Here is a 417,201-nt window from a genome sequence, read left to right on the forward strand (position 1 = left end):
CGCTGGCTGCGATCAGCAGCTTCCCCTTGCCCAACGCATACGTTACGGCGTCTTTCAAGGCAGGGGTGTTGATATTTGAACCCACGGAAAGATTGATGACCTTGGCCGGTGAGTCGGCGGCGAGGCGAACACCTTCAGCCAAGGACGGTTGATCGATACCTCCGACCGGAGCGGGGTTTGTGCGGAACGGCAGGACCTTGGCGCCTGGAGCGATGCCGAAGGCGCCTTGACCACCGCCTGCTTGGCCCTGTCCCACGATAAGGCTGGCCATTGCGGTGCCGTGCCCGTCTTGATCACCTGCAGTGTTCAGACTCGGCAGAGTCTGCCCGACGAGGTCCAGATGAGTGGCGTCCACGCCCGAGTCGACCACGGCAACTGTGACTCCTGCGCCGCGCGTGGTTTTCCAGACGTCATCGATTTTCCAAGCGTCCAAGTACCACTGTTGTGCTCGGATGGACTCGGCATGAGCGGGTGGAGCGAAGTGGCCCGCGCCGACCATGATGATCAGGAGCGCGCCGAGCGTGGCGGACATCCGGAACGTTCGGGTGAGGCGTCCGCTCATGCGGCGAAGTTGTCCTTCCTAAGACGGTGGCGCGGGCGTGTCAGTCGATGACCGGCGGGACGACGCCTGGTCGGCGAGGGCCATCCCAGACATTGTCGTCATCGTCTTCGGAACGTGAGGTGCGGTGTCGGACCTGCTCCGAGCGGGCGCCGCCGGTGAAAGGTGTCCGCTGCCCGGGAGATTGCCTTGCGGCCCGGCTACCGACACCTTCCGATGCCGGGTCGCCGCCTTCTACTGGCAGTGCCCGCAGTCTCGGTGAATTCCGGTTGGATGCCGTTCCCGAGGCGTTACCCACAGAGCCGCCTCGGGACGCGGCAAGCCTGCGGCCGGCACCGGTCGAGGATGGGCCTCCGGCGACACCGGGGGCACCAGAAGCCCCCGGCATCCCGCCGAGGCGCCCGGAAGAGCTGGTGCTGGACGGACCGGTGGTCCCGACTGCGTTCGAGTTGCGCGCTTCCGGGCGCGCAGTGAATGATCCCCGTCCACCCCCAGCTCCCGGAGGACCGCCACTCCGCGGCGAGGAGCCGGGCGGAACCCCGGCTCCGCCCGGTACCGTTCCGGGGAAGCCACCGCGTGGCGGCGTGCTGCCGGTACTCCCGCCCCCGCCCCCGCTTCGTGGGCCGGAACCGGGGACGCTGGTGCGTCCGGAGCCGCCACCGGGTATGCCAGGGTTGCTCCCCGTGACCGGAAATAGGTTGCCTGGAGGCCCTCCTCCAGGACCATTGCTGCTGGGCACGGTCACTTGTCCCGGCCCGCCGCCGGAGACTTGCGACTGCCAGGGAGCAGTTGCAGTGGGGTCAGGGACCGTGAGCGAACCACTGCCTTGCAGATTGGTCGACTGCGGTACATAGGGGGTGTTGCCTCCCGCAGTGGTTCCGCCTCCAGGACCTCCGTTGATGGGTGCGGAGCCCTGCGGGGCGGAGTAGATCCCCGAGCTAGGTCGGGTTGCTCCGGAATGCGTATCCGTCCTGCTTTGGCCGCCACCGCCTTGGCTGCTGCCACCACCGGAGGTGCCCCCGCCTGGGCCATCTATGGATGTGAGGCCCTGCAAGGTGTCACCGGGTGGAATCGGAAAGGCCGGCGCCTGCATTGCCTTCAGGTCCTGTGCCGTCACCCGATACGTCGAAGCAAGCATCCGCATCTGTGCCACCGCCTCGCGGTGGGCCGCGTCGACCTGGGCCTTGGCTTCCTGTTGGGCCTTGACCGGGTCCACGCCGCCGGGAGGTGGGCCACCGGCGGCCTGGGTCGTCACGGCCAGGGAGACCGTGGCCACCGGGCCCTGGTTCGCCTTGGCCACGATCGCGGGGTCCATGCGGGCCGGCATCCGGGCCTTGGCCACGAAGATCTGTTGGCCCACGTGATTGACGTGGTTGCCGGCCGCCGCGACGTAGTCGCCGAGTCCTGATGCGGCAGCGGTGAGACCGCCCGCCCAAGTGCGGAAGCTGTCCGCGCTGGGGCCCTCCCAGACACCGTCGAGAGCCTTGATGCACTGGCTGAGGCCCTCCGTCGCGGTCTGGATCCGCCGTGCCGTGCCGTTCAACTTCTCGGCGTACTTGCCCAGTGTCGAAGGATTCGCCTGCGCGATCATCGCCTGCAGTTGTTCCAGCGAGAAACTGTCGAAGTCGGTTTCCCCGCCGCCCGGTCCGTTGGTCGGCGCTCCTTCTGCATGCACCATCAGATTCCCCCCACGCCGCCCGGATCGCGTAGTCGCGTCATTCCACGGCCCCCTTGCGCACCGGCGGCGTGCCCGGCGCCGAGCCCGCCACCACGGGCGCCTGTCCACCGGTGGTGATCCGCTGCATCACTTGTTGCAGCGACCGGCGCGTGTCGTCGTCCACGTCGGCAGTGTTCACGCCCGTGACCTTGATCGCCAACTTCATCGCCGTGATCTGGTCCTGCAACTTGTCGATCAGTTGCCGCAATTGCGTCGCCGTCGCGGTGACGACCGCGCCCATCATCGGGGCCTCGGCGAACGACACCCCGAAGTCGCCCGCACCGATTCCGTGTTCCCCCGGGTTGGCCCCCGCGTCCGGGCCGACCAAGTCGGCCAGTACGCCCTCCAGCGCGCTCTGGAACTTTTCGAGCATCTCCAGGCTGATCTGAAAACCGGATCCCGCCATAGCCAACGCTTCCCCCGCGCTTGATGACCTTCGGCCGCGACAGCCTCCCCGGCGCACGTCGGACACGCCTGCGTGTCGCAGCGTCGACTATTGATCCATGGATCGTCAGCGGATCGCAAGAGGAGGCTGACGTTCCGTTATAACTATTCGGATGGTCGGGGTGGCATACCGGCGTAAAGCGGGGCCCGGTCGCTGTGGCGACCGGGCCCCGCTTGCGGGTTCTCGACGTCAGCTCTCCGCGAGCCAGGCCGTCTGGATCAGTTCGACGCCGCGTCGACGGGTGATGAACTGGCCGCGTCCCGGCGGCAGTTGAGCCGGTTTCACGTTGGCCATCAGGGCACCCTCGTCGCGGTTGCCGGACAGGATCAGGCCGGACGTGCCCAGGTCGAGGAGCTTTTGCAGGACCGGCTCGTACAGGGCGCGGCCCGCGCCGCCGCTGCTGCGGGCGATGATCAGGTGCAGGCCGACGTCGCGGGCCAGCGGCAGGAACTCGGCGATGCTGCCGACCGGGTTGCCGCTGGAGGAGGCCACCAGGTCGTAGTCGTCGACCAGCAGGAACAGCTCGGGGCCGCTCCACCAACTCCGGTTGCGGAGCTGGTCCTGGGTCACCTCCGGTCCGGGCAGGCGGCGTTCGATGCCGCCGCGGATCTCGTTCATGAACGAGGTCAGGGCCGGTGCCGCCGCCGCGTACTCCAGCAGGTGCGACTCCGGGACCACGTCCAGGAGCGTGCGCCGGTAGTCGGACACGATGATCCGCGCCTCGGCCGGCGTGTAGCGCTCGGAGATGCCGCGGGCCAGCAACCGCAGGAAGTTGGTCTTGCCGGACTCGCTCTCGCCGAACAACACGAAGTTCGTGTCGACGTTGAAGTCCAGGTAGACCGGGCTGAGCGTCGCCTCGTCCACCCCGATCGGGATCGCCCGACCGGGCACCTGCGCCGGCGTCGGCAACTGCTCGTAGGGCAGCAACATCGGCAACACCCGCACCGGCGGAGCGGGCGGCCCCGCCCAAGCGGCCTTGATCGCGCCCACCATGGCCGCCATGCCCTCGCCCAGGTCCTCCGCCGTGGAGGCCCCGTCGATCCGCGGCAGCGCGGCCAGGAAGTGCAGCTTGTCCGGGGACAGGCCGCGGCCCGGCGCACCCGTGGGCACGTTCGCCGCGAGCCGCCGGTCGACCTCGGACTCCATCGTCTCGCCGAGCCGCAGCTCCAACCGGGTCTGGATCTGGTCCTTGAGCGCGGGCCGGATCTCCGGATGCCGGGACGCGGTGAGCACCACGTGCACGCCGAAGCCCAGACCGCGCGTGGCGATGTCGGTGACCTCGGCCTCCAGCGCGTCGAAGTCGTTCTTGAGGGTCAACCAGCCGTCGACGAACAGGAAGACGTCGCCCCACGCCTCGTCCGGCAGCGTCCCGGCGGCCCGGCGCCTGCGGAACGTGTCGATCGAGTCGATGTTGTTGACCCGGAACATCTCCTCGCGGCGGTCCAGGATGCCCTTGACCTCGCTGACGATCCGGCGCACCCGCTCGGCGTCGAGCCGGCCCGCCACCCCGCCGACGTGCGGCAGGTCGCTCAGCGCGACCATGCCGCCGCCGCCGAAGTCCAGGACGTAGAACTGCACTTCGGTCGGCGTGTGGGTCAGTGCGAAGGAGGTGATCATGGTGCGCAGCAAGGTGCTCTTGCCGCTTCGCGGACCACCCACCACCAGCGCGTGACCGGCCGCGCCGGACAGGTCCGCGTACATCACGTCGCGGCGCTGCTCGAACGGCTTGTCCACCAGGCCCAGCGGCACCACCAGACGGCCGTTCGCGCCCCAGTCCGGCGAGCACAGCCCGCGGTCCGCGGTGACCTGCAGCGGCGGCAACATCTGGTCGACCGAGTTCGACTCGGACAGCGGCGGCAGCCACACCTGGTGCGCGGGCGGACCCTGGTTGACCATCCGGCGCACGATCACGTCCAGCACGGTGTCCGCGAGCGCGCTGTCGATGTCCGGCTCGGGCTCGGGCTCCGGCGGCAGATCGGGCTGCCGGTTCCACATGTTCGCGGCCGTCCACCGACTCCCGAACAGCACCGGCATCGGGGCGCCCGACCGGTTGCGTCGAATCCGGTCGGAGGCCCGGTAGGTACCCGACACGTACGCGGCCTTGAACTGCACCATCGACTCGGTGTCGAACTTGAGATAGCCCGCGCCGGGCACCGACGGCAGGTGATACGCGTCCGGGACGCCGATCGCCGCGCGCGACTCGGCGGCGGAGAAGGTACGCAGACCGATCCGGTAGGACAGGTACGTGTCCAGACCGCGCAGCCGGCCCTCCTCCAGACGCTGCGACGCGAGCAGCAGGTGTACGCCCAGCGATCGGCCGATGCGGCCGATCTGGATGAACATGTCGATGAAGTCCGGCTTGGCGGTCAGCAGTTCGCTGAACTCGTCGATGATGATCACCAGCGAGGGCAGCGGCTCCAGCGCGGCGCCCGCGACCCGGGCCCGCTCGTAGTCGTGCATGTTGGCGTAGTTGCCCGCCGAACGCAGCAGCTCCTGCCGCCGGTTCAGCTCGCCGGTGATCGAGTCGCGCATGCGGTCGACCAGGGTCAGGTCGTCGGACAGGTTGGTGATCACCGCCGCGACGTGCGGCATGTCCGACATCCCGGAGAAGGTCGCGCCGCCCTTGAAGTCGGCGAGCACGAAGTTGAGGATCTCCGAGCTGTGCGTGGTGGCCAGGCCCAGCACCAGGGTGCGCAGCAGTTCGGACTTGCCGGAACCGGTGGCGCCGACGCACAGGCCGTGCGGGCCCATGCCCTCCATCGCCGCTTCCTTGATGTCCAGCATGATCGGCTCGCCGTTCTGGCCGATCCCGATCGGTACCCGCAGCCGGTCGTTCGGCGGCCTGGGCCGCCAGGTCTGCGACACGTCCACCTGCGCGGCGTCACCGATGCCCATCAGGTCGGTGAAGTCCAGGTTGGCCAGCAGCGGCTCGTCGTCGTCGTTGGCCGACAACCGCAACGGGGCCAACTTCCGGGCGAGCGCCTCCGCGTCGCCCGCCGACAGGAAGTCCGGCACCCCCTCGTACGCGCCCGCCGTGGACTCCAGCGTCAGCCGGTCCTCCTCGGCGATGATCGCCAGGCCGCCGCGCAGTTCGTCCAGCGGGCCGGGCACCACCTCGACGATGGTCACACCCTGCAGCCCGTCCGCCCCCGCGAGCAGCGAGTTGGCGGGCACGCCACCGCCGTCCAGGACCACCACCAGATGGGGCTGGTCCAGTACCGGCTGCGCGCCGGCCGCGAAGCGCGAACGCCCGGCCAGGTCCTCCGCCAGCCACTCCTCGATCTCGCCGAGGTCGCCCGCGATCATCCGGATCGAACCGGCGCCGTCCGACTGGGACGGGTGCTGCACGTGCGGGAGCCACTTCAGCCATTCCCAGTGCGGCAGCGAGTTCGCGTCCGTGGCCACCACGATGCGCACGTCGTCCGGCGAGTGCAGCACCGCGAGTTGGCCCAACATCGCCCGGGTCAGCCCGTACACCCGCTCCGGCTCGCCGGAGACGGTCAGGTGGTAGAAGGAGCGCAGCGACACCGCCATCGGCAGGTCGTCCAGCGTCGCCTGGGTGCGCAGGAAGCGCCGCATGGCATCCGCGCACAGCGGCTCCAACTCCTCCAGCGGCGCGGTACTCGGCGCCACCAGCGCAGTGGACAACTGCTGCTGGCCCACGCCGACCCGGACCTGTCCGAAGTCGGCGTCACCGGCCCGGCGTTCCCAGATCCGTCGCTCGCCCGCCGCCACCGACCACAACTGCGCCGGGTCCGGGTGCGTCCACAACTGCGCGTCGCGCTGCTTGCGGGCGGTCCGGCGGACCTCCTTGCGCTGCTGGGCCAGGTACTTGAGGTAGTCGCGTCGGGCGTCGAGCATCTGGACCCGGTTGCCACCGCGCGACTTGATGATGTTGGCGACCACCATGACCAGCGACGAGATCATCATCATGCCGCCCATGACCATCATCATCTTCGGTGCACCAGGCATGAAGAAGAAGCCGGCCGAGCCGAGCATGCCCATCATCGGGAGCACGCTCATGATCCAGTTCTGGTCGGTCGGGCGCTCCAGTTCGGGGGGTGCCTGGAGCTGGATCTCCTCCGCCGGCACAGGCGAGGGCAGCACCCTGGGCGGGCGCTTGACGATGACCACGGTCAAGGTGAATCAGCCTCATCCGTCGCGAGGATCCTGGACACGGATCGAGCCCGCCGCAGAACACGGAAAAGGAGCAGGTGATGTGAGTCAACCCACCCCGTCAGGGTCGTCTCCATGCACACGTGAGGGCGGTTGAGCCGTTCGTGTGTGCGCCGCATACTACTGGCCGACCGCGTCGGCGCCAGTGGCGAGCCGGGTCGCGGCGTATAGAGTGCGTCGTCATCCCGGCCCCTCGGGGCCGCGGGACACGGGGCAGCTACAAGCAGGGGGATCTGCACAGGTGAACTCCACGACCACGACGGTCACCACCGGGTTCGCCCGGATCACCGTCATCGCGCCGGACTGCCGAGTCGACCTCGCGCTGCCGGAAGAGGTCCCGCTCGCCGAGCTGTACCCGGAGATACTCCGGCTGTCCGGGCAGACCCAGCGCAACGGCGCGGTGACCGGCTTCCAGCTCACCCGGCTCGACGGCGAGGCCCTGGACAGCGCGCTCACCCTCGCGGGGCAGCACGTGCGCGACGGGGAACTGCTGCGCTTCACCGCCCTCGCCGACGCACCGCCGCCGCCGGTCTACGACGACGTGGCCGACTCGGTGGCCACCTCGGTCACCGGCGACAACCGGCTGTGGACGCCGGAGATGTTGCGGATCGCCGGCCTGTCCGGTGCCGCCGCCTTCTTCACCCTGGGCGCCATCGTGCTCTGGCGGATGACCCCCCTGCCGCACGGCCTGCCCGCCATCGTCGGCGGCTCGCTGGCCCTGGTGCTCACCGTGGTCGCCGGCGTTCGCTCGCGGGTCTACGGCGACCACGTGGGTGGCGCCGTGCTCGGCCTCGGCGCGCTGCCGAACGCCTTCCTGGCCGGCCTGGGCGCGATCGAGCCGCCGGTGCGCGAGGGCCCGGGCCGGGTGCAGTTCCTGACCGCCTGCGTCGCGGTCCTGGTGGTGTCCACGCTGATCGCCGCGCTGCTGCCGGAACGCGGCGCCGTCTACATCGCGGGCGCCGGCGCCGGTGCGCTGGGAACCCTGGCCACCTTCGGCCTGATCACCTTCGAGAGCGGCCCGCGCGAGGCGGCGGCCGTCGCCGGCACCGTCGCGCTCGCGATGATCGCCTTCCTGCCCTCCTGGGCCGCCCGCCTGGCCCGCCTGCCGATCGGCTTTCTGCCCTCGGACGCGCCCACCGCCCGGCAGAGCGACACCCTCGACCACGCCGACGTCGCCGCGCGCGCCCGCAACGGACACGAACTGCTCAGCGGCCTCACCGGCGCGTGCGCCGCCGTGATCGTCGCCTCGTGCGTCGTGCTGGGCAACGTCGACACCATGTGGACCCGGGTCCTGACCGCCGTGCTGGCCCTGGTCACCCTCGGCCGCGCCCGCCTGTTCCGGCACACCACGCAGGTCACCGTGTTGTACACGGCCGGCCTGCTGGGCCTGGCGATGCTCTTCATCGGCCTGACCCTGGACACCGGATTCCTGGACAAGGAGCGGCAGGGCTGGATCTTCGCGCTGGTCTGCGCGGTCGGCGCGCTCCTCGCGATCGTCGCCACCACCGTGCCCACGCGCGGCCTGTCCCCGTTCTGGGGACGCGCGATGGACGTGCTCGAAGGCATGTTGATGGTGTCCGTCGTCCCGCTGTGCCTGGCCGTGCTGGATCTGTACGACAAGCTGCGGAACATCACGGCCTGATGCGCTCCTGCTAGGGTTGTCCGTATCCCGGAGCCTCGTGCCCGGGATGCGCGCTGTCCACGGGCCGCGCGCCCGCACCATGTGAGCCAAGTTGCCTCCGTGAGTCAGACCGGGGGCGCTCACCACCTTGCAGAGGGAGAACACGTGTCGCTCGACACCGCAACGAAGAAGCAGATCATGGCCGACTACGCCACCAAGGAAGGCGACACCGGCTCCCCCGAGGTGCAGGTCGCGATCCTGAGCTTCCGCATCAACGAGCTCACCGCCCACCTCAAGGAGCACAAGCACGACCACCACAGCCGCCGGGGCCTGCTGCTCCTGGTCGGCCAGCGTCGTCGCCTGCTCGGCTACCTGGCCAAGAAGGACATCGAGCGCTACCGCACGCTGACGGACCGCCTGAGCATCCGCCGCAGCGGCGTCGGCATCCGCTAGTAACGCACGACGGGGGAGCGGCTTTCACGAGCCGCTCCTTCGCCGTATCCGGACACGGTCTTTGTAGGCTGTGTCCCGCGCGCGGGCATCCCGCGCTGCGATAGAACAAGACAGCACGAACCCCCTTCCCGTGCATCGGCACGAGGGAGACGAACAAAGACTGGGAGCGCCGCGTCGCGACCAAGGCGCCGACCTACAGCGCCGGTCCTCGGTAGTGGCCCCCGGGTAACGCACCCGGGTGCTTCGATCGAAGACCGGCTCGGCCGGCCCTGTGGCGTCATGCGCCGCGGACCTCCCTCGAAACGAACGAGGAGGGCACCCGTGGAGGGTCCCGACATCAGCTTCGCCGAAGCAGTCATCGAGAACGGCACGTTCGGCAACCGCACCATCCGCTTCGAGACCGGCCGGCTCGCCCGGCAGGCCGCCGGTTCCGCCGTGGTCTATCTGGACGACGACACCATGGTGCTCTCGGCCACGACCGCCTCGAAGCGCCCGAAGGACCAGCTCGACTTCTTCCCCCTGACGGTGGACGTCGAAGAGCGCATGTACGCCGCGGGCAAGATCCCCGGCTCCTTCTTCCGTCGCGAGGGCCGCCCGTCCGAGGACGCCGTCCTCACCTGCCGCCTGATCGACCGTCCGCTGCGCCCGTCCTTCAAGAAGGGCCTGCGCAACGAGATCCAGATCGTCGAGACGATCATGGCGCTCAACCCGGACCACCTGTACGACGTCGTGGCGATCAACGCGGCCTCGATGTCCACCCAGCTCGCCGGCCTGCCGTTCTCCGGCCCGATCGGTGGCGTCCGGGTGGCGCTCATCGACGGCACCTGGGTCGGCTTCCCCACGCACACCGAGCTCGAGCGCGCCGTGTTCGACATGGTCGTCGCGGGCCGCGTGCTCGAGGACGGCGACGTGGCGATCATGATGGTCGAGGCCGAGGCCACGACCGGCACGATCGAGCTGGTCAAGGGCGGCGCGGAGGCGCCGACCGAGGAGGTCGTGGCGGACGGCCTCGAAGCCTCCAAGAAGTTCATCAAGGCGCTGTGCGCCGCGCAGGTCCAGGTCGCCGAGAAGGCGGCCAAGGAGACCGGCGAGTTCCCGGTCTTCCTGGACTACCAGGACGACGTCTTCGAGGCGCTGGCCGCCGCGGTGACCGACGAGCTGTCGGCCGCGCTGACCATCGCCGGCAAGCAGGCCCGCGAGAGCGAGCTCGACCGGGTCAAGGACCTGGCCGCGGAGAAGCTGCTCCCGGCGTTCGAGGGTCGCGAGAAGGAGATCGGCGGCGCGTTCCGCTCGCTCACCAAGAAGCTCGTGCGTCAGCGCGTGCTGCGCGACAAGGTGCGCATCGACGGTCGCGGCCTGACCGACATCCGCACCCTGTCGGCCGAGGTCGAGGTCATCCCGCGCGTGCACGGCTCGGCCCTGTTCGAGCGCGGCGAGACCCAGATCCTGGGCATCACCACGCTGAACATGCTGCGCATGGAGCAGATGCTCGACACGCTCTCGCCCGAGACGCGCAAGCGCTACATGCACAACTACAACTTCCCGCCGTACTCGGTCGGCGAGACCGGCCGGGTGGGTTCGCCCAAGCGCCGCGAGATCGGCCACGGCGCGCTCGCCGAGCGCGCCATCCTCCCGGTCCTGCCGGCCCGCGAGGACTTCCCGTACGCGATCCGTCAGGTGTCCGAGGCGCTCGGCTCCAACGGTTCGACCTCGATGGGCTCGGTCTGCGCGTCCACGATGTCGCTGCTCAACGCCGGTGTGCCGCTCCGGGCGCCGGTCGCGGGCATCGCGATGGGGCTGATCTCGGACGAGGTCGACGGCAAGACCGAGTACGTCTGCCTGACCGACATCCTCGGTGCCGAGGACGCGTACGGCGACATGGACTTCAAGGTCGCCGGCACCAAGGAGTTCGTCACCGCGCTCCAGCTCGACACCAAGCTCGACGGCATCCCGGCGTCGGTGCTCGCCGGTGCGCTCAAGCAGGCCAAGGACGCCCGCCTGCACATCCTCGACGTGATGATGGAAGCCATCGACACGCCGGACGAGATGTCGCAGTTCGCGCCGCGCATCATCACCGTCAAGATCCCGGTGGACAAGATCGGCGAGGTTATCGGCCCGAAGGGCAAGATGATCAACCAGATCCAGGACGACACCGGTGCCGAGATCACCATCGAGGACGATGGCACGATCTACATCGGTGCCTCGGACGGCACCTCGGCCGAGGCCGCGCGGGCGACGATCAACGCGATCGCCAACCCGACGATGCCCGAGGTCGGCGAGCGGTACCTGGGTACGGTTGTCAAGACCACCACGTTCGGCGCGTTCGTGTCGCTGATGCCCGGCAAGGACGGCCTGCTGCACATCTCGCAGCTGCGCAAGATCGCCGGCGGCAAGCGGGTCGAGAACGTCGACGACGTGATCAAGGTCGGCGACAAGGTGCAGGTCGAGATCGCCGAGATCGACCAGCGCGGCAAGCTGTCGCTCGTCCCGGTCATCGAGGGCGAAGACAACGCCGAGACCGCCGAGGACGCTGCCGCCAAGTGACGTCCTCCTCGTCGAAGAACCAGGTCGCTGCGTCCGCGCAGCGGCCTGGTTCCACGAAGACCCTGCTGCGTGACGCGGACGGCACCGGTGCCGTCCGCCGCACCGTCCTGCCCGGCGGCCTTCGGGTGATCACCGAGAACATGCCCTCCGTGCGCTCCGCCACGTTCGGGATCTGGGTCGGGGTCGGCTCGCGGGACGAGACACCCGCGTTGGCCGGCACCTCGCACTACCTCGAACACCTGCTGTTCAAGGGCACCGAGAAGCGCGACGCGCTGGAGATCTCGGCCGAGCTGGACGCGGTCGGCGGCGAGATGAACGCGTTCACCACCAAGGAGTACACGTGCTACTACGCACGTGTACTCGACACCGATCTCCCGCTCGCGATCGACGTGATCTGCGACATGGTTACCAGCTCGCTGATCGACGCCGAGGACGTGGACGCCGAACGCGGCGTGATCCTCGAGGAGATCGCGATGAACGAGGACGAGCCCGGCGACCTCGTGCACGAGCTGTTCTACGACGCGATGCTCGGCGACGCCCCGCTCGGTCGTCCGGTGCTGGGCACGGTCGAGTCGATCAACGCGCTCACCCGGACCCAGATCAGCGGCTACTACAAGCGTCGCTACAAGGCGCCGAACATGGTGGTGACCGCGGCCGGCAACGTCGACCACGCCAAGGTGGTCCGCCTGGTCAAGAAGGCGTTCGCGCAGGTGCGCGTGGACGAGCAGGCGGTGCCCGCCGCGCCGCGCGCCGGTGGGCGCGGGGCCCGGGCGACCGGCAGCGTACGGGTGCTGAACCGGCCGACCGAGCAGGCCCATCTGGTGCTGGGCATGCCGGGGTTGGCCCGGGACGACGATCGGCGATTCGCGCTCAGCGTGCTCAACACCGCGCTGGGCGGCGGGATGAGTTCGCGGCTCTTCCAGGAGATCCGGGAGAAGCGCGGCCTGGCCTACTCGGTCTACTCCTTCCACTCCGGCTATGCCGACCTGGGCGTGTTCGGCATCTATGCCGGTTGCCAGCCCAAGAAGGCCCGCCAGGTGATCGAGATCTGCCGGACCGAGCTGGACCGGGTGGTCCGCGAGGGCCTGCCGCAGGACGAGATCGATCGGGCCATCGGGCAACTGCGCGGCTCGACCGTGCTGGGCCTGGAGGACACCGGGTCCCGGATGAGCCGGATCGGCAAGAGCGAACTCGTCTACGGCGAGCACCTGTCCGTCGACGAGGTACTCGCCCGGATCGCGGCGGTCACCGCCGCCGAGGTCCACGACGTGGCGAAACACCTGCTCGCCGCGCGGCCCACCCTGGCCGTGGTCGGACCGTTCGCCGACGACGGGGACTTCGTCGCCGCGTCGGCCTGATCGCGGCGCGATCGAAGTCGAAACACGTTCTGACTGGAGAGTGCACGACATGACTGCAATCCGGGTGGGTGTGATCGGTGCGGCCGGCCGCATGGGTTCCGAGGCGTGCCGGGCCGTCGAGGCCGCGGCCGACCTCGAACTGGTGGCGCGCGTCGACGAAGGCGACGACCTCGCCGAACTCGCGAAGGCGGGCGCGCAGGTCGCCGTCGACTTCACCCACCCGGGTGTGGTCATGGGCAATCTCGAATATTGCGCCGGCGCCGGCATCCACGCCGTCGTGGGCACCAGCGGTTTCACCCCCGACCGCCTGGCGCTGCTGCGCGAGTGGCTGGCGAAGAGCCCGCGGACCGGCATCCTGATCGCGCCGAACTTCGGCATCGGCGCGGTGCTGATGATGCAGTTCGCGGCGAAGGCGGCCCGGTTCTACGAGTCGGCCGAGATCGTCGAACTGCACCACCCGAACAAGCTGGACGCGCCCAGCGGCACCGCCCGCCGGACCGCCGAGTTGATCGCCGAGGCACGCGAGCGGGCGGGCCTGGCGGACATGCCCGACGCGACGGTGGACGACCCGGACGGCGCCCGCGGCGGCAAGGTCGACGGCGTCCCGGTGCACGCGGTGCGCCTGCGCGGTCTGGTCGCCCACCAGGAGGTCCTGCTCGGCGACGAGGGCGAGATGTTGACCATCCGGCACGACTCGTTCCAGCGCACGTCGTTCATGCCGGGCGTACTGCTCGGGGTGCGTCGTGTGGTTTCCGTGCCCGGCCTGACCGTGGGCCTGGAACACTTCCTCGATCTGGACTGAGCATCGTGAAGCAACGTGTCACCGCGCTCGTGCTGATCGCGGTTCTGGTGTTCTACGTCTTCCTGGTCGGCAGTCGTGGCCTGATCGCGATTCGCGACGGGGAGCCGGTCACCATCGTGCTGGGTCTGGCGATCCTGCTCGTGCCGATCGTCGGCGCCTGGTACATCTGGCGCGAGGTGCGTTTCGGCTTCGCGATGCAGCGCCTGGCCCGCGAGTTGGCGGCCGAGGGCGCCCTGCCGCCGGACGAGTTGCGGCGCACGCCGGGCGGCCGGGTCGACCGGGACAGCGCGGACGCGGTGTTCGAACGACGCAAGGCGGAGGTCGAGGCCGCCCCCGAGGACTGGCGGGTCTGGTACCGGCTGGCCGTCGCGTACGGCGACGCGCGCGACAACGCGCGCGGGCGCCGGGCCATGCTCACCGCGATCCGCCTGCACGCCGGCCGACCTGCGGCGAGGGCCCAGGGCGCGTCTTCGCCCTAGGTTCGCAGGGCCGGCCGGCCCGTCGGCGGTTCCAGCGCGGCCAGCACCTGGGCGGACACCGGCGCGGCCAGAATGCCGACCACCGCGTCCACCAGGTCCGCCACGAAGGCCGCCGGCGGCAACACGTCGTGCGCCTGCCCCTCGTACACCCGCTGTTCCCGGTCGGCCGTGGCGTGCACCGCCAGACTCCCGCCCAGCCGCAGCCGGTTGCGCCGCACGGCGGTCGGCAGATGACCCAGCGCGAGGTCGATCAAGGCGCCGAACTCCGGTGAGCTGCCCTCCAGGCCCATCGCCGGCAGCGCGTACGTGCTCGCGCCCATGTGCTGGTGCACGCGGGCCAGAAAGCGCAGATAGAAACTGCCGCCGACATCGATCTGTTCGGCGAGCGGTCGCACCATGGCCTCGGCCAGCGTCCTCGGCTGTGCGTCCAGTCCGGTGCGCACCGACTCCCGGACCAGATCCTCACGGCGCGCGTTGATCGCCACGAGTCGGAATCCGAAGATTGCCCGGATCAACTCCTCTTTGTTGCCGAAGTGGTATTGCGCGGCCGAATTGTTGCGCTGACTCGCCGCGACACTGATCTGTCGCAGCGAGACCGCGTCGATTCCGTGCACGGCGAAGAGCCGCTCGGCGGTGAGCAGAAGGCGCTCGCGGGTCGGAGTTCGGCTCACGGCGCCCACGTTAAGACGGCTGACTTACCTTGTTCAATGGCACATCGGTGTGGTGTTCACCGTGTTCGTCGGCCGTTTCGTCCGCCGATCCGCGCTCACTCGCCGATGGCCACCGCCGTGTGCAATCGCACCTGTCGGATCACCGAGCCGCCCGCCTCGTCCACCCACAGTTCGCGGGTCGCGCCGTCGGGTGCCCAACCGGTGCCGACCAGGAAGTCGTACAACGGCTTGTCGCTCTCCAAAACCCAGGTCACCAGCGTTTCCACCTCGTCCGTCGCGGCGTCCGCGACGACCGCCGTCAGCAGCCGTGAGGCGTGCCCCTCGCGCTGTCGTGGCGGGTCGATCACCAGGATCGCCAACTCGCCGGAGCGGGCCGGGTCGAGATCCTCGTCCGAGCCGGGCACCAGGGCCGCGAAACCGGCCACGGTCGGCCCCGCACAGGCCACCAGCAGGCGGTGGCGGGGCGAGGGTGGCGCGATCGCCGCGTCCTCCCACTCGGCGGCCAGCGCCCGGGGCGTCGCCGCCTCCAGCGCGGCGGCCGGCAACACTCCGGTATACGCGTCGTGCCAGGCCCGGGCGTGCGCGGCGCCCAGGGCGGCACCGTCGCCGGCGTGGGCCGGGCGTACGTACGGATCGGTCATGTGGCGCCCCCATCGTCGAGTACGGCCGATTCTCGCGCGCCCCGGCGGCCCGTGTCCCCCGCTCGCCGAACGCGCACACGGGTGGGCGACACGCGGGACAGGCGCTCCCGACCGCGCGCGCGGCGTGCGACGCTGTCCGCCAAGGATTGGTGGGCGCGGCAGCGGAGGATGGTCATGGGGGTCCGGATCCGACGAATCGCCCCGGCGTGTGCGGTGGTCGTGCTGCTCGCGAGCGGCTGCATGGTCGGTCCGACGATCGACGACGAGAAGCCGAAGGCGGCGGGCGCGGGCGCGACCGGCAATCCGCCGGACCTGCCGGGCAAGAACCCGACGGGTGGTTCGGCGCCGAGCGCGGCGCCCCCCGGCGCGGCGGTCCCACCCGGCCAGGTCCCGCCGAAACAGGGCTCGCACACGTACTCGAACGGGTTGACGGTGGCCACGCTGCCACTCGCGGTGACCCGCTCGGTGGGCGTGCCGAACGAGAAACGCGAGACGGTCGACGTCGCGATCCCGATCCGATACACCAACCGGACCGGCTCCAACCTGGTGGCCGACCTGTTCGGCGTGACGCTGTACGCCGGGCCCGACGGGTGGCCGTGCGGGCCCGCGAAGACCGGGCCCCTGCGCAGCGGCCCGGATCAGGCGGCGCGCAACGCCGACACGGTGTTCACCTACAACTTCGCGGTGCCCCGCGAGCTGGTCGGCAGGCTGGTGATCCAGGTGCAGCCGTTCATGTCCCGGCTGGACAAGGCAACCTTCGAGACGTCCGTGGCGCTGCCCGCGAGTGCCGCCACCCGGCCCGCCGAGGGTCCGGCGACGCAACCCGGCACGGTGGTGGTGCCCAGGTCCACACCGACGGCGGGCGCCTCGGCCACCGCGTCCGCCGGCTCGGCCACGGCGTCGAGGGATGTCGGTGGGCGTGGTTAGGCTGGAGCGCCCGTCCACCCCGACCTCACCGACGAGGAGCAACTCCGCGTGACCGAAACACCCCAGGAGAATCCGTCCGCCATCCGCTTCCGCAGCGACGTCACGGTCGAGCTGATCAAGCACAGCGCCGCCGACCAGGACGTGTTGTGGGCGGCTCGGGTCTCCACGGCGGGGGAGAAGTCCCTCGACGAGCTCGAAAAGGATGCCTCGCGGTCCAGGGGGCTGATCAACTTCCTGATGCGGGACAAGCACGGCAGTCCCTTCGAGCACAACTCGATGACGTTCTTCGTGAGCGCGCCGATCTTCGTCTTCCGCGAGTTCCACCGGCACCGCGTCGGCTGGTCGTACAACGAGGAAAGCGGCCGCTACCGCGAGCTGCAGCCGGTGTTCTACGTGCCCGCCGAGGACCGCAAGCTGGTCCAGCAGGGCAAGCCCGGTGCCTATGTCTTCGTCGACGGCACCCCCGAGCAGTACAAGACGGTGGACAGCGCCACGCGCGAGTCCTACGAGGCCGCCTACGCGGGCTACCAGCGCATGTTGGCGGCGGGCGTCGCGCGCGAGGTGGCGCGCACCACGCTGCCGGTGGGCCTCTACTCGTCGATGTACGCGACCTGCAACGCGCGTTCGCTGATGCACTTCCTCGGCCTGCGCACCAAGCGTGAGGACGCGACCTTCCCGTCCTTCCCGCAGCGCGAGATCGAGATGGTCGCAGAGGGCATGGAGGCCGCGTGGGCCGAGCTGATGCCGCTCACGTACGCGGCGTTCAACGCGAACGGACGAGTCGCGCCGTAGGTGTTGAGCCGTCCGAGTGGTCAAATCGGCACATAGGGTGACATCAGAACTTTTTCGTCCGAATCCCTAAGGTTTCGCTCGCTGTGGGTCGATACTGAAAGAGATCAGGCGCTGCTCGAACCCCCGAGCGGGCAGCGCCTGGTCCTTTCTTTTCGTCCGGTCGCCGGACCATGTGCGCGGGTGCCCGAAGTCTCGGCCGAACGCCCGGGGTTGCCGTCGAGACAGCGGCCGGGATCGGCGGCCGAACCGCGGTCCAGGTCTCATAAGGCGGGTGCTACCCGCAGGTCAGGTGTGCGCCCGGTACCGTTTGGGCCATGGCTCCGACGTCTACCCCCCAGACCCCCTTCGGCCGGGTCCTCACCGCGATGGTGACCCCCTTCACGGCCGATGGTGCGCTCGACCTTCCCGGCGCCCAGCGCCTGGCCTCCCATCTCGTCGACGCCGGCAACGACGGACTCGTCGTCAACGGCACCACCGGCGAGTCGCCCACCACGAGCGACGCGGAGAAAGAGCAGTTGGTCCGGGCGGTGCTGGAGGCCGTGGGCGATCGCGCGTTCGTGGTCACGGGGGTCGGCACCAACGACACCCGACACTCGGTCGAGTTGGCCCGGCAGGCACAGGCCGCCGGCGCCCACGGTCTGCTCGTGGTCACCCCGTACTACAACAAGCCCCCGCAGGAGGGCCTGTACCGGCACTTCACCACCATCGCCGACGCCACCGAGCTGCCGGTGATGTTGTACGACATCCCCGGTCGCAGCGCAGTACCGGTCGAGACCGAGACCCTGGTCCGGCTCGCCGAGCACCCCAGGATCGTCGCGAACAAGGACGCCAAGGGCGACCTCGCCTCCGCGAGTTGGGTCATGGCGCGCACCGACATGGTGTACTACAGCGGTGAGGACGTGCTGAACCTGCCGCTCCTGTCCATCGGCGCGGTCGGTGTGGTGAGCGTGGTCGGGCACCTCGTGTCGGCGGAGCTCCGCGCGATGATCGACGCCCACGTGGGTGGCGACGTCGCCAAGGCGCGCGAGATCCACCAGCGCCTCCTTCCGGTGTACACCGGCATTTTTCGTACCCAGGGCGTGATCCTCACCAAGGCCGCCCTGGGATTGCAGGGCCTGCCCGCCGGGCCGCTGCGGCTGCCGCTGATCGAGGCCACCAAGGCTCAGATCGCGCAGCTTAGGCAGGATCTTTCGGCGGGTGGGGTAGAGCTGTAAGCAGGAATATCTGTAAGTAGTGCCCCGGGCGGGTACCACACCCGCCCGGGCCGAACACGAGCTTTTGCGCGTCCCCGTACGACCGTTCGAGACGGCCGGGCGGCGGCACGTGGCGAGGAGAGAACTTGAGCCATCCCCATCCCGAATTCGGCCCGCCGCCGGTGCTGCCCAAGGGCGGCCTTCGGATCACTCCGTTGGGTGGTCTCGGCGAGATCGGCCGAAACATGACCGTCTTCGAGTTCGACGGCCGGCTGCTGATCGTCGACTGCGGGGTGCTGTTCCCCGAGGAGGAGCAGCCCGGAGTCGACCTCATCCTGCCGGACTTCAGCTCGATTCGGGATCGCCTCGACGACATCGAGGCGATCATCCTGACGCACGGGCACGAGGACCACATCGGTGCGGTCCCGTATCTGCTCCGCGAGAAGGCCGACATTCCGCTGATCGGGTCGAAGCTGACCCTGGCGTTCATCGAGGCCAAGCTCACCGAGCACCGCATCCGGCCGTACACGCTGGAGGTCAAGGAAGGCGACATCGAGCGGCTCGGTCCGTTCGAGTGCGAGTTCATCTCGGTGAACCACTCGATCCCGGACGCGCTCGCACTGGCCATCCGCACCGAGGCCGGCACCGTCGTGCACACCGGCGACTTCAAGATGGACCAGTTGCCGCTGGACAACCGGCTGACCGACCTGCCGGCGTTCGCGCGCCTGGGCACCGAGGGCATCGACCTGCTGCTCGTGGACTCCACGAACGCCGAGGTGCCCGGCTTCATCCCGGCCGAACGCGATATCGCCGGCGTGCTCGACCGGGTCTTCGCGGACGCCGACCAGCGGATCATCGTGGCCAGCTTCGCCAGCCACGTGCACCGCATCCAGCAGGTACTGGACACCGCGTACGCCTACGAGCGCAAGGTCGCCTTCGTCGGCCGCTCGATGGTGCGCAACATGAAGATCGCCGGTGAGCTGGGCTATCTGAAGATTCCGGCCGGACTGGTCGTGGACGTCAAGACGCTGGACGATCTGCCGCCGGACGAGGTGGTGCTCGTGTGCACCGGCTCGCAGGGCGAGCCGATGGCGGCGCTGTCGCGGATGGCCAACCGCTCGCACCAGCAGATCCGGATCGTCGAGGGCGACACGGTGGTGCTCGCGTCCTCGTTGATCCCGGGCAACGAGACCTCGGTCTACCGGGTGATCAACGGGCTGACCCGTTGGGGCGCCAAGGTCGTGCACAAGGGCAACGCCAAGGTGCACGTCTCCGGACACGCCTCGGCCGGTGAACTGTTGTACTTCTTCAACCTCACCCGGCCGCGCAACCTGATGCCGGTGCACGGCGAGTGGCGCCACCTGCGGGCCGCCGCCGACCTGGGCATCAAGACCGGGGTGCGCAAGGACCGGGTGGTGCTCGCCGAGGACGGTCTCACCGTCGACCTGGTCAACGGTGTGGCCAAGATCACCGGCAAGGTGCAGGCCGGCTACGTCTACGTGGACGGTTTGTCCGTGGGCGACGTGACCGAGTCCTCGCTCAAGGATCGCCGGATTCTGGGCGAGGAGGGCTTCGTGTCCGTGTTCCTCGCCGTGGACTCCTCCTCCGGCAAGGTGGTCGGCGGGCCGACCATCACGGCACGCGGCTCGGGCATCGACGACGCCCGGTTCGACGCGGTGATCCCCAAGATCGAGGAGATGTTGCAGAAGGCGGCCGCCGACGGGGTGGCGGAGCCGTATCAGCTCCAGCAGCAGGTGCGCCGGATCGTCGGCAAGTGGGTGTCGGACACCTATCGGCGCCGGCCGATGATTCTGCCGGTGGTCGTGGAGGTCTGATCCTCGCCTCCTCGTCGTCCTGCCCGGGGCCCGCTACGAATTCTTCGTAGCGGGCCCCGTGTCGTCGTCGGTGTGGTCGGGGCGCCGGTTGTCGTCGTTCGTGGTCGGGCGCGGCGGCGTGTTCTCGACCGATGGTGCGAGCCGGTCCGGACGCGGGGTGCGGGCCGACGGGTGCGCGGGTGGGTGGAGGGCCGCGGGGAGCGGGGTGCGGCGGGTGTGAATCGGGGGTTTCCGGGTGATTTCGCGGTGTGTAATTCGGGTTTTCGTACCTCTCGGTGCCGTGCTCGCCGGCTCCTAACGTCGGTCGTGTTCGGAGGGCATTCGGCCCTTCGGGCAGGACGGGTCGACACCGTCGACAGGATCGGCAGTCGGGAGCAGAGATGGATACGGGACTGAACGCGGGACCGAAGGCGGGACCCGGCGTGGGAGCGCACGCGGGATCGGGCGCGGGGCTGGACGCGGTACGGCGGGACCGGCGCTGCGGTGGGGCACGGCGCGGTGCGCCGCCGCCGGCCCCGCCGATTCCGGCGCCTCGGCCGCCCGCGGCCCGGCCCGGGCAGCGGCAGCGGGGTCGGGGTCGGGCCGCGGTGATCGCGCTGGCCTCGTGTGCGGCGCTGGGATTGGGCACGGGGATGATGGCCCCCGGGTCGCCGGCGGCGGCCGCCTCGCGCTGTGATCACGTGGCCAAGGACAACCGGCCGGAGCTGCGTGAGGGGGATCGGGACGACGCGGTCGCCCAGGTGCAGTGCCTGATCGACACGCGGTCCGGTGCCCCCGGGGAGCTGCCGGACAACGGAGTCTTCGACGCGGCCACCGCGGACGCGGTCCGGTGGGTCCAGAAGTGCAACACCCTCGAACCGTCGGGGGTCACGGACGCGGCCACCTGGAAGGTCCTCTACCGCGCGAAGAAGGGATGCGGGAAGAAGGCGGAGCAGGCGGTCGACACCGGCTGAGCGGGGCGGAAGGGCCGGGCGGTGGGGACGAAGGGCGTCGGCGGGTCGGCCGGGGATCGGACCGAGGGGGCGGTTCGGCCACGCGGTGTGCACAGGCCGGGTGTGATGGTCACACCCATCCCGGGGGCTGTGGACAACCGGCGGCACGCGCGGAGGGGACGCGCGCACACTGACCCGCATGACGTCGACCGACCTTTGCGCCCTGCTGTCCCGGCCCTTCACCCTCGCCGTCGCCGCCCGCCACGGGGTCGGCCGGTCGGTCGTCCGACGCCTGGTGCGGGACGGCGACGTGCGTCGGGTCATACACGGGGTCTACGTCGGCGCGCATGTCGTGGACACGCCTGCGGTGCGGGCCCGGGCCGCGGTCGTGGTGCTGCCCCGCGGGACCGTGGTCTGTGGGCGCACCGCGGCGGAGTTGCACGGCGTGCGGGTGCCGGCGGATCCCCGGGACGGGGCTCGGCGGACGGCACCGGTCGAGGTGGTCGTGCCGGTGGGGGCGGTACTGCCCCGCCGGCACGGCTGCCGGGCCCGGGTCATGGCGCTGGCGCCGGGGGAGGTGGTGTGGCCGGGCGGGATTCCGGTCACCTCGCCGCTCCGGACGGCGGCGGACCTGGTGCGTACCTCGGATCGGGACACCGGCGTGGTGGTGCTGGACGGGTTCCTGCGGGCCGGCCTGGTTCCGGCCGGGGGATGGGCCGCGGCGGAGCGGCGTTATGCCGGGCATCCGGGTCGGCAGCGGCTCGCCGAGGCGGGGCGGCTGGCCGACGGGCGCAGCGCGAGCGAGGACGAGACCCGACTGCGGCTGGCACTGCTCGGCGCCGGGTTGCCGCCGGCCGAGGTCGGCTGGGAGATTCGCTCGGCGTTCGGCCGGACCCTGCACCGCTTCGCCCTGGCCTGGCCGCGGTGGCGGGTCGGGGTGGGGCTGACGGCGGACCGGCAATGGGTGCGGGCGCGGTCGCGGAGCATCGGCGGACAGGGCTGGTGGGTGTTGGACTGCCCGACGGACCAGGTACGCGTGAACGCGCCGGCCACGGTCGCCCGGATCGGGTCCGAGCTGCGGCTGCGCGAGCGTCGATATGCCGGCGACATCGCCGCGTGAGGGCCGGCATGCTGCCGCGATGAACGTGAACGAGCCCGCGTGGGTGCGCACCGATCGCCTCGACCTGATCCCGGTCGAGGCGGAGCACGCCGAGGAGATGGTCGAGGTGCTCGGCGATCCGGCGCTGCACACCTTCATCGGTGGTGAACCGGAGGACCTGACGGCTCTGCGGGCCCGGTACACGCGGTGGGCCGCGGGGTCGCCGGACCCGCAGGTGACCTGGCTGAACCGGGTGATCCGGCTGCGTGCGCAGGAGCGGTTGGTGGGCACGGTGCAGGCCACGGTCGGCCCCGGTCCGGTCGCCGAGGTGGCGTGGGTCGTGGGCGGCGCCTGGCAGGGCCTGGGCATCGCGAAGGAGGCGGCGATCGGCTGGGTGGCCTGGCTGCGCGCGCACGGTGTCGAGGAGATCCACGCGCACATCCACCCGGCCAACCTCGCCTCGACGGGCGTCGCCAGGGCCGCGGGTCTACGCCCCACCGACCACTGGCAAGAGGACGAACAACGCTGGTCGACGCCCGGCCCGGACACACCCACCGACTGAGCCCGGCGACGTCGGGGCCGGCGGACCGGACCCGGGTCGCCGGGCCCGGACGGTGGCCGGCGGGTCGTCCTTGGTCAGTCCTCGGCGGAGACGCGCATGACCAGGATGGCCATGTCGTCGCGGGCCTGTTCCTCGGCGAACTGTTCGACCGCGCGGTGGATTCGGGTGGCGACCGCGCCCGCGGTCAGGCCCGTGCATCCGGAGAGCACGTCGGCCAGACCGTCGTCGCCGAGCATGCGGGTGCCCTCGCGGCGTTCGGTGACTCCGTCGGTGACGCAGACCAGGACGTCGCCCGGGTCCAGATCCACCGTCTCCAGGACCAGGTCGACCTCGTCCAGCACGCCCAGCAGCGGCTGTGGCGTGGCCACCGAGGTGACCGTGCCGTCGGGACGCAGCCGCAACGGGAGCGGGTGCCCGGCGGAGACCAGACTGAGCCGCACACCGCCGCCCTCGCGGTGGGTGATGTGGCCGTGCAACAGGGTGAGGAACCGGCTGCGCGGTCCCTCCTCCAGGATCGCGGTGTTCAGCCGTTGCAGGACGGCCGGTACCGACAACCCCTCGCGGGTCAGCAGCCGCAGGGCCTGCCGAGCCAGTCCGGTGACCGCGGCGGCCTCGGGGCCGGTGCCGCACACGTCACCGATCGCGAAGCCCCACTTGTCGTCGCCGATGGTGAACAGGTCGTAGAAGTCGCCGCCGACCTCGTTGCCCTCGCCGGACGCCTGGTAGACCACCTCGACGTCGACCCCCGGGACCTTGGGCAGCTCGGGCGGCAGCAGGCTGCGCTGGAGGGCCTGGCTGGTCGAGTTGCGCTCGGAGTACAGCCGGGCGTTGTCCATCGCCAGCGCGGCGCGCCGGGACAGGTCCTCGGCCAGCTCCAGGGTGTCCCGGCGGAAGCGGTCGCCGGCCAGGATGCCGAAGGTCAGCATGCCGATTCCGCGGCCTCGGGCGACCAGCGGCAGGGTGACCGCCTCGCCGGTGACCAGGTCGGCGTGCTCGCGGACCACCTCCGGGTCCAGATGCCGCAGGCCCAGCCAGCGACGGGCGCCGGGCGTGGGCTGGGCGCGCGGCGGCTCGGCCCGGTCCAGCAGTGCCCGCAGGTCGTCGATCCGCATCTCGTCGGCGTGCCACACCACGCTCAGCACCGGCGCGTGCGACTCGCCGGTGTGCACCGCGCACCACGTGCCGAGCCGAGGCACCACGATCTGGGCGATCATGGCCAGCGTCATTTCCGGGTCCAGGGTGCCCGCGAGCAGGTCGGACGCCTCGGCGAGGAAGGACAGCGAGCCCCGGCGGACCCGTTCCAGCTCGGACAGCCGCGCGCTCTCCACGGTCAACGAGACCCGGTCGGCGGCGCGCTGGAGTCGGGCCGCGTCGTCGTTGTCGAAGCGCGTCGCGGATTCCGAGGCGACGCCGAGCGTGCCGGTCAGCCGCCCCTCGACCTTGAGCGGGACGGTCACCGCCGAGCGCATCCGGGTCTCCCGCAGGATCGGCACCGCGCCGGGGCCGGTGTCCAGGTCCTCGTATACCGCGGGCATCCGGGCCGAGCCGTAGCGGCCCACCGAGGTCTCCACCGGCACCCGGGACAACCGGTGCGCGGCGCCGGCCAGGCCGGTGGTGGCGCGCACCTCCATCTCGCTCTCGTCGTCGGTGGCCAGCAGGACGAACGCGGCGTCCGCGTCGAGCAGGTCGCGGGCGCGTTCGACCGCGCGCTGCAACAGGTCCTCCAGGCCCAGCCGGCTCAGCCCGTCGATGCCGTCCCACTCGTTGTCCGCGGGCGTCGCGGTACCGGCCCTGGCGCGAGCCGCGTCCCGGTTCTCCAGCACCGCGCGGGCCTGCGCGGGCACCAGCAGCGCGACCAGGGCCGGATCACCGCCGGCATCGCGCAGCCGCACATGCGAGGCGAACACGCGCGAGGCGATGCCGTCGGCGGCGCGGATGTCGTAGCCGCCCTGCCAGCGGGACAGCTCCAGCATCTCGTCCAGGGTCAGTTCGGTGCCGGGCGTCTGCGGCCACGCGACCAGGTCGTTCAGCGACATGCCGACCGCCTCGTCGTCGCCCAGGCCGAACAGCCGGGCCGCCTCGGGGCTCCAGTGCGTCACCTTGCGCGAGGCGTCCGCGTGCAGCACCGCGACGCCGATCGGCACCGAGGCGTCGGGCAGCGCGTTGGCCGGCAGCAGCGGTCCCGCCGAGCTGGTCGCCGAGACCGGATCGGGCAGTTCCAGCCGGAACCACACCCGCTTGACGTTCTTGGCGTACTCCACGCCCCACCCGGAGGCCAGCGACGCGGACAGGAACAGGCCGCGCCCGCTCTCGTCGCCGTCGTCGAACCCGGTGACGGGCTCGGGCAACTCGCGGCTGGGGTAGTGGTCGGTGACCTCGATCTGCACGCCGCCGTCGTAGCGCACACAGGAGACCTCGGCCGAGGTGCCCGCGTGCACGATCGCGTTGGTGACCAACTCGCTGGTCAACAACACGGCGTCGTCCACGACCTCGCCGGCGTCCCAGTCGCTGAGCGTCTTGCGGACGAACGAGCGTGCGGCCGCCACGGACCTGCCCTCGGGTGCGAAGGCAGCGCTCATCCGGGCAGTGATGAGCATGCTCGTTCCCTGATCCATACACTCCCGCATCTGCGACGAACGGCGGCTGCGGTGACGAATCCGGCTCCACAGTCCGGCAGATTCGCACCCTATCGGTTCAGGACGATCGGGCGGACCCCTTCCAAACAGTGACGGATCCGTCACGATTCCGACAGAACTTCCGGGCGAGCGGGCCTTTCGCGCCCACACTTTCCGGTTGACAAGCACCATCCTCCCGGACCGCCTCTGCTCTCAACCCTGTGAGTGAAAGACTGTCGATGGCAAGCGACCGGGTGCACGAGCGGTCGCGGCGAATCGGTCCGGCGGAGGAAATGCGAGATGGCGAAGGCTTCCCCAGGGCAGGCACGGACGACGGCCGCCCGGAGCCGGCACGACGAGCAGGATCTGCGTCGGCTGTTGGCCGCGCTGACCGGCGTCCGTGACGGCAACTTCCGCAAGCGCCTCACGGTCTCCGGCGACGGGATCATGTCCGAGATCGCCGTCGTGTTCAACGACATGGTCGAGCGCAACCAGCATCTCTCCGGCGAGTTGGCCCGAGTGCGCCGGGTGGTCGGTCGTGAGGGCAAACTCACCGAGCGGCTCGACCCCGGACCGGGCGAGGGCGCCTGGGCGACCAGCATCGACGCGGCCAACGCGCTCGTGGAGGACCTGGTCCGCCCGACCGTCGAGGTCGGCCGCGTGCTGGCCGCGGTCGCCGAGGGCGATCTGTCCCAGCGGATGGACCTGCGGATCGCCGAGCAGCCGTTGCGCGGCGAGTTCCTGCGGATGGGCCGTACCGCCAACGGCCTGGTGGATCAGCTCAGCGCGTTCGCCGACGAGGTGACCCGGGTGGCCCGCGAGGTGGGCACCGAGGGCAAGCTGGGCGGCCAGGCCCGGGTGCGCGGGGTGTCCGGCAGTTGGAAGGACCTCACCGACTCGGTCAACACGATGGCCAGCCGGTTGACCCTCCAGGTGCGCGACATCGCGCTGGTGACCACCGCCGTGGCCAAGGGCGACCTCTCCCGCACGGTCACCGTCGAGGTGGCCGGCGAGATGCTGGAGCTGAAGGAGACCGTCAACACGATGGTCGACCAGCTCTCCGGCTTCGCCCAGGAGGTCACCCGGGTGGCCCGCGAGGTCGGCACCGAGGGCCGCCTCGGCGGGCAGGCCCGGGTCGAGGGTGTCTCGGGCACCTGGAAGGACCTCACCGACTCGGTCAACATCATGGCGGGCAACCTGACCGCCCAGGTGCGCGACATCGCGCAGGTGACCAAGGCGGTCGCGTACGGCGACCTGTCGCAGACCATCACGGTGTCCGCGCGCGGCGAGATGGCCCAGCTCGCCGAGACGATCAACGCGATGACCGGCACGCTGCGCACGTTCGCCTCCGAGGTGACCCGGGTCGCCCGCGAGGTCGGCTTCGAGGGTCGGCTCGGCGGCCAGGCCCAGGTACCCGGTGGCGCGGGCATCTGGAAGGACCTGACCGACTCGGTCAACACCGCCTTCTTCAACCTCACCGCGCAGGTGCGCGACATCGCCGGGGTGACCACGGCGGTGGCCCAGGGCGACCTGTCGCAGAAGATCACCGTGGACGTCTCCGGCGAGATGCTGGAGCTCAAGAACACCGTCAACACCATGGTCGGCCAACTGTCCGCGTTCGCCTCGGAGGTGACCCGGGTGGCCCGCGAGGTGGGCAGCGAGGGCATCCTCGGCGGTCAGGCGCAGGTATCCGGGGTGGCCGGCACCTGGAAGGACCTGACCGACTCGGTCAACGTGATGGCCGGCAACCTGACCGGCCAGGTCCGCAACATCGCCCAGGTCTCCACCGCGGTGGCCCGGGGCGACCTGTCGCAGAAGATCACGGTCGACGTCTCCGGCGAGATGCTGGAGCTCAAGAACACCGTCAACACGATGGTGGACCAACTGTCCGCGTTCGCCTCGGAGGTCACCCGCGTCGCCCGCGAGGTCGGCGGTGAGGGACGTCTGGGCGGTCAGGCCCGGGTCGTCCCGGGCGTCGCCGGCGTCTGGCTCGACCTGACCGACTCGGTGAACTTCATGGCGGGCAACCTGACCGCCCAGGTCCGCAACATCGCCGAGGTGACCACGGCGGTCGCGCGCGGCGACCTGTCCAAGAAGATCGACGTGGACGCGCGCGGCGAGATCCTGGAGGTCAAGAACACCGTCAACACGATGGTCGACCAGCTCTCCGCGTTCGCCGACGAGGTCACCCGGGTGGCCCGCGAGGTCGGCACCGAGGGTCGGCTCGGCGGCCAGGCCCAGGTGCTCGGCGTGGCCGGCGTCTGGCGCGACCTCACCTACTCGGTGAACTCGATGGCCGGAAACCTCACCGAACAGGTCCGCAGCCTGGGCCAGGTCACCACGGCGGTGGCCCGGGGCGACCTGTCGCAGAAGATCACCGTCGACGCGCGCGGCGAGATCCTCGAACTCAAGAACACCGTGAACACCATGGTCGACCAGCTCTCCGGCTTCGCCGACGAGGTGACCCGGGTGGCCCGCGAGGTGGGCACCGAGGGCCGCCTCGGCGGCCAGGCCGACGTCAAAGGCGTCTCGGGCACCTGGAAGGACCTGACCGAGTCGGTCAACGTGATGGCCGGCAACCTGACCGGCCAGGTGCGCAGCATCGCCGACGTGACCACGGCGGTGGCCACCGGCGACCTGTCCAAGAAGATCACCGTCGACGCGCGCGGCGAGATCCTGGAGCTGAAGGAGACCGTCAACACGATGGTCGACCAGCTCTCGGCGTTCGCCGACGAGGTGACCCGGGTGGCCCGCGAGGTGGGCACCGAGGGCCGCCTCGGCGGCCAGGCCCGGGTGCGCGGGGTGTCCGGCATCTGGAAGGACCTGACCGACAACGTCAACGTCATGGCCAACAACCTGACGTCCCAGGTCCGCAACATCGCCCAGGTGGCCACGGCCGTGGCCGACGGCGACCTGTCGCAGAAGAGCACGGTCGAGGCCAAGGGCGAGATGGCCGGTCTCGCGGGCACCATCAACACGATGGTGGACACGCTCCGGGCGTTCGCCGACGAGGTCACCCGAGTGGCCCGCGAGGTGGGCACCGAAGGCATCCTGGGCGGCCAGGCGCACGTGCCCGGCGTCTCGGGCACCTGGAAGGACCTGACCGACAACGTCAACTCGATGGCGGACAACCTCACCGGCCAGGTCCGCAACATCGCCAAGGTGACCACCGCGATCGCGGGCGGCGACCTGTCGCAGAAGATCGACGTGGACGCCCGCGGCGAGATGCTCGAACTCAAGACCACGATCAACACGATGGTCGACCAGTTGTCCGCGTTCGCCGGCGAGGTGACCCGCGTCGCCCGCGAGGTGGGCACCGAGGGCATGCTCGGCGGTCAGGCCGAGGTCGAGGGCGTCTCCGGTACCTGGAAGCAACTCACCGAGAACGTCAACGAGTTGGCCGGCAACCTGACGCGCCAGGTGCGGGCCATCGCCGAGGTGGCCACCGCGGTGACCCGCGGCGACCTGTCCCTGCAGATCGCGGTCGACGCGTCCGGAGAGCTCGACGAGCTCAAGGACAACATCAACCAGATGATCTACAACCTGCGCGAGACCACCCGGGCCAACCGCGAACAGGACTGGCTCAAGACCAACCTGGCCCGGATCTCCGGTCTCATGCAGGGCCGCCGCGACCTGATGGCGGTCGCCGCGCTGATCATGAGCGAGCTCACCCCGGTCGTGGACGCCCAGCACGGCGCGTTCTTCCTGGCCGAGCTGACCCAGGAGGACGTGGTCGAGCTGCGGCTGATCGCCTCCTACGGCTACCAGGACGGCGGCGGCGTGCCCACCCGCTTCCGGCTCGGGCAGTCCCTGGTCGGCCAGGCCGCGCTGGAGAAGCGCTCGATCCTGATCCTGGACGCGCCGCCCGGCTACATCAAGATCGCCTCCGGACTGGGCGAGGCGGCGCCGGCGAACGTGATCGTGCTGCCCGTGCTGTTCGAGGACCAGTTGCTCGGCGTGCTCGAACTCGCCTCGTTCCGCCCGTTCACCAAGGTGCACCGCAACTTCCTGGAGCAGCTCAACGAGCAGATCGGCGTCACGGTCAACACGATCATGGCGAACTCGCGCACCGAGATGTTGCTGGCCGAATCGCAGCGGCTGACCGAGGAACTCCAGGAACGCTCCGAGGAGCTCCAGCGCCAACAGGGCGAACTGCGACACTCCAACGCCGAGTTGGAGGACAAGGCGGCGCTGCTGGCCCGGCAGAACCGGGACATCGAGATCAAGAACCGGGAGATCGAACAGGCCCGCCAGGCGCTGGAGGAGCGCGCCGAACAACTCGCGCTGTCCTCGAAGTACAAGTCCGAGTTCCTCGCCAACATGTCGCACGAGCTGCGCACCCCGCTGAACAGCCTGCTGATCCTGGCCAAGCTGCTCGCGGACAACGTCGAGGGCAACCTGACCCGCAAGCAGGTCGAGTTCGCCGAGACCATCCACGGCGCCGGATCCGACCTGCTGCAACTGATCAACGACATCCTGGACCTGTCCAAGGTGCAGGCCGGAAAGATGGACGTACGGCCCGCGCGGATCGCGCTGGCCCAACTGATGGACTACGTCGAGGCGACCATCCGGCCGCTGACCTCGGAGAAGAACCTCGACTTCACCGTGCACGTCTCGCCCGCGGTGCCCGGCATCCTGTTCACCGACGAGCAGCGCCTCCAGCAGGTGTTGCGCAACCTGCTCTCGAACGCGGTCAAGTTCACCGACTCCGGCTCGGTCGAGGTGTTGATCACGCTCACCGACGACATCCCGCTGACCAACACCGAGTTGGACAACGCCGAGCACGCGGTGGCCTTCTCGGTGATCGACACCGGCATCGGCATCGCGGTGGACAAGCTCAAGGTGATCTTCGAGGCGTTCCAGCAGGCCGACGGCACCACCAGTCGCCGCTACGGCGGCACCGGGCTGGGGTTGTCGATCAGCCGGGAGATCGCCTGGTTGCTCGGCGGCGAGATCCACGCCGAGAGCATGCCGGGCCGCGGCAGCACGTTCACCCTCTATCTCCCGCTGGACAGCGTCCTGGTTCCGGGCGACGAGGCCGGCCACGACCGGCAGGGTGAACTCGCCCCGACGCCGTACCGGAGCGCGCTGCCCGCCGCGCCGCCCTCCACCCCGCTGCTCAGCGACGCCCCCGAGCTGCTCTCGGACGGCGAGCCGGTCGTCGAGGAGACCGGCAAGCGGGTGCCGCGCCGGGTGCTGGTGGTGGAGAACCCGCAGACCGACGGCGCCCCGCTGGCCACCGTGCTGGCCGCGATGGACGGCGCGATCGAGTTGAGCACGGCCCCCGACGAGGGCGAGGCGGTGCGTCTGCTCGCCGAGGCGCCGCCCGCGTGCCTGGTGGTGGACCTGCGGCTGGCCGACGAGGGCGCCTGGCAGGTGCTGGACGCGGTCGCCTCCCGGACGGAATTGCAGAACCTGCCGGTCGTGGTGCACGTCCCGGAGCGGCCCACCCGTTCCGAATCGGGCCGACTGCGCGGCTACCGGCGCCGGATCGTGCTGCTCCAGCGGGTCTCCACCCCGGACGCGCTGACCCGGACGGTCCTGGGCGCCGCCGGCCCGGACCGCACCGAGCACGCGGGCCCGGCCAAGCCGGTGGTCGAGCCGTTCGAGGGCACCTTCGACGGCGAGCGGGTGCTGATCGTCGACGACGACGTGCGCAACGTGTTCGCCCTGACCAGCGTGCTGGAGCAGTACGGGCTGAGCGTGTTGTACGCGGAGAACGGCCGCGAGGGCATCGAGGTGCTCCAGGCGCACGACGACATCGCGATCGTGCTGATGGACGTGATGATGCCCGAGATGGACGGCTACGCCACGACCTCGGCGATTCGCCGGATGCCGCAGTACGCGGGCCTGCCGATCATCGCGTTGACCGCGAAGGCGATGAAGGGGGATCAGGAGAAGAGCATCGACTCCGGGGCGTCCGACTACGTCGCCAAGCCGGTCGATACGCGGCACTTGTTGGGACTCATCCGAACCTGGCTCGACCACTAGTTCGCTTCCGGGGCGGCTCGCAGCCCATGATGGAACCCGAACGGGTCGAGTGACGTTGAAGGAGCGGAGGGGTCGATGCGGTGTTGTCGCGACCGTGGGTCGGGACGTGGTGACACCATGCGGTCGTCTGTTTCGGAATACCTGCCGAGCCGATCGCCTGGCCACTACCATGACCGGGACGAGCACCACCCGGAACGTGTGCTCGACCGGCGTGGCGTGCGCCGGGGCGATCTCGGCCGAGGCTGTGTTGAGCGAAACCGTGTCGATCGAGGCTGTGTCATTCAGGGCCGCGTATACCGAAAACATGCACAAGGACGAGTGGAGCCGACCGATACGCGGGGTCACCCACCGTGTCGGATCGAAGAGGGTGGGCCATGACGGAGAAGGCCAAGATCCTCCTGGTCGATGACCGTCAGGAGAATCTGCTCGCCCTGGAGGCGATCCTGTCCGCGCTGGACCAGACCCTGGTTCGGGCGCACTCGGGCGAGGAAGCCCTCAAGGCGCTGCTCACGGACGAGTTCGCGGTGATCCTGCTCGACGTCCAGATGCCCGGCATGGACGGTTTCGAGACGGCCGCGCACATCAAGCGCCGGGAGAAGACCCGGGACATCCCGATCATCTTCCTGACCGCGATCAACCACGGTCCGCACCACACCTTCCGCGGCTACGCGGCCGGTGCCGTCGACTACATCTCCAAGCCGTTCGACCCGTGGGTGTTGCGGGCCAAGGTCTCCGTGTTCGTGGACCTGTACAAGAAGAACTGCCAACTGCGCGAACAGGCCACGCTGCTGCGCGGGCGACTCGAAGGGGTCGCCGGCGGCGACCGGGCCGGGGCGGACGTGATCGCCGAGCTGTCCTCGCGGCTGGCCTCGGTCGAGGAGCAGGCCGACGGCATGGCCAAACAGGTCGAGTCGGCGAACGACGCGATCCTGGCCGCCTCGGCGAACCAGTTGCGCCGCCGGGTGGCCCGGATGCGCGCCGCCCTCGACGCCCTCGCCCCCGCGGCGGCCGGCCACGGCGGTCCGCCGCTGGTGCCCGCCCCGGACACCGGCGAGGTCGACGACTGACCCTTTGGTGTCGCACGCCGGCCGGGCCCATCCGCGGCCCGGCCGACGTGCGCCCGGCGCCGCCCGCGACCACCCGGGCACCCGGACGGATCGCCTCGGGGTCGACACGCACATTCCGGGCCCTGTGACGCACGAGGTGGGAAGGGTCCACCGGTAACCTCGGAACATGGCCACACGTGCGTCCGGCGGCGGAGCGCAACCGCGCACGGCCGCGAAGAAGAAGGCTCCCGCCAAGAAGCCCGCGCCACCTCCGCCGCCCCCGCCGAAACTGCTCGGGGGTCTGCCCGCGCTGCTCGGGAGGGGCCTCAAGCGGTTGTGGCTGGGGTTGGCCCACGCGTTCGGCTCGGCCGCGCGGGGCATCGGCTCCGGTGCGCGCGGACTCGATCCGGCCCATCGCCGGGACGGGGTGGGTCTGGCCCTGCTCGGCCTGGCCATAGTGATCGCCGCGGGCGCGTGGGGCACCATCGACGGCGCGGTCGGCGAAGCGGTCAACGCGGTGGTCGCGGGCCTGGTCGGCCGGCTCGACCTGTTCGTGCCCTTCCTGGTCGGCGCGCTGGGCGTGCGGGTGATGCGCCATCCGGACCAGAAGGACGCCACCGGTCGGATCATGATCGGCTGCACCGCGCTGGTGTGCAGCGTGCTCGGCCTGATCCACGTCGGCTGCGGCACCCCGCAACCCGGCGACGGCGCGGCCGCGATGCGCGACGCCGGCGGGCTGATCGGCTGGGCCTTCGCGACCCCGCCCGTGCATCTGGTCACCCGCTGGGTCGCGGTGCCGCTGCTGGTGCTGCTGATCGTGTTCGGCCTGCTGGTGGTGACCGCGACGCCGATCAACGCGGCGCCCGAGCGGCTCGCGGTCTTCCTCGGCTTCGTCGAGGGGCCGCCGCCCGCGGACGAGTACGAGGACGAGCACCCGAGCGGCTTCGCCGGGTACGACGAGGACGAGGAACCGCCCGCGCCCGCGCCGGTCCGCAAGACCCGGCCGCGCCGCCGGCCGAGTCCCGCCGCGAGCGGCCATCCGGACGCCGTCGACGTGGCCGCGGCCGCCGCGGCGGCGCTGGACGCGAACGACGCGGGTCTGGTCGTACCGCCGGCGCGCTCGCGCAAGGCCGCCGCCGCTCGGGTGGTGACCGACCTGCGGGCCCGCGCCGCCGACGCGCCGGCGCACACCCCCGCGCCGCCGCGCAGCGAGCAGTTGAAGCTGTCCGGCGACATCACCTACCACCTGCCCGGCCCCACGCTGCTCAAGAAGGGTCCGCCGGCCAAGGCCCGCAGCAAGGCCAACGACGACGTGGTCGCCGCGCTGTCCAAGGTGTTCGAACAGTTCAACGTCGACGCGCAGGTCACCGGCTTCTCCCGGGGCCCGACGGTGACCCGGTACGTGATCGAGCTGGGTCCGGCGGTCAAGGTCGAACGCATCACCGCGCTCGCCAAGAACATCGCGTACGCGGTGGCCAGCCCGGACGTGCGGATCATCAGCCCGATCCCGGGCAAGTCCGCGGTCGGCATCGAGATCCCCAACACCGACCGCGAGATGGTCAGCCTCGGCGACATCCTGGCCTCGGAGACCGCGGCCGGCGACGCGCACCCGATGATCGCCGCGCTCGGCAAGGACGTCGAGGGCAACGACGTGGTGGCCAATCTGGCCAAGATGCCGCACCTGCTGGTCGCGGGCGCCACCGGCGCGGGCAAGTCGAGCTGTATCAACGGCCTGATCACCTCGATCATGATGCGGGCCACGCCCGAGGAGGTGCGGATGGTGCTGGTCGACCCCAAGCGGGTCGAACTGACCACCTACGAGGGCATCCCGCACCTGATCACGCCGATCATCACCAACCCGAAGAAGGCGGCCGAGGCGCTTCAGTGGGTCGTGCGCGAGATGGACATGCGCTACGACGACCTGGCCAACTTCGGTTTCCGGCACGTGGACGACTTCAACGCCGCGGTGCGGGCGGGCAAGCTCAAGATGCCGCCGGGCAGCGAGCGCGAGGCGCAGCCCTACCCGTATCTGCTGGTGATCGTCGACGAGTTGGCCGACCTGATGATGGTCGCCCCGCGTGACGTCGAGGACTCCATCGTGCGGATCACCCAGCTCGCCCGCGCCGCCGGCATCCACCTGGTGCTGGCCACCCAGCGGCCCAGCGTCGACGTGGTGACCGGACTGATCAAGGCCAACGTGCCCTCCCGGCTCGCGTTCGCCACCTCCTCGCTCGCGGACAGCCGGGTCATCCTGGACCAGCCCGGCGCGGAGAAGCTGATCGGCAAGGGCGACGCGTTGTTCCTGCCGATGGGCGCGAGCAAGCCGATCCGGATGCAGGGCGCCTACGTCACCGAGGACGAGATCGAGGCGGTCGCCCGGCACTGCAAGGAGCAACTGCGGCCGGAGTACCGCGAGGAGGTCACCGCCCCGCCGGATCGCAAGAAGCAGGTGGACGAGGACGTCGGCGACGATCTCGACCTGCTCTGCCAGGCGGTCGAACTGGTCGTGTCCACCCAGTTCGGCTCGACCTCGATGCTCCAGCGCAAGCTGCGGGTCGGCTTCGCCAAGGCGGGTCGGCTGATGGACCTGATGGAGAGCCGGGACATCGTGGGACCGAGCGAAGGTTCCAAGGCGCGCGAAGTTTTGATCAAACCGGATGAAATCGAGTCGATTATGGCCACGTTGCGCGGTGAATGATCCGACTTAAGTGATGATTGGTGTCAGTCGTGATGAATGACGCATAAGGGGCGAATCGTGTCGATCGGTCAGAGTCTCGCCCAGGCGCGAGTGCGGGCCGGTCTCACTGTGGAACGGCTCAGTGAGGTCACCCGCATCCGACAGGTCATCATCGAGGGCGTCGAATGCGACGACTTCGAACCGTGCGGCGGCGACTTCTACGCTCGCGGCCACATCCGCACGCTGGCCCGCGCGACGGGCCTGGATCCGGAGCCGCTGGTCGCCGAGTACGACCACACGGTCGGCGGCACCAGCACCCCCCGCCCGACCCAGATCTTCGACTCCCCCCGCAAGTCGATCGAGTACCGCCGGCCGAACTGGACGCTGGCCATGGGCGTCGCCGTGGTCATCGTGCTGATCTTCGCGTTCGTGCAACTCGCCGGCGGGCGCGCCGACGACGACGAGAAGGAGACCGCGTCGCGGGTCACGCCGACCTCGGCCGCCCCCGTGGTTCCGCCGCCGCCCCCGCCACCGTCCCCGGTCGCGCCGGTGGCCAAGACCCCCGAATTCCCGGCCGAGGTGGTGGTCACGATCACCGCGGTGGACGGCCGTAGCTGGGTGCGCGCGTTCGACGCCGACAACAAGCAGATCTTCGAGACGATCCTGGACAAGGGCGAGGCCAAGACGCTCACCGACCCCGAGCAGCTCAAACTCCAGATCGGCAATTCCGGCGCCGCGCGCCTGAAGGTCAACGGCAAGGACGTGGGCCCGGCGGGCGAGGAGGGCGCCGTCGTCAAGCACACTTTCGTGCCCGGCGACCCGGTCCCGCAGATGCGGGCGACCCCGTCGCCCACCCCTTCCGCCCGGTGACGGGCCATCGTGACCTCCCCGGAACCATCCGACGCTTCCCTGCGTCCGGTCCACGCCCATGTCTGACGTAGGCTTTCCGGCATGTCCGCCCGCGATACCACCAGCCCCGCCGCCCCGGCCGAGAGCCCCTCCGCCCTGCGCACCGTCGCCCTGGTCACCCTCGGCTGCGCCCGCAACGAGGTGGACTCCGAGGAACTCGCCGGCCGGCTCGAGGCGGACGGCTGGTCCCTCGTCGAGGACGCCGCGGACGCCTCCGTCGTCATGGTCAACACCTGCGGTTTCGTCGAGTCCGCCAAGAAGGACTCGATCGACACCGTTCTGGAGGCCGCCGACCTCAAGGGCGAGGGCCGTACCCAGGCCGTCGTCGCGGTCGGATGTCTGGCCGAACGCTACGGCGACCAGCTCGCGGGCGCGCTGCCCGAGGCGGACGCGGTGCTCGGCTTCGACGACTACGGCGACATCTCCACCCGGCTGCGCTCGATCCTCGCCGGCGACGAGCACACCTCGCACGTCCCGCGCGACCGCCGGGCGTTGCTGCCCATCACCCCGGTCGAGCGCCAGGCCGCCGCCGTCGCGGTGCCCGGTCACGGCGCCCCCGAGGACCTCCCGGAGGGCATCGCCCCCGCCTCCGGGCCGCGCGCGCTGCGCCGCCGGCTGGGCTCGGGCCCGGTCGCCTCGCTCAAGCTCGCCTCCGGCTGCGATCGCCGCTGCTCGTTCTGCGCGATCCCCTCCTTCCGCGGCTCCTTCCTCTCCCGCCGCCCCTCGGACGTGATCGCCGAGGCCCGCTGGCTGGCCGAGCAGGGTGTCCGCGAGATCGTCCTGGTCAGCGAGAACTCCACGTCGTACGGCAAGGACCTGGGCGACCTGCGCCTGCTGGAGACGCTGCTGCCGGAGCTGGCCGCCGTCGAGGGCATCGAGCGGGTCCGGGTCAACTACCTCCAGCCCGCCGAGATGCGGCCGACGCTGCTCGACGTGCTCACCGGCACCCCCGGCGTCGCGCCCTACTTCGACCTGTCCTTCCAGCACGCCTCCGAGCCGGTGCTGCGCCGGATGCGCCGATTCGGTTCGCGCGAGGCGTTCACCGCGCTCCTGGACCAGGCCCGGGCCAAGGCCCCCGAGGCGGGCGCCCGGTCGAACTTCATCGTCGGCTTCCCCGGCGAGACCGAGGAGGACGTCGACGAGCTGGAGCGCTTCCTGATCGCCGCCCGGCTGGACGCCATCGGCGTGTTCGGCTACTCGGACGAGGACGGCACCGAGGCCGCCGGCTACGCCGACAAGCTCGAACCCGACGTGGTGGCCGCCCGCGTGGAGCGGATCTCCCGACTCGCCGAGGAACTGGTCGCCCAGCGCGCCGAGGACCGGATCGGCACCGAGGTGATCGTGCTGATCGAGGAAGTCGGCGAGGACGGCACCGCCGAGGGCCACGCACACCACCAGGCGCCCGAGACCGACGGATCGACGACGGTGGTCGGCGAGGGCCTGCGGGTCGGCGATCTGGTCCGGGTCCGGGTCACCGACAGCGAGGGTGCCGACCTGCACGGAGAGGCGATCGACGTGATCGTGCCCGGGGGCGATCGGTGACGGCCGAACCGGCACCGCAGCGTCGGCGTCCGGCCGAGGCCGTCCGCGCCGCCGCGGCCAACCACCCGCCGAAGCCCGACCGCCTCGGCGACCCCACCACCTCGGTGAGCGCCTGGAACGCGGCCAACGCGCTGACCATGATGCGGGTGGCCCTGGTGCCGGTCTTCGTCGTCCTGCTGCTGCAGGACGGCGGCCACGATCCCGCCTGGCGGGCCTGGGCCTGGGCCGCGTTCACCGTCGCCAGCATCAGCGACCTCTTCGACGGCAAGCTGGCCCGGATGCACAACCTGGTCACCGACTTCGGCAAACTCGTCGATCCGATCGCCGACAAGGCGCTGATGGGTGCCGCGCTGATCAGCCTGTCCGCGCTCGGCGACCTGCCCTGGTGGGTCACCCTCGTGGTGCTCGCCCGGGAGATCGGCATCACCCTGCTGCGCTTTTGGGTGATCCGGCACGGCGTGATCCCGGCCAGCCGGGGCGGCAAGGCGAAGACCATGCTCCAGGGCGTCGCGATCGGCATGTACACACTGGTCATGACCGGCCCGCTGGCCAGCACGCGGGCCTGGGTCATGGCGGCCGCGGTGATCGTCACCGTGGTGACCGGCCTGGACTACATCGTCAAGGCCATACGACTGCGACGCGGCACGCCGGTGCCCGCCGGACAGGTCTGACGTCGGGACGGATCCCGACCACGGGGGGAGCAGGACCATGCGCGAATTGAGGATCGAACTGGTCGCGGTGGGGGACGAGTTGCTCGTCGGCGACGTGGTGAACACGAACGCGGTCACCCTCGGCCGCCGGCTCACCGCGGCCGGACTGCGGGTCACCGGCGTGTCCACCGTGGGCGACGGCCTCGACGAGATGATCGACGTGCTCACCCAGGCCGTGCGGCGTGCCGACGCGGTGCTCGTCTCCGGCGGCCTGGGCCCCACCTCCGACGACCGCACCCGCGAGGCGATCGCCGCCGTCGCGGGGGCGGCGCTGCGCCGGGACCCGGCGATCGAGGATTGGCTGCGCCGGCGCTATCAGGGCCTGAACCGCACCTTGACCGCGCTCGGCCTCCAGCAGGCCGACGTGCCCGAGGGCGGCCGCTCGTTGCCCAACCCGAACGGCAGCGCCCCGGGCGTGGCGATCTCGATCGGCGACGTACCGGTGTACGCGGTGCCCGGCCCGCCGCACGAGATGATCGCGATGGTCGAGGAGCAGGTGCTGCCCGACCTGCTGCGGCGCGCGGGCGGTGCACCGATCCGGGCCCAGCGGCAATTGCTCACCGCGTCGATCGGCGAGGGCGTGATCGCCGCGATGCTGGAACCGCTGGAGAAGGAACTCGCGATCGCGGGCGCGGTCGAGGTGGCCTACCTCGCCACCGCCGGACGGACCAGGGTCAAACTCACCGCGACCGCCCCCGGCGGGGTCGAGGCGGTCGACGCCGCCGCGTTGCGGGCCCGCGAACTGCTCGGCGGCTGTGTCTACGGCGAGGCCGGCGACACGCTGGCCGGTGTCGTGCTGGCCCTGTTGCGCGAGCACGACGCCACCGTCGCGGTGGCCGAATCGCTCACCGGCGGCCTGGTCGCCGCCGAACTGACCTCGGTGCCCGGCGCGTCCGCGAGCGTGCGCGGCTCGGTCACCGCGTACGCCACCGACCTCAAGGACTCGGTGCTCGGGGTGGACGCCGACCTGCTCGCCGCCGAGGGCGCGGTTCACCCGGACGTGGCGGCGCGGATGGCCGAGGGTGTGCGGCGGATCATGTCGGGTACCTACGGGGTGGCCACGACGGGGGTCGCCGGTCCGGATCCCCAGGACGGCAAGCCCGTGGGCACGGTATACATCGCGGTGGCCGGTCCCGAGGGAACAACCGTGCTGTCGCTGCTGTTCTCGGGCAGTCGGAGCAGGATTCGGGAGATGACCACGGTCCGCGTACTGGACCTGCTCCGGTGTGTGGTGGCGGGGTTGCCGGCCGAGCAGGATCCGGCGTGTACGGGGTGACCGGGCGCGCCGGCCGGCCGCTGGGAGCACTTCGGTCGGGAACGTGGGGGACACGCGGAAGGGCGGGCGAGGACGTGCTGCGAATCGAGGCGGGAGTGCCCCGCGAGCCCTATGGACCCTGGACACCCTCGCCGTCAAGGTTCCACGCCCTGAGTGAACAGGACCGCAAGGCGGGCACACCCGCGCGGTCGGGCAGGTACGGTGGGGCTGTGACCCCCCGAGCCGCCCTAGGAGGGAGCGACCGATGATCCTGCTCCGTCGCCTGCTGGGTGACGTGCTGCGGCGCCAGCGCCAGCGTCAGGGTCGCACCCTGCGCGAGGTTTCGTCCTCAGCCCGGGTATCCCTTGGCTACCTGTCCGAGGTCGAGCGCGGCCAGAAGGAAGCCTCGTCCGAACTGCTCGCCGCGATCTGCGACGCGCTGGACGTGCGCATGTCCGTGCTCATGCGGGAGGTCAGCGACGAGCTGGCCCTCGCCGAGCTGGCCTCGGCCGAGGCGATGCGACCGGTCCTGGAGCCGGTCGGTGCCGGTTTCACGCCGAACGAGCGCGCCGCCGCCGAACGTCAGAACAACGACCGGTCGTCGGGCACGGGCCCGATCTCCGCCGACACCGCGGTGAGCGTGGTGGTGGCGGCCTGAGGACGACGACCGAGGGTGTGCTCTTTCCCACTCGGGAGCATCGATCGGCCGATTCGGGGCATCCGGTGCCAGGTGGACCGGGTTCCCCGACCCGGCAACCGATCGACACGGATCCCGAGGAGTCGTAGCACCATGGTCGTCGTCAAGAGCCCCCTGTCCGACGAGGCGCGCAAGATCACCGGCGAGGCGCTGCAGGGCGCCCTCGTCGACCTGATAGATCTCTCGTTGGTCGCCAAGCAGACCCACTGGAATGTGGTCGGCCCACGCTTCCGCTCGATCCACCTGCAGTTGGACGAGGTGGTCGCCTCGGCGCGTACCTTCGCGGACACCGTCGCCGAACGTGCTTCGGCGATCGGGTACAACCCCGACGGCCGGGCCGCGACCATCACGGCGGGCAGCGGCGTCCCGCAGCCGGAATCCGGCTGGATCAAGGACGGCGACGTGGTCGGCTACTTCGTCGGCGTCTACGGCGCCGTGATCGAGCGCATGCGCGAGCGGATCGCGGCCACCGAGGAACCGGACCCGGTCAGCCAGGACCTGTTCATCACCATCGCCGCGGACCTGGAGAAGATGAGCTGGATGTTCCAGGCCGAGAACCAGAGCTGAGCCGATACCCGGTCTGCCGGTTCGCCCGAGCCCCGTCTCCCGTCTCGGAGGCGGGGCTTCGGCGTGGGTGGGCTACCAGGGCATCGCGACGCCGCCGTTGGGACGCAGGATCTGGCCGGTGACGAACTTGGCGGCGTCCGAGGCGAGGTAGGCGACCGCGTAGGAGATGTCGGTGGGCTCGCCGACGGCGCGCAGCGGGGTCATCCGGGCCATCGGCGCGGCCACGGCGGCCTTGCGCTCCAGATCCTCGTTGCCGTCCGCGTCGGTCCAGTGCCGGCCGGTCATCCCGGTGACGATCCAGCCCGGCGCGACCGCGTTGACCCGCACGCCGCTGGGGCCGACCTCGGTGGCCAGGGTCTTGGTCAACTGCACCACCGCGGCCTTGGCCGCGCCGTAGCACAGCAGGCCCGAGGTCGCGGTGTCCACGGCGCCGGAGGCCATGTTGACGATGCTGCCGAAGCCCTGCGCGGACATCACGCGCGCGGCGGCCCGGCAGCCGAAGAAGACGCCCTTGAAGTTGATCGCCAGGACCCGGTCGAGGTCGGCCTCCTCGGTCTCGATCACCGTGCTCGAATGCATCACCCCGGCGATGTTGGCGAGCACGTCGAGCCGGCCGTGCGCGGTGACCGCGTCGTTGATCAGCGCGTCCACCTGGGCCGCCTTGGAGGTGTCGACGCCCGCGGCGGTCGCGGCGCCGCCGGCGGCCACGATCGCCTTCGCGGTCTCCCGGGCCCCCGCTTCGTGGATGTCCGCGCAGACCACGGTCGCGCCCAGGTCGGCCAGCACCTCGGCGCTGGAGCGGCCGATGCCGGATGCCGCGCCGGTGACGACGGCGACTCGGCCGGTCAGATCGAGGGCTTCACGAAACACGGTTGGCCTCCCGGCGCTAGGCGTGCACAGCGCGCCGACCGTACGAGCCATCTGACGAACAGTCAATAAAGGTGCGCGGCAAGGAGATCGGTGTCACCGCAGGCCCTCCTTTCGATGGCACCAGCGGTGTGTGGCGCCGCCGAAGGGGAAGATCCCGTTCGCCGCGAGGGCGTCACACGGGTCGGTCCGCACCGGATTCGACCCCCGCTGGGATCCGGTCCCGCCGGAGCGGGGCGGGCGGGCCGCGCCGGATTCGGCCCGGGGGCGCGGGCGGGTGGTGCGCGGCGGATCCGGGTCCGCGGCGGGGTCGGCCGCGGGCGTCCCGGTCCCGTCCTCGGCGTCGGTTTCGGCGTTGGCTTCGGCTTCGGTCGAGCCGCCCGCCATCTCGGTGATCGCCGGCGCGGGCTCCGCCGGGAGCGCGGCGGCGGCGGGGGCGGGTGCGACCGGTGGGGCCGGAGCCGCCACCGGTGCCGGCGGGCGCGGCGTCGGGTCCGGCGCGGCCACTCGGGTACAACCGACCGAGGCCGACAGCAGGATGGGCAACACCAGGGCGGGCACGATCCGGGACGCGGTCATGCCCTGTACGACGAACCGCCCGGGTATCGGTCACCGGGTGTACCTCCATCGGGTGACGGCTGGCAGCGCGGGCACCAGTACGTCACCCGCGGCGGATCCCCCAGGTCGGCGCGCCGGATCGAACCGCCGCAGCGCGCGCACGGGCGACCGCCGCGCCCGTAGACCCAGTGCCGGCGACCCGGCCGGGTGTCGCCCGTGGTGACGTGCCCGACCCGGTCGCGGTTGGCGTTCAGCGCACGATGCGCCAGGGTCGCCCACGCGTGCGGATCGCCCGCCGCGGCCACCGGGGTCCAGGGGGCGACGCCGCGCAGGAAGCACAACTCCACCCGGTACACATTGCCGAGGCCGGCCAGGTTGCGCTGGTCCAGGAGCGCGTCACCGATCGGCCGGCCCGGCCGGGCGGCCAGCCGGCGGGCGGCCTCGTCCGGATCCCAGTCCGGGCCGAGCGGATCCGGCCCCAGGTGGCCGACCACGGTCGACTCCTCGGCGGTGCGCACCAACTCGACCACGGGCATCCGCATCCCGACCACGGTCTGCGCCGCGTTGGCCAGCACCAGCCGGATCGCGTGCCAGGGACGCGGGAGCGGGCGCGGGCCGGTGGGCTGGATCTCCCAGGTGCCGTCCATCCGCAGGTGGGTGTGCAGCGTGAGGTCGCCCTCGATCCGGGTCAGCAGGTGTTTGCCGCGCGGGACCACCGCCAGTACCGAACGCCCGGTCAGATCCACGGTCGCCAGCCGGGGCACCCGGAAGTCGGTCACGGTCAGCGGGCGGTCCACCAGGGCCGCACGCAGCCGCCGCGCCGCCTGATACACGCTGTCGCCTTCGGGCATTCCACCATTGTCCCGGGTGTCGTCGTCCCCGGGAGACGGGGCCGAGCCCGGGGCCGGCCCTCCGAGTCCCCCCGGACCCGTCGGTGCGGCCGAACCCCGGGGGTCGCGGCGCCGCAGGTGTGGCGGCCCGGAAACCGACGTCGCGAGCGCGCGGCCAGGAACACGCCCGCGACGCCGGATCCGAGTACGTCCGACCGTGACGCGTGCAGGGTCGCCACGGGCGGATGGTGCCGGTCGACTCCGTCGGGATCCCTCCCGGCGTCGCCTTCCGTGACCACGATCCTGCTCGATGTACATGACCGGGGTGTTTCGCGGACCGGGCGCTCGTGTAACGAAACGGTGTCACCCTCGCAGGCGCAGCCCCCTGGGGGTGGCGTGGAACCCGGCCGCCTCCAGCGCCTTGCCCAGCGAGGAGGTCAGCACCTCGGCGCCGTCCGCCTTCTCCACCGTCAGTTTGCCCAGCGCGCCGGCGCGCACCGCGGCGGCCAGCGCCTCGGCCGCCGGGCCCACCCGGTCCGGGTCGTCGGTCCAGGACAACAACGTGCGTCCGCCGCGCTCGATGTACAGGATCGGCTCGCCGTCGAGCAGGATCACCAGCGCACCGGCCTTGCGGCCCGGCCGGTGCCCGCCCGCGCTCTCCCCGGGCCGGTCCGGCCAGGCCAGCGCGGCGCCGTACGGGTTGGCCGGGTCGGCGGCGGCCAGCACCACCGCGCCGGGCAACTCGTGCGGCTCACGGCGCTCGCTCGCGCCCTGCAACGCGCGCAGCCGGTCCACCGCGCCGTCGGCGGCGAACTGGGCGGCGCCCAGACCCTCCACGAAGTAGCCCCGGCGGACCCGACCGCCGTCCTCGAACACGCTCAGCACCTTGTAGGCCGCGGCGAAGCCGCCCGGGCTGCCCTCGGCGACCACCGCGCCGCGGGTGACCACGCCGTGCCGGTCCAGGAGCGTCTCGGCCAACGCGTGCGCCCGCCGGGTGGGGTCGGGCTCGACCACCGGGGCCAGCGACCAGCGGCCGGCCACCGTCGGTGGCCCACCGCGAACGGCCGCCACCGGCCGCCCTCGACTCAGGCCCGCGTACCGCCCGCGCGGGGTCGCCCGCCGGGCCCGGTGCGCGGTCGAGCCGGACGTGCGTCCCGAGCCGAGCAGCGCGCGCAGCGGGGTGAGCGTGTCGCCGGTGACCTGCCCGGACCACACCAGGTCCCACAGCGCCTCGGCGATCGCCGCCTCCGACGCCGGGGTCGGCAGTTCCAGCCGCTCGGCGAGCTGCCGGAAGAACAGCGCGTAGCCACCGGCCAGCGCGGCCAGGATCGCGGTGTGCAGCGGCGTCGTCTCCAGCGGCACCGGCGGCGGGAGCAGATACGGCGCGGCGTCCGCGAGATAGAGCGAGAGCCAACCGTCCTTGCCCGGCAGCGCGCCGTGTCCGGCCCACAGCACCTCGCCGGCCGCACACAGCTCGTCCAGCATCGCGGGGTGGTAGTCGACCACCCGCGTGGGCAACACCAGCTTCTCCAGCGCGGAGGCCGGCACGCTCGCCCCCTGGAGTTGCTCGACCACCCGAAGCAGACCGTCCGGGCCGCGCACCCCGCTCGCGCCCACGCCCTGCCACACGGTCAGGAACCGGGCCAGCGCGACCGGCGGCACCGGCTCGACCTCGTGCCGCAGCGCCGCCAGCGAGCGCCGGCGCAACATCCGCAACACTTCCGCACCGCACCACTCCAGGCCGGAGCCGCCGGGGCGGAACTCGCCGGAGACCACCTGCCCGCTCGCGGCCAGCCGCTCCAGCGTGCCCGTGGTCACCGCGACCCCCAAGCCGAAGCGGGCGGCGGCATCGCCCGCCCGGAACGGCCCGTGCGTGCGGGCGTAGCGGGCCAGCAGATCGCCCAGCGGATCCTTGACCGGCTCGGTGAACGCCTCGGGCACGCCGACCGGCAGCGGAGTGCCCAGCGCGTCGCGCAGCCGGCCGGCGTCCTCGATGCCCGCCCAATGCTCCTCACCCGCGATCCGCACCCGGATCACCCGACGCGCGTCCGCCAGGCCGGTCAGCCAATCGAGCTCGAACGCGTCCGTGCCGCGCGCCGCGACCTCGGCCGTGGTCAGCGGTCCGAGCAGCCGCAACAGGTCGGCGACCCCCTCCGCGTCCCGCACCCGGCGGTCCTCGGCGAGCCGCTGCAACTCGGCCTCGGTGCGGGCCAGCACCTCCGGGTCGAGCAGTTCGCGCAACTCGGCCTGGCCGAGCAGCTCGGCCAACAGCCGCGAGTCCAGCGCGAGCGCCGCCGCCCGACGTTCCGCGAGCGGCGAGTCGCCCTCGTACATGAACTGCGCGACGTAGCCGAACAGCAGCGAGCGGGCGAACGGCGAGGGCTCGGTCGTGGTGACCTCGACGATGCGCACCGCGCGGGTGGCGATGTCGCGCATCAGGCCGGTCAGGCCGGGCACGTCGAACACGTCCTGGAGGCACTCGCGCATCGTCTCCAGGACGATCGGGAACGAGCCGTACTCACTGGCCACCGCGAGCAGTTGGGCCGAGCGCCGGCGCTGTTGCCACAGCGGGGTACGGCGGCCCGGCATCCGGCGCGGCAGCAGCAGCGCGCGGGCCGCGCACTCGCGGAAGCGGGACGCGAACAGCGCCGAACCACCCACCTCGGCGGTCACCAGGGGTTCCACCTCGGCCTCCTCGAACACCGCGAAGTCCGGTGGCAGCGCCCCCGCCGCGAGGTCGTCGGAGGACTCCCCGAAGGACTGGTCACCGAAGGGCAGCCCGCTGTCCGGCAGCCGCAGCACGATCCCGTCGTCACCGTGCATGGTCTGCACGTCGAGCCCGGTGCGCTCGCGCAGTCGGGCCGAGATGGCCAGCGCCCACGGCGCGTGCACCTGGGCGCCGAACGGCGAGTGCACCACGACCCGCCAGTCGCCCAGTTCGTCGCGGAAGCGCTCGACCACGATCGTGCGGTCGTCCGGGATGTGGCCGCACGCCTCGCGCTGCTCGCCCAGGTAGCCGAGCAGGTTGTCCACCGCCCACGGGTCCAGGCCCGCGGCGGCCACCCGCTCGCGGGCCCGCTCGGCCGGCAACGCGCCCACCTCGCGCACGAAGGCGCCGAGCGCGCGGCCCAGTTCCACCGGCCGCCCCAGCGCGTCGCCGTGCCAGAACGGCAGCTTGCCCGGCACTCCGGGGGCGGGCGAGACCAGCACCTTGTCGTGGGTGATGTCCTCGATCCGCCACGACGAGGTGCCCAGCGTGAACACGTCGCCCACGCGCGACTCGTAGACCATCTCCTCGTCCAGCTCGCCGACCCGCGACTTCGCGTCGCCGGCGACCAGGAACACGCCGAACAGGCCGCGGTCGGGGATGGTGCCGCCGGAGGTGACCGCGAGCCGCTGGGCGCCGGGGCGGGCGGAGAGCACGCCGCCGACCCGGTCCCACACGATGCGCGGGCGCAGTTCGGCGAACGCGTCCGAGGGGTAGCGGCCGGCGAGCATGTCCAGGGTCGCCTCGTAGGCCGACGCGGGCAGCGCGGCGAACGGCGCGGCCCGGCGGATCAGCGCGAGCAGCGCGTCCACGTCGCGGTCCTCGATCGACACCATCGAGACGATCTGCTGGGCCAGCACGTCCAGCGGGTTGCGCGGCCCGCGCACCGACTCGATCGCCCCCTCGCGCATGCGCTCGGTGACCACCGCGGTCTGCACCAGGTCGCCGCGGAACTTGGGGAAGATCACCCCGCGCGAGATCGCCCCGACCTGGTGCCCGGCCCGGCCCACCCGCTGGAGGCCCGAGGCCACCGAGGGCGGCGACTCGACCTGGACGACCAGGTCCACCGCGCCCATGTCGATGCCCAACTCCAGGCTGGAGGTGGCCACCACGGCGGGCAGGCGACCGGCCTTGAGGTCTTCTTCCACCTGGGCCCGCTGCTCCTTGGACACCGAGCCGTGGTGGGCGCGCGCGAGCAGCGCGGGGGCGCCCCGACTGCTGCCCGCCTGGGCCATCAGCTCGGCCGGCGACGAGTCCTTCGGCAGTTCCTCGCCGGTGGCCCGCTCGTAGGCGATCTCGTTCAGCCGGCCGCACAACCGCTCGGCCAGGCGGCGTGAATTGGCGAACACGATGGTCGAGCGGTGGGCCTGGATCAGGTCGACGATGCGTTCCTCGACGTGCGGCCACACCGAGGTCCTGCGCTCGTTGCCGGCCTCGTCGAAGTCGCCGCTGCCGGCGCCGAGCTCGCCCATGTCCTCGACCGGGACCACGACCGAGAGCTCGAACGTCTTGGTGGCCGGCGGCTGGACCACGTGCACGTCGCCGGTCGAACGCATCCAGCGGGCCACCTCCTCGACCGGGCGCACGGTCGCGGACAGGCCGATCCGGCGCGCCGGGCGATCGAGGAGTTCGTCCAGCCGCTCCAGGGTCAGCGCCAGGTGCGCGCCGCGCTTGGTGCCGGCGACCGCGTGCACCTCGTCCACGATCACCGTGTCCACCCCGCGCAGCGCCTCGCGGGCCTGCGAGGTGAGGATCAGGAACAGCGACTCGGGGGTGGTGATCAGGATGTCCGGCGGCTTCGTGGCGAAGCGACGTCGATCGGCCGCCGGGGTGTCGCCGGAGCGCACGCCCACGGTGACCTCGGGCTCGGGCAGGCCCAGCCGCACGGACGCCTGCCGGATGCCGGTGAGCGGGCTGCGCAGGTTGCGCTCGACGTCGACCGCGAGCGCCTTGAGCGGCGAGATGTACAACACCCGACAGCGCCGGCGCGGATCGGCCGGCACCGGTTCGGCGGCGAGCCGGTCCAGCGCGGACAGGAACGCCGCGAGCGTCTTGCCGGACCCGGTCGGCGCGACCACGAGCGCGTCCTTGCCCTCGGCGATGGCGCGCCAGGCGCCCTCCTGGGCCCGGGTCGGCGCGTGGAAGGCACCGGTGAACCATTCCCGGGTGGCGGGGGAGAAGCCGGCCAGGACCGAAGCGGGGTCGTCATGTGGCATAACTCCCCATGGTGCCGGGTGGCTCGGACATTCGCGTCGGGGACATTCGGGCGCCGGGCGGGGCGACCGCGCACGTCGCCGCTACCGGGATACTGGTCGCATGGGACTCACCGACTTCTGGCGACGCATGCGCGCCCACTTCGGCGACTCGTACGCCGAGTCCTTCGCCCGCGACCACGTGATGTCCGAGCTGGGTGGCCGGACCGTGCACGAGGCGTTGGCCGCGGGCATCGAGGCCAAGGACGTCTGGCGCGGCGTGTGTGTCTCGATGGACCTGCCGACGACCAAGCGGGCCTGATCCGGCCGGCCCGGGCGCGGGCGGCTCGGGCACACGCGGCGGCGCACCCAAGCGGACATAGCGTGACGCTCTAGGCTCTTCCTGTCATTCGACATGCATCGCGACACAGTGGTGCGGGAGAGTACAGGGAGCCCATGTGACCCCACCCGACACACCTGCGACGCGGCTCACCTCGCGCGATCGCATGCCGTCGTGGTTGCCGCGGGCCGTGTTCATGATCCTGGCGATGATCGCGGGCTTTCGGCTGCTCGGCTGGACGCTGGCACACCTGCGCTCGCTGCTGATCGACCTGTTGCTGGCGTTCTTCCTCGCCCTGGCCTTCGAGCCGGCCGTGGACCGGTTGGCCCGGCGCGGGATGCGCCGCGGCGTGGCCACCGCCATCGCCTTCGTGGTGGTCTTCCTGGCCTGCGCCGGGTTCCTGGCGGTGGTGGGCTCGCTGCTGGTGGACCAGGTGGTGGCGTTCGCCCGGAATCTGCCCGACTACCTCGACGACCTGGTCGCCTGGGTGAATCGCACGTTCGGCACCGACCTGACGGTGGAGAAGATCCAGGGCGACATCTTCAAGGACTCCGGCACCGTCCAGGGCTACGCCGAGCGGGTGGCGAACAACGCGCTCGGCCTGTCCGCGAAGATCGTGGCCGGTTTGTTCGAGATGTTCACCATCGCGCTGTTCACCTTCTACTTCACCGCCGAGGGCCCGCGGATGCGCCGCGCGGTGTGCTCGCTGCTGCCGCCGGAGCGGCAGGCCGAGGTGCTGCGCGGGTGGGAGATCGCGATCGACAAGACCGGCGGATATCTGTATTCGCGTGCCGCGCTCGCGCTGATCTCGGCGTTCGCGCACTACATCGCCTTCCTGGTGCTCGAGGTGCCGTACGCGGTCCCGCTGGCGTTGTGGGTCGGGCTGATCTCGCAGTTCGTGCCGACCGTGGGCACCTATATCGCGATCGTGTTGCCCGCGTTGATCGCGTTGACGGTGAGCCCGTTGACCTCGCTGTGGGTGGTGTTGTTCGCGACCGCCTACCAGCAGTTCGAGAACTACCTGCTGCATCCGCGGATCACCGCCCGCACGGTGGAGATCCACCCGGCGCTCGCGTTCGGCGCGGTGATCGGCGGCGCCGCGCTGTTGGGCGCGGTGGGCGCGTTGATCGCGATCCCGCTCGCGGCCACCGGACAGACCTTCGTGGGCAGCTATCTGCACCGCTACGAGATCCCCGAGCATCGACTGACGCCGGACGAGAGTCGGCCCCCGCGCGGCCCGGGGCCGCTCACCCGGATGTGGCGGCGCGTGCGGGACGAGCACGGTCGCGCGGACCGTCAGGACCAGAAGCGGAACAACCGGTAGCCGTCGCTCGCCAGGAACGGCGACACGTCCAGCGCGTCGGTGACGTGGTCGATCACGTCGTAGAACCAGCCGTTGACCGACGGCGACCACAACAGCGCGAACAGGAACAGGATCGCGTAGGGCGCGTACGGCGCGATCGCCCGGCGGAAGTCGTACGGCAACCAGGGCTCGATCACCCCGTAGCCGTCCAGGCCGGGCACCGGCAGCAGGTTGAGCACCGCCGCGATCACCTGGAGCTGGATCAGGAACGAGAACGCGGCGGTGAAGGTCGGGCTCGCGCCGTCCACCGCGCCGGAGGACAGCAGCAGTGCGAGGACGATCGCCAGCACCGCGTTGGTCAGCGGTCCGACCGCCGACACCAGGCTGTTGCGCGCCCGACCCCGGATCGCCGAACGATCCAGGTAGACCGCGCCGCCGCTGAGCGGGATGCCGCCGAGCAGCACGAAGATCGTCGGCAGGATGAAGGACAACAGCGGATCGCTGTACTTGAGCGGGTCCAGGGTCAGGTAGCCCTTGCCCACCACGCTGTGGTCGCCCGAGCGCAACGCGGCGAACGCGTGCGCGAATTCGTGCAGGCACAACGACACCAACCAGCCGGACATCACCAGCAGGAAGACCCCGGTCCGGGTGGCCGCCTCCGAGGTGCCGTCGTCGTGCCACGTGTACCAGGTCGACGCGGCGCAGACCGCGACTATCGCGAGGAAGATCGGGCTCGGCCGCACGTGGCGCAGCGAGCCGGCCGCCGGGCGGCGACCGTAATCTCCGTAGGGGTGCGTCACGAACTGCTCCAGATGCGCGGAAGGGCCGTACGACCGGGAGTTCGATCGTACGGCCCGCCGGGACACTCAGTGGAAGGTGTGTTCCGGGCCCGGGTAGACGCCGCCCACCACTTCGCCCGCGAAGGCCTTCGCCGCGTCGCCGAGCGTCGCGCGCAGGTCGACGTACTGCTTGACGAACTTGGCCGTGTGGCCGGTGGTCATGCCGGCCATGTCGGTCCACACCAGCACCTGGGCGTCACAGCGCACGCCCGCGCCGATGCCGACGGTGGGGATGTCCAGCAGGTCGGTCACGCGCGCGGCCAGTTCCTCCGGCACACACTCCAGGACCACCGCGAACGCGCCCGCGGCCTGCATCGTCTTGGCGTCCGCGATCAACTGCTCGGCGCTCTCCGCGTCCCGGCCCTGCACCCGGTAGCCGCCGAAGGCGTGCACCGACTGCGGGGTGAGCCCGAGGTGGGCCATCACCGGCACGCCCGCGGCCACCAGTGCCTCGACCTGGCGGGCCGAACGTTGCCCACCCTCCAGCTTGACCGCGCCGGCGCCGGCCTCCTTGAGCAGCCGCACGCCGTTGCGCAGGGCCTGCTCGGGGGATTCCTGGTACGAGCCGAACGGCAGGTCGGCCACCACCAGCGCGCGTCGGGTGCCGCGCACGACCGCGGCGGTGAGCATCACCAACTGGTCCATCGTGACCGGCACGGTGTTCTCGTAGCCGAGGTGGTTGTTGCCGGCCGAGTCGCCGACCAGGAGGACCGGGATGCCCGCGTCGTCGAATACCGAGGCGATCATCGCGTCGTACGCGGTCAGCATCGGCCAGCGCTCGCCGGCCTGCTTCGCACGGGCGAGGTCGCGCACGGTGACCCGGCGCCCGGTGCCCTCTCCGCCGTACAGGGTCAGTCCCGGACCCTCGGTCGAAGCGGCTATCGACTGTGCGGAGTTGTTGCTGGACATGGTGTTCTCCCGACTCGAGGCGCTCGGACGGCGTCCCCGGACAACGCCATGGTGACACGCGCCGTAACAGGACAACAGGGGAGTCCCGCGCCGGATTCCGCGTGATCGCCGGGTCCGACATTTGCCGAGGCTTTGCAATACGAGACGGTCTCGTTTCGTAAAGTGCCCCTAGCCTGTGAGGCAACCCATACAAGTCATACGTGCACGACGAATCGAGCTTCACCCGTGACTTCAGCGAACGTTCCCCCCACCCGTACGGTCGACGAGCACATACATCGGCGCCGCTGGGCCATCCTCGGCGTGCTGGTGATCAGCCTGCTGGTCGTCGTTCTCGACAACTCGATCCTCAACGTCGCGATCAAGACGATCGCCGACCCGGACAAGGGCCTGGGCTCCACCCAGAGCGAGCTCCAGTGGGCGATCAACTCCTACACCCTGGTGTTCGCCGGCCTGTTGTTCACCGCGGGCATCCTGGGCGACCGCTTCGGTCGCAAGCGCACCCTGCTGTTCGGCATGGTGGTCTTCGGCCTGGCCTCGCTGCTCTCCGCGTACTCGCAAAGCCCCGAGCAGCTGATCGCCGCCCGCGCGGTGATGGGCTTCGGCGGCGCGTTCGTGATGCCCGCCACCCTGTCCATCATCAGCAACGTCTTCGAGCCGCAGGAGCGCGCCAAGGCGATCGGCATCTGGTCCGGCGCGGTCGGTCTGGCGATCGCGATCGGCCCGATCACCGGCGGCGTGCTGCTCGACCACTTCTGGTGGGGCTCGGTCTTCCTGATCAACGTCCCGATCGTGCTGGTCGGCATCGTCGCGATGTTGCTCCTGGTGCCGGACTCGCGCGATCCCAAGCCCGGCCGGCTCGACCCGATCGGGGTCGTGTTGTCCATCGCGGGTCTGGTCTCGCTGGTCTACGGCATCATCCGCGGCGGCGACGCGGGTTGGGGGAGCGCGGAGGTGCTCGGCACCATCGTGCTCGGTCTGCTGATCCTCGGCTTCTTCGTGTGGTTCGAAAAGCGCAGCGACCACCCGGCCCTGGACGTCAAGTTCTTCCGCGACCCGGCCTTCTCCGCCGCGGCCGGTGCGATCGGCCTGGTCTTCTTCGCGCTCATGGGCGTGACCTTCTTCATGGCCTTCTACCTGCAGAGCGTGCGCGGCTACACCCCGCTGCAGACCGGTCTGCTGCTGCTCCCGCTGGCGATCGCGCAGCTGATGTTCTCGGCGCGCAGTTCGGGAATGGTCAAGCGGTTCGGCGTGCGCGCGGTCACCACCGGCGGCATGCTCGTGGTCGGCCTGAGCTTCCTGTCCTTCCTGTGGATGGATCGCACCTCGCCGATCTGGATCCTGTGCGTGGTGTTCTTCTTCCAGGGCGCCGGCATGGCGCACGTGATGCCGCCGGCCACCAACTCGATCATGTCCTCGCTGCCGCGCGAGAAGGCCGGCGCCGGTTCCGCGGTCAGCAACACCGTGCGTCAGGTCGGCGGCGCGCTCGGCGTGGCGATCCTGGGCTCGGTGTTGTCCTCGGTCTATCGGGACCGGATCTCCGGCGACCTGGACAAGCTGCCGCCGAACGTGCCCAAGGGCCCGGCCGGCGACTCGGTCGAGGCGACCCTCTCGGTGGCCGGTCGACTCGGCGACAAGGGGGCGGCGCTCGTGGATCCGGCCAAGGACGGTTTCATCGAGGCCATGCACGCGGCCTCCATCGGATCCGCCGTGGTGGGTCTGATCGGCGCGGTCGTGGTGTTCCTGTGGATGCCGCGCCCCGCGGCCGGGCAGACTGCCCCCGAGGCGGGCCGAGCCGATTCGTCCGCCGAGGAACAGCGCTCCGCGAAGGTCTGACATGCAGCCTGCGACATCCGAAACAACGACCGATCCCCTGGTCGACCCCATGGCCGACCCCGGTACGGCGGACAAGCCGCGCCGGGGTCGGCCGCGCAGCGAGGAGGCCGAACGGGCGATTTTGGAGGCCACCCTTCGCCTGCTCGACGAGCACCGCAGCATCGCCGCCATCTCGGTCGAGGCGGTGGCCCAGGAGGCGGGGGTGGGCAAGGCCACCATCTACCGCCGCTGGCCGGGGAAGGAGGCGCTGATCGTCGCGGCGGTCGAGGCCGCGGAGGCGCTGCCGGCGGTGCTGACGGGCCGGTCGCTGCGCGAGGACCTGGTGCTGGTGCTGGAGAACATGCGCCTGCAGGCGATCGACAAGCGCGGCGACGGGCTGATGGGCATGGTCACGGGCGAGATGCGCAGGCATCCGGAGTTGTCCCGGCGCTATCACGAGGTGGTCGTGGAGAAGCGCCGGGCGATTTTGCGCGGGCTGTTGCAGCGCGGCGTCGATTCCGGCGAGTTGCGGGCCGACCTGCCGGTGGAGGTCCTGATGGACCTGGTCACGGGGCCCATACTGGTACGCAAGCTCGTCCGGGAGAACGCAAGTCTGGAGCCGGAGCTGCCGGGCCAGATCGCGGACGCGCTGCTCGGCGGGATTCGCGCTCGCTCCTGAGCCCATAGGGAACCTATCGGCCGCTTTCCGGCGTCCGTTTCGACGTAGGCGACGTTTTGTTCGTACGTTGACGCGGACACAGTCGGGACTCGTACCTGGGACTTCAGGAGGCAGCATGACGTGGCCCACCACGACGGACACCGGAGCCGAGCCGCAACCGGCCGGCGACGGGAGTCCGCGGCGCGGGTCGCGATGGTCGTGGGAGCGGATCCGCGAGGACGCGGTGCGGATCTGGCGCACCCCGCCGTGGCGCCGCGGCCGGGTGATCGCGGTGTTCGCGGTCCTGGCCACCCTCCCGCTCGCGTTCCACCGGCTGGTGCCCAACACGCCGGGCAACTGGGGCAGCTTCGTGGAGACCTTCCTGCCCTGGGGCGGCCTGGTGATCCCGGTGCTGCTGGCCTGCGCGGCGATTCGTCGCTCGTGGACCGCGGTCGCCGCGACCATGTTGCCGATCCTGGTCTGGGTGACCATGTTCGGCGGCTTCTTCCTGCCCGGTCGCGGCGGCGGCCCGCACGACCTGCGGGTGGTCAGCCACAACGTCAACGCGGGCAACCCGGACCCGGCCGGCACCGCCCGCTCGCTGCTGGGCGCGAACGCGGACGTCATCGCGCTGGAGGAACTGCCCGAGGGCGCCTGGAAGTTGTACAACGCGGTGCTCAAGGACCGATACCCGAACGTGCAGCACGAGGGCACGGTCGCGGTGTGGACCACGGCCCGCTTCCCGATGAGCAAGGCCGAGGCGGTCGACGTCGGGATGGGTTTCACCCGCGCGCTGCGCACGGTGATCACGACGCCCAAGGGCGACGTCCCGTTCTACGCCGTGCACCTGGCGTCGGTGCGCTTCGGCCCGAGCGGCTTCACCGTCGGCGATCGCAACCGCACGATCGATCGACTCGCCCAGGCGCTCGCGGTGGAGACCGCGCCGCACGTGGTGTTGGCCGGCGACCTGAACGGGACCACCGACGACCGCGCGCTGCGACCGGTCACCCGCTTCCTGACGGACGCGCAGGACTCGGCCGGCACCGGGATGGGCTTCACCTGGCCCGAGTCGTTCCCGATGGCCGCGATCGACCACATCATGTACCGCGGGATGGCCGCCGCGGACGCCAAGGTGCTGGGCAGCACGTCGAGCGACCACATGCCGGTCCAGGCGGACCTGCGCCTGCGCTGAGCCGACACGAGCAGGGCCCGACCGCCGTCGGCCGGGCCCTGCCGGTTTGTCCGCCGCCCGCTCGGTCCGGGGTCGGCGCCGTGCTCAGCCGCTCTCGCGCCACCGGTTGGTGATCGGCAGCCGCCGGTCCCGGCCGAACGCCTTGAGCGAGATCTTGGTGCCCGGCGGATACTGCCGACGCTTGTACTCGGCGGTGTCCACCAGCTTGAGGACGCGGTCCACCATCGCCGGCTCGAAACCCGCGGCCACGATCTCGTCGCGACCGATGTCCCGCTCGACGTAGTCGTCCAGGATGTCGTCGAGCAGTTCGTACGGCGGCAGCGAGTCGCTGTCGACCTGGCCCGGGCTCAACTCGGCGCTCGGCGGCTTGGTGATCGAGTTCTCCGGGATCGGGGCGGGCTCGCCGCGCCGCTCGGCCTCCGCGTTGCGCCACCGCGCCAACCGCCACACCACGGTCTTGGGCACGTCCTTGATCGGCGCGAAACCGCCCACCGCGTCGCCGTAGAGGGTGGAGTATCCGCAGGCCAGTTCGCTCTTGTTGCCGGTGGCCAGGACCAGATGGCCCTCCTGGTTGGACAGGCCCATCAAGGTGGTGCCGCGCACCCGCGCCTGGAGGTTCTCCTCGGCCGGACCGGTCAGCGCGAGCGCGTTCAGGTAGGCGTCCACCATCGGTGCGATCGGGATTCGGCGATGGTCGAGCCCGATGCGTTCGGCGCTGTCGGCCGCGTCCGTCTCGGAGTGCGCGGAGGAGTAGCTGCTCGGCATCGAGATGCCGTGGACGTTGGGGCCGCCCACCGCGTCGGCCGCGATCGCCGCGACCAGGGCCGAGTCGATCCCGCCGGACAGGCCCAACAACACCGATTCGAAGCCGTTCTTGACCACGTAGTCGCGCAGCCCCAGGACCAGCGCGCCGTAGATCTCCGCGTCGTCCGACAGGGCGGGGGCGATCGAGGGCTCGACGGCGGGCGCGGGCACCGGCGCGGCGTGCTCGGTGACGATCACCTGCCGGATGGTCAGGCCGTCGGCCACCACGTCGCCCGTGCCGTACACGCTGTCGTCCACGGTGTGCTCGGGCAGCTCCAGGTCGGCGATCAGCAACTCCTCGCGGAACCGCGCGGCGCGCGAGAGCACCCGTCCCTCGGCGTCCACGATCAGCGAGTCGCCGTCGAAGACCAGCTCGTCCTGGCCGCCGAAGGCGTTGACGTAGGCGAGGGCGCAGTCGGCCTCGCGGGCGCGGCGGCGTACCAGTTCCAGGCGCGAGTCGTCCTTGCTCAGCTCGTACGGCGAGGCGTTGATCGACAGCAGCAGGCCGACCCGCGCGGCGCGCGCGGCGGCCACCGGGCCGCCCTCCTGCCACAGGTCCTCGCAGACGGCGATCGCGATGTCGACCCCGCCGATTTGGACGACCAGGAGCCCATCGCCGGGGACGAAGTAGCGGTATTCGTCGAAGACGCCGTAGTTGGGCAGGTGGTGCTTGGCCGAGCGGGCCACGATCCGGCCGCCGTGCAGCACCGCGACCGCGTTCTGCGGCGCCCCGGCCGGGCGGCCCAGCCGCGGTGTGGACATGTCGCAGCGGTCGAGGTGGCCCACCACGACGGTCACCTCGCCCAGCCCCTCGGCGGCCAGGCGGGCCGCGAGCGCCTCCAGCGCGCGTCGCGACGCCTGGACGAAGGACGAGCGCAGGGCCAGGTCCTCGACCGGGTATCCGGTGAGTGCCATCTCCGGGAAGGCGACGAGCGACGCGCCGCGGTCGGCCGCCGACCGGGTGCGGCCGAGGATCAGTTCGGCGTTGCCTTCGAGGTCGCCGACCGTGGGGTTGATCTGGGCGAGGGCGATGCGAATCCGGGTCACCCGATGCAATGTACCCGACCTTGACGTCAAAGTGACGAATAAGCCGTAAGTGTCGACGCCGCGCCGCGCGGACCCCCACCCAGGGTGCCGTGGCGGCTGCTCGGCCGGTCGGAAAACCGCAGGCGAACGGCGGGCGAAAGACGTTTGTTCGAGCAGGCCCGGGGCTCGGCGGCAACGCACTCGGGCGATACCCTGGACACCGTTGAGCACCGGGCCTCGACGGCTCGCCCGACGGAATTCCCGAAGGCTGCGATGCCGCGCGAAGAAGGTATCCCGCAGGTCGCCCATGGAGCGGTTCTCGGGGTACAGGACCACGGGAGCCACGCGAGCACCACGCCACCCGTGCGCGAGTCCGGGGGCAACGCAAAGGGTACGTAATGTGCCCGAAACCCTGGAGCGGGATACTCGTGTGCCCGCAGTGCCCCTGCCGATCGCTCACAGGCCGTCCGACCTGCAAGGATAGGGAATTATGGATAAGCAGCAGGAGTTCGTGCTCCGCACCCTCGAGGAGCGCGACATCCGGTTCGTGCGGCTGTGGTTCACCGATGTGCTCGGCTTCCTGAAGTCGGTCGCGGTGGCTCCGGCCGAGCTGGAGCAGGCCTTCGCGGAAGGCATCGGCTTCGACGGCTCGGCGATCGAGGGATTCGCGCGCGTACACGAGTCCGACATGCTCGCGAAGCCGGATCCGGCCACGTTCCAGATCCTGCCGTGGCGGGCCGAGGCACCCGGCACCGCACGGATGTTCTGCGACATCCTGATGCCCGACGGCTCGCCGTCCTTCGCGGACCCGCGCTACGTGCTCAAGCGCACCCTGGAGCGGGCGTCGGAGAAGGGTTTCACCTTCTACACGCACCCCGAGATCGAGTTCTTCCTGTTCAAGGAGAAGCCGGTCGACGGGCGCCCGCCGACCCCGGTGGACCACAGCGGCTACTTCGACCACACCCCGCAGCCGGTCGGCCAGGACTTCCGCCGGCAGGCGATCACGATGCTCGAGAACATGGGCATCTCGGTCGAGTTCAGCCACCACGAGGGCGCGCCGGGCCAGCAGGAGATCGACCTGCGCTACGCGGACGCGCTGAGCACGGCGGACAACATCATGACCTTCCGCCTGGTGGTCAAGGAGGTCGCGCTGGAGCAGGGCGTGCACGCGTCCTTCATGCCCAAGCCGTTCTCCGAGCACCCCGGCTCCGGCATGCACACCCACCTGTCGCTGTTCGAGGGCGACCGTAACGCGTTCTACGAGGCCGGTGCGGAGTACCAGCTCTCCAAGATCGGCCGCTCGTTCATCGCGGGCCTGCTCATGCACGCGGGCGAGATGGCCGCGATCACGAACCAGTGGGTCAACTCCTACAAGCGGCTGTGGGGCGCGTCGGCGCGCACCGCGGGCATGGGCGGCGAGGCCCCCTCCTACATCTGCTGGGGCCACAACAACCGCTCCGCCCTGGTGCGGGTGCCGATGTACAAGCCCACCAAGGGGCAGTCCACCCGGATCGAGGTGCGCCAGATCGACTCGGCGTGCAACCCCTACCTGGCCTACGCCGTGCTGCTCGGCGCCGGGCTCAAGGGCGTCGAGGAGGGCTACGAACTGCCCCCCGGCGCCGAGGACGACGTGTGGGCGCTGACCGACGCCGAGCGGCGCGCGCTGGGCATCGCGCCGCTGCCGCAGAACCTGGCCGAGGCGATCGCGCTGATGGAACGCAGCGAACTGCTGCCGGAGATCCTCGGCGAGCACGTCTTCGAGTTCTTCCTGCGCAACAAGCGGCACGAGTGGGAGGAGTACCGCCAGCAGGTGACTCCCTTCGAGCTCAAGCGCTACCTGCCGGTGCTCTGAGCGCATCCGGCGCCGGCGCGCGAGCGCCACGCGAACGGCCCGACCCCGGTGCGGGGTCGGGCCGTTCGTGCTCGGGCGGCGCGCGGGTGCTCACCTCATCGGCGGGCCCAGCAGTTCCAGGATGTAGCGGACGTAGGCGTCCTTGTCCTCGCCCTGGGGCAGCAGTTGCGGCGCACCCCGGCGGATCAGCGCGATGCCGACGGTCATCGTCAGCGCGGTCAGCGCGTGCCGGTAGGCGGCGTCCGCGGGCAGGCCGAGTTCCTCGGTGAGGCGGGCGCCGAACTCCAGCCGGCGCCGGGTGACCTGTTCCAGGATCGGGCCCACCACCGGGTGCTCGGCGTGGATCAGCAGCGTCGTGGTGATGTCCGCGCCGCTGGGCGCGGTGAACGCGTACTCGGTGAGTCGGCGCCCGCGTTCGACCGGGTCCTCGATGCGTTCGGCCGCCGCCATCAGCTCCTCGGACTCGGCCACCCAGCGCTCCAGCGCGGCCTGGATGAGCGAGTCGCGATCCTTGAAATGCCAGTAGAAGCTGCCCTTGGTGGTGCCGAGGCTCTCCGCGAGGGGTTCCACCGCGACCGCACCCAGACCGCCCCCTCGCATCGCTTCCAGGGCCGCCCGAGCCCAGTCCTCTCGGCTGAGGGTGCGGCGGCCGGGGCGAGCGGGCCGTTCCGGTTCGTCGTCTGATTGAACCCTCTCCGAGGGAACACCGTTGCGCATGACACCTACGCTAACGTAGGGTGACGTCCCGTACGGTGGCGTATGGCAGTTCGTTGCTACGGAGGCCTCTTCGGGCCGTGGGACGGACGGCTCGCAGAGCGGAACTGTCGTCCGCCGCCGGGCGAGGGCGCGCCGCATTCGAAATTCGCCGCGGTCGGGGGGCTCGGCGAGTCCCGTGCGGCGCGTCCACATTCCCAGTTCCGTTCTTGATCGATCAGCCGTTTGACCGGATACGCTCGGCCGGTGACCCCTGTGGATCAGCCCCGCGAACCGGCGGCCACCGACGGGCGCCTGGTCCGGCTCGGCTTCACCGACATCGCCGCCGCCGCACGCAACCTGCGCGACCCGGCACTGCTCGGCGCCGGGGAGGACTCGCTCTTCCTGGACGCGCTCGCCGCCACCGCCGACCCCGACCTCGCACTGCTCGGTCTGGTCCGACTGGCCGAGGCCGCCGCCGACCGCTCCGTCCTGTTGTCCACGCTCGCCTCGGCGAAGCCCTTCCGGGACCGGATACTGGGCGTGCTGGGGGTGAGCGCGGCACTGGGCGACCACCTCGCGCGCCACCCCGACGACTGGCGCACGCTGGTCACCTACGACGTCCAGGACGCCCGACCCACGCCGGCCTACTTCCACGCCGTGCTCACCACCGCCACCGCCGGCCTGCGCGGCGACCCGGCGTTGGACGCGCTGCGGGTCGGCTACCGGCGCTGCCTGCTCTCGATCGCCGCCCGCGACGTGTGCGGCAGCGCCGACGAGCCGACGGTGGCCACCGAACTCGCCGACCTGGCCGGCGCCACCCTGGACGCCGCGCTCGACCTGGTCCGGCGCGAACACCCGGTCGAGGCCGAGCAGTGCCGCCTCGCGGTGATCGGCATGGGCAAGTGCGGCGGACGCGAACTCAACTACATCAGCGACGTGGACGTGGTCTTCGTCGCCGAGGCACCCCCCGGCGTGCCCGAGGGCGTCGCGGTCGCCGCGGCCAATCGGCTGGCCGGCGCGCTGATGCGGACCTGCTCGGCGACCACCGTCGAGGGCTCGATCTGGGAGGTGGACGCCAACCTGCGCCCGGAGGGCCGCAACGGCCCGCTCACCCGCACCCTGGCCAGCCACCTCGCCTACTACGAACGCTGGGCCAAGACCTGGGAGTTCCAGGCCCTGCTCAAGGCCCGCCCGGTGGCCGGCGACCCGGCGCTGGGCCGCAAGTACCTGGACAGCGTGTCCCCGCTGGTGTGGACCGCCGCCCGCCGGGAGAACTTCGTCGCCGACGTGCAGGCGATGCGCCGCCGTGTCGTGGACAGCATCCCCGCACGCGAGGTGGAGCGCGAGGTCAAGCTCGGGCCCGGCGGCCTGCGCGACATCGAGTTCGCGGTCCAGCTCCTGCAGTTGGTGCACGGCAAGTCCGACCCGGCGCTGCGCAGCGGCTCCACCCTGGACGCGCTTGCCGCGCTGTCCGCGGCCGGCTACGTGGGGCGCGACGACGGCGCCGCGCTGGACGCCGCGTACCGCTTCCTGCGCACGCTGGAGCACCGCATCCAGCTCTTCCGGCTGCGCCGCACCCACCTGATGCCCACCGACCCGGGCGAGCTGCGCCGGATCGGCCGCTCGATGGGCATGCGGGCGAACCCGGTGGGCGAGCTGGAGAAGGCGTGGAAGCAGCGCACGGTGGAGGTGCGCCGGCTGCACGAGAAGTTGTTCTACCGGCCGCTCCTGGACGCGGTCGCCCGACTCAAGGCGGGCGAGCAGCGGCTGACCCCGGAGGCCGCGCGGGCCCGCTTCGAGGCGCTGGGATACGCCGACCCGGCCGCCGCGCTGCGCCACCTGGAGGCGCTCGCGTCCGGGGTCAGCCGGCGCGCCTCGATCCAGCGCACGCTGCTGCCGGTGATGCTGAGCTGGTTCGCCGACTCGGCGGATCCGGACGCCGGGCTGTTGGCGTTTCGCCAGGTCTCCGACGCGCTCGGCAACACGCACTGGTATCTGCGTCTGCTGCGCGACTCGGGGGCGGGGTCGTCGGGGGCGGCGGCGGAGTACATGGCGCGGGTGCTCGCCTCCGGGCGACTGGCGCCGGACCTGCTGCTGCGCGCACCCGAGGCGGTCGCGATCCTGGGCGATCCGGACGGGCTTCGGCCGCGCTCGCGGGCCGTGCTGGAGACCGAGATCCTGGCCGCGGTGGGGCGGGCGCCGGGGCCGGAGAGCGCGGTGCAGGCGGCGCGCAGCGTGCGTCGACGCGAGCTGTTCCGGATCGTCGCGGCCGACGTGCTGGGCCGGCTGGACGTGGACGCCATCGGCAAGGCGCTCACCGATGTCAACGCGGCGACGCTGACCGGCGCGCTCCGGGCCGCGATCGACATGTGCGAGCGCGGCACGGGACCGATCCCGACCCGGATCGCGATCATCGCGATGGGCCGGTTCGGCGGCTACGAGCAGGGCTACGGCAGCGACGCGGACGTGATGTTCGTGCACGAGCCGATCGAGGGCGCGCCCGAGGAGGCGGCGACCAAGGCGGCGCACAGCGTGTGCAACGAGGTGCGCCGACTGTTGCAGATCCCGTCCACGGATCCGCCGCTGTTGATCGACGCCGACCTGCGGCCCGAGGGGCGGCAGGGCCCGCTGGTGCGCACGCTGGCGTCCTACCGGGCCTACTACGAGCGCTGGTCCAAGTTGTGGGAGAGCCAGGCGCTGCTGCGTGCCGACTTCACCTCCGGCGACGCCGAGCTGGGCCGACGGTTCCTGGCGATGGTCGACCCGCTGCGTCACCCGTGGGGCGGGATCGACGACACCCAGGTGCGGGAGATCCGCCGGATGAAGGCCCGGATCGAGTCCGAGCGGCTGCCGCGCGGCGCCGACCCGACCACGCACACCAAGCTCGGGCGCGGCGGCTTGGCCGACGTGGAGTGGGTGGTGCAGCTCTTGCAGTTGCGGCACGCGCACGCGGTGCCCGAGCTGCGGGTGACCGGCACTCGGCAGGGGCTCGTGGCGGCCCGGGACGCGGGTCTGCTCGACCGGCACGACGCGCAGATCCTGGACGACGCGTGGGTCGAGGCCACCCGGGTGCGCAACGCGGTGATGATCGTGCGCGGCCGGTCCTCGGACAGCTTCCCGACCGATGTGCGCGAGCTGGGCGGGGTGGCCCGGCTGTTGGGTCACCCGTCGGACGAGACCGGCAGCCTGATCGAGGAGTATCGGCGGGTGACCCGGCTCGCCCGGGTCGTGGTGGAGCGGGTGTTCTACGGGGAGGACGAGACTTCGACGGGCTCGCGCTGAGGTCGCTCGCGTCGCCGGTCGTCGTCCTCGTCCCGGCCCGCGCCCGCACCGGTGGGCACACGGTCGGGCTCGGCGGGTCGATCCCCGGGCCCGGCGTCCGCGCGCGGGTCGTCCGGTGGGTACTGCGGGAAGCGGTACGCGGATCGCCCGTTCAGCAGGCACTGCAGGCCGAAGGCCGCGGCCAGGGTGATCCAGCCGCCGACCGCGTCGAGCACGAAGTGGTTGCCGGTCGCCACGATCACGAACAGGGTCGCGATCGGGTACAACACCCCGAGCACCTTGACCCACATCGGGCGGGCGAACATCACGATCGCCATCGCGCACCAGGTCGACCAACCGATGTGCATCGACGGCATCGCGGCGTACTGGTTGGAGACGTTCTTCATGTCCCCGGACGCCATCGAGCCCCACGTGTGGTGGACCAGGACGGTGTCGATGTAGCCCGCGCCCGGCAACAATCGGGGCGGGGCCAACGCGAAGAAGAAGTATCCGAACAGCGCCAGGCCGGTGGTCAGGAACAACACCGTACGCACGGCTCGGTAGCGGCCGGGATGTCGGTGGAAGAGCCACACCAGGACACCGATGGTCACCACGAAGTGCAACGTCGCGTAGTAGTAGTTCATCGACACGATCAACCAGGTGACGCCGTTGACCGCGTGGTTGACGCTGTGTTCGATGTCGATGTGCAGCGCCTGCTCGACATCGAGCAACTGTCGGGCGCGGTGCACGGCCAGGTGTTCGCGCTCGGGCACCGCGTTGCGAATCAGCGAGTAGACCCAGTAGCTCAACGCGATCAACGCGAGTTCGACCACGAATCTGGGCCGGCGCGGCGTGCTCAGATAGGCACGCAATCGGGTCTTCGTGGGGACTGGCTGCATGGTTGTCCGTCCGGCTTCGTCGGTCACCCGTCGCCCCGACGGCGGCATGGTCTCTCGGCTCGGATTGCCCCCCATGGGTCAAGTCTGCCAGAGCCCATGCTTTCGCCGATCACCCCGTAGGGCCATCCGAGGGCGATCTTCTCCCACCCCGGGGGGAGGTATCGGGACGTATCGCGATGGGCTCGGGCAGGCGTTCGGGCGGGTCGGCGGGCGTGCGGTGGGGTGCGTCGCGGTGCGGGACGGGGACGCGTCGGTGCCGCCCCCTCGGATTCGTCGAGAGGGCGGCGCCGCGTGTCGTGGACGGGGTCCGGCCGGCGGTTTCGCCGGTGGGTCGGGGGTCAGGGGGTCGGGAGGGACTCGGCCGGACGGTCGGTGGAGGTCGTGGTCGGCGCGGGTGTGCGCCCTCGCAGGGTGACGGCGGCGATCAGGGCGCCGGCGGCGGCGATCCCGGCGGCACCGAGGAACGCGGCGGAGAAGCCGTCGGTGAGCGCGGCGGGGTTGCCGATCTCCCGGGAGCCGTGCGCGGCGGCGACGGCGGTCATCGCGGCCAGGCCCAGGGCGGAGCCGATCTGGTAGCTGGTGTTGACGATGCCGGAGGCGAGGCCGCCCTCCTCGGGACGGGCGCTGGAGATGGCGGTGCCGAGGGAGGGGATGAACGCGAGGGCCATGCCGGCGGCGGCGAGCAGGGAGGCGGGCAGGACGTCGACCCAGTAGTTGCCGTCGGAGCGGACGAAGGACAGCCACAACATGCCGCCGGCGAGCGCGGCGAGGCCGGTGACCACGAGCGGGGAGGGGCCGAAGCGGGCGATCAGACGCGGCGCGAGCACGATCATCATCACCATGATGGCGACGGTCATCGGCAGCAGCGCGGAGCCGGAGGCGAAGGCGCCCAGGCCGAGGACCTCCTGGAGGTAGAGGTTGAGGAAGAACCACATCGGGATCCAGGCGCCCGCCATCAACAACTGGGCGAGGTTGGCACCGGCCAGGCCCGGCGTGCGCAGGATGCGCAGCGGCATCAGCGGCTCGGCCCGCTTGCCCTGGAGCAGCAGGAACAGCGCGATGAGGGCGACACCGGCGGCGAGGACGAGGAGCGTCTCGGCCGAGGCCCAGCCGGTCTCGGGGGCCCGGACGACGGCGTAGACGGCGGCGCCGAGGCCGGCGGTGACGGTGATCGCGCCCAGGATGTCGACGCCGCCGCGACGGGCCGGGGCGTCGGGCATCAGCGCCGGGGTGGCGACGAGGGCGAGGATCGCGACCGGGATGTTGATGTAGAAGACCCACGGCCAACTGGCGTATTCGGTGATCAGGCCGCCCAGGAAGACGCCGGCCGTGCCGCCGGCGGGGGCCGCGGCGCCGTACAGCGCGAAGGCCTTGGTCAGCTCCTTGGGATTGCCGCCGAAGAGCATCATCAACAGGGTCAGCGCGGAGGGCGCGATGAGCGCGGCGCCGACGCCCTGGACGGCGCGCCCGGCGAGCTCGACCCAGACCTGGTCGGCCAGACCGGCGGCCAGCGAACCGACTCCCAGGACGGCCCAGCCGGTGCTGAACATGCGCTTGGCGCCGAACAGGTCGGACAGCCGCCCGCCGAGCAACAACAGCCCACCGAAGGCGACCACGTAGGCGTTGAACACCCAGGACAGGTTCTCCTGCGAGAACCCGAGATCGGTCCGCATCTCCGGCAGCGCCACACCGATGATCGACGTGTCCATGATGACCATGAACTGCGCCAGCGCAATGAGCGCCAACGCGGTCCAACGGCGTGGATTGGGTTGGACCTGCGACTGAGACATCCTGATCACTCCGTAGATACGCATGGGGGGTATCGAGCGATCAGGAACATACCCTAGGGGGGTATCGATGCGCCAGAGGTCGGCGGAAATACCTCGGTGGGGTATGTATTCGTCGGGCTGCGACGGCGAAAGGCCCTGCTCCCGCAGTCCGACGCGGGGGCAGGGCCCTTTCCGGGGTGGGCGAGTGGACGCGGTCGGTCAGCCGCCGATCCGGTGCAGGCCGAACGGCACGCCCTGGTCGTCGGTACACAGTGCGAACCGTCCGAAGCCCGGTTCCTCCGGGCGGGCATCCTCCGCGGTCCCGCCCAACTCGCGGACGAGCCGAACGCTCGCCTCGATGTCCTCCACCGCGAAGAACATCGTGACGGACGACGACGGGTCCCCGCCGTGCAGCCCGCCCCGCACGGTCGGCGTGGTGATCGAGACCTGGCCCGGCTCGCCGGTCGGTGGGAACTTCCAGTCGAACAGTCGGCCGAAGAAGGTTTGCGCCCGGAGCGGATCCGGGACGCCGATCTCGAAGAAGGTCGGCTCGCCGTGCATGACGACTCCCGCGTGTCGGTGAATGATTCCTCGACGGTAGGCGGGCGACTTGTCGTGGTCTTGGATATTTGGGCCGCCGGGCCGGCCCTCGGCGCCCCGTCGAACCGCCGTCAGACGCCGGCGGCCATGGCCGCGCCCGAGGCGTCGCCGGCCAGGCCGCCGAGGAACGCGGTCGGCGTGCAGCCGGCGTACTCCTTGAACTCGCGATTGAGGTGGGCCTGGTCGTAGTACCCGCAGCGGATCGCCACCTCGGCGAGCGATCGCACCTCGGGCCGACGGAGCAGGTCGACGGCGTGCTCGAACCGCACCAGATTGGCCATCGCCTTCGGTGGCAACCCGATCTCGGCCCGGAACCGTTGGGCCAGGCGTTTGCGACTCCAGCCGGTCTGCTCGTGCAACAGGCCGATCCCGAGATCGCCCCGGCGATCGGTCACCCGGCGCCACGACCCGGCCAACACCGGATCGGCGCCGTGTCCCCGCTCGGCCCGCGCGCCCAGGGCCGCCTCGACGCGCTCGAACCGCTCCGCCCACCCCGAGTCCCCGCGCAGCCGCTCGACCAGCTCGCCCGTACCCGGCCAAAGCTCGGACACGTCCACCACCTGTTCGGCCAACTCGCTCGCCGGTACGTCGAAGAGCACTCCCGCCGCCAACGGCGAGAGTCGCACCTCCAGGACGCGCTGACTGCCGGCGTGCGCCGCCTCGACCCCTCCCCGCCCGACCCCCACCAACGCCGCCTCGGCCGCGGGGCCGCCGCGCCCGCCCCGCAACAACGAGAGCGGCCCGCCGAGGCCGATCAACAACACCAGCACCGGCGCCGGCAACTCGTGCCGCACGATCGGCCCGCCCAGCGACTCGCAGAACCCGCCATAGCCGACCACCAGCCCGTCGAGCCCGCGCCGCGGGTGCCCGACGGCGGCCTCCCAGCGCCCGCCCGGGCCACTCCCACGCCGAATCCCACCGAAGCTCACCACCCCTCCAGTCTCGCGCGCCGGGGCGAGGGGCCCGAGGCGAGCTCGCGGGCGCGGGTGCGGTGGGGCGGTTCGGCGACGGACCCGCGACCGGCTCGGGTGGGATCTCCCCGACGGGGGCGCTCCGCGTCTCGCGTACGGCGCTCGTGATCCGGTGCCGCGGCCCGCCGGGTCGCCGTGCGCTGCGACCGCCGCCGGGCGGCCCACCCGCACTCGCCGAGAGCCCCCACCCCTTGTTCGACTCCGGGCCAACTCCCGTGTGGGGCAAGGCGCGTTCGGTGAATTCCGTGGGTATGACCTGTAGGCGACGAAACCGACTCCGCGGCGCCTGCGGCCGTGGGCAGGGGGACGGGAGGACGACCGTGGTGGACGTGCGTCGAACCGAGGTGATCGTGGTGGGGGCGGGGCTGGCCGGGTTGAGCGCGGCGCGGACGGTGGCGGCGGCGGGGGTTCCGGTGACCGTGCTGGAGGCCGCGGAACGGCCCGGCGGGCGGGTGCGCACCGATCTGGTGGACGGATTCCGGATCGACCGCGGCTTCCAGTCGCTGACCACCTCGTGGCCTCAGGTGAACCGGCAACTGGACGTCGTCGCCCTCGGGTTGCGTTCGTTCCAGGCCGGTGTGCTGCTCCACGAGGACGGCCGCACCCAGCGGGTGGGCGATGTCCGCCGGGTGCGGGACGCGCTCGGCGGGCTGCGCAACGGCAACGGCACCGACCGGGCCCGGGTGGCCGCGCTGCTCGCCCGGGCCGCGTCCACGCCGGTGGCCCGGGTGATGAGCGCGCCCGAGGGGTGCATCGCCGACGCGCCCACGATGCGCGCGCTGCCGCCCGAACTGACCCGACGTACGCTGCGCCCACTGCTGGCCATGCTGTTGCACGATCCGGCGTTGTGTTCGTCCAGCCGATTCGCCGAGTTGATGCTGCGGTCGTTCCTGCGCGGCCGGGTGGCGCTGCCCGCGCGCGGCATGGCGGCGGTGCCGGCGCAACTCGCCGCCGGGTTGCCCGCCGGCGCGGTGCGTCACGGCGTGCGGGTGTTGTCCGTCTCGGCCGACCGGGTGCTCACCGACGTGGCGGGCGAGATCCGCGCCGGCGCGGTGATCGTGGCCACCGACCCGACCACCGCGGTGACCCTGCTGCCGGGCCTGCGGATGCCCGCGTTCCACCCGGTGACCACGCTGTACCACGTGACCCGCGAAGCCCCCCGACCCGACGCGTCACTGCTCGTGGAGGCCGACCCGCGCAGCCCGTTCGCGCACACCGCGGTGGTCACCCAGGTCGCGCCCACCTACGCGCCGGACCGGCGGGCGCTGATCGCCACCACCGTGCTGGGCCACGACGGCGCGGAGCCGACCAAGCTCGAACTCCGGGTCCGCGAACGCCTGGCCGTCGTTTACGACACGCCCACCACCGAGTGGGCACACCTGACCACCTGTCACATCGCGCGTGCCCTCCCGGTGGTCGAGCCCGGCCACAACTTCCGCCGCCCGGTCCGCCTGATCGGCGGCCTGTACGTCTGCGGCGACCATCGCGACTCCAGCTCCATCCAGGGCGCCCTGGCCTCGGGCCGCCGAGCCGCCCGGTCGGCCCTCCTGGACCTGGGCGTCCCGGCCGGCTGATTTGGGCCCGAACGCCCGAAGGCGGCAAGCACGGACCCGAGCCGGCCCGGGCACACCCGCGTCCCCACGCTCACGCGGTCCGCACGAAACACCCCGACCGCGCCTCGAACTCCCGTACCGCCGGCACGTCCCGATACGGCGCCAGCCGATGCGTGAACTCGCGCACGTAGTCCACCGCCCGCGACGACCGCAGGCCCTCCGCCTGCTCCGTCGCCTCCGCCTCGATCCGACACGCCTGTTCGACCTCGCCCAACTCCAACAACGCGGTGGCCAGGATCGTCTGGCAGAACAGCCGACTGCGGGTGTACTCGCTGCCGCGCAACAGCAGCGACCGCTCGGCGTACTCGCGAGCCTTGTCGTAGTCCTCCAGGTCCCGGTAGCAGTGCGCGTGGTCGTCGGTGAGCTGCGCCTCGTTCATGAACGCGACCCACTCCGGCTCCTCGTCGCCGGGCGCCACGCACTCCAACGCCTGCTCCGCGCGCAGCAGCGCCGCGCCGCACGCCCGCGCGTCCCCGAGCAGCCCGTGCCCGCGCGCCTCGACCGCGTGGAACAGCGCCCGGACCCGGGGCGTGGCCACCCCCGAGGCGCCCTGCTGGGCGACCCGCGCCAGTTGTACCGCCTCGCGCCCGTGGCCGAGGTAGACCGCCTGTCGGCTCATCGTGGACAACACGAAGCCGCCGAGCGCCCGATCCCCCGACGCCTGGGCCAGCCGCAACGCCTGCACGAAGTAGCGCTGCGCCATCCCGTGCACGCCCACGTCGTACGCCATCCAGCCGACCAACCGGGTGAGCGTGGCCGCCGCGCCGAACAGCGCGCTGCCGGTGCGCGAGTCGTAGGTCCCGCGCAGTATCGCGGTCACCTCCGTGTCCAGGTAGCGCACCAACGCCTGCCTGCCGTGCCCGCCGCCGAACGAGTTGTCCAACCGCCGGAACGCCTCGCCGACCGCACGCACCGCGGCCACGTTGCCCGGCCCGACCCGATCGCCGTCCTGCCGGGCCGGCCGCTCGTCGCCTGCGCCGATCAGCCAGTCCCGACTGGGCACCACCAGCGCCCCGGGCGTGAACGCGGCCTCCACCAGCGCGGATCGTTGCGCCGAGTCGGCCTGCCACATGCCCGTGACGATCTCGACCGCCTCGGGCGGCCCCGACGCGTATTCGAGCCCGGCGTAGTCCGGCCGGCATCCGGCCATGCCCAGGTCCTCGGCGCTGAGCTTGCGGCCGAGTCGCTGGGTGAAGACCTCGGCAAGCAGTATCGGCACGATCCCGCGCGGATGTTGGCCACGCAGCCAGCGCGCCACGGAGGTCTTGTCGTATCGCAGATCGATGCCCTGTTCCGCACCGAGTTGGTCAACGCGTCGGGCCAGACCGGCATGCGAGAAACCGGCTTCCTCGACAAGCGCCGCCAGCCGGTGATTGGGGCGCCGCTCGACCCTGGCTGCCATGGAGATGAACGCCTCCCGCTGGTGCGGTGGTTCGGTGTGGGTGGGTGATCGCGCGAGAATCTAGCGATTTCTGGAGCGCTACAACCCGAACGCTCGCAACAATGACCCTTTCGAGCTACCGGGGCCGGCCCGGCGGTCGGGTGGCGAATCCGGCGCGACGGCGGCCTGTCGTGGTCGAGTTCGGCAGAACCTGCCGAATCCTCGGGGCGGATGCGATGCGGCATCACCATCGATAGGTCTCTTGCGGTGCACGAAGCCGTGGTGGAACATGCGCGAGGCAGTTCACCCGATGGGGTGATCGACCCCCCGGCCGAAGCCCGATGTCCCGAGCCGGAACACCCGAACCGCACAACCGGAACCGAATCGGCCGCCGGCGAGTCGATTCGGGTGACCGAGTCGCGCAACCGGCCGGATCCGACCGACGACCCGTCCCGCGGCCCGCCCCCGCGGCCGCACCCACTCGAAGGAAGCGCACGCGTGACCCGGCAGCCCGACGACACCGCCCGCGGGATCGTGATCCCCCTGGCCGTGGTCGCACTCGTGTGCCTGCTGCTCACCAGTGGCGTCTTCCTGTTCTCCGGTTCGGGCGACGACAAGGGCGGCAAGCGCGCGATTCCGAACGACCTGAACCTGCCGCTGCCCGCGCCCGCCTACCCGCTGCCCCGCACCGTCCCGACAAGCCCGGGCGCGACCTCGTCGCCGGGCGCGAGCCCGACCAGGTCGGCCGGGCGGTCACCGTCCGCCTCGGCGAGCGCGACCGCCGGTACCGGCCCCACGGCGGCCCGCTCCACCGCGCCGCCCGCCTCGATCGCCCCGTCCGTCCCGGCACCGCCGGCCACCACCGGCCCCAAGGACATCTCCGTCGACGCCCGGGTGACCGATTCCGGTTGGGGTGTCGACGGCACGGTGGTCATCACCAACCGCACCACACGACCGCTGCCCGCCTGGGACCTGACCCTCACCACGTCCGGCCGACAGAGCGGCTTCACCATGTTGTGGGGCGAGGGCATGCGCACGAGCACCGATCGCGGGGTCGCCACCGCGCGCGGCAACGGCCCGTTGGCCCCCGGAGCCAGCGCGGTGATCGAGTTCGGGCTGTACGGCCGAGTCGCCGCGATCGGCTGCACCTTCACCGGCGTGACCTGCACGGTCCGCGGGCTCGACGCCGGCCATCGGTGACGTTCGGCCCCGTCGTACGCTGGTGCGCGTGACCAACTTCTTGCGATTCGTGCACCTGGGCCTCGGCGCCGCCGCCGTTCCGTACGAGGCCGCCTGGGAGGAGCAGCGCCGCGTGCACGCGCAGGTGGTGAGCGGGGAGTCCGCCGATACCTGCCTGCTCCTGGAGCACCCCGCGGTGTACACGGCCGGTCGCCGCACGGACCCCTCCGAACGCCCGATGGACGGCACCCCCGTGGTCGACGTGGACCGGGGCGGCAAGATCACCTGGCACGGCCCCGGCCAACTCGTCGGCTACCCGATCGTGCGGCTGCCCGAGCCGGTCGACGTGGTCGCGCACGTGCGTCGGATGGAGGAGGCGCTGATCCGGGTCTGCGCCGAGCTGGGTCTGGAGACCACCCGGATCGAGGGTCGCAGCGGGGTCTGGGTCCTGGGCGACGCGGTGCCGCCGAGCCCGGCCCCGGTCGGCGGGCTCGACCTGCGCCTGGACGACCGCCTGGTGGCCGCGCCCGACCCGCGCCTGCACCCGGAGTTCGACCCGCGCCTGGCCGGCCCGGAGTACGCGCCCTCCAACGCGGGCCAGCGCGGCGACGACCGCAAGCTCGCGGCGATCGGCGTCCGGGTCTCGCGCAAGGTGACCATGCACGGCTTCGCGATCAACTGCGACGCGGACATGACGTACTACGACCGGATCGTGCCGTGCGGCATCAAGGACGCCGGCGTCACCTCGCTGAGTCGCGAACTGGGCCGCGAGGTCACCGTTTCCGAGGTGCTGCCGCTGGCCGAGAAGCACCTGGCCGAGGTGTTCGCGTCCGTGAGCGTGTGAGGCCCGCACACCGGCCCGTACACCGGCCCGCGTGACGCACGCCTCGTACCGAATCCGGCATCCGGGGAATCCACCCGGGTTCGTCCCGGTTGCCACCCGATGGGCCGTCCGGAGGCCCGAATCGCTCGGCGTACTCTGGACGCACCGCCCCACCACGGGCCCGGATCATCCTGACGGGCCCTCCGCAGTCTGTCCCGCCCCGCAGGCTGCCCCGAGCAAAGGGAGTCGCGCGTGTCCGCTGTCGCACCCGACGGCCGCAAGCTGCTTCGCCTGGAGGTCCGCAACGCGGAGACTCCCATCGAGCGCAAGCCTTCGTGGATCAAGACCCGGGCGAAGATGGGCCCCGAGTACACCGAGCTCAAGCAACTCGTGAAACGCGAGGGACTGCACACGGTGTGCGAGGAGGCCGGTTGCCCCAACATCTACGAATGTTGGGAGGACCGCGAGGCGACCTTCCTGATCGGCGGCGATCAGTGCACCCGGCGCTGCGACTTCTGCCAGATCGACACCGGCAAGCCGGCCGAGCTCGACCGTGACGAGCCGCGCCGCGTCGCGGAGTCGGTCCAGGCGATGGGGCTGAAGTACGCGACCGTCACCGGCGTCGCCCGCGACGACCTGCCCGACGGCGGTGCGTGGCTGTACGCGGAGACGGTCCGCCAGATCAAGGAGCTGAACCCGGGCACCGGGGTGGAGCTGCTGATCCCGGACTTCACCGCGCAACCGGACCAGTTGGCCGAGGTGTTCTCGTCCCGTCCCGAGGTGCTCGCGCACAACATCGAGACGGTGCCGCGCATCTTCAAGCGCATCCGACCCGGCTTCCGCTACGAGCGTTCGCTCGACGTGATCACCCAGGCCCGGGCCGACGGCCTGGTCACCAAGTCCAACCTGATCCTGGGCATGGGCGAGGAGCGCGCCGAGGTCAGCCAGGCCATGCAGGACCTGTACGACGCCGGCTGCGAGCTGCTGACCATCACGCAATACCTGCGGCCGAGCGTGCGGCACCACCCCGTCGAGCGCTGGGTGCGCCCGGAGGAGTTCGTCGAGCTGAACGAGGAGGCCGAGGAGATCGGCTTCGCGGGTGTGCTCTCCGGACCCCTGGTCCGCTCGTCGTACCGCGCGGGCCGGCTCTACCGCCAGGCCCTGGAAGTGCGCGAGTCCCGCTCCGCTTCGGGCGAAGGTATGCAGACTTTCACGTCGGTTTGACCCGGACGTCATCGTTTGGTAACACATTGTTGCGAGAGTCGGCCGCAGTGCGGCGAACCTTCGCACCGAGAACAGGTAGGGGGACGACGTGATGCAGGACAGGCAGCAGGGCAACGCCTCGGTGTTGCGCGACGCGTTCGACCGCGGCGCCGCGGCCCGCCGGGCGACCGTGGGCCGGGTCTTCCGGGCCGTCGAGACCGTGCTGATGTTCGAGGGCGGTCAGCGCACCGCACGACGCAACGCGTGGGCGGCCGTGTGCGCCGACCGCAATCGCGCCCGCGCCCGCGCCGAGGCCTCCGAGATCCTGGCCCGGCTCGCCCCGGTCAAGCCGGCCCCGGGCGCCGGCTCGCACTGACGCGTGGATCGCCGTACGGCCGTTCACCGGGGGTTCACCCGCGGCGGGCGGCCGTACCGCTGCGCCGCGCGCATGAAGGTTCGGACAAGCTGTCGGCAGGCATTGTCCCGGGTGGATGACACGCCAGTATCCTTTTCACATGGCGAGCAAGGAACCAACCGAGAAGAGCGGCCGGCTGAAGCAGATCCGGCTCGCCTACCAGCAGACGAAGAAGGCCGATCCGTGGGTCGGCTTGATTGTGGCGGCCTGGGGCCTGGGCGTATTCGCAGTACTCCTGGCCATCGGCTTCTGGTGGGGACATCCGATCTACCTGGGCATCTTCGGTGCCCTCGTGGGTCTGCTCGCGGCGGCCTTCATCTTCGGACGACGGGCCGAGAAGTCGGTGCTCGGCCAGATGGAGGGCCAGCCCGGCGCCGCGTTGGCGGTCATGCAGTCACTCAAGCGTGGCTGGGTCGTGACCCCCACCGTGGCCATCACCCGCCAGCAGGATGTCGTCCATCGCGCCGTGGGTCGCCCCGGCATCATCCTGGTGGGCGAGGGCCAGCCCGGTCGCGTGACGCGACTGCTGGCCGATGAGAAGAAGCGGATGTCCCGCCTGGTGGCGAGCACCACGGTGCACACGATCATCGTCGGCAACGAAGAGGGTCAGGTCCCGCTGCTCAAGCTGCAGCGGCACATCATGAAGTTGTCGCCGACCATGGCCAAGCCCGAGGTCGCGGTGGTCAACGACCGTCTGCGCGCGGTCGGCGACCTGATGAAGAACATGCCGGTGCCCAAGGGCCCGATGCCGAAGGGCGCGCGCATGCCGCGCGGCCCGCGCGGCTGACCCACCCCGCGCGACACGGCGGCGACACCCCGTCCCCACCCGATCACACACGAGAGCGGCGGCGATCCGAACCGGATCGCCGCCGCTCTTTCCGTTGTCACCCACCCGGCGCATTCGCCGTCCCGTATGGGCTACCCGGCCCGGGTGGCTTACGAGCTACGCGCGCACCACGGCGGTGCCGACCGCCTTGTCGTGGAACCCGCGCCCGTCCCGGTCGTAGATCGCCGGCGGGATCACCAGGCACAGCAGGAAGGTGCGCACCACGACCGCGAGCGGCAACAGCGTGTCGCGGGTGACCGACACCACCCGGATGCCCATGATGCGCTTACCGAAGGTCCAGCCGATCGTGCTCACCAGGAGCAGGTTCTCGGCGGCGAACAGGGCGAGGGTGCCCCAGCTCGTCCCGGGGTCGTTGAGGTCGCCGCCGCCCAGGAAGGACAGTGCGATGATGTAACAGATGCTCCAGTCGATCAGCAGGGCGATTAGCCTGCGTCCGGTCGGCGCGAGCGAGTTGGGTCCGTCCTCGGGCAGCCCGAGACGCTTGCCGCGGTAGCCGAAGTCTTCGGCCGCCGCCCCGGGGGCCTGTTTCCGCGATGCGGTCGTGTTCTCGTCCACCCGTCCAAAGTAGACGAGCCGGGCCGATTCACCCGCCCCGGGGTGCGCGTGAGGAGGTTGATCATGGGCATGCATCCAGGCAAGACGGGCTAGACCGTACGGGTGTGTGCGTAACATCCCGGAAACACGAGGGACACCGACGGGAAACCGCTCCCGCCTACCTTCATGGCCTAGTGGCCACCGGGGAGGAGGCCGCTCCCCGCGAACGCAACTACCCGCGCCTGGCGCCGGGTCGAGGAGGATTGATGTTCAACAACGCCGAAGAGGTGTCGCGATACATCGCCGACAACGACGTCAAGTTCGTCGACGTTCGTTTTTGCGACCTGCCTGGCGTGATGCAGCACTTCACGGTCCCGGCGAAGACGTTCGACCCGACCGAGACGCTGGCGTTCGACGGATCCTCGATCCGCGGCTTCCAGGCGATCCACGAGTCGGACATGGCGCTTCGCCCCGACCTGTCCACGGCGCGGCTCGACCCGTTCCGCAAGGACAAGACGCTCAACATCAACTTCTTCATCCACGACCCGCTGACGGATGAGGAGTACAGCCGCGACCCGCGCAACGTCGCGAAGAAGGCCGAGCGCTACCTCGCCGGCACCGGGATCGCCGACACGGCGTACTTCGGCCCCGAGGCCGAGTTCTACGTGTTCGACAGCGTGCGCTTCTCGACCGGCGCGAACGAGTCCTTCTACCACATCGATTCCGAGGCGGGCGCCTGGAACACCGGTGCGGAGGAGAACAACCGCGGCTACAAGGTCCGCTACAAGGGCGGCTACTTCCCGACCCCGCCGGTCGACCACTTCGCCGACCTGCGCGCGGAGATCTCCCTGGAGCTGGAAGCCGCGGGCCTGGAGATCGAGCGCCAGCACCACGAGGTGGGCACCGCCGGCCAGGCCGAGATCAACTACAAGTTCAACACGCTGCTGGCCGCGGCCGACGACCTGATGCTGTTCAAGTACATCGTCAAGAACGTCGCGTGGCGCAACGGCAAGACCGCGACCTTCATGCCGAAGCCGATCTTCGGTGACAACGGCTCGGGCATGCACTGCCACATGTCGCTGTGGACCGACGGCTCGCCGCTCTTCTACGACGAGCAGGGCTACGCGGGGCTGTCCGACACCGCCCGCTACTTCATCGGCGGCCTGCTCAAGCACGCCCCGTCGCTGCTCGCCTTCACCAACCCGACGGTGAACTCGTACCACCGCCTGGTCCCGGGCTTCGAGGCGCCGGTCAACCTGGTCTACTCGCAGCGCAACCGCTCGGCCTGCATCCGCATCCCGATCACGGGCAGCAACCCCAAGGCCAAGCGCGTCGAGTTCCGCGTCCCGGACCCGTCGGCCAACCCGTACCTGGCCTTCGCCGCCCAGTTGATGGCGGGCCTGGACGGCATCAAGAACAAGATCGAGCCGCTGGAGCCGGTCGACAAGGACCTGTACGAACTGGCCCCCGACGAGCACCAGGCCGTGCCCCAGGTCCCCGGCACCCTCGCCGAGGTCCTCGACGCGCTGGAAGCCGACCACGAGTACCTCCTCGAAGGCGGCGTCTTCACCCAGGACCTGATCGACACCTGGATCGAATACAAGCGCACCAAGGAAATCGACCCGGTCCGCCTGCGCCCGCACCCGCACGAGTTCGAACTCTACTTCGACATTTAATCGTCGGAGCAAGCGACCCGCGTCGCCGAGCCGTACAGGCTCCCTGACCAACCCGGCCGCCCATCAGTGGGTCGTCGTTGGTCGGCGTCGGGCAACGCTGCACGGCCCCGAGACGGCCCCGGAGACCACGAGTCCCGGGGCCGTCTCGGCGTTGACGGGATTCCGTGTGCGGGCTGTGGCACCCGACCCCGTTCCGCTGCAAGACTCGGTCAATGAAAATCGGGGAGCTGACCCGCGACGCCGTCATGCAGGCCCTTGCGGAGTGCGATCGACCGGAACCGAAGAGTTCCTCGAGACCTACGGCTTCAGGCCGGCCCGAAAGTACGTTCTTGCTTGCATGTGCCGGACAGCAACTCGAATCCCCTCAGGGCCCATCGTTGACTTCGCCGATGGGCCCTGGCGTGTCGGCTACGCCGCAGGTATTTCGGGGATGCGCCAGACAATCCCGAACCGCTCGGCATCGGGCAGTCCGAACGGGCCAACCGGGCCGATCTGTTTGATCAGATAGCCGAAGATCATGTGATGTGCTCCCTCCGACACCTCATCCCAGGTTTCCGGAGTCACGATCATCACCTCGCGCATCAAGCTCAGGTCCGACTCGTTTTCCAGCATCTCCGCTCGTTCGTCTCGGTCCATCGTCTCGTCGGCGCGCATGGCGCGGATCGATTCCGCGAGAAGGTTGGGCTCTCGGCCCAGCCGCCGGAGGATCTCCTGGCACCCATATCGGAAAGCTGCCTGCGCATTGATGGCCTCGCGGTCGGGATTGCCGTAGCCGTACGGCGCGCCCTCCTCCGCCCCGACGTAGTCACCTTTCAGCATGTGCAGCAGGACCCGCAGCGTGTGTTCGACTCCCTGTTCCTCGATTTGCCGAGCCATGATGCGGACCCAATCGTCCTCCGACATCAGTGGTTCGTGCGGCACGGCGAGCGACGGATGGATCTCGATGGCACTGAAGGGGTTGATCACCACGCCCATGACCTGCTCCGGTGTCCACTTGCCGTCCTCACCTCCCCAGCCGCTGTTGACGAGCTCCTGGAACGACTTCAGCGCGCCGGATTCTCCCTCACCGATCGCGCGCCACAGCGGCAGGAACCTGGCTGTCTCGGACTCCTCGTCCCGGGGTGGGCTGCACAGCCCGGCGAGGACCACGACGATGTCGTGGACGGTCTCCCAGCGCGGCACCCGTATCCCGTTGACGGCAGAGCGCACGGTTTCATGGCTGGCGTCCGACAACTGGTCGTCGCGGCTGCGGATGAGGGTGCTCACCTTGCGAAAGCTCGAGCGTCCTGCCGCGCGGTGCAGTTCCTGTAATGCCTCGACCAACTCGCGGTGTGAACCCGTCGGTTGGGGTGTGCTGTTGGACGCTGCCAAGGGGATTCCTCCGTGCTTGCGGTGTCAAGTTTCGCCAACACGGTAGAAGTCGCAGGCCAGGGCCGAGTCAGTATTCGTCAAGTTCGCCGTTGCGCCCGCCAAACCGTGACTTGTGGCCGATCGGCGAGGTCAGCATGGAGGAGGCGCCGAAGGAGCGCCCACCTCCGAGGAGTTGCCCCGTATGCATATCCCTGCCTATGCCCATGCCACCATCCGCGCCGCCTTGCCCAACATGCCCACGTCGCGACACGTGGGTGGGCTGGACTGCTGTCTCTGCGACGATTCGTTCGGTGAGGACCTCGCCGCCATACCGCTCGGGCCGACACCGACGTCCGGGCTGTTCGGGTGCCGCCCCTGTCTGACCCGGTCGGTCACCCGGGCGCGACGGACCCGCGACGCCGCACGGGTCCAGGATGCCGAGCGGGCACGAGCGGAGGCTGCGGCCTGGATGCCGGTGCGAGAACGCCATCTCGGTCGGCTCGTCAGCGTGCGGCAGGCTGCCGAGGCCGTGGCCGACCTGGCCCGGGGCGACGACACCGCGGCACTGCGGGTCGCATGGCTGCTGATCTCGCTCGAGTCCGCGTACACCTGGGTTCCGGAAGTGCCGGAACCGCCCGCCTCGGTGGATCGCGAGCTCTCGGAGTTGAAGGACGAGGCCTTCCGGCTCGACCTGGCGATGATTACGGCGCGCGAGGCAGTGTCGGAGCGACTCGCCTATCACCTGATCAACGAGGTACAGCCCGACGAACCGGAGATGTGCGAGGAGTTCGAGTGCCCGGAAAGTTGTTCGGGACGTCATGACTCCACACACATCGACTGTGGGCCTGACGCCGTCTTCGACGATCTGGTCGAGCACGGGATCACCGTGGAGAAGCCGCAGCCCGAACCATTGTCATCCAGGCTCGCATCTCTCGTGGGGAGGACCGAGTCCGAGGAGGAGCGTTCCCTGCCGATGGACATCGAGGAACAAGCCCCCACCGTCTTGGCCCACTTCGGCATCGATGCGGACGACACGGACGTGCTTTTGAACGCCGCTGCGGTCGGTCTGGTCTCCGACGCATGGCGCGAGGGGCCGCTGGACGAGATCCATGCGGCCGATGACGGGCCGAGTGACGGGGAGGTTTTCGCACAGAGCGTCGATCTCTACCGCAGAGCTCGCGCGTCGTTGGTGGCCGCCCGGGACGACGGTCCGGAGGCGCTGCTCGCGTTCGTGGCCGTCGCCTCGAATCTGGACCTGCCGTGGGCCGGCGGCTCCCGCTTTGTATTGCGAACAATGTCCGAATCCGGGGCCGAGTTCGTTCGGCACATCGACGACCGGGTCTGGTTCACCGCGGAGATGATGCGTAAACAGGGTTGGCGCGCGGGGCTGTTGCACCGAGCCATGTCGGCGGCGTTCACCGCGTCCACACACTTCGGCATGCCGGGATGGTCGGCTGCCGTCACCTCGGCGATGGAGCGTCTCGCTGCGGCGGATCGGTCGGACGCCCCGGAGGCGCTGACCGACCTCGCGGCGGTGGAGGCCGCGTTGCACGAAGCTCCGGACCGCCTGGGTGCGGACGCTCTCGACTGGATTTCCCGCCGGGCCCTTTTCGGCTAGCGCACCCACTCGGCTCACCCGTTCCTTGACAGACCCGAGTCGGGTAGGTCCTTGCACCGGAACGAAGCATTGATGCACCCGGCTCCCGGAGAGTCGGCGGGCGACATTTTCCTCCGGGCCCCGGCACCCGAGGAAGTCGCACAGGGGTGTGGTCCCCGACTCCGCATACCGACATCAGCGGTTCACCGGGTACGTGACCCGACACGCCGGCCGGGGCGGCACGAGGTATCGACATGTTTAAAAATACCGATACAACTGCGACCTACGACGAATCGACGATCGGGGTTCCGACCGGACAGCGAGAGGACGGAGCCCTGTGAAGTGGGACGAGATGACCCTCGTCATCCTTGCCGCCTTCGGCTGCGTCACGCTGCTCCTTACGCAGATCACAGAGGTGCTGTCGCGATTGCCACAGATCATTCGTGCCTGGCGGCAGGTGCGGTGCGAACTGAACCGGGGCACCGATCCCGGCTCTCGGGATCACCCGGAAACAGTCGACGCTCCGGACGCGCGTACGGCTGACCCCCCTCGGTAGGGGGCGGATTCCGGATCGAAGCACCACCAGGGGTGAGCCCGATGGAAGACGAGGCCGTCGACCGCTGCGGACAGCGCGGTCGGCGGTCTTTTTCGTGTGCCCTGTGGGGGTCAGTTCGTCAGGGCCGCGGCGATGGCCGGGGTGATGGTGGGGTGGGTGAAGGTGAAGCCGGAGGTGAGGAGGGCTCGGGGGAGGGCGCGTTGGCCGGTGAGGATTTCGGCGCCGAACTCGCCCAGGACGGCGCGTAGGGCGAAGGCGGGGGCCGGGAGGATGGTGGGGCGGTGCAGGGCCCGGCCCAGGGCCTTGGTCACCTCGGCGTTGGTGACCGGGTGCGGGGCGGTCAGGTTGACCGGGCCGGCCAGGTCGGGGTGGTCGAGGGCGTGGCGCATCGCGGCGATCTCGTCGGCGAGCGAGATGAAGCTCCAGTACTGCCGACCCGAGCCGAGCCGGCCGCCCAGACCCGCCTTCACCAGCGGGAACATCGGCCCCAGCGCGCCTCCCGAACGGGCGAGCACCAGCCCGGTCCGCAGGTGCACGACCCGGATGCCGGCCTCGGCGGCGGGTGCGGTGGCGGCTTCCCATTCGACGCACAGGCCGGCCAGGAAGCTGCTGCCGGCCGGGAACGACTCGTCCACCTCGCGATCGCCGGTGTCGCCGTAGTAGCCCACTCCGGAGGCGGACAGGAGTACGCGCGGCGTGGGCTTCAGGCCGGCCAGCGCGCGGGCGACGGCCGCGGTGCCCAGGACTCGGCTGTCGTGCAGTTCGCGCTTGTACGCCGCAGTCCAGCGCTTGTCGCCGACGCCGGCGCCGGCCAGGTGCACCGCCGCGTCCACGGGGCCGAGCGCGGCGGTGTCCACGGTGCCCGCGTGCGGGTCCCAGCGGACCTCGTCCGGCTCGGTGGGGGCCCGGCGGACCAGCCGGACCACCTGGTGTCCGTCGGCGGTCAGCGAGCGGACGAGAGCGGAACCCAGGAGGCCGGACGAACCGGTTACGGCGATACGCATGTCGTCATCCTTGCCCACCGGGCGGCGGAACGCCGAAGGCGGCCCGGACGAGATGTCCGAACCGCCTTCGCCGAATGACCGCCCGCCGCGCGACGTGCCCGCGGCGCCGCGTCCTAGAGGCCGAGGTCGCCCTCGAAGGCGCCTTCCTCGAGACGGGTCTTCACCGTCTGCAGGAAGCGGGCCGCGTCCGCGCCGTCCACCAGGCGGTGGTCGTAGGACAGGGCCAGGTAGACCATCGAACGCACCGCGATGACCTCGCCGAGCGTCGAGTCGTTGACCACGACCGGGCGCTTGACGACCGCGCCCGTGCCGAGCATCGCGACCTGCGGCTGCGGGAAGATCGGCGTGTCGAACAGCGCGCCGCGCGAACCGGTGTTGGTCAGCGTGAACGTGCCGCCCGCCAACTCGTCCGGGCTCACCTTGTTGGTGCGGGTGCGCTCGGCCAGGTCGGAGATCTTGCGCGAGAGACCCGCGATGTTCAGGTCACCCGCGTTGTGGATGACCGGGACCATCAGGCCGCGGTCGGTGTCCACGGCGATCACCAGGTGCTCGGCGTCGTGGTAGGTCACGGTGCCGGCGGCCAGGTCCATCGACGCGTTCAGGACCGGGTGGACCTTGAGCGCCTCGACGGCCGCCTTCGCGAAGAACGGCATGAACGACAGCTTGACGCCCTCACGCGCCACGAAGTCGTTCTTGGCCCGGTCGCGCAGGCGGGCGATGTTGGTGACGTCCACCTCCACGACCGTGGTGAGCTGGGCCGAGGTCTGCAGCGACTCGACCATGCGCTTGGCGATCACCGTGCGCATGCGCGAGAGCTTCTCGGTGCGACCGCGCAGCGGCGACGGCTCGACCGCGGCCGGAGCCTTGGCGGCGGGCGCGGCCGGGGCGGCGGCCGGAGCCGATGCCGCGGCGGCGGCCTGGGCCGCCTGCTGCTTGCGGGCCGTCTCCAGGACGTCCTGCTTGCGGATGCGACCACCGATGCCGGTGCCCGCGATCGCGCCCAGGTCCACGTTGTGCTCGGCGGCCAGCTTGCGCACGAGCGGCGTGACGTACGCGCCGTCCGCCTCGGCCGGCGGGGTGAGCTGCGGGGCGGCCGGCTGCGCGACCGGAGCCGGAGCGGGCGCCGGAGCCGGCGTGGGCGCGGGCGCCGGAGCGGCCTGCTGAGCCGGCGCGGCAGCGGCCGGAGCCGCCGGAGCCGCCGGAGCCGGAGCCGCCGGGGCGGGAGCGGCAGCCGGAGCGGGCGCCGCCGGAGCGGGCGCCGCGGCCGGCGCGGAACCGGGCGCGCCGATGATGGCCAGCTCGGCGCCGACCTCCACCGTCTCGTCCTCGGCGACGCTGATCTTCAGCAGCACCCCACCGATCGGCGCCGGGATCTCGGTGTCGACCTTGTCCGTCGAGACCTCCAGGAGCGGCTCGTCGGCCTCGACCGTGTCACCCTCCTGCTTGAGCCAGCGGGTGATGGTGCCCTCCTGCACGCTCTCGCCGAGCGCGGGCAGCAGCACCGGGGTGCCCTGCACGTCACCGGCGGGCGCGGCGGCGGGCGCGGCCTGCTCGACGGGAGCCGGCGCGGCCTCGACGGGCGCGGCCGGAGCCGGTGCGGCCGGGGCCGGGGCCTCCTGAGCCGGCGCGGCGGCCGGAGCCGGCGCCGCGGCACCGGTGCCGTCGTCGATCACGGCCAGTTCGGCGCCGACATCGACCGTGTCGTCTTCCTGGGCCTTGATGGACACCAGAATGCCGGCGGCGGGGGAGGGGATCTCGGTGTCGACCTTGTCGGTCGAGACCTCGAGCAGGGGCTCGTCCAGCTCGACGCGCTCACCCTCCTGCTTGAGCCAGCGGGTGATGGTGCCCTCCTGCACGCTCTCGCCGAGCGCGGGCAGTGTTACGGAGACCGGCATGGGTCAATGACTCCTTCTCAACGCTTCAAGGCGTGTGTCTTGGATGACGGGGCGCGATTGGGGGCGCGTCGTCAGTCGTGGACGTGCAGCGGCTTGCCCGCCAACGCGAGGTGGGCCTCGCCAAGCGCCTCGGACTGCGTCGGGTGCGGGTGGATGAGCTGGGCGACCTCGGCCGGCAGGGCCTCCCAGTTGTAGATCAACTGGGCCTCCGCGGTCAGCTCACCCATGCGGGCGCCGACCATGTGGATGCCGACGACCGGGCCGTCCTTGACCGAGACGACCTTGACCTGGCCGGTCGTCTTGAGGATCTGGCTCTTGCCGTTGCCACCGAGGCTGTAGCTGATCGTCGCGAGCTTGTCCGAGCCGTAACGCTCGACCGCCTGCGCCTCGGTGAGGCCGACCGAGGCCACCTCCGGGTCGCAGTAGGTCACGCGCGGCACACCCGCGTAGTCGATCGGCACCGGGTTCAGCCCGGCGATCCGCTCGGCGACCAGGATGCCCTCGCCGAAACCGACGTGGGCGAGCTGAAGGGTGGGGATGAGGTCGCCCACGGCCGAGATCGTCGGCACGTTGGTGGCGCAGTACTCGTCGACCAGGACGTAGCCGCGGTCCATCGCGACGCCGGCCTCCTCGTAGCCCAGGCCCGCCGAGACCGGGCCGCGACCGACGGCGACGAGCAGCAGCTCGGCCTCGATCTGCTTGCCGTTCTCCAGCGAGACCCGGACACCCGCGTCGGTGTACTCGACACCGGCGAAGCGCGAACCGAGTTCGAACTTGATCCCGCGCCGACGGAAGGCGCGCTCCAGGAGCTTGCTGCTCGCCTCGTCCTCCAGGGCCACCAGGTGCGGCAGCGCCTCGACGATGGTCACGTCGACACCGAAGGACTTCCAGGCACTGGCGAACTCGACGCCGATCACGCCGCCGCCCAGGACCACCGCGGACTGCGGGACCCGGTCGAGCACGAGCGCGTGGTCGCTGTTGATCACCCGGTTGCCGTCGATCTCCAGGCCCGGCAGCGACTTGGGCACGGAGCCGGTCGCGAGTACCACGTGTCGACCCTCGTAGCGCTGCCCGTTCACCTCGACCGCGGTCGGCGACACGAGCTTGCCGGCGCCTTCGACGACGGTGATGTTGCGGCTCTTGATCAGCCCGGTCAGGCCCTTGAACAGGCGCGAGATGACGCCGTCCTTGTACGCGTGCACGGCCGAGATGTCGATCCCGTCGAACGTCGACTTGACGCCGAACTGCTCGCTCTCACGGGTCTGGTCCGCGACCTCGCCGGCGTGGAGCAGCGCCTTGGTCGGGATGCAGCCGTTGTGCAGACACGTGCCGCCGAGCTTGCCCTTTTCGACCAGGACGACCCGCATACCCAGTTCGGCCGCGCGAAGGGCGCACGCATAGCCGCCGCTCCCGCCTCCGAGAATGACTACATCGAAAACGGCTCCGGCGTCGTTCGCCACGTCACGTCCTCCTGTGATTGCGATGCCCACCCGCGCGGGACGCGGCGGGTAGCACCCCCTTCTTGTGGAAGGTCTCAAGTGCCGGTACAACATCCTCCCACTTGTCGGGAGCGACCGAGCACTCCGCCCCGGTGTTGCCTGTCCCACAAGGGCCGCGCCGAAATGGCGGATCGGGGGCACAACGGGCCGTTGCGGCTCGTTGTTCCGGCACGATCACGACCTCCGCGCGGCGGACCGACGTGGAGGACACGCGCGTACGACGACAGGAAGGAAATCCCCGTGGGGTTGTTCCGACGCAAACGCGGTGCCGGCCCGGAGGCGCCCGATCGCAGGCAGGCCGCCGCTGCGGCGGCGCACCTGAGCGAGTTCGCGCGCAGCCGCAAGGGAGTCGAGGCGTACATCGAGCCGGTGACCACGCTGAGCGGGACCACTGTGGTGTTCATCGCCGACACCGGCGAGTGGACCCGCCGTCGGGTCGCCGATCCCGGCGCCGCGCGCGGCCTCGCGCGCAAGCTGGGCATCCCGGTGTACGAGGCGGCCCTGGTGGGCTACCCCAAGCGCATGCGCGAGTGGACCCGCCGGCAGTCCGCCGACGGTTCCTGAGCGGCCCGGGTCGCACCGCCAGCCCGGCCGGGGCGCCTGCGTGCCCCGGCCGGGTCGGATCGAACGAGCGGCGACGAGCGGCCGTCGATCAGATCCGGTTGTCCGCCACGTCCTGCGCGACCTGGAGCAGCGAGCGCACGGCCACGCCGGTGCCGCCCTTGGACCGGTAGCCGCCGGCCTCGCCCTCGTGGAACGCCGGACCGGCGATGTCCAGGTGCGCCCAGCTCACGCCGTCGGCCACGAACTCCTGGAGGAAGATGCCGGCGATCAGGCCGCCACCCATCCGCGAGCTGCCCATGTTCTTCAGGTCCGCGATCGGCGAGTCCATCTGCTTGCGCATGTCCGCCGGCAGCGGCATCGGCCAGGACTGCTCGCCCGCACGCGTCGCGGCGTCGTGCACCGCGTCGCGGAAGGTGTCGTCGTTGGCCATGATCCCGTACATGTCGTTGCCCAGGGCGACCATCATCGCGCCGGTCAGCGTCGCGACGTCGATCAGCATCTGCGGCGATTCCTCGCACGCCCGGGTGATCGCGTCGGCCAGGACCAGCCGGCCCTCGGCGTCGGTGTTGAGCACCTCGACCGTGCGACCCCCGTACATCCGCAACACGTCGCCGGGACGGATCGCGGTGCCCGAGGGCATGTTCTCGGCCAGCGCGAGCCAGCCGGTCACGTTGACCTCCAGGCCCAGCCGCGCCACGGCGGTGACCGCGCCCAGGACGGCCGCCGCGCCGCCCATGTCCATCTTCATCGTCTCGTTGGAACCGGCCGGCTTGAGCGAGATGCCGCCCGAGTCGTAGGTGATGCCCTTGCCCACCAGCGCGATGGTGCGCTTGGCCTTGGGGTGCGTGTAGCCCAGCCGGACCAGCCGCGGCTTGTTGGCCGAGCCCTGACCGACGCCCAGGATGCCGCCGAAGCCGCCCTTGGCGAGCGCCTTGTCGTCGAGCACCTCGACCTTGAAGCCCGCGTTCTTGCCGGTGTCCACCGCGATCGCGGCGAAGTCCTTCGGGGTCAGGTCGTTCGGCGGGGTGTTGACCAGGTCGCGGGCGTGGTTCACGCTCTGCGCGGCGATCTCGGCGCGCTCCACGGCGGCCTTGGCGGCCTTGTCGCGGCCCTTGATGCCGAGCAGCACCACGTCCTTGACCGCGTCCTTGCGACCCTCGCGCGACTTCTCCCGGTAGGTCTCGAACGAGTACGCGCCGAGCAGTACGCCCTCCCCGAACGCACCCACCGCCTCCGCACCGGCCAGGGGCAGGGCCACGCCCGCCTTCTTGACGCCCGCGAGCGCCCGGGCCACGGTGCCGCCGGCGCGCCGCAGCGTCTCGTGCGTGAAGCCGTCGGCGGGCTGCTCGCCGAGGCCGATCACCAGCACGAGCGGGGCCTTGGCCGCGCCGAAGGTCGGGACGCGGTGTAGTTCGCCCTCGGCGCCCGTGGCGTCGAGGGCGGACAGGGTGTCGGTGAGTCGGCCGTCGAACGCGGCGGCGATGCTTTCGCTGCCGGCGGCGAGAACGGCGCCGTCCTCGCCCTTGACGGAGCCGATCACGAGCACGTCGGCGCGCAGGGAAAGGGCCGCGGTGGAGCCGATACTCAGTGTGGTCACGAGTGTCCTGTCTCTCATCTCTCGAGGATGTTGAGTGCCCACACGATCGGTGGGGCACCGACGCGGCGATCCTTGCTGAGGATGCCTCGTCGAGCGATAACGAGCCGTATGGAAGATACGTTCGCGTTCAGCATTTCACGCCTTCCCGGCAAACATCTCAGCCAGTGGACAGGACCAGCAACGCGACGCATCCGGAGATCTCCACGACGGCGCCCAGCACGTCGCCGGTGATCCCGCCGAATCGGCGGGTGGTGTGCCGCAACAGCAGGGCGCCGGCGGCCAGTCCGGCACCGACCGCAGCCGCCGCGCGCAGTGCTTCGGCGGGGCCCTGGAGCACGCCGTACAGCCCGGCGGCGGCGAGCAGGACCAGCGACCAGGCCAGGAGCACCGCGCGCCCGACGGTGCCGGCGACCATCGCGCCGAGTCCGTCGGGTCGGGCCGAGGGCACCCCCGGTCCGCAGGCAACCGACAGCGCGGCGCGGCCGGTCACCGCGGCCAGCACCAGACCCGCCGCGGCCGGCCCCGAGCCGTGCTGCTGGAGCCGGACCAGCGCGCCGACCTGGAGCAACACCAGGAACAACAGGCTGAGTACACCGAACGGGCCGATGTCGGACGCCTTCATGATCCGCAACGCGTCCGGTGCGGGCTTGGCCGAACCGAGGCCGTCGGCGGTGTCGGCCAGGCCGTCCAGGTGCAGCCCGCGGGTGAGCAGCGCCAGGGTGCCGATCGCGAGTGTCGCGGCGGTGAACGCGCCGGTGCCGGCCCGGGCGGCGAGCGCCAGCACGCCGGCCGCCAGACCGCCCAGGACCAGGCCGACCAGCGGCGCGCAGGCCATCGCCCGGCCGGCCACCGGGCGGTCCACCCGATCGACCCGGACCGGGATCACCGACAGGATGCCGAACGCCAGGCGCAGGCCGGCCGAGGTGGTACCCGAACTCACGGGGCGGGGTGCACCCGGGCCACCAGGTCGACCGCGGCACGCAGCACCGGCAGCGCGAGCAGCGCGCCGATCGCCTCCCCGCCCTTGACCTTGTAGTCCAGTACGGGTTCCAGGGCGAGCCGGTCCAGCGCCTTGACGTGGCCCGGCTCGGGGGTGACGTGGCCGGCCAGCCACCAGTCGGGGGAGCGGTACGAGATGCGCTGCGCGACCAGCCCGGCCGCGGCGGTGGCCACGTCGTCCAGCAACACCGGGGTGCGCCGGATCGAGCACTGGAGCAGGAATCCGGTCATCGCCGCGAAGTCCGCCCCGCCGCTGACGCCGAGCAGCCGCATCGGGTCCCCGAGCACCGGCCGGGCCCGGCGCAGCGCGTCGCGGATGGTGGCGCACTTGCGGATCCAGGTCGCGTCGTCGATGCCGGAGCCGCGACCGATCACAGCCGCCGCGTCCATCCCGGTCAGCGCGCCGATCAGCACCGCGGCCGGGGTGGTCGCGGCCGCGCCCAGCGAGCCGAGCAGCAGCACGTCGGCGCCCGAGTCGATCTCCGCGTCGGCGCTGTCCATACCGATCCGGAACGCCCGCTCGACCTCGCCGGGGGCCAGCGCGTCGGCGGTGTCCACGGGCGCGGACGCGCGGCGGATCCGGTCCCGCGAGACATGCTCGGGGAACGCGTCGGGTTCGGCGTCGACGGCGATGTCGACGATCCGGATCGGCGCGCCGACGGCCGCCGCGAAGGTGGCCGCGGCCGAGGTGCCCTCCAGGGTGGCCCGGACCTCGCGCGCGGTCCAGCCCGGTCGGCGGACCGACACGTCGTGGGCGGCGACGCCGTGGTCGGCGGCGAACAGCACCACGCGGGGCGCGCCGATCGGCGCGGTGGTCTTGCCGCCCTGGGCCGAGGCGAACCAGATCGCGAGATCTTCGAGTCGGCCGTAGGCGCTCGGCGCGCCCGTCACGGCGATGAGGTGTTCGCGCACGCGGGCGCGGGCGTCGTCGTCGGGGCGCTCCACCTGTGCGGCCAGGGAGTCGAGGTCGATTGTCACCCGGTCAGGGTAGTTGCGTGGTCGGACCTGCGGCGACGGGTGCTCGGTCGGCGCGGCCGGCCGCGCCGAGGGTGGCCCGGACCTCGCGCGGTCCAGCCCGGTCGGCGGACCGACACGTCGTGGGCGGCGACGCCGTGGTCGGCGGCGAACAGCACCACGCGGGGCGCGCCGATCGGCGCGGTCGTCTTGCCGCCCTGGGCCGAGGCGAACCTCGGCGCGGCCGGCCGCGCCGGGGTGGGCGGCCGGGGCCGCCCCGACGGTCAGGACGCCGCGTGCCGGGCGCGGCGGGGGAGGCTGCGCAGGGTGAGCACCTGGCCGGCGACGACCAGCAGCACCTCGTCGGATTCGCCGGCGATGGTGGCGTTGAGTCGGCCGAGTTCGTCGCGGAAGCGGCGGCCGGCCGGCGTCGGGGGCACCACGCCGCTGCCCACCTCGTTGCTGACGCCGACCACCGGGACCCGGCAGGCCCGCCACGCGGCGGCCAGGGCGGCGATGTCGGCCCGGACCGCCTCGCGCCCGCCCGCCGCCCACCGCGCGTCGTCCCACGCGCCGTGCGTGTCCATCACCGCGGTCAGCCACAACGACAGGCAGTCCACCAGGAGCGGCTGCCGGGCCTCGGCGAGCAGCCGGGTCAGCTCGACCGTCTCGGCGGTGTGCCAGGTGTCCGGGCGTCGATCGCGGTGCAGAGCGATCCGCTCGGCCCATTCGGGATCGTCCTCGCGGGTGCCGCCGGTCGCCACGTAGAGCACGTCGGGGCAGGCCGCCAGGCGCCGTTCGGCCTCCGCCGACTTGCCCGAGCGGGCGCCGCCCAGGACCAGCGTGCGATGCGGGCGCGGTGCGGGCGAGGCGTCCGCGCCGACCCGGACCAGGCCGCCGTCGGGCACCGCGCGGGCGCCCCACGCGGCCAGCCGACGGTGCAGTTCCTCGCCCGGCGGCGACTCGTGCGACAGGTGTATCGCGAGTACGTCGGTGTCCTCGGTGACCGCACCGTCGCGGCGCAGCGTGGCCAGCCGCTCCGGCCACGAGACCACGTCCAGGAGCACCACGTCGTAGTGCCCGCCCTCGCGCGTCCAGGCCCGGACCGCCTCGGCCTCGGGTGGCAGCGTCGAGGGCGGCGCGTACAGCAGACGCGTCCCGTCGGTGCCGGTGACCTCGTACGCGACGCGGCCGGGTGTACCGCCGGGCAACACCCGTATGCGGTGCCCGTCCAGGTCGAGGGTGTCCTCCTCGGCCACCTGCCGCCACTGCGGTCCGCCCGCCGAGGGCGCGGGCAGCCAGGCCGGTGGTCCGGACGGCGCGATCACCTCGACCAGCCCGGCGGCGGGCAGCCAGGCCAGCGGCGCGGACTCGGCCGGACCGCTCAGGAGCAGTCTCCGCACCCCGGTCAGCGGGTGTCCGGCCCGTGCGGCCGCGTGCGCGGGTTCGGGCCCGCAGTCGAGCAGCAGCGTGCCGTCGAGCAGCACGCACGCGGGTCCGCGCACCACGGGACCGGTGCACCCCAGACAGGAGGCACAGGTGCAGAACGGCTGGGGCCAGCCCTTGGGACCGGCCGTGCCGAGCAGCGTCAGCTCCATGGGTGTCGTCGTGCTCCTGGCTATGAGGTGGTCGGGCTTGATCTACTGTGCAGGTCTTTATGACGGTCCGAGATCCCGAGGTGAGGAGCCCGACATGTCGTGGGTGTGGCGGTACGAGGACGCGAACGGTGCCCCGGTCGACGGACCGCAGGCAGAGGACTTCACGAACCAGTCGGACGCGGAGAGCTGGCTCGGCGAGATCTGGAAGGACCTGCTCGCGGCCGGCATCGAACAGGTGAGCCTGCTCGAGGACGACGCCGTCGTGTACGAGCACATGAGCCTGCGCGCCGCCGAGGGCTGATCCCTCCCGCGACCGAGCATGCGAGAGGCGCGGCCGAGGCCGCGCCTCTCATCATCCCAAGCGACCGCTACGGGCGAGTGGTCGGGCTCAGGGTGAGCGCCGGATCCCGGTTGACCACCGGGTCCAGGAGCACGTCGATCCGGGTCAGCAGGCTCTCGTCGAGCTTGACGCCGGCCGCCTTGACGTTCTCGTGCACCTGCTCCGGACGGGACGCGCCGATGATCGCCGCCGACACGTTCGGGTTCTGCAGCACCCACGCGACGGCGAGCTGGGCGAGCGAGAGCCCGGCCTCCTCCGCGAGCGGGCGCAACTGCTGCACCCGGGTGAGCACGTCGTCGGTGAGCATCCGGGAGACGAAGTCCTGGCCGCCCTTGTCGTCGGTGGCGCGCGATCCGGCCGGCGGCGGCTGCCCGGGCAGGTACTTGCCGGTGAGCACGCCCTGGGCGATCGGCGACCAGACGATCTGGCCCAGCCCCAGCTCCTCGGAGGCCGGCACCACCTCGGCCTCGATCACCCGCCACAACATCGAGTACTGCGGCTGGTTGGAGATCAGCGGCACCCGCAGCTCGCGGGCGAGTTCGGCGCCGGCGCGGATCTGCTCGGCGTTCCACTCGGAGACGCCGATGTAGAGCGCCTTGCCGGAGCGGACCACGTCGGCGAAGGCCAGCATGGTCTCTTCCAACGGGGTCGCGTAGTCGTAGCGGTGTGCCTGGTAGAGATCCACGTAGTCGGTGCCCAGCCGGGACAGCGAACCGTCGATCGACTCCAGGATGTGCTTGCGCGACAGACCCCGGTCGTTGCGACCGGGGCCGGTGGGCCAGTAGACCTTGGTGAAGATCTCCAGGCCCTCGCGGCGCTCACCCTTCAGCGCCCGTCCCAGCACCGATTCCGCCCGCGTTTCCGCGTAGACGTCGGCGGTGTCGAAGGTGGTGATCCCGCAGTCGAGCGCGGCCCGCACACACGCGAGCGCCGCGTCCTCCTCCACCTGGGAGCCGTGGGTGAGCCAGTTGCCGTACGCGATCGCGCTGATCTCGAGACCGCTGCGGCCGAGGTGTCGGAATTCCATGCGAACACCCTATGTCGGACGCCTCACGCGACGACGGCGGCATCACCACTCACACGGCTCCCATCGCGACGGCGGGTGCGGCTCAGCGCACCGTCTTCTCGCCGACCACGTGCAGGACCGGCGCGATCAACCGATACGGGTCGCGGCGGGACGCGTCCTCCTCGCAGGCGAGCAGGTTCGTCCATGCCTTCTGGCCGCGCGGCGGCTCGGCGTCGTCCGGCTGGAGACCGCTGAAGACGCCCACCCCGTACCAGTCCAGCACCGGCGCGCCCAGGTCGGCGAGCACCGTGCACAGGCCCTCGACGGTGTCCGCGCGCAACGTGCCGCCGGCCGGGTTGGGATACGTGGTCGCGGACAGGCCCTTGAGCGTCGCGGTCCACTGGGCCGCGGCGCCCGCGCGCATCGCCAACGAACCGGCGTTGCGCGAGGTGACCGAGATCAGCCCGCCCTGGGTCATCATCCGGGCCAGCGCGGCGAGCATGCCGTCCGGCTCGGGCTGGGCCTCCAGCACGTCGTGGCAGATGGCCAGGTCGAAGCTGCCCGGCGGGAAGTGCCGGCCGGCCTCGGCGCCGTCGCCCTCGACCAGGCGCATTCGCCCCTGCACATCCGAACTCTCGTGGACCAGATCCTCGTGCAGCTTGGTGAGCACGTCGGTATCGGTGTTCACCGAGGTGACGATGTGTCCGGCGCGGGCGAGCAGTATGCCGGGCGAGGCCGGTCCGCAGCCGACGTCCAGCACCCGCAGCGGGCCCCGGTCGCGCAGTCGCGTCATGTGCTCGGCCAATTGGCGGGCCACCAATTCGCGACGGACCTGGGTGTGCAGGTCGCCGGTCAGCCCGGTGATCGTGGTCATGTGACCTTCTCGCCTCGTTTGACCTGCGGCTTGGGCAGCCGCAGCCGACGGAGCTGGAGACTGCGCATCAGCGCGTAGGGCGTGACGCCCTTGAGGTTCTCCTTGGGGAACTTCGCCCGCAACGCCTTCTTCAGGCCCAGGTTGACCCGGATGGAGTCCAGGATGATCAGCAGGATCACCGCGATCCACAGGAAGAGCGAGAAGTTCTTCACCGCGAGGCTGGGCAGGATGCTCAGGATCAGGATGATCACGGCCGAGGGCAGGAAGAACTCGCCCACCGTGTAGCGCGCGTCGACGTAGTCGCGGGCGAACCGGCGCAGCGGCCCCCGGTCGCGGGCCGGCAGCGCCCGCTCGTCGCCGGTCAGCAGTGCCTGGCGCTGCGTCTCGCGCTCCTCGCGCATCCGCATCCGGGCCTGCTTGCGCGCCTGCTTGGGGTCCTTGGAGACGGACACCTTGGTCTTGCGGTTGGCCTGGGCGTCGCTGCGCTTGGGCGTCGGACGGCCCTTGGGGGCCTGGGGGTCACGGACGGCCTGCGAACCCTGGAGACGCTCCAGGGACTGCTCGGCGGTCTCGGGCTCTGCTTGGGAACGTCGTCGGAACACGCTCAAAGCCTACGTGTTCGAGCCGGTGGACATTTCAAGGCTCCCCGGATCCGGTGCGACCCGGATGCGGAACTCTCACGGGCGGGAACACGTCAAGTGAGGCAAAGCCCTGCTGCCACAAGGTCGCTTGGGCATTTAGGCTTCAGGGAGCAGCACGGGTTGCCTACGAAGGGGGCACGCGAGGCCCATGAGCGGTGTAATGAAGCGAATGGCGATGATCTTCCGCGCGAAGGCCAACAAGGCCCTCGACAAGGCCGAGGATCCGCGCGAGATGCTCGACTACTCGTACCAGAAGCAACTTGAGCTGTTGCAGAAGGTGCGCCGGGGCGTGGCCGATGTGGCCACCTCCCGCAAGCGGCTCGAATTGCAGATGACCGGTCTGCAACAGCAGTCGGGCAAGCTCGAGGACCAGGGCCGCAAGGCGCTGGCGCTCGGTCGCGAGGATCTGGCCCGCGAGGCGCTCATGCGCCGCTCGGGTGTGCAGCAGCAGATCTCGGACCTCGGTACCCAACACCAGAACCTCCAGGCGGAGGAGGAGAAGCTCGTCCTGGCCTCGCAGCGACTGCAGGCCAAGGTGGACGCGTTCCGTACCCGCAAGGAGACCATCAAGGCGACCTACACGGCCGCCGAGGCCCAGGCGCGGATCGGCGGCGCGGTCGCCGGCATCTCCGAGGAGATGGGCGACGTCGGACTCGCGATCCAGCGGGCCGAGGACAAGACCGCGCAGATGCAGGCCCGGGCGGGCGCGATCGACGAGTTGCTCGCCTCGGGCGCGCTCGACGACCCGACCGGGATGGCGAAGGACGACATCACCGCCGAGCTGGAGCGTTTGTCCAGTACGTCGGACGTGGAACTGGAGCTGGAGCGGATGAAGGCCGAGCTCTCCGGTGGCACCCCGCCGCCGGCGATCGGTCCCGGACAGCCCCGGCCGCGTTTCGACAAGGGAGACGGCACATGATCGTGCGGATCGTGGGTGAGGGCCAGCTCGACGTCGCGGCGGAGCATCTGGATGTGCTCAACCGCTTCGACGACGAGCTTCAGGTCGCGATCGAGGGTGGCGACGACGCCGCCTTCCGCGCGGCCTTGGATGCGCTCCTGTCCAAGGTCCGCGAGGTCGGCATCTCGGTGCCGAATGACGAGATCGTGCCCTCGGACCTGCTGTTGCCGGCCGGGGACGCGCATGTGGACGAGGTCAGGGAGATGCTCGGCGTGGACGGACTGGTCCCGGGGCGCCCCGGGACCACCTGACGCGTATCCGCTCTTCCGTGCTGCGTGTGGGCGGTGCGCCCCGGGGCTCCCGGGGCACACCGCCCGCTCACTGTCGTGGCCGGCCGCTTTACGGCAGGGCCAGCATGCGGTCGAGCGCGACCTTGGCGAACTTCTCGGTCTCCGCGTCCACCCGGATCCGGTTGACCACATTGCCCTCGACCAGCGATTCGAGCGTCCACACCAGGTGCGGCAGGTCGATCCGGTTCATCGTCGAGCAGAAGCACACCGTCTTGTCCAGGAAGACGACCTGCTTGTCGGGGTGTGCGGCGGCCACCCGGCGGACCAGGTTGAGCTCGGTCCCGATCGCCCACGCCGAACCCGGCTCGGCCGCGTCGAGCGTGTTGATGATGTATTCGGTCGAGCCGACGTAGTCGGCCGCGGTGACCACCTCGTGCCGGCACTCCGGGTGCACGAGCACGTTGACCCCGGGGATCCGGGCGCGTACGTCCTCGACCGAGCTCACGTCGAACCGCCCGTGCACCGAGCAGTGTCCGCGCCACAGGATCATCTTCGCCGCGCGCAACTGCTCGCGGGTGAGGCCGCCGTTTGGCTTGTGCGGGTTGTACAACACGCAGTCGTCCGGGCTCAGCCCCAGCTCCAGCACCGCGGTGTTGCGGCCCAGGTGCTGGTCCGGCAGGAACAGCACCTTCTCGCCCTGCTCGAAGGCCCAGTCCAGGGCCCGCTTGGCGTTGGAGGAGGTGCATATCGTGCCGCCGTTGCGGCCGGTGAACGCCTTGATGTCGGCCGACGAGTTCATGTACGAGACCGGCACGGTCGTATCCGCGATGCCCGCGTCGGCGAGCACGTCCCAGCACTCCTCGACCTGCTCCGAGGTGGCCATGTCGGCCATCGAGCAGCCCGCGGCCAGGTCCGGCAGGATCACCTGCTGGTCGTCGGAGGTGAGGATGTCGGCGCTCTCGGCCATGAAGTGCACACCGCAGAACACGATGTACGGCGCGTCCGGACGGGCCGCCGCCTCGCGCGCGAGCTTGAACGAGTCGCCGGTCACGTCGGCGAATTCGATCACCTCGTCGCGCTGGTAGTGGTGGCCCAGGATGAATACCCGGTCGCCGAGCCGCTCCTTCGCCGCCCGGGCCCGGGCCACCAGGTCCGGGTCGGACGGCGAGGGCAGGTCGCCGGGACACTCGACGCCCCGTTCGCTGCGCGGGTCGGCGGCGCGCCCGAGCATCAGCAGCGCGAGCGGCGTCGGCTGCACCCCGGGCGGCAGGTCCAGATCGTGTGTCGCGGTCACGGCGCGCACCTCTTCTCGTCTAATTGACACTAACAATCCTATCCTGTTCGTGTCAGGTTGACGAGAGTGGGGGTGTGCGACCATGAGTAAAACGCGAGGGCCCGAAGCATGATGTGGGAATAGGGCCGAGCCGCCGTCGGTTGCCGAGGGTGGAAGTGGCGTACGAATGTCGAACCACCACGTGGGAGCTTGCAGATGACTGTCCAGGACGAGACCACCACGACCGGTGGCATCCTCCTCAGCGATGAGGCGGCGGCCAAGGTCAAGACTCTGCTGGAGCAAGAGGGTCGCGACGATCTCGCGCTGCGCGTGGCCGTCCAGCCCGGCGGTTGTTCCGGCATGCGGTACCAGCTTTTCTTCGACGAGCGTTCGCTCGACGGCGACGTCGTGGCCGACTTCAACGGCGTCTCGGTCGTCACGGACCGGATGAGCTCGCCGTATCTGAGCGGCGCCACGATCGACTTCGTGGACACCATCGAGAAGCAGGGCTTCACGATCGACAACCCGAACGCGGCCGGTTCCTGCGCCTGCGGCGACTCGTTCCACTGATTCGTCGCTTCGCGACACCTCGACGCCGCGTCGGCCCACCAGGGCCGGCGCGGCGTCGCCGTGTGCGGGTTCGGTCAGCCCGCCGAGAACGGATTGCCGCCCGGGGTGATGGTCGCGCCGGTCTCCGCGTCGACGACGGTGCGGGCGCCCAGGGGTGTGGGAAGCGTCACGTTCACCGAATTCTCCACGGCCATGTCGGTGCACACGTCGGCCAGCGGGGTGATCTCCACCCGGATGGCCACCTGGCCGGCCGATTCGCGGGCGACGACCAGGCGGTCCCGCTCGCACTGGCCGGTCCACAACCACGCGGTCAGGGTGCGGCCGTCCGGGGCCAGGGTGTAACGGCTGAAGCGGGTGTCGCGCTGGGCCGGGTAGTAGGTGTGCGCCGCGCCGGGCGACAGGTTCGGGGAGGACGTCGAGCCGCCCGGGTTCGCGCCGTTGCCGGTGGCGGGTGCGCCCGGATGGGCCTGGGCGGGGCCGGCGGACGGTGCGGCCGGGTCGACGGCGGCGGGGCCGCCCCGGTCGGCCGGGCCGGCGATGCTCGGACGGGGCGAATCGTCGTCGCCGAGCACCGCCCAGGTGCCGCCGCCGATGCCGAGCACCGCGACGATCGCGAGCCCGACGATCAACGGCCGTCGGGGCGCGGTGGGTTCGGGTCGAAGGTCTGCGTCGTGCTCACCGTGGGTACGCATGCCGATCGGACGCGGGACCGGGCGGCGCGGTTCCCCGGAGGTCGGATCGGTCGCGGGCCGGCGCCGTGTTTCAGTCGCCGTACTCGGACATGCCGGCCACCAGGGTGGCGCCGTGCGCGGGAATCTCGGTGGCGGGGGCGTGCGAGCCGGCGGGCACGGCCTTGGCCGGCAGGCGCTCCGGGCCCAACGTGGTCCACGACGCGTCGATGTGACGGCAGTCACCGCGCAGGTCTTCGAGCGTCTCGGGCTCGGCCTGGGATCGCATCACGGGCATCGGGGACATTTCACGACTCCTTGTACCGGGGATCTTCAGCGTAGGTCGCACGGAGCGTGACGGCACGGTCTACCGACCGGTAGTTTTCGACCGGGTGCACGACCGAGGTGGGATAACGTGTGCGAGTTTCCCCCTTCTCGTACTCCCAGTACGCCACTTCCCCGTCCTCCACATAGGAGACACGCGCCATGCGCATTGCCGTGACCGGTTCGATCGCGACCGACCACCTCATGACGTTTCCGGGTCGGTTCTCCGACCAGCTCGTCTCCGACAAGCTGCACGTGGTCTCGCTGTCCTTCCTCGTCGACAAGTTGGACATCCGGCGCGGTGGTGTCGCGCCGAACATCTGCTTCGGCATGGGGTGTCTGGGGCTGTCGCCGATCCTGGTCGGTGCCGCCGGGGCCGACTTCGTCGACTACCGCTCGTGGTTGGACCGGCACCACGTGGACACCGAGTCCGTGCACATCTCGCCGACCCATCACACCGCTCGGTTCGTGTGCACGACGGACGAGGAGCACAACCAGATCGCGTCCTTCTATACCGGCGCGATGAGTGAGGCCCGCGAGATCGAATTGCGCCCGGTGGCCGACCGGGTCGGTGGCCTGGACCTGGTCGTGATCGGGGCGAACGACCCCGAGGCGATGTTGCGGCACAGCGACGAGTGCCGGGATCGGGGCTATGCGTTCGCGGCCGATCCCTCGCAGCAGCTCGCTCGGATGGAGGGCGAGGACATTCGGCGGCTCATCGACGGTGCGGCCTATCTGCTCACGAACGAGTACGAGAGTGCGCTGATCGTGCAGAAGACCGGGTGGTCGGAGGCCGACATCCTGAAGAAGGTGGGAGTGCGGGTCACCACGCTGGGGCCGAGCGGGGTCAAGGTCGAGCGGGCGGACGGGGAGACGATCGTCGTGCCTTGTCCTGCGGAGGACGCCAAGGTCGATCCGACGGGGGTCGGGGACGGGTTCCGGGCCGGGTTCCTGGCGGGGATCTCGTGGGGATTGTCGTTGGAGCGGGCGGCGCAGGTGGGGAACATGGTGGCGACGCTGGTGATCGAGACGGTCGGGACGCAGGAGTATTCGTTGCGACGGGCGTCGTTCCTGGGGCGGTTCGCGAAGGCCTATGGGGATTCGGCTGCGAGTGAGGTTGCGGCGCACCTGGCTTCGTGACGCACTCGGCCTTTGGCGGGCGGGTGGCCTCATGCGCTCGGTTGGGCCGGGTTTCGCCTCATGCGCCGGCGGGGCTGCTTGGCCTCAAGCGCCGGCCGGGCTGGGTTCGCCTCAAGCGCCGGCCGGGCTGAGTGGCCTCATGCGCCGGCCGGGCTGGTTCGCCTCAAGCGCCGGCGGGGCTGGGTTCGCCTCAAGCGCCGGCCGGGCTGGTTGCCCTCGTGCGCCGGGCGGGCTGGTTCGCCTCATGCGCCGGCGGGGCTGAGTGGCCTCATGCGCCGGCCGGGCTGATTGGGCCCGGCCGGCGTTTGGCGTTGGGTTGGGTGTGGTTTGGCTCAGGCGTCGGGTGGGGTGGGGGTTTGGTGGCGGCGGACTGTGTAGGCGGTGCCTTGGGGGTGGGGGGTGGCGCGGATGAAGTCGTGGCCGGTCATTTCGCACCAGGCGGGGATGTCGAGGGCTGAGGCCTCGTCGTCGGAGAGGACGGTGACCAGGGTGCCGTCCTCGACGTCGAGGATGCGTTTGGCCAACTCGATCACCGGGATCGGGCAGCGGCGGCCGAGGGCGTTGACGATCACGCCTTCGGCCGCGGCTTCGGGGGCTGCCGGCGTGGGGGTGTGGGCGACTGTCGCGCGGAGGTCGGCGATCAGGGGTGGGAGGAGGGCCAGGAAGCGGTCCACCTCGGCCTCGGCCGTGCCGCGCGGCAGCGATACGCGGATGTTGCCGTGGGACAACACCCCCATCGCCTCCAGGACATGGCTGGGGGTCAGCGTCGATGACGTGCACGAAGAGCCCGAGGAGACCGCGAAGCCGGCCTTGTCCAACTCGGTCAGCAGGGCCTCTCCGTCGACGTACAGGCAGGAGAAGGTGACGATGTGCGGGAGTCGGTCGACCGGATCGCCGACCACCTCGACATCGGGCACCGTCTCGCGAACGCGGGTGCGGATGCGGTCGATCAGGCCGGACAGTCGGCGGTCCTCCTCGGCCGACTCGGTGCTCACCGCACCCAGCGCGACCGCCGCCGCGACGATGGCCGGCACGTTCTCGAAGCCGGGTACCCGGCGCGCCTCGCGTTCGTCGTAGGGCAGCGACGACGAGAAGCGGGTGCCCTTGCGCACCACGAGCAGACCGACCCCCGCCGGACCGCCCCACTTGTGCGCGCTCGCGGTCAGCACCGACCAGCCGTCCGGCACCGACAGCCGGCCCACCGACTGCGCGGCGTCCACCAGCAGCGGCACGCCCGCCGCCTGACACGCCGTCACCACCTCGGCGATCGGCTGCACCGTACCCACCTCGTGGTTGGCGCTTTGCACGCACGCGAGCGCGGTGTCCGAACGAAGGGCCGAGCCGAACGCCGACACGTCGAGGCGGCCCGTACGGTCCACCCCCGTCCGGGTGATTTCCGCGACCGAGCCACGCTGCTCCGAACGAGCCGCGTGGGCGTCCGCGGTGTGCAATACGCAGGAGTGTTCGACCGCGCCGAGGACCAGGTGCGTGCCCACCCGACGACGGCCCGCGAGCACGCCGAGCATGCCCAACTGGACCGCCTGTGTCCCGGATGTGGTGAATGACACTTCATCAGATCGAGTGCCCAGTACGGATGCCACCGTCTCCCGCGCGGCGTCGAGGAGCATTCGGGCTCGTCGGCCGTCGTAATACCCGCGCGCGGGATCGGCCCAGCCCTCGTCGAGAGTGCTCAGGAAGGCCGCTTTCGCGGCCGGGTGCAGCGGTTCGGTGGAGGCCGCGTCGAAATACGCCATGCGTCGGACCGTAGCCAATACCCGAATCCCGGACACGTTCGGGCCGTTCGCCCGAACGGACGCACCGGCACATCTACCCGGTCCGCCACACCAGACCTCCGCGCGCGACCCGAATAGGGCTGGAGTAGGGTTTGGCCCGCAGAAACATCCATACCTGTCCGCGCAACGGGTCGCCAGGGAAGAAAAGTTCCCCACCTCGACTCGCGCGCGGGCGAGACATTCGGGAAGGCGCTACGTGAGTCCCTACGGCTCCGACCGCTCGCCGCGGCGCTGGATGCGGCGCAGGGTGCCGCAGCTGCTGGCTCTGGGCCTCGTCATTGCGACCGCCACCGGCTGCTCCGTCGATTCCAAGGACCTGCCGAGACTCGGCCTGCCCAACCCTGTCACCGAGCAGGGTCCGCGAGTCCTGTCGCTCTGGCAGGGCGCCTGGATTGCAGCGCTGATCGTCGGGGCCGTGGTGTGGGGGCTCATCCTGTGGAGCGTCGCGTTCCACCGCCGGTCGCGCACCAAGATCGAGATCCCGCCGCAGACGCGCTACAACCTCCCCATCGAGGTTTTGTACACGGTCATCCCCGGCATCATGATCGCGGTCTTCTTCTACTTCACCGCGCGTGACGAGACCAAGCTCGAAGAACTCTCCAAGAATCCCGACAACGTGATCAACGTGGTCGGTGTGCAGTGGAGCTGGTCCTTCAACTACAAGGGCGACCCGGCCGACGGCACGGTCGACGTCTACGAGCAGGGCACGCCCGGCAAGCCGCCGACGCTCTACCTGCCCGTGAAGGAGTCCGTCCGGTTCGATCTGACCTCGCCGGACGTCATCCACTCGTTCTGGGTCCCGAACTTCCTTTACAAGAAGGACATCATCCCGGGCCGAACGAACAAGTTCGAGGTCGTCCCGACGAAGAAGGGCACGTACGGCGGCAAGTGCGCCGAACTGTGCGGTGTGGACCACTCGCGCATGCTCTTCAACGTGAAGATCGTGGACAAGGCCGAATACGTCCAGCACCTGAAGGAGCTGGCCGCGAAGGGCCAGACCGGCGAGCTGCGCAGCAAGATCAACGAGCCGGCCCCCGTTGAAGCGCACGGGAAGAAGTGACGAGTGACAATCCTCAGTGAGCCACAGACCGTGGCCCCGGACGGACCTCCGCCGGTCCGCCGCAAGGAGCCCGGGAACATCGTCATCAAGTGGATGACGACCACGGACCACAAGACGATCGGGTCGATGTACCTGATCACCTCGTTCGTCTTCTTCTGCATCGGTGGTGTGCTCGCGCTGCTCATGCGCGCGGAGCTGGCCCGCCCCGGTACGCAGTTCATGTCGAACGAGCAGTTCAACCAGTCGTTCACGATGCACGGCACGATCATGCTGCTGATGTTCGCGACGCCGCTGTTCGCCGGCTTCACGAACTGGATCATGCCGCTGCAGATCGGCGCGCCCGACGTCGCGTTCCCGCGCCTGAACATGTTCGCCTACTGGCTCTACCTGTTCGGCTCGATCATCGCGGTGGCCGGCTTCATCACCCCGCAGGGTGCCGCCGACTTCGGCTGGTTCGCGTACGCGCCACTGTCCGACGCGGTCCGCTCGCCGGGCATCGGCGGTGACATGTGGATCATGGGTCTGGCGATGTCGGGCTTCGGCACCATCCTCGGTGCCGTCAACTTCATCACCACGATCATCTGCATGCGCGCGCCCGGTCTGACCATGTTCCGGATGTCGATCTTCTGCTGGAACGTGCTGCTGACCTCGGTCCTGGTCCTGATGGCGTTCCCGGTCCTGGCCGCCGCGCTGTTCGCGCTGGAGGCCGACCGCAAGTTCGGCACCCACATCTTCGATCCGGCCAACGGCGGACCGATCCTGTGGCAGCACCTCTTCTGGTTCTTCGGCCATCCCGAGGTGTACATCATCGCGTTGCCGTTCTTCGGCATCGTGTCGGAGATCATCCCGGTCTTCGCGCGCAAGCCGATGTTCGGTTACAAGAGCCTGATCGCCGCGACCATCTCGATCGCGGGCCTGTCGGTCACCGTGTGGGCACACCACATGTTCCCGACCGGCGCGGTCATGTTGCCGTTCTTCTCCTTCATGACGTTCCTGATCGCCGTACCCACCGGCGTCAAGTTCTTCAACTGGATCGGCACCATGTGGCGCGGCTCGTTGTCCTTCGAGACACCGATGTTGTGGACCGTCGGCTTCCTGGTGACCTTCGCGTTCGGTGGTCTCACCGGCGTCATCCTGGCCTCGCCGCCGCTGGACTTCCACGTCTCCGACACCTACTTCGTGGTGGCGCACTTCCACTACGTGGTGTTCGGCACCGTGGTGTTCGCGATGTTCGCGGGCTTCCACTTCTGGTGGCCCAAGTTCACCGGCAAGATGCTCGACGAGCGGCTCGGCAAGATCACCTTCTGGACGTTGTTCATCGGCTTCCACACCACGTTCCTGGTGCAGCACTGGCTGGGTGCCGAGGGCATGGCCCGTCGGTACGCGGACTACCTGGACTCGGAAGGCTTCACCACGCTGAACACGATCTCGACCCTGGGCTCGTTCCTGCTGGGTCTGTCGATCCTGCCGTTCTTCTACAACATCTGGAAGACGCACAAGTACGGCAAGAAGATCACCGTGGACGACCCGTGGGGCTACGGTCGTTCGCTGGAGTGGGCGACCTCCTGCCCGCCGCCGCGGCACAACTTCACGAGCATTCCGCGGATCCGTTCCGAGGCTCCCGCGTTCGACCTCCACCACCCGGAGATCGCCGCGCTGGAGTACCTCACCGACGAGCGTTCCGAGGCGTTGCCCGAGCCGCCGAAGGGAGCCGAGAAGTGAAGTTCAACGGTGTCCTGTTCGCCGTCCTGGCCGTGTTCCTGCTGCCGGTGACGATCGTCTACTGGGTGCTCTCCGAGGACCCGACCGGTACCACCGCGCTGTCGCTGACCTTCGGTCTGTCGCTGATGATCGGGTTCTACCTGATCTTCACCGCGCGCCGGATGGACCTGCTCGCGCAGGACAACGAAGAGGGCGAGATCGCCGACGACGCCGGCGAGCTGGGCTTCTTCGCCCCGCACAGCTGGCAGCCGCTGATGCTGGCGGTCGGTTCGGCGCTGCTGTTCCTGGGCGTCATCTTCGGCTGGTGGCTCGCGATGTTCGCCGCGCCGATCGTCGCGATCGGCGTCTGGGGCTGGGTCTTCGAGTTCTACCGGGGGGCGGACCAGCGCTACTAGCGCTACCGATTCGCAACCTTCGCAATACGGTTTCGCCACAAGGCCGATCACCCGAATGGGTGATCGGCCTTGTGTGGTATCTACAGAGGACTTCCTTGAAGATCCCCCGAATGTCACCGGTGTGTGACTGTTCGCCGGTCGTAGCAACCCCGACCGGGGGTCGAAGCGTCAAATGGACGCAAGGGAGTTCCAGGACGAGGGAGGAACACGCGTGCCCCGGATACACGGAGCATCGCGCACGGGGGTAGCGGGCGGCGGAATACGCCTCTTCGCGGGACTCATGGTGGCGCCGCTCATATTCATCGCAGGTTGCTCGTCCGACGGCGGCAAGACCGGTTCGGGTGGGACCGGAGGCAACTCCGGTGGTTCGGGCACCGGTCCGAACAAGAAGGCGGCGGCTCCCGCCACCATCGCGATCACACCCGCCGACGGCACCAAGAGCGTGGAGACGGACGGCGCCCTCAAGGTCGACGCGACCGGCGGCAAGCTGACCTCGGTCGTGGTCACCGACGCCAAGGGCAAGACCGTGGAGGGGCAGCTCAGCCCCGACGGCGTCGGCTGGAAGCCGGCCGCACCCCTGGCCAACGGCGGTGCCTACACGGTGGCGGCCAAGGCCGCGAACGCCGACGGCGCCGAGGTCACCGCGCAGAGCAAGTTCAACACCAAGGCCGCCGACGACACGTTCGTGGCCGACTTCAACATCGAGCCGGACAGCACGTGGGGCGTCGGTGCGATCATCTCGCTGAAGTTCAACGAGCCGATCAAGGACAAGGCCGCGATCGAGCGCAACCTCAAGGTGGTCGCGGAGCCGGCGGTGCAGGGTTCGTGGTCCTGGCTCAAGGACCTCGACGGCAACGACCGGATCGACTACCGCCCGGAGAAGTACTGGGCGAGCGGCACCAAGGTGAACCTCAAGGCGAACCTGACCGGCGCGAAGGCGGCGCCGGGTCTGTACGGCAAGCAGACCAAGGACATCAAGTTCACCATCGGGCGCTCGCTCGTGGCCACCGCGGACCTCAAGTCCAAGCACATGGTGGTCAGCAAGGACGGGTCCCGGATCGAGGACCTGCCGATCTCGGCCGGCGGGCCGAACTACCCGACCTGGGGCGGCACGATGGTCGTGCTGGACAAGGTCGACGGCATCACGATGGACTCCGAGACGGTCGGTCTGGGCTCCGCGTACAACATGAAGAACGTCCGGCACGCGGTGCACCTGACCGCGTCCGGCACCTACGCCCACGGCGCGCCGTGGAACGATGGCAAGTTCGGTCGGCAAAACGACAGCCACGGCTGCATCGGGCTGGGCGCCTCGAACGCCAAGACGTTCTTCGATCTGGTCACCCAGGGTGACCCGGTCGAGGTGATCAACAGCACCGACAAGACCGTCAAGGCCGGCAACGGGCTCGGCGGCTGGAGCGTCGACTGGGCGACCTGGGTCAAGGGCAGCGCGCTGGGCGGCGGGACGGCGGGCACCCCGGCCGGCTGAGCGCCGGCACGCACGAGGTTCCCGCACGAGGTTTCACACGGTAGGGCGAACCGCCCGATCGCGCGATCCGACCGATGGTCGGCATGGCGCGATCGGGCGGTTTGTACGTTCGGATGAATGAAGCAGGGCGTTCCCGGCCACTCTCGATGCAACAACTCCGCGTAGCCCGCGCCCCACCGGCACGGGCGGATCGCGTTCGTTGAGCACGGCTGGAGGTCGAGAGTGAATCGGAACGGGAGTGTTCGCCTCCGCTGGATCGGCTGGGCGCTCACCTCGGCGCTGCCACTCGTGTTCGTCACCGGATGCGGCACGTGGCAGAAGCAGCGCGGCACCGAGATCGACCGGCCCGCCAAGAGCGTGGCCCGGCTCACGGTGGACGTGCGCACCGATCGACCCGCGCAGCCGGGCCGGCCGGTGACCGTCGGTGCGAGCGGCGGCCGGCTGTACGCGGTGAGCCTGACCGGCCCGGACGGAAAGCCGGTGCCCGGCGGCAACGCGGCCGGCGACGCGACGTGGACCAACTCGGTACCGCTGGCGTACAACACCACCTACACGCTGACCGCGGCGGCGGTCGACGCGTTCGGGTTGACCGCGACCCGCACCGAGACCTTCACCACGCTGGCGCCGGAGGCCGAGCGGGGGGTGGCCTCGATGTTGCCGGAGGCCGACACCACGGTGGGGATCGGCATGCCGATCACCGTCACGCTGCAAAAGCCGGTCACCGACCCCGCGCAGCGCGCCGAGGTGGAGAAGCGGCTCCTGGTGTCCGCCTCGACGCCGGTCGAGGGCGCCTGGGGCTGGGTGGACGACACGACCGTGCGTTATCGGCCCAGGGAGTACTGGCCGGTGGGCACCAGGGTCTCGGTGGCCACCAGCCTGCTCGGGGTCGACTTCGGCAACGGCGTCTACGGCGGCCCGGGCGCGTCGTTCGGCTTCGAGGTGGGCGACGCCGTGGTGGCGACCGTGGACTCCGCGGCGCACACGATGACGGTCAAGCGCAACGGAACCGACCTCAAGACGGTGCCGGTGACCACCGGCAAGCCCGGCTTCACCACCCGCTCGGGCACCAAGGTGGTGCTCGGCAAGGCCCCGCACGTGTTGATGGACGGCACCACGGTGGGCATCTCGGCGGACAGCAGCGACGGTTACCGGCTGGACGTCTCGTGGGCCACCCGGGTGACCTGGAGCGGCGAGTTCCTGCACGCCGCGCCGTGGTCGGTGAGCGCGCAGGGCAGTGAGAACGTGAGCCACGGCTGCGTGGGGATGAGCGACGAGAACGCCAAGTGGTTCTACGACCAGGTCAAGGTCGGCGACGTGGTCACCGTGGTGAACACCGGCGATGCCAAGGCGATGGAGCCGATCGGCAACGGCTACGGCGAATGGAACCTGGACTGGGCGCAGTGGCTGACCCACAGCACGGTCGGCGCGGCCATCACGCGTGGACTGTGAGCGCATCGACGACACCGCCGCGCGAAGAACGATCCGCGAAGTCCCGTGCGGCCGTCTGCGGGGCGTAACGCGAAGGGCCCCACCGGAGAGATCCGGTGGGGCCCTTCGTCGTTCCTGCGCGTCCTACGGGTCGTGCCGATGTGGCGTCAGCAGCCCGGCCCCGGTCGCGTCAGTGGTGACCGTGTCCGCTGGTCAGTTCCTTGTACTCCTCGGCCGTCGGCTTCTCGATCGGCTCGGCGAAGTACCAGTGCGACATCCTCGAACGCAGCTTCTGCGAACGCTTGACCTTGCGGGCCACCCCGTTCTCGTCCTCGGCGGCCTCCAGCTCGTACGGCTTGGGCTGCTCGTGGGCGGTGAGGGTGTGCCGCACCGCGGCGTCCAGCGGTTCGTGGATCTCGATGAACTCGCCGTGCGGGAGCTTCTTGATCACACCGGTCTCGCGACCGTGCAGGACCTTGTCCCGGTCGCGGCGCTGCAGACCCTTGCAGATCCGCACCGTGGCCAGGTAGGCCAGCACGGGCGCGACGAAGAACGCGACGCGGCCGATCCAGGTGATCGTGTTGATCGACATGTGGAAGTGGGTGGCGATGATGTCGTTGCCACCACAGACCCACAGCACGCCGTAGCAGACGATCCAGGCGACGCCCAGGCCGGTGCGTACCGGCATGTTGCGCGGGCGGTCCAGCAGATGGTGCTCACGCTTGTCGCCGGTGATCCAGCCTTCGATCCACGGGTACATCGCCAGGAAGGTGAACAGCACGCCGGGCAGGACCAGGGACGGGATCAGCACGTTGAAGCTGAGCGTGTGTCCCCAGATGTTCCATTCCCAGTTCGGCATGATGCGCAGGGAACCCTCGAGGAACCCGATGTACCAGTCCGGTTGGGAACCCGCCGTGATCTGCCCCGGGTTGTATGGACCGTAGGCCCAGATCGGGTTGATCTGCACCATGCCGCCCAGGAAGGCGGTGATGCCGAACACGATGAAGAAGAAGCCACCGGCCTTGGCCGCGTAGACCGGCAGCAGCGGCAGGCCGACCACGTTCTTCTCGGTCTTGCCCGGGCCGGGGAACTGGGTGTGCTTCTGGTAGAAGACCAGGATCAGGTGCACGGTCACCAGACCGACCATGATCGCCGGGATCAGCAGCACGTGGATGGTGAACAGGCGGGGCACGATGTCCTCGCCCGGGAACTCCCCGCCGAACAGGAAGAACTGCACGTACGTGCCGACCAGCGGGATGGCCAGGACCACACCCTCGGCGATGCGCAGACCGGTACCCGAAAGCAGGTCGTCCGGGAGCGAGTAGCCGGTGAAGCCGTTGACCATGGCCAGGATCAGCAGCAGGAAGCCGAACAGCCAGTTTATTTCGCGCGGCTTCCGGAACGCTCCGGTGAAGAAGATCCGGAACATGTGCACGAACAGCGACGACACGAAGATCAGCGCCGCCCAGTGGTGGATCTGACGCATCGCCAGACCACCGCGGATGTCGAAGCTGATGTCCAGCGTCGACGCGTACGCCTGGGACATGTGAATGCCCTGGAGCGGCACGTAGGAGCCGTCGTAGACGACCTCCTGCATGCTCGGCTTGAAGAACAGGGTCAGGAAGACACCGGTCAGCAGCAGCACGATGAAGCTGTACAGCGCCACTTCACCGAGCATGAAGGACCAGTGGTCCGGAAAGACCTTGCGCAGGTTCTTCTTCGCCGCGCCGTAGATGCCCAGCCGGCTGTCCAGCGCGTCGGCCGCGCGAACGGCCGCGTTGTCCGGGATCGGGGTGCTCTTGTTCGCCCCGCCCTTGGGTTGTTCGCTCGACATCAGCCACGCTCCCAGAAGCTCGCGCCGACCGGTTCGGCGAAGTCCTGCGACGCGGCGAGGTTACCCGCCTCGTTCACATGGATCTTCAACTGCGGCAGCGAGCGCGCGGCCGGGCCGAACACGACCTTGCCGTCGTCCGCCAGGTCGAAGGTGGACTGGTGGCACGGGCAGAGCAGGTGGTGCGTCTGCTGCTCGTACAGGCCGATCGGGCAACCCACGTGGGTGCAGATCTTCGAGTACGCCACGATGCCCTCGTAGCCCCAGTCCAGTTCCTTCTTGGACTTGATGTCCTCCGGCTCCAGCCGGACGACCAGGACCGCGGACATGCCCGCCTTCTCCAGCCAGCCGTGCGAGAGCTCTTCCTTTTGGCCGGCCGGGCCGTACTTCTCGACCAGCCCGTCGGGCAGCACCATGGTCAGCGAGCCCTTGACGATGTCGTTCGGCTTGATCGGCAGGCCGGTCGCCTCGTTGATCAGCTCCACGCCCGGCTTCCAGTCGGTGTGCCGCAGCTTGGTGCCGGGCAGCGGGCCGAGGTCGCGCAGCAGCACGACGCCGGACAACGGCACCAGGGCCATCGCGCCGATCATCGTGCGCCGAATCAGCGGGCGGCGACCGATCACCGAGTCCGCGGCACCCTGGCTGAACTCGCGGATCGCGTATTCGCGGGTCTCCGGGTCCGAGGTGAACTCGTGCCGCTCCTGGACGATCTCCTCGTCCGTCATCAACGTGCGCGCCCAGTGGATCGCGCCGGCGCCGATGCAGAACAGCGCGAGGCCGAGGAAGCCGCCGAGCGCGAGGTTCTGGGCACCGATCTTCCCGAAGAAGAAGATGTCGATGATGCGGTACTTGTCGATGCCGACGTACGCCCAGATGAAACCGATCGTGGACAACATCGAGATCACGAAGAGGAACGCGACCTGACGCTCGGCGCGGTTGGCGGCCTTCTCGTCGATGTCGGTGACACGCGGCTCGTGGGCCGGCAGGCCGGGGTCGGCGAACGGGTCGCCTTCCGCCGGAACATGTGCCGAGGCGTGTACCTCGGGCAGGTGCTCTTCAGGCACTTCAGACTTGTCCTGGCTACTCATTTGGTCCTGGCCTTGGGGGTCCGAGCGGCGATCCAGATCGCGCATCCGATGAGCAGACCGAGCGCGATGACCCACCCGAACAGACCTTCGGAGACCGGGCCGAGGCGGCCGAGACCCAGGCCGCCGGGGTTCGGCTCCTTCTTGGTCGTCTCGTGGACGTACGTGACGATGTCCTTCTTCTGCTGCTCGGGCATCGTGCTGTCCGGGAACGAAGGCATGTTCTGCGGGCCGGAGAGCATGGCCTCGTAGATGTGCTTCGGGTCCACGTCCTTCAGCGGCGGAGCGAACTTGCCCTCGGTCAGGGCACCGCCCTCACCGGAGAAGTTGTGGCACTGCGAGCAGTTCGTGCGGAACAACTCGGCGCCGTTGACGACGTCGCCGTCGGGCGCGTACATGTTCGCCGTCGGGATCTTGGGTCCGACGCCGAGCGAGGCCACATACGCGGAAAGCTGCGCGATCTGCGTTTCGGTGTAGACCTCGGGCTTGCGCGGCGCCTGCGCGCCGGGCTGCTGAAGCGGCATCCGGCCGGTCGACACCTGGAAGTCGACGGCGGCCGCGCCGACGCCGACCAGGGAGGGGCCGTCGGAGGAGCCCTGGGCGTCGAGCCCATGGCAGGTCGAACATCCACTCAGGTAGAGCTTCTTGCCCGCCTCGACCGCGATGGAGGCGGAGTCGTCCGCCTCCGCCTTCTTGGCAGGCGCGAACGCGGCGTACAGCCCCCCAGTAGCCGCGAGCGCGAAGATGAGTACGACGATCGCCGCCAAGGGGTGGCGTCGCCGCGCGGAGAGCTTTTTCACGGAAAACCCCGGTCCAATGTCGTCTGCGTAGTGAGTGTCGGGACGTCTACCTGATGACGTAGATCGTGAAGAACAGACCGATCCAGACCACGTCGACGAAGTGCCAGTAGTACGAGACGACGATTGCGGCCGTGGCCTGCTCGTGTGTGAACCGTCGGGCCGCGTAGGTGCGTCCGAGGATCAGCAGGAAGGCGATCAGACCGCCTGTCACGTGCATGCCGTGGAAGCCGGTGGTCAGGTAGAAGACCGAACCGTAAGCCGACGACGAGAGAGTCGTGCCCTCCTTGACCAGCTCCGTGTACTCCATCACCTGGCCGCCGACGAAGACGGCGCCCATCACGAAGGTGATGACGAACCACATTCTGAGCTTCTTGACGTCACCGCGTTCGGCCGCGAAGACGCCGAGCTGGCAGGTGAGCGAGGACAGCACGAGGATCGTCGTGTTGCCCGTCGAGAACGGGATGTTCAGCTCACTGGCGTGCTCACGCCAAGCGTCCGCACCGGTGACGGAGCGGATCGTGAAATACATCGCGAACAAGGCCGCGAAGAACATCAGCTCGGACGCCAACCAGACGATCGTGCCGATGCTGACCAAGTTGGGACGGTTGAGCGTCCCGTGTGTCCCGTGTGAGGGGGGCCCGGTTTCTAGTGAAGTTGCTGTCGCCACGGCGGCCATTATTGCGGTCGCCGGATCTGCCCACACTTCGGGGGGTAACCCTTGTAGAACGTGTCGGGGTTAGGCTCTGGTTCCGTGAGTGGCTCTGCAGGCGATGCCGGGATGTTTCTGGCACACGCGACCCCTGGGAACGTACCGCCGGAACTGACCCCCATTCGGCTCCTGACCGGGTGGGTGTTCGAACCGATCCCGATTCTGGTCGCGATGCTGTTCGGCGGCCTCTATCTGTACGGCGTGCACAAGCTCAGAGCCCGTGGGGACTCGTGGTCGCGGTGGCGCAGCTTCTCCTTCCTGGGGTTGGGGCTGGGCACGTTCCTGCTCGCGACCGAGTCGGCGCTGGCCGCCTACGACACCGTGCTGCTCAGCGTGCACATGGTCCAGCACATGGTGCTGGCGATGATCACGCCGATCTTCCTGGCGCTCGGCGCACCGATCACCCTCGCCCTGCGGACGTTGCCCGCCAAGTGGCGCAATCGACTCAACGCCCTGCTGCACAGCCGATACGCGAAGGTGGTCACCTTCCCGGCCTTCGCCGGATTCATCTTCGTGCTCAACCCGTTCGCCCTGTACTTCACGCCCTGGTACGAGCTGACGTTGCGGAACACGTTCATGCACGACATGAATCACGTGCATTTCGTGATCATCGGCTGCATGTGGTTCTGGCCACTGCTGGGACTGGATCCGATGCCGCGCGCGAGCTATCCGATGCGGTTGCTCGCGGTGTTCGCGACGTTGCCGTTCCACGCGTGGCTGGGTATCGCGATCATGAGTTCGTCCAACGTCCTGGCCGGTGACTGGTACAACGACCTCGGTCGGGACTGGGGCGCGAGTCCGCTTTCGGACCAGGGCACGGCGGGCGGAATCCTGTGGGGCAGCGGCGACATCATCGGACTGCTGGTCTTCCTGGTGTTGTTCGTGCAGTGGGCTCGGGCGTCGGAGCGCGAGGCGGTCCGCGAGGATCGTCGGCTGGATCGGCTCGAACTGATCGAGGCGGGTCGCAAGGCGCGCGAGGAGCGGTTGGCACGCGAGGCGGCGGAGGCCGGCGAGGGTGCCGAACCGGGCCTGGAAGCGGCCGGAAAATCCGTGCCGAAGAGCACTCTTCCGGGTGACTCTGCCCGAACGGGGGAGGCCGACTCGGCCGTCCGGGTCGCCCGAGGGTCCGAACCGCGGTCGGCCGACGCGGCCCAGTAGCGTCGCGGCATGATCCTCGAACGTTTCCTGCGCCGTCGTCGACCGGAGCCCGCCCCCGTGCTCGTGGACGACGGCACGCTCACCGTCGTCGGTTCGTGCTTCGATCCGGCTCGGGCCGATTCGGCGGTGGTCGCGGAGCTGCGGGCGGCCGGAGTGCCGGTGGATACCGGGGTGTTCGTGATGCGGCACGTGCTCACGCTGCCGGACCTGGCGGCGGCGGACGAGGCGGCCCGGATCCTGACGCCGGACGGCTGGGCGGTGGTGGCGCCGACACCCGACGAGCTTCCGCTGCGGGTGCTGATCTCCCGACAGCAGGTGCTCACCGGCCTGGAGCCGGCCCGGGAGCGGACCCGGATGGCGGGCCTGGCCCAGCGGTTGGGCGGGGACGCGCAGGGCTACGAGGTGCTCGCGCGCGGGTGAGTCGCGGGCGCGGCCGGCGCGGCGGGTGTGGGCGAGCCGGGACGAGGGCGTGACGAGGCACACATTTTCCCGCCGGAAAGCGCTAACATCCTGGTCGGTCCGAGTGTTGCCCCCGTAGCCGAACAAGCGTTGAAGATGCGCAGCCCCGAAGATTCGCAGCCCAGACACAGGCAGGTGGACATGACGCGCGGCGAGACCATGACCGTCCTCGTGTACAGCGACGACCGCAACACCCGTCGGAAGGTCACCCTCGCGCTCGGGCGCAGGCCCGCCGTCGACGTGCCGTTCGTGGAATACCTGGAATGCGCCACCGAGCCCGCCGTGATCGAGGCGATGGACAAGGGCGGCATCGATCTGGTGATCCTGGACGGGGAGACCGCCCCGGCCGGTGGCATGGGTGTGTGCCGTCAGCTCAAGGACGAGATCTACAACTGCCCGCCGGTGTTGACCCTGGTCGGTCGCCCGCAGGACGCGTGGCTGGCCACGTGGTGCCGCGCGGACGCGGTGGTCGCCCACCCGCTGGACCCGCGCACGCTCGCGGACGCCGCCGCCGACCTGATCCGCGGTCGGATCGCGGGACGTCAGCCGGCCTGACCGCATCCCGGATAACCGCCCGGCCGGGCCCGGCCCGGTGGGTACGCTGTCGCGGACTTATCCGATGACACAGCGGGAGCGGACCATGGGCGCCTCGACCTCTACGAACAAGAGCGGCGGCAACCCGGCGGCCCGTTCCTGGCGGGACCTCCTGGCGGCGCTCATGCGTGGCGACGACCTGCCCGCCGACGCGACCGCGTGGGCGATGGACCACATCATGACCGGCGAGGCGACCCCGGTGCAGGTGGCCGGGTTCGTGATCGCGCTGCGGGCCAAGGGCGAGACGGTGGACGAGGTCTCCGGCCTGGTACAGGCGATGTACGCGCACGCGTCGACCATCGAGGTGCCCGGCCGGACCGTCGACATCGTCGGTACCGGCGGCGACCTGGCCCGGACCGTGAACATCTCGACGATGTCCGCGATCGTGGTGGCGGGTACGGGCGAGACGGTGGTCAAGCACGGCAACCGGGCGGCGTCCTCGTCGAGCGGGGCCGCCGACGTGCTCGAAGCGCTCGGGGTGGTGCTGGACCTGACTCCGGATCAGGTGGCGCGCACGGCCGAGGAGGCGGGCATCACGCTGTGCTTCGCGCAGCGCTTCCACCCGTCGCTGCGGCACGCGGCGCAGGCGCGGCGCGAGTTGGGGGTGCCGACCACGTTCAACTTCCTCGGGCCGTTGACCAATCCGGCCCGGGTGCGGTTCCACGCGATCGGGGTCGCGGATCTGCGGATGGCGCCGATCGTGGCCGGGGTGCTGGCCGATCGCGGTGCGACCGCGCTGGTGTTCCGCGGCGACGACGGCCTGGACGAGTTGACCGTCACCACCACGTCGCAGGTGTGGATCGTGCGGGACGGCGACGTGCGCGAGGACCGGGTGGATCCGCGCGACCTGGGGATCGCGCTGAACGGGATCGAGACGTTGCGCGGCGGTGACGCGGCGTTCAACGCGGAGGTCGCGCGCAGGCTTTTCGCGGGGGAGAAGGGTGCCGTGCGGGACGCGGTGTTGTTGAACTCGGCGGCGGCGCTGGCCGCGTTGGGTACGGGCGAGGGGTCGCTGACCCAGCAGTTGGCGGCCGGGATCGATCGGGCCGCCGAGGCGATCGACTCGGGGGCCGCGCAGGCCGCGCTCGAGCGGTGGGTGGCCACGACGCGTTCGTTCGCACAGGGGTAGCGGGCTCGGCGGTCGGGTGGGTCGTGCGCGGCCCGCCCGGCCGGCGTCCAGGATGTGGGAACGATGGGGCCGTCGTTGCGCGCGACGTTGCATCCGGTAATAATTCTGCGCAGGTCACGAGTGACAGTGGAAAGCCCCGGCTTGCTGTCCGGCAACCCTCGCTCCGCGGTGGGGTGCCCCGGGTGATGACACGGTCAGGCGTCGTAAGGCGTCCTGGCAAGCGCGGACCCCTCGCATGACGGCAGTCGATGCTCCATGTGACCCGGGTCCTGTACCTGGGGAGCATGTGATGGCGTGAAATCTCTTTCTCGAAACGGGCGAATCGCCCTATTCCGTACGCGCTGAGTTTTCGCGCGTCATTCCCGGGTCGTCATCGGCCCGGTCCCGAGATCACTTTTCATCAGCGGATCAACCGGCTCCGTTCAATGTCGATCAATCGACATGCGCCGGGGTGTTCCGTGCCTGCCGAGGAGTTTCGCCATGTCTGTCGACACCACTTCCGCCGCCGCCCTCGACTGTGACGTCGCCATCGCCGCTCCGCTGCCCGTGGTCGGTCGGGATGTTCTCGTTCCGCTGGTGACCGGTGGCGAGGTCGAGTACGCCGCGCTCGACTACGGGGCGAGCGCGCCGTGTCTGCAGCGGGTGTGGGACGACGTGTCCGCCTACCTGCCGTATTACGGAAGCGTGCATCGGGGCGCGGGCTACCTGTCCCAGCTGTCCACCGATCTGTACGAGCAGAGTCGGGCCACGGTCGCGAGCTTTCTGGGGTTGCGGGCCGACGACACGCTGTTGTTCACCCGCGGCACGACCGACTCGCTGAACCTGCTCGCCTCGGTACTGCCGCGGGGCACCCGGGTGTTCGTCTTCGAGACCGAGCACCACGCGGCGCTGCTGCCGTGGCGCCGGCACGCGGGGGTGACCCAACTGGCCGCGCCCGGATCGCCGGCGCAGGCGGTCGCGACGTTGGAGGCGGCACTCGCCGGGTCCGGCGACGGGCCTCGGCTGGTGTGCGTGACCGGTGCCTCGAACGTGACCGGCGAGATCTTCCCGGTCGCCGAGCTGGCCGAGGTCGCGCATCGGCACGGGGCGCGGATCGTGCTGGACGCCGCGCAACTGGCGCCGCATCACCCGGTGTCGGTGGCCGACCTGGACGTGGACTGGATCGCGCTGTCGGCGCACAAGTTGTACGCGCCGTTCGGCTCGGGCGTATTGGCGGGTCGGGGCGACTGGTTGGACGCGGCCGAGCCGTACCTGGCCGGTGGCGGGGCGAGCAAGGCGGTCAGCCGGGACCACGTGGAGTGGCAGAGCGGGTCGGCTCGGCACGAGGCGGGATCGCCGAACGTGATCGGCGCCTACGCGTTGGCTTCCGCGTGTCGGGCGATCACCGAGGCGGGGCCGGCGGCGCTGGTCGCTCGCGAGGAGGCGCTGTCGGCACGGCTGCGGGCGGGGTTGGCGGCGATTCCGGCGGTGCGGGCGCTGGAGCTGTTCGGGCCCGAGTCGGCGCGGGTGGGCGTGTTGTCGTTCGTGGTCGAGGGGTGGAACAGCTCGCGGTTCGCGGCGGTGTTGTCGGCGGAGTACGGGATCGGGGTGCGGGACGGGTTGTTCTGCGCTCATCCGTTGGTGCGGCACCTGTTGGGCGGGCGGGCCGATCAGCCGACCGAGTGTGGGTCCCCGGACGCGCCCGAGGGAGAGCAGAACCTCAACGCGATCCGGGTGAGTTTCGGGCTCGGGACGCCGGTGGAGCATCTGGACCGCTTTGTGGCCGCGGTGCGCGAGCTTGTGGAGCGGGGGGCGTTGTGGAGCTACACGGTTGATGGCGGGCGGTGTGTTCCGGACGCGGACCCGCGCACACGGCAGTTGCCGGCGGCGTAGGTACTCGGCCTTGCCGGCCGGGGGTCTTCAAGTGCCGAACGGGCCGGGCGGCGGCCCCGCCGGGGGTGTCCTCGAACGCCGTCCGGGCCGGTTCGGTCGGCCCGGGCGGGGCTTGTCGCGGTGGCGGGCGGCCCCGGGCGCTTGTGGGGCGCCCGGGGGCGGAGCTATTCGAGGCCGATGGCGAAGGCGGCTTCGAGGTCGTGGTGGGAGTAGGTGCGGAAGGCGATGTGGGTGGTGGTGGCTTCCACGCCGGGGACCTTGTTCAGGCGGCCGGGGATGACGTCGGCCAGGTCGTCGTGGGCGCGGACGCGCACCATGGCGATCAGGTCGAACTCGCCGGTCACCGAGTAGACCTCGCTCACGCCCTCGATCGCGGCGATCGCCTCCGCGATTTCCGGGGTCTGGTCCACACGCGTCTTGACCTGCACGATCGCGGTGATCACGGGGTAGTCCTCCGGCTCTCGACGACAAGATGCCCGAGCTTAGTCGGCGCGCGACCCACGCGGGCAGCCACCACGGGCGGAAGAACCGCCCGATCGACACGCCCGGAGGGTCACCCGATCGGAGTGGTTTGCCCCGGCCACGCCCTGGGCGCCGGCGGTCGACCCAGGTCGAGCAGGTCGGCCAACTCGTGCCGCCCGCTCTCGTGCATCCGGCCGATGAACGCCCGCAGCACGTGCGCCGTCGCCCGGGCGTCGGCCAACGCGCGATGGGTCGGGTCGGTGGGGGCCTCGAAGTAGCGCGCGAGGGTGCCCAGGCGCATGTTCGGCACCGTGCCCGGCGGCAGCAGCGCGCGGGCCAGCGCGAGCGTGTCCACCACCCGCAGATCGGGCCACGGCCGACCGCACGCCAGGCTCGCCGCACGCAGAAAGCCCACGTCGAAGGGGGCGTTGTGGGCGACCAGCACGGCGTCCTCGGCGAAGTGGGTGAACGCCGGCAACACCAGGTGCAGCGGCGGCGCGTCGGCCACCAGGTCGTCGGATATCCCGGTCAGGTCGGTGATGAACTCCGGGATCGGCACGCCGGGCGCGACCAACGTCGCGAACTCGCCCAACCGATCCGTCCCGCGCACCCGGACCGCGGCGATCTCGGTGATCCGGGCCTCCTGCGGATCCAGGCCGGTCGTCTCCAGATCCACGACCGTGAACACCTGTCGTTCCACCTCGTCACGAATCGCTCGGGATCCGTGCATGGTTCGCAACTCGTGGCCCGGGGCGATACTGTCCGGCGGGCGGGAACGCCGCGGCGGGTCGGCCGCCGGCAAGCCCTGACCCGCCGAACCTCGTGACCGGCAATCCCGGTGCGCGGTGCTGCTCATGTACCGGACGGTACGTTTCCGGCCCGACACGGCCGCGCCCAGGTGCCTCTCGCCGCCCGGCATCATGGGTGTACGCGGACCGCTCGCGATCGGAAAAGCTCGCGACCGAACAGGACTCGCGGACCAAACAGGAAAGGAACACGCATGTCGATCCAGGCCCCCACCGAGGACACCCGGTGGCGTTGCTCGCTCTGCGGCAACCTGACCCGGTTCGACGTGACGCGGACCACCAAGGCGGTCGAGTTCACCCACCTCGACCTCGCGGGCGTCGCCCGGGTCGAGGAACGCGAGATCGTTTCCGACGAGATCGAGTCGGTGCGCTGCCGCTGGTGCAACGCGACCGACTCCGTCGAGCTGGTGGCGCGCCCCGACGCGAGCTGAGCGCCGAGACCGTGCGGCGACAATGGGACTGTGCATCGTTTCGGCATCGGGGCGGCCCGGCGCGGCCGTCCCCGGTCCGGAACGCGCCATGATCAAGGCGTCGGCGTCCCGGCAACGGTGACGCGGGGAGGGGCCTCAAGGGAACGGGAAGGACCGGAGGAGCAGTGAGCGGACCGGATACCCGCGCGGACGAGGTCACGCCTGCGCACGCCGCCGAGGCCGCCGAGGCGGTGCCGGCAGCCGAGCCCGACCTCGACCCGCAGGCCCGGACCGAGGCGGGGACCGACCTGTCCGGCGTCCCCGCCGAGCCCGAGGGGCCCGTCGACCACGCGGTCGACCCGGAGCCGGACGGCCGCACCGATCCCGGGGCGCACGCGCACCCGGCCGGACCGGGAGGCGCCGACTCCCCGCCGGCCCGGGCGCCACGCGCGGAGCCGCCGCCTGCGGACTCCCGCCCCGCCGACTCGCAGCCCGCCGAGCCCGAGGCGCTGTCCGGGCCGTTGCCCGAGGCGGTTCGGGTCCGGGTGATCTCGGTGGCCGCGGACGCGCTCGGCACGATGACCGCGGACGAGGTGCCCGGCCCGCTGCGCCGGTTCGCCCGCTTCACCCACCAGCGCCGGGCCAAGTTCGCCGCGACCCCGCTGGCCGCCGCGCTGGAGAACGACCCGGTGTTCCGGCAGCGCATAGCGGAGCGCTTCCGCAAGGGCCTGCCGGAGATCTCCGAGGCGCTGGAGGCCGGCAAGGTGCCCGCCGCGGCCGACCCGCTCGACGTGGCCGCCGCCGCGTACCTGCTGCGCCCGCGCGGCTGGGTCCGGTTGATCGAGACCGCCGGCGACGCGGCCAAGGAGGCCGCCGCCGACCGCGCCGAGGCCGAGGCCGCCGAGACGTTGTCCCGCCTGGAGCGCGAGGTCGGCGTACTGCGCGCGGCCTCCAAGACCGAGCACGAACGGCTGCGTGCGGAGCTGGAGACGGCCCGCAAGGAGGCCGACCACCTGCGCCGCCAAGTGCGCGGCCTGCAGGGCAGTGCCAAGCACGAGGAGAAGGAGGCCCGCCGGGCCCGCTCCGAGTTGGACGCGGTGCGGGTCGAGGCGCAGACCGCGATCGCCGCCGCGGAGAAGGAGGCCCGCCGACTGCGCGGTCGGGTCGCCGAGGTCGAATCGGCGCTGGAGGCCAGCCGCCGGGCCGCCCGCGAGGGCCGCAGCATGGAGGACACCCGGGTCCGGCTGCTCCTGGACACCGTTTTGGAGGCCGCGCAGGGCCTGCGCCGCGAACTCGCGCTGCCGCCGGTGGGCATTCGGCCCGCCGACCTGGTGGACGCGGTGGTGCCGGGGGCGTCCGGGATAAAGGACATCGCCCAGCGCGCGTTGGAGGGCGACGACCCGGCTCTGCTCGACCAACTGCTCGCGCTGCCGCAGGCGCACCTGGTGATCGACGGCTACAACGTGACCAAGACCGGCTACCCCACGCTCGCGCTGAACAAGCAGCGCGACCGGCTGGTCGGCGGGCTCACCGGGCTCGCCGCGCAGACCGGCTGCGAGGTGACCTGCGTGTTCGACGGCGCACAACTGGACGCGCCGGTGCTGCTGGCGCCCGCGCGCGGGGTGCGGGTGATGTTCAGCAAGCCGGGCGAGACGGCCGACGAGCTGATCCGCAGGCTGGTCCGGGCCGAGCCGCCGGGCCGTCCGGTCGTGGTGGTCTCCACCGACCGCGAGGTGGCCGAGGGCGTGCGCAAGGCGGGCGCCCGACCGGTGCCCTCGACGATGTTGCTGCGCAGGCTCACCCGAGGCTGACTCCGGCCGCCGTTCGCACCGCGTGTCGGTGCCGCTCCCTACCGTTGACCGGGAAAGTCGACGAAAGGGGAGAAGCCACATGCGCATCGCCTGTCGTACGCACCGAGGCCGCGGCCGCGCCGGCTGCGTGATACCGGCCTCGATCGGGCCGGCGTTGATCAGCGCTCGATCGATGGATTCCGACGTATCGCCCGAATTATCGGGTGTCTCTCCGTTTGCCGACTCCGGCGAGTACGGCGAGCGCGCCGCTCACCCGGACCACACCGAACTGGACGAGGAAACGCTGACGGCGCTGCGTCTGTTCGCGGCCGAGGGCATGCTCGCGGCGGTCGGCGCCCAACTGCGCGAGCCGATCGGCGGGGCCGTCCGACCCGGGTGACCCGCGCCGACCCGGCCGGCGACCTCGTTCGGGGCCGCCCGGTCCGGTTCGGCCGGCCGTTCGTGCCGCCCACGTTACGATCGACCACGTGGATGACCCGAATCGGGCCGCGCGCCGGATCCGCAGCCTGCTGCCCGTCCTGGTCGTGCTGTGCGCGCTCGCCCAACTCGGCGCCGTCCTCGGAGTCACCCGGTTCGTCTCGGACACGGTGACCGACGCGCCGTCACGACCGCACGCCGGCGCCTTCGACGGTCCCGGCCGGCCCGCGGCGGACGGCGGCGAACAACACGCCAACGCGCGTCGGACCGCGGTCGGCGCACTCCTGGACCGGCGCGCGGCCGCGTTCCTCTCCCGCGACCGCGAGGCGTTCACCGCCGGCCTGGACCCGCAGGACGCCGCGTTCCGCCAGACCCAGATCGGCGTCTTCGACAACATCGCCGAGGTGCCGTTCGCCGGGTGGGAGTACGAGATCGTCACCCCCGACGTGTTCGAACTCCCCGCCGCGCGCAAGAGCGCCCTCGGCGCGCCCGCCTTCACCGCACAGGTCGACCTGCTCTACCGGATCACCGGGCACGACGTGACCCCGGTACGGGTGCCGCAGTACCTGACCTTCGTGTTGCGCGCCGGCACCTGGTACCTCGCGGCCGACACCGACGGCACCGCGGCCGGGATGCGCACCCCCACCCAGGTGTGGGACCTGGGGCCGGTCACCGTCGTCCAGGGCACGCACAGCACGGTGCTCGGCATCGGCACCCGGGACGAGCTGCGCGCGTACGCGGACACCGCGGACAAGGCGGTACCCCAGGTCAGCGCGGTCTGGGGGGAGTCCTGGCCCGGGCGTACGGTCGTCGTGGTGCCCGGCACCCAGGCGCAGATGGCCCGGCTGCTCGGCGCCGAACCGAGCAAATATCTCAAGATCGCGGCGGTGACCACGGGTGAACGCGGCGCGGCCGCGGACGCCGCCGCCGCCGACCGGGTGATCGTCAATCCGGACGCCTTTCGCGAACTGGGCGACCTGGAGCGTCGGGTGGTGATGGCGCACGAGATCACCCACGTGGCGAGTCGGGCGTTCACCCGGGCCTGGACGCCGACCTGGCTGTCCGAGGGCTTCGCGGACTACGTCGGCTACCTCGAATCGGCGCAGACGATGCGCACGGCCGCCCCCGAACTGCGTCGGGACGTGAAGGCGGGCAAGGTGCCCACGCAGTTGCCGGCCGACCCGAGTTTCGAGACCACGCAGGACGACCTGCCCCAGGCGTACGAGATGGGCTGGTTGGCGTGCAAACTGATCGCCGAGCGGTGGGGACAGGTCAAGCTGGTCGAGTTGTACCGTACGGTCGGCGCCGAACGGCCGCCCGGCGTCAACGCGCCCGACCCGGCCTCGGCGCTCGCGTCGGCGATGGTGTCCGTGCTGGGCACCAACCCCGACGCCTTCACCAAGACCTGGCTCGACTACCTGCGGACGCAGGCCGGATGACGGGGGTACGGCGGGCATGTCGGTCCAGAGGTTGTTGCTGATCTGCCTGGTGTGCACGGGCCTGGTGCTGCTGGTGGCGGTCGTGGTGACCACGCCGTGGCGCCCGTTGGCGGAGCCGCCCGGCGGCTTCACCCACCCGGACGCGGCCCGGGACTTCACCACCGCCGAGATCGCCCGGGGCCGCTCGTTGGCCCGGGCCGCCCGGCCGCCCGCGTACCTGTCCATGGCGCTGTCGCTGGTGGTCTCGCTCGTGCTCGGGCTCACCCCCCTCGGTGCGCGGGTGATCGAGGCGGTGGCCCGGCCCGTGGGCGGGGGGTGGGCGTGGCGGATCCTGCTCGGCGGCCTGGTGCTGGCCCTGATCGGCCGGCTGGCGACGCTGCCGTTCGCGGCCCGGCTGGAGGTGGTCCGGCGACGGTACGGGTTGTCCGTGCAGTCGTGGGGGAGCTGGTGGCTGGACCTGGCCAAGGGCTTCGCGTTGTCCACCGGGCTGCTCCTGCTGGTCGCGCTCGGCCTGTACGCGCTGATCCGGGCGCTGCCCCGGGCCGGCTGGCTGCTCGCGGCGGGCGCGGGCGCGCTGCTCGTGGTGGCGATCTCGTTCCTGTATCCGCTGCTGGTCGAACCGGCGTTCAACAAGTTCCACTCGATGCCGCCGGGGCCGCTGCGCACGTCGCTGATGCAACTGGCCGAGCGGGACGGGGTGCCGGTCCGGGACGTCCTGGTCGCGGACGCGTCCCGGCGGACCACCGCGCTCAACGCGTACGTGTCCGGGTTCGGCTCGACCCGGCGGATCGTGGTCTACGACACGACCGTGCGGGACGCGGATCCGCGCGAGGTGGAGCTGATCGCCGCACACGAGCTGGGGCACGCCAAGCGCAACGACGTGCTGCACGGGACGCTGATCGGCGCGGCGGCGCTCGCGGCGGGCGTGTGCGCGCTGGGGCTGCTGATGACGTGCGCGCCGCTGCTGCGCCGGGCGGGCGCGGACGGTCCGGGCGACCCGCGTTCGTTGGCCCTGCTGCTCGCGGTCGTGGCGGTGATCGGCACGGTGGCCGGGCCCGGCGAGATGTTGATCAGTCGGCGGCTGGAGGCGCGCGCCGACGTGCACGCGCTCGACCTGACCCGCGACCCGGACGCCTTCATCCGGATGCAGCACAGCCTGGCCGTGGCCAACCGCTCCAACGTCACGCCGAACCCGATCCTGCAGTTCCTGTTCGGCTCACACCCCTCCGCCCCCGAGCGCATCGCGCTCGCGCGCGACTGGGAGCGGTTGCACGGGAAGGGGTGAGCCGGGCGGGACGGGCGAACCGGCTACGTGCTCGGGCGCATCCAGACCGCCGGGTCCGGCACGAAGCGCACCCGCAGCACGCCGTCGCGCAGACCCGCGCCCTCGATCACGCAGCGGCGCAGGGCCGACGGGAGCTTGAACAGGCGGCGGTTCGGGCCGACCGTGATCACCAGTTCGTCGCCGCGGCGCAGCAGGTCCAGATCGTCGCGATCGGTGCCCGGCAGCGGAAGCAGCAACGTCAGCCGCTCGCCGTCGCGTTCGATCAGGTGCTCGTCGTCGGTCCGGCCGCCCGGCCCGACCGGTGCGAAGTGCACCGCCACGTCCGCGAGTTCGGCTGCGCCCAGCGGCTCGGCGGCCAGGGTCGGGATCTGTGCCAGCGGCACCCGCGGGAACAGCGCGCACAGCGCGTCCACCGTCTCGCGCGCCACCTCGGCCCGGGAACGCACCACCGGATCGGGCGAGTCGGCGGCGCCCACCCCGTTCACGATCACGTCCTCGATCCGGTGGCCGAACAGCGCCAGCGCCGACGCGGCCCGCCGCGCCGCGGCCAGGGCGACCGTCCCGGGCCGGACCACCACCCGGACCGTCGTCGTGGGCGCGGACACCAGCGTCCGCAACACCTCCAGCTCGATGTTCACCCGTCGAGCCGTGTCGTAGACCCAGTCCTCGGGCATCGGCACCCCCGCGACCGCGGCCAGCACGGGCCGCAGGGCCCGGGCCGCCTGACGCTCGACCGGCAACAACCGGTCCAGGTAACGGGCCAGTCCCTCCGGCAACGCCAGCGCCGGCACCGCTCGTTCGACGGCGGGCAGGTCGACCACGATCAACTCGTAGCGCCGCGCGTTCACCGCCCGCGCGAGCACCCGCAGCGCCAGCACATCGCCGGCGCCGGGCAACACGGTGATCTCCTCGGGATCCAGCGGATCCACCCCGACCACCGCGAGCGCTTGGCTCAACCGATCCTGGACCAGGAGGAACTCGCGCTGGAACTCGGCCCGCGCGGCGACCCGCTGCACGGTCAGATTCGGCAGCGCGTCGAACGGGTCCGCGCCCACCGGCACATCGAGCACCGCGTCCAGGTCGCGGGTGCCGTCGGCCGCGAGCAGCAGCGTGCGTCGCCCGGCCCGCGCCGAGGCCACCGCCGTCGCCGCCGCCACGGTGGTGCGTCCGGCCCCGGGGAGGCCGGTGACCAGCAGGACCCGCGTCACCGCCGGTTCAGCTCTCGACGCGCTTCTTGAGCCCGGTCAGGGCGCGGTCGATGATGACCTTCTCGGCCTTGCGCTTGAGCATGCCCAGCATCGGGATCTTGACGTCCACGGTCAGTTCGTAGGTGACGTCGGTGCCGCCGCTGATCGGGCTCAGCGCGTAGCGACCGTCGAGCGCCTTGAGCATCTGGCTGGTCACCAGGGTCCAGCGCACCTCGCGGTCGCCGTCCCACGTGTAACCGAGCACGTGCTCGTCGCTGATCACCCCGGCGTCGAGCTTGAACCGCACGCGCACCGCGCGCCCGATCGCGTCGTCGACCTCCAGGACCTCGGTCTCCTTGACCTCGCCGGTCCACTCGGGATAGCCCTCGAACCCCGCGATGACGGCCATGACCTCGGCCGGCGTGGCGTCGATCGTGATGGTCGAGCTGGTCCGTTCAGCCATCGTGAGGAGTCCTCCGGAAGCTCGCGTAGCTGTTATGGCTGTCCCGGACGGACATCACCGGATGTCCGCGTACAACCGATCCGCTCGAAGGCTATCGTGCCCGACCTGCGCGTACGCGGCACCGGCTCACCAGGTGAGGACGTACGGTTTGCCGGTGGCCTGGAAATGCCCCACGTTGACGCATTCGGTACGTCCGATCCGCATCCGCGCCCGCAGCGGCTGGTGCACGTGACCGAACAACACCAGGTCGGGTCGGGTCTCGTGGATGGCCCGCAGCACCGCCTCGCTGCCGCGCTCGAACCGGCGGGCCACCACGTCGTAGGTCAGGTCCGGCACGGCGGGCGGGATGTGGCAGCACAACACGTCGACCCGACCGACCGCGGCGACCTTGGCCGCGTACTCCTCGTCGGAGATCTCGTACGGCGTGTGCATCGGCGTGCGCAGCCCGCCGCCGACGAAGCCGAAGGTGCGGCCGCCGATCTCGACGACCTGGCCGTCGAGCACGGTCACCCCGGCACGCGCGTAGTCCGGCCACAGGTCGGGCACGTCGACGTTGCCGTAGGTGACGTAGGTCGGCGTCGGGAAGGCCGCGAACAGCGCGGCGTACTGCCGGCGCACCGCCTGCTCGATCGCCGCGCGGGCACCGCCCGGCACGTCCGCCCACAACGCCCCGGAGAACGCCCTGGCCTCGGTGAACCGGCGGGCGTTGCGCAACGCGAGCAGCCTGCGGGTGTTCTCCACCCCGAACAGGTCGGTGAAGATGCCCCGGTCGAGGTCGTGATAGTCGAGGAAGAGCACCAGATCGCCCAGGCACACCAGGGCGTCGGCGCCGTCGCCCGCGTGGGCGAGTGCCTCGGCAGCGCCGTGGACGTCGCTCACCACGTGGACCCGCATGCCCGTCACTGTACTGACGGCTCGGAACCGAAACCGACGGCGTGTCGGGGTTGCCTCCGTCACACCCGTGCGTCACGGCGAATCGATACTCTCGACATGCACCACCGAATCGGGACGGATGGACCGTCGGTCCGCGGACCGGATCCGCGTCGATCCGGCCGGGGCCTTGTCCGTGGCGTGAGCCCGGGCACAGGATCCTCGTGACCTCTGTCCCCCGGACCTACTTGCCAGTAACGTCTGCCACCGTCGACGACTCGACAGGGCCGACGAAGAGCCGCACCGACCGGACCCACCGAAGAAACAGCCGAAGAACCGACCGAAGAACCGACCGAAGCACAGACCCGTGGGCCCACCGGCGAGTTCGACACGCCGGCGACGGACCGACACGGACACGGCAAACGGCAGCGCCGTACCCCGGCGCCGAGACCGCAACGAGGAGCATCAGTGCGCGAGTGCAGCGTCCCGGCCCTGGCCGAGGTTCCCGCGGAGGGCAACCTGACCGACCTCATCAAGCGCAACGCCGCGGAGGCACCGGATGCCCCGGCGCTCGCCCGCAAGGTGGGCGGACGCTGGACCGATGTGACCTCGACCCGGTTCCTGGCCGAGGTGTACGAGATCGCCAAGGGCCTGATCGCGTCGGGCATCGAGCCCGGCGACCGGATCGGCCTGATGTCGCGCACGCGCTACGAGTGGACGCTGGTCGACTTCGCCATCTGGTGCGCCGGAGCGATCTCGGTGCCGATCTACGAGACTTCCTCGGCCGAGCAGCTCGAATGGATCCTGATCGACTCGGGCGCGCGTGCGGTGATCGTGGAGACCTCCGCGCACGAGGGCGCGATCGAGCGGGCCCGGGAGCGGCTGCCCGAGCTCAAGCACGTGTGGCGGATCGACGAGGGCGTCGGCGAGAGCGCCGTGGCCGCGCTGGTCGGCGCCGGGCAGGACGTGTCCGACGCCGTGGTCGAGGAGCGCAGCGCGACCCTGCGCGCCGACTCGGTGGCGACCATCATCTACACCTCCGGCACCACCGGGCGGCCCAAGGGCTGCATCCTCACGCACGGCAACTTCCAGGCGGAGCTGGGCAACGTGGTCGCGCTGCTGACCCAGTTGTTCGTCCCGGAGAAGTCGAGCTGTCTGCTGTTCCTGCCGCTGGCGCACGTGCTCGGCCGGATCCTGGAGATCGGCTGCATCATGGCCCGGGTACGCATCGGGCACTGTCCCGACGTCAAGGACCTGACCAAGGAACTCGCGTCCTTCCAGCCGACCTTCGTGCTCGCGGTGCCCCGTGTGTTCGAGAAGGTCTACAACGCGGCCTCGGCCAAGGCGCAGGCGGACGGCAAGGGCCGGATCTTCGAGATGGCGGCCGAAACGGCGATCGCCTACAGCGAGGGCATGGACGCGGCGAGCATCAGCCTGGGCCTCAGGCTCAAGCACAAGGTGTTCGACAAGCTGGTCTACGGCAAGCTGCGCGCGGCGCTGGGCGGCCAGGCCACCCACGCGATCTCCGGGGGCGCGCCGCTGGGCACCCGGCTCGGACACTTCTTCCGCGGCATCGGCTTCACCGTCCTGGAGGGCTACGGCCTGACCGAGACCTGCGCCGCGCACACGGTCAACCCGGCGGTCGGGATTCGCATCGGTACGGTCGGCCGGCCGGTGCCCGGTTCGACGGTGCGGATCGCCGAGGACGGCGAGATCATGGCCAAGGGTCCGAACGTGTTCACCGGCTATTGGAAGAACGACGCGGCCACCGCCGACGCGTTCGAGGACGGCTGGTTCCGCACCGGCGACATCGGCGTGTTGGACGACGACGGCTTTTTGACCGTGACCGGGCGCAAGAAGGAGATCCTGGTCACCGCGGGTGGCAAGAACATCGCCCCGGCCGTGATCGAGGACCGCATCCGCGCCCACCCGCTGATCAGCGAGTGCATGGTGGTCGGCGACCGCCGCCCGTTCGTCGGCGCGCTGATCACCATCGACCCGGAGGCCTTCCCGACCTGGAAGGAACAACACGGCAAGCCCGCCGACGCGAGCGTTGCCGACCTCGCCGAGGACCCGGACCTGCTGGCCGCCGTGCAGGACGCGATCGACGAGGGCAACAAGGCCGTGTCGCGGGCCGAGGGGGTGCGCAAGTTCCGGGTGTTGACCATCAACTTCACCGAGGAGAGCGGCCACGTGACGCCGTCCCTCAAGCTCAAGCGCAACCTGGTGCTGCGGGACTTCGAGCAGGACATCGAGAAGATCTACGAGGGCTGAGCACACGGCGGGCGCTGCCGACGACGCAGGCGGGCGGTCCGGGGGGTTCCCGGGCCGGCCGCCTGCGGCACGAGCCGGCTCAGGTCGCCCCGTCGGGGTCCAGCAGCCCGCGCAGCCGCCCCGACAGCAGATCCCAGCGCCACTCCCGCTCCACCCAGCGCCGGCCCGCCGCGCCCATCCGGGCGGCGAGTGCCGGGTCGGCCAGCAGGCCCGCCACCTTGTCCGCGACGTCGGCCGGCGAACGCCCGTTCACCACGTAGCCGGTCTCCCCGGCCAGGACCGCGTCCGGCGCACCGCCCGAGTCGCCCGCCACGACCGGCCGGCCCACCGCGGACGCCTCCAGGTAGACGATGCCCAGGCCCTCCACGTCCAGCCCCTTGCGCCGGGTCCGGCACGGCATCGCGAACACGTCACCGGCCTCGTGGTGCGCGGGCAACTCGGCCCACGGCACGGCGCCGGTGAACACCACCGAATCGCGTACCCCGACCTCGTCCACCATCGCCTCCAGCCGGTCCCGGTACGGTCCGGCGCCGACGATCAGCAGGGCCGCGTCCGGCACCCGCCGCCGAATTCGCGGCAGGGCGTGGATCAGTACGTCCTGGCCCTTGCGCGGGACCAGGCGCGACACGCACACCACCACGGGCCGATCGGCCAACCCGTGCCGGGCGCGCACCTCGACCCCGCCCACGTCCGGGCGGAAGAGCTTCTCGTCCACACCGGGCGGCAGTTGCACCATCCGGGCGGCGGCCGCCGGGGTGAGCGCGGGGGCGATCTTCGCGCGGGTGTACTCGCCCAGATAGGTGACGGTGTCCACGCCCTCGCCGATGCGCCGCAACAATCGCCGCGCCCCGGGCAGTACCGCCCAGCCCGCCTCGTGCCCGTGCGTGGTGGCCACCAGCCGCTCGACGCCGACCGCGCGCAGCCGGGGCGCCATCAGGCCCAGCGGCGCCGCCGCGCCGAACCACGCGGTGTCGCAGCCCTCGGCGCGGGCGATCTCGCGGGCCCGGCGGACCGCACCGGGCGTGGGCACCAGCATCGGCGTGCGGTCGCGCACCACCGGGAAGGGTTGTGCCGCGTCGAACGCGGCCATTTCCGCCCGGTCCTTCCACGACGACGTGTAGACCACGACGCCGTCGGCGGGCAGCCGCAGGGCCATCGAGTGCACGAAGGACTGGATGCCGCCGGGACGCGGCGGGAAGTCGTTGGTGACGATCAAGGTCTTCATCACGATCGAGGATCCCAGACCGGGGGATCGGTGCCGCCGGCGTCGATACGATCCGGGGGTGAGCCTTGCTCGTTCGCACCACCCGCGGAGCGTGTTACGCAGTCCGTCCGGGGTCCTGTGGGCCATCGCATCGGTCTGGGTGGCGACCCGACTCCTGCTGTTGCTCACCGCGATGGACGTGGTGCCCAATCCGTGGCCGTTCGTGACCGGCGACGCGCGGGCCATCTATCGCGAGTGGTTTTACGTGCTGCGCTCGGGGACCTTTCCGGCGGACGACGTGCGCTGGCAGTACCCGCCGGGTGCGGCGGGGGTGCTGCTGCTGCCCGGGCTGCTGCCGTTCGACTACGCGACGTCGGTCTACCTGGTGATAGTCATCGCCGACGCGGTGGTGTTGTGGTTGTTGGCGCGGACGATCCGGCGCGGGGGCCTGCCACACGGGGCGGCCCTGTGGGTCGTGGCGGTGCCGTTGCTCGGACCGATAGTGCTCGCTCGCTACGACCTCGCGGTGACCGCGCCGACGGTGGCCGCGCTGCTGCTGATCGGTGGCCGGCGCGGCGATCGCACCCGGCTCGCGGGTCTGCTGGCGGGGGTCGCGACGGCGGTCAAGGTTTGGCCGGTGCTGATCTTCGTCGGCCTGCGCGGGCGGACCCGAACGGCCCGGGTGTACGGCTGGACCCTGCTCGGCGGCGCGGCCGTGGTGCTCGGCTGCGCCGCCGTGTTGCCCGGCGCGTTCGCGTTCGTGGGCTTTCAGCGCGAACGCGGCATCGAGGTCGAGTCGGTGTTCGCGATGGGCTTCCACCTGGCGACCCGGTTCGGCTGGAGCGGTGAGGTGCGGGAGAGCTACGGCTCGCTGGAGTTCCACGGCCCGTACGTCCTGGCGGTCGGCCGGCTCGGCCTGGTCGCCGGCGTGCTCGGTTTCGGTTGGCTGGTGTGCTGGCGGGTGCGGGCGGGTCGGTTCACCGGCGCGACGGCGTGCGACGCGGCGCTGTGCGCGGTGCTGATCTTCGTGGTGACCAGTCGGGTGATCAGCCCGCAGTATCTGGTGTGGCTGATCGGGCTGGCGGCGGTGTGCCTGGTGCGGCCGGACACCACACAGCGTCCGGTGGCCGTGCTGCTGCTGTGTGCGATGCCGCTCACTTTGCTCGAATTCCCGATCTGGTTCGGTGAGTTGCTCGGCTCCCGGCCGCACGCGGTGTTCGTCCTCGGGTTGCGCAACGCGCTGCTGGTGGCGGCGACGGTGGTGTCGGGCCGGCGGTTGTGGCGGGCGAGTCGGGCCGTCGGGGACGTGGCCGGGGCGGGGGAGCGGGCGGCGCCGGGCGGTGCCGATCGGCGGCCGGCGCAGACCGCCGTGTAGGGGCCGGGCTCGGTTTCCTGCCTCGCGGGCCGGCCGAGGGGCGCGGTTCCGCCTTCGGCGGTGCGCCGTCGTGTTCGCGTTGCGCCGCGGGAGCGCGGACAATGCGTCGGATGGATCCTGATGAGCGGGTGACGGGCAAGGGCGGGGCAAAGGACGACGCGGGTGCGTGGGCGGACAGCACGGATCGGGTGCCGCCGGCCGATGCGGACGCCGCAGACGCCGGGGACGCCGACGATCGAGTGCGTGCCGAGCGGGACGGCGGCGAGCGGGCCGATCCCTGGGCGCGGCTGGGGGAGGAGGCGCGCAGGCTCGCCGACTCGTTGACCGGGGGCGACAAGGGGGACGAGGCGCCCGCCGCGCGGTTGGCGGAGGAGGCGCGCAGGTTGGCCGAGACCCTCGTGGAGCAGGCCGACGCGGTGCGCGAGCAGGTCGTGCGCAGGCATCCCGAGGTCGCCGCGCACCTGGCCGCGGCCGGGGCCGAGTTGGCGTCCGCGTACCGGGCCTTCGTCGGCGATCGCGAGCGTCGGTGGGCCGCGAAGCCGGCCGAGACCGAGCGGATTCGGCTCGACGACGAATAGCGCGAGTGCGCGCCCGGGCGTGGTCGGGTGCCCCTCCGCCGGCCCGTGAGCGGGCATCCCCGCGGTGACCTGCGGGCGTACGGGTGGGGTGGACCCGGGGAAGGGACCAGTACGATCCGTTGCGGGCAATGCACGCGAACGAGCTTGGGACGACATGGGACTCACGATCGGTGTCGACATCGGTGGCACCAAAATCCTCGCGGGCGTGGTCGACGCCGACGGGGTGATCCTCGATCGGCTCAAGATCGCCACCCCCAAGGACGCCGATGGCACCGCGCAGGTGATCGCCGAGGCGGTGGACACCCTGCGGCAGAACCACGTCGTGGAGGCGGTCGGGCTCGGTGCGGCCGGCTTCATCGGCGCGGACCGGTCGACGGTGCTGTTCTCGGCCAACGTCGGCGCGTGGGTCGGCGAACCGCTGCGGGACCGGATGGAGGCGCTGATCGGCCTCCCGGTCGTGGTGGAGAACGACGCCAACGCGGCCGCGTGGGGCGAGGTCCGCTTCGGTGCCGCCGCGGGTCACACCAACGTGATGTGCGTGACCGTCGGCACCGGCATCGGCGGGGCGATCGTGTTCGGCGGCGAGTTGTACCGGGGCGGCGGCGGGATAGCGGGTGAGCCCGGACACATGCGGGTGGTTCCGAACGGCATCGCCTGTCCGTGCGGCAACTACGGCTGCTGGGAGCAGTACGCCAGCGGCAGCGCGCTGACCCGCTACGCCCGCGACCGCGCGGCCGGCATGCCCGAGGCCGCGGAGAAGCTGCTCGCGCTCGGCAACGGCACGCCCGCCGGCATCCAGGGCCCGCACGTCACCCAGGCCGCGCTGCTGGGCGACCCGGTCGCGCTCGCCGCCTTCCGCGAACTGGGCACGTGGCTCGGCCAGGGCCTGGCCGACCTGTCGGCGGTGCTGGACCCCGCCGCGTTCGTGATCGGCGGCGGTGTCTCGGACGCGGGCGACCTGCTGCTGGTCCCCGCCCTGGAGACCTACCGCAGTGTGCTGCGCCGGGGCCACCGGCTCGGCGCCGAGGTCGTGGTGGCCTCGCTGGGCAGCGACGCGGGACTGGTCGGCGCGGCGGACCTGGCCCGGCACTGACCCGTACCGCGACTTCGCGTGCGACACACCGCCCGTGCGTCGGGCGGACGGACGAGCCGGTCGATCCGGGCGAGCGGCCGGAAACCGGGCAAGGGGGCTGCTGTGACTGTCGGTACCGGTGGGATCCGGGTCATGTCGTACAACGTGCGCTCGTTGCGCGACGACCGGGAGGCCGTGGTGCGCATCGTTCGACACTGCGCGCCGGATCTGCTGTGTGTCCAGGAGGCGCCGCGATCGTTGCGGTGGCGGCACGCGGTGGCCCGGTTCGCACGCGAGTGCGGCCTGGTGGTGATAACCGGCGGGGGCACTGCGGCCGGCCCGCTGTTGCTGGGGGGTCTGCGGGTGCGGGTGCGCCGGGCGCAGGACGTGTTGTTGCCGCGTACGCCCGGGCTGGGGCAGCGCGGGATGGCCGGCGCCGTGGTCGAGGTGGGCGGCGCGGAATTCGCGGTGGCCGCCACGCAGTTGGGCCTGGACGCCGCCGAGCGCTCGGCGCACGTCGAGCTGGTGTTGCGCCGGTTGGCCGGGCTCGGTGTCGAACACCGGGTGCTGGCCGGGGACTTCAACGAATCGGCCGGTCGGCCCGGGTGGGACCGGCTGGCCGAGGAGTTGCAGGACGGCTACGCGATCGCGCCCGACGGCTCGGAGTTCACCTCGCCGCGCCGCGATCCCGGTCGCCGGGTGGACGGCGTGTTCGCCTCCGGGGGCATCGAGGTGCTCGGGTGCGGCGTGCCCGACGATGTCACGGACGCCGAGTACGCCGCGGCCTCCGACCACCGCCCGGTGCTGGCCGTCCTGCGGGTGCCCGCCGGCTGAGGGTGGCGCGCGGGGTCAGGGCTGGAAGCTGGCCATGAAGCCGGCCAACAACTCCTGGGTGGCCGGGTCGTTCCAGACCGCGTCCGGGGTGTCCATGTAGAGCGAATAGCCCCGGCCGGACGGGACCGTGAAGCCCAGGTTGAGCACGTGGTGCCTGACCGAACTGCCGTAGGTGAAGTGCCAGGCGGCGGCGGGGTAGTCGCGGTACGTCGCCTTCTCGATGGACACCTTTTGGTAGTTGGGGAAACTGCGGCGTACGTCGGGCTCCAGATCCTTCCAGTCCTGGACCGGGTCGGTCGGCGAACTGGGCACGGTGTCCACGTTGAGCTTGAGCGTGCGCTCCGCGTTGGCGAAGAACTCCTGCGACTGGTCGGTCTTGACCTTGCTCCACCCAGGGGGCAGGCCGATCCGGTAGCCGGTGGTGTTACCCGTGTACGAAGTCCAGCCCGCCGGCAGGCCGTTCGAGCCGGTCGGCGGTGGCTCGGTCGGCGGTGTGGTCTGCGCGGGTGGGCTGCCGGCCCCGGTTTGCGGCGGTTCGGTGTTCGGCGGCGGCTGGGTGAGTGAGCCCGCCGCCGGGGCGGACGCGGCGCTGCTCGGCGAGGTCGATGCCGACGGACTGCTCTGCGGGAAGGGCGAGTTGGTGTCGCCGGTGCCCTTCGCGGTGGGCTTCTTGTCGTCCCCGGGGGCGATCAGGAAGAGGATCAGGCCGATCACGACGCCGAAGACCACCAGGGCCGCGATCGCGGCCGGCAGCGGCAGCCGGGGCCAGGTGCGGGCCGGGCGCTCGGATGTGTCGGGTGGTGCGGGGGGTGGGACGAGCGGGGACGCCATCTCCGCGTCGCCCCGGGGTATTTCGTCCGGATCCGGCTCGATCGAGCGCATCGCGGGCACCGCCGCGGGTATCGATTCGGCCGTCGACTCCGCCCTCGACGCCGGCTCGGGTTCCACCGCCGGCGCCTTCGGCGCGGGGCGGGGCAACAGCGGCACCGGCGGGAGCGGCAGCACCCGGGTGGCCGAGTTCTCCTCCCGGATCTCGCGCAGGGCCTCCCGCAGCATGGCCTCGGCCTCCGCCGCGTCCGGCCGCTCCTGCGGGTCCCGGGCCAACAGCGCGCGCAACACCGGGTCGAGCGCGCCCGCGTGCTTGGCCGGCGCCGGCTCCTCGCTGACGATCGCGGTCAGCGTGGCCAGCGGCGTCGAGCGCTCGAAGGGGGCCTTGCCCTCGACCGCCGCGTAGAGGGTGGCGCCGAGCGACCACAGGTCCGAAGCCGCCGTCGGATTCAGGCCCTTGGCCCGTTCCGGCGGAATGTACGCCGGCGCGCCGAGCACCACGCCCGACTGGGTCACCGACGAGTCGCCCTCGACCACCGCGATGCCGAAGTCGCTGAGCACGGCCCGGTCGTCGAGCGTGATCAGCACGTTGCCGGGCTTGACGTCCCGGTGCAGGATGCCGGCCGCGTGTGCGGTGCGCAGTGCGTCGATCATGGTCAGGCCGATCTCGGCGACCCGGTCGGCGGCCATCGGGCCGTCGGCGCGAATCAGCTCGGCCAGCGAGCGCGAGGGAACCAACTCCATGACGATCCAAGGCCGATCGTCCTCCTCGACCACGTCGTAGACGCGGACCACCGAGGGGTGGCTCAGCCGGGCGGCGGCGCGCGCCTCGCGGGCGGCGCGCTCGCGCAGCCGGGCCCGCTCGGCGTCGTCCGCCCCCGGCTGCGGCAGCATCTCCTTCACCGCGACCTCGCGGCCCAGGACCTGATCCCGGGCCCGCCAGACCGCACCCATGCCGCCTCGCCCGAGTCGGTCGGCGAGCAGGTAGCGCTCGCCGATCAGGCGTCCCTCGTTATCCGCGTCCACGCAAGGAAGGTACCCGGACCCGGACTCGGAATGCGGGATGACTTCTCGTCGAAACCCGCCGCCGCCGACCCGGGTGACGCCGAGTCAGACCACCGCGCCGTCGTCCGGGTCGTCCTCGTCCCGATCTCGCCGCATCCGTGCCACCAGCGCGACGAATCCGCCGGTGAACGCGGCGAACGCGGCGAACGAGGTCCACGGCCCGACCGGGCGGCCGAGCAGCACCGACACGAGCAGGTAGAGCGGACCGCCCACCAGCGCGATCCAGGCGACCTTGGTGGCCGCGTCGGTCTTGGGCAGCGGGGGCGGCGGAGGCGGGACGAAGTGTTCCTCCGGGTCCTCGTCCAACTCGTCGATCACCGGCGATCCCGGTGGCGCCAGCGAGTAGTCGCGCGGCCCCGTGGCGGGCACCGCGACCTTGAACGACCCGTCGGTGGGCGGCTCGTCGCGCTCGGGACGCTCGCCGCCCAGGTCCTCGGCGACCGGCCAGCGCGGGACCGGGTCGGCCACGTCGGTGTCGAAGGACGCGACGATCTGCGCCCACACCTCGTCGTCGCCCGGGCGTTCGGCGGGTGTCGCGGCCTCGGCGGGCTCGGCCCGCTTCGCCGGTTCCGCCCGGTCGGCGCCCTCCGCGCGCAGCGGATCCACCTGGGGGATGTCGGCGGGTCCGCCCGTCGCCTCCTTGGCCCGGGAGCGGGGCGAGGAGGGCTCGGTCAGCGAGCGCAGGATCGCCCGGGCCCGCGACGTCGCCGTCGCGTCCACCCACAGCCGTTCGATCTGTTCGGGTTCCTCGTCCGCGTCCCGAGGCTCCAACGTCGAGACGTATGCCGCGACCCCCGCTTCCCGCAGGGCGACCAGCATCACGTCCGCCGCCTCGGGGTCGAGGTCGGTCAGGGGCTTGAAGGACTCCGCGTCGAGTCCGTTGCCACGTCCGCGCACCGTTCGTTCAGTCCCTCTCGGCCGTCTCCGGAGTCCGTGCGTCCGGCGCGAGCCGGTGTACGAACTCCAGGCTGGATGCGAAGATCCGTTCCGCGTCGTGATCGAGCGTCGCCACGTGGTAGCTGTCGTTGAGCAGGACGTCGGTGACGTCCGTGGAGGAGATCCGGGCCAGCACCGTCTCCGAGTTGGCCGGCGAGACCACGTGATCGTGCGGGCTGTGCAGGAGCAGCACCGGCTGGGTGACCTGTGGCAGATCGGCGCCGACCACACGCCAGAAGCGGGACAGCGAGTACGCCGCCTTCACCGGCGTGCGCGGATAGGCGAGCTCCACCGAGCCCTCCTTGCGGATGTCCGACGCGATGCCGGGCACCGACGGTATGACGTGGCGCAACACCGGCAACAGCCTGACCTTGGGGTCGTCGGCCTGTACCGAGGGATTGACCAGCACCAGGCCGGCCACTTCGTCGCCGTGTTGCTGGGCCAGCCGCAGGGCCAGACCGCCGCCCATCGACAGGCCCATCACGAACACCGTGTCGCAGCGCTCGCGCAACCGGTCGAACGCGCGGTCCACGGCCGCGTACCAGTCCTGCCACGTGGTCAGGTTCATGTCCTGCCAGCGGGTGCCGTGCCCGGGCAACAGCGGCAGCGACACGGACAGACCGGCCTCGGCGAGGTGTTCGGCCCACGGCCGCATCGACTGCGGCGTGCCGGTGAAGCCGTGGCACAGCAGGACGCCGACGGGGCCGCCGTCGTGGTGGTGGGGCTCGGCACCGGGCAGGATCGACACCAACGGGCTCCTTCGGGGTGACGGGCTTGGCGAGACGGGCCGACCGGGTGGTCGGCCCGAAGGTGTGCCGGCCGGTGGACGACGGCGATACAGGTTCCATAACGGGGTCGGACGGCGAGTGGTTCCGCCTACTACTCCCAACACCCGGGCGCTCCGGAATCGTCCCACGGGGGTGCGCGATGCGTACAGCGGCGCGACGCCGGTCGCACCCGTCCCGGGATGCCCGCCTTCGTCCCGGGGCGCGATCCGGCTCCGGGCCCCGTGCGCCCGCTTTCGCCGCCCGCGCCCGGGGTCGGTCGGACCGGGCCGTACCGGGGTCCGGGCGGGAAGGCATGCTCTAGGGTTCGTCCTGTCCCTAGGAGGAGGTCAGGGTTGTTCTACCGGCTGATGAAGATGATCGTCGGCCCCGTGTTGAGGCTCTTCTTCCGCCCCTGGGTGGAGGGCGAGGAGCACATCCCGGACCGGGGCCCGGCCATTTTGGCGAGCAACCATCTCTCGTTCTCGGACTCCTTCTTCCTGCCCGTCGTGGTCCCGCGGCGGATCACCTTCCTGGCGAAGTCGGACTACTTCACCGGACGCGGGGTCAAGGGCCGGCTCACCGCCGCGTTCTTCAAGGGCGTGGGCCAACTCCCGGTGGACCGCACCGGTGGCCGGGCCAGCGAGGCCGCGCTGAACGCCGGACTCAAGGTGCTGCGCGAGGAGCACCTGTTCGGCATCTATCCCGAGGGCACCCGTTCGCCGGACGGCCGGCTGTACCGGGGCAAGACCGGGATCGCCCGGCTCGCGCTGGAGTCGCACGCCCCGGTGATCCCGGTGGCGATGATCGACACCGAGAAGATCCAGCCGCCCGGCAAGATCGTGCCCAAGGTGATGCGGGTGGGGATCAAGGTCGGCGAGCCGCTGGACTTCTCCCGTTACGAGGGCATGGAGGACGACCGCTTCATCCTGCGCGCGATCACCGACGAGATCATGTACGCGCTGATGGAACTGTCCGGCCAGGAGTACGTCGACACGTACGCGGCCGATGCCAAGAAGCGGATCGACGAGGCCCGCAGGCAGGCGGCCAAGGCGGCCGAGAAGACGGGCGCCACCGATCCGGAGGCCGGCGCCGCGGCCGACCCGAACGACGCGTCGGGCGGTTCCGGCCGACCCGCCGCCTGACCGGGCGCACTCGGCACATCCTGGGGGTTCACGTGGGGGTCGAACAGTCGCTCTGGCGGGCACTCACGGTCTTTCGGGTGCTCGCGCTGAGCTACGCGGTCGTGCGTTACGCGCAGGTGGCGGACGAGTACCGCTATCCGGCCGGCGGCTGGGCCATCATGGCGCTGCTGACCATCTGGACGGCGGCGACCGCGTACGGCTTCCGCAGCCCCCGGTTCCGCGCGCCGCCGCTGCTGATCATCGACGTGTGCGTGGCGGTGAGCTGTGTGCTGGCCACCCGCTGGCTGGACGACCCGGAGCGGATCGCCCAGGGCACCATGACGCTGCCCACCGTGTGGGCCTCGGCGCCGGTGCTGGCCTGTGCGATCAAGGGTGGTTGGCGCACCGGTGCGCTGGCCGCGCTCGCGATCGGCGCGTCCAACGTGGCCGAGCGCGGCGCGCTCACCGCCGACAACCAGCACAACACCGTGCTGTTGCTGCTCGCCGGCGGCGCGGTCGGCTACGTGGTGCAGATCGCCCGGGTCAGCGAACAGGCGTTGGCCCGCGCGCTGCAACTGGAGGCGGCCACCCGCGAGCGGGAGCGGCTGGCCCGGGACATCCACGACAGCGTGCTTCAGGTGCTCGCCCTGGTACAACGCCGCGGGGCCGAGATCGGCGGTGACGCGGCGGGCCTGGGCAGGCTGGCTGGCGAGCAGGAGGTGGCACTGCGGCAACTCATCTCGGCGACGCCCGCCCGGATCGAGTCGGCCGACCTGCCCGGCTCCGGGGAGGGCGGCGACCCGGCCCGACAGGATCTGCGGGTGTTGCTGGGCGCGTTCGCCGGCGCGCGGGTGACGGTGTCCTCGCCGGGTACACCAGTCCTGCTGCCGACGCCGGCCGCGCGCGAGGTGACCGCGGCCGTGGCGGCGGCCCTGGACAACGTGCGTCGGCATGCCGGCGAGCAGGCCAACGCGTGGATCCTGGTCGAGGACGAACCGGACGAGATCGTGATCAGCGTCCGGGACGACGGCTCGGGGATGGCCCCGGACCGACTGGCGACCGCCCGGGCCCAGGGCCGGTTGGGCGTGGCCCAGTCGATCGAGGGCCGGGTGCGCGATCTCGGCGGCACCGTGGTGTGGTCGTCGGTGACGGGAGAAGGCACCGAGTTGGAGTTCCGGGTGCCCAGGCAGGGGAGCGGATGAGCGACACGAGTACACCCACACCGACCGCCGAACCGGCTTCGACGCCGCTGAAGGTCCTGGTCGTCGACGATCATCCGATGTGGCGTGAGGCGGTGGCCCGCGACCTCGCGGCGGCCGGCTACGACGTGGTCGCCACCGCCGGCGACGGCCCCGAGGCGATCCGCCGGGCCCGGGCCACCTCGCCGAACGTGGTGATCCTGGACCTGCACCTGCCCAAGCTGCCGGGCGTCGAGGTGGCTCGCGAACTGGTCCGGCAGGACCGCTCGGTACGGATCCTGGTGTTGTCCGCGAGCGGCGAGCAGGAGGACGTGCTGGAGGCGGTCAAGGCGGGCGCGACCGGATACCTGGTCAAGTCCGCGAGTCGCGAGGAACTGGTCGACGCGGTGGGCCGGACGGCGGTCGGGGACCCGGTGTTCACTCCCGGGCTGGCCGGGCTGGTGCTCGGCGAGTTCCGTCGGATGGCCACCGACCCGCCGCGCAAGGACGCGGACAAGGGCCCGGCCGCGCCGCGGCTGACCGACCGCGAGACCGAGGTGCTGCGGATGGTCGCCAAGGGCCTGTCCTACAAGCAGATCGCCCAGCGGTTGTTCCTGTCCCACCGCACCGTGCAGAACCACGTACAGAACACCTTGAACAAGCTGCAACTGCACAACCGGGTCGAACTCGTGCGCTACGCCATCGAGAAGGGCCTGGACGACTGAGGCCGTCGGAGCGAGCGCGCCCGGACGCGGGCCGATCGATGCGATCAAGTCGGGTACCTCGAACGGGTGGTGGGAAGAGTCGAGGTGGCTTCTCGCACCGGTAGCGTGGGCCGCGAATCGTGCCGGACGGAAGAAATCGGAGATTTCGATGCGTGTCGGAGTACTGACCGGCGGCGGCGACTGCCCGGGCCTGAACGCGGTGATCCGGGCGGTCGTCCGCAAGGGCGTCCAGGACTACGGGTACGACTTCATCGGCTTTCGGGACGGCTGGCGCGGCCCGCTCGAGGGCGACACCATGCCGCTGGACGTCAAGGCCGTACGCGGCATCCTGCCGCGCGGCGGAACCATCCTGGGCTCGTCCCGGACCAACCCGATCAAGGTCGATCGCGGCATCGAGCGGATCCGGGAGAACCTGGCCAAGTTCGAGGTGGACGCGCTGGTGGCGATCGGCGGCGAGGACACCCTCGGCGTCGCGACCCGCCTGCACGAGCACGACGTCAAGGTCGTCGGGGTGCCCAAGACCATCGACAACGACCTCAACGCGACCGACTACACCTTCGGCTTCGACACCGCGGTCAACATCGCCACCGAGGCGATCGACCGGCTGCACACCACCGCCGAGTCGCACCGGCGGGTGTTGATCGTCGAGGTGATGGGCCGGCACGCGGGCTGGATCGCGATCCACTCCGGGATGGCCGGCGGCGCGAACGTGATCCTGATCCCGGAGCAGAACTTCGACGTCGAAGAGGTCTGCGGGTGGGTGGAAAGCCGCTTCCGGACCAACTACGCGCCGATCATCGTGGTCGCCGAGGGAGCCATCCCGCTGGCCGGCCAGATGGTCACCAAGGACCGGACGCTGGACGCGTTCGGCCACGTCAAGCTGTCCGGCATCGGCGACTGGCTGGCCGCGGAGATCGAGAAGCGCACCGGCCACGAGGCGCGCACCACCGTGCTCGGCCACGTGCAGCGCGGCGGCACGCCCACCGCGTTCGACCGCTGGCTGGCCACCCGGTTCGGCTTCCACGCGATCGACGCGGTCAACGCGGGCGACTGGGGCCGGATGGTCGCGCTGCAGGGCACGGACGTGGTGACCGTGCCGCTGGAGGCGGCGACCCGCGAACTCAAGACCGTGCCGGCGGCCCTGTACGACGAGGCGAAGGTGTTGTTCGGCTGATCCGCGAGCACGGATGACGCCGAGTCAGGCGTCGGGTCCGAGTCCGGCCCCGACGCTCTGCCGGCGGTTCTTGCGCGCGAAGTGCACGATCGTCGCGCCGAGGCCGGCCAGCCCGACCCAGACCGCGACGGTGGCCAGGGTGAACGGGTCGTTCTCGTCCTCCCCGCGCTGCCCGGCCGCCGAGTCCGGGGCGGTCGGCGGCAGTTCGGGGCGCAGCCGGGCAGTGCCGCCCGGCGCGCCGGGGTTGGGCACGTGGAAGACCTGGAAGTCGCTGCGGGAGACGAGCCGGGCCGGTACCTGTCCGGGCGGGCCGCCGCCGGCCAGCACCGCGAGGTCGCCTCCGGCCACCGGGGAGCCGGCCGGGATCGACACCCGGATCGCGATGGTCGCCAACTCGCCCGGCGGCAAGGGGCGTTGCTCGTCCCAAGAAGTCGGCGACAGGGCTCCGGACAGGTGCGCGCTGCGACCGTTCGCCGGGTCGGTGAGCACCGTGAGATCGACCGGGTTCCAGCCGGGGCGGTAGGAGTCGTAAGCCTCGACCACCAGTTGTCCGGGCGTGATCGGCGACTGGCCGGTGGTGAATATCAACTCCGGCCGCACCCCGGCCAGCACCCGGTCGGTGTCGTTGGAGAGGGTGAGTCGGAACTCGGCGGCACCGCCGCCCGCCCGCAGCCAACCGGGCACGCCGGTCAGCGCGAACGTCGCGCCGGAGCCGCGCCGTTGGGTCGGCAACACCTTCGCGACGCCGCCCATACGATCCGGCGCCGCGTCGGGCACCGACGGGCCGCGGGTCTCGCCGGGCGGCGGCGGGCGGGTGGGCAGGCCGCCGTCCGGCCCGAGCAACATCGTCTCGGCGAAGAAGCCGCTGGTGAAGCGTGGTTCGCCGGCGTCGGCCGGAGTCCCCTGGCGGGGACCGACGCCGACGCTGACGAACTGTGCCGGGACGTTCGCCGCGATCGAGAAACGCACCCGGAACTCGACCGAGGCGCCCGGTGCCAGCCGCCCCGAGGTCTCGCCGTGCCCACCGGGGAACGGCAGCGGCGCGGCGGCGGAGGTGTCCAGCATGCTGACCACCCAGGTGCCCAGGGTCGGATCCAGCACCTCCACCCGGGCCTGGTGGGGGGCGATCCGGCGATCCCCGGTGATCGTCACCACCGGGGTCAGCGACAACCCGACCGCACCCGTGTTGCGCAGCTTCGCGGTGACCTCGACGGGAGCGGCCGGCCGGATCCGATCCGGCAACCCGATCAGCTCGGCCTGCTGCGTCTGCGCCGACGCCTGGTCGGCGGCGGGATCGGGGAGCGGCGCCGCGTGCGCGACGGGCGAGGCGAGCAGCACGAGGAAGGCCGTCGAGGCGAGACAGCGACGCAGGCGCATGCGGGGTACCCGTCGTAGGAAGGAGCGTGCTCGACCGTCGGGGCGAACGGCCGGAGCCTACCGGGCGGTACGCGCCGGCTCCCACCCATATAACCGGGCGGTACACGCCGGCCCCCACCCCGGACGGAGGGTGCGGGCCGGCCGGTGGGTTCCGGCTCAGGAATCGTGTCGATCGTCGGTACGACGCAGTCGGATCACCGGGATGTCCCGCTCGGTCTTGCGCTGGTAGCCCTCGTAGGGCGGGAACACCTCGACCAGGTGCGGCCACACCCGCGCCTTCTCCTCGGGGGAGAGCGTCTCGGCGATCGCGGCGAACCGTTCGGTGCCCACCCGCAGCCATACCCTCGGGTCGGCGGTCAGGTTCAGGTACCACAGCGGGTGGTGGTCCGAGCCGCCGAGCGAGGCCACGATCAGGTGGTCCTCGCCGTCGCGTCCGTGGATCAGCACGGTGCGGTGTCGGACGCCGCTCCTGCGGCCGAGCGTGTCCAGGAGCAGACACGGCGCGCCCTGCATGGTGGTGCCCTTGGTGCCGCCGGACTCCTCGTAGAGCCGGGCCTGGTCGGCGACCCACTTGCGCGGACTGGGTGTTGCGTCGAGGTCGGACATCGGTGCCTCCAAAGGACGGGTTCGGTTGTTGCGGTTCACTCGGGGGTCGGCCGGCCGGGCGATCGCATGGGCTCGGGGGAGTACGCGCGGCGGTGGGCCCGGGCCGCGCGGGCCTGGGCGAGGGCGGTCAGGCGGGCGTTCCAGGGGGCCGCGTGGGTGGCGCCGATGCCGCGCGCGCACTGGTTGGTGGCGGCGAAGACGAAGGTCTCCATGGCCTCGCCGGATACCGTGCGCCAGCAGGCGAATCGGTCCGCCCACGAGGCGGCCTGCTCGGCGGTGTGTCCCTCGTCCATCAGGCGGCTGGCCACGAGCGTGACCTCGATCCACGCCGGGCCCCGGGCGGGCTGGGCCCAGTCGACCAGGTAGGCGCGGGGGCCGCGATCGCCGATCAGCACGTTGTGCGGATGCAGATCGGTGTGCAACAGGCTCTCGCCGCGCAGCAGTTCCAACTGACGGCTGGTCAACAGCGAGCGCCAGCGCTCCTCGATCCGCGGCAGCGGCAGATCATGGACGGGGACCCGGCCCAGTCGGCGCAGCGCGTCCGCGACCAGCGGCAGATCCGCGGTGCCGGGCGCGAAATCGGCGTGTCGGCCGACGATGTGGTCGAAGCCCAGGAGCACCCAGTCGTCCAGCCGCACCTCCCAGCGCAGCCGCGGCGAGACGGCCCCCACATGCGGGGCGACCCGGGCCTCCACCCGCTGCTGCGGGATTGCCGGGTGATCGCGCGGGACACCCTTGACGAAGTAGCGGGACCGTTCGGTGGTCACGGTCGCGGCGAACTCGCAGTTGAATCCGGCCCACACCGTGGCGACGGCCAGCACGCGTCCCGCACACCGTTCGACCGCGGCGCGCGCGTCCGTGGGCAGTGCGTCCCAGGGGGTGCGCGGCGCCGTATGGAAGTGCGGCGGCGGGAGCGGCGGGTCAGCCATCGGCTTCCGGTGGCGACGGTGGCAGCGGACGCGGCCCACCGAAGGTCACTCCGCATTTGCGGCAGCGTCTGCGACCGCTCCAGTCGACGGGGTCGTGCGGCGGACAATCGGAGCCCACGGGAACCCCCTCCACTGGAAACCGGTCAACGAACGGGGTCGAGGATCCTCCGCCGCACCGTGGCGAGCAACGCGATTATCGTCGCACGCCGGTGCGACGCCGGGGCCGGGTGCCGGCCGGGTCCCGAGCGCCGCACCCGGTCGTTTCGGGCCGGGCGCGGCGGCTTCGGGAGTCGGCCTCACAGCCCGGCGAGCAACTCCCGCACGATGGTCAGGCCGTTGTGGGTGAGCACCGACTCCGGGTGGAACTGCACGCCCGCGAGCCGCATCCGGCTCGACCGCAGGGCGTGTACCAGGCCGCTCTCCGGATCCGCCGCGAACTCGACGTTGGGCACGCCGGCGGCCGGTCGCACCGCCGCGAACGCGTTGTAGAAGCCGACCCGTTCCGGCCGGCCGAAGAAGTCGATGCCGACCTGCTTGCCCTGATACGGCCGCGCCTTGCGGACCAGGTCCAGGCCCAGTTCGCGGGCCAACAACTGGTGTCCCAGGCAGACCGCGAGCAGCGGCCCGCTCGCGTCCAGCCGGGTCCGCAGCAGCGCGCCCATCAACCGGATCTTGCGGTGCGCCGCGTCCCGCGGGTCGCCCGGCCCGGGGCCGAGCACGACCAGCTCGGCGGTGCGCACCCGCCGCGAGGTCACGTCGTCGTACGAGCGGACCTCCACCCGCAGGCCGAGCGTGCGCAGCAGGTGGGCGAGCATCGCGGTGAAGGTGTCCTCGCCGTCCACCACGAGCACCTGCCGGCCCGCCAGCTCGGGGGCGCGCAGCGCGCTCTCGTCGCGCGGACGCAGCCAGAACGGCGCGAGCGCGGTGTTGCGCGCGGCCAACAACGCGCCCACCTCGGGGTCGGTGGCGAGCGTCGCGCCGGTGGTGTGCTCGGCGGCGGGCACCACACCGAGCGCGGCCAGCACCCCGGCCGCCTTCGCGTGCGTCTCGGCGACCTCGTCCTCGGGTCGGGAGTGCCGGACCAGGGTGGCGCCCGCGGGCACCCGCAGCGCGCCGTCGGGGGTGATGTACGCGGTGCGGATCAGGATCGGCGCGTCCAGCGTGCGCCGGCCCAGGTCGTCGCGCCCGATCAGCGCGAGCACGCCCGAGTAGTAGCCGCGCCCGGTCGGCTCGTGTCGACGGATCACCCGGCACGCGTTCTCCAGCGGGCTGCCGGTGACCGTCGGCGCGAACATCGTGCCGCGCAGCACCTCGGCGACGTCGTGCGAGGTGATCCCGCGCAGCAGGTACTCGGTGTGCGTGAGGTGGCCCATCGGCTTGAGGAACGGGCCCTCGACCGCGCCGCCGAGGTCGCACACCGCGCTCATCATCTTGAGCTCCTCGTCGACCACCATGAACAGCTCGTCGATCTCCTTGGGATCGCGCAGGAAGGCCAGCAATCCCTCGCGCGAGGGCCCCTGGGCCGGATGCCGGTAGGTCCCGCTGATCGGATTCATCACCACCTCGCCGCCCACCGAGCTGACGTGCCGCTCCGGGCTCGCGCCGATCAGGGTGAGGTCGCCGGTGTGGATCAGGTAGGTCCAGTAGGCGCCGCTCTCCCGGGTCAGCAGCCGGCGCAGCAGGGTGCCCGCCGTGGCCGGCGTGTAGCCCCGGATGTGGTCGCGGTAGTCGCGCCGGATGACGAAGTTGGCGCCCTCGCCGGTGCCGATCTCGTCCTGGATCACCCGCTTGACGATGGTGGCGTAGGTCTCGTCGTCCACGTCGAAGCCGCCGCCGCGCAGCTCGACCGGCCCGTCCGGCAGCGCCGCCAGTACCTCGTCAAGGGGCAGCCGCAGTTGTCCGGTGACCCGGAGGCAGCGCAGCGGCGTGCCGTCCCGGTGGCACTCGAAGCCGCGCTCGCGGATCTGCGCGTACGGCACCAGGGCGAGCAATTCGTGACCGGGGCCGCCCGCCTGCGACAGCGGGAGGTCGGCGAGGTCGTCCACGTCGACGATCTCGCCGGTGAGCAGCTCGACGTCGGACGAGTGCTCGCGGCGGATCAGCGCGAAGGGCGGCGGGGCCGCGGAGAACAGCGGGGACAGGGCGTCGGCGGTGCGCATGGGTGCTCCTCGGTGGGAAGAGACGCCCTCCCGACCGGGCGATCCGCCGTTGTCCTCCGCTTCCGGGCGCAGCGCCCGGTCCGGGAAAAACAAAGGGCCGCCCTGCCGGGCGGCCGTCGGATCGTCAAGGTGATCGCGAAGTCAGTGGGCCGCCGCAGGGACGGGCCACCAGAAACTCCGATGGAACTCGATCGCAATCACGGCCGCAGCCTAGCGGGCGGGCCGAGTCGGCGTCTCGCTCTCCGGGCGGTGGGTCCAATCGGGTTGCCACTCCGCTTAGTCTTGAGCGGTGACCCTGAACGACATCGAATCCTGGCGTACCCTCCCGGCGGCCCAACAGCCCGAGTGGCCGGACAACGAGGCCCTGGGCTCCGCCCTCGCGGACCTGCGTTCCTATCCGCCGCTCGTCTTTGCCGGCGAGTGCGACCAGCTTCGTGGTCGGCTCGCGTCGGTGGCGAAGGGCGAAGCGTTCCTGCTCCAGGGCGGCGACTGCGCGGAGACCTTCGTCGGCAACACCGCCGACGCGATCAAGAACAAGCTCAAGACGCTGCTGCAGATGGCCGTCGTGCTGACCTACGCGGCCTCGGTGCCGGTGGTCAAGGTCGGTCGGATGGCCGGGCAGTACTCCAAGCCGCGCTCCAGCGGCATGGAGACCCGCGACGGAGTGACCCTGCCGTCCTACCGGGGCGACGCGGTCAACGAGCTGGCCTTCACCGAGGCCGCGCGCACCCCGGACCCCGAGCGGCTCAAGCGCATGTACCACTCGTCCTCCGCGACGCTGAACCTGGTGCGCGCGTTCACCACGGGCGGCTACGCGGACCTGCGCCAGGTGCATGCCTGGAATCAGGACTTCGTCGCGCTGTCGCCCTCGGGTGAGCGCTACGAGCGGCTCGCGGCCGAGATCGACGGCGCGATGCGCTTCATGCACGCGTGCGGGACCGACCCCGAGGAATTCCGCACCGTGGAGTTCTACGCCAGCCACGAGGCGCTGATCCTGGACTACGAGGACGCGCTGACCCGGGTGGACTCGCGCACCGGCGACCTGTACGACGTGTCCGGCCACATGGTCTGGATCGGCGAGCGCACTCGGCAGCTGGACGGCGCGCACGTGGAGTTCGCGTCCCGGATCCGCAACCCGATCGGCGTCAAGCTCGGCCCGACCACCTCGCCCGAGGACGCGCTCGCGCTGATCGACAAGCTGGACCCCAAGCGTGAGCCGGGCCGGCTGACCTTCATCGTGCGCATGGGCGCGGGCAAGGTCCGGGACAACCTCCCGGCCCTGGTGGAGAAGGTGGCCGCGGCCGGCGCGCAGCCGGTGTGGGTGTCCGACCCGATGCACGGCAACACGTTCGAGGCGTCCAGCGGGCACAAGACCCGCCGCTTCGACGACGTCTTGGACGAGGTCAAGGGCTTCTTCGAGGTGCACCGCGCGCTCGGCACCCACCCGGGCGGCATCCACGTCGAGCTCACCGGCGACGATGTCACCGAGTGCGTGGGCGGCGGCGACGAGATCTTCGTCGACGACCTGCACCAGCGCTACGAGACGGCGTGCGACCCGCGGCTGAACCGCAGCCAATCGCTCGACCTCGCGTTCCTGGTCGCGGAGATGTACCGGAAGAGCTGATCCGGCGCCGACGTGATCGCCGAAGGGCGGACCCTCCCCGGGGTCCGCCCTTCGGCGCGTCTGGAATGCTGCCGGTATGACCTTCACCGACCTGCGCAGCGACACCGTCACCAAGCCCGGCCCCGCGATGCGTGCGGCGATGTCGAACGCCGAGGTCGGCGACGACGTATACGCCGAGGACCCCACCGTCCGGGCGCTGGAGGAATACGTGGCCGACCTGTTCGGGCACTCCTTCGCGCTGTTCGCGCCGACCGGGGTGATGGCCAATCAGCTCGCCGTGCGGCTGTCCGTGCCGGCGGGCGGTGAACTGGTCCTGGACGCCGACGCGCACATCGTCGCGCACGAGGACGCGGCGGCGGCCTGGCACGGCGGCGTGCAGACCCGGACCACGCTGAGCCCGCGCGGCCTGCTGGAGGTCGCCGACCTGGCCCGGCTGATCCGGGTCGGGAACCCGTACACCGTGGGTACCGACCTGGTCGCGGTCGAGCAGACGCACAACCGGGGCGGCGGTTCGGTCTACCCGCTGGAGCAACTGACCGCGATCCGCGACCTGGTGCACGGCCACGACCTGCCGCTGCACTGTGACGGCGCGCGGATCTGGAACGCGCACGTGGCGACCGGCACGCCGCTGCGGGCGTACGGGGCGCTGTTCGACACGCTCAGCGTGTGTCTGTCCAAGGGTCTGGGCGCCCCGGCCGGCTCGGTGGTACTGCTGCCCGCCGAGTACGAGGCCGAGGCGCGGCGGATGCGGCACCGGATGGGCGGCGGGATGCGGCAGGCGGGCATCCTGGCGGCGGGCGGGTTGTACGCGCTGCGGCACCACGTCGAGCGACTGGCCGAGGACCACGAGCACGCGCGGGAGCTGGCCGATCGGCTGCGCGACGCGGGCTTCGTGGTGGTCGACCCGGAGACCAACATCGTGCTGGTCGAACTGGGCGAGGGGCAGCCGGACGCGGCCGCGGTGGCGGAGCGCTGCCGGGCGGAGGGGGTGCTCGTGTCGGCGTTCGGGCCTCGGCTGATCCGGCTGGTCACCCACATGGATGTGGACGCGGCCGGGTGCGCGCGGGCCGCGACGGCGATCGCGCAGGCGGCGAAGGGCTGAAAGCCGGCCGGCGGCGGGCTCAGGCGGCGGTGTGTCGGCGCAGCGGGATCACGTTGTCCGGCACGGCCGCAGCCGCGACGGCGACCGTGGGCATCGGCAGGGCGACCGGCTCGACGGCGGGGGCGCCGGAGCACGCGGTCGTCGCGCAGGTCTCGGCCTCGCCGCACAACTCGCGACGGCGGCGACGCGACTCGTCCCGGGGCAACATCGCGGTGATGCTCTTGACGCAACGCCCGCAGTCGGTGCCGGCACCGCCGCAGGACTGGGCTATCTCACGCATGCTGCGCGCGCCATCGGCAATCCGGTCGTTCACCTGTTTGTCGGTGACACCGAAACACATGCAGACGTACACGGAGATTCCCCCCAGCGGCGAGGCTACTTAGGTAAGGGTAACCTCAGGGCTCGCCGGGGGGAATACCGGGTGATCGGTGACACAATCCGGCCGGTTGTCCGGATGGGGGTCGCGGTGTCCGCGACGCGTCCCGCGAAGGGTGTCCCGGCGCGCGGTCAGCTCTCGTTCGGCTGCTTGAGCAGGCCCGCGATGTAGAGCTGCTCGCCCACCTCGGAGAGCAGGCCGAGCTGCGTCTCCAGGTAGTCGACGTGCTCTTCCTCGTCGGCGAGGATGTCCTCGAAGATGTTGGCCGAGGTCGCGTCGCCCTTCTCGCGCATCAACGGGATGCCGCGCCGCAGCCGCTCGACGGCCTCCATCTCGACCGCCAGGTCGGCGCGGAACATCTCCTCCAGGTTCTGGCCGATCCGCAGCGCGTTCAGCCGCTGGTAGTTCGGCAGCCCCTCCAGCATCAGGATGCGGTCGGTGAGCTTCTCGGCGTGCTTCATCTCGTCGATCGACTCGTGGCGCGTCCAGGCCGCGAGCTTGATGTAGCCCCGGTGCTCCTGCATCTTCGCGTGCAGGAAGTACTGATTGATCGCGGTGAGCTCCGCGGTGAGCTGTTCGTTCAGAAGCTCGATGATCTGCGGGTCACTGTGCATCGCGACGCACCTTTCGGTGTGGGTGGGACACGGGGGAACCCCGAGCGCGCAAGAGGCAGGAGTTTCCTTCGAATCCTGTCACTTTTGGTAGCACTTCCGCCACGAAGGGCAGCCTTGCCTTCCGATGTCGAACATGTCCCACTCGGCGGGGCCGCCGTGCTCAGCGCGCTCGCCCACTTTCCCGGAGGATTTCCCGGTAGGTCGAGATCGTGGTTCGCCAGTGCTCGTCCCGCCGAACCGCCCGGGTCGGCGCCAGGCGGGGGCCCAGGTCGTTCGAGCAGACGCCGTAGATCTGATCCGCGATGTCGGCGGTGAGCAGGTGCTCGAAGTGGAACGACCCCTCGAACCCCAGCCAGGCGAGCACCGCGCCGTCGGCGCACGCCTGCTCCAGGATCCCGGTGAGCAGCGCGGCCAGGTCTGCGGGCAGCCGCTCGTAGGTGAGATCGCACTCGACGACGACCAGGCCGGGCAACACCGCGTCCGCGTCGTGCAGCACATGCACGCCGACGGCGACCGGAGCCGGGTCCGGCACGAGCGGGTCGGCGACCGCGGGCGCCGTTCGCGGGCGGACCGCGAAGAGGCTGACCATCGCGTCCACGCCGTCCCAGCGCAGCGCCTGTTCCAATTCGTTCACGACAGCCCCCACAGTGCGGCCTTGGCGGCATCCGGAGCGACGGCGGAGATGACCTTCCCCGCGTACGGCCCGTCCTTGGCGACGAATATTACGACGTCGCGCCCGTTCACCTTGCCGGCGAACGCCTTCGTCATGGCATCGCCCATCCGCCAGTCGAACGTCTTCGTCGGATGGGTCAGGATCGGCGTGGCGGCCTCCTGGAACGCCTTCATCTTCGCGTCCGGGCTGCCCTTGTTCGGCAACACGCTGGGGCCGTCCCTCTCGTCGAACAGATGCCGAATGGCGTGACCGCCGCCGCCGCGCATGCCGTCGAACGCCGTACCCACGGTGTCCTCGGTGAAGCCGACGGCCGGGCATTCCACCAGGCCGAGGGGGTCGATCCCGGACATCGGGTTGGCCACGTAGGCGTACGGATTCGGTGCCGGGGCCAGGCCCAGCGGATCCGCGGACAGATATCGCGCGCTCTCCGGGTCGTAGTAGCGCTGGAAGTTGTAGTGGTGACCGGTCTCCGCGTCGTGATGTTGTCCGGCGAACCGGATCGGGAAGTCGTCGCTCGCGGCGGCGGAGTCCGCAGGCGCACCCCAGAGGTTGTGCGCCGGCGCCCGGACGCCGACCCCGTCGGCGTCCAGGTACTCCTCGGGAGTGCCCGCGGGATCGCTCGCCACCAGGTGGAAGCGATCCGGCGCGGTGCCCGGTCGGGCGCACGCCTGGGTCAGGACGCGATGCGTTCCCGGTCGGAGGGTGCCGGGGGCGAAGTGCCGACCTCGGGATCACGAATGGTGACCGTCGGTGACCAAGGGTGTGGTAGGGGCGGTCGTTGGCCGGTCGGGGCGTCTGGGACCATGTGAGGTATGGGGCATACGGAAGCGGCACAAGGTGGGACCGAGGCTCCGGACCGCGATCCGCGACTTCCGCCGGGCCAACGCATCCAGCGCGGATGGCCCGTTCTGCACTACGGACCGGTTCCGCGGTTCAAGCCCGAGATATGGGACTTTCGCGTCTTCGGTGCGACCGCCTCGGGGGACAAGCACTGCTGGAACTACGACGAGTTCTCGGCGCTGCCGCACGACACCGTGATCGCCGACTTTCATTGCGTGACCAAGTTCAGCATGCTCGGCAACGAGTGGAGCGGGCTGACCATCGCCAAGCTGCTGGAGATCGCCCCGCCCGCCCCGGAGGTCACCCACGCGATGGTGTGGGCGGAGTACGGCTTCAGCTCGAACCTGCGGATGTTCGACTTCGCGAACGATCAGACCATCCTGGCCACCCACCACAACGGCGAGCCGCTGACCGCCGAGCACGGCTTCCCGGTCCGGTTGATCGTGCCGCACCTGTACGCCTGGAAGGGCCCCAAGTGGGTGCGCGGGATCGAGTACATGGTGGCCGACAAGCGCGGTTTCTGGGAGGAGCGGGGCTACCACAACATCGGTGACCCGTGGCAGGAGCAGCGCTACTCCTACCAGGAGGAGAGCGGTGAGGGTCCGGCGCTGACCTGAGTCGCCCGGAGACCGCGCCCCGTACCTACGAAGGCCCCACCCGAGTGAATCGGAGTGGGGCCTTCGCACGTGCCGTGCCGCGTCGGCGGCTCGGCGGGGCGCACTAGAAGTTCGAGATGAACACCTCGCTGTTGCGCTTGACCATCGAGCCCGCCGCCGGGTCCTGCTTGCCGACGTTCGCCGGGATCAGCGGGATCATCCGGTTGTTGACCCGCAGCCCGACGGCCTGCAGCGCGCGACCCGCGTCGTCCGGGTTCATCCCGGTCACCGTCGGGACCTGGACCAGGTCCGGACCCTTGGACAGCACCACGGTGATCTTGGTACCGAACGGCACGCTCGCGTTGGTGCCCGGAGTGGAGGACATGATCCGGCCCACCGGCACCGTGTCCGAGAACTGCTGGGTCGGATCCGCCTCGACGGTCACCCCGGTCGTGGGCAGGAACCTGGCCTTGGCCTCGTCCAGGCTCAGCCCGGTCAGGTCCGGCACCACGGTGTCCGGGCCCCGGCTGACCATCAGCGCGACCACGCTGTCCCGCTGGAGTTGCTCGCCGACGGCGGGTTGGCTGCCCACCACGGTGCCGGGCGGCTTGGGGCTCGCCACCGGGGTCTCGGTGCCCGGCTTCAGGGCCGCGTCGGCGAGCGCCTTCCGGGCCTCCTCCACCTTGAGGTTCACCAGGGTGGGCACCACGTGCCGTTCGGGACCCTTGGACAGCTTGACCTTCACCGTCGAGCCGCTGAGCACCTTCTTGCCGGGCGCCGGGTCGGTGGACATCACCGAGCCCTTGGCGATCGTCTCGCTGAACTCCCCGTCGCCGTCGTAGGAGACCTTGAGGTCGGCCCCCTTGAGTCGCTTCTCCGCGTCGGCCTGGGTCATGTTCAGCACGCCCGGAACGTCGGAGTACCGGCCCGAGCCGTACCACCACGCGCCGCCGCCGATCGCGGCGGCGACCAGCAGCACGATGGCGAGCACGATCATCCCGCGCGAGGGGGCCCGCCGGCGGCGCCGACCGGGCAGCGCGGGCTGCTGCGGATATCCGCCGCCCGGCGCGTCCGGCGGCGGCGGGGCGCCCTCGGCGGTCGGCGCGTATTCGTGGTGCTCCGCCGGATAGGAGTCGTCGTAGGCCCCGTAGCGCGACTGTTCGTCCTGGGTCGAGTCCACGCTCAGGCCCAGCGGTGCCAGGTGCGGCGGCAGCAGCACCTCGCCCGCGCGGAACACGCTGGTGGCGTTGTCGTGGATCGGCTCGGGCGGCGGCGGCAGGCGCAGCGCCGCGCCGAAGTCCAGGTCCGCGTCCGGCATCGCGTGCCGGGTCCGGCGGACCAGGGTGAGCAGCGTCTCGGCGTCGTTCGGCCGGTGCTCGGGGTCGCGCACGGTGGCCGCGCGCACCAGCGTGTCCAACGCGTGCGACAGACCCGGCACCGCGAGCGAGGGCGGCGGCACGTCGGCGTGCACGTGCTTGTAGATCACCTCGACCGCGGTCGAGCCGTGATGGGGCTGCCGGCCGGTGAGCATCTCGTAGAGCACCACACCCGCGGCGTAGACGTCCGAGCGCGGGGTGGACTCGCCGCGCTCGACCTGTTCGGGGGCGAGGTAGGCGACCGTGCCGACCAGGACCTTGCCGGTCGCGGCGGTCGCGGTCGTGGTGGTCGCGCGGGCCAGCCCGAAGTCGCCGAGCTTGATCCCGCCGTCGTCGGAGATCAGTACGTTCTCCGGCTTGACGTCACGGTGCACGAAGCCCGCCCGGTGCGCGGCGGAGAGCGCGGCCAGCATCGGCTCCAGCACCCCGAACGCCTCGCGCGGGGTCATGTTGCCCAGATCCTGGAGCAACTCGCGCAGCGTGCGGCCCTCGACGTATTCCATCGCCAGGTACGCGACGGCGCCGTCGGTGCCCTGGTCGAAGACGTTGACCACGTTGGGATGCGACAGCCGCGCGGCGGCCTTCGCCTCCAGGATGAAGCGGCGGGTGAACTCGGGGTCCTGGGCGAGCCCGGCGTGCATCACCTTGAGGGCGACGGTGCGGTCGAGTCGGGTGTCGAGGGCCCGGTACACCGTGGCCATGCCACCCGCGGCAACTCGGGCATCGACCCGGTATCGACCGTCGAGCAGCCGCCCGACGAGCGGATCGTTCAAGGTCGTGTCCATGTTCAGGAGTGTAGGGTCCACTGTCCTGTGGACGCCGACGGTCTTCCCCTCGGTTCCCCGCCGACGGCCGGTGTGCGGCTCAGAAGGCGGGGTGTTCGGGGCTCGCCTCCAGCATGCCGGCCATCGGTGACGACGCGTGCGCATGATGACGCATCGGAATCCGCCCGGCGCGGTACGCCAGCCGACCGCCGTCCACCGCGTACCGCATCGCCTCGGCCATCAACCGCGGCGACTGCGCCCGGGTGACCGCCGTCGCCAGCATCACCGCGTCGCAGCCCAACTCCATCGCGAGCGCCGCGTCCGAGGCGGTGCCGAGCCCCGCGTCCAGCACCACGGGGACACCGGCCTGCTCGGTGATCAGCCGGATGTTGTGCGGGTTGCGGATGCCCAGGCCCGAGCCGATCGGCGAGCCGAGCGGCATCACCGCCGCGCAGCCCACCTGTTCGAGCCGGCGGGCGAGCACCGGGTCGTCGTTGGTGTAGGCCAGCACCCGGAAGCCGTCGTCGACCAGCCGTTCGGCGGCGTCCACGAGTTCCACCCCGTCGGGCAACAACGTGCGTTCGTCGGCCACCACTTCGAGCTTGACCCAGTCGGTCTCCAGCGCCTCGCGGGCCAACCGCGCGGTCAGCACCGCCTCGCCCGAGGTGAAACACCCGGCGGTGTTCGGCAACACCCGGATGCCCAGCCGGCGCAGCACGTCCAGCACCGAGCCCGCGGTTCCCGGGTCCACCCGGCGCATCGCCACCGTGGTGATCTCGGTGCCCGAGGCGATCAGCGCCTGCTCCAGGATCTCCAGGCTCGGCGCGCCACCGGTCCCGGTGATCAGTCGCGAGGTGAAGGACTCCCCGGCGATCGTCAGCTTGTCTTCCTTGTCGTCGGCCATGCCGTCACCCTCCCTGGACGGCGGTCAGCACCTCGACGCGGCTGCCCGCGTCGAGCACGGTCTCGGCCCACGCCCCGCGCGGCACCACCGACTCGTCCACCGCGACCGCGACGCCCTTGGCGGCGGTGGTCAGCGTGGCCACGAGTTCGGCGACGGTGGTGCCGGTGGCGACGTGGCGCCGGTCGCCGTTGACGCGGACCTCGATGCCGTCGGTGCCGCCGACGGGGACCTCGGTGTCGTTCATGCCATCACCTTCCGGGCGGCGGTCGCGAAGCGGTCGGGCCCGAACGGCGCGACGAGTTCGGGGGTGGTGCCGTGCGCGAGGATCTCCGCCACGGTGTCGGCGGTGATCGGGGTGAGCAGGATGCCGTGCCGGTAGTGCCCGGTGGCCACCACCAGGCCGGGCAGCGCGGAGCGGCCCAGGATCGGCGCGTTGTCCGGGCTGCCGGGGCGCAGCCCCGCGAGCGTCTCGACCAGCGGCAGCTCGGTGATGCCGGGGACGAGTTCGTGTGCGTCGCGCAGGAGTTCGTACACGCCGCCCGCGGTCACCTCGGTGTCGTGGCCGAGTTCGTGCTCGGTCGCGCCGATCACCAGTTCGCCGTCCGCGCGCGGGACCAGGTACATGCTGCCGCCCTTGACCACGCCGCGAACGTTGCGGGACAGCAGCGGCAGCAGCGCCGGCGGTACCTTCAGCCGCAGGATCTCGCCCTTGACCGGCCGCACCGGCGGGACCACCTCGGGCGGCAGGCCCGGGATCAGCGCCGAACGGCAACCGGCCGCGAGCAACACCTGGTCCGCGAGCAGGTCGCGTCCGCCGACCGTACGCACGCCGTACGCGCGCTCGTCGGCGACCAGGACCCGCTCGACGCCCTCGCGCACGAAGGCGACGCCGGCCCGGGCGCAGGCCGCGAGCAGCGCCGCGACCAGCCGACGGTTGTCGATCTGGTGGTCGTCCTCGACGTGCAGGCCACCGGTGATCGCCGGGGACAACATCGGTTCGAGCCGCCGGCACTCGCGGCTGGTCAGCCAGGACGATTGCAGGCCCAGTCGTTGCTGGTAGGCGTGCAGGTCCTTGAGGACGGCCCGGTCGTCCGCGTCCAGCGCGACCGCGATCGTGCCGCACGCGCGGTAGCCCGAGGGCAGGTCCGCGGCCTCGGCCAGTTCGGCCGCGAACTCGGGGTAGCGCCGGGCCGATTCGATGCTCAGCCGGAGCAGGCTCTCCTCGCCGTACTGGAGTTCGGAGACGGGGGTGAGCATGCCGGCGGCGGCGTGCGAGGCACCTCGGCCCGGGGTCGGGTCGACGACGGTGACCGAGAGTCCGTGGCGGGTGCGGGCGCGCCAGGCGACGGACAGTCCGACGACGCCCGCGCCGACCACGACGACATCGGTGGGGTGCTCGGACATGGTGGGTCCGGCCATGGTGAGAAGAACTCCCTTCGCCGGTATGACCCGGATCAGGTTCGGACGGTCGGGGGCTCGCAGCCCCCCTCTCAGCCCGGTCTCACCGGGCTCCCGTGACCTCTCCACACTACGACACCGGTTTCCGGTGCCCGGGAGCGCCCGAGTACGCCGACGATGTCCTTGACTGAGTCAAGACCCTGCGCGTCGGCGGTCTCGGGCCGCGTCATAGGGTGCCCTTCATGGACAACGTGCTCGTCGTGGGCGCCGGCATGGCCGGCCTGCAAACCGTGGTGGCGCTGCGGGACCAGGGGTACACCGGTCGCGTCACCCTGCTCGGGGCCGAGGCGCACGCGCCGTACGACCGGCCGCCGCTGTCGAAGGAGGTGCTCGGCGGCAAGACCGACGACACGTCCTTCGAGGCGGACTGGGCCGCGCTGGAGACCGAGGTGTTGTTCGGCCGCACCGCGACCGGACTGCGCCCGGGCGTGGTGGACACCGACGCGGGCGAGATCGCCTTCGACCGACTGGTGATCGCGACCGGCTCGCGTGTGATCGACCTGCCCGGCGCCGCCGAGGTCCCCGGCGTGCACGTGCTGCGCACCATCGACGACGCCCGCGCGCTGCGCGCCGCACTGGTGCCCGGCGCCCACGTGGTGATCGTCGGCGCGGGCTGGATCGGCGCCGAGGTGGCCACCGCCGCGGCCGCCGCCGGTTGCCCGACCACCGTGGTCGAGGCCCTGCCCACCCCGCTCGCCGGACCCTTCCCGGAGGCCGTCGGCGCCCGGTTCGTGCCGTGGTACGCCGAGGCCGGCGTGGAACTGCTGGTGGGCGCGCGGGTGGATCGGCTGGAGGCGGGCGCGGTGCACCTGACCGACGGCCGCCGGCTGCGCGCCGACGCGATCGTGGTCGGCATCGGGGTGCGCCCGGCCACCGAGTGGCTGGCCGACTCCGGCGTGACCCGCAACGAGCGCGGCTTCGTCGAGGTGGACGACCACCTGGCCACCTCGATGCCCGGGGTATACGCGGTCGGCGACTGCGTGGACTTCCCGTCCGCCCGCTACGGCACCCGGATGAACGTCGAACACTGGGACAACGCGCTCCAGGCGCCGCGCGTGCTGGTGGCCAACCTGCTCGGCGGCGACCAGGCGTACGACCCGGTCCCCTACTTCTGGTCCGACCAGTTCGGCCGGATGGTCCAGTACGTCGGCCGGCACGGCGCGAGCGACGAACTGGTCTTCCGGGGCGCGGACGAGGACGGCAAGTGGACCGCGGGCTGGTTCGCCGGCGACCGGCTGGTGGCGCTGCTCGCCGTCGCCCGACCGCGCGACCTGGCCCAGGGCCGCAAGCTCGTGCAACTGGGCACCCCGGTGGACCGGGAGCGGTTCGCCGACCCGGAGAACCCGCTCAAGTCGGTCGCGCTCTGACGGCCCGGCGCCGGTCCCACCGCCGGGCGCCGGCGGTCGGGACCGGGCGCTGAACCTAAACTTGGCCGGGTGAGCGAGATCGACGCCAAAACAGAAGCCCTCGTCCCCGCCTGGGTGACACTCCCCGACATCGCCGAGATCCTCGGCGTGGACATCCTCAAGGTCCGCCAGCAGCTCAAGGAGCGCAAGTTCCTGGCCGTGCGCCGCGGCGAACACCGGGCCCTCCAGGTGCCCGCCGACTTCTTCCAGGGCGCCACCATCGTCAAGGGCCTGGTCGGCACGCTGACCCTGCTCGCGGACTCGGGCTTCACCGACGAGGAGGCGCTGGAGTGGCTGTTCACCCCGGACGACACGCTTCCCGGTACGCCGGTGCAGGCGTTGCAGGAGAACCGGATGACCGAGGTGCGTCGCCGCGCCCAGGCGCTGGCGATCTGAGGCCGCGCGGATGACGAGCCGTCAGGAACGGTTGGCCGCCGCCCGTCTGTACCTGTGCACCGACGCCCGGGAGCGCCAGGGCGACCTGCCCGCGTTCCTGGACGCGGTGCTCGGCGCGGGCGTGGACATCGTGCAGTTGCGGCAGAAGGGCCTGGAGGCCCGCCCCGAACTCGAATACCTGAAGGTGTTCGCGGACGCCTGCCGCCGGCACGGCAAGCTGCTCGCGGTCAACGACCGCGCGGATGTCGCGCACACGATCGGCCCCGACGTGCTGCACCTGGGCCAGGACGACCTGCCGGTCCCGGCGGCGCGCGCGATCGTCGGCGGCGACGTGCTGATCGGCCGATCCACGCACGCCGAGGCCGAGGTGGACGCGGCGATCGTCGAGCCCGGGGTGGACTACTTCTGCACCGGGCCGGTCTGGCCGACCCCGACCAAGCCGGGCCGATCCGCGCCGGGCCTGGGCCTGGTCCGGTACACCGCGGCGCTGCGGCCGACCCGACCGTGGTTCGCGATCGGCGGCATCGACCTGGGCAACCTCGACGAGGTGCTGGCCGCGGGCGCGGAGCGGGTGGTGGTCGTGCGCGCGATCACCGAGGCCGCGGATCCGGCCGAGGCGACGGCGGAATTCGTCCGGCGACTCTCCGCCCGCTGACCCGGCACCCGGGCCGCGCCCGGGTCCGAGGGCGGGGCCGGGGCGCCGGCCCGGTCGCCTGGGCGGTTCGGGTGCCATCGGGCGCCCACGCCGCCGAGATCGCCGCCGCGCGGAGGCCGAGCCGGCAGGATGCCGGATATGTCCGGTGGTCGGCGGCGCAACCTCGTCGTACTCGCGCTGCTCGCGCTCGTCGCGGCGCTCGCCCTGGCTCTCACGCTCACCCGCGACGGCGACTCGGGCGGCGGCGCCGGGCCCGGTCCGGCCCCGGCCGCCCCGACCGCCCGCGCGGCCACGCCCGAGCGCACCGAAGCCACGCCCGCGCGCCCCGCGTGGGTGCCCGCCGGGATGCGCACCGTCGCCGCCGCACGACTGCCGGCCGAGGCCCGCGACACGCTGCGGCTGATCGCGGCCGGCGGCCCGTTCCCGTACCCGCGCGACGGCATCGTCTTCGGCAACCGGGAGAAGCTGCTCCCGGCGCGACCCGACGGCCACTACCGCGAATACACGGTCCGCACGCCCGGCTCGGCCGATCGCGGCGCGCGCCGGATCGTCACCGGGAAGAACGCCGAACGTTTCTACAGCGACGACCACTACGCGAGCTTCGTGGCCGTGCTGCCCTGACGACGCGGGTCGCGACAGGGGTATTTCCGCCGGGGCGGGACGTGGGGGCCGATCGGGTGGTCGGCCCCGCGGATGACGCATTCCGGCCGAACCGGGCGGACCGAGCGGCCAGACTGCCGAGATGGACACACCCGACGTTCGTCTCCGTCCGGGGTCCGCGGCGGATGCCCACGACCACGACCCGCCGCCGCACCCCACGCCGGAGCCGCTGATCCCCGGCCCCCGGCTCGTCGCGGCCCCACCCCCGGCCCGCCCCGGGCGCGCGGGCCCGGCATCGGACGGCGGGGGCGCGCTGCTGTTCCCGCTGCTGGTGTTGGCCGCGATGATCGGCGGGATCTACCTGGTCGGCCGCAACCCGCCGCAGGCGCTGCACGCCGACCCGACGCACGACCCACACCCCGACCGGGGTGCGGCGGCCGAGTCCGCGCGGCCCCGGTCGGCGCCGCCCGGCACCCCGTTCGCCGTCGCCCGCCCGCCCGAAGGAACCGGCCTAGACGCTGCGCACGGTGGCGGCGTCGGCCAACTCGCGCAGGACTTCGCGCGCGTCCTCGGCGATCGGCGCGACGGCCAGCGCGGCGAGGGCCCGCTCGGTCAGCTCGGTGATCATCGTCTCCACGTCGGCGAGGGCACCGGTGTCCTCGATCACCACGCGCAGTTCCTTGACGCCGATGTCGCTCAGTCCCGGATCCCCGATCAGCGTGTCCAGCACCTCGGCCTGGGCGCGGGAGGCGCGCTCGCCGGCGAGCGCGAGCAGCACGGTGCGCTTGCCCTCCCGCAGGTCGTCCCCGGCGGGCTTGCCGGTCCGGTCGGGATCGCCGAAGACGCCGAGCACGTCGTCCCGCAGTTGGAACGCCTCACCGAGCGGCAGCCCGTACGCGGAGTAGGCGGCCAGGGCGGCCTCGTCGGCACCGGCCAGCGCGGCACCCACGTGCAGGGGCCGCTCGATCGTGTACTTGGCGGACTTGAACCGCATCACGCGCCGTGAGCGCTCGACCGAGCCACCGCCCATCGCCTGCTCCAGCACGTCGAGGTACTGCCCCGCCATCACCTCGGTGCGCATCACGTCGAACAACGGCTTGGCCGCCCGCAGCGCCCGGTCGTCCACCCCGCTCGCGCCGAACATCTCGTCACACCAGGACAGACACAGGTCGCCGAGCAGGATCGCCGCGGCGGAGCCGAACGACTCGCCCGAGCCGACCCAGCCGCTCGCGCCGTGCAGGCCCTCGAACCGCCGGTGCACGGCGGGCTTGCCCCGGCGGGTGTCGCTGCTGTCCATCAGGTCGTCGTGGATCAGCGCGCTGGCCTGGAGCAACTCCAACGCGGTGGCCGCGCGCACGATCGCCTCGTCCGGGGCCGCCGGACCCGCGATGCCGCGCCACCCCCAATAACAGAAGCCGGGCCGCAGCCGCTTGCCGCCGTCGAGCACGAAGTCGGTCAGCGCCTCGGTGACCGGGACCATGCCTCGGCCCACGGCGGCGAGCACCTCGGCCTGACGGTCCATGAACTCGCCGAGCGCGGCATTGACGCGCTGCCGCAGCCCGTCCCGGTCCAGGGGGTGTACGGGGAAGGAATCGGCAGCCATGGAGTCTTCCGTCGAGGGCGATGAAACGATGAGGGAATAGGGGGAAGCCTAACTCCCGGTGGGCCCGGCCATCCGGAGCAGTCCGGTCGTCTCGCCCTGTGGGAAGCCGTTCTCGCGGGCCCGACCGCCCGATAACCTGCGTGCATGTCTCTCGGTGCCGCATCCACTCGCATCAGTCGAACCCCGGCCATTCGCGATCTGCTCGCGAACGGCACCCGGTCCTTCTCGTTCGAGTTCATGCCACCCAGGACGGAGCAGGGAACCCGCACCCTGTGGGACGCCATCCGTCGGGTCGAGGCACTGGCGCCGACCTTCGTCTCGGTCACCTACGGCGCGGGCGGGTCCAGCCGGGGCCTGACCGTGGACACCACCGAGCGGATCGCCACCGAGACCACGCTCACCCCGGTGGGGCACCTGACCGCGGTCGGCCATTCGCGCGCCGAGCTGCGCAACATCATCGGCCAGTACGCCGACGCGGGTGTGCGCAACGTGCTCGCGCTGCGCGGCGACCCGCCGGGCGACGTCAAGGGCGAGTGGGTGGCCCACCCGGACGGCTTCACCTACGCGATCGAACTGGTCGAACTGCTGCGCGCGTCCGGCGACTTCTGCGTGGGCGTCGCCGCGTTCCCGGAGATGCACCCGCGCTCGACGAGCTGGGACGAGGACGTCCGGCACTTCGTGGCCAAGTGCCGCGCGGGTGCCGACTACGCGATCACCCAGATGTTCTTCCGGGTCGAGGACTACCTGCGACTGCGCGACCGGGTCGCGGCGGCCGGCTGCGACATCCCGATCATTCCCGAGGTGATGCCGGTCACCAGCCCGACCACGCTGGTGCGGGCGGACGAGCTGAGCGGCTGCTCGGTGCCGACCGACCTGGCGGAGGCGGTCGCGGCGGTCGCCGACGACCGGGCGGCGGTGCGGGCGGTCGGGGTGGAGTTCGCGACCCGGATGTCCGAGCGGCTGCTCGCCGAGGGTGCGCCGGGGTTGCACTTCATCACCTTGAACCGGTCCACGGCGACCACCGAGATCTACCAGAACCTCGGACTGCACGAAGGATCGGGCACGGGCTCGGGCGCGGCCTCGGGCGTGACTCCGGGCCAGGGATCGGGCCAAGCCGGCTGATCCGGTTCGCCCCCCGCCGGCCGGTTCACCCTCTAGGGTGAGGCAACGCGCCGGTAACGAAGGGATCGCGACCGTGCAGATCGGCCTGGTGGTGCTCTACGTCCTGTTCGTGCCGATCGGGTTGTGGTTGCTGACCGAGGTGTTGTGGCAACACGGCGCGCCGTTTCGCTACCGTGTGCTCGCCTTCGTCGGCTTCGTCGGGGTGGCCGCGGGCGTGGGGATCAAGAACCCGGTGCTGATCGGCATCGGCGTGTTCTGCTTCGCCGTCGGCCAGTTCCTGACCACGCGCTACGTACGCAAGGCGTACCACCACGGCTGGACGATCAGCGGCCGCCGCCCGAAGGGCCGCCGAGCCAAGGCCCGCTGAGCCCCCTCCGGCCCGCCGGCCGTCCTAGGCGCGCCCGATCAGCTCCGCCACCAGTGCGGCGGACATGCCGACCCGGGTCAGGCCGCCGCCCGGGTGGGCACTCGCGCCGACCGAGAACAGGCCCGGTACGGCCGACCGGTTCGGCACCCGACGCGGCGCGGCCCGCCAACCGTCGGCACCCGCGCCCGGCACCTCGCCGCCCGGAGCGCCGGTGTGCCCGGCGAGGTCGGCGGGGGTGCGCAGCACCGACCACAACACCCGGTCGCGTACGTCCAGGCCGCGCCGGGCCATCAGGTCGAGCACGTTCGCCGCGTAGTCGTCCCGGACGGCGGCCGACTCCCAGTCCACCGGGCCCTGCCGGGGCACGCGCAGTTGTACCGTCCACGCGCTGTGCCCCTCGGGGGCCAGCGTCTCGTCGTCGGGAGCCAGCACGCACAGCGTGGGATCCGCCGGCGGCGTCGCGCGGTCGGCGAACAGCAGGTCCGGCTCGCGCTCGGGGTCGTCCGCGAACAGGTAGCTGCGGTGCGGCGTCTCGGGAGCGCGACCGCGCAGCGCGAGATGCAGTTCGAGCACCGCCGAGGAGGCGGGCACCCGGCCCGCCCCGGGAGTCTTCGAGCCCGGCAGCAGCCCGGCGGTCCCGGGATCGACGGGCAGGTCGGTGATCACGATGTCGGCGTCCAGCCGGCCGCCGTCGGCGAGCAGCACGCCGGACACCCGGCCGCCCGCGCGCTCGATCGTGGTCACCTCGGTGTCGGTGCGTACCTGCACCTTCCGCTGCACACAGCGCGCGTGCAGCGCCTCGGTCATCCGGTGCAGGCCACCGCGCACCCACCACACCCCGAAGGTCTCCTCCAGGTACGGCAGCGTGGCCAGCGTCGCGGGCGCCTTGCCGGGGTGGCAGCCCGCCTCGGCGGCGAAACGTTCGAGGTGGGCGCGCAGCCGGGGGTCGCCCAGCCCGCTCCGGCCGAGCGAGCGCAGCGAGCGCCAGGGCGCGGTGGTGCGCAGGTCGGCCCGCCCGCCCGCGCTGCGCAGCCGCTCGGCCGGCCCGGCGGGGTCGGCCAGCAGCGGCGCCTCGAAGTGGCTCTTGCGGGTGACGCCCCACATCTCGCCGGCCCGGTGCAGCAGCCGCTGCCAGTCGTCGCCCGCACCGGGCCCGAAGCCCGACTCGAACGCGTCGTGCGTCCCGGATCGGGACGCGTTGGGGATGTCGACGACGGTGCGCGGTCCGTGCGCGGCGGCGAAGGACTCCCGGGTGGCGGTGGCGATCGGGACCAGGTCCACGACGTCCTCGATCGCGGCGCCGGTCTTGAGGAACAGGTCACGGTAGACGGCCGGCAGCGTGAGCAGCCCGGGGCCGGTGGTGAAGGTGAAGCCGTCCCGGACGATCGACCCGGACGCCCCGCCGGTCGTCGAGGACCGTTCGCAGATCGTCACCTCGTGCCGAAGCGTGGCCAGCCGAGCGGCTACCGCCAATCCACCCATACCTGCGCCGACCACCACGATGCGAGCCACGGTGGCACAGCGTATATGCAGGTGCGGGGGATCAGGCCCGCCCCCCGGGCCTGATCCCCCGCACCTTCCCGCGACCGCTCCCCACGGTCCACGGGCCCACCCCCCAGCGGGTCACGATTGGTAAGACTCGCGACCCGCGCAGAGGGTTGTACGCGCGAGGAAGATTTCTTTTCGGCGTGTGCGACGGGGTCGGAAATCGTGATCAACCCGGATACGGACGGCGATTCCCGGGCCCGCTTCTGAGTATCCGTACGGATGTCCGGCCCCGGCGCCGACCGGCAGAGTGGTCGGCACGGGGAAAGCGCCCACGGAAGCCTCGGGGGAGCGCCGTTCGGGGGAACGGCGGGGCGCGACGACATCGGGATCGGCGTGGGGGCGCCGGTCCCGATGGGACGATCGGCCGGCCGGGGGGCGGCGGGTCGTCCGGGGGCCGGCTTCGCCTGGGGAGGCGGAGCCGGTGCCTTCGTGCCGGGGCCGCCGAGGTCCCGGATCAGCCGGTGATCACCGCGATCAGCCGAGTGCCCGGGGTGAACGCGCCGCGCTCGGCGAGGGCGAACAGGCCGAACAACATCTTCCCGACGTAGATCGGTTCGGGCGCGAAGTCGTGCCGGGCCGCGAAGTCGGCGAGGAACGTGTCCAGCTCCGGGCCGCGGCGGGCGTAGCCGCCGTGGTGGAAGTCGTGCTCCACGTGCCAGTTGTCGGTCGGTGCGCCGCGGGTGCGCCGCTGGAGCTCGGCCACCTCGGCGGCGAGGAAGCCGCCCTTGAGCACCGCGAAGCCGATCGCCCGCCGCCCCGGCGGCAGGCCCGCCGCGATGCCGGCGAGGGTGCCGCCGGTGCCCACCGCGACGCAGACCACGTCGAAGTCGTCGCCGAGCTCGGCGGGCAGTTCCGCGCAACCGCGCACGGCGGCCTCGTTGCTGCCGCCCTCCGGGAGCAGGTACGCGGGCCCGTGCACGGCGAGCAGCCGATCGAGCACCTGCGGTGTGTGCTTGGCCCGGTAGGTCGCCCGGTCCACGAACACCAGCCGCATGCCGTGTTCGACGGCGAAGGCGAGCGAGGGGTTGAGCGGGCGGCCGGCGAGTTCCTCGCCGCGCACCACGCCGACCGTGGCCAGCCCGAGCGCGTGGCCGGCCGCGGCGGTGGCCCGCAGATGGTTGGAGTACGCGCCGCCGAAGGTCAACAACGTCCGCTGCCCCCGCTCGCGGGCCGCCGTGAGGTTGTACTTCAGCTTGCGCCACTTGTTGCCCGGCACCTCGGGGTGGATCAGGTCGTCCCGTTTGAGCGCGAGGCGTAGGCCCAGGGCGGTCAATCGGGGATCGCGCAGCTCGTGCAGTGGTGAGGGCAGACGTGGGCGCACCCGGTCAAGGGTGGCACGTCGGACGGGCGCTCGGTACGGGTGTCGGTGCGGTGTCGGTGTCGCCTGTCACGGTGGAACGCAAGGGAGCAACCCGCTCTCGACGGGTGATTCGGTGCACTCGAACATGCTCGAACATCACTCGAACACGACGGTTCGCCCGGAGCTGCGGCAATGACGTTGACGTGGGTGGAGGAGCGAGCTTTACTGGCAAACGAGATCGAACTTTTGTTCGATGAAGAGTTCGACTCGAACGGCACGGGGCAAGCGGATGGGCAGCCTGGGGCGGCGGTGCGTGGGGAAGCGCATCGCGGCTCCCGGCCTCGGCGGAGGAGGAGCTGGATGACGCGTCTGCACACCGACCCGGTGGAGGTGCTGCGCAGCGGTGGGGACCCCGCGCGGTTCCTGTGGCACGACCGGCTCTACGTGGTCCGGGAGGTGCTCGGCCACTGGGTGGAGACCGGCGAGTGGTGGCAACACGCGCGCTCGCGGACCGCCGTCGTGGCGACGGGGGAGCGCGAGGTGTGGCGCGTGGAGGCCGGGGCCGGCCGCAGCGCGCCGTTGGGTGTGTACGACCTCAGCCTGGACGCCGGCGCCGGGACCTGGACGCTGGCGCGGACCGCCGATTGAGGAGGTGACCGGGTGAGCGCGAGTGCGAGCCCGAGCGCGAGTTGGAACCAGTCCGCCCACATACCCGAGCCGCCGCCGATCCGACGGGCGCCCGTGCGCTGGTCGTCCGCCCCGCGCGGCGCGCTGGACCTGCTGACCCAGGCCCGGCGCGGGCTCACCGAGGCCGCCGTCGACCGCGACGCCGCGGAGCGGTACGCCACCGCCCATCTGGCCGCGCTGCGGGTGGCGGCGGCCGTGCTCGCCGCCCGGGCGCAGGCCGACGACGAGCGGGCGGGCCGCCGTCGGCGGGCCCCGCGCAGTGCCTGGGAGCTGCTGCCGAAGGTGGCGCCCGAGCTGACCGAGTGGGCGGCCTTCTTCGCCGCCGGCGCCCGCAAGCGTGCCGCGGCCGAGGCCGGACTGCCCGGCGCGGTCACCGGCCGCGAGGCGGACGACCTGATCCGCGACGTGGAGACCTTCTTCCGCCTGGTGGTGCGCCTGCTCGCACTGCCCCCGATCCCGGCCCCACCCCCTCCTATCGATTGAACGCACCGGATGAACCGACCCAGCCGACCGAACCGCCCGTTCGCGCACCTGCACGTCGCGTCCGGGCATTCGATGCGCTACGGCGTCGCGCATCCGCGCACGCTGATCGAGCGTGCGGTCGAACACGGCCTGGACACGCTCGCACTGACCGATCGGGACGGGGTCTACGGTGCCGTCGCGTTCGCGCGCGGGTGCGTCGCGGCGGGCATCCGGCCGATCCTGGGCGCCGAGCTGGCGGTGCTGCCGATCGAACCGGCCGCCGCCGAGCCGGGCCGGCGTCGGCGCACCCCGGCGCGCGGCGGCGCGTTCACCGACGCCGGGCACCCCCGGGTCACCGTGCTGGCCCGGGGCAAGGCCGGTTGGGGCGCGCTGTGCCGGTTGATCAGCGACGCGCATCGGCGCGACCGGGCCGACCCGGTGACCACGTGGGACGCGCTCGCCGCCACCGACGGCGCCGTGGTGGTACTGGTCGGACCCGACTCGGAGATCGGCCGGGCGGTCGCCGCCGACCGGCCCGCGCGCGCCGAGCGGCTGCTCGCCCGGGCCCGGACCGCGCTGGCCGAGGACGCCCTCTTCATCGAACTGGTGTGCCATCTGGCGCCGCTCGGCCGGGCCCGCTCGGCCGCCCACGCGGCCCGGATGGCACTCCTGGCCGACGCCCACCGGGTGCCCGCCGTGCTCACCAACGCGGTGCGCTACGCCGACCGCGAGGACGCCGTGGTCGCCGACGTGCTCGACGCGGCCCGCCGACTGGTCCCGCTCGGCCGACACCACCTGAGCCGCACCGGCTCCGAGGAATACCTCAAGCCCACCCTCGACATGGTCGCCGTCGCCGCCGAGATCACCTGCCTGGCCGGCCGCGGCACCGCCGCCGCACTGCTCGACGCCACCCGCGCCCTCGCCGACGACCTGGTCCTGGACCCGGCCGAGGACCTCGGCATCGGCAGCGTGTTCTACCCCGAACCGGAGGTGCTCGGCGTGCCCGCGAGCCGGGCCGCCGCCGAACTGCGCGCCCGCTGCGAGGCGGGCCTGGGCCTGCGCGGCATCGCCCCCACCACCGAGGCGCGCACCCGCCTGGACGACGAACTCGCGCTGATCGGCCGACTCGGCCTGCCGTCCTACTTCCTGACCGTGGCCGGCGTGGTCGACCTGATCCGGGAGATGGGTGTGCGCTGCGCGGCCCGCGGCTCCGGCGCGGGCAGCCTGGTCAACCACCTGCTCGGCATCTCCGGGGTGGACCCGCTGCGGCACGGCCTGCTGATGGAGCGATTCGTCTCGGACCGACGCGCCGCGCTGCCCGACATCGACGTCGACGTCGAATCCGCCCGCCGCACCGACGTCTACCGGCGGATCATGGAGGTCTTCGGCCCCGAGCGCTGCGCGTGCGTGTCGATGGCCGAGACCTACCGCGCCCGCCACGCCATCCGCGACGTCGGCGCCGCGCTCGGCCTGGCCGCCGGCGAGATCGACGAACTGGCCAAGGCGTTCCCGCACATCCGCGCCCGCGACCTCGCCGCGGCTCGCCGCGACCTGCCCGAGCTGCGCGGCAGCCGAATCGCCCGGGACGGCGGCCTGGACGGCCTGTTCGCCCTCGCCGCCCGCCTGGACGGACTGCCCCGACACCTCGCCCTGCACCCGTGCGGCGTACTGCTGTCCAACCCCACCCTGCTGGACCGCACCCCCGTCGAGACCTCCGCGCAGGGCTTCCCGATGAGCCAGTTCGACAAGGAGGACGTCGAACACCTCGGGCTGCTCAAACTCGACGTGCTCGGCGTACGCATGCAGTCCGCGATGGCACACGCGGTGGCCGAGATCGAACGCGTCGAGGGCACCGCCCCCGACCTGGACACGATCGCGTACGACGACCCCGCGACCTTCGAGCTGATCCGCTCCAAGCGCACCCTGGGCTGTTTCCAGATCGAATCGCCCGGTCAGCGCGAGCTGATCGGCAAGTTCGCCCCGGAGACGTTCGAGGACATCATCGTGGACATCTCGCTGTTCCGACCCGGCCCGGTCAAGAGCGACATGGTCACCCCGTTCCTGGCGGCCCGCCAGGGCTGGGCCGAGCCGTACTACATCCACGAGGACTTCCGGGACGCGCTCGCCGAGACCTGCGGCGTGGTGGTCTTCCACGAACAGGTGATCCGGATCATCCACATCGCCACCGGATGCGATCTCGCCCGCGGCGACGCGGCCCGGCGCGCGCTGGGCAGCCACGAGCGGAAACCGATCGTCCGCGACTGGCTGTACGAGCGAGCCGCGGCCCGCGGCTACCGCACTCCCGTGATCGACAAGATCTGGGAGGTGCTGGAGGCGTTCGCGTCGTTCGGCTTCTGCAAGGCGCACGCCGCCGCGTTCGCGGTGCCCACCTACCAGTCCGCGTGGCTCAAGGCGCACCACACCGCCGCGTTCCTGGCCGGCGTGCTCACCCACGACCCGGGGATGTACCCCAAACGGCTGATCCTGGACGACGCCCGCCAATTCGGCGTGCCGATCCTGGGCGTCGACGTCAACCGCTCGGACGACGTCTACCGGGTCGAGCCCGCCGCCGACGGCACGCCCGGTCTGCGGATCCCGCTCGCCGAGATCAAGGGCATCGGCGCCGACGAGGTCGCCCACGTGCTGGCGCACCGCCCGTACACGTCCCTGGTCGACTTCAGGGCCCGCGCCGGCGCGTCCCGCCCGACCACCGAACGGCTGATCACCGTCGGCGCGTTCGACACCGTGCACCCGGCCCCCAGCACCCGCCGCGACCTGCTGCTGCACCTCGCCGACCTGAACCGGCTCGGCCGCGCCGGGCGGCATCGGGGCGGCGCCGAGCTCGATCTCGGACTGGCCCCCGACACGCCGCCGGCCACCGGGCTGCCCGAGTTCACCGCCGTCGAGCGGGTCCGCGCCGAACTCGACATCCTCGGTCTGGACGCCGACCGACACGTGCTCGACTTCTACGCGCCGTTCCTGGCCGACCTGGGCATCACCCGCGCCCGCGACCTGCTGAACCGGCGCAACCGCGCCGAACTGCTCGTGGCCGGCGTCAAGGTGGCCACCCAGACCCCGCCGATCCGCACCGGCCGCCGGGTGATCTTCCTGACCCTGGACGACGCCACCGGACCGGTGGACACCACCTTCTTCGAGGACGCCCAGGACCCGTACGCGGCCACCCTGTTCCACTCCTGGCTGCTCGTCGTGCGCGGCGTGTTGCGGCGCACCGGCCCGCGCGGCGTGTCGCTGCGGGCCACCGGCTGCTGGGAGCTGGGAGCCCTGTACGACGCCTGGAGCACCGGCGGCCTCCCGGCCGTACACGAACTGATGGCCGCGTCGACCCCCACCGCCCCCGCCCCCGCCGCCCGCCGGGTCCTGGTGCACGCGAGCGGCTTCAAGGTCTCCCCGTACGCCGACCTGCGCCCGGCCGGCGGCCCCGGCAAGCAACCCCCGCGCAAGCTCTGGCACGCCAGCCCCGGGAGCGCGGGATGATCGTCCACAACGCCCTAAGGTGGAACCCGACCAGTTCCGGAGGAGGGTGTCCGTGTCCGACCAGACGCGCAGGCGCAGCTCGATGCGTACGGCCGTCGTGTGGCAGGTGCTGCGCGAGGCGTTGGACCGACGGGTCGAGGCGGCCGGGCGCGGCGTCCTGGACGTGCTCGACGCCGGCGGCGGCACCGGCAACCTCGCCGTGCCGATCGCCCGACTCGGCCACCGGGTCACCGTCGTCGACCCCAGCCCGGACGCGCTCGCCGCGTTCGAACGCCGGGCCGCCGAGGCCGGCGTCACCGACCTGGTCCGGGCCTACCAGGGCGACACGCACGGCCTGTTCGACGTGGTCGAACCGGACGCCGCCGACGTGGTGTTGTGCCACGGCGTGCTGGAGGTGGTCGACGACCCCGCGGCCGACCTCGCGCACATCGTCCGCGCCCTGCGCGCCGGCGGCACGCTCAGCCTGCTCGCGGCCAACCGCACCGGCGCGGTCCTGGCCCGCGCCCTGGCCGGACACTTCGACCAGGCCCGCGACCTGCTCGCCGACCCCGAGGGCCGATACGGCCCGGCCGATCCGCTGCCGCGCCGGTTCACCGTCGCCGACCTCACCGAACTGGTCGCCAAAACCGGCCTGGAGGCCGGCCCCGTGCACGCGATCCGGGTCTTCGCCGACCTGGTCCCGGGCGTCCTGGTCGACGACCCGGCCTCGTTCGACGCACTCCTGGACCTGGAACGCGCCGCGGCCGAACAGCCGGAGTACCGCGCCCTGGCCACCCAACTGCACCTGTTGGCGAGCAAGCCGGCGGGCTGACCCGCATCCCGATCGCATCCTCGGTACGGGCGGTGCCGGATGAGCACCGCCCGATCCGCCCCGCCGGCGATCATGCACGTGGACATGGACGCCTTCTACGCGTCCGTCGAGATCCGCCGCAACCCCGAACTGCGCGACACCCCGCTGGTGGTGGCCGGCCAGGGCCCGCGCGGGGTGGTGCTCTCCGCCACCTACGACGTGCGCGCGCTGGGCGTACACGCCGGCCAGGCCACCTCCCGGGCTCGCCGGCTCGCCCCGCACGCGGTGTTCCTGTCACCGGACCACGACGACTACGGGCTGGTCTCCGGCGGCGTGATGGAGGTGCTCCGCTCGATCACCCCGCGGGTGGAGCCGCTGTCCCTGGACGAGGCGTTCCTGGACCTGGCCGGGGTCACCCGCCGACTCGGCCCGCCGGCGGCGATCGGCGAGAACATCCGCGCCCGGATCCTCGACGAGCAGGGCATCACCTGTTCGGTCGGCATCGCCGACAACAAGTTCACCGCCAAGCTGGCCGGCGCACTGGCCAAGCCGGACGGACTGAGCGTGATCCGTCCCGAGGAGGTGGTGGACTTCCTGCACCCGCTCCCGGTGGACCGGCTGTGGGGCGTCGGCGAACGCACCGGCGCGCTGCTGACCGATCTGGGCCTGACCACCATCGGTGATGTCGCGCACACCTCGGTCGAGACCCTGAGCCGCGCGCTCGGCCCGGCCGCGGGTCGCGGACTGCACGAACTCGCGTGGGGCCGGGACCGGCGTCCGGTGATCCCGTGGGAACCCGAACGCAGTATCGGCGCGGAGGAGACTTTTCCCACCGATGTGGACGACCCGGACGTGATCCGCCGCACCCTGCTCGACCTCGCCCACCGCACCGCGACCCGACTGCGCCGGGCGAAGGCGGCCGGGCGGACCGTCACGATCAAGATCCGATTCGCCGACTTCAGCACCATCACCCGGTCCAGGACCCTGCGCGAGGCCACCGACGTGGGCCACGAGATCTACGGCGTGGCCTGCCTGCTGCACGGCGCACTGGGCCTGGAACGGGCTCGACTGCGGCTGGTGGGCATCCGGGTGGAGGGCCTGGTCGGCGGCGCCTACCCGCGCCAACTGGCGCTCGGCGAACGGGTCCTGGGCCGGCGCGAGGCGGAGCGCGCGGCCGACGCGGTGCGCGGCCGGTTCGGCGACGCGGCGCTGACCTCGGCCACGCTGCTCACCCCCGGACCCGGCTCGCACGGGCGTTCCGGGCGCTGAGTCCGACCCCGCGGATCACGACCGGTACGCGGCTGTGACCCACGTGGCCCCGCCCCTCAGCGCGAACCCGCTCCGGCCGCATATCATCGAAGCCCTGACCGGGGGACATGAGCGTGCGCCGGACAGGGCAGGAGTGTCGACAGGGGCGGGGATCGATGTGGTGACCCATCATCTTGGAGCAGGCTTCGAGCCCGTGCCGAGGGTGGCTTTCACGACAGCGATTACCTGCCTATCCTGAAAGGGCCGCAAGGTCGCGTCGCGGCCGACGAAGGAGGACGCCGTGCCGCTCTCAGAGCACGAGCAGCGCATGCTTGAGCAGATGGAGCGAGCGCTCTACGCCGAAGATCCCAAATTCGCGACAGCGCTCGAAGCAGCCGGCATGCGCCGGCACACCCGGCGACGCACCGTCCAGGCAATCCTCGGATTCCTGCTCGGCATCGTCCTGTTGATGACCGGCATGATGGTCCAACAGATCTGGGTGAGCGTCATCGGCTTTCTGGCGATGCTCGGTGGGGCGCTCCTCGCGGTCACCGGCTGGCGCCGGGGACCCGCGACGGCCAACGCGGGCGAAGGCGGCGGCGCTCCCGGGCGCGCACCGCGCCGGCGCAAGGCCAAGGTGATGAACCGCATCGAGGACCGCTGGCGCCGTCGGCGCGAGGAAAACGGCGGCTGACCCTTCGGGTGATCCGGACGACGCGGCGGGGGAGACCCCGCCGCCGCCCGGCCGACGGGCGGACCCGGGGTCGAGACCCATCGACCCACCCGGGTGATTCGCTGGGCACACAGCAAACGCCGCCGGCGGTGATTCCCGAGATCCTCGGGAGTCACCGCCGGCGGCGTTTTTCGTAGGTTTCGGGCGGCCGCTGCACCCCGGCCCCGCCGTACTCAGCCGACGTCGGCCGGCTTCACGGTGGGCCCGGGGCCGTCGCCGCGGCGACGGCGCGGTCGGAACCGCTCGACGAACGTGTACCGGCGCTCGGCCAGGCTCGGTCGACCCCGGCGGCGCAGCGACGACGGGAGCAGCGTGGCGCGCAGTCGCGCGCCGCGCCCGGCCCGCGCGAGCAGGCCCTTGCGGATCGCCCGTACGTCCTCGCCCAGCCCGGCCTCCCGGGTCGGCGGGGTCTGCGCGTACAACAACCGCTCGGTGGCCAGCGCGACGCGCGGCAGCGCCTCGCGGGCCGCGAGCAGCGCGGCGGACTCGGGGTTCGCGGCGTCGTCCGCCGCCGCGGATCGCTCGGCGAGCACGAGCAACAACCGCTGCGCCGCCTGCCGCGGCGTCTCCCCGTCCGGTGCCGGATGGCCCAGGTCGCGGGCGGTGTCCAACACCTCGGCCCAGCCGCCGAGCACCGGCCCGGCACGATCACCGGGTTCGGTGTCCGCCCCGTCCGCCGCCACGTTTCGGGTCAGCGCGGCGAGTCGACGCCCCCTGACCCGGCCCCGGGCCAACATCGGCGCCGCCGCGAGCAGTACGACCAACAGGATCGCCGAGCCGATCAACAGCGCCCGGCCGGAGAACCAGGGCCCGTCCGAGGAACCGCCGGCGGTGACCGGCGCGGTGCTCGCGGACGCCGACGGCGTCGCGCTCTGCGAGCTCTGCGGCTGCTTCGTGGGCAGTTCGCCCGCGCTGCCCGGCGGCGCGGACGGCGCGACCGGCGCGACGTCCTGCTGGGCGTAGGAGGGCGAGTTGCCCCGTGAGGGGGTCGGCTCGAACCGGATCCAGCCCGCTCCGGCGAAGTACAGCTCCGGCCACGCGTGCGCGTCGTGGCTGCTGACCTTGTAGGTCAGATCGGTCTGCAGGGTGCCGGGGATGAAGCCGACCGCGACCCGGGCCGGGATGCCCAGCGTGCGGGCCATCACCGCCATCGCCGAGGAGAACTGTTCGCAGTAGCCGACCTTCTGCTCCAGGAAGTTCTCCAGCGCGGAGGCGCCGTTGCCCTGCGGGACCTTGGTGTCGTAGCGGAACTGGTTGGAGCGGGCGAACCACTCCTCCAGGTTGCGGGCCCGGTCGTAGGAGGTGCCGTTCCCGCCGATCTTGAGCGCCTGCTGACGGATCCGGTTCACCATGTCGGCCGGCAGCGGCAACGACACGTACGGCGCGAGGGAGGGCGGCGGCGGCCCGGCGGCCTTGAGCTGGGCCGGGGTCGGCTCGACGTCCAGGCTGGTCACCGTCCAGCCCAGCCCCCGGGTGTCCTGCTTGTTGTCGCCGAGCAGCAGCCGACCCTCGGGCTCGAACCGCCAACTGCCCTTCACCTGGACCTGCGACGCCGGGTAGGGCATCGGCAACGAGCCCTGCCGATACCCGTCGTTGGCCTCGATCCGGGTGGTCACCTCGGCGGTGCGCACTGCCGGGTCCAGTCCCGCGGGCTTGGGGAAGTCCTTCGGCACGTCGGTCAGTTGCCGTTCCGAGGGCTGCCAGGTGCGGCCGTCGAATCGGTCCAGGGAGGAGATCCGCAGGTAGATCGAGCCGGGGGTGGCCGCGTTGGTGCGGTAGCGCATCAGCTCGACGTTGTCCGCGCGGTTCAGTTCGTCGGAGAGCTTGACCACGGGGTTGATCGTGGTCAAGCGGTGCGACTGCGGTCCGTTGTCGGTCTTGTCGATCAGCCGGTTGGCGCTGAGCGGGATCAGTGCCGGGACGGCCACCGCCACCGCGAGCGCGGTCAGGCCGATCCGGCCGCCGCCGCGCGCGGGTGGGCGGTACTGGCGCGGCGGCGGATAGCCGGGCGGGGTCGGCGGGGTCAGTGGGCGACCCCAGCGCAACAACCGTTCCCGGCCCTCCGCGAGCAGCAGCAGCACGTAGGCCAGCGCCGCGATCAGGAAGATCGCCCAGCCCAGTCCGGACCGGGACAGCGCGGCCGGCACGCTGTAGAGGGCCAGCAACGGCAGGCCCGCGGGGGCCGCCTGGGCGTAGGTGACCGCGATCAGGTCCACGAGTACGGCCATGCCGCCCATCACCAGCAGCAGGATCGCGATGATCCCGGGCGAGGCCGGCGCGGGCGTGGTGAACTCGCGGATGTCCTGCCCGCCCACGCGCAGCAGTTGCACGAACGCGTCGATGCTGCTCGGGGTGGGGATCGGGCCGCTGGCGTCGGGCACGCAGACGAGCAGCAGATAGGGCACCAGCGCGGCGAGTTGGGTCAACCCCACGATCGGGCGGGGCACCCGGATGCGTCGGGCTCCCTCGCCGACCAGGGCGACCAGGAGGATCGCGCCCAGACCCTGGGCGATCCAGCCGCCCGCGTCGACCAGCGGGAGCAGCGAGGACGACGTCAGCGCGGTCGCGAGTCCCGCGACCAGGGCCAGGCGCAGCCGACCGGTCATGACCTTCCCCCTCCATCGACGGTGCCGCCCCCGACCGTGGGCGCCGCGCGCGGGCGCGGCGGGGGCGAGGGGTTGCCGGCGCTCGCGGGCGCGATGGGAGCACTCGCCCGCGAGGTGCCGGCGAAGGACATCGAACCGGCCGCGGCGGGGTCGCCCACTCGACCGGCCGAGCGCCACAGCTCGGACAACCGCGAACCGGCCCGGGCGGACAACACCCGCCAGCCGGCCTGGCGCAGCAGGGCCACCGCGCTGTCGTGCGGCAACGCGCCGGGTACCCGGCCCCACGTGCTCACGTCCAGGACGACCGCGACGCCGCGGCCGGAGCGGTGCCGGGCCCGACCGAGCCGCTTGACGTCGTCCTCGGTCAGCGCGCCGAGCACGGCCACGGTCAGCCCGCCGCCGTTGGGATCACGCAGTGCGGGCTCGGCCTGGTCGAGTGCGGCCACCGGCACGGTCTCCACCACGGCCAGCGCGTCCAGCAGGAAGCCCTCCAGGTCGCCGGGCGCGGCCCGGATCCCCTCCAGGTCCCCGGCCAGGGCGTCGCCCTCGGCGTCGAGCAGCCGGGTGGTGTAGCCGCGACGGCACAGGTGCACGCCCACCGAGGCGGCGGCCGAGACGACCCATTCGAAGGACGAGGCCGGTCCCTCGCCCACGTGCGCGCCCGCGCGCGTGTCGATCATCACGGTGGCCCGGTTCTGCCACGCCTGTTCCTCGCGGCGCACCATGAGTTCGCCGCGGCGGGCGGTGGAGCGCCAGTGCACCCGGCGCACGTCGTCGCCGTGCCGGTACTCGCGCGGGACCACGTCCTCCTCGCCGGACGCGGACACGTTGCGGGCGTGGCTGTCGCCGTAGCCGGTCCACTCGCCGCCCAGGTCCACCGCGGGCAGCGGTTGTACCGCCGGGGTGACCACCAGGGTGTCCCGCGCGGCGAAGGATCGGGTCAGTTCGCACATCCCGAACGGGTCGGCCATCCGCAACCGCAGCGGCCCGACCGGGAAGCGCCCGCGCAGGTCGGAGCGGACCCGGTAGGACACGTGCCGACTGCCGTGCGGCTCGATCCGGTCGAGCACGAACCGCGGTCGCGAGCCGAGCACGTAGGGCACGTGGTCCTCCAGCATCAGCAGGCCGGTGGGGATGCGCGAGACGTTGTCCACGCGCAGCCGTACCTGTGACTCGTGACCGGCCGCCACCCGGGGCGGTTCCAGCGCCCGGGCGCTGGTGACCAGGTGCCGGGTGCGGGCGACGATCAGTACCGACACCAGAGGCAGCGCGGTGAGCAGGAAACCGACCCGCAACAGGTCGCGTTGGCCCAGGATCACCGCGCAGATGCTCGCGGCGACCCCCGCCGCGAGGAAGGACCGCCCCCGCGTCGTCAGGCCGGACAGGGCGGTACGCACGTCAGCGCGCCGCCCCGGAGCCCGTGCCGCCGAGGCGACCGTCGGACGGCACCGGCGCGTAGCCCTGGTGCGCGGTGGGTGCCTGTGTCGGGTACGGCCGGCCGCCGTTGTGCTGCGGGACGCCACCGGGGTAGGGCAGGTGCGCGGGCGGCGCGGGCGGGACCTGTACGGTCTGCGGGGCGCCGATCCGACCCTGGGCCGGCGGGAGCTGCCCGTTCGGCGAGCCGGGGACCGGGACCTGGCGGACGATGTCGGCGACGATCTGCTCGGGGGTGCGCCGGGCCATCTGCGCGTCGGCGGTCGGCAGCAGCCGGTGTGCGAGCACCGCGACGGCCAGCGCCTGCAGGTCGTCCGGGAGCACGTAGTCGCGGTTGTCCAGCGCTGCCGCCGCGCGGGAGGCGCGGACCAGGTGCAGGGTCGCCCGCGGCGAGGCGCCCAGGCGCAGTTCGGGGGAGCGGCGGGTGGCGTCGACCAGGTCGACCGCGTAGCGCGCGACGGCCGGGGACACGTGCACCCGGCGCACCGTGTCCGCGAGTCGGACCAGGTCCTCGGCGTCGGCCACCGGGCTCAGGTCGGTCAGCGGCGAGCCGGCGCTGTGGCCGCCGATCATCCGCAGTTCGGCGTCCGCCGCGGGGTAGCCCATCGAGACCCGGGCCATGAACCGGTCCCGTTGTGCCTCGGGGAGAGGATACGTTCCCTCCATCTCCACCGGGTTCTGCGTCGCGATCACCATGAACGGCGCCTGCAGTTCGTAGGTGGTGCCGTCGACGGTGACCTGACGCTCGGCCATGCACTCCAAGAGCGCGGACTGGGTCTTGGGCGAGGCCCGGTTGATCTCGTCGCCGACCACGATGTTCGCGAAGATCGCGCCGGGCTTGAACTCGAACTCGCGCTTCTCCTGGTCGAAGACGCTGACTCCGGTGATGTCGGAGGGAAGCAGGTCCGGGGTGAACTGGACCCGGCGCATCTCGCAATCGACCGAGCGCGCGAGGGCCTTCGCGAGCATCGTCTTGCCGACTCCCGGAACGTCCTCGACGAGCAGGTGGCCCTCGGCCAGCAATACGGTCAAGGCGAGGCGGACGACCTCGGGCTTGCCCTCGATCACGGTCTCCATGGCCCCGCGGATCCGATCGGTGGTGACCGTCAGATCCCCCAGACCGGCCTGATCGTTGAACGTCGACACCCGTGCCCCTCCCTGGAACCGCGTTGTGCACGCCCTGGGTAGGGCCACAGGCCGATTCTCCCGGTCGCGTGCGCTGCCGTCACCCCGTTGGCCGGCCCGGACGACGCACGATGCGACTCCGGAGGGTAGTCGACGCGCCGCAGGGACGATCCGGTCGGCAGAAAATGGCTCGGCCGAGACGGGACGGTCTCCTCGATAGTGCCGCGCCGAGCCGGAATTCGGGTCGGCAGGATCGGGGCGACGGACCCTAGGACTGTTCGGGAGCGTCTTCCGGTTGCACGTCCGGGAGGGGGAAAACCTCGCGCAACAGGCCGGTGGTGACGTCGTATACGAACCCGCGCACCGTGTTGTTGTGCAGCAGGAACGGTGACCTGCGCACCCGGTTCATCGACTGGCGCACGTCGCCGTCGAGATCGACGAACGCCTCGACCGCCCACTGCGGGCGCAGACCGGTGTCGGCCTCCAGTTCGCGGCGGAAGTCCTCGGTCACGGTGAGCATGCCGCACCGGGTGTGGTGGATCAGCACGACCTGTGTGGTGCCCAGGTGTCGCTGACTGATGGTCAGCGAACGCACCACGTCGTCGGTGACCACGCCGCCCGCGTTGCGGATCACGTGCGTGTCACCGAGTTCGAGTCCGAGCATCGCGTGCACGTCCAGGCGGGCGTCCATGCAGGTGACGACTGCGGTGTGTCGGACCGGCATCGCGGACATGCCGGGATCGCGGTACTTCTCCGCATAGTGGCGGTTGGCAGCGACAAGACGATCGACCATGGTCAGGACCGTACCGATCCCGGCCGTCTTTCGCCTCGTGGGGGGAGTCACACTGCCCGCGCGTCGAGGGTCTCGTCACCATTTCGGGTCTATGAGTGCCAATCCCGAAATGGGAGGTTCGTACCGGGAGCCCAATGCTGCGGAGGTGGAAACCCGCGCCCGATGTGGGGGAGTGGCGTGCGGGGGGCGCGCAATCGGGTGGTTCTCCCGACGTACCCCTTCTGACCTGGGCTTTTATCCCGGATGGGAACAGAGTGACGCGCCCGAAAAGGGTTGACCGTGGGGTTTGGTGGAGTAGAGTGGCGGGAAATGGAGCTGAAAAGCTCCACGTGGCGGCCGGAGGTGCTCGGTGTTCCTGGGCACGTACGAGCCCCGGTTGGACGAAAAAGGCCGGCTGATCCTGCCGGCCCGGTTCCGGGACGAGCTGGCGGAGGGCCTTGTGATCACAAAGGGGCAGGAACGCTGCCTCTATGTGTGGCCCATCGCGGAGTTCACCCGGATCGCCGAACAATTGGGCCGCGCCCCGGTGACCTCCAAGGCCGCCCGGGACTACACGCGCGTCTTCTACGCGGGTGCCTCCGACGCGGTGCCGGACAAGCAGGGGCGGGTGCTGGTGCCGCAACCGCTGCGGGACTACGCCGGGCTCGACCGGGACAGCCGCGACTGCGTGGTGATCGGGACCAACACCCGGGTCGAGCTGTGGGCGGCGAAGACCTGGCACGACTACCTCGCGGAGCAGGAGCAGTCCTTCGCCGAGCTGTCCGAGGAGGTGCTGCCCGGCCTGCTGTGACCGAGGCGGCGACGCCCGGTGCCGCGCCCTCTCCCGCACCCCTCCCGAACGCGATCTCGACCGCGGCGCACCTGCGGCGAGGTCTCCACCCGCTCCGAGCTTTCTGGCACTCCTTCCCCGGTGCCAGAGGTCACTTCCCCAGACGAGCGGGCGGGGACCTGGCGGCATGTTCTCCCGGCACCTCGCGACCCAGCCTCTAGACTGCGGGTTTCCGCACGACGAAGGGCCCGGAGTGAACGCGACGATGGTGGAGGGGCCGTGACGGCGCCCGCCCACATTCCGGTCCTGCTGGAACGGTGCGTCGAACTGCTCGCCCCCGCGCTGCGCGCGCCCGGAGCGGTCGTGGTGGACGCGACGCTGGGGATGGGCGGGCACAGCGAAGCCCTGCTGACGGCCTTCCCCCAGGCACGGCTGATCGGCCTGGACCGCGACCCCGAGGCGCTGGAGCGCTCCGGCGCCCGGCTGGCGGGCTTCGGCGAACGGGCCACGCTGGTGCACGCGGTCTACGACGAACTGCCGCAGGTGCTCGACCGACTGGGCATCGAGCGGATCGACGGTATCCTGTTCGACCTCGGGGTCTCCTCGCTGCAACTGGACCGGGCCGATCGCGGCTTCGCCTACGCGCAGGACGCGCCGCTGGACATGCGGATGGACCCGACCGTGGGCATCACCGCGGCCGACATCCTCAACAGCTACACCGCCGGCGATCTGGCCCGGATCCTGCGCGACTTCGGCGAGGAGCGGTTCGCCCGCCGGGTCGCCGACGCGATCGTGCGCGAGCGGGAGAAGGAGCCGTTCACCAACAGCGCGCGGCTGGTCGACATCGTGCGCACCGCGATCCCGGCCGCCACGCGGCGCACCGGCGGCAACCCGTCCAAGCGCACGTTCCAGGCGCTGCGCATCGAGGTCAACGGCGAACTCGCGGTCCTGGAGCGCGCGTTGCCCGCGGCGGTGCGGGCGCTGGCGCTGCACGGGCGGATCGTGGTGATGTCCTACCACTCGCTGGAGGACCGGATGACCAAGCGGGTGCTCGCGGCCGGCGCCACCAGCAAGGCGCCGCCGGACCTGCCGGTGGTCCCGGAGGACCTGCAGCCCCGGCTGGAGTTGCTCACCCGCGGCTCGGAGAAGGCGAGCGAGCGGGAGAACGCGGACAACCCGCGCGCGGCCTCGGTGCGGCTGCGAGCGGCGGAACGGGTGCGGGAAGACCTGTGAATCGGGGCGGCGGACGGGGGAGCCGGGGATGAGCGGCGCGGCAAGGACGATGACCCGGATCCGGCTGGCCGCACACCAGGCCAAGGGTTCGACGCGCACCCCGTTCGTGGTGCTCGTGGTCGGCCTGCTCGGTGGTGGCCTGCTGTCCCTGCTGCTGCTCAACACCGCGCTCAACCAGGGCTCGTTCGAGTTGGGCCGGTTGCAAAAGCGCCAGGACCAGCTCACCGACGACCGGGAGGCGCTCCAGCGGGAGCTGGACGCCAAGGCCGCACCGGGCGACCTCGCGCGACGCGCCCAGGAACTGGGCCTGGTCCCGGGCGGCAGCCCGGTGTTCATCGATCCGGCGACCGGACGAGTGCTCGGCGTCCCGAAGCCGGCCACGTCCAAGCCGCCGCTGGTGCCCGAAACACCGGTTGCCCCGGTGTCGCCGGCGGCCCCCACGTCGCCCGCACCGCCGCCGGCGGCCGGTGGCGGGCCGGGGGCACCCGTGTCGGCCGGGCCGACCTCGGCCGGTGCCTCCGGCACGCCCGAGGCCACCGCGTCGGCTGCGCCGGCCGCCGAGGCGCCGGTCGCCTCGGCCGGCTCCACGACGCCGGAAGCGACCCGTTGACGGTGTTCGCCGCACCCCGGTTCGCCCACCCCGGCGACCGGCCCACCCGGCTCGACGGGCCGGCTCGGTGCCGGGCGCGCGGCCTTGTCCTTCCGGCTTTCCTCGACCATGTCGGACGAGGTGCGGGCCGCGGTCGGCGGTGCTGCGGCGGCGTCGAACCGCCGGGGGGTGCGCGTTTTCGGGTGGCCGGGTCCGGGTGGGGCCGCCGGTGGGTGGGCCTCGGGCGCGGGCGCGGGTGTGGTGTGTTCGGTGGGCGGGGTGGTCGGATGATCTCCCGTCCGGTGTGCGTGGTGTCGTCGGTTGCTCGGGTTCGGGTGCCGTCGCCGGTCGGCCGGTCGCCCGGTGGCGGGATCGGGCGACGTGGTGCGGCCGGGAACGGCGCCGCCCGCTCGTTCGCTCGTTGTACGTATGAGTCGCCGTGAGTGGCGTGCGGCCCAATTCAGGTGAAGGGACCTCGCGTTGACCGACGGACGCCGTGACCCCCGTGATCCGCGTGATCCCGACGAGCCGCGTTCGGCCGGCCGGGCCCGCCCGGAGCGTGGCGCCGACCCGGCCGCGTCCTCGGACCGCCGGCCCCGGCCGGCCGCCCGGCCGCGCCCGGCCGACGGCTCGGGTGCGCCGGACGGGCGACGCCCGCGTGCCGACCCGCCCGTGCCGCGTGGCGCGCGCCCGCGCACGGGCGACGACGGGCGGGGCGAGTCCGGGGCGGGTCGGCCTCGGGCGGGTGCCGGGGGGCGGGGCGGTGCCGGTGTGGGTGGGCCCCGCGAAGGTGTCGGGGAGCCAGGCGAGTCCGGTTCCCGGGCCCCGCGTTCGGGTTCGCGTCGGCCCGGTGGCGAGGACGCGTCGTCGGCGCGCCGCGGTGGTCGGGCCGCCGACTCCGACGCGCCTCGGGCGGGCCGTTCGGGCGCCCGGGATGCCGGGGCCGGCGCGCGACCGGCTCGGCCGCGTGGCGGCGATGCGACGGAGGCGGGCGGGCGGCCGGCTCGGCCGCGCTCGGGTGAGGTCGGGGCGGGTGGCGAGGGTTCGGCACGGTCGGGTGCCTCGGGTGGGCGGGAGGGCCGACCACGTGCGGGTGACGCGGCCTCCGGTGGGCGGTCGGCGCGCCCGGGGGGCGGCGAATCGGCCTCCGGTGGGCGGCCCGGTCGACCGCGGCCCGGCGCCGGTGCCTCGGGTGGGCTCTGGTCGCGGTTGCGGGCCGGGGACGCGGGCTCGGGTGGGCGTTCGGCCCGGCCCGGGGACGCGGGCTCGGGCTCGGGAGCGCGTGGCCGGGACGGTGCCGCGGCGGCCGGTGGGCGGTCGGTGCGCCCGCGCGGCGGAGCGGCGGACGGTGACCGGTCGAGTCGCTCGGGCGCGGGCGACGGTGGATCCGGCGCGGGTGCGGCCGGGGCCGGGCGGCGGGCGGGTGAGGGCGCCGCGCGGTCTCGCGAGGAACGTTCGGCCGCGCGGCGACCCCGGCCGAGGTCGAGCGAGGCACCGGTCGAGGGTGGCGCGGGGGCGCGTCCCGGCCCGCGGCCGCGCCCTCGGCCGGACGCGCGCGGGGTCGAGGCGCCCGGCCGGCCGGAACGCGTGCGGCGTCCGCGCCCGACCGGCGGTGAGGGTGCGCGCGGCGCTCGGGACGCCGCTCGGGCCGACCACGCCGGCGCTCGCCCGGTGCGCCCGGCCCGACCGCGCCCGGGGGCGGCCCGGCCCGGTCGCACCCGCGACGCGCATCCGGCCGGCCGGCCTCGGCCCGCCGTGCGGATGGGCGACCCGCGCAAGCGGCTGCGGATCGGGCTGATCGCGCTCGGCGTGGTGCTGACCCTGTTCGCCGGCCGACTGCTCCAGTTGCAGGCCCTGGACGCGCCCGCCTATGCCGCACAGGCCGCCGCCAAGCGCACCCAGACGGTCAACGTCCCGGCCGAACGCGGCTCGCTCACCGACGCCTTCGGGGTCAGCCTGGCCAAGTCGGTGGACGCGTACGACGTCACCGCCGACCCGGCCCAGGTGCAGAAGTACGACCCGCACGCCACCGCGCTGGCGCTGGCCCCGCTCGTGAACGGCGACCCGGTCGCCATCGAGGAGAAGTTGCGCACCCCCAAGTCGCGCTACGTGGTGCTCGCCGCACAGGTCGAGCCCGCGGTGTGGAACCACATCCGCCAGGTGCAGAAGGACCTGGGCAAGGTACGCCGCAACGACCTGGTCGGCATCTACTCGACCAAGCACAGCAAGCGGGTCTACCCGGCCGGACCGGTCGGCGCGAACCTGGTCGGCTTCGTCAACGCCACCGGCCACGGCGGCGGCGGCCTGGAGATGACCCTGGACGGCCGACTGGCGGGCAAGGACGGCCGGACCACCCAGGAGATGGTCTACGGCCGTCGGGTGCCCACCTCCGACCTCACCGGCCGCGAGGCGGTGCCCGGCGCCGACGTACAACTGACCGTCTCGCGCGACCTCCAGTGGTACGCCGAGCAGTTGATCGGCGCCAAGGTGACCGAGACCAAGTCCGAATCCGGCACGGTCGTGGTCCAGGACGTGCGCACCGGACAGATCCTGGCGATGGCCACCGCGCCCGGCTACGACCCCAACCACATCGGCCCCGGCGACGTGCACAACCTCGGCAACCGGGCCGTCGAGGAAGCCTACGAGCCGGGCAGCACCGGCAAGGTGATGACCATGGCCGCGGTCATCCAGGAGGGCCGGGCCACCCCCGGCACGCACGTGACCGTGCCGAACCGACTCGCGCGCGCCGACCAACTGTTCAAGGACGAGCACGACCACCCCACCCAGCAGCTCACCCTGGCCGGCGTGCTGGCCAAGTCCAGCAACATCGGCACGATCCTGGCCTCGGAACAACTCTCGCCCAACCGGGCCGAGGCCAACGCCAAGCTGCACGACTACCTGACCCGGTTCGGCGTCGGACAGCCCTCCGGGCTGAAGTTCCCGGGCGAGACCCCCGGCATCCTGGCCCAGCCGCAGAAGTGGAACGGCAGCCAGCAGTACACGATCCCGTTCGGCCAAGGTCTGTCGGTCAACTCGGTCCAGGCCACCTCGGTGTTCCAGACCATCGCCAACGGCGGCGTGCGGATCGAACCGAGCCTGGTCAAGGGCAGCACCGGCCCGGACGGGAAGTTCAAGCCCGCCGAGGCACCCAAGTCGAACGTGGTGGTCAGCCCGGAGACCGCCCGCCAGGTGAGCGACATGCTGGAGACGGTGGTCGCCGACGACGGCGGCACCGGCAAGAACGGCCGGATCCCCGGCTACCGGGTCGCGGGCAAGACCGGCACCGCGAACCGGGTCGACCCCAAGACCGGCCGCTACAACGGCTACACGACGTCCTTCATCGGCTTCGCCCCGGCGGACAACCCGCAGGTCGTGGTGTCCGTCACGCTCCAGGCGCCGGGCATCGACGGCGGCGGCGGCAGCCTGTGCGCACCGGTGTTCCAACAGGTGATGACGTTCGCCCTGCAGAGCCGCCGGATCGCCCCGAGCGGCAGCGCGCCGCTGGACCTGCCGATCGAGTGGTGAGGGTGCCGCGCCCGTTCGCGACGGCTTCCCCGTCGCCGGTCGCGGCACCACCGAGGACGAGTCGACGGCCCAAAGCGCGGTAGCCTGCCCGCCGTGCCCAACCGTGATCTGCGCCGCCCAGCCGAGGTGCGCCCCCAACCGCTGACCGGCCTGGCCGGGTTCGTCTCCGTCCCCCTCACCGGCGCCCCGAGCGACCCGGAGACGACGCTGACGGGTGTCACCCACGACTCGCGGGCCGTGCGCCCGGGGGATCTGTACGCCGGGCTTCCCGGCGAGAACTTCCACGGTGCCGCGTTCGCCGGACAGGCCGCCGCGGCAGGGGCGGTGGCCCTGCTGACCGACCCCGCGGGCGCCGAACTGGCCGCCGACAGCGGCCTGCCGACCCTGGTGGTCGCCGATCCGCGCGGCCGACTGGGTGAGATCGCCGCCTGGGTCTACGGGCGGCCCGCGCAGGACCTGGTGTTGTTCGGCGTCACCGGCACCAACGGCAAGACCACCACCGCCTACCTGCTCGACGGCGGACTGCGCGCCGGCGGCGGCACGACCGGGGTGATCGGCACGGTCGAGACCCGGATCGGCGAGGAGGTGGTGCCCAGCGTGCGCACCACCCCCGAGGCCACCGACGTGCAGGCGCTGCTCGCGTCGATGCGGGAGAACGGCGTCACCGCCGCGGTCATGGAGGTCTCCAGCCACGCGCTGGCGCTGGGCCGGGTGGACGGCACCGTCTACGACGTCGCGCTGTTCACCAACCTGTCCCAGGACCACCTGGACTTCCACGCGTCCATGGAGGAGTACTTCGAGACCAAGGCCGAGCTGTTCACCCCGCGCCGCTCGCGGATCGGCGTGATCGACGTGGACGACGCCTACGGGCGTCGGCTCGCGAAGACGGCGAGCGTGCCGGTGCTGACCGTGTCCGCGGCGGGCGCCCCGGAAGCCGACTGGCGGGCCGAGGACATCGACCCGGGCCCGGACGGCAGCCGCTTCACCGTGGTGGGCCCGGACGGGCAGAAGGCCGAGGCGAGCGTGCGGCTGGCCGGCACGTTCAACGTCTCCAACGCGCTGCTGGCGATCGTCGCGCTGACCGCGGGCGGCGTATCGCTCGCGGACGCGGTCGAGGGCGTGGGCCGCACCCCGGGCGTGCCCGGGCGGATGGAGCGGGTGGACGCGGGGCAGTCGTTCCTGGCCCTGGTCGACTTCGCGCACACCCCGGACGCGGTGGAGACGCTGCTGGGCGCGCTGCGCCCGGTGACCGCCGGCACGCTGACCATCGTGCTCGGCGCGGGCGGCGACCGGGATCGGGCCAAGCGCCCGCTGATGGCCGCCGCCGCCGCCCGGTTCGCCGACCGGGTCGTGCTCACCAGCGACAACCCGCGCTCGGAGGATCCGTCGGCGATCCTGGCCGAGATGCTCACCGGCATCCCGGGCCTCGCCGACCCGCACGGCAGCGTGCTGGTCGAGCCGGATCGGGTCGCGGCGATCGGGCTCGCGGTGGAGCAGGCCGGCCCGGGCGACACGGTCGTGGTCGCGGGCAAGGGACACGAGCAGGGCCAGGAGTTCGCGAACGGGGTCAAACACCCCTTCGACGACCGCGTCGAGCTGCGTCGCGCGGCGGCCAGAACCATGCACGGCGGCCCCGCGTCCCCGAAGCAGTCCGACGATGCGAGGATCGTGGCTCCCGCACCATCAACGCACACCCCGACGTCCGAGACCCCGAACCCAGGCGTCCCGGCGACCGGCACCTCGCGTGCCGAGGAGACGAACCAGTGATTTCCACCACTCTTGCCGAGATCGCGAAAGCTCTCGGAGGGCGGCTCGCGGGCGACGCGGACCCGAACGCCCGCATCACCGCCGAGGTGGTCGTGGACTCCCGCAAGGTCGGCCCCGGCTCGCTGTTCGCGGCCGTGCGCGGCGAACACGTCGACGGGCACGACTACGGGCGCGCCGCGATCGAGGCCGGTGCCGTCGCGGTCCTGGCCGACCACGACCTCGATGTCCCGGCGATCGTCGTGGACGACGTGGTCCGCGGTCTGGGCGTGCTCGCCCGGGTGATCACCGGCCGACTGCCGAACACCACGGTGATCGCGTTGACCGGGTCCTCCGGCAAGACGAGCACCAAGGACCTGATCGGCCAGGTGCTCGCCCGCATGGGTCCCACGATCGCCCCGAGCGGCAACTTCAACACCGAGATCGGCCTGCCGCTGACCGTCCTCGGCGTGACCGAGGAAACCCGATACCTGGTCGCCGAGATGGGCGCACGCCACATCGGCGACATCGCCTACCTGTGCGAGATCACCCCGCCGCGGATCGGCCTGGTGCTCAACGTCGGCTCCGCGCACATGGGCGAGTTCGGCGGTCGCGAGGGCATCGCCCGGGCCAAGGGCGAACTCGTCGAGGCGCTGCCCGCCGACGGCGTGGCGGTGCTCAACCAGGACGACCCGCTCGTGCGGGCGATGGCGCAGCGCACCAAGGCCCGCGTGGTCACCTTCGGCGAGAGCGCGAAGGCGGACGTACGGGCCGAGAACGTGACACTCGACGAGCAGGGCCGAGCCTCCTTCACGCTGTGCGTGCCGGAGGGCAGTGCGCCGGTGATCTTGCGCCTGTACGGTGAGCACCACGTGGCGAACGCTCTCGCGTGTGCCGCGGTGGCACGCGAAGTGGGCATGACCGTCGAGGACATCGCGGCGGCCCTCGGCGCTGCCGGTACGATCTCCCGCTGGCGGATGGAAGTGACCCGCAGGGACGACGGGGTGACCGTCGTGAACGACGCGTACAACGCCAACCCCGAGTCGATGCGAGCCGCGCTCAAGGCGCTCGTCGCGATGGCGGGCGGCAATCGTACGTTCGCCGTGCTGGGCGAGATGCGTGAGCTGGGCGAGGAGTCGCTGACCGAGCACGATGCGATCGGGCGACTCGCGGTACGCCTGAACATCCACCGGCTGGTGGCCGTGGGCGGCAGGGAGGCCGCCTGGATCGACATGGGCGCGAAGAACGAGGGTTCGTGGGGTGAGGAGTCGGTGCTGGTGCCCGACGTAGAGGCGGCCGTCGAACTACTCCGGGGCGAACTGGCCCCGGGCGACGTCGTACTGGTGAAGGCGTCCCGAGGGGTGGCCCTGGAACGGCTCGCGGCCGCGCTGTTGGCGGACGCCGCCGGGGACGACGTGAGCAACGCGGAGGTGCACGGGTGAGGGCCATCCTCATCGCCGGCGGCATCGCCCTGGTGTTGTCGCTGATCGGTACGCCGCTCGCGATCCGGATCCTGGTCAAGCGTGGCTACGGCCAGCTCATCCGGGACGACGGTCCGGCCGGACACCACAGCAAGCGGGGTACGCCCACCATGGGCGGCGCGGTGATCATCCTGGCGGCGCTGGCGGGTTACGGCGGCGCCAAGGCGATCACCCTGGAGACACCCAGCGCGTCCGCGCTGCTGGTGCTGTATCTGATGGCGGGCCTGGGCCTGGTCGGCTTCGTCGACGACTTCATCAAGATCGTCAAGCAGCGCAGTCTGGGTCTGCGGGCCAAGGCCAAGCTGGCCGGACAGTCCTTCGTGGGCATCTCGTTCGCGCTCCTGGCGATCCAGTTCAAGGACGCGCGCGGGTTCACCCCGGCGTCCACACACCTGTCCTTCGTGCAGGACACCGCGCTCGACCTGACGCCGGTGTTCTTCGTGATCTGGGCCTACATCCTGATCGCCGGGCACTCCAACGGCGTCAACCTCACCGACGGTCTGGACGGTCTGGCGACCGGGGCCTCGGTGATCGTGTTCGGCGCGTACACCTTCATCGGGGTCTGGCAGTACGGCCAGTCCTGCCTGAACGCGCCCGGCGTGGGCTGTTACGACGTGCGCGATCCGCTGGACCTGGCGATCGTGTCCGCGGCGATGATGGGTTCGTGTTTCGGCTTCCTGTGGTGGAACACGTCACCGGCCAAGATCTTCATGGGCGACACCGGTTCGCTCGCACTCGGCGGCGCGCTCGCCGGGCTGGCCATCCTGACCCGCACCGAGCTGTTGTCCGCGCTCATCGGCGGCCTGTTCCTGATTATCTCGCTGTCGGTGATCATCCAGGTGGGCTACTTCAAGATGACCGGCAAACGGGTGTTCAAAATGGCGCCACTCCAGCACCATTTCGAACTCAAGGGGTGGACCGAAGTACTCATCGTGGTTCGGTTCTGGATCATCGCCGGCCTGTGCGCCATTCTCGGGATCGGCATCTTCTACGCGGGCTGGGTTACGGGAACTTAAAGAGACGTGAGTAAGACAGACCTGAGCACCTTCACCCATCACGGTGCGCCGTGGGCCGAGTTGTCGTTCTGTGTCGCGGGCACCGGGGTCACCGGTGCCTCCGCGGCCCGGGCGCTGCACGGCCTGGGCGCGCGCGTCGTGGCGATCGACGGCGTCGACGACGACAACGCCCGGCGGCGCGCCGAGGAACTGCGCGCGGTGGGCGTCGAGGTGCGCCTGGGCGACGACGAGAGCCTGCCGGAACGGGTGGACGTACTGATCGCCTCGCCCGGACTGCGGCCCACCAAGCCGCTGTTCGCCGCCGCGCGCGCGGCGAGTGTGCCGGTGTGGGGGGATGTCGAACTGGCCTGGCGGCTGCGGCCGCGGGAGAACCCCGCGCCGTGGCTGGCGATCACCGGCACCAACGGCAAGACCACGACCGTGCGCATGCTCGCCTCGATCCTGGAGGCGTCCGGCAAACGGGTCGCGGCGGCCGGCAACGTGGGCACGCCCGTGGTGGACGCGGTGCTCGCCCGCGACGGGGACGGCGAACCCGCCTACGACGTACTCGCGTTGGAGTTGTCCAGCTTCCAACTGCACTGGCTGCCGACCTGGGAGGAAAGCCCCAAGGACGACGCCGGCGCGCCGCGGATGCTGGCCGCGGCGGTGCTCAACATCGCGCCGGACCACCTGGACTGGCACGGCTCGCCGGAGGCGTACGCGGCGGACAAGGGCCGAATCTACGGCGGTTGCCAGATCGCCTGCGTGTACAACCTGGCCGACCCGCAGACCGAGCAGCTCGTGCACGAGGCCGAGGTCGAGGAGGGCTGCCGCGCGGTCGGCTTCGGGCTCGGCCCGCCGAGCCTGTCCAACTTCGGGGTGGTCGAGGATCTGCTCGCCGACCGGGCGTTCGTGGCCGATCGGCACAGCACGGCCGCCGAGTTGGCCACCGTGGGCGATGTGAACCCGCCCGCGCCGCACAACGTGGCGAACGCGCTGGCCGCCGCCGCGCTGGCCCGCGCCTACGGCGTGCCGCCGGTGGCGGTGCGCGACGGGCTGCGCGCGTTCCGGCCGGACGCGCACCGGATCGCGCACGTGGCGACGGTGGCCGGTGTCGACTACGTGGACGACTCCAAGGCCACCAACGGCCATGCCGCGGCGGCCTCACTGGCCGCCTACCGGGACATCGTGTGGATCGCGGGCGGCCTGGCCAAGGGCGCCTCGTTCGACGACCTGGTCTCCGGCGCGAAGAACCGGCTGCGCGCGGTGGTGCTGATGGGCGCCGACCGTGCGGTGATCAAGGACGCGCTCGCGCGACACGCCCCCGATGTCCCCGTGGTCGAGGTCGCCGCGACCGACACTGGGGCCATGGAACTGGTGGTGGGTGAGGCGGCGGCGCTGGCGCGGCCCGGGGACACCGTGCTGCTCGCGCCCGCGTGCGCGTCGATGGACATGTACGCCAACTACGGAAAGCGCGGCGACGCCTTCGCCGACGCGGTTCGCGGACTCGACCCAGCGGCCGGCTGACCGGGCGAGCGATGGCCGCCGGTCCGCAGACTCGCGAGGCACGCCCCACGCCCACCGCCGACAAGCGGCGGCCGCGGGGCGGTTCGCGGTTGCCCAAACCGCGCGCCGACCCGGCGCGCGCGCCCGGATCGGCGCGCCGCGAGGTGCGCCGGGCCCTGGACAGCCCGCTCACCGCCTACTACCTGCTGCTCGGCTCGGGCCTGCTGCTGACCGTGCTGGGTCTGGTGATGGTGCTCTCCGCGTCGCAGATCACCTCCCGGACGATCTACGGCTCCTTCGACGCGATCTTCACCAAGCAGTTGATCGCGGTCGCGATGGGCTTCCCGTTGATGTGGATCGCGTCACGTCTGCCGCTGCGCTGGTATCGCCGGTTGGCCTATCCGTTCCTGATCGGCTGCGTCGGCGCGCTGTGCCTGGTCCTGGTGCCCGGTCTGGGCATCGAGGTGAACGGCAACCGGAACTGGATCGGCTTCGGCTCGTTCCAGATCCAGCCCTCCGAGTTCGCCAAGCTGGGCCTGGTGTTGTGGGGGGCCGACGTGCTCACCCGCAAGCGCCGGCTGCTCGGCCGGTGGCGGCACATGTTCGTCCCGCTGCTGCCCGGGGCCATGGTGATCCTGTTCCTGGTGCTGCTCGGTGGTGACATGGGCACCGCGATGATCATCACCGTGCTGGTGCTCGCGCTGTTGTGGATCGCCGGCGCGCCCGGCCGGTTGTTCGCCATGGCGATCGCCGTGGTGTCCGTGCTGGCCACCGTGCTGATCGTGCTCAAGCCGCACCGGGCCGCCCGCTTCGCGGGATTCCTGGACCCGTTCTCCGACCCCAACGGCAGCACGCTGCAGGCCGCCCAGGGCATCTATTCGCTCGCCACGGGCGGTTGGTTCGGCAGTGGAATCGGGACAAGCTACGGCAAATGGGGCACTTTGCCCGAGGCGCATACAGACTTCATCTTCGCCGTCATCGGCGAGGAATTGGGTCTGGTGGGGACGCTGTCCGTACTCACCCTCTTCGCGGCCCTAGGCTATGCAGGTATCCGCGTCGCGAGTCGCACGAAAGACCAGTTCGTACGGCTCGCCGCGGGTGGCGCGACCGCGTGGATCATGGCCCAGGTCATGATCAACGTCGGGGCGGTGCTCGGCCTGCTGCCGATCGCCGGAGTGCCGTTGCCATTGGTGTCCTACGGAGGTTCCGCCCTGCTTCCGACCATGTTCGCCGTGGGCATGCTGTTGTCCTTCGCCCGAGGTGAGCCAAAGGCCGAGGCGGCGCTCGCCGCACGCGGGCCCGGGGCGGTTCGTCGAGCGTTCGCGCGGATCCTGCCGCGCAGGGATGGGTGAATCAGGTGCATGTCGTCCTTGCCGGCGGAGGAACCGCCGGGCACATCGAGCCCGCTCTGGCATTGGCGGACGCGCTGCGCCGCCAGAACCCCAATGTGGGTATCACGGCGCTCGGCACGGCCAAGGGCCTGGAGACCAAGCTCGTTCCCGCTCGCGGCTACGAACTCGCGTTGATCCCGGCCGTGCCGTTGCCGCGCAAGCCCACGCCCGAGCTGATGACCGTTCCCGGTCGCCTGCGCGGCACCATCCGCGAGGCCGCGGCGGTCCTGGAACGGACCAACGCGTCCTGCCTGGTCGGCTTCGGCGGCTACGTCGCGCTGCCGGGCTACCTCGCGGCCAAGCGCCAAGGGGTGCCCACGGTGGTGCACGAGGCCAACGCCCGGCCGGGCCTGGCCAACAAGATCGGCGCCCGCTACACCCGATTCGTCGCGGTGAGCACGCCGGACAGCAAACTGCGCGGGGCCCGCTACATCGGCATCCCGCTGCGCCGGGCGATCGCCACGCTGGACCGCAACGCGCTGCGCGACGAGGCCCGCGCGATGTTCGGCCTGGACCCGATGCGGCCCACGCTGCTGGTGTTCGGCGGTTCGCAGGGCGCCCGACGGCTGAACGAGACGCTCGCCGCCACCGCCCAGCAACTGCTCGCCGAGGGCGTCCAGGTGCTGCACGCGGCCGGGCCCAACAACGAACTCAAGATCAGCTCGCCGCCCGGCGGCCCGGCCTACGTCGTGGTGCCCTACCTCGACCGGATGGACCTGGCCTACGCGGCGGCCGACATGGTGCTGTGCCGGGCGGGCGCGATGACCTGCGCCGAGCTGGCCGCGGTCGGCCTGCCCGCGGCCTACGTACCGCTGCCGATCGGCAACGGCGAGCAACGGCTGAACGCGCAGCCCGTGGTCAAGGCCGGTGGCGGCCTGCTGGTCGACGACGCCGACCTGACGCCGGACTGGATCCGCTCCTTTGTGCTGCCGGTGCTCACCGACGCGCGCAGGCTGCACGACATGGGCAAGGCGGCGGCCGAGTTCGGTCGGCGCGACGCCGACGAGGAACTGGTCCGGATGGTCCACGAGGCGATCGCCGCCGCGCGATTGCCGCAGTAGTCGCAGGCCGAGGAGCGTTCTTGCCCGAGACGAGGGAGCGCGCGCCGGGGCGTCCGGCCAAGGCCGGGCGCGGCCCGCGGCGGCGCTGGACCAATCTGCGCCCGCTCCTCGTCCTGGTGCTGCTCGTGTTGCTCGCCGGGGCCGGGTGGGGGATCGTCTATCACTCGCCCCTCCTGGACACCCGCACGGTGGCCGTCGGCGGAACGGGCACGCTGCCCCGGGATCAGGTCGCCCGGGTCGCGGCGGTGCCCATCGGCGAGCCGCTGGCCGGGATCGACCTCGACGCGATCTGGGCCCGGGTGGCCGCGATCCCGCGGGTCGCCTCGGCGCACGTCGAGCGGGACTGGCCGCACACCGTGCGGATCTCGGTGCGCGAACGGGTGACCGCGCTGGTCGTGCCGGCCGCGGGCCGCTACGCGGAGTTCGACAAGGACGGCGTACGGTTCGGTACGGTGGACGCCGCACCGGTGGGGGTGCCGGTGGTCGAGACCGACGCCGACACGGTGAGTCGGGAAACACTACGGGGGGTGGTCCAGGTGGTCACGGCATTGCCACCGCCGGTCGCCCAACGTGTGCGCGACATCACCGCGCGAACCCGGGACGACATCGTGCTCGTGCTGGACAAGGGCGAGACCGTGGTGTGGGGCGGAGCCGAAGCGTCCGACCGCAAGGCTCTCGTGCTCGCGGCGCTGTTGCCACGACCGGCGAAGTTCTACGACGTCAGCGCGCCCGACGCGCCGGTGACCCGGACCCAACCGTTTCCCTCGGTGGCGCCGCCCGCGCCCGCCCAGCCGTTACCCCCGGTCGCACCCGCCGCGGCGGTTTCGACCCCGATCACGCCGTGACGAGGAGCGGAAGCACCCCGGCACTGCGATAAAACAATAGGGACAGGTTCGGCGTGTTCGTTGAACCGTGTCCGATGGGGACCTAGTGTCGGCCTAGCCCCCAGGTTGACAAAGCAGTAATCCGCACCGTTCGCATCGGCGGCGTTCGATGCGAATCGGTGTAACTCTATACCTGAGGGTGAGGGTTTTGGTGGCTCGCGGAAATCGCGTCCCGACCTCCCCAAGTCGGCAAATGTCGGCATGCCGGAACCACGGCACGCCGACCGGAACTCGAGGCGAGAGGCCTTCGACGTGGCAGCACCCCAGAACTACCTCGCAGTCATCAAGGTGGTCGGTATCGGCGGTGGCGGTGTCAACGCCATCAACCGGATGATCGAGGTCGGTCTCAAGGGCGTCGAGTTCATCGCGATCAACACCGACGCCCAAGCCCTCCTCATGAGCGATGCCGACGTCAAGCTCGACGTCGGCCGGGAATTGACCCGCGGCCTCGGCGCCGGCGCGAACCCCGACGTCGGCCGCAAGGCCGCCGAAGACCACCGCGAGGAGATCGAGGAGGTCCTCAAGGGGGCCGACATGGTCTTCGTCACGGCGGGCGAGGGCGGCGGCACCGGCACCGGTGGCGCCCCCGTGGTGGCCAACATCGCCCGCTCGCTCGGCGCGCTCACCATCGGTGTGGTCACGCGCCCGTTCACCTTCGAGGGACGGCGTCGCGCGAACCAGGCCGAGGACGGCATCGCGCAACTGCGCGACGAGGTCGACACCCTGATCGTCATCCCCAACGACCGACTGCTGTCCATCTCCGACCGGCAGGTCAGCGTCCTGGACGCGTTCCGCTCGGCCGACCAGGTGCTGCTGTCCGGTGTGCAGGGCATCACCGATCTGATCACCACGCCCGGCCTGATCAACCTGGACTTCGCCGACGTCAAGTCGGTGATGTCCGAGGCGGGTTCGGCGCTGATGGGGATCGGTTCGGCGCGCGGGGACGACCGGGCGGTGGCGGCGGCCGAGATGGCCATCTCCAGCCCGCTCCTGGAGGCGTCCATCGACGGCGCCCGCGGCGTGCTGCTCTCCATCTCCGGCGGCTCCGACCTCGGCCTGTTCGAGATCAACGAGGCCGCGCAACTGGTCAGCGAGGCCGCGCACCCCGAGGCCAACATCATCTTCGGCGCGGTGATCGACGACGCCCTCGGCGACGAGGTGCGGGTCACCGTGATCGCGGCCGGCTTCGACGGCGGGCAGCCGCCGTCCAAGAGCGAATTGGGCAAGCCCGCGACCACGACCCAGGCGTCGCGGCCGGAGCCGGTGGGGCGGCCGACCCAGAACCAGGGTCCGGGCGTGCTGCACGAGCCGACCCCGCCGCCGGCCACCTACCAGACGCCGGTTCCCCCGAGCCCGCGCACGCCGTTGGTGCCGGAGCCGATCAAGGACGACCTGGATCTGGACATCCCGCCCTTCATGAAGTCGTAGCACCGTGAAGTCGTGACATTCGCGGCAAAACACGCGAGCACTACGACACTCTCGATAAATCGACACAAGAATTTCGACACAGGGAGTGGGCCCGACGTGTTCACGCGAAGGGCCGCCTCCGGCGGCGCCCGTTTCGCCTTCACCGACCGGTGGGGCGGCACGGGCGTCGCGCCGTATGACGAGTTGAACCTCGGCGACCATGTGGGTGACGACCCGGGCGTGGTCGCCGCGAACCGCGCGCGCACCGCCGAGGCGTTGGGTCTGGCACCCGAACGGGTGGTGTGGATGAACCAGGTGCACGGCGACACCGTCACCGTCGTCGACGCCGCGTCCGCCGAGCCGTTGCCCGCCACCGATGCCCTGGTCACCGCGACCGCGGGGCTGGCGCTCGCGGTTCTGGTCGCCGACTGCACCCCGGTACTGCTCGCCGATCCGCAGGCCGGCGTGGTGGCCGCCGCGCATGCCGGCCGACCGGGGCTGGCCGCGGGCATCGTGCCGGCCGCCGTCGAGGCGATGTGCAAGCTCGGCGCCGACCCGGCGCGGATCCTCGCCCGGACCGGGCCCGCCGTCTGTGGCGCCTGCTACGAGGTTCCCCAGGCGATGTGCGACGAAGTGTCCGCAGTTGTCCCGGCGGCCCGCGCACGCACCCGCGAGGGCACTCCGGGGCTCGATATCCCGGCCGGAGTGTGGGCGCAACTCGCCGCGCAGGGGGTTGTGTCGGGTGAGAAATCGCACATCTGCACCCGCGAGTCGAGCGACCATTTCTCCTACCGCCGGGACCGGCGCACGGGTCGGATCGCCGGCTACGTGTGGCTCGCGCAGAGCTGACCCCGCCCGGGCGGGTCCGCCCCTCGTCGGCGACGATGGACGAATGGAAACGCACGCTCAGCCGACCGCGGACGGCGCCCGTCGAGGTGCCGAACTCGCCGCCAACCTGGCCGCCGTCGAGGACCGGATCGGCGCCGCGTGCGCGAGTGCCGGTCGCCCGCGCGCGGACGTCACCCTCGTGGTGGTGACCAAGACGTATCCGGCGAGCGACGTGCGACTGCTCGCGGGACTCGGCGTTCGCGACGTGGGCGAGAATCGCGACCAGGAGGCGGCGCCCAAGGCGAAGGCCACCGAGGACCTCGACCTCACCTGGCACTACGTCGGTCAACTCCAGACCAACAAGGCCAAATCGGTGGCCGGTTACGCCGATGTGGTGCACTCGCTCGACCGAGTCAGGCTGGCCCGTTCGTTGTCCGCCGCGGCCGAGCGGCAACAGCGCACGATCACCGCGCTGTTGCAGGTCAGCCTGGATGAAGACCCGGCCCGCGGTGGGGTTTTTGCCGCCGATCTGGACGAACTCGCCGACGTGGTCGCCGGTGCGCCGAACCTGATTCTCGGCGGGGTGATGGCGGTGGCTCCGCTCGGTGTCGAACCCGCCCGCGCGTTCGCCGGGTTGCGAGAAATCGCAACCCGCCTACGCGAAGCCCATCCGACTGCAAACATGGTTTCCGCGGGGATGAGCAACGACCTCGAAGCGGCCATCGAGGCCGGGGCGACACATGTACGCATCGGTACTGCGGTGCTCGGAGTCCGGCCTTCCCTCCGGTAGCGTCGCCGTGAAGTGGATCGCACGACCCACGGTGACCTCAGCCGATCCACCGTGAGACCGGAGGAAGCGGAACATGGCCGGCGCAATGCGCAAGATGGCGGTCTACCTCGGCCTCGTGGAGGACGATGTCTACGAGTATGACGATTACGATGAGGACGACATCGGCCAGGACGGCCGCGACCGGGTCGAGCGCACCGATCGCCGCGAGGAGCGGCGGGACGAGCGTCGTGAGGAGCCACGTGAAGTACGCGAACCGCGTGGGGAATCGCGGGAACGTCGCGAGGATCTCGTTCGTGGAGCTACTGCCCTTCGCGAAGCGGGGGCCCTTCGCGACGAAGGCCGCCTTGAAGAACACCGCGCAACAGTGTCCGCCATGCCCGAACGCCGTCCCGAGAGCAGCACACCGGTGACCGTACACAAAGTCGTCAGCGAACGTGAGCCCTACCGCATCACGACGCTGCACCCGCGTACCTACAACGAAGCCCGCACGATCGGCGAGCACTTTCGCGAGAGCACGCCCGTGATCATGAACCTGACGGAAATGGAGGACACCGACGCCAAGCGCCTGGTGGACTTCGCCGCGGGTCTCGTGTTCGGCCTGCACGGCAGCATCGAGCGGGTCACCCAAAAAGTCTTCCTCCTGTCGCCTGCTAACGTCGATGTGACAGCCGAGGACAAGGCCCGCATCGCCGAGGGCGGGTTCTTCAATCAGAGCTGAGGTGTGCGAAAACTGAGGCTAGGTGCGGTCCTGACCAGAGGGACGGCACACGAGGGGGCAGGTAAATGAGCATCGCGCTGGAGATCATCCGCATCGTGCTCTACTGCTTTTTGATCGTGTTGTTCTTCCGCTTGGTGATGGACTACGTGTTCCAGTTCGCGCGGTCGTACGAGCCGCGCGGGGCCATGGTGGTATTGCTGGAGGCCACGTACTCCATCACCGATCCACCGTTGAAGTTGCTGCGCAGGTTCATTCCTCCGCTGCGCCTCGGGGGTGTAGCACTCGACCTGTCCTTCTTCGTACTGATGATCATCGTCTACATCCTGATCTCCGTCGTGGGCAGGCTGTAAGCGGTACCGTCTGTCCGATGCCGACGATCACGCTGAGGTGAAGAGATGCCGTTGACCCCCGAAGACGTGCGTAACAAGCAGTTCACGACCGTCCGTCTCCGTGAGGGCTATGACGAGGACGAGGTCGATGCGTTCCTCGATGAAGTCGAGGGCGAACTGACCCGACTTCTCCGGGAAAATGAGGACCTGCGGGCGAAACTCGCGGCGGCGACCCGTGCCGCCGCGCAGAGTCAGCAGCAGGCTCAGCAGCGCAAGGAGCGCGAACGCCCCGACGCACCCGTCCCGGCAGCCATATCCGGGCCGACCCCCGTTCCCCCGCCGCCCCAGATGGGTGGCCCGCAGGGGATGCAGGGCGGCCAGCACCAGATGCAGGGCGGCCCGCAGCAGCTCGGTCCCGGTGGACCGCAGCAGCACCCCATGGGGGGCCCGCAGCAGCTCGGTCCCGGCATGAGTGGTCAGCACCAGCTCCAGGGCCCGCCGCAGCACCAGTTGCAGGGCGGCCCCGGCATGAGCGGCCAGCACCAGCTTCCCGGTCAGCAGCACCAACTGCAGAGCGGTCAGCACCAGATGCAGGGCGGCCCCGGCATGGGCAACCCGAACATGAGTGGTCAGCACCAGCTCCAGGGTCCGCCGCAGCACCAGCAGCAGCTGCAGCAGCACCAGTTGCAGGGCGGCCCGCCGCAGCTCGGTCCGGGTGGACCGCAGCAGCAGCAACAACAGATGGGCAACCCCGGTGGCGACAGCGCCGCTCGGGTGCTCGCGCTGGCGCAGCAGACGGCGGACCAGGCGATCGCCGAGGCCCGCTCCGAGGCGAACAAGATAGTGGGCGAGGCACGCACCCGCGCCGAGGGCATGGAGCGCGACGCGCGTTCCAAGGCGGACGCCCTGGAGCGGGACGCGCAGGAGAAGCACCGCGTCGCGATGGGCTCTCTGGAGAGCGCCCGCGCCACGCTCGAGCGCAAGGTCGACGACCTGCGTGCGTTCGAACGTGAGTACCGCACGCGCCTGAAGTCGTACCTGGAGAGCCAGCTTCGTCAGCTGGAGTCGCAGGCCGACGACTCGCTCGCGCCGCCGCGCACCCCGGCCACGGCCTCGTTGCCGCCGGCCATGTCGTCGGCGCCGGTACCGATGTCGCAGTCGATGGGCCAGTCGATGTCGCCGTCGATGTCCCAGCCGTCGTCGATGTCGCCGGCCATGACGCCGTCGATCGGGCAGCAGATGAGCCCGGCGATGACGCAGCAGATGTCGCCGGTGCGTCCGCAGCCGCAGCAGCCGCAGCAGATGCAGCAGCCCTCGCCGATGCGCGGGTTCCTGATCGACGAGGACCCCGACAACTGACCGGCCACTGAGCGTCGGTCGGCACATCCGAGAAGCGCCCGCCCCCTTCGGGGGGACGGGCGCTTCTCGGGTTTCGGGGTGTTTCGGGTGACTTCGGGTGATTCGGGCGGGACGGCCGGGGCCGTCCCGCCCGCCGGTTACACCTTGCGCAGCCAGAACCGCAGACCCAGCGCCGGGTCGCCGTGCTCGAACAACTCCTCGTCCTCCGGGGAGCCCTGGGTGAATTGGGTCGCCAGCACCTCGTCGGCGACCTGGACGCCGTGCGCGAGCAGCGCCGACGTGGTCTCCTCCGACTCGTCGGCGGCCCACCACACCAGGATCCGGTCGGACACCTCCAGGCCGCTGTTCTTGCGCGCCTCCTGGATCAGCCGGACCACGTCGCGGGCCAGACCCGCGAGCCGCAGTTCGGGGGTGATGGTCAGGTCGAGCGCGACGGTGGCGCCGTCCTGACCGGCCACCGTCCAACCCTCGCGCGGGGTTTCGGTGACGATGACCTCCTCGGCCGCCACCTCGACCTCCTCGCCCTCCACCACGACCACCGCGGTGCCCGACGCGCGCAACGACGCGGACAGCGTCGCCGCGTCCGCGCCGGCGATCGCCGCGGCCACGATCGGGGTGCGCTTGGCGAACCGCTTGCCCAGCGCCCGGAAGTTGCCCTTCGCGCTGTACTCGACCAGGTCGCCGCCCGCCTCGGACAGCGCCGCGACGGAGACCACGTTGAGCTCCTCGGCGATCTGCTCGCGCAGTTCGCCGGACAACTCGTCCCAGCCCGCCGCGCCGATCAGCGCGCGGCCCAGCGGCTGCCGGGTCTTGACCCCGGAGTCCGCGCGGGTGGCCCGGCCCAACTCGACCAGGCGCCGCACCAGCGTCATCTGCCGGCCCAACTCCGGGTGCACCAGCGCCGGATCCGCCGTCGGCCACGCGGCCATGTGCACCGACTCGGGCGCGTCGGCGGTGACCGGGCGGACCACGTCCTGCCAGACCCGCTCGGTGATGAACGGCACCAGCGGTGCCATCAACCGGGTGACCGTCTCCAACGCCTCGTGCAGCGTGGCCAGGGCGGCCGGCTCCGCGTTCCAGAACCGGCGCCGGGACCGGCGCACGTACCAGTTCGACAGGTCGTCCACGAACGCGGTGAGCGCCTTGCCCGCGCGCTGCGTGTCGTATGCCTCCAGGGCCGCGTCCACGTCGCCCACGAGGGTGTTCAGCTCGGAGAGCAACCACCGGTCCAGCAGCGGACGCTCGGCCGGTGCCGGGTCGCTCGCGCTCGGCGTCCAGTTGCCGGTGCGCGCGTACAGGGCCTGGAAGCTGACCGTGTTCCAGTAGGTGAGCAGGGTCTTGCGGACCACCTCCTGGATGGTGCCGTGCCCGACCCGGCGGGCCGACCAGGGCGAGCCGCCGGCGGCCATGAACCAGCGCACCGCGTCCGCGCCGTGCCGGTCCATCAGCGGGATGGGCTCCAGGGTGTTGCCCAGGTGCTTGGACATCTTGCGGCCGTCCTCGGCCAGGATGTGCCCCAGGCACACCACGTTCTCGTAGGACGACTTGTCGAAGACCAGCGTGCCGACCGCCATCAGCGTGTAGAACCAGCCGCGGGTCTGGTCGATCGCCTCGGAGATGAACTGCGCCGGGTAGGACTGCTCGAACAACTCGCGGTTGCGATAGGGATAGCCGAACTGGGCGAACGGCATCGAACCCGAGTCGTACCAGGCGTCGATCACCTCCGGCACCCGGGTCGCCCGCCCGCCGCACCCGGTGCCGTCGCCGGCCTTGGCCGGGCAGTCGAAGACCACCTCGTCGATGAACGGCCGGTGCGGGTCCAACCCGGACAGGTCCCGGCCGGTCAGTTCGGACAATTCGCCCAACGAGCCGACGCAGGTGAGGTGATTCTCGTCGCAGCGCCAGATCGGCAGCGGCGTGCCCCAGTAGCGGTTCCGGGACAGCGCCCAGTCGATGTTGTTGTTCAACCAGTCGCCGTAGCGGCCCCACTTGACCGTGTCCGGGTGCCAGTTGGTGCGCTCGTTCTCGCGCAGCAGCGCGTCCTTGACCGCGGTGGTGCGGATGTACCAGGACGGCTGCGCGTAGTAGAGCAGCGCGGTGTGGCAGCGCCAGCAGTGCGGATAGCTGTGCTCGTACTCCAGATGGCGGAACAGCAGCCCGCGTTCGCGCAGGTCGGCGACCAGCGCCTCGTCGGCCTTCTTGAAGAACTGCCCGCCCACCAGCGGCAGGTCCGGCTCGAAGGTGCCGTCCGGACGCACCGGGTTGACCACCGGCAGGTCGTACGCCCGGCAGGTCTTGAGGTCGTCCTCACCGAACGCGGGCGCCTGGTGCACGACACCGGAGCCGTCCTCGGTGGTGACGTACTCGGCGAGCACGACGAAGTTCGCGTCCTCCAGCGGCAGCAGGTCGAACGGACGCCGGTAGGCCCAGCGTTCCATCTCCCGACCGGTGAACCGCTCGCCGGTGGCCACCCAGCCCTCGCCGAGCGCCTTGGCCACCAGCGGTTCGGCGACCACCAGCCGCTCCGTGCCGTCGGTGGCCACCACGTAGGTCACGTCCGGGTGCACCGCGGCGGCGGTGTTGGACACCAGCGTCCACGGCGTGGTCGTCCACACCAGCAGCGCGGCCTGTCCGGCCAGCGGCCCGGAGGTGAGCGGGAAGCGCACGTAGACCGAGGGGTCCACGACCGTCTCGTAGCCCTGCGCGAGTTCGTGGTCGGACAACCCGGTGCCGCAGCGCGGACACCACGGCGCGACCCGGTAGTCCTGGGTCAGCAGACCCTTGTCGAAGATCTGCTTGAGCGACCACCACACCGACTCGACGTACTCGGGGTCCATCGTCCGGTACGCCTTGGACAGGTCGACCCAGTAGCCCATCCGGGTGGTCAGTTCCTCGAAGGCACCCACATGGGTCATCACCGACTCGCGGCACTTCGCGTTGAACTCGGCGATTCCGTACCGCTCGATGTCCGACTTGCCGGCGAAGCCGAGCTGCTTCTCCACGGCCAGCTCGACCGGCAGGCCGTGGCAGTCCCACCCGGCCTTGCGCGGCACGTTGTAGCCGCGCATGGTGCGGTAGCGCGGGAACACGTCCTTGAACACACGGGCTTCGATGTGGTGCGCGCCCGGCATGCCGTTGGCGGTCGGGGGGCCCTCGTAGAAGATCCAGCTCGGGCCGTCGGCGTTCTGGGCGAGGGAGCGCTCGAAGATGTCGTTGTCCCGCCAGAACGCGAGAACCTCGTGCTCCATGGCGGGCAGGTCGACCTGCGCCGGTACCGGGCGGTACATGTGGCTTCCTTCCGCGGGCTGTGATGCGTGCCTACCGAAGGGACGAGACCGCCGTGCGCCGGTCCCGCGGTACCACCCTTCTTGGCCGCGCGCCGCCGAGGGCGGGCACAACCCACTCGTGTGTGCGAGGGCCGGTTCTACGGGCCGATGCAAGATCGCATCGGCCTTTCCTCCGGCGGCTCCGGGGTGATCTTCACGTCGCGCACACCCCCGGGCTCGCACCGTCCCCGGATCGCTGGTGGCTGCGTGCGGCGCTACTCGTCCCCATCGACACCGTCTCGCTCTGCGGATTGTACGACCCCCACGGGTCGACGTGCCGCCGACTTGTCCCGCGCCCAGGTGCATAACGATCCGCTCGGGAACCGGTAACGAACGGGACACGTAGAAGAGGGATAAGCGTGGTTGCGTCTGGGCACAACCGATTTACGTCGCCGCCCCGGCGCAATCAGTGACGGGACGGCGCGTCCGGTTGTCCGGGGCGACCCATCCCTAAGCGAAACAAGGGGGCCGTGACCATGACGGATACAGAGAAGGCCAGTGGCGGGCGGACGCGTCGTGCGACCGCGACGACGACGCCGCGCGCCACGGTACGGGGAGGAACGGGACGCACCGTGAAGGCACCTGCACACGTGACTACCGCCGCCACGGCCACGCTGGCCACGCCGCCCGACGGGTTCCATGCGCCGGCGGTCTACGTGGTCCGGCCCGGCGAGGACCCGTGGGACACCGCGGAACTGCGCGAGGTGCGCGAGGGGCTGATCGAGACCGCGCACGAGCTGCGGGCCGAGATCGCCGTCTCCGAGAACGGCATCGCCGATCTGTTGCGCGACTCGGGCGAGGGCGCGGGCGACGATCAGGCGGACACGGGGACCAAGAACTTCGAGCGCGAGCACGAGATGTCCCTGACCAACAACGCGCGTGGCATGCTGCTCCAGTCGGAGAAGGCGCTGCGTCGTCTCGCCGACGGCACGTACGGGGCCTGCGAGTCGTGTGGTTCGGCCATCGGCAAGGCGCGCCTGCAGGCGTTCCCGCGTGCGACCCTGTGTGTGACCTGCAAACAGCGCGAGGAACGCCGGTAACCGTCGAGACGGCCGGCGGCGCGTCGAAGGACTGGAGCGAGCCATCGGCACCGGAGCGGAACCACGCGATGACGCGGAGTCGCAGGCCCCCGTCGGGGAGTCGGACACCGAGGCGACCGAGAGCGGGGCGGGCGGCGAGGAGCCGACCGCGCCCGCCGGTTCGCGCACTCGTCGATACATCGCCGTCCTGCTCGGCGTCGCGGCCTTCGCCTACGCCCTCGACCTGATCAGCAAGCTGATCGTGGTGGCCAAGCTGGAGTACCACGCGCCGATCGACATCCTCGGCGACTGGCTCCAGTTCCGGGCCACCCGCAACGCGGGCGCGGCGTTCGGCATGGGGCAGGGACTGACCATCGTGCTCACGGTGATCGCCGCCGCCGTGGTCGTGGTGATCCTGCGGCTCGCCCGCAAGCTGAACAGCCTGCCCTGGGCGATCGCGCTCGGCCTGCTGCTCGGCGGCGCGTTCGGCAACCTCACCGACCGGATCTTCCGGGCCCCCAGCGTGTTCGAGGGCCACGTGGTGGACTTCATCGCGCCCAAGCACTTCGCCATCTTCAACCTGGCCGACTCGGCCATCGTGGTCGGCGGCTGCCTGATCGTGCTGCTGTCCTTCCTGGGCCTGCAGCCCGACGGCACCCGCGAGGGCGACGACGAGGACGAGGCGGGCGAGGACGAGGCCGCGCCCGAGGCGCCGGAGGACGGCGAGGGCCCGGCCCGGGACACCGCGGCGACCGACCGGGTCCCCGCGCCCGTGTCGAACGGCGCCACCAAGGCGGTCGTCGAGCCGGTGCGGAGCGAGTCCGCGCGGGCCGCCGAGCAGGCCGCCGCAGACCAGGCCGTCGAGTCCGGCCCGGATGCCGGGCATACTCGTATCTCGTGACTGTCAATCCCGGCTCGCCCGAAATCCGTACTCTTCCCGTTCCCGATGGCCTCGAAGGCGAGCGGGTCGATGCCGCGCTCTCGCGGATGTTCGGCTTCTCGCGCACCAAGGCGGCCGAGCTGGCCGCCGCCGGGAAGGTGCAGCTCGACGGCCGGGCGGCGGGCAAGTCCGACCGTGTCAACGGTGGCGCCTGGATCGAGGTCGAGATGCCGGGCGTACCCAGGCCCGTGCAACTGGTCGCCGAACCCGTGCCCGGCATGCGGATCGTGCACGACGACGACCACATCGTGGTGATCGACAAGCCGGTCGGCGTCGCGGCGCACCCCAGCCCCGGCTGGACCGGCACCACCGTGGTCGGCGGCCTCGCGGCGGCCGGCTACCGCATCTCCACCTCCGGCGCGGCCGAGCGCCAGGGCGTCGTGCACCGGCTGGACGTGGGCACCTCCGGGCTGATGGTGGTGGCCAAGTCCGAGCGCGCCTACACGCTGCTCAAGCAGCAGTTCCGGGACCGCACCGTGGACAAGCGCTACCACGCGCTGGTCCAGGGCCACCCGGACCCGCACACCGGCACCATCGACGCGCCGATCGACCGGCACCCCACCCACGACTACAAGTGGGCCGTGGTGATGGGCGGCAAGCCCAGCATCACGCACTACGACACGATCGAGGCGTTCCGCGCCGCGAGTCTGCTGTCGATCAAGCTGGAGACCGGCCGCACACACCAGATCCGGGTGCACATGGCGGCCCTGCGGCACCCGTGCGTGGGCGACCTGACCTATGGCGCGGACCCGACGCTGTCCAAGCGGCTGGGCCTGGAGCGGCAGTGGCTGCACGCGGTGAGCCTGGCCTTCGAGCACCCCGGCGACGGCACCTGGGTGCAGTACGAGAGCGGCTATCCGGCCGACCTGAGGGCCACCCTGGAGCGGGTCACCGACAAGTGACACCTTTGCCCGCCGGTCGGTGATTCGGCGGCGTTTCGGGGAACGCTCCAAGATCGAATCGCGGTCGATCGGTCTGGGGGCGCAGTGGGGCAGCTCACGCTGTTGTTCCTGTTGATGTTCGGCACCGTCGTGGTCGTGCCGCTGGCCGGTCGGCTGCGGTTGCCCTTCCCGGTGTTGTTGACGCTCTACGGCGTGCTGCTCGGCTGGTTGTCGTTCGTGCCGAACCTGCGGATCGATCCCGACCTGCTGTTGCCGCTGTTGTTGCCGCCTCTGCTGTACGCGGCGGCGCAACGTTCGAGCTGGCGCGAGTTCGCCGCGAACGCCCGGCCGATCCTGCTGCTCGCGGTCGCCCTGGTGCTGGTGACCACGGCGGCGGTGGCGGCCGTGGCGAACGCGATGGTGCCCGGGCTGCCGCTCGCGGGCGCGGTCGCGCTGGGCGCGCTGGTGGCGCCGCCGGACCCGGTGGCGGCCACGGCGGTCGCCGGGAGCCTGCGGTTGCCGCGCCGGCTGGTGTCGATCCTGGAGGGCGAGGGGCTCTTCAACGACGTCACCTCGCTCGTGCTCTACCAGGTCGCGGTCGCGGCGGTGGTCGGCGGGACGTTCTCGCCGACCCGGGCGCTGGGCGTGTTGGCGCTGTCCGCCGTGGTCGGCGTCGGGATCGGCTTCGCCGTCGGCCTGGCCGGCCGGATGTTGCTCGGCCGGCTGGACGAACCCACGCTGCAGACCCTGCTCACCCTGCTGGTGCCGTTCCTGGCCTACGTGGTCGCCGACGAACTGCACGGCTCGGGCGTGCTCGCGGTGCTGACCACGGCGTTCTATCTGGGTTCGGTCGCCGAGGACGCGGACAACGTGGTCGGCCGGCTGACCGGGCGCTCGTTCTGGGAGGTCATCGACCTGGTGGTCACCGGCGTCGCGTTCGGGGTGATCGGCCTGGAGATGTGGGAGATCTTCCACGACCTGCACGGCGACCGGGGGCGGCTGTTCCTGGAGGCCGGCGCGGTGGTCCTGGTGCTGATCGTGGTGCGCGGCCTGTGGCTGTTCCCGGTCGCCGCGCTGGCCCGACGGCTGCACAACCGCCTGCCGACCAGCGGCGAGACGCAGACCCCGGACCCGCGCGAGACCGTGGTGGTGTGGTGGGCCGGGATGCGCGGCGTGGTGACCATCGCGCTGGCGCTCGCGCTGCCGCTGTCCACCGACGACGGCGACGCCTTCCCCGAGCGGCAGCGGCTGATCGCGATCGCGTTCTGCGTGATCGTGGTGACCCTGCTCCTCCAGGGGGTCACCCTGCCGTGGCTGGTGCGCCGGCTGGGAGTCTCCGAGACGGACGACGCGGAGAGCCACGAGGAGCGCCGGATCGCGGTCGCGGCGACCAAGGCGGCGCTGGTGCGGCTGCGCGAGCTGGAGGAGGAGCGCGATCTCCCGGACGAGATGGTGCAGCGACTGCGGGCCCGGCAGAAGGCGCTGCTCGCCGAGCTGAAGCCGGAGGGCATGCCCGAGGAACTCGCGGACGCGGTGATCGAGCGCTCACGACGGATCAAGCTGCTGCACGAGATCGAGGCCGAGATGACCGCCGCCGCGCGCCGCGAGGTGATCGCGGCCCGGGGGCGGCGCGGGGTGGACCCGTCCGCCGCCGACCGGGTCCTGCGCCGCCTGGACCTGCGCAGCGTGCGCTGACCCGCGGCGGCGGGCGATACGGTTGATCCTTTGTCCGATCCTTCGACCCCTGTCGCTCCCGTCCTCGGAAGGACCCCCCACGTGGCCCGCATCGTGCTGTTCCACTCCGCCTACGGGTTGCGGCCCGCCGTGCACGCCGCCGCCGAGCGGCTGCGCGCGGACGGGCACGAGGTGACCGTGCCCGACCTGTACGACGGGCGCGTCACCGAGTCGATCGAGGTGGGCATGGAGATCAAGGACGAGATCGGCGCGGACGAGCTGATCCGGCGGGCCGTGCGGGTCGCCGCCGGGCTCGGTCCGGGTCTGGTCTACGCGGGCTTCTCGCTCGGCGCCTCGATCGCCCAGAACGCCGTGTTCGCGGACCCCGCGGCGGCCGGGCTGCTCATGTTCCACGGCACCTCGGACCTGCGCGAGGACGCCGCGACCGAGGTGCCGGTGCAGTTGCACGTGGCCGAGCCGGACCCGTTCGAGACCGAGGACTGGCTCGGCACCTGGTACCTGGCCATGCGCCGGGCGGGGGCGGATGTGGAGATCCACCGCTACCGCGGCGCCGGCCACGTGTTCACCGACCCGGACCTGGCGGACTACGACCGCGAGGCCGCCTCGCGGGCCTGGGCGATCGCCTCGGACTTCCTCAGCGAGATCGACTCGGCCGCGGCCGCCGCGGCGGCCAACGACTGAGGCTTCTTGGCCAGGTCCACGTACCGGCGCGGGCCGGTCTGCGCGGGCACCTGGGCGACCGGCTGGGCCTTGGCGAAGCGCCCGTTGCCGCTGTACGGGCCGACCGCCTCGTTGCCCAGGGGAGCGGGCGCGGTGGCGATCCGGGGCAGCGCGTACGGATGTTCGCAACGCAGGTAGTCGAGCAGCTTCTCGCGCACCTCGCAGCGCAGCGTCCACAGGTCGTCGGAGTCGCGCGCGGTCACCACGGCGCGGACCAGGATCGTGGTCGGGGTGGTGTCGGTGACGTACAGGCTCCAGCCCTGGCCGTCCCACAGGCCGGTGTCCTTGAGGATGCGGTGCAGTTCCTCGCGCAGCTCGGCGACCGGCGCGGAGTGGTCCAGGTGCAGGAAGACGGTGCCGGTCATCCGGATGTCGGTGCGCGACCAGTTCTCGAACGGTCGGGAGGTGAAGTACGAGACCGGCATCACGATCCGACGCTGGTCCCACGTGTTCACCACCAGGTAGGTCAGGGTGATCTCCTCGATCGTGCCCATCTCCTGGTTGACCACGACCGAGTCGCCGATCCGGACCATGTCGCTGAAGGCGATCTGCAGTCCCGCGAACAGGTTGGCCAGCGCGCTCTGCGCGGCCAGACCGGCCACCACGCCGAGCAGACCGGCGGAGGCCAACAGGCTGGTGCCGATGGTCTTCATGCCCGGGAAGGTCATGATCATCGCGGCGAAGGTGATGATGCCGACGATCGCCACCGCGGTGCGTCGGATCAGTGCGATCTGGGTCTGTATCCGGCGTACCCGGCCGGTGTCGGTCGCGTTCGCGGCGTAGCGCTCGAACGAGGTGTTCACCAGCAGCGTGACCGCGTGCACGATCAGCCACGCGCACGCGGCGATCACCGAGAGCACCAGGATGTGCCGGATCATCCCGCGACTGCGTTCGGGCAGGCCGGCGGCGGGTTCCGCGAGCAGCAGGACCGAGGTGCCGAGCGTCGTCACGATCGAGGCGCGGCCACGCCGCATCATCGACCAGAGGGGTCCTGTCAGCGGCTTGCGGGTCTGTACTTCGCGGGCCAGGCGAGCCATTCCCCAGGTCACCAGACCCGTGAAGGCGATCACCGAGACGAGCACGATCAGCGGGCGAAGTATGTGCCACACGTCCACGTCGAGAGCCTCCTAGGGGGCTTGTGGTCAAACCCGTACCGTACCCGAGCAAGCCGAGCCCACCCACGCGTGCGGTTCGCGCCGGCCGTGCCCCGCAGCCCGCGCGGGGCGCTAACGTGCGGGTCGGGCGGCGGACCGTACGGAGGACGCGCGATGTCCAAATGGACCAGGATCGGCAAGGTCGGATTCGGCGCGGTGCGCCGCGGCCAACGGTTTCGCAGCGCCTCCCGGGCGGCGGCGGAACGTTCCGCCGGCAGCGGCGCGACCGCCTTCGACCCGGACGTGGACACCCGGTTGACCCCGCGCCAGGCGGCCCTGCTGGTGCGCTATCTGGTGGGCAAGGTGGTGCTGGGCCGGTTGGAGTTCCTGTTCCTGCTCAAGTACCCGCTGCTCGTGGCGGGGGTGCCGCTGCTGTTCCTGTTCCCGCCGGCGGGCATCGCGCTGCTCGTGCTGTTCGGCCTTGCCGCGCTCGTGCAGTGGGTGATCGCCCGCGCGATCGGCCGACTCGCCGCCTTCCACCGGCTGGGCGCGGCGGAGAACGAGATGACCGACGCGGCCACCGTGTGGTGGCCCAACCTCAAGCGGGAGACCGCCCGGGTGGGCCTGCCCACCCGGCCGCTCGCGCTGCTCAGGCTCGCCGCCGCCCGGGCGACGCGACGGTTGGACCCGGCGCGCGAGGCCGCGTTCGCGGCGATCGACTGGCGTGCGGTGATCCCGCGCGAACAGTGGCAGCGGGCCCGGGTCCTGCTCGCCGAGGAGGCGGGCGGCCGGGTGGGCGACGCGACCGCGTAGAGTCGTCCCGACTGTGTGTCACCCCACTCGGCCGGCGGACCACTCGGCGCGAGGTGCGGGTCGCACGCCGTCTCCACCACCTTCAGGACGACGCGCGGGGTCGGATGTACAAGCTGCCCGGAACGGACGAGCGGAGCGTGACCATCCCCGGCGAGCCCATGTCGGCCGATCCGTGTTTCACGGTGCGCGGACTGACCAGGACGTACCGCACCGGGCGCCGGCGGGACCGGCACGTGGTGACCGCGAACGACGCGATCGACCTGGACGTGCGTCGCGGCGAGATCTTCGGCCTGCTCGGCCCCAACGGCGCGGGCAAGTCCACCCTGGTCCGGCAACTCACCGGCCTGCTCCGGCCGGACACCGGCAGCATCGACCTGCTCGGCCACGACCTGGTGCGCCGGCCGGAGATCGCCGCCCGCCTGGTCGCCTACCTCGGGCAGGAGTCCGGCGCGCTGGACGAGTTGACCGTCGCGCTGGCGATCGAGACCACCGCCCGGCTGCGCGCCCTGGACGCCGCCCGGGCCCGGGCCGAGCGGGACGCGGTGCTGGACGAACTCGAACTGGGCACGATCGCGGACCGGCCGCTGAAGAAGCTCTCCGGCGGCCAGCGCCGCCTCGCCTGCGTGGCCACCGCGCTGGTCGGCGCCCGCCCGGTGCTGGTCCTGGACGAGCCGACCACCGGCATGGACCCGGTCGCGCGTCGCGCGGTGTGGGCCGCGGTGGATCGCCGCCGGGCCGAACAGGGCGCCACCGTGCTGCTGGTGACGCACAACGTGATCGAGGCGGAGACCGTGCTGGACCGGGTCGCCGTGCTCGACGAGGGCCGGGTGATCGCGTGCGACACGCCCGGTGGACTCAAGGCCATGGTCGGCGACGAGGTCCGCCTCGACCTGGTCTGGCGGGCCGACCCGCCGATGGACGACCCGGCGGTGAGCATGCTCGCGCAGACCGCGGTGCGCACCGGCCGGCGCTGGAGCACCCGGATGGAGCCGGGGGTGGCCCGCGAACTGCTCGCCGGCGTCACCTCGGGGCCCGCGTTCGAGGCGCTCGACGACTTCACGCTGTCCACGCCGAGCCTGGAGGACGTCTACCTCGCGCTCGGCGGGCGCCATCAGGGACTGGTCAAGGGATGAGGGTGTCGACCCCAGTGAGTGCAGCGAGCATCGAGACCGCGCCGGCGCGGCCGGCCGCGCCGGTGGTACCCGCGCCGGCCACGTCGCTCGGCGCCGGGCTGCTGACCGTGTACCGCGCGCAGCTCTCCCGGGTGCGGGTCTCCCGGGTCCCGCTGCTGTTCGTCGCGGTGTTCCAGTCGGTCGGAATCATGATCCTGATGCGCGGCGTGGTGGACACCGGCAGCGACAGCGCGCGCGAGGCGGTGGTGGCCGGCTCCGCCGTGCTCGTGGTCGCCTTCGTCGCGCTCAACCTGCTCGCGCAGCACTTCGGCAACCTGCGCGCGGCCAACGCGCTCGACTACTACCTGACGCTGCCGGTGCGTCCGGCCGCGGTGGTGCTGGGCATCGCCGCGGCATACGCGTCGTTCACGCTGCCGGGCACGGTCGCGACCGCCGTGATCGGCGCGCTGATGTTCCAACTGCCGTTGGCCAACCTGTGGGTGCTGCTCCTGGTCGTGCCGCTGTCCGGCGCGGCCCTGGCGGGCATCGGGGCGGTCCTCGGGCTGCTGGCGCCGCGGCCCGAATTGGCCACGCTGCTGGGCCAACTGGGCATGTCGGCCGCGCTGTTGCTGGGCGTGCTGCCACAGGACCGGATGCCCGAGTTGATCGTGCTGGCCCGGGACCTGTTGCCGTCCTCGTACGGGGTGGACGCGTTCATCGCGAGCTACGGCGATCCGGACTGGGCGGCGGTGGGGGCCAACCTCGCGGTCTGCGCGGGGGTCGGCGTGGTGATGCTCTCGTTGGCCACGTGGTCCTTCCGGCGCAGCACCCGGGCCTAGTCGATGTCGTCGGCTTCGTTCCCGTCCTCGCCGTTGTCTTCGTCCTCGGCTTCGCCTCGCCTCGACTCACCCTGCCGTGCGGGGTCACGCCGCCGGCTCGATTCGCACATGGGACGCTGACCAGATGACGTCTGCCGGGGATTTCGACCCCTACCCCTCGCCCGAGGGCGCGCACGTGGGCTTCGCGCCCGGGCCCGATGCGCCTCCCACGCTGTGGCAGCGCTACCGCGCCGACGTGCTGGCCTTCGCGGTCGTGGTCGCGGCGTGCCTGGTCGTGGGTGCGATCGTGGGGCTGATCTGGGAGCAGGTGACGCCGCGCGTACCGCTGCTCGCGACCAAGGAGGGGGTCTTCCAGACCTCGCCCGAGACCGAGACCTCGATCGCGCTGGACGGGTGGTTCGCGGTGTGCGGTGTGGTCGCCGGCATCGTGCTGGCGCCGCCCGCGTTCTGGCGCTTTCGGCGGCAGGGGGTGGCGACCGCGCTCGCGCTCACCGTCGGCGGGCTGGCCGGGTCGTACCTGGCGTTCCGGGTCGGCGTGCAGTTGGGGCCGGACGGGATCATCGAGCAGGTCCGTCGGATCGGGCTGGGCAAGCGGTTCGATCAGCCGCTGGAGCTCAAGGCCAAGGGCGTGCTGCTGCTGTGGCCGATCGCGTCGATGGTGATCTTCCTCGGCCTGTCCGCCGGATTCGCCCCGCCGGACCGGGAGCCGGCGGCGGGGCCGCAGGGATGGGGACCGGGGGAGGCGTTTCCGTGGGCGCGGTCGGGGCCGTTGCAGGCGGGGTCGCCCGAGGCGGGGGCGCCGCCGGCGGATTCGCCCCCGGCCGGTTCGTCGGCCCTGCCTTCGACACCGGTCGATCTGACGAAGCGGGGGCCCGAGGAGCGGTGAGACCGCTGCCGGGGGCGCGGGGCGGCCGGGGTCAGGCGCGGGCGATGGAGGCGGTGCCGGCCTGGGTCAGGTGGGTGAGCGTGGTCGGCGGGAGCTCGATTTCGAGGCCGCGGCGCCCGGCCGAGATGTAGATCGTGGGGTGGGTCAGGGCGGATTCGTCCACCACCGTGGGGTGCCGGCGTTTTTGGCCGAGCGGGCTGATGCCGCCCAGGACGTAGCCGGTGGCTCGTTCGGCCGCGGCGGGGTCGGCCATCGCCGCGCGTTTGCCGCCGACCGCCGCCGCCAGGGCCTTCAGGTCGAGTCTGCCCGCGACCGGGACGACCGCGACGGTGAGGGTGCCGTCCACGTCCGCCAACAGGGTCTTGAAGACCCGCTCGGCCGGGACCCCGAGCGCCGCGACGGCCTCCTCGCCGTACGAGGCCGCGTCCGGGGCGTGGGTGTACGCGTGCACGGTGAACTCGAACCCTTCGCGGGTGAGTGCGACGGTCGCCGGGGTGCCCTGCCCGCCCTTGGTGCCCTTGCTGCTCTTCGCCATCTCGCGCCCTCGATCGCCGGTCAGTTGGGTTCGATGCTCTGTCGCAACAGCTCGACGGCGGGCAGCGACGGCAGGTGGTCCAGGAGGGCCGCCTCACGGCGCAGCAGCTCGACCTCCGCGGTCAGCCGGACGGTCGCGTCCTCGGCCTCCAGCAGGCGTTGCTTGTCGTGCGGGTCCAGCACCACCGCGGCGGCCACCAGGTAGGACAGCACCACCGGATCGTCGGGCAACTCGGGCAGGCTCATCGGGGTGCGCTGCTGGGCCGAGAGCAACCGGCGCTGATACTCGGCGAACGCCCGGGTGGCGGCCAGACCGAGCACGTCGGCCCGCTCGCCGACCGGGTCCTCCAGGTATTCCACCTCGGCGTACAGGTAGGGACCCGAATCGTCGACCGACAGCAGCCGGAACCGGGTCGCCCCGGTGGCCACCAGGTCGTAGCGCCCGTCCTCGTGCGTCTTGATCGTGGCGATCTCGGCGGTACAGCCCACCGGGTGCAGGATCTCCAGCGGATCGCCCTGGATGTCGCCCACCTCGCGCCCGGTGCGCAGCGCCACCACGCCGAAGCGCTGCTCCGCCTGGGGCAGCACCTCCAGGTCCCGGACCAGTGCGCGGTACCGCTCCTCGAAGATGTGCAGGGGCAGCACCAGACCCGGGTAGAGCACCGAGTTGAGCGGGAAGAGCGGAAGCCGGTCGGTCACGGTGACCAAGAGTAGGCCCTGACCGTCGGAGCGCGTCGATCATTGCCCGCGGCTCACGCGCGATTGAGCACCCGGCCCGCTCCCGCCGCGGCGGCGCCCGCGAGCACCCAGCCGAGCAGGATCAGGGTGTAGGCGAGCCATTGGCCGGCGCCGGTCGGCTTCCAGGCACTGTCCTGACCGAGGGTGACCACCGGCAGGAGAAGGTCCAGGGTGTACCAGAACGGGTTCCAGTGCGGTGCCTCGCCGGGCTTCAGCGGCGCGGGCGGGTCGACCGCGAACACCGCCGTGCCGACCGCGATCAGCGCGACCAACCAGCCGAACGCCCGTGCCGGGCGGTAGCCGTAGCCGATCGCCAGATCCTGCACGTGACCCCACAATCGACCGGCCGGGCCCAGTCCGGCGCGCCGGCGGCGCTGCTTGGCCAGCAGCACGGTGCGCGCCTGATCGTCCTCGCCCGCCGCGCGATAGGCGCCGGCGAGTTGGTCGTACGGCTGCGGGGTGTACTCCGCGGTCCCGCGCTCGACCCAGTCGATCCGCCGGTCCACGGAGATCGGTCCCTCGGAGCGCAGCGTCGCGTACCGGGTGCCGGCGAGCACCAGATCGCCGGGCGCGGGCCAGGTGTCCGGCGCGTCGGTCAGCGTGCCGATGGTCGCGCCCGCCAACACGATCCGCCCGCGCGGGGGACGGGCCAACGCCATGTGCAGGCCCTCCGCGACCACCCGCCACATGGTGAGCTGCTCGCCCGGATTCGCGCACACCACCGCCCGACTGAGCACGAGACCGCCACCCAGGCGCGCGTCGTTCAGCCGGATCGAGCCGGTCGCGGTGAATCCCACGCTCAGGTGCAGCGAGTGCTCGACGGTGATCCGGCCGAGGTCCATCGCCAACTGCCCCGGGCGCTCCACCGTCGAGCCGTACAGCGTCACCCGTCCACCGAAACGGCCGCCGTACAGCGTCACCTGCCCGGCGAAGACGGTGTTGTCCAGCGACGAGTCCGCGCCGACCTGGAGACCCTTGGCGTGCAGCGCGCCGCCGTGCCGGTCCGGCCCGATCACGCAGTCGTCCAACCGCAGGTCGTTGTCTATCCGCGCGTCCGGGATCCGCACCCCGTTCGCCACCTCGCAACCGTGCAGCACCAGGTCGCCGTCCACCCGCATGTTGCGGCCGTGCAGCGCGGTGAGCACGCAGCCGCGCAGGTTGACGGTCCGGATCGAGGCCACGTTCAGCAGGATCTCGTCCTCGAAGCGGCAACCGATCATCGACAGGTACACGTCCAGCCGCGCGCTCCCCAACTCCAGCGGGCCCACGACCCGGGCACCGGTGATCCGCAGCGCGGTGCTGTGCCCGGGTTCGGCCTCGGGCGGCTGGAGCAGCACCTGCGCGAGCACCTGGGCCCGGATCGTGCGGTCGGGCCCCCAGCCGGCGCCCAGCCGCGGATCGTCGTCCGCCGGCACGCCCGTGCTCAGGTCCAGCCGTTCACCCCTGCGGTACGCCTGCCACACGCGGATCTCGGTGGCGCTCAGATGCCCCGGCGGTGTGCTCATCCGTGCTCCCCCGACACTGGAAGGCCGCTGCGTCCCGCCCATGATCGCGTGTCTCACTGTCCGACACGCAAGGACGGTGTCCCGCCGGCCGTCTCTACACTGGGGCAGGTGATCTCCCGTATCGACCTGCGCGGTCCCGCCTCGCGGGCTGTCCTGGACAGCCCCGCCGCACTGCGCGACGTGTTGCCCCGAGCCGAACTCGACGTCGAGGTGGCCCTGGAGAAGGTGCGCCCGATCTGCGAGGACGTGCGTCATCGCGGCGTCGAGGCGCTGATCGAGATCACCGAGCGCTTCGACGGGGTACGACTGACCGACATCCGGGTGCCCGCCGAGGCGATCGCCGAGGCCCTGGACACGCTCGCGCCCAAGGTGCGCGCGGCCCTGGAGGAGTCCATCCGCCGGGCCCGCCTGGTGCACCGCGAGCAGCGCCGGCGCGACGTCACCGTGCAGGTCGTGCCCGGCGGCACGGTCACCGAGCGGTGGGTCCCGGTCGAGCGGGTGGGCCTGTACGTACCGGGCGGCAACGCCGTCTACCCCTCGTCGGTGATCATGAACGTGGTCCCCGCGCAGGAGGCCGGGGTCGCCTCGATGGCGGTCGCCTCGCCCCCGCAGGCCGACTTCGGCGGGCTGCCGCACCCGACCATCCTGGCCGCGTGCGCGCTGCTCGGGGTGGACGAGGTGTACGCGGTCGGCGGCGCCCAGGCGGTCGCGATGTTCGCCTATGGCGCGGGCTCGTGTGCGCCGGTGCGCCTGGTCACCGGCCCCGGCAACATCTACGTCGCCGCCGCCAAGCGGCTGCTCAAGGGCCGGATCGGCATCGACGCCGAGGCCGGCCCCACCGAGATCGCCGTGCTCGCCGACGACACCGCGGACGCCGGGCACATCGCGGCCGACCTGATCAGCCAGGCCGAGCACGACACGCTGGCCGCGTCGATCCTGGTCACCGACTCCGAGTCGCTGGCCGACGCGGTGGTCGAGGAGCTCAAGACCCGGGTGGACGCCACCCGGCACCGCGAGCGGGTCACCGAGGCGCTGGCCGGCCGGCAGTCCGGCATCGTGCTGGTCGACTCGGTGCCCGACGGCCTGCTGGTGGTGGACGCCTACGGCGCCGAACACCTGGAGATCCAGACCGCGGACGCGGCCGGGGTCGCCGCGCGCGTGCACAACGCGGGCGCGATCTTCGTCGGCGCGTTCGCGCCGGTCTCGCTCGGCGACTACTGCGCCGGGTCCAACCACGTGCTGCCCACCGGCGGTTGCGCGTGCCACTCCTCGGGGCTGTCGGTGCAGTCCTTCCTGCGCGGCATCCACGTCGTGGACTACTCGCGCGAGGCGCTGGCCGAGGTCGCCGAGCACGTGAGCGTGCTCGCCGACGCGGAGGACCTGCCCGCGCACGGCGAAGCGGTGCGGGCCCGGTTCGCGACCGGCGAGCTGGCCGGTCTCGCGGCCTGGGAGGAGAACCGATGACCGGCCTGGCCGAGCTGCCGATCCGGGACGAACTGCGCGGCCAGTCGCCCTACGGCGCACCGCAGTTGGCCGTCCCGGTCCGGCTGAACACGAACGAGAACCCGTATCCGCTTCCGGACGCCCTGGTGGCCCGGATCGCCGAGCGGGTCGCCGTCGCAGCCCGCGAGCTGAACCGCTACCCGGACCGCGACGTGGTCGAGTTGCGCACCGCGCTGGCCGCCTACCTGTCCCGGACCGGCGGCCACCCGCTGGGCCTGCACCAGGTGTGGGCGGCCAACGGCTCCAACGAGGTGATCCAGCAGCTCCTGCAGGCGTTCGGCGGACCCGGGCGCAGCGCGCTGGGCTTCGACCCGTCCTACTCGATGCACGCGCTGATCGCGCGTGGCACCAACACCGAGTGGATCTCCGGCACCCGGGACGCGGACTACCGGATCGACTTGGACCAGGCGCTGGCCCGGATCGCCGAGCACCGGCCCCACGTGGTGTTCCTGTGCTCGCCGAACAACCCGACCGGCACCGCGCTGGCCCGCGAGGTGGTGGAGCGGGTCTACGACGCCGCGCAGGCCGCCCGGCCCTCGATCGTGGTGGTGGACGAGGCATACGTCGAGTTCGCGCACACCGACTCGCTGCTGCCGCTGCTCGCCGGCCGGCCGCACCTGGTGGTGACGCGCACGATGTCCAAGGCGTTCGGCGCGGCCGGGCTGCGCCTGGGCTACCTGGCGGCGGACGCGGCCGTGGTGGACGCGGTGCAACTGGTGCGCCTGCCGTACCACCTCTCGGCGGTCAACCAGGCCACCGCGCTGGCCTGCCTGGAGTTCGAGGACACCCTGCTCGGCTACGTCCGCGAGCTCAAGGAGCAGCGCGACCGGCTGGTCGCCGAACTGCGCGCGCTGGGCTGCGAGGTGACCGACTCGGACGCCAACTTCGTCCAGTTCGGCCGGTTCGAGGACCCGCACGCGATCTGGGCCGCGATCCTCGAACACGGGGTCCTGGTCCGCGACAACGGGGTCCCCGGCATGCTGCGCGTGACCGCCGGCACGGACGCCGAGAACACGGCCTTCCTGGACGCGATGCGGCACGTGCTCAAGAGCGCGCGTCCGAAGGACTGAGAGAAAGTCGGAATCACCGTCATGGCAAGAACCGGTCGCGTCGAACGCGCCACGAAGGAAACCTCCGTCGAGGTCGAGATCGACCTGGACGGCTCGGGGAAGGTCGACGTCGCGACCGGCGTCGGCTTCTTCGACCACATGCTCGACCAACTCGGCAAGCACGGCCTGTTCGACCTGACCGTCAAGACCCGCGGCGACCTGCACATCGACGCGCACCACACGATCGAGGACACCGCGCTCGCGCTCGGCGCCGCGTTTCGCCAGGCGCTCGGCGACAAGAAGGGCATCCGCCGGTTCGCCGACGCGTCCGTGCCGCTGGACGAGGCGCTCGCGCAGGTCACCGTGGACCTGTCGGGCCGGCCGTACCTGGTGCACTCCGAACCGGAGAACATCGCGCCGATGATCGGTCCGGACTACGACACCACGCTGACCCGGCACATCCTGGAGTCGTTCGTCGCCCAGGCGCAGATCTGCCTGCACGTGCACGTGCCCTACGGGCGCAACGCGCACCACATCGTCGAGGCCCAGTTCAAGGCGTTGGCCCGGGCGTTGTCCGACGCGTGTGTGCTCGACCCGCGCCGGGCCGGCGTGATCCCCTCCACGAAGGGCGCGCTGTGAGCACCGGGGCGATGGTTCTGATCGTGTTCGGACTGTTCCTGGTCGGCGGGTGCATCTCGTTCGTCAAGCAGGGACTGCCCAAGAGTGTGATCGCCCTGCTCGCCATCGGCGCGTTCTTCTCGATCGCGGCCGGCGTCCTGAAGATCGGATAGGCACGTGCCCAAGAAGGTCATCGTCCTCGACTACGGCTTCGGGAACGTGCGTTCGGCCGAGCGGGCGCTCGCGCACGCCGGCGCCGACGTCGAGATCAGCGCCGACCACAAGGCCGCGCTGAACGCCGACGGACTCCTGGTGCCCGGCGTCGGCGCGTTCGCCGCGTGCATGGAGGGCCTCAAGGCGGTCCGCGGCGACACCATCGTGGACAAGCGGCTCGCCGGCGGCCGGCCGGTGCTGGGCATCTGTGTCGGCATGCAGATCCTGTTCGCGCGCGGCGTCGAGCACGGCGTGGCCACCGAGGGCTGCGCGCAGTGGCCCGGCACGGTCGAGCGGCTGGTCGCGCCGGTGGTGCCGCACATGGGCTGGAACACCGTCGAGGCGCCCGCGGACAGTGTGTTGTTCCGGGGCGCCGACGCCGATACGCGGTACTACTTCGTGCACTCCTACGCGGTGCGCACGTGGGAGATGCCGGTGGTCCAGGACGGCCCGCACATCCCGCCGGACGTCACCTGGACCACGCACGGCACGCCGTTCGTGGCCGCGGTCGAGAACGGCGCGCTCAGCGCCACCCAGTTCCATCCGGAGAAGTCCGGCGAGGCCGGTGCCCAGTTGCTGCGCAATTGGCTCGCGACCCTGTAGTCCCGCAGTCCCGCAGTCCCGCAGTCCCGCAGTTTCGCTGTCTCCTGTCGTGTCCCGTACGAACTGTTGAGGATCCGAACCGTCATGACCCAGACCCACCGCCTCGAACTGCTGCCCGCCGTCGACGTCGCCGACGGCCAGGCCGTCCGCCTGGTCAAGGGCGAGGCCGGGTCGGAGACCTCCTACGGCGACCCGTTGGCCGCCGCGCTGGCCTGGCAGAGCGCCGGCGCCGAGTGGATCCACCTGGTCGACCTGGACGCCGCGTTCGGCAAGGGCAGCAACCGCGAACTGCTCGCCGACGTGGTCGGCCGGCTCGACGTCAAGGTCGAGCTGTCCGGCGGCATCCGCGACGACGCGTCCCTGGAGACGGCGCTGTCCACCGGCTGCCGGCGGGTCAACCTGGGCACCGCCGCGCTGGAGACGCCGGACTGGGTGCGCTCGGCGATCGCCCGGCACGGGGACCGGATCGCGGTCGGCCTGGACGTGCGCGGCACCACGCTGGCCGGGCGCGGCTGGACCCGCGAGGGCGGCGAGCTGTTCGAGACGCTGGCCCGCCTGGACGCGGACGGCTGCGCCCGCTACGTGGTCACCGACGTGAACAAGGACGGCACCCTGACCGGCCCGAACCTGCAGCTGCTCAAGGACGTGTGCGCGGCCACGGACCGCCCGGTGGTGGCCTCGGGCGGGGTCTCCTCGCTGGCGGATCTGCGGGCCATCGCCGAACTGGTGCCGCTGGGTGTGGAAGGCTCGATCGTCGGCAAGGCGCTGTACGCCCAGGCGTTCACCCTCGAAGAGGCGTTGGAGGCGGTGTCCCGGTGACGGGAAGCGACAACTCGGGCAGTATCGAGCGATATTCGTCCGGCGGGCGGTGGGAGGAGTCCTTCGGCTACTCCCGTGCCGTCGCGGTCGGCGAATACGTGCACGTGTCGGGCTGCACCGCGATCGTGGAGGGCAACCTCGCGCACGAGGGCGACCCGCACCACCAGACGCTCGCGGCGTTTCGGATCGCGTTGGACGCGCTGGCGCACTTCGGGCTGGGCCCGGCGGACGTGGTGCGCACCCGGATGTTCATCACGCACGCCCGCGACGCGGACGACGTGGGCCGCGCGCACGGCGAGTTGTTCGCCGAGACCCCGCCCGCCGCGACCATGGTCGTGGTGGCCGGGCTGATCGACTCGCGGATGCTGGTCGAGGTCGAGGTGGACGCGTACCGGGGGAGGGCCTCGTGACGCTGGCCGTACGGGTGATCCCGTGCCTGGACGTGGACGCCGGCCGGGTGGTCAAGGGCGTCAACTTCCAGAACCTGCGGGACGCGGGCGACCCGGTCGAGATGGCCCGGGTGTACGACGCCGAGGGTGCGGACGAACTGGTCTTCCTCGACATCACCGCGTCCTCGGGCAACCGGGAGACCACCTACGACGTGGTGCGGCGCACCGCCGAGCAGGTGTTCATCCCGCTCACCGTCGGCGGCGGCGTGCGTGCGGTCGAGGACGTGGACAAGCTGCTGCGCGCGGGCGCGGACAAGGTGGGCGTGAACACCGCGGCCATCGGTCGGCCGGAGCTGATCGCCGAGATCGCCGACCGGTTCGGTTCGCAGGTGCTGGTGCTCTCGGTGGACGCGCGGCGCCGCCGGGACGGCACGCCGGGCTTCGAGGTGACCACGCACGGCGGGCGCACCGGCACCGGCATCGACGCGGTCGAGTGGGCCGCCCGGGCGGCCGGGTTGGGCGCGGGCGAGATCCTGCTCAACTCGATGGACGCGGACGGCACCAAGGACGGCTACGACCTGGAGCTGATCCGACTGGTCCGGGCCGAGGTGGGCATCCCGGTGATCGCCTCCGGTGGCGCGGGCGCGTTGGAGCACTTCGCGCCGGCGGTGCGGGCAGGCGCGGACGCGGTGCTCGCGGCCAGCGTGTTCCACTTCGGCATGTTGCGGATTCCGCAGGTCAAGGACGTGTTGCGGGCGGCGGGGCAGCCGATCCGCTGAGCACGCGAACATTTCGAGGAAGCCGGCCGCAGGTGTGGCCGGCTTTTTCGTGGGCGGGTACGAAGGAATTTTTGCGAAAGACTTATTGCGAAAGAATATTTTCGGATCTACGGTGGGGTCATGAGCGAGCAGCCGGCACGCCGGATGATCAAGGACGTACAGACCCTCAAGGTGTTCACCCACCCGCTGCGGATCACCCTGCTGCGGATATTGCACGCCGGCGGCCCGGCCACCGCGTCGATGCTGGCCAAGCGGGTCGAGGAGACCCCGGCGCTGGTCAGCTACCACGTGCGCACGCTGGCCGGACACGGCTTCGTGGTCGAGGACCCCGAGCACGCCCGGGACGGGCGCGAGCGCTGGTGGAAGGTGGTCGAGGACCTCACCTTCTCGCTCGGCGACTTCGCCGAGGACCGGGTCGGCCGGGATCTCTCCGCGAGCATCGTGCGGGTGCTGGGTTCGCAATCCGAGGACCGTTACCGGCACTTCCTGGACGAGATGCAGTCGTGGGGCGCGGAGTGGGCGGGCGCCGCCTTCAGCGGTGCGCCCACACTCCGGCTGACCGCCGCCGAACTGCGCGAACTGGCGGGCGCCGTCGAGGCGCTCGTGGACGGCTACCGGGGCCGGGAGACGCCCGGCGCCGAGCACGTGGAGGTCTACTACCGCGGCTTCCCGTTCCGCCTCTGAAGCACCCGCCACCGCTCGGCAGCTCCCGCGCGCCACGACCGCACACACCGCACACACCGAACGGGGACGTCCATGGCCATCACGAGCACCGCCGCCGGGCCCGGGCGGCTCGCCCATCGCGACCCGCGCGTACTGGCCTGGCTCGGCGCCTACACCGCGTCCCTGATCGGCGATCAGATCTGGTTCCTGGCGCTGTCCTGGACCGCGGTGCGCAGCGGCGACGCCACCCAGACCGGCCTGGTGCTGGCCGCCGGGTCGCTGCCGCGGGCGCTGCTGATGTTGCCCGGCGGCGCGATCGCGGACCGGGTGGGGCCGCGCCGGGTGGTGATCGGCAGCGACCTGGTGCGCTGTGTGGTGATGCTGGTGGCCGCGTTCGCGGTGTGGGCGAGCAGCCCGGCCGTCTGGCTCCTGGTGGCGATCGCGCTGGTGTTCGGCGCGGTGGACGCCTTGTTCATGCCCGCCGTCGGCGCGCTGCCGGTGCGACTGACCACGCGCACCCAACTGGTCCGGGTGCAGGGGATGCGCTCGTTGTCCCAGCGGGTGGCCACCGTGGTGTCCGCGCCGATCGGCGGCGCGGTGTTGGCGTGGGGCGACGCCGAGACCGCCTTCCTGCTCGACGCGGCCTTGTTCGGGCTCTCCCTCGTGTTGTTGTGGCGGCTTCGCCCGGGGCCCGCGCCGGAGGCCGAAGCCGGCACCGAGGAGCCGGAGTTGGGGCTGCGGGCGGGGCTGCGCTACGTGGCCCGGCATCCGGTGTTGCGCCCGCTCCTGGTGATCACCGCGCTGATGGAGGCTGGCTTCGCCATCCCGATGAACATCGGCATCGTGCTGCTCGCCGACGACACCGGTTGGGGGCCGGGCGGGATGGGCCTGGTGCTGGGCGCGTGGGGGATCGGCGCGGCGATCGGCGCGCTGGCGCTGACGATCGTGGGTCGAGTGCCGCGCCCGGGGCTGGTGTTGCCGGTGGGCATGCTGGTGATGGCGACCGGCCTGGTCGGCCTGGGCTACGCGCCCGGGATCGGGATCGCGGTGGCCGCCGCTGCGGTGCTGGGCATCGCCACCGGTGTGGTCGGCGGTTGCGGGAACGCCCTGGTGCAGAGCATCTGCGCGCCCGGCGCGCTGGGCCGGGTGACCGCGATCCAGATGTTGACCGGGGTCGGCCTGATCCCGCTGCTGTATCCCGTCGGCGGCTTCGTCGCCTCGGCCCACGGCGCCTCGGTGGTGTTCGCCGGCGGCGGCGGTGCGATGCTCGCGGGGGTGCTCGTGACCGTGGTGACCCGACCGTTTCGGGCCCGGCCGCATCCGCCGTCGAAGTGAAATCGGGTCACGGAAGGATTCCGGTCCCACAACGATCATCTGACTCGCAGTCAAGGAGTCGGGCCCGGTCGAGCGCGGGGTTCACCCGATCGGGCAGGCTAGGCACATGACGACGCCGCCATCACCCGGACAGGGTGGCTACCCCGGCTACGGGCAGCAGCCAGGCCAGGGTTATCCGAGCAATCAGCCGTACCCGGGGCAGCAGTACCCGCAGGGCGGTCAGCAATACCCGCAGGGCGGCGGCCAGTACCCGCCGCCGCAGAACCCGTACGGTGGCTCCCCGCAATACCCGGGGGCCGGCGGCGGGCCGCAGTACCCCGGCAACTACGGCGGCGGAGGCTACGGCGGCGGCATGCCGCCGGGGCCCAACCAGGGCGGCTCCGGCAAGGGCCCGCTGATCGCCGTGGTGATCGCCGCGATCGTCGTGGTCGGCGGCATCATCGCCACGCTGGTGGTGGTGCTGGGCGGCGACGACAAGAAGGACAAGACCGCCTCGCCCACGAACAGCGCGAGTGGCTCGCCCAGTTCCGCGCCGACGAACAGCGCGAGCGCGCCGCCCACGTCGCGGCCGACCACCACCCGGCCGACCACGCCGCGCACCACCTCGGCCGGCACGGCGAACCCGGACCTGCCCTCCGAGGTCCAGTACGTGGACCTGTCCAAGGGCGACTGCGTCACCCTGGACACCGTCTCGGGCACCATCGACAAGAAGTCCTGCACCACCACGCACAACGGCGAGGTCGTCATGACCTACGAGCTGAGCGGCAGCACCTACCCGGGTGAAGCCTCGATCACCGAGCAGACCGAGACCAAGTGCACCCCGGCGATGAACACGGCGGTCGGCGGCCGGTCCGACGCGTCGCAGTTCACCTTCACCTACACCTACCCCAAGCAGCCCGGGTGGGACATCGGCCGCCGCAAGGTGACCTGCATCGTGAAGTACAAGTCGGGGCAGACACTCACCAAGCCACTGCGCTGACCCGGGCGTTCGGCCCGTGGGGGGAGGGACCGACCTGATGAGCACTCCCGGCGGATATCCCGGCGGCAATCAAGGCGGCGGCTACGGCGGGGGAGGGTACGGCGGCGGCGCGGGTGGCTATCCGGGCGGCCCCGGCGGCCCCGCGGGCCCGCCCCCGGCGAACCCGCCGCCGCCCTACGACGGCCCGACGATCGGCGGTCCGCCCTACGGCGGGGGCCCGCCGTACGGAGGGGGCGGCCCTCCCTACGGCGGCGGTCCCCCCTACGGCGGCGGCCCTCCCTACGGTCCGGGCGGCCCCGGCGGTCCGCCCGGCGGCGGCCGGGGCAACGGGCGGGTGGTCGCGATCGTGGTGGTCGTCGCCCTGGCCATCGCCGGCGGCGTGATCGCCCTGGTGGTGAGCCTGGGCGGGGACGACAAGAAGGGCGACCGGGCCGGTCCGGCGAGCACCACGCCCGAGCGCACCAGCGCACCGCCGACCACCGACCCGGAACCGACCACCGACGAGCCCGAGCCGCCGACGAGCGAGCCGCCGAGCACGGACGCCCCGGTCACCCCCGCGGCGACCAACTCCAACGGCAGCGTCGCGGTCAAGAAGGTCCCGCTCAGCCCGGGCGACTGCATCTCGTTCGCCACGGGCAGCACGGACGTGAACAAGGTCGCCTGCACGAGCCCGCACGACGGCCAGCACATCAAGAACGTCGCACTGCCGGACGGCACCTGGCCCGGCGACGCGGAGATGGACACCAAGGCGTCCGGGGTGTGCAAGCCGATCGCCGAGCCGGTGATCGCCCGCCAACCACAGGCCGATCAGTTGACCTGGTTGTACATCTATCCCAAGGAATCCGGCTGGGGCAGCGGTGACCGCGAGGTGCAGTGCCTGGTGTCCTACACGGACGAGACCAAGAAGCTGACGGCACCGCTGAAATAGCGCGGACGCCCGCACCCGGACAGGGCGTCGCCCGCGAACGCCGGGAGCGCGGTCGACGCCGGACGGGCTGTTCGAGGCAGCCCGTCCGGCGTTCGACCACGAGCCGGCCGCCGCACCCGGGTCAGCGCGGGTGCGGCGCCGTCTTCTGCTGGGCCGTCCACGACGCGTGCAGCCGGGTATAGATCCCGCCGGCCCCGACCAGGCGCGCGTGCGGGCCGCGTTCGACGAGCTTGCCGGCGTCGAACACCAGCACCTCGTCGGCCGATTCGGCGGTGGACATCCGGTGCGCGATGAACACCGCGGTGCGGCCCCGGGTCAGCCCGTCCAGGGCCCGCCCGATCCGCACCTCGGTGGCCGGGTCGACGGCCGACGTCGCCTCGTCCAGGACCAGCAGGTCCGGGTCGGCGATGTAGGCCCGCACCAGCGCGACCAACTGCCGCTCACCCGCCGACAACGACTCGCCGCGCTGGCCCACGGGAGTGTCCAGGCCCGCGGCCAGCCCGCCCAGCCAGTCCGCCAACCCGAGGTCGACGAACGCGGTGCGAATCGCCGCGTCGTCCGCGTCCGGTCGGCCGTACCGCACGTTCTCGCGCAGCGTGGCGTCGAACAGGAAGCCCTCCTGCGGCACCATCACCACCCGCGCGCGCAGCGACGAGAAGCGCACCCGGGGCAGTTCGACGCCGTCCAGCAGCACCCGACCCTCGTCCGGGTCCACCAGCCGGGTCAGCAGCTTGGCGAACGTGGTCTTGCCCGAGCCGGTCTCGCCGACCACCGCGACCCGGGTCCGCGGCGCGAGCCGCACGTCCACGTCGTGCAGGATCCGCGGCCCACCCGGATAGCCGTACGAGACGTGCTCGAACGCCACCTCGACCGGCCCGCGCGCGAGCACCTCGCCCGCCTCGCCCGGATCGGCGATGTCCGGCTCCGCGTCCAGCACTTCCAGGACCCGGCGCCAGCCGGCGAGCGCGTTCTGCGCCTCGTTGAGGATCTCCACGCCCATCTGCACCGGCCCCACGAACAGCGTGACCAGGAACAGGAAGGCGACCAGTTCGCCGACGCTGAGCTGCCCGTCGATGCCCAGCCACACACCCACCACGACCACCAGCCCGTTGGCCAGGCCGACCACGAACTCGCCCATCGGGAAGGTCAGCGCGACGAACAACTGGGCACGGCTCTGCGCGTCCCGATGCGCGTTCACCGACTCGTCGATGCGATGCGCGGTGCGCTCCTCGATGCCGTGCGCACGCACGATCGCGGCGCCCACGACCGGCTCCGCGATGGCGCCGAGCATGCGACCCATGGCCACCCGAACGTGCGAGTAGGCCGCGGCGATCCGCTTCTGCACCGCCCGCATGAAGAAGTACAGCGGCGCGAAGCACACCCACACCAACAGCGTGAGCTGCCACGAGTAGACGAACATCAGCACCGTCACCAGCGCGATCTGCCCGACGCTGACGATCAGCAGCAGCCCGCCGAACTGGATGAACCGGCTGATCGTGTCCACGTCGCCGGTCACCCGCGAGACCAGCGAACCGCGCTTCTCGGACTGCTGGTGCAGGGTGGACAGGTCGTGGATGTGTCGGAAGGCGGCCACCCGCAGGGTGGACAGGCCGCGCTCGCTGGTGCGGTACAACCGCACGTTCATCGCGTAGGCGGACACCGCGGTGACCACCACCGCGAGCGCCGCGACCGCGGCCATCGTGCGCACCACGGTCAGGTCGGGACCGGCGTCGGCGCGCAGCCCCCGGTCGATGGTCTGCTGCACGGCCAGCGGCACCACGATGCGCCCGGCCGTGCCGACCACGGCCAGCAGCAGCGTGACGATCAGGCCCTCGGTGAACTCCGGCGTCATCCGCAGGCCGCGGCGCAGCACGCTCAGGCCGGACTCGGCGGGCCGGTCGGAATCGGGATCGGCGCCTATTCGCGAACCGGGCCCGGGGCCCGGTTCGGGTGCCTTGCGCACGACGGTGGCGATACTCATGAAGCCGTGGCCTCCTCGGCCTCGCTGACGTCGATGTCCTCGTCCGCGCCCTCGCGCGCGGCCCGCTCGTAGGCGTTGACCAACCGGCGGTAGCCCACCGAGCGGTCCAGCAACTCGTGATGGGGACCGCGATCGAGCACCCGGCCGCCCTCGACGTAGACCACCTCGTCGGCGAGCGCGATGGTGGCCTTGCGGTAGGCGACCACGACCACCGTCGCCGGCCCCGCGTCACGCAGCCCGTGCAGGATGGCCGCCTCCACCCGCGGGTCCACCGCCGACGTCGCGTCGTCCAGGACCAGCAGGCGCGGCCGGCGCACCAACGCCCGGGCCAGCGCGATCCGTTGGCGCTGCCCGCCGGACAGCGTGGTCCCGCGCTCGCCCACCCGGGTGTCCAGGCCCTCGGGCAGCGCGGTCACGAAGTCGGCCTGGGCGATCCGCAGCGCCTCGTGCACCGCCGCGTCGTCCAGATCCAGGCCCAGGGTGATGTTGTCGCGCACGGTGTCGTCGAACAGGAACGCCTGTTGCGGGACCAACGCGGCGGTGGCCGCGATCCCGCCGCGCCGATACTCGCGCAGGTCGGTGCCGTCCAGCAGCACCCCGCCGTCGAGCGGATCGACCAGGCGCACCAGCAGCGACACCAGCGTGGACTTGCCGGAGCCGGTCGGGCCGACCACGGCGATGGTGCGCCCGGGTTCGACGTCGAAGGCCACGTCGTGCAGCACGTCGGTGCCGTCGGTGTAGCCGAAGCGCACCGCGCGGGCCTCCAGGCGGGCCGGACCGGCCGAGGCGTCGCCGCCCTCGATCGTGCCGTAGGCGTGCTCGCCCTCGGCCTCCAGCACCCCCTTGACCCGGTCGAAGCCCACCACCGAGCGCGGCATGTCGCCCAGCAGCCACCCGATCGCCCGCACCGGGAAGGCCAACAGGGTGAACAGGTAGGCCACCTGCACCAGGTCGCCGGGCGCCAGGTCGCCGTTCGAGACCCGGACCGTGCCAACCACCAGAACCAGCAGCACACCGAAGCTGGGCAGCGCCTCCAACATCGGGTCGAACAGCGCCCGGACCCGGCCCACCGCGATGTTCGCGTCGGCCAACTCGCCCGAGGCGGCGGCGAAGCGGGTGGTCTCCTCGGTCTCGCGACCCAGGGTCTTGACCACCAGCGCGCCGTCGAAGCTCTCGTGCGCGATCTCGGCGACGTCGGCGCGCAACTCCTGCGCGCGCATCGCCAGCGGCCCCTGCTTGCGCTGGTAGACCACGTTGAGCAGGGCGATCGCCGGGAAGATCACGAAGCCCACCAGCGCCAGCGCCCAGTCGGTGAGCACCATCGAGATCGCCGCGACGAACAACATCACCACCACGCCGGTGGCCATCGGCAGCGGCGCGATCGGGTTCCAGGCCGCCTCGACGTCGGCGTTCGCGTTGGACAGCAGCGTCCCGGTCGGGTGGCGATGGTGCCACGCGAGCGGAAGGCGCAGGTATTGCCGGGTCACCCGACGCCGGTAGGTGGCCTGGAGGCGGTACTGCATCACGCCCGCCCACAACCGGCGGCCGATCACCCCGAACGCCTTGAGCAGCGCGATCCCGAACACCGCCGCGAAGGCGCCGACCAGCGCGCCGGCCGTGGTGTGCCCGTCCCGGAAGGCCGGGATGATCACCTCGTCGGTGACCCGGCCGAGCACCAGCGCCGAGCCGACCGTCATCACGCCGTACACCGCGCTCGCGCCCACCGCGGCGGCGAAGATCCTGGGCTCCTCGCGGATCCCCACGCCGAGTACGCGCAGTCCTTGTCGCAGCACGACCTTGTCCGCCACGGGGCTCACTTTCACGGGAATCCGGCCGTCGCGAACACGGGGCCGGCCAACAGGGTTGTCCCAGGGCTGTCCCAGGATGGTTGTCCAATGAAAGTACAAGGCGCCTCGGACGGTCCCGATTCCCGTCCGGCCCCCGAATTCGCCCCCGATCGGCCGCGTGGCTCGGCTTGGAGCGGATCTTTCCCGCATGTCACCCTGTTTCGGGCACTCCCGCCGGTCCTGCCGGCGCAGGCCCGACCCACGCAACCAAAGCCCGGGTCGGCCGCGTCTTATGGGCATGCCCTGACCATGATCCATAGACCGAGGACGCCGCTGTGGGCCTCACCAGCCTCAAACTGATACTCCTGCTCGGCGTCGTCGCGTTCGCGGCGGTCGTCGCCGCCGTGTTCTTCTGGCCCAAGTTGTCCCGCCAGGCAGTGCTGCCGATCCTGGGCCGGGTCGGCATCCTGTTGAGCACGCAGGTGCTGCTGATGGCCACCGTGGCGGTGATCGGCAACCGCTACTTCGTCTTCTACACGACCTGGGACGACCTGCTCGGGCACACCGGCAAGCCCGTGGTGAACTTCGGCACCGCCGCCGGCCCCGGCGACGTGCCCAAGCTGGTCAAGGAGAACGGGACCGAGACGATAGACGTCCCGCAGGGCAAGAACGCCCAGGCCGCGGGCCAGATCATGCGGATCGACGTGGCCGGCCGGCGCAGCGGGATGGGCACTCCGGCGCTGGTCTACCTGCCGCCGCAGTACTTCCAGGCCCAGTACAAGGACCGGCGCTTCCCGGTCGTGGTCGTGCTCACCGGCTACCCGGGCAACGAGCGCAACCTGGTCACCCGCCTGGAACTGCCCAAGTTCGCCGCGAACGAGATAGCCGCGGGACGGGTCCAGCCGACCATCTACGTGATGATGAAACCGAGCGTCGGCGCCGACCGCGACACCGAGTGCACCGACGTACCCGGCGGACCGCAGGTGGGCATGTTCTTCAGCCAGGACCTGCCCGAGGCGATCAACCAGGCGTACCGGGTCGCGCCCGGCGCCCGCAACTGGGCCATGCTCGGCGACTCCACCGGCGGCTACTGCTCGATCAAGCTGGCCATGCTCAACTCGGACCGGATCGGCGCGGGCGTCGCGCTGTCCGCCGACTACGGCGCGCCGCTGGACGGCGACACCGGCGACCTGTACGGCGGCAGCAAGGCGTACCGCAACCAGAACGACCTGATGTGGCGGCTGAAGAACATGCCGATGCCGCCGGTCAACCTGCTGCTCACCAGCAGCGAGAGCGGCGAGCCCAACCTGCCCGAGACCAAGGAGTTCCAGCGGCTGGCCAAGCCGCCGCTGAAGGTGGACACGCTGCTGCTGCCCACCGGCGGACACAACTTCAAGACCTGGCAGGCGGTGCTGCCGGACGCGCTGCGCTGGCTCAGCGCCCAGCAGAAGAGCGACCATCCCAAGGACTCCGCTCCGGTGGCGGCATCGCCCTGACCCGCCCGTCCCCTTGACCGCGCCCGGTGCGGGCAAAAGGATCTGCACATGCCCACTTCCCACGCTCGCACCGAACGCGCCGCACTCGCCGAACTGCTGCGCGTGCTGGGCCCGGACGCGCCGACCCTGTGCGCGGGCTGGACCACCCGCGACCTCGCGGCCCACCTGGTGGTCCGCGAGCACCGCCCCGACTCGGCGCCGGGCATCATGCTCGCGCCGCTCGCCGGCTACACCGAGAAGGTCCGGCTGCGCCAGGCGGCCAAGCCGTACGAGCAGAGCGTGCGGCTGGTCGCGGACGGCCCGCCGAGGTTGTCCGTGTTCGGCATCCCCGGCGTGGACGCGGCGGCCAACACGATGGAGTACTTCATCCACCTGGAGGACGTGCGCCGGGCCCAGCCCGGCGGCGCCGAGCCGCGCGAACTGGACCCCGAACTCACCGAGATCCTGTGGAAGCGCGCCAAGGGCGCCTCGCGGATGGCGCTGCGCGGGGTCCCGGTGGGCGTGGCGCTGCGCCGCACCGACACCGCGACCGGGGAACCGGCGCAGATCGTGCACAAGGGCACGCCCGTGGTCACGCTGAGCGGCCACCCGGCCGAGCTGCTCCTGTACCTGTTCGGCCGCAAGGAGCAGGCCCGGGTCGGGATCGAGGGCGACGAGGCCGCGATCGACACCCTGCGTACGGCCCGTACCGGCCTGTGAACACCGCCGCGGTGGGCCCGCATCGGTCTGCGACAATGCGCGCATGACCGGTGCCACCCACCCGCCCGCGCGGCCCTCCGACCTCGACCCGACCATCGCCGCGCGTCTCAAGCGCGACCCCGACGGGTTGATCGCCGCCGTCGCCCAGGCCGGCGACACCGGCGAGGTGTTGATGGTCGGCTGGATGGACGACGAGGCGCTGCACCGCACGCTGACCACCGGCCGCTGCACCTACTGGAGCCGCAGCCGGCAGGAATACTGGGTCAAGGGCGACACCTCCGGTCATGTGCAGAAGGTGCTCTCGGTCGCGCTCGACTGCGACGGCGACGCCGTGCTCGTGCGGGTCGAGCAGACCGGCGCCGCGTGCCACACCGGCGACCGCACCTGCTTCGACGCGGACGTCCTGCCCGTCTCCGACTGACCGCCGCCGACCCGGGGCCCGCGGGCACCCGACTCGGCCCGACCTCGCCGCCCGGGAGATTGCGCACGCCATGACCACCGGAACCGTCACCCCCGACCTCGACACCTTCCGGACGCTCGCGCGCGACCGGCGGGTCATCCCCGTCACCCGGCGCTTCCTGGCCGACGGCGACACCCCCGTGGGTCTGTACCGCAAGCTCGCCGCCGAGCGGCCCGGCACCTTCCTGCTGGAATCCGCCGAGAACGGCCGCTCGTGGTCGCGCTATTCGTTCGTGGGCGTGCACAGCGCGGCGGTGCTCACCGAGGCGGCCGGCCGGGCCCGCTGGCTGGGCACCCCGCCGGTGGGCGTGCCGGTGGAGGGCGATCCGCTGGAGGTACTGCGGGCCACCGTGGCCGCGTTGCACACCCCGCACGGCGTCCCGGGCCTGGAACTGCCGCCGCTGACCGGCGGGATGGTCGGCTACCTCGGCTACGACGTGGTGCGCCGGCTGGAGCGGTTGCCGGAGTCGACCGTGGACGACCTGCACGTGCCCGAGCTGATGATGTTCCTGGCCACCGACCTGGCGGTGCTCGACCACGTGGACGGCAGCGTGTTGTTGATCGCCAACGCGATCAACCACGACAACCGCGAGTCCGGGGTCGACGAGGCGTACCACGCGGCGGTGGCCCGCCTGGACGCGATGACCGCCGACCTGGCCCGGCCGACCGGCCTGGCCGCGGCGGCGTTCGAGCGCGGCGCGGTGGCCGAGGCGGTCGGCCCGTGGGGCTCGGTCGCGTATCGCAAGGCGGTGGAGGCGGCCAAGGAGGAGATCCGGGCCGGCGAGGCGTTCCAGATCGTGCTGTCCCAGCGCTTCGAGATGCCCACCGAGGCCGGCGCGTTGGACGTGTACCGGATCCTGCGGGCGACCAACCCCAGCCCGTACATGTACCTGTTCCGGCTGCCGGGGCCGGACGGCGGCGCCGAGGGCGGCTTCGACGTGGTCGGCTCCAGCCCCGAGGCGCTGGTCAAGGTCGAGGACGGGCGCGCGATGTTGCACCCGATCGCGGGCACCCGCCCGCGCGGTGCCACCCCGGCCGAGGACGCCGACCTGGCCGAGGAGTTGCTCGCCGACCCCAAGGAACGCGCCGAACACCTGATGCTCGTCGACCTGGGCCGCAACGACCTGGGTCGGGTCTGCGCGCCGGGCACGGTCGAGGTGATCGACTTCATGTCGGTCGAGCGGTACAGCCACGTGATGCACATCGTGTCCACCGTGGTGGGCGAGTTGGCCCCGGGGCGCACCGCGTTGGACGTGTTCGCCGCGTGCTTCCCGGCGGGCACCCTGTCGGGCGCGCCCAAGCCGCGCGCGATGGAGATCATCGAGAACTTCGAGCCCACCAGGCGCGGCCTGTACGGCGGTTGTGTGGGCTACGTCGACTTCGCCGGCGACCTGGACACCGCGATCGCGATCCGCACCGCGTTGATCCGCGACGGCGTGGCCTACGTCCAGGCCGGCGCGGGTGTGGTCGCCGACTCCTCGCCCGAGGCCGAGGACGTCGAATGCCGCAACAAGGCGGCGGCGGTGCTGCGCGCGGTGGCCATCGCGGCCACCCTCGCGCCGGCGCACGACGTCACGGCCGGGTAGGGCCGCGAACGCCCGCCCGGGGTCCAGCCGTCGCGCGGCGTGGGTCATGCTGGTGCCATGAGCAACGCGAGGACCGAGGCCGGCGCGGCGGGTGCCGGCACCGAGACGCACGACCGGGCCGACGCCGAACCGGCGACCACCACCGGCGCGGCGAGCGCCGCCGAAGAGCAGCCGGCGGCGGTCGCGACCGCGGCGGTCGAGGACGCGGCGCTGCGCGAGCGCAAGGCCGCCCGCCGCGAGTCGACCATCACGGTCCTGCTCGCGCTGGCCGGCGCCGCCCTGGTGCTCTCGGTGGCCGGTCGCACCTGGGCCGAGGGCACCGCGCCGGTGCACGGGGCGCGGATCGCGGTGCAGGCGAGCGGCAACACGATCAACAAGGCCCTGTCCGCGTTCGCGCTGCTGGGCCTTGCCGGCGGCCTCGCGGTGCTCGCGACCCGCACGTTCGGCCGGACCGTGATCGGCGTGCTGGTGACCCTGGCCGGGCTCGGGGTCGTGGTGCTGGCCGTGCGGGGCGCGGGCGACACGTCGGCGGTGAACTCCGAGGCGGCGGGCAAGGCGGCCGTCGAGGGGGTTCGCGCGGTGGACGTGAGCCACACGATCTGGCCGTGGTTCGCGGTCGTGGGTGGCGTGGTGATCCTGCTCGCGGGCCTGCTCGTGGTGCTTCGGGGCCGGCGCTGGCCCGGTATGTCCAACCGCTACGAGGCCCCGGCGGGCAAGGTGGTCGCCGCCAAGCGTGGCCCGGCCACCAACGCCGACCTGTGGAACGCGTTGGACCGGGGCGAGGACCCCACGCGCTGAGCACTGCTCCCGACGGGTGACAATAAGAATCGCGCGGTTGTGACCGCGGCGCCCGAAACGGTGTCCCGGCAGCCGCGCCCTCGCGTGTGAATTGTGAAGCCGAAGGAGTAAGCGATGTCGTCGCAAGCCGGAAACCACGGCAGCACCCCCGCCGCCTGGACCGTGACCATACTGGCGCTGATCGGCTGCACGATCTCCGGCGTCGCGATGATCGCGGCCAGCGTGATGTTGTTCTGGGCCGGGGCGGCCGTGGTCCTCGTGGGCTGCATCGCCGGCGCGGGCATGCGGATGGGCGGGATGGGCGCCGCCCCCGCGCGTCGCTGACCTCTAGGGTGGGCGGACTGGTGGGTGTGACGCCGAGGGGGAAACGTGGCCTATGGGTTTCCGGGGGCTCCCGGGGGCGGTGAGGGGCCGGGGCGGGAGTGGAACGCGCCGCCTCGGCCGTTCGGGCACGCCATGCCCTACGGGCCGCCGACCACACCGCCGCCCGCCGGTCCGCCACCGGGACCACCGGACAACTACCTCGCGTGGGCGGTGCTGGCCACCGTCTTCTGCTGCTTCCTCGCGGGCGTGCCCGCGTTGCTCGCGGCGACCAGCGTCAACGAGCGTTGGCACCGCGGCGACGTGGCCGGTGCCCGGCTCGCCTCGTTGCGGGCCCGCAACTGGACCATCGGCACCGTCCTGCTCGGCGTGATCTTCTGGACCACCTGGATGGTCGGCGTTTTCCTTCTCGGTTGGAAAGACACGCTGGGTGACCTCTGACGGTGCTCTCCGACGGCACAATGGGCCGATGACCACCCCGGCCCGTCCCGCGTCCGGCACCGGCTTCCGGCTGCGCAATCTCGCTCTGCCCGCCATGAGCCTGGCCCTGCTCGCCGGTGCGACCGCCTATGTGGGACTGGTGGATCCGCGCGAGAGCGGCCACTATCCGCCGTGCCCCTACCTGGTGCTCACCGGCCTGGCCTGCCCCGGCTGCGGCGGATTGCGCTGCGTGCACGCGCTCACCCACCTCGACCTGTCCGCCGCGCTGGGCTACAACGCGCTCGCGGTCGCGCTGTTTCCGCTGATCGGCCTGTTGTGGCTGCGCTGGACGGTGCGTACCGCGCGCGGCGAGCCGCGTCGGGGGTTGGCCGATCCCCGCGCGTTGTGGGCGCTGCTCGCGGTCGTGGTGCTCTTCTGGGTCGTCCGGGACCTGCCGTTCGGCGCGCCGCTCGCGCCCTGACGGACAGTGACGGCCGGCGGATCCGTCGGCCGGACGCCGCGCACGGACCCACCGTGCGACGCCGTATGCTGCCCCCACCTCTTCGGCGGTGCGGCGTGGACGGGTCTGTTCGAATCGGCCTATACCATCGGAGAGCCGGGGGAGCAGGTTCTCCGGACAAACGAGGGGATGTAGGGCGTGACGGTTCTCGACGAGATCATCGACGGTGTCAACGCCGACCTCGCAGAACGACAGGCCCGCGTTTCCCTTGACGAGATCAAGGAACTCGCGGCCCAGGCGCCGGCGCCCCGCGACGCGGAGAGCATCCTGCGCGGCGACGGCATCGCCGTCATCGCCGAGGTCAAGCGCTCCAGCCCCTCCAAGGGCGCGCTCGCCGCGATCGCCGACCCGGCCGGTCTGGCCGCCGACTACGAGTCCGGCGGCGCCTCGGTGATCAGCGTGCTCACCGAGCAGCGCCGATTCGGCGGCTCGCTCGACGACCTGGACGCGGTGCGCGCCGCGGTCGACATCCCGGTCCTGCGCAAGGACTTCATGGTCACCAGCTACCAGCTCTGGGAGGCCCGCGCGCACGGCGCGGACGTGGCCCTGCTGATCGTCGCCGCGCTGGAGCAGAACGCGTTGGTCTCGCTGATCGAGCGGTCCCGCTCGATCGGTCTCACCACGATCGTGGAGGTCCACGACGAGGAGGAGACCGCCCGCGCGCTCGACGCCGGCGCCACCGTGATCGGGGTCAACGCGCGCAACCTCAAGACCCTCGAGGTGGACCGCAACAACTTCGCCCGGATCGCCCCGCTGATCCCGGACTCGTGCGTGCGCATCGCCGAATCCGGCGTGCGCGGTCCGCACGACCTGATCGCCTACGCCAACAACGGCGCCGACGCCGTCCTGGTGGGCGAGTCCCTGGTCACCGGTCGCGACCCGCGCAGCTCGGTCGCCGACCTGGTCGCCGCGGGCGCCCACCCGGCGATCCGGCACGGGCGCGGCTGAGGACACGAGCAGGCAATGAGCATGGACCCGCGACTGGCCAGGGGCTGCAAGCCCCGAGGCTGCCGCGCGCCCGCCCGCCGGGCGCGCGGGCGTCGGGTGCGCTACGTGATCGGCTGTGAGCCCGGCCAGGTGCCGGGCAGCCGATGGCGCGGACACGTTTCCTGACCCATCCGTCAGCAACGTGCCGTCCGCACGGCATGCCACACCGACAAGGACCTCGCATGTCCAGCACTGCCCAACTACCGGATCCTTCCGGCCACTTCGGCGTCTTCGGCGGGCGCTTCCTGCCCGAGGCGCTGATCGCCGCCCTCGACGAGTTGACCGCCGCCTACGAAAAGGCCAAGAACGACCCGCAGTTCCAGGCCGAGTTCGCCGGCCTGCTGCGCGACTACGCCGGGCGCCCGAGCATCATCACCGAGGCCCCCCGCTTCGCCGAACACGCAGGCGGCGCGCGGATCATCCTCAAGCGCGAAGACCTCAACCACACCGGCTCGCACAAGATCAACAACGTGCTCGGCCAGGCCATCCTGACCAAGCGCATGGGCAAGACCCGGGTGATCGCGGAGACCGGCGCCGGCCAGCACGGCGTGGCCACCGCGACCGCGTGCGCGCTGCTCGGCCTGGAGTGCGTCGTCTACATGGGCGAACTCGACACCCAGCGCCAGGCCCTGAACGTGGCCCGGATGCGCGTGCTCGGCGCCGAGGTGATCCCGGTGGCGATCGGCTCGCGCACCCTCAAGGACGCGATCAACGAGGCGCTGCGCGACTGGGTCGCCAACGTCGACAACACCCACTACCTGCTCGGCACCGCGGCCGGCGCACACCCCTTCCCGGCGATGGTCCGCGACTTCGTCAAGGTCATCTCCGTGGAGGCCCGGCAGCAGGTGCTCGACCTGACCGGCAAGCTGCCGGACGCGGTCTGCGCGTGCGTGGGCGGCGGCTCCAACGCGATCGGCGCCTTCCACGCGTTCATTCCGGACGAGGGCGTGCGGCTGTACGGCTTCGAGGCGGGCGGCGACGGCGTGGAGACCGGGCGGCACGCCGCCTCGATCACCGGCGGCTCGATCGGCGTCCTGCACGGCGCCCGCACCTACCTGCTCCAGGACGAATACGGGCAGACCATGGAGTCCCACTCGATCTCCGCCGGCCTGGACTACCCGGCGGTGGGCCCCGAGCACGCGTGGCTGCACCAGACCGGCCGGGCCACCTACCGGCCGATCGACGACGCCCCCGCGATGGAGGCGTTCCGGCTGCTGTGCCGCACCGAGGGCATCATCCCGGCGATCGAATCGGCGCACGCCCTGGCCGGCGCGATCGAGGTCGGGCGCGAACTCGGCCCGGACGCGACCATCCTGGTGAACCTCTCCGGGCGCGGTGACAAGGACATGCACACCGCCGCCAAGTACTTCGATCTCCTCGACGCGGAAGCGGAGCAGTCGTGACCGGCACCGGCACCACCACCAGGCTCACCGAGGTGCTGGCCACCGCCCGCGCCGAGAACCGCGCCGCACTGGTCGGCTACCTCCCGGCGGGCTACCCCTCCGCCGAGGGCTCCGCCGCCGCGATGCGGGCGATGGTCGAGGGCGGCTGCGACATCATCGAGGTCGGCCTGCCCTACAGCGACCCGCAGATGGACGGCCCCGTCATCCAGCGCGCCGTCGAACACGCGCTCGCCCACGGCACCAACACCCACCACGTGATCGACAACGTGCGCGCCGTCGCCGAAACCGGCGCCGCGACCCTGGTGATGTCGTACTGGAACCCGATCGAGCGCTACGGCGTCGAGCGGTTCGCGAGCGAACTGGCCGCGGCCGGCGGCAGCGGGGTGATCACCCCCGACCTGATCCCGGACGAGGCGCACGAGTGGATCGCCGCCACCGACCGGCACCACCTGGACCGGATCTTCCTGGTCGCGCTGTCCTCCTCGGACGAACGCATCGCCTACACCACCCGACACTGCGGCGGCTTCGTCTACGCCGCGTCCGTCATGGGCGTCACCGGAGCCCGGGCCTCGGTGAGCTCGGCGGCCGGCGACCTGGTCGCACGCACCCGCAAGACCACCGACCTGCCGGTCTGCGTCGGCCTGGGCGTCTCCAACGCGACCCAGGCGGCCGAGGTCGCGGCCTACGCCGACGGCGTCATCGTCGGCTCCGCGTTCGTCCGCGCCCTGCTGGACGCGCCGAACGAACAGGCCGGCCTGGACGCCGTCCGCGCCCTGGCCGCGGACCTGGCCGAGGGCGTCCGCAAGCGCTGACACCCGCGCCCGATCGGCGCCCTGTGTAAAAACGCGCCAAAATGTACATCGGCTCATCAGCGGCCGCCGCAGCACCGTCGCGGCGGCCGTTGTCATGCCCGCACCATCCCACCCCCACCCCCATCGGAGGAACCAGCGTTGAGCGCCAAACCCGCGGCCAACCGAACACCCGTCATCCTGGCCGTCGTCGGCGTGCTCGTGGTCGCGGTGCTGGCCGCCGTCCTGGGCGTCGTGTTCACCGTCGGCCACGACGACAAGGACGACGACTCCGGCGACGCGAAGCGGTCGAACACGGCCAAGGCCCCCGTCCGCGACGTCGACTTGGCCACGTTGCCCGCCGTCGCCCAGGCGGACGGCACGATCCGGGTCGGCAGCTCCTCGGCACCGGTCACCATCACCGTGTTCGAGGACTTCCGCTGCCCGTTCTGCAAACGCTTCGAGACCGACTTCGGCCCGCTCCTGGCCGACTACGCCGAGGCCGGAAAGATCAGCGTCGACTACCACATCGCCTCCTTCCTGGACGGCAAGCTCGGCGGCACCGGCTCGGTCAAGGCCGCGAACGCCGCCCGCTGCTCGGTGGACGCGGGCAAGTACGCCGGCTACCACGCGATGTTGTTCAAGAACCAGCCCGAGGAGTCCGAGGACGGCTACACCGCCGCCCGGTTGCTCGACCTGGCCGGCCAGGTCCCCGGTCTGCGCGGCGAGGCGTTCGACGCGTGCGTGAACACCGACGCCAACGCCGCGTGGGTGGCCGCCGCCGAGAGCGCGTTCGAAAGCTCCGGCGTCCTTGCCACGCCCGCCGTGGCGGTGGACGGAAAAATTCTGGACAGCGGGAACTCGGCCATGCGTTCGCCCGACAACCTTCGTGAACTGCTCGACCGACGCCTGGAGAACCCCGGGAGTGGTAAGGCGGCTCTCGGACAGGAACCTAAGGTGCCTTCCGCCGGTTAGACAGCACATGTGCCGGTCCGGGGTGCGGGGGACCACGGACCGGGGTCCCCGTACCTCACCCGTCGTGACGGAGGTCAGACCTTGGAAGGCAAGACGATCGAGCCGGTGGGCCGACGGTGACCGCGACGGCCACCCCCGACGGCGCCGCGACCGCCGGCCCGCTCGCGAGCCTGCGCAAAGCCGCCCCCTGGATCGGCCTCGCCGCCCGACTGGGCCTGGCCTTCGTCTGGGCCTACGCCGGCTGGGAGAAGGCGCTCGACCCCGACCAGGCCGCGTACGCGGTCCGGGGCTACGACGTACTGCCCGACGGTCTGGTCGAGCCGGTCGGCTACGCCCTGCCCTACCTGGAACTGGGCCTGGCCCTGCTCCTGGTGGTCGGGATCGGCACCCGACTGGTCGCGTCCTTGTCCGCGCTGCTCCTGATCGTGTTCATCGCGGGCATCGCCCAGGCGTGGGCGCGGGGCCTGGCGATCGACTGCGGCTGCTTCGGCGGCGGCGGTCCGGTCGAGCCGGACAAGACCGCCTACCTCGAGGAGATCCTGCGGGACTGCGGCTTCCTGCTGCTCGCCATCTGGCTGATCGTCTTCCCGCGCACCCGCCTGTCCGCGGACGCCTGGCTGTTCCCCGAGGAACCGCCGTACGACACGGACGAGGACCACGCGGACGCGGACGACGCGGACGACGCGGACGAGGCGGCCGAGGACGAGCGGGACACCGACGCGGACGAGTACCGCGGGGACGCGAACCGGAACCCCGGAACCCGGGAACTGAAAGGCCCTGAGATCACGTGAGCTCGAAGAATTCCGAAGGCAAGCGCACCGCGCGCGAGCGCATGGCCCAGGAGCGCGCGCGCCAACAGGCGCTCGACAAGCGCCGGCGGGTGCTGATCATCGCCGGTGCGGTGGTGGCCGTCCTCGCGGTGGTCGCCATCATCGGCGTGGTCGTGGGCATGTCCAAGACCAACAAGAAGAAGGGGCCCTGGAAGGACGCGCTCGCCAAGCCGTACAGCGCCCCCGTGAACCTGTCCGCGGACGGTCTGGGCATCTCCGTCGGCAGCAACCCGAACGCCCCCTCGTTGATCATGTACGAGGACTTCCGCTGCCCGATCTGCCACGAGGTGGAGAAGTCGCTCGGCCCCACCCTGCGGCAGATGGCCGACGCCGGCACCATCAAGATCGACTACCACATCGCCTCGTTCCTGGACGGCAAGCTCGGCGGCAACGGCTCCAAGTACGCGGCCAACGCCGCCGGCTGCGCGCAGAACGCGGGCAAGTTCGCGCCGTACCACGACACGCTCTTCGCGAACCAGCCCGACGAGCTGGACGACAAGTTCGGCAACCGCTCCTACCTGATCGACCTCGCGGGCAAGGTGGACGGCCTGCGCTCGCCCACCTTCGACGCCTGCGTCAACGACCTGAGCGTGGCCGGGTGGGTCAACAAGGTCGAGGACGCGTTCCAGAACGCCAAGATCGGCGACACCCCCGTCACCGGCACACCGACCGCGGGCATCAACGGCAAGACCATCGACCTGATCGTCAAGGGCCGCGGCCTGGCCACCCCCGACGAGGTGCGCGCCCAGATCCTGGCAGCGATCAAGTAGTCACCCTCCGCTTCGGAGCACCCGGGCGCGGCACCGATTCCCCGGTGCCGCGCCCGTTCGTCGCCGCCCGCCGGCACACGTTCGCCCCCGCACCCGGTAGCGTCGTACCCGCCATGGACCTCGCATTCATTCCCAGCCCCTCCCGCGGCCAGATCGACCTCGGTCCGATCCCGCTGCGCGGCTACGCGCTGTGCATCATCCTCGGTGTCGTCCTCGCGATCTGGCTCGGCGAGCGCCGCTGGGTCGCCCGAGGCGGTCGTGCCGGCACGGTCGGCGACATCGCCGTGTGGATGGTGCCCTTCGGCCTCGTCGGAGGCCGCATCTACCACGTCATCACCACGCCGGGGCCGTACTTCGGCGACGGCGGCGACCCCATGCAGGCGTTCGCCGTCTGGAAGGGCGGGCTCGGCATCTGGGGTGCGATCGCGCTCGGCGCGGTGGGCGCCTGGATCGGCTGCCGGCGCCGGGGCATCCCGCTGCCCGCGCTGGCCGACGCGCTCGCGCCGGGCATCGTGCTCGCCCAGGCCGTGGGCCGCTGGGGCAACTGGTTCAACCAGGAGCTCTACGGCCGCGAGACCGACGTGCCGTGGGCGGTGAAGATCGACGGCGACCACAACGTGATCGACCCCGGTCAGGCCGGCACCTTCCACCCGACGTTCCTGTACGAGTCGTTGTGGTGCATCGGCGTCGCGGCCCTGGTGATCTGGGCCGACCGCCGATTCAAGCTGGGCCACGGCCGGGCCTTCGCGCTCTACGTCGCGGGCTACACGGTGGGCCGGTTCTGGATCGAGTACATGCGCGTCGACGACGCCGAACACGTGCTGGGCATGCGGCTGAACAACTGGACCGCGATCCTCGTCTTCGTCGGCGCGATCGCCTACATCTGGATCTCGGCCCGCACGCACCCCGGCCGCGAGGAACCGGCCACGCTGCAGGGCCACTACCGGGAGCCGGACGACGCCGACGAGCCGTACGACGCCGACGAGGCGGACGAGGAGGTCGCGGACGCGGAGGTCGCGGACACGAAGGAAGCGGACGCCAAGGACGCGGACACGAAGGTCGCCGAGGACGCGAAGGCCACGCGGGAGCCGGAAGACGCCGAGAGCGCGACGGATCCGGTGGACGCCGACACCGACAGCGACGCGGTCGTGGCGGCGGATGCGGCCCCGGACGTGGTCCGTGCCGCGGACGAGCCCGACGCGGATGCCGACGCCGACGCCGAGCGCACCCCCTCGGCCGCGCGCAAGCCCGCCGACAAGGGCTGACCCCGAGCCGACCGGAGGCCGCCCCCGACCCGCCACCCGCGGGTCCGGGGCGGCCTCTTCGGGTTCGGGCAGCCTTTCCTGGCCGGCGGTACCGCGGGTGCGACCGGTAGCGTCCAGGTCCCAGCGTGACGAGAGGGCCGAACGACCTTGAAGACCACCCAGACAGCCGCCGAGGCCCCCGACACGGCCCCGGCGCTCGGGCACCAGGACGGTATCGACCACACCCACCGCGACATCGGCGGTGGCTGGCTGCGCCCGGCCGTGTTCGGCGCCATGGACGGGCTGGTCTCCAACTTCGCGCTGATCGCCGGCGTCGTCGGCAGCGACGCCACGACCAAGACCGTGGTGGTCACCGGACTGGCCGGACTGGCCGGCGGCGCCTTCTCGATGGCGGCGGGGGAGTACACCTCGGTCGCCTCGCAGGCCGAGCTGGCCCGCGCCGAGGTCGAGGTGGAGCGCCGCGAACTGTGCCGCAGCCCCGAAGCCGAGCAACGCGAACTCGCCGAGCTCTACATCGCCCGCGGCCTGGACGAGGACCTCGCCGTCGAGGTGGCCCGGCAACTCTCCCGCGACCCCGAACTGGCCCTGGAGATCCACGCCCGCGAGGAACTGGGCGTCGACCCGCACGACCTGCCCTCGCCGTGGGTCGCCGCCGGCTCCTCGTTCGCCTTCTTCGCGCTCGGCGCGCTGCTGCCGCTGCTGCCCTACCTGCTCGGCGCCGGCACGCTGCTGCCCGCCCTGGTGCTGACCGCGCTCGGCCTGTTCGGCGCCGGCGCCGCGGTCTCGCGGGTGACCGCCCGACCGTGGTGGTTCAGCGGCACCCGCCAGTTGCTCCTCGGCGCCGCCGCGGGCGGGCTGACCTACCTGCTCGGTCTGCTGATCGGGCAACAGGTGTGACGAGTGAGGCATACGTAACACGACCGTAGCGCGGCGACCCGACCCGGAAACGATCGAATCCCACGGGTCGGACAGCCCGTTTCGGTACCGAGATGGTCGGGAATGAGCCCGCTGACATGCCAGGGCGGCCGGCGCGGCGCAGCGTTCGAAAGCCCGCTCGATTCACTTGGCGACCGTATGGTGAGACGGGTTTGTCCCGGGTTCCGGATGCACGTACCGATCATGTAACCTGCACGAAATCGCAGAGGGCCAACGTCGTCCCTGTTGCGCACCACACGCCACGACGACGACGGGAGCGCCCATGCCTCCTGCCATGCCCGCAACTCCGGGCCCCCTCTTCTCCGCGCTTCCCGCGGCACAGGGGTTGTACGACCCCCGTAACGAACACGACGCCTGTGGTGTCGGATTCGTGGCCACGCTCACCGGCGAGCCCAGCCACGACATCGTCGACCAGGCACTGACCGTCCTGCGGAACATGGAACACCGGGGCGCCACCGGCGCCGAAGCCGACACCGGCGACGGCGCGGGCATCCTGATCCAGGTCCCGGACGCGTTCCTGCGCGAAAGCGTCGACTTCGCGCTGCCCGCCGCGGGCGGCTACGCGGTCGGCATCGCCTTCCTGCCCGACGACGACGTACACGCGGGCCGCGCCAAGTCCTCCATCGAGCGCATCGCCGCCGAAGAGAACCTGCGCGTGCTCGGCTGGCGCGAGGTGCCCACCACGCCCGGCCTGGTCGGCTCGATGGCCGCCGAGACCATGCCGCGCTTCGCCCAACTGTTCGTGGCCGGCGTCGACGAGAGCGTCACCGGGATCACCCTGGACCGGCTCGCCTTCGCGCTGCGCAAGCGCGCCGAACGCGAGGTCGAGGTCTACTTCGCCTCCCTGTCCGCGCGCACCCTCGTCTACAAGGGCATGCTCACCACCGGGCAGCTGGAGCCGTTCTTCCCGGACCTGTCCGACCGGCGCCTGGCATCCGCGATCGGCCTCGTGCACTCGCGGTTCTCCACCAACACCTTCCCGGCCTGGCCCCTCGCCCACCCGTACCGCTTCATCGCGCACAACGGCGAGATCAACACCGTCAAGGGCAACCGCAACTGGATGGCCGCACGCGAGTCGATGCTCGCCACCGACCTCATCCCCGGCGACCTGAGCCGGCTGTACCCCATCTGCACGCCCGACGCGTCCGACTCGGCGTCCTTCGACGAGGTCCTGGAACTGCTCCACCTGGGCGGTCGGCCGCTGCCGCACGCCGTGCTGATGATGATCCCCGAGGCGTGGGAGAACCACGCCACGATGGATGCCGCCCGGCGCGCCTTCTACAAGTTCCACGCCACCGTGATGGAACCGTGGGACGGACCGGCCTGCGTCACCTTCACCGACGGCACCCTGATCGGCGCGGTCCTGGACCGCAACGGCCTGCGCCCCTCGCGCTACTGGGTCACCGACGACGGCCTGGTCGTGCTCTCCTCCGAGGTCGGCGTCCTGGACATCGACCCCGCCCGGATCGTGCGCAAGGGCCGGCTCCAGCCCGGCCGGATGTTCCTGGTCGACACCGAGGCCCGGCGGATCGTCGAGGACGACGAGATCAAGACCGCGCTCGCCGCCGAACACCCCTACCAGGAATGGCTGCACGGCGGCCTGATCAACCTGGAGGACCTGCCCGAGCGCGAACACGTCGTGCACACGCACGCCTCCGTCTCGCGCCGCCAGCAGACCTTCGGCTACACCGAGGAAGAACTGCGCGTCATCCTGGCGCCGATGGCCCGCGCCGGCGGCGAACCGCTCGGCTCGATGGGCACCGACAGCCCGATCGCCGCGCTCTCCGCCAAGCCCCGGCTGCTCTTCGACTACTTCGTCCAGCTCTTCGCGCAGGTCACCAACCCGCCGCTGGACGCGATCCGGGAAGAACTCGTCACCTCGCTCGGCAGCTTCGTCGGCCCCGAGGGCAACCTGCTCGACGCCCAGCCCGCCGACTGCCGCAACGTCGTGCTGCCCTTCCCGGTACTCGACAACGACGAGCTCGCCAAGCTCATCCACATCAACCTCGACGGCGACCAGCCCGGCCTCAAGGCCGTCACCATCTCCGGGCTCTACCCCGTCGACGGCGGCGGCGCCGCACTGGCCAAGCGACTCGAGGAGATCCGCACCGAGACCACCGGCGCGATCGCCGACGGCGCCCGCATCGTGGTCCTGTCCGACCGCCACTCGGACGCCGAACACGCGCCGATCCCCTCGCTGCTGCTCACCTCCGCCGTCCACCACCACCTGATCCGCACCAAGACCCGCACCCAGGTCGGATTGATCGTCGAAGCCGGCGACGTGCGCGAAGTGCACCACATCGCGCTCCTGATCGGCTACGGTGCCGCCGCGGTCAACCCCTACCTGGCGATGGAATCCGTCGAGGACCTCGTCCGCGACGGCGTCTTCCTCACCGACATCGCGCCCGAACAGGCCATCCGCAACCTGATCAAGGCACTGGGCAAGGGCGTGCTCAAGGTGATGTCCAAGATGGGCATCTCCACCGTCGCCTCCTACCGCGGCGCCCAGGTCTTCGAAGCCGTCGGCCTCGCCGAGGACTTCGTCGCCGAATACTTCACCGGCACCACCAGCAAGCTCGGCGGCATCGGGCTGGACATCGTCGCCGAGGAAGTCGCCCGCCGGCACGCCAAGGCCTACCCGCCCACCGGCATCGCCCCCTCGCACCGTCGGCTGGAGATCGGCGGCGAATACCAGTGGCGCCGCGAGGGCGAACCGCACCTGTTCGACCCCGAGACGATCTTCCGCCTCCAACACTCCACCCGCACCCGCCGCTACGACATCTTCAAGAAGTACACGGCGCGGGTGGACGAACAGTCCAAGCGGCTGATGACGCTGCGCGGCCTGTTCGCCTTCAAGAGCGGCGAGCGCGCGTCCATCCCGATCGACGACGTCGAGCCGGTCTCCGAGATCGTCAAGCGCTTCTCCACCGGCGCGATGTCCTACGGCTCCATCTCGATGGAGGCGCACCAGACGCTGGCCATCGCGATGAACCGGCTCGGCGGCAAGTCCAACACCGGCGAAGGCGGCGAGGACCCCGAGCGGCTGTACGACCCCGAGCGGCGCTCGGCGATCAAGCAGGTCGCCTCCGGCCGATTCGGCGTCACCAGCGAATACCTGGTCAACGCCGACGACATCCAGATCAAGATGGCCCAGGGCGCCAAGCCCGGCGAAGGCGGCCAACTCCCCGGCCACAAGGTCTACCCGTGGGTCGCCCGCACCCGGCACTCCACCCCCGGCGTCGGCCTCATCTCGCCGCCGCCGCACCACGACATCTACTCCATCGAAGACCTCGCCCAGCTCATCCACGACCTCAAGAACGCCAACCCGGCGGCCCGAGTGCACGTGAAGCTGGTCGCCGAGGTCGGCGTCGGCACCGTCGCCGCGGGCGTGTCCAAGGCACACGCCGACGTGGTGCTCATCTCCGGCCACGACGGCGGCACCGGCGCCTCCCCGCTCACCTCGCTCAAGCACGCGGGCGGCCCCTGGGAACTGGGCCTCGCCGAAACCCAGCAGACCCTGCTGCTCAACGGCCTGCGCGAGCGCATCGTGGTGCAGACCGACGGCCAGCTCAAGACCGGCCGCGACGTGTTGGTCGCCGCCCTGCTCGGCGCCGAGGAATACGGCTTCGCCACCGCACCGCTCGTGGTCTCCGGCTGCGTGATGATGCGGGTCTGCCACCTCGACACCTGCCCCGTCGGCGTCGCCACACAAAACCCCGTACTGCGCGAGCGGTACAACGGCCAAGCCGACCACGTGGTCAACTTCTTCGAATTCATCGCCGAGGAAGTCCGCGAACTGCTCGCCGAACTCGGCTTCCGCACCCTCGAAGAGGCCGTCGGCCACGCCGAACTGCTCGACACCGCCGCGGCCGTCGAACACTGGAAGGCCGAAGGTCTCGACCTCGCACCGCTGTTCCACGTGCCCGCCCTCGCCGAAGGCGCCGCCCTGCACCACACCGGCCCGCAGGACCACGGACTGGCCAAGGCACTGGACAACCAACTCGTCCAGCTCAGCGCCGACGCGCTGGAAAACGGGGAAAAGGTCGTCATCAACCTTCCCGTGCAGAACATCAACCGCACCGTCGGCACGATGCTCGGCCACGAGGTCACCAAGCGCTACCGCGGCGCCGGCCTCCCCGACGACACCATCGACATCACCCTGACCGGCTCCGCCGGCCAGTCCTTCGGCGCCTTCGTCCCCAAGGGCATCACCCTGCGGCTCGAAGGCGACGGCAACGACTACGTCGGCAAGGGCCTGTCCGGCGGCCGGATCACCGTACGCCCGCACCGCACCGCACCCTTCGCCGCCGAAGACAACATCATCGCCGGCAACGTGATCGGCTACGGCGCCACCGGCGGCGAGATCTACCTGCGCGGCGTCGTCGGCGAACGCTTCTGCGTGCGCAACTCCGGCGCCACCGCCGTCGTCGAAGGCGTCGGCGACCACGGCTGCGAATACATGACCGGCGGCCGAGCCGTCGTCCTGGGCCGCACCGGCCGCAACTTCGCCGCAGGCATGTCCGGCGGCGTCGCCTACCTGCTCGACGCGGACCACAACAACATCAACACCGAACTCGTCGGCATCGAGGAACTCGACGCCGCCGACAGCGCCGAACTGCACGACGTTGTGCGCCGGCACCACGAGGAGACCGGCTCGGCCGTCGCCGAAACCCTGCTCTCCGACTGGGACGCCGCCTCCCGGCGCTTCACCAAGATCCTGCCCAGGGACTACAAGGCAGTGCTCGCCGCCAAGGACGCCGCCGAGCGAGCCGGTCTCACCGAGACCGAGATCGTCCAGAAGATGATGGAGGCGGTTCATGGCTGACCCGAAGGGCTTTTTGAGCACGCCCCAAGAGCTCGGCAAGCGTCGCCCCGTCGACGTGCGCATCCGGGACTGGAAGGAGGTGTACGAGGAGCGCACGCTGCTCCCGATCATCACCGAACAGGCCGGCCGCTGCATGGACTGCGGCATCCCGTTCTGCCACAACGGCTGCCCGCTCGGAAACATCATCCCCGAGTGGAACGACCTGGTCTGGCGCGACGACTGGCAGGCCGCGAGCGAACGACTGCACGCGACCAACAACTTCCCGGAGTTCACCGGCCGGCTGTGCCCCGCGCCGTGCGAGGCCGCGTGTGTGCTCGGCATCAACCAGGCGCCGGTCACCATCAAGAACGTCGAGGTCTCGATCATCGACCGGGCGTGGGACGACAACAACGTCGCCCCGCAACCGCCCGACCGCCTCTCCGGCAAGACCGTCGCCGTGATCGGCTCCGGCCCCGCCGGCCTCGCCGTCGCCCAGCAACTCACCCGCGCCGGCCACACGGTCGCCGTCTACGAGCGCGCCGACCGGATCGGCGGACTGCTGCGCTACGGCATCCCCGAATTCAAGATGGAAAAGCGGCACATCAACCGGCGCATCGAACAAATGCGCGCCGAAGGCACCAAGTTCTACACCGGCATGCAGATCGGCACCGACCTGGACGCGGCCAAGCTGCGCCGGCGCTACGACTCCGTGGTGATCGCCGCCGGGGCCACCGCGGCGCGGGATCTGCCGATCCCCGGACGCGAATTCGGCGGCATCCACCAGGCGATGGAATACCTGCCCTTCGCCAACAAGGTGCAGGAAGGCGACCTGGTCGCCTCGCCGATCGACGTGGCCGGCAAGCACGTGGTGATCATCGGCGGCGGCGACACCGGCGCCGACTGCCTGGGCACCGCACACCGCCAGGGCGCGGCCTCGGTCACCCAGTTGGAGATCATGCCCCGACCCACGGAGGAGCGGCCCGCCGCGCAGCCGTGGCCGACCTACCCGATGACCTACCGGGTCGCCAGCGCGCACGAGGAGGGCGGCGAGCGCGTCTACGCGGTCAACACCCAGGAATTCGTCGGCGGCGCGGACGGCCGGGTCAAGGCCCTCAAGCTGGTCGAGGTGGTGTTCGAGAACGGTCGCTTCGTACCGGTCCCCGACACCGAGCGGGAGATCCCGGCCGACTTCGTGTTCCTGGCGATGGGCTTCACCGGCACCGACCGCTCCAACGGACTGGTCGAACAGCTCGGGCTGGCCCTGGACGAGCGCGGCAACGTGGCCCGGGACGAGGCGTACGCGACCAACGTGGACGGTGTGTTCGTGGCCGGCGACGCCGGGCGCGGACAGTCCCTGATCGTCTGGGCCATCGCCGAGGGCCGCTCGTGCGCGGCCGCGGTGGACGCGTGGCTGACCGGCGGGACCAACCTGCCGTCGCCCATCCGGCCCACCGATCGACCGCTCACCGTCTGACCCGAGGCGACCGCTCGGGCGCGGATTGAATCTGTGACGAAAGTCGCGTGAACAGGAAAGGGCGCCGCCGTTGCGGCGCCCTTTCCGCATGCCGGAAAAGCGCCATATACCGGACGCGAGTACGGCTTACCCCGCGGTAGGAACTAGGCTCTATGACCATGCGTCGAGCCAAAATTGTCTGCACCCTGGGTCCTGCCACCAATTCGTATGAACAGATCCGCACGCTGGTCGACGCAGGCATGGATGTAGCCCGCTTCAACCTCAGCCACGGCGCCTACGCCGAGCACGAGGAGCGATATCACCGCGTCCGTCGGGCATCCGACGAATCCGGTCGCAGCGTCGGCATCCTCGTCGACCTCCAAGGCCCCAAGATCCGCCTGGAGACCTTCGCCGAAGGCCCCGTGCTCCTGGAGCGCGGCGACGAGTTCACGATCACGACCGAGGACGTCCCCGGCGACAAGCACGAGGTCGGCACCACCTACAAGGGGCTGACCGCCGACGTCACCAAGGGCGAGCGGATCCTCATCGACGACGGCCGGGTCACCCTGGAGGTCGTCGACGTCGAGGGCCCGCGCGTGCACACGATCGTCATCGAGGGCGGGATGGTCTCCGACCACAAGGGGCTCAACCTCCCCGGCGTGGCCGTGAGCGTTCCCGCACTGTCCGAGAAGGACATCGAGGACCTCAAGTGGGGCCTCGCCCTCGGTGCCGACATGATCGCGCTGTCCTTCGTGCGTGCCGCGAAGGACATCGAGGACGTCCACAAGATCATGGACGAGTTCGGTGTCCGACTCCCGGTGATCGCGAAGATCGAGAAGCCGCAGGCGGTGGACAACCTCGAGGAGATCGTCCACGCCTTCGACGCCATCATGGTCGCCCGCGGCGACCTCGGCGTCGAGATGCCGCTGGAGGCCGTGCCGATCGTGCAGAAGCGCGCGATCACACTGGCCCGGGCCAACGCCAAGCCCGTCATCGTCGCCACCCAGATGCTCGACTCGATGATCAGCGCCTCGCGCCCGACCCGGGCGGAGGCGTCCGACGTCGCCAACGCCGTCCTGGACGGCGCGGACGCGGTCATGCTGTCGGGCGAGACCTCGGTCGGCAAGTATCCGATCGAGACCGTCAAGACCATGGCGCGGATCGTGGTCGCGGCGGAGGACTCCTCGGCGATGCGCGAGGAGATCCGCAGCATCGCCGGTCCGCGCACCCAGGGCGGCGTGATCGCGAAGGCCGCGATCGAGATCGCCGAACGATTGGACGCCAAATACCTGGTGGCGTTCACCCAGAGCGGGGACACGGGCCGCAGGTTGTCCCGGTACCGCTCGATGATCCCGATGTTGGCCTTCACCCCGGAGCCGGCGGTGCGAAGCCGCCTGGCGCTCACCTGGGGCCTGGAGACCTTCCTCGGACCGCTGTGCAGCCACACCGACGAGATGGTTCGTCAGGTGGACGCGGCGTTGCTCGCGATCGGCCGCTGCAAGAAGGGCGACCTGGTCGTGATCACGGCCGGCTCCCCGCCCGGCGTGCCGGGATCGACCAACCTGATCCGCCTGCACCACATAGGGGATCTGCCGACCGAGTGACACCTTGCTTGAGTACTGACGGCCCGTCACCCACCCCGGTGGGTGACGGGCCGTCAGTACTTCGGGCCGACGTGTCGATCCATCAGCGCCACGGAGGCCCGGCGGGCCACCGACAGGTTGTTGCGCCGGGCGAATCTCCACTCGACACCGAGGAGGTCCAGCGTGGTGGTGAGGATGCGCATGATGTCGGCGGATTCGTTGGTGAAGAGGTAGCGCGGATAGTCGTAGCGTTTGCGTTCGCCGGCGACCATGCGCGTGGTCCAGTTCATGTTCCGGCAACCGTCGGAGTGGATGAGGCCGCGGACGAGGGCCCAGGGCTCGGCTCGGACGATTTCGTGCTGCCAGGGCTCCAGGACGATCGACCGCTCGTGTTTGCGGCCGGGACCGTGTTGGGGGAACAGACACGGCCAGTGTTGCGAGTAGCGCTTGACGTCCGTGCACCCTTGGCGAGGCACGAGGTTGGACGCGGAGCCCGGGAGAGCGTGTGCGATGGCATCGGCGCACTCCCGGATCAGGCCCGGCCAGGCGTTGGCGCAGGAGATGCGCAGGCTGTACGCGCGAGGGTGCGCCACGATGTGGCCGTCGCCGAGATAGAGGCCGAGCAGGTAGGCGTATGCCCGGCGATCGACGGCGACGCCGAGACAACGAAAGCAGAGCGAGGCGCGCCGCCCGGGGAGGTCACCGAGGCGGAAGCGTTCCATGTGCAGCCAGGAGCCGACGGTTCCCGGGGGGATACACAGCCTGCGAGCCACGTCGGCGTTGGGAATACCTGATTGCAGCAGGTTGATTGCCTGGCGACGGAGATCGGGATCATGCATGGATCCACGATGCGCCGCAGACACCCGCTGCTTCAGGTGTTCGAGTCCGACTCACTCGATCGGACGAGTTGGTGCCCCGAGTCGGACTCGAACCGACACTGTATGGGTTTTGAATCCATTGCCTGCTGCCAATTGGGCTACCGGGGCAGTGACCAGGGAACTCCTCGTTTCCAACGAGGCGGACCCCTGCACGAGGAACACCATACCGCTTCTCGGTACCCTCGTGTCCGCACCATTTCCCTGATCGAGGAGCGACGTGACCGCCGCCACGCAGCCGCCCGCCGCATCGCCGGACAGCCCACGTGCCCGTGTCGTCATCGCCGAGGACGAGGCGCTCATCCGGCTCGATCTGAAGGAGATGTTGGAGGAGGAGGGCTACCACGTCGTCGGGGAGGCCGGAGACGGACAGCGGGCCGTGGAACTGGTCCACGAGCATCGGCCCGACTTGGTCATCCTCGATGTGAAGATGCCGATACTGGATGGGATTTCGGCGGCCGAGCAGATTGCCCAGGCGCGGTTGGCGCCGGTGTTGATGCTGACCGCGTTCTCGCAGCGGGAGTTGGTCGAGCGGGCTCGGGACGCCGGGGCGATGGCTTATCTGGTCAAGCCGTTCACCAAGGGGGATCTCGTTCCGGCGATCGAGATGGCCGTCTCGCGGTACACCGAACTGGCCGCCCTGGAGCGTGAGGTCGGCGACCTCACCCAGCGGCTGGAGACGCGCAAGTTGGTGGACCGGGCCAAGAGCGTGCTTCAGGAGAAGTACGGCATGTCCGAACCCGAGGCGTTCCGCTGGATTCAGAAGGCGTCGATGGATCGGCGGATGTCGATGCGCACGGTGGCCGAGGTGGTCGTGTCCGGGGGCGACGTCGCCGACTGACCCAGGGGTACCCATACTCTGACGAACCCGTCCGGTTGCTGGCAAACCGGACGGGTTCGTTGTTTTTCCGGCACTCGATGATCATATTTGATCACTTTGGATCGTAAGAATTCGTTGGCTGTTTCTTTTGGATTACATCTGGTTACGGGCGCATCACATCTCAGTCGGCGGACTGCCGCTGCCCTTCCGGCCGGACTACATTCCGGGCACCGCATGTTCATCGCGGTTTGTGAAGGCGCCCCGATGCGGGCTCCGAACTTTTTCTACAAGGGGTTGGGGTTTGCTGTGCTCAAGCGACGCGTGATCAAAATCGCGCTGCCCATCGCGGCAGCGGCACTCGTGCTTTCCGCGTGCGGCAGTGACGATGACGGCGACAAGAAGAAGGACGGTGGCAGCACCGCTCCCGGCAACACCGGCGGCGGTAACAAGCCGACCTGGACGATAGGTTTCCAAGCAGGGCTGTCGGGGGAGAATGCCCAGCTTGGCATCAACGAAGAGAACGGCGCTCGGCTCGCCGTCGAGCAGGCCAACGCGAAGGGCGATCTTCCCTTCACGCTCAAGTTCAAGACCTCGGACGACGAGGCATCGGAGACCAAGTCGGTGTCCGCGGCGCAGAAGCTGATCGACGACAGCAACGTTGTTGCCGTTATCGGCCCTGCCTTCTCCGGCCCGACCAAGGCCGCGTCGCCGAACTACGCCAAGGCGAAGCTCGCCACGGTGTCCCCCTCGGCGACCAACCCTTCCCTGACGAGCGCGGGCAACAATTTCACCGCGTTCCTGCGGGGTACGCCGAACGACAATGCCCAGGGCAGTGGGATGGCGAAGTACCTGTCCAAGAAGCTCCAGGCCAAGAAGGTCTTCGTCGTCGACGACAAGACCGAGTACGGCGCGGGCCTGTCGAAGGTCGCCAAGGACGAGCTGACCAAGGCCGGTGTCCAGGTCGTCTCGGACAGCGTGCCGAAGGCGACTCCGGACTACGGTCCGATCTCCACGAAGATCAAGAACTCCGGCGCGGACGCCATGATCTACGCGGGCTACTACCAGGACGGCGCGCCGTTCGCGAAGAAGCTCAAGGAAGCCGGCTTCACCGGCCCCAAGTTCTCCGGTGACGGCACCAACGACTCGCAGTTCGTCTCGCTCGCCGGGGACGCCGCGAACGACTGGTACCTGACCTGCCCGTGCTCCGACGCGAACGTCGAGGCGGCCACGAAGCAGTTCACCGAGGACTACAAGAAGCGCTTCAACACGAACCCGAGCACCTACTCGGCGGAGTCGTTCGACATCGCCAACCTGGTGATCGACCAGATGAAGTCCTTCGGTACGGAGAAGATCGCCCGCGAGGCGATGCTCACCAAGCTCAAGGGTGCCTCGTACAAGGGCCTGACCAAGTCGTTCAAGTTCCAGCCGAACGGCGAATTCGACGGCGCGACGACCTTCATCTACCAGGTGAAGGGCGGCAAGATCGGCTACATGGGCGACATCGACCAGCTCGTGGGCGGCTGACCCGTTAATCGGGGCGGCGCAACCTGACGATCGGGCCCGGGTCTTCCCGGAGTTTTCGGGAAGACCCGGGCCCGTCCGGTTTTCTTGAGGAAGCTTTCCTTATGCAACCTGATGAAATCCTGGATTACCTTATTCCAGGGATCATGCTCGGTGCGTTGTACGCGGTGATCGCCATCGGCTATACCCTGGTCTATGGCGTTCTGCAACTCATCAACTTCGCACACAGCGAAGTCTTCATGGTGGGCGCTTATTCGTCGCTGCTCGCCTTGACCTGGATCGACCCGAGCAGCAATCCGACGACCTTCATGTCGGTGTTGTTGGTCGCGGCCGGTCTGGCCGTTTCCGGTACCGCCGGGGCGGCCACGGCCTTTACGCTCGAAAAAGTGGCGTACAGACCGCTCAGACGCAGGAACGCGCCTCGTCTTGCGTTCCTGATCAGCGCGATCGGGGCCTCGTACTTCCTGCAGAACCTGGCGGGGAAGTTGTTCGGCCGCGACTCGCGGGCACTGCCGACGGTGTTCGAGAACAAGAAGGTCTTCTCGGTCTTCGGCACCCAGGTCACCATCCTTCAGCTCCTCATCGTCTGTGCGGCGGTGCTGATGATGGTCGGCCTGGACTACCTGGTGAACCGCACGAAGCTGGGCTCGGGTATCCGGGCCGTGGCGCAGGACGCCGAGACGGCGGGCCTGATGGGTGTGGACATCGACAAGGTGATCTCGCGGACGTTCATCATCGGCGGGTTCATGGGCGGTATCGCCGGGTTCCTGTTCGGCCTGCATCTGCAGTTGTCGTTCACGATGGGCTTCCTGCCCGGTATCACCGCGTTCGCCGCGGCCGTGGTCGGCGGGATCGGCAACATTCGCGGCGCGATGATGGGCGGCATGCTGCTCGGCATCGTCGAGAGCTTCTCGTCGCCGATCTTCGGTGAGTCGTGGCGGTATGTCAGTGCCTTCGCGGTGCTGGTCCTGGTGCTGATGTTCCGGCCGACCGGCATCCTGGGCGAGCGCTTGGGGAGGTCGGCGTGACCACGACGACGACGAAGGAAGCAGATGTCGCGCCGAGCGGGTCGGCGCTGGCCCGGCTGCGGCGCAAGCGTTGGTATCAGCAGCCGATGGTCGGCCGGCTGGTGGGCATCGTCTCGGCGGCGGTGTTGCTGGACGTGATGAGTGGTCCGCAGGGCAGCCGCGAGGACGTGTTCTTCTCGCTGGACAAGACCCTCGGGTCGTTGCGCGTGGTGTGGTGGCTCATCGGCGCGGTGGTGCTGTGGGCGATCCTGGAGTTCACCAAGCCGCTGTACAACCGGTATCTGGCGGCGAGCGTGGGTCCGCTGGAGCGTTTCCACACCCCGGTGACCGGGCCGGTCCGGCAATTGGTGGCGCAGACCCGGGAGACCTCGGCGAATCTGCGTCGCATCGTCTGGGTCCGGATCGGATTTTCGGTCGTGGTGATCGGCCTGCTGATCCTGTTGCCGAGCCTGCTGTCCACGTTCTGGAACCAGGTGTTGGTCAACGAGGTGGCGATCTACGTCCTGCTCGCGATCGGCCTGAACGTGGTGATCGGCTGGGCGGGTCTGCTCGACCTGGGCTTCATCGCGTTCTTCGCGATCGGCGCGTACAGCACGGCGTACTGGACCGGCGCGATGCCGGTGGATCCGCCGTTCAAGCTGAACGCGTTCCTGGTGATCCCGGTCGCGGTGGCCACGTGTCTGCTGGCCGGACTGTTGCTGGGCGCGCCGACGTTGCGGCTGCGCGGTGACTATCTGGCGATCGTGACGCTGGGCTTCCACGAGATCATCTACCTGATCGCCAAGAACGCGGACGGGTTCACCAACGGTCCGCGCGGGGTCCAGGGCATCTCGAACTTCCGGGTGCACATCGGGCCGATCGACTACAAGTGGGAACTGGCCCCGGAGCCGTACTGGTATCTGCTGATCGGCATCGCGACGGTCCTGATCATCGCGTTCCTGCGGTTGGAGCACTCCCGGGTCGGTCGGGCCTGGACCGCGATCCGCGAGGACGAGGTGGCCGCGTCGGCGACCGGCGTGCCGACGGTGAAGTTCAAGCTGATGGCGTTCGCGATCGGCGCGTCCACGTCCGGCATCGCCGGTGTCGCGTACGCGAGCAAGGCCGGCTTCATCAGTCCGGAGAGCTTCCTGCTGCTGTTCTCGGTGCTGGTGGTGGCGTACGTCATCTTCGGCGGCATGGGTTCGCTGTGGGGCGTGATCATCGGCACGGCGTTCCTGGCCTGGTTGCCGCAGTACATGAAGGACTGGGTCAACCCGAACGACCGGTTCATGTACCTGGGCGCGTTGTTGATCATCATGATGATCTACCGCCCGCAGGGCCTGATTCCCTCGGTTCGGCGCAAGCGCGAGTTGAGCATGGCCAAGGCGGGTCTCGGCGACGCGGACGCGATGTCGGAGCCGGCCGGCGGGAGGATGACGTGAGCATCACCACGACGAAGGCGGACGACCGGCCGCGGGTGGACCCCGAGGATCAGGTCATGCGGGTGCGCGGTGTCACGCTGCGTTTCGGCGGCCTGGTGGGTTTGTCCGACGTGGCGTTGGATCTGCACCGGGGCGAGGTCCTGGCGGTGATCGGCCCCAACGGTGCGGGCAAGACCTCGCTGTTCAACTCGTTGACCGGGATGTACGTCCCGCAGGAAGGCAGCATCGTGCTGCGCGACCGGGCGGGTGGCGAGCATTCGCTCAAGGGGCGCAAGCCGCACCTGGTGAACCGGCTCGGGGTGGCCCGGACGTTCCAGAACATTCGCCTGTTCGGCGCGTTGACCGCGCTGGAGAACGTGAAGATCGCGGCGGAGACCCGGCAGAAGGCCGGTCCGGTGTCGATCATGCTGGGTCTGCCGAACGCGCGTCGCGAGGATCGCGAAAGCGACCGGCGGGCGTTGGAGCTGTTGCACTTCGTGGGTCTGGACGGGTTGCTCAACGAGTTGGCCGCGTCGTTGTCCTACGGTCAGCAGCGGAGCCTGGAGATCGCCCGCGCGTTGGCCACCGATCCGCAGGTGTTGCTTCTGGACGAGCCGGCGGCGGGCACGAACCCGACCGAGAAGCTCGATCTGGAGGTGTTGATCCGGCGGATCAACCGCGAGCTGGGGATCAGCGTGTTGTTGATCGAGCACGACATGCGGCTGGTGATGTCGGTCGCCGACCGGGTCACGGTGCTCAACTTCGGCAAGGTGATCGCGTCCGGTTCGCCGGCCGAGGTGCAGCGCAACCCCGAGGTCGTCGCGGCCTATCTGGGGGCCGAGATGGCCGCCGAGATGGTCGCCGCCGCGGAGGCCGAGGCCGTGGACGGCTCGGACGGTACGGTCCCCGCGCAGCGGGACGGGGAGGAGCAGCGATGAGCGCCGCCGATTCCGCGGATGCGGTCGGGTTGGCCAAGCCGGCCGCGGGTACCGCGACGCCGCCGCGAAAGAAGATGCTGGAGCTGGACGATCTGCACGTGTTCTACGGCGCCATCCAGGCGTTGAAGGGCGTGCACATCGAGGTGAACGAGGGCGAGATCGTGGCTCTGCTCGGCGCCAACGGCGCGGGCAAGACGACGACGCTGCGCACCATCTCGGGGCTGCTCACGCCGCGTGAGGGCGAGGTGCGTTGGCGTGGGGAGCGGATCGACGGGGTGCCCGCCCACCATGTGGTGGGGTTGGGTATCGGGCATTCTCCGGAGGGTCGTCGGGTGTTCCCGGCGATGACCGTCACGGAGAACCTGAACATGGGCGCCTACCGGTTCAAGTCGGTGCCCAGGGCCGAGTTGGATCGGGTGTTCGAGTTGTTCCCGCGGCTGGCCGAGCGGCGTACGCAGCTCGCGGGCACGCTGTCGGGCGGCGAGCAGCAGATGTTGGCGATCGGGCGGGCGTTGATGGGGCAGCCGAAGTTGCTGCTGCTGGACGAGCCGTCGATGGGTCTGGCGCCGCTGATCGTGGCGCAGATCTTCGACATCATCCGGGAGATCAACGAGCAGGGCACCACGGTGTTGCTGGTCGAGCAGAACGCGGCGCAGGCGCTGCGGCTGGCGCATCGCGGTTATGCGCTGGAGACCGGATCGGTGGTGTTGTCGGGTCCGGCCGAACAGTTGTTGTCGGATCCGAAGGTGCGCGAGGCGTATCTCGGCGAGGGCGCGTAGGTCGTCCGCGCGGCGGAGGGGGTCGGCCCCTTCGCCGCGCGGTGCGGTTCAGGCGCGTTTGATCATGCAGGTCAGTCGCGCGGTGCAGACGCGCCTGTCGTGTTCGTCGGTGATCACGATCTCGTAGGTGGCCAGGGTGCGGCCCAGGTGTACGGGGGTCGCGACGCCGGTGACCAGGCCGGACTCGGCGGAGCGGTGGTGGGTGGCGTTGATCTCGATGCCCAGGGCGATGCCGTCCCGGCCGGCGTGCAGTGCCGTGCCGACCGAGCCGAGGGTTTCGGCCAGGACGCAGGACGCGCCGCCGTGCAGGAGGCCGTAGGGCTGGGTGTTGCCCTTGACCGGCATGGTGGCCACGACACGCTGGGCGGAGGCTTCGACGAATTCGATCCCCATGCGGTCGGCCAGGCTCTCCCGGGTGCCGATGTTCATGAACGCCAGGATCTCGTCGAGGCTGGGTTGTGGGGTCTCGTCGGCCATGGGGTGCTCCTCCGGATTCATGGTTGTGTCGGCCTGACAGCCTAGGATCGCGGTCGTGGCAGCGACTCAGACCCCCCAGACCTCCGTCCCCGCCGGTTCCCGGCCGCGACTTCTGCTCCTCGACGGGCATTCGTTGGCATATCGGGCGTTCTATGCGCTCAAGGAAGCGTCGATGAGTACCGCGACGGGCCAGCCGACCCAGGCGGTCTACGGGTTCACGTCGATGCTGGTGAACGTGTTGCGCGACGAGGCGCCGACCCATTTGGGTGTGGCGTTCGACGTGTCCCGGCAGTCGTTTCGCACCGAGGAGTTCCCGGAGTACAAGGCGAATCGCTCGGAGACCCCGGAGGAGTTCAAGGGTCAGGTCGAGCTGATCGTCGAGGAACTGACCGCGATGGGCGTGCCGACCATGCGGGTGGCCGGTTTCGAGGCGGACGACGTGATCGCCACGCTGGCGACCCGGGCGGCGGCCGAGGGTTACGAGGTGTTGATCCTCACCGGCGACCGGGACGCGCTGCAGCTGGTCACCCCCGATGTCACGGTGCTGTATCCGATGATGGGCGTGAGCAAGCTGCACCGGTTCACTCCGGCCGCGGTCGAGGAGAAGTACGGGCTGACCCCGGCGCAGTATCCCGATTTCGCGGCGCTGCGCGGCGACCCGAGCGACAACCTGCCGGGCATCCCGGGGGTGGGCGAGAAGACGGCCGCGAAGTGGATTCGCGAGTTCGGCTCGTTCGCCGAGCTGATGGAGCGCGCGGACGAGGTCAAGGGCAAGGCCGGGCAGAATCTGCGCGACCACCTGGACAACGTGAAGCTGAACCGGCGGTTGACCGAGCTGGTGCGCGAGGTCGAGCTGGAGGTGGCGCCGGCCGATCTGGAGCGCAAGCCCTTCGATCGGGCGGCGATCGAGGTGGTGCTGGACACGCTGGAGTTCCGCAACGCCAACTTCCGGGATCGCCTGTGGGCGGTGGATCCGGGTCTGGTGCCGGAGGTGATCGAGGCGGAGCCGGGTTTCGAGCTGGACACCACGGTGGTCCAGCCGGGCGGGCTGGCCGCGTGGCTGGCCGAGCACGCGGCGGGTGCGGAGCGCACGGGGCTGGCGGTGGACGGCTCGTGGGGGCGCGGGACGGGCGAGGTCACGGGTGTGGCGTTCGCCGCGGCGGACGGCGCGGCGGCGTTCGTGGATCCGACGGTGATGGATCAGGACGACGACGCGGCGTTGGCGGCCTGGTTGGCGGATCCGCTGCGGCCCAAGGCGGTGCACGACGCGAAGGGCCCGATCCTGGCGTTGGCCGCGCACGGCTGGGCGTTGTGGGGGGTGACCAGCGATACCGCGCTGGGGGCGTATCTGGTGTTGCCGGGTCAGCGTTCGTTCGCTCTGGAGACGATGGTCGAGCGTTTCCTGGGTCGTGAGTTGAAGTTGGACCAGAGCGGCGCGGGGGACGGGCAGCTCGCGTTGGACATGTCCGATCAGGAGGACGCCGAGCCGGGGGCGGCGTCGATGCTGGCGGCCCGGGCGGTGGTGGATCTGGCGGCGGCGCTGGACGTCGAGTTGGCCGCCAAGGGTGGTCTGGAGCTGCTCCAGGACATGGAGTTGCCGCTGTTGCCGGTGCTCGCGCAGATGGAGCAGGTCGGCATCGCGGCGGATCTGCCGTATCTGGAGTCGCTGCAGGAGCAGTTCGCGGCGGCGGTGAAGCAGGCCACCGACGAGGCGCACGCGGCGGTGGGTCACGAGTTCAACCTGGGGTCGCCCAAGCAGTTGCAGGAGATCCTGTTCAACGAGCTGGGTCTGCCCAAGACCAAGAAGATCAAGACCGGTTTCACCACCGACGCGGACGCGTTGACCTGGTTGGCGGGCCAGACCGAGAACGAACTCCCGGTGATTCTGCTACGGCACCGCGATCAGACCCGACTGCGCACCACGGTCGAGGGTTTGATCAAGACGGTCGCGGACGACGGCCGTATCCACACCACGTTCAATCAGACGGTGGCGGCCACGGGTCGGTTGTCCTCGCAGGATCCGAACCTGCAGAACATCCCGATCCGGACCGAGGAGGGCCGGCTGATCCGGCGCGCGTTCGTGGTCGGCGAGGGCTTCGAGGGCCTGCTGACCGCCGACTACAGCCAGATCGAGCTGCGGATCATGGCCCACCTGTCGCAGGACGCGGCGTTGATCGAGGCGTTCACCACGGGTGAGGATCTGCACTCGACGATGGCCGCGCAGGTCTTCTCGGTGGCCCCGGAGGCGGTGGATCACGCGCTGCGCAGCAAGATCAAGGCGATGTCGTACGGATTGGCGTACGGGCTCTCCGCGTTCGGTCTGTCCCAACAGTTGGACATCGAGCCGGGCGAGGCGCGGGGTCTGATGGAGACCTACTTCGAGCGGTTCGGCGGGGTGCGCGACTATCTGCACAAGGTGGTCGAGGAGGCCCGGCAGACCGGCTACACCGAGACGGTGTTCGGCCGTCGGCGCTATCTGCCGGATCTGACCAGCGACAACCGCCAGCGCCGTGAGATGGCCGAGCGGATGGCGCTGAACGCGCCGATCCAGGGTTCGGCGGCGGACATCGTCAAGGTCGCGATGCTCGCGGTGGATCGGGCAGTGCGGCGGGAGAAGTTGGCCTCGCGGGTGTTGCTCCAGGTGCACGACGAACTGGTCCTGGAGGTGGCGCCGGGCGAGCGGGAGCGGCTGGAGGCGCTGGTGCGTCGGGAGATGGCGGGCGCGTATCCGCTGCGGGCGCCGCTGGATGTCTCGGTCGGTTTCGGGCCGAACTGGGAGGACGCGGGCCACTGATCGGGAACCGGCGCGCCGTGGGGGTGGAGAGCCGGCCGCAGCCGGCATAGGTTCGCACGGTCACGGTGTACGACGCCGTCCCGGGAACAGCCGAACTTGCGTACAGAGGGGGGAGCTTCGTGGAAGAGGCCGAGTCGAGGCCCGATCCGCAGAAGCCGGGCACGCCGGACGAGGTCGCGGTCGATGCGGTGGCGGAGTCGATATCCGCCGCCGCTCCCGCGCCGAGGCCGGAGCCCGAGGCGCCGCCGATATCCGGCGGGGCGGACGAACCGGGCAAGCGCAGACGGGTGTTGAATCCGTGGCTGGGCAGCGCGGCGGCGATCCTGGTGGTGTTGGCGTGTGGTGCGGCGGTGCAGTCGCCGTTCACCATGGTCACCGCGCATCGAGTGCCCACGTCGGATTTGCCGCGATTGTCCGATCCGGCGCCGGCCGACGGCACTTCGGCGAACGGCGGCGGGCCCAGCCACTTCGAGTTGCCGCCGCCGGTGTTGCCGGCCGCGTTGCCGGGTGCGCCGACCACGTCCGCGCCGGCCTCCGCGTCGGCGACGCTGACCGCGTCGGCGGGCACTCGGGGCACCACCGCGACCGGCACCGGTGGCATTCCGCAGACGGTGTTGTTGGCCTATCAGCAGGCGGCCTCGAACCTGGCCCGGATGGACCCGAGCTGCAAGTTGCCGTGGACGTTGCTCGCGGGCATCGGTCGGGTCGAGTCGGAGCACGCGTACGGCGGCAACGTGACCGTGGACGGCACGGCGGTCACCCCGATCCTGGGCCCGCGGCTGGACGGCGGCCCGTGGGCCCGGATTCCCGACACCGACGGTGGTCGCTACGACTTCGACACCGAGTTCGACCGCGCGGTGGGTCCGATGCAGTTCATCCCCTCCACCTGGAAGGGCTGGGGCATGGACGGCAACCGGGACGGCCAGATCAACCCGCAGAACATCTTCGACGCGACGCTGACCGCGGGGCGCTACCTGTGCGCGGGCAACCGGGATCTGTCCACCGGTGCCGGGCTGAACGCGGCGATCCTGTCGTACAACCATTCCGATGCGTACGTGCGCAACGTGATGTCCTGGATGACGTACTACGCGACCGGCGCGCGCTCGGTCCCGGACGCCCGGCAGCCGACGTCCAGGCAGACGTCGACGCCCAAACAGACCACCTCCAAGCCGGCGACGAGCAAACCGGCGAGCAGCCCCACGACCAGTCGTACGGCGAGCGCGTCGGGCTCGGTGTCCGCGTCGGCGTCGAGCCGCACGTCCGCCCCGGAGGGCTCGACCGAGGCATCGGCCCCGATCGGGTAGTCGTCATCGTCGGGTAGTCGTAATCCACTCCGCAAAAAACGGGAACCTGTTCTCGTTTCTTGCTACCGTGCCCCATCGTCGACCGTCGCGACGACGGTCGAGGCAGCAGCAGGAAGGTGGGACCGCCACATGCGTTCCTTCGCAGCGGTCGTGGTCGGGGCACTCCTGGCCGTCGGTGCCGCATTCGTGCTGAACGCGTGTGCCATCGGCGACCCCGCCCCGGTGCACCAGCCCCTCCAGGTCACCGCGCCGCCCGGCCGGCCCTAGGCCCGCCCGGCGGATCGGTACCCGGCCCCTCGTCGAGAGAGCACTCCACCCAGATGCGTCGTAAGTCCGGCCTGATCCTGCTGGCCGCCGCGGTCTTTTGTGTCGCCATGGCGCCGCTGTTGCGCGAGTTCGTCTTCCCGAAGCTGGTCGCCAAGGCGCTGGCCGGCGAGGACGCCTACCGGGTCGTGGTGCTGGACGCGAACAACGCCACCCTCCTGGGCGCCCCCGAGGGCAGCGGCGCGGGCAAGGCCAAGGTCACCGCGATCCAGACGATCCGACCGGACGCCAAGGCGGCCAAGGACGGCACCGTCGTGTGGGACCTGAACCTGGCGGTCCTGGACAGCAGCGGCAAGGTGGTCACCCAACTCCCCGAGCGCTACGCGTTCGAGGCGGCCGGCCAGATCCCCAGGAACTGCTGCGGCGAATCGGTCGACGGCGCCCCCGCCGCGCACACCGGACTCGCCTACAAGTGGCCGTTCTTCACCGGCAAGCGCGACTACAACTACTACGACTCGCAGGCGCACAGCGCGAACGTGATCGTGTACAAGGGCACCGAGAAGCGCAGCGGGTTGCAGACCTACCGCTTCGAGCAGGAGGTGCCGTGGATGAAGATCCCGATGCCCCGGCAGCTTCCCGGCGGCCTGGACCCGGCCGCCCTGGAGAAGGACGGCCTCCAGCTCTGGTACACGGTGCTCCGCAGGATGTGGGTCGAGCCGGTCACCGGCATCCCGGTCTACCTGGAGGAGACCCGCAAGGAGGAACTGCGCAGCTCCCCGCCGGCCGACGACCCCAACGCCAAGCCGGTGGTCACCAAGGTCTTCGAGGGCACCTTCGTCCCCCGCCCCGCGTGGTCGCAAAAGCTCATCGCCGACGCCAAGGACCGCAGCGCGACCCTGCGCGCCGTCCACGACACGATCCCGCTCGCCCTCCTGGTCACGGGCGTCCTGCTCTTCCTGATCGCGGTGGCCCTGCAATTCGTCGCCGACCGCCGGAACCGCCCGACCCCCACCCCCGCCGGCCGGCCGACCACCGACGGGGCCGAGCCCGCGCCGGTGGGTGGTGAGGTCGGCCGCTGAGGATCAGTGCTTCTCGCACACGAAGATCGCCGTCCCCGGCAACAGCCGCCCACGCAGCGGGCTCCAGCCTCCCCACACCGACTCCAGTTCCTCCGGCCACTCCGGCTCGACCAGATCGACGAGCCGGAACCCCGCGCCCACCACCTCGCGCACCCGGTCGCCCAGCGTGCGGTGTTGTTCGACGTAGGTCGCCCGACCGGTGTGGTCCTGCTCCACGTACGGCGTGGTGTCGAAGTACGAGGTGACCGCCGTCAGCCCCTCCGGCCCGGGTTCGTCGGGGAAGGCCCAGCGCACCGGGTGGGTGATCGAGAAGACCCAGCGCCCGCCCGGCCGCAACACCCGGAACACCTCGCGCATGATGCCCGCGCCGTCCGGACTGAACGGCAACGCGCCGTACGCGGAAAAGGCCAGGTCGAAGCTCGCGTCGGCGAACGGCAGCCGCGCCGCGTCGGCCTGCACCACCGGCACCCGGGTGCCGTGCTCGACGTCCAGGCGGCGCGAATGCTGGAGTTGGCGCAACGACAGGTCCAGCGCGACCGGGTGGGCGCCACGCGCGAGCAACCGGCGCGAACACTGCGCCGCGCCCGCGCCGACCTCCAGGACGACGCGCCCCTCGACCGGGCCCAGCAGCTTGACGCGGTCCTCGTCGAGCCCCTCCGGGCACCAGGTGAATCGCGCGTCGCCGAGGAAATCGCCGTGCTCGACCTGATACTCGTCGGCGTTGGCGTCCCACCACTGGCGGCCGGCCCGCACACTCTCCACGAGCCCCACCTTGCGCCGCACCGCGTCGTCGCCGTCGTCGAGCTCGTCCGGATCGACGTAGCGCGCCGCGAGGGACGCGTGCGGGTCGGGGGAAGTGGGGCGGTTCACAGGGCTCCAGTCGCTGCGGGCGGGCACGGACGCGCGTAGGGTACTCCCTTCGGGGCGTCCCGGTTGACCCCATGCATCCCGTGCGCGTTGACCGCACCCGGTCGGCCCCGTATGCTGCAAGTTGCGCCGCGGGCCTGCGTGAACTCAGACGGAGCAGGTCGCGCTCACCTTTGTCGATCCCACGCCATCCTCTTGCATGGACGCGGGCGTCGGGGGCGAAACCGGGTCCACAAGCGTGTTTGAAAACGACTTCTGTCCGTACCCGGAGCCCTTACCCACATGACGAGCAGCACCGAGGCCACGCCCAGCACCACCCCGCAGGTGGCGGTCAACGACATCGGCTCCGAGGAAGACTTCCTCGCAGCGATCGATGAGACGATCAAGTACTTCAACGACGGCGACATCGTGGATGGCGTGATCGTCAAGGTCGACCGGGACGAGGTCCTGCTCGACATCGGTTACAAGACCGAAGGCGTCATCCCGTCCCGCGAGCTTTCCATCAAGCACGACGTGGACCCCCACGAGGTCGTCACTGTCGGTGACCACATCGAGGCCCTGGTTCTCCAGAAGGAGGACAAGGAAGGCCGCCTGATCCTCTCGAAGAAGCGGGCTCAGTACGAGCGCGCTTGGGGCACCATCGAGAAGATCAAGGAAGAAGACGGCATCGTCACCGGTACCGTCATCGAGGTCGTCAAGGGTGGCCTCATCCTGGACATCGGCCTCCGCGGCTTCCTCCCGGCCTCGCTGGTCGAGATGCGTCGCGTGCGTGATCTCCAGCCGTACGTGGGCAAGGAGCTCGAAGCCAAGATCATCGAGCTGGACAAGAACCGCAACAACGTGGTCCTGTCCCGCCGTGCCTGGCTCGAGCAGACCCAGTCCGAGGTGCGTCAGACCTTCCTCACGACCCTGCAGAAGGGTCAGGTCCGCACGGGCGTCGTGTCCTCGATCGTCAACTTCGGTGCGTTCGTGGACCTCGGCGGCGTCGACGGTCTCGTGCACGTCTCCGAGCTGTCCTGGAAGCACATCGACCACCCGTCCGAGGTTGTCGAGGTCGGCCAGGAAGTCACCGTCGAGGTCCTCGACGTCGACATGGACCGCGAGCGTGTCTCCCTGTCGCTGAAGGCGACCCAGGAAGACCCGTGGCAGCAGTTCGCCCGGACGCACCAGATCGGCCAGGTCGTTCCCGGCAAGGTCACCAAGCTCGTTCCGTTCGGCGCGTTCGTCCGCGTGGACGAGGGCATCGAGGGTCTGGTGCACATCTCCGAGCTGGCCGAGCGCCACGTGGAGATCCCGGAGCAGGTCGTCCAGGTCGGCGACGAGATCTTCGTCAAGGTCATCGACATCGACCTCGAGCGTCGCCGCATCAGCCTCTCGCTGAAGCAGGCCAACGAGGCGTTCGGCGCGGACCCGGCCACGGCCGAGTTCGACCCGACCCTCTACGGCATGGCCGCGACGTACGACGACTCGGGCAACTACATCTACCCCGAGGGCTTCGACCCGGAGACCAACGACTGGCTCGAGGGCTTCGACAAGCAGCGCGAGGAGTGGGAGAAGCAGTACGCCGACGCCCAGACGCGCTTCGAGTCGCACCAGCAGCAGGTCGTCAAGGCCCGCGAGGCCGAGGCCGAGGCCGTGGCCGGCGAAGCCGCGGGCGCGTACTCCTCGGGCGGTGACGACGAGGTCGAGGCCGACACCACCGGTGGCGCCCTGGCCTCCGACGAGGCGCTCGCCGCGCTCCGCGAGAAGCTGGCGGGCGGCCAGAGCTGACCTCGGTCGACTCTGCCGAACACGGTGTTCGACGTGATTCGTAGGTAGCGATACCGACGCGGGCGAAGGCCCCACTTCCCTTCGGGGAGGTGGGGCCTTCGTGCTTTCCCGGTGCCGAGGCGCGAACGCGGCTAGGGTCGGGACCGTCACACGGCAGCCTGGGGGGTGTGCGGGGGTGTACGTCTCGTCCGGACGTCCGGAAGCGGCGACCGAGGCGGCGATCGGGCCGCCCGGGTCCGGGGTCGGCGCGGTGGTCACCGGCAATGTGATCGCGCTCGGCCTGGTCAGCCTGGTCACCGACGTCTCCTCCGAGATGGTCACCGCGGTGATGCCGGTCTACCTGGTCACCGGACTCGGCCTGACCATGCTCCAGTTCGGCTTCCTGGACGGCCTGTACTCCGGGGTCACGGTCTTCCTGCGGCTGGTCGGCGGGCACCTCGCCGACCGGTTCGCCGCGCGCAAACAGGTCGCCGCGGTCGGCTACGGGATGTCGGCGGTGGCCAAGCTCGGACTGCCGCTGGTGGGTGCCTCGGTGCCGGGCATCGGCGCGGTGCTGGCGGCCGACCGGGCGGGCAAGGGGCTGCGGACCGCGCCCCGGGACGCGCTCATCTCGCTGTCCAGCGGCCCGCAGGCGCAGGGGCGCGCGTTCGGCGTGCATCGGGCGCTGGACACCGTCGGGGCGTTCACCGGCCCGCTGGTGGCGTTCGCCATCCTGGCCGCGGTGGGCACCGCCTACGACGCGGTGTTCGTGGTGAGCTTCTGCGTGGGGCTGATCGGTGTCGCGATGCTGGTGCTGTTCGTGCGCGACCACCGCGACCCGGTCGAGCATCGGCCCGGGTGGCGCGACGGGCTGGGGCTGTTGCGGGATCGGTCCTATCGCCGGCTGTGTGTGGTGGCGACCGTGCTCGGCCTGGTCACCGTCAGCGACGCGTTCGTCTATCTGCTGCTCCAGCACCGGCTGTCGATCCAGCCGCACTGGTTCCCGCTGCTTCCGCTGGGCACCGCCGGGGTCTACCTGGTGCTCGCGCTTCCGCTGGGCCGCCTCGCCGACCGGGTGGGCCGGCGGCGGGTGTTCCTGGCCGGGCACGGCGTGTTGCTCGCGGCGTATCTGCTGCTCGGGGGTCCGCTCGACGGGGTCGCGTTGCTGATCGCGGTGCTCGCGCTGCACGGGGTGTTCTACGCGGCCACCGACGGGGTGCTCGCGGCGGCGGTGGGCGCGCGGTTGCCGGCGACGGGCCGGGCGGGCGGGCTCGCGGTGGTGCAGACCGGGCAGGCCGTGGGCCGGTTCGCGTCCTCGATGATCTTCGGCGCGCTGTGGACGGCCTGGGGGCCGGCCGGCGCGATCCGGGTGCTGGCCCTCGCGCTCGCGGTGGCCCTGCTCGGCTCGGCGCTCGCCCTCGCGGGCGGCGGGCGCGTGCGGGGAAGGGTGCGCGATGTCCGTTGACGCACCGGTGAAACCGGCACTGACCAGGGGCCGGATCCTGATCTTCGTCCTGGTGCTGATCCTGCTCGCGGGGATCGCGATCGGGTACACGGTGTACGCGGTCAAGCGTGAGGACGAGCGGCTGCACGGCGGTTCGGGAACCGCGCCGGGCGGGCCGCCGCTGACCCTGGCCGGGGCGCCGCGACTGCTGTTTCGCAGCACCGAGTCGGGCCCGGGGTACGGGCATCTGGCGACCGTCGCGGCGGCCGATCCGGGCGGGCCGCGCACGGTGGGCGAGCGCTCGTGCGACCGGGTCTACGCGGCCGGCGGCACCGCGGTGTGCCTGGCCACCGAGGGCGGCCTCACCCGCACCGGCGTGGCGCTGGTGCTGGACGCCGACCTGCGCCAGGTGCGCCGGGTCGAACTCGCGGGCACGCCCAACCGGGCGCGCGTGTCGGCGTCGGGCCGGATGGCCTCGTGGACGGTGTTCGTCTACGGGGACTCCTACGCCTCGACGACCTTCTCGACCCGCACCTCGATCCTGGACACGCGCACCGGCGAACTGGTCGCCAACCTGGAGGACTTCACCACCACTCGGGACGGCAAAGAACTCAGGTCGCCGGACCGCAACTTCTGGGGCGTCACCTTCACCGCGGACGACAACACGTTCTACGCCACGCTGTCCACCAACACCTCCGGCCGCACCTACCTGGTGCGCGGCGACCTGGGGGCCCGCACCATGACGGTGCTGCGGGAGAACGTCGAGTGCCCGTCGTTGTCCCCGGACGGCACCCGCCTGGTGTTCAAGAAGAAGGTCTCGCAGAGCACCCGCAATCCGTGGCGACTGTACGTGCTCGACCTGGCGAGCATGCGCGAGACACCGCTCGCGGAGACCCGGGGTGTGGACGACCAGGCGATCTGGCTGGACGAGCGCACGGTGGGCTACGCACTGCCGACCGGGGCGGGCGCGGCCACCGATGTGTGGTCCGTCCCGGCCGACGGAAGCGGCGCTCCGGCGCGCCTGGTGACGGGCGGCTTCTCGCCCGTGCCGCTGCGCTGACCCGACCCCGCCGAAGGGCGAACTCCCGTCCCAGGACGCGCTTGTGCATCGGCCCGGCATCGCGCAGGCTGCGGGTCTGCCACAGTTCCGTCACGAAACGTCGCCGCCTCGCACCGGCGCCGTCACCCGTTTGACAGCGTCTGACCAGGAACGACGAGGTATCGCGGGGGCGTGGCCGGCGCGGGCCCGACCCGGTGGTCGCCGGGCCGGCTCGGCGAAGAGCCCGTGCTCGGTTCGCGTACCCTGACTCACTGGTGCCATGCGCCGGGCTTGTATGGAAGTGGCCCGTGTGGCGGTCGGGACGACCGCCGGAGCACGTAGGCCCCCGGACTTCGGGGCAGGGCGCCCATTCGACGTGCGGTAGGAATGAGGATCTCGATGGCCTTTGGTGGAGCGTTCGCCACCGGGCAGGTAGTCAAGACGGTCGGCGCTTCCGACGTCGCCCTGTACCGCGGCGTGCGCGGGCGTACCGGACATCCGGTCGTCCAGCGCACGAGCAAGGCGCTGTCCTTCGCCGGGGAGCACGCCGGGGTCTGGCTCGCCGCCGGACTGGTCGGCGCGGCCGTGGACCGCGGCCGTCGGCCGGAGTGGCTGCGCGCCACCGCCACCGTCGCCGGCGCACACGTGGCCAGCATGGTGGTCAAGCGTGTGGTGCGCCGACCGCGGCCGGCCATACCGGGCCTGGAGCCGACGGTGCGGACCGCCGGTCGGCACAGCTTCCCGTCCTCGCACTCGGTGTCCTCCGCCGCCGCCGCCGTGGCGTTCCACGGCCTCCTGCCCACCGCCGTCACGGGTACGGCCGCCGCTGCGACGTGTTTCTCGCGGCTCGTCGTGGGCGTCCACTATCCGTCCGACGTGGCCGCCGGCGCGACCATGGGTCTCGCGGCCGGCGGCCTGGGCCGCGCCTGGGCTCGTCGGGCACAGCGTCCGAAGGGGTTCTGAGGTCTTGAGTACATCCGAAGTCGAATCTCCGCTCGAGTCGAGTGAGGCCCTGGTTGCGACCGCGGCCGGCACCACCCCCGTCGAGGCGCCTGCGCGCCCGGCGCACGGGGGTCTCGCGGGCGGTCTGCTGAAGTTGGCCCGGCCCAAGCAGTGGGTCAAGAACGTGCTCGTGTTCGCCGCGCCGCTGGCGGCCGGACGGCTGGACGAGGGCTACGTCCTCGGGCACAGCGCGATCATGTTCGTACTGTTCTGCCTGGCCGCCTCGGCGATCTACTACATCAACGACGCGTTCGACGTCGAGGCCGACCGCGAGCACCCGACCAAGCGCAACCGCCCGATCGCCTCGGGCGCGGTGCCGGTCAAGCTCGCGTGGGTGCTGGGGCCGATCCTGGGCATCACCGCCGTCGTGCTCGGGGTGTTGCTGTGCAACCCCGGGACCGCGCTGGTGCTGGCGCTGTACGTGGTGCTCAACGTCGCGTACTGCTTCTCCTTCAAGCACGTCGTGGTGCTCGACCTGGCCATGGTCGCCTCCGGCTTCCTGTTCCGGGCGATGGCCGGCGGTACCGCCTCCGAACTGCCGCTGTCGCGTTGGTTCCTGCTGACCGCGGGCTTCGGTTCGCTGTTCATGGTGGCCGGCAAGCGCTACTCGGAGATGGTCCTGATGGGCGAGGAGGCCGCCAAGACGCGTGCCTCGCTGGCCAACTACTCGATCACCTACCTGCGTTTCGTGTGGCAGATGGCGGTCTCGGTGACGCTGCTCACCTACTCGCTGTGGGCGTTCCAGATTCCCGAGGGCGATTCGACGCTCGCCTGGCACCAGTTGTCGCTGGTTCCGTTCGGTTTCGCGTTCCTGCGCTACGCCGTCTACGTGGACGCCGGAACCGCCGGGTCCCCCGAGGACGTTCTTCTCAAGGACAAGGTCCTCGTCGGCCTTGGCTTCGCCTGGCTTCTCACCTTTGTTCTGGGGGTTTTCCATGTCTGACGGCCCGTCGGCCGACGTACGACCAACCGCGCGGCGGGTCAGCCTGAACGGTTGGGGACGCACCACCCCCACCTTCGCCGACGTCGTGCGCCCCACCGACCGCGACCAGGTCGCGACCGCGTTGGGGCAACGCACCTCGCGCGGGGTGATCGCCCGCGGCCTGGGCCGCTCGTACGGCGATCCCGCGCAGAACGCCGGCGGCACCGTGCTGGACATGACCGGCCTGGACCGGATCCTCGCGGTGGACCTCGAACGCGGCCTGGTCACCTGCGAGGCCGGGGTGAGCCTGGACCGGCTGATCGAACTGTTCGTCCCGTTCGGCTTCTTCGTGCCGGTCACCCCGGGCACCCGGCAGGTCACCGTGGGCGGCGCGATCGGTGCCGACGTACACGGCAAGAACCACCACGCGGACGGCAGCTTCTGCAACCACGTCCTGTCCATCGACATGTTGATGGCCGACGGCACCGAGCGCACGATCACCCCCGAGGGCGACCCGGAGTTGTTCTGGGCCACCGCCGGCGGCATGGGCCTGACCGGCCTGATCCTGTCCGCGACCATCCGGATGACGCCCATCGAGACCTCGCTCGCGTCGGTGGACACCGACCGCACGAAGAACCTCGACGAGGCCATGGCGCTGATGGCCGAGACGGACGAGAAGTACACGTACACCGTCGCCTGGCTGGACTGCCTGGCCAAGGGCGCCAACCTGGGCCGCTGCGTGCTCACCTGCGGCGAGTTCGCCGCGCTCGACGACCTGCCCGCGAAGAAGCGCCGGGACCCGCTGCGTTTTCGCACCGGCTCGCTGCTGACCGTCCCGGACCTGGTCCCGGGGCGGCTGCCGAACAAGCTCACCATGGGCATGTTCAACGAGCTGTGGTACCGCAAGGCGCCCAAGCACAAGGTCGGCCAACTGCAGTCGATCACCGGGTTCTTCCACCCGCTGGACCTGGTCCAGGAATGGAACCGGGTCTACGGGCGGACCGGCTTCCTCCAGTACCAGTTCGTGGTGCCGTTCGGGCGCGAGGACGGCCTGGTCAAGGCGGTCGAGACGATCAGCGCGCACGGCGCGCCCTCCTCGCTCACGGTGCTCAAGCGGTTCGGTCCCGGCAACGAGGGCTTCCTGTCCTTCCCCAAGCCGGGGTGGACGCTGACGCTCGACTTCCCGACCAACACGCCCGGGCTGGCGCGGCTGCTCAAGCAGCTCGACGAGATCGTGCTGACCAACGAGGGCCGGTTCTACCTCGCCAAGGACTCGCGGATGGACCCGGCCGACCTGGCCCGGATGTACCCGCGGCTGGAGCGCTTTCGCGAGGTGCGGGCCAAGGTCGACCCGGACGGGATCTTCGTCTCCGACCAGGCCCGCCGACTCGGGATCTGACCCACCCCTTCTTCCGTCGTCTCGTGAACCACGTTTTGTGAAGGACACACCGTGAAAGACGCCCTGGGCGCACCGCAGTCCCTGCTCGTTCTCGGCGGCACCTCCGAGATCGCGCTGACCACGGCTCGCGCGATGGTCGCCGAGCGGGTCCGGCGGGTCGTGCTCGCCGGTCGCCCCTCCGCCGCGCTGGACACGGCCGCCGAGGAACTGCGCGGCCTCGGCGCGAGCGTCGAGGTGGTCGGCTTCGACGCGGCCGAGACCGACGACCACGAGAAGACCATCGACGAGGTCTTCGCCGCCGGCGACATCGACGTCGTGCTGCTCGCCTTCGGTGTGCTGGGCGACCAGGAGGCGGACGCGAAGTCCCCGGCCGCCGCCGCGCGCGTCGCGCAGGTCAACTACGTGGGCGGCGTCTCGGCCGGGCTGGCGGCGGCCAACGCGCTGTCCCGGCAGGGCCACGGCGCGCTCGCGGTGATCTCCTCCGTGGCCGGCGAGCGGGCCCGCAAGTCGAACTTCATCTACGGCTCGACCAAGGCCGGCCTGGACGCGTTCGCCCAGGGCCTGGGCGACAAGCTGCACGGCACCGGCGTGCACGTGATGGTGGTGCGGCCGGGCTTCGTCAGGACCAAGATGACCGAGGGTCTGCCGGACGCGCCGCTGGCCACCACGCCCGAGGCGGTCGCCGAGGCGATCGTCAAGGGCCTGCGCCGCAAGTCGTCCGTGGTCTGGGTGCCGGGCCAGTTCCGCTTCGTGATGTCCGCGCTGCGGCACGTGCCGCGGCCGATCTTCCGCAAGCTGAACATCTGACCCGCGGCCTGTGCCCGCGAGCCCGTCCCGTCCTCGGGGCGGGCTCGCGCGTATTGCGGGCCGGCGCCCTTCTACCCTGGGGTCGCCTGGCCTACCGTGGCCCGGTCTTGGTCCACCCGAAAGACGTACGAGGGGCGCCACATGGGCAGCAGGGGCAACGTCGGGCTCACCGGCGGCATCGGAGCCGGCAAGAGCGAGGTGGCGCGCCGGCTCGCCGAACTGGGCGCGGTGGTGATCGACTCGGACCGGATCGCGCGCGAGGTGGTGGCACCGGGCACGCCGGGGCTGGCCGCGGTGGTGGCCGAGTTCGGCGAGTCGGTGTTGCTGCCGGACGGCTCGCTGGATCGCCCGGGGCTGGGCCGGATCGTCTTCGGCTCGCCGGATCGGCTGGCCGCGCTGAACGCGATCGTGCACCCGCTGGTCGGCGCGCGCGCGGCGGAGCTGACGGCCGCCGCCGGGGAGGACGCGGTGCTGATCAACGACGTGCCGCTGTTGGCGGAGAACGACCTGGCGAAGCTGTACGACCTGGTGGTGGTGGTGGACGCCGCTCCCCAGACGCAGCTCGACCGGCTGGTCCGGCTGCGGGGCATGCCGGAGGCCGACGCTCGGGCCCGGATGGCCGCGCAGGCTTCGCGCGAGCAGCGGTTGGCCGTCGCGGACGTGGTGATCGACAACGACGGGCCGTTGACGGCGCTGGAGCCGCAGGTGCGCGCGTTGTGGGAGCGGCTGACGGGGGCCTGAGCGGCTGCGGAGCGGCGTGATCGGGCCTCGCGGCGGCAAGGCGTTGCTCGGTTCACGACGCTTGTCGGTGCGGACCCGTAACGTGTATCCCGTGCGACCCATTACCGATCTCGAACGCAAAGTGGCGCCCTTCGAGGTCGTCAGTCCCTATCGGCCGTCCGGTGACCAGCCGCAGGCGATCGATCTTCTGGAACAGCGGGTCGACGCGGGCGACAAGAACGTGGTGTTGCTCGGCGCGACCGGCACCGGCAAGTCGGCGACGACCGCGTGGATGATCGAGCGGCTCCAGCGGCCGACTCTGGTCATGGCGCCCAACAAGACCCTCGCGGCGCAGCTCGCCAACGAATTTCGTGAGCTGCTGCCCAACAACGCCGTCGAGTACTTCGTCTCGTACTACGACTACTACCAGCCCGAGGCGTACGTCCCGACCACGGACACCTACATCGAGAAGGACTCCTCGATCAACGAGGAGGTCGAGCGGCTGCGGCACTCGACCACCAACTCGCTGCTGACCCGCCGGGACGTGGTCGTGGTCGCGTCCGTGTCCTGCATCTACGGCCTGGGCACCCCGCAGGAATACGTGGACCGGATGGTTCGGCTGCGGGTCGGCGAGGAGATCGAGCGGGACGCGCTGCTGCGCCGCTTCGTCGGCAACCAGTACACCCGCAACGACGTCGCGTTCACCCGCGGCACCTTCCGGGTGCGCGGCGACACGATCGAGATCTTCCCGGTTTACGAAGAGCTGGCCGTGCGGATCGAGATGTTCGGCGACGAGATCGAGTCGCTGATGACGCTGCACCCGCTCACCGGCGAGGTGGTCAGCGAGGACGACGAGCTCTACGTCTTCCCCGCCACGCACTACGTGGCCGGCCCCGAGCGGATGGAGCGCGCGGTCGCCGGGATCGAGCGGGAGCTGGAGGAGACGCTCGCCCGGATGGACAAGCAGGGCAAGGTGCTGGAGTCCCAGCGGCTGCGGATGCGGACCACGTACGACATCGAGATGCTCCGCCAGATCGGCACCTGCTCCGGCATCGAGAACTACTCGCGGCACATGGACGGCCGTGAGGCGGGCACCGCGCCGAACACGCTCCTCGACTACTTCCCCGAGGACTTCCTGCTGGTGCTGGACGAGTCGCACGTGACGGTGCCGCAGATCGGCGCGATGTACGAGGGTGACGCGTCGCGCAAGCGCACCCTGGTCGAGCACGGCTTCCGGCTGCCCTCCGCGATGGACAACCGCCCGCTCAAGTGGGAGGAGTTCCTGGAGCGCGTCGGGCAGACGGTGTACCTGTCCGCGACCCCCGGCAAGTACGAGCTGGCCAAGGCGGACGCGGTGGTCGAGCAGATCATCCGCCCGACCGGCCTGATCGACCCCGAGGTCGTGGTCAAGCCGACCGAGGGCCAGATCGACGACCTGCTGCACGAGATCCGCACCCGGGCCGAGAAGGACGAGCGGGTCCTGGTCACCACGCTGACCAAGAAGATGTCCGAGGACCTCACGGACTACTTCCTGGAGCAGGGGGTGCGGGTGCGCTACCTGCACAGCGACATCGACACGCTGCGCCGGGTCGAGCTGCTGCGCGAGCTGCGGCTGGGCGAGTACGACGTGCTGGTCGGCATCAACCTGCTGCGCGAGGGCCTGGACCTGCCCGAGGTCTCGCTCGTGTCCATCCTGGACGCGGACAAGGAGGGCTTCCTGCGCTCGGGCACCTCGTTGATCCAGACCATCGGTCGGGCGGCGCGCAACGTGTCCGGCCAGGTGCACATGTACGCGGACAAGATCACCCCGTCGATGGCCAAGGCGATCGACGAGACCAACCGCCGACGCGCCAAGCAGATCGCGTACAACACCGAGCGCGGCATCGACCCGCAGCCGCTGCGCAAGAAGATCGTGGACATTCTCGACTCGATCTCGCGCGAGGACGCGGACACCGCCGATCTGCTGGCCGGCAACAAGGGTCGGCAGAAGGCGCCGGTGCCCTCGTTGGGCAAGAAGGCGGCGACGGACAATCTGCCCGCGGCCGATCTCGCGGACATGATCCGGGTGATGACCGAGCAGATGCACGCCGCGGCTTCCGAACTGCAATTCGAACTGGCCGCGCGGTTGCGCGACGAGGTCGGGGAGCTGAAGAAGGAGCTGCGCGGGATGAAGGCGGCGGGCATCGCCTGACCGCGGCCGGGACGGATCACGGGCATCGGGGAACGGCCTGCGAAGCCCGTACGTCTTGACCGGTAGGTTCGTGATCCTGAATGTCACCGAGGGGGCTCGCCGGGACACCGGCGACTCCCGAGGACTACTCTGCGGCCGTGTGGGCCCGCCCCGACCCGGGGACGGCGTTCGCGAGCCGCGTGACCAAATCTGTGAGGGGAGACGTCGCCAGTGGCCGTCAACATGTCCAAGGGCCAGAGGATTTCACTCGACAAGCCGGGTGGTGGCGAGCTGACCATGGTCCGGATGGGCCTGGGCTGGGACGCCATCAAGCGCCGCGGCCTGTTCGGCAGCCGGGAGAAGGAGGTCGACCTCGACGCGTCGTGCGTGCTCTTCGCGGAGAACCAGCCGGTCGACGTCTGCTACTTCGGCCAGCTCACCAGCAAGGACGGGTCCGTTCGCCACACCGGCGACAACCTGACCGGGCACGGTGACGGCGACGACGAGTCGATCCTCGTGGACCTGTCCCGCGTGCCGGTGCACGTGGACCAGATCATCTTCACGGTCAGCTCCTTCCAGGGGCAGACCTTCCAGGAGATCGAGAACGCGTTCTGCCGGATCGTGGACGAGACCACGAACACCGAGCTGGCGCGCTACACGCTCTCCGGCGGTGGCAACTACACCGGCCAGATCATGGCCAAGCTCTACCGGCACGGCACCGGCTGGAAGATGGCCGCGATCGGCGAGCCCGCGCACGGTCAGACCCTGCGCGACCTGCTCCCGGCTCTGATGGCGCACCTGTAGGACGCACAACCAAACATGGTGAGCGGGCCGGGACGGGCGGAGTACGCCTCCCGGCCCGCTCGCGCGGGGTCCGTCCCGGCGGGGCGGGGAGGGGACGAACGCACGTGAGCACCGAACTGGTACGGGGTCAGAACCTGGCGCTGCCCGACACCCGGGTGGAGGTCGAGATCGCGGCACAATGCCCGGTCGAGCTGGTGGTGACCCTGGTGGGGGCCGACGATCGGGTCCGCGACGACGACGACGTGATCCAGCGCGGCGGTGGCGACACCGTCGGGGCGACCATCCGTCAGGCCGGTGCGACCTTCGAGCTGGACCGGCTGCCCGCCGAGATCGAGCGGGTGCTGGTCGGCGCCTCGCTGGAGGGCGGCGGGGTGGACCGGTTCGGCGTGGTCGCGGCGCCGGTGGTGACCGTGCGGGCGGCCGGGGAGGACCTGGCCACGTTCCGGATCACCGATCTGGGCAGCGAGCGCGCGTTGCAGACCGTGGAGCTGTATCGACGCCAGGGTGCGTGGAAGGTGCGCGCCGTGGGGCAGGGCTACGAGGCCGGCCTGGAGGCGCTGCTCAAGGACGTCGGCGTGCAGAACCGGGCGCGGGTGGTGGACCGGGCGCGCACCGCGCTCGGCGGACCGGCCGCCGCGCCGTTCAGCGCCGCGAACGCGCCCACCGAGCCGCGCGAGCCGGGCACCGCGCCGCGGGTGGATCAAAACGGCGGCATGGCGTGGGCCGCGGCCCCGCCGGACGTCGAGCGCGAGGCCGCGCAGCGGGCGGCGCGGCGCGAGGTGGAGAAGCTGTACGAGCAGGTCTGGGGCGTGTTCGAGGACGCGGCGCGATCGGCCGCCGCCTACCGGTCGGCGATCGAGTACGCCGACGGTCGGTTGGACAAGGAGTTGGAGGGGGTCCTGAGCGACCCCGCCGCGCGCTTCTCGCCCGCAGGGCTCGCCGCGCAGGACACCGCGCGCGACCGGCACCGGGCGTTGGCCGAGCAGGCCAAGGCCGTGCTCGATCGGGACACCGCGCAGTTGGTCGGCGAGGTCGAGCAGTTGGAGCCGAACCTGCCGCCGGTGATGGCGCGTTGGGACAGCACGTCGTGGGCCGGGTGGCAGGCGCCGGAGGACGGGGCGCCGGCGATTCGGCTCGGCGATCTGCATCTGCCGGAGCGGCCGGAGTTGCGGGTGCCGATGGTGTTGCGGCTGCCGATGGATCGCGGGTTGTGGATCGACACCGGTGCCAGTGGCCTGGAGGGCGAGCGGGGCAATGGCGCGGAGCGGGCCGACGAGCTCGCGGTGTCGTTGACCGCGCGGATGTTCGCGGCGTTCCCGGTGGGCGAGTTCAAGGTGCACGTGGTCGACCCGGCGGGCAAGGGTACGGCTGCCGCGCCGTTGCAGCCGCTGGCCTCGTCCGGGCTGCTGGTGGGGCCGGTGGCCACCGACGCGGCCGACGTGTCCGCGTTGCTGGGGCGGATCCTGGACCGGATCGAGCTGGTGCGGATGGCGGTGGCCAACGACGCGGTGGACGCGCTGCCGGACGATTTGGATCTGGCCCGACAGTTGGTGCTCGTGCACGACTTCCCGTTCGGCTTCGACGATCGCAGTGCGGCGCAGTTGCGGCACATCGTCGAGGAGGGCCCCAGGGTCGGGGTGCACGTGATCGTGGTGGGCTCGCGTGGGGACGCCGAGTCGTTCGGGCCGTTGCTGGATCCGTTGTGGCGCTCGTTGTTGCGGCTCACCGCGATTCCGGAGGACCACATCATGGACCCGTGGATCGGGCTGCCGTGGGTGTACACGGCGGATCTGCCGTCCGGCGGCGCGGAGGCCACGCGGCAGTTGTTGTCCTGGGTCGCGGGCACGGACGGGCGCTGAGCGCGGGGTTCGGCCGCCGGCCGGGTGGCCTCGAACGCGGGCCGGGCCGGCGTGGGCTGTTCGGGTGGCTGTCGGGGCCGCCGCCCGGTGCCCGGGTGGGGGCGAAGCGGGTGGTTTGTGGCAATGCGGTGAATCGGGCGGGGCGGGGGTCATAGACTCTCGCCCCGTCGGTCGTGACCAAGGCGGCCGGGGGAGAGGGATGTCGCCTTGTTCGCCTATGCCGATCCCGTGCGCACGCTCGGGGTGCCCGCCGAGGTTGCCCGGACCGAATTCGCGGTCGTCGACCTGGAGACCACGGGGTTCTCGCCGGCGCGCGGGGATCGCATCGTGGAGATCGGCGTGGTGCGCGTCCGCGGCACCGGCGAGGTGCTGCGCGAGTGGACCACGCTGCTGGATCCGGGGCGTTCGGTGGGCGCGAGCCACGTACACCGGATCACCGCCGCCGACGTGGTGGGCGCGCCCCGGTTCGCGCAGATCGCCCGCGAGTTGGCCGGGTTGCTGGCGGACGCGGTGGTGGTCGCCCACAACGCGTCCTTCGAACAGCGCTTCCTGGAGGCCGAGTTCGTCGCGGCCGGCCTGGCGCCGCCGACGTTGCCTGCGTTGTGCACGATGAAGCTGGCGAAGGCGTCCGGGCTGCCGTTGGCCGACCACAAGCTCGGGACGTGTTGTGCGCACTTCGGGCTGACCTTCCCCGACGCGCACGCGGCCCTGGCCGATGCCCGGGTGACCGCGCGGCTGCTGCCGCTGCTGTTGGCGGGGCTGGGTACCCGCAGTCTGGGGCTGCCGGTGCCGCCCGCCCGGGCCCCGGAGCGGCTGCCCGCGCCCGTACTCAAGCCGCGCCGGGGGTTCGCGCCGGGGATCTGACGGGTATCCGGGCACTTCGACCGGGCCGGCGCCGCAGGTCTTCTGACGGCCTGTCACCAGGGTTTGGCAAAGGATCGCTTGGTCTTTCCTTTACCTTCTGGCATCCTGGAGGCAATCGGAGGGGTACATCCCCCCTCCGGCGATGACGCGACCCCCCACGTCTGCCGGAGGCGCAGTGGACGTTTCACCCGTTGCCTGGATCCTGACCATCGTCGTGCTGCTGGCACTGGTGGCAGTCGATCTGTTCCTCAATCGCAAGCCGCACGAGGTCACCCTCAAGGAGGCGTCCCTCTGGGGCGTCTTCTGGGTCGGCCTCGCCGTGCTGTTCGGAATCGGCCTGTGGGTCTTCTCCGGGTCGGCACCCGCCGGCGAGTTCTTCGCCGGCTTCATCACCGAGAAGTCGCTGAGTGTCGACAACCTGTTCGTGTTCGTACTGATCATGGGCAAGTTCGCGGTGCCGCCGCAGTATCAGCAGCGGGTGCTGCTGGTCGGCGTGTTGCTCGCGCTGGTGCTGCGCGGCATCTTCATCGCCGCCGGCGCCGCGGTCGTCGCCGCGTTCTCGTGGGTCTTCTTCATCTTCGGCGCGTTCCTGATCTGGACCGCGTGGAAGCTGATCAAGGAGGCCCAGTCGGACGAGGAGGAGGAGTTCGAGGAGAACGCCCTCCTGCGCAAGGTCGAGAAGGTGTTGCCGACCACCGACGGCTACCGCGACATGAAGCTCGTGGTGAAGGAGAACGGCAAGCGTCTCGTCACGCCGATGTTGATCGTGATGATCGCCGTCGGCACCACCGACGTGCTGTTCGCCCTGGACTCCATCCCGGCGATCTTCGGTCTCACCAAGGAGCCGTACATCGTCTTCACCGCGAACGCGTTCGCGCTGATGGGCCTGCGCCAGCTCTACTTCCTGATCGGCGGGCTGCTCAAGAAGCTCGTCTACCTGTCGTACGGCCTGTCGGTGATCCTCGGCTTCATCGGGATCAAGCTGATCTTCGAGGCGCTGCACGGTCAGGGTGTGCACGTGCCGGAGATCGGCATCCCGCTCTCGCTCGGCGTGATCGTGTTGACCCTGACGGTGACCACGGTGCTGAGCCTGCGCAAGAACAAGAAGGACGAGCTCGCGGCGGCCGAGGCCGAGGCGTCCGCCGACAAGGACGCGAGCGTCTAGTTCGGAAGCGGTACGGCCGGCGGCCCCTGGGCGAGGAGCACCTCGTGCGGGGGCCGCTGCGTCGTGGTGGGCCGCAGACGCACACCGACGCTGCCGCACAGGCAGCGGGTGTAGACGATCTCGCCCTGGGATGTGGAGTGTCGGGACAGTACGGTCATGCGCGGATCCTCGATCCGTCCGCAGGCGTCGCACCGGGAAGACATCGGGTTGCCCCCAGGTTGAATAGGGTAATGGGTGTCCTGGTGTAGCTCCTTACATATCCGGCAGCTTAGGTAAGGGTTCAATGGAAGTCAACGGTTACCGTAGTGACGGCGTCGGCGCTGCCGTCGCGATGGTCAACGCGTGGACGGGCGCGGACGGCGTGCCGCCGGATCTGGAATCCGCGCGGGAGGTGCTGAGCACGTTCTCGTTCCTGGTCGCGGATCTGACGCGGGAGGAGCTGGAACCCCTGGTCGAGTGGGCCGGCGAGCTGCGCGCCTTCTTCGTGATCGGCGACCTGGAGGCGGGCGTGGCGCAGATCAACGCGCTGCTGGCGCGGGTCGAGGTGCGTCCGCGGCTGGTGGATCACGGCCGCGGTCTGCACCTGCACCACGCGCCCTCGGGGGTGCCGTTCGTGCAGCGCATCCGGATCAACACCGCGGTGGGGTTGGCCAACCTGGTGGCCGACTACGGCCTGGGGCGGTCCGGGGTGTGCGCGGCCACCGACTGCGAGCGGGTGTTCGCGGACACCTCGCGCAACGGCCGCAAGCGCTACTGCTCGGACGCGTGCGCCAACCGCGCCAACGTGGCCGCGCACCGGGCCCGGCGTCGGGCGGCGGCGCCGAGCGCCGGTCGGGCCTGACCCGACCGTCGCTCGGCGGCGAAATCACCAGCGGCGTTCGCGCCACTCGGTCAGGGCGGGGCGCTCGGCGCCGAGGGTGGTGTCGTTGCCGTGGCCCGGGTAGACCCAGGTCTCGTCCGGGAGCCGGTCGAAGAGCTTGTGTTCGACGTCGTCGATCAGCCGATCGAACGCGGCCGGGTCGCCGAAGGTGTTGCCCACCCCGCCGGGGAACAGGCAGTCGCCGGTGAACAGGTGCGGGTGGCCCTTGGGGTCGTCGTACAGCAGCGCGATGCTGCCCTCGGTGTGGCCCACCAGGTGGATGGCCCGCAGTTCGATCGCGCCGAAGGCGATCGTGTCGCCGTCGTCCACGAGCACGTCGGTGGGCACCGGCACGGCCTCGGCGTCGTCGCGCCCGGCCAGCGTGGTCGCGCCGGTGTGCGCGACCACTTCGGCGAGCGCCTGCCAGTGGTCCTGGTGCCGATGCGTGGTGACCACCTTCGCCAGGCCGCCGTCGCCCACCAGGGTGATCAGCGTGCCGGCGTCGTTGGCCGCGTCGATCAACAACTGTTGATCGGTGGCGCGGCAGCGAAGCAGGTAGGCGTCGTTGTCGTAGGGCCCGACGGCCACCTTGGTGATCATCAGATTGGCCAGCTCGCGCACGGCCGGGGCGCCGCCGACCTTCACGGATCCGTGATACGTCATACGAGCCATCCTCCCCGGCCGCGGCCACTCTCGGCTACCGACCGGCGGATGCCGCCGCCGGTTACATCCACGCGGGCAGCGGTGGCAGCCGGCCGAACGGCTCGACGGTCAGGCCGTCGCCGTTGGTCCGGCCGATCAGCCACGCGAGCAGCGACTGACGGCGACCGGAGACGACCGCGGCGGGAGCCACGCCCTCCGGGCCGATCAACGACTCGCGGTGGGTGATGTCGTCGCGCAGCAGCAGCGGCGGGCAGTCCGGTCGACCCCGGAAGGAGGCGGCCACCTCGTTCAGCTCACGCTCGGTGTACTCGGTCGGCCAGTGCGCCGGGGTCCAGCCCGCGTCCAGGTCGACGTGGTGGATGTACAGCTCGCGCAGTCGTTTGGCGGGCAGTGTCGTGGCGGCGATCTCGCCCGCGTTGCGCGCGGTGACCTTGGCGCCCCACGCGGTCGGCGTCATCGCGGTGAACGCCTGGGCGAACCGGTTGGACGCGTCGTAGAGGTCGGTGAGCTGCTCCTGCGGCGGTCGACCGGCGCCCTCGTCGATGGCCCGGTCGCGGGCGTCCCCCGGCGGGTACATCGGCGTCGGGATCCCGGTGCGGGCCCAGTTCAGCAGGTTGGTCAGGGCGTCCGCGTTGCGCGCGAGGTGGGTCAGCACATGGCCTCTGCTCCACCCGGGCAGCAACGACGGACCGGCCAGGTGCTCGGGCGTCAGTCGTTCCGCGGTCGCCAATACCTGCGCGGTCGCTTCGTTGATCTCCGCGAGCAGAGCGGCGGGGTCGAACCCGTCCGTGGTCACGCATACCTCCCCCGGATCGCCCTCGCCGCCGAACCGCGGGACGAGACGGGTCCCGGTGCGGCGAGGTCTTGGGGTTTCACCTTAGTGGCGCGAGTCGGCCCGAGTGCCCGGGCCGAAGCTTCACACGATCGAGTGAAGAGTGGTCCGAGGAAGTTTTGTTCGAATGAATGTGCGATAGCCTGGCGGCTCAAAGGGGAACAAAAACCTGCCGCAGGCTGCTTACGATGGCGCGAGGCATGGCTTCGGTCGGCTTGGTCCCGATCCGCGCCGCCTCGATCCGCACTGTCGACGCGTACCGATCAGCTCGACATCATTCAGCCGCAGCGGCATGTCGTCGAAGGGTTTCGATTCTCAAGTGGCCGACCGTCTCATCGTCCGTGGCGCGCGCGAGCACAACCTCAAGGACGTCTCCCTCGACCTACCGCGCGACGCGCTCATCGTCTTCACCGGCCTGTCCGGCTCCGGGAAGTCCTCGCTCGCGTTCGACACGATCTTCGCGGAGGGACAGCGCCGCTACGTCGAGTCGCTGTCGTCCTACGCGCGCCAGTTCCTCGGGCAGATGGACAAGCCCGACGTCGACTTCATCGAGGGCCTGTCGCCCGCGGTCTCGATCGACCAGAAGTCGACGAACCGCAACCCGCGCTCCACGGTCGGCACGATCACCGAGGTCTACGACTACCTGCGCCTGCTCTACGCCCGGATCGGTCACCCGCACTGTCCGCAGTGCGCCCGTCCGATCGCCCGGCAGAGCCCGCAGCAGGTGGTCGACCGGGTGCTGGAGTTGGAGGAGGGCACCCGCTTCCAGGTGCTCTCGCCGATCGTGCGCGAGCGCAAGGGCGAGTTCGTCGACCTGTTCGCCGAACTCCAGTCCAAGGGCTACAGCCGGGCCCGGGTGGACGGCGCGGTGATCCAGCTCACCGACCCGCCCAAGCTCAAGAAGCAGGAGAAGCACACCATCGAGGTGGTCATCGACCGCCTGACCGTCAAGTCCTCGGCCAAGCGCCGACTGACCGACTCGGTGGAGACCGCGCTCTCGCTCGGCTCCGGCATGGTCATCCTGGACTTCGTCGACCTGCCCGAGGACGACGCCAATCGCGAGCGGATGTTCTCCGAGCACCTCTACTGCCCGTACGACGACCTGTCGTTCGAGGAGCTGGAGCCGCGCTCGTTCTCCTTCAACTCGCCGTTCGGCGCCTGCCCGGACTGCACCGGCATCGGCACCCGGATGGAGGTCGACCCGGAGCTGGTGGTGCCCGACGGGCAGAAGTCGTTGGACGAGGGCGCGCTCGCGCCGTGGTCGAGCGGACACGCCTCGGAGTACTTCGGCCGGCTGGTGGCCGCCGTCGCGGAGGAGATGGGCTTTCGGACCGACATCGCCTGGGACGGCCTGCCGCAGCGGGCCAGGAAGGCGCTGCTGAACGGCCACAAGACGCAGATCCACGTCAAGTACAAGAACCGCTACGGCCGCGAGCGCTCGTACTACACGTCCTTCGAGGGCGCGCTGCCCTACATCGTGCGCCGGCACTCCGAGGCGGAGACCGACACCAGTCGCGAGCGCTTCGAGGGCTACATGCGCGAGGTGCCGTGTGCCACGTGTCACGGTGCCCGGCTCAAGCCGATCGTGCTCGCGGTGACCATCGCGGACAAGTCGATCGCCGACGTCGCGTCGATGTCGATCAGCGACTGCGCCGACTTCCTCGGCCGGATCAAGCTGGTGGCGCGCGAGAAGAAGATCGCCGAGCGGGTGCTCAAGGAGGTCAACGAGCGGCTGAAGTTCCTGGTCGACGTCGGCCTGGACTACCTCTCGCTGAGTCGGGCCGCCGGCACCCTGTCCGGCGGCGAGGCGCAGCGCATCCGGCTCGCCACCCAGATCGGCTCCGGTCTGGTCGGCGTGCTCTACGTGCTCGACGAGCCGTCCATCGGCCTGCACCAGCGGGACAACCACCGGCTGATCGAGACCCTGGTCCGGCTGCGCGACATGGGCAACACGCTGATCGTGGTCGAGCACGACGAGGACACCATCCGGGTCGCCGACTGGGTCGTGGACATCGGTCCCGGCGCGGGCGAGCACGGCGGCGAGGTGGTGCACTCGGGCAGCTACAAGGAACTGCTCAAGAACAAGCGTTCGGCGACCGGCGACTACCTCTCCGGCCGCAAGTCGATCGCCACGCCCACCGAGCGTCGGGTGCCGGACAAGAAGCGTCGCCTGGTCGTGCACGGCGCCCGGGAGAACAACCTGCGCGACGTCGGCGTGGCCTTCCCGCTCGGCGTGTTCACCGCGGTCACCGGCGTGTCCGGCTCGGGCAAGTCGACCCTGGTCAACGACATCCTGTACACGCACCTGGCCCGCGAGCTCAACGGCGCCCGCTTGGTGCCCGGCCGGCACACCCGGATCACCGGGACCGAGCTGGTGGACAAGGTCGTGCACGTGGACCAGGGCCCGATCGGGCGCACCCCGCGCTCGAACCCGGCCACCTACACCGGCGTGTTCGACCACGTGCGCAAGTTGTTCGCGGAGACCACCGAGGCCAAGGTGCGCGGCTACCTGCCGGGCCGGTTCTCGTTCAACGTCAAGGGCGGTCGCTGCGAGAACTGCTCGGGCGACGGCACGATCAAGATCGAGATGAACTTCCTGCCGGACGTCTACGTGCCGTGCGAGGTCTGCCACGGCGCGCGGTACAACCGGGAGACCCTGGAGGTGCACTTCAAGGGCAAGAACATCTCCGAGGTGCTCGACATGCCGATCGAGGAGGGCCTGGCCTTCTTCGAGGCGGTCCCCGCGATCGCCCGGCACCTGCGCACCCTCAACGACGTCGGTCTGGGTTACGTGCGGCTGGGCCAGCCCGCGACCACGCTGTCCGGTGGCGAGGCGCAGCGCGTCAAGCTCGCCTCCGAACTGCAGCGCCGTTCCACCGGCAAGACGGTCTACGTGCTCGACGAGCCGACCACCGGTCTGCACTTCGAGGACATCCGTCGGCTCCTGGGTGTGCTCACCAGCCTGGTCGACAAGGGCAACACGGTGATCGTGATCGAGCACAACCTCGACGTGATCAAGACCGCCGACTGGGTGGTCGACCTGGGCCCCGAGGGCGGCAGCGGCGGTGGTCTGGTGGTCGCGGAGGGCACTCCCGAGGAGGTCGCCGAGGTGCCCGGCAGCCACACCGGCAAGTTCCTCCAGGACGTGCTGTACGACCGACGGTGACGTGAGCGGCCTTCGGGCCGGGTGCGAGGATTGACCGGCCTCACGGTGGCGTGCCCCGAACGGGGCACGCCACCGGCGTCACCGTTCACAAGGAGATCCCGGATGACCCCGCAGCAGCAGCCCCGACCCGAGACCGCGCCCGACCCGGCGGCGGCCGAGCACGGGCCGGACCGGCGCACGCTGCTGCGCACAGCCGCGGTGGTCGGCGCGGTCGGCGCCGCCGGGCTCGCCATGACGGCGTGCACCGCGGACAACCAGCCCGCGTCGCCGCACGAGAAGAAACTGCTCGACGGCCCGGTCACGGTGGGTCGCTCCGAGGACGTGACGGTCGGCAAGGGCAAGGTCTACACCGACACCTCGATCGTGGTGACCCAACCGGCGAAGGACGATTACAAGGCGTTCGACGCGCGTTGTCCGCACCAGGGGTGTCTGGTCACCAAGGTCGACCAGGGTGTCATCCAGTGCCAGTGCCACGGCAGCCAGTTCTCGATGAACGACGGTTCCGTCGTACGCCGACCCGCGAAGCGCGGCCTGACGCCGCTGCCGGTCACGGTCGCGAACGGCGAAATCGTGGTGGGTTGACCGCAAAAATCTGTTGGAGCCAGCACATAGGGTGGAGAAATGGACCCGTCGTCGTACCGGCCCGCGCCCGGCCAGATCCCGACGTCGCCCGGTGTGTACCGGTTCAGCGACGAGCACGGGCGCGTCGTCTACGTCGGCAAGGCGAAGAACCTGCGCGCTCGGCTCTCGTCCTACTTCCAGGACCTGGCCAACCTGCACCCGCGCACCCAGAGCATGGTCACCACCGCCGCCGCGGTGGACTGGACCGTGGTCGGCACCGAGGTCGAGGCGCTCCAGTTGGAGTACTCCTGGATCAAGGAGTTCGACCCGCGCTTCAACGTCAAATACCGCGACGACAAGAGCTATCCCTCGCTCGCGGTGACGCTGAACGAGGAGTATCCCCGGGCCCAGGTGATGCGCGGTCCGCACCGCAAGGGAGTGCGCTACTTCGGGCCCTACGGGCACGCGTGGGCCATTCGCGAGACGCTCGACCTGCTGCTGCGGGTGTTCCCGGTGCGCACGTGTTCGGCCGGTGTGTTCAAGAACGCCCGCCAGGTCGGCCGCCCGTGCCTGCTCGGCTACATCGGCAAGTGCGCGGCGCCGTGCACCGGCAAGATCTCCGCCGAGGACCATCGGGCGCTCGCCGAGGACTTCTGCGAGTTCATGGCCGGCCGCACCGGGCCCTACATCAAGCGGGTCGAGCGCGAGATGAAGCAGGCCGCGCAGGCGATGGAGTACGAGAAGGCGGCCCGACTGCGGGACGACATAACGGCGCTCACCCGGGCCCTGGAGAAGAACGCGATCGTCTTCGGCGACGGCACCGACGCGGATGTGATCGCGCTGGCCGAGGACGAGTTGGAGGTCGCCGTCCAGATCTTCCACGTGCGCGGCGGCCGGGTGCGCGGTCAGCGCGGCTGGGTCACCGAGCGGGTCGAGGACGTGGACACCGCCGACCTGGTCGAACACTTCCTCCAGCAGGTCTACGGCGAGCAGCGCGGCGAGGCCGTGCCGCGCGAGGTGCTGGTGCCCGCGCTGCCCGCGGACACCGCGGCGCTGACCCAGTGGTTGTGCGAGCTGCGCGGCGCCAGGGTGGAACTGCGGGTGCCGCAGCGCGGCGACAAGAAGTCGCTCCAGGAGACCGTGCAACGCAACGCCGCACAGGCGCTGAACCTGCACAAGCTGCGCCGGGCCGGCGACCTGACCGCCCGTTCGCTCGCGCTCCAGCAACTGGCCGAGGCGCTGGAGATGGACACCGCGCCGCTGCGCATCGAGTGCTTCGACATCTCGCATCTGCAGGGCACCGAGGTGGTCGCCTCGATGGTGGTCTTCGAGGACGGGCTGCCCCGTAAGAGTGAATATCGGCGGTTCGCGATCAAGACCTTCGAGGGCCAGGACGACCCGAGGGCGATGCACGAGGTGCTGACCCGGCGGTTTCGGCGGTACAAGGCGGATCTCGCGCGCGACGCGGTGGCCGACGCCGATGCGGCCGCGGTCGGCGACGACGACGCGGACGCGGCGCGGAACGGCGGCCCGATCGACCCGGAGACCGGTCGGCCCAAGCGCTTCGCCTACCCGCCGCAGTTGATCGTGGTCGACGGCGGTCAACCCCAGGTGGCCGCCGCGGTGCGGGCCCTGGAGGAGGCGGGCGTGGTCGACGTCACCGTGTGCGGGCTGGCCAAGCGGCTCGAAGAGGTGTGGGTGCCCGGCGAGGACGACCCGGTGGTGCTCCCGCGCAGCAGCGGCGAGGCGCTGTTGATGCTCCAGCGCATCCGGGACGAGGCACACCGCTTCGCGATCACCTATCACCGGTCCAAGCGGTCCAAGACGATGACGGCCAGTGCGCTGGACGACGTCCCCGGGCTGGGCGCGACCCGCCGCAAGGCGGTGCTCGCCCACTTCGGCTCGCTCAAGCGACTGCGCGCCGCCGGCATCGAACAGATCACCGAGGTGCCCGGCATCGGTCGGGCCACCGCGGCGGCGATCGTGGCGGCGCTCGCCACCCGGGCGCCCTCGGCCCCGGCGGTGAACACCGCCACGGGCGAGATCATTGAAGACGACGCCGACGTTGTGCGGGAGGAGGCCGTCGACGCCGACGAGGCGGTCCCGGTTGTACCCCCGAGGCAGGAACCAGCAGGAGGAAGCGTTGAACTCGCCCAGCCGTAGGTGTGCCACGCACCGGGGGGACGCATGAGTACCGAGATCACGAGCACGGCGGTCGAGGGCACTCCGGAGTTGGTGATCATCTCCGGCATGTCCGGCGCCGGTCGCAGCACCGCCGCCAAGGGCATGGAGGACCTCGGCTGGTTCGTGGTGGACAACCTGCCGCCGTCGCTGATCCCGGCGATGGTCGACCTCGGCGCCCGCACGCAGGGGGCGGTGGCGCGGATAGCGGTCGTCGTCGACGTGCGCGGCCGGACCTTCTTCGACGATCTGCGCTCGGCGCTGAGCGAGCTGGACGCGGCCGGCGTGGTGCGTCGGATCGTCTTCCTGGAAGCCTCCGACGACGTGCTGGTGCGGCGTTTCGAGGGAGTGCGCCGACCGCACCCGCTCCAGGGCGACGGGCGCATCCCGGACGGCATCGCCCGCGAGCGCGAACTGCTGCGCGAGCTGCGCGGCGAGGCCGACCTGGTGATCGACACCTCCGACATCAACGTGCACCAGCTCCGCGCGAAGATGGACGACCGGTTCGCCGGTTCCGGTGAGCCGCAGCTGCGCGCCACGGTGATGTCGTTCGGCTTCAAGTACGGCCTGCCGGTGGACGCCGACCTGGTCGTCGACTGTCGCTTCCTGCCCAACCCGCACTGGATCCCGGAGCTGCGCCCGCACACCGGCATGGACGAGGCGGTCAGCCGCTATGTGTTCGACCAGCCCGGCGCCAAGGAGTTCCTGGACCGGTACGCCGAGCTGCTGCGCATCGTTACCGAGGGCTACCGGCGCGAGGGCAAGCGCTTCGTGACGCTCGCGGTGGGCTGTACCGGCGGCAAGCACCGCAGTGTGGCGATGGCCGAACGACTGGCCCGCCGGCTTACCGAGGACGGCCTGGACACCGTGCTCGTGCACCGCGACATGGGCAGGGAATGAGCGGCCCCAAGGTGGTCGCGTTGGGCGGCGGACACGGGCTCTCGGCCTCGCTGGCGGCACTGCGCCGGCTCACCGACGACCTGACGGCGATCGTCACGGTCGCCGACGACGGGGGCTCCAGCGGGCGGCTGCGCAAGGACCTGGGCGTGTTGCCGCCCGGCGATCTGCGGATGGCGCTGGCCGCGCTGTGCGGCGACGACGAGTGGGGGGTGACCTGGAGTCGGGTCATCCAGCACCGTTTCCGCCGCGAGGGCGAGCTGAACGGGCACGCGGTGGGCAACCTGCTCCTGGTCGGCCTGTGGGAACTGATGGACGATCCGATCGCGGCCCTGGACTGGATGGGTCGGCTGCTCGGCGCGCACGGGCGGGTGTTGCCGATGTCGGCGGTCCCGCTGGACATCGAGGCGGACGTGGCCGGGCACGACCCGGCCCGGCCGGACGAGATGTCCGTGGTGCGCGGCCAGGCGCAGGTCGCGGTGACCCCGGGCGACGTGCACGGGATCCGGCTGCTGCCGGCGGATCCGCCCGCCGTGCCCGAGGCGGTCGCGGCGGTGCGTGACGCCGATTGGGTGGTTGTCGGGCCCGGCTCCTGGTTCACCTCGGTGTTGCCCCACCTGCTCGTTCCCGAGTTGGCGACCGCTTTGGTGGAGACCAAGGCCCGGCGGCTGCTCGCGTTGAATCTGGCCCCGCAGCCGGGCGAGACGGCGGGTTTCTCGCCGCAGCAGCACCTGGAGGTGCTGGCCGCCCATGCTCCCGGGCTGACCTTTGACATCGTCCTCGGCGACCGCGACCGTGTGGAGGATGTACCGGGCCTGGAACGGGCCACGGCGGCGCTCGGTGGACACGTGCACCTGGCCCCCGTTTCGGCGGTCGACGGCACCCCGCGACACGACCCGGAACGGTTGGCCGCAGCCTACGGCCGGATCTTCGTCGATCGTGAAAGGATCGCTCCATGGCGATGACGGCAGCAGTGAAGGACGAGCTCAGCCGCCTCCCGGTCACCCGGTCGTGCTGTCGCAAGGCGGAGGTCTCCGCGCTCTTGCGCTTCGCGGGCGGACTGCACATCGTGGGCGGGCGAATCGTCATCGAGGCGGAGTTGGACACGGCGATGGCCGCGCGCCGCCTGCGCAAGGACATCCTGGAGGTCTACGGGCACAGCTCGGACCTGGTGGTGGTGGCCCCCGGCGGGCTGCGCAGAGGCAGCCGCTACGTGGTGCGGGTCGCCGTCGGCGGCGACCAGTTGGCCCGGCAGACCGGCTTGCTGGACGCGCGCGGCCGGCCGGTGCGGGGCCTCCCGCCGCAGGTCGTCTCCGGCGCGACGTGCGATGCGGAGGCCGCCTGGCGCGGCGCGTTCCTGGCGCACGGTTCGCTCACCGAGCCCGGTCGCTCCTCCGCCCTGGAGGTGACCTGCCCCGGTTCGGAGGCGGCGCTCGCGCTGGTCGGCGCGGCCCGTCGGCTGGGCCTGGCGGCCAAGTCGCGCGAGGTGCGCGGGGTGGACCGGGTGGTGGTCCGCGACGGCGACGCGATCGGCGCGCTGCTCACCCGGCTGGGCGCGCACGAGAGCGTGCTGGCCTGGGAGGAGCGGCGGATGCGCCGCGAGGTGCGGGCCACCGCGAACCGGCTGGCCAACTTCGACGACGCGAACCTGCGCCGCTCGGCCCGCGCGGCCGTGGCGGCGGGCGCGCGCGTGCAGCGGGCCCTGGAGATCCTCGGCGAAGAGGTCCCGGAGCATCTGGCCGCGGCCGGCAAGCTGCGCCTGGACCACAAGCAGGCGTCCCTGGAGGAGCTGGGCGGGCTGGCCGAGCCGCCGCTGACCAAGGACGCGGTCGCGGGTCGGATCCGGCGACTGCTGGCGATGGCCGACAAGCGGGCGGGCGAACTGGGCATGCCCGGCACCGACGCCGGCCTGTCGGTGGACATACTCGTGTCCTGACCGGGATCGGGCCCGGCGTCGCGCCGCCGAAAACCACTCGAAGGCGTCGAACCGCGAGACATAGGGTCTCCGGGTCGGCGCCTTCGTCCGTGTTCGGAGGAAGGCCGCGCACGCGAGGAAGGAACCACAGCAGTGGACATCCGCACGATCGGCGAGGAAGACATCATCCCGTGGACCGCCGCCCTTGGCATCGGGTTTCTCCGAGTCCCCGACGACAACAAGGACAACCGGGAGGAGCGGCTCGCGCACTGGCGCCAACGGGTCGACTTCTCCCGGACGCGCGGTGCCTACGACGGCGATCGTTGTGTCGGTACCTTCCGTAGCTTCGCCACCGGTCTGACCGTGCCCGGCGGGGCGATCGTGCCGGCGTCGGCGATCACCAACGTCACCGTCTCGGCGACCCACCGCCGGCGGGGCCTGCTCACCGAGATGATGCACCTGGATCTGGCGGACGCCGCCGCGCGCGGCGAGGCGCTGGCCATCCTGATCGCCGCCGAGTACCGGATATACGGCCGGTTCGGCTTCGGCGTGGCCACCGACTATCAAAAGTTCAGCCTGGACACGTTGCGTACCGACTTCGTGCCGGACGCGCCGGTCGAGCCCGGCGCCCGGATCGAGCTGATCACCCCCGAGGAGGTGATCGAGCTGGGTCCGCCGCTGCACGAGGAGTTCCGCCCGATGCGGGCCGGGGCGATCGAGCGCACCCCGCTGTGGTGGCGGTTGTACACCGGGCTGGAGCCGTCGCCGATCAATCCGGTGCCGGGCCGCTTCTACGCGGTGTACCGCGATCCGTCCGGCAAGGTGACCGGGATGGTGGGCTACCGTACCGACGACCACTGGGAGGAGTTCGTACCCAAGGTCACGCTGACCGTGGACTCGTTGCTCGCGCTCACCCCGGCGGCCGAGATCGCGCTGTGGCGATTCTGCGTGAACGTCGACTACGTCAACCGGGTCGAGGGGCCGGATCGCAGTCCCGACGAGTTGTTGCCGCTGCTCGTACGGGACCCGCGGGCGATCACCACGCAGACGCGCCGCGACTTCGTGTGGGCGCGGATCCTGGACGCGCCGGCCGCGTTCTCGGCGCGCACCTACGGCACGCGCGATCGGCTCGTGGTCGAGGTGCACGACGACCTGGGCCACGCGGCGGGTCGGTTCGCCATCGACGGCGCGGCCGAGCAGGCGCGTTGCGTGCCGACCGGGGATCCCGCGGATCTGGCCCTGGACGTCGCCACGCTGGGTGCGCTCTATCTGGGCTCGGGCTCGCCGGTGCGGCTCGCGGCGGCCGGTCGGATCTCCGAGCGCACGCCGGGTGCGGCGGAGCGTGCCGAGGCATTGTTGCGCACTGCGCGTGAACCGTGGTGTCCCGACTGGTTCTGATCACTATGCGGAATCTTTGCGCGTAGCATTGACCAAATATGACCGTGCGTCAGGTCTCGTGTACCACACGGTAGTTGCCGTAGCATGCGCAACACCCGGGCGCAGGAGTCACGTTTCGTACCTTGAGGTCGTGGTTTCGCGCCGTCCCTATGCACGCCGAACCCACGACTGGGGGGTCGATGAGGCGTCATCGTTCCAGGGGCACCACCACACGAGTCCGGATCGGCATCACGGGAGTCGCGGCGCTCTCGCTGGCACTCGGTCTGTTGACCGCAGCGCCGGCGAGCACCGCGGCACCTGCCGACAATCCGGGCTCCTACCCCGAAGTGACCAGTGCACCGCCGGAAGCAAAGCTTCCTCCGGCGGGCGATGCCGGTCTGCGGTCCTACACGATCACGGCCGACGCCGCACAGGTGAAGCAGATCTTCGACCTGGGCGTGGACCGACACGAGACGAAGACCACCAGGGCCGCCGACGGCAAGGCCAAGCTGGAGGTGATCCTGGGCGAGCCCCAGGCCGCCAAGCTGCGTGCCGCCGGCATCTCCCTGGAGGCGAAGTCCCAGGCGGCGAACCGATCGGGCGCCGCCGCCGCGGGCGTTTTCCGCAAGTACAGCGGCCCGAACGGCCTCGGCGCCGAGCTGGTCCAGCTCGCCAAGGACCACCCCGACATCGCCAAGACCGTCAGCATCGGCAAGACCGTGCTCGGGCAGGACATCCTCGCGGTCAAGGTGACCAAGAATGTCCGCACCAGCGCCGACGGCTCCAAGCCCGGCGTGTTGTACATGTCCAACCAGCACGCGCGCGAGTGGATCACGCCGGAGATGACCCGCCGGCTCCTGCACCACTACGTGGACGGCTACGGCAAGGACGACGAGGCCACCAAGCTGGTCACGGACAACGAACTGTGGTTCGTGATCTCGGCCAACCCCGACGGCTACGACTGGACCTTCCAGACCGATCAGCGGTTGTGGCGCAAGAACCTGCGCGACAACAACGGCGACGGTGTGATCACCGCCGGCGACGGGGTCGACCTCAACCGCAACTTCGACTACAAGTGGGGTTACGACAACGAGGGTTCCTCGCCCGACCCGCTGAACGAGACCTACCGGGGCACCGGTCCCTCCTCCGAGCCGGAGACCCGGGCGATCGAGGGCTTCGCCAAGCACATCAAGGCGGAGTTCGTGGTCAACTACCACTCCGCCGCGCAGCTCATCCTGTACGGCGTCGGCTCCCAGGTGGCCACGCCCAGCCCCGACGACGAGATCATGGTCGCGCTCGCGGGCGACGACGCGCACCCGGCCGTGCCGGACTTCGACCCCGACCTGTCCGCCGAGCTGTACGTGACCAACGGTGACACCGACGGGCAGATGAACGAGGCGTACAAGACGTTGTCGTTCACCCCGGAGATGTCCACCTGCGCCACGGCCGCCGGCTACCTGCCGGACGACCCGTACACGGTCGACAACTGCGGCAGCATCTTCAGCTTCCCGAACGACGAGACGCTGGTTCGGATGGAGTACGACAAGAACCAGGCGTTCGCGCTGTCCGTGGCCAAGTCGGCCAAGGACCCGGACGACCCGGTCTCCTCGGTCGGGCGCAAGGCCCCCGACCTGGTGGCCGACAGGTTCGAGCACTCCTTCGCCGAGGACCACGACGACCAGCCCGTCGCGGTGATCGCCAAGCGCTCGCTGACCAACCGCAAGCTCAACTACCGCGTCAACGGCGGCCCGGCCAAAACGGCGGGCGTCAAGGAGTGGAAGGGCGGCGAGCGGTACGGCGAGCAGGGCTCGGCCTACTACGCCGAATACCGGGGCGACATCAAGAACGTGCGCACCGGTGACCGGATCGAGGTGTGGTTCACCGGCGACAAGGCCGGAACCGGCAAGGTGGAGAGCGATCGCTTCACCTTCACGGTGGAGAGCGGCATCGCCGAGAAGACCGAGACGCTGGTCCTGGCCAACGAGGACTACAAGGGCGTCAACCCGACCTACCCGCCGAACACGGTCGGCCCCAAGTACGCACAGCAGTACGTGGACGCGCTCGCGGCCAACGGTGTCAAGGCGGCCGTCTACGACGTGGACAAGTTCGGCGCGCCGCACCACCTCGGGGTGCTCTCGCACTTCAAGGGCGTGTTCTGGTACCTCGGCGACAACCGACTGACCCAGGACGCGGCCCGGGAGAACACCGACTTCCGCGGCCGACCGGTCAAGGACGCCCAGGTCACCCCGCTGGTCCAGGAACTGACCGTCAACGTGCGCGACTTCCTCAACGAGGGCGGCAAGCTCGCCTACCTCGGCGAGACCGCGAGCTACTACGGTCCCCTGCGCAGTGCCGCCGGCGGTGGCATCTACTACGGCCTGAACGGGCACCCGGACCAGCCCTGCAAGGTCGTTCAGGACGCGACGAGCGAATGTCTGATCGTGTCGGACGACTTCAGCCAGTACTGGCTGGGCGCGTACGACCGGTCGGCGACCAACGGCGCCACCGGGGTGGTCGGTTCGGCCGCACCGCTCCAGGGCATCGACAAGGCGCTGCCGGGCACCGCGTCCAACCCGCTGAACGAGGCGGGCGGGTTCCTGCCCACCAGCGCGATCCTGACGCCGGACAAGTTCCCGCTGTTCGACAGCCGTTCGGTGGCGACCTACTCGGGCAACACGTCCGGGCCGTACTCGCCGGCCGAGGGTTCGTGGTACATCAACGGTCTGCACTCGGACAACGCGTACAAGCGACTGACCCGCACGATCGACCTCACCGGGGTGACGGCGGCGGACGCGGCGAAGCTGACCGCGCAGTTCTCGTACGACACCGAGCTCAACTGGGACCACGCGCTCGTCGAGGCGCACACGGTCGGCGGCGACGACTGGACCACGCTGCCCGACCTCAACGGGGGGACCACCACCCAGGTGCCCGACTCGTGCGAGGGCGGCGACCTCGTCGCCACCCACCCGCAGTTGAAGCACTACCTGACGGTGGCCAACCCGAAGTGCCTGCCCACCGGCAGCACCGGTGCGTGGAACGCGTTCACCGGCAGCTCGAACGGCTGGAAGCCGGTCGCCTTCGACCTGTCCGCGTACGCGGGCAAGAAGGTCGAGGTCTCGATCGCGTACGTGAGCGACGCGAACACCGGTGGCACCGGGATGTTCGTGGACGACGCCAAGGTCGTCACGAGTGCGGGCGTGGTGGACGCCGAGGGCTTCGAGGCCGGGCTGGGTCCGTGGACCCTGGCCGCCCCGCCGCCCGGTGACCGCTCGCTCGTGGGCTTCACCCGCAGCCAGGCCGCGTTCGGTTCGTCGGTGATCGCCACCGACGACACCATGCTCTTCGGCTTCGGCCTGGAGCAGTTGGCCACCGCGGACGACCGCAAGGTGGTCGTCGACCGGATCCTGCGGGAGCTGTACAAGTAGGCGCCGATGATCACGGTGTGTTGATCGGCGAAAAGCGGTAGCCGAACGATGGCCCCCGGCGGAGACTTCTCCGTCGGGGGCCATTAACGTCTGTGCGCACACGCGAGTTCCCGCGTGTGCACTTTTTTTCGGGGGGAATCACCTTGAGCAACAACGCGCCCGGTCCTTGGGGGCCGCCGCCGAACCAACCCGGCCCGGGTCAGTGGGGGCAGCAACAGCCGGGCCCGCCCGGCCCGTTCGGGTCGGGGCCGTATGGCGGCCCGCCGCCGCGGCAGCCGAACCGGCAGGGCAACGCGGGCCTGGCCATCGCGGCCGGGGTGGTGGCGATGCTGGTCGGCGCCGGAGTGTACGGCGTGATCGTCAAGTCGCTGGAAATCCGGAGCACCTGGTTCGGCGTGGGTGTCGCGGCGCTGATCGCGTTCGCGGTGGGGCGGATCGGTGGACGCAACCCGGTGTTGCCGTTCGTCGCGGCGCTGCTCGCGCTCGTGGGGGTCGCGCTGGGGCAGCTCACCGCGGTCACCCTGTTCGTCGGCGACGAACTGGACATCTCGGTGCTCGACGTGATCTCCGACTTCGGCAGCGAACTCGTCGACGGTTGGACGGAGACGCTGGACTTCCAGGACTTCCTCGTCTTCGTCTTCGCCGGGGGCGCGGCCTTCGGAATCACCAAGTCCGTCGGCGAGAAGTGACCGCATTTTCGACCACCCGTTGATCCGCTTTTCCGATGGTCCGTCCCGCCTCGGGCACTTTGCGCAGCAAGCCTGCGTGAAGGTGCCCGGGGCGTCACGGTAGGGTCGGACATGGCCGGGGATATCGCAGATTCCACTGACCATCTCCTCGGCCATTCACCATCAGGGCATTCGGCGTTCGACAGAGGAGATCGGTTCGTGACGATCCGGGTAGGCATCAACGGATTCGGCCGTATCGGCCGCAACTTCTTCCGCGCGGCGCTGGCCTCGGGCGCGGACTTCGAGATCGTCGGGGTCAACGACCTCACGAACATCGCGACCCTGGCCCACCTGCTGAAGTACGACAGCATCCTCGGCCGGATCGGCCAGGAGGTCACCTACACCGACGACGCGATCACCGTCGGCGACAAGACCTTCAAGGTCATCGCCGAGCGCGACCCGGCCGCTCTGCCCTGGGGCGAGCTGGGCGCGGACATCGTGATCGAGTCCACCGGCATCTTCACGGACGCCGAGAAGGCCAAGAAGCACATCGAGGCCGGCGCGAAGAAGGTCATCATCTCGGCTCCGGCCAAGAATGAGGACGTCACCATCGTGATGGGCGTCAACCACGAGAAGTACGACGCCGCGGCGCACACGATCATCTCGAACGCCTCCTGCACGACGAACTGCGTCGCGCCGATGGCCAAGGTTCTCCTGGAGAACTTCGGCCTGGTCAAGGGCATGATGACCACGGTCCACGCGTACACGAACGACCAGGTCATCCTGGACTTCCCGCACTCGGACCTGCGCCGTGCGCGGGCCGCCGCGACCAACATCATCCCGACCTCGACGGGTGCCGCCAAGGCCACCGCGCTGGTCATCCCCGAGCTCAAGGGCAAGCTGGACGGCATCGCCATGCGCGTCCCGGTCCCCACCGGCTCGGTCACCGACCTGGTCGTCGAGCTGGAGCGCGAGGTGACCCGCGACGAGGTCAACGCCGCCTTCCAGAAGGCCGCCGAGGGCGCGCTCAAGGGCTACCTGACCTACACCGAGGACCCGATCGTCTCCTCGGACATCGTCACCGACCCGTCCTCGTGCACCTTCGACTCGGGCCTGACCATGGCCCAGGGCAAGCAGGTCAAGGTCGTCGGCTGGTACGACAACGAGTGGGGCTACAGCAACCGTCTGGTCGACCTGGTCGGCTACATCGGTGGTCAGCTCTGACGGTGCGGCACACGCACCGATGACGCTTGACGATGCGGGCCCGGGTGACACGTCGTCACCCGGGCCCGTTTCTGCAACCCCCACCCGTTTCCTCCAGCCAAGGACGAATCGAACTTGAAGACCATCGACGACATCGAGGTATCCGGTAGGCGCGTCCTGGTGCGCGCCGACCTCAACGTCCCGCTCGACGGCGGGCGGATCACCGACGACGGTCGGATCCGGGCGAGCGTGCCGACCATCGAGGCCCTGGTCGCGCGCGGCGCCAAGGTGATCGTGTGCTCGCACCTGGGCCGGCCCGAGGGCGCTCCCGAGCCGCGGTTCTCGCTCGCCCCGGTCGCCGCCCGGCTGGGCGAACTGCTGGGCGCCGACGTGGCGTTCGCGACCGACACGGTCGGCGACAGCGCCCGGACCACGGCCCTGGGGCTCGCCGACGGCGAGGTCGCGCTGCTGGAGAACCTGCGCTTCAACCCGGGCGAGACGGCCAAGGACGACGCCGAGCGCGGTGCCTTCGCGGACCGCCTCGCCGAGCTCGCCGACGTCTACGTCGGCGACGGCTTCGGCGCGGTGCACCGCAAGCACGCCTCGGTGTACGACGTGCCGGCCCGGCTGCCGCACGCGGTCGGCGGCCTGATCGCCACCGAGTTGGACGTGCTCGAGCGGCTCACCGAGAACGTGCAGCGTCCGTACGCGGTGATCCTGGGCGGGTCGAAGGTGTCCGACAAGCTCGGCGTCATCGACAGCCTGCTGGACAAGGCGGACCGGATCCTGGTCGGCGGCGGCATGGTGTTCACCTTCCTGGCCGCGCAGGGCCACGAGGTGGGCAAGTCGCTGCTGGAGAAGGACCAGCTCGACCGGGTCCGCGAATACCTGGCCCGGGCCGAGGCGGGCGGCGTCGAGTTCGTGCTGCCCGTCGACGTGATCGCGGCCACCGCGTTCGCCGCCGACGCGGACCACGCGGTGGTCTCCGCCGACGCCATCCCGGCCGACCGGCTGGGCCTGGACATCGGTCCGGCGTCCGGCGAACTGTTCGCGGACAAGCTCGCCGACGCGCAGACGGTGTTCTGGAACGGCCCGATGGGCGTGTTCGAGATGGAGCCGTACAGCCACGGCACCCGCGCCGTGGCGCAGGGCCTGATCGACTCCGACGCGTTCACCGTGGTCGGCGGCGGCGACTCGGCCGCGGCGGTGCGCACCCTCGGCTTCGACGAGAACGCCTTCGGTCACATCTCGACCGGCGGCGGCGCGAGCCTGGAATACCTCGAAGGCAAGTCCCTGCCCGGTCTCGAAGCCCTGGAGGGCTGATCCCGATGTCTGCGCTCAACGACAACACCGGCCGCATCCCGCTGATGGCGGGCAACTGGAAGATGAACCTCAACCACCTCGAGGCCATCTCCCTGGTGCAAAAGCTCGCGTTCACCCTGAACGACAAGGACTTCGACCGGGTCGAGGTCGCGGTGCTGCCGCCGTTCACCGATCTGCGCTCGGTGCAGACCATGGTCGACGCGGACAAGCTGCGCTTCAGCTACGGCGCGCAGGACATCTCGCAACACGAGGGCGGCGCCTACACCGGCGAGATCGCCGGGTCCATGCTCGCCAAACTGAACTGCACCTACGCGCTGGTCGGCCACTCCGAGCGGCGGCAGTACCACGCCGAGGACGACACCGTGGTGAACGCGAAGGCGCACGCCGCCTATCGCAGCGGCCTGGTGCCGATCGTGTGTGTCGGCGAGGGCCTGGACGTACGCAAGGCGGGCCGGCACGTGGCCCACACGCTCGCCCAGGTCGAGGGTGCGCTCAAGGGCATCACCGCCGAGCAGGCCGAGTCCGTGGTGATCGCGTACGAGCCGGTCTGGGCGATCGGCACCGGCGAGGTGGCCACGCCGGATGACGCGCAGGAGGTGTGCTCGGCGATCCGGGCCAAGCTCGCCGAGCTGTACTCGCCGGAACTCGCGGACCGGGTGCGGGTGTTGTACGGCGGTTCGATGAAGCCCGGCAACGTGGCCGGGCTGATGGCGCAGCCGGACGTGGACGGCGGCCTGGTCGGCGGGGCCTGCCTGGCCGCCGAGGAGTTCGCGCAGATCGTCCGCTACCAGGAGAAGAAGGCCGGCTGACGGCCGAGGCCGGTTGATCCGGGCATCACGAAAGGGCCCGGAGCGGGATGCCGCTCCGGGCCCTTTGCGATGCCCGGAACCGGTCGTCGCCGGCCGCCGGCCGGAATCGTTCGTTCCCCATAAACCCGGCGCAACTATTTCCATTCCGCTTGCCCCTCCCGTAACGGGTGACTGACCATAAGTCATCGCCAAGTGGCCGGTAGTCGCCCCTTCAGGGTGGATCGGCCGGCCGACCCCAGGGGGTCCGGGTGCCATTTCCAGACATGTCCAGAACCGGGGATACCGGTGCCACGCGATATCTGTGCACGGGCGCGGAGATCGACGAGCGGTTCGCCGCACGGGTGATCGAGGAGTTGTGGGAGAACGCGCACCGCGACCGGGCGCCGTCCTACGGATACAACGAACAGGCGGTCCTGGAGCATGCGTTGGCCGCGCGGCGGCGGCGCATCCTGCGCGACGTGATCGCGTTCCTGGTGCCGGCGGTGATGTTCCTGATCGGCTTCGGCTTCGCGCCCGGGTTGTTCTGGCTCGCGATCGTGGTCTTCGTCGGGTTGCTGACCGTGCGTTCGGGCGTCGCCGGCGGGGGTGGGGTGCGCGACTTTCGGACCCGGGCGGCGGCGCAGGTGTCCTGGGTGGCGGCGCTGCTGTTCGGGCTGATGTTGTACGTGGCGGGCGGGGACGGCGGCTTCCCGGCGATCGACACCCTGGCGGTGACCGTACTGCCGACCTACGCGGTCGTGGTCTTCGTGGTGTGGATCGAACGCATGCAGCAGCGCGCCACCGTGGTCTCGGATCTGGGGCCGGGGCGGAGCTGGGTGCCGACCCGGCCGCCCGCCGACGGGAGCGGGTATGCCGGGCCGGGGGGTTTGCAGGGGGCGTTGGCGGAGGTGCTGCCGCCGCGACCCACCCATGCGCCCCTCGCCTCGGACACGGTGTTCGTGCCCGCCGCGCCGCCGATCCCGTCCACGGTGCGCTACAGCGGCTACCTGCCGTTCGTCGGCGCCGGCGAACTGGTCGAGAGCTGGACCTTCCCGGTCGAGCTGCGCGGGGCCGAGCCGTCCGTGCTGGACGCGCCGCGCGAGGGCAAGCGGGCGAAGACGGCGTACACCCCGTTCACCGTCGACGAACTCACCGGCGCGATCTGCACGTCGTTCGAGGAGCTGGCCCGGTCCGAGGAGGGTCGGCACCGGCTGTCCGGGCTGAGCGTGCAGATGCACGAGTTCAGCAGCGGGGTGACCGGGGGGCCGGTGCCGCCGCCGGCCGAGGCCACCCGGCGCTACCTGTGCGTGCGGGTGGGCACGTGGTCGCAGGAGGTGGTGGTGTCGGTGCTGATCCGTTTCACGATGGACGGCCGACTGTTGTACACCGAACTGCACGAGCTGGTGCTGCCGCCGATCCGCCCGGACTTCCACGTGGCCGACGAGTGGCTGCACACCGCGGACGCGGCGACGTTGTGGGCGGCGCTGGGCCGCTCGCTGGTGGAGGCCCCGGGGGTGATGGTCTCCTCGGCGGGTCGGCTGATGCGGGTGTGGGCCTCGTGGTGGCGCCGGGCGGGCAATCTGCGGGCGGCCCACGAGCGCGCCGCGCGCAATCTGCCGGTGGACTGCGGCGCCCGGGCCTCGGTGCGCGAACTGGGCGCGTCGGCGAACTACGCCACGTTCTTCCAGAACTCGGACGCGGAGAAGTACCTCAAGCTGATCGAGCGCAAGTTCACCGTATTCGTGCTGGACTTCCTCCAGCGCAAGAACGTGGACGTGACCGAGTATCGCCAACGCAACGAAATGGTCCTGAACAACGGGATCATCCAGCACGTCTCCGGTGACCTGAACAACAGCGGCGCGATCGTCGCCGGCCGGGGCATCCAGGCGTCCGTACGAGGTTCCGGCGGAGCCGGATCGGGCGCACGATCGACAGCGGGAGGTACCACGTGAACAGCGCCGCATCCAACGACGAGGAAGCGGACGAGAGCGAGCCGCGTGGGAACGACGGGATCAGCCTGTCCGGCGGCCCGGTGAGCAACACCGGCGCGATCGTCGCCGGTGGTGACAACCAGGTCACCGTGCGCCGCACCGGGGCGGCCCGGGCCGCGCGCGGTTCCGCTTCCGGACATCCGCTGACCAGCACGGGTGCGCTGGTCGGCGGCAGCGGCCACCGGGTGGAGGTCGAGGACACCGGGGACGTCGAACCGGCCGACCCGGAGCCGGTCGGCGAACCGGGCGAGGGGCCGCACGGGCAGGCGTCGGAGGGGGAGCGGTCCGAGCCCGGTGGGCCGTAATAGTATGATCCGCCGGATTAGCCGAAGGGCCGTACGGCTCCCACTTGCGGGGCGCGGCAGCGTACTCTGTCCGATGGCCGGGAATCCCCGGCCCCCGCGTTCCGCCAGAAGGAGTTGGGCCCGGCCGTGGTCACCGGTTTCTCGATCGCCCTGATCGTCTTCAGCCTGCTCATGGTGCTGTTGGTGCTGCTGCACAAGGGCAAGGGCGGCGGCCTGTCCGACCTGTTCGGCGGCGGCATGTCCTCCTCGCTCGGCGGTTCGTCCGTCGTCGAGAAGAACCTCGACCGCATGACCATCATCGTCGGTGTGTGCTGGTTCGTGACGATCGTCGTACTCGGTCTGCTGCTCAAGAACACGTACTGACAGCGCCGGTTCGGCCGCTGTTTCCACCCGCGCGGTGGCCTTTCTGACGGACTGTCGGAAAAGGCCCACCGCTCGGTTCAACCTTGCGCGGGGCGCACGTACACTGGACGCCAAGCCGCGCAACGGGGGCGCGACCTCAAGGACCAAGGGGAGTTTTTACCGTGGCAAGTGGCAACGCCATCCGTGGGAGTCGGGTCGGCGCCGGCCCGATGGGGGAGGCAGAGCGCGGCGAAGCAGCCCCACGTCTCCGTATTTCTTTCTGGTGCGCGAACAAGCACGAGACGCAGCCGAGCTTCGCGACCGACGCTCAGGTCCCCGAGACGTGGGACTGCCCCCGCTGCGGCCTGCCCGCCGGGCAGGACCAGCACAACCCGCCGGACGCCCCGCGTACCGAGCCCTACAAGACGCACCTCGCCTACGTGCGCGAGCGTCGCAGTGATGCCGACGGCGAGGCGATCCTCGCCGAGGCGCTGGCGAAGCTGCGCGGCGAGCTCTGAGTTCGTGAGCTTCGACCCACCTGTGCGGCCGTAGGGCCGCGGTGGGCAGAGCCGCCGGGAGTCGCGACACACCTTCGGGTGTGTGGTGACGCCCGGCGGCTCTTTTCGTCGTCCTGCCGTGGGTTCGGGTATCCGCGTCGTCAGTCGCGGGCCGGCAGCGCCTCCTGCGGTTCGGGGCGGTGCACCCGGCGGCGGTCGGCCTGGTGCGGGAGCGGGCGTTGGCCGCGTTCGATCCAGGCGGGCAGTTCCTCGCCGGTGGCCGCCATCCAGCGGTTGCGGACCGCGTCGGGATCGGCGCGATGCGCCCGAACCAGGGTGTCCCCGGCCAGGTCGGAGACCCGGTCCAGGTTCAGCGCGGTGCCCACGCCCAGCGCCGCGGCGAGCGGCGGGACCGCGTCGGCGGGTCGGCCCGCCGCCACCAGGACGATGCCGTACAGCGCGTAGGTGACCGGGACTTCGGGACGGCGGGCCAGTACGGGGTCGGCCCGCACCCGTCTCGCCCGCAGCCGGACCGCCTCCTCCAGCGCGTCCACCGCCTCGTCGTGCGCGCCGCCGGCGCTGTGCAGCAGACCCAGGCTCTGCAGCGACGCGGCGAGTTCGTCCTCGCGGCGGCCGGCGGGCGCGTGCTCCGCGCTCGCGTAGCCGCGTCGCACCTCGACCGCCTCGCCGGCCAGCGCGATCGCCTCGGGGCCTCGGCCGAGCCGGGCGAGCAGGGTCGCGTGCCGCAGCAGCACGGCGGCCTGACGGGCCTGCGGCGGGCCGATCCCGAGCAGGCGTTCGGCCTCGGTGAAGGCCGCGAGCGCGGCGTCCGCGGCGCCGGTGGCGGCCAGTCGGCCGGCGAGTTCGTCCAGGGACAGGGCGAGTTCGGCGCGATGCCGCTCGGGGTTCTGCGCGGCGAGCGTGCGAAACAGTTGCACCGATTCGCGCAGCGCGCCCAGCGCGGCCGACTCGTCGCCGTGGTCGCCGAGCCGGGCGCCGAGTTCGCGCAGCGCCAGGGCGAGCAGCGGGCGGTGCGCGCGGTGGTCGAGCGCGGCCAGTCTGCGGGCGTGCTCGCAGGCGCTCGCGGCCACCTTGACCGCGTCCTCGGCCCGGCCGTCGGCCGCCAGCACGGCCGCGAACGCGCGCAGCCCGCCGACCAGTGCGGGGCCGTGTCGGCGGTGGTCCTTGCCGGCCAGCACACCCAGCATCCGCACCGCGGCGCGGGCGGGCGCCGCCGCGTCCGCGTGCCGACCGGCCCGGGTCAGTTGTTGGGCCTTCTCGGTGAGCATCCGCGCCCGGGTCGCCTCGGCGTCGTCGGACTCGGCCGGCACGGCGGCGTTGCCACCCGGCGGATTCGATTCCGGTTCGGCCGGATCGCGCCCGTCCCGGCGGACGAATTCGACCAAGGGCGGCGCGGCGGGCGGGGGTTCGGGCATGGCTCGGCCCGGACACGGCGACTCCTGCTCGCGCCGGTGCCGGTATTCCTCCAGGTGACGCTCATGGCGCCGCAGCCATCCGAACCGCACGGGTCCCACCTCGCCTCTGGTCCCGAAGACCTCCGCGTGACGCTATCGCGAGCGGGCCGCCGACGGGGCCGAACGGGTACGGATCCGGCCACCGTCGGCTCGCCCGTTCGGTGACGGGATGTCGACCGAGCGCTATTTTGCCCCGCCCGATATACACCTTGAACTCCTCTTGACCTTACGCGTGTCGGTTGCCCGGTGAGCGACTTCCAAGATCGCTAATGTGTGCGGGTTCCATCGAAGTGCGGGCGCCTCGCGCCCGGCGTACAGGGGGTTCGATGTATTCGACGACTCGCAGGATGTCGGGTGGGATCACCGCCGTGACGGTCGCCGTGCTCGCGCTGGTCGCGTGCGACACGGACGACAAGGACAAGAAGGACACACCGAAGGCGGCCGACACACCGGCCGCCACGGCACCGGTGGTGGCACCCGCGCCGAGCGGTGCTCCCACCGCCTCCGGCCCGGCGCGTACCCAGGCGCCGAAGTCGGCCAAGCCGTCGGCCGGCGGCCAGAGCGCCGAACCCGGTGACGACTGCGGGCCGCCGCCCGCGGCCAAGGCCGGGCACAGGATCGTGTATCCGATCAAGGCGCCGGCCAAGGACTCGCTGTACTACAAGAACACCAAGTTCGTCTGCGACCCCAACGACGGCCACTACGAGGCGGTCGGCGCCGAGCAGACGCCGCTGGTGTTCGCGCCCAAGGCCACCGGCACACTGGTCGGCCCGCCGGCGAAGAAGGCGGAGTACCTCGGCCAGGTGTGGGACCACATCGACAAGTGCCTGTCCGGGCAGGGCGACGGCGCGAACTCGTGCTCGTCCTTCGGCGCGTACGACGTCACCCTGAACGCGGCCGGCCAGATCACCGACATCAGGGAGATCTTCCACTCCTGATCCGGGGCAACCGCCGCCTCGGCTGGACCCTCCCACCGAGGGAGGGTCCAGCATGACGGCATGCAGGAAGACGAACTGCTCACCATCGGCCGCTTCGCCCGGCTGTGTCGGTTGAGCGTCAAGCAACTACGGCACTACGACGACGTCGGGCTGTTGCGGCCCGAACGGGTGGATCGCGCCACCGGCTACCGCTATTACGCGACCGGCCAGGCCCGGGACGCGCTGACCGTCGCGCTGCTGCGCGAGATCGACGTGCCGTTGGCGGTGATCGCCGAGACCCTGGCCGCCCGGGGCACCGACCGCGCACTGGTGCTGCGGGCCGAGCGGGACCGGTTGGCCGAACGCATCGCGCGCGACCGCGAACGGCTGCACCTGCTGGACCGGTTGGCGGCGGACCGCGCGGGCGACCACGAGGTGACCACGACCCACGAGCCCGCACTGCGCCTGACCGCGGTCCGGGCCGGTTGCGGGCCCGCCGACCTGGGCGCGGCCACGGCGGCCTGCGTCACCCGGCTGCTCGGCGCACTCGCGGGCACGCCCTGGACGCCGCCGATCCGCGGCCTGTTCCCGCTCGACCTGGTCGAGGGCATGCGGATCGTGGTGGGCGTGCCGACCGGGACCGAGGACGACCCGCCGGGCACCGAGTCGTCCGTGCTGCCCGAGGGCCCCGCCCTGACCACCGTGCATATCGGCCCCTACGCCCAACTGCCTTTGGCCTACCACGCGTTGCTCGGCCGGATGCACGCCGAGGGGCTGCGTGCGACCGGCCCCGCGCGGGAGGAATACCTGGTGACGCCGCACGAGGCCGACCCGGAGGACCTGACCACTCGGGTGTCGATCCCGATCGAGACCGAGAGGGCCGCCGCGTGAGCATGCCCAGGATCGACTTCAAGAAGACCCACGCGTCGCTGTACACCGCCTCGGCGACGCCGACCCTGCTGCGGGTGCCGGAACTGCCGTTCCTGGCCGTCGACGGGTGCGGCGATCCGGCCGGCGCGGACTACGCGGCGGCGGTCGAGGCGCTGTACGGCCTCGCGTACACGATCCGGTTCGCGCTCAAGGGCGCGGGCATCGTGGAGTATTCGGTACCGCCGTTGCAGGGCCGGTGGTGGACGGACGACCGCGGCGGGTTCGACCACGCCGTCGACCGGGCGCACTGGCACTGGACGATGTTGCTGATGCAGCCCGCACAGGCCGACGAAGCACTCGTGTGCGAGGCCCGCGTCCGGACGGCGAAGAAGAAACCGGCCGCGCCCGTCGACCGGGTGCAACTGCGCCGGATCGCCGAGGGGGAGTGCGCCCAGGTGCTGCACACCGGCCCGTACGACACGGAACACACCACCTTGGACCGGCTGTACACGTTCGTCGCCGCCGAGGGCCGCGAGCCGGCCGGTCTGCACCACGAGATCTACCTGGGCAACCCGGCCCGCACCGCGCCGGAGAAACTGCGCACGATCCTGCGCCACCCGGTGCGCCCGACAGCCGGCCCGAGCCGGCCGACCGGGATCTTGATCGGGTAGGGCGCCGCGCCGTACGCCGGGCGGCCGCCCAGGACGGGCGCGGCCCGGCGTACCGCGGCCGCGCCGTTGCCGCGTCAGCCCTGCGTGCCGCCCAGTTGCGTGCCCGCCATCCGGGACCACTCGTACTTCGTCGTGCGCACCTTGGCCGCGAGGTCGTTCGGGAACTCCTCGTGCAGCGTGACGCCCGCCGCGACGATGGCCGCCCGTGCGATGTCCGGGTTGCGTACGACCTGGTCGCCCCACGCCCCGTCGGTCCCGACGAGCACGATCCGGGTCGCGTCGCGCCCGACATACTCGACGATCGCGTCGCCCCCGCCGCCGTGCGCGGCGGTGAAGCGCTCGATGTGTTTGGCGATCCTGCGCACCTGTCGCTCGACCCGCGCATCCGGGGAACCCGGGTCCGGCGTGGCCGTCGTGGTCTCGGTGTCCGTCATGGCGCCCACATTACCGAGGGCACGTCACCGGATCCGAGCGAACGCGCGTGGTCCGGATCACGTCGCCCGGAACCGGCGGATCCGGATCGACGCCGGCGGGCCGCAGCCCGCGCGCCGGCCCGGATCAGAACAGCAGCGGGTCGACGGCCACCGCGATGAACAGGAGCGTCAGGTAGGTGATCGACCAGTGGAACAGCCGCATCTCCTTGAGCTTGCCGCCGGTGATCTCGGCCTTGGCCCGACGCTGGAGACCGTGCGCCTCCCACAACCACGCGATGCCCAACAGCGCCGCCGCGACCGGGTAGAGCGGCCCGGTGTCCGCGGCCGGCCACAGCAGCATCGAGACGCCGACCATGACCCAGCTGTAGATCACGATCTGGTTCGCCACGACCTTGTTGCCCGCCACCACCGGCAACATCGGCACACCGGCGTTGCTGTAGTCGTCGGAGAACTTCATCGACAGCGGCCAATAATGCGGCGGCGTCCAGAAGAAGATCACCGCGAACAACACCACGGGGGCCCAGTCCAGCGAATTGGTCACCGCGGTCCAGCCGATCAGCACCTGCATGCAGCCGGCGATACCGCCCCACACGATGTTCTGCGGCGTGCGCCGCTTCAGCAGCATCGTGTAGACGACCACGTAATAGAAGATCGCGAAGACCGAAAGCGCCGCGGACAGCGGATTGACCAGGAACCAGAACCATGTGGTGGAGACCACGCCCAGCACGCTCGCGAACACGATCGACTCGCGCGGCGACACCATCCCGGTGACCAGCGGCCGGCGTTCGGTGCGGTGCATCAGCCGGTCGATGTCCCGGTCGAGATACATGTTGAAGGCGTTCGCGCTGCCGGCCGAGAGGTAGCCGCCGAACACGACCAGGAGCACCAGACCCAGGTCCGGCAGGCCGTGTGCCGCGAGGAACATCACCGGGATCGTGCTGATCAGCAGCAGCTCGATGATGCGCGGCTTGGTGAGGGCCACGAAGGCGAGAATCCGGGCCATCGGCGGGCGGGCGCCGGCGGGCGCATTTCCCACCAGCCCGGCCGGTCGGGATTCGACGGCTGTCACGAACACCCCATCAGCAGCGTTTTCGGCCGGGCCCGGGTGCCACCCGGAAGCCGGTTTGCTCGTCAATATGTAAGCGGTATGCAAGCGGCGTCGGGACGTCGAGGCCCGGACCCACTAGCAGGAAACTGTAGTCCCTCACCAGGGGCACAAACCCTCCGGGGCATGCCCGCCGCACCGCCGGGTAGCCGAGACGAAGGTGCCGCACCTCCGGGCCCCGTGCCCACCGTGCGTCGCATCAGGTCCCGCGGGTAACTCCCGTCGTGTCCACAAGGCGAACGTCACCACCCGGGTGGGCGTCCTCCGAGCGAGGGACCGTGTCGCCCCCGGTAGGCTCGGCCACGTGCCTGAGGCGCCGGGGCGAAGGCCCCGACCCGGCCGCTTTTTTTCGGCCTATCCCGGAAAACCCCGGAAGGAGCCCTGAACAGGGTGAGCACCAAGCCGACCCCCGACAACAGCTCTCTCGACTGGAGCGACCTCGACAAGCGAGCCGTCGATACCGCTCGCGTGCTGGCGATGGACGCCGTTCAGAAGGTCGGTAACGGCCACCCCGGAACGGCCATGAGCCTGGCCCCGGCGGCATACCTCATCTGGCAGAAGTTCCTGCGCCACGACCCGACCGACCCGGACTGGACCGGTCGCGACCGCTTCGTGCTGTCCCCGGGTCACACCAGCCTGACCCTCTACACGCAGCTCTACCTGTCCGGCTACGGCCTGACCCTGGACGACCTCAAGTCGTTCCGCACCTGGGGCAGCCGCACCCCCGGCCACCCGGAGCACGGCCACACCACCGGCGTCGAGACCACCACCGGGCCGCTCGGCCAGGGCGTGGGCAACGCGGTCGGCATGGCGATGGCGGCCCGCTACGAGCGCGGCCTGTTCGACCCCGAGGCCGCCCCCGGCACCTCGCCGTTCGACCACACCATCTGGGTGATCGCCTCCGACGGCGACCTCGAGGAGGGCATCTCCGCCGAGGCCAGCTCGCTCGCCGGCCACCAGAAGCTGGGCAACCTCGTCGTGGTCTACGACGACAACCACATCTCGATCGAGGGCGACACCGAGACCGCGTTCAGCGAGGACGTCCTCGCCCGCTACGCGGCCTACGGCTGGCACACCATCCGGGTCGAGCCGCAGGCCAACGGCGACATCGACGTCGCGGCGCTGAACGCGGCGCTGGAGGCGGGCAAGGCGGAGACCGGCCGGCCGACCATGATCGGCATGCGCACGATCATCGCGTGGCCCGCGCCGAACGCGCAGAACACCGGCAAGTCGCACGGCTCGGCGCTCGGCGCCGAAGAGGTCGCGGCCACCAAGCGGGTGCTCGGCTTCGACCCGGAGCAGGACTTCGAGGTCGCCGACGACGTGCTCGCGCACGCCCGCAAGGTCGTCGACCGGGGCCGTGCCGCGCACGACGCGTGGAAGAGCGCGTTCGCCAAGTGGGCCGAGACCAACCCCGAGCGCGCCGCCGAGCACGCCCGGATCTCCGCCCGTCGGCTGCCCGACGGCTGGGAGAAGGTGCTGCCCGAGTTCGAGGCCGGCAAGCCGGTCGCGACCCGCAAGGCGTCCGGCAAGGTGCTCGCCGCGCTCGGCGAGGTCGTCCCGGAGCTGTGGGGCGGCTCGGCCGACCTCGCCGAATCCAACAACACCACCATCGACGAGGGCAGTTCGTTCCTGCCCGAGGGCAACCCGCTCAAGGGCGCGAACCCCTACGGCCGGACCGTGCACTGGGGCATCCGCGAGCACGCCATGGGCTCGACCATGAACGGCATCGCGCTGCACGGCGGGACGCGCATCTACGGCGGCACCTTCCTGGTGTTCAGCGACTACATGCGCCCGGCCGTGCGGCTGGCCGCGCTGATGAAGCTGCCCACCACCTACGTGTGGACGCACGACTCGATCGGTCTGGGCGAGGACGGCCCGACCCACCAGCCGATCGAGCACATCGCGGCGCTGCGCGCGATCCCCGGCCTGGACGTGGTCCGCCCGGCGGACGCCAACGAGGTCGCGGTGGCGTGGCGCAAGATCCTGGAGACCACCGACCGCCCGGCCGGCCTCCTGCTCACCCGCCAGGACGTACCGACCTGGGACCGCACCGAGTTCGGCCCGGCCGAGGGCACCGCGCGCGGTGGCTACGTGCTGGCCGAGGCGTCCAGCGGCACGCCGCAGGTGATCCTGATCGGCACCGGTTCCGAGGTGCAGATCGCGGTCGCGGCGCGCGAGGTCCTGGAGGCCGAGGGCGTGCCGACCCGGGTCGTCTCGCTGCCCTGCCTGGAGTGGTTCGAGGCGCAGGACCAGGCGTACCGCGAGCAGGTGCTGCCGCCGTCGGTCAAGGCGCGCGTGTCCGTCGAGGCGGGCATCGCGCAGGGCTGGCGCGAGCTGGTCGGCGACGCGGGCCGGATCGTCTCGCTGGAGCACTTCGGCGCTTCCGCGGACTACAAGAAGCTGTTCGCGGAGTTCGGGCTGACTCACGAGGCGGTCGTTTCGGCCGCCCGGGAATCCCTGGCGCACGCCGGTAGCTGAAGATCACGTAAGCCCACGGGCGGTGTCGGGTGGGAACACCCGCCCGGCACCGCCCGTGACGGGCGCCGATCCGTCGCCCAAGAGGCAGCCGGACCCGGCCGCCGACTCGAGAAGGAGCCAATTGTCATGACGGAACCCCTGCGTCGCCTGTCCGCCGAGGGCGTGGCCGTATGGCTCGACGATCTGAGCCGGACGCGGCTGGAGTCCGGCAACCTGCACGAACTCGTCCGCGACCGCGAGGTCGTCGGCGTGACCACCAACCCGGCGATCTTCCAGAAGGCGATCACCGGCAACGACGTCTACGACGCCCAACTGCGCGACCTCGCGGTGCGCGGCGTGACCGTCGAAGAGGCCGTGCGGATGATCACCGCGGCCGACGTGCGCCAGGCCTGCGACGTGCTGCGTCCGGTCTACGACGCGACGAACGGTGTCGACGGCCGGGTGTCGATCGAGGTCGACCCGCGCCTCGCGCACAAGACCGAGCCGACCATCGCCGAGGCCCGCCAACTGTGGTGGCTGGTGGACCGGCCGAACCTGTTCATCAAGATCCCGGCGACCAAGGCCGGCCTGCCCGCGATCTCGCAGGCGCTCGCCGAGGGCATCAGCGTCAACGTCACGCTGATCTTCTCGCTGGCTCGCTACCGCGAGGTGATGGAGGCCTACGTCGAGGGCATCGAGCGCGCCCGCGCGGCCGGCCTGGACATCTCCGGGATCGAGTCCGTCGCGTCCTTCTTCGTGTCCCGGGTGGACACCGAGATCGACAAGCGGCTCAAGGCGCTCGGCACGGACGAGGCGAAGGCCGCGGCCGGCAAGGCCGCCGTCGCCAACGCGCGACTGGCCTACCAGGCGTACGAAGAGGTCTTCGGCACCGAGCGCTGGCAGGCCCTCGCCGCCGCCGGCGCCCGCCCGCAGCGCCCGCTGTGGGCCTCGACCGGCGTCAAGGACCCGGCGTACCGCGACACGATGTACGTGGACGACCTGGTCGTCAAGGGCGTCGTGAACACGATGCCCGAGGCCACCCTGGACGCCGTCGCCGACCACGGCGCCATCACCGGCGACACCGTGCACGGCACGTACGAGTCGGCGCAGGCCGACCTGGACGCGGTCGCCAAGCTCGGAATCTCCTACGACGAGGTCGTGGACCTGCTCGAAGAGGAGGGTGTCGAGAAGTTCGAGACCTCCTGGAACGAGCTGCTCGCGTCCGTGCAGGGCGAGTTGGATCGCCTCGCCAAGGGCTGACCGCCCCGCGGACCCACGACCGTGACACCCGGTCGGCCTCCCTCGCCGACCGGTGCAGCACCCATTCGTCCCGTCGCCGCCGCGGGTGACCCGTTCGGCGGCGACGAGACGGATACTCCACGCAATCAGGGCATGATTTCAGCACACTCCCACCCCATTAACAGGAGGGCTGACCGCCCGTGGTACACGCAAACGACGAACGCGTGACCGCCGGCGGCGTGGACGTCACCGTTTCCGGTGATCTATCGCACGCCGTCGCAGTCGCCGAAGTGCTCACCGCCTGCGTCGTGGACAAGGCGCCCGCGCGCCTGGTCGCCTCCGACGCCACGCTGTGGGGTCCGGAGGCCGAATCGCTGGCCGCGATCCGCCTGGGTTGGGTGGACCTGCCCGCCTCCTCGCGCGCGCTGCTGCCGCAACTGGCCGAACTGCGCGAGCGCCTGAGCGCCGAGGGCCTGGACCACGTGGTCCTGGCCGGCATGGGCGGCTCGTCGCTGGCGCCCGAGGTGATCACCGCCACCTACGGCAAGAAGCTCACCGTGCTGGACACCACGGACCCCGCCCAGGTCCGCCGCGCGCTCGGCGAGGACCTGGAGCGCACCGTCGTGGTCGTCTCCAGCAAGAGCGGCGGCACCGTGGAGACCGACAGCCACCGCCGCGCGTTCGAACAGGCGTTCCTGGACGAGGGCCTCACCAACGACCAACTGGCCGGCCGGATCGTGGTCGTCACCGACCCGGGCTCGCCGCTGGAGAACACCGCGCGCAACGCCGGCTACACGATCGTGCTCGCCGACCCCAACGTCGGAGGCCGCTATTCGGCGCTGACCGCGTTCGGCCTGGTGCCCAGCGCGCTGGCCGGCGTGGACGTCGAGCGACTCCTCGACGACGCCGCCGCGCTCGCCCCCGCGCTGGCCGGCGACCGGGACAACCCGGGCCTGCTGCTGGGCGTGGTGCTCGGCGCCGCCGCCAACCACGGCCGGGACAAGCTCGTGCTCGCCGACACCGGCGACATCGTCGGCTTCGGCGACTGGGCCGAGCAGTTGATCGCCGAGTCCACCGGCAAGCAGGGCCGCGGCATCCTGCCGGTCGTGGTCGAGGGTGTGGAGGCGCCCGGCTTCGACCACGCGGTGGGCGACGACGCGGTGCGTACCGTGATCGGCGACGAGGACATCGACCGGCTCAAGGCCGACCTGCGCGTCTCCGGTCCGCTGGGCGCGCAGTTGTTGTTGTGGGAGTACGCGACCGCGATCGCCGGTCGGGTGATCGGCATCGACCCGTTCGACCAGCCGAACGTGCAGGAATCCAAGGACAACACCGGCGCGTTGCTGACCCGCGCCGGCGACGACGGCCCGCTGCCGGTGGGCACCCCCGCCTTCGTCGACGGCGCGGTCGAGGTGCACGGCGACGCCGCGCTGCTCGACGGCGCGAGCGATCTGCCCGGTGCGCTGCGCGCGCTGCTCGCGACGGTGCCGGACCACGGCTACCTCGCGGTGATGGCCTACCTGGACCGGCTCGGCGACACCGACGCGCCCGGGCTGCGCCCGTTGCTGGCCGAGGCACTGGACGGGGAGCAGGTCACCTTCGGCTGGGCGCCCCGATTCCTGCACTCCACCGGCCAGTTCCACAAGGGCGGGCCCGCGGTCGGCGTGTTCCTCCAGATCACCGGCGCCAACGCCGAGGACCTGGACGTGCCGGCCAAGCCCTACAGCTTCGGCCGGCTGCAACTGGCCCAGGCGCTGGGCGACCTCGGCGCGATCACCTCGCGCGAGCGCCCGGTGCTGCGCCTGCACCTGACCGACCGCGCGGCCGGACTCGGGCAACTGCTCGACGCCGCCCGCGCCCTCGCGGACGGAGTGGCTCGATGAGCCCCAAAGCCGGCAAGCCCGAGCCGGCCGTGTGGCCGGAGAACCCGCTGCGCGACCCGCAGGACCGCCGACTCCCGCGCATCGCGGGCCCGTCCGGCCTGGTCATCTTCGGCGTCACCGGCGACCTGTCCCGCAAGAAGCTGATGCCGGCGATCTACGACCTGGCCAACCGCGGCCTGCTGCCGCCGGGCTTCGCGCTGACCGGGTTCGCCCGACGCGACTGGGAGAACCAGGACTTCGCCCAGGTCGTCTACGAGGCGGTCAAGGAACACGCGCGAACTCCCTTCCGGGAAGAGGTCTGGCAGCAGCTCTCCGAGGGATTCCGGTTCGTCCAGGGCGAGTTCGACGACGGCAAGGCGTTCGACCAGCTACGCCAGACGATCGACGAGCTGGACGAGCAGCAGGGCACCCAGGGCAACCACGCGTTCTACCTGTCGGTGCCGCCGAAGGCATTCCCCGAGGTGGTCCGCCAGCTCAAGGAGCACGGACTCGCCGACCCCAGGGCCGACTCGTGGCGCCGGGTGGTGATCGAGAAGCCGTTCGGGCACGACCTCAAGAGCGCGCGCGAGCTGAACAAGGTCGTCGACGAGGTCTTCCCGCCCGAGGCGGTCTTTCGGATCGACCACTACCTGGGCAAGGAAACCGTCCAGAACATCATGGCGTTGCGCTTCGCCAACACCATGTTCGAGCCGCTGTGGAACCGGTCGTACGTGGACCACGTGCAGATCACCATGGCCGAGGACATCGGCATCGGCGGCCGGGCCGGGTACTACGACGGCATCGGCGCCGCGCGCGACGTGATCCAGAACCACCTGCTGCAACTGCTCGCGCTCACCGCGATGGAGGAGCCGGTCTCCTTCGACGCCGACTCGCTGGTGGCCGAGAAGCTCAAGGTGCTCAGCTCGGTCAAGCTGCCCGACGACCTGTCGCGCGGCACCGTCCGGGCCCAGTACACCCGCGGCTGGCAGGGCGGCGAACTGGCCAAGGGCTACCTCGAAGAGGACGGCATCCCGCCGGACTCGCGCACCGACACCTACGCCGCGATCAAGCTGGAGATCGCCAACCGGCGCTGGGCCGGCGTGCCGTTCTACCTGCGCGCGGGCAAGCGGCTCGGCCGCCGGGTCACCGAGATCGCGGTGGTCTTCCAGCGCGCGCCGCACCTGCCCTTCGACGCCACCGCGACCGAGGAACTGGGCCAGAACGCCCTGGTCATCCGGGTGCAGCCGGACGAGGGCATGACGGTGCGCTTCGGCTCCAAGGTGCCGGGCACCGCGATGGAGGTGCGCGACGTCAACATGGACTTCGCGTACGGCGAGTCGTTCACCGAGTCGAGCCCGGAGGCGTACGAGCGACTGCTGCTCGACGTGCTGCTCGGCGACGCGCCGCTGTTCCCCCGGCACGAGGAGGTCGAGCTGTCCTGGAAGATCCTCGACCCGATCGAGGAGCACTGGGCACAGCACGGCAAGCCCGAACCCTACGTGTCCGGGACCTGGGGTCCCGACGCGGCCGACGAGATGCTCGCACGTGACGGACGGAGCTGGCGCCGCCCATGATGATCGATCTGACGGACACCAAATCGAGCAAGATCAACGCCGCGCTGGTGGAGGCCCGCCGAGGAATGGGCAGCCCCACCCTCGGCATGGTGCTCACCCTGGTCATCGTCACCGACGAGGCCAACCAGTACGACGCGATGAAGGCCGCGAGCACGGCCGCCCGCGAGCACCCGTCCCGGATCCTGGTGGTGATCGGCCGGCCGGGAGCGGAGATCGCGCCGCGCCTGGACGCCGAGGTCCGGGTCGGCGACTCGGGCGTGGGCGAGACCGTACTGCTGCGCATGCATGGCGAGTTGGCCAACCACGCCGAGTCGGTGGTGTTGCCGCTGCTGCTGCCGGACGCGCCGGTCGTGGTGTGGTGGCCCGGACGCGCGCCGGAGGTGCCCAGCAAGGACCTGCTCGGTGCGCTGGCCACGCGGCGGGTGACCGACGCCGCCGCGCCGCCGCGCCGCGCCGATGTGCTGCGGCTGCGGGCGAGCGCGTACACGCCGGGTGACACCGACCTGGCCTGGACCCGGACCACGCCGTGGCGCAGCCTGCTGGCCGCGGCGCTGGACCAGAAGTACAGCCGGATCCTGCGCGCGAAGGTCGGCGCGAAGGCGGGCAACCCGAGCGCGGAACTGCTCGCGCTGTGGTTGACCGACCGCCTGGAGGTCGAGGTCGAGCGGACCGAGACCGGTGGTCCCGGGATCACCTCGGTGACGCTGGTGACCGAGGACGGCGAGATCGTGATCGACCGTCCGGACGGGATGATGGCGTCGTTGTCCTCGCCCGGCCAGCCGGACCGGGTGGTCGCGCTCAAGCGCCGCGAGGCATCCGACCTGGTCGCCGAGGAACTGCGCCGACTGGACCCGGACGATGTCTACGCGGCGACGCTGGCCCGCGCCGCGTTGGAGGCGGCCCGGGTGCCCTCCGCGGCCTCCTTCACGGAGCCGGCGGTGTCCCAGACGCCGGTGCAGGACGTGGAGCGGATCGAGGAGGGCGAGGCGCCGCGCCCTCGGGCGACCACGGACGTCGGTACGGCTCCGCCGCTCAAGCGCACGTCGAGCGCGGCGGCCGGCCGGCGGGTCGCCACCCGCAAGGCGGTCGACAAGGGCGAGGCCGCGCCGCGCGCCGGCCGGAAGAAGAAGGGCGACGGCGCGTGAGCGCTCACGGCCCGGTCCGGGTGCACGCCGACACGGCGCTGATGGCCAAGGCGGCCGCGACCGGCCTGATCCAGCGGGTCGCCGACGCCCAGGCCGAGTTCGACGTCGCGCACATCGTGCTCACCGGTGGGCGCAACGGCAACGCGTTGTTGCACGAGTTGTCGCTCACGCCCACGCTGGGCGCGATCGACTTCGATCGGCTGCACATCTGGTGGGGCGACGAGCGTTTCCTGCCGGCGGGTCACCCCGACCGCAACGAGACGCAGGCGCGCGAGGCGTTGCTGGACACGGTCCCGGTGTTGCCGGAGCTGGTGCACGCGATGCCGGCCAGTGACGGTCCGGACGGCGACGACGTGGACGCGGCGGCGCGGCGCTATGCGGCCGAACTGGCCGCCGCCGCGGCGGACGGCGCGGCGGTGCCGGCGTTCACGCTGGCCATGTTCGGGGTCGGCCCCGACACGCATGTGGCGTCGCTCTTCCCGGGCTTCGCCGCGACGGCGGAGTCGGTGCGCACGGTGGTCGCGGTTCGCGAGGCCCCCAAGCCGCCGCCGACCCGGATCACGCTGACCTTCCCGGCGATTCGAGCCGCCCACGAGGTGTGGCTGCTCGCGGCGGGCGAGGACAAGGCGGACGCGGTGGCGACGGCCCGGGCCTCCTCGGACGCGGCCGAGACCCCGGCGGCCGGGGCGTACGGCACCGGCGCGACGTTGTGGCTGCTGGATCGGGCGGCGGCGGCGAAGTTGCCCGAGTAGGTCGAAGCCTCCTCGGGGGCGGCGCGGTTACAGGGGGCGGGGCGGGGCCGCAGGGCCGCTGTCCCGCCCTTCGTACCTACGGGCCGGCGCGCTCCCGGTCCGCCGGGCGGGCGTCAACGGGTGAGGATCTCGGCTCCGTCCTCGGTGATGGCGACGGTGTGCTCGCTGTGTGCCGTCCGGCAGCCGGTCGCGCTTCGGAGCGTCCACCCGTCGGCATCGGTGACCAGCTCGGCGGTGTCCGCCATCACCCACGGCTCCAGGGCCAGCAGCAGCCCCGGGCGCAGCTTGTACCCGCGGCCGGGCCGCCCGGTGTTCGAAATGTGCGGGTCCTGGTGCATCGTCGATCCGATGCCGTGGCCGCCGAACTCGGTGTTGATCGGGTATCCCGCCGCACCGAGGACCGAGCCGATCGCGTGCGAGATGTCGCCGGTCCGAGCCCCGGGCCGGGCGGCGGCTATCCCCGCGCTCAACGCGCGTTCGGTCGCGTCGATCAGCGCGACGCTCTCCGGGGGCTTCGAGTCGCCCACGATGAAGCTGATCGCGGAGTCCGCCGCGACGCCGCCCAGCGAGACGGCGAGGTCGAGGGTCAACAGATCACCGTCGGCCAGCGAGTAGTCGTGGGGTAGTCCGTGCAGCACCGCGTCGTTGACGGCCGTGCAGATGTAGTGGCCGAACGGCCCGCGTCCGAAGGACGGCGCGTAGTCGACGTAGCAGGACTGCGCGCCGGCCTCGACGATCATGCGCTGCGTCCACCGGTCGATGTCCAGCAGGTTCGTGCCGACCGTGCAGCGGCTCCTCACGGTCCGCAGGATGTCGGCGACCAGGGCGCCGGTGTCCTTGGCCCGGGCCAGTTCGGCGCGGTTCAGGATCTCGATCATGGGGCGTCCTCCTTGCGTTTCCAATAACTATACCGGTCTAACTGTACCGGTATTAGAATCGGCGCCATGGTCAGATTGCCCCTCACTCCCGCGGAGGTCGAGCGCGGCGAACGCCTCGGCGCCCTGCTGCGTCGCGCCCGGGGAGAACGCTCGATGCTGGAGACCGCGCTCGACGCGGGTGTCTCGCCGGAGACCCTCCGCAAGATCGAGACGGGCCGCGTGGCGACCCCGGCCTTCCCGACCATCGCGGCGATCGCCGACGTCCTCGGCCTCTCCCTCGACGCGGTGTGGGCCGAGATCAACCCGCCCGAACATGGTGTCGCCCCGATCGGCTCCGGTCACACCGCAGGTGAGCGGTTGGCCTCATAGGTCTCACTCGCGCGGCCGTATCGGCGGCGTCGTCGACGACGCCCCCGCGGAGGCGGCCGGCGGCCACACCCGAGCGGCCCGCCCTGCGGTGCCGCCCTTCGGCGCGCCCGAAACCGCCCGCCGCCCCGCCGCCACCGAACGGCTGCGCGCGGATCGGCCCCGGACAACCGGTTCGTCTCGCCGGGGGGGCGCGCGGGCGCCATCCGGGCGTGGTTCGGGCTTCATGGGGGTACGGGTGTTCCGGTCGCATTCGACGGGTACAGCAGAGCGGGAAAGTTACGTGAGGGACAAACTGGGGGCCATGTGTGGGACCGAACCCGGGGCCACACGATGGAGTGAGTGAAGGAGTGAAGCGATGGCTACCGCTCTGAAGGAGGACGACGCACAGGCCCACGTACACGGCGTGTGCTTCAAGACCGGCCCACCCGCACGGGTCGGGATCGAGTTGGAATGGATCGTGCACGACGGCGCCGACGCCCGCCGGGAGGTGGCGCCGGAGCGGCTGGACGAGGCCCTGGCCCCGCTGAAGGCGAAGGGGCTGCCGTTCGGCAGCAGGTTGACCCGTGAGCCGGGTGGGCAGGTCGAGCTGAGTTCACCGCCCGCCACATCGCTCGCCCGATGCGCCGAAGACCTCCGGGCCGACACGGCCGCCCTGGAGCAGGCGCTGGCCGCGAACGGACTGGTACTCGCCGGCCACGGCCTGGAGCCGTATCAGGACCCACCACGAGTGGTGGACCATCCCCGCTATCGGGCGATGGAGGCGTACTTCGACCGGGACGGCTCATGGGGCCGGATGATGATGCGCGGCACCGCGTCCGTGCAGGTCAACCTGGACGCGGGTGAGGAGGGCGACGGCCGCCGGGGTTACCGATCGCGGTGGGAACTGACCCACCGACTCGGCCCGGTACTGGTCGCCGCGTTCGCCAACTCGCCGCTGTGGCAGGGCAAACCGACCGGATGGCGGTCGACCCGACAACTCGTCTGGGCCCGGATGGACCCCGGCCGCACCCGGCCGCCGGGAGCACCGCCGGGAAGCGACCCCGATCCGCGCGCCGTCTGGGCGTGCTACGCGCTGGACGCCCCGCTGCTGTGTGTACGCGGTGCTTCCGCGGACGGCTGGACCGCACCCGAGGGGCTGACCTTCCGCTCCTGGCTGCGCGGCGCACCCGGTGTGCGCCCACCCACCCTGGAGGACCTCGACTACCACCTGACCACGCTCTTCCCGCCGGTTCGCCCGCGCGGTTGGCTGGAATTGCGGATGATCGACGCCCAGTGCGGTGACGACTGGGTCGTCCCCGCCGCCGTGGCCGCCACGCTGCTGGACGATCCCGCCGCGGCCGAGGCCGCGTGGGAGGCGACCGAGCCGCTGTGTCCGAACGGCTCGGCCGTACCGACCGACTCGCTCTGGAGCCGGGCCGCCCGACTCGGACCCGCCGATCCGGTACTCGGCAAGGCCGTTCGGGCCTGTTTCGCCGCCACCGAGAATGCCCTGGCCGACGCCGACGCCCCCGGCGCGCTCCGGGCGACCGTCGCCGAATTCACCCGGCGCTACGCCGAACGGGGCCGATGTCCCGCGGACGACCTGCTGGAAAGGACCGGACGATGAAGTCGTTGAAGCCATCGCAGCCGTCGAAGGCGTCGAAGCAGTCGAAGCGGTCCGGACCGGCGACGACCCGGGCCGCCCGGTCCACGGCGGCCACCGGGCCGATCGAGGCCCCCGTCGAACCCCCGCCCGCCGACCGCCGGTCGATAGCCGCGGCCGCGCTGACCCGGGCCCGGCACCGCACGCTGGCCCTGACCGACTGCCTGACCGACAAGGAACTGGCCGCGCAGCACTCCCCGTTGATGTCACCCCTGGTCTGGGACCTGGCGCACATCGGCAACCAGGAGGAGCTGTGGCTGGTCCGCCGCGCGGGAGGCGAACCCGCGCTGCGCCCGGACCTGGACCCGCTCTACGACGCGTTCCGACACCCGCGCGCGGATCGGCCCGCGTTGCCGCTGCTCGATCCCGAGCAGGCCCGGGAGTACGTCGGCCGGGTGCGCGAACTCGCGGCACGCGTACTGGAATCCGCCGATCTGGGCACCGGCGGCGATCCGCTGCTGGCCGACGGATTCGTGTTCGGCATGCTCGCCCAGCACGAACAGCAGCACGACGAGACCATGCTGGCGACCCACCAACTCCGACTCGGTGAGCCGGTGTTGCACGCCCCCGCACCACCCGGGGCGACCGACGCCGACACCCTGGCGAGCGAAGTCCTGATCCCGGCGGGCCCGTTCGAGATGGGTACGGACACCGATCCGTGGGCGCTGGACAACGAACGACCCGCGCACGTCGTGGACGTACCGGAGTTCTGGTTGGACACCGTGCCGGTGAGCAACGGGGACTACCTGGAGTTCATCGCCGACGGCGGCTATGCCGAGTCCCGCTGGTGGAGTCCGGAGGGCCTGCGCCATCGACGGGAGGCCGACCTCACCGCCCCGCTGTTCTGGCATCGGGACGGCGACACGTGGCTGCGCCGACGGTTCGGCCGTGTCGAGCCGGTGCCGCTGGACGAGCCGGTCCTGCACGTGTGCTGGTACGAGGCCGACGCCTACGCCCGCTGGGCCGGCCGGCGATTGCCGACCGAGGCCGAGTGGGAGAAGGCGGCCCGGCACGATCCGGCCGCGGGGCGCTCGTGGCGGTTTCCGTGGGGCGACGCGGAGCCCACCCCCGAGCACGCCAACCTGGGCCAACGGCACCTGCGACCGGCGGCCGCCGGCGCGTACCCGGCGGGCGCCGCGGCCTGTGGGGCCCGGCAGTTGCTGGGCGACGTCTGGGAGTGGACCGCCTCGGACTTCCTGCCCTACCCCGGGTTCGCGGCGTTTCCGTACCGGGAGTACTCCGAGGTGTTCTTCGGCCCCGGACACAAGGTGCTGCGCGGCGGCGCGTTCGGGGTCGACGAAGTGGTCGCCCGGGGCACGTTCCGCAACTGGGACCTGCCGATTCGTCGGCAGATCTTCGCCGGCTTCCGGACCGCCCGCGACGCGGCTCCCCGGGACGGCCGCTGATGTGCCGTCATCTGGCCTATCTGGGCCCGGAGGTCACCCTCGCCGAGGTGCTGGTCGACCCGGCGCACGGCCTCTACGAGCAGTCCTGGGCGCCGCGTCGGCAGCGGTACGGGACGGTCAACGTGGACGGCTTCGGCTTCGGCTGGTATCCGGGCGGGCCGGCCGCGTCGGAGCAGCCCACCGGCGCGGCCGAGGCCGCTGTGGACGTCGAACCCGCCCGCTACCGGCGCGCGTTGCCGATCTGGGCCGACCCGAACCTGCCCGATCTGGCCCGCACCGTGCGCAGCGGCGCGTTCCTGGCCGCCGTGCGCAGCGCGACCGCCGGGACCAGTGCCGACGCCGCCGCGGCGGCGCCGTTCCGGGACGGCCGCTGGTTGTTCAGCCACAACGGCGCGATCCCGGACTGGACCAGGTTGCCGATCGGGCCCGCGCTCGATCCGGCCGACCTGCTGGCCCTGGAGACCCGGTGCGACTCGGCACTGCTGTGGGCCATGCTCGCGCGCCGCATCCGCCGGCGCGAGCCCGTCGGCGGGGCGATGAGCGCGCTGGTCCGCCAGATCGCCGAGGTGCGTCCGGGCGCCCGGCTCAACCTGCTGCTCACCGACGGCGGCACCGTCTTCGCGACCCGATACGGGGACACCCTCTGGTACCGCACCGCCCCCGGGCGGGTCCTGGTGGCCTCCGAGCCCGACGAGAACACCGGCGACGGTTGGGGCCGGTGGTGCGAGGTACCCGAACACTCGCTCCTCCTGGCCACCCGCAGCGGTGTCCGCATCGCCGCGATCCGCCCGGTCCGGGCCGTCGCCGCACGTCCGTCATCCGCCCCACAGGAACGGCGTCCCATGAACAGCCGCTTCACCCTCGATCACCGGCTGCCCGCCGACTACTTCGACAGCACCCTGCGCGCCGACGTGCTCCGGGGCCTGACGGCGCCGAGCAAGTCGCTGCCACCGAAGTGGTTCTACGACGCGCGCGGCAGCGAGCTGTTCGAGGAGATCACCCACCTGCCCGAGTACTACCCCACCCGCGCCGAACAGGAGATCCTCACCCGGCGCGCCGCCGAGATCGCCGCCGTCACCCGGGCGCACACCCTGATCGAGCTCGGCTCCGGCTCCTCCCGCAAGACCCGGCTGCTCCTGGACGCGCTCACCGCCGCCGGCACGCTGGACCGCTATGTGCCGCTGGACGTGAGCGACTCGGCGCTGATCCAGGCCGGCGAAGCGCTGTGTCGGGACTACCCGGCACTGCGGGTCGCGGCCACGGTCACCGATTTCGAACACGACCTGGCCCTGGCCGACGAACCCGGCCCGCGCCTGCTCAGCTTCCTGGGCAGCACGCTCGGCAACCTCGACCCGGCCCAGCGCACGGACTTCTACCGCATCCTGCGCCGCGCCCTGAGCGCCGACGACACCCTGCTGCTCGGCGTCGACCTGGTCAAGGACCCGGACGTGCTGGTGGCCGCCTACGACGACAGCCAGGGCGTCACCGCCGCCTTCAACAAGAACGTGCTGCACGTGCTCAACCGCGAACTCGACGCCGACTTCGACCCCGACGCCTACGACCACGTCGCCCTGTGGAACGCCGAGGCGGAGCGGATCGAGATGCACCTGCGCTCGCGCGTCGACCAGACCGTCAAGATCCCGGTCGTCGACCTCTCCGTCGACTTCGCCCGCGGCGAACTCCTGCGTACCGAGATCTCCACCAAGTTCCGCCACGAGGCCCTGCTCGTCGAACTGGCCGACGCGGGCTTCACCGTCCGCCAGTGGTGGACCGACACCCGCAACCGCTTCGCACTCCTGCTGGCGGTGCCCAGCCGCTGACCGACGCTCGCCCGACGAACGGCCCCGGAGGCCGTTCGTCGGGCGAACGCCCGCCGCGCGTGAACCCCGCGGCCCGAACCCACCCGTGACGGACTCCGCGTCCCGCCGACGACGGCGCTGCGCCGAGCGGTCGGCGGCGGGTCAGTAGCTGGTGGCGACCGGTTCGCGCAGTTCGGCGTCGAGGTCGTCCGCCCCGGCCTCGGGCGGGGTGTCGCCGCGCATGCGCAGGCCGAAGAGGGCCCGAACGGCGGTGACCACGGTGAGGGCGGCGCCGAACATGTGGGTGAGCACCATCCACTCGGGCAGCCCGTTGAAGTACTGGACGTAGCCGATCAGACCCTGTGGGATCAGCACGGCCAGCAGCCACCACACGCGGCGTTGGCCGGCCTCGGGGGCGTCGGTGACGCGCATGGCCAGGGCCAGTGCGACGGCCGCGCCCAGGAGCAGGAAGGCCAGGTCGGCGTGCAGCCAGGCCATCTGGTCGATGTCCACGTCGAAGCGCTTGGCCTTGAGGTCGCCGGCGTGCGGTCCGGAGCCGGTGACCACGGTGCCGATCACGATCAGCGCGCCGGCCACCGCCAACGTGCCGTAGCCGAACCAGCGGATCTCCGGGCGGACCAGCAGCCGGGCCGGCGCGTCGCCCTCGCCGGCGCGTTCGTACAGCGCGACCGCCGACGCGATCAGCAACATGGACAGGAGCAGGTGACTGGCCACCGCCATCGGGTGCAGGTCGGTGAGCACGGTGATGCCGCCCAGCACGGCCTGGCCGACCACGGTGCCGATCTGGATCCAGGCCAGCGTGGTGATGTCCTTGCGGCGCACGGTCAGCCGGTACGCGGCCACCACGCAGGCCACCGCGATCGCGCCGACCACGTAGGTCAGCATGCGGTTGCCGAACTCGATGTACGCGTGGTGGCTCACCGCCTCGTGCGGCGTCCAGTTGCTGGTGTCGCTGTCGCACCGGGGCCAGGTGTCGCAGCCCAGGCCCGAGTCGGTGAGTCGGACGAGACCGCCCGTGACGACGATGCCGATCTGCGCCACCAGGTTCGCGAGGAACACGCGGCGCGCGACGAGTGGGGAGACGGCCTGCAGACTCATGCGCGACATGCTACGTCGTGAATGAATTCACAAGCGCACCAGGGGTGTCCGTCGACGCCGATCCCGCCGCCCCCCGGCCCCGCTCGCGGGCCCTACTCCCAGCGGAAGAAGCGCGCCGCCGCGCCCAGCCCCAAAACCGCCCAGACCGCCAGAATCGCCAAGTCGCCCAACGGCAACCCCGATCCGTCCCGGAGCACGTCCCGCAGCCCGTCCGACAACGCCGAGATCGGCAGCAGCGCGAGCGTGTGCTCGACCCCGGAGGGGAATTTGTCCAGCGGCACGATCACCCCGCCGCCCAGCAGCAGCAGGACGAACACCAGGTTGGCGGCGGCCAGGGTGGCCTCGGCCCGCAGCGTCCCGGCCATCAGCAGGCCCAGCCCGGAGAACGCCGCCGTGCCCAGGACCAGGAGCAGGACCACCCACACGGGATTCCCGTGCGGCGACCAACCCAGCGCCAGCGCGATCACCACGAGCAGCGCCACCTGGAGGATCTCCACCAACAACACGCAGGCCGTCTTGGCGACCATCAACCCCCAGCGCGGCAGCGGCGTCGAGCCGAGCAGTTTGAGCACGCCGTAGCGCCGCTCGAACCCGGTCGCGATCGCCTGCCCGGTGAACGCGGTCGACAACACCGCCAGCGCGAGCACTCCCGGCGTCAGGAAGTCCACCCGCTCGCCGTCCCCGGTGTCCACGATGTCCGCCGAGGAGAAGACCACCAGCAGCAGCGTGGGGATGATGATCGTCAGCAACAGTTGTTCGCCGTTGCGCAGCAACATCCGGGTTTCCAGGGCGCTCTGCGCCAGGATCATCCGGCGCAGCGGCGCCGCCCCCGGCGCGGGCACGAACGTACCGCGCGTCTGCTCCTTCGCCACCGCGCTCAACTCCGCAGCTCCCGTCCGGTCAGCTCCATGAACACGTCCTCCAGGCTGCGTCGTTCCACGGTCAGCCGCTCCGGCATCACCCCGTGCTGCGCGCACCACGAGGTGACCGTGGCCAGCAGTTGCGGGTCGATGTCGCCCTCGATCCGGTACGCGCCGCGGGAGACCTCGATCGCCTTGGCGCCCTCCGGGAGCGCGTTCAGCAGCGAGCCCAGGTCCAGGCCGGGCGGCCCGGCGAAGCGCAGCGAATTCTCCGCGCCGTCGTGGCACAGCGCCTCGGGCGAGCCGGACGCGATCACCCGACCCCGATCCACGATCGCCACCTCGTCGGCGAGCTTTTCCGCCTCGTCCATCAGGTGGGTGGTCAGCACCACGCTCACCCCGTCGGTGCGCAGCTCGCGCACCAGGTCCCAGGTGGCGTGCCGGGCGTGCGGGTCGAGGCCGGCGGTCGGCTCGTCCAGGAAGACCAGTTCGGGGCGGCCGACCACGGCGAGCGCGAGCGCGAGGCGCTGCTGCTGTCCGCCGGACAACCGCCGGTAGGTGGTGCGCCCGCACGAGTCCAGGCCCAGTCGCTCGATCAGCATCGGCACGTCCAGGGGGTTCGCGTGCAGCTTCGCGACGTGGCGCAACATCTCCTCGGCGCGGGCTCCCGAGTACACGCCGCCCGCCTGCAACATCACCCCGATCCGGGGCCGCAGCGCGGCGGCGTCGCGCACCGGGTCCAGGTCGAGCACCCGTACCCGTCCCGCGTCGGCCCGCCGGTAGCCCTCGCAGATCTCGATCGTGCTGGTCTTGCCGGCTCCGTTGGGGCCGAGCACCGCGGTCACCAGGCCGCGTTCGACGGTGAGCGAGAGCCCGTCCACGGCGGTCTTGTCGCCGTAGCGCTTGACCAGGCCGGTGATCGCGACTGCCGGCGGCGAGGAGTCCATGACGAGTCAGTCTAGAAAGGTCCGGGTGCCCTTCGTGTGGGGGTCTTCCGGATCGGCACACCTGACGGTGTGTCAGGAAAATCCGCAGGTCGGAGGGGTCGTCCGCGCGAGTGTGTTGTTAGGCACACCTAAGTGACGGACCGCACGTGATCACCGTTTGGTCTGGCGAACGATTAACGCAACAATGGTGTTGTGGAATACATGCGGACGAGCGAAGAGGCACCGAGGCGGACCCCCGCCGCGGCTGTCGGCACGCCCGAGCATGACGGTCACGAGGGCACCCGGCACCGGGTCACCCGTTCGATCGTCGACCACGGCCCGTCCACCGCGGCGGATCTGGCCGAACGATTGGAGCTGACCCCGGCGGGCGTGCGTCGCCATCTGGACGCACTGGTCGCCGAGGGTGTAGTCGAGGCCACCGAACAGCGCGTCCACGGGCGCCGAGGCCGGGGCCGTCCGGCCAAGGTGTTCGCGCTCACCGACGTCGGCCGCTCCGGGTTCCACCAGGAGTACGACGAGCTGGCGGCCGAGGCGCTGAGCTTCGTGGCCGAGCATCTCGGCAACGAGGCGGTGGCGAAATTCGCCCGCGAGCGGCTTGCCGCCCGCGAGGAGAGGTATCGTCCCTCGGTCGAGTCCGCGCCTCCCGGGGAGCGGGCCCGAGCGCTGGCCGAGGCGCTGTCCGCCGACGGGTATGCCGCGAGTGCGCGGCCCGCACCCGGCGGAGAGCAGCTTTGCCAGCACCACTGTCCGGTGGCTCATGTCGCCGAGCGGTTCCCGCAGCTCTGCGAGGCCGAGGCCGAGGTGTTCGCACGCCTTCTCGGCACGCACGTGCAACGGCTGGCGACGATCGCCCACGGCGACGGCGTCTGCACCACGCACGTTCCCGCTGTGCAGGTTGAATCGGCCGGTGCGACCGGTCGCGGGGTCGGCTCGTCCGGCCCGAAGGTCGGCTCGTCCGGCCTGGCCGGCTCGTCCGGCCGCAAACGCAGCGAAGACAAGAATCCGCCGCGCCGGGGCCCTTCCCGTTCGCGGGAATCGACCGACGCCACCCCGGCTTCCGGGAGGACTACTTCATGACCACCGACGCTCGCCCCGAGCTCGAGGGCCTGGGCACCTACGAGTACGGCTGGGCCGACTCGGACACCGCCGGCGCCTCGGCGCGACGAGGCATCTCCGAAGAGGTCGTCGCGGATATCTCGGCGAAGAAGTCCGAGCCCGAGTGGATGTTGAAGCAGCGCATGAAGGGCCTTCGGCTCTTCGGCAAGAAGCCGATGCCGACGTGGGGCTCCGACCTCTCCGGGATCGACTTCGACAACATCAAGTACTTCGTGCGCTCGACCGAGAAGCAGGCCGCCTCGTGGGAGGACCTGCCCGAGGACATCAAGAACACCTACGACCGTCTCGGCATCCCGGAGGCGGAGAAGCAGCGCCTGGTCGCGGGCGTCGCCGCGCAGTACGAGTCCGAGGTCGTCTACCACCAGATCCGCGAGGACCTGGAGGAGCAGGGCGTCATCTTCCTGGACACCGACACCGGGCTGCGCGAGCACCCGGAGCTGTTCAAGGAATACTTCGGCTCGGTCATCCCGACCGGCGACAACAAGTTCTCCGCGCTGAACACCGCGGTGTGGTCCGGTGGCTCGTTCATCTACGTCCCGCCGGGCGTGCACGTGGAGATCCCCCTCCAGGCCTACTTCCGGATCAACACCGAGAACATGGGCCAGTTCGAGCGCACGCTGATCATCGCCGACGAGGGCTCGCACGTGCACTACGTCGAGGGCTGCACGGCGCCGATCTACAAGTCGGACTCGCTGCACTCGGCCGTGGTCGAGATCATCGTCAAGAAGAACGCCCGGGTGCGGTACACGACCATCCAGAACTGGTCGAACAACGTGTACAACCTGGTGACCAAGCGCGCGGTGGCCCACGAGGGCGCCACGATGGAGTGGATCGACGGCAACATCGGTTCCAAGGTCACCATGAAGTACCCGGCCGTGTGGCTGCTCGGCGAGCACGCCAAGGGCGAGACCCTGTCGATCGCCTTCGCGGGCGAGGGCCAGCACCAGGACGCCGGTTCGAAGATGGTGCACTGCGCCCCGAACACGTCGTCCAACATCGTGTCCAAGTCGGTCGCGCGTGGCGGTGGCCGCACCTCCTACCGCGGTCTGGTCCAGATCGAGGAGGGTGCGCACGGCTCGACCTCGTCGGTCAAGTGCGACGCGCTGCTCGTGGACACGGTCAGCCGCTCGGACACCTACCCGTACGTCGACGTCCGCGAGGACGACGTGTCGATGGGTCACGAGGCGACCGTCTCCAAGATCTCCGACGACCAGCTTTTCTACCTCATGAGCCGCGGCATGACCGAGGACGAGGCCATGGCGATGATCGTGCGCGGGTTCGTCGAGCCCATCGCGCGCGAACTCCCCATGGAGTACGCCCTCGAGTTGAACCGCCTGATCGAGCTTCAGATGGAAGGGGCTGTGGGCTAGTCCATGGCTGCGAACACCAACACTCCCGGTAGCACCACCGCCGGATCGATCGCCGTGCGCGAGGCCGGGGCCGAGAACGTGCTCGCCGGCCCCGGCACCGGCCGCTCGGTCGCCCAGCCCGCGGACGCCCGTCAGGTCGCCGCCGCGTCCTACGACGTGGCCGACTTCGTGGTGCCCACCGGTCGCGAGGAGGACTGGCGGTTCACCCCGCTGGCCCGCCTGCGCGGCCTGCACGACGGCACCGCCGCCGGCGGAGACCGGGGCGAGGTCACCGTCTCGGTGACCGCGCCCGAGGGCGTCACCGTCGAGACCGTCGACCGCACCGACGCGCGGATCGGCCGGGCCGGCGCGCCCGTCGACCGGGTCGCGGCCCAGGCGTACAGCTCGTTCGAGAAGGCCACGCTCGTCGTGGTCGGCAAGGACACACAGCTCGCCGAGCCGGTCGTGGTCACCCTGCACGGCGCCGGTGGCACCGCGTTCGGGCACGTCACGATCGAGGTCGAGCGGTTCGCCGAGGCGACCGTGGTGCTCGACCACGGCGGCTCCGCGACCTACGCGCAGAACGTCGAGTTCATCGTCGGCGACGGCGCCAGTCTCAAGGTCGTGTCGATCCAGGACTGGGACGCCGACTCCGTGCACGTGGCCTCGCACCTGACCCGGGTGGGTCGGGACGCGTCGTTCACGTCGGTCGTGGTCACCCTCGGCGGCGACCTGGTCCGGCTGTTCCCGCGCGTGGTCTACGACGCCCCGGGCGGCGACGCCGAGCTGTACGGCGTCTACTTCGCCGACGCCGGCCAGCACCTGGAGCACCGGCTGTTCGTCGACCACGACGTGCCGCAGTGCCGCAGCCTGGTCACCTACAAGGGCGCGCTGCAGGGCGCGGACGCGCACACCGTGTGGATCGGCGACGTGCTCATCCGGGCCGCCGCCGAGGGCACCGACACCTACGAGCTCAACCGCAACCTGGTGCTCACCGACGGCGCGCGCGCGGACTCGGTGCCCAACCTGGAGATCGAGACCGGCGAGATCGCCGGCGCCGGGCACGCCAGCGCGACCGGGCGCTTCGACGACGAGCAGCTCTTCTACCTCCAGTCGCGCGGCATCCCGGCGGACGAGGCCCGCCGGCTGGTCGTGCGCGGCTTCTTCGCCGAGGTGATCGCCCGGGTCGGCATCGCCGACCTCCAGGAGCGGTTGATGAAGCAGATCGAGGCGCGCCTCGAAGGCGGCGCCCGATGAGCTACCTCAAGGCGTGTGCCGAGACCGACCTGCACGAGGACACGCCGCTGCGCGTCGTGCTCGACGAGGTCCCGGTCACCCTCGTGCGCACCGAGGGCGACGTCTACGCGATCAACGACGTGTGCTCGCACGCCAACGTGTCGCTCTCCGAGGGAGAGGTCGAGGACTGCGCGATCGAATGCTGGCTGCACGGCTCGCGCTTCGATCTGCGTACCGGCCGTCCCTCGGGCCCCCCGGCCAATCTGCCGGTCCCCGTGTACCCCGTGAAGATCGACGGCGGCGCCGTCTATGTCGAAGTGAACCAGGAGTCCTGAGTCCGTTATGGCAACGCTTGAGATCCGCGACCTGCACGTCAGTGTGGACGCCGAGAACGGTCCGCGCGAGATCCTTCGCGGCGTCGACCTGACCGTGAAGCAGGGCGAGACCCACGCCATCATGGGCCCGAACGGCTCCGGCAAGTCGACCCTGGCGTACTCGGTCGCGGGCCACCCGAAGTACCAGGTGACCGGCGGGAGTGTGCTGCTCGACGGCGAGGACGTGCTGTCCATGACCGTCGACGAGCGGGCCCGCGCCGGCCTGTTCCTCGCCATGCAGTACCCCGTCGAGGTCGCCGGCGTCTCGGTGTCCAACTTCCTGCGCACCGCCGCCACCGCCACCCGTGGCGAGGCTCCCAAGCTGCGGCTGTGGATCAAGGAGGTCAAGGAGGCCATGGAGCGTCTCCAGATGGACCCGGCCTTCGCCGAGCGCAACGTCAACGAGGGCTTCTCCGGCGGCGAGAAGAAGCGCCACGAGATCCTTCAGTTGGAGCTGCTGCGCCCGAAGATCGCGATCCTGGACGAGACCGACTCCGGCCTGGACGTCGACGCGCTGCGCGTGGTGTCCGAGGGCGTGAACCGGGTGCAGGCCACCGGGCAGATCGGCACCCTGCTGATCACCCACTACACCCGCATCCTGAAGTACATCAAGCCCGACCACGTGCACGTCTTCGCGGCCGGCCGGATCGTCGAGTCCGGCGGCGCCGAACTCGCGGACAAGCTGGAAGACGAAGGCTACGAGGCGTACACCGGCAAGGGGGAGACTGCATGACAGTGCACCTGCCGGGGCTGCTCGACACGGACACGATCCGCAAGGATTTCCCGATCCTCGAACGGCTCCTGCACGGCGACAAACCGCTTGTCTATCTGGACAACGCGGCGACGTCGCAGACCCCGCGTCAGGTGATCGACGCCATGACGCACTACTACGCGAACAGCAACGCGAACGTGCACCGGGGCGTGCACGTGCTGGCCGAAGAGGCCACCGCGCTGTACGAGGGTGCCCGGGACAAGGTCGCGGCGTTCATCAACGCGCCCAGCCGGGACGAGGTGATCTTCACCAAGAACTCCTCCGAGGCGATCAACCTCGTGGCCAACATGCTGACCTGGGCGGACGAACCGTTCAAGGTCGGCGTGGGCGCCGACGTGGTGATCACCGAGATGGAGCACCACTCGAACATCGTTCCGTGGCAGTTGCTCGCGCAGCGCACCGGCACGAAGCTCAAGTGGTTCGGGCTCACCGACGAGGGCCGGCTCGACCTGTCGAACATCGAGCAGGTGATCACCGAGGAGACCAAGGTCGTCTCGGTCGTGCACACCTCGAACATCCTCGGCACGGTCAACGACCTGGAGCCGATCGTGCGCCGGGCGCACGACGTCGGCGCCCTGGTCGTGGTCGACGCGTCGCAGGCCGCGCCGCACATGGTGCTCGACGTCCAGGCCCTGGGCGCCGACTTCGTCGCGTTCACCGGCCACAAGATGTGCGGGCCGACCGGCATCGGCGTGTTGTGGGGCCGGCTGGGCCTGCTGGAGGAGCTTCCGCCGTTCCTGGGCGGCGGCGAGATGATCGAGACCGTGACGATGAGCGCGTCCACGTACGCGCCCGCGCCGCACAAGTTCGAGGCCGGCACCCCGCCGATCACGGAGGCGGTCGGACTCGGTGCGGCGATCGACTACCTGTCGGCGATCGGCATGGATCGCATCGCCGCGCACGAGCACGCGATCACGGGTTACGCGATCGACGCGCTCAACGCCGTCGAGGGTCTGAAGATCATCGGTCCGGCGGACAACGTGGCACGCGGTGCGGCGATCTCCTTCACGTTCGGCGACATCCACCCGCACGACGTGGGTCAGGTGCTCGACGAGCAGGGCATCGCGGTCCGGGTGGGTCACCACTGCGCCCGTCCGGTCTGCCTGCGGTTCGGCGTGCCGGCGACCACACGAGCCTCGTTCTACCTCTACTCGACGCCGGCCGAGGTCGACGCGTTGGTGGCCGGGCTGGAACATGTTCGACAGTTTTTCGGTTAGCAACGATTCGGCCGGGCAGGGGCGGGAGGCGAAGAGATGAAGCTCGACGGGATGTACCAGGAGATCATCCTGGATCACTACCGGCACCCCCATAACAAGGGGCTGCGGGACCCGTTCGACACCGAGGTCCACCACGTCAACCCGACCTGTGGGGACGAGGTCACGCTGCGCGTGAAGCTGGACGGCGAGAAGGTTCTCGACGTCAGCTACGAGGGCCAGGGCTGTTCGATCAGTCAGGCCAGCGCGTCCGTGATGACCGATCTGGTGATCGGGCACACCATCGAGGACGCGCTGCACGCGGGGGACGCCTTCCTCGCGCTCATGCAGTCCAAGGGGCAGGGCGAGCCGGACGAGGACGTCCTGGAGGACGCCGTGGCGTTCGTCGGCGTCAGCAAGTACCCGGCGCGGGTGAAGTGCGCGCTCCTGGGATGGATGGCCTTCAAGGACGCCACGGCGCAGGCGCTCGAGACGCGTGTGCCGGTGCCGGAGACGCCCGGGCGGGCGTCGGAGACGACGGAAGGGCAGAAATGACCGAGACGCAGGCGCGACCGGCGGCCACGCCGGAGGACGTCACCGAGGCGATGTACGACGTCGTCGACCCCGAGCTCGGGATCAACGTCGTCGACCTGGGCCTGGTGTACGGCGTGCACGTGGACGACGCGAACATCGCCACCATCGACATGACGCTCACCAGTGCGGCGTGTCCGTTGACGGACGTGATCGAGGACCAGACGCGGAGTGCGACCGAGGGGATCGTCGCGGACATGCGGATCAACTGGGTCTGGATGCCGCCGTGGGGGCCGGACAAGATCACCGACGACGGGCGCGAGCAGCTTCGAGCGCTCGGGTTCAATCTGTAGCTTCCGGGGCCGGCGGGCTCCTTCGGCCTCATGCGCCGGCCGGGCGGCTCGACCTCGTGCGCCCGCCGGGCCGAGTCGGCTCCGTGTGCCGGGTGGGCCGGATCGGTCTTGGGTGTTGGTTGGTGTGGGGCGCCGGGTGGTCGACTTTCGTCGGGCCGCCCGGCGCTTTTTCGCGTCAGGGGCGGGGCTGGGTCACGCCGAGGAGTTCGAGGACGTCGGTGTCGCCGCGTTGTTGGAGGCGGTGCAGGACGGCCTTGAGGTCGATCCCGGGTTCCAGGCCGATGCGGGCGCCGAGGAGTTCGGGGAGGTTGACCTGCTCGGGGACCGGGTCGACGCCGGTGTGGCGTAGGGCGCGGGCCCAGCGGGGCAGGCGGACCGTGGCGTCGCCGCGGACCAGGCGGGCCTCCAGGCGGCCCTGGTGGATGGACGAGATGAAGACCATGTCGCCCTCGTGCGCGGACAGGCCGGCCAGGATCGCGCGCAGCGACACCAGGTAGGGCGTGTCGGCCCAGCGCAGCGCCGCCGGGCCGTGTCCGTGGTGCAGCCGGACCTGACCGCCGGCCGTGACACCCAGGGCCTGGGCGAACGCCACCGGCACCTTGACCGGCTCGCCTTCCAGCATCGCGGTGGACACGTCGACCCGGAACGCCCACGCGCCGGTGTCCTCGCGGAAGCAGCCCGCGGTCCAGGACGGATCGCCGATCGGCGCCGGCTGTTGCTTCTGGGCCGGCCGCTCCAGCGTGTCCGCCGAGCGGGAGAGCACGTGGTCGTTCTCCACCTGGAAGCCCTCCAGCCGGCCGATCCAGGCGGTCTGCAGTGGCTTGCGGATGCCCATCGCGGCCAGGTCGCGCTCCAGCGCCCGCAGCGGCACCGGGCCGTGCGCGCAGGCCGCGTCCAGGGTGCTCTGGGTGCGGTCGGACAACTCGCCGAGCGGCGCGGTGGAAAGCCACCCGTCCACCGACGTGTGCAGGCCGAGCAGGCCGCGCAGCACCTGCCACACCTGGATCTCCAGGCCCGGCACGGTCTCGGTGTGCTTGGGGTGCAGCGTGCGCAGTTCGGACACCGTGGTCAGCACGCCGAGCCGGTCCCGGACGAAGCTCAGGTGCACCCGGACCGGTGCGCCCTCGGAGCGGGCGATCCGCTCGTCCAGGCTGCGCCGCAGGTCCCGCTCCATGATCTTGACCTCGGCCGGCGACGTGCCGAACTCGGCCGCCAACGACTCCAGATCGCGTGGTGCGTCGGTGAACAGCCGGTCCCGGGCGAGCACCTTGCGCTGCGGTTCGGCGGTGGTGAACCAGGACCCCAGGATGGCGACCGGGTCGCCGCCGCCGGGTTCGCCGGCGCGCGACGGCGGCCGGTCGACGAGCATCGTGACGTCCTCGGTCGCGGGCAGCGTGCCCGGCACCATCTCGACGGTGGCCTCCAGGTCGGCGGCGGCGGCCTTGGTGCCCCGGTTGGTTCGCGGCACCACCGAGTGGTCCGGCGGCGCGGGCACCGACGGTACCTCCGCCGTGGTCGCGGCGGCCGCGGCCGGCTCCGCGGCGGAGGTCGGGGCCGGTGCGGTGCGCGGCGGGTGGCTCGGTCGGGGCGGGATGCGCAGGCCCTCGGGGGTGCGCGGCACGTCCGACTCGCCCACCGCCGGTACCGCGCCCGCGGTGGGCGGCGGGACCTCGCCGAACGCGTCCTGCCCGGGGTCTTCGGCGGAATCCGACCCGGCGGACCCCGACTTCGACTTCGGCGCCGGCTCCGCCTTCGATGTCGACTGCGGTGCCGGTTCGGCGGGCGTGGCGGTCCGGCCGCGTCCCTTGAGCGTGCGGATCGGGATGTCCGCGACCGTCATCGGCGGCGTCTCGCCGTACGCGTCCACGCCGGGCTGGTCGCCCTCGGTCGCGAGTTCGGCGGACACCGCGCGCGGCGGCGCGTCCTCGGAGGTGTCCTCGGTCCGGAGCACCGGCTTCGGACGGCCGGCGGCCGGGGCCACGTCGGCCCGGGTGGGCGGCGGGATCTCGCCGTACGCGTCCCGACCCTCCGCCGCGTCCGGCGTCGACGCGGACGACCCGCTCGGCTCGGCCGCCGCTTCGTCGCTCCCGGGCCCGGCCACCGGCGGCGCCGGCATCGCGAGCGACGCCCGCAGCCCGGACGGAACCTGGGTGAGCAGCGCGGTCAACGCCGTCCGGACCTCCTCCGAGGCGTCCTCCAGGCCGACCACCGCGGCGGTCTCCAGGGTGACCTGGGCGAGTTGCGCCATCAGCGGTACGTCCGGCGCCTGGTCGGCCAGCCAGCGCACCACGGTGCCCAGTTCGGCGGTCAGCGGCTCGGGCAGCTTGACCGGGCGTAGTTCGTCCTCGTCCAGGTCGCCCCAGTCGTCCGGGGTGTCCCAGTCGCCGTCGATCGGCGCGGGCGGGATCAGGACGGGCGCCGGTGCGGGGGTGGGTTCCGGCTCGGGCTCCAGCTCGGTCGGGGTCGGTTCCGGTCGCGGTTCGAGCGTCGAGGCCGAGGCGAGTGCCGGTACCGGCTCGCTCGCGGCGGTCTCGGGTGGGTCGAACATCGCGTCCACGTCCACCGATTCGTCGTCCTCGGGCAGCAGCCCGAGCACCTCCTCGAACAGCCGGGCCACCAACGGGCGCACCGTCGAGGTACCGATCTGGGTCCAGTCGCCGACCTCGCGCACGGTGGTGGTGAGCAGGTCCGCCCAGTCCGGTGTACGCACCATCACGTTCGTCCGGGCGCCGTCGGGCCACTGGGACAGGCGGAAGCCGTTGCGGGCCAGCCACGCCCCCGGCAACAGGTCGCCCAGGCGCAGGTGTCGAAGCTCGGTGTAGGCCAGATCGGCCAGGCGCCCCGGCAACTCGTCCCGACCGAAGGTGTTCGCGGCCCGGACCACGGGCACGCTCATCCACCACGCTGCGGGCAGGTCCTCGTGTTCGAGGTAGTCCGCGACGAGTTCGGGCGCGACGAAGCGCAGGGCCGGTACGAAATCGGCCAGAGTGGCCTGGAGCCGGGGCTGCATGCAGGTCCTCCGTGACGCGGTCGGTACCCCCGACGTTAGCGGCCGGGTGGCGAGCGGGCACCGGGGTGTCCCGGGCCGTTGCCATCTGCTTGCGGGACGAAGCGGCGGATCGGTTGGTTCCCCGAGCCCCGTCTCGGGCCGTGCGATCCGGGTCACGCGGCGGTCCCGGCGCGCTGCCCGGAGCGGCTTTCGTCGGAGATCGCTACCCCGCCGAGCAGGGCGGGAACCGTGTCCAGGGCGCCCGACGGCGCCTTCGCCGGGGACGCGCGCCGATCGAGCGCCGGTCACGCGTCCATCGCCGGCCCGCGCCACGTTTCACGAGGGGGAAAGAAGTCGATCTCACCAACAGTGGAGACAAGGACGGCTAGCTTGGACAAAGGTCGCCGATGCCACCGGCCGCCTCGTTCGGGCCATCAGGGGAGAGCAGGGGGAGACGTGGGGGAAACCGCATCAACGCCGCGATCCGGGGAGGCTTCGGCCGGTCCGCTGCTCCTGTCGTTGCGGTTGACGGCGACCGTGGAGGCGATCCCACGAGCCCGGCACGCGCTGCGTCGGGTGCTCGACGAGCGAGCTCCCGATGCGCCCGGGGACACCCTCGAACTGCTCCTGTCGGAGCTGGTCACCAATGCGGTCAAACACTCGACGCGAGGTCGTACGGTCGCGGTGGCGGTGCTGCGGAGGGAGAACTCGATTCGGATCGCGGTCGTGGACCACGACGCGGCGCTTCCGGAGCCGGGGGGTGCGGTGGACCTGCTGGACGAGCATGGGCGTGGGTTGTTGTTGGTGGAGGCGATGGCGGAGGAGTGGGGGAGTTACCCGGTGCCGGATGGGAAGGTGGTCTGGTGCGATGTGAAGACCGTGGCTTGAACTCGGGCGCGGAGCGCGGGAGTTCTGGGCTGCGGTGATTGGCCTCATGCGCCGGCCGGGCTGGGTGGCCTCATGCGCCGGCCGGGCTGGTTCGCCTCATGCGCCGGCGGGGCTGATTTGGCCTCAAGCGCCGGCGGGGCTGGTTCGCCTCGTGTGCCGGCTGGGTTGGTTTGCTTTGGGGCGGCGGGATGGGGACTTGTGGGTTGGGTGGGGTTAGAGGGGGGTGGTGAAGGTGTTGCATTTGGTGGGGTCGGCTGTGGTGTAGCCCTGGTGGAACCATTTTTGGCGTTGGGCTGCGGAGCCGTGGGTCCAGGTTTCGGGGGTTACCCGGCCCTGGAATTGTTGTTGGATGCGGTCGTCGCCGACGGCGGCTGCGGCGTCGAGGCCGTCGGCGATGTCCTGGTCGGTGAGGCTGGTGATCAGGGGGCGGCCGTTGCTCTGTGGAGTCGTGGTGGCGTGGCGGGCCCAGACGCCCGCGTAGCAGTCGGCCTGGAGTTCGAGGCGGACCGAGCCGCCCTGCGGGCCCTGGCGGTCGTTGCCGACCTTGGCCATTTGGCCGGTCAGGTCCTGGATGTGGTGGCCGTACTCGTGGGCGAGTACGTATGCCTCGGCGAAGGGGCCGCCCCTGGCGCCGAACCTGCCGCGCAGGTCGTCGAAGAAGCCCAGGTCGATGTAGACCCTGCGATCGCCCGGGCAGTAGAAGGGGCCCACCGCCGAGGTCGCCCCGCCGCACGCGGTCGAGGTGCTGCCGGTGAAGAATCGGGTGGGCGCGGGTCGGTAGGCGGCGCCTTGGCGCCGGTATTCGTCGGTCCAGTACGTCTGCACGCTGTTGACCACCCCGACGATCCGACAGTCGTCGCGTGCGTTGGCGTCCGTGCCCTTGCGGCACGAGTCCTCGAGCGCGCGGTTGTCCGCCGGTGCGGAGCCGCCGCCGCCGTCGTCGCTCAGGCCGAGCCGGTCCGGGCTCAGGCCGAAGATCAGGCCGAGCACCACCACGATCAGCCCCGCCGCGCCGCCGCCCACCGCGACGCCGGGTCGGCGCGGCCCGCCGCCGCGCGCACCGCGGCGGTCCTCGATCTGCGACGTGTCGAGATCCGCGTCGTCGTCGAACTGCATCGGGGCACCGCCTGCGTAGAAGAGGAGGGGGATCAGGGGTGACGGATATCCCTTTTTCAGGTATTTATCGCCCGCGTCGCTCCACTGCCCGCAAGACGCCCGGGAATCCGGTGTGGGCGCTCCCGTAGACTCGGGTGCATGGTCGGTTTCTCTGGATATCCCCGCGAGCGGCCTTAGCGCGGTGTGGCTTCCCCTGCGAGCCCCGCACGACCGTCCGTCTTCGTCAGTCCCCGACCGGGAGTCCAGTCCTTCATGATCAACGCAACCAACGTCGAACTGCGGGCCGGCGCCCGCATCCTGCTCGAACCGGCCTCCTTCCGGGTCGCGGCCGGCGACCGGATCGGCCTGGTCGGCCGCAACGGCGCCGGCAAGACCACCCTGACCAAGACGCTCGCCGGGGAGACCCAGCCGGCGTCCGGCACCATCACCAGCAGCGGCGAGGTCGGCTACCTCCCGCAGGACCCGCGCACCGGCGACCTGGACGTGCTCGCCCGGGATCGGATCCTGTCCGCGCGCGGCCTGGACGTGGCGCTGACCGGGATGCGCGAGGCCGAGGGCCTGATGGCCAGCGCCAGCGGCGAGACCGCCGCGAAGGCGATGCGCAAGTACTCGCGGCTGGAGACCGAGTTCCTGACCAAGGGCGGCTACGCGGCCGAGGCCGAGGCGGCCACCATCGCGGCCAGCCTGGGGTTGCCGGACCGGATCCTGGGCCAGGAACTGCACACCCTCTCCGGTGGCCAGCGGCGCCGGGTCGAGCTGGCCCGGATCCTGTTCTCGGACGCCGACACGTTGCTCCTGGACGAGCCCACCAACCACCTCGACGCCGACTCGATCGGCTGGCTGCGCGAGTTCCTCAAGACCTACAAGGGCGGCTTCATCGTGATCAGTCACGATGTCGGCCTGATGGAGGCGTGCGTCAACAAGGTGTTCTACCTGGACGCCAACCGCACCACCATCGACATCTACAACGTCGGCTGGAACGCCTACAAGCTCCAGCGCGAGACCGACGAGCGCCGGCGCAAGCGCGAGCGGGCCAACGCGGAGAAGAAGGCCGACCAGCTCTTCACCCAGGCCGACAAGATGCGAGCCAAGGCGACCAAGACGGTGGCCGCGCAGAACATGGCCCGGCGCGCCGAGAAGCTGCTCTCCGGGCTGGAGAGCGAGCGCAGGTCGGACAAGGTCGCCAAGCTGCGCTTCCCCAAGCCGGCACCCTGCGGGAAGACCCCGCTGATGGCGACCGGCCTGTCCAAGTCGTACGGCTCGCTGGAGATCTTCACCGACGTCGACCTCGCCATCGACAAGGGTTCGCGGGTGGTCATCCTGGGCCTCAACGGCGCAGGCAAGACCACGCTGCTCCGGCTGCTGGGCGGTGTCGAGAATCCGGACACCGGCAAGATCGAACCCGGCCACGGGCTCCAACTCGGTTACTACGCACAGGAACACGAGACGCTCGACCCGGAGCGCACGGTCCTGGAGAACATGCGCTCGTCCTCGCCCGACCTCGACCTGGTCGAGGTGCGCAAGGTGCTGGGTTCGTTCCTGTTCTCCGGCGACGACGTGGACAAGCCGGCCGGGGTGCTCTCCGGCGGTGAGAAGACCCGGCTGGCCCTCGCGACGCTCGTGGTCTCCAAGGCCAACGTGTTGCTCCTGGACGAGCCCACCAACAACCTCGACCCGGCCAGCCGCGCCGAGGTGCTGGACGCGCTGCGCACCTACGAGGGCGCCGTCGTCCTGGTCACCCACGACGAGGGTGCGGTCGAGGCGCTCCAGCCGGAGCGGATCATCCTGCTTCCGGACGGCGTCGAGGACCTGTGGAACGAGGATTACGCGGACCTGGTCGCGCTCGCCTGATCCACCCGGGCGCCCGCGCCCGGACCCCCGGAACCACCGACACCCCGTCGGGTTGCCGTCATCGGCAACCCGACGGGGTGATCGCTTTCGTCCCCTCGACAGGTTTTCGCCACGAAACCCTCACAAAGGGAAGCCGTCGTTCCGGTCCTGGGGTGACGTCGCTCACCGGCCTCGACGGCGACGCAGAGCAAGGTCGCGAATCTCATGGGTGACCAGCGTCTTTGTCGGCGGACACAGGATTCGGTCAAGCATTCGGCACGGGAAGGCGCGATTCCGCTCGGGTGATCTTTGTGTGCAAGAGGCCACGCGCCGCGATGATCAAGCCTTCGGGCCTGGTGGAATCACTGGCCATGCCATGCCCCAGGGGTGATCATGGGATTCCAGAGCGCACTTCCTATGAGGAGGCACGTGTGGCCGAGACTCTGAAGAAGGGCAGCCGGGTGACCGGTGCCGCGCGCGAGCAGCTCGCGGCAGACCTCAAGAAGAAGTACGACTCCGGTGCCAGCATCCGCGCGCTTGCGGAGGAGACGGGCCGTTCCTACGGCTTCGTGCACCGGATGCTCAGCGAGTCCGGGGTGACCCTCCGAGGCAGGGGTGGGGCAACGCGGGGCAAGGCCAAGACCGCCGCGTCGTCCTCGGCCTGAGGTCGAGTTCCGGAGGATCGGATTCACCGTACCGTCCGTCGAACGACCATGTGACCGACCGGTAACGTCGGGCGCGTGGTCGTTCGACGGAAGCGACCCGAACACGGGAGGGACCGTGGACGTGGTGGCGAATCAGCTCGACAGTACGAACAGCAACGGCGGCACGGACAACAACGGCGGCGGGGTCGGCGATGCCGATCACGCGGCACGGCAGGGCCTTTCGGTCGTGATCGAAGGTTCGCTCGCGGTGGTGACCCTCACCAACCCCGATCGGCGCAACGCGCAGACTCCCGCGCTCTGGCGCGCGCTCGCCGCAGTCGGTCGCGACCTGCCCGGTGACGTCCGGGCCGTGTTGTTGCGCGCGGAGGGTACGTCCTTCTCCGCGGGCCTGGATCGGCGGATGTTCCCCGGTGGAGGGGGCATCGCGGGGGAATCGGATCTCGTCACCTTGGCTGGGGCGAGCGACGACGAACTCGACGCGACCATCGCCTCGTTCCAGGAGGCGTTCACGTGGTGGCGGCGCCCCGATCTGATCACCGTGGCCGCTGTGCAGGGGCATGCGGTGGGCGCGGGCTTCCAGTTGGCGCTGGCCTGCGATCTGCGGGTGTGTGCCGACGACGCGCGGTTCTCGATGCGTGAGACCGCGCTCGGTCTGGTCCCGGACCTGGCCGGGACCAAGCCGTTGGTCGACCTCGTCGGCTATGCCCGCGCCCTGGAGATCTGTGTCACCGGGCGCTGGGTCGGTGCCGCGGAGGCGGTGTCGACGGGAATGGCCACCCTCGCCGTGCCCGGCGAGGAACTCGACGGCGCCGCACGCGACCTGGTGGCCGCGCTGCTGGCCGCGCCGCGCGACGCGGTGATCGAGACGAAGGCCCTGCTCGCGGGCGCTTCGACGCGTACCTACGACGAGCAGCGTGCCGCCGAACGCGCGGCCCAGGCCCGCCGGCTGCGCGACCTCGCCGGGACCGGCGAATAGCGAGACCCGCGTCACACGTCGAGCCGCCGTCCGCGCTCGAAAGCCGGATCGCACCCGGGACTAAGCAGGCCCATGCCGGCGTTCCTGTACACGAAGTGCTGAGGTTGACTCAGGATTTTGTTGTGATCATTCGATACGTACGGGATGTACGGGGAACGAGGCGGGATGAGTGGCGGCGGCCCGATGGGCATGAATCTGCGGTCCTACACGCGGGACGCGTCGGTGGTCGAGCGCAGGCTCGCGCCCGGCACGGTTCGGCGGGTGGGCGAGTTCGCGCGACCTTTCGCGCGGCAGATCACCGCGTATCTGGTCCTGGTCGTGATCGGCGCGGTGTTGACCATCGTGCCGCCGCTGCTCGCGCAGCGGATCGTGGACGACGGGGTGCTCAAGGGCGACGGTCACCTGGTGACCGTGCTCGCGATGGTGGTGGCGGGCATCGCGCTGCTCGCCGCCGGGTTCGGCCTGGCCGAGCGGTGGTATTCGGCGCGGATCGGCGAGGGGTCGATCTACGAGCTGCGCAGTCGGGTGTTCGCGCATGTACAGCGGCAGCCGATCGCGTTCTTCACCAGGACCCAGACCGGCGCGCTGATCTCGCGGCTGAACAACGACGTGTTGTCCGCGCAGCGCGCGTTCACCTCGACGCTGGCCGGTGTGGTGTCCAACCTGGTGAGCCTGGTGCTGGTGGCGGGCACGATGTTCTACCTGGCCTGGCAGATCACCCTGATCTCGCTGGTCCTGCTCCCGCTGTTCCTGCTGCCGGCCAAGTGGATCGGGCGTCGGTTGCAGACCATGACGCGCGAGCAGATGCAGTTGAACGCCGAGATGTCGACCGTGATGACCGAGCGGTTCAACGTCTCCGGCGCGATGCTGGCCAAGATCTTCGGTCGGCCCGACGAGGAGGACGCGCTGTTCTCCGGGCGGGCCGCCCGGGTGCGCGACATCGGCATCCGGATCGCGTTGGTGAACCGGGTGTTCGCCACCGCGCTGACCCTGGTCGCCTCGCTGGCGACCGCGCTGGTGTACCTGATCGGCGGGCATCTGGCGGTGGACGGGCGGCTGACGGTGGGCACGTTGGTCGCGCTGACGGTGTTGCTGGGGCGGCTGTACGGGCCGCTGACCGCGCTGGCGAACGTGCGGGTGGACGTGATGACCGCGTTGGTCAGCTTCGAGCGGGTCTTCGAGGTGTTCGACCTGCCCGCGATGATCGCCGACAAGCCGGACGCCCGGCCGCTGCCGGCGGATGCGGCCACGGTCGAGTTCGACGGCGTCGGGTTCGCCTACCCCGGCGCGGACCAGGTCTCGTTGGCCTCGCTGGAGAGCGTCGCGGTACTCGATCGGCGACGCTCCGAACCGGTGTTGCACGACGTGTCCTTCCGGGCCGAGCCCGGCCAGGTGGTGGCCCTGGTGGGGCCCTCGGGCGCGGGCAAGACCACGATCACCTCGCTGGTCGGCCGGCTCTACGACGCGACCGAGGGGTCGGTGCGGATCGGTGGCCACGACGTGCGCGACGTCACGCTGGACTCGCTGCGCGACGCGGTCGGCGTGGTCACCCAGGACTCGCACATGTTCCACGACACGATCCGCGGCAACCTGCTCTACGCCAGGCCGGACGCGAGCGAGGAGCAACTGTGGGCGGCGCTGCGCGGGGCGAACATCGGTGAGCTGGTGGCCGAGTTGCCGGACCGGCTGGACACCGTGGTCGGCGAACGCGGACACCGGTTGTCCGGCGGCGAGAAGCAGCGGCTGGCGATCGCCCGACTGTTGCTCAAGTCACCGCGGGTGGTGGTGCTCGACGAGGCGACCGCGCACCTGGACTCCGAGTCCGAGGCGGCGGTGCAGCAGGCGCTGGCCACCGCGCTCGAGGGCCGCACCGCGCTGGTGATCGCGCACCGGTTGTCCACCGTGCGCGACGCCGACCTGATCCTGGTGGTCGACGGCGGCGGCATCGTGGAACGCGGCACGCACGCCGAGTTGCTCGTCCGGAACGGACTGTACGCGGACCTGTACCACCGTCAGTTCCGGGACCGGGAGGTGGCGCCGGACGAATCCGAGGCGCTGGCCATCTGAGCGCGCGTCGGCCGACCGCAGCCCCGACCGGCGGGTAGTGTGTTGATATTCCAGGTGGTTGGCAAGAGGGGCTTCTACGTGCGTGTTCTCGTCGCCGGTGGCGGCATAGGTGGACTGGCTGTGGCACTGAGCCTGTACGACGCGGGCATCACCGAAGTGACGGTGATCGACGCGGCACTGAGAATCCGGCCCCTCGGGCTGGGGATCAGCCTCCTGCCCCACGCGGTGCGCGAACTCGCCGAACTCGACCTCTACCACCCGATCGCCAACCTGGGTGTGCCGCTGTCCGGCGTGGCCTATCCCGACCGGGCGGCCGAGCGCGTGGTGCTCGCGCCGCGCGGCCAGCGGGCCGGCTTCCTGTGGCCGCATCTGTCGGTGCACCGCGGCGAGTTGCAGGTCGCCCTGCTGCGCGCGGTCTACCAGCGACTGGGGCGCTCGGCGGTGCGCACGGGCTCGCGGCTGACCGGGTTCGACCAGGACGACGACGGCGTGACCGCGTACTTCGTCGACGGCGCGGAGCGGCCCTGGCAGGAGCGGGCCGACGTGCTGATCGGGGCGGACGGGATCAACTCGGCGACCCGCGCGACGCTGTTGCCGCAGGAGGGCTCCCCGGTCGCGCAGCCGCGCATCCTGATGCGTGGCACCACCCGCTGTGCGCCGTTCGCCGACGGGCACACGATGATCATGACCGCCCACGGCGAGGCGCGCTTCATGGCGCACCCGATCAAGCCGATCGACCCCCGGGACGGGACCACGCTCACCAACTGGCTCGCGGAGCTGCCCGATCGGCAATCGGCCGGCGAGCTCGGCGACACCGGCTGGAACGGGCCCGCGGACCTGCGCCGGCTCACCCGGGTCTTCCGCGGCTGGAGCATCGCCGGCGCGGACGTCGGCGCGATGGTCAGGACGCCGACCGAAGCCTCGGGCTATCCCTTGGTGACCCGACCGCCGCTGGACCAGTGGTCGTTCGGCCGGGTCACCCTGCTCGGCGACGCGGCCCACCCGATGTACCCCTACGTGCTCGGCGGCGCGTCCGAGTCGATCGTCGACGCGCGGGTGCTGGCCCGCTCGTTGGTCTCGTACCGGGATCCGGTCGAAGCCCTGGAGGTGTACGAGCGGGCCCGGTTGCCCCTGAACAAGTGGCTGCAACTGATCGGCCACGGACGGGTGCCCAGGGCCGCCGACGCGACCGGCCCGCTGACCGCCACCGAGGAGATCGGCGGCATCATCGGGGCCTACGGCCACCTGCCCGGACACGATCCGGCCGGCCTGAACGAGCGGCCCTCGTACAGCCTCGCGCCCGCCTGAGCCCGACCCCGGCGCGGGCGCCGGCGAGCGGGCCGCTCACACCCCGGCGTCGGTGACCAGGATGTGCACGACCACCCGCTGCTGCCCGGTCTGCCGGCGCACCTCGGCGGTGACCGCCGCGCGCACCTCGCGGGCCACGTCCAGCACCCGATGGTCCGCCGCCGCGCGAAACTGCACGTCCACGTGCAGGATTCCGTCGAGCACGCGCGTGGTCACCCCGGGGACCCGGCGCTGGATCAGGCCGCCCGAGACCTGGGCGACCGCGTCCAGCAGGCCCGGTTGCAGGTCCACCACGCCCGGCACGGTCAGCGCCGCGCTGCCGGCGGTGGTCCGGGCCAGGATGGACATCTCGCGCGAGATGCGCGTCGCGGGCTGCCTCATCGGTTCGCCTCCCGGTCCCCGGCGGCCGACTCCAGGCCCACCACGTCCACGTCCACCTTCGCCACTTCCAACCCCAGTCGTTCGCTCGCGGCCCGGCGCACCCGCTCGCGCAGCCGATCGGCCAGCGCGTGGATCGGCTCGCCGTAGGGCACGCCGACCGACAACCGCACGGTGACCGGTCCCGGCACCGCCGCGCCCGCCCGGTTCTCGTACGGCCGGATCCGGCAACTGCGGGCCTGCACACCGGGTTCGGCGTCCACCGCCGCGCGCAGCGTACGCGCCGCCGCGCTCTCGGTCAGCGTCAACTGCTCGTCCGGCTCGCCCAGCGGCAGCAGCCGGCCGGTGTGCAACTCGGCCCGGACCAGGCGCATCACCCGCACGCCCAGGTCGTCCGGTACCGGGACCGGCAACTCGGCCCATTCGCGGGTGACCTGGTCGAGCACCGAGTGGTCGCGCAGCAGCGCCTGGCATTCGGGACACGAGCGCTCGTGCTCGTCCGACCCGCCCGCGGCGGCGTGTTCGAGCACCGCCTCGGGATCTCGCCCGCACGGCAGCAGGTTCGGATCCGGCTCGGCGTCCGCCGACCCGGCCGGTGTCCGGTCGTGCCGGGTCGTCGCGAGCAGTTCCGCCGCGGACGGCAGCCGCAGTGCCTCGGGCACGTCGCCCGCCTCGTTCGTCACGTCCACGGCCGCATCGCCTCCGCCAGGGTCTGTCGTGCTCGGAAGATCCTGCCTCGGACCGCGTTCGCCCCGATGCCCACGGCCGCCGCGATCTCGTCGTAGCTCTGCCCGTGCAACTCGCGCAGAACCCAACAGGCGCGCTGCTCCTCGGTGAGCGTGGTCATCGCCTCCTGAAGCGCCTTGAGCGCCGCCGACCCCTCCGCCCGTCGCTCCGGATTGTCCGCCATCTGCTCTATCGCCCGATCCGGCACCTGGTCCAGGCCGACCGTGGGCCGTCTGGTCCGGGCGATGTTCAACGCGCGGTTGGTGACGATGCGATACATCCAGGTCAGGAACGACGATTCGGCACGGAACCCGGGCAGGCGACGCCAAGCGCTGATGAACGCCTCCTGGACCGCGTCCTCCGCGTCCGTGGGGCGTCCCAGGATGCGCAACGCGAGCGTGTACAGGGAACGACCGTGCCGACGCATCAGCACCTCGAATGCCTCGGCGTCGCCCTCTTGAGCCCGCACCACCAGGGTGCCCTCGTCGAGCTCGGCCTCGTCGGCCATCGGCTTCCCTCCTCGTCCCAACCCGGCGACGGTACTGCGCGCGAGGGCACAACACGAGAACCGCCACCCCACGGCGAGGCGCGGGTCCGGATGCGGCCCGGGAACCGCCCGGCGGGATAGCGTCGGATTCCGCGAAACATCCTCCGAACGACGCGTGACGTTCGCCCGGTGTGTGTGTCGTACAGGTGTGGTGAACCCGGCAAGGGGCACCGATGACAGGCGGGACCGAGTGGGGTTCCGGTCGCATGGTTCGGGCAGTCGAGGAAGGAAGTGCGCCGATGGCGGACACAACGACCCAGAGCAAGACCGGCACGCAGGCGCTCCAGAAGGACGAGGAGCGTTCGCCGGCGGGCGGGGCTCGTTCCACGGAGGTCGTCAGGCTGGCCACCGAGAAGGGCCGCACGTCCATCGCGGACGGCGTGGTCGCCAAGATCGCGGGCATCGCCGCCCGGGAGATCCCGGGCGTGTACGCGCTCGGTGGGGGCGCCGCCCGAGCGTTCGGCGCGGTGCGTCAGCGCATCCCGGGGGGCAAGCCCAACGTCGCGCAGGGTGTCAGCGTCGAGGTGGGCGAGCGGCAGTGTGCCGTGGATCTCAACATCGTGGTGGATTACGGCGTGCCCATCGCCGAATTGGCGCAAGCGGTCCGAGAGAATGTGATCGACTCCGTCGAGCGGATGACCGCGCTCGAAGTGGTCGAGGTCAACATCGCGGTGGACGACATCCACATCGAGTACGACGGAGACGACTCCAAGGAGCGCCAGCTTCAGTGACGGTCGGGCCCGGCGACGACGCGCGGCGACAACTGCTGCGCGAGTACCGGGAATTCATCCGCGCGAGTCATCCCGACCGGGGGGGTGACCCGGAGGAATTCGTCGCCGGGCTGGAGCGGTTCAGAGCGCTGATCGACGCGGCCGGGCCACCGGCGCCGGTTCGCTCGGGGGCCGCGGCGGAGACCACGGTCTACCGCCGCGGCCGGTTGCCGGGGCGGCTCTGGCGGCAGTTGGCGGAGCGGCATCGACGGCGCAACAACCCGCGCGTCGAGTAGCGGGCGGGGTGCGAGGCGGCTCGGCGGAATCCGTACGGCCCTTCGGCACCCGACCCGACGGGCGTCGACGACAACCGTCGACAACAACCAATGGTCGGTTCAGTGAGGAGTCGTTCGCCAATGACTACACCCATGGTCGGCCTGCTGGTCGGCATGGCCCTCGGCCTGGCCGCCGCGCTCGGCGGGTTCGGGGCCTTTCTCCTGGTCGCCGCGCTCGGGGTGGTCGGTTTCCTGGTCGGCCGCTTCCTGGACGGCGACCTGGACCTCGGCGAGCTGTTCAGCTCGCGCAACCGGCGGCGCTGATGCGCGCGGTACCGGCGGAGGGCCTGGCGCCGGCCGCGCATCGCGGAGTGTTGCAGATCGGCGGGCGCGTGGTGGAGAAGATCGCCGCCCGTGCCGCGCGCGCGGCCACCACCGAGGCCGCGCCGGACACCGTGCTGCGCGCCCCGCGGGCGGGCGCCACCATGCACCACGACCACGCGACGGTCAACCTCGACGTGGACGTGCCCTATCCCGGGCCGGTGGTCGAGATCGCTCGGACCATTCGGCAACGGGTGCGCGCCGACGTGGAATACCTGACCGGCATGCCGGTGGTCCGGGTGGACGTGACGGTCGGCCGGTTGACCCGTGGGGGGCACGGCAAGAGGAGAGTGGAGTGAGCCTGGAGGCTGCGCCGGAGGCGCCCTCGGGTGCCTCGCCGGCCGAGACGTCGGCGGGTACGACCGACGACTGGGGTGACGGCGCGAAGGTACGCCGAGCCTGGTCGCCGCGCGGCTTTCCGGCCGGGCTGGTCGCGCTGCTCGTGGGCGGGGTCGCGGGCACCGCGCTGTACATCGGGGTGACGGCCCGGATCGACCGGGCCCCGCGCTGGTCCCGCGACCTGCTGGAGCGCGCCCAGACGCACGTGTGGCGGGACGACGCGACCATCATCGCCGGGCTGATCGCCGCGGTGCTGGGGCTGTGGCTGATCCTGCTCGCGCTCACCCCGGGCCGGCGCAGTCTGCTGCGGCTGCGCTCGCCGGGCGACGCGATGACCGTCTACATGACCAGGCGCACCGCCGCCTCGTTCCTGCGGCACACCGCGCTGGCCTCCTCGGGCGTGTTGGACGCGCGGGTGCGGATGGGTCGACGCAAGGCGGTGCTGCGGGTGGACTACCACTTCCGCGATCCGGACGATCTGCACGACGAGTTGATCGAACGGCTGGAGGAACGCGCCAACGCGCTCACGCTGGCCCGGGTGCCGCGGGTGGATCTGCGCCTGCAGCCGGTGAGCGGGAGGTGAGGCGGGCATGCGTACGGTGACCAACCGGATCCTGCTCTTCCTGGTCGGGCTGGGCCTGATCGGCGGCGGGCTCGGGCTCGCCGCGCGCGGCCGGGGCTGGTATCCCGATCTGGTGCACACGGCGGACAAGCCGTTCATCACCACCAGTCAGGCCGAGCGGCTGACCGACCACGGCTGGTGGTGGTGGGTCGCCTTCGGTGCGCCGGGACTGCTCCTGCTGCTCGCGTTGTGGTGGCTGATCGCCCAGTTCGGCCGGCGGCCGGTGCGGTCGCTCCGGGTGCGCGACACCACGGCCGGGGCCGGCGACGGCCCGTCGGGGCTGGGCACCGGCTTCGGCATGGTGGGCGACGAGGCGGACACCCTGACGGTGACCGGGAACGCGCTCGCCGACGCGATCGAGGACGACCTGTCCTACGTGGACGGCATCGAACACATCTCGGCGCACCTGGTCCGCCGTCGGCACGGCCCGACGCTGCGGGTCCTGGTCCGGGCCGAACCGGGCGCGGAACCACGCGCGTTGCTGAGCGCGGTGCGCGATCGGGTGTTGCCCAACGCGCGCGAGGCGGTGGGCCTGTCCACGCTGCCCACGGTGCTGACCCTGCGGACCAGCCGGGGCCTGCCCAAGCGGCATCTGGACTAGGACGTGCTCGTGGGCCCGGGACGGGTGTCCCGGGCCCTTTCGGGTTCAGCTTCCGGGCCCACGTCGGGTCACAGCGAGCGGGTCAGGCCGCCGTCGACCGGGATCATCACGCCGCTCAGGTAGGACGCGGCCGGGGACAGGGTGAACGCGGCCACCCGGCCGAATTCCTCCGGAGTGCCGTAGCGGGCCAGCGGGATGGACTGGGCGTGCCGGGTCCGGCTCGCCTCCGCGTCGCCGCTCAGGCCGTCCAACTCGCGCACCCGGTCGGTGTCGATCCGGCCGGGCAGCAGCCCGAACACCCGGATGCCGCGCGGGCCCAGCTCGTCGGCCAGCGTCTTGGCCACCATCGCCAGGCCCGGGCGCAGGCCGTTGGAGACGCCGAGCCCGGGGATCGGTTGGCGCACCGACGAGGACAACACGAAGCCGATCGAACCGCCGTTGCCCAGCGCCGAGGCGGTGGCCCGGGCGAGCCGGACCGCGCCCAGGAACACCGACTCGAACGCGTCCCGCCACTGGTCGTCCTCGATCGCGGTGATCGCCCCGGCGGGCGGGCCGCCGACGCTCACCAACGCCCCGTCGAGCCGCTCGAATCGGGCCAGCGCCGCGGCGACCAGCCGTTCGGCGGTACCGCTCTCGCCGTTGTCGGCGGCGATCCCCAGCGCCTGTTCGGGGCCGCCCAGTTCGGCGACGGCCTCCGCCGCGCGTTTTTCGTCCCGTCCGGTGACCACCACTCGGGCGCCGTCGTCCACCAGCGCGCGGGCGGTGGCGAGGCCGAGGCCGCGGGTGCCGCCGGTGACCAGATATACGCGATCGCGCAGTCCTAGATCCATGCCCCCATCCTGCCCGCTGTCGGCCCCCACGCGGGGTAATTGACCGGTCATCAGGTCGGCCGGTCGTTACCCTCGGGGGCATGACCGAGCAGATCGATGTGGTGCGGGAGTGGATCCGGGCGGCCGACGACGGGGTGACCGTGCTCACCGGCGCGGGCATCTCCACCGACTCCGGCATTCCCGACTATCGGGGCCCGCAGGGCGTGTGGACCAAGGACCCGGACGCGGAGAAGCTGGTCACCTACGGCTACTACATGGGCGACGAGGACATCCGCCGCCGTTCGTGGTTGTTGCGCCGGGACAACCCCGCGCGCCTGGCCGGGCCCAACGCGGGTCACGCCGCGCTGGTGGCGCTGGAACGGGCCGGTCGGCTCAACGCGTTGATCACCCAGAACGTGGACGGCCTGCATCTGCGGGCGGGCACCGGCCCGGAGAAGATCATCGAGCTGCACGGCACCATGTTCTACGTGGTGTGTACCGACTGCGACGCGCGCACGACCCTGGACACGGCCCTGGAGCGGGTGGCGATGGGCGAGGACGACCCGCGCTGCGTGCGGTGCGGCGGGATCCAGAAGACCGCGACGATCATGTTCGGCCAGGGGCTGGACCACGGGGTGCTGGAGCGGGCCGCGATCGCCGCGCAGATCGGCGACGTGTTCCTCGCCATCGGCACCACGCTCCAGGTCGAGCCCGCCGCGTCGCTGTGTCGGGTGGCCCGGGAGGCGGGCGCCAAGCTGGTGATCGTCAACGCGGGGGAGACGCCCTACGACCGGGTCGCCGACGCGGTGATCCGCGAGCCGATCGGCGACGTGCTCCCGGAGTTGGTCAAGGGGTTGTGACCGCGCTCGCGGCCCGGGGCGCCGCCGGTCAGACCTTGGCCGGTTGTTCCTCGGGCGAGGCGGCCGAGGTGTCCTCGTCCAGCGCGGCCAGTTCGCTCTCCAGCTCCTTGGCCTCGCTGCGCACCAGCTTGACCAGCATCGCCACCAGGGCGAACGCGAAGATCCACCACTGGACCGCGTAGGCCAGGTGCGGGCCCAGGTCCTCGTCGTCCGGTTCCGGGATCAGCGCCGGCGCTTTCGCGGCCATCGGGGTCTGCTCGGTGAGTTCGACATAGCCGCCGAGGATCGGGTGCGGCAGCTTCGCGGCCAGTTCGAAGCCGGAGATCCGCATCACCAGGCCGTCGGGCAGCGCCAGATCGCGGATGCCGGAGTCCTTGCGGGTCTCGTCCGGACGCAGCCGACCGGTCACCGTGACCTGACCGGTCGGCGCCGGCGGCACCTCGGGTCGGTCGGTGGCGGTGGCCGGGTTCTTCACCCAGCCGCGATCGACCAGGAGCGCCCGACCGTCGGCGGTGATCAGCGGGGTGACCACATAGAAACCGGGGACGCCGTCCTGCGAGCGGTTGCGGGCGAGCATCTCGTGCTCGGTGTCGTACCTGCCGGTCGCCGTGACCCGGCGCCACTGCAGATCGCCGGGCAACTTGCGGCCCACCGCGAGGAGCTCCTGTGCGGGCACCGGCTTGCGCTCGATGTTGGCGCTGATCAGGTCGTTGTGCGCGACCTTGTGCTCGTGCCGGTGGAACTGCCAGAAGCCGAGCTCGACCATGATCGGGACCAGCACGAGGACGAGCAGCGCCATCGCGATCCAGCGCGGGGTCAGCAGGAAGCGGTACACCCGAGCACGGTACCCCTCGGTGTGCCCGGTGCGTCCCGCCGGGTGCGTGCGGGCGGCCTCGGGCGCGGCGCGACGCGGTGTGCCGCGGGTCGCCGGGCGAGGCCGGCGCGCCCGGCCGGCGACCCGACGTCGGTGCCGGTGTCCCGCTTTCCAGGTCGGCAGCCGGCCGGTCGGTCCCGCCGATAGGCTTCCGGCACGCCGTCTCCCGGTTCATTGCCCGCGACTCCCGGTAGACCGGGTGCGGACGCGGCATTCGATTCACCCCGTGCGGGGAGTCGGCCGGCCTCGGGAGTCCCACAGCCTCGGGAGTCACACAACATGGAAGGTCCGTCGCGCGATCCGGTGCCCGGTCGACGCGGTACCGCCGGTCACTGGTTCGGGCTGATCGGGCTCGCCGCGCTCGCGTTCGTCTCGATCGGCTTGTTGTCCTGGATCCTCCCGCTCGTGGCCGGAGTTCGCACCCGCAGGCGCTGGGACTGGGTGGTCCTGACGGGGGTCGCGGTGAGTGTGGTCCTCGCCTTCGTGTGCCTGGCCGTGGGCAGCGAGACGGACGACGAGAAGGCCGCGCGCGAGGCGCTGGGCGGGCCCGAACCGCAGACGATCCTGGACGACGTCGGGACGATCATGCTGCTCGTGCTGATGGTCGCGGTGCCGATCTGGTGGTGCGTCAGGTCGGCCCGCTGGGCCAAGGCGATGGGCGGGCACCAGCCGCACCCGCAGGCCGGTTACGCGCCGTGGCAGCAGGGGCCCGTCGGGCCGCACCCGCGTCCGCACCCGCAGTCGATGCCCTACCGTCCGGCGCCGCCGCCGCAGGCCCCGCCCGGGTACCTCCGGCCCGCCCCGCCCGTCGGGCCCGCCGACTCGCGCGGGCCGGTCGCTCCGCCGCCCGCCGCCGGGCCGCCGCCCCTCGACGATCCCGCCGCGCGGGCCCGGGCCCGGTTGCAGGGCCTCAGCGAACGGCTGCGCGAGCAGGACGGCGGCAATCCCGGAGGACCTCGATGAGCATTCCCGGACGTGTGATCGCGGGCCGCTACGAACTGTCCGCGGCGATCGGTCGCGGCGGCATGGGGCAGGTCTGGAAGGCGTACGACCAGACCCTCCAGCGCCGGGTCGCGGTCAAGTTGCTGCGCACCGACCTGGTGGACACCGCCGGCGACCGCGGCGCGATGGAACGACGCTTCCTGCGCGAATGCCGGGTCACCGCGGGCATCGACCACCCGGGCCTGGTCACCGTGTTCGACGGCGGCGCCGACGAGGGCGAGCTGTATCTGGTGATGCAGCTCCTGGACGGCTGCGACCTGGCCGATCTGATCGCCGAGAACCAACCGGTGCCGTGGGAGTGGGCGGTCGCGGTGGCCGCGCAGATCTGTTCGGTGCTGGCCGCGGTGCACGCGGTGCCGGTGGTGCACCGCGACCTCAAGCCGCGCAACGTGATGGTCCGCCGGGACGGCACGGTCAAGGTACTCGACCTGGGTGTGGCCGCGGTGCTCGACCCGGAGTCGACCAAGCTGACCACGACCGGGGCGATGCCGGGCTCACCCGCGTACATGGCGCCCGAGCAGATGAACGGCATCGTCGAGCCGCGCACCGACCTGTACGCGCTCGGCTGCCTGCTCTACGAAATGCTGGCCGGACAGGCGCCGTTCGCCGGGCCGACGATGGCCTCGGTGATGCTCGGACACCTCAACGGCACCCCGGAGCCGCTCGGCGCCCGGCGCCCGGACATCCCCGCCGGGCTGGACCGGCTCGTGCTGCACCTGCTGGGCAAGCAGCCCGATCAGCGGCCCGCGAACGCGCAGGAGGTCTACCGACTGCTCGCGCCGCTGTTGCCGGTGGGCAGCGGCGACGCGCTGGCGCCGACCGCGCCGATGGACCCGACCCGCCCGCTGCGCTTCCCGGCCGCGCCGCAGCCGCTGCCGGGGCTGCCGGGGCCGGTACGCGCGGCGGTGCCCGACCGGCCGGCGGCGCCCTGGGCGATGAGTGCCGGCCCCGCGGCGTACCCGCCGCGCCCGGATCCGGACTGGGCCGCGGTGCCCTCCGCCGCGCCGCCCACGCCGGACGTGCGCAGCGCGCTGGACGAGGCCAATCGGCTGCTCGGCGAGGGCGCGTTGACCCAGGCCGTGGACGTGCTCGGCGCGGCCCTGCCGGTCGCCATCGCCCGGCACGGGGAACACGACCCGCTCGTCCTGGGGTTGCGTCAGGCACTCGCCGACACGTTGCTGGCGGACCGTCGGTTCCGGCGCGCGCTCCCGGAGTTGCAGTACCTCGCCGGGGTGTTCGCGGCCTCCGGCGGGCCGACCGACGCGGAGGCGATGGAGTACGGCCGACAGGTCGCGGCGTGCCTGGAGGAATTGGGCGAACTGCCCGCCGCGCTGGGGGAGTACCGGCGACTGCTGGACCTGCATCGACGAGTCCCGGACGCCGACGTGTACCAGGGGTTCGACCTGCGCGAGCGGATCGGGTTGTTGCTCGCCGCGCTGGGCGACCCGTACCAGTCCGAGAGCGTGCTGGTGCCGCTGCTGGCCGAGCAGGAGCACCGCCTGGGCCCGCAACACCCGCGGGTGTCCACGCTGCGCCAACACCTGGCCCGGATCCACGGGGTGACCGGCTTCCGCCGACGGTGACGCCCGGGCGGCCTGCGGGTGTCGGGCCGGGTGCCGGGCGGTGACGGGTACGGGTGATCGATGCCGACGTGGGCGAAGGCGCACATTTTCTGCCACTTGTCGTGCCTGTGCTCTTCCGCCCGGGGGTCGCCATGGGCGACCGTGGAGACATCGACGCGCACGAAGGGGGACGTGGCGATGGAACTGCCCGAGCTGTCCCTGCCCTGGTTCGTACTCGGTGTCGCCGGCGCGGTGTTGTCCCTGTCGCTGCCCTGGTTCCAGACCCGGACCCACCGCCGGGCCCGCGCGCTCGACTTCGACGAGTCGCGCTACGCCGGCACGCCCGACACCGTCTTCCGGGTCCCGATCACCCCGCTCAAGGTCTACGCGGAGCCGGTCGCGGTGCGCGCGGTCGGCCTGCCGCTCGGTGTCGCCGGCGCGGTGCTGTTCCTGGTGTTCGGCCTGTGGCCGTCCATGCTGACCTGGTCGGTGTGCGGCGCGGTGACCATCGTGCTCACGCCGGTGCGGCGGGCGTTGGGCCTGCGGGTGACCCACCGGATCGCCCGGGACGTGTCCTTTCGCAACGGGCCGCTGCGCGATCGGGACGGCACGGTGATCGCCGAGCAGACCTGGCCGCAGGTGGTGCGCACCTGGTACCGGCACGAGTATCGGGACCGGCCGCCGGGCGAGGACGACCTCTCGGTCGCGGTGCTCGGCAAGTTCTGGTGGCTGGCCGGTCATCTGCTGTGCTGGCCGGTGACGTTGCCGGGCACCCAGATCGTGCAGACCGCGATGTGCCAGAACCCGGCCTGGGCGCTGGGGCATGTGGGCGACGACGCGGGCGCGCCGTGGCTCGCGGATCTGGGCGAGGCCCGCACCCCCGGGCAGCGCGACCCGCACGGAAAGGCTCGGCAGACCGCCCCGGACGGGTGACGCCCGCACGGGTGACCACACCCCCCACCCGATCGTTGGGCCGGTGTGACGCGAAATGTCTCCATGATCCGGATCGCGGCGGCGTCCTTCGCCGGCACCTCGATCGAGTTCTACGATTTCTTCGTCTACGGCACGGCCGCGGCCCTGGTGCTCGGGCCGCTGTTCTTTCCCGGCTTCTCACCGATCGCGGGCACCCTCGCGGCATTCGCCACCTACGCGGTGGGCTTCGTCTCGCGGCCGTTGGGCTCGGTGTTGTTCGGTCGGTTGGGCGATCGGCGCGGGCGGCGTCCGGTCCTGGTCGGCTCGTTGTTGCTGACCGGCGTCGCGACCGTGCTGGTCGGGTTGTTGCCCACCTACGACCGGATCGGCCTGGCCGCGCCGATCCTGCTCGTGCTGCTGCGTTTTTGCCAGGGGCTGGGGGTCGGCGGCGAATGGGGCGGCGCGGTGTTGCTGGCGGCCGAGCACGCGCCGCCGGGACGCCGGGCGTTGTGGGGCAGCTTCCCGCAGGCGGGTCCCGCGATCGGGTTCCTGCTCGCCAACGGCATCATGCTGACCCTGTCGGGGGCGCTGACCGAGGCCCAGTTCCAGGCGTGGGGTTGGCGGGTGCCGTTCCTGTTCGCCGGCGTGCTCGCGGGCCTGGGGCTGCTGCTGCGCGCCTCGATCGAGGAGACCCCGGCGTTCGTCGAACTGGCCGCCGCGAACGAGTTGTCGGCGAGCCCCTTCACCGAGGTGGTGCGCGGGCACTGGCGGCTGATCCTGCTCGTCGCCGGGGCGCTGACCTGCGGCTACGTGGGCTTCTACCTGACCACGACGTGGTCGCTGCACTACGCCACCGACAGGCTGGCGGTCGGGCGCACCACGATGCTCGCGTGCATCATGGTCGCGGTGGTGGGCAAGGCCGCGGCCACGCCGTTGTTCGCGTTGCTGGGTGATCGGTACGGGCGCAAGCCGCTGTGCGTGGCGGGTTGTGCGGCGATGGGGTTGTGGGCGTTCCCGATGCTGGGGCTGCTGGCCACCGGTGAGCCGATGTGGATGACGCTGGCCTGCCTGGGCACGCTGATCGCCTTCATCACGATGTTCTCGGTGGTCGGCACGTACCTGTCGGAGTTGTTCGAACCGCGCGTGCGGTGCACCGGCGCGTCCACCGCGTACAACCTGGGCGGCGTCCTCGGGGGCGCGCTGACCCCGATCGTGGCCACCGAACTGGCCCGGGGCGACGGCACCCCGTGGAGCGTCGCGGCCTATCTCGCGGCGGCTTCGGTGCTCAGCGTGGCGTGCTTCTCGGCGCTGCCGGAGACCCGCGCGGTGCCGGCCTGGGAGGGACGACCGGCGACCGCCTGATGCGGAGGCGGCGGCGGCTTCCCGGTGCGCCGGCGATCCGCGCTGTCGGCGGTGATCGATCTTCCTTCGTCGGCCGTTGTGGGTCAGGCTGCGGCCATGGAATCCAGTGATGTCGAACAGGCCCGCGCACGGCACGTGCGGATCGCCGAGCGGCTGCTCGCGGCGGTGAGCGCGGGCGACCGGGGCGCCCAGGTGGCCTGCTACCACCCGGACGTGGTGCTCGAATTCCCCTACGCCGACCCGCCCGTGCGGATCGAGGGCCGGGACACGGTGGACGCCTATCTGAAGGTCGCGCTCGGCATCTTCGAGCTGCGCCTGACGGTGACCCGGGTCCACGACTGCGTGGACCCGGACACCGTGATCGTCGAGTTCACCGGCGAGGGGCGGGCCAGGCCCACCGACCGCGCCTACGCGAACACCTACATCGTGGTGCTGGCCTTCCGGGAGGGTCTGGTGGTCGGCCAGCGCGAGTTCTACAACCCGGTGCCGGCCGCCCGGGCCTTGACCGCGACGCCCGCCAACTGAGGCAGCTTCACCTCGGGGTCGCCGAGCCGGCCCTCGGGGCCCCACACGTCCACCGGGACCAGGCGGGCGGGCAACAGTTCCAGGCCGCCGAAGATGGCCAGGATGCCGTCGTGCGAACGGGCGTGCATCTTCTGCACGTTGGACGAGTACTCGCTGAGCGCACGATCCATTCCGGCCGGGCGCTCCTCGCTGCGGTGCGCGTGCGAGAGGGCCAGGTGGCTGCCGGGCACCGTCGCGTCCATGTACCGGCGCACCACGCCCGCCGGGTCCGCCTCGTCGGGGAGGAAGTGCAGCACCGACACGACCAGCACCCCGACCGGCTGGGAGAAGTCGATCAGCCTGCGCACCTCGGGCGAATCGATCACCTTGGCCGGGTCGGTCAGGTCGGCGCCCACGACCGTCGCGTTCGGGTTGTTCGCGAGCAGGGCCTGGCTGTGCGCGACCGCGACCGGGTCGTTGTCCACGTAGACCACCCGCGCGTCCGGATCGGCCTTGTGCGCGATCTCGTGCACGTTGCCCACCGTCGGGATGCCCGAGCCCAGGTCCAGGAACTGCCGGATGCCCAGATCCAGCAGGTGGTGCACGGCGCGGGTGAGGAACACCCGGTTCCCGCGCAGCACGTCGCGCAGCTCGGGCATCGCCTGGGTGACCAGTTCGGCGGCCTCGCGGTCGACCGCGAAGTTGTGCGCGCCGCCGAGTGCGTAGTCGTAGACGCGGGCCACGCTGGCGCGCGTGATGTCGATGTGCTCTGGAGCCCAGTCCGGTCGAGTCATGGCTCGGACTCTAAAGCGTGCGGACTCGATGCACCGGAAAAATCGCCCGCTCGACGGTTGGAAGCCCTGTGCAAGGCGTCACACCCGCACGGTTGGCCCGCCCGCCCGGACATCGCGGCGGTCCCGGCGTCGACCGGATCGAAACGATGGGTTCCGATCTCGGACGCCGGGATCGCCGCCGGGTGGCCGCGGTTACGGCTTGACGCTCAGCGCGCCCACGAACGCGGGGCACTTGTCCGCGCCGACCGGGATGTCCTCGGGCGCCAGCGGTGCCCACACCTGGTCGACCCGGGGGCCCACCCGCGCCGCGATCGGGGCCAGCGCCGCCAGGTCGAAGCCGTACAACTTCGCCGCGTTGCCGCCGACCATGGCCGCGACCTCGACCGGGTCGATGCCGTTGTAGGTCAGTTGCAACGCCTCGCGGCTGAACGGATGGCTGGCCTCCTTGTGCGGGTAGTCGCTGCCCCACATGATCCGGTCCACGCCCACCTGGTAGCGCAGCTTGGCCTCGGCCGGGCGCTGGAAGCTGGCCCCGACGTGGCACTGCCGGGCCCAGTACTCGCTGGGCTTGAGGTCCATCCGGCCCACCAGCGCGCTGCCCCACTCGTATTCCTGCGAGCCGACCGCGGTGCTCATCCGGTGCCAGTAGTAGTCCAGCCGCCGGGTCTCCTCCGGGATCCAGGCGGTGCCCTGCTCGGTGAAGACGAACTGCAGCTCCGGGTGGCGATCCATCGCGCCGGAGACCACCAGGTGGGTGAACGCGCGGTGCGCCCACCAGGACACCTCGGTCAGGAACACCACCTTGTCCACGTCGGTGTCCCCGGCCGGCGGCGCGGCCGAGCCGGTGTGGTGGTTCACCGGCATGCCCAACTCCTCGCACACCCGCCACAACGGCTCGTAGTGCGCGTAGTCGAACATCGGCACCAGGCCGGAACCGGGCGGAGTGCCGGGCAGCAGTACGCCGCCGGTGAGCCCGGCCTCCTTGGCCCAGCGGATCTCCTCCACCGCGGCCGGGATGTCGTGCAGCATGATCTGCACGATGCCCGCCCGGCGTCCGGGCGTCGCCGCGCAGAAGTCGACCATCCAGCGGTTGTGCGCCTTCAGCCCCTCCCAACGCAGCGCCAGATCGCCCGCGTTCGCGGCCGGCGGCTGGTCGGTGAGCGAGGGCTTGGGGAAGAACGGCGGCACGGTGTTGGGAAAGACGACCTCCGCCACCACCCCGTCCGCCTCCAGGTCGCGCATGCGTCGGTCGGAGTCCCAGTTGCGCGGACCCAGATCGCCCTTGAGGTCCTCGTAGGGAATCTCGTAGCCGCTCACCCAGGTGTCGAACTCGGCGTGCAGGCGCGCGGGCAGGTAGTCGCGGTAGCCGTGGATCTCGCCGCCGCCGTGGCAGTCGGCCGAGATCACCGTGTACCGCTCGGGGTGGTCACCGGTCGGGGGGCCGCTCGGGACGAGGAGCGGGGTGGTGCTGTCAGTCATGGGGGATCAGACCTCCAGGGCTTCCGCGTTGGGGTTGATCGCGGCGCCCGTGTCGTGTCCGGTGAGCCAGTGCCGGCCGATCTCGGCGGCGGCGGCCCACTTGGTCGTCAGGTCCTTCGCCGACCCGTCCTCGTTCACCTGACCGAGTGTCGCGGGGGTGACCCCGACCCGCTCGGCATGCGGCCTGAGGGCGGCCAGGTCGAAGCCGTACACATCCGCGACCGCCTCGCCGAGCATCACCCGCGTCTCGGCGATCGGGACGTCGGAGAAGGTCTTGCGCAGGATGTTGAGCGTCTCGGGCCAGGTGCCCTCGGGGTGCGGGAAATCGTTACCCCAGCAGATGTTGCCGACACCGATTTCGTAGCGCATGCCGATCTCGCGCCGCTTGGTGTTGGACGCGCCGATGAAGCAGTTGCGGTCGAAGTACTCGCTCGGGAGCAGCTTGATCTCCTCGAAGCCGGCCAACTTGGCCGCCCCACGCGAGCCCAACAGCAACCGGTCGGTGAACCACAGCAGGTTGCCCACCCACCAGCAACCCGCCTCGGTCACCCCGAACCGCAGCCGCGGGAAGCGCTCGAACACGCCGGACCACAGCAGGAACCACAACGGCCGGGACGGCCACCAGGTGACCTCGGTGACGTAGATGCCCAGGTGGTTCCCGTACGCCTCGCGGTCGGCCGGACCCGAGTGGGTGACCACCGGGAGCTCCAGGTCCTCGCACAGCGCCCACACCGGGTCGTATCTGCGGTCGTGGTACGGCGTCTGGTTCATCCACATCGCCGGGATCATCACCGCGCCCAGGCCGTCCGCCTTGATCCGGCGGATCTCCGCGAGCACGTCCTCGATCGCGGCGGTGATCGGGATCAGCGCGACCCCGCGCCGCCGTTCCGGGCTGGTCTTGCACAACTCGGCCAGCCAGCGGTTGTGCGCCTGCGCGCCGGCCAGGCCCAGCTCCGGATCCATGTCGCCGGACAGGCCCAGACCCGCGCCGAACGGTACGCAGGTACGCGACTCGACCGCGTCGGCGTCCGGGAAGATCACCTCGCCGACCACGCCGTCCTTGTCCAACTCCAGGTCGCGCCGGTCCACTTCCCAACCGCTGCGCAGCACCTCCTCGTTGGTCTCGAACCAGTTCGCCGCGAAGTCCTCGTTGCGCACGCCCAGGTCGGTGATCGCCTTGAGCTGGGCCTCGCGCTCGGACATGAACCGGTCGAACGCGGGGTGGTGTTTCGTGGCGAGGTAGTCGCGATACAGCTCGGTCGGCAGCCCGGCGTGGGTGTCGGAGGAGATGATCGTGTAGGGGGTGGTGAGTTCGCTCGGGTCGGCTTGGCTGCTCTGCTCGGTGTTTTCGGTCATCGTCACTCACTTGTCCAGGACGAAGGTTTCGAGGTACGAGGGGTTGCTGCGGGCGAGCATGCTCTGCGACCGCGCGGTGATCTGTCCGTCGCTGTGCTCGCTGGCCGGCATGATCCAGAACCGGTTCTCCCGGATGCCCTGGAGCACGTCGGCCGCGACCGACTCGACCGGGGTGAACTCGATCTCCTGCCCCGAGTCGCGCATCGCCTTCTCCCACGCGTCGAGCGTGTTGTACGGCGTCTTGCGCGGCACCGACTTGGCGAACCGCTCGGGCCGGTTGCGGTAGGACTCCCACAGGCCGGTGCGCAACATCTTGGGGCCGGGGAACAGCACGGACGCGCCGAGTTGCGCGCGCACCTGGCCGAGTTGGGCGTACAGCGCCTCGGTCATGGTCACCACCGCGGCCTTGGTGGTCGCGTACACCGACGCGTTCGGCAGCGGCGCGATGCCGCCGTCGCCGGAGGAGGTGTTCACGATGTGGCCGGGGGTGTTCTGCGCGAGCATGCGCGGGACGAACGCCTGGATGCCGTTGAAGACGCCGAACACGTTGACGGCGAAGCACCAGTCCCAGTCCTTGGGGTCGTGCTCCCACATCTTGCCCTCGGAGCCCGAGCCGATCCCGGCGTTGTTGCACAGCACGTGCACCGCGCCGAAGTGCTCGAACGCGGCGTCGGCGAGCCCGAACACCGATTCGCGCACCGACACGTCCACGATGTGCCCGATCGCGTCACCGCCCGCTTCGGTGATCCGCGCGACGGCCTTGTCCAGCGCGCCCTGCTCGATGTCGCCGAGCACGACCTTCATGCCCTCGGCGCTGAACCGCTCGGCCATCGCGAGTCCGATGCCGCTCGCGGCGCCGGTGACGACGGCGACTCTGCCGTCGAATTCCTGCAGCATGTGTCACGATCCCTTGTTGTCGTTGCCGCCTTGCGCTGCTCTGCCGTGGCTTGGCCCGGCCTGTTCTGCCCGGGCCCGTATTGCCTTGCCGGGGTGGCTACTTCGCGGCAGGCGGCGGGTCGTCGGTGATCTGCTGCACGTCGTCGTAGCGCTGGTGGATGTACGGCAGCACCAGGTCGGCCTTGACGTGCTCGGCGACGAAGCCCTGCTGGTCCGAGGTGCGCTCGCTGAGCGTGATCGAGATCAGCTTGCGCACCGGCAGGTCGGCGACCGGGTCGAAGTCCGAATCGCGCAGGATCACCTCGCCGTCCAGGCGGTGGGCGGTGCGGGTGCGCTCGTTGCGGGTGACGTGCACCAGCATCGGGTCGGCGTCGAAGCCGTCGCCGTCCACGGCGGGCAGGAACTTGTAATAGAAGCTCAGCGTCTGTCGCGGCTCGGGAGTGGCCAGTTCCTCGACCACCGTGCCGCGCACCTCGACGTAGGTGACGCCCATCCGGTTCACCGTGGCCACGACCCGGTCGCCGTCCCGCTCGACCTTGACGTCGGCCAGCTTCTTCGGCTCGCCGAACACCTCGCGACCGCCGATCACCGCGCGCTCGGTGGTCATCGGCATGGTGAGCGTGTAGTCGCCCTCGATGTCGCCGTGCTTGCAGCGGACCGCGACCGCGCCCGCGCCGAGCGGGTAGCCGTTGATGTCGCAGCCGGAGATGTTCACCCGCACCAGGGGCCGGTCCGCGGGGACCAGCGGCGGCGGCAGGATCGCCGCGATCACCTCGGGGTCGGTCTCCCAGATCGCCATCACACCGGTGGACCAGATCTCCGGGAGGCTGGACCGTTCCCGGGAGGACTTCTTCAGCGTCTCCGCCGGCCGGGCGCCGTATCGAATGCGTGCCACGTACCTCACCTCTTCCGCTCGTGCGAGGGCTGCGCGCGCACCGGCGGGCTCGCCGGTTCCGCGGTTCCGTGCGCAGTGGTGTTGGTTGCTCTGTAACACTGTTACACCGGTGGGTCGGCGAGGTAAAGACCTTCGGCGCGGTTGCCCGTGTATCGGGCGGGCCGGTCCGGACGCGAGAATGGGACGTGATGGACAGGATCACGCGAGACACCGTGCTCGACACCGCCATGCGTCTGGTCATGGAATCCGGTATCGAGAACCTCAGCATGCGCAAGCTGGCCGCCGAGTTGGGCGTCGCCGTCACCTCGATCTACTGGCACGTGGGCAACCGCGACGTGCTGGTGGATCAATTGGTGGACCGGGTGATCGCGGACATGGGCGCCATCTCGGTGGACGGGAGCACGCCGGTCGAGCGGGTGGTGTCGATCGCTCGATCGTGTCGGCGGATGATCCTGGACCGCCCGCACCTGGTCGGTCTGGTCCGCGAGCGCGGCCTGGAATCGGTGATGATGTTGCCCGCCCGCAAGGCGCTCGTGCACGAGATGACGGCGGCCGGGCTGCACGGCGCACGGGCGGGCGAGGCGGTACAGGCGGTGCAGTACCAGATCGCCGGCTTCGTGATGCTGGAGCGGGCCCTGGAGAACAGCGCGGCCGAACCGCCGGCGGTGGATCACTGGCGGGGCGAGTTGGCGATCGAGGACCCGGAACTGGCGGCGAGCCTGAGCAACGTCACCGATGGTGATCGGCTGTTCGTGTTGTCGGTACGGGCGCTGGTGGAGTCGCTGTTGGGGTGAGGGCGCCCGGTGGCAAAGTCGCCCTCGAGTGGCGTGCGGTGGTCGGTCAGGGCACGCGCGGCGGGGGGCCGGCCAGGATTCGACGCCAGGCGGTGGGGGACAGGGCCTCGCGGGTCTCCCGGGCGTCGATCCGGGCCAGGGTGCGGCCGGGAGCGGTCAGCAGGGCGGTGGTCAGCAGGAGTGCGCCGCCGATTCGGCGCGGTTCGTGACGCAGGCTCAGGGCCTCCTCGACCGTGTCCCGGTACGGACCGCGGCGCAGCACGACGCGGACCAGTTCGCGGCCGGCCCGACGCCGGCCCGCGCGGGCGGCGCTGGTCAGTGCGCCGGGCGCCTGCCGGGTGCGTACGTCCGGACGACCCCACGGCATCGACGCCGGCGCCTCGCCTCGGGAGACCGCGATCAGCGCCGCGACCAGGTCGGTGCCACTGGCGGCGGCGTTGCCCGGCTCGGTCAGATAGGGACGTACGTCGAGCCAGGCGGGGCCGTGCGCGGTCCGCACCGCGTCCAGCGACAGGCCGCCGTGCCAGCCGAGGTGGCCGCCGAGCATCGCGATCTGCTCGCGTACCTCGGGCAGCACCACGCTGCGTCTGACCGCGCTCCCGTGCAGGTGTTCGTACGCGTGCACCGCGACCAGCCGGCCGTGCTCGAAGACCGTCTGGGCGGACAGGACCGGGCCGTCGGCGGGCTCCTGCACCAGCACGCCGGCGCCGTCCAGGAAGGCGCCGTCCTGCTCCAACGTGTCGGCCAGTCGCAGGAGTTGCTCGCGTCGCTCGACCCGGTACGCGGCCGGCAGCGTCTTCACGTGGAGCGGCGGGTCGGCGACCTGGCGCAACTCCTCGGCGGTGTGCACCACCACCGTCCCGGCCGGCTGCGGCATCGCGATCTCGGTGAGCGTGTTCGCCGCCGACGCCCGATCCGCGACCCGGCGCAGCGCGGCGAACGGCGGTACGGCCAGGGCCACCCCGTGCGCGGTGATGCGCTCCGGCTCGCGGGCGAGTACCGCCACGTGTGCGTTCGTGGGCAGCAGCACCTCGTGCGGCTCGGCGCGCAGCACCGCCTCGGTTCGGGCCAGCCACGCCCAGGGGTCCGCGCCGAAGGGCGGTACCTCGTGCACCACCGACACCGACCGCGGGCGGCCGAGAACCGGCCGACCGGGCGGTGCGAGCACCGCCACGTCCTGCCCTGATCGCCCGATCGCCATCGCGATCTGACGTGACGTCACTCCGAAGCCGTCCCCTAGCAGCACGCGCACGGGGGTCATCCTGGCACGAACGTGTGTCCGGGCTCACCATGGATCGTTTGCCGGAGTGGATGGGGCGTGAATCGGCCGTCGGGGTCGGCGGGCGTGGATCGGTGGACGGGGGTGGTGAGCGTGAATTTGACCGCCGGCGTGGAGGGCGTGGATCGGTCGCCGGGATCGGTCGCCGGATTTCGGTTGCCGCACGGGTTCGGTGTGGGGTGGATTAGGATTCCGCTCATGCACTCGAACTCCGCCACCGCGTCGACGTCGCTGTTCGCGACGTTGCTCGCGCTGGTCGGGTTCGGGATGTTCGTGGACGGGGCCCTGCCCGGGCTGGTCGCCGTCGCGGTGACCGTGGTGCTCGCGCTGGCCGGTTGCACCGCTTCGTGGGCGCCGTTCGCCGAGCGGGCGCGAGTGCGTGGCGCGGTGTTGCGCGAACAGGCCGATCGGCTGGCCTTTCTGCCCTCCCGTGATCCCGACGGGCCGGGCCGAGCGCGGCCGCGAGCACCGGGAACGGGCCCGGCGGCCTGCTGAGCCCGATTTGCGGTCCGACGATTCGGCCCTTCGTTCGGAAGGTTCGATCCTCGGTCCGAGGATTCGGTGCCCGGTCCGACGGTTCGGCCCTCGTTCCGAGGAATCGGCCTTGGTTTCGACGGTTCGGTATCCGTACCGGAACTTGCGCACGCCGCCTGACGCAGCCCTGATTCCCGCGTCACGGAAGGCCCTTCCATGTTCGGCATCCCTGTTCTCGGCGTCGCGCACGACGTCCTGCTCACCCTCGCGGACGCGCTCGCGCCGCTGCTCGGCACCGGTTCGGTGGCCGGTGCCGTGGTCGTGTTCACCGCATGCGTGCGGCTCGCCCTCGTTCCGCTGGGCTACGCCCAGGCCCGAGCCGAGGTGGCCCGCGCCCGGCTCGCCCCCGAGATCCGTCGGCTGCGTGCCAAGCACGCCAAGGACCCGCAGCGGCTCGGGAGCGAACTGGTGGCGTTGCACCGGCAGTCCGGCACCTCGATGTTCGCCGGCATCCTGCCGGCGCTGGCCGGCCTGCCGTTCCTGTTCCTGACCTACCGTCTGTTCAGCGGCGACCACGACCTGTTGGAGCACACGTTGGCCGGCGCGCCGCTCGGCCTGCACCCGATGACCGGGCTCGGCGGAGCGCACACCCCGGTGCTCGTCGGCCTGTTGGCCCTGATCGCGGGGGTGGCGTACCTGCAGCACCGCGCTGCGTCGGCCGTCCCGGACGCGCCCGCATTCGTGCGCTGGATGCCGTTTGGCACGGTGCTCACCGCGGCCGTCGTGCCGCTCGCGGCCGGCCTGTATCTGCTCACCGGTACCGCGTGGACCACCGCCGAACGCCCGTTGTTGCGCCGGTTGGCCACCCGGCGCGCGGATCGCGTCGTACCCGGGCACTAGCGTTTCGCGCAGTGACGAGGTGAATCTGATCCGCGATCGGAAATGAGCACTCCATGGCTACGAACAAGTTCGGCGCGACCTGTGCCACCTGCACGACCTACGTCAAGGCCGGCGACGGCCTGTTGGTGCGCAACGACGGTAAATGGGTGACGTATTGCGCGACCTGCGGCGAGCCCAAGCCCGCCGCGCCGCCCCGCGGCAATCACGACGGCTGGCATCGCGGGCCGATGGCCGCGTTCGACGTGGAGACGTCCGGTGTGGACCCGCACACGGACTTCATCGTCACCGCCGCGCTGGTCGACGCGGCCGGCACCCGCCGGTCCTGGCTGCTCGACCCGGGCGAGCGGGAGATTCCGGCCGAGGCGACCGCGATCCACGGGATCGCCACCGAGCAGGCCCGGGCGGAGGGGCGTGCGCCCGCCCTGTGTCTGGCGGAGATCGGTACGGCGATGGCCGAGTACCTCGCGGCGGGTACCCCGGTCGCGATCTACAACGCGCCGTTCGACCTGACCATCCTGCAGACGGAGTTGCACCGCCACAATCTGCCGCAACTCCCGTACACCGCACCGATCATCGACCCACTGGTGATCGACAAGCAACTGGACCGCTACCGCAAGGGCAAGCGCACGCTGGCCGCCACCAGCGCGTTCTACGAGGTGGTGCTCACCGACGCGCACACCGCGGACGGGGACGCGCTCGCGTGTTTGTTGCTCGCGCAGGATCTGGGCGCGCGCTTCCCGGAGTTGGCCGCCGATTCGCTGTCCGCGCTGCACGAGAAGCAGAGCCGCTGGTACGCGGAGCAGGCGGCTTCGCTCCAGCAGTACTTCGATCGCCGGAATCCGGAGGGCGGCGCGGTGGTCGACCCGAACTGGCCGGTGATTCCCGGCGGTCCGGACGGACCGGGCTCGCCGAGCCTGCCGGGGACGTCGACGGGGTCGAGTGCGTGGCGGCCGGATACGGAGCGGGCCGGGCAGCGGGTGGGGGAACAGGGGCGATCCGGGTCGAGTGTGTGGCGGCCGGAGGCGGGGGTCTAGGCGGGCGGAGCGGTTTCGGTTGCCGGGTGGTGGGCCGAGGTGCCTGCGTGGGTGGGCCGAGGTGTCCGGGTCAGTGGGTCATGGCGTCCGGGTGGGTGGCGAGGGCGTTCAGTCGGCCGTCGATCAGCTCCGACGCGTGGTCCACGTACGGCAGATGACTGTGGTCGTGGGTGACCAGGACGGTGGCCGTGCCGTCCGCCCGGGTCAGCTCGGCGAGCAACGCCACGATCGCGGCGCCGCGTTCGTGGTCGAGGGCGCTGGTGGGTTCGTCGACCAGGAGCACGCTCGGCTCGTTCATCAGGGCCCGGGCGATGTTCACGCGTTGCCGTTGGCCGCCGGACAGCCGGTGCGGACGGTGTTCGGCGTGCTTCGCGAGGTCCACCCGGTCGAGCAGGTCCAGGGCTCGGTCGCGGGCTCGACGGGCGCTGCGTCCGGCCAGGTGCGCCATCACCTGGAGTTGCTCGACGCAGGTCAACGACGCGAGCAGGTTGGGCTGTTGGAAGACGATCCCGATCGTGGTCCGGCGCAACCGGGCGCGTTCGGCGGCGGACAGCGTCGCGGCGTCGGCACCGGCGATCAGCACTCGGCCCTCGTCCGGCCGGGTCAGTGTCGCGGCGACGGCGAGCAGACTGGACTTGCCGGACCCGGACGGCCCGACCACGGCGGTCAGCGTGCCCGGTGGCACGCGCAGCGATACCCGGTCCAGGGCGGTCAGCCGGGATTCGCCGTCGGGGTAGGTGAGGGTGACGTCGGCGAGTTCCAGACCGGGGGAGGGGTGGGTCGGGTGCATCGGATGCCTCTCGGGGTGCCTCTCGGAGCGTTTCGCGGAGTGCTTCACGGGTTCGCCGGTGCCGGTGTTCATCGGGTGTTGTTCAGCGCGGTGTGCGGGTCGATGGCGGTGACCCGGCGGATGGCGAGGGCGGCACCGACCATGCCGAGCAGGATCAGTACGGCCGCCGGGAACAGCGTGGTGGACGCGTCCACGACGAACGGCACGCCCGCCGGCGCGACCGCGCCGAACAGCGCGGCGGCGCCGGTACCCAGGGCGGTTCCCACCAGCAGCACCACGAACGCCTGGCCGAGCGCGTCCCGGAGCAGATAGCCGGTGGGTGCGCCGAGCGCCTTGAGTACCGCGACGTCGCCGGCCCGCTGGATCGTCCACACCGTGAAGAACGCGCCGACCACGAGCGCCGAGATCGCGAACAGGAAGCCGCGCATCAGTTGCAGCGACCCGTTCTCGGCGGTGAACGACCCGATCGCGCTCCTGGCGTCGTCGATCGAGGTGGTCTTGGTACCGATCGCCCGGTCGGCCGCCGAGGTGTGCGCGCCGGCCAGATCGAGCGCGATCACCGTCGCGTGCGGCCCGCCGCGTTGCGGGCCCGGGCGCAGCGGCTGCCAGTCGGCCAGGGTGGTCCAGGCCACCGGCGCGTGGCTGTACGAGGACCCGGACACCACGGCGGCGACGGTCAGCGACGTGTCGGCGCCGACGGTGAGCCGGGCGCCGACCCCGACGTCGAGGTCGTCGGCCAGCGGCCGGGACAGGACGACGGTGCCCGGTGCCAACGCCTTCGGCGCGAGCGGCCCGTCGGGCTCGACGCCGAACGCGGCGGCGGCAGTGGTGCGCTCGCCGACGCCGAGCCGGGTCATCGCGATGCCCAGCGGCGCCGCCGAGCGCACCCCGGGCTGCTCGGCCCAGCGCCGCCACTGGCTTTCGTCCACGGCCGAGTCCGCGAACGAGATGCCCTCCCCGGACGCGGGCGCGGCGAACGCGAGCCGATCGGCCGGCAGCGCGTCGACGGCCGACGTGTTGGCCCGGCCGAGCCCGACGGTCAACCCGGACACCAGGCCGACCAGCGCGGTGATCAGCACGACGGTGACGATCATCAGGGCGAATCGCCCTCGGGCGAAGACGAGGTCTCGCAGCGCTACGAACACGGGGGGTCGGGGTCTCCTTGTGTGACGGATGATTCGGGGGGCGGGTCGTCCGGCTGTCCGCCTGTCCGCCTGTCCGCCTGTCCGCCTGTCCGCCTGTCCGCCTGTCCGGCAGTCCGGCAGTCCGGCAGTCCGGCAGTGCGGTGTGCGGGACGACTCGACGCTTGTGCTTGTTCCGGTTCTTGTCCTGGTTCTTGTTTCTGTTCTCGACTCTTGTCCACGACGGCCGCCGCGTCATCGATCGGGCTGTTCGTCCCCGGGTCAACCTTTCGATCGATGCCACCTACATCCACCCCGTCTACCCTTGACCCGATATGTACCTCACCATCGCCCCGACCCAGGTCCCCCGCACACTCCGTGCCTGCATGCACGGGCTCGTGGTGCTGCTGCTCGCCCTCGCGGCGCTGCGCGCGCTGGTCGGCACCGACGTGTCGAGCGCGCGGGCCGCTTTGATCGTGGTCGGTGTGGTGGTCACGGCCGGGGTGTACGCGGCCGGCAATCTGCTGCCTTCGGTGGGGCCCTCGCGGCGTGCGTCGATGGTGTGGTTGGGGTGTCTGACGCTGGCGTGGGGTGGGTTCTACGCGCTGACGGCGGAGGGGATCTGGTTTGCCTTCCCGCTGTTCTTCCTGGTTCCGCATTTGTTGCCGGTGCGGCTCGCGGTGCCGGCGGTGGCCGGGCTGACGGTGCTGGCGATCGTGGGGTACGGGATGCATCGCGGCGAGTTCGCGGTGGGCATGGTGCTCGGTCCGGTGCTGGGTGCGGCGGTGGCGGTGGCGACCGTGCTGGGCTATCAGGCGCTCCAGCGGGAGAGCGAGGAGCGCCGCCGGTTGGTGGAGGACGTGGTTGCGGCGCGTGCCTCGCTGGCTGCGGCCGAGCGGCATGCCGGGGTGCTTGCGGAGCGTGAGCGGTTGGCCCGGGAGATCCACGACACGCTCGCGCAGGGCTTCAGCAGCATCCAGTTGTTGCTGCGCGCGGCGGAGCGGGCGCTGCCGGCGGATCCGCTCGCGGCGGATCGGCACGTGCGGCTGGCCAGGATTACCGCGACGGACAATCTGGCCGAGGCGCGCCGCTTCGTGCGGGCGTTGGCGCCGCCGGAGTTGGACGGGTCCTCGTTGCCGGCGGCGTTGGAGCGACTGTGTGCTCGGACGGCGGCCGAGGCCGAGTTGGACGTGCGCTTCCACAACACGGGCGACGCGGTGGGACTGCCGACCGCCGTCGAGGTGGCGTTGCTGCGGATTGCCCAGTCGGCGCTGGGGAACACCGTGCGGCACGCGGGGGCGTCCCGGGTGGAGGTGACGCTGAGTCACATGGACGCGTCGGTGACGTTGGACGTGGTGGATGACGGGCGGGGGTTCGATCCGGCGGGGCGGCTCGGCGGGCCCGGGCGCGGTGGTGAGGGTGGGTCGGGTGGTACCGGGTTCGGGTTGGCGGCGATGCGGACTCGGGCGGCGGAGTTGGGTGGAGTGCTGACCGTGGAGTCCGGAGTGGGGCAGGGGGCGGCGATCGCGGTGACATTTTCGGTGCCGGTGGTGGCCGCGGTGCCGGTGGTGCCCGTGGTGCCGGTGGCGGCGGGTTCGGGTTCGGAGGGTGGGACGGCGCGGTGATTCGGTTGTTGTTGGCCGACGACCATCCGATCGTGCGGGCCGGGCTGCGGGCGGTGTTGGCGGCGGAGCCGGACTTCGTGGTGGTGGGCGAGGCGGACAGTGCCGAGCGGGCGATCGAGTTGGCTCGTTCGCTGGCGCCGGACGTGGTGCTGATGGATCTGCGGTTCCGGGAAGGCGGGATGCACGGGAACGCGGCCACGGCGGCGATCACGGCGTTGCCGGATGCGCCGCATGTGCTGGTGCTGACGACGTATGACACCGATGCGGACATCTTGGCGGCGGTGGAGTCGGGGGCGTTGGGCTATCTGTTGAAGGACGCCCCGCCTGAGGAGCTGGCCGCCGCGGTGCGTACCGCGGCGGCGGGCGAATCGGCGCTCGCACCGCGGATCGCGGGCCGCCTGCTGAGCCGACTGCGCGATCCGCTGCCGAGCCTGACGAGCCGCGAGGTCGAGGTGCTGAGTCTGGTCGCGGACGGGTTGTCGAACCTGGCGATCAGCCGGGCGTTGTTTTTGAGCCAGGCGACGGTGAAGTCGCATCTGGTGCACATCTACGCGAAGTTGGGCGTTGATTCGCGCACGGCGGCGGTTGCGACGGCGGTGCAGCGGGGGGTGCTGAGTCGGGGATGAGGCGGGTGGGCCCGGGTCGCGGGCGGAGTGGGAACCGCAGCGTCCGGGCCCGGGGCGACGGGTGGGTGTGCCGCCCGGAGGCGTGCGGGTTCGTGGCGGGGGCGGGCGTAGGGTCTCGGCATGACCGTGTTGCACGTGAAGGGCCGGGTGCTGGTTGGTCCGGACGAGGTTCGGGACGAGATGTGGGTCGTGGGTGGGCGGGTCACCTTCGATCGGCCCGGGTCGGTCGAGGTCGATGCGACGTTGGAGGGCTGGGTGCTTCCCGGTCTGGTCGACGCGCATTGCCACGTCGGGATCGACGAGCATGGGGCCGTCGACGCCGCGACGTCCGAGCGTCAGGCGCGGACCGACCGGGACGCGGGTGCGCTGTTGTTGCGGGACGCGGGTTCGGCGGCCGACACGCGCTGGATCGACGGCCGGGAGGACCTCCCTCGGCTGATCCGCGCGGGGCGCCATCTGGCCCGACCCCGGCGCTACATCCGCAACTACGCGCACGAGATCGAGCCCGGCGACCTGACCGCGTTCGTGATCCAGGAGGCCCGGCGCGGCGACGGCTGGGTCAAGTTGGTCGGCGACTGGATCGACCGGGACACCGGCGACCTGTCCCCGCTGTGGCCCCTGGACGCGCTCAAGGAGGCGATCGCCGCGGCGCACGCCGAGGGCGCCCGGGTCACCGCCCACTGCTTCGCCGAGAACTCGCTGCCGGACCTGATCGAGGCGGGCATCGACTGCATCGAGCACGCCACCGGCCTGACCGAGGACCTGATCCCGCTGTTCGCCGAGCGCGGCGTGGCGATCGTGCCGACGCTGGTCAACATCGCCACCTTCCCCGGCATCGCCGACCAGGCGAGCGGCAAGTTCCCGACCTACGCCGCCCACATGCGCGCGCTGCACGCGAACCGCTACGCCACGGTCCGGGCGGCCTACGACGCCAGCATCCCGATCTTCGTCGGCACCGACGCGGGCGGCTCGCTGCCGCACGGCCTGGTCGCCGACGAGGTGGCCGAACTGGTCGCGGCCGGCATCCCCGCCCTCGACGCCCTCTCCGCCGCCTGCTGGTCCGCCCGCACCTGGCTCGGCCGCGAGGCCCTCACCGAGGGCGCCTCCGCCGACCTGGTCGTCTACGCGGCGGACCCGCGCACCGACGTCGGCGTCCTGGCCGCCCCCCACGCGGTCGTCCTCCGCGGCAGGGTGATGCCCCGCTGACCCTGTTGGGAGGCTATGTGCGGTGGGACGTCGTGGGGTGGGATCGGTATTCGGTGGGGTCGCCGCGGAAGGTTACGGTGCCTCGGCCGAGGGTGTAGACGACCTCGGCGCGGGTCAGGGCTTCGCCGGTGTGTTGTTCGACCAGGATTACCGTGCGGTCGGCGGCGGCGAGGGTGGTGACGACCCGGTAGAGGTGGGCGGCGACCCGGGGGGCCAGGCCCTGGCTGAGTTCGTCCAGGAGGAGGAGCCGGGTCGGGGTGAGCAGGGCGCGGGCGACCGCGAGCATCTGTTGTTCGCCGCCGGAGAGGGTGCCGGCCCGCTGGGTCAGCCGGTCGGCCAGGACCGGGAACGCGGTCAGCGCGGGGCCGATGTCGCCGCCGTCGGCGAACAGCTTCAGGTTGTCGGCCACCGACAGACCGGCGAATACGCCGCCGCGTTCGGGGATCAGCGTCAGGCCCGCGCGGGCCCGGCGGTCGGCGGGCCATTCCGTGATGTCCACCCCGTTCCAGAGCACCCGGCCGGTGCTCGGGCGGATCAGGCCGGCCAGCGTGTTCAAGAGCGTGCTGCGGCCCGAGCCGTTGCGGCCGACCAGGGCGGTCACCGCGCCCGCCGGGAACTCCAGGTCGACGCCGTGCAGCGCCTCGATCGGGCCGTAACGCACCCGAAGTCCGGTGACCGACAGGGCGATCGGCATCAGAGGTACACCTCCCGGGCGCGCGCGTCGGCGCGGATCTCGGCCGGCGTGCCGGACGCCACGATCCGGCCCGCGGCCATCACGTGCACCGTGTCGGCGACGCCGAAGACCAGGTCCATGTCGTGTTCGACCAGCAGGACGGCCAGACCGTCGGCGGCCAGCGCGCGCAGTTCGTGGCGCAGCCGGTCGGCCTGCGCGTCGTCCAGTCCGCTGGCCGGCTCGTCCAGGAGCAGTACCGAGGGGGACGCCGTGAGGGCGCGGGCCAGTTCGACCATGCGCAGGATCCCGGCCGGGAGTTCGCCCGCCGGCGTGTGTGCGTGCTCGGTCAACGCGAGCCGGCGCAGCGCCGCCTCGACCGCGACCCTGGTCCGCCCCCGGGCCGGGTCGGGCAGGCCCAGCAGTCGGGCCGGCGCCGAGGCCCCGGACCGGTTCTCCGCCGCCACCCGCAGGTTGTCCACCACCGTCAGGCTGGGGAACACCGACACCACCTGGAACGTACGGGCCAACCCGAGCCGGGCCCGCCGATGCGCCGGCAGCCGGGTGACGTCCCGTCCGCCCAGGTGGACCCGCCCGGCGTCGACCCGACCACCCGCGAGGCAGTCGAACAGGGTGCTCTTGCCGGCCCCGTTCGGCCCGATCACCGCCGTCACCAGGCCCGCCGGCACGACCAGATCCACCCCGTCCACGGCCCGCAGGCCGCCGAATCGCCGGACGATCCCGGCGGCCCGCAGCGCATCCTCGCCGGGAGCCGCCCGCGACCCGGGCCCGCTCACGGCCGCACCCGCGCACGCAGCGTGCGACCGAGCGGCGTGAGGCGGACCGGAATCGGCTCCACCGGTGCGGCCGGGCGACCCGCGACCAGGCGCAACACCGTGGCCGGGACGCCCCCGGGCATCCGGGACAGGAGCACGGCCAAGGCGCCGACCACGATCGTGGACATGCCGGCCGTGGTCGCCGCGTCCAGGGCCACCACCAGGCCGGCGGCCAACACCGCCCCCGCCGCGCTGTCCACGCCGAACACCACCACCGCCGCGAACCACACCAGGCCCAGGACCGGATCGAAGGCCGCCGCGTCGAAGGCCCGGCCGCCCATCCCCAGCAGCGCGCCGCCCAGCGCGGCCACCCCCGCGCCGACCGCGAAGACGAACACCTTGGCGGATGCGACGTCCACCCCGGCCGCCGCCGCGCCCCCCTCGTGGTCACGGACCGCGACCAGCATCCGGCCGAGTCGGCTCACATGCAACCGGCGGATCACCAGCAGGACCAAGCCGAGGCAGGCCAACTCCAGGGCGTAGAAAGCCCGTTCGCCCTCGAAGGGCCAGGGGTGATCGAGCACCGCGTCGGTGCCGAAGCGGGGTTGGGCGAAGACGAACCGGCTGACCACCGCGGCCACCGCGAACGTGGTCAGCGCCAGCGTCAACCCGCGCCGGCGAATCGCCGGCCACCCGGTCAACAGGCCGACCGGCACCACCAGCAGCGCGGCCAGGAACAGCGCGAGCAGGCCCGGGACCTGCCGACCCATGAGCTGCCCGGCGAACAGCGCGCCCAGCCCCGCGAACCCGGCCTGGCCGAGCGAGATCTGCCCCGCGTACCCGGTGAGCATCACCAGCGACACGAACACGATCGCCAGCGCCGGTACCTGCTGGGCGATCCGCAGATGCTCCGCGCCCAGGGCCAGGGGGGCCGCGGCGACCGCGACGAACGGCACCCACCAACCCGCCGGCGCACTCTCGCCGCGCCCGGTCCCCAGCCGGGTCGCCGCGCGTGTGCCGTCCGGGCCGCCCACCTCGACCATCCGCGGCAACACCAGCAGCGCGACCAGCATCACCACCACGAACAGGTTCGCCTGGAGTGCCTGGATCAGCCCCCACGAGTCGAGTTCGAGCCGGGACAGTTCGCTCTGCCCCACCCCGATCGCCAACGCCGCCAGGATCGCCACCGGCAGACTGGCCAGCCGGGCGACCACCGCGACGCCGATCGTCTCCAGCACGAGCAGGGTCAGTCCGTACGGATCCAGCCGCAGGTGTGGTGCCAGCAGCACCCCGGTCAACCCGGCCAGCATCGACCCGAAGGCCCAACCCGCCGCGGCCACCCGGTCGGCCGGCACCCCCGCCAGCTCGGCCAGCGCCCGCCGGTCCACCACCGCGCGCAGTCGCACGCCGAACCGGGTGTACCGGGTCACCCCGGCCACCAGCACGGCGACCGCGATCACCACGCCCAACTCGACCAGCGTGCCGGTCGGCACCGACGTGTCGCCGGGCAGCCCGACCGATCCGGTCGGCACGATCGACGGCGGATCCAGCCGCGCCTGGGTGCCCCAGGTCAGCGTCGCGATGCCGACCAGGAGCACGAACACGCCCAGCGAGGCGACCAGCATCCGGGCCGGGCCCGCCCCTTCGCGGTGCAGCCCGCGAAAGACGAAGCGCTCCAGGACCAGGCCGAGCGCGGGCGCCACCACGCCCACGTCGAGCAGTACGGCCGCCCACAGCGGCCAGCCCCACACCCGCACCTGCTGCCAGACCAGGTAGGCGACGATCATCGCCAGCGCGCCGAAGGACAGGTTGAAGACGCCGGTCGCCCGGTACGAGGTGATCATCCCGACCGCCGCGAGCGCCGCGATCGCGCCCACGCCCAGTCCGGCCAGGGCCAGTTCCAGAGTGAGCACGAGGCTCAGCCGCCGGTCGCCGGCGCGATCGGCCCGCCGGGACCGGAGTCGTCGACCCCGCCGGACGGTGCCGAGACCGGTCCCGGGTCGCACAACCGGCACGGCCGCAGGTCCTTGAGCCGGATGGTCGCCTCGTCCACGGGGAACACGCCGTTCTTGCCCAGCACGAGCGAGCACTCGGGCCGGTGGTAGCGCGCTCCGCCCGGCACCGTGACCCACGCCGCCGCGGCCGGCTCCGGCTGTCCCGCCTCGGCGGCCGGCACCGGCTCGACCAGCAGTTCGTACAACCGGCCCACCATCTCGCGCAGTTCCGCGTCCACCGCACCGGACTCGCCCGACGCACCGCGCCGGGTGCCCACCACGAGCACCGCACCCGCGACGATCAGCGCCGCGCCCGGAATGGTGGCCGAGGCCAGATACGGCAACTGGCGGGCCTCGTACCGCTCACCCGACACGCCGTACCAACCCAGCGCGCACAGCAGCGCGCCGCACAACCCGACCAGCCAGCCGCCATGCGTGCGCAACAACCGCCGCAAACCCTCCAGGGTCGCCGCCGCGCCGGTCGTACGCTGTCGTTCGATAGGGGAGTTCGCCCTTCCCGTGGAACCTGCCGAGTCCGTCGAACCTGCCATAGGGTCCACCCGTCGAGTCCGCCCGATCGCGTATTCGTGCCTCAGCGTAGTTCTCCGGGATCTGGTCATACGGCTCGGAACACGATTGGATACCGAGTCGCACGTGGCAACATGACTTGCCGGTAACCCAGGTACTACCTGGCTACATCAACAGCAACAGGACGCCGGGCGACCGGCGGAACGGGTGGTGAATGCACGTGAGCGTGGACATGATCAACGAGCGGGCGACAACGGGTTCCGGCGTCGGTCGTCGCAAGGGGACGCGTCGGGCATGGCTGGCCCTGCCGGTGGCGGCGGTGCTGGTGATGTCCGGTTGCAGCAGCGACGACGACAAGAAGGACGACAAGGCGAAGGGATCACCGTCGGCGTCCGCGCCGGCCGCCCCCGCGGCGACGACGCCCGCGCCCGCCGCGAGCACGCCGGCCGCGCCCGGCGGCGCCTCCAGCGCACCGCCGGCCGCCGGTGGCACCACGCTGACCGGCGAGGAGAAGAAGGTCGCCGACAACTGGGACAAGCTGTTCGACAACGCCACGCCGCTCGCGGACCGCAAGGCGGTCCTGGAGAACGCGGACAAGGTGGGTTCGCTCGTCGACACCCTCGCCAACGACCCGCTGGCCAAGCAGGTCACCTCCAAGACCACCGCGGTCAAGATCAGCGGTGACAAGGCCGCCGTGTCGTTCGACATCCTGCTCGCCGGCAACCCGGCGCTGCCCGGCCAGAACGGCCAGGCCGTCAAGCAGGACGGCACCTGGAAGGTCAGCCTGACCACCGTCTGCACCCTGGTCACCGCGCTCAAGCCGGGCACCGTGGTCGAGGGTTGCCCCAAGGCCTGACCCGCACCCCCGAACGGGCCTACAGCCGCCACCACCGGGCCACCGAGGAGCACGCATGCGACGTCGTTTCCACCGACGGGGCGTGCCGTGCGCCTCGGTGGCCCTGCTGCTGTGCGTACTGGCCGGGTGCGGTTCACGGTTGCCGGAACGCGACTTCCACGACCGCGAACCGGCCCCGGTGGGCACCGGCGCGTCGGCGCCGAACGCCAACACCGCGTCCGACGTGGGCGTGAGCCCCACCCGGATCACCGTCGGGATGATCGACACCGTCCAGGGCATCCTGGGCAACGAGACCTTCTCCGGGCCGATGTACGGCGCCCAGGCGTGGTTCAAGGCGCTCGACGACCGCGGCGGCGTGAACGGGCGCAGGATCCGGGTGTCCGCGTGCGACGACACCGGATACGGAGTGGCCAACCAGCGCTGCGCCCGCAAACTCGTCGAGGACGACAAGGTGTTCGCCTTCGCGGGCAACAGCATCTACAGCTACAACGCCGCCGGATACGTCAGCGACAAGGGCGTCCCCGACGTCGGCGGTCAACCGATCGGCACCGCGTACGAGACCTATCCGCACCTGTACTCGATCTACGGATCGCGGGCCCCGCGCCAGGGCAAGGTGGGCTGGAACGGCGACCTGTACGCGAGCACCGAGGTCTACCGCCACTTCAAGGAGAAGCTCGGCGCGCGCACCGCCGCCGTGGTGTCGTACAACCAGGCCGACTCCGCGCGCTACGCGCAGACCATCGCCGCCGGGCTGCGCGCCGAGGGCTACACCGTGCTCGACAAACAGGTCGACTTCGCCCTGCCGAACTTCGCCGCCGCCGTGGTGGACATGCGCGACAAGGGCGTCGACATCGTCTTCGACGCGGTGGACACGCGCGGCAACGTCGAACTGTGCAAGGCGATGGACGGCGCCGGACTGCGGGTGACCGCGAAGGTGACCAACGTGCAGAACTGGAACGCGCGCGTCGGCGAGGACTTCAAGGCGTCCCCGACCTGCCGCGACAGCATCTACGCGACGAGCAACAGCCGCGGCTACACCGACACCGCACAGCCCGCGGTGGCCGAGTTCCGGGCCGCGATGAAGAAGTACTACCCCGACCGCGAGGACAAGCTCTCCCAGTGGGAACTGGAGGGCTGGGCCTCGGCGATGTGGCTCACCGACGCGATCGCCTCGTGCGGCGCGAACGTCACCCGGGCGTGCGTCGAAGGCTTCGTCAACCGCCCCGAGGGTTACGACGCACACGGTCTGCTGATTCCGGTCGACTTCAAGGCCGAACCGGCCGACCGGGTCGCCGCGCCCACCCGGACCTGCTTCGACGTGGCCCGCTGGCAGGACGCGGCGCCCGGCGGTTGGGTCGGCCAGGTGCCGGACATGACCACGAACTGCTACGACGTTCCCTCGCTGCCGTACCGGCCGTGAGCGCTCGCCCGGGAGCGCGTCAGCGCCAGTCGGCCCGGTACCAGGGCAGTGGCGCCGCGAGCAGCGGCGGCGACGCGGGCGGGAGGGCGACGGGGATGCGCGGCGCCGCCTCGGCCACCGGATAGGGCAATCGCACCATGCCGAACGGGCGGCGGTGATGGGGGTCGGGGCTGGGAGCGATCAAGGCCAAACCTCGCACGGGAGAACCTCTCCGTCACGACGGCCCCGAGATCCCACGCCCCGACGCCGCGCCCGCCGAGACTCGTCGGCGGACACGGCGTACAACGATCGGAGCGGAAGCGAGTATCGCGAGGTCACTCCCATGGCCCCGCGCCCGCAGGTGCGGCGGGCCCGGTCACTCCGTGGCGCTGGGGAGGCGCTTGGGGCAACCGGAGGTGTAGGTGGAGTTGTACTCGAAGTGCCATTCCTCGTTGTCGTACATCCGGCACCAGCCGTACTTGCTGCCCTTGGCCTGCAGCCACGCCTGGGCGTTGGCCGGGTAGATGTCGATCGCGACGCCCTGGACGTGCATCGACTTCTCCGGCGGCAGCACCCAGCGCAGCGCCTCCTCGCGGGAGCCGACCTCGGCGATCTTCTCGTCGAGCAGCCGCTGCTGGTGCGCCCAGCCGCGTTTGCCGGAGTTCAGGTTGAGGGTGATGCCCTCCGCGGCCATCGCGGTGTCGATCCGCTTCCAGGCGGCGTAGGCGGCCGGCTTGAGCGCCTTGGGGTCCTTGGGCGAGTCCACGTCGTTGGCCGGCGGCTTCGCGGTCGCGGACGAACTCGCCGACTTGGTCGAGGACGGCTTGGTCGAGGATGTCGCCTTGGTGGTGGGTGCGGTCGTGGGCGCCGCGGTCGTGTTCGGCGCGGTCGTGGGCGCCGGCGGCACCTGCGCGCCGACCGAACCCGCCTTGTCCTTCTTGTCGTCGTCACCCCCGAGGAACAGCACCGCCCCGACGCCGAGCCCGCCGAGCACCAGCGCGCCCGCGAGAGCCCACACGACCAGCCCTCGGCGGCTGCGCCGCGGCGGCTCCGGGTCGTCTCCGTCGCCTTGACGGGCGGATCGGGCCGGCTCGGCCGCGGCCGGCGCGGCGGAGGCGGCCGGCTGCTCGCGCTGGTACCAGTCGGCCGGTACCGGCGTGGTCGCCGCGTCGAACCTGCCGGATGGGGCCGGTGTGCCGGCTGCGCCCGAGGTGCCGGCCGTACCCATGGTGTGCTGTTGCCACGAGGTGTCCAGGAAGTGCGCTCCGTCGGGTGTGCCCCCTTCGTCGGGCTGTGGACCGCTGCCCGCTGCGTGTCTCACCGGTGAAGCCTCCTCGTAGTGAGCCTGGATCCTCTCGTGGATCACGTCCGGTATTCGACTCGCGGTTGTCGATGCCCGTGTGGGATACGCCACTGCAACCGATCGCCCGCCCCGCTCGTAATCTGGAGGGCCTGCCGACTCGGGTGACCCGCGTAGCCTGGGAACTTGCCGGAACGTACGAGATGTGCCGAAACCAGGAGAAGGGGTTCGAAGGTGAGCACACAGCACCACACCGGAGGACTCGTCGACGGATTCGGCCGCGTGGCGACCGACCTGCGGGTCTCGCTGACCGACCGGTGCAACCTGCGGTGCACCTACTGCATGCCCGAGGAGGGGCTGGACTGGCTGGCCAAGCCCGAGTTGCTGACCGGCGCGGAGATCTCCCGCCTGGTCCGGATCGCGGTGACCCTGCTGGGCGTGCGCGAGGTCCGGTTCACCGGGGGCGAGCCGCTGCTGCGCCGCGAGCTGGTGGAGATCGTCCGGGCCGCCGCGGCCCTGGAGCCGCGGCCCACGCTCTCGGTCACCACGAACGGGATCGGGCTGGCCCGGCTGGCGGGGACGCTGAAGGAGGTCGGCCTGGACCGGGTCAACGTCTCGCTGGACACCCTGGACCCGGTCCGGTTCAAGGCGATGACCCGGCGGGACCGACACGCGGACGTGCTCGCGGGGCTCGCCGCGGCGGTGGACGCGGGCCTGGGGCCGGTCAAGGTCAACACCGTGCTGATGCGCGGGGTCAACGACGACGAGGCCGCCGCGCTGCTCGCGTGGTGCCTCGAACGCGGCTACGAGCTGCGCTTCATCGAGCAGATGCCGCTGGACGCCCAGCACGGCTGGAAGCGCGCCGAGATGATCACCGCCGGCGAGATCCTGGCCGCGCTGCGCGGTGCGTTCCGGCTCGACCCGGAGGACGCGCGGGGCAGCAACCCGGCCGAGCGCTGGGTCGTGGACGGCGGTCCGGGCACGGTGGGCGTGATCGGGTCGGTGACCCGCCCGTTCTGCGGCGCGTGCGACCGGACCCGGTTGACCGCCGACGGACAGATCCGCAATTGCCTGTTCGCTCGCGAGGAGTCCGACCTGCGGGCCGCGCTGCGCGGCGGCGCGGACGACGCGGAGATCGCCGACCGCTGGCGGGCCGCGATGTGGACGAAGAAGGCCGGTGCGGGCATCGACGCCCCGGAGTTCCTCCAGCCGGACCGGCCGATGTCGGCGATCGGCGGCTGAGCCGGCCGCAGCGACGCGGGCGGGCGTGGCTCGGCCCGGGGGCGGGACGGCGTGCGCTCGACGCGATGGTGAACCGCCGTTCCCGACGCGCCCGTTGCCCGCCGCGCCCGGGCATCGCCGGGCCGTGCCGCTCCGATCGACCCCACCGCGCCGATCAACCCGCCGCGTCCGCAGGCGAGTTCGTTGCGCCCGGATCGCTGCCCGGATCGCTCAGGAGCCCGCGCCGGCCGGCGGCCGCGGTTCGTGCCAATCGGCGAACGCGACGGTGTCCTTGAGGAATCCGCGAATCGCCAGGAACTGGGACAGGTGCTCGCGGTGCTCGTCGCACGCCAGCCACGTCTTGCGCCGTTCGGGGGTGTGCAACTTGGGGTTGTTCCACGCCAGGACCCACACGGCGTCGGCGCGACAGGCCTTCGCCGAACAGATCGCACGGTCGGGATCGGCGGGGGTGGGGAACATGTCCACCAGTGTCGCAGACCGGGTCGTCCGCCCGGCCGCGGTGCGTCGCACGCCGTGTCGAACGCGCACCCGACAGACACCCGAAAGACATTCGACAGAGATCTGACCCCGTGTCAGGCGCCAACCGGAGCGCTGCGCTCAGTAAGCAACAGGCTGGTGCGGAAACCCGGTACGGACCGACTTGCCTGACAGTCAAAAGACCCGGACACGGGCGATGCCGGGCAGCCACGGGGGGAGCCGCCCGGCATCGCGTCGGTCGCTCCGACGGGGGATACGGAGCACGTTTCGAAGTATGGCACGTCCTGCATGCGGTTGAAGCACCAACCCGCGTAGCGCTTGGCGCTAATTTTTGACGGGCTGCGAAGGGGCGCCCGTCGGGTCGCCCACCCGGCCCCGATCGGCGCCTCCGGGGTCACCGTGTGTATCCGAATTCGTGTGCGAGGAAAGGTCGGTGGGCTCCGGGCCGGCAGCCGAGGGGGCTCCGGCGGGCATCGTCCAGGAGTCTTCCGAATGGGTGTGCAGGGTCTCCCGCTCGGCACTGGTGAGCACCGCGCCCGGCGGCGGCTCCAGCGCCTTGGGCGCGAGCGGCGGCACCACCTGGGACTGCACCGGCGCGTTCGACGTGGGCTCGCGACCGGCGTTGGCCAGTACCACCGCGATGTAGGGCAGGAAGAGCGCGCCCGCGATCAAGATCCACCGCCACGGCGACGGAGTGAACACCGCGGCGACGAAACACACCGTACGCACGGACATCGAGACGACGTACCGGCGTTGGCGCCCGGCCACGTCCTCGGTCAGCCCCTTGCGCGCACCACTGATCTGGTACACCGAGCCCTTGGCGTTCTTCACGATCCCACCGTCTCCGACCACGTCCGCACACCCGTCCCGGCCCTTCACGGTACGCCCGCTGGTGGGCCGGACCGAGACCGGGGGCGGGACCTTTGCCGCAAACTGACCCGAGTGGGGGATCGCGGCACCGGGTCAGCCGAGCCGCTCCAGAAACTCCGGCGGCACCGCCGGGACCAGCCACACGCCGTTGTCCGAACGACGGAACACGTGCCCGGCCGCGACCATGCGCTCCGCGCGCACCACGAACAACACCGGTCGCCCGCGTCGCGCGCCCACCCGGCGGGCGGTCTCGGTGTCGGCGGACAGGTGTACGTCGTGCCGGTCCATCGGCCGCAGGCCCTCGACCAGGATCGCCGGCACGCTCTTGGGATTGGTGCCGTGATAGAGCACGGCGGGCGGCACGGTCTCCACCAGACCCAGGTCCACCGCGACGGTGTGCCCCTGACTGGCCCGAATCCGGGTGCCGTCGGCCGAGAAGGCGAACCGTCGCTTGTCGTTCTCCTCGACCACCTGCTCCAGCTCGGCCCGGGTCAGCGCCATCCCCCGGGCGTTGCACGCCGCGAGCAGCACGTCCACGTCGACCCAGCCGGCCTCGTCCAGGGTGATCCCGAGCCGCTCCGGCTGATGCCGCAGGTGTCGGGACAGATACTTCGAAATCTTGACGATGTTCATGATGACCCCCAACGAAAGCACGGAGACCCGTCCGGGGACAGCGCTTTTCCCCGCAGGGGACGGTGACCCGGGCCGGGACACCCGCTCCGGGGCACCGGCTCCGGGAGGCCCGCTGCGGGGACACGAACGCCGACGGACCGAACCCGGCCCGTCGGCGTTCGAGGACGGCGGGCCGCAGGGCCGCCCGCCGTCCGTCGGGTCACTGCGCCTGGCTCGGCGAGGACATGTTGAAATCGCGGACCCGCAACGGCGGCATCGCCGCGCGGGTGAACCAGTCGCCCCACTCGCGCGGGTAGGTGCGCTCGGTGCGACCCACCTCGACGGCCCGCCCGAGCACGTCCACCGGCGACTCGTTGAAGCGGTAGTTGTTCACCGCCCCGACCACCTCGCCGCCCTCGACCAGGTACACCCCGTCCCGGGTGAGCCCGGTCAGCAACAACGTCTGCGGATCCACCTCGCGGATGTACCACAGGCAGGTCAGCAGCAGCCCGCGCTCGGTCGAGGCGACCATGTCCGCCAGGCTCGGACCGTCGGCCGGCCCGTCCAGGATCAGGTTGTCGATCTCCGGTGCGACCGGCAGCCCGGTCAGCTCGGCGGTGTGCCGGTTGGTCATCAGCGACGTGAGCACACCGTCGGTGACCCAGTTCGTCCGGGTCAGCGCGAGTCCGTTGTCGAACACCGACGACGCGTCGCCGGAGGCGTGCGCGATGGTGAACGGCGCGCTCTCCAACCCGGCGTAGCCCGGGTCGCTGTACAGCGTCAGCGGCAGCTCGCTGAGCCGGTCGCCGATCCGGGTGCCGCCACCGGGCCTGCTGAAGACCGTACGGCCCTCGTGCGCGTCCCGGGCGCTGCCCTGCCAGTACATGTAGACCATCAGGTCCGCGACCGCCGTGGGCGGCAGCAGCGTCTCGTAGCGGCCCGCCGGCAGGTCGATCGTGCGGCTCGCCCAGGACAACCGCTGCGCCAACTCCGCGTCGATCGTGCCCAGGTCCACATCCCGGAAGTCGCGCGTGGGCACCCCGCCCCACGCCGACCGGGTCAGGTCGGCCGACTTCGCGTTCAGCTCGACGTGCCCGGTGGGCTGGTCGTGCCGCAGCCGCAGTCCGGCCGAGGTGCCCACATAGGTCGAGGTGAGCTGATGCGAGGCGAATCCGTACAGCAGCCGGTCGCTCTCCCGGGCCCGCCCGAACGCCGCGCCCAGCTCGGGCGCGAAGTCGGCGAACACGCCGATCGAGGTCTGCGCCGGCGCCTCGGCGAAGCCGCCGTCCGGGCCGCCGCCCGCGCCGAGCAGCTCGCGCGCGTCCTCGGCCGGACCGGCGTCCCGGGCCGCCGCCTCCGCGGCCCGGACCAGGCCCTCCAGCCGATCCACCGTCACGCCGCTGCGCGAGACGATCCCGGACGCGGTGCCCTCGGTGCCCGCGACGGTGGCCACCACGGTGACCCGCCGACCGCGGGTCTCGCCGTTGGTGGTCAGCGCGTTGTTCGCCCAGCGCAGGTTGGCCGCCGAGGTCTCCTCGGCGATCACCACGCAGCCGTCCGCCTTGGACAGCGCCAGCGCGCGCTCGACGGTCTCGTTCGGCCGCGTCACCACGGTCTGCCCGCTGCTCATCGACCCGCCTCCTGAACCGTGTTGAGGACCTTCACACCGCGGAACAGCGCCGACGGGCAACCGTGGCTGACCGCCGCGACCTGACCGGGCTGGGCCTTGCCGCAGTTGAAGGCGCCGCCCAGGACGTAGGTGCCCGGGCCGCCGACGGCCTCCATCGAGCCCCAGAAGTCGGTCGTGGTCGCCTGGTAGGCGAAGTCCTTGACCTGCCCGACGATCCGGCCGTCCTCGATCAGATAGGCGCGCTGGCCGGTGAACTGGAAGTTGTACCGCTGCATGTCGATCGACCACGACTTGTCGCCGACGATGTACAGACCCCGGTGCACCCGGCCGATCAGCTCGGCGGTGGACAGGTCGTCCGAGCCCGGCCGGAGCGAGACGTTGGCCATCCGCTGCACCGGGACATGGCCGGGGGAGTCGGCGAAGGCGCACCCGTTGGATCGGCCCAGGCCCTGCATCAGCGCCATCCGCCGGTCGAGCTGATAGCCGGTCAGGATGCCGTCGGTGACCAGGTCCCAGCTCTGCGTCGCGACACCCTCGTCGTCGAAGCCGATCGTGGCCAGGCCGTGCTGCACGGTGCGGTCGCCGGTGACGTGCATGACCGGCGAGCCGTATTGCAGCTTGTTCAGCTTGTCGAAGGTGGCGAACGAGGTGCCCGCGTAGGCGGCCTCGTAGCCGAGCGCGCGATCCAGCTCGGTGGCGTGCCCGATCGACTCGTGGATGGTCAGCCACAGGTTGCTCGGGTCGATCACCAGGTCGTACTCGCCCGCCTCGACACTGGGCGCCCGCACCCGCTCGGCGAGCAGGCCCGGCAGCGACGCGAGCTCCTCCTCCCAGTCCCAGCCCTCGCCCTTGACGTACTCCCAGCCCCGGCCGACCGGCGGCGCGATGGTGCGCATCGTCTCGTACGCGCCGGATTCGCGGTCCACCGCGATCGCGGTGAGCTGGGGGTGGATCCGCACCCGCTGCTGCGTGGTGGTGGTGCCGGCCGAGTCGGCGTAGAACTTGTTCTCCTGGACGACCATGCACGTGGCGTCCACATGGTCCACGCCGTCGGCGGCGAGCAGTTCCCGACTCCAGCGCGCGAACAGCGCGATCCGCTCCGCCTCGGGCACCTCGAACGGGTTGACCTTGTACGTCGAGATCCACGTCCTGTCGGCGTGCACCGGCTCCTTCGCCAGCGCGACCGTCTCGCCCGCGCCGGCCGCCTCGCTCACCGAGCGGGACACCCGCGCGACCGCCACGGCCTGCTCCGCGACGTACGCGGCGGCCTCCGGGGTCAGGTCGACGCCCGCCGCGAAGCCCCAGGCCCCGTCGTGCACGACGCGGACCGCGAAGCCCACGTCGGTGGTGTCCACGGACGAGTCGGTGCGCCCGTCGCGCAACCGGAAGGACGCGTCTCGCACCCGCTCGAAGCGGAAGTCCGCGTGTTCGGCGCCCAGTTCCCCGGCTCGGGACAGGGCCGCGGCGGCCAGCTCCCGAAGGGGGTAGGCGAGGAACGTCGGATCGATCTCGTTGGGCACCCATTCCTCCATACGTTCGGCCTGTCGGCTCGCGTCGTTCAGTCAACCAGACACGATGTCGCCGGCATTCCTGGGTTTTCCGGCCGGACGGTCGTGCGTCGGACGGGTCTTGCGCCCGGACAAGCGGAACGAAACCTGCCGGACGCAGGCCGGCCGGATTCGGTCGGCGGAGCGGCTCGTTCCGGTTATCGTGCGCTCTTGTCGGGTTCCCACAACGATCGATCCGCGGACGCTGTCCCGGACCGGATTCCCCTTACCCCGGGGTAGCCCGATAGCGTCATCGTGACGCAAGCCGTCGGCCCGCGCGAGGGTGCGGCGAGCACGTTCGAGGACGAAGACGAAGGAGTGATCCGTTGAGCCGGTCCGTACTGGTCACGGGAGGAAACCGGGGCATCGGCCTGGCCATCGCCCGGGCCTTCGCCGCCGACGGCGACAAGGTCGCGATCACGTATCGCTCCGGCGAGCCCCCGGAGGGCCTGCTCGGGGTGCGCTGCGACATCACCGACGGCGAGCAGGTCGAGCAGGCGTTCAAGGAGGTCGAGGCCGCACACGGCCCGGTCGAGGTACTGATCGCCAACGCGGGCATCACCCGCGACACGCTGCTGCTGCGGATGACCGAAGAGGACTTCACCAGCGTCGTCGACACCAACCTCACCGGCACGTTCCGGGTGGTCAAGCGGGCGAGCAAGGGCATGTTGCGGGCCCGCAAGGGTCGCATCGTGCTGATCTCGTCGGTGGTGGGGCTGCTCGGTTCGCCGGGGCAGGCCAACTACGCGGCCTCCAAGGCCGGCCTGGTCGGCTTCGCCCGCTCGATCGCGCGGGAGCTGGGGTCGCGCAACATCACCACGAACGTGGTGGCGCCCGGCTTCGTCGACACCGCGATGACCGAGGTACTCGGCGACGAGCGCAAGGCGCAGATCCTCAAGGAGATCCCGCTCGCGCGCTACGCCGACGTGGACGAGGTCGCCGGTGTGGTCAAGTTCCTCACCTCGGACGCCGCGTCGTACATCACCGGAGCCGTCATCCCTGTGGACGGCGGACTTGGAATGGGGCACTGAACTCATGGGCGACCTGCTTGCGGGCAAGCGCATTCTCGTCACCGGCGTCATCACCGACGCCTCGATCGGCTTCCACGTCGCCAAGCGGGCCCAGGAGGAGGGCGCCGAGGTCGTACTGACCGGATTCGGCCGGCTCTCGCTGGTCAACCGGATCGCGAACCGGCTGCCGAAGCCCGCCCCGGTGATCGAGCTGGACGTGCAGAACCCCGAACACCTCGCGTCCCTCGCGGACAACGTGCGCGCGCACGTGCCCTCGCTCGACGGCGTCGTGCACTCGATCGCGTTCGGTCCCAAGGACGCGCTCGGCGGCAACTTCCTCGACACCGAGTGGGCCGACGTGGCCACGGCGGTGCAGGTCTCGGCCTACTCGCTGAAGTCGCTGACGATGGCGTGCCTGCCGCTGATCGAGGCGAACGAGGGGCGTGGCGGCTCGGTCGTCGGCCTCGACTTCGACGCGCAGGTGGCCTGGCCGGGCTACGACTGGATGGGTGTCGCCAAGGGCGCCCTGGAGTCGACCTCGCGCTACCTGGCCAAGTACCTGGGCGAGAAGAACATCCGGGTCAACCTGGTCTCCTCGGGCCCGGTCAAGACGATGGCCGCGAACAGCATCCCCGGCTTCGAGAAGTTCGAGGGTGTCTGGAACGAGAAGGCCCCGCTGGGCTGGGACCTGCGCGACGCGGACCCGGCCGCCCGGGGCGTGTGCGCACTGCTGTCCGACTGGTTCCCCAAGACCACCGGCGAGATCATCCACGTCGACGGCGGCCTGCACGCGATCGGCGCGTAACGCTCGAAACGTCTCCCGCAGCCCGATCGCCCGACCCACCCGGTCGTGGCGGTCGGGCTGTGTCGTCGTCGGCCGGGAGGGCGGACGGGCACGCGGGGCCGCCTGTGCACCGCGGCCCCGTTCGCGAACGGCACGGCGGGCGGGAGGGCGAGAACCCTCGTCAACCGGTCGCGGCGGCGATCGTCGCGGCGATGCCGATCAGCACGGTGATCAGCAGCATGATGCCCAGGATGCCGCCGAGTTGCCTGGCCGAGGACTTGTTCGGGTCCGGCGGCGCGAGCACCGTCTGCCGGAGCTCGTCGGTCGCGCCCGATTCGGCGGCCTTGCGGGCGAGGATCTCGTTGCGCGCGGTCGAGCGCGCGACTTCCTCCGCGTGGGCGCGCTCCTCGCGGGCCTTGCGAGCGGCCATGGCCCGCTCGTACCGCTCCTTGGAGGATTCGCCAGATGTAGCAGCCATGGGGACGAGTTTCGCAGACCCGCCCGGCCGGACCGACCGGTGGGGTGGAGCGGGTCGCACGGCGACCGGGGGCCGGCCGGGGTGGGGCGAGCGGGAACTCCGGGTGACCGGTCGGGCGTTGTGCACGCGTAGGGACCCGCACCGAGGATGACCTTCCCCCGAGTGCCGCACCGGGCGTTGTCGCAGGTCGGCGGCGTCGGGGCAAAAGCTTCCCCTTACATGTATCCGGTCGTGCCCCGACCGATCGCCCGCCCGGCTCCTTCTCAGGGGTGGGGCCAGCCCTACTACGCAGGGGTGCCTGCCCCCCGATCAAGACACCGGTTCGCAGGATGTGGCTCCCGGTTGCCCGCCAATACCTTCGTGTGTGTCGAGGAAGACCCTCGGCGAAGCGGAGCACACAGGAGCGGGGACCAATGGCATCCAGGCGTAATTTCGCCGCCTCGATCGGTGGCTGGAGTGCACAGCATCGCAAGACGGCGGTATTCGGGTGGCTGCTGTTCGTGGTCCTCGCCGTCGTGATCGGCAACATGAGCGGGACGAAGGAGATCAGCAAGGCCGAGCGCGGTGTGGGGGAGTCCGGCCGGGCCGCACGGATCATCGACGACGCGGGGATCAAGGAGCCCGCGGGCGAGATGGTGCTGGTCCGCAGCGACAAGCTGGTCACCGAGGACACGAAGTTCCGCGCCGCGGTCGACGATGTGATCAACCGGGTCAACGCCACGCAGGTCAAGGACGGCAAGGGCCCGGCCACCGAGCACATGCGTTCTCCGTTCGCCGGTGACGGCGGCATCTCCTCGGACAAGCATTCGGTGCTTATCCAGTTCGACATGACGGGCGAGGAGGACAAGGCCGCCGACAACATCCAGCCCGTGCTGGACGCGGTGGCCGAGGCCCGCAAGGCGCACCCGGACGTGGTGGTCGAGCAGTTCGGCGACGCCAGCGGCGAGAAGTGGTTCCAGGACACCATCGCCAAGGACTTCACCCGGGCCGAATGGACCGCCGTCCCGCTCGCCCTGGGCATCCTGCTCGTCGCGTTCGGCGCCGTGGTCGCCGCACTGCTGCCGGTGGCCCTGGCCCTGACCGCGTTCGTGGCCGCGGGCGGTCTGCTCGCGTTGAGCAGTCGGCTGATGCCGGTCGGCGACAGCGCCCAGTCGGTGATGCTGCTGATCGGCCTGGCCGTGGGCGTCGACTACTGCATGTTCTACCTGCGCCGTGAGCGTGAGGAGCGGGCCAAGGGACGCGACCCGGAGACCGCGCTGCGGATTGCCGCCGCCACCTCCGGCCGTTCCGTGCTGATCTCCGGCATCACCGTCATCGTCGCGATGGCCGGCATGCTCCTGTCCGGACTCAGCGAATTCGAGTCGATGGCCTCCGCGACCATCCTGGTCGTGCTCACCGCGGTGCTCGGCTCGCTCACCGTGCTCCCGGCGATCCTGTCGATGCTGGGCGACCGGGTGGACCTGGGCAAGATTCCCGGGCTCGCCAAGATGCGCCGTCCCACCGAGGGCAGCAAGGCGTGGGGCAAGATCCTGGGCGTGGTGCTGAGCCGGCCCAAGGGCACCGCGGTGCTCGCCGGCGGTCTGCTGATCGCGCTGACCGTCCCCGCGATCGGCATGAAGACCTCCGAACTGCCGATCGACAAGGAACTGCCGACCTCGCTGTCCATCGTGCAGACCTACCAGCACATCGAGAAGGCGTTCCCCGGCGGCCCGGCGCCCGCCCAGATCGTGGTCAAGGCGACCAACCCCGACGACCCCAGGCTCGCGGCGGCGTTCGACAAGCTGCGCGCCGAGGCGGTCGCCACCGGACAGATGCACGAGCCGATCGAGGTCGAGCGGCAGGGCGGCACGAACGTCTTCAAGGTCTCGGTCCCGCTCGCCGGCGGCGGCAACGACTCCACCAGCAACAAGGCCCTGGACACGCTCCGCGGCAAGGTCATCCCGAACACGCTGGGCAAGCTGGACGGCGTGGACGCCCCGGTGACCGGCAACACCGCCGGGTCGGTGGACTTCAACGACAAGCTCGACGACACGCGACTGCCGATCTTCGCCTTCGTGCTCGGCTTCGCCTTCCTGCTGATGCTGGTCTCGTTCCGCTCGATCGCCATCGCGGTCACCGCGATCGTGCTCAACCTGCTGTCGGTGGGCGCCGCCTACGGTGTGATGACGCTCGTCTTCCAGGAGGGCTACGGCGACTCGCTGGTGGGCACGGAGGCACCGGGCGCGATCGTCTCCTGGATCCCGATGTTCCTGTTCGTGATCCTGTTCGGCCTCTCGATGGACTACCACGTGTTCGTGGTCTCGCGAATCCGTGAGGCGTACGACAAGGGCATGGACACCAAGTCGGCCGTGTCGCACGGCATCCGCACCACCGCCGGGGTGGTGACCAGCGCGGCGACGATCATGGTCGCGGTGTTCGGGGTCTTCGGCACCCTGTCGATGCAGTCGATGAAGCAGTTCGGTGTCGGCCTGGCGGTCGCGGTCCTGCTGGACGCGACGATCATCCGCGGTCTGCTGCTGCCGGCCGTGATGACCCTGCTCGGCGACCGCAACTGGTACCTGCCCCGCTGGCTCGGCTGGCTGCCGCAGATGGACCACGGCGACGAGGCGATCGAGGCGCCGGCCCCGGCCGCCGAGCCGGTCCCCGCGTACGCCTCGGCCGGCGGCTACGGCACACCGACATACGAGACGGGTCGCCACCGGGGCGGCAACGGCTACGACGAGAGCGTGTCCGGCTCGCGCCGGATCCCGCGCCCGCCGGTCGGCTGACTGCCGAGCGCACGGTCGCCGGTGCGGGGCCGGCGACGACCGTGACGACCACCACCCCGTAGATCCGAGGAAAGCACGGGTCGGGACCGGATACTCGGTCCCGACCCGTCGTGCGTGGGGCGCGGTCGCCCGGCCCGGTCGGCGCGTGCCCGCTCCTCCTCGATCGAGTCCTGCGGTGCCGACCGGCAGTGCACAACGGCCGATGTCTGAGAGGCTGAACCCATGGCATCCCACCGACAGCGCAATCTTGTGGTGATGAGGCACGCGAAGGCCGAGTGGCCCGACGGGCCGGACCACGAGCGACCCCTGGCCGAACGCGGCCGCAAGGACGCGGCCGAGACCGGGCACCGACTGCTCGACCAGGGCATCACCCCCGATCTGGTGGTGTGCTCGCCGGCCGTACGCACTCGGGAGACCTGGCGGCTCGCGGGCAAGGCCTACGACCACAAGCCGCACACCGTCTACGACGAGCGGGTGTACGAGGCGAGCGCGCAGGCGCTGCTCTACCTCGTCCAGGAGACCCCCGACGAGGTCGACACACTGCTGCTGATCGGGCACAACCCGGGCGTGGCCACGCTGGTCAACGCGTTGGCGGGCAGCGGCGAGGACGACACGCTGGTGCGCCTGCGGGAGAAGTATCCGACCTCGGCGGTCGCGGTGCTGAGCCTGCACACCGCGTGGGCCGACCTCCAGGAGCGCTCGGCACACCTGGTTCGCTTCAGCACGCCGGCGACCTGACCCCGACGTCCGGGCCCGCCCGGTCGCACCGTGTGCGGTGCGACCGGGCGGGCCCGGATTCGGTTCCGCGGGGGCCGGCTACGCGTCCGCCGCGTCCGCCGCCTCGATCTCGTCCCGGGTCACGCCCAGCAGGAAAAGCACGGTGTCCAGGAACGGCACGTTGACCGCGGTGTCGGCGGCCTCGCGCACCACCGGCTTGGCGTTGAAGGCCACCCCCAGGCCGGCGGCGTTGAGCATGTCCAGGTCGTTCGCGCCGTCGCCGATGGCGACCGTGGCGGTCAACGGCACCCCCGCGTCGGCCGCGAAGCCGCGCAGCAGCCGGGCCTTGCCCGCCCGGTCGACGATCTCGCCGACCACCCGCCCGGTGAGCCTGCCGTCCACCACCTCCAGGGTGTTGGCCGCGCTGTAGTCGAGCCCGAGCTGCTCCACGAGCGCGTCGGTGACCTGGGTGAATCCGCCCGAGACGATGCCCACCTTGTAGCCGAGCCGCTTGAGCGTGCGCACCAGGGTGCGCGCACCGCGGGTGAGCACGACCTGCTCGCGGACCTTGGCGATGGCGTCCTCGTCCAGCCCGGCGAGCAGCGCCACCCGGGCCCGCAACGACTCGGCGAAGTCCAACTCGCCGCGCATCGCGGCGGCGGTCACCTCGGCCACCTCGTCCAGGCAGCCGGCGTGCTCGGCCAGCAGCTCGATCACCTCGCCCTGGATCAGGGTCGAGTCCACGTCCATCACGATCAGCCGCTTGGCCCGGCGGCGCAGGCCGGAGGGCTGGACCGCGACGTCCACCCGGCGCTCGGCGGCCTCGGTGGCCAGCTCCAGGCGCAGCTTGTCCGTCTCGACGCCGGAGACCTGGAGCTCGATCGCGGTCACCGGGTACTTGGCGAGGCGGAATATCCGGTCGATGTTGGCGCCGGTGGCCGCGATCCGGTGCGCTATCCCGGCGAACGCGGCGGCCTCCAGCGGGTGGCCCAGCACGGTGACGTGCGAGCGGCCCTCGCCGCGCGGACGGTTGTCGCCGACACCGGAGAGGATCTCCGCCTCCAGCCGCTCGCCGTCCGCCCAGCGGTGCACGCCGGCCCGCAGCCGGCCCTCGTCGGTCGGCGTGGTGATCAGGACGCACAGCGTGAGCCGGCCCCGGGTGACGGTCTGCTCGACGTCGACGACCTCGACGGAGTGGCCGGCCAGGATCTCGAAGAGGCTCGACGTCACCCCCGGCCGGTCCTTGCCGAAGATCTTGACGAGAAGAGTGCGCGGCGCATTCATGATGCTTCACGGTACCGGCCGTTCGAGGGCACGCGCGTCACCGGTCCACGGTACGAACACTGCGGCCGGCCGCACGGCGGCGGAATCTACCCAGGCCAGGGGCCGTCCCGGGTCGGCGCCTGCGGGTCGGGCGGGGGTGGCGGGCGATACGCCGGGGCGGGCCTGTTCGAGTACGGCGGGCCCGGTGGCGCCGCCGGGCCGGGCGGGCTCGGCGCGCCGGGGTGCGCCGGGCGGCCGGGCGGATACGGCGCGGCCGGCGGCCGGTGCGGCGGCGGCGCGGCACGGGTGGGCCGCGCCGGGCCCGAGGCCGCAGCCGGGGCGACCGGGTCGGTCCGGCGGTAGCGCACCCAGTCGGCGACCGCGCCGCCGATGAAGCCGGCACACCCGCCCCACAGCAGACCGAGCACCAGGGTCCACAGGTAGTCCGCGTGCAGCGACACCGACGCGCCCGGGGACACCACTCCGCCCAGGATGTTCACCGCGACCTTGAGCTGGAGCTGCATCAGATAGGCGACGACCAGCAGGCCGCCCGCGAGGGTGACCGCGAACCGCCACGCGTGTTGCAACGGACGCACCGACGCGGGCGCGCGCAGCGCCATCACGGTCGCGCCGAGCAGCAGCAACAGCGCGGAGAACAGCGGGACGAACCACGCCCGCGAGTCGAACTCGGCCAGCCGGTCGATCCGGATCGGCAGACCGTCCCCGGCGGAAGCCTTGACCAACTTGCCCAGCGGGCCGGGCAGACCGAAGGAGAAACCGCCGACCTCGGTCGGCGCGCTGGTCGTGGCCTTCCACGGGATGCCCAGGCCGAGCGAGGCCAGCAACCAGACCGCGTTGGGCAGCGCGAAGAACATGCCGCCGATCATCCGCTTCGGCGCGGGCGCGGCGGCGGCCACGAACGGGGTGCCCACGATCCCGGTGACCACCGCGGTGATCAGTACCGCGAGCAGACCCGCGATCGGGGCCCGCAGCACCGCGCGGTGCCGCAGCCACCTGAGCGGCAGCGGCCCGCGCGCGGACACCGCGACCGTGGCCAGCAGGGTGATCAGCAACCACAACGCGCCGAAGACCAGCGTGCCGCTCACCTCGGTCTCGAACCGGGCCGCCGCGCCGAGCTCGAAGATGCCGATCAGATCCTGCGCCTGCCCGCCGCTCACCTGGGAGACGAACTCGTCGATCGGCAGCGAGTCCCTGCCCAGCGACACCACCACGCCCAGCGCGGCCATGGTGAACACCAGGACCCGCACGCCGTGCACGACCAGATCCAGCGCGCCGATCACCAGCCGATGACGCAGCGGACGCAGGAACAACCAGCCCAGCACGAGCGCGCCGATCAAACCGATGCCGAGCAGCATGATGTCGACCTTGCCGCTGCCCTGCGCGAGCGAGACGTCGCCGGTGAGTCGGCTGAGGATGTCGTTGCTCGGAGTGCCCTCCTCGGCGCCCTTCAGGTCGACCGTGCCACCCACCGCCAGCGCGATCACCGCCGCGATCAGCGCGGGCATCGTGCTCGACGGCAGGCTGTTCGCGCCCAGCAACCACAACGCCAGCCACGCCGCCACGGCCATCGCCACGAACGCGGCGAGCACCGCGCCGAGCGCGTGCAGCCAGGGGGCCACGCCGCCCCACGGCGCCGGGCCCGCCGGTGGTCGGGCCGAAGGCGGGTCGTGCTGCGGTGCGTTGTGCTGTTGCTGGTTCCAGGACACAACCGCTCCTGTCACGTGCGACCCGACTGCCGGATGAGCGGGACAAACTCGACTATCGAGCGCACCGACGCGCGCGTCAACGGATTCGGCCGTACTGCGCACCCGCGAGTGCGGCCCGGGCGTGGTTGTCATCCTCCGTCAGAGTGGTTTCCCTGCCCTCAAGGATGAGAAAGCCTGCCCGAGCGGCCCCCGCGTCCCTACACTCTCCAAGAGTGGGGGACAGCTACGCGCCAGAAGGACCGGCAGTGCCGCACCTGACCGTCGGCACCAGCGCCGGAACGCCCGTGATCCTGGATCCCGGGCGGGAACACATCGTCGGTCGTGACCCGTCCTGTGCGATCGTGCTCGACGATCGCCGTGTGTCGCGCCGGCACGCGGTCCTGCGAGTGGGCGCCGACGGCTGGGAGTTCGTCGACGGCAACAGCGTCAACGGCTCGTGGATGCGCGGCAATCGGGTGCATCGCGTGGTCGTGGGCCAGGGCTGCGAGGTGTTGCTCGGCGACCCGGACGACGGCGACCCGCTGCGCCTCGCGCCGGAGTCGACCGCCACCGAGGTGGTGCCGCCGCGCGTGGTGCACCACGACCACGTACAGATTCCCGAGCCGCCGCGCCGGAGCGAACCGCCGCCGCGCCGCGCCGAACCACCGCGCACCCCCGAACCGCCCTATGTGCCCCAGCCGCCCCGGCAAGTGCCGGACCGCGCCCGCCCGTTGGGCCGCGCGCAGATCGGTGCCGGGCCGCCCGCGGATCCGCGCCCGAGCGTGGACCGGGCGCCGAGCATGGTCATCCCGCTCCCGGTGCGCACCCTGCGGATCGGCCGCGCGCTGGACAACGACCTGGTGCTCACCGACCTGATGGTCTCCCGGCACCACGCCGAGCTGCGCACCACGCCCGGCGGCCGGCGCGAGATCGTCGACCTGGGCAGCCACAACGGCACCTACCTCAACGGGCAGCCGATCGAACACGCGCTGCTCGGCGAAGCAGACCTGGTCGGCATCGGGCACGCCACCTTCCGGCTCGACGGCCAGGAGTTGCGCGAGTTCATCGACACCGGCGAGGTGTCGCTGGAGGTGCAGAACCTCACCGTCACGGCCGGCAAAAGAGTCCTGCTCGACAACGTCTCCTTCCCGCTCGCCGAGCGCAATCTGCTGGCCATCGTGGGCGGTTCGGGCGCGGGCAAGTCCACCCTGCTCGGCGCGCTCACCGGCAGCCGGCGCGCCGCCAGCGGCAAGATCCTCTACGACGGCCGCGACCTCTACGCGAACAACGCCGAACTGCGCCAGCGGATCGGCCTGGTGCCGCAGGACGACATCCTGCACGCCCAGCTCACCGCGCGCACCGCGCTGCGTTACGCCGCACAGTTGCGCTTCCCCGAGGACACCGAGGCGTCCGAGCGCGAGCGCCGGGTCGAGGAGGTGATCGCCGAGCTGAGCCTGGACAAGATGCCGCGCGGCGCCACCGCGCCGTACGCCGACACCAAGGTCAGCAGCCTCTCCGGTGGCCAGCGCAAACGGGTGAGCGTGGCCGTCGAACTGCTCACCAAGCCGTCCGTGTTGTTCCTGGACGAGCCGACCTCCGGCCTGGACGAGGGCCTGGAACGCTCGGTGATGGAGAAGCTGCGCGAACTCGCCGACGACGGCCGCACGGTCATCGTGGTCACCCACAGCACCCGCAGCCTGAACGTGTGCGACCGGGTGCTGGTGCTCGCCCCGGGCGGTCGGATCGCCTTCTTCGGACCGCCGGACGAGGCGCTGCCGTTCTTCGGCAAGGGCGACTGGCCCGAGGTCTTCAAGATGTTCGACGACGAGCCGGACCGCGACTACGAGGGTCCGTTCCGCCGTTCGGAACTCTACGGCCGATACATAGAGGTGGGCCGCGACCGGGCGCACGCCGAACAGGGCGAGCGACCGCAGGCGAAACCGCCCAAGCCGCAGGGCTGGTTCTCCCAACTCGGCACGCTCTCCCGGCGCTACCTCGCGGTGATCGCCTCGGACCGCAAATACCTGGCGCTGCTGGCGATAGCGCCGCTGTTCCTGGGGATGTTGTGCCGGGTGATCCCCGGCAAGCTGGTCAGCCCGGAGGGGTCGCCGCCGGGTTCGAACCAGGAGGCGACCACCAAACTGCTCGTGCTGTTCGTGATCAGCGGCCTGATGGGCACCGCGACCGCAGTCAACGAGCTGATCAAGGAGCGCGCCATCTACCGGCGCGAACGCAGCGCCGGGCTCTCGGTGTCCGCCTACCTCGGCTCGAAGATGATCGTGCTCGGGATGATCTCCGCACTCCAGGGCGTGGTGCTCACCGCGGTCGCCCTGGTCGGGGAGAAGTTGCCCGCCAAGGGCGTGGTGATCAGCCCGCCGATCATCGAGATCGGCATCGCGGTGGTGCTGTCCGCGATAGCGGCGATGGCGGTGGGCCTGGTGGTCTCCGCCTCGATCGGCAGCGCGGAGTTGGCCATGCCGCTGCTCGTGGTGATCGCCATCGTGCAAGTGGTGCTGTGCGGCGGCCTGTTCCCGCTCAACGGCAAGGCCGGCATCGAGCAGATCTCCTGGCTGGCCCCGGCCCGCTGGGCCTTCGCCGCGGCCGGCAGCACGATAGATCTGGCCACCCAACTGCCGCGCAAACCCGGCGAGTCGCCGGATCCGCTGTGGAAGCACGACCCGAAGGTCTGGTACCGCAACATCGGCATCCTGACCGGCCAGATCGCCGTCTACGGCCTGATCGCGCTGCTCATGCTCCGGCGCCTGGACCCCAAGACCAAGCGCAAGCGCGGGAGCCGGTGAAGCTCGCGCCCGAGTGCGGCTCAGGCCCGGTCCGGCTCCAGGGCCGCGCCGTACGCCGCCACCATCGCCCGGCGACAGGCCCGCTCCAGCGGGGCGAGCGCGCCGAGCCGGGCGGATATCTCCGCCGCGCTGACCGCCGCGCCGTCCTCGCGACCGGCCACGGTCAACACCGCGTGGATGCGCCGCGCCTGGTCGAGCACCCGGCCGGCGCGACCCGGATGGCCGGGTGCGACCCGGGTGTCCGAGTCCTTGCGGTACAGCCCGGCCAGGGCGCGCTGCGCCGCCGGGCCGCCGCCTGCCACGTCCAGTCGGGTCAGGTCCTCGATCGCGTCGCGCATCGCCTCGGCCAGCTCGCGCTCCGCCTCGGCCAGGAACGGTCCCGGGGCGGGCCGGTCGCTCACCTCGATCATCTGCCAGGCGACCCGCACGGTGGCGTCGCCGTTCGAGCCGTGCCGGGTCACCCCGGGCACCAGGCCGTACGCGGCGCCCGGGGCGCCGACCGTGATCGCCGCCTCGCCCGCGTCCAGCGCCAGGTCGTTGAAGGCGGGCGGGCCGGGCAGCGCCAGCGGATCACCCGACACCGGCAGGGCCAGCCGCAGACCGGTCACGCCCAGCGCTCGCAGCCGACCCAGGGCCAGCGACAGGCCGACGGGCATGTTTTCGCCCGGTACGCCCGTCACCCGATGCGGTTCGTCCGTTCCGACGATCTCGGACACCGCGTCGTCGGGCGGTACGCGCCCGGCCAGCAGGGCATTGCCCCATGCGACGAGAAGTCCGGAGCGAGGTTCGGCAAGCATGCGGACAAGCGTAAGGGGCGTCACAACGCTCCCGGACACGACCGGAGGTCGCTCGGTGTCATAGGTTTCTCCCGGACCGGGTGCAACAACGCGGACCACGGAGCGAGGCGGTGATCCCACACAAGGGGATGCCGTCCGGCGGCGTAGCGCACGATGGGGAGCTGGCAGGCGATGAGCGACGTTCTCGAACTGGTTGACGTATCGGTGGTGCGCGACGGTCGCCCTCTGGTGGACCAGGTCACCTGGTCGGTCGCGGAAGGCGAACGCTGGATCGTCGTCGGCCCCAACGGCGCCGGCAAGACCACGGTGCTGCAACTGGCGTCCACCTATCTGTTCCCCACCACCGGCACGGTCGCCGTGCTGGGCGAGAAGCTGGGCACGGTCGACGTGTTCGAGCTGCGACCGCGGGTCGGGATGGCCTCGGCGGCGCTCACCGACAAGCTGCCGCGCCGCGAGCGGGTGCTGGACATCGTGCTGACCTCGGCCTACGGGATGACGGCCAAGTGGCACGAGCGCTACGACGCCGAGGACGAGCAGCGCGCCCGCCGGCTGCTCGACCAGTTGGGCATGGCGGAATACGTCGAGCGCCGGTTCGGCACGCTGTCCGAGGGCGAGCGCAAGCGGGTGCAGATCGCCCGTGCGCTGATGACCGACCCCGAGCTGTTGCTGCTCGACGAGCCGGCCGCCGGGCTCGACCTGGGCGGGCGCGAGGACCTGGTCCGCCGGCTCGGCACGCTGGCCGCCGACCCGTACGCGCCGTCGATGATCCTGGTCAGCCACCACGTCGAGGAGATCCCGCCCGGCTTCACGCACATCCTGATGATCCGTCAGGGACGGGTGATGGCGGCCGGCCCGATCGCCGACACGCTCAACTCGCGCAACCTTTCGCACTGCTTCGGTCTGCCGCTGATCGTCGAGCAGCAGTACGGGCGTTGGTCCGCCCGCGGGCTGCCGATGCCGGAGGCACCGGAGACGCAGGGCTGACCCGAGCCGCTTCCCCGGCTGATCGTTTTCGGCCGAGAAGCATCTGCTGCTCGGCGCGCCCACGATCTACGATGAACACGTGGACGCATGGATGTGGTGGCTCATCGCGGTCGGGGCGTTCGGCATCGTCGGGGTGCTCAGCTCCTTCGTGGAGATGGGCATGTTCGCGGTCGGGGCCGCCGCCGCGGCTGCGGCCGCCGGCGCCGGTGGCAACTTCCTGATCCAGTGCATCGTGTTCGCCCTCGTGTCGATCGCACTGCTCGTGTTCGTGCGCCCGATCGTGGTCCGGCACAACAACTCGCCCGGAACCCGCACCGGCATCGAGGCACTCAAGGGCACCAGCGCCGTGGTCCTGGAACGCGTCGACGAGAACGGCGGCCGGATCAAGCTGGCCGGCGAGGTCTGGTCGGCCCGCACCCTGGACTCCACCGCCGTGTTCGAACCCGGGGCTCGGGTGGACGTAGCGGACATCGTGGGCGCCACCGCAGTGGTGATGTGACGCCCGATCGATTGCGCCGATCGTGTTGACGTCCCACGTCGGCCCGCGAACCCCTAGGCTCGACACAGCCTTGCATTTCAAAGGCAACCGCAGGCAAGCAGGACCTCGGGAGAGATCGTGAAGGCCACCGCCGTCATCGTCCTGGTCGTACTCGTACTGCTGGTGGTCGTCGCCTTGGTCAAGACGGTCAAGGTGATCCCCCAGGCGAGTGCCGCCATCGTGGAGCGTTTCGGGCGATACACCCGCACGCTGCACGCCGGACTCAACATCCTCGTACCGTTCATCGACCGGATCCGGCAGATGATCGACCTGCGCGAGCAGGTCGTGCCGTTCCCGCCGCAACCGGTGATCACCGAGGACAACCTCGTCGTCCAGATCGACACCGTCATCTACTTCCAGGTCACCGACCCGCGCGCGGCCACCTACGAGATCGCCAACTACATCCAGGCGATCGAGCAGCTCACCATCACCACGCTGCGCAACATCATCGGTGGCATGGACCTCGAACAGACCCTCACCTCGCGCGAGGAGATCAACGCGGGGCTGCGCGGCGTGCTCGACGAGGCGACCGGCCGCTGGGGCATCCGGGTCAACCGGGTCGAGCTCAAGGCGATCGAGCCGCCGCCCTCCATCCAGGACTCGATGGAGAAGCAGATGCGCGCCGAGCGGGACAAGCGCGCGGCGATCCTGACCGCCGAGGGCCACCAGCGTTCGCAGGTGCTCACCGCCGAAGGTGACAAGGAAGCCGCCGTGTTGCGCGCCGAGGGTGAGCGCCAGGCCGCGGTGATCCGGGCCGAGGGTGAGGCGCGCGCGATCGAGACCGTCTTCGAGGCGATCCACGCGGGCGAGGTGGACAACAAGCTGCTCGCCTACCAATACCTCCAGATGTTGCCGAAGATCGCCGAGGGCAGCTCGAACAAGTTGTGGATCCTGCCCAGCGAGGTCACCCGCGCCCTGGAGGGCATCGGCGACGCGGTCGGCAATCTCGCCACGAACGGCTCCGGCCCGGCACACCGCGTGCCGCAGGTGCCGGTCGAGGAGGAGCCGGCCTGGCCCGGTTCGGGCACGCCCGTCCCGCAGGGGCGCAAGGCGCCGATCGCCAACGGCGCATCCTCGGTACCGCGTCCGTCCGCCGAGCCGCCCGCCGTGCCCCCGCCGCCGGCCGAGCCGCCGCGCCGGGGTGGACCGCCGGCCGGCGAGGTCGAACCTCCGCACATCGAGCGGGGTCATCGCCCGCCGCGATGAGCCGCCGGCCTCGGCTGCGATGATCTCTGGCGTTACGGCCGCGGGGACGCTCGACGTCCTCCCGGCGCCAGGATCGTCGCGGCGAAGCGGGTGCACATGGACTGGTGGGAAGCGTTGGCGATCTTCGCCGCGGGTATCGCGGCCGGCGGGATCAATACGGTGGTCGGATCCGGCACGCTGATCACCTTCCCGGTACTCCTCGCCTTCGGCTACTCGCCGGTGACCGCGAACGTGTCCAACACGATCGGCCTGGTGCCGGGTTCGATCAGCGGCGCGATCGGGTATCGCCGCGAACTCGAAGGCCAGCGGCCCCGGTTGATCCGGCTCGGGCTGGCCTCGCTGCTCGGCGGCCTGACCGGCGCGATCCTGCTGCTCACGCTGCCCGACAGCGCGTTCAAGGCGATCGTGCCGGCGCTGATCGTGCTCGCGCTGGTGCTCGTGGTGCTGCAACCGCGCCTGGCCAAGCGGCTGGCCGCCCGGCGGGCGGAGAACGGCTCGGCGTCGGAGGGGCCCCGGCACGGCGGCGCGTTGTTGTGGGTGGCCGTGTTCGGAACCGGCATCTACGGCGGCTACTTCGGCGCGGCGCAAGGCGTCCTGCTGCTGGCGCTGTTCGGCGTGTTCATCGCGGAGAACCTGCAGCGGATGAACGCGGTGAAGAACGTGCTCGCCGGCATCGTCAACGGCGTCGCGGCGATCGTGTTCATGCTCGTCGCCGACGTCGCGTGGTGGGTGGTGCTGTTGATCGCGTGCGGCTCGGTGATCGGCGGCCAGATCGGCGCCAAGGTCGGCCGCCGGCTGCCGCCCACGGCACTGCGCGCGGTGATCGTCGTGGTGGGCCTGGTCGCGGTGGTGCGGCTGCTGTTGTGACGACGGCATTGCCGGTTCGACCTCCCCTACCCTGGCCCCCTCGAATCGGGGAGGTGGCCGGATGGCCCTGGAGATGCGCGAACAGTGCGAACGATGCGAGGTGGCACTCGGTGCGCAGGATCCGGCCCGGATCTGCTCGTACGAATGCACCTTCTGCGAACCGTGCAGCGCCACGATGGACGACACCTGCCCCAACTGCGGCGGCGAACTCGTCCCCAGGCCGCGCCGCGCGGAACCGGCGGTCGGCTAGGCCCCGTCCGGCGGATCCCGGTGGATCGGGCCCGGGCCCGGGCCCGGTTCGCCGCCGACCTGCGGTGTCGTGAAACGATGCCCGGCATGCCGGTCACGTCGCACGCCGTAGGTCTCGCCGCAGGGGTCGTCCTGGACGCCGCCTTCGGCGACCCCCGCCGAGGTCACCCCGTGGCCGGCTTCGGGAGTGCGGCCGGTCGGCTGGAACAAGCCCTGTACCGCGACGACCGCGCCCGCGGCCTCGGCTACACGGCGCTGTGCGTCGGCGCCGGCGTCGGCCTGGGCCTGGCCCTGCGTCGCGCCGTCGCCGGCCGCCCCCTCGCCGACGCCGTGGTCACCGCCGGCTGCACGTGGGCCGTCCTCGGCGGCACCACCCTGCGCCGCGAGGCCCGGCTGATCGCCGCCCCGCTGGTGGCCGGCGACCTGCCCGCCGCCCGAGCCGCGCTGCCCCGCCTGGTCGGCCGCGACCCGGCCCGCCTGGACGACAAGGGCATCGCCCGCGCCGTCGTCGAATCGGTCGCCGAGAACACCTCCGACGCCGTGGTCGCCCCGTTGTTCTGGGGCGCCGTCGCGGGCGTTCCGGGCCTGCTGGGCTACCGCGCGATCAATACCCTCGACGCGATGGTCGGCCACCACACGCCGCGGTACGAGAACTTCGGCTGGGCCTCGGCCCGCCTGGACGACGCGGCCAACTGGCTGCCCGCCCGCCTCACCGGCCTGCTCACCGTCGCCGCCGCCCCCGTCGTCGGCGGCGACCCGGCCCGCGCCCTGGCGGTGCTGCGTCGGGACGGCGGCAGCCACCCCAGCCCCAACGCGGGCCGCTGCGAGGCGTCCGCCGCCGGGGCCCTGGACGTGCGCCTGGGGGGCCGCAACGTCTACGCCGGCCGCACCGAGGACCGCCCCGCGCTCGGCGACGGCCCACCGCCGAGCCCCACCGACATCCACCGCGCGAACCGACTCAGTGCCGCCGTCGGCCTGGCCTCGGCGGCACTGGCCGTCGCCGTCGTCGCCGCCCGCGCCGCGACGCGCGCCCGCGGGACGCGTCGATGACCGGCGCGCCCTCGACCCGGACCCGTACGGCACCCCGCCTCCGAAAGGCCATGCGATGAACGGCGCCCTCCTGGTGGCCGGCACCACCTCCGACGCGGGCAAGAGCGTCGTGGTCGCCGGGCTGTGTCGACGGCTCGCCCGCGAGGGCGTCAAGGTCGCGCCGTTCAAGGCGCAGAACATGTCGCTCAACTCGATGGTCACCGCCGACGGCGCGGAGATCGGCCGCGCCCAGGCGATGCAGGCCGCCGCCGCGCGGATCGAGCCGGAGGCGGTGATGAATCCGGTGCTGCTCAAGCCCGGCGGGCTGATGAGCAGTCAGGTCGTGCTGCTGGGCAAGCCGATCGCCGAGGTCGGCGCGCTGAACTACCGGGACCTGAAGCCGCGTTTGTTCGAGGCCGTGCTGGAGTCGCTGGCCGACCTGCGGGCGCGCTACGACGTCGTGGTGTGCGAGGGCGCGGGCAGCCCGACCGAGATCAACCTGCGCGACCGCGACATCACCAACATGGGCCTGGCCCGGGCCGCGAACCTCCCGGTGCTCGTGGTCGGCGACATCGACCGGGGCGGCATCTTCGCGTCCTTCTTCGGCACCCTCGCGCTGCTCTCGGCCGAGGATCAGGCGCTCGTCTGCGGTTTCGTGATCAACAAGTTCCGCGGCGACGCGCGCCTGCTCGACCCGGCGCTGAAGCGAATGCGCGAACTCACCGGGCGCCCCGTCCTGGGCGTGCTGCCGTTCCTGGGCGGCCTGTGGCTGGACGTGGAGGACTCGCTCGCGCTCGACGCCGACCGGGGCACGCCCGAGCCGCCGCTGGGCCCGGACATCCTGCGGGTCGCGGTGTTGCGGCTGCCGCGGATCAGCAACTTCACCGACATCGACGCGCTTTCCGTCGAACCCGGCGTCGTGGTGCGCTTCGTGAGCACGCCCGGCGAGATCGCCGACGCCGACCTGGTGGTACTGCCCGGCACCCGGGCCACCGTCGCCGACCTGGCCTGGCTGCGCGAACGCGGCCTGGACACCGCGCTGGCCCGCCGCGTCGCCGAGGACCGGCCCGTGCTCGGCATCTGCGGCGGCTACCAGATGCTCGGCGGGTGGATCCACGACGACGTGGAGAGCCGCGCGGGCAGCGTGCCCGGTCTGGGCCTGCTCCCGGTCCGGATACGCTTCGCCGCCGACAAGACGCTGGCCCGCGCACGCGGCTTCGCCGACGGGGAGCCGGTGACCGGGTACGAGATCCATCACGGCATCGTCGACGTCGAGGCCGGCGAGCCGGTGTTCACCGCCGCCGACGGCAGCGCGCTGGACGGCTGCCGGGTCGGCGCGGTGACCGGCACGCTGTGGCACGGCGCGCTGGAGAACGACGGATTCCGCCGGGCGTTCCTGACCCGGACCGCCGAACTGGCCGGCCGACGGTTCCGCGTCTCGCCCGACACCTCGTTCGAGGCGGCCCGGCAGCGCCGGCTGGACGCGCTGGGCGATCTGGTCGCCGACCACCTGGACAACGCGGCGGTGGACCGACTGATCACCGCGGGCGCCACCCCCGGTCTGCCCTTTGTGCCACCCGGCGCGTAGATCCGGGGGAAATACCCCGGACGAGTCGCCGCCCGATCGCCGATGATGGGATTTCGGGGCGTTCACGCACGTGCAGACGGGGCGGAAGGGCGGGGGTCACCATGCGGATCCTGCTGGCCGGAGACACGCACGGCAATACCGGGCACGTGCGGCGGCTGCTCGACGCCGCCGCCGGGCTCGACGTCGATCTGGTCTTCCAACTAGGCGACTTCGGCTTCTGGGAGCACGAGGCGTCCGGCGTGCGCTACCTGGACGAGGTCAACCGCGCCGCCCGCTCGCGCGGCGTCGACGTGTACTTCCTGGACGGGAACCACGACAAGACCTCGCTGCTGATGCAGTCCTACGGCGACCGGCGGGACGAACACGGCTTCGCGATCGTGCGCCCCCGGGTGCGCTACGCGCCCCGCGGGCATCGCTGGTCCTGGCGCGGGACCAACTTCCTCGCCTTCGGCGGTGCGCTCTCGCTGGACCGCGAGCAGCGGCTGGCCGAGGAGCGCCGGCGCTACGAGAAGGCACTGCGCAAGGAGAGCTTCCGGCGCGGCGCGGGTCGCCCGCCCGGCGACGTGCGCGACTTCGCGGGCAGCCTGTGGTTCCCCGAGGAGGAGGCCACCGACGCGGACGTGGAGGCCGTCCTGGCCGACCCCGCGCCGGTCGACATCCTGCTCACCCACGACAAACCGCTGCGTACCGCGCCCGAGTTCAACCGCAAGGGCGACCCGCGCTGCGTGCCCAACCAACAACGCGTCCAGTGCCTGGTGGACGCCTACCGACCCGCCCTGGCCGCGCACGGCCACCTGCACTTCCGGTACACCGAGGAACTGGTCCACCCGGACGGCTCGTGCACCCGCGTCGAGGGCCTGGCCGCCGACCCGATGGCCTCCTACGACGTGCCCGGCTACCACGTCCCCGACTCCTGGCACCTCCTCGATCTCGCCGACCCGACTCCGACCCCGACCGCGGAACCCGACGCCGACACCGTCGAGGCGGGCACCGGCTCCTGACGGCGGGGCCACGGGTCCGACGCCCCGCCGCCGTCGCCGCCTCGCGGTCGAGGCGGCAACCGGTCCGGACCGAGCCCGATTCGAGGCCGAACGGGCGGACCACGCACCGGCCGAGTCGGCCGGCCGCCGATGCACGAGCAGCGGGTACGACAGGGTGCGGACCCCGTGCCCACGGTGTCCGGGCACGTCGATAACCTCGGCGAACACATGATCGGATCGCCGATTCGGGGCCGGGGGCGGAATCATCGGGCCGGCGGTCCAGGGGAGGACTGGCATGTCCGACATGCCCACAGCCGCCGACGGCGCACATCCGCCGCGCGGCGCATCGACCAGTGGACCCACCGAGTCCGAGAGCGAGCACGAACGCCGGCCCGAGGGCCGGGACCCGGCGACGGCCGAGGTCCACCCGGAGCGGATACCCGCCGCCGGCGCCGGCGGCGACGACCCTGCCACCGCGCCCGCCGCCGCCCAGCCCGTCGCGCCCGCGACACTCGCCGCACCCCCGTACGCGCCGATTCCCCGAACGCCCGGATTCCCCGACGCCCAAGTCGGCTTCTACGGGCCCCTGCCCTTCATCCCGCCGCCCGACCAGCAGCGCCGCAACGCCCGTCGCCACCTGCTCGCCGCGGCCGCCGGCGTGCTCGCGATCCTGGCGCTGCTCGCATCCCTCGCCGTCGGCGGTGTCTTCGACACCCCCACCTCCCCGGCCGCCGCGCCGATCGCGGAGCAAAACGGTGCCGAGACCTCCTCGAAGACCGAGGACAAGGCCCCGGTCACCCGGATCGCGGTCGCCGACGTGGCCTTCCTGACCGACAACCGCACCCAGGCCCTGAAGGCCGGCAACGCCGACGCGTTCGTCACCGGCATCGACCCGGCCGCCGGCGAACTGCTGGCCGCCCAGCGCCGGTTGTTCGCCAACCTGCGGCTGTTCCCGTTCACCAGCGTCGAATTCCGGCCACCGACCGCGGCCATCGACGCGGGCACCGACGCGGGCCCGCTCACCCGCGACGTCAACGTCGTATTCGCCCACCAGGTGACCGGCGTGGACAGCGAGCCGATCGCCGAGCGCTACATCTGGACCCTCTCGCGCGCCTCGATCGACGCCCCGCTGCTGATCACCAAGATCGTCGGCGGCTCGACCCGAGGCGGCGGCAACGCCTACCCCGCACCCTGGGACGAGAGCGAACTCGCGCTGATCGAACGCCCACACGTGCTGCTCGCCGTCCCCGCCAAGAACAAGGCGAAGGCCGCGACCTGGGCCGACCGCGCGGAGAGCGCCCTCAAGAAGAACCTGGCGGTGTGGAAGGGCCCGACCATCACGCCGCAGCGCTACGTCGTCTACATCACGCCCGACCACGACACCTTCACCCGTGCGCTGTCCGGCAACGACCTGCCCAACGTCACCGGCGTGTGCCGCACCATGCCGCCGGCCCGCCCGACCGGCCGCGACCAGCCGATGGCCGGCAGCCGGATCACCCTGGACGGCTCGGACAGCATGTTCACCAAGGGCGACAGCGAACAGCAGACCCACCTGATGCGACACGAACTCGGCCACGCGATGGTCGCCGAGTTCGAACGCGGCGGCGAGGGGCCGCCGCTGTGGGTCTCCGAGGGCTTCGCCGAATACCTCGCCTGGACCGACCTCTCGCTCGCCGAGTGGTTCCAGCCGGACGCCCGCGAGCAGGTCCGGGCGGGCAAGTTCAGCGGCAAGCTGCCCACCGACGCCGAGGTCAACTCGCCCGACGTGAAGACCTCGACCGTCGGCTACCACTACAGCATGCTCACCATCCGCTACATCGCGGAGAAGTACGGCGCGGCCAAGGCCGACTCGTTCGTGGTCGCCGTCTACAAGGACTCCACCCCGGCCGCCCTGGACGCCGCGCTCAAGGAGGCGACCGGCCTGGACCGGGACACCTTCGAGAGCAACTGGGCCAAGTACGTCAAGACCAAGGTGGGCAACTGACGTGCACCCGTACGACCCGTACGGCGTATGGCCGCACGCCGTCGAACCACGGCGCTCCCGACCGTGGGCGATCTGCGTCGCACTGCTCGGCGGCCTGCTCTCGTTCTCCTTCGTGCTCGGCGCACTCTCGACCGGCGGCCGGTTCGTCCGACTCGACAGCGCCGAACGACTGCTCGGCCACGACGGGTCGACGTCGGACCCGGCCGCCGACCACGCCGCCCCCGGCACACCCGCCGCACCCGGGCCGGGAGACGCGACCGCGTACTCCGACCGGATCGGCAACCGCGCGTACGCCCGGCTGGCCGCCCTGGTCGCGAACCGGTCGGCGGCCTTCGAGCGCGGCGACGAAGCCGCCTTCCTGGCCCGGGTCGACCGGCAGGACCCGACCCTGTTCGACGGCCAGCGCCGGTTGTTCACCAACCTGCGGAAGGTGCCCTTCGACACCGCCCGCTGGCGGCCGATCGGCGCCGGCAGGACGGTCACCGCCGACGGCTCCAGCCCGGACCGGGCCGGCACCGCCGCCGCCTGGCCGGTGACGGTCAGCGCGAACGTCGCCTTCGAGCACGCCATCACCGGCGTCGACCTGAGCCCCGTCCCGGAGACCTACGTCTGGAAGGCCCGCTGCACCGGTCCCGACGACCCGTGCACCCTGGTCGACCTGGCCGGCGCCGGCGACGCCGACACCGAGACGGGCTTCGCCGGCTACCCCGCCGCGTGGGACCTGTGGGACCTGCGCGTGGAACGGCGCCCGCACGTACTGCTGATGGCCCCCGGGCCCGACGCGGCCGCGCTGCGCCGGAGCGCGGACCTGGCCGAACAGGCCGCCGTGTACACGCTCGGCGCCTGGAAGGGCGGCGCCGGCACCTCGCCCGGCTTCGCCCTCGTGCTGACCTCGTCGCGAGCGTCCTTCGGCAGGCTGTACAGCAGCGACGACGTGCAGGAGTGGGCGGCGGGCTACGCACTGGCCATGCCCGGGACCGACCGACCCGTCGGCGGCGTGCGCATGGTGGTGGACGACGACCAACTGGCCGGCGACGCGGCCTTCGCGCCGCTCCTGCTCCGGCACGAGATGACGCATGCCCTGGTCGCCCCCCTGGCCCGGTCCGGCCGCGATGCCGAACTGCCGACCTGGCTGGCCGAAGGGTTCGCCGACTGGCAGGCGGAGGCCGACCGGCCGCTCGCACCGGTGGTCACCCACAACATCCGCGCACTGATCGACCGGGGCGGATTCACCGGCACACCGCCCGCCGAGGAAGACTTCGAGACCAGCGACGAGGATCGGGTCGAGAACGCCTACAACCTGGCCCACCTGATGGTGCGCTACCTGGCCCGGACCTTCGGCGCGGAGCGGGTGTGCGCGTTCTACACGGACGTCGTCACCGGCCGCCACGTGTCCGTGGACGAGGCGCTGACCGCGACCTTCGGCGTCGCACCGGACCGACTCCGCAGCGACTGGGCGGCCTGGATCCGCAAGACCGTCTGACCACCGGGCCCGCGGACGACGAGGCCGCCGGGGCCACGCAGCCCCCGGCGGCCTCGCCCGGTCCTCACCCGCGGTCCGGCGTCAGGCGCCCATCGCGAGCACCGGCGGCCGTACCGGCTCGGCCAACCACTGCGCGCCCTCGACATCCGCCACGCCGAACGCGAGCACCAGCGCCCGGGTCGCCGACGGCTCGTACGGCTCGAACAACAACCGCATCCCGGCCTCGACCGGCGTCCGGGCCGCCTTGCGCTGATTGTCGTTCCCGCACGCGGCGACGGTGTTCAGCCACGAGTCCGCGCCACCACGCGAACGCGGCAACACGTGGTCCACCGTGGTCGCCCGCCCACCGCAGTACGCGCAGCGCCGATTGTCCCGAAGCAGCACCCCCCGACGCGACCACGCGGCCTGTTGTCGGAACGGCACCCGGACGAACTTGAGCAACCGGATCACCCGCGGCAGCGGAATCTCCAAAGTCGCGGCCCGTACCACCCGGCCGGGAGCGACATGCTCGACGACCGCCTTCTCCTGCAGTACCAACACGAGCGCGCGCTTGAACGACACCGTCGCCAGCGGCTGGTACGTCGCGTTCAGCACCAACGTCTCCCGCATGCGACCTCCCCTCACCTGGTCGACGAGGGGAGAAGCGAGCGCACCCGGACGCGCACCGAACCGGCCGGGCGCGACCACGCGCTCAGCTTTGGGGCGGTGCTGCGACGCTCATGCGCACCCTTCGACTCGACGAACCGTCAGTACGGACAACTCGACCACTGTGCCTTTTCGACGATCACCGGGACAACGCAATTACCGGACGGGAATTCGCGCCAAGCCGGCCGAAAGTACTCGGCCGCAGCCGGCGCGGCGGTCACTGCGCGTACGTGTTGACCAGCACCGCCCGCGCGAGCGTGTGCGAGAACAGGTTGAAGCCGACGAAGGCCGGCGTGGCGTTCTCGTCCACGCCCAGCCGGTCCACGTCCAGCGCGTGCACGGTGAAGACGTACCGGTGCGGGTAGTGCCCGGGCGGCGGCGCGGCGCCGACGTAGCCCGCACCGCCGGTGTCGTTGCGCACGTGGAAGGCACCCGCGGGCAGCGCCTTGCCGTCGGCCGTACCCGCGCCGGTCGCCAACTCGGTGACGTCCGCCGGGACGTCCACCACGACCCAGTGCCAAAAGCCGCTGTGCGTGGGCGCGTCCGGGTCGAAGCAGGTGACCGCGAAGCTCTTGGTGCCGGCCGGGAACCCGGACCAGGACAACTGCGGCGACACGTCCTCGCCGCCCGCCCCCATCACGCCGCTGACCTGAGCGGTGGGCAGGGTCCGACCATCCGTCAGGTCCCGGCTGGTGACCGCGAACGACGGCCGCTCGGGCAGATAGTCGTAGGGCATCGACGGCTTGTTGGGCTCGGTCACGCCGGGGCTCCGATCGTGCTGGGCGGCACCCGACCGCGTGCCGGGCACCTCGTTCGAACGAGCCTATTCTCACGGTCGGCCGAACCAGCGAAGATCGCATAGGTATCCTCGCGCCAACGAGGGGGAGGCATCCGGGGTGACCCAGCCGACGCACGACAGCGGTGACTGCGCCGACGACGCTCCGTCCGGCATATCCGCCGAGCCCGCCGACCGAGCCGACCGCGACGAGGCGATACCGGGAGCCACACCGGCCCGGCCGCGATCGGTGGTGCGCCGACTCGCCGCGCCGCTGATCGCGCTGGTCCTCGCCGTCACCGCGCTGATCGTCTTCGGCGTCACCCTCAGCGACCCGGGCAGCGCCCGGCCCCGCGGCGGCGACGGCGCGATCGGCGGACCACGCCCGGGCACCGCGACCCCGGTGGCCCCCGCCCACGGCCCCACGATCGCCACCGCCGACATCCAGACCCTGGCCGACCGCCGCACCCGGGCGCTGCTCGACCGGGACGAACAAAGCTTCACCGCGGACCTCGACCCGGACGTCCCCGACCTGGTCACCGGCCAACTGCGGCTGTTCGTCAACCTCGGCCGGATGTCCTTCGACCGGATCGGCTACCGCGTCGAGACCGTGCAGACCATGCCGGTCTCCGACGACCGGATCACCGCCTACGTCGACGTCTCCTTCGACCACCGGATCTCCGCCGCCGACACCGCTACCGTCGGCGAGGGCTACCGCTGGACCGTCATCCGAGCCGGCCCCGGCGCGCCACTCCTGATCACCGCCGTCGACGGCACCCCCTACGACGGGGCCGGCTACGCGTATGCCCGCGACTACCCCGCCCCGTGGGATCACGCCGACCTGACCGTGGTCCGCCGCGACCACGTGGTCGTCCTCGCCGACCCGGCCACCTCCGCCGGCGCCGAACGACTCGCCGACGACGCCGAGGAGGCCGCGCGCGCCGACATCGACATCTGGGCCGACGGCGGCCCACCCGGCACCGCCCCCGGCTTCGTGATCGTCCCGGTCGCCGACCGCGACACCTTCTACCGGCTGTACGGCGGGCGAACCGGCGAACACGGCGAGGAATCCGGCCTCACCTACGCCCTGCGCACCATCGACCCGGCCGGCAAGGGACGCTTCGGCGGCTCACGGATCGTCCTGGACACCACCTCGGGCTGGTTCACCTCGCCCAACCCGCAGCGCCTGGGCGAACTGCTGCGCCACGAGATGGCCCACGCGCTGGTCACCCCGCTGCGCAACGAGGTGCCCAACCAGGACCAACCCGTGTGGGTGGTCGAGGGCTTCGCCGACTGGCTCGCGCTGCGCGGCCGAACCCTGCTGGGCACCGACGAGCTGTACGAGGCCAGGACCTACCTCGCCGCGAACCGCTTCAGCGGCAAACTGCCCACGGACAACGAGCTGTACCAGGCCGACACGGTCGGCAACGCCGCCGCCTACGAACTCGCCCACCTGGCGATCCGCCGGATCGAGGAGATCGGCGGCTCGCCGGCCGTGTACGGCTTCGTCACCGCCGTCTACGCCGACCCGTCCCCGGCCGCGGTGGACGCGGCGATCGGCAGGGCGACCGGCATGCCCCGGGCCAAGTTCGAGGCGGACTGGGCGGCCCGGGTCCACGACCTCCTGGACGCGTGACCCACGGACCGCCCGACCCTCCTAGAACCAGCCGCGACGCTGTCCGAGTTCCTGGAACCAGCCGTGCAGAAAGGCGTTCCAGTCGGTCTGCTGCGCCGTGCCGTGATCCACGGTGAACCGCCGGATCGCGTCGCTCCCGCCGGAGAGCGCGCCGCCCTTCTTGTCGATCTCCAGGATCACCTCGGTCGCGTGCTCGGCCGACACGAAGGTCAACTCGACCTCGTTGATGCCACGCGCATACGCCTGCGGCGGGGTGAACTCGATCTCCTGGTAGAAGGGCAACCGCTGATCGACCCCGTGGATGCGCCCCTGCTCCAGGTCGGCCGCCCTGAAGTGGAAGCCCAGATTCCCGAACGCGTCCAGGATCAACGCCTGCGCCGGAAACGCGCCCACCGAGATCGGATCCAGATCGCCCTTGTCGATCGCCCGGTCGATGGCCAGCTCGGTCCGCACGCCGATCGTGGTCCCGCGCAACTGCACGCCGCGGAACGTGGTCAGCGGCGTCTCCCACGGCACCGGCAGCCGGAACTGCAGATCGTGCGTCGCACCCTCACGCAGCTCGAACTCGCCACCCACCTGCTGCCGACCGAACTCCACGTTCCGCCGCTGCTCGCCGTCCTGGGTCTCCACCTCGACGACCGCCTGGAATCCGACGAACAAGCCCTCGATCCGCTGATCGACCTTGCCGCCCTGGATCCGGATCCGTCCCTCGACCACGCCGCCCGGCGTGGTCTCCGTGCCGTGCAGGTCGGTCTCCACCGACGCGCCGCCCGCACCCATGCTCGCCATGAACTTCTTGAAAACCACGCGTACTCCCGATTCGAGGTCTCGGCGGCCCATTCCACCACGCGGGCCCGATCGGCTTAAGCTGGCTCGTCATGCGTGCCACCACCGCCGATCCCACCGACCCGCTGCCCCGCGCGTTCTTCGACCGCCCGGTCCTGGCCGTCGCCGCCGATCTGCTCGGCCGAACCGTGGTGCACGAAACCGACGCCGGCCCGGTCGAACTGCGGCTGACCGAGGTCGAGGCATACGACGGCGCCAACGACCCCGGCTCGCACGCCTTCCGCGGCAAGACCGCCCGCAACGCGACGATGTTCGGCCCACCCGGACACCTGTACGTCTACTTCACCTACGGCATGTACTACTGCGCCAACCTGGTCTGCGGCCCGCCCGGCCGCGCCTGTGGGGTGCTGCTGCGCGGCGGCGAGATCACCGCCGGCACCGCCCTGGCCCGCGCCCGCCGCCCCACCACCCGCAAGGACACCGACCTCGCGAGCGGCCCCGCCCGCCTGGCCATGGCCCTGGCCCTGGACCGCACCCAGGACGGCATCGACGTCTGCGACCCCACCGGCCCGGTCCGTGTCCTGTACGGCACCCCACCCGCTCGCCGCACCATCCGCACCGGCCCACGCACCGGTGTCGGCGGCGACGGAGCCGGCCAACCGTGGCGCTTCCACATCGCCGACGACCCGACGGTCAGCCCGTACCGGGCCCACCAGCCCCGCAAGCGCACCCCCAAGCCGGCCGCCGACGCCGGCCGGCAAAGCGGTTAGCGTCGAGGGCGGCCCGTCGGGCACCCTGTACATCCGCCCCATTCGCTGTATCGACCGAGGAGACCAGGCACTGTGACGGACATCGTCGACGAGTTGCGGTGGAGGGGCCTGCTGGCCCAGACCACCGACGAGGACGCGCTCAAGAAGGCGTTCGCGGACGGTCCCGTCACGGCGTATTGCGGGTTCGACCCGACCGCGGCCAGCCTGCACGTCGGCCACCTCACCCAGGTACTGACCCTGCGCCGGCTGCAACTCTTCGGCCACCGCCCGATCGCCCTGGTCGGCGGCGCCACCGGCCTCATCGGCGACCCCAAGCCGTCGGCCGAGCGCGCGATGAACGAGGTCACCACGGTCGAGGCATGGACCGACCGCATCCGCGGCCAACTCTCCGCGTTCCTCGACTTCGACGGCGCCGAGCCGAACACCGCGGTCATGGCGAACAACCACGACTGGATCTCGCAGCTCAGCATCGTCGAATACCTGCGCGACGTGGGCAAGCACTTCAGCGTCAACCAGATGCTCGCGCGCGAGACGGTGAAGTCCCGGCTCGCCGGCGAGGGCATGAGCTACACCGAGTTCAGCTACGTGCTGCTCCAGTCCTACGACTTCGTCGAGCTCTACCGCCGACACGGCTGCACGCTCCAGGTCGGCGGCAGCGACCAGTGGGGCAACATCACCGCCGGCCTCGACCTGATCCGTCGGATCACCGGCAACGAGCCGCACGGCCAGGCACACGCCGTGACCACCAACCTGCTCACCAAGGCGGACGGCACCAAGTTCGGCAAGACCGAGGGCGGAACGGTCTGGCTCGACCCCGAACTGACCACGCCGTACGCCTTCTACCAGTTCTGGCTGGGCGCCGACGACCGTGACGTGTCGCGCTACCTGCGCACCTTCAGCTTCCGCTCGCACGAGGAGATCGAGACCCTCGAACGCGAAAGCGAGGAACGCCCCGCCGCCCGCATCGGCCAACGCGCCCTCGCCGAGGAACTGACCACGCTGGTACACGGCGCCGACCAGTGCACCGCGGTGATCGAGGCCAGCAAGGCCCTCTTCGGCCAGGGCGACCTGACCGCCCTCGACGAGGCGACCCTCCGCTCGGCCGTCGCGGAACTCCCGAGCGCCCGACTGACCGAGACCCCGACGGTGGTCGACGCCCTGGTGGCCACCGGCCTCGCCCCGAGCAAGGGCGGCGCCCGGCGCACCATCAAGGAGGGCGGCGCCTACCTCAACAACGCCAAGGTGACCGACGAGGACGCGGTGATCACCGCAGCCGACCTGCTGCACGGCCGCTGGGCCCTGCTGCGCCGCGGCAAGCGCAACCTCGCCGCAGCGGAAATCACCGCCTGACACCGGTAGTTGATGGACCGTCAGCCACTCCATCGGATCGCACGTCAAGCCGGTTCCCGACCCGTTCCACTGGGTATAGGGGACCGGCTTGACCCGTCCAAGAGGGTGGTTTAGGCTTGTACGAGTCGCTACTTCGGGAGATCCGGACAGGCGCGCCCTCAACACCGGCGCGATGGCCGATCCCACTGCGACTCACACCCCAACGATGCATCCGAAAACGGACGGCCTTCGGCCGCTCCGTACCTGTGGTGTCTCTGTGGTGGGTGTGACCCAGTAGAACCAGTGATCGACACAGCCCTTTGAACGCGCGGAATTTGATCATCCAAATTCCGGGGGTTTTATTCGTGCTGCAATTTATTAATGGGAATCGCATTCCCTGAATGAGATTCGGCTTTATCGCGGAAACCTGCTAAGGTTGAGGCATCGAGTGACCGGAGAGATCCGGAGCACGACGCGCGGCTCGCAAGCCGCCGGCACCGCAAGAAGATCGAGCGGGGTCGGTGGAGGCGGGAAAACGGGTCTGCTAAGCTCGGCGGGCCGGAAGCGAAAGAAACGAGAGTTTCCAAAGCGGAAAGCACGAGAAACGGACGAAAAGCGGGTCGCAGGATCTGCTAGAGTCTGGAAGGCGGAAAGCGCGGAAACGCGGTGGAAGCCGAAAGCGAGGAAAGCGAAGCCGCCGAAACGGTGTGCTAAGCTGGAGACGCGAAAGAGAAAC

General features: G+C 71.2%; 365 protein-coding genes, 1 tRNA gene, 3 pseudogenes and 2 riboswitches (1 of these 371 only partly in view). Of the genes and pseudogenes, 247 read left to right on the top strand and 122 right to left on the bottom strand.

The window, feature by feature from the left end:
* The 3 genes from ABZ374_RS01240 to eccCa all read right to left on the bottom strand — a co-directional run.
* On the bottom strand, nt 1–562 hold the beginning of the coding sequence (locus ABZ374_RS01240) for a S8 family serine peptidase (RefSeq protein WP_360304779.1). The gene continues 737 nt to the left of window position 1, outside the view; only the first 562 of its 1,299 coding nucleotides appear in the window; the start codon lies at nt 560–562; its stop codon lies off the left edge, out of view.
* A 1,712-nt stretch (nt 563–2,274) separates the two neighbouring features.
* Nucleotides 2,275–2,748 (bottom strand): hypothetical protein, encoded by a 474-nt coding sequence (locus ABZ374_RS01245; protein WP_360304781.1) that lies wholly within the window; start codon nt 2,746–2,748, stop codon nt 2,275–2,277.
* 162 nt (nt 2,749–2,910) lie between these two features.
* On the bottom strand, nt 2,911–6,861 hold the full coding sequence (eccCa, locus tag ABZ374_RS01250; RefSeq protein ID WP_360304783.1) for a type VII secretion protein EccCa: 3,951 nt from the start codon (nt 6,859–6,861) through the stop codon (nt 2,911–2,913).
* A gap of 277 nt (nt 6,862–7,138) precedes the next feature.
* Between eccCa and eccD the strand changes: the two genes are divergently transcribed.
* The 6 genes from eccD to ABZ374_RS01280 all read left to right on the top strand — a co-directional run bounded on the left by eccD (nt 7,139) and on the right by ABZ374_RS01280 (nt 14,154).
* Nucleotides 7,139–8,539 (top strand): type VII secretion integral membrane protein EccD, encoded by a 1,401-nt coding sequence (eccD, locus tag ABZ374_RS01255; RefSeq protein ID WP_360304785.1) that lies wholly within the window; start codon nt 7,139–7,141, stop codon nt 8,537–8,539.
* Nucleotides 8,540–8,683: 144 nt separating this feature from the next.
* Nucleotides 8,684–8,971 carry a 30S ribosomal protein S15 gene (gene rpsO / locus ABZ374_RS01260; RefSeq protein ID WP_360304787.1) on the top strand — a complete coding sequence of 96 codons (288 nt, stop codon included), beginning with the start codon at nt 8,684–8,686 and terminating at the stop codon, nt 8,969–8,971.
* A 321-nt stretch (nt 8,972–9,292) separates the two neighbouring features.
* Nucleotides 9,293–11,515 carry a polyribonucleotide nucleotidyltransferase gene (locus tag ABZ374_RS01265; RefSeq protein WP_360304788.1) on the top strand — a complete coding sequence of 741 codons (2,223 nt, stop codon included), beginning with the start codon at nt 9,293–9,295 and terminating at the stop codon, nt 11,513–11,515.
* Nucleotides 11,512–12,873, top strand: a complete 1,362-nt coding sequence (locus ABZ374_RS01270) for a pitrilysin family protein (protein ID WP_360304790.1) — start codon at nt 11,512–11,514, stop codon at nt 12,871–12,873. Before ABZ374_RS01265 ends, ABZ374_RS01270 begins: the two co-directional genes overlap by 4 nt.
* Before the next feature lie 49 nt (nt 12,874–12,922).
* Nucleotides 12,923–13,675 carry a 4-hydroxy-tetrahydrodipicolinate reductase gene (gene dapB, locus ABZ374_RS01275; RefSeq protein WP_360304792.1) on the top strand — a complete coding sequence of 251 codons (753 nt, stop codon included), beginning with the start codon at nt 12,923–12,925 and terminating at the stop codon, nt 13,673–13,675.
* Between the two features lie 5 nt (nt 13,676–13,680).
* Nucleotides 13,681–14,154: a hypothetical protein gene (locus ABZ374_RS01280; protein ID WP_360304794.1), complete on the top strand. Its 474-nt coding sequence runs from the start codon at nt 13,681–13,683 to the stop codon at nt 14,152–14,154.
* Here ABZ374_RS01280 and ABZ374_RS01285 read toward each other — a convergent pair.
* Nucleotides 14,151–14,825, bottom strand: a complete 675-nt coding sequence (locus ABZ374_RS01285) for a helix-turn-helix domain-containing protein (protein ID WP_360304796.1) — start codon at nt 14,823–14,825, stop codon at nt 14,151–14,153. The two genes, ABZ374_RS01280 and ABZ374_RS01285, sit on opposite strands and share 4 nt — an antisense overlap.
* A gap of 95 nt (nt 14,826–14,920) precedes the next feature.
* On the bottom strand, nt 14,921–15,466 hold the full coding sequence (locus tag ABZ374_RS01290; protein WP_360304798.1) for a GNAT family N-acetyltransferase: 546 nt from the start codon (nt 15,464–15,466) through the stop codon (nt 14,921–14,923).
* Between the two features lie 174 nt (nt 15,467–15,640).
* Here ABZ374_RS01290 and ABZ374_RS01295 point away from each other — a divergent pair, with 174 nt between their 5' ends.
* From ABZ374_RS01295 to ABZ374_RS01325, 7 genes are all read left to right on the top strand, one after another.
* Nucleotides 15,641–16,393 (top strand): hypothetical protein, encoded by a 753-nt coding sequence (locus ABZ374_RS01295; RefSeq protein WP_360304800.1) that lies wholly within the window; start codon nt 15,641–15,643, stop codon nt 16,391–16,393.
* A 48-nt stretch (nt 16,394–16,441) separates the two neighbouring features.
* Nucleotides 16,442–17,185 (top strand): FAD-dependent thymidylate synthase, encoded by a 744-nt coding sequence (gene thyX / locus ABZ374_RS01300; protein WP_360304802.1) that lies wholly within the window; start codon nt 16,442–16,444, stop codon nt 17,183–17,185.
* A gap of 314 nt (nt 17,186–17,499) precedes the next feature.
* Nucleotides 17,500–18,399, top strand: a complete 900-nt coding sequence (gene dapA, locus ABZ374_RS01305) for a 4-hydroxy-tetrahydrodipicolinate synthase (RefSeq protein WP_360304804.1) — start codon at nt 17,500–17,502, stop codon at nt 18,397–18,399.
* Nucleotides 18,400–18,524: 125 nt separating this feature from the next.
* The gene (locus ABZ374_RS01310) at nt 18,525–20,213 is read left to right on the top strand and encodes a ribonuclease J (protein WP_360304806.1); all 1,689 of its coding nucleotides are present in this window, start codon (nt 18,525–18,527) and stop codon (nt 20,211–20,213) included.
* A 380-nt stretch (nt 20,214–20,593) separates the two neighbouring features.
* Nucleotides 20,594–21,166, top strand: coding sequence for a peptidoglycan-binding domain-containing protein (locus ABZ374_RS01315; protein ID WP_360304808.1), 573 nt, complete (start codon nt 20,594–20,596; stop codon nt 21,164–21,166).
* Nucleotides 21,167–21,344: 178 nt separating this feature from the next.
* Nucleotides 21,345–22,265, top strand: coding sequence for a type IV toxin-antitoxin system AbiEi family antitoxin domain-containing protein (locus tag ABZ374_RS01320; protein ID WP_360304810.1), 921 nt, complete (start codon nt 21,345–21,347; stop codon nt 22,263–22,265).
* Between the two features lie 19 nt (nt 22,266–22,284).
* Complete coding sequence (locus ABZ374_RS01325; RefSeq protein ID WP_360304812.1) at nt 22,285–22,806, top strand: GNAT family N-acetyltransferase; 522 nt, start codon at nt 22,285–22,287, stop codon at nt 22,804–22,806.
* Between the two features lie 74 nt (nt 22,807–22,880).
* Here the strand turns inward: ABZ374_RS01325 and ABZ374_RS01330 are convergent, their stop codons facing one another.
* Nucleotides 22,881–25,433 carry a SpoIIE family protein phosphatase gene (locus ABZ374_RS01330; RefSeq protein WP_360304814.1) on the bottom strand — a complete coding sequence of 851 codons (2,553 nt, stop codon included), beginning with the start codon at nt 25,431–25,433 and terminating at the stop codon, nt 22,881–22,883.
* A 288-nt stretch (nt 25,434–25,721) separates the two neighbouring features.
* Here ABZ374_RS01330 and ABZ374_RS01335 point away from each other — a divergent pair, with 288 nt between their 5' ends.
* From ABZ374_RS01335 to ABZ374_RS01375, 9 genes are all read left to right on the top strand, one after another.
* Entirely contained in the window at nt 25,722–31,412 is a 5,691-nt protein-coding gene (locus tag ABZ374_RS01335; protein ID WP_360304816.1) for a HAMP domain-containing protein, read from the top strand.
* 374 nt (nt 31,413–31,786) lie between these two features.
* The gene (locus tag ABZ374_RS01340; RefSeq protein ID WP_360304818.1) at nt 31,787–32,479 is read left to right on the top strand and encodes a response regulator; all 693 of its coding nucleotides are present in this window, start codon (nt 31,787–31,789) and stop codon (nt 32,477–32,479) included.
* 166 nt (nt 32,480–32,645) lie between these two features.
* The gene (locus ABZ374_RS01345) at nt 32,646–35,156 is read left to right on the top strand and encodes a DNA translocase FtsK (protein WP_360304820.1); all 2,511 of its coding nucleotides are present in this window, start codon (nt 32,646–32,648) and stop codon (nt 35,154–35,156) included.
* A gap of 57 nt (nt 35,157–35,213) precedes the next feature.
* A complete protein-coding gene (locus ABZ374_RS01350) occupies nt 35,214–36,005 on the top strand; it encodes a helix-turn-helix domain-containing protein (RefSeq protein ID WP_360304822.1) in 792 nt (263 codons plus the stop codon).
* A gap of 81 nt (nt 36,006–36,086) precedes the next feature.
* Complete coding sequence (rimO, locus tag ABZ374_RS01355) at nt 36,087–37,586, top strand: 30S ribosomal protein S12 methylthiotransferase RimO (RefSeq protein WP_360304824.1); 1,500 nt, start codon at nt 36,087–36,089, stop codon at nt 37,584–37,586.
* The gene (pgsA, locus tag ABZ374_RS01360; protein ID WP_360304826.1) at nt 37,583–38,257 is read left to right on the top strand and encodes a CDP-diacylglycerol--glycerol-3-phosphate 3-phosphatidyltransferase; all 675 of its coding nucleotides are present in this window, start codon (nt 37,583–37,585) and stop codon (nt 38,255–38,257) included. Before rimO ends, pgsA begins: the two co-directional genes overlap by 4 nt.
* Before the next feature lie 37 nt (nt 38,258–38,294).
* Nucleotides 38,295–39,572, top strand: a complete 1,278-nt coding sequence (locus tag ABZ374_RS01365) for a CinA family nicotinamide mononucleotide deamidase-related protein (protein ID WP_360304828.1) — start codon at nt 38,295–38,297, stop codon at nt 39,570–39,572.
* 244 nt (nt 39,573–39,816) lie between these two features.
* Nucleotides 39,817–40,209: a helix-turn-helix transcriptional regulator gene (locus tag ABZ374_RS01370; RefSeq protein WP_360304830.1), complete on the top strand. Its 393-nt coding sequence runs from the start codon at nt 39,817–39,819 to the stop codon at nt 40,207–40,209.
* Between the two features lie 132 nt (nt 40,210–40,341).
* Nucleotides 40,342–40,815 carry a DNA starvation/stationary phase protection protein gene (locus ABZ374_RS01375; protein WP_360304832.1) on the top strand — a complete coding sequence of 158 codons (474 nt, stop codon included), beginning with the start codon at nt 40,342–40,344 and terminating at the stop codon, nt 40,813–40,815.
* A 72-nt stretch (nt 40,816–40,887) separates the two neighbouring features.
* Here the strand turns inward: ABZ374_RS01375 and ABZ374_RS01380 are convergent, their stop codons facing one another.
* From ABZ374_RS01380 to ABZ374_RS01395, 4 genes are all read right to left on the bottom strand, one after another.
* Nucleotides 40,888–41,685, bottom strand: coding sequence for an SDR family NAD(P)-dependent oxidoreductase (locus ABZ374_RS01380; RefSeq protein WP_360304834.1), 798 nt, complete (start codon nt 41,683–41,685; stop codon nt 40,888–40,890).
* A gap of 93 nt (nt 41,686–41,778) precedes the next feature.
* On the bottom strand, nt 41,779–42,261 hold the full coding sequence (locus ABZ374_RS01385) for a hypothetical protein (protein ID WP_360304836.1): 483 nt from the start codon (nt 42,259–42,261) through the stop codon (nt 41,779–41,781).
* Nucleotides 42,258–43,091, bottom strand: a complete 834-nt coding sequence (locus ABZ374_RS01390; protein ID WP_360304838.1) for a DNA-formamidopyrimidine glycosylase family protein — start codon at nt 43,089–43,091, stop codon at nt 42,258–42,260. Before ABZ374_RS01390 ends, ABZ374_RS01385 begins: the two co-directional genes overlap by 4 nt.
* A 342-nt stretch (nt 43,092–43,433) precedes the next feature.
* Nucleotides 43,434–48,053 (bottom strand): ATP-dependent helicase, encoded by a 4,620-nt coding sequence (locus ABZ374_RS01395; protein WP_360304840.1) that lies wholly within the window; start codon nt 48,051–48,053, stop codon nt 43,434–43,436.
* Between the two features lie 100 nt (nt 48,054–48,153).
* On the opposite strand from ABZ374_RS01395, the gene ABZ374_RS01400 reads away from it, so the two are divergent.
* Nucleotides 48,154–48,351, top strand: a complete 198-nt coding sequence (locus ABZ374_RS01400; RefSeq protein ID WP_360304842.1) for a DUF3046 domain-containing protein — start codon at nt 48,154–48,156, stop codon at nt 48,349–48,351.
* Between the two features lie 136 nt (nt 48,352–48,487).
* On the top strand, nt 48,488–49,693 hold the full coding sequence (locus tag ABZ374_RS01405; RefSeq protein WP_360304844.1) for an AI-2E family transporter: 1,206 nt from the start codon (nt 48,488–48,490) through the stop codon (nt 49,691–49,693).
* On the opposite strand, the gene ABZ374_RS01410 is transcribed toward ABZ374_RS01405, so the two are convergent.
* Nucleotides 49,666–50,472 carry a site-2 protease family protein gene (locus ABZ374_RS01410; protein ID WP_360304846.1) on the bottom strand — a complete coding sequence of 269 codons (807 nt, stop codon included), beginning with the start codon at nt 50,470–50,472 and terminating at the stop codon, nt 49,666–49,668. The two genes, ABZ374_RS01405 and ABZ374_RS01410, sit on opposite strands and share 28 nt — an antisense overlap.
* Before the next feature lie 66 nt (nt 50,473–50,538).
* Entirely contained in the window at nt 50,539–51,420 is an 882-nt protein-coding gene (gene panB / locus ABZ374_RS01415) for a 3-methyl-2-oxobutanoate hydroxymethyltransferase (protein WP_360304848.1), read from the bottom strand.
* A 225-nt stretch (nt 51,421–51,645) separates the two neighbouring features.
* On the opposite strand from panB, the gene ABZ374_RS01420 reads away from it, so the two are divergent.
* From ABZ374_RS01420 to ABZ374_RS01430, 3 genes are all read left to right on the top strand, one after another.
* Nucleotides 51,646–53,253 (top strand): MFS transporter, encoded by a 1,608-nt coding sequence (locus ABZ374_RS01420; RefSeq protein WP_360304849.1) that lies wholly within the window; start codon nt 51,646–51,648, stop codon nt 53,251–53,253.
* 49 nt (nt 53,254–53,302) lie between these two features.
* Complete coding sequence (locus ABZ374_RS01425) at nt 53,303–53,911, top strand: TetR/AcrR family transcriptional regulator (RefSeq protein ID WP_360304851.1); 609 nt, start codon at nt 53,303–53,305, stop codon at nt 53,909–53,911.
* Between the two features lie 115 nt (nt 53,912–54,026).
* Entirely contained in the window at nt 54,027–55,082 is a 1,056-nt protein-coding gene (locus ABZ374_RS01430) for an endonuclease/exonuclease/phosphatase family protein (protein WP_360304853.1), read from the top strand.
* A gap of 84 nt (nt 55,083–55,166) precedes the next feature.
* Here the strand turns inward: ABZ374_RS01430 and ABZ374_RS01435 are convergent, their stop codons facing one another.
* The gene (locus tag ABZ374_RS01435; RefSeq protein WP_360304855.1) at nt 55,167–56,933 is read right to left on the bottom strand and encodes an NAD+ synthase; all 1,767 of its coding nucleotides are present in this window, start codon (nt 56,931–56,933) and stop codon (nt 55,167–55,169) included.
* 469 nt (nt 56,934–57,402) lie between these two features.
* Between ABZ374_RS01435 and glnA (ABZ374_RS01440) the strand changes: the two genes are divergently transcribed.
* On the top strand, nt 57,403–58,764 hold the full coding sequence (gene glnA, locus ABZ374_RS01440) for a type I glutamate--ammonia ligase (protein ID WP_360304857.1): 1,362 nt from the start codon (nt 57,403–57,405) through the stop codon (nt 58,762–58,764).
* A 90-nt stretch (nt 58,765–58,854) separates the two neighbouring features.
* Here glnA (ABZ374_RS01440) and ABZ374_RS01445 read toward each other — a convergent pair whose 3' ends face one another.
* Nucleotides 58,855–59,673 (bottom strand): TetR/AcrR family transcriptional regulator, encoded by an 819-nt coding sequence (locus tag ABZ374_RS01445; RefSeq protein ID WP_360304859.1) that lies wholly within the window; start codon nt 59,671–59,673, stop codon nt 58,855–58,857.
* A 51-nt stretch (nt 59,674–59,724) separates the two neighbouring features.
* Between ABZ374_RS01445 and ABZ374_RS01450 the strand changes: the two genes are divergently transcribed.
* Nucleotides 59,725–62,742, top strand: a complete 3,018-nt coding sequence (locus ABZ374_RS01450) for a bifunctional [glutamine synthetase] adenylyltransferase/[glutamine synthetase]-adenylyl-L-tyrosine phosphorylase (RefSeq protein WP_360304861.1) — start codon at nt 59,725–59,727, stop codon at nt 62,740–62,742.
* On the opposite strand, the gene ABZ374_RS01455 is transcribed toward ABZ374_RS01450, so the two are convergent.
* The 4 genes from ABZ374_RS01455 to ABZ374_RS01470 all read right to left on the bottom strand — a co-directional run bounded on the left by ABZ374_RS01455 (nt 62,706) and on the right by ABZ374_RS01470 (nt 66,918).
* Nucleotides 62,706–63,620 (bottom strand): phosphatase PAP2 family protein, encoded by a 915-nt coding sequence (locus ABZ374_RS01455; RefSeq protein ID WP_360304863.1) that lies wholly within the window; start codon nt 63,618–63,620, stop codon nt 62,706–62,708. The genes ABZ374_RS01450 and ABZ374_RS01455 overlap by 37 nt on opposite strands.
* A 338-nt stretch (nt 63,621–63,958) precedes the next feature.
* Nucleotides 63,959–65,410, bottom strand: coding sequence for an MFS transporter (locus ABZ374_RS01460; protein ID WP_360304864.1), 1,452 nt, complete (start codon nt 65,408–65,410; stop codon nt 63,959–63,961).
* Nucleotides 65,411–65,608: 198 nt separating this feature from the next.
* On the bottom strand, nt 65,609–65,950 hold the full coding sequence (locus ABZ374_RS01465; RefSeq protein ID WP_360304866.1) for a VOC family protein: 342 nt from the start codon (nt 65,948–65,950) through the stop codon (nt 65,609–65,611).
* Nucleotides 65,951–66,060: 110 nt separating this feature from the next.
* The gene (locus ABZ374_RS01470) at nt 66,061–66,918 is read right to left on the bottom strand and encodes a helix-turn-helix domain-containing protein (protein ID WP_360304868.1); all 858 of its coding nucleotides are present in this window, start codon (nt 66,916–66,918) and stop codon (nt 66,061–66,063) included.
* A gap of 371 nt (nt 66,919–67,289) precedes the next feature.
* On the opposite strand from ABZ374_RS01470, the gene ABZ374_RS01475 reads away from it, so the two are divergent.
* Nucleotides 67,290–68,534 (top strand): NAD(P)/FAD-dependent oxidoreductase, encoded by a 1,245-nt coding sequence (locus tag ABZ374_RS01475; RefSeq protein WP_360304870.1) that lies wholly within the window; start codon nt 67,290–67,292, stop codon nt 68,532–68,534.
* A gap of 70 nt (nt 68,535–68,604) precedes the next feature.
* On the opposite strand, the gene ABZ374_RS01480 is transcribed toward ABZ374_RS01475, so the two are convergent.
* Entirely contained in the window at nt 68,605–69,975 is a 1,371-nt protein-coding gene (locus tag ABZ374_RS01480; protein ID WP_360304871.1) for a regulator, read from the bottom strand.
* A 477-nt stretch (nt 69,976–70,452) separates the two neighbouring features.
* Between ABZ374_RS01480 and ABZ374_RS01485 the strand changes: the two genes are divergently transcribed.
* The 5 genes from ABZ374_RS01485 to ABZ374_RS01505 all read left to right on the top strand — a co-directional run bounded on the left by ABZ374_RS01485 (nt 70,453) and on the right by ABZ374_RS01505 (nt 74,361).
* Entirely contained in the window at nt 70,453–71,154 is a 702-nt protein-coding gene (locus tag ABZ374_RS01485; protein WP_360304873.1) for a hypothetical protein, read from the top strand.
* A 28-nt stretch (nt 71,155–71,182) separates the two neighbouring features.
* The gene (gene lipB / locus ABZ374_RS01490) at nt 71,183–71,977 is read left to right on the top strand and encodes a lipoyl(octanoyl) transferase LipB (protein WP_360304875.1); all 795 of its coding nucleotides are present in this window, start codon (nt 71,183–71,185) and stop codon (nt 71,975–71,977) included.
* 231 nt (nt 71,978–72,208) lie between these two features.
* Nucleotides 72,209–73,180, top strand: a complete 972-nt coding sequence (gene lipA / locus ABZ374_RS01495; protein WP_360304877.1) for a lipoyl synthase — start codon at nt 72,209–72,211, stop codon at nt 73,178–73,180.
* Nucleotides 73,181–73,268: 88 nt separating this feature from the next.
* A complete protein-coding gene (locus ABZ374_RS01500) occupies nt 73,269–73,535 on the top strand; it encodes a hypothetical protein (RefSeq protein WP_360304879.1) in 267 nt (88 codons plus the stop codon).
* A gap of 139 nt (nt 73,536–73,674) precedes the next feature.
* A complete protein-coding gene (locus ABZ374_RS01505) occupies nt 73,675–74,361 on the top strand; it encodes a DUF4191 domain-containing protein (protein WP_360304881.1) in 687 nt (228 codons plus the stop codon).
* Nucleotides 74,362–74,517: 156 nt separating this feature from the next.
* Here ABZ374_RS01505 and ABZ374_RS01510 read toward each other — a convergent pair whose 3' ends face one another.
* Nucleotides 74,518–74,976 carry an RDD family protein gene (locus ABZ374_RS01510; protein WP_360304883.1) on the bottom strand — a complete coding sequence of 153 codons (459 nt, stop codon included), beginning with the start codon at nt 74,974–74,976 and terminating at the stop codon, nt 74,518–74,520.
* A 245-nt stretch (nt 74,977–75,221) separates the two neighbouring features.
* On the opposite strand from ABZ374_RS01510, the gene glnA (ABZ374_RS01515) reads away from it, so the two are divergent.
* Nucleotides 75,222–76,631 carry a type I glutamate--ammonia ligase gene (gene glnA, locus ABZ374_RS01515; protein ID WP_360304885.1) on the top strand — a complete coding sequence of 470 codons (1,410 nt, stop codon included), beginning with the start codon at nt 75,222–75,224 and terminating at the stop codon, nt 76,629–76,631.
* A gap of 408 nt (nt 76,632–77,039) precedes the next feature.
* Here glnA (ABZ374_RS01515) and ABZ374_RS01520 read toward each other — a convergent pair whose 3' ends face one another.
* The gene (locus ABZ374_RS01520) at nt 77,040–77,897 is read right to left on the bottom strand and encodes a hypothetical protein (RefSeq protein WP_360304887.1); all 858 of its coding nucleotides are present in this window, start codon (nt 77,895–77,897) and stop codon (nt 77,040–77,042) included.
* Between the two features lie 217 nt (nt 77,898–78,114).
* Between ABZ374_RS01520 and ABZ374_RS01525 the strand changes: the two genes are divergently transcribed.
* Entirely contained in the window at nt 78,115–79,599 is a 1,485-nt protein-coding gene (locus ABZ374_RS01525) for a hypothetical protein (protein WP_360304889.1), read from the top strand.
* Between the two features lie 645 nt (nt 79,600–80,244).
* Here ABZ374_RS01525 and ABZ374_RS01530 read toward each other — a convergent pair.
* The 3 genes from ABZ374_RS01530 to lpdA form a co-directional block, all read right to left on the bottom strand.
* On the bottom strand, nt 80,245–81,138 hold the full coding sequence (locus ABZ374_RS01530; RefSeq protein ID WP_360304891.1) for a TIGR01777 family oxidoreductase: 894 nt from the start codon (nt 81,136–81,138) through the stop codon (nt 80,245–80,247).
* 113 nt (nt 81,139–81,251) lie between these two features.
* Nucleotides 81,252–83,033, bottom strand: a complete 1,782-nt coding sequence (gene sucB / locus ABZ374_RS01535) for a 2-oxoglutarate dehydrogenase, E2 component, dihydrolipoamide succinyltransferase (RefSeq protein WP_360304893.1) — start codon at nt 83,031–83,033, stop codon at nt 81,252–81,254.
* A 71-nt stretch (nt 83,034–83,104) separates the two neighbouring features.
* Nucleotides 83,105–84,493, bottom strand: coding sequence for a dihydrolipoyl dehydrogenase (gene lpdA / locus ABZ374_RS01540; protein WP_360304895.1), 1,389 nt, complete (start codon nt 84,491–84,493; stop codon nt 83,105–83,107).
* 279 nt (nt 84,494–84,772) lie between these two features.
* Here lpdA and ABZ374_RS01545 point away from each other — a divergent pair, with 279 nt between their 5' ends.
* Nucleotides 84,773–85,096: a hypothetical protein gene (locus ABZ374_RS01545; RefSeq protein ID WP_360304897.1), complete on the top strand. Its 324-nt coding sequence runs from the start codon at nt 84,773–84,775 to the stop codon at nt 85,094–85,096.
* Between the two features lie 88 nt (nt 85,097–85,184).
* Here ABZ374_RS01545 and ABZ374_RS01550 read toward each other — a convergent pair whose 3' ends face one another.
* From ABZ374_RS01550 to ABZ374_RS01570, 5 genes and pseudogenes are all read right to left on the bottom strand, one after another.
* Complete coding sequence (locus ABZ374_RS01550; protein WP_360304899.1) at nt 85,185–86,693, bottom strand: leucyl aminopeptidase; 1,509 nt, start codon at nt 86,691–86,693, stop codon at nt 85,185–85,187.
* A 157-nt stretch (nt 86,694–86,850) separates the two neighbouring features.
* Nucleotides 86,851–87,633, bottom strand: coding sequence for an adenosylcobinamide-GDP ribazoletransferase (locus ABZ374_RS01555; protein WP_360304901.1), 783 nt, complete (start codon nt 87,631–87,633; stop codon nt 86,851–86,853).
* Nucleotides 87,630–88,670: a nicotinate-nucleotide--dimethylbenzimidazole phosphoribosyltransferase gene (locus tag ABZ374_RS01560; RefSeq protein WP_360304903.1), complete on the bottom strand. Its 1,041-nt coding sequence runs from the start codon at nt 88,668–88,670 to the stop codon at nt 87,630–87,632. The genes ABZ374_RS01555 and ABZ374_RS01560 overlap by 4 nt, the downstream gene beginning before the upstream one ends.
* Nucleotides 88,667–88,873: pseudogene (locus tag ABZ374_RS01565) on the bottom strand (nicotinate-nucleotide--dimethylbenzimidazole phosphoribosyltransferase); the annotation flags it as partial. The gene ABZ374_RS01560 and the pseudogene ABZ374_RS01565, both read right to left, overlap by 4 nt.
* 57 nt (nt 88,874–88,930) lie before the next feature.
* On the bottom strand, nt 88,931–90,244 hold the full coding sequence (locus ABZ374_RS01570; protein WP_360304905.1) for a bifunctional adenosylcobinamide kinase/adenosylcobinamide-phosphate guanylyltransferase: 1,314 nt from the start codon (nt 90,242–90,244) through the stop codon (nt 88,931–88,933).
* 94 nt (nt 90,245–90,338) lie between these two features.
* On the opposite strand from ABZ374_RS01570, the gene ABZ374_RS01575 reads away from it, so the two are divergent.
* Complete coding sequence (locus ABZ374_RS01575; protein ID WP_360304907.1) at nt 90,339–90,545, top strand: hypothetical protein; 207 nt, start codon at nt 90,339–90,341, stop codon at nt 90,543–90,545.
* Nucleotides 90,546–90,612: 67 nt separating this feature from the next.
* Here the strand turns inward: ABZ374_RS01575 and ABZ374_RS01580 are convergent, their stop codons facing one another.
* The 3 genes from ABZ374_RS01580 to ABZ374_RS01590 all read right to left on the bottom strand — a co-directional run bounded on the left by ABZ374_RS01580 (nt 90,613) and on the right by ABZ374_RS01590 (nt 93,066).
* Entirely contained in the window at nt 90,613–91,611 is a 999-nt protein-coding gene (locus tag ABZ374_RS01580) for an aldo/keto reductase family protein (RefSeq protein ID WP_360304909.1), read from the bottom strand.
* 82 nt (nt 91,612–91,693) lie between these two features.
* Nucleotides 91,694–92,464 carry a methyltransferase domain-containing protein gene (locus ABZ374_RS01585; RefSeq protein ID WP_360304911.1) on the bottom strand — a complete coding sequence of 257 codons (771 nt, stop codon included), beginning with the start codon at nt 92,462–92,464 and terminating at the stop codon, nt 91,694–91,696.
* Complete coding sequence (locus ABZ374_RS01590; protein WP_360304913.1) at nt 92,461–93,066, bottom strand: DUF3043 domain-containing protein; 606 nt, start codon at nt 93,064–93,066, stop codon at nt 92,461–92,463. The genes ABZ374_RS01585 and ABZ374_RS01590 overlap by 4 nt, the downstream gene beginning before the upstream one ends.
* Nucleotides 93,067–93,265: 199 nt before the next feature.
* Here ABZ374_RS01590 and ABZ374_RS01595 point away from each other — a divergent pair, with 199 nt between their 5' ends.
* Nucleotides 93,266–94,024, top strand: a complete 759-nt coding sequence (locus ABZ374_RS01595) for a PspA/IM30 family protein (protein ID WP_360305453.1) — start codon at nt 93,266–93,268, stop codon at nt 94,022–94,024.
* Nucleotides 94,021–94,314, top strand: coding sequence for a hypothetical protein (locus ABZ374_RS01600; protein ID WP_360304915.1), 294 nt, complete (start codon nt 94,021–94,023; stop codon nt 94,312–94,314). Before ABZ374_RS01595 ends, ABZ374_RS01600 begins: the two co-directional genes overlap by 4 nt.
* 88 nt (nt 94,315–94,402) lie before the next feature.
* Here ABZ374_RS01600 and nadA read toward each other — a convergent pair whose 3' ends face one another.
* A complete protein-coding gene (nadA, locus tag ABZ374_RS01605; protein ID WP_360305455.1) occupies nt 94,403–95,596 on the bottom strand; it encodes a quinolinate synthase NadA in 1,194 nt (397 codons plus the stop codon).
* Between the two features lie 186 nt (nt 95,597–95,782).
* Here nadA and ABZ374_RS01610 point away from each other — a divergent pair, with 186 nt between their 5' ends.
* The gene (locus tag ABZ374_RS01610) at nt 95,783–96,136 is read left to right on the top strand and encodes an iron-sulfur cluster assembly accessory protein (RefSeq protein ID WP_126638364.1); all 354 of its coding nucleotides are present in this window, start codon (nt 95,783–95,785) and stop codon (nt 96,134–96,136) included.
* Nucleotides 96,137–96,210: 74 nt separating this feature from the next.
* Here the strand turns inward: ABZ374_RS01610 and ABZ374_RS01615 are convergent, their stop codons facing one another.
* Complete coding sequence (locus tag ABZ374_RS01615; protein ID WP_360304917.1) at nt 96,211–96,828, bottom strand: hypothetical protein; 618 nt, start codon at nt 96,826–96,828, stop codon at nt 96,211–96,213.
* Between the two features lie 70 nt (nt 96,829–96,898).
* Nucleotides 96,899–97,111, bottom strand: coding sequence for a hypothetical protein (locus tag ABZ374_RS01620; RefSeq protein ID WP_360304919.1), 213 nt, complete (start codon nt 97,109–97,111; stop codon nt 96,899–96,901).
* 179 nt (nt 97,112–97,290) lie between these two features.
* Between ABZ374_RS01620 and ABZ374_RS01625 the strand changes: the two genes are divergently transcribed.
* Entirely contained in the window at nt 97,291–98,268 is a 978-nt protein-coding gene (locus ABZ374_RS01625; RefSeq protein WP_360304921.1) for a carbohydrate kinase family protein, read from the top strand.
* Nucleotides 98,269–98,600: 332 nt separating this feature from the next.
* Here ABZ374_RS01625 and ABZ374_RS01630 read toward each other — a convergent pair whose 3' ends face one another.
* Nucleotides 98,601–100,022, bottom strand: coding sequence for an aminotransferase class V-fold PLP-dependent enzyme (locus ABZ374_RS01630; RefSeq protein WP_360304923.1), 1,422 nt, complete (start codon nt 100,020–100,022; stop codon nt 98,601–98,603).
* A 235-nt stretch (nt 100,023–100,257) separates the two neighbouring features.
* Between ABZ374_RS01630 and coxB the strand changes: the two genes are divergently transcribed.
* The 5 genes from coxB to ABZ374_RS01655 all read left to right on the top strand — a co-directional run bounded on the left by coxB (nt 100,258) and on the right by ABZ374_RS01655 (nt 106,173).
* Entirely contained in the window at nt 100,258–101,121 is an 864-nt protein-coding gene (gene coxB / locus ABZ374_RS01635) for a cytochrome c oxidase subunit II (protein ID WP_360304925.1), read from the top strand.
* 3 nt (nt 101,122–101,124) lie between these two features.
* Nucleotides 101,125–102,843: a cytochrome c oxidase subunit I gene (ctaD, locus tag ABZ374_RS01640; protein WP_360304927.1), complete on the top strand. Its 1,719-nt coding sequence runs from the start codon at nt 101,125–101,127 to the stop codon at nt 102,841–102,843.
* Nucleotides 102,840–103,238, top strand: a complete 399-nt coding sequence (locus tag ABZ374_RS01645) for a cytochrome c oxidase subunit 4 (protein WP_360304929.1) — start codon at nt 102,840–102,842, stop codon at nt 103,236–103,238. Before ctaD ends, ABZ374_RS01645 begins: the two co-directional genes overlap by 4 nt.
* A gap of 280 nt (nt 103,239–103,518) precedes the next feature.
* Nucleotides 103,519–104,724: an Ig-like domain-containing protein gene (locus tag ABZ374_RS01650; protein ID WP_360304931.1), complete on the top strand. Its 1,206-nt coding sequence runs from the start codon at nt 103,519–103,521 to the stop codon at nt 104,722–104,724.
* Between the two features lie 222 nt (nt 104,725–104,946).
* Entirely contained in the window at nt 104,947–106,173 is a 1,227-nt protein-coding gene (locus ABZ374_RS01655; RefSeq protein ID WP_360304933.1) for an Ig-like domain-containing protein, read from the top strand.
* A 169-nt stretch (nt 106,174–106,342) separates the two neighbouring features.
* Here the strand turns inward: ABZ374_RS01655 and ABZ374_RS01660 are convergent, their stop codons facing one another.
* From ABZ374_RS01660 to ABZ374_RS01675, 4 genes are read right to left on the bottom strand one after another with little or no spacing between them, the layout of a single operon-like run.
* Entirely contained in the window at nt 106,343–107,986 is a 1,644-nt protein-coding gene (locus ABZ374_RS01660; protein ID WP_360304935.1) for a cytochrome bc complex cytochrome b subunit, read from the bottom strand.
* Nucleotides 107,986–109,071, bottom strand: a complete 1,086-nt coding sequence (locus ABZ374_RS01665) for a Rieske 2Fe-2S domain-containing protein (protein WP_360304937.1) — start codon at nt 109,069–109,071, stop codon at nt 107,986–107,988. Before ABZ374_RS01665 ends, ABZ374_RS01660 begins: the two co-directional genes overlap by 1 nt.
* Complete coding sequence (locus ABZ374_RS01670) at nt 109,068–109,868, bottom strand: cytochrome c (protein WP_360304939.1); 801 nt, start codon at nt 109,866–109,868, stop codon at nt 109,068–109,070. The genes ABZ374_RS01665 and ABZ374_RS01670 overlap by 4 nt, the downstream gene beginning before the upstream one ends.
* 46 nt (nt 109,869–109,914) lie before the next feature.
* The gene (locus ABZ374_RS01675; protein ID WP_360304941.1) at nt 109,915–110,544 is read right to left on the bottom strand and encodes a heme-copper oxidase subunit III; all 630 of its coding nucleotides are present in this window, start codon (nt 110,542–110,544) and stop codon (nt 109,915–109,917) included.
* Nucleotides 110,545–110,619: 75 nt separating this feature from the next.
* Here ABZ374_RS01675 and ABZ374_RS01680 point away from each other — a divergent pair, with 75 nt between their 5' ends.
* The 5 genes from ABZ374_RS01680 (at nt 110,620) to ABZ374_RS01700 (ending at nt 115,789) form a co-directional block, all read left to right on the top strand.
* The gene (locus ABZ374_RS01680; protein WP_360304942.1) at nt 110,620–111,735 is read left to right on the top strand and encodes a cytochrome c oxidase assembly protein; all 1,116 of its coding nucleotides are present in this window, start codon (nt 110,620–110,622) and stop codon (nt 111,733–111,735) included.
* A gap of 9 nt (nt 111,736–111,744) precedes the next feature.
* Complete coding sequence (locus ABZ374_RS01685; RefSeq protein ID WP_360304944.1) at nt 111,745–112,155, top strand: hypothetical protein; 411 nt, start codon at nt 111,745–111,747, stop codon at nt 112,153–112,155.
* A gap of 180 nt (nt 112,156–112,335) precedes the next feature.
* Nucleotides 112,336–112,749, top strand: a complete 414-nt coding sequence (locus ABZ374_RS01690) for a response regulator transcription factor (protein ID WP_020552994.1) — start codon at nt 112,336–112,338, stop codon at nt 112,747–112,749.
* Between the two features lie 85 nt (nt 112,750–112,834).
* Entirely contained in the window at nt 112,835–113,917 is a 1,083-nt protein-coding gene (gene trpD / locus ABZ374_RS01695; RefSeq protein WP_360305457.1) for an anthranilate phosphoribosyltransferase, read from the top strand.
* Between the two features lie 112 nt (nt 113,918–114,029).
* Nucleotides 114,030–114,146, top strand: a riboswitch (SAM riboswitch).
* Nucleotides 114,147–114,397: 251 nt separating this feature from the next.
* Nucleotides 114,398–115,789 (top strand): aminotransferase class V-fold PLP-dependent enzyme, encoded by a 1,392-nt coding sequence (locus ABZ374_RS01700; RefSeq protein WP_360304946.1) that lies wholly within the window; start codon nt 114,398–114,400, stop codon nt 115,787–115,789.
* A gap of 164 nt (nt 115,790–115,953) precedes the next feature.
* Here ABZ374_RS01700 and ABZ374_RS01705 read toward each other — a convergent pair whose 3' ends face one another.
* Complete coding sequence (locus ABZ374_RS01705) at nt 115,954–116,232, bottom strand: Lrp/AsnC ligand binding domain-containing protein (protein ID WP_360304948.1); 279 nt, start codon at nt 116,230–116,232, stop codon at nt 115,954–115,956.
* A gap of 110 nt (nt 116,233–116,342) precedes the next feature.
* Entirely contained in the window at nt 116,343–116,981 is a 639-nt protein-coding gene (locus ABZ374_RS01710) for an exonuclease domain-containing protein (RefSeq protein ID WP_360304949.1), read from the bottom strand.
* 270 nt (nt 116,982–117,251) lie between these two features.
* Between ABZ374_RS01710 and ABZ374_RS01715 the strand changes: the two genes are divergently transcribed.
* The 5 genes from ABZ374_RS01715 (at nt 117,252) to ABZ374_RS01735 (ending at nt 122,419) form a co-directional block, all read left to right on the top strand.
* On the top strand, nt 117,252–117,488 hold the full coding sequence (locus ABZ374_RS01715; RefSeq protein WP_020552989.1) for a hypothetical protein: 237 nt from the start codon (nt 117,252–117,254) through the stop codon (nt 117,486–117,488).
* 164 nt (nt 117,489–117,652) lie between these two features.
* Complete coding sequence (locus ABZ374_RS01720) at nt 117,653–119,278, top strand: NYN domain-containing protein (protein WP_360304952.1); 1,626 nt, start codon at nt 117,653–117,655, stop codon at nt 119,276–119,278.
* A gap of 79 nt (nt 119,279–119,357) precedes the next feature.
* Complete coding sequence (locus ABZ374_RS01725) at nt 119,358–119,657, top strand: hypothetical protein (RefSeq protein ID WP_360304954.1); 300 nt, start codon at nt 119,358–119,360, stop codon at nt 119,655–119,657.
* An 88-nt stretch (nt 119,658–119,745) separates the two neighbouring features.
* Nucleotides 119,746–121,134, top strand: coding sequence for a hypothetical protein (locus tag ABZ374_RS01730; protein WP_360304956.1), 1,389 nt, complete (start codon nt 119,746–119,748; stop codon nt 121,132–121,134).
* A gap of 16 nt (nt 121,135–121,150) precedes the next feature.
* The gene (locus tag ABZ374_RS01735) at nt 121,151–122,419 is read left to right on the top strand and encodes a M48 family metallopeptidase (protein WP_360304958.1); all 1,269 of its coding nucleotides are present in this window, start codon (nt 121,151–121,153) and stop codon (nt 122,417–122,419) included.
* 23 nt (nt 122,420–122,442) lie between these two features.
* On the opposite strand, the gene ABZ374_RS01740 is transcribed toward ABZ374_RS01735, so the two are convergent.
* From ABZ374_RS01740 to ABZ374_RS01750, 3 genes are all read right to left on the bottom strand, one after another.
* Nucleotides 122,443–123,627: an ArsA-related P-loop ATPase gene (locus ABZ374_RS01740; RefSeq protein ID WP_360304960.1), complete on the bottom strand. Its 1,185-nt coding sequence runs from the start codon at nt 123,625–123,627 to the stop codon at nt 122,443–122,445.
* A 7-nt stretch (nt 123,628–123,634) separates the two neighbouring features.
* On the bottom strand, nt 123,635–124,069 hold the full coding sequence (locus ABZ374_RS01745; RefSeq protein ID WP_360304962.1) for an SRPBCC family protein: 435 nt from the start codon (nt 124,067–124,069) through the stop codon (nt 123,635–123,637).
* A 126-nt stretch (nt 124,070–124,195) separates the two neighbouring features.
* Nucleotides 124,196–124,963: a metallophosphoesterase gene (locus tag ABZ374_RS01750; protein ID WP_360304964.1), complete on the bottom strand. Its 768-nt coding sequence runs from the start codon at nt 124,961–124,963 to the stop codon at nt 124,196–124,198.
* 444 nt (nt 124,964–125,407) lie between these two features.
* On the opposite strand from ABZ374_RS01750, the gene ABZ374_RS01755 reads away from it, so the two are divergent.
* Nucleotides 125,408–127,213, top strand: a complete 1,806-nt coding sequence (locus tag ABZ374_RS01755) for an AMP-dependent synthetase/ligase (RefSeq protein WP_360304966.1) — start codon at nt 125,408–125,410, stop codon at nt 127,211–127,213.
* A gap of 79 nt (nt 127,214–127,292) precedes the next feature.
* Here the strand turns inward: ABZ374_RS01755 and ABZ374_RS01760 are convergent, their stop codons facing one another.
* Complete coding sequence (locus ABZ374_RS01760; RefSeq protein WP_360304968.1) at nt 127,293–128,441, bottom strand: glycosyltransferase family 4 protein; 1,149 nt, start codon at nt 128,439–128,441, stop codon at nt 127,293–127,295.
* 55 nt (nt 128,442–128,496) lie between these two features.
* Between ABZ374_RS01760 and ABZ374_RS01765 the strand changes: the two genes are divergently transcribed.
* The 4 genes from ABZ374_RS01765 to ABZ374_RS01780 all read left to right on the top strand — a co-directional run bounded on the left by ABZ374_RS01765 (nt 128,497) and on the right by ABZ374_RS01780 (nt 132,276).
* Complete coding sequence (locus ABZ374_RS01765) at nt 128,497–129,792, top strand: glycosyltransferase family 87 protein (protein ID WP_360304970.1); 1,296 nt, start codon at nt 128,497–128,499, stop codon at nt 129,790–129,792.
* 110 nt (nt 129,793–129,902) lie between these two features.
* Nucleotides 129,903–130,370, top strand: a complete 468-nt coding sequence (locus tag ABZ374_RS01770; RefSeq protein WP_360304972.1) for a DUF5304 family protein — start codon at nt 129,903–129,905, stop codon at nt 130,368–130,370.
* Between the two features lie 154 nt (nt 130,371–130,524).
* A complete protein-coding gene (locus ABZ374_RS01775) occupies nt 130,525–131,463 on the top strand; it encodes an ROK family glucokinase (RefSeq protein ID WP_360304974.1) in 939 nt (312 codons plus the stop codon).
* A 102-nt stretch (nt 131,464–131,565) separates the two neighbouring features.
* Nucleotides 131,566–132,276 (top strand): endonuclease/exonuclease/phosphatase family protein, encoded by a 711-nt coding sequence (locus tag ABZ374_RS01780; protein WP_360304976.1) that lies wholly within the window; start codon nt 131,566–131,568, stop codon nt 132,274–132,276.
* Between the two features lie 15 nt (nt 132,277–132,291).
* On the opposite strand, the gene ABZ374_RS01785 is transcribed toward ABZ374_RS01780, so the two are convergent.
* From ABZ374_RS01785 to ABZ374_RS01795, 3 genes are all read right to left on the bottom strand, one after another.
* The gene (locus tag ABZ374_RS01785; protein ID WP_360304978.1) at nt 132,292–134,130 is read right to left on the bottom strand and encodes a protein kinase; all 1,839 of its coding nucleotides are present in this window, start codon (nt 134,128–134,130) and stop codon (nt 132,292–132,294) included.
* 84 nt (nt 134,131–134,214) lie between these two features.
* On the bottom strand, nt 134,215–135,066 hold the full coding sequence (locus ABZ374_RS01790) for a hypothetical protein (RefSeq protein ID WP_360304980.1): 852 nt from the start codon (nt 135,064–135,066) through the stop codon (nt 134,215–134,217).
* A 7-nt stretch (nt 135,067–135,073) separates the two neighbouring features.
* Complete coding sequence (locus ABZ374_RS01795) at nt 135,074–135,853, bottom strand: alpha/beta fold hydrolase (protein ID WP_360304982.1); 780 nt, start codon at nt 135,851–135,853, stop codon at nt 135,074–135,076.
* Nucleotides 135,854–136,225: 372 nt separating this feature from the next.
* Between ABZ374_RS01795 and ABZ374_RS01800 the strand changes: the two genes are divergently transcribed.
* From ABZ374_RS01800 to ABZ374_RS01815, 4 genes are all read left to right on the top strand, one after another.
* Nucleotides 136,226–137,014, top strand: coding sequence for a lysophospholipid acyltransferase family protein (locus ABZ374_RS01800; protein ID WP_360304984.1), 789 nt, complete (start codon nt 136,226–136,228; stop codon nt 137,012–137,014).
* A gap of 32 nt (nt 137,015–137,046) precedes the next feature.
* Nucleotides 137,047–138,195, top strand: coding sequence for a DUF5931 domain-containing protein (locus tag ABZ374_RS01805; protein ID WP_360304986.1), 1,149 nt, complete (start codon nt 137,047–137,049; stop codon nt 138,193–138,195).
* Nucleotides 138,192–138,896, top strand: coding sequence for a response regulator transcription factor (locus ABZ374_RS01810; RefSeq protein WP_360304988.1), 705 nt, complete (start codon nt 138,192–138,194; stop codon nt 138,894–138,896). Before ABZ374_RS01805 ends, ABZ374_RS01810 begins: the two co-directional genes overlap by 4 nt.
* Nucleotides 138,897–139,044: 148 nt before the next feature.
* Nucleotides 139,045–140,070, top strand: coding sequence for a 6-phosphofructokinase (locus tag ABZ374_RS01815; RefSeq protein WP_360304990.1), 1,026 nt, complete (start codon nt 139,045–139,047; stop codon nt 140,068–140,070).
* A gap of 24 nt (nt 140,071–140,094) precedes the next feature.
* Here the strand turns inward: ABZ374_RS01815 and ABZ374_RS01820 are convergent, their stop codons facing one another.
* The 4 genes from ABZ374_RS01820 to ABZ374_RS01835 all read right to left on the bottom strand — a co-directional run bounded on the left by ABZ374_RS01820 (nt 140,095) and on the right by ABZ374_RS01835 (nt 145,141).
* On the bottom strand, nt 140,095–141,447 hold the full coding sequence (locus ABZ374_RS01820; protein WP_360304992.1) for a hypothetical protein: 1,353 nt from the start codon (nt 141,445–141,447) through the stop codon (nt 140,095–140,097).
* A gap of 156 nt (nt 141,448–141,603) precedes the next feature.
* Nucleotides 141,604–142,053, bottom strand: coding sequence for a nitroreductase family deazaflavin-dependent oxidoreductase (locus ABZ374_RS01825; protein ID WP_360304994.1), 450 nt, complete (start codon nt 142,051–142,053; stop codon nt 141,604–141,606).
* 35 nt (nt 142,054–142,088) lie between these two features.
* Nucleotides 142,089–142,982 (bottom strand): phosphotransferase, encoded by an 894-nt coding sequence (locus ABZ374_RS01830; RefSeq protein ID WP_360304996.1) that lies wholly within the window; start codon nt 142,980–142,982, stop codon nt 142,089–142,091.
* A gap of 296 nt (nt 142,983–143,278) precedes the next feature.
* Nucleotides 143,279–145,141: an anthranilate synthase family protein gene (locus ABZ374_RS01835; RefSeq protein ID WP_360304998.1), complete on the bottom strand. Its 1,863-nt coding sequence runs from the start codon at nt 145,139–145,141 to the stop codon at nt 143,279–143,281.
* A gap of 289 nt (nt 145,142–145,430) precedes the next feature.
* Between ABZ374_RS01835 and ABZ374_RS01840 the strand changes: the two genes are divergently transcribed.
* Nucleotides 145,431–146,765 (top strand): class II 3-deoxy-7-phosphoheptulonate synthase, encoded by a 1,335-nt coding sequence (locus tag ABZ374_RS01840; protein ID WP_360305000.1) that lies wholly within the window; start codon nt 145,431–145,433, stop codon nt 146,763–146,765.
* Nucleotides 146,766–146,841: 76 nt separating this feature from the next.
* Nucleotides 146,842–147,867, top strand: a complete 1,026-nt coding sequence (locus ABZ374_RS01845; protein ID WP_360305002.1) for a GntG family PLP-dependent aldolase — start codon at nt 146,842–146,844, stop codon at nt 147,865–147,867.
* A gap of 19 nt (nt 147,868–147,886) precedes the next feature.
* Here the strand turns inward: ABZ374_RS01845 and ABZ374_RS01850 are convergent, their stop codons facing one another.
* From ABZ374_RS01850 to ABZ374_RS01865, 4 genes are all read right to left on the bottom strand, one after another.
* Nucleotides 147,887–148,207 (bottom strand): (2Fe-2S)-binding protein, encoded by a 321-nt coding sequence (locus ABZ374_RS01850; protein WP_360305459.1) that lies wholly within the window; start codon nt 148,205–148,207, stop codon nt 147,887–147,889.
* Nucleotides 148,208–148,374: 167 nt separating this feature from the next.
* Nucleotides 148,375–148,857, bottom strand: a complete 483-nt coding sequence (bfr, locus tag ABZ374_RS01855) for a bacterioferritin (RefSeq protein WP_360305004.1) — start codon at nt 148,855–148,857, stop codon at nt 148,375–148,377.
* Nucleotides 148,858–149,017: 160 nt separating this feature from the next.
* A complete protein-coding gene (locus ABZ374_RS01860; protein ID WP_360305006.1) occupies nt 149,018–149,491 on the bottom strand; it encodes a hypothetical protein in 474 nt (157 codons plus the stop codon).
* A complete protein-coding gene (locus ABZ374_RS01865; RefSeq protein ID WP_360305008.1) occupies nt 149,488–150,156 on the bottom strand; it encodes an RHS repeat-associated core domain-containing protein in 669 nt (222 codons plus the stop codon). Before ABZ374_RS01865 ends, ABZ374_RS01860 begins: the two co-directional genes overlap by 4 nt.
* 186 nt (nt 150,157–150,342) lie before the next feature.
* On the opposite strand from ABZ374_RS01865, the gene ABZ374_RS01870 reads away from it, so the two are divergent.
* Nucleotides 150,343–150,987 (top strand): sulfite oxidase-like oxidoreductase, encoded by a 645-nt coding sequence (locus tag ABZ374_RS01870; RefSeq protein ID WP_360305010.1) that lies wholly within the window; start codon nt 150,343–150,345, stop codon nt 150,985–150,987.
* A 103-nt stretch (nt 150,988–151,090) separates the two neighbouring features.
* On the opposite strand, the gene pknB is transcribed toward ABZ374_RS01870, so the two are convergent.
* The 4 genes from pknB to thiO form a co-directional block, all read right to left on the bottom strand.
* Nucleotides 151,091–153,127: a Stk1 family PASTA domain-containing Ser/Thr kinase gene (gene pknB, locus ABZ374_RS01875; RefSeq protein WP_360305012.1), complete on the bottom strand. Its 2,037-nt coding sequence runs from the start codon at nt 153,125–153,127 to the stop codon at nt 151,091–151,093.
* A gap of 79 nt (nt 153,128–153,206) precedes the next feature.
* Nucleotides 153,207–154,010 carry a thiazole synthase gene (locus ABZ374_RS01880; RefSeq protein WP_360305014.1) on the bottom strand — a complete coding sequence of 268 codons (804 nt, stop codon included), beginning with the start codon at nt 154,008–154,010 and terminating at the stop codon, nt 153,207–153,209.
* Between the two features lie 4 nt (nt 154,011–154,014).
* Complete coding sequence (gene thiS, locus ABZ374_RS01885; protein ID WP_360305016.1) at nt 154,015–154,254, bottom strand: sulfur carrier protein ThiS; 240 nt, start codon at nt 154,252–154,254, stop codon at nt 154,015–154,017.
* Nucleotides 154,251–155,414 carry a glycine oxidase ThiO gene (gene thiO / locus ABZ374_RS01890; RefSeq protein ID WP_360305461.1) on the bottom strand — a complete coding sequence of 388 codons (1,164 nt, stop codon included), beginning with the start codon at nt 155,412–155,414 and terminating at the stop codon, nt 154,251–154,253. Before thiO ends, thiS begins: the two co-directional genes overlap by 4 nt.
* Nucleotides 155,415–155,424: 10 nt before the next feature.
* A riboswitch (TPP riboswitch) is annotated at nt 155,425–155,536 on the bottom strand.
* Between the two features lie 114 nt (nt 155,537–155,650).
* Between thiO and ABZ374_RS01895 the strand changes: the two genes are divergently transcribed.
* The 4 genes from ABZ374_RS01895 to ABZ374_RS01910 all read left to right on the top strand — a co-directional run bounded on the left by ABZ374_RS01895 (nt 155,651) and on the right by ABZ374_RS01910 (nt 158,546).
* Nucleotides 155,651–156,835: an FAD-dependent oxidoreductase gene (locus ABZ374_RS01895; RefSeq protein ID WP_360305018.1), complete on the top strand. Its 1,185-nt coding sequence runs from the start codon at nt 155,651–155,653 to the stop codon at nt 156,833–156,835.
* Nucleotides 156,836–156,904: 69 nt separating this feature from the next.
* The gene (locus ABZ374_RS01900; protein WP_360305020.1) at nt 156,905–157,270 is read left to right on the top strand and encodes an Rv2175c family DNA-binding protein; all 366 of its coding nucleotides are present in this window, start codon (nt 156,905–156,907) and stop codon (nt 157,268–157,270) included.
* A gap of 10 nt (nt 157,271–157,280) precedes the next feature.
* Entirely contained in the window at nt 157,281–157,925 is a 645-nt protein-coding gene (gene thiE / locus ABZ374_RS01905; protein WP_360305022.1) for a thiamine phosphate synthase, read from the top strand.
* A 138-nt stretch (nt 157,926–158,063) separates the two neighbouring features.
* Nucleotides 158,064–158,546 (top strand): ribonuclease domain-containing protein, encoded by a 483-nt coding sequence (locus ABZ374_RS01910; protein ID WP_360305024.1) that lies wholly within the window; start codon nt 158,064–158,066, stop codon nt 158,544–158,546.
* A gap of 490 nt (nt 158,547–159,036) precedes the next feature.
* Here the strand turns inward: ABZ374_RS01910 and ABZ374_RS01915 are convergent, their stop codons facing one another.
* On the bottom strand, nt 159,037–160,128 hold the full coding sequence (locus ABZ374_RS01915; RefSeq protein WP_360305026.1) for a polyprenyl synthetase family protein: 1,092 nt from the start codon (nt 160,126–160,128) through the stop codon (nt 159,037–159,039).
* A gap of 144 nt (nt 160,129–160,272) precedes the next feature.
* Between ABZ374_RS01915 and metF the strand changes: the two genes are divergently transcribed.
* A complete protein-coding gene (gene metF / locus ABZ374_RS01920; RefSeq protein WP_360305028.1) occupies nt 160,273–161,250 on the top strand; it encodes a methylenetetrahydrofolate reductase [NAD(P)H] in 978 nt (325 codons plus the stop codon).
* A gap of 73 nt (nt 161,251–161,323) precedes the next feature.
* Complete coding sequence (locus tag ABZ374_RS01925) at nt 161,324–161,617, top strand: hypothetical protein (protein ID WP_360305030.1); 294 nt, start codon at nt 161,324–161,326, stop codon at nt 161,615–161,617.
* Nucleotides 161,618–161,641: 24 nt separating this feature from the next.
* On the opposite strand, the gene ABZ374_RS01930 is transcribed toward ABZ374_RS01925, so the two are convergent.
* Together ABZ374_RS01930 and ABZ374_RS01935 are read right to left on the bottom strand one after the other, a co-directional pair.
* Nucleotides 161,642–163,129: an FAD-dependent oxidoreductase gene (locus tag ABZ374_RS01930; RefSeq protein WP_360305032.1), complete on the bottom strand. Its 1,488-nt coding sequence runs from the start codon at nt 163,127–163,129 to the stop codon at nt 161,642–161,644.
* 490 nt (nt 163,130–163,619) lie between these two features.
* The gene (locus tag ABZ374_RS01935; RefSeq protein ID WP_360305034.1) at nt 163,620–164,486 is read right to left on the bottom strand and encodes a pyridoxal-phosphate dependent enzyme; all 867 of its coding nucleotides are present in this window, start codon (nt 164,484–164,486) and stop codon (nt 163,620–163,622) included.
* 339 nt (nt 164,487–164,825) lie between these two features.
* Here ABZ374_RS01935 and ABZ374_RS01940 point away from each other — a divergent pair, with 339 nt between their 5' ends.
* The 6 genes from ABZ374_RS01940 to ABZ374_RS01965 all read left to right on the top strand — a co-directional run bounded on the left by ABZ374_RS01940 (nt 164,826) and on the right by ABZ374_RS01965 (nt 171,841).
* The gene (locus ABZ374_RS01940; RefSeq protein ID WP_355534641.1) at nt 164,826–165,113 is read left to right on the top strand and encodes a DUF6504 family protein; all 288 of its coding nucleotides are present in this window, start codon (nt 164,826–164,828) and stop codon (nt 165,111–165,113) included.
* Nucleotides 165,114–165,173: 60 nt separating this feature from the next.
* Nucleotides 165,174–165,635: an SAV_6107 family HEPN domain-containing protein gene (locus tag ABZ374_RS01945; protein ID WP_360305463.1), complete on the top strand. Its 462-nt coding sequence runs from the start codon at nt 165,174–165,176 to the stop codon at nt 165,633–165,635.
* A 9-nt stretch (nt 165,636–165,644) separates the two neighbouring features.
* Nucleotides 165,645–169,109, top strand: coding sequence for a DNA polymerase III subunit alpha (gene dnaE / locus ABZ374_RS01950; protein ID WP_360305036.1), 3,465 nt, complete (start codon nt 165,645–165,647; stop codon nt 169,107–169,109).
* A 52-nt stretch (nt 169,110–169,161) separates the two neighbouring features.
* Complete coding sequence (locus ABZ374_RS01955) at nt 169,162–169,920, top strand: methyltransferase domain-containing protein (protein ID WP_360305038.1); 759 nt, start codon at nt 169,162–169,164, stop codon at nt 169,918–169,920.
* Between the two features lie 39 nt (nt 169,921–169,959).
* The gene (gene dinB / locus ABZ374_RS01960; protein WP_360305040.1) at nt 169,960–171,168 is read left to right on the top strand and encodes a DNA polymerase IV; all 1,209 of its coding nucleotides are present in this window, start codon (nt 169,960–169,962) and stop codon (nt 171,166–171,168) included.
* A gap of 280 nt (nt 171,169–171,448) precedes the next feature.
* A complete protein-coding gene (locus ABZ374_RS01965; RefSeq protein ID WP_026218737.1) occupies nt 171,449–171,841 on the top strand; it encodes a DUF3040 domain-containing protein in 393 nt (130 codons plus the stop codon).
* Nucleotides 171,842–172,053: 212 nt separating this feature from the next.
* Here ABZ374_RS01965 and ABZ374_RS01970 read toward each other — a convergent pair whose 3' ends face one another.
* The 4 genes from ABZ374_RS01970 to ABZ374_RS01985 form a co-directional block, all read right to left on the bottom strand.
* Nucleotides 172,054–174,486 (bottom strand): transglutaminaseTgpA domain-containing protein, encoded by a 2,433-nt coding sequence (locus ABZ374_RS01970; protein ID WP_360305042.1) that lies wholly within the window; start codon nt 174,484–174,486, stop codon nt 172,054–172,056.
* Nucleotides 174,483–175,883 carry a DUF58 domain-containing protein gene (locus ABZ374_RS01975; RefSeq protein ID WP_360305044.1) on the bottom strand — a complete coding sequence of 467 codons (1,401 nt, stop codon included), beginning with the start codon at nt 175,881–175,883 and terminating at the stop codon, nt 174,483–174,485. The genes ABZ374_RS01970 and ABZ374_RS01975 overlap by 4 nt, the downstream gene beginning before the upstream one ends.
* Nucleotide 175,884: 1 nt before the next feature.
* Complete coding sequence (locus ABZ374_RS01980) at nt 175,885–177,066, bottom strand: AAA family ATPase (RefSeq protein ID WP_360305046.1); 1,182 nt, start codon at nt 177,064–177,066, stop codon at nt 175,885–175,887.
* A gap of 247 nt (nt 177,067–177,313) precedes the next feature.
* Nucleotides 177,314–177,838, bottom strand: a complete 525-nt coding sequence (locus tag ABZ374_RS01985; protein WP_360305048.1) for a carbonic anhydrase — start codon at nt 177,836–177,838, stop codon at nt 177,314–177,316.
* A 349-nt stretch (nt 177,839–178,187) separates the two neighbouring features.
* On the opposite strand from ABZ374_RS01985, the gene mraZ reads away from it, so the two are divergent.
* The 17 genes from mraZ (at nt 178,188) to ABZ374_RS02070 (ending at nt 198,446) form a co-directional block, all read left to right on the top strand.
* Nucleotides 178,188–178,628, top strand: coding sequence for a division/cell wall cluster transcriptional repressor MraZ (gene mraZ, locus ABZ374_RS01990; RefSeq protein WP_360305050.1), 441 nt, complete (start codon nt 178,188–178,190; stop codon nt 178,626–178,628).
* Between the two features lie 258 nt (nt 178,629–178,886).
* Nucleotides 178,887–179,840 (top strand): 16S rRNA (cytosine(1402)-N(4))-methyltransferase RsmH, encoded by a 954-nt coding sequence (gene rsmH / locus ABZ374_RS01995; protein ID WP_360305052.1) that lies wholly within the window; start codon nt 178,887–178,889, stop codon nt 179,838–179,840.
* 28 nt (nt 179,841–179,868) lie between these two features.
* Complete coding sequence (locus ABZ374_RS02000; RefSeq protein ID WP_360305054.1) at nt 179,869–180,450, top strand: hypothetical protein; 582 nt, start codon at nt 179,869–179,871, stop codon at nt 180,448–180,450.
* A gap of 1,740 nt (nt 180,451–182,190) precedes the next feature.
* Nucleotides 182,191–183,954 (top strand): penicillin-binding protein 2, encoded by a 1,764-nt coding sequence (locus tag ABZ374_RS02005; RefSeq protein WP_360305056.1) that lies wholly within the window; start codon nt 182,191–182,193, stop codon nt 183,952–183,954.
* A 93-nt stretch (nt 183,955–184,047) separates the two neighbouring features.
* Nucleotides 184,048–185,721 carry a UDP-N-acetylmuramoyl-L-alanyl-D-glutamate--2,6-diaminopimelate ligase gene (locus ABZ374_RS02010; protein WP_360305058.1) on the top strand — a complete coding sequence of 558 codons (1,674 nt, stop codon included), beginning with the start codon at nt 184,048–184,050 and terminating at the stop codon, nt 185,719–185,721.
* A complete protein-coding gene (gene murF / locus ABZ374_RS02015; RefSeq protein ID WP_360305060.1) occupies nt 185,718–187,139 on the top strand; it encodes a UDP-N-acetylmuramoyl-tripeptide--D-alanyl-D-alanine ligase in 1,422 nt (473 codons plus the stop codon). The genes ABZ374_RS02010 and murF overlap by 4 nt, the downstream gene beginning before the upstream one ends.
* Complete coding sequence (gene mraY / locus ABZ374_RS02020) at nt 187,136–188,194, top strand: phospho-N-acetylmuramoyl-pentapeptide-transferase (RefSeq protein ID WP_355537423.1); 1,059 nt, start codon at nt 187,136–187,138, stop codon at nt 188,192–188,194. Before murF ends, mraY begins: the two co-directional genes overlap by 4 nt.
* Nucleotides 188,195–188,254: 60 nt before the next feature.
* Nucleotides 188,255–189,700 (top strand): UDP-N-acetylmuramoyl-L-alanine--D-glutamate ligase, encoded by a 1,446-nt coding sequence (murD, locus tag ABZ374_RS02025; RefSeq protein WP_360305465.1) that lies wholly within the window; start codon nt 188,255–188,257, stop codon nt 189,698–189,700.
* A gap of 11 nt (nt 189,701–189,711) precedes the next feature.
* On the top strand, nt 189,712–191,031 hold the full coding sequence (gene ftsW / locus ABZ374_RS02030) for a putative lipid II flippase FtsW (protein ID WP_360305062.1): 1,320 nt from the start codon (nt 189,712–189,714) through the stop codon (nt 191,029–191,031).
* A 5-nt stretch (nt 191,032–191,036) separates the two neighbouring features.
* Entirely contained in the window at nt 191,037–192,131 is a 1,095-nt protein-coding gene (gene murG, locus ABZ374_RS02035; RefSeq protein WP_360305467.1) for an undecaprenyldiphospho-muramoylpentapeptide beta-N-acetylglucosaminyltransferase, read from the top strand.
* A 20-nt stretch (nt 192,132–192,151) separates the two neighbouring features.
* The gene (locus ABZ374_RS02040) at nt 192,152–192,976 is read left to right on the top strand and encodes an FtsQ-type POTRA domain-containing protein (RefSeq protein ID WP_360305064.1); all 825 of its coding nucleotides are present in this window, start codon (nt 192,152–192,154) and stop codon (nt 192,974–192,976) included.
* Between the two features lie 291 nt (nt 192,977–193,267).
* Entirely contained in the window at nt 193,268–194,443 is a 1,176-nt protein-coding gene (gene ftsZ, locus ABZ374_RS02045) for a cell division protein FtsZ (RefSeq protein ID WP_360305066.1), read from the top strand.
* Nucleotides 194,444–194,539: 96 nt separating this feature from the next.
* Complete coding sequence (gene pgeF / locus ABZ374_RS02050) at nt 194,540–195,271, top strand: peptidoglycan editing factor PgeF (RefSeq protein ID WP_360305068.1); 732 nt, start codon at nt 194,540–194,542, stop codon at nt 195,269–195,271.
* A gap of 43 nt (nt 195,272–195,314) precedes the next feature.
* A complete protein-coding gene (locus ABZ374_RS02055; RefSeq protein ID WP_360305070.1) occupies nt 195,315–196,040 on the top strand; it encodes a YggS family pyridoxal phosphate-dependent enzyme in 726 nt (241 codons plus the stop codon).
* A 73-nt stretch (nt 196,041–196,113) separates the two neighbouring features.
* Nucleotides 196,114–196,758 carry a cell division protein SepF gene (gene sepF, locus ABZ374_RS02060; RefSeq protein WP_026218733.1) on the top strand — a complete coding sequence of 215 codons (645 nt, stop codon included), beginning with the start codon at nt 196,114–196,116 and terminating at the stop codon, nt 196,756–196,758.
* 65 nt (nt 196,759–196,823) lie between these two features.
* Nucleotides 196,824–197,108: a YggT family protein gene (locus ABZ374_RS02065; RefSeq protein WP_020552920.1), complete on the top strand. Its 285-nt coding sequence runs from the start codon at nt 196,824–196,826 to the stop codon at nt 197,106–197,108.
* Between the two features lie 45 nt (nt 197,109–197,153).
* Nucleotides 197,154–198,446 carry a DivIVA domain-containing protein gene (locus ABZ374_RS02070; RefSeq protein ID WP_360305073.1) on the top strand — a complete coding sequence of 431 codons (1,293 nt, stop codon included), beginning with the start codon at nt 197,154–197,156 and terminating at the stop codon, nt 198,444–198,446.
* A 137-nt stretch (nt 198,447–198,583) separates the two neighbouring features.
* Here the strand turns inward: ABZ374_RS02070 and ileS are convergent, their stop codons facing one another.
* Nucleotides 198,584–201,733 (bottom strand): isoleucine--tRNA ligase, encoded by a 3,150-nt coding sequence (gene ileS, locus ABZ374_RS02075; protein ID WP_360305075.1) that lies wholly within the window; start codon nt 201,731–201,733, stop codon nt 198,584–198,586.
* A gap of 629 nt (nt 201,734–202,362) precedes the next feature.
* On the opposite strand from ileS, the gene ABZ374_RS02080 reads away from it, so the two are divergent.
* The 5 genes and pseudogenes from ABZ374_RS02080 (at nt 202,363) to ABZ374_RS02100 (ending at nt 206,988) form a co-directional block, all read left to right on the top strand.
* Nucleotides 202,363–202,812 (top strand): TraR/DksA family transcriptional regulator, encoded by a 450-nt coding sequence (locus ABZ374_RS02080; RefSeq protein ID WP_360305077.1) that lies wholly within the window; start codon nt 202,363–202,365, stop codon nt 202,810–202,812.
* A gap of 43 nt (nt 202,813–202,855) precedes the next feature.
* Nucleotides 202,856–203,461, top strand: a pseudogene (gene lspA, locus ABZ374_RS02085) (signal peptidase II); the annotation flags it as partial.
* Between the two features lie 227 nt (nt 203,462–203,688).
* On the top strand, nt 203,689–204,633 hold the full coding sequence (locus ABZ374_RS02090; RefSeq protein WP_360305079.1) for an RluA family pseudouridine synthase: 945 nt from the start codon (nt 203,689–203,691) through the stop codon (nt 204,631–204,633).
* An 84-nt stretch (nt 204,634–204,717) separates the two neighbouring features.
* A complete protein-coding gene (locus ABZ374_RS02095) occupies nt 204,718–206,307 on the top strand; it encodes a Na+/H+ antiporter (RefSeq protein WP_360305081.1) in 1,590 nt (529 codons plus the stop codon).
* A gap of 81 nt (nt 206,308–206,388) precedes the next feature.
* Nucleotides 206,389–206,988 carry a dienelactone hydrolase family protein gene (locus ABZ374_RS02100; RefSeq protein WP_360305085.1) on the top strand — a complete coding sequence of 200 codons (600 nt, stop codon included), beginning with the start codon at nt 206,389–206,391 and terminating at the stop codon, nt 206,986–206,988.
* On the opposite strand, the gene ABZ374_RS02105 is transcribed toward ABZ374_RS02100, so the two are convergent.
* Nucleotides 206,892–208,142 carry a mechanosensitive ion channel family protein gene (locus ABZ374_RS02105; RefSeq protein ID WP_360305087.1) on the bottom strand — a complete coding sequence of 417 codons (1,251 nt, stop codon included), beginning with the start codon at nt 208,140–208,142 and terminating at the stop codon, nt 206,892–206,894. The genes ABZ374_RS02100 and ABZ374_RS02105 overlap by 97 nt on opposite strands.
* A 153-nt stretch (nt 208,143–208,295) precedes the next feature.
* Here ABZ374_RS02105 and ABZ374_RS02110 point away from each other — a divergent pair, with 153 nt between their 5' ends.
* The 4 genes from ABZ374_RS02110 (at nt 208,296) to ABZ374_RS02125 (ending at nt 211,771) form a co-directional block, all read left to right on the top strand.
* Nucleotides 208,296–208,934 carry a hypothetical protein gene (locus ABZ374_RS02110; protein ID WP_360305089.1) on the top strand — a complete coding sequence of 213 codons (639 nt, stop codon included), beginning with the start codon at nt 208,296–208,298 and terminating at the stop codon, nt 208,932–208,934.
* A gap of 104 nt (nt 208,935–209,038) precedes the next feature.
* Nucleotides 209,039–210,067, top strand: coding sequence for an ABC transporter ATP-binding protein (locus ABZ374_RS02115; protein WP_360305091.1), 1,029 nt, complete (start codon nt 209,039–209,041; stop codon nt 210,065–210,067).
* Between the two features lie 14 nt (nt 210,068–210,081).
* Nucleotides 210,082–210,885, top strand: a complete 804-nt coding sequence (locus ABZ374_RS02120) for an ABC transporter permease (RefSeq protein WP_360305093.1) — start codon at nt 210,082–210,084, stop codon at nt 210,883–210,885.
* A gap of 124 nt (nt 210,886–211,009) precedes the next feature.
* Nucleotides 211,010–211,771, top strand: a complete 762-nt coding sequence (locus ABZ374_RS02125; RefSeq protein WP_360305095.1) for a DUF2567 domain-containing protein — start codon at nt 211,010–211,012, stop codon at nt 211,769–211,771.
* Nucleotides 211,772–211,802: 31 nt separating this feature from the next.
* Here ABZ374_RS02125 and ybaK read toward each other — a convergent pair whose 3' ends face one another.
* From ybaK to ABZ374_RS02140, 3 genes are read right to left on the bottom strand one after another with little or no spacing between them, the layout of a single operon-like run.
* The gene (gene ybaK, locus ABZ374_RS02130; RefSeq protein ID WP_360305097.1) at nt 211,803–212,306 is read right to left on the bottom strand and encodes a Cys-tRNA(Pro) deacylase; all 504 of its coding nucleotides are present in this window, start codon (nt 212,304–212,306) and stop codon (nt 211,803–211,805) included.
* A gap of 20 nt (nt 212,307–212,326) precedes the next feature.
* Nucleotides 212,327–213,013, bottom strand: coding sequence for an LON peptidase substrate-binding domain-containing protein (locus ABZ374_RS02135; protein WP_360305099.1), 687 nt, complete (start codon nt 213,011–213,013; stop codon nt 212,327–212,329).
* A 44-nt stretch (nt 213,014–213,057) separates the two neighbouring features.
* Complete coding sequence (locus ABZ374_RS02140; RefSeq protein WP_360305101.1) at nt 213,058–214,548, bottom strand: oxidoreductase; 1,491 nt, start codon at nt 214,546–214,548, stop codon at nt 213,058–213,060.
* A 108-nt stretch (nt 214,549–214,656) separates the two neighbouring features.
* Here ABZ374_RS02140 and hisD point away from each other — a divergent pair, with 108 nt between their 5' ends.
* From hisD to ABZ374_RS02200, 12 genes are all read left to right on the top strand, one after another.
* A complete protein-coding gene (gene hisD / locus ABZ374_RS02145; protein ID WP_360305103.1) occupies nt 214,657–216,012 on the top strand; it encodes a histidinol dehydrogenase in 1,356 nt (451 codons plus the stop codon).
* Nucleotides 216,009–217,121, top strand: coding sequence for a histidinol-phosphate transaminase (locus tag ABZ374_RS02150; protein WP_360305105.1), 1,113 nt, complete (start codon nt 216,009–216,011; stop codon nt 217,119–217,121). Before hisD ends, ABZ374_RS02150 begins: the two co-directional genes overlap by 4 nt.
* A gap of 21 nt (nt 217,122–217,142) precedes the next feature.
* Nucleotides 217,143–217,739 carry an imidazoleglycerol-phosphate dehydratase HisB gene (hisB, locus tag ABZ374_RS02155; RefSeq protein WP_360305107.1) on the top strand — a complete coding sequence of 199 codons (597 nt, stop codon included), beginning with the start codon at nt 217,143–217,145 and terminating at the stop codon, nt 217,737–217,739.
* Between the two features lie 11 nt (nt 217,740–217,750).
* Nucleotides 217,751–217,891: a hypothetical protein gene (locus ABZ374_RS02160; RefSeq protein WP_360305109.1), complete on the top strand. Its 141-nt coding sequence runs from the start codon at nt 217,751–217,753 to the stop codon at nt 217,889–217,891.
* Between the two features lie 4 nt (nt 217,892–217,895).
* Nucleotides 217,896–218,534 (top strand): imidazole glycerol phosphate synthase subunit HisH, encoded by a 639-nt coding sequence (gene hisH / locus ABZ374_RS02165; protein ID WP_360305111.1) that lies wholly within the window; start codon nt 217,896–217,898, stop codon nt 218,532–218,534.
* Between the two features lie 84 nt (nt 218,535–218,618).
* Nucleotides 218,619–219,353, top strand: a complete 735-nt coding sequence (gene priA / locus ABZ374_RS02170; protein ID WP_360305113.1) for a bifunctional 1-(5-phosphoribosyl)-5-((5-phosphoribosylamino)methylideneamino)imidazole-4-carboxamide isomerase/phosphoribosylanthranilate isomerase PriA — start codon at nt 218,619–218,621, stop codon at nt 219,351–219,353.
* Nucleotides 219,350–219,763 carry a RidA family protein gene (locus tag ABZ374_RS02175; protein ID WP_360305115.1) on the top strand — a complete coding sequence of 138 codons (414 nt, stop codon included), beginning with the start codon at nt 219,350–219,352 and terminating at the stop codon, nt 219,761–219,763. The genes priA and ABZ374_RS02175 overlap by 4 nt, the downstream gene beginning before the upstream one ends.
* Nucleotides 219,760–220,521, top strand: coding sequence for an imidazole glycerol phosphate synthase subunit HisF (gene hisF / locus ABZ374_RS02180; RefSeq protein WP_360305117.1), 762 nt, complete (start codon nt 219,760–219,762; stop codon nt 220,519–220,521). Before ABZ374_RS02175 ends, hisF begins: the two co-directional genes overlap by 4 nt.
* 120 nt (nt 220,522–220,641) lie before the next feature.
* The gene (locus ABZ374_RS02185; RefSeq protein ID WP_360305119.1) at nt 220,642–221,205 is read left to right on the top strand and encodes a helix-turn-helix domain-containing protein; all 564 of its coding nucleotides are present in this window, start codon (nt 220,642–220,644) and stop codon (nt 221,203–221,205) included.
* 72 nt (nt 221,206–221,277) lie between these two features.
* Nucleotides 221,278–222,519: an MFS transporter gene (locus ABZ374_RS02190; RefSeq protein ID WP_360305121.1), complete on the top strand. Its 1,242-nt coding sequence runs from the start codon at nt 221,278–221,280 to the stop codon at nt 222,517–222,519.
* 106 nt (nt 222,520–222,625) lie between these two features.
* The gene (locus ABZ374_RS02195) at nt 222,626–223,498 is read left to right on the top strand and encodes a septum formation family protein (RefSeq protein ID WP_360305123.1); all 873 of its coding nucleotides are present in this window, start codon (nt 222,626–222,628) and stop codon (nt 223,496–223,498) included.
* A 37-nt stretch (nt 223,499–223,535) separates the two neighbouring features.
* The gene (locus ABZ374_RS02200; protein WP_360305125.1) at nt 223,536–224,426 is read left to right on the top strand and encodes a septum formation family protein; all 891 of its coding nucleotides are present in this window, start codon (nt 223,536–223,538) and stop codon (nt 224,424–224,426) included.
* A 121-nt stretch (nt 224,427–224,547) separates the two neighbouring features.
* On the opposite strand, the gene ABZ374_RS02205 is transcribed toward ABZ374_RS02200, so the two are convergent.
* Nucleotides 224,548–226,407: an ABC transporter ATP-binding protein gene (locus tag ABZ374_RS02205; RefSeq protein ID WP_360305127.1), complete on the bottom strand. Its 1,860-nt coding sequence runs from the start codon at nt 226,405–226,407 to the stop codon at nt 224,548–224,550.
* Nucleotides 226,404–228,215, bottom strand: coding sequence for an ABC transporter ATP-binding protein (locus ABZ374_RS02210; RefSeq protein WP_360305129.1), 1,812 nt, complete (start codon nt 228,213–228,215; stop codon nt 226,404–226,406). The genes ABZ374_RS02205 and ABZ374_RS02210 overlap by 4 nt, the downstream gene beginning before the upstream one ends.
* Before the next feature lie 314 nt (nt 228,216–228,529).
* On the opposite strand from ABZ374_RS02210, the gene ABZ374_RS02215 reads away from it, so the two are divergent.
* The 19 genes from ABZ374_RS02215 (at nt 228,530) to pyk (ending at nt 250,308) form a co-directional block, all read left to right on the top strand.
* Nucleotides 228,530–229,690: an alpha/beta hydrolase-fold protein gene (locus ABZ374_RS02215; RefSeq protein WP_360305131.1), complete on the top strand. Its 1,161-nt coding sequence runs from the start codon at nt 228,530–228,532 to the stop codon at nt 229,688–229,690.
* Between the two features lie 48 nt (nt 229,691–229,738).
* Entirely contained in the window at nt 229,739–230,389 is a 651-nt protein-coding gene (locus ABZ374_RS02220) for a TIGR03085 family metal-binding protein (protein WP_360305133.1), read from the top strand.
* A 43-nt stretch (nt 230,390–230,432) separates the two neighbouring features.
* Complete coding sequence (gene hisI / locus ABZ374_RS02225) at nt 230,433–230,810, top strand: phosphoribosyl-AMP cyclohydrolase (RefSeq protein ID WP_355537328.1); 378 nt, start codon at nt 230,433–230,435, stop codon at nt 230,808–230,810.
* 70 nt (nt 230,811–230,880) lie between these two features.
* On the top strand, nt 230,881–232,434 hold the full coding sequence (locus tag ABZ374_RS02230) for an anthranilate synthase component I (RefSeq protein WP_360305135.1): 1,554 nt from the start codon (nt 230,881–230,883) through the stop codon (nt 232,432–232,434).
* 57 nt (nt 232,435–232,491) lie between these two features.
* Nucleotides 232,492–233,232, top strand: a complete 741-nt coding sequence (locus ABZ374_RS02235; protein WP_360305137.1) for a TIGR02234 family membrane protein — start codon at nt 232,492–232,494, stop codon at nt 233,230–233,232.
* 114 nt (nt 233,233–233,346) lie between these two features.
* Complete coding sequence (locus tag ABZ374_RS02240; RefSeq protein WP_360305139.1) at nt 233,347–233,556, top strand: HGxxPAAW family protein; 210 nt, start codon at nt 233,347–233,349, stop codon at nt 233,554–233,556.
* A 45-nt stretch (nt 233,557–233,601) separates the two neighbouring features.
* A complete protein-coding gene (locus ABZ374_RS02245; protein ID WP_360305140.1) occupies nt 233,602–233,994 on the top strand; it encodes a CD225/dispanin family protein in 393 nt (130 codons plus the stop codon).
* A 28-nt stretch (nt 233,995–234,022) separates the two neighbouring features.
* Nucleotides 234,023–234,454 (top strand): DUF2752 domain-containing protein, encoded by a 432-nt coding sequence (locus ABZ374_RS02250; protein ID WP_360305142.1) that lies wholly within the window; start codon nt 234,023–234,025, stop codon nt 234,452–234,454.
* Nucleotides 234,455–234,631: 177 nt separating this feature from the next.
* Nucleotides 234,632–235,441, top strand: a complete 810-nt coding sequence (gene trpC / locus ABZ374_RS02255; RefSeq protein ID WP_360305144.1) for an indole-3-glycerol phosphate synthase TrpC — start codon at nt 234,632–234,634, stop codon at nt 235,439–235,441.
* A 221-nt stretch (nt 235,442–235,662) separates the two neighbouring features.
* On the top strand, nt 235,663–236,883 hold the full coding sequence (gene trpB, locus ABZ374_RS02260; protein ID WP_360305146.1) for a tryptophan synthase subunit beta: 1,221 nt from the start codon (nt 235,663–235,665) through the stop codon (nt 236,881–236,883).
* Nucleotides 236,880–237,695, top strand: coding sequence for a tryptophan synthase subunit alpha (gene trpA / locus ABZ374_RS02265; protein WP_360305148.1), 816 nt, complete (start codon nt 236,880–236,882; stop codon nt 237,693–237,695). Before trpB ends, trpA begins: the two co-directional genes overlap by 4 nt.
* 138 nt (nt 237,696–237,833) lie before the next feature.
* Nucleotides 237,834–238,646 carry a thioredoxin domain-containing protein gene (locus tag ABZ374_RS02270; protein WP_360305150.1) on the top strand — a complete coding sequence of 271 codons (813 nt, stop codon included), beginning with the start codon at nt 237,834–237,836 and terminating at the stop codon, nt 238,644–238,646.
* 116 nt (nt 238,647–238,762) lie between these two features.
* The gene (locus tag ABZ374_RS02275) at nt 238,763–239,437 is read left to right on the top strand and encodes a MauE/DoxX family redox-associated membrane protein (RefSeq protein ID WP_360305152.1); all 675 of its coding nucleotides are present in this window, start codon (nt 238,763–238,765) and stop codon (nt 239,435–239,437) included.
* Nucleotides 239,434–240,246, top strand: coding sequence for a thioredoxin domain-containing protein (locus ABZ374_RS02280; RefSeq protein WP_360305154.1), 813 nt, complete (start codon nt 239,434–239,436; stop codon nt 240,244–240,246). The genes ABZ374_RS02275 and ABZ374_RS02280 overlap by 4 nt, the downstream gene beginning before the upstream one ends.
* A gap of 113 nt (nt 240,247–240,359) precedes the next feature.
* Entirely contained in the window at nt 240,360–241,511 is a 1,152-nt protein-coding gene (gene lgt, locus ABZ374_RS02285; RefSeq protein WP_360305156.1) for a prolipoprotein diacylglyceryl transferase, read from the top strand.
* A gap of 147 nt (nt 241,512–241,658) precedes the next feature.
* Nucleotides 241,659–242,408 carry a VIT1/CCC1 transporter family protein gene (locus ABZ374_RS02290; RefSeq protein ID WP_360305158.1) on the top strand — a complete coding sequence of 250 codons (750 nt, stop codon included), beginning with the start codon at nt 241,659–241,661 and terminating at the stop codon, nt 242,406–242,408.
* A gap of 313 nt (nt 242,409–242,721) precedes the next feature.
* Entirely contained in the window at nt 242,722–247,272 is a 4,551-nt protein-coding gene (gene gltB, locus ABZ374_RS02295; RefSeq protein ID WP_360305469.1) for a glutamate synthase large subunit, read from the top strand.
* On the top strand, nt 247,265–248,725 hold the full coding sequence (locus ABZ374_RS02300; RefSeq protein WP_360305160.1) for a glutamate synthase subunit beta: 1,461 nt from the start codon (nt 247,265–247,267) through the stop codon (nt 248,723–248,725). Before gltB ends, ABZ374_RS02300 begins: the two co-directional genes overlap by 8 nt.
* Before the next feature lie 158 nt (nt 248,726–248,883).
* Nucleotides 248,884–250,308 (top strand): pyruvate kinase, encoded by a 1,425-nt coding sequence (pyk, locus tag ABZ374_RS02305; protein WP_360305471.1) that lies wholly within the window; start codon nt 248,884–248,886, stop codon nt 250,306–250,308.
* Between the two features lie 53 nt (nt 250,309–250,361).
* On the opposite strand, the gene ABZ374_RS02310 is transcribed toward pyk, so the two are convergent.
* Nucleotides 250,362–251,126 carry a helix-turn-helix domain-containing protein gene (locus ABZ374_RS02310; RefSeq protein ID WP_360305162.1) on the bottom strand — a complete coding sequence of 255 codons (765 nt, stop codon included), beginning with the start codon at nt 251,124–251,126 and terminating at the stop codon, nt 250,362–250,364.
* A gap of 69 nt (nt 251,127–251,195) precedes the next feature.
* Nucleotides 251,196–251,273 (bottom strand) — tRNA-Leu (locus ABZ374_RS02315).
* Nucleotides 251,274–251,382: 109 nt separating this feature from the next.
* On the opposite strand from ABZ374_RS02315, the gene ABZ374_RS02320 reads away from it, so the two are divergent.
* The 6 genes from ABZ374_RS02320 to ABZ374_RS02345 all read left to right on the top strand — a co-directional run bounded on the left by ABZ374_RS02320 (nt 251,383) and on the right by ABZ374_RS02345 (nt 257,648).
* Nucleotides 251,383–252,003 (top strand): response regulator, encoded by a 621-nt coding sequence (locus ABZ374_RS02320; RefSeq protein WP_360305164.1) that lies wholly within the window; start codon nt 251,383–251,385, stop codon nt 252,001–252,003.
* A 213-nt stretch (nt 252,004–252,216) separates the two neighbouring features.
* Nucleotides 252,217–253,506, top strand: a complete 1,290-nt coding sequence (locus ABZ374_RS02325) for a branched-chain amino acid ABC transporter substrate-binding protein (protein WP_360305166.1) — start codon at nt 252,217–252,219, stop codon at nt 253,504–253,506.
* A gap of 101 nt (nt 253,507–253,607) precedes the next feature.
* Nucleotides 253,608–254,531 (top strand): branched-chain amino acid ABC transporter permease, encoded by a 924-nt coding sequence (locus ABZ374_RS02330; protein ID WP_360305168.1) that lies wholly within the window; start codon nt 253,608–253,610, stop codon nt 254,529–254,531.
* A complete protein-coding gene (locus tag ABZ374_RS02335) occupies nt 254,528–255,952 on the top strand; it encodes a branched-chain amino acid ABC transporter permease (protein ID WP_360305170.1) in 1,425 nt (474 codons plus the stop codon). Before ABZ374_RS02330 ends, ABZ374_RS02335 begins: the two co-directional genes overlap by 4 nt.
* 56 nt (nt 255,953–256,008) lie before the next feature.
* Nucleotides 256,009–256,869: an ABC transporter ATP-binding protein gene (locus tag ABZ374_RS02340; RefSeq protein ID WP_360305473.1), complete on the top strand. Its 861-nt coding sequence runs from the start codon at nt 256,009–256,011 to the stop codon at nt 256,867–256,869.
* A gap of 74 nt (nt 256,870–256,943) precedes the next feature.
* Nucleotides 256,944–257,648: an ABC transporter ATP-binding protein gene (locus ABZ374_RS02345; RefSeq protein WP_360305475.1), complete on the top strand. Its 705-nt coding sequence runs from the start codon at nt 256,944–256,946 to the stop codon at nt 257,646–257,648.
* Between the two features lie 48 nt (nt 257,649–257,696).
* Here ABZ374_RS02345 and ABZ374_RS02350 read toward each other — a convergent pair whose 3' ends face one another.
* Complete coding sequence (locus ABZ374_RS02350; RefSeq protein WP_360305477.1) at nt 257,697–258,077, bottom strand: hotdog fold thioesterase; 381 nt, start codon at nt 258,075–258,077, stop codon at nt 257,697–257,699.
* Between the two features lie 103 nt (nt 258,078–258,180).
* Between ABZ374_RS02350 and polA the strand changes: the two genes are divergently transcribed.
* The 4 genes from polA (at nt 258,181) to ABZ374_RS02370 (ending at nt 263,566) form a co-directional block, all read left to right on the top strand.
* A complete protein-coding gene (gene polA, locus ABZ374_RS02355; protein ID WP_360305172.1) occupies nt 258,181–260,919 on the top strand; it encodes a DNA polymerase I in 2,739 nt (912 codons plus the stop codon).
* Nucleotides 260,920–261,038: 119 nt separating this feature from the next.
* The gene (locus ABZ374_RS02360; RefSeq protein ID WP_360305174.1) at nt 261,039–262,223 is read left to right on the top strand and encodes a hypothetical protein; all 1,185 of its coding nucleotides are present in this window, start codon (nt 261,039–261,041) and stop codon (nt 262,221–262,223) included.
* A gap of 129 nt (nt 262,224–262,352) precedes the next feature.
* The gene (locus ABZ374_RS02365) at nt 262,353–262,490 is read left to right on the top strand and encodes a hypothetical protein (RefSeq protein ID WP_360305176.1); all 138 of its coding nucleotides are present in this window, start codon (nt 262,353–262,355) and stop codon (nt 262,488–262,490) included.
* A gap of 53 nt (nt 262,491–262,543) precedes the next feature.
* Nucleotides 262,544–263,566, top strand: coding sequence for a DUF3068 domain-containing protein (locus ABZ374_RS02370; protein ID WP_360305178.1), 1,023 nt, complete (start codon nt 262,544–262,546; stop codon nt 263,564–263,566).
* A gap of 3 nt (nt 263,567–263,569) precedes the next feature.
* Here the strand turns inward: ABZ374_RS02370 and ABZ374_RS02375 are convergent, their stop codons facing one another.
* On the bottom strand, nt 263,570–264,349 hold the full coding sequence (locus ABZ374_RS02375; RefSeq protein ID WP_360305479.1) for a class I SAM-dependent methyltransferase: 780 nt from the start codon (nt 264,347–264,349) through the stop codon (nt 263,570–263,572).
* A 366-nt stretch (nt 264,350–264,715) separates the two neighbouring features.
* Here ABZ374_RS02375 and rpsA point away from each other — a divergent pair, with 366 nt between their 5' ends.
* The 13 genes from rpsA (at nt 264,716) to ABZ374_RS02440 (ending at nt 280,377) form a co-directional block, all read left to right on the top strand.
* On the top strand, nt 264,716–266,203 hold the full coding sequence (gene rpsA / locus ABZ374_RS02380) for a 30S ribosomal protein S1 (protein ID WP_360305180.1): 1,488 nt from the start codon (nt 264,716–264,718) through the stop codon (nt 266,201–266,203).
* 175 nt (nt 266,204–266,378) lie between these two features.
* Complete coding sequence (locus ABZ374_RS02385; RefSeq protein ID WP_360305182.1) at nt 266,379–267,647, top strand: MFS transporter; 1,269 nt, start codon at nt 266,379–266,381, stop codon at nt 267,645–267,647.
* Nucleotides 267,637–268,686, top strand: a complete 1,050-nt coding sequence (locus ABZ374_RS02390) for a hypothetical protein (RefSeq protein WP_360305183.1) — start codon at nt 267,637–267,639, stop codon at nt 268,684–268,686. The genes ABZ374_RS02385 and ABZ374_RS02390 overlap by 11 nt, the downstream gene beginning before the upstream one ends.
* A 378-nt stretch (nt 268,687–269,064) precedes the next feature.
* Nucleotides 269,065–269,628 (top strand): phosphatase PAP2 family protein, encoded by a 564-nt coding sequence (locus ABZ374_RS02395; protein WP_360305185.1) that lies wholly within the window; start codon nt 269,065–269,067, stop codon nt 269,626–269,628.
* A 4-nt stretch (nt 269,629–269,632) separates the two neighbouring features.
* Entirely contained in the window at nt 269,633–270,610 is a 978-nt protein-coding gene (locus ABZ374_RS02400) for a decaprenyl-phosphate phosphoribosyltransferase (RefSeq protein ID WP_360305187.1), read from the top strand.
* Nucleotides 270,603–271,988, top strand: coding sequence for an FAD-binding oxidoreductase (locus ABZ374_RS02405; protein WP_360305189.1), 1,386 nt, complete (start codon nt 270,603–270,605; stop codon nt 271,986–271,988). Before ABZ374_RS02400 ends, ABZ374_RS02405 begins: the two co-directional genes overlap by 8 nt.
* A 51-nt stretch (nt 271,989–272,039) precedes the next feature.
* The gene (locus tag ABZ374_RS02410; RefSeq protein ID WP_360305191.1) at nt 272,040–272,795 is read left to right on the top strand and encodes a decaprenylphospho-beta-D-erythro-pentofuranosid-2-ulose 2-reductase; all 756 of its coding nucleotides are present in this window, start codon (nt 272,040–272,042) and stop codon (nt 272,793–272,795) included.
* Nucleotides 272,796–272,936: 141 nt separating this feature from the next.
* Nucleotides 272,937–273,536: a dephospho-CoA kinase gene (gene coaE / locus ABZ374_RS02415; protein ID WP_360305193.1), complete on the top strand. Its 600-nt coding sequence runs from the start codon at nt 272,937–272,939 to the stop codon at nt 273,534–273,536.
* A 91-nt stretch (nt 273,537–273,627) separates the two neighbouring features.
* Nucleotides 273,628–275,706, top strand: coding sequence for an excinuclease ABC subunit UvrB (gene uvrB / locus ABZ374_RS02420; protein WP_360305195.1), 2,079 nt, complete (start codon nt 273,628–273,630; stop codon nt 275,704–275,706).
* 210 nt (nt 275,707–275,916) lie between these two features.
* Complete coding sequence (locus ABZ374_RS02425; protein ID WP_020553592.1) at nt 275,917–276,489, top strand: TerD family protein; 573 nt, start codon at nt 275,917–275,919, stop codon at nt 276,487–276,489.
* 104 nt (nt 276,490–276,593) lie between these two features.
* Complete coding sequence (locus ABZ374_RS02430) at nt 276,594–278,348, top strand: TerD family protein (RefSeq protein WP_360305198.1); 1,755 nt, start codon at nt 276,594–276,596, stop codon at nt 278,346–278,348.
* Between the two features lie 207 nt (nt 278,349–278,555).
* Nucleotides 278,556–279,212, top strand: coding sequence for a 3'-5' exonuclease (locus ABZ374_RS02435; protein ID WP_360305200.1), 657 nt, complete (start codon nt 278,556–278,558; stop codon nt 279,210–279,212).
* Nucleotides 279,213–279,387: 175 nt separating this feature from the next.
* Nucleotides 279,388–280,377, top strand: a complete 990-nt coding sequence (locus ABZ374_RS02440) for a TerC/Alx family metal homeostasis membrane protein (RefSeq protein WP_360305202.1) — start codon at nt 279,388–279,390, stop codon at nt 280,375–280,377.
* Here ABZ374_RS02440 and ABZ374_RS02445 read toward each other — a convergent pair.
* Nucleotides 280,374–280,535 (bottom strand): hypothetical protein, encoded by a 162-nt coding sequence (locus ABZ374_RS02445; protein WP_360305204.1) that lies wholly within the window; start codon nt 280,533–280,535, stop codon nt 280,374–280,376. The genes ABZ374_RS02440 and ABZ374_RS02445 overlap by 4 nt on opposite strands.
* Before the next feature lie 125 nt (nt 280,536–280,660).
* On the opposite strand from ABZ374_RS02445, the gene ABZ374_RS02450 reads away from it, so the two are divergent.
* Entirely contained in the window at nt 280,661–281,218 is a 558-nt protein-coding gene (locus ABZ374_RS02450; RefSeq protein ID WP_360305206.1) for a CGNR zinc finger domain-containing protein, read from the top strand.
* A gap of 24 nt (nt 281,219–281,242) precedes the next feature.
* On the opposite strand, the gene ABZ374_RS02455 is transcribed toward ABZ374_RS02450, so the two are convergent.
* Entirely contained in the window at nt 281,243–281,899 is a 657-nt protein-coding gene (locus ABZ374_RS02455) for an MBL fold metallo-hydrolase (RefSeq protein WP_360305208.1), read from the bottom strand.
* Nucleotides 281,900–281,960: 61 nt separating this feature from the next.
* Nucleotides 281,961–282,695, bottom strand: a complete 735-nt coding sequence (locus tag ABZ374_RS02460; protein WP_360305210.1) for a maleylpyruvate isomerase family mycothiol-dependent enzyme — start codon at nt 282,693–282,695, stop codon at nt 281,961–281,963.
* Nucleotides 282,696–283,050: 355 nt separating this feature from the next.
* On the opposite strand from ABZ374_RS02460, the gene uvrA reads away from it, so the two are divergent.
* The 16 genes from uvrA (at nt 283,051) to ABZ374_RS02540 (ending at nt 303,391) form a co-directional block, all read left to right on the top strand.
* Nucleotides 283,051–285,897: an excinuclease ABC subunit UvrA gene (uvrA, locus tag ABZ374_RS02465; RefSeq protein ID WP_360305212.1), complete on the top strand. Its 2,847-nt coding sequence runs from the start codon at nt 283,051–283,053 to the stop codon at nt 285,895–285,897.
* 102 nt (nt 285,898–285,999) lie between these two features.
* Entirely contained in the window at nt 286,000–286,479 is a 480-nt protein-coding gene (locus ABZ374_RS02470; protein ID WP_360305214.1) for a Rieske (2Fe-2S) protein, read from the top strand.
* A gap of 39 nt (nt 286,480–286,518) precedes the next feature.
* On the top strand, nt 286,519–288,621 hold the full coding sequence (uvrC, locus tag ABZ374_RS02475) for an excinuclease ABC subunit UvrC (RefSeq protein WP_360305216.1): 2,103 nt from the start codon (nt 286,519–286,521) through the stop codon (nt 288,619–288,621).
* Nucleotides 288,622–288,645: 24 nt separating this feature from the next.
* Entirely contained in the window at nt 288,646–289,539 is an 894-nt protein-coding gene (gene rapZ, locus ABZ374_RS02480) for an RNase adapter RapZ (RefSeq protein ID WP_360305218.1), read from the top strand.
* Nucleotides 289,536–290,501, top strand: coding sequence for a uridine diphosphate-N-acetylglucosamine-binding protein YvcK (gene yvcK, locus ABZ374_RS02485; protein WP_360305220.1), 966 nt, complete (start codon nt 289,536–289,538; stop codon nt 290,499–290,501). Before rapZ ends, yvcK begins: the two co-directional genes overlap by 4 nt.
* The gene (gene whiA / locus ABZ374_RS02490) at nt 290,492–291,472 is read left to right on the top strand and encodes a DNA-binding protein WhiA (protein ID WP_020553580.1); all 981 of its coding nucleotides are present in this window, start codon (nt 290,492–290,494) and stop codon (nt 291,470–291,472) included. The genes yvcK and whiA overlap by 10 nt, the downstream gene beginning before the upstream one ends.
* A gap of 132 nt (nt 291,473–291,604) precedes the next feature.
* Nucleotides 291,605–292,849, top strand: a complete 1,245-nt coding sequence (locus ABZ374_RS02495) for a GNAT family N-acetyltransferase (RefSeq protein WP_360305222.1) — start codon at nt 291,605–291,607, stop codon at nt 292,847–292,849.
* A 179-nt stretch (nt 292,850–293,028) separates the two neighbouring features.
* Nucleotides 293,029–296,253 (top strand): M14 family zinc carboxypeptidase, encoded by a 3,225-nt coding sequence (locus ABZ374_RS02500; RefSeq protein ID WP_360305224.1) that lies wholly within the window; start codon nt 293,029–293,031, stop codon nt 296,251–296,253.
* A 143-nt stretch (nt 296,254–296,396) separates the two neighbouring features.
* Entirely contained in the window at nt 296,397–296,942 is a 546-nt protein-coding gene (locus ABZ374_RS02505) for a hypothetical protein (protein ID WP_360305226.1), read from the top strand.
* A gap of 198 nt (nt 296,943–297,140) precedes the next feature.
* Complete coding sequence (gene gap / locus ABZ374_RS02510) at nt 297,141–298,145, top strand: type I glyceraldehyde-3-phosphate dehydrogenase (RefSeq protein ID WP_360305228.1); 1,005 nt, start codon at nt 297,141–297,143, stop codon at nt 298,143–298,145.
* 114 nt (nt 298,146–298,259) lie between these two features.
* Nucleotides 298,260–299,447: a phosphoglycerate kinase gene (locus tag ABZ374_RS02515; protein ID WP_360305230.1), complete on the top strand. Its 1,188-nt coding sequence runs from the start codon at nt 298,260–298,262 to the stop codon at nt 299,445–299,447.
* Between the two features lie 5 nt (nt 299,448–299,452).
* A complete protein-coding gene (tpiA, locus tag ABZ374_RS02520) occupies nt 299,453–300,256 on the top strand; it encodes a triose-phosphate isomerase (protein WP_360305232.1) in 804 nt (267 codons plus the stop codon).
* Nucleotides 300,257–300,519: 263 nt separating this feature from the next.
* Nucleotides 300,520–302,187: a hypothetical protein gene (locus ABZ374_RS02525; RefSeq protein WP_360305234.1), complete on the top strand. Its 1,668-nt coding sequence runs from the start codon at nt 300,520–300,522 to the stop codon at nt 302,185–302,187.
* A complete protein-coding gene (locus tag ABZ374_RS02530) occupies nt 302,184–302,531 on the top strand; it encodes a hypothetical protein (RefSeq protein ID WP_360305236.1) in 348 nt (115 codons plus the stop codon). Before ABZ374_RS02525 ends, ABZ374_RS02530 begins: the two co-directional genes overlap by 4 nt.
* Before the next feature lie 126 nt (nt 302,532–302,657).
* Nucleotides 302,658–302,894: a preprotein translocase subunit SecG gene (secG, locus tag ABZ374_RS02535; protein WP_026218871.1), complete on the top strand. Its 237-nt coding sequence runs from the start codon at nt 302,658–302,660 to the stop codon at nt 302,892–302,894.
* A gap of 161 nt (nt 302,895–303,055) precedes the next feature.
* On the top strand, nt 303,056–303,391 hold the full coding sequence (locus tag ABZ374_RS02540; RefSeq protein ID WP_040877318.1) for an RNA polymerase-binding protein RbpA: 336 nt from the start codon (nt 303,056–303,058) through the stop codon (nt 303,389–303,391).
* Between the two features lie 140 nt (nt 303,392–303,531).
* On the opposite strand, the gene ABZ374_RS02545 is transcribed toward ABZ374_RS02540, so the two are convergent.
* Nucleotides 303,532–304,896 (bottom strand): tetratricopeptide repeat protein, encoded by a 1,365-nt coding sequence (locus tag ABZ374_RS02545; RefSeq protein ID WP_360305238.1) that lies wholly within the window; start codon nt 304,894–304,896, stop codon nt 303,532–303,534.
* Between the two features lie 317 nt (nt 304,897–305,213).
* On the opposite strand from ABZ374_RS02545, the gene ABZ374_RS02550 reads away from it, so the two are divergent.
* From ABZ374_RS02550 to ABZ374_RS02560, 3 genes are read left to right on the top strand one after another with little or no spacing between them, the layout of a single operon-like run.
* Nucleotides 305,214–305,783 carry a hypothetical protein gene (locus ABZ374_RS02550; protein WP_360305240.1) on the top strand — a complete coding sequence of 190 codons (570 nt, stop codon included), beginning with the start codon at nt 305,214–305,216 and terminating at the stop codon, nt 305,781–305,783.
* A gap of 60 nt (nt 305,784–305,843) precedes the next feature.
* Entirely contained in the window at nt 305,844–306,653 is an 810-nt protein-coding gene (locus ABZ374_RS02555) for a MerR family transcriptional regulator (RefSeq protein WP_360305242.1), read from the top strand.
* A gap of 2 nt (nt 306,654–306,655) precedes the next feature.
* On the top strand, nt 306,656–307,303 hold the full coding sequence (locus ABZ374_RS02560) for a GyrI-like domain-containing protein (RefSeq protein WP_360305481.1): 648 nt from the start codon (nt 306,656–306,658) through the stop codon (nt 307,301–307,303).
* Nucleotides 307,304–307,377: 74 nt separating this feature from the next.
* On the opposite strand, the gene ABZ374_RS02565 is transcribed toward ABZ374_RS02560, so the two are convergent.
* Both ABZ374_RS02565 and ABZ374_RS02570 read right to left on the bottom strand, forming a co-directional pair.
* Complete coding sequence (locus ABZ374_RS02565) at nt 307,378–307,737, bottom strand: hypothetical protein (RefSeq protein ID WP_360305244.1); 360 nt, start codon at nt 307,735–307,737, stop codon at nt 307,378–307,380.
* Nucleotides 307,738–307,861: 124 nt separating this feature from the next.
* Nucleotides 307,862–308,806: a heme o synthase gene (locus ABZ374_RS02570; RefSeq protein ID WP_360305246.1), complete on the bottom strand. Its 945-nt coding sequence runs from the start codon at nt 308,804–308,806 to the stop codon at nt 307,862–307,864.
* A 426-nt stretch (nt 308,807–309,232) separates the two neighbouring features.
* Between ABZ374_RS02570 and tkt the strand changes: the two genes are divergently transcribed.
* The 6 genes from tkt (at nt 309,233) to pgl (ending at nt 317,874) form a co-directional block, all read left to right on the top strand.
* Nucleotides 309,233–311,323: a transketolase gene (gene tkt, locus ABZ374_RS02575; protein ID WP_360305248.1), complete on the top strand. Its 2,091-nt coding sequence runs from the start codon at nt 309,233–309,235 to the stop codon at nt 311,321–311,323.
* Nucleotides 311,324–311,449: 126 nt separating this feature from the next.
* Nucleotides 311,450–312,562, top strand: coding sequence for a transaldolase (tal, locus tag ABZ374_RS02580; protein WP_360305250.1), 1,113 nt, complete (start codon nt 311,450–311,452; stop codon nt 312,560–312,562).
* Between the two features lie 179 nt (nt 312,563–312,741).
* Nucleotides 312,742–314,424, top strand: coding sequence for a glucose-6-phosphate isomerase (locus ABZ374_RS02585; protein WP_360305252.1), 1,683 nt, complete (start codon nt 312,742–312,744; stop codon nt 314,422–314,424).
* Complete coding sequence (zwf, locus tag ABZ374_RS02590) at nt 314,421–315,977, top strand: glucose-6-phosphate dehydrogenase (protein ID WP_360305254.1); 1,557 nt, start codon at nt 314,421–314,423, stop codon at nt 315,975–315,977. Before ABZ374_RS02585 ends, zwf begins: the two co-directional genes overlap by 4 nt.
* Nucleotides 315,974–317,122, top strand: coding sequence for a glucose-6-phosphate dehydrogenase assembly protein OpcA (gene opcA, locus ABZ374_RS02595; RefSeq protein ID WP_360305256.1), 1,149 nt, complete (start codon nt 315,974–315,976; stop codon nt 317,120–317,122). The genes zwf and opcA overlap by 4 nt, the downstream gene beginning before the upstream one ends.
* 41 nt (nt 317,123–317,163) lie before the next feature.
* Nucleotides 317,164–317,874, top strand: coding sequence for a 6-phosphogluconolactonase (pgl, locus tag ABZ374_RS02600; RefSeq protein WP_360305483.1), 711 nt, complete (start codon nt 317,164–317,166; stop codon nt 317,872–317,874).
* A 113-nt stretch (nt 317,875–317,987) separates the two neighbouring features.
* Here the strand turns inward: pgl and map are convergent, their stop codons facing one another.
* Nucleotides 317,988–318,752 carry a type I methionyl aminopeptidase gene (gene map / locus ABZ374_RS02605; protein ID WP_360305257.1) on the bottom strand — a complete coding sequence of 255 codons (765 nt, stop codon included), beginning with the start codon at nt 318,750–318,752 and terminating at the stop codon, nt 317,988–317,990.
* Between the two features lie 66 nt (nt 318,753–318,818).
* Here map and ABZ374_RS02610 point away from each other — a divergent pair, with 66 nt between their 5' ends.
* From ABZ374_RS02610 to egtD, 5 genes and pseudogenes are all read left to right on the top strand, one after another.
* A complete protein-coding gene (locus ABZ374_RS02610) occupies nt 318,819–319,121 on the top strand; it encodes a helix-turn-helix transcriptional regulator (protein WP_360305259.1) in 303 nt (100 codons plus the stop codon).
* A 355-nt stretch (nt 319,122–319,476) separates the two neighbouring features.
* Nucleotides 319,477–320,727, top strand: a complete 1,251-nt coding sequence (gene egtA, locus ABZ374_RS02615; protein ID WP_360305261.1) for an ergothioneine biosynthesis glutamate--cysteine ligase EgtA — start codon at nt 319,477–319,479, stop codon at nt 320,725–320,727.
* Entirely contained in the window at nt 320,724–322,169 is a 1,446-nt protein-coding gene (egtB, locus tag ABZ374_RS02620; protein ID WP_360305263.1) for an ergothioneine biosynthesis protein EgtB, read from the top strand. Before egtA ends, egtB begins: the two co-directional genes overlap by 4 nt.
* Nucleotides 322,169–322,891: pseudogene (egtC, locus tag ABZ374_RS02625) on the top strand (ergothioneine biosynthesis protein EgtC); the annotation flags it as partial. The gene egtB and the pseudogene egtC, both read left to right, overlap by 1 nt.
* Nucleotides 322,892–323,011: 120 nt before the next feature.
* On the top strand, nt 323,012–323,989 hold the full coding sequence (gene egtD / locus ABZ374_RS02630) for an L-histidine N(alpha)-methyltransferase (protein WP_360305485.1): 978 nt from the start codon (nt 323,012–323,014) through the stop codon (nt 323,987–323,989).
* Nucleotides 323,990–324,130: 141 nt separating this feature from the next.
* On the opposite strand, the gene ABZ374_RS02635 is transcribed toward egtD, so the two are convergent.
* The 3 genes from ABZ374_RS02635 to ABZ374_RS02645 form a co-directional block, all read right to left on the bottom strand.
* On the bottom strand, nt 324,131–325,087 hold the full coding sequence (locus ABZ374_RS02635) for a COX15/CtaA family protein (RefSeq protein ID WP_360305265.1): 957 nt from the start codon (nt 325,085–325,087) through the stop codon (nt 324,131–324,133).
* 92 nt (nt 325,088–325,179) lie between these two features.
* The gene (locus ABZ374_RS02640; protein ID WP_360305487.1) at nt 325,180–325,896 is read right to left on the bottom strand and encodes an ABC transporter permease; all 717 of its coding nucleotides are present in this window, start codon (nt 325,894–325,896) and stop codon (nt 325,180–325,182) included.
* A gap of 68 nt (nt 325,897–325,964) precedes the next feature.
* Nucleotides 325,965–326,894, bottom strand: a complete 930-nt coding sequence (locus ABZ374_RS02645; RefSeq protein WP_360305267.1) for an ABC transporter ATP-binding protein — start codon at nt 326,892–326,894, stop codon at nt 325,965–325,967.
* 201 nt (nt 326,895–327,095) lie between these two features.
* Here ABZ374_RS02645 and ABZ374_RS02650 point away from each other — a divergent pair, with 201 nt between their 5' ends.
* From ABZ374_RS02650 to ABZ374_RS02685, 8 genes are read left to right on the top strand one after another with little or no spacing between them, the layout of a single operon-like run.
* Nucleotides 327,096–327,971, top strand: coding sequence for a metalloregulator ArsR/SmtB family transcription factor (locus ABZ374_RS02650; RefSeq protein WP_360305489.1), 876 nt, complete (start codon nt 327,096–327,098; stop codon nt 327,969–327,971).
* Nucleotides 327,968–329,380 (top strand): Fe-S cluster assembly protein SufB, encoded by a 1,413-nt coding sequence (gene sufB, locus ABZ374_RS02655; protein WP_360305269.1) that lies wholly within the window; start codon nt 327,968–327,970, stop codon nt 329,378–329,380. The genes ABZ374_RS02650 and sufB overlap by 4 nt, the downstream gene beginning before the upstream one ends.
* 3 nt (nt 329,381–329,383) lie before the next feature.
* Nucleotides 329,384–330,616 carry a Fe-S cluster assembly protein SufD gene (sufD, locus tag ABZ374_RS02660; RefSeq protein ID WP_360305271.1) on the top strand — a complete coding sequence of 411 codons (1,233 nt, stop codon included), beginning with the start codon at nt 329,384–329,386 and terminating at the stop codon, nt 330,614–330,616.
* The gene (locus tag ABZ374_RS02665) at nt 330,613–330,930 is read left to right on the top strand and encodes a non-heme iron oxygenase ferredoxin subunit (RefSeq protein WP_360305273.1); all 318 of its coding nucleotides are present in this window, start codon (nt 330,613–330,615) and stop codon (nt 330,928–330,930) included. The genes sufD and ABZ374_RS02665 overlap by 4 nt, the downstream gene beginning before the upstream one ends.
* Before the next feature lie 7 nt (nt 330,931–330,937).
* Nucleotides 330,938–331,702, top strand: a complete 765-nt coding sequence (sufC, locus tag ABZ374_RS02670; RefSeq protein WP_360305275.1) for a Fe-S cluster assembly ATPase SufC — start codon at nt 330,938–330,940, stop codon at nt 331,700–331,702.
* On the top strand, nt 331,699–332,958 hold the full coding sequence (locus ABZ374_RS02675; protein WP_360305277.1) for a cysteine desulfurase: 1,260 nt from the start codon (nt 331,699–331,701) through the stop codon (nt 332,956–332,958). Before sufC ends, ABZ374_RS02675 begins: the two co-directional genes overlap by 4 nt.
* Before the next feature lie 36 nt (nt 332,959–332,994).
* Nucleotides 332,995–333,489, top strand: a complete 495-nt coding sequence (sufU, locus tag ABZ374_RS02680; RefSeq protein ID WP_360305279.1) for a Fe-S cluster assembly sulfur transfer protein SufU — start codon at nt 332,995–332,997, stop codon at nt 333,487–333,489.
* On the top strand, nt 333,486–333,818 hold the full coding sequence (locus ABZ374_RS02685; protein ID WP_020553543.1) for a metal-sulfur cluster assembly factor: 333 nt from the start codon (nt 333,486–333,488) through the stop codon (nt 333,816–333,818). The genes sufU and ABZ374_RS02685 overlap by 4 nt, the downstream gene beginning before the upstream one ends.
* 175 nt (nt 333,819–333,993) lie before the next feature.
* Here the strand turns inward: ABZ374_RS02685 and ABZ374_RS02690 are convergent, their stop codons facing one another.
* Complete coding sequence (locus ABZ374_RS02690; RefSeq protein WP_360305281.1) at nt 333,994–336,828, bottom strand: hypothetical protein; 2,835 nt, start codon at nt 336,826–336,828, stop codon at nt 333,994–333,996.
* A 435-nt stretch (nt 336,829–337,263) separates the two neighbouring features.
* Between ABZ374_RS02690 and ABZ374_RS02695 the strand changes: the two genes are divergently transcribed.
* Nucleotides 337,264–337,695: an ATP-binding protein gene (locus ABZ374_RS02695; RefSeq protein WP_360305283.1), complete on the top strand. Its 432-nt coding sequence runs from the start codon at nt 337,264–337,266 to the stop codon at nt 337,693–337,695.
* A 213-nt stretch (nt 337,696–337,908) separates the two neighbouring features.
* Here the strand turns inward: ABZ374_RS02695 and ABZ374_RS02700 are convergent, their stop codons facing one another.
* Entirely contained in the window at nt 337,909–338,811 is a 903-nt protein-coding gene (locus ABZ374_RS02700) for a neutral zinc metallopeptidase (protein ID WP_360305285.1), read from the bottom strand.
* 252 nt (nt 338,812–339,063) lie between these two features.
* On the opposite strand from ABZ374_RS02700, the gene ABZ374_RS02705 reads away from it, so the two are divergent.
* The 5 genes from ABZ374_RS02705 to ABZ374_RS02725 all read left to right on the top strand — a co-directional run bounded on the left by ABZ374_RS02705 (nt 339,064) and on the right by ABZ374_RS02725 (nt 345,657).
* On the top strand, nt 339,064–340,662 hold the full coding sequence (locus ABZ374_RS02705) for an ABC-F family ATP-binding cassette domain-containing protein (protein WP_360305287.1): 1,599 nt from the start codon (nt 339,064–339,066) through the stop codon (nt 340,660–340,662).
* A 410-nt stretch (nt 340,663–341,072) separates the two neighbouring features.
* A complete protein-coding gene (locus tag ABZ374_RS02710; RefSeq protein ID WP_020553538.1) occupies nt 341,073–341,306 on the top strand; it encodes a helix-turn-helix domain-containing protein in 234 nt (77 codons plus the stop codon).
* Nucleotides 341,307–341,532: 226 nt separating this feature from the next.
* The gene (locus ABZ374_RS02715) at nt 341,533–342,282 is read left to right on the top strand and encodes an enoyl-CoA hydratase/isomerase family protein (RefSeq protein ID WP_360305491.1); all 750 of its coding nucleotides are present in this window, start codon (nt 341,533–341,535) and stop codon (nt 342,280–342,282) included.
* A gap of 165 nt (nt 342,283–342,447) precedes the next feature.
* A complete protein-coding gene (locus ABZ374_RS02720; RefSeq protein WP_360305289.1) occupies nt 342,448–344,349 on the top strand; it encodes an ABC transporter ATP-binding protein in 1,902 nt (633 codons plus the stop codon).
* Between the two features lie 78 nt (nt 344,350–344,427).
* Nucleotides 344,428–345,657: an FAD-dependent monooxygenase gene (locus ABZ374_RS02725; RefSeq protein ID WP_360305291.1), complete on the top strand. Its 1,230-nt coding sequence runs from the start codon at nt 344,428–344,430 to the stop codon at nt 345,655–345,657.
* 36 nt (nt 345,658–345,693) lie between these two features.
* Here the strand turns inward: ABZ374_RS02725 and ABZ374_RS02730 are convergent, their stop codons facing one another.
* The 3 genes from ABZ374_RS02730 to ABZ374_RS02740 are packed head-to-tail and all read right to left on the bottom strand — an operon-like array spanning nt 345,694 to nt 347,269.
* Nucleotides 345,694–346,038 (bottom strand): Asp23/Gls24 family envelope stress response protein, encoded by a 345-nt coding sequence (locus tag ABZ374_RS02730; RefSeq protein ID WP_360305293.1) that lies wholly within the window; start codon nt 346,036–346,038, stop codon nt 345,694–345,696.
* A complete protein-coding gene (locus ABZ374_RS02735; protein ID WP_360305295.1) occupies nt 346,035–346,724 on the bottom strand; it encodes an Asp23/Gls24 family envelope stress response protein in 690 nt (229 codons plus the stop codon). Before ABZ374_RS02735 ends, ABZ374_RS02730 begins: the two co-directional genes overlap by 4 nt.
* Entirely contained in the window at nt 346,715–347,269 is a 555-nt protein-coding gene (locus ABZ374_RS02740; protein ID WP_360305297.1) for a sigma-70 family RNA polymerase sigma factor, read from the bottom strand. Before ABZ374_RS02740 ends, ABZ374_RS02735 begins: the two co-directional genes overlap by 10 nt.
* Nucleotides 347,270–347,547: 278 nt before the next feature.
* Here ABZ374_RS02740 and ABZ374_RS02745 point away from each other — a divergent pair, with 278 nt between their 5' ends.
* From ABZ374_RS02745 to ABZ374_RS02770, 6 genes are all read left to right on the top strand, one after another.
* Nucleotides 347,548–348,039 (top strand): Asp23/Gls24 family envelope stress response protein, encoded by a 492-nt coding sequence (locus ABZ374_RS02745; RefSeq protein WP_360305299.1) that lies wholly within the window; start codon nt 347,548–347,550, stop codon nt 348,037–348,039.
* Nucleotides 348,036–348,314, top strand: coding sequence for a hypothetical protein (locus tag ABZ374_RS02750; protein WP_360305301.1), 279 nt, complete (start codon nt 348,036–348,038; stop codon nt 348,312–348,314). Before ABZ374_RS02745 ends, ABZ374_RS02750 begins: the two co-directional genes overlap by 4 nt.
* 120 nt (nt 348,315–348,434) lie before the next feature.
* Nucleotides 348,435–348,617 (top strand): hypothetical protein, encoded by a 183-nt coding sequence (locus ABZ374_RS02755; protein ID WP_078977717.1) that lies wholly within the window; start codon nt 348,435–348,437, stop codon nt 348,615–348,617.
* A complete protein-coding gene (locus ABZ374_RS02760; protein WP_360305303.1) occupies nt 348,617–348,973 on the top strand; it encodes an Asp23/Gls24 family envelope stress response protein in 357 nt (118 codons plus the stop codon). The genes ABZ374_RS02755 and ABZ374_RS02760 overlap by 1 nt, the downstream gene beginning before the upstream one ends.
* On the top strand, nt 348,970–349,596 hold the full coding sequence (locus tag ABZ374_RS02765) for a DUF6286 domain-containing protein (RefSeq protein ID WP_360305305.1): 627 nt from the start codon (nt 348,970–348,972) through the stop codon (nt 349,594–349,596). The genes ABZ374_RS02760 and ABZ374_RS02765 overlap by 4 nt, the downstream gene beginning before the upstream one ends.
* A gap of 7 nt (nt 349,597–349,603) precedes the next feature.
* Entirely contained in the window at nt 349,604–350,236 is a 633-nt protein-coding gene (locus ABZ374_RS02770; protein WP_360305307.1) for a hypothetical protein, read from the top strand.
* A 68-nt stretch (nt 350,237–350,304) separates the two neighbouring features.
* Here ABZ374_RS02770 and ABZ374_RS02775 read toward each other — a convergent pair whose 3' ends face one another.
* A complete protein-coding gene (locus tag ABZ374_RS02775) occupies nt 350,305–351,066 on the bottom strand; it encodes an SDR family oxidoreductase (protein WP_360305309.1) in 762 nt (253 codons plus the stop codon).
* Nucleotides 351,067–351,146: 80 nt separating this feature from the next.
* Here ABZ374_RS02775 and ABZ374_RS02780 point away from each other — a divergent pair, with 80 nt between their 5' ends.
* A complete protein-coding gene (locus tag ABZ374_RS02780; RefSeq protein WP_360305311.1) occupies nt 351,147–351,905 on the top strand; it encodes a Sir2 family NAD-dependent protein deacetylase in 759 nt (252 codons plus the stop codon).
* 28 nt (nt 351,906–351,933) lie between these two features.
* On the opposite strand, the gene ABZ374_RS02785 is transcribed toward ABZ374_RS02780, so the two are convergent.
* On the bottom strand, nt 351,934–352,740 hold the full coding sequence (locus tag ABZ374_RS02785) for an SURF1 family protein (protein WP_360305313.1): 807 nt from the start codon (nt 352,738–352,740) through the stop codon (nt 351,934–351,936).
* 318 nt (nt 352,741–353,058) lie between these two features.
* Between ABZ374_RS02785 and ABZ374_RS02790 the strand changes: the two genes are divergently transcribed.
* The 5 genes from ABZ374_RS02790 (at nt 353,059) to ABZ374_RS02810 (ending at nt 358,142) form a co-directional block, all read left to right on the top strand.
* On the top strand, nt 353,059–353,742 hold the full coding sequence (locus tag ABZ374_RS02790; RefSeq protein ID WP_360305315.1) for a hypothetical protein: 684 nt from the start codon (nt 353,059–353,061) through the stop codon (nt 353,740–353,742).
* Nucleotides 353,739–355,364 (top strand): protein kinase, encoded by a 1,626-nt coding sequence (locus tag ABZ374_RS02795; RefSeq protein ID WP_360305317.1) that lies wholly within the window; start codon nt 353,739–353,741, stop codon nt 355,362–355,364. The genes ABZ374_RS02790 and ABZ374_RS02795 overlap by 4 nt, the downstream gene beginning before the upstream one ends.
* Before the next feature lie 177 nt (nt 355,365–355,541).
* On the top strand, nt 355,542–356,276 hold the full coding sequence (locus ABZ374_RS02800) for a hypothetical protein (protein ID WP_360305319.1): 735 nt from the start codon (nt 355,542–355,544) through the stop codon (nt 356,274–356,276).
* Nucleotides 356,277–356,339: 63 nt separating this feature from the next.
* Entirely contained in the window at nt 356,340–357,617 is a 1,278-nt protein-coding gene (locus ABZ374_RS02805) for an MFS transporter (protein ID WP_360305321.1), read from the top strand.
* A 96-nt stretch (nt 357,618–357,713) separates the two neighbouring features.
* Nucleotides 357,714–358,142 (top strand): nuclear transport factor 2 family protein, encoded by a 429-nt coding sequence (locus ABZ374_RS02810; RefSeq protein ID WP_360305323.1) that lies wholly within the window; start codon nt 357,714–357,716, stop codon nt 358,140–358,142.
* On the opposite strand, the gene ABZ374_RS02815 is transcribed toward ABZ374_RS02810, so the two are convergent.
* The 5 genes from ABZ374_RS02815 to ABZ374_RS02835 all read right to left on the bottom strand — a co-directional run bounded on the left by ABZ374_RS02815 (nt 358,091) and on the right by ABZ374_RS02835 (nt 363,542).
* Nucleotides 358,091–358,915, bottom strand: a complete 825-nt coding sequence (locus ABZ374_RS02815; RefSeq protein ID WP_360305325.1) for an SAM-dependent methyltransferase — start codon at nt 358,913–358,915, stop codon at nt 358,091–358,093. The genes ABZ374_RS02810 and ABZ374_RS02815 overlap by 52 nt on opposite strands.
* 192 nt (nt 358,916–359,107) lie before the next feature.
* Nucleotides 359,108–360,394 (bottom strand): amidohydrolase family protein, encoded by a 1,287-nt coding sequence (locus ABZ374_RS02820; protein ID WP_360305327.1) that lies wholly within the window; start codon nt 360,392–360,394, stop codon nt 359,108–359,110.
* A 6-nt stretch (nt 360,395–360,400) separates the two neighbouring features.
* Nucleotides 360,401–361,750 (bottom strand): amidohydrolase family protein, encoded by a 1,350-nt coding sequence (locus ABZ374_RS02825; protein ID WP_360305329.1) that lies wholly within the window; start codon nt 361,748–361,750, stop codon nt 360,401–360,403.
* A gap of 6 nt (nt 361,751–361,756) precedes the next feature.
* Nucleotides 361,757–362,644, bottom strand: coding sequence for an SDR family NAD(P)-dependent oxidoreductase (locus ABZ374_RS02830; RefSeq protein WP_360305493.1), 888 nt, complete (start codon nt 362,642–362,644; stop codon nt 361,757–361,759).
* Nucleotides 362,645–362,744: 100 nt separating this feature from the next.
* Nucleotides 362,745–363,542 carry an acetoacetate decarboxylase family protein gene (locus ABZ374_RS02835; protein WP_360305331.1) on the bottom strand — a complete coding sequence of 266 codons (798 nt, stop codon included), beginning with the start codon at nt 363,540–363,542 and terminating at the stop codon, nt 362,745–362,747.
* Between the two features lie 188 nt (nt 363,543–363,730).
* Between ABZ374_RS02835 and ABZ374_RS02840 the strand changes: the two genes are divergently transcribed.
* Entirely contained in the window at nt 363,731–364,336 is a 606-nt protein-coding gene (locus tag ABZ374_RS02840) for a TetR family transcriptional regulator (protein ID WP_360305333.1), read from the top strand.
* Between the two features lie 46 nt (nt 364,337–364,382).
* On the opposite strand, the gene ABZ374_RS02845 is transcribed toward ABZ374_RS02840, so the two are convergent.
* Entirely contained in the window at nt 364,383–365,588 is a 1,206-nt protein-coding gene (locus ABZ374_RS02845) for a hypothetical protein (RefSeq protein WP_360305335.1), read from the bottom strand.
* A 225-nt stretch (nt 365,589–365,813) separates the two neighbouring features.
* Between ABZ374_RS02845 and ABZ374_RS02850 the strand changes: the two genes are divergently transcribed.
* The 3 genes from ABZ374_RS02850 to ABZ374_RS02860 all read left to right on the top strand — a co-directional run bounded on the left by ABZ374_RS02850 (nt 365,814) and on the right by ABZ374_RS02860 (nt 368,023).
* Nucleotides 365,814–366,110 (top strand): DUF6412 domain-containing protein, encoded by a 297-nt coding sequence (locus ABZ374_RS02850; RefSeq protein ID WP_360305337.1) that lies wholly within the window; start codon nt 365,814–365,816, stop codon nt 366,108–366,110.
* A 195-nt stretch (nt 366,111–366,305) separates the two neighbouring features.
* Nucleotides 366,306–366,989 (top strand): membrane protein insertase YidC, encoded by a 684-nt coding sequence (gene yidC, locus ABZ374_RS02855; RefSeq protein ID WP_360305339.1) that lies wholly within the window; start codon nt 366,306–366,308, stop codon nt 366,987–366,989.
* Between the two features lie 53 nt (nt 366,990–367,042).
* Entirely contained in the window at nt 367,043–368,023 is a 981-nt protein-coding gene (locus tag ABZ374_RS02860; RefSeq protein ID WP_360305341.1) for an exonuclease domain-containing protein, read from the top strand.
* A 70-nt stretch (nt 368,024–368,093) separates the two neighbouring features.
* Here the strand turns inward: ABZ374_RS02860 and ABZ374_RS02865 are convergent, their stop codons facing one another.
* Together ABZ374_RS02865 and ABZ374_RS02870 are read right to left on the bottom strand one after the other, a co-directional pair.
* Entirely contained in the window at nt 368,094–368,813 is a 720-nt protein-coding gene (locus ABZ374_RS02865) for an ABC transporter ATP-binding protein (protein ID WP_360305343.1), read from the bottom strand.
* Between the two features lie 68 nt (nt 368,814–368,881).
* The gene (locus ABZ374_RS02870; protein ID WP_360305345.1) at nt 368,882–369,958 is read right to left on the bottom strand and encodes an ABC transporter permease; all 1,077 of its coding nucleotides are present in this window, start codon (nt 369,956–369,958) and stop codon (nt 368,882–368,884) included.
* Between the two features lie 311 nt (nt 369,959–370,269).
* Between ABZ374_RS02870 and ABZ374_RS02875 the strand changes: the two genes are divergently transcribed.
* The 3 genes from ABZ374_RS02875 to ABZ374_RS02885 all read left to right on the top strand — a co-directional run bounded on the left by ABZ374_RS02875 (nt 370,270) and on the right by ABZ374_RS02885 (nt 373,391).
* Complete coding sequence (locus ABZ374_RS02875) at nt 370,270–371,559, top strand: sensor histidine kinase (protein ID WP_360305347.1); 1,290 nt, start codon at nt 370,270–370,272, stop codon at nt 371,557–371,559.
* Entirely contained in the window at nt 371,556–372,185 is a 630-nt protein-coding gene (locus ABZ374_RS02880; RefSeq protein WP_360305349.1) for a response regulator transcription factor, read from the top strand. The genes ABZ374_RS02875 and ABZ374_RS02880 overlap by 4 nt, the downstream gene beginning before the upstream one ends.
* A gap of 120 nt (nt 372,186–372,305) precedes the next feature.
* Entirely contained in the window at nt 372,306–373,391 is a 1,086-nt protein-coding gene (locus ABZ374_RS02885) for an amidohydrolase family protein (RefSeq protein WP_360305351.1), read from the top strand.
* Between the two features lie 13 nt (nt 373,392–373,404).
* Here the strand turns inward: ABZ374_RS02885 and ABZ374_RS02890 are convergent, their stop codons facing one another.
* The 4 genes from ABZ374_RS02890 to ABZ374_RS02905 are packed head-to-tail and all read right to left on the bottom strand — an operon-like array spanning nt 373,405 to nt 377,277.
* Nucleotides 373,405–374,085: an ATP-binding cassette domain-containing protein gene (locus ABZ374_RS02890; protein ID WP_360305353.1), complete on the bottom strand. Its 681-nt coding sequence runs from the start codon at nt 374,083–374,085 to the stop codon at nt 373,405–373,407.
* Complete coding sequence (locus ABZ374_RS02895; protein WP_360305355.1) at nt 374,085–374,858, bottom strand: ABC transporter ATP-binding protein; 774 nt, start codon at nt 374,856–374,858, stop codon at nt 374,085–374,087. The genes ABZ374_RS02890 and ABZ374_RS02895 overlap by 1 nt, the downstream gene beginning before the upstream one ends.
* A complete protein-coding gene (locus ABZ374_RS02900) occupies nt 374,855–376,750 on the bottom strand; it encodes an ABC transporter permease (protein ID WP_360305357.1) in 1,896 nt (631 codons plus the stop codon). The genes ABZ374_RS02895 and ABZ374_RS02900 overlap by 4 nt, the downstream gene beginning before the upstream one ends.
* Before the next feature lie 5 nt (nt 376,751–376,755).
* Nucleotides 376,756–377,277: a hypothetical protein gene (locus tag ABZ374_RS02905; protein ID WP_360305359.1), complete on the bottom strand. Its 522-nt coding sequence runs from the start codon at nt 377,275–377,277 to the stop codon at nt 376,756–376,758.
* 302 nt (nt 377,278–377,579) lie between these two features.
* On the opposite strand from ABZ374_RS02905, the gene ABZ374_RS02910 reads away from it, so the two are divergent.
* Together ABZ374_RS02910 and ABZ374_RS02915 are read left to right on the top strand one after the other, a co-directional pair.
* Complete coding sequence (locus ABZ374_RS02910; RefSeq protein WP_360305361.1) at nt 377,580–378,215, top strand: hypothetical protein; 636 nt, start codon at nt 377,580–377,582, stop codon at nt 378,213–378,215.
* 55 nt (nt 378,216–378,270) lie between these two features.
* Nucleotides 378,271–379,635 (top strand): ABC transporter substrate-binding protein, encoded by a 1,365-nt coding sequence (locus tag ABZ374_RS02915; RefSeq protein ID WP_360305363.1) that lies wholly within the window; start codon nt 378,271–378,273, stop codon nt 379,633–379,635.
* A 19-nt stretch (nt 379,636–379,654) separates the two neighbouring features.
* Here the strand turns inward: ABZ374_RS02915 and ABZ374_RS02920 are convergent, their stop codons facing one another.
* A complete protein-coding gene (locus ABZ374_RS02920; RefSeq protein WP_360305365.1) occupies nt 379,655–379,819 on the bottom strand; it encodes a hypothetical protein in 165 nt (54 codons plus the stop codon).
* Nucleotides 379,820–379,990: 171 nt separating this feature from the next.
* Nucleotides 379,991–380,935, bottom strand: coding sequence for a D-alanyl-D-alanine carboxypeptidase family protein (locus ABZ374_RS02925; protein ID WP_360305367.1), 945 nt, complete (start codon nt 380,933–380,935; stop codon nt 379,991–379,993).
* 213 nt (nt 380,936–381,148) lie between these two features.
* On the opposite strand from ABZ374_RS02925, the gene moaA reads away from it, so the two are divergent.
* The gene (gene moaA, locus ABZ374_RS02930; protein WP_360305369.1) at nt 381,149–382,156 is read left to right on the top strand and encodes a GTP 3',8-cyclase MoaA; all 1,008 of its coding nucleotides are present in this window, start codon (nt 381,149–381,151) and stop codon (nt 382,154–382,156) included.
* 210 nt (nt 382,157–382,366) lie between these two features.
* Here the strand turns inward: moaA and ABZ374_RS02935 are convergent, their stop codons facing one another.
* From ABZ374_RS02935 to ABZ374_RS02955, 5 genes are all read right to left on the bottom strand, one after another.
* A complete protein-coding gene (locus ABZ374_RS02935; RefSeq protein ID WP_360305370.1) occupies nt 382,367–382,615 on the bottom strand; it encodes a hypothetical protein in 249 nt (82 codons plus the stop codon).
* A gap of 342 nt (nt 382,616–382,957) precedes the next feature.
* Nucleotides 382,958–383,464 (bottom strand): DUF3099 domain-containing protein, encoded by a 507-nt coding sequence (locus ABZ374_RS02940; RefSeq protein WP_360305372.1) that lies wholly within the window; start codon nt 383,462–383,464, stop codon nt 382,958–382,960.
* A 132-nt stretch (nt 383,465–383,596) separates the two neighbouring features.
* On the bottom strand, nt 383,597–384,136 hold the full coding sequence (locus ABZ374_RS02945) for an RNA 2'-phosphotransferase (protein ID WP_360305374.1): 540 nt from the start codon (nt 384,134–384,136) through the stop codon (nt 383,597–383,599).
* Between the two features lie 199 nt (nt 384,137–384,335).
* On the bottom strand, nt 384,336–385,745 hold the full coding sequence (locus tag ABZ374_RS02950; RefSeq protein WP_360305376.1) for a metallopeptidase TldD-related protein: 1,410 nt from the start codon (nt 385,743–385,745) through the stop codon (nt 384,336–384,338).
* Nucleotides 385,742–387,265, bottom strand: a complete 1,524-nt coding sequence (locus ABZ374_RS02955) for a TldD/PmbA family protein (RefSeq protein WP_360305378.1) — start codon at nt 387,263–387,265, stop codon at nt 385,742–385,744. The genes ABZ374_RS02950 and ABZ374_RS02955 overlap by 4 nt, the downstream gene beginning before the upstream one ends.
* A gap of 353 nt (nt 387,266–387,618) precedes the next feature.
* Here ABZ374_RS02955 and fabG point away from each other — a divergent pair, with 353 nt between their 5' ends.
* Together fabG and fabI are read left to right on the top strand one after the other, a co-directional pair.
* Nucleotides 387,619–388,323, top strand: a complete 705-nt coding sequence (fabG, locus tag ABZ374_RS02960) for a 3-oxoacyl-[acyl-carrier-protein] reductase (RefSeq protein ID WP_360305380.1) — start codon at nt 387,619–387,621, stop codon at nt 388,321–388,323.
* A gap of 4 nt (nt 388,324–388,327) precedes the next feature.
* On the top strand, nt 388,328–389,107 hold the full coding sequence (gene fabI / locus ABZ374_RS02965) for an enoyl-ACP reductase FabI (protein ID WP_360305495.1): 780 nt from the start codon (nt 388,328–388,330) through the stop codon (nt 389,105–389,107).
* Nucleotides 389,108–389,267: 160 nt separating this feature from the next.
* Here the strand turns inward: fabI and ABZ374_RS02970 are convergent, their stop codons facing one another.
* Nucleotides 389,268–389,564 (bottom strand): hypothetical protein, encoded by a 297-nt coding sequence (locus ABZ374_RS02970; protein ID WP_360305382.1) that lies wholly within the window; start codon nt 389,562–389,564, stop codon nt 389,268–389,270.
* Between the two features lie 413 nt (nt 389,565–389,977).
* Between ABZ374_RS02970 and ABZ374_RS02975 the strand changes: the two genes are divergently transcribed.
* Nucleotides 389,978–392,332 carry an MMPL family transporter gene (locus ABZ374_RS02975; RefSeq protein ID WP_360305384.1) on the top strand — a complete coding sequence of 785 codons (2,355 nt, stop codon included), beginning with the start codon at nt 389,978–389,980 and terminating at the stop codon, nt 392,330–392,332.
* A gap of 255 nt (nt 392,333–392,587) precedes the next feature.
* Nucleotides 392,588–393,070 carry a histidine phosphatase family protein gene (locus tag ABZ374_RS02980; RefSeq protein WP_360305386.1) on the top strand — a complete coding sequence of 161 codons (483 nt, stop codon included), beginning with the start codon at nt 392,588–392,590 and terminating at the stop codon, nt 393,068–393,070.
* A gap of 78 nt (nt 393,071–393,148) precedes the next feature.
* On the opposite strand, the gene serB is transcribed toward ABZ374_RS02980, so the two are convergent.
* Nucleotides 393,149–394,333, bottom strand: coding sequence for a phosphoserine phosphatase SerB (gene serB, locus ABZ374_RS02985; RefSeq protein WP_360305388.1), 1,185 nt, complete (start codon nt 394,331–394,333; stop codon nt 393,149–393,151).
* Between the two features lie 86 nt (nt 394,334–394,419).
* On the bottom strand, nt 394,420–396,039 hold the full coding sequence (locus ABZ374_RS02990; protein WP_360305390.1) for a streptophobe family protein: 1,620 nt from the start codon (nt 396,037–396,039) through the stop codon (nt 394,420–394,422).
* A 245-nt stretch (nt 396,040–396,284) separates the two neighbouring features.
* Here ABZ374_RS02990 and ABZ374_RS02995 point away from each other — a divergent pair, with 245 nt between their 5' ends.
* On the top strand, nt 396,285–398,819 hold the full coding sequence (locus tag ABZ374_RS02995; protein ID WP_360305392.1) for an FHA domain-containing protein: 2,535 nt from the start codon (nt 396,285–396,287) through the stop codon (nt 398,817–398,819).
* 20 nt (nt 398,820–398,839) lie between these two features.
* Here ABZ374_RS02995 and ABZ374_RS03000 read toward each other — a convergent pair whose 3' ends face one another.
* Nucleotides 398,840–399,616 (bottom strand): hypothetical protein, encoded by a 777-nt coding sequence (locus tag ABZ374_RS03000; RefSeq protein WP_360305394.1) that lies wholly within the window; start codon nt 399,614–399,616, stop codon nt 398,840–398,842.
* Between the two features lie 171 nt (nt 399,617–399,787).
* On the opposite strand from ABZ374_RS03000, the gene ABZ374_RS03005 reads away from it, so the two are divergent.
* From ABZ374_RS03005 to ABZ374_RS03050, 10 genes are all read left to right on the top strand, one after another.
* Nucleotides 399,788–400,600: an ABC transporter ATP-binding protein gene (locus ABZ374_RS03005; protein WP_360305396.1), complete on the top strand. Its 813-nt coding sequence runs from the start codon at nt 399,788–399,790 to the stop codon at nt 400,598–400,600.
* A 91-nt stretch (nt 400,601–400,691) separates the two neighbouring features.
* Nucleotides 400,692–401,099 carry an NfeD family protein gene (locus ABZ374_RS03010; RefSeq protein WP_360305497.1) on the top strand — a complete coding sequence of 136 codons (408 nt, stop codon included), beginning with the start codon at nt 400,692–400,694 and terminating at the stop codon, nt 401,097–401,099.
* A 117-nt stretch (nt 401,100–401,216) separates the two neighbouring features.
* Complete coding sequence (locus ABZ374_RS03015; RefSeq protein ID WP_360305398.1) at nt 401,217–402,344, top strand: SPFH domain-containing protein; 1,128 nt, start codon at nt 401,217–401,219, stop codon at nt 402,342–402,344.
* 96 nt (nt 402,345–402,440) lie between these two features.
* Entirely contained in the window at nt 402,441–403,211 is a 771-nt protein-coding gene (locus tag ABZ374_RS03020) for a sulfite exporter TauE/SafE family protein (protein ID WP_360305400.1), read from the top strand.
* A gap of 61 nt (nt 403,212–403,272) precedes the next feature.
* Nucleotides 403,273–403,461, top strand: a complete 189-nt coding sequence (locus ABZ374_RS03025) for a DUF1272 domain-containing protein (protein ID WP_360305402.1) — start codon at nt 403,273–403,275, stop codon at nt 403,459–403,461.
* An 86-nt stretch (nt 403,462–403,547) separates the two neighbouring features.
* The gene (locus tag ABZ374_RS03030) at nt 403,548–404,510 is read left to right on the top strand and encodes a cobalamin biosynthesis protein (protein ID WP_360305404.1); all 963 of its coding nucleotides are present in this window, start codon (nt 403,548–403,550) and stop codon (nt 404,508–404,510) included.
* Nucleotides 404,511–404,565: 55 nt separating this feature from the next.
* On the top strand, nt 404,566–406,077 hold the full coding sequence (locus tag ABZ374_RS03035; RefSeq protein WP_360305406.1) for a cobyric acid synthase: 1,512 nt from the start codon (nt 404,566–404,568) through the stop codon (nt 406,075–406,077).
* A gap of 101 nt (nt 406,078–406,178) precedes the next feature.
* Complete coding sequence (locus ABZ374_RS03040; RefSeq protein WP_360305408.1) at nt 406,179–407,078, top strand: metallophosphoesterase; 900 nt, start codon at nt 406,179–406,181, stop codon at nt 407,076–407,078.
* A gap of 274 nt (nt 407,079–407,352) precedes the next feature.
* Complete coding sequence (locus tag ABZ374_RS03045; RefSeq protein WP_360305410.1) at nt 407,353–409,041, top strand: hypothetical protein; 1,689 nt, start codon at nt 407,353–407,355, stop codon at nt 409,039–409,041.
* Between the two features lies 1 nt (nt 409,042).
* On the top strand, nt 409,043–410,524 hold the full coding sequence (locus tag ABZ374_RS03050) for a hypothetical protein (protein WP_360305412.1): 1,482 nt from the start codon (nt 409,043–409,045) through the stop codon (nt 410,522–410,524).
* 81 nt (nt 410,525–410,605) lie between these two features.
* Here the strand turns inward: ABZ374_RS03050 and ABZ374_RS03055 are convergent, their stop codons facing one another.
* Both ABZ374_RS03055 and ABZ374_RS03060 read right to left on the bottom strand, forming a co-directional pair.
* Nucleotides 410,606–411,133 (bottom strand): HNH endonuclease, encoded by a 528-nt coding sequence (locus tag ABZ374_RS03055; protein WP_360305414.1) that lies wholly within the window; start codon nt 411,131–411,133, stop codon nt 410,606–410,608.
* 253 nt (nt 411,134–411,386) lie between these two features.
* Nucleotides 411,387–411,929, bottom strand: coding sequence for a YbhB/YbcL family Raf kinase inhibitor-like protein (locus ABZ374_RS03060; protein WP_360305416.1), 543 nt, complete (start codon nt 411,927–411,929; stop codon nt 411,387–411,389).
* A gap of 136 nt (nt 411,930–412,065) precedes the next feature.
* Between ABZ374_RS03060 and ABZ374_RS03065 the strand changes: the two genes are divergently transcribed.
* Nucleotides 412,066–413,580 carry a hypothetical protein gene (locus ABZ374_RS03065; RefSeq protein WP_360305418.1) on the top strand — a complete coding sequence of 505 codons (1,515 nt, stop codon included), beginning with the start codon at nt 412,066–412,068 and terminating at the stop codon, nt 413,578–413,580.
* 21 nt (nt 413,581–413,601) lie between these two features.
* Here ABZ374_RS03065 and ABZ374_RS03070 read toward each other — a convergent pair whose 3' ends face one another.
* Nucleotides 413,602–414,387, bottom strand: a complete 786-nt coding sequence (locus tag ABZ374_RS03070) for a sporulation protein (protein ID WP_360305420.1) — start codon at nt 414,385–414,387, stop codon at nt 413,602–413,604.
* A 71-nt stretch (nt 414,388–414,458) separates the two neighbouring features.
* On the opposite strand from ABZ374_RS03070, the gene ABZ374_RS03075 reads away from it, so the two are divergent.
* Both ABZ374_RS03075 and tyrS read left to right on the top strand, forming a co-directional pair.
* The gene (locus tag ABZ374_RS03075; protein ID WP_360305422.1) at nt 414,459–415,136 is read left to right on the top strand and encodes a DNA-3-methyladenine glycosylase; all 678 of its coding nucleotides are present in this window, start codon (nt 414,459–414,461) and stop codon (nt 415,134–415,136) included.
* 72 nt (nt 415,137–415,208) lie between these two features.
* Nucleotides 415,209–416,486, top strand: coding sequence for a tyrosine--tRNA ligase (gene tyrS / locus ABZ374_RS03080; RefSeq protein WP_360305424.1), 1,278 nt, complete (start codon nt 415,209–415,211; stop codon nt 416,484–416,486).
* Nucleotides 416,487–417,201: the final 715 nt, after the last annotated feature.

The sequence above is a fragment of the Embleya sp. NPDC005971 genome (assembly GCF_040629175.1).
In the GTDB taxonomy this organism is placed as follows: Bacteria; Actinomycetota; Actinomycetes; order Streptomycetales; family Streptomycetaceae; genus Embleya.

Excerpts from the sequence above, each read along its gene's own strand:
- dapB (WP_360304792.1), top strand. The coding sequence starts at position 12,923 with ATGACTGCAATCCGGGTGGGTGTGATCGGTGCGGCCGGCCGCATGGGT.
- ABZ374_RS01290 (WP_360304798.1), bottom strand. The coding sequence starts at position 15,466 with ATGACCGATCCGTACGTACGCCCGGCCCACGCCGGCGACGGTGCCGCC.
- ABZ374_RS01295 (WP_360304800.1), top strand. The coding sequence starts at position 15,641 with ATGGGGGTCCGGATCCGACGAATCGCCCCGGCGTGTGCGGTGGTCGTG.
- dapA (WP_360304804.1), top strand. The coding sequence starts at position 17,500 with ATGGCTCCGACGTCTACCCCCCAGACCCCCTTCGGCCGGGTCCTCACC.
- ABZ374_RS01315 (WP_360304808.1), top strand. The coding sequence starts at position 20,594 with ATGGATACGGGACTGAACGCGGGACCGAAGGCGGGACCCGGCGTGGGA.
- ABZ374_RS01320 (WP_360304810.1), top strand. The coding sequence starts at position 21,345 with ATGACGTCGACCGACCTTTGCGCCCTGCTGTCCCGGCCCTTCACCCTC.
- ABZ374_RS01325 (WP_360304812.1), top strand. The coding sequence starts at position 22,285 with ATGAACGTGAACGAGCCCGCGTGGGTGCGCACCGATCGCCTCGACCTG.
- ABZ374_RS01330 (WP_360304814.1), bottom strand. The coding sequence starts at position 25,433 with ATGCGGGAGTGTATGGATCAGGGAACGAGCATGCTCATCACTGCCCGG.
- ABZ374_RS01335 (WP_360304816.1), top strand. The coding sequence starts at position 25,722 with ATGGCGAAGGCTTCCCCAGGGCAGGCACGGACGACGGCCGCCCGGAGC.
- ABZ374_RS01340 (WP_360304818.1), top strand. The coding sequence starts at position 31,787 with ATGACGGAGAAGGCCAAGATCCTCCTGGTCGATGACCGTCAGGAGAAT.
- ABZ374_RS01345 (WP_360304820.1), top strand. The coding sequence starts at position 32,646 with ATGGCCACACGTGCGTCCGGCGGCGGAGCGCAACCGCGCACGGCCGCG.
- rimO (WP_360304824.1), top strand. The coding sequence starts at position 36,087 with ATGTCCGCCCGCGATACCACCAGCCCCGCCGCCCCGGCCGAGAGCCCC.
- ABZ374_RS01365 (WP_360304828.1), top strand. The coding sequence starts at position 38,295 with ATGCGCGAATTGAGGATCGAACTGGTCGCGGTGGGGGACGAGTTGCTC.
- ABZ374_RS01370 (WP_360304830.1), top strand. The coding sequence starts at position 39,817 with ATGATCCTGCTCCGTCGCCTGCTGGGTGACGTGCTGCGGCGCCAGCGC.
- ABZ374_RS01375 (WP_360304832.1), top strand. The coding sequence starts at position 40,342 with ATGGTCGTCGTCAAGAGCCCCCTGTCCGACGAGGCGCGCAAGATCACC.
- ABZ374_RS01385 (WP_360304836.1), bottom strand. The coding sequence starts at position 42,261 with ATGACCGCGTCCCGGATCGTGCCCGCCCTGGTGTTGCCCATCCTGCTG.
- ABZ374_RS01390 (WP_360304838.1), bottom strand. The coding sequence starts at position 43,091 with ATGCCCGAAGGCGACAGCGTGTATCAGGCGGCGCGGCGGCTGCGTGCG.
- ABZ374_RS01395 (WP_360304840.1), bottom strand. The coding sequence starts at position 48,053 with ATGCCACATGACGACCCCGCTTCGGTCCTGGCCGGCTTCTCCCCCGCC.
- ABZ374_RS01400 (WP_360304842.1), top strand. The coding sequence starts at position 48,154 with ATGGGACTCACCGACTTCTGGCGACGCATGCGCGCCCACTTCGGCGAC.
- panB (WP_360304848.1), bottom strand. The coding sequence starts at position 51,420 with ATGTCCAGCAACAACTCCGCACAGTCGATAGCCGCTTCGACCGAGGGT.
- ABZ374_RS01425 (WP_360304851.1), top strand. The coding sequence starts at position 53,303 with ATGGCCGACCCCGGTACGGCGGACAAGCCGCGCCGGGGTCGGCCGCGC.
- ABZ374_RS01430 (WP_360304853.1), top strand. The coding sequence starts at position 54,027 with ATGACGTGGCCCACCACGACGGACACCGGAGCCGAGCCGCAACCGGCC.
- glnA (WP_360304857.1), top strand. The coding sequence starts at position 57,403 with ATGGATAAGCAGCAGGAGTTCGTGCTCCGCACCCTCGAGGAGCGCGAC.
- ABZ374_RS01445 (WP_360304859.1), bottom strand. The coding sequence starts at position 59,673 with ATGTGGACGCGCCGCACGGGACTCGCCGAGCCCCCCGACCGCGGCGAA.
- ABZ374_RS01455 (WP_360304863.1), bottom strand. The coding sequence starts at position 63,620 with ATGCAGCCAGTCCCCACGAAGACCCGATTGCGTGCCTATCTGAGCACG.
- ABZ374_RS01460 (WP_360304864.1), bottom strand. The coding sequence starts at position 65,410 with ATGTCTCAGTCGCAGGTCCAACCCAATCCACGCCGTTGGACCGCGTTG.
- ABZ374_RS01465 (WP_360304866.1), bottom strand. The coding sequence starts at position 65,950 with ATGCACGGCGAGCCGACCTTCTTCGAGATCGGCGTCCCGGATCCGCTC.
- ABZ374_RS01480 (WP_360304871.1), bottom strand. The coding sequence starts at position 69,975 with ATGGCAGCCAGGGTCGAGCGGCGCCCCAATCACCGGCTGGCGGCGCTT.
- ABZ374_RS01505 (WP_360304881.1), top strand. The coding sequence starts at position 73,675 with ATGGCGAGCAAGGAACCAACCGAGAAGAGCGGCCGGCTGAAGCAGATC.
- glnA (WP_360304885.1), top strand. The coding sequence starts at position 75,222 with ATGTTCAACAACGCCGAAGAGGTGTCGCGATACATCGCCGACAACGAC.
- ABZ374_RS01530 (WP_360304891.1), bottom strand. The coding sequence starts at position 81,138 with ATGCGTATCGCCGTAACCGGTTCGTCCGGCCTCCTGGGTTCCGCTCTC.
- sucB (WP_360304893.1), bottom strand. The coding sequence starts at position 83,033 with ATGCCGGTCTCCGTAACACTGCCCGCGCTCGGCGAGAGCGTGCAGGAG.
- ABZ374_RS01570 (WP_360304905.1), bottom strand. The coding sequence starts at position 90,244 with ATGGAGCTGACGCTGCTCGGCACGGCCGGTCCCAAGGGCTGGCCCCAG.
- ABZ374_RS01575 (WP_360304907.1), top strand. The coding sequence starts at position 90,339 with ATGTCGTGGGTGTGGCGGTACGAGGACGCGAACGGTGCCCCGGTCGAC.
- ABZ374_RS01580 (WP_360304909.1), bottom strand. The coding sequence starts at position 91,611 with ATGGAATTCCGACACCTCGGCCGCAGCGGTCTCGAGATCAGCGCGATC.
- ABZ374_RS01585 (WP_360304911.1), bottom strand. The coding sequence starts at position 92,464 with ATGACCACGATCACCGGGCTGACCGGCGACCTGCACACCCAGGTCCGT.
- ABZ374_RS01595 (WP_360305453.1), top strand. The coding sequence starts at position 93,266 with ATGAAGCGAATGGCGATGATCTTCCGCGCGAAGGCCAACAAGGCCCTC.
- ABZ374_RS01600 (WP_360304915.1), top strand. The coding sequence starts at position 94,021 with ATGATCGTGCGGATCGTGGGTGAGGGCCAGCTCGACGTCGCGGCGGAG.
- ABZ374_RS01610 (WP_126638364.1), top strand. The coding sequence starts at position 95,783 with ATGACTGTCCAGGACGAGACCACCACGACCGGTGGCATCCTCCTCAGC.
- ABZ374_RS01615 (WP_360304917.1), bottom strand. The coding sequence starts at position 96,828 with ATGCGTACCCACGGTGAGCACGACGCAGACCTTCGACCCGAACCCACC.
- ABZ374_RS01620 (WP_360304919.1), bottom strand. The coding sequence starts at position 97,111 with ATGTCCCCGATGCCCGTGATGCGATCCCAGGCCGAGCCCGAGACGCTC.
- ABZ374_RS01625 (WP_360304921.1), top strand. The coding sequence starts at position 97,291 with ATGCGCATTGCCGTGACCGGTTCGATCGCGACCGACCACCTCATGACG.
- ABZ374_RS01630 (WP_360304923.1), bottom strand. The coding sequence starts at position 100,022 with ATGGCGTATTTCGACGCGGCCTCCACCGAACCGCTGCACCCGGCCGCG.
- ABZ374_RS01650 (WP_360304931.1), top strand. The coding sequence starts at position 103,519 with ATGGTGGCGCCGCTCATATTCATCGCAGGTTGCTCGTCCGACGGCGGC.
- ABZ374_RS01660 (WP_360304935.1), bottom strand. The coding sequence starts at position 107,986 with ATGTCGAGCGAACAACCCAAGGGCGGGGCGAACAAGAGCACCCCGATC.
- ABZ374_RS01665 (WP_360304937.1), bottom strand. The coding sequence starts at position 109,071 with ATGAGTAGCCAGGACAAGTCTGAAGTGCCTGAAGAGCACCTGCCCGAG.
- ABZ374_RS01675 (WP_360304941.1), bottom strand. The coding sequence starts at position 110,544 with ATGGCCGCCGTGGCGACAGCAACTTCACTAGAAACCGGGCCCCCCTCA.
- ABZ374_RS01685 (WP_360304944.1), top strand. The coding sequence starts at position 111,745 with ATGATCCTCGAACGTTTCCTGCGCCGTCGTCGACCGGAGCCCGCCCCC.
- ABZ374_RS01690 (WP_020552994.1), top strand. The coding sequence starts at position 112,336 with ATGACGCGCGGCGAGACCATGACCGTCCTCGTGTACAGCGACGACCGC.
- trpD (WP_360305457.1), top strand. The coding sequence starts at position 112,835 with ATGGGCGCCTCGACCTCTACGAACAAGAGCGGCGGCAACCCGGCGGCC.
- ABZ374_RS01700 (WP_360304946.1), top strand. The coding sequence starts at position 114,398 with ATGTCTGTCGACACCACTTCCGCCGCCGCCCTCGACTGTGACGTCGCC.
- ABZ374_RS01710 (WP_360304949.1), bottom strand. The coding sequence starts at position 116,981 with ATGCACGGATCCCGAGCGATTCGTGACGAGGTGGAACGACAGGTGTTC.
- ABZ374_RS01715 (WP_020552989.1), top strand. The coding sequence starts at position 117,252 with ATGTCGATCCAGGCCCCCACCGAGGACACCCGGTGGCGTTGCTCGCTC.
- ABZ374_RS01725 (WP_360304954.1), top strand. The coding sequence starts at position 119,358 with ATGCGCATCGCCTGTCGTACGCACCGAGGCCGCGGCCGCGCCGGCTGC.
- ABZ374_RS01735 (WP_360304958.1), top strand. The coding sequence starts at position 121,151 with ATGTCGGTCCAGAGGTTGTTGCTGATCTGCCTGGTGTGCACGGGCCTG.
- ABZ374_RS01745 (WP_360304962.1), bottom strand. The coding sequence starts at position 124,069 with ATGGCTGAACGGACCAGCTCGACCATCACGATCGACGCCACGCCGGCC.
- ABZ374_RS01750 (WP_360304964.1), bottom strand. The coding sequence starts at position 124,963 with ATGCGGGTCCACGTGGTGAGCGACGTCCACGGCGCTGCCGAGGCACTC.
- ABZ374_RS01770 (WP_360304972.1), top strand. The coding sequence starts at position 129,903 with ATGGATCCTGATGAGCGGGTGACGGGCAAGGGCGGGGCAAAGGACGAC.
- ABZ374_RS01775 (WP_360304974.1), top strand. The coding sequence starts at position 130,525 with ATGGGACTCACGATCGGTGTCGACATCGGTGGCACCAAAATCCTCGCG.
- ABZ374_RS01810 (WP_360304988.1), top strand. The coding sequence starts at position 138,192 with ATGAGCGACACGAGTACACCCACACCGACCGCCGAACCGGCTTCGACG.
- ABZ374_RS01815 (WP_360304990.1), top strand. The coding sequence starts at position 139,045 with ATGCGTGTCGGAGTACTGACCGGCGGCGGCGACTGCCCGGGCCTGAAC.
- ABZ374_RS01820 (WP_360304992.1), bottom strand. The coding sequence starts at position 141,447 with ATGCGCCTGCGTCGCTGTCTCGCCTCGACGGCCTTCCTCGTGCTGCTC.
- ABZ374_RS01825 (WP_360304994.1), bottom strand. The coding sequence starts at position 142,053 with ATGTCCGACCTCGACGCAACACCCAGTCCGCGCAAGTGGGTCGCCGAC.
- ABZ374_RS01830 (WP_360304996.1), bottom strand. The coding sequence starts at position 142,982 with ATGGCTGACCCGCCGCTCCCGCCGCCGCACTTCCATACGGCGCCGCGC.
- ABZ374_RS01835 (WP_360304998.1), bottom strand. The coding sequence starts at position 145,141 with ATGCGCACCGCCGACGCCCTGTCCCCGCTGTTCTCCGCGGCCCCGCCG.
- ABZ374_RS01845 (WP_360305002.1), top strand. The coding sequence starts at position 146,842 with ATGACCTTCACCGACCTGCGCAGCGACACCGTCACCAAGCCCGGCCCC.
- ABZ374_RS01850 (WP_360305459.1), bottom strand. The coding sequence starts at position 148,207 with ATGTGTTTCGGTGTCACCGACAAACAGGTGAACGACCGGATTGCCGAT.
- bfr (WP_360305004.1), bottom strand. The coding sequence starts at position 148,857 with ATGCACAGTGACCCGCAGATCATCGAGCTTCTGAACGAACAGCTCACC.
- ABZ374_RS01870 (WP_360305010.1), top strand. The coding sequence starts at position 150,343 with ATGGGGCATACGGAAGCGGCACAAGGTGGGACCGAGGCTCCGGACCGC.
- pknB (WP_360305012.1), bottom strand. The coding sequence starts at position 153,127 with ATGGACACGACCTTGAACGATCCGCTCGTCGGGCGGCTGCTCGACGGT.
- ABZ374_RS01880 (WP_360305014.1), bottom strand. The coding sequence starts at position 154,010 with ATGGCCGACGACAAGGAAGACAAGCTGACGATCGCCGGGGAGTCCTTC.
- thiS (WP_360305016.1), bottom strand. The coding sequence starts at position 154,254 with ATGAACGACACCGAGGTCCCCGTCGGCGGCACCGACGGCATCGAGGTC.
- thiO (WP_360305461.1), bottom strand. The coding sequence starts at position 155,414 with ATGTCCGAGCACCCCACCGATGTCGTCGTGGTCGGCGCGGGCGTCGTC.
- ABZ374_RS01895 (WP_360305018.1), top strand. The coding sequence starts at position 155,651 with ATGGACAACGTGCTCGTCGTGGGCGCCGGCATGGCCGGCCTGCAAACC.
- thiE (WP_360305022.1), top strand. The coding sequence starts at position 157,281 with ATGACGAGCCGTCAGGAACGGTTGGCCGCCGCCCGTCTGTACCTGTGC.
- ABZ374_RS01910 (WP_360305024.1), top strand. The coding sequence starts at position 158,064 with ATGTCCGGTGGTCGGCGGCGCAACCTCGTCGTACTCGCGCTGCTCGCG.
- ABZ374_RS01915 (WP_360305026.1), bottom strand. The coding sequence starts at position 160,128 with ATGGCTGCCGATTCCTTCCCCGTACACCCCCTGGACCGGGACGGGCTG.
- metF (WP_360305028.1), top strand. The coding sequence starts at position 160,273 with ATGTCTCTCGGTGCCGCATCCACTCGCATCAGTCGAACCCCGGCCATT.
- ABZ374_RS01940 (WP_355534641.1), top strand. The coding sequence starts at position 164,826 with ATGACGCGTCTGCACACCGACCCGGTGGAGGTGCTGCGCAGCGGTGGG.
- dnaE (WP_360305036.1), top strand. The coding sequence starts at position 165,645 with ATGAACCGACCCAGCCGACCGAACCGCCCGTTCGCGCACCTGCACGTC.
- dinB (WP_360305040.1), top strand. The coding sequence starts at position 169,960 with ATGAGCACCGCCCGATCCGCCCCGCCGGCGATCATGCACGTGGACATG.
- ABZ374_RS01970 (WP_360305042.1), bottom strand. The coding sequence starts at position 174,486 with ATGACCGGTCGGCTGCGCCTGGCCCTGGTCGCGGGACTCGCGACCGCG.
- ABZ374_RS01985 (WP_360305048.1), bottom strand. The coding sequence starts at position 177,838 with ATGGTCGATCGTCTTGTCGCTGCCAACCGCCACTATGCGGAGAAGTAC.
- ABZ374_RS02000 (WP_360305054.1), top strand. The coding sequence starts at position 179,869 with ATGAGCGGCGCGGCAAGGACGATGACCCGGATCCGGCTGGCCGCACAC.
- ABZ374_RS02005 (WP_360305056.1), top strand. The coding sequence starts at position 182,191 with ATGGGCGACCCGCGCAAGCGGCTGCGGATCGGGCTGATCGCGCTCGGC.
- ftsW (WP_360305062.1), top strand. The coding sequence starts at position 189,712 with ATGGCCGCCGGTCCGCAGACTCGCGAGGCACGCCCCACGCCCACCGCC.
- ABZ374_RS02055 (WP_360305070.1), top strand. The coding sequence starts at position 195,315 with ATGGAAACGCACGCTCAGCCGACCGCGGACGGCGCCCGTCGAGGTGCC.
- sepF (WP_026218733.1), top strand. The coding sequence starts at position 196,114 with ATGGCCGGCGCAATGCGCAAGATGGCGGTCTACCTCGGCCTCGTGGAG.
- ABZ374_RS02065 (WP_020552920.1), top strand. The coding sequence starts at position 196,824 with ATGAGCATCGCGCTGGAGATCATCCGCATCGTGCTCTACTGCTTTTTG.
- ABZ374_RS02070 (WP_360305073.1), top strand. The coding sequence starts at position 197,154 with ATGCCGTTGACCCCCGAAGACGTGCGTAACAAGCAGTTCACGACCGTC.
- ileS (WP_360305075.1), bottom strand. The coding sequence starts at position 201,733 with ATGTACCGCCCGGTACCGGCGCAGGTCGACCTGCCCGCCATGGAGCAC.
- ABZ374_RS02110 (WP_360305089.1), top strand. The coding sequence starts at position 208,296 with ATGTCCAAATGGACCAGGATCGGCAAGGTCGGATTCGGCGCGGTGCGC.
- ABZ374_RS02115 (WP_360305091.1), top strand. The coding sequence starts at position 209,039 with ATGTACAAGCTGCCCGGAACGGACGAGCGGAGCGTGACCATCCCCGGC.
- ABZ374_RS02125 (WP_360305095.1), top strand. The coding sequence starts at position 211,010 with ATGACGTCTGCCGGGGATTTCGACCCCTACCCCTCGCCCGAGGGCGCG.
- ybaK (WP_360305097.1), bottom strand. The coding sequence starts at position 212,306 with ATGGCGAAGAGCAGCAAGGGCACCAAGGGCGGGCAGGGCACCCCGGCG.
- ABZ374_RS02140 (WP_360305101.1), bottom strand. The coding sequence starts at position 214,548 with ATGAGCACACCGCCGGGGCATCTGAGCGCCACCGAGATCCGCGTGTGG.
- ABZ374_RS02150 (WP_360305105.1), top strand. The coding sequence starts at position 216,009 with ATGACCGGCCTGGCCGAGCTGCCGATCCGGGACGAACTGCGCGGCCAG.
- hisB (WP_360305107.1), top strand. The coding sequence starts at position 217,143 with ATGGCAAGAACCGGTCGCGTCGAACGCGCCACGAAGGAAACCTCCGTC.
- ABZ374_RS02160 (WP_360305109.1), top strand. The coding sequence starts at position 217,751 with ATGGTTCTGATCGTGTTCGGACTGTTCCTGGTCGGCGGGTGCATCTCG.
- priA (WP_360305113.1), top strand. The coding sequence starts at position 218,619 with ATGACCCAGACCCACCGCCTCGAACTGCTGCCCGCCGTCGACGTCGCC.
- ABZ374_RS02185 (WP_360305119.1), top strand. The coding sequence starts at position 220,642 with ATGAGCGAGCAGCCGGCACGCCGGATGATCAAGGACGTACAGACCCTC.
- ABZ374_RS02190 (WP_360305121.1), top strand. The coding sequence starts at position 221,278 with ATGGCCATCACGAGCACCGCCGCCGGGCCCGGGCGGCTCGCCCATCGC.
- ABZ374_RS02195 (WP_360305123.1), top strand. The coding sequence starts at position 222,626 with ATGACGACGCCGCCATCACCCGGACAGGGTGGCTACCCCGGCTACGGG.
- ABZ374_RS02200 (WP_360305125.1), top strand. The coding sequence starts at position 223,536 with ATGAGCACTCCCGGCGGATATCCCGGCGGCAATCAAGGCGGCGGCTAC.
- ABZ374_RS02205 (WP_360305127.1), bottom strand. The coding sequence starts at position 226,407 with ATGAGTATCGCCACCGTCGTGCGCAAGGCACCCGAACCGGGCCCCGGG.
- ABZ374_RS02220 (WP_360305133.1), top strand. The coding sequence starts at position 229,739 with ATGCCCACTTCCCACGCTCGCACCGAACGCGCCGCACTCGCCGAACTG.
- hisI (WP_355537328.1), top strand. The coding sequence starts at position 230,433 with ATGACCGGTGCCACCCACCCGCCCGCGCGGCCCTCCGACCTCGACCCG.
- ABZ374_RS02230 (WP_360305135.1), top strand. The coding sequence starts at position 230,881 with ATGACCACCGGAACCGTCACCCCCGACCTCGACACCTTCCGGACGCTC.
- ABZ374_RS02235 (WP_360305137.1), top strand. The coding sequence starts at position 232,492 with ATGAGCAACGCGAGGACCGAGGCCGGCGCGGCGGGTGCCGGCACCGAG.
- ABZ374_RS02240 (WP_360305139.1), top strand. The coding sequence starts at position 233,347 with ATGTCGTCGCAAGCCGGAAACCACGGCAGCACCCCCGCCGCCTGGACC.
- ABZ374_RS02250 (WP_360305142.1), top strand. The coding sequence starts at position 234,023 with ATGACCACCCCGGCCCGTCCCGCGTCCGGCACCGGCTTCCGGCTGCGC.
- trpB (WP_360305146.1), top strand. The coding sequence starts at position 235,663 with ATGTCCAGCACTGCCCAACTACCGGATCCTTCCGGCCACTTCGGCGTC.
- lgt (WP_360305156.1), top strand. The coding sequence starts at position 240,360 with ATGGACCTCGCATTCATTCCCAGCCCCTCCCGCGGCCAGATCGACCTC.
- gltB (WP_360305469.1), top strand. The coding sequence starts at position 242,722 with ATGCCCGCAACTCCGGGCCCCCTCTTCTCCGCGCTTCCCGCGGCACAG.
- ABZ374_RS02300 (WP_360305160.1), top strand. The coding sequence starts at position 247,265 with ATGGCTGACCCGAAGGGCTTTTTGAGCACGCCCCAAGAGCTCGGCAAG.
- pyk (WP_360305471.1), top strand. The coding sequence starts at position 248,884 with ATGCGTCGAGCCAAAATTGTCTGCACCCTGGGTCCTGCCACCAATTCG.
- ABZ374_RS02310 (WP_360305162.1), bottom strand. The coding sequence starts at position 251,126 with ATGCATGATCCCGATCTCCGTCGCCAGGCAATCAACCTGCTGCAATCA.
- ABZ374_RS02325 (WP_360305166.1), top strand. The coding sequence starts at position 252,217 with ATGTTCATCGCGGTTTGTGAAGGCGCCCCGATGCGGGCTCCGAACTTT.
- ABZ374_RS02330 (WP_360305168.1), top strand. The coding sequence starts at position 253,608 with ATGCAACCTGATGAAATCCTGGATTACCTTATTCCAGGGATCATGCTC.
- ABZ374_RS02340 (WP_360305473.1), top strand. The coding sequence starts at position 256,009 with ATGCGGGTGCGCGGTGTCACGCTGCGTTTCGGCGGCCTGGTGGGTTTG.
- ABZ374_RS02345 (WP_360305475.1), top strand. The coding sequence starts at position 256,944 with ATGCTGGAGCTGGACGATCTGCACGTGTTCTACGGCGCCATCCAGGCG.
- ABZ374_RS02350 (WP_360305477.1), bottom strand. The coding sequence starts at position 258,077 with ATGAACATCGGCACCCGGGAGAGCCTGGCCGACCGCATGGGGATCGAA.
- ABZ374_RS02365 (WP_360305176.1), top strand. The coding sequence starts at position 262,353 with ATGCGTTCCTTCGCAGCGGTCGTGGTCGGGGCACTCCTGGCCGTCGGT.
- ABZ374_RS02370 (WP_360305178.1), top strand. The coding sequence starts at position 262,544 with ATGCGTCGTAAGTCCGGCCTGATCCTGCTGGCCGCCGCGGTCTTTTGT.
- rpsA (WP_360305180.1), top strand. The coding sequence starts at position 264,716 with ATGACGAGCAGCACCGAGGCCACGCCCAGCACCACCCCGCAGGTGGCG.
- ABZ374_RS02390 (WP_360305183.1), top strand. The coding sequence starts at position 267,637 with ATGTCCGTTGACGCACCGGTGAAACCGGCACTGACCAGGGGCCGGATC.
- ABZ374_RS02395 (WP_360305185.1), top strand. The coding sequence starts at position 269,065 with ATGGCCTTTGGTGGAGCGTTCGCCACCGGGCAGGTAGTCAAGACGGTC.
- ABZ374_RS02405 (WP_360305189.1), top strand. The coding sequence starts at position 270,603 with ATGTCTGACGGCCCGTCGGCCGACGTACGACCAACCGCGCGGCGGGTC.
- coaE (WP_360305193.1), top strand. The coding sequence starts at position 272,937 with ATGGGCAGCAGGGGCAACGTCGGGCTCACCGGCGGCATCGGAGCCGGC.
- ABZ374_RS02445 (WP_360305204.1), bottom strand. The coding sequence starts at position 280,535 with ATGACCGTACTGTCCCGACACTCCACATCCCAGGGCGAGATCGTCTAC.
- ABZ374_RS02450 (WP_360305206.1), top strand. The coding sequence starts at position 280,661 with ATGGAAGTCAACGGTTACCGTAGTGACGGCGTCGGCGCTGCCGTCGCG.
- ABZ374_RS02455 (WP_360305208.1), bottom strand. The coding sequence starts at position 281,899 with ATGACGTATCACGGATCCGTGAAGGTCGGCGGCGCCCCGGCCGTGCGC.
- ABZ374_RS02470 (WP_360305214.1), top strand. The coding sequence starts at position 286,000 with ATGACCCCGCAGCAGCAGCCCCGACCCGAGACCGCGCCCGACCCGGCG.
- uvrC (WP_360305216.1), top strand. The coding sequence starts at position 286,519 with ATGGACCCGTCGTCGTACCGGCCCGCGCCCGGCCAGATCCCGACGTCG.
- rapZ (WP_360305218.1), top strand. The coding sequence starts at position 288,646 with ATGAGTACCGAGATCACGAGCACGGCGGTCGAGGGCACTCCGGAGTTG.
- yvcK (WP_360305220.1), top strand. The coding sequence starts at position 289,536 with ATGAGCGGCCCCAAGGTGGTCGCGTTGGGCGGCGGACACGGGCTCTCG.
- whiA (WP_020553580.1), top strand. The coding sequence starts at position 290,492 with ATGGCGATGACGGCAGCAGTGAAGGACGAGCTCAGCCGCCTCCCGGTC.
- ABZ374_RS02500 (WP_360305224.1), top strand. The coding sequence starts at position 293,029 with ATGAGGCGTCATCGTTCCAGGGGCACCACCACACGAGTCCGGATCGGC.
- tpiA (WP_360305232.1), top strand. The coding sequence starts at position 299,453 with ATGTCTGCGCTCAACGACAACACCGGCCGCATCCCGCTGATGGCGGGC.
- ABZ374_RS02525 (WP_360305234.1), top strand. The coding sequence starts at position 300,520 with ATGTCCAGAACCGGGGATACCGGTGCCACGCGATATCTGTGCACGGGC.
- ABZ374_RS02555 (WP_360305242.1), top strand. The coding sequence starts at position 305,844 with ATGCAGGAAGACGAACTGCTCACCATCGGCCGCTTCGCCCGGCTGTGT.
- ABZ374_RS02560 (WP_360305481.1), top strand. The coding sequence starts at position 306,656 with ATGCCCAGGATCGACTTCAAGAAGACCCACGCGTCGCTGTACACCGCC.
- ABZ374_RS02565 (WP_360305244.1), bottom strand. The coding sequence starts at position 307,737 with ATGACGGACACCGAGACCACGACGGCCACGCCGGACCCGGGTTCCCCG.
- tal (WP_360305250.1), top strand. The coding sequence starts at position 311,450 with ATGACGGAACCCCTGCGTCGCCTGTCCGCCGAGGGCGTGGCCGTATGG.
- zwf (WP_360305254.1), top strand. The coding sequence starts at position 314,421 with ATGAGCCCCAAAGCCGGCAAGCCCGAGCCGGCCGTGTGGCCGGAGAAC.
- opcA (WP_360305256.1), top strand. The coding sequence starts at position 315,974 with ATGATGATCGATCTGACGGACACCAAATCGAGCAAGATCAACGCCGCG.
- pgl (WP_360305483.1), top strand. The coding sequence starts at position 317,164 with ATGGCCAAGGCGGCCGCGACCGGCCTGATCCAGCGGGTCGCCGACGCC.
- map (WP_360305257.1), bottom strand. The coding sequence starts at position 318,752 with ATGATCGAGATCCTGAACCGCGCCGAACTGGCCCGGGCCAAGGACACC.
- ABZ374_RS02610 (WP_360305259.1), top strand. The coding sequence starts at position 318,819 with ATGGTCAGATTGCCCCTCACTCCCGCGGAGGTCGAGCGCGGCGAACGC.
- egtA (WP_360305261.1), top strand. The coding sequence starts at position 319,477 with ATGGCTACCGCTCTGAAGGAGGACGACGCACAGGCCCACGTACACGGC.
- egtB (WP_360305263.1), top strand. The coding sequence starts at position 320,724 with ATGAAGTCGTTGAAGCCATCGCAGCCGTCGAAGGCGTCGAAGCAGTCG.
- egtD (WP_360305485.1), top strand. The coding sequence starts at position 323,012 with ATGAACAGCCGCTTCACCCTCGATCACCGGCTGCCCGCCGACTACTTC.
- ABZ374_RS02635 (WP_360305265.1), bottom strand. The coding sequence starts at position 325,087 with ATGAGTCTGCAGGCCGTCTCCCCACTCGTCGCGCGCCGCGTGTTCCTC.
- ABZ374_RS02640 (WP_360305487.1), bottom strand. The coding sequence starts at position 325,896 with ATGATCCTGGCGCAGAGCGCCCTGGAAACCCGGATGTTGCTGCGCAAC.
- ABZ374_RS02645 (WP_360305267.1), bottom strand. The coding sequence starts at position 326,894 with ATGGACTCCTCGCCGCCGGCAGTCGCGATCACCGGCCTGGTCAAGCGC.
- ABZ374_RS02650 (WP_360305489.1), top strand. The coding sequence starts at position 327,096 with ATGCGGACGAGCGAAGAGGCACCGAGGCGGACCCCCGCCGCGGCTGTC.
- sufB (WP_360305269.1), top strand. The coding sequence starts at position 327,968 with ATGACCACCGACGCTCGCCCCGAGCTCGAGGGCCTGGGCACCTACGAG.
- sufD (WP_360305271.1), top strand. The coding sequence starts at position 329,384 with ATGGCTGCGAACACCAACACTCCCGGTAGCACCACCGCCGGATCGATC.
- ABZ374_RS02665 (WP_360305273.1), top strand. The coding sequence starts at position 330,613 with ATGAGCTACCTCAAGGCGTGTGCCGAGACCGACCTGCACGAGGACACG.
- sufC (WP_360305275.1), top strand. The coding sequence starts at position 330,938 with ATGGCAACGCTTGAGATCCGCGACCTGCACGTCAGTGTGGACGCCGAG.
- ABZ374_RS02675 (WP_360305277.1), top strand. The coding sequence starts at position 331,699 with ATGACAGTGCACCTGCCGGGGCTGCTCGACACGGACACGATCCGCAAG.
- sufU (WP_360305279.1), top strand. The coding sequence starts at position 332,995 with ATGAAGCTCGACGGGATGTACCAGGAGATCATCCTGGATCACTACCGG.
- ABZ374_RS02685 (WP_020553543.1), top strand. The coding sequence starts at position 333,486 with ATGACCGAGACGCAGGCGCGACCGGCGGCCACGCCGGAGGACGTCACC.
- ABZ374_RS02690 (WP_360305281.1), bottom strand. The coding sequence starts at position 336,828 with ATGCAGCCCCGGCTCCAGGCCACTCTGGCCGATTTCGTACCGGCCCTG.
- ABZ374_RS02700 (WP_360305285.1), bottom strand. The coding sequence starts at position 338,811 with ATGCAGTTCGACGACGACGCGGATCTCGACACGTCGCAGATCGAGGAC.
- ABZ374_RS02705 (WP_360305287.1), top strand. The coding sequence starts at position 339,064 with ATGATCAACGCAACCAACGTCGAACTGCGGGCCGGCGCCCGCATCCTG.
- ABZ374_RS02720 (WP_360305289.1), top strand. The coding sequence starts at position 342,448 with ATGAGTGGCGGCGGCCCGATGGGCATGAATCTGCGGTCCTACACGCGG.
- ABZ374_RS02730 (WP_360305293.1), bottom strand. The coding sequence starts at position 346,038 with ATGAGGCAGCCCGCGACGCGCATCTCGCGCGAGATGTCCATCCTGGCC.
- ABZ374_RS02740 (WP_360305297.1), bottom strand. The coding sequence starts at position 347,269 with ATGGCCGACGAGGCCGAGCTCGACGAGGGCACCCTGGTGGTGCGGGCT.
- ABZ374_RS02745 (WP_360305299.1), top strand. The coding sequence starts at position 347,548 with ATGGCGGACACAACGACCCAGAGCAAGACCGGCACGCAGGCGCTCCAG.
- ABZ374_RS02755 (WP_078977717.1), top strand. The coding sequence starts at position 348,435 with ATGACTACACCCATGGTCGGCCTGCTGGTCGGCATGGCCCTCGGCCTG.
- ABZ374_RS02760 (WP_360305303.1), top strand. The coding sequence starts at position 348,617 with ATGCGCGCGGTACCGGCGGAGGGCCTGGCGCCGGCCGCGCATCGCGGA.
- ABZ374_RS02770 (WP_360305307.1), top strand. The coding sequence starts at position 349,604 with ATGCGTACGGTGACCAACCGGATCCTGCTCTTCCTGGTCGGGCTGGGC.
- ABZ374_RS02775 (WP_360305309.1), bottom strand. The coding sequence starts at position 351,066 with ATGGATCTAGGACTGCGCGATCGCGTATATCTGGTCACCGGCGGCACC.
- ABZ374_RS02780 (WP_360305311.1), top strand. The coding sequence starts at position 351,147 with ATGACCGAGCAGATCGATGTGGTGCGGGAGTGGATCCGGGCGGCCGAC.
- ABZ374_RS02790 (WP_360305315.1), top strand. The coding sequence starts at position 353,059 with ATGGAAGGTCCGTCGCGCGATCCGGTGCCCGGTCGACGCGGTACCGCC.
- ABZ374_RS02795 (WP_360305317.1), top strand. The coding sequence starts at position 353,739 with ATGAGCATTCCCGGACGTGTGATCGCGGGCCGCTACGAACTGTCCGCG.
- ABZ374_RS02800 (WP_360305319.1), top strand. The coding sequence starts at position 355,542 with ATGGAACTGCCCGAGCTGTCCCTGCCCTGGTTCGTACTCGGTGTCGCC.
- ABZ374_RS02805 (WP_360305321.1), top strand. The coding sequence starts at position 356,340 with ATGATCCGGATCGCGGCGGCGTCCTTCGCCGGCACCTCGATCGAGTTC.
- ABZ374_RS02810 (WP_360305323.1), top strand. The coding sequence starts at position 357,714 with ATGGAATCCAGTGATGTCGAACAGGCCCGCGCACGGCACGTGCGGATC.
- ABZ374_RS02815 (WP_360305325.1), bottom strand. The coding sequence starts at position 358,915 with ATGACTCGACCGGACTGGGCTCCAGAGCACATCGACATCACGCGCGCC.
- ABZ374_RS02820 (WP_360305327.1), bottom strand. The coding sequence starts at position 360,394 with ATGACTGACAGCACCACCCCGCTCCTCGTCCCGAGCGGCCCCCCGACC.
- ABZ374_RS02825 (WP_360305329.1), bottom strand. The coding sequence starts at position 361,750 with ATGACCGAAAACACCGAGCAGAGCAGCCAAGCCGACCCGAGCGAACTC.
- ABZ374_RS02840 (WP_360305333.1), top strand. The coding sequence starts at position 363,731 with ATGGACAGGATCACGCGAGACACCGTGCTCGACACCGCCATGCGTCTG.
- ABZ374_RS02850 (WP_360305337.1), top strand. The coding sequence starts at position 365,814 with ATGCACTCGAACTCCGCCACCGCGTCGACGTCGCTGTTCGCGACGTTG.
- yidC (WP_360305339.1), top strand. The coding sequence starts at position 366,306 with ATGTTCGGCATCCCTGTTCTCGGCGTCGCGCACGACGTCCTGCTCACC.
- ABZ374_RS02860 (WP_360305341.1), top strand. The coding sequence starts at position 367,043 with ATGGCTACGAACAAGTTCGGCGCGACCTGTGCCACCTGCACGACCTAC.
- ABZ374_RS02865 (WP_360305343.1), bottom strand. The coding sequence starts at position 368,813 with ATGCACCCGACCCACCCCTCCCCCGGTCTGGAACTCGCCGACGTCACC.
- ABZ374_RS02875 (WP_360305347.1), top strand. The coding sequence starts at position 370,270 with ATGTACCTCACCATCGCCCCGACCCAGGTCCCCCGCACACTCCGTGCC.
- ABZ374_RS02885 (WP_360305351.1), top strand. The coding sequence starts at position 372,306 with ATGACCGTGTTGCACGTGAAGGGCCGGGTGCTGGTTGGTCCGGACGAG.
- ABZ374_RS02890 (WP_360305353.1), bottom strand. The coding sequence starts at position 374,085 with ATGCCGATCGCCCTGTCGGTCACCGGACTTCGGGTGCGTTACGGCCCG.
- ABZ374_RS02915 (WP_360305363.1), top strand. The coding sequence starts at position 378,271 with ATGCGACGTCGTTTCCACCGACGGGGCGTGCCGTGCGCCTCGGTGGCC.
- ABZ374_RS02935 (WP_360305370.1), bottom strand. The coding sequence starts at position 382,615 with ATGTTCCCCACCCCCGCCGATCCCGACCGTGCGATCTGTTCGGCGAAG.
- ABZ374_RS02945 (WP_360305374.1), bottom strand. The coding sequence starts at position 384,136 with ATGAACATCGTCAAGATTTCGAAGTATCTGTCCCGACACCTGCGGCAT.
- ABZ374_RS02950 (WP_360305376.1), bottom strand. The coding sequence starts at position 385,745 with ATGAGCAGCGGGCAGACCGTGGTGACGCGGCCGAACGAGACCGTCGAG.
- fabI (WP_360305495.1), top strand. The coding sequence starts at position 388,328 with ATGGGCGACCTGCTTGCGGGCAAGCGCATTCTCGTCACCGGCGTCATC.
- ABZ374_RS02970 (WP_360305382.1), bottom strand. The coding sequence starts at position 389,564 with ATGGCTGCTACATCTGGCGAATCCTCCAAGGAGCGGTACGAGCGGGCC.
- ABZ374_RS02975 (WP_360305384.1), top strand. The coding sequence starts at position 389,978 with ATGGCATCCAGGCGTAATTTCGCCGCCTCGATCGGTGGCTGGAGTGCA.
- ABZ374_RS02980 (WP_360305386.1), top strand. The coding sequence starts at position 392,588 with ATGAGGCACGCGAAGGCCGAGTGGCCCGACGGGCCGGACCACGAGCGA.
- serB (WP_360305388.1), bottom strand. The coding sequence starts at position 394,333 with ATGAATGCGCCGCGCACTCTTCTCGTCAAGATCTTCGGCAAGGACCGG.
- ABZ374_RS03000 (WP_360305394.1), bottom strand. The coding sequence starts at position 399,616 with ATGCTTGCCGAACCTCGCTCCGGACTTCTCGTCGCATGGGGCAATGCC.
- ABZ374_RS03005 (WP_360305396.1), top strand. The coding sequence starts at position 399,788 with ATGAGCGACGTTCTCGAACTGGTTGACGTATCGGTGGTGCGCGACGGT.
- ABZ374_RS03010 (WP_360305497.1), top strand. The coding sequence starts at position 400,692 with ATGTGGTGGCTCATCGCGGTCGGGGCGTTCGGCATCGTCGGGGTGCTC.
- ABZ374_RS03020 (WP_360305400.1), top strand. The coding sequence starts at position 402,441 with ATGGACTGGTGGGAAGCGTTGGCGATCTTCGCCGCGGGTATCGCGGCC.
- ABZ374_RS03025 (WP_360305402.1), top strand. The coding sequence starts at position 403,273 with ATGGCCCTGGAGATGCGCGAACAGTGCGAACGATGCGAGGTGGCACTC.
- ABZ374_RS03030 (WP_360305404.1), top strand. The coding sequence starts at position 403,548 with ATGCCGGTCACGTCGCACGCCGTAGGTCTCGCCGCAGGGGTCGTCCTG.
- ABZ374_RS03035 (WP_360305406.1), top strand. The coding sequence starts at position 404,566 with ATGAACGGCGCCCTCCTGGTGGCCGGCACCACCTCCGACGCGGGCAAG.
- ABZ374_RS03040 (WP_360305408.1), top strand. The coding sequence starts at position 406,179 with ATGCGGATCCTGCTGGCCGGAGACACGCACGGCAATACCGGGCACGTG.
- ABZ374_RS03045 (WP_360305410.1), top strand. The coding sequence starts at position 407,353 with ATGTCCGACATGCCCACAGCCGCCGACGGCGCACATCCGCCGCGCGGC.
- ABZ374_RS03055 (WP_360305414.1), bottom strand. The coding sequence starts at position 411,133 with ATGCGGGAGACGTTGGTGCTGAACGCGACGTACCAGCCGCTGGCGACG.
- ABZ374_RS03075 (WP_360305422.1), top strand. The coding sequence starts at position 414,459 with ATGCGTGCCACCACCGCCGATCCCACCGACCCGCTGCCCCGCGCGTTC.